General features: G+C 60.6%; 342 protein-coding genes, 7 tRNA genes, 2 pseudogenes and 1 other annotated feature (1 of these 352 running past the window's edge). Of the genes and pseudogenes, 177 read left to right on the plus strand and 174 right to left on the minus strand.

Annotation, left to right across the window (positions count from 1 at the left end):
• On the plus strand, positions 1-464 hold the final stretch of the coding sequence (locus AACQ43_RS11775) for a Gfo/Idh/MocA family protein (RefSeq protein WP_168967392.1). The gene continues 526 nt to the left of window position 1, outside the view; 464 of the gene's 990 nt are visible here — the last part of the coding sequence; the start codon falls outside the window, past its left edge; it ends in the stop codon at positions 462-464.
• A 105-nt stretch (positions 465-569) separates the two neighbouring features.
• Here AACQ43_RS11775 and AACQ43_RS11780 read toward each other — a convergent pair whose 3' ends face one another.
• The gene (locus AACQ43_RS11780) at positions 570-1,478 is read right to left on the minus strand and encodes a LysR substrate-binding domain-containing protein (RefSeq protein ID WP_029300743.1); all 909 of its coding nucleotides are present in this window, start codon (positions 1,476-1,478) and stop codon (positions 570-572) included.
• A gap of 99 nt (positions 1,479-1,577) precedes the next feature.
• On the opposite strand from AACQ43_RS11780, the gene AACQ43_RS11785 reads away from it, so the two are divergent.
• The 4 genes from AACQ43_RS11785 (at position 1,578) to AACQ43_RS11800 (ending at position 5,987) form a co-directional block, all read left to right on the plus strand.
• Positions 1,578-2,561: a TDT family transporter gene (locus AACQ43_RS11785; protein WP_029302921.1), complete on the plus strand. Its 984-nt coding sequence runs from the start codon at positions 1,578-1,580 to the stop codon at positions 2,559-2,561.
• A 267-nt stretch (positions 2,562-2,828) separates the two neighbouring features.
• Positions 2,829-3,818, plus strand: a complete 990-nt coding sequence (gene lpxM, locus AACQ43_RS11790; RefSeq protein ID WP_011705968.1) for a lauroyl-Kdo(2)-lipid IV(A) myristoyltransferase — start codon at positions 2,829-2,831, stop codon at positions 3,816-3,818.
• Between the two features lie 171 nt (positions 3,819-3,989).
• Positions 3,990-4,985, plus strand: coding sequence for an LpxL/LpxP family acyltransferase (locus tag AACQ43_RS11795; protein ID WP_168967394.1), 996 nt, complete (start codon positions 3,990-3,992; stop codon positions 4,983-4,985).
• Between the two features lie 141 nt (positions 4,986-5,126).
• Positions 5,127-5,987 carry a PA4780 family RIO1-like protein kinase gene (locus AACQ43_RS11800; protein WP_168967396.1) on the plus strand — a complete coding sequence of 287 codons (861 nt, stop codon included), beginning with the start codon at positions 5,127-5,129 and terminating at the stop codon, positions 5,985-5,987.
• 52 nt (positions 5,988-6,039) lie between these two features.
• On the opposite strand, the gene AACQ43_RS11805 is transcribed toward AACQ43_RS11800, so the two are convergent.
• The 3 genes from AACQ43_RS11805 to AACQ43_RS11815 all read right to left on the minus strand — a co-directional run bounded on the left by AACQ43_RS11805 (position 6,040) and on the right by AACQ43_RS11815 (position 8,514).
• Positions 6,040-6,573, minus strand: a complete 534-nt coding sequence (locus AACQ43_RS11805; protein ID WP_168967400.1) for a GNAT family N-acetyltransferase — start codon at positions 6,571-6,573, stop codon at positions 6,040-6,042.
• Positions 6,573-7,811: a GGDEF domain-containing protein gene (locus AACQ43_RS11810; RefSeq protein ID WP_168967401.1), complete on the minus strand. Its 1,239-nt coding sequence runs from the start codon at positions 7,809-7,811 to the stop codon at positions 6,573-6,575. Before AACQ43_RS11810 ends, AACQ43_RS11805 begins: the two co-directional genes overlap by 1 nt.
• A gap of 208 nt (positions 7,812-8,019) precedes the next feature.
• Positions 8,020-8,514 (minus strand): prolyl-tRNA synthetase associated domain-containing protein, encoded by a 495-nt coding sequence (locus tag AACQ43_RS11815; protein ID WP_211162537.1) that lies wholly within the window; start codon positions 8,512-8,514, stop codon positions 8,020-8,022.
• Between the two features lie 205 nt (positions 8,515-8,719).
• Here AACQ43_RS11815 and AACQ43_RS11820 point away from each other — a divergent pair, with 205 nt between their 5' ends.
• Positions 8,720-11,149 (plus strand): DNA polymerase II, encoded by a 2,430-nt coding sequence (locus AACQ43_RS11820; protein WP_168967403.1) that lies wholly within the window; start codon positions 8,720-8,722, stop codon positions 11,147-11,149.
• 132 nt (positions 11,150-11,281) lie between these two features.
• Here the strand turns inward: AACQ43_RS11820 and AACQ43_RS11825 are convergent.
• The 7 genes from AACQ43_RS11825 to AACQ43_RS11855 all read right to left on the minus strand — a co-directional run bounded on the left by AACQ43_RS11825 (position 11,282) and on the right by AACQ43_RS11855 (position 13,683).
• Positions 11,282-11,358: transfer RNA gene (locus AACQ43_RS11825), tRNA-Val, on the minus strand.
• A 37-nt stretch (positions 11,359-11,395) separates the two neighbouring features.
• Positions 11,396-11,472 (minus strand) — tRNA-Val (locus tag AACQ43_RS11830).
• A gap of 58 nt (positions 11,473-11,530) precedes the next feature.
• A tRNA-Val gene (locus AACQ43_RS11835) sits at positions 11,531-11,607 on the minus strand.
• Between the two features lie 17 nt (positions 11,608-11,624).
• Positions 11,625-11,701 (minus strand) — tRNA-Val (locus AACQ43_RS11840).
• A 12-nt stretch (positions 11,702-11,713) separates the two neighbouring features.
• A tRNA-Val gene (locus AACQ43_RS11845) sits at positions 11,714-11,790 on the minus strand.
• Between the two features lie 160 nt (positions 11,791-11,950).
• Complete coding sequence (locus tag AACQ43_RS11850) at positions 11,951-13,330, minus strand: MATE family efflux transporter (RefSeq protein WP_049049435.1); 1,380 nt, start codon at positions 13,328-13,330, stop codon at positions 11,951-11,953.
• Positions 13,331-13,476: 146 nt separating this feature from the next.
• Complete coding sequence (locus AACQ43_RS11855; RefSeq protein ID WP_005301307.1) at positions 13,477-13,683, minus strand: YaeP family protein; 207 nt, start codon at positions 13,681-13,683, stop codon at positions 13,477-13,479.
• 130 nt (positions 13,684-13,813) lie between these two features.
• Between AACQ43_RS11855 and AACQ43_RS11860 the strand changes: the two genes are divergently transcribed.
• Positions 13,814-14,431 carry a riboflavin synthase subunit alpha gene (locus AACQ43_RS11860; RefSeq protein ID WP_168967404.1) on the plus strand — a complete coding sequence of 206 codons (618 nt, stop codon included), beginning with the start codon at positions 13,814-13,816 and terminating at the stop codon, positions 14,429-14,431.
• A 94-nt stretch (positions 14,432-14,525) separates the two neighbouring features.
• Here the strand turns inward: AACQ43_RS11860 and AACQ43_RS11865 are convergent, their stop codons facing one another.
• The 4 genes from AACQ43_RS11865 to AACQ43_RS11880 all read right to left on the minus strand — a co-directional run bounded on the left by AACQ43_RS11865 (position 14,526) and on the right by AACQ43_RS11880 (position 17,810).
• Positions 14,526-14,729, minus strand: coding sequence for a CPXCG motif-containing cysteine-rich protein (locus AACQ43_RS11865; protein WP_005301298.1), 204 nt, complete (start codon positions 14,727-14,729; stop codon positions 14,526-14,528).
• A gap of 138 nt (positions 14,730-14,867) precedes the next feature.
• Positions 14,868-15,527, minus strand: coding sequence for a hexitol phosphatase HxpB (gene hxpB / locus AACQ43_RS11870; protein WP_029300762.1), 660 nt, complete (start codon positions 15,525-15,527; stop codon positions 14,868-14,870).
• 128 nt (positions 15,528-15,655) lie between these two features.
• Complete coding sequence (gene purT, locus AACQ43_RS11875; protein ID WP_168967405.1) at positions 15,656-16,834, minus strand: formate-dependent phosphoribosylglycinamide formyltransferase; 1,179 nt, start codon at positions 16,832-16,834, stop codon at positions 15,656-15,658.
• Between the two features lie 85 nt (positions 16,835-16,919).
• Positions 16,920-17,810: a DMT family transporter gene (locus AACQ43_RS11880; RefSeq protein WP_050490255.1), complete on the minus strand. Its 891-nt coding sequence runs from the start codon at positions 17,808-17,810 to the stop codon at positions 16,920-16,922.
• A gap of 225 nt (positions 17,811-18,035) precedes the next feature.
• Between AACQ43_RS11880 and AACQ43_RS11885 the strand changes: the two genes are divergently transcribed.
• Positions 18,036-18,623, plus strand: coding sequence for an FMN-dependent NADH-azoreductase (locus tag AACQ43_RS11885; RefSeq protein WP_029300765.1), 588 nt, complete (start codon positions 18,036-18,038; stop codon positions 18,621-18,623).
• A 98-nt stretch (positions 18,624-18,721) separates the two neighbouring features.
• Here AACQ43_RS11885 and AACQ43_RS11890 read toward each other — a convergent pair whose 3' ends face one another.
• The 4 genes from AACQ43_RS11890 to AACQ43_RS11905 all read right to left on the minus strand — a co-directional run bounded on the left by AACQ43_RS11890 (position 18,722) and on the right by AACQ43_RS11905 (position 21,104).
• Positions 18,722-18,901 carry a hypothetical protein gene (locus tag AACQ43_RS11890; RefSeq protein WP_017408281.1) on the minus strand — a complete coding sequence of 60 codons (180 nt, stop codon included), beginning with the start codon at positions 18,899-18,901 and terminating at the stop codon, positions 18,722-18,724.
• 163 nt (positions 18,902-19,064) lie between these two features.
• Positions 19,065-19,253: a DUF4250 domain-containing protein gene (locus tag AACQ43_RS11895; RefSeq protein WP_029300766.1), complete on the minus strand. Its 189-nt coding sequence runs from the start codon at positions 19,251-19,253 to the stop codon at positions 19,065-19,067.
• Positions 19,250-19,720 carry a MarR family winged helix-turn-helix transcriptional regulator gene (locus tag AACQ43_RS11900; protein WP_016350842.1) on the minus strand — a complete coding sequence of 157 codons (471 nt, stop codon included), beginning with the start codon at positions 19,718-19,720 and terminating at the stop codon, positions 19,250-19,252. The genes AACQ43_RS11895 and AACQ43_RS11900 overlap by 4 nt, the downstream gene beginning before the upstream one ends.
• Before the next feature lie 169 nt (positions 19,721-19,889).
• Positions 19,890-21,104, minus strand: coding sequence for a UPF0149 family protein (locus AACQ43_RS11905; RefSeq protein WP_168967407.1), 1,215 nt, complete (start codon positions 21,102-21,104; stop codon positions 19,890-19,892).
• Between the two features lie 212 nt (positions 21,105-21,316).
• Here AACQ43_RS11905 and AACQ43_RS11910 point away from each other — a divergent pair, with 212 nt between their 5' ends.
• On the plus strand, positions 21,317-22,189 hold the full coding sequence (locus AACQ43_RS11910) for a CvfB family protein (protein WP_039214397.1): 873 nt from the start codon (positions 21,317-21,319) through the stop codon (positions 22,187-22,189).
• On the plus strand, positions 22,190-22,501 hold the full coding sequence (locus AACQ43_RS11915) for a DUF1289 domain-containing protein (RefSeq protein ID WP_016350839.1): 312 nt from the start codon (positions 22,190-22,192) through the stop codon (positions 22,499-22,501).
• A 41-nt stretch (positions 22,502-22,542) separates the two neighbouring features.
• Here AACQ43_RS11915 and AACQ43_RS11920 read toward each other — a convergent pair whose 3' ends face one another.
• Positions 22,543-22,866, minus strand: coding sequence for an HI1450 family dsDNA-mimic protein (locus AACQ43_RS11920; RefSeq protein ID WP_016350838.1), 324 nt, complete (start codon positions 22,864-22,866; stop codon positions 22,543-22,545).
• A gap of 145 nt (positions 22,867-23,011) precedes the next feature.
• Between AACQ43_RS11920 and AACQ43_RS11925 the strand changes: the two genes are divergently transcribed.
• Positions 23,012-23,146: a hypothetical protein gene (locus tag AACQ43_RS11925; protein ID WP_256681954.1), complete on the plus strand. Its 135-nt coding sequence runs from the start codon at positions 23,012-23,014 to the stop codon at positions 23,144-23,146.
• Positions 23,147-23,164: 18 nt separating this feature from the next.
• Here the strand turns inward: AACQ43_RS11925 and mtgA are convergent, their stop codons facing one another.
• The 5 genes from mtgA to minC all read right to left on the minus strand — a co-directional run bounded on the left by mtgA (position 23,165) and on the right by minC (position 26,269).
• Positions 23,165-23,872 (minus strand): monofunctional biosynthetic peptidoglycan transglycosylase, encoded by a 708-nt coding sequence (gene mtgA, locus AACQ43_RS11930; RefSeq protein WP_011705989.1) that lies wholly within the window; start codon positions 23,870-23,872, stop codon positions 23,165-23,167.
• A 65-nt stretch (positions 23,873-23,937) separates the two neighbouring features.
• Positions 23,938-24,264: an HI1450 family dsDNA-mimic protein gene (locus AACQ43_RS11935; protein WP_016350836.1), complete on the minus strand. Its 327-nt coding sequence runs from the start codon at positions 24,262-24,264 to the stop codon at positions 23,938-23,940.
• 188 nt (positions 24,265-24,452) lie between these two features.
• A complete protein-coding gene (minE, locus tag AACQ43_RS11940; protein WP_011705991.1) occupies positions 24,453-24,719 on the minus strand; it encodes a cell division topological specificity factor MinE in 267 nt (88 codons plus the stop codon).
• A gap of 2 nt (positions 24,720-24,721) precedes the next feature.
• Positions 24,722-25,534, minus strand: coding sequence for a septum site-determining protein MinD (gene minD, locus AACQ43_RS11945; protein ID WP_011705992.1), 813 nt, complete (start codon positions 25,532-25,534; stop codon positions 24,722-24,724).
• Positions 25,535-25,552: 18 nt separating this feature from the next.
• Positions 25,553-26,269 carry a septum site-determining protein MinC gene (gene minC, locus AACQ43_RS11950; protein ID WP_049049454.1) on the minus strand — a complete coding sequence of 239 codons (717 nt, stop codon included), beginning with the start codon at positions 26,267-26,269 and terminating at the stop codon, positions 25,553-25,555.
• A 107-nt stretch (positions 26,270-26,376) separates the two neighbouring features.
• Here minC and AACQ43_RS11955 point away from each other — a divergent pair, with 107 nt between their 5' ends.
• Complete coding sequence (locus AACQ43_RS11955; protein WP_168967408.1) at positions 26,377-26,658, plus strand: YcgL domain-containing protein; 282 nt, start codon at positions 26,377-26,379, stop codon at positions 26,656-26,658.
• Positions 26,655-27,614 carry a lytic murein transglycosylase gene (locus AACQ43_RS11960; protein WP_168967409.1) on the plus strand — a complete coding sequence of 320 codons (960 nt, stop codon included), beginning with the start codon at positions 26,655-26,657 and terminating at the stop codon, positions 27,612-27,614. Before AACQ43_RS11955 ends, AACQ43_RS11960 begins: the two co-directional genes overlap by 4 nt.
• Before the next feature lie 161 nt (positions 27,615-27,775).
• Here AACQ43_RS11960 and AACQ43_RS11965 read toward each other — a convergent pair whose 3' ends face one another.
• The 3 genes from AACQ43_RS11965 to ppnP form a co-directional block, all read right to left on the minus strand.
• Positions 27,776-29,146: an L-serine ammonia-lyase gene (locus AACQ43_RS11965; protein WP_011705996.1), complete on the minus strand. Its 1,371-nt coding sequence runs from the start codon at positions 29,144-29,146 to the stop codon at positions 27,776-27,778.
• 277 nt (positions 29,147-29,423) lie between these two features.
• A complete protein-coding gene (locus tag AACQ43_RS11970; protein WP_076360684.1) occupies positions 29,424-30,806 on the minus strand; it encodes an L-serine ammonia-lyase in 1,383 nt (460 codons plus the stop codon).
• Positions 30,807-31,010: 204 nt separating this feature from the next.
• A complete protein-coding gene (gene ppnP / locus AACQ43_RS11975; RefSeq protein ID WP_026080125.1) occupies positions 31,011-31,295 on the minus strand; it encodes a pyrimidine/purine nucleoside phosphorylase in 285 nt (94 codons plus the stop codon).
• Between the two features lie 269 nt (positions 31,296-31,564).
• Between ppnP and AACQ43_RS11980 the strand changes: the two genes are divergently transcribed.
• A complete protein-coding gene (locus AACQ43_RS11980) occupies positions 31,565-32,803 on the plus strand; it encodes a cation:dicarboxylate symporter family transporter (protein WP_168967410.1) in 1,239 nt (412 codons plus the stop codon).
• Positions 32,804-32,863: 60 nt separating this feature from the next.
• On the opposite strand, the gene AACQ43_RS11985 is transcribed toward AACQ43_RS11980, so the two are convergent.
• Entirely contained in the window at positions 32,864-33,259 is a 396-nt protein-coding gene (locus AACQ43_RS11985; RefSeq protein WP_016350830.1) for a MerR family transcriptional regulator, read from the minus strand.
• Positions 33,260-33,380: 121 nt separating this feature from the next.
• Here AACQ43_RS11985 and AACQ43_RS11990 point away from each other — a divergent pair, with 121 nt between their 5' ends.
• Positions 33,381-34,544, plus strand: a complete 1,164-nt coding sequence (locus tag AACQ43_RS11990; RefSeq protein ID WP_168967411.1) for a thiolase family protein — start codon at positions 33,381-33,383, stop codon at positions 34,542-34,544.
• Here AACQ43_RS11990 and AACQ43_RS11995 read toward each other — a convergent pair.
• From AACQ43_RS11995 to AACQ43_RS12045, 11 genes are all read right to left on the minus strand, one after another.
• Positions 34,541-35,764 (minus strand): EAL and HDOD domain-containing protein, encoded by a 1,224-nt coding sequence (locus AACQ43_RS11995; protein WP_168967412.1) that lies wholly within the window; start codon positions 35,762-35,764, stop codon positions 34,541-34,543. The genes AACQ43_RS11990 and AACQ43_RS11995 overlap by 4 nt on opposite strands.
• Before the next feature lie 128 nt (positions 35,765-35,892).
• Positions 35,893-37,149, minus strand: a complete 1,257-nt coding sequence (locus AACQ43_RS12000; RefSeq protein ID WP_045789690.1) for an OmpP1/FadL family transporter — start codon at positions 37,147-37,149, stop codon at positions 35,893-35,895.
• A 252-nt stretch (positions 37,150-37,401) separates the two neighbouring features.
• Positions 37,402-38,700 (minus strand): outer membrane protein transport protein, encoded by a 1,299-nt coding sequence (locus AACQ43_RS12005; RefSeq protein ID WP_076360689.1) that lies wholly within the window; start codon positions 38,698-38,700, stop codon positions 37,402-37,404.
• A gap of 410 nt (positions 38,701-39,110) precedes the next feature.
• Positions 39,111-39,854: a DUF3379 domain-containing protein gene (locus AACQ43_RS12010; RefSeq protein WP_011706005.1), complete on the minus strand. Its 744-nt coding sequence runs from the start codon at positions 39,852-39,854 to the stop codon at positions 39,111-39,113.
• Positions 39,847-40,437, minus strand: a complete 591-nt coding sequence (locus AACQ43_RS12015) for a sigma-70 family RNA polymerase sigma factor (protein ID WP_017408325.1) — start codon at positions 40,435-40,437, stop codon at positions 39,847-39,849. The genes AACQ43_RS12010 and AACQ43_RS12015 overlap by 8 nt, the downstream gene beginning before the upstream one ends.
• Positions 40,438-40,470: 33 nt before the next feature.
• Entirely contained in the window at positions 40,471-41,991 is a 1,521-nt protein-coding gene (locus AACQ43_RS12020; protein ID WP_168967413.1) for a BatD family protein, read from the minus strand.
• Positions 41,988-43,487: a tetratricopeptide repeat protein gene (locus tag AACQ43_RS12025; RefSeq protein ID WP_168967611.1), complete on the minus strand. Its 1,500-nt coding sequence runs from the start codon at positions 43,485-43,487 to the stop codon at positions 41,988-41,990. The genes AACQ43_RS12020 and AACQ43_RS12025 overlap by 4 nt, the downstream gene beginning before the upstream one ends.
• Positions 43,487-44,500: a VWA domain-containing protein gene (locus AACQ43_RS12030; RefSeq protein WP_168967414.1), complete on the minus strand. Its 1,014-nt coding sequence runs from the start codon at positions 44,498-44,500 to the stop codon at positions 43,487-43,489. Before AACQ43_RS12030 ends, AACQ43_RS12025 begins: the two co-directional genes overlap by 1 nt.
• Entirely contained in the window at positions 44,497-45,078 is a 582-nt protein-coding gene (locus AACQ43_RS12035; RefSeq protein WP_168967415.1) for a DUF4381 domain-containing protein, read from the minus strand. The genes AACQ43_RS12030 and AACQ43_RS12035 overlap by 4 nt, the downstream gene beginning before the upstream one ends.
• Positions 45,063-45,953 carry a DUF58 domain-containing protein gene (locus AACQ43_RS12040; RefSeq protein ID WP_168967416.1) on the minus strand — a complete coding sequence of 297 codons (891 nt, stop codon included), beginning with the start codon at positions 45,951-45,953 and terminating at the stop codon, positions 45,063-45,065. The genes AACQ43_RS12035 and AACQ43_RS12040 overlap by 16 nt, the downstream gene beginning before the upstream one ends.
• 34 nt (positions 45,954-45,987) lie before the next feature.
• Entirely contained in the window at positions 45,988-46,938 is a 951-nt protein-coding gene (locus tag AACQ43_RS12045; RefSeq protein ID WP_168967417.1) for an AAA family ATPase, read from the minus strand.
• A gap of 193 nt (positions 46,939-47,131) precedes the next feature.
• On the opposite strand from AACQ43_RS12045, the gene fadI reads away from it, so the two are divergent.
• From fadI to AACQ43_RS22215, 6 genes are all read left to right on the plus strand, one after another.
• Positions 47,132-48,442 carry an acetyl-CoA C-acyltransferase FadI gene (gene fadI / locus AACQ43_RS12050; RefSeq protein WP_168967418.1) on the plus strand — a complete coding sequence of 437 codons (1,311 nt, stop codon included), beginning with the start codon at positions 47,132-47,134 and terminating at the stop codon, positions 48,440-48,442.
• Positions 48,442-50,589: a fatty acid oxidation complex subunit alpha FadJ gene (gene fadJ / locus AACQ43_RS12055; RefSeq protein WP_168967419.1), complete on the plus strand. Its 2,148-nt coding sequence runs from the start codon at positions 48,442-48,444 to the stop codon at positions 50,587-50,589. The genes fadI and fadJ overlap by 1 nt, the downstream gene beginning before the upstream one ends.
• A 294-nt stretch (positions 50,590-50,883) precedes the next feature.
• Positions 50,884-51,024: a TIGR02808 family protein gene (locus AACQ43_RS12060; protein WP_005301193.1), complete on the plus strand. Its 141-nt coding sequence runs from the start codon at positions 50,884-50,886 to the stop codon at positions 51,022-51,024.
• 192 nt (positions 51,025-51,216) lie between these two features.
• Positions 51,217-51,774 (plus strand): YaeQ family protein, encoded by a 558-nt coding sequence (locus tag AACQ43_RS12065; protein WP_016350817.1) that lies wholly within the window; start codon positions 51,217-51,219, stop codon positions 51,772-51,774.
• An 11-nt stretch (positions 51,775-51,785) separates the two neighbouring features.
• On the plus strand, positions 51,786-52,670 hold the full coding sequence (locus tag AACQ43_RS12070; protein ID WP_168967420.1) for an AEC family transporter: 885 nt from the start codon (positions 51,786-51,788) through the stop codon (positions 52,668-52,670).
• A gap of 137 nt (positions 52,671-52,807) precedes the next feature.
• The gene (locus AACQ43_RS22215; protein ID WP_227656873.1) at positions 52,808-52,975 is read left to right on the plus strand and encodes a phage protein GemA/Gp16 family protein; all 168 of its coding nucleotides are present in this window, start codon (positions 52,808-52,810) and stop codon (positions 52,973-52,975) included.
• 51 nt (positions 52,976-53,026) lie between these two features.
• On the opposite strand, the gene AACQ43_RS12080 is transcribed toward AACQ43_RS22215, so the two are convergent.
• Positions 53,027-54,391 carry a hypothetical protein gene (locus AACQ43_RS12080; protein ID WP_168967421.1) on the minus strand — a complete coding sequence of 455 codons (1,365 nt, stop codon included), beginning with the start codon at positions 54,389-54,391 and terminating at the stop codon, positions 53,027-53,029.
• Positions 54,391-54,924: a hypothetical protein gene (locus AACQ43_RS12085; RefSeq protein ID WP_102988687.1), complete on the minus strand. Its 534-nt coding sequence runs from the start codon at positions 54,922-54,924 to the stop codon at positions 54,391-54,393. The genes AACQ43_RS12080 and AACQ43_RS12085 overlap by 1 nt, the downstream gene beginning before the upstream one ends.
• A gap of 533 nt (positions 54,925-55,457) precedes the next feature.
• Between AACQ43_RS12085 and AACQ43_RS12090 the strand changes: the two genes are divergently transcribed.
• From AACQ43_RS12090 to AACQ43_RS12120, 7 genes are all read left to right on the plus strand, one after another.
• A complete protein-coding gene (locus tag AACQ43_RS12090) occupies positions 55,458-57,392 on the plus strand; it encodes a sigma 54-interacting transcriptional regulator (protein WP_168967422.1) in 1,935 nt (644 codons plus the stop codon).
• A gap of 428 nt (positions 57,393-57,820) precedes the next feature.
• Positions 57,821-59,008, plus strand: coding sequence for a knotted carbamoyltransferase YgeW (gene ygeW / locus AACQ43_RS12095; protein WP_033113254.1), 1,188 nt, complete (start codon positions 57,821-57,823; stop codon positions 59,006-59,008).
• A gap of 156 nt (positions 59,009-59,164) precedes the next feature.
• The gene (dpaL, locus tag AACQ43_RS12100; RefSeq protein WP_043850868.1) at positions 59,165-60,364 is read left to right on the plus strand and encodes a diaminopropionate ammonia-lyase; all 1,200 of its coding nucleotides are present in this window, start codon (positions 59,165-59,167) and stop codon (positions 60,362-60,364) included.
• Between the two features lie 139 nt (positions 60,365-60,503).
• The gene (locus AACQ43_RS12105) at positions 60,504-61,721 is read left to right on the plus strand and encodes a YgeY family selenium metabolism-linked hydrolase (protein ID WP_040070003.1); all 1,218 of its coding nucleotides are present in this window, start codon (positions 60,504-60,506) and stop codon (positions 61,719-61,721) included.
• Positions 61,722-61,826: 105 nt separating this feature from the next.
• A complete protein-coding gene (gene hydA, locus AACQ43_RS12110; protein ID WP_168967423.1) occupies positions 61,827-63,251 on the plus strand; it encodes a dihydropyrimidinase in 1,425 nt (474 codons plus the stop codon).
• Positions 63,252-63,346: 95 nt separating this feature from the next.
• A complete protein-coding gene (arcC, locus tag AACQ43_RS12115) occupies positions 63,347-64,279 on the plus strand; it encodes a carbamate kinase (RefSeq protein WP_168967424.1) in 933 nt (310 codons plus the stop codon).
• Between the two features lie 182 nt (positions 64,280-64,461).
• Positions 64,462-65,385 carry a DMT family transporter gene (locus AACQ43_RS12120; RefSeq protein WP_168967425.1) on the plus strand — a complete coding sequence of 308 codons (924 nt, stop codon included), beginning with the start codon at positions 64,462-64,464 and terminating at the stop codon, positions 65,383-65,385.
• Positions 65,386-65,531: 146 nt separating this feature from the next.
• Here AACQ43_RS12120 and yqeB read toward each other — a convergent pair whose 3' ends face one another.
• Together yqeB and yqeC are read right to left on the minus strand one after the other, a co-directional pair.
• Positions 65,532-67,124: a selenium-dependent molybdenum cofactor biosynthesis protein YqeB gene (yqeB, locus tag AACQ43_RS12125; protein WP_168967426.1), complete on the minus strand. Its 1,593-nt coding sequence runs from the start codon at positions 67,122-67,124 to the stop codon at positions 65,532-65,534.
• A gap of 19 nt (positions 67,125-67,143) precedes the next feature.
• A complete protein-coding gene (yqeC, locus tag AACQ43_RS12130; protein WP_168967427.1) occupies positions 67,144-67,992 on the minus strand; it encodes a selenium cofactor biosynthesis protein YqeC in 849 nt (282 codons plus the stop codon).
• Between yqeC and mocA the strand changes: the two genes are divergently transcribed.
• From mocA to AACQ43_RS12190, 12 genes are all read left to right on the plus strand, one after another.
• Positions 67,991-68,626 (plus strand): molybdenum cofactor cytidylyltransferase, encoded by a 636-nt coding sequence (gene mocA, locus AACQ43_RS12135; protein WP_282434310.1) that lies wholly within the window; start codon positions 67,991-67,993, stop codon positions 68,624-68,626. The genes yqeC and mocA overlap by 2 nt on opposite strands.
• Positions 68,627-69,046: 420 nt before the next feature.
• Positions 69,047-72,157, plus strand: a complete 3,111-nt coding sequence (ygfK, locus tag AACQ43_RS12140; RefSeq protein ID WP_168967429.1) for a putative selenate reductase subunit YgfK — start codon at positions 69,047-69,049, stop codon at positions 72,155-72,157.
• A gap of 30 nt (positions 72,158-72,187) precedes the next feature.
• Complete coding sequence (ssnA, locus tag AACQ43_RS12145; RefSeq protein ID WP_168967430.1) at positions 72,188-73,516, plus strand: putative aminohydrolase SsnA; 1,329 nt, start codon at positions 72,188-72,190, stop codon at positions 73,514-73,516.
• Between the two features lie 80 nt (positions 73,517-73,596).
• Entirely contained in the window at positions 73,597-74,373 is a 777-nt protein-coding gene (gene ygfM / locus AACQ43_RS12150; RefSeq protein ID WP_168967431.1) for a molybdopterin-dependent oxidoreductase FAD-binding subunit, read from the plus strand.
• The gene (locus tag AACQ43_RS12155) at positions 74,370-77,267 is read left to right on the plus strand and encodes a molybdopterin-dependent oxidoreductase Mo/Fe-S-binding subunit (RefSeq protein WP_211162538.1); all 2,898 of its coding nucleotides are present in this window, start codon (positions 74,370-74,372) and stop codon (positions 77,265-77,267) included. The genes ygfM and AACQ43_RS12155 overlap by 4 nt, the downstream gene beginning before the upstream one ends.
• Positions 77,268-77,362: 95 nt before the next feature.
• Positions 77,363-78,880: a nucleobase:cation symporter-2 family protein gene (locus AACQ43_RS12160; RefSeq protein WP_168967432.1), complete on the plus strand. Its 1,518-nt coding sequence runs from the start codon at positions 77,363-77,365 to the stop codon at positions 78,878-78,880.
• Between the two features lie 24 nt (positions 78,881-78,904).
• The gene (gene guaD, locus AACQ43_RS12165; protein WP_010633916.1) at positions 78,905-80,221 is read left to right on the plus strand and encodes a guanine deaminase; all 1,317 of its coding nucleotides are present in this window, start codon (positions 78,905-78,907) and stop codon (positions 80,219-80,221) included.
• A gap of 285 nt (positions 80,222-80,506) precedes the next feature.
• Positions 80,507-81,880, plus strand: a complete 1,374-nt coding sequence (locus AACQ43_RS12170) for an NCS2 family permease (protein ID WP_168967613.1) — start codon at positions 80,507-80,509, stop codon at positions 81,878-81,880.
• A gap of 330 nt (positions 81,881-82,210) precedes the next feature.
• Positions 82,211-84,529 (plus strand): xanthine dehydrogenase molybdenum-binding subunit XdhA, encoded by a 2,319-nt coding sequence (gene xdhA / locus AACQ43_RS12175; RefSeq protein WP_168967433.1) that lies wholly within the window; start codon positions 82,211-82,213, stop codon positions 84,527-84,529.
• Positions 84,522-85,400 carry a xanthine dehydrogenase FAD-binding subunit XdhB gene (gene xdhB, locus AACQ43_RS12180; protein ID WP_168967434.1) on the plus strand — a complete coding sequence of 293 codons (879 nt, stop codon included), beginning with the start codon at positions 84,522-84,524 and terminating at the stop codon, positions 85,398-85,400. The genes xdhA and xdhB overlap by 8 nt, the downstream gene beginning before the upstream one ends.
• Entirely contained in the window at positions 85,397-85,882 is a 486-nt protein-coding gene (gene xdhC, locus AACQ43_RS12185; protein ID WP_168967435.1) for a xanthine dehydrogenase iron sulfur-binding subunit XdhC, read from the plus strand. The genes xdhB and xdhC overlap by 4 nt, the downstream gene beginning before the upstream one ends.
• A gap of 527 nt (positions 85,883-86,409) precedes the next feature.
• Positions 86,410-89,628 carry an ExeM/NucH family extracellular endonuclease gene (locus tag AACQ43_RS12190; RefSeq protein ID WP_168967436.1) on the plus strand — a complete coding sequence of 1,073 codons (3,219 nt, stop codon included), beginning with the start codon at positions 86,410-86,412 and terminating at the stop codon, positions 89,626-89,628.
• A gap of 127 nt (positions 89,629-89,755) precedes the next feature.
• Here AACQ43_RS12190 and AACQ43_RS12195 read toward each other — a convergent pair whose 3' ends face one another.
• A complete protein-coding gene (locus AACQ43_RS12195; protein WP_041218099.1) occupies positions 89,756-90,301 on the minus strand; it encodes a glycine zipper 2TM domain-containing protein in 546 nt (181 codons plus the stop codon).
• 504 nt (positions 90,302-90,805) lie between these two features.
• Between AACQ43_RS12195 and AACQ43_RS12200 the strand changes: the two genes are divergently transcribed.
• Positions 90,806-90,994 carry a hypothetical protein gene (locus AACQ43_RS12200; protein WP_017764436.1) on the plus strand — a complete coding sequence of 63 codons (189 nt, stop codon included), beginning with the start codon at positions 90,806-90,808 and terminating at the stop codon, positions 90,992-90,994.
• Between the two features lie 60 nt (positions 90,995-91,054).
• Here the strand turns inward: AACQ43_RS12200 and AACQ43_RS12205 are convergent, their stop codons facing one another.
• Positions 91,055-92,581, minus strand: a complete 1,527-nt coding sequence (locus tag AACQ43_RS12205) for a YfcC family protein (RefSeq protein WP_168967437.1) — start codon at positions 92,579-92,581, stop codon at positions 91,055-91,057.
• 634 nt (positions 92,582-93,215) lie between these two features.
• Here AACQ43_RS12205 and AACQ43_RS12210 point away from each other — a divergent pair.
• Both AACQ43_RS12210 and AACQ43_RS12215 read left to right on the plus strand, forming a co-directional pair.
• Complete coding sequence (locus AACQ43_RS12210) at positions 93,216-94,838, plus strand: acyl-CoA synthetase (RefSeq protein ID WP_168967438.1); 1,623 nt, start codon at positions 93,216-93,218, stop codon at positions 94,836-94,838.
• A 139-nt stretch (positions 94,839-94,977) separates the two neighbouring features.
• Positions 94,978-96,444: a KAP family P-loop NTPase fold protein gene (locus tag AACQ43_RS12215; RefSeq protein WP_168967439.1), complete on the plus strand. Its 1,467-nt coding sequence runs from the start codon at positions 94,978-94,980 to the stop codon at positions 96,442-96,444.
• A 33-nt stretch (positions 96,445-96,477) separates the two neighbouring features.
• Here AACQ43_RS12215 and hisIE read toward each other — a convergent pair whose 3' ends face one another.
• From hisIE to hisG, 11 genes are all read right to left on the minus strand, one after another.
• The gene (gene hisIE / locus AACQ43_RS12220) at positions 96,478-97,113 is read right to left on the minus strand and encodes a bifunctional phosphoribosyl-AMP cyclohydrolase/phosphoribosyl-ATP diphosphatase HisIE (RefSeq protein WP_168967440.1); all 636 of its coding nucleotides are present in this window, start codon (positions 97,111-97,113) and stop codon (positions 96,478-96,480) included.
• Complete coding sequence (gene hisF / locus AACQ43_RS12225; RefSeq protein WP_076360719.1) at positions 97,106-97,879, minus strand: imidazole glycerol phosphate synthase subunit HisF; 774 nt, start codon at positions 97,877-97,879, stop codon at positions 97,106-97,108. The genes hisIE and hisF overlap by 8 nt, the downstream gene beginning before the upstream one ends.
• A gap of 180 nt (positions 97,880-98,059) precedes the next feature.
• Positions 98,060-102,031: a PAS domain S-box protein gene (locus tag AACQ43_RS12230; protein ID WP_168967441.1), complete on the minus strand. Its 3,972-nt coding sequence runs from the start codon at positions 102,029-102,031 to the stop codon at positions 98,060-98,062.
• Complete coding sequence (locus tag AACQ43_RS12235) at positions 102,028-104,181, minus strand: PAS domain-containing protein (RefSeq protein WP_168967442.1); 2,154 nt, start codon at positions 104,179-104,181, stop codon at positions 102,028-102,030. Before AACQ43_RS12235 ends, AACQ43_RS12230 begins: the two co-directional genes overlap by 4 nt.
• A complete protein-coding gene (locus AACQ43_RS12240; protein WP_168967443.1) occupies positions 104,174-105,283 on the minus strand; it encodes a response regulator in 1,110 nt (369 codons plus the stop codon). The genes AACQ43_RS12235 and AACQ43_RS12240 overlap by 8 nt, the downstream gene beginning before the upstream one ends.
• Before the next feature lie 165 nt (positions 105,284-105,448).
• On the minus strand, positions 105,449-106,192 hold the full coding sequence (hisA, locus tag AACQ43_RS12245; RefSeq protein ID WP_011706048.1) for a 1-(5-phosphoribosyl)-5-[(5-phosphoribosylamino)methylideneamino]imidazole-4-carboxamide isomerase: 744 nt from the start codon (positions 106,190-106,192) through the stop codon (positions 105,449-105,451).
• 5 nt (positions 106,193-106,197) lie between these two features.
• Entirely contained in the window at positions 106,198-106,833 is a 636-nt protein-coding gene (gene hisH, locus AACQ43_RS12250) for an imidazole glycerol phosphate synthase subunit HisH (RefSeq protein WP_146062538.1), read from the minus strand.
• A gap of 82 nt (positions 106,834-106,915) precedes the next feature.
• Positions 106,916-108,067, minus strand: coding sequence for a bifunctional histidinol-phosphatase/imidazoleglycerol-phosphate dehydratase HisB (hisB, locus tag AACQ43_RS12255; RefSeq protein WP_168967444.1), 1,152 nt, complete (start codon positions 108,065-108,067; stop codon positions 106,916-106,918).
• 15 nt (positions 108,068-108,082) lie between these two features.
• Entirely contained in the window at positions 108,083-109,153 is a 1,071-nt protein-coding gene (gene hisC, locus AACQ43_RS12260; RefSeq protein WP_168967445.1) for a histidinol-phosphate transaminase, read from the minus strand.
• Entirely contained in the window at positions 109,150-110,475 is a 1,326-nt protein-coding gene (gene hisD, locus AACQ43_RS12265) for a histidinol dehydrogenase (RefSeq protein WP_168967446.1), read from the minus strand. The genes hisC and hisD overlap by 4 nt, the downstream gene beginning before the upstream one ends.
• A gap of 12 nt (positions 110,476-110,487) precedes the next feature.
• Positions 110,488-111,384 (minus strand): ATP phosphoribosyltransferase, encoded by an 897-nt coding sequence (gene hisG / locus AACQ43_RS12270; protein ID WP_168967447.1) that lies wholly within the window; start codon positions 111,382-111,384, stop codon positions 110,488-110,490.
• Positions 111,385-111,408: 24 nt separating this feature from the next.
• Positions 111,409-111,537 (minus strand) — a sequence feature (His leader region).
• A 186-nt stretch (positions 111,538-111,723) separates the two neighbouring features.
• Between hisG and AACQ43_RS12275 the strand changes: the two genes are divergently transcribed.
• The 7 genes from AACQ43_RS12275 (at position 111,724) to rnd (ending at position 119,335) form a co-directional block, all read left to right on the plus strand.
• Positions 111,724-111,966, plus strand: coding sequence for a hypothetical protein (locus AACQ43_RS12275; protein ID WP_011706055.1), 243 nt, complete (start codon positions 111,724-111,726; stop codon positions 111,964-111,966).
• Between the two features lie 67 nt (positions 111,967-112,033).
• Complete coding sequence (locus AACQ43_RS12280; protein ID WP_024945368.1) at positions 112,034-113,956, plus strand: ATP-dependent DNA helicase; 1,923 nt, start codon at positions 112,034-112,036, stop codon at positions 113,954-113,956.
• Positions 113,957-114,064: 108 nt separating this feature from the next.
• Positions 114,065-114,766, plus strand: a complete 702-nt coding sequence (gene tsaB / locus AACQ43_RS12285; protein ID WP_168967448.1) for a tRNA (adenosine(37)-N6)-threonylcarbamoyltransferase complex dimerization subunit type 1 TsaB — start codon at positions 114,065-114,067, stop codon at positions 114,764-114,766.
• Positions 114,767-114,860: 94 nt separating this feature from the next.
• The gene (locus tag AACQ43_RS12290; protein WP_168967449.1) at positions 114,861-115,376 is read left to right on the plus strand and encodes a Slp family lipoprotein; all 516 of its coding nucleotides are present in this window, start codon (positions 114,861-114,863) and stop codon (positions 115,374-115,376) included.
• A gap of 8 nt (positions 115,377-115,384) precedes the next feature.
• Positions 115,385-116,251 carry an alpha/beta fold hydrolase gene (locus AACQ43_RS12295; RefSeq protein WP_168967450.1) on the plus strand — a complete coding sequence of 289 codons (867 nt, stop codon included), beginning with the start codon at positions 115,385-115,387 and terminating at the stop codon, positions 116,249-116,251.
• Positions 116,252-116,449: 198 nt separating this feature from the next.
• Positions 116,450-118,126 carry a long-chain-fatty-acid--CoA ligase FadD gene (gene fadD, locus AACQ43_RS12300; RefSeq protein ID WP_168967614.1) on the plus strand — a complete coding sequence of 559 codons (1,677 nt, stop codon included), beginning with the start codon at positions 116,450-116,452 and terminating at the stop codon, positions 118,124-118,126.
• Between the two features lie 96 nt (positions 118,127-118,222).
• A complete protein-coding gene (gene rnd / locus AACQ43_RS12305; protein WP_211162540.1) occupies positions 118,223-119,335 on the plus strand; it encodes a ribonuclease D in 1,113 nt (370 codons plus the stop codon).
• A 45-nt stretch (positions 119,336-119,380) separates the two neighbouring features.
• On the opposite strand, the gene AACQ43_RS12310 is transcribed toward rnd, so the two are convergent.
• The 3 genes from AACQ43_RS12310 to dusC all read right to left on the minus strand — a co-directional run bounded on the left by AACQ43_RS12310 (position 119,381) and on the right by dusC (position 121,644).
• A complete protein-coding gene (locus AACQ43_RS12310) occupies positions 119,381-120,139 on the minus strand; it encodes a transporter substrate-binding domain-containing protein (protein ID WP_168967452.1) in 759 nt (252 codons plus the stop codon).
• A 94-nt stretch (positions 120,140-120,233) separates the two neighbouring features.
• Positions 120,234-120,602: a TraR/DksA family transcriptional regulator gene (locus tag AACQ43_RS12315; protein ID WP_168967453.1), complete on the minus strand. Its 369-nt coding sequence runs from the start codon at positions 120,600-120,602 to the stop codon at positions 120,234-120,236.
• 97 nt (positions 120,603-120,699) lie between these two features.
• A complete protein-coding gene (dusC, locus tag AACQ43_RS12320; protein ID WP_168967454.1) occupies positions 120,700-121,644 on the minus strand; it encodes a tRNA dihydrouridine(16) synthase DusC in 945 nt (314 codons plus the stop codon).
• A gap of 219 nt (positions 121,645-121,863) precedes the next feature.
• Here dusC and AACQ43_RS12325 point away from each other — a divergent pair, with 219 nt between their 5' ends.
• The 4 genes from AACQ43_RS12325 (at position 121,864) to AACQ43_RS12340 (ending at position 126,092) form a co-directional block, all read left to right on the plus strand.
• Entirely contained in the window at positions 121,864-122,241 is a 378-nt protein-coding gene (locus AACQ43_RS12325; protein ID WP_011706066.1) for a YbaN family protein, read from the plus strand.
• Between the two features lie 131 nt (positions 122,242-122,372).
• Positions 122,373-122,918, plus strand: coding sequence for an adenine phosphoribosyltransferase (gene apt / locus AACQ43_RS12330; RefSeq protein WP_168967455.1), 546 nt, complete (start codon positions 122,373-122,375; stop codon positions 122,916-122,918).
• 182 nt (positions 122,919-123,100) lie between these two features.
• Positions 123,101-125,647, plus strand: a complete 2,547-nt coding sequence (gene dnaX, locus AACQ43_RS12335) for a DNA polymerase III subunit gamma/tau (protein ID WP_168967456.1) — start codon at positions 123,101-123,103, stop codon at positions 125,645-125,647.
• 115 nt (positions 125,648-125,762) lie between these two features.
• The gene (locus AACQ43_RS12340; protein ID WP_011706069.1) at positions 125,763-126,092 is read left to right on the plus strand and encodes a YbaB/EbfC family nucleoid-associated protein; all 330 of its coding nucleotides are present in this window, start codon (positions 125,763-125,765) and stop codon (positions 126,090-126,092) included.
• Positions 126,093-126,277: 185 nt separating this feature from the next.
• Here the strand turns inward: AACQ43_RS12340 and AACQ43_RS12345 are convergent, their stop codons facing one another.
• Positions 126,278-127,966: a phospholipid carrier-dependent glycosyltransferase gene (locus tag AACQ43_RS12345; protein ID WP_168967457.1), complete on the minus strand. Its 1,689-nt coding sequence runs from the start codon at positions 127,964-127,966 to the stop codon at positions 126,278-126,280.
• A gap of 1,041 nt (positions 127,967-129,007) precedes the next feature.
• Between AACQ43_RS12345 and AACQ43_RS12350 the strand changes: the two genes are divergently transcribed.
• The 7 genes from AACQ43_RS12350 (at position 129,008) to AACQ43_RS12380 (ending at position 140,426) form a co-directional block, all read left to right on the plus strand.
• The gene (locus tag AACQ43_RS12350; RefSeq protein ID WP_017408386.1) at positions 129,008-130,078 is read left to right on the plus strand and encodes a helix-turn-helix transcriptional regulator; all 1,071 of its coding nucleotides are present in this window, start codon (positions 129,008-129,010) and stop codon (positions 130,076-130,078) included.
• A gap of 84 nt (positions 130,079-130,162) precedes the next feature.
• On the plus strand, positions 130,163-130,585 hold the full coding sequence (locus AACQ43_RS12355) for a CBS domain-containing protein (RefSeq protein WP_168967458.1): 423 nt from the start codon (positions 130,163-130,165) through the stop codon (positions 130,583-130,585).
• A 226-nt stretch (positions 130,586-130,811) separates the two neighbouring features.
• Complete coding sequence (hrpA, locus tag AACQ43_RS12360; RefSeq protein WP_168967459.1) at positions 130,812-134,726, plus strand: ATP-dependent RNA helicase HrpA; 3,915 nt, start codon at positions 130,812-130,814, stop codon at positions 134,724-134,726.
• Positions 134,727-134,792: 66 nt separating this feature from the next.
• Positions 134,793-135,659 carry a hypothetical protein gene (locus tag AACQ43_RS12365; RefSeq protein WP_168967460.1) on the plus strand — a complete coding sequence of 289 codons (867 nt, stop codon included), beginning with the start codon at positions 134,793-134,795 and terminating at the stop codon, positions 135,657-135,659.
• Positions 135,660-135,765: 106 nt separating this feature from the next.
• The gene (gene rplY, locus AACQ43_RS12370) at positions 135,766-136,053 is read left to right on the plus strand and encodes a 50S ribosomal protein L25 (protein ID WP_024945378.1); all 288 of its coding nucleotides are present in this window, start codon (positions 135,766-135,768) and stop codon (positions 136,051-136,053) included.
• A gap of 204 nt (positions 136,054-136,257) precedes the next feature.
• Entirely contained in the window at positions 136,258-139,428 is a 3,171-nt protein-coding gene (locus tag AACQ43_RS12375; protein ID WP_168967461.1) for a hybrid sensor histidine kinase/response regulator, read from the plus strand.
• On the plus strand, positions 139,425-140,426 hold the full coding sequence (locus AACQ43_RS12380; protein ID WP_011706078.1) for a response regulator: 1,002 nt from the start codon (positions 139,425-139,427) through the stop codon (positions 140,424-140,426). The genes AACQ43_RS12375 and AACQ43_RS12380 overlap by 4 nt, the downstream gene beginning before the upstream one ends.
• On the opposite strand, the gene AACQ43_RS12385 is transcribed toward AACQ43_RS12380, so the two are convergent.
• The 4 genes from AACQ43_RS12385 to AACQ43_RS12400 form a co-directional block, all read right to left on the minus strand.
• Complete coding sequence (locus AACQ43_RS12385) at positions 140,416-141,060, minus strand: MBL fold metallo-hydrolase (RefSeq protein ID WP_168967462.1); 645 nt, start codon at positions 141,058-141,060, stop codon at positions 140,416-140,418. The two genes, AACQ43_RS12380 and AACQ43_RS12385, sit on opposite strands and share 11 nt — an antisense overlap.
• A gap of 27 nt (positions 141,061-141,087) precedes the next feature.
• Entirely contained in the window at positions 141,088-142,188 is a 1,101-nt protein-coding gene (mnmH, locus tag AACQ43_RS12390) for a tRNA 2-selenouridine(34) synthase MnmH (protein ID WP_168967463.1), read from the minus strand.
• Positions 142,185-143,222, minus strand: coding sequence for a selenide, water dikinase SelD (selD, locus tag AACQ43_RS12395; RefSeq protein WP_168967464.1), 1,038 nt, complete (start codon positions 143,220-143,222; stop codon positions 142,185-142,187). The genes mnmH and selD overlap by 4 nt, the downstream gene beginning before the upstream one ends.
• A 382-nt stretch (positions 143,223-143,604) precedes the next feature.
• Positions 143,605-144,789: an acyltransferase family protein gene (locus AACQ43_RS12400; protein WP_168967465.1), complete on the minus strand. Its 1,185-nt coding sequence runs from the start codon at positions 144,787-144,789 to the stop codon at positions 143,605-143,607.
• A gap of 260 nt (positions 144,790-145,049) precedes the next feature.
• Here AACQ43_RS12400 and AACQ43_RS12405 point away from each other — a divergent pair, with 260 nt between their 5' ends.
• Entirely contained in the window at positions 145,050-145,694 is a 645-nt protein-coding gene (locus AACQ43_RS12405; RefSeq protein WP_168967466.1) for a glutathione S-transferase family protein, read from the plus strand.
• A gap of 484 nt (positions 145,695-146,178) precedes the next feature.
• On the opposite strand, the gene AACQ43_RS12410 is transcribed toward AACQ43_RS12405, so the two are convergent.
• Both AACQ43_RS12410 and AACQ43_RS12415 read right to left on the minus strand, forming a co-directional pair.
• Positions 146,179-147,372: a class I SAM-dependent methyltransferase gene (locus AACQ43_RS12410; RefSeq protein WP_168967467.1), complete on the minus strand. Its 1,194-nt coding sequence runs from the start codon at positions 147,370-147,372 to the stop codon at positions 146,179-146,181.
• Between the two features lie 105 nt (positions 147,373-147,477).
• Entirely contained in the window at positions 147,478-148,908 is a 1,431-nt protein-coding gene (locus AACQ43_RS12415; protein WP_168967468.1) for a methyl-accepting chemotaxis protein, read from the minus strand.
• Between the two features lie 85 nt (positions 148,909-148,993).
• Here AACQ43_RS12415 and AACQ43_RS12420 point away from each other — a divergent pair, with 85 nt between their 5' ends.
• Positions 148,994-149,266 (plus strand): acylphosphatase, encoded by a 273-nt coding sequence (locus AACQ43_RS12420; RefSeq protein WP_168967469.1) that lies wholly within the window; start codon positions 148,994-148,996, stop codon positions 149,264-149,266.
• Positions 149,267-149,349: 83 nt separating this feature from the next.
• Here the strand turns inward: AACQ43_RS12420 and AACQ43_RS12425 are convergent, their stop codons facing one another.
• Positions 149,350-149,985, minus strand: coding sequence for a glutathione S-transferase family protein (locus AACQ43_RS12425; protein WP_029303002.1), 636 nt, complete (start codon positions 149,983-149,985; stop codon positions 149,350-149,352).
• A 185-nt stretch (positions 149,986-150,170) separates the two neighbouring features.
• Positions 150,171-152,204: a methionine--tRNA ligase gene (gene metG / locus AACQ43_RS12430; RefSeq protein ID WP_168967470.1), complete on the minus strand. Its 2,034-nt coding sequence runs from the start codon at positions 152,202-152,204 to the stop codon at positions 150,171-150,173.
• A gap of 186 nt (positions 152,205-152,390) precedes the next feature.
• Between metG and apbC the strand changes: the two genes are divergently transcribed.
• The 4 genes from apbC (at position 152,391) to AACQ43_RS12450 (ending at position 156,750) form a co-directional block, all read left to right on the plus strand.
• The gene (gene apbC / locus AACQ43_RS12435; protein ID WP_168967471.1) at positions 152,391-153,473 is read left to right on the plus strand and encodes an iron-sulfur cluster carrier protein ApbC; all 1,083 of its coding nucleotides are present in this window, start codon (positions 152,391-152,393) and stop codon (positions 153,471-153,473) included.
• Positions 153,474-153,582: 109 nt separating this feature from the next.
• The gene (gene udk, locus AACQ43_RS12440; RefSeq protein WP_011706091.1) at positions 153,583-154,227 is read left to right on the plus strand and encodes a uridine kinase; all 645 of its coding nucleotides are present in this window, start codon (positions 153,583-153,585) and stop codon (positions 154,225-154,227) included.
• A gap of 63 nt (positions 154,228-154,290) precedes the next feature.
• Positions 154,291-154,872: a dCTP deaminase gene (dcd, locus tag AACQ43_RS12445; protein WP_011706092.1), complete on the plus strand. Its 582-nt coding sequence runs from the start codon at positions 154,291-154,293 to the stop codon at positions 154,870-154,872.
• A 408-nt stretch (positions 154,873-155,280) separates the two neighbouring features.
• Positions 155,281-156,750, plus strand: a complete 1,470-nt coding sequence (locus AACQ43_RS12450; protein ID WP_168967472.1) for an inorganic phosphate transporter — start codon at positions 155,281-155,283, stop codon at positions 156,748-156,750.
• Positions 156,751-157,551: 801 nt separating this feature from the next.
• Here AACQ43_RS12450 and rne read toward each other — a convergent pair.
• The gene (gene rne, locus AACQ43_RS12455) at positions 157,552-160,689 is read right to left on the minus strand and encodes a ribonuclease E (protein WP_168967473.1); all 3,138 of its coding nucleotides are present in this window, start codon (positions 160,687-160,689) and stop codon (positions 157,552-157,554) included.
• A gap of 411 nt (positions 160,690-161,100) precedes the next feature.
• On the opposite strand from rne, the gene rluC reads away from it, so the two are divergent.
• Positions 161,101-162,045: a 23S rRNA pseudouridine(955/2504/2580) synthase RluC gene (rluC, locus tag AACQ43_RS12460; protein ID WP_201356046.1), complete on the plus strand. Its 945-nt coding sequence runs from the start codon at positions 161,101-161,103 to the stop codon at positions 162,043-162,045.
• Positions 162,045-162,692, plus strand: coding sequence for an HAD family hydrolase (locus AACQ43_RS12465; protein WP_168967474.1), 648 nt, complete (start codon positions 162,045-162,047; stop codon positions 162,690-162,692). The genes rluC and AACQ43_RS12465 overlap by 1 nt, the downstream gene beginning before the upstream one ends.
• 77 nt (positions 162,693-162,769) lie before the next feature.
• Here the strand turns inward: AACQ43_RS12465 and AACQ43_RS12470 are convergent, their stop codons facing one another.
• Positions 162,770-163,351, minus strand: coding sequence for a Maf family protein (locus AACQ43_RS12470; RefSeq protein WP_168967475.1), 582 nt, complete (start codon positions 163,349-163,351; stop codon positions 162,770-162,772).
• Between the two features lie 186 nt (positions 163,352-163,537).
• On the opposite strand from AACQ43_RS12470, the gene AACQ43_RS12475 reads away from it, so the two are divergent.
• The 18 genes from AACQ43_RS12475 (at position 163,538) to AACQ43_RS12560 (ending at position 178,886) form a co-directional block, all read left to right on the plus strand.
• Positions 163,538-164,731, plus strand: coding sequence for an MdtL family multidrug efflux MFS transporter (locus tag AACQ43_RS12475; RefSeq protein WP_168967476.1), 1,194 nt, complete (start codon positions 163,538-163,540; stop codon positions 164,729-164,731).
• Positions 164,732-164,733: 2 nt separating this feature from the next.
• Positions 164,734-165,708 (plus strand): HTH-type transcriptional regulator YidZ, encoded by a 975-nt coding sequence (gene yidZ, locus AACQ43_RS12480; protein ID WP_168967477.1) that lies wholly within the window; start codon positions 164,734-164,736, stop codon positions 165,706-165,708.
• A gap of 70 nt (positions 165,709-165,778) precedes the next feature.
• Positions 165,779-166,444: an START domain-containing protein gene (locus AACQ43_RS12485; protein WP_168967478.1), complete on the plus strand. Its 666-nt coding sequence runs from the start codon at positions 165,779-165,781 to the stop codon at positions 166,442-166,444.
• 248 nt (positions 166,445-166,692) lie between these two features.
• On the plus strand, positions 166,693-167,214 hold the full coding sequence (gene yceD, locus AACQ43_RS12490; protein ID WP_011706102.1) for a 23S rRNA accumulation protein YceD: 522 nt from the start codon (positions 166,693-166,695) through the stop codon (positions 167,212-167,214).
• Positions 167,215-167,233: 19 nt separating this feature from the next.
• Complete coding sequence (gene rpmF, locus AACQ43_RS12495; protein WP_005300935.1) at positions 167,234-167,401, plus strand: 50S ribosomal protein L32; 168 nt, start codon at positions 167,234-167,236, stop codon at positions 167,399-167,401.
• Positions 167,402-167,410: 9 nt separating this feature from the next.
• On the plus strand, positions 167,411-168,430 hold the full coding sequence (gene plsX, locus AACQ43_RS12500; protein WP_029303012.1) for a phosphate acyltransferase PlsX: 1,020 nt from the start codon (positions 167,411-167,413) through the stop codon (positions 168,428-168,430).
• 7 nt (positions 168,431-168,437) lie between these two features.
• On the plus strand, positions 168,438-169,397 hold the full coding sequence (locus tag AACQ43_RS12505) for a beta-ketoacyl-ACP synthase III (RefSeq protein ID WP_168967479.1): 960 nt from the start codon (positions 168,438-168,440) through the stop codon (positions 169,395-169,397).
• Positions 169,398-169,466: 69 nt separating this feature from the next.
• Positions 169,467-170,402, plus strand: a complete 936-nt coding sequence (gene fabD / locus AACQ43_RS12510; protein ID WP_168967480.1) for an ACP S-malonyltransferase — start codon at positions 169,467-169,469, stop codon at positions 170,400-170,402.
• Between the two features lie 13 nt (positions 170,403-170,415).
• Complete coding sequence (gene fabG / locus AACQ43_RS12515) at positions 170,416-171,150, plus strand: 3-oxoacyl-ACP reductase FabG (RefSeq protein WP_168967481.1); 735 nt, start codon at positions 170,416-170,418, stop codon at positions 171,148-171,150.
• Between the two features lie 157 nt (positions 171,151-171,307).
• Entirely contained in the window at positions 171,308-171,544 is a 237-nt protein-coding gene (gene acpP / locus AACQ43_RS12520; RefSeq protein ID WP_005300909.1) for an acyl carrier protein, read from the plus strand.
• Between the two features lie 82 nt (positions 171,545-171,626).
• Positions 171,627-172,868, plus strand: coding sequence for a beta-ketoacyl-ACP synthase II (fabF, locus tag AACQ43_RS12525; protein WP_011706107.1), 1,242 nt, complete (start codon positions 171,627-171,629; stop codon positions 172,866-172,868).
• Positions 172,869-172,887: 19 nt separating this feature from the next.
• Positions 172,888-173,742, plus strand: coding sequence for an aminodeoxychorismate lyase (pabC, locus tag AACQ43_RS12530; RefSeq protein WP_168967482.1), 855 nt, complete (start codon positions 172,888-172,890; stop codon positions 173,740-173,742).
• Positions 173,732-174,733: an endolytic transglycosylase MltG gene (gene mltG / locus AACQ43_RS12535; RefSeq protein WP_168967483.1), complete on the plus strand. Its 1,002-nt coding sequence runs from the start codon at positions 173,732-173,734 to the stop codon at positions 174,731-174,733. Before pabC ends, mltG begins: the two co-directional genes overlap by 11 nt.
• Entirely contained in the window at positions 174,733-175,374 is a 642-nt protein-coding gene (gene tmk / locus AACQ43_RS12540; RefSeq protein ID WP_168967484.1) for a dTMP kinase, read from the plus strand. Before mltG ends, tmk begins: the two co-directional genes overlap by 1 nt.
• A complete protein-coding gene (holB, locus tag AACQ43_RS12545; RefSeq protein WP_168967485.1) occupies positions 175,359-176,306 on the plus strand; it encodes a DNA polymerase III subunit delta' in 948 nt (315 codons plus the stop codon). The genes tmk and holB overlap by 16 nt, the downstream gene beginning before the upstream one ends.
• Before the next feature lie 21 nt (positions 176,307-176,327).
• The gene (locus tag AACQ43_RS12550; RefSeq protein WP_168967486.1) at positions 176,328-177,107 is read left to right on the plus strand and encodes a TatD family hydrolase; all 780 of its coding nucleotides are present in this window, start codon (positions 176,328-176,330) and stop codon (positions 177,105-177,107) included.
• Positions 177,108-177,495: 388 nt separating this feature from the next.
• Positions 177,496-178,437, plus strand: coding sequence for a site-specific integrase (locus AACQ43_RS12555; RefSeq protein WP_248280998.1), 942 nt, complete (start codon positions 177,496-177,498; stop codon positions 178,435-178,437).
• Between the two features lie 179 nt (positions 178,438-178,616).
• Positions 178,617-178,886 (plus strand): RepB family protein, encoded by a 270-nt coding sequence (locus AACQ43_RS12560; protein ID WP_168967487.1) that lies wholly within the window; start codon positions 178,617-178,619, stop codon positions 178,884-178,886.
• Between the two features lie 220 nt (positions 178,887-179,106).
• Here AACQ43_RS12560 and rsmF read toward each other — a convergent pair whose 3' ends face one another.
• From rsmF to AACQ43_RS12580, 4 genes are all read right to left on the minus strand, one after another.
• Positions 179,107-180,534: a 16S rRNA (cytosine(1407)-C(5))-methyltransferase RsmF gene (rsmF, locus tag AACQ43_RS12565; protein WP_168967488.1), complete on the minus strand. Its 1,428-nt coding sequence runs from the start codon at positions 180,532-180,534 to the stop codon at positions 179,107-179,109.
• A 130-nt stretch (positions 180,535-180,664) separates the two neighbouring features.
• Positions 180,665-183,217: an MlaD family protein gene (locus AACQ43_RS12570; RefSeq protein WP_168967489.1), complete on the minus strand. Its 2,553-nt coding sequence runs from the start codon at positions 183,215-183,217 to the stop codon at positions 180,665-180,667.
• A 60-nt stretch (positions 183,218-183,277) separates the two neighbouring features.
• Positions 183,278-183,886: a paraquat-inducible protein A gene (locus AACQ43_RS12575; RefSeq protein ID WP_168967490.1), complete on the minus strand. Its 609-nt coding sequence runs from the start codon at positions 183,884-183,886 to the stop codon at positions 183,278-183,280.
• Positions 183,864-184,496: a paraquat-inducible protein A gene (locus tag AACQ43_RS12580; protein WP_168967491.1), complete on the minus strand. Its 633-nt coding sequence runs from the start codon at positions 184,494-184,496 to the stop codon at positions 183,864-183,866. Before AACQ43_RS12580 ends, AACQ43_RS12575 begins: the two co-directional genes overlap by 23 nt.
• A 148-nt stretch (positions 184,497-184,644) precedes the next feature.
• Here AACQ43_RS12580 and prpB point away from each other — a divergent pair, with 148 nt between their 5' ends.
• From prpB to AACQ43_RS12595, 3 genes are all read left to right on the plus strand, one after another.
• Positions 184,645-185,532 (plus strand): methylisocitrate lyase, encoded by an 888-nt coding sequence (prpB, locus tag AACQ43_RS12585; RefSeq protein ID WP_168967492.1) that lies wholly within the window; start codon positions 184,645-184,647, stop codon positions 185,530-185,532.
• 11 nt (positions 185,533-185,543) lie between these two features.
• On the plus strand, positions 185,544-186,671 hold the full coding sequence (prpC, locus tag AACQ43_RS12590; RefSeq protein ID WP_168967493.1) for a bifunctional 2-methylcitrate synthase/citrate synthase: 1,128 nt from the start codon (positions 185,544-185,546) through the stop codon (positions 186,669-186,671).
• A 129-nt stretch (positions 186,672-186,800) separates the two neighbouring features.
• Positions 186,801-188,246: a bifunctional 2-methylcitrate dehydratase/aconitate hydratase gene (locus AACQ43_RS12595; protein ID WP_168967494.1), complete on the plus strand. Its 1,446-nt coding sequence runs from the start codon at positions 186,801-186,803 to the stop codon at positions 188,244-188,246.
• Between the two features lie 84 nt (positions 188,247-188,330).
• On the opposite strand, the gene AACQ43_RS12600 is transcribed toward AACQ43_RS12595, so the two are convergent.
• The gene (locus AACQ43_RS12600; RefSeq protein ID WP_168967495.1) at positions 188,331-189,074 is read right to left on the minus strand and encodes an FFLEELY motif protein; all 744 of its coding nucleotides are present in this window, start codon (positions 189,072-189,074) and stop codon (positions 188,331-188,333) included.
• 199 nt (positions 189,075-189,273) lie between these two features.
• Here AACQ43_RS12600 and AACQ43_RS12605 point away from each other — a divergent pair, with 199 nt between their 5' ends.
• Positions 189,274-189,651, plus strand: a complete 378-nt coding sequence (locus AACQ43_RS12605) for a polyhydroxyalkanoic acid system family protein (RefSeq protein WP_011706122.1) — start codon at positions 189,274-189,276, stop codon at positions 189,649-189,651.
• Between the two features lie 280 nt (positions 189,652-189,931).
• Positions 189,932-191,356, plus strand: a complete 1,425-nt coding sequence (locus tag AACQ43_RS12610) for a wax ester/triacylglycerol synthase family O-acyltransferase (protein WP_168967496.1) — start codon at positions 189,932-189,934, stop codon at positions 191,354-191,356.
• A 115-nt stretch (positions 191,357-191,471) separates the two neighbouring features.
• Here AACQ43_RS12610 and AACQ43_RS12615 read toward each other — a convergent pair whose 3' ends face one another.
• From AACQ43_RS12615 to AACQ43_RS12630, 4 genes are all read right to left on the minus strand, one after another.
• A complete protein-coding gene (locus tag AACQ43_RS12615; protein WP_168967497.1) occupies positions 191,472-192,272 on the minus strand; it encodes a hypothetical protein in 801 nt (266 codons plus the stop codon).
• A 42-nt stretch (positions 192,273-192,314) separates the two neighbouring features.
• Positions 192,315-192,965: a TetR/AcrR family transcriptional regulator gene (locus AACQ43_RS12620; protein ID WP_011706125.1), complete on the minus strand. Its 651-nt coding sequence runs from the start codon at positions 192,963-192,965 to the stop codon at positions 192,315-192,317.
• A 1-nt stretch (position 192,966) separates the two neighbouring features.
• Positions 192,967-194,151, minus strand: a complete 1,185-nt coding sequence (locus AACQ43_RS12625; RefSeq protein WP_168967498.1) for a patatin-like phospholipase family protein — start codon at positions 194,149-194,151, stop codon at positions 192,967-192,969.
• An 88-nt stretch (positions 194,152-194,239) separates the two neighbouring features.
• Positions 194,240-194,821: a phasin family protein gene (locus tag AACQ43_RS12630; protein ID WP_168967499.1), complete on the minus strand. Its 582-nt coding sequence runs from the start codon at positions 194,819-194,821 to the stop codon at positions 194,240-194,242.
• A gap of 248 nt (positions 194,822-195,069) precedes the next feature.
• On the opposite strand from AACQ43_RS12630, the gene AACQ43_RS12635 reads away from it, so the two are divergent.
• Positions 195,070-197,040, plus strand: coding sequence for an SDR family oxidoreductase (locus tag AACQ43_RS12635; RefSeq protein WP_029300896.1), 1,971 nt, complete (start codon positions 195,070-195,072; stop codon positions 197,038-197,040).
• Positions 197,041-197,089: 49 nt separating this feature from the next.
• Here AACQ43_RS12635 and AACQ43_RS12640 read toward each other — a convergent pair whose 3' ends face one another.
• Entirely contained in the window at positions 197,090-197,986 is an 897-nt protein-coding gene (locus tag AACQ43_RS12640) for an esterase/lipase family protein (protein WP_168967500.1), read from the minus strand.
• A 173-nt stretch (positions 197,987-198,159) separates the two neighbouring features.
• Between AACQ43_RS12640 and AACQ43_RS12645 the strand changes: the two genes are divergently transcribed.
• The 3 genes from AACQ43_RS12645 (at position 198,160) to AACQ43_RS12655 (ending at position 200,577) form a co-directional block, all read left to right on the plus strand.
• On the plus strand, positions 198,160-198,474 hold the full coding sequence (locus AACQ43_RS12645) for a YebG family protein (protein ID WP_168967501.1): 315 nt from the start codon (positions 198,160-198,162) through the stop codon (positions 198,472-198,474).
• Between the two features lie 277 nt (positions 198,475-198,751).
• Positions 198,752-200,050 carry a tyrosine-type recombinase/integrase gene (locus AACQ43_RS12650; RefSeq protein WP_168967502.1) on the plus strand — a complete coding sequence of 433 codons (1,299 nt, stop codon included), beginning with the start codon at positions 198,752-198,754 and terminating at the stop codon, positions 200,048-200,050.
• A 176-nt stretch (positions 200,051-200,226) separates the two neighbouring features.
• The gene (locus AACQ43_RS12655) at positions 200,227-200,577 is read left to right on the plus strand and encodes a DUF3653 domain-containing protein (protein ID WP_168967503.1); all 351 of its coding nucleotides are present in this window, start codon (positions 200,227-200,229) and stop codon (positions 200,575-200,577) included.
• 30 nt (positions 200,578-200,607) lie between these two features.
• On the opposite strand, the gene AACQ43_RS12660 is transcribed toward AACQ43_RS12655, so the two are convergent.
• Positions 200,608-200,919, minus strand: a complete 312-nt coding sequence (locus tag AACQ43_RS12660) for a hypothetical protein (protein ID WP_168967504.1) — start codon at positions 200,917-200,919, stop codon at positions 200,608-200,610.
• A gap of 601 nt (positions 200,920-201,520) precedes the next feature.
• On the opposite strand from AACQ43_RS12660, the gene AACQ43_RS12665 reads away from it, so the two are divergent.
• The gene (locus tag AACQ43_RS12665) at positions 201,521-202,528 is read left to right on the plus strand and encodes a DUF2971 domain-containing protein (RefSeq protein ID WP_168967505.1); all 1,008 of its coding nucleotides are present in this window, start codon (positions 201,521-201,523) and stop codon (positions 202,526-202,528) included.
• Between the two features lie 162 nt (positions 202,529-202,690).
• Here the strand turns inward: AACQ43_RS12665 and AACQ43_RS12670 are convergent, their stop codons facing one another.
• The 8 genes from AACQ43_RS12670 to AACQ43_RS12705 form a co-directional block, all read right to left on the minus strand.
• Positions 202,691-203,893, minus strand: a complete 1,203-nt coding sequence (locus tag AACQ43_RS12670) for a zonular occludens toxin family protein (RefSeq protein WP_168967506.1) — start codon at positions 203,891-203,893, stop codon at positions 202,691-202,693.
• Between the two features lie 3 nt (positions 203,894-203,896).
• Complete coding sequence (locus tag AACQ43_RS12675; RefSeq protein WP_017408439.1) at positions 203,897-204,211, minus strand: DUF2523 family protein; 315 nt, start codon at positions 204,209-204,211, stop codon at positions 203,897-203,899.
• Positions 204,212-204,214: 3 nt separating this feature from the next.
• Positions 204,215-205,534: a hypothetical protein gene (locus AACQ43_RS12680; protein ID WP_339354059.1), complete on the minus strand. Its 1,320-nt coding sequence runs from the start codon at positions 205,532-205,534 to the stop codon at positions 204,215-204,217.
• A gap of 114 nt (positions 205,535-205,648) precedes the next feature.
• Positions 205,649-205,864: a hypothetical protein gene (locus AACQ43_RS12685; protein WP_017408442.1), complete on the minus strand. Its 216-nt coding sequence runs from the start codon at positions 205,862-205,864 to the stop codon at positions 205,649-205,651.
• 300 nt (positions 205,865-206,164) lie between these two features.
• On the minus strand, positions 206,165-206,488 hold the full coding sequence (locus AACQ43_RS12690) for a hypothetical protein (RefSeq protein ID WP_017408443.1): 324 nt from the start codon (positions 206,486-206,488) through the stop codon (positions 206,165-206,167).
• A gap of 26 nt (positions 206,489-206,514) precedes the next feature.
• Complete coding sequence (locus AACQ43_RS12695; RefSeq protein ID WP_168967507.1) at positions 206,515-208,014, minus strand: replication initiation factor domain-containing protein; 1,500 nt, start codon at positions 208,012-208,014, stop codon at positions 206,515-206,517.
• Positions 208,011-208,172 carry a hypothetical protein gene (locus AACQ43_RS12700; RefSeq protein ID WP_158513277.1) on the minus strand — a complete coding sequence of 54 codons (162 nt, stop codon included), beginning with the start codon at positions 208,170-208,172 and terminating at the stop codon, positions 208,011-208,013. Before AACQ43_RS12700 ends, AACQ43_RS12695 begins: the two co-directional genes overlap by 4 nt.
• Positions 208,159-208,410, minus strand: coding sequence for a hypothetical protein (locus tag AACQ43_RS12705; RefSeq protein ID WP_017408446.1), 252 nt, complete (start codon positions 208,408-208,410; stop codon positions 208,159-208,161). Before AACQ43_RS12705 ends, AACQ43_RS12700 begins: the two co-directional genes overlap by 14 nt.
• A 124-nt stretch (positions 208,411-208,534) precedes the next feature.
• Between AACQ43_RS12705 and AACQ43_RS12710 the strand changes: the two genes are divergently transcribed.
• The 3 genes from AACQ43_RS12710 to fabA all read left to right on the plus strand — a co-directional run bounded on the left by AACQ43_RS12710 (position 208,535) and on the right by fabA (position 211,598).
• Complete coding sequence (locus tag AACQ43_RS12710) at positions 208,535-208,927, plus strand: helix-turn-helix domain-containing protein (RefSeq protein ID WP_168967508.1); 393 nt, start codon at positions 208,535-208,537, stop codon at positions 208,925-208,927.
• A 49-nt stretch (positions 208,928-208,976) separates the two neighbouring features.
• Positions 208,977-210,956, plus strand: a complete 1,980-nt coding sequence (locus tag AACQ43_RS12715; RefSeq protein WP_168967509.1) for a Lon protease family protein — start codon at positions 208,977-208,979, stop codon at positions 210,954-210,956.
• An 81-nt stretch (positions 210,957-211,037) separates the two neighbouring features.
• Entirely contained in the window at positions 211,038-211,598 is a 561-nt protein-coding gene (gene fabA / locus AACQ43_RS12720; RefSeq protein WP_016350690.1) for a 3-hydroxyacyl-[acyl-carrier-protein] dehydratase FabA, read from the plus strand.
• An 82-nt stretch (positions 211,599-211,680) separates the two neighbouring features.
• Here fabA and rmf read toward each other — a convergent pair whose 3' ends face one another.
• From rmf to AACQ43_RS12795, 15 genes are all read right to left on the minus strand, one after another.
• Entirely contained in the window at positions 211,681-211,860 is a 180-nt protein-coding gene (gene rmf, locus AACQ43_RS12725; protein WP_005315693.1) for a ribosome modulation factor, read from the minus strand.
• Between the two features lie 160 nt (positions 211,861-212,020).
• Positions 212,021-213,658, minus strand: a complete 1,638-nt coding sequence (locus AACQ43_RS12730; RefSeq protein WP_168967510.1) for a DUF3466 family protein — start codon at positions 213,656-213,658, stop codon at positions 212,021-212,023.
• An 8-nt stretch (positions 213,659-213,666) separates the two neighbouring features.
• The gene (gene uup, locus AACQ43_RS12735) at positions 213,667-215,589 is read right to left on the minus strand and encodes an ATP-binding cassette ATPase Uup (RefSeq protein ID WP_045526530.1); all 1,923 of its coding nucleotides are present in this window, start codon (positions 215,587-215,589) and stop codon (positions 213,667-213,669) included.
• A 74-nt stretch (positions 215,590-215,663) separates the two neighbouring features.
• Positions 215,664-215,894 carry a glutaredoxin family protein gene (locus AACQ43_RS12740; RefSeq protein WP_168967511.1) on the minus strand — a complete coding sequence of 77 codons (231 nt, stop codon included), beginning with the start codon at positions 215,892-215,894 and terminating at the stop codon, positions 215,664-215,666.
• Positions 215,894-218,065, minus strand: a complete 2,172-nt coding sequence (gene rlmKL, locus AACQ43_RS12745; protein ID WP_168967512.1) for a bifunctional 23S rRNA (guanine(2069)-N(7))-methyltransferase RlmK/23S rRNA (guanine(2445)-N(2))-methyltransferase RlmL — start codon at positions 218,063-218,065, stop codon at positions 215,894-215,896. The genes AACQ43_RS12740 and rlmKL overlap by 1 nt, the downstream gene beginning before the upstream one ends.
• 692 nt (positions 218,066-218,757) lie before the next feature.
• On the minus strand, positions 218,758-219,261 hold the full coding sequence (locus AACQ43_RS12750) for a hypothetical protein (RefSeq protein ID WP_168967513.1): 504 nt from the start codon (positions 219,259-219,261) through the stop codon (positions 218,758-218,760).
• A 268-nt stretch (positions 219,262-219,529) separates the two neighbouring features.
• Positions 219,530-220,066 (minus strand): cell division protein ZapC, encoded by a 537-nt coding sequence (locus AACQ43_RS12755; protein WP_076360778.1) that lies wholly within the window; start codon positions 220,064-220,066, stop codon positions 219,530-219,532.
• 87 nt (positions 220,067-220,153) lie between these two features.
• The gene (gene pyrD, locus AACQ43_RS12760) at positions 220,154-221,164 is read right to left on the minus strand and encodes a quinone-dependent dihydroorotate dehydrogenase (RefSeq protein ID WP_017410052.1); all 1,011 of its coding nucleotides are present in this window, start codon (positions 221,162-221,164) and stop codon (positions 220,154-220,156) included.
• Positions 221,165-221,240: 76 nt separating this feature from the next.
• Positions 221,241-226,100, minus strand: a complete 4,860-nt coding sequence (locus AACQ43_RS12765; protein ID WP_168967514.1) for an NAD-glutamate dehydrogenase — start codon at positions 226,098-226,100, stop codon at positions 221,241-221,243.
• Between the two features lie 278 nt (positions 226,101-226,378).
• The gene (locus AACQ43_RS12770; RefSeq protein WP_005300804.1) at positions 226,379-226,600 is read right to left on the minus strand and encodes a DUF2835 domain-containing protein; all 222 of its coding nucleotides are present in this window, start codon (positions 226,598-226,600) and stop codon (positions 226,379-226,381) included.
• Between the two features lie 72 nt (positions 226,601-226,672).
• Positions 226,673-229,297, minus strand: coding sequence for an aminopeptidase N (gene pepN / locus AACQ43_RS12775; protein WP_168967515.1), 2,625 nt, complete (start codon positions 229,295-229,297; stop codon positions 226,673-226,675).
• A gap of 134 nt (positions 229,298-229,431) precedes the next feature.
• A complete protein-coding gene (gene prc, locus AACQ43_RS12780; protein ID WP_168967516.1) occupies positions 229,432-231,447 on the minus strand; it encodes a carboxy terminal-processing peptidase in 2,016 nt (671 codons plus the stop codon).
• An 8-nt stretch (positions 231,448-231,455) separates the two neighbouring features.
• Complete coding sequence (proQ, locus tag AACQ43_RS12785; protein ID WP_011706143.1) at positions 231,456-232,094, minus strand: RNA chaperone ProQ; 639 nt, start codon at positions 232,092-232,094, stop codon at positions 231,456-231,458.
• 101 nt (positions 232,095-232,195) lie between these two features.
• Positions 232,196-232,654 carry a GAF domain-containing protein gene (locus AACQ43_RS12790; protein ID WP_011706144.1) on the minus strand — a complete coding sequence of 153 codons (459 nt, stop codon included), beginning with the start codon at positions 232,652-232,654 and terminating at the stop codon, positions 232,196-232,198.
• 110 nt (positions 232,655-232,764) lie between these two features.
• Complete coding sequence (locus AACQ43_RS12795) at positions 232,765-233,223, minus strand: hypothetical protein (RefSeq protein WP_168967517.1); 459 nt, start codon at positions 233,221-233,223, stop codon at positions 232,765-232,767.
• A 283-nt stretch (positions 233,224-233,506) separates the two neighbouring features.
• On the opposite strand from AACQ43_RS12795, the gene ccoN reads away from it, so the two are divergent.
• From ccoN to ttcA, 11 genes are all read left to right on the plus strand, one after another.
• On the plus strand, positions 233,507-234,931 hold the full coding sequence (gene ccoN, locus AACQ43_RS12800; protein ID WP_016350679.1) for a cytochrome-c oxidase, cbb3-type subunit I: 1,425 nt from the start codon (positions 233,507-233,509) through the stop codon (positions 234,929-234,931).
• A 16-nt stretch (positions 234,932-234,947) separates the two neighbouring features.
• Positions 234,948-235,562: a cytochrome-c oxidase, cbb3-type subunit II gene (ccoO, locus tag AACQ43_RS12805; RefSeq protein WP_005300783.1), complete on the plus strand. Its 615-nt coding sequence runs from the start codon at positions 234,948-234,950 to the stop codon at positions 235,560-235,562.
• A 12-nt stretch (positions 235,563-235,574) separates the two neighbouring features.
• Positions 235,575-235,754 (plus strand): CcoQ/FixQ family Cbb3-type cytochrome c oxidase assembly chaperone, encoded by a 180-nt coding sequence (locus tag AACQ43_RS12810; protein ID WP_005300779.1) that lies wholly within the window; start codon positions 235,575-235,577, stop codon positions 235,752-235,754.
• Positions 235,754-236,743 (plus strand): cytochrome-c oxidase, cbb3-type subunit III, encoded by a 990-nt coding sequence (gene ccoP, locus AACQ43_RS12815; RefSeq protein ID WP_024945236.1) that lies wholly within the window; start codon positions 235,754-235,756, stop codon positions 236,741-236,743. The genes AACQ43_RS12810 and ccoP overlap by 1 nt, the downstream gene beginning before the upstream one ends.
• 118 nt (positions 236,744-236,861) lie before the next feature.
• Positions 236,862-237,350 (plus strand): FixH family protein, encoded by a 489-nt coding sequence (locus tag AACQ43_RS12820; RefSeq protein ID WP_076360786.1) that lies wholly within the window; start codon positions 236,862-236,864, stop codon positions 237,348-237,350.
• Positions 237,351-237,442: 92 nt separating this feature from the next.
• Positions 237,443-239,869, plus strand: coding sequence for a heavy metal translocating P-type ATPase (locus AACQ43_RS12825; protein ID WP_168967518.1), 2,427 nt, complete (start codon positions 237,443-237,445; stop codon positions 239,867-239,869).
• A 99-nt stretch (positions 239,870-239,968) separates the two neighbouring features.
• The gene (ccoS, locus tag AACQ43_RS12830) at positions 239,969-240,160 is read left to right on the plus strand and encodes a cbb3-type cytochrome oxidase assembly protein CcoS (protein ID WP_168967519.1); all 192 of its coding nucleotides are present in this window, start codon (positions 239,969-239,971) and stop codon (positions 240,158-240,160) included.
• Complete coding sequence (locus tag AACQ43_RS12835) at positions 240,144-240,830, plus strand: sulfite exporter TauE/SafE family protein (RefSeq protein ID WP_024945239.1); 687 nt, start codon at positions 240,144-240,146, stop codon at positions 240,828-240,830. Before ccoS ends, AACQ43_RS12835 begins: the two co-directional genes overlap by 17 nt.
• A 68-nt stretch (positions 240,831-240,898) precedes the next feature.
• The gene (locus tag AACQ43_RS12840; protein ID WP_005300768.1) at positions 240,899-241,654 is read left to right on the plus strand and encodes an FNR family transcription factor; all 756 of its coding nucleotides are present in this window, start codon (positions 240,899-240,901) and stop codon (positions 241,652-241,654) included.
• Positions 241,655-241,788: 134 nt separating this feature from the next.
• Complete coding sequence (uspE, locus tag AACQ43_RS12845) at positions 241,789-242,733, plus strand: universal stress protein UspE (protein WP_005300766.1); 945 nt, start codon at positions 241,789-241,791, stop codon at positions 242,731-242,733.
• Positions 242,734-242,800: 67 nt separating this feature from the next.
• Positions 242,801-243,709 (plus strand): tRNA 2-thiocytidine(32) synthetase TtcA, encoded by a 909-nt coding sequence (gene ttcA / locus AACQ43_RS12850; RefSeq protein WP_005300763.1) that lies wholly within the window; start codon positions 242,801-242,803, stop codon positions 243,707-243,709.
• Between the two features lie 84 nt (positions 243,710-243,793).
• On the opposite strand, the gene AACQ43_RS12855 is transcribed toward ttcA, so the two are convergent.
• Together AACQ43_RS12855 and AACQ43_RS12860 are read right to left on the minus strand one after the other, a co-directional pair.
• Positions 243,794-244,471 carry a DUF2987 domain-containing protein gene (locus AACQ43_RS12855; RefSeq protein ID WP_168967520.1) on the minus strand — a complete coding sequence of 226 codons (678 nt, stop codon included), beginning with the start codon at positions 244,469-244,471 and terminating at the stop codon, positions 243,794-243,796.
• Positions 244,472-244,541: 70 nt separating this feature from the next.
• Positions 244,542-245,279, minus strand: coding sequence for a hypothetical protein (locus AACQ43_RS12860; RefSeq protein ID WP_029303065.1), 738 nt, complete (start codon positions 245,277-245,279; stop codon positions 244,542-244,544).
• Between the two features lie 269 nt (positions 245,280-245,548).
• Between AACQ43_RS12860 and AACQ43_RS12865 the strand changes: the two genes are divergently transcribed.
• The 7 genes from AACQ43_RS12865 to AACQ43_RS12895 all read left to right on the plus strand — a co-directional run bounded on the left by AACQ43_RS12865 (position 245,549) and on the right by AACQ43_RS12895 (position 252,245).
• Positions 245,549-246,166 carry a glutathione S-transferase family protein gene (locus AACQ43_RS12865; RefSeq protein WP_168967521.1) on the plus strand — a complete coding sequence of 206 codons (618 nt, stop codon included), beginning with the start codon at positions 245,549-245,551 and terminating at the stop codon, positions 246,164-246,166.
• A 205-nt stretch (positions 246,167-246,371) separates the two neighbouring features.
• Positions 246,372-246,791 carry a D-ribose pyranase gene (rbsD, locus tag AACQ43_RS12870; protein ID WP_168967522.1) on the plus strand — a complete coding sequence of 140 codons (420 nt, stop codon included), beginning with the start codon at positions 246,372-246,374 and terminating at the stop codon, positions 246,789-246,791.
• An 18-nt stretch (positions 246,792-246,809) separates the two neighbouring features.
• Positions 246,810-248,342, plus strand: coding sequence for a ribose ABC transporter ATP-binding protein RbsA (gene rbsA, locus AACQ43_RS12875; RefSeq protein WP_168967523.1), 1,533 nt, complete (start codon positions 246,810-246,812; stop codon positions 248,340-248,342).
• Complete coding sequence (gene rbsC, locus AACQ43_RS12880) at positions 248,339-249,304, plus strand: ribose ABC transporter permease (protein WP_168967524.1); 966 nt, start codon at positions 248,339-248,341, stop codon at positions 249,302-249,304. Before rbsA ends, rbsC begins: the two co-directional genes overlap by 4 nt.
• A gap of 21 nt (positions 249,305-249,325) precedes the next feature.
• On the plus strand, positions 249,326-250,201 hold the full coding sequence (rbsB, locus tag AACQ43_RS12885; RefSeq protein WP_010634030.1) for a ribose ABC transporter substrate-binding protein RbsB: 876 nt from the start codon (positions 249,326-249,328) through the stop codon (positions 250,199-250,201).
• A gap of 107 nt (positions 250,202-250,308) precedes the next feature.
• A complete protein-coding gene (rbsK, locus tag AACQ43_RS12890; protein WP_168967525.1) occupies positions 250,309-251,241 on the plus strand; it encodes a ribokinase in 933 nt (310 codons plus the stop codon).
• Positions 251,241-252,245, plus strand: a complete 1,005-nt coding sequence (locus tag AACQ43_RS12895; RefSeq protein ID WP_168967526.1) for a substrate-binding domain-containing protein — start codon at positions 251,241-251,243, stop codon at positions 252,243-252,245. The genes rbsK and AACQ43_RS12895 overlap by 1 nt, the downstream gene beginning before the upstream one ends.
• An 87-nt stretch (positions 252,246-252,332) precedes the next feature.
• Here AACQ43_RS12895 and AACQ43_RS12900 read toward each other — a convergent pair whose 3' ends face one another.
• From AACQ43_RS12900 to AACQ43_RS12955, 12 genes and pseudogenes are all read right to left on the minus strand, one after another.
• Entirely contained in the window at positions 252,333-253,982 is a 1,650-nt protein-coding gene (locus AACQ43_RS12900; protein WP_168967527.1) for a GGDEF domain-containing protein, read from the minus strand.
• Positions 253,982-254,458: a hypothetical protein gene (locus tag AACQ43_RS12905; protein WP_168967528.1), complete on the minus strand. Its 477-nt coding sequence runs from the start codon at positions 254,456-254,458 to the stop codon at positions 253,982-253,984. Before AACQ43_RS12905 ends, AACQ43_RS12900 begins: the two co-directional genes overlap by 1 nt.
• A gap of 89 nt (positions 254,459-254,547) precedes the next feature.
• Positions 254,548-255,333 (minus strand): annotated as a pseudogene (gene cobB, locus AACQ43_RS12910) (Sir2 family NAD+-dependent deacetylase); the annotation flags it as partial.
• 72 nt (positions 255,334-255,405) lie between these two features.
• A complete protein-coding gene (locus AACQ43_RS12915) occupies positions 255,406-256,005 on the minus strand; it encodes a GNAT family N-acetyltransferase (RefSeq protein WP_168967530.1) in 600 nt (199 codons plus the stop codon).
• 3 nt (positions 256,006-256,008) lie between these two features.
• Positions 256,009-257,256, minus strand: a complete 1,248-nt coding sequence (locus AACQ43_RS12920; RefSeq protein ID WP_168967531.1) for a response regulator — start codon at positions 257,254-257,256, stop codon at positions 256,009-256,011.
• Between the two features lies 1 nt (position 257,257).
• A complete protein-coding gene (locus tag AACQ43_RS12925) occupies positions 257,258-261,217 on the minus strand; it encodes an ATP-binding protein (RefSeq protein ID WP_168967616.1) in 3,960 nt (1,319 codons plus the stop codon).
• Between the two features lie 54 nt (positions 261,218-261,271).
• The gene (ihfA, locus tag AACQ43_RS12930; RefSeq protein WP_005300715.1) at positions 261,272-261,568 is read right to left on the minus strand and encodes an integration host factor subunit alpha; all 297 of its coding nucleotides are present in this window, start codon (positions 261,566-261,568) and stop codon (positions 261,272-261,274) included.
• 3 nt (positions 261,569-261,571) lie between these two features.
• Entirely contained in the window at positions 261,572-263,959 is a 2,388-nt protein-coding gene (gene pheT / locus AACQ43_RS12935) for a phenylalanine--tRNA ligase subunit beta (protein ID WP_168967532.1), read from the minus strand.
• 12 nt (positions 263,960-263,971) lie between these two features.
• Positions 263,972-264,955 (minus strand): phenylalanine--tRNA ligase subunit alpha, encoded by a 984-nt coding sequence (pheS, locus tag AACQ43_RS12940; protein WP_102988815.1) that lies wholly within the window; start codon positions 264,953-264,955, stop codon positions 263,972-263,974.
• Positions 264,956-265,361: 406 nt separating this feature from the next.
• On the minus strand, positions 265,362-266,348 hold the full coding sequence (locus AACQ43_RS12945) for a phage integrase (protein ID WP_168967533.1): 987 nt from the start codon (positions 266,346-266,348) through the stop codon (positions 265,362-265,364).
• Positions 266,349-266,491: 143 nt separating this feature from the next.
• On the minus strand, positions 266,492-268,459 hold the full coding sequence (locus tag AACQ43_RS12950) for an ATP-dependent nuclease (protein WP_168967534.1): 1,968 nt from the start codon (positions 268,457-268,459) through the stop codon (positions 266,492-266,494).
• A 54-nt stretch (positions 268,460-268,513) separates the two neighbouring features.
• Positions 268,514-269,197: a LexA family protein gene (locus AACQ43_RS12955; RefSeq protein ID WP_168967535.1), complete on the minus strand. Its 684-nt coding sequence runs from the start codon at positions 269,195-269,197 to the stop codon at positions 268,514-268,516.
• Between the two features lie 122 nt (positions 269,198-269,319).
• Here AACQ43_RS12955 and AACQ43_RS12960 point away from each other — a divergent pair, with 122 nt between their 5' ends.
• The 11 genes from AACQ43_RS12960 to AACQ43_RS13010 all read left to right on the plus strand — a co-directional run bounded on the left by AACQ43_RS12960 (position 269,320) and on the right by AACQ43_RS13010 (position 275,463).
• Positions 269,320-269,517, plus strand: coding sequence for a Cro/CI family transcriptional regulator (locus tag AACQ43_RS12960; RefSeq protein WP_168967536.1), 198 nt, complete (start codon positions 269,320-269,322; stop codon positions 269,515-269,517).
• 20 nt (positions 269,518-269,537) lie between these two features.
• Positions 269,538-269,807 carry a DNA-binding protein gene (locus AACQ43_RS12965; RefSeq protein WP_103260159.1) on the plus strand — a complete coding sequence of 90 codons (270 nt, stop codon included), beginning with the start codon at positions 269,538-269,540 and terminating at the stop codon, positions 269,805-269,807.
• Between the two features lie 37 nt (positions 269,808-269,844).
• On the plus strand, positions 269,845-270,354 hold the full coding sequence (locus AACQ43_RS12970) for a phage regulatory CII family protein (protein ID WP_168967537.1): 510 nt from the start codon (positions 269,845-269,847) through the stop codon (positions 270,352-270,354).
• Between the two features lie 11 nt (positions 270,355-270,365).
• On the plus strand, positions 270,366-270,824 hold the full coding sequence (locus AACQ43_RS12975; RefSeq protein ID WP_065402397.1) for a hypothetical protein: 459 nt from the start codon (positions 270,366-270,368) through the stop codon (positions 270,822-270,824).
• Positions 270,825-270,890: 66 nt separating this feature from the next.
• Positions 270,891-271,079 (plus strand): hypothetical protein, encoded by a 189-nt coding sequence (locus tag AACQ43_RS12980; protein ID WP_168967538.1) that lies wholly within the window; start codon positions 270,891-270,893, stop codon positions 271,077-271,079.
• 2 nt (positions 271,080-271,081) lie between these two features.
• Positions 271,082-271,342 (plus strand): helix-turn-helix domain-containing protein, encoded by a 261-nt coding sequence (locus tag AACQ43_RS12985; RefSeq protein WP_168967539.1) that lies wholly within the window; start codon positions 271,082-271,084, stop codon positions 271,340-271,342.
• A gap of 184 nt (positions 271,343-271,526) precedes the next feature.
• Complete coding sequence (locus tag AACQ43_RS22220) at positions 271,527-271,982, plus strand: hypothetical protein (RefSeq protein ID WP_445206790.1); 456 nt, start codon at positions 271,527-271,529, stop codon at positions 271,980-271,982.
• On the plus strand, positions 271,979-272,236 hold the full coding sequence (locus tag AACQ43_RS12995) for a hypothetical protein (protein WP_168967540.1): 258 nt from the start codon (positions 271,979-271,981) through the stop codon (positions 272,234-272,236). The genes AACQ43_RS22220 and AACQ43_RS12995 overlap by 4 nt, the downstream gene beginning before the upstream one ends.
• The gene (locus AACQ43_RS13000; RefSeq protein ID WP_168967541.1) at positions 272,233-274,569 is read left to right on the plus strand and encodes a replication endonuclease; all 2,337 of its coding nucleotides are present in this window, start codon (positions 272,233-272,235) and stop codon (positions 274,567-274,569) included. The genes AACQ43_RS12995 and AACQ43_RS13000 overlap by 4 nt, the downstream gene beginning before the upstream one ends.
• Positions 274,570-274,864: 295 nt before the next feature.
• Complete coding sequence (locus AACQ43_RS13005; RefSeq protein WP_339354060.1) at positions 274,865-275,065, plus strand: hypothetical protein; 201 nt, start codon at positions 274,865-274,867, stop codon at positions 275,063-275,065.
• A 62-nt stretch (positions 275,066-275,127) separates the two neighbouring features.
• Positions 275,128-275,463, plus strand: a complete 336-nt coding sequence (locus AACQ43_RS13010) for a hypothetical protein (protein ID WP_168967542.1) — start codon at positions 275,128-275,130, stop codon at positions 275,461-275,463.
• 15 nt (positions 275,464-275,478) lie between these two features.
• Here the strand turns inward: AACQ43_RS13010 and umuC are convergent, their stop codons facing one another.
• Positions 275,479-276,756, minus strand: coding sequence for a translesion error-prone DNA polymerase V subunit UmuC (umuC, locus tag AACQ43_RS13015; protein WP_168967543.1), 1,278 nt, complete (start codon positions 276,754-276,756; stop codon positions 275,479-275,481).
• On the minus strand, positions 276,753-277,175 hold the full coding sequence (umuD, locus tag AACQ43_RS13020; RefSeq protein WP_168967544.1) for a translesion error-prone DNA polymerase V autoproteolytic subunit: 423 nt from the start codon (positions 277,173-277,175) through the stop codon (positions 276,753-276,755). Before umuD ends, umuC begins: the two co-directional genes overlap by 4 nt.
• A gap of 290 nt (positions 277,176-277,465) precedes the next feature.
• On the opposite strand from umuD, the gene AACQ43_RS13025 reads away from it, so the two are divergent.
• Positions 277,466-278,671: a hypothetical protein gene (locus AACQ43_RS13025; RefSeq protein WP_168967545.1), complete on the plus strand. Its 1,206-nt coding sequence runs from the start codon at positions 277,466-277,468 to the stop codon at positions 278,669-278,671.
• Positions 278,672-278,828: 157 nt separating this feature from the next.
• Here AACQ43_RS13025 and AACQ43_RS13030 read toward each other — a convergent pair whose 3' ends face one another.
• From AACQ43_RS13030 to AACQ43_RS13040, 3 genes are read right to left on the minus strand one after another with little or no spacing between them, the layout of a single operon-like run.
• Complete coding sequence (locus AACQ43_RS13030; protein ID WP_124240849.1) at positions 278,829-279,080, minus strand: ogr/Delta-like zinc finger family protein; 252 nt, start codon at positions 279,078-279,080, stop codon at positions 278,829-278,831.
• Positions 279,081-279,138: 58 nt separating this feature from the next.
• Entirely contained in the window at positions 279,139-280,155 is a 1,017-nt protein-coding gene (locus AACQ43_RS13035; RefSeq protein ID WP_168967546.1) for a phage portal protein, read from the minus strand.
• Positions 280,152-281,966: a terminase large subunit domain-containing protein gene (locus AACQ43_RS13040; RefSeq protein WP_168967547.1), complete on the minus strand. Its 1,815-nt coding sequence runs from the start codon at positions 281,964-281,966 to the stop codon at positions 280,152-280,154. The genes AACQ43_RS13035 and AACQ43_RS13040 overlap by 4 nt, the downstream gene beginning before the upstream one ends.
• 175 nt (positions 281,967-282,141) lie before the next feature.
• On the opposite strand from AACQ43_RS13040, the gene AACQ43_RS13045 reads away from it, so the two are divergent.
• The 24 genes from AACQ43_RS13045 to AACQ43_RS13160 all read left to right on the plus strand — a co-directional run bounded on the left by AACQ43_RS13045 (position 282,142) and on the right by AACQ43_RS13160 (position 299,786).
• Entirely contained in the window at positions 282,142-283,014 is an 873-nt protein-coding gene (locus AACQ43_RS13045) for a GPO family capsid scaffolding protein (RefSeq protein WP_168967548.1), read from the plus strand.
• A 9-nt stretch (positions 283,015-283,023) separates the two neighbouring features.
• Positions 283,024-284,073 carry a phage major capsid protein, P2 family gene (locus tag AACQ43_RS13050; protein WP_168967549.1) on the plus strand — a complete coding sequence of 350 codons (1,050 nt, stop codon included), beginning with the start codon at positions 283,024-283,026 and terminating at the stop codon, positions 284,071-284,073.
• Between the two features lie 3 nt (positions 284,074-284,076).
• Positions 284,077-284,802 carry a phage terminase small subunit gene (locus tag AACQ43_RS13055; RefSeq protein WP_168967550.1) on the plus strand — a complete coding sequence of 242 codons (726 nt, stop codon included), beginning with the start codon at positions 284,077-284,079 and terminating at the stop codon, positions 284,800-284,802.
• A gap of 116 nt (positions 284,803-284,918) precedes the next feature.
• The gene (locus AACQ43_RS13060) at positions 284,919-285,380 is read left to right on the plus strand and encodes a head completion/stabilization protein (RefSeq protein ID WP_168967551.1); all 462 of its coding nucleotides are present in this window, start codon (positions 284,919-284,921) and stop codon (positions 285,378-285,380) included.
• Positions 285,377-285,901: a phage tail protein gene (locus AACQ43_RS13065; RefSeq protein ID WP_211162543.1), complete on the plus strand. Its 525-nt coding sequence runs from the start codon at positions 285,377-285,379 to the stop codon at positions 285,899-285,901. The genes AACQ43_RS13060 and AACQ43_RS13065 overlap by 4 nt, the downstream gene beginning before the upstream one ends.
• Positions 285,898-286,584, plus strand: coding sequence for a phage virion morphogenesis protein (locus AACQ43_RS13070; RefSeq protein WP_085736118.1), 687 nt, complete (start codon positions 285,898-285,900; stop codon positions 286,582-286,584). Before AACQ43_RS13065 ends, AACQ43_RS13070 begins: the two co-directional genes overlap by 4 nt.
• A gap of 3 nt (positions 286,585-286,587) precedes the next feature.
• Positions 286,588-287,700, plus strand: coding sequence for a DUF2586 domain-containing protein (locus tag AACQ43_RS13075; RefSeq protein WP_168967552.1), 1,113 nt, complete (start codon positions 286,588-286,590; stop codon positions 287,698-287,700).
• A gap of 3 nt (positions 287,701-287,703) precedes the next feature.
• On the plus strand, positions 287,704-288,159 hold the full coding sequence (locus tag AACQ43_RS13080) for a phage protein (RefSeq protein ID WP_168967553.1): 456 nt from the start codon (positions 287,704-287,706) through the stop codon (positions 288,157-288,159).
• Positions 288,160-288,168: 9 nt separating this feature from the next.
• Entirely contained in the window at positions 288,169-288,378 is a 210-nt protein-coding gene (locus AACQ43_RS13085) for a TraR/DksA C4-type zinc finger protein (protein ID WP_168967554.1), read from the plus strand.
• 23 nt (positions 288,379-288,401) lie between these two features.
• Positions 288,402-288,728 (plus strand): phage holin, lambda family, encoded by a 327-nt coding sequence (locus AACQ43_RS13090; RefSeq protein ID WP_168967555.1) that lies wholly within the window; start codon positions 288,402-288,404, stop codon positions 288,726-288,728.
• Positions 288,715-289,176 (plus strand): glycoside hydrolase family 24 protein, encoded by a 462-nt coding sequence (locus AACQ43_RS13095; protein WP_168967556.1) that lies wholly within the window; start codon positions 288,715-288,717, stop codon positions 289,174-289,176. The genes AACQ43_RS13090 and AACQ43_RS13095 overlap by 14 nt, the downstream gene beginning before the upstream one ends.
• On the plus strand, positions 289,173-289,607 hold the full coding sequence (locus AACQ43_RS13100) for a hypothetical protein (protein ID WP_168967557.1): 435 nt from the start codon (positions 289,173-289,175) through the stop codon (positions 289,605-289,607). The genes AACQ43_RS13095 and AACQ43_RS13100 overlap by 4 nt, the downstream gene beginning before the upstream one ends.
• Positions 289,543-289,734, plus strand: coding sequence for an Rz1-like lysis system protein LysC (gene lysC, locus AACQ43_RS13105; protein WP_339354061.1), 192 nt, complete (start codon positions 289,543-289,545; stop codon positions 289,732-289,734). The genes AACQ43_RS13100 and lysC overlap by 65 nt, the downstream gene beginning before the upstream one ends.
• Entirely contained in the window at positions 289,731-289,994 is a 264-nt protein-coding gene (locus AACQ43_RS13110) for a putative phage tail assembly chaperone (protein ID WP_168967558.1), read from the plus strand. Before lysC ends, AACQ43_RS13110 begins: the two co-directional genes overlap by 4 nt.
• A gap of 41 nt (positions 289,995-290,035) precedes the next feature.
• Positions 290,036-290,179 (plus strand): DUF6890 family protein, encoded by a 144-nt coding sequence (locus tag AACQ43_RS13115; RefSeq protein ID WP_168967559.1) that lies wholly within the window; start codon positions 290,036-290,038, stop codon positions 290,177-290,179.
• Between the two features lie 9 nt (positions 290,180-290,188).
• Positions 290,189-292,108: a phage tail tape measure protein gene (locus AACQ43_RS13120; protein ID WP_168967560.1), complete on the plus strand. Its 1,920-nt coding sequence runs from the start codon at positions 290,189-290,191 to the stop codon at positions 292,106-292,108.
• A complete protein-coding gene (locus AACQ43_RS13125) occupies positions 292,108-292,446 on the plus strand; it encodes a DUF2590 family protein (protein WP_168967561.1) in 339 nt (112 codons plus the stop codon). Before AACQ43_RS13120 ends, AACQ43_RS13125 begins: the two co-directional genes overlap by 1 nt.
• On the plus strand, positions 292,443-293,630 hold the full coding sequence (locus AACQ43_RS13130; RefSeq protein ID WP_168967562.1) for a baseplate J/gp47 family protein: 1,188 nt from the start codon (positions 292,443-292,445) through the stop codon (positions 293,628-293,630). Before AACQ43_RS13125 ends, AACQ43_RS13130 begins: the two co-directional genes overlap by 4 nt.
• Positions 293,623-294,225: a phage tail protein gene (locus AACQ43_RS13135; protein WP_168967563.1), complete on the plus strand. Its 603-nt coding sequence runs from the start codon at positions 293,623-293,625 to the stop codon at positions 294,223-294,225. The genes AACQ43_RS13130 and AACQ43_RS13135 overlap by 8 nt, the downstream gene beginning before the upstream one ends.
• A complete protein-coding gene (locus AACQ43_RS13140; protein ID WP_168967564.1) occupies positions 294,222-296,312 on the plus strand; it encodes a phage tail-collar fiber domain-containing protein in 2,091 nt (696 codons plus the stop codon). Before AACQ43_RS13135 ends, AACQ43_RS13140 begins: the two co-directional genes overlap by 4 nt.
• Before the next feature lie 15 nt (positions 296,313-296,327).
• The gene (locus AACQ43_RS13145) at positions 296,328-296,753 is read left to right on the plus strand and encodes a tail fiber assembly protein (RefSeq protein WP_168967565.1); all 426 of its coding nucleotides are present in this window, start codon (positions 296,328-296,330) and stop codon (positions 296,751-296,753) included.
• Positions 296,750-297,631: a hypothetical protein gene (locus AACQ43_RS13150; RefSeq protein ID WP_168967566.1), complete on the plus strand. Its 882-nt coding sequence runs from the start codon at positions 296,750-296,752 to the stop codon at positions 297,629-297,631. The genes AACQ43_RS13145 and AACQ43_RS13150 overlap by 4 nt, the downstream gene beginning before the upstream one ends.
• Complete coding sequence (locus AACQ43_RS13155; protein WP_168967567.1) at positions 297,628-298,176, plus strand: baseplate complex protein; 549 nt, start codon at positions 297,628-297,630, stop codon at positions 298,174-298,176. The genes AACQ43_RS13150 and AACQ43_RS13155 overlap by 4 nt, the downstream gene beginning before the upstream one ends.
• On the plus strand, positions 298,173-299,786 hold the full coding sequence (locus AACQ43_RS13160; RefSeq protein ID WP_168967568.1) for a hypothetical protein: 1,614 nt from the start codon (positions 298,173-298,175) through the stop codon (positions 299,784-299,786). Before AACQ43_RS13155 ends, AACQ43_RS13160 begins: the two co-directional genes overlap by 4 nt.
• 738 nt (positions 299,787-300,524) lie before the next feature.
• Here the strand turns inward: AACQ43_RS13160 and rplT are convergent.
• The 5 genes from rplT to AACQ43_RS13185 form a co-directional block, all read right to left on the minus strand.
• Complete coding sequence (gene rplT / locus AACQ43_RS13165; RefSeq protein ID WP_005300683.1) at positions 300,525-300,881, minus strand: 50S ribosomal protein L20; 357 nt, start codon at positions 300,879-300,881, stop codon at positions 300,525-300,527.
• 15 nt (positions 300,882-300,896) lie between these two features.
• Positions 300,897-301,094: a 50S ribosomal protein L35 gene (rpmI, locus tag AACQ43_RS13170; RefSeq protein ID WP_005300673.1), complete on the minus strand. Its 198-nt coding sequence runs from the start codon at positions 301,092-301,094 to the stop codon at positions 300,897-300,899.
• A gap of 86 nt (positions 301,095-301,180) precedes the next feature.
• Positions 301,181-301,729 (minus strand): translation initiation factor IF-3, encoded by a 549-nt coding sequence (gene infC, locus AACQ43_RS13175; RefSeq protein ID WP_026080374.1) that lies wholly within the window; start codon positions 301,727-301,729, stop codon positions 301,181-301,183.
• A 3-nt stretch (positions 301,730-301,732) separates the two neighbouring features.
• The gene (gene thrS, locus AACQ43_RS13180) at positions 301,733-303,661 is read right to left on the minus strand and encodes a threonine--tRNA ligase (protein WP_168967569.1); all 1,929 of its coding nucleotides are present in this window, start codon (positions 303,659-303,661) and stop codon (positions 301,733-301,735) included.
• Positions 303,662-303,897: 236 nt separating this feature from the next.
• A complete protein-coding gene (locus AACQ43_RS13185; protein ID WP_016350660.1) occupies positions 303,898-304,485 on the minus strand; it encodes a tetratricopeptide repeat protein in 588 nt (195 codons plus the stop codon).
• Positions 304,486-304,659: 174 nt separating this feature from the next.
• Here AACQ43_RS13185 and AACQ43_RS13190 point away from each other — a divergent pair, with 174 nt between their 5' ends.
• Positions 304,660-305,715 carry a PA0069 family radical SAM protein gene (locus tag AACQ43_RS13190; RefSeq protein WP_168967570.1) on the plus strand — a complete coding sequence of 352 codons (1,056 nt, stop codon included), beginning with the start codon at positions 304,660-304,662 and terminating at the stop codon, positions 305,713-305,715.
• A gap of 30 nt (positions 305,716-305,745) precedes the next feature.
• On the opposite strand, the gene AACQ43_RS13195 is transcribed toward AACQ43_RS13190, so the two are convergent.
• Positions 305,746-305,916, minus strand: coding sequence for a hypothetical protein (locus tag AACQ43_RS13195; RefSeq protein ID WP_168967571.1), 171 nt, complete (start codon positions 305,914-305,916; stop codon positions 305,746-305,748).
• Between the two features lie 292 nt (positions 305,917-306,208).
• Positions 306,209-308,956 (minus strand): DNA topoisomerase (ATP-hydrolyzing) subunit A, encoded by a 2,748-nt coding sequence (gene gyrA / locus AACQ43_RS13200; RefSeq protein ID WP_168967572.1) that lies wholly within the window; start codon positions 308,954-308,956, stop codon positions 306,209-306,211.
• 201 nt (positions 308,957-309,157) lie between these two features.
• Here gyrA and ubiG point away from each other — a divergent pair, with 201 nt between their 5' ends.
• From ubiG to yfaE, 5 genes are all read left to right on the plus strand, one after another.
• Complete coding sequence (gene ubiG / locus AACQ43_RS13205) at positions 309,158-309,874, plus strand: bifunctional 2-polyprenyl-6-hydroxyphenol methylase/3-demethylubiquinol 3-O-methyltransferase UbiG (protein ID WP_168967573.1); 717 nt, start codon at positions 309,158-309,160, stop codon at positions 309,872-309,874.
• Positions 309,874-310,560, plus strand: coding sequence for an HAD family hydrolase (locus tag AACQ43_RS13210; protein ID WP_017410131.1), 687 nt, complete (start codon positions 309,874-309,876; stop codon positions 310,558-310,560). The genes ubiG and AACQ43_RS13210 overlap by 1 nt, the downstream gene beginning before the upstream one ends.
• Positions 310,561-311,138: 578 nt before the next feature.
• Positions 311,139-313,406 (plus strand): class 1a ribonucleoside-diphosphate reductase subunit alpha, encoded by a 2,268-nt coding sequence (gene nrdA, locus AACQ43_RS13215; protein WP_016350655.1) that lies wholly within the window; start codon positions 311,139-311,141, stop codon positions 313,404-313,406.
• Positions 313,407-313,471: 65 nt separating this feature from the next.
• Positions 313,472-314,605 (plus strand): class Ia ribonucleoside-diphosphate reductase subunit beta, encoded by a 1,134-nt coding sequence (nrdB, locus tag AACQ43_RS13220; protein WP_044799954.1) that lies wholly within the window; start codon positions 313,472-313,474, stop codon positions 314,603-314,605.
• Positions 314,602-314,922, plus strand: coding sequence for a class I ribonucleotide reductase maintenance protein YfaE (yfaE, locus tag AACQ43_RS13225; RefSeq protein WP_168967574.1), 321 nt, complete (start codon positions 314,602-314,604; stop codon positions 314,920-314,922). The genes nrdB and yfaE overlap by 4 nt, the downstream gene beginning before the upstream one ends.
• A gap of 119 nt (positions 314,923-315,041) precedes the next feature.
• Here yfaE and mltA read toward each other — a convergent pair whose 3' ends face one another.
• Positions 315,042-316,193 carry a murein transglycosylase A gene (gene mltA / locus AACQ43_RS13230; RefSeq protein WP_044799952.1) on the minus strand — a complete coding sequence of 384 codons (1,152 nt, stop codon included), beginning with the start codon at positions 316,191-316,193 and terminating at the stop codon, positions 315,042-315,044.
• Between the two features lie 150 nt (positions 316,194-316,343).
• Between mltA and AACQ43_RS13235 the strand changes: the two genes are divergently transcribed.
• The gene (locus AACQ43_RS13235; protein WP_077096264.1) at positions 316,344-316,595 is read left to right on the plus strand and encodes a DUF1289 domain-containing protein; all 252 of its coding nucleotides are present in this window, start codon (positions 316,344-316,346) and stop codon (positions 316,593-316,595) included.
• Between the two features lie 24 nt (positions 316,596-316,619).
• Here the strand turns inward: AACQ43_RS13235 and AACQ43_RS13240 are convergent, their stop codons facing one another.
• Genes AACQ43_RS13240 through AACQ43_RS13265 form a run of 6 tightly spaced genes read right to left on the minus strand, consistent with a single transcriptional unit; the run spans position 316,620 to position 322,224 of the window.
• Positions 316,620-317,777, minus strand: coding sequence for an AGE family epimerase/isomerase (locus AACQ43_RS13240; protein WP_168967575.1), 1,158 nt, complete (start codon positions 317,775-317,777; stop codon positions 316,620-316,622).
• 24 nt (positions 317,778-317,801) lie between these two features.
• A complete protein-coding gene (locus AACQ43_RS13245) occupies positions 317,802-318,701 on the minus strand; it encodes a PTS system mannose/fructose/sorbose family transporter subunit IID (RefSeq protein ID WP_248280995.1) in 900 nt (299 codons plus the stop codon).
• The gene (locus AACQ43_RS13250; RefSeq protein WP_039213311.1) at positions 318,701-319,504 is read right to left on the minus strand and encodes a PTS mannose/fructose/sorbose/N-acetylgalactosamine transporter subunit IIC; all 804 of its coding nucleotides are present in this window, start codon (positions 319,502-319,504) and stop codon (positions 318,701-318,703) included. Before AACQ43_RS13250 ends, AACQ43_RS13245 begins: the two co-directional genes overlap by 1 nt.
• 12 nt (positions 319,505-319,516) lie before the next feature.
• On the minus strand, positions 319,517-320,011 hold the full coding sequence (locus AACQ43_RS13255; protein WP_016350649.1) for a PTS system mannose/fructose/N-acetylgalactosamine-transporter subunit IIB: 495 nt from the start codon (positions 320,009-320,011) through the stop codon (positions 319,517-319,519).
• Between the two features lie 9 nt (positions 320,012-320,020).
• Complete coding sequence (locus tag AACQ43_RS13260; protein ID WP_168967576.1) at positions 320,021-320,452, minus strand: PTS sugar transporter subunit IIA; 432 nt, start codon at positions 320,450-320,452, stop codon at positions 320,021-320,023.
• 5 nt (positions 320,453-320,457) lie between these two features.
• The gene (locus tag AACQ43_RS13265; protein ID WP_168967577.1) at positions 320,458-322,224 is read right to left on the minus strand and encodes a class I mannose-6-phosphate isomerase; all 1,767 of its coding nucleotides are present in this window, start codon (positions 322,222-322,224) and stop codon (positions 320,458-320,460) included.
• 212 nt (positions 322,225-322,436) lie between these two features.
• On the opposite strand from AACQ43_RS13265, the gene AACQ43_RS13270 reads away from it, so the two are divergent.
• Positions 322,437-323,444, plus strand: coding sequence for a LacI family DNA-binding transcriptional regulator (locus AACQ43_RS13270; RefSeq protein WP_168967578.1), 1,008 nt, complete (start codon positions 322,437-322,439; stop codon positions 323,442-323,444).
• Between the two features lie 21 nt (positions 323,445-323,465).
• Here AACQ43_RS13270 and AACQ43_RS13275 read toward each other — a convergent pair whose 3' ends face one another.
• From AACQ43_RS13275 to fruB, 4 genes are all read right to left on the minus strand, one after another.
• Complete coding sequence (locus AACQ43_RS13275; RefSeq protein WP_168967579.1) at positions 323,466-324,035, minus strand: glucose-6-phosphate isomerase family protein; 570 nt, start codon at positions 324,033-324,035, stop codon at positions 323,466-323,468.
• A 188-nt stretch (positions 324,036-324,223) separates the two neighbouring features.
• Positions 324,224-325,948: a PTS fructose transporter subunit IIBC gene (gene fruA, locus AACQ43_RS13280; protein ID WP_168967580.1), complete on the minus strand. Its 1,725-nt coding sequence runs from the start codon at positions 325,946-325,948 to the stop codon at positions 324,224-324,226.
• Positions 325,945-326,934 carry a 1-phosphofructokinase gene (pfkB, locus tag AACQ43_RS13285; protein ID WP_168967581.1) on the minus strand — a complete coding sequence of 330 codons (990 nt, stop codon included), beginning with the start codon at positions 326,932-326,934 and terminating at the stop codon, positions 325,945-325,947. The genes fruA and pfkB overlap by 4 nt, the downstream gene beginning before the upstream one ends.
• Positions 326,934-328,049, minus strand: a complete 1,116-nt coding sequence (gene fruB / locus AACQ43_RS13290; protein ID WP_168967582.1) for a fused PTS fructose transporter subunit IIA/HPr protein — start codon at positions 328,047-328,049, stop codon at positions 326,934-326,936. The genes pfkB and fruB overlap by 1 nt, the downstream gene beginning before the upstream one ends.
• A gap of 305 nt (positions 328,050-328,354) precedes the next feature.
• On the opposite strand from fruB, the gene cra reads away from it, so the two are divergent.
• The 4 genes from cra (at position 328,355) to AACQ43_RS13310 (ending at position 332,184) form a co-directional block, all read left to right on the plus strand.
• Positions 328,355-329,341 carry a catabolite repressor/activator gene (cra, locus tag AACQ43_RS13295; RefSeq protein ID WP_044799940.1) on the plus strand — a complete coding sequence of 329 codons (987 nt, stop codon included), beginning with the start codon at positions 328,355-328,357 and terminating at the stop codon, positions 329,339-329,341.
• Positions 329,342-329,647: 306 nt separating this feature from the next.
• Positions 329,648-330,841, plus strand: a complete 1,194-nt coding sequence (locus tag AACQ43_RS13300; protein WP_168967583.1) for an aromatic amino acid transport family protein — start codon at positions 329,648-329,650, stop codon at positions 330,839-330,841.
• A gap of 249 nt (positions 330,842-331,090) precedes the next feature.
• On the plus strand, positions 331,091-331,495 hold the full coding sequence (locus AACQ43_RS13305; RefSeq protein ID WP_016350639.1) for an MbcA/ParS/Xre antitoxin family protein: 405 nt from the start codon (positions 331,091-331,093) through the stop codon (positions 331,493-331,495).
• On the plus strand, positions 331,495-332,184 hold the full coding sequence (locus tag AACQ43_RS13310; RefSeq protein WP_168967584.1) for an RES family NAD+ phosphorylase: 690 nt from the start codon (positions 331,495-331,497) through the stop codon (positions 332,182-332,184). Before AACQ43_RS13305 ends, AACQ43_RS13310 begins: the two co-directional genes overlap by 1 nt.
• A 105-nt stretch (positions 332,185-332,289) precedes the next feature.
• Here AACQ43_RS13310 and AACQ43_RS13315 read toward each other — a convergent pair whose 3' ends face one another.
• Positions 332,290-333,690 carry a DEAD/DEAH box helicase gene (locus tag AACQ43_RS13315; RefSeq protein ID WP_011706195.1) on the minus strand — a complete coding sequence of 467 codons (1,401 nt, stop codon included), beginning with the start codon at positions 333,688-333,690 and terminating at the stop codon, positions 332,290-332,292.
• 323 nt (positions 333,691-334,013) lie between these two features.
• On the opposite strand from AACQ43_RS13315, the gene AACQ43_RS13320 reads away from it, so the two are divergent.
• Entirely contained in the window at positions 334,014-334,829 is an 816-nt protein-coding gene (locus tag AACQ43_RS13320; RefSeq protein ID WP_146062648.1) for a substrate-binding periplasmic protein, read from the plus strand.
• Positions 334,830-334,929: 100 nt separating this feature from the next.
• Here the strand turns inward: AACQ43_RS13320 and aroC are convergent, their stop codons facing one another.
• A complete protein-coding gene (gene aroC / locus AACQ43_RS13325; protein WP_016350634.1) occupies positions 334,930-336,018 on the minus strand; it encodes a chorismate synthase in 1,089 nt (362 codons plus the stop codon).
• A gap of 12 nt (positions 336,019-336,030) precedes the next feature.
• The gene (gene prmB, locus AACQ43_RS13330) at positions 336,031-336,966 is read right to left on the minus strand and encodes a 50S ribosomal protein L3 N(5)-glutamine methyltransferase (RefSeq protein WP_168967585.1); all 936 of its coding nucleotides are present in this window, start codon (positions 336,964-336,966) and stop codon (positions 336,031-336,033) included.
• Positions 336,967-337,031: 65 nt separating this feature from the next.
• Here prmB and smrB point away from each other — a divergent pair, with 65 nt between their 5' ends.
• Positions 337,032-337,556 (plus strand): endonuclease SmrB, encoded by a 525-nt coding sequence (gene smrB / locus AACQ43_RS13335; RefSeq protein ID WP_011706199.1) that lies wholly within the window; start codon positions 337,032-337,034, stop codon positions 337,554-337,556.
• A 98-nt stretch (positions 337,557-337,654) separates the two neighbouring features.
• On the opposite strand, the gene AACQ43_RS13340 is transcribed toward smrB, so the two are convergent.
• On the minus strand, positions 337,655-338,059 hold the full coding sequence (locus AACQ43_RS13340; protein WP_168967619.1) for an SRPBCC domain-containing protein: 405 nt from the start codon (positions 338,057-338,059) through the stop codon (positions 337,655-337,657).
• 228 nt (positions 338,060-338,287) lie between these two features.
• Here AACQ43_RS13340 and AACQ43_RS13345 point away from each other — a divergent pair, with 228 nt between their 5' ends.
• Positions 338,288-339,583 (plus strand): sensor domain-containing diguanylate cyclase, encoded by a 1,296-nt coding sequence (locus AACQ43_RS13345; RefSeq protein ID WP_168967586.1) that lies wholly within the window; start codon positions 338,288-338,290, stop codon positions 339,581-339,583.
• A 54-nt stretch (positions 339,584-339,637) separates the two neighbouring features.
• Here the strand turns inward: AACQ43_RS13345 and AACQ43_RS13350 are convergent, their stop codons facing one another.
• From AACQ43_RS13350 to AACQ43_RS13370, 5 genes and pseudogenes are all read right to left on the minus strand, one after another.
• Positions 339,638-340,267, minus strand: coding sequence for a histidine phosphatase family protein (locus AACQ43_RS13350; RefSeq protein ID WP_168967587.1), 630 nt, complete (start codon positions 340,265-340,267; stop codon positions 339,638-339,640).
• A gap of 49 nt (positions 340,268-340,316) precedes the next feature.
• Positions 340,317-340,715, minus strand: a complete 399-nt coding sequence (locus AACQ43_RS13355; RefSeq protein WP_168967588.1) for a GFA family protein — start codon at positions 340,713-340,715, stop codon at positions 340,317-340,319.
• A 136-nt stretch (positions 340,716-340,851) separates the two neighbouring features.
• Positions 340,852-341,232 (minus strand): VOC family protein, encoded by a 381-nt coding sequence (locus AACQ43_RS13360; RefSeq protein WP_168967589.1) that lies wholly within the window; start codon positions 341,230-341,232, stop codon positions 340,852-340,854.
• A 443-nt stretch (positions 341,233-341,675) separates the two neighbouring features.
• On the minus strand, positions 341,676-343,124 hold the full coding sequence (locus tag AACQ43_RS13365; RefSeq protein ID WP_146062653.1) for a chitinase: 1,449 nt from the start codon (positions 343,122-343,124) through the stop codon (positions 341,676-341,678).
• Positions 343,125-343,410: 286 nt separating this feature from the next.
• Positions 343,411-343,886 (minus strand): annotated as a pseudogene (locus tag AACQ43_RS13370) (transposase); the annotation flags it as partial.
• A gap of 496 nt (positions 343,887-344,382) precedes the next feature.
• Here AACQ43_RS13370 and AACQ43_RS13375 point away from each other — a divergent pair.
• Positions 344,383-345,009: an ATP-dependent Clp protease proteolytic subunit gene (locus AACQ43_RS13375; RefSeq protein ID WP_211162544.1), complete on the plus strand. Its 627-nt coding sequence runs from the start codon at positions 344,383-344,385 to the stop codon at positions 345,007-345,009.
• Positions 345,010-345,211: 202 nt separating this feature from the next.
• On the opposite strand, the gene AACQ43_RS13380 is transcribed toward AACQ43_RS13375, so the two are convergent.
• Positions 345,212-346,432, minus strand: a complete 1,221-nt coding sequence (locus AACQ43_RS13380) for a methyltransferase (RefSeq protein WP_168967590.1) — start codon at positions 346,430-346,432, stop codon at positions 345,212-345,214.
• Positions 346,433-346,657: 225 nt separating this feature from the next.
• Between AACQ43_RS13380 and AACQ43_RS13385 the strand changes: the two genes are divergently transcribed.
• Both AACQ43_RS13385 and AACQ43_RS13390 read left to right on the plus strand, forming a co-directional pair.
• On the plus strand, positions 346,658-347,236 hold the full coding sequence (locus tag AACQ43_RS13385) for a PhnA domain-containing protein (RefSeq protein ID WP_016350625.1): 579 nt from the start codon (positions 346,658-346,660) through the stop codon (positions 347,234-347,236).
• Between the two features lie 676 nt (positions 347,237-347,912).
• Complete coding sequence (locus AACQ43_RS13390) at positions 347,913-349,190, plus strand: lipase family alpha/beta hydrolase (RefSeq protein WP_168967591.1); 1,278 nt, start codon at positions 347,913-347,915, stop codon at positions 349,188-349,190.
• 77 nt (positions 349,191-349,267) lie between these two features.
• Here the strand turns inward: AACQ43_RS13390 and AACQ43_RS13395 are convergent, their stop codons facing one another.
• Positions 349,268-350,155 carry a PhzF family phenazine biosynthesis protein gene (locus AACQ43_RS13395; protein ID WP_168967592.1) on the minus strand — a complete coding sequence of 296 codons (888 nt, stop codon included), beginning with the start codon at positions 350,153-350,155 and terminating at the stop codon, positions 349,268-349,270.
• 186 nt (positions 350,156-350,341) lie between these two features.
• Here AACQ43_RS13395 and AACQ43_RS13400 point away from each other — a divergent pair, with 186 nt between their 5' ends.
• A complete protein-coding gene (locus AACQ43_RS13400; protein WP_024946319.1) occupies positions 350,342-350,545 on the plus strand; it encodes a hypothetical protein in 204 nt (67 codons plus the stop codon).
• Between the two features lie 91 nt (positions 350,546-350,636).
• Here AACQ43_RS13400 and AACQ43_RS13405 read toward each other — a convergent pair whose 3' ends face one another.
• From AACQ43_RS13405 to cmoM, 17 genes are all read right to left on the minus strand, one after another.
• Positions 350,637-351,467 carry a hypothetical protein gene (locus tag AACQ43_RS13405; RefSeq protein ID WP_168967593.1) on the minus strand — a complete coding sequence of 277 codons (831 nt, stop codon included), beginning with the start codon at positions 351,465-351,467 and terminating at the stop codon, positions 350,637-350,639.
• Positions 351,464-351,973: a GNAT family N-acetyltransferase gene (locus AACQ43_RS13410; RefSeq protein WP_168967594.1), complete on the minus strand. Its 510-nt coding sequence runs from the start codon at positions 351,971-351,973 to the stop codon at positions 351,464-351,466. Before AACQ43_RS13410 ends, AACQ43_RS13405 begins: the two co-directional genes overlap by 4 nt.
• 52 nt (positions 351,974-352,025) lie before the next feature.
• Positions 352,026-352,511, minus strand: coding sequence for a GNAT family N-acetyltransferase (locus tag AACQ43_RS13415; RefSeq protein ID WP_168967595.1), 486 nt, complete (start codon positions 352,509-352,511; stop codon positions 352,026-352,028).
• 66 nt (positions 352,512-352,577) lie between these two features.
• Entirely contained in the window at positions 352,578-353,189 is a 612-nt protein-coding gene (locus AACQ43_RS13420; protein ID WP_168967596.1) for a DJ-1/PfpI family protein, read from the minus strand.
• A 64-nt stretch (positions 353,190-353,253) separates the two neighbouring features.
• Complete coding sequence (gene def, locus AACQ43_RS13425) at positions 353,254-353,754, minus strand: peptide deformylase (protein ID WP_010634075.1); 501 nt, start codon at positions 353,752-353,754, stop codon at positions 353,254-353,256.
• A 19-nt stretch (positions 353,755-353,773) separates the two neighbouring features.
• Positions 353,774-354,226: a GNAT family N-acetyltransferase gene (locus AACQ43_RS13430; RefSeq protein ID WP_168967597.1), complete on the minus strand. Its 453-nt coding sequence runs from the start codon at positions 354,224-354,226 to the stop codon at positions 353,774-353,776.
• A gap of 302 nt (positions 354,227-354,528) precedes the next feature.
• A complete protein-coding gene (locus tag AACQ43_RS13435) occupies positions 354,529-354,840 on the minus strand; it encodes a putative quinol monooxygenase (RefSeq protein ID WP_168967598.1) in 312 nt (103 codons plus the stop codon).
• Between the two features lie 253 nt (positions 354,841-355,093).
• Positions 355,094-355,579 carry a GNAT family N-acetyltransferase gene (locus AACQ43_RS13440; RefSeq protein WP_042889034.1) on the minus strand — a complete coding sequence of 162 codons (486 nt, stop codon included), beginning with the start codon at positions 355,577-355,579 and terminating at the stop codon, positions 355,094-355,096.
• Positions 355,580-355,596: 17 nt separating this feature from the next.
• Positions 355,597-356,070, minus strand: coding sequence for a cupin domain-containing protein (locus AACQ43_RS13445; RefSeq protein ID WP_017787997.1), 474 nt, complete (start codon positions 356,068-356,070; stop codon positions 355,597-355,599).
• 295 nt (positions 356,071-356,365) lie between these two features.
• Entirely contained in the window at positions 356,366-357,172 is an 807-nt protein-coding gene (locus AACQ43_RS13450) for a PhzF family phenazine biosynthesis protein (RefSeq protein WP_168967599.1), read from the minus strand.
• Entirely contained in the window at positions 357,162-357,815 is a 654-nt protein-coding gene (locus tag AACQ43_RS13455) for a helix-turn-helix transcriptional regulator (protein ID WP_168967600.1), read from the minus strand. The genes AACQ43_RS13450 and AACQ43_RS13455 overlap by 11 nt, the downstream gene beginning before the upstream one ends.
• A 13-nt stretch (positions 357,816-357,828) precedes the next feature.
• On the minus strand, positions 357,829-358,194 hold the full coding sequence (locus tag AACQ43_RS13460; RefSeq protein WP_168967601.1) for a RidA family protein: 366 nt from the start codon (positions 358,192-358,194) through the stop codon (positions 357,829-357,831).
• 382 nt (positions 358,195-358,576) lie between these two features.
• Positions 358,577-358,978 carry a septal ring lytic transglycosylase RlpA family protein gene (locus tag AACQ43_RS13465; RefSeq protein ID WP_168967602.1) on the minus strand — a complete coding sequence of 134 codons (402 nt, stop codon included), beginning with the start codon at positions 358,976-358,978 and terminating at the stop codon, positions 358,577-358,579.
• Positions 358,979-359,149: 171 nt separating this feature from the next.
• Positions 359,150-363,577 (minus strand): chromosome partition protein MukB, encoded by a 4,428-nt coding sequence (gene mukB / locus AACQ43_RS13470; protein WP_168967603.1) that lies wholly within the window; start codon positions 363,575-363,577, stop codon positions 359,150-359,152.
• A 27-nt stretch (positions 363,578-363,604) separates the two neighbouring features.
• The gene (gene mukE / locus AACQ43_RS13475; protein WP_011706220.1) at positions 363,605-364,342 is read right to left on the minus strand and encodes a chromosome partition protein MukE; all 738 of its coding nucleotides are present in this window, start codon (positions 364,340-364,342) and stop codon (positions 363,605-363,607) included.
• Entirely contained in the window at positions 364,323-365,642 is a 1,320-nt protein-coding gene (gene mukF / locus AACQ43_RS13480; protein ID WP_017410171.1) for a chromosome partition protein MukF, read from the minus strand. The genes mukE and mukF overlap by 20 nt, the downstream gene beginning before the upstream one ends.
• A 77-nt stretch (positions 365,643-365,719) precedes the next feature.
• Positions 365,720-366,496 carry a tRNA uridine 5-oxyacetic acid(34) methyltransferase CmoM gene (gene cmoM, locus AACQ43_RS13485; RefSeq protein ID WP_168967604.1) on the minus strand — a complete coding sequence of 259 codons (777 nt, stop codon included), beginning with the start codon at positions 366,494-366,496 and terminating at the stop codon, positions 365,720-365,722.
• 299 nt (positions 366,497-366,795) lie between these two features.
• On the opposite strand from cmoM, the gene elyC reads away from it, so the two are divergent.
• From elyC to AACQ43_RS13505, 4 genes are all read left to right on the plus strand, one after another.
• Complete coding sequence (gene elyC, locus AACQ43_RS13490; protein WP_049047497.1) at positions 366,796-367,566, plus strand: envelope biogenesis factor ElyC; 771 nt, start codon at positions 366,796-366,798, stop codon at positions 367,564-367,566.
• 135 nt (positions 367,567-367,701) lie between these two features.
• Entirely contained in the window at positions 367,702-368,457 is a 756-nt protein-coding gene (gene tpiA / locus AACQ43_RS13495) for a triose-phosphate isomerase (RefSeq protein WP_011706224.1), read from the plus strand.
• 147 nt (positions 368,458-368,604) lie between these two features.
• The gene (gene pfkA, locus AACQ43_RS13500; RefSeq protein ID WP_011706225.1) at positions 368,605-369,576 is read left to right on the plus strand and encodes a 6-phosphofructokinase; all 972 of its coding nucleotides are present in this window, start codon (positions 368,605-368,607) and stop codon (positions 369,574-369,576) included.
• 1,200 nt (positions 369,577-370,776) lie between these two features.
• Positions 370,777-372,033 (plus strand): M20 family metallo-hydrolase, encoded by a 1,257-nt coding sequence (locus AACQ43_RS13505; protein WP_146062662.1) that lies wholly within the window; start codon positions 370,777-370,779, stop codon positions 372,031-372,033.
• Positions 372,034-372,117: 84 nt separating this feature from the next.
• Here AACQ43_RS13505 and yjjG read toward each other — a convergent pair whose 3' ends face one another.
• The 4 genes from yjjG to AACQ43_RS13525 all read right to left on the minus strand — a co-directional run bounded on the left by yjjG (position 372,118) and on the right by AACQ43_RS13525 (position 374,727).
• Positions 372,118-372,798, minus strand: coding sequence for a pyrimidine 5'-nucleotidase (gene yjjG, locus AACQ43_RS13510; protein ID WP_146062663.1), 681 nt, complete (start codon positions 372,796-372,798; stop codon positions 372,118-372,120).
• 8 nt (positions 372,799-372,806) lie between these two features.
• Positions 372,807-374,303 (minus strand): M17 family metallopeptidase, encoded by a 1,497-nt coding sequence (locus tag AACQ43_RS13515; RefSeq protein ID WP_168967605.1) that lies wholly within the window; start codon positions 374,301-374,303, stop codon positions 372,807-372,809.
• Between the two features lie 174 nt (positions 374,304-374,477).
• Positions 374,478-374,554, minus strand: a tRNA-Met gene (locus AACQ43_RS13520).
• 96 nt (positions 374,555-374,650) lie between these two features.
• Positions 374,651-374,727, minus strand: a tRNA-Met gene (locus AACQ43_RS13525).
• Positions 374,728-374,746 lie beyond the last annotated feature (19 nt).

A 374,746-nucleotide genomic window follows, 5' to 3' on the forward strand; every position in this document is an offset into this window, starting at 1 on the left:
GCGCCGCCTGGGATGTGGGGGTCTACCCGCTCTGGCTCTATGCCGCCCTTTGTCACCAGCTCGGGCTGACGGCGGGTGAGCCGGAGGTCACGCTGTCTCGCCAGGAGGGCGAGGTGGATGAAGCTGCCCGCTTTGATTTTGCCGGCCCGCTCAAGGCCGAACTGGCCGCCTCCATCGTCGCGGATCTCGACAAGTCGGCCTGGCTGTCCGGGCCCGGCTGGGCGCTGGAGCTGGTGGGCAAGTGGTGGAATCCCCAGCAGATAGTGTGGCGTGGTGGCGACCCCCTGCCAGCCTGGCCGCACGATATCGCGCTGCCAGTCGGGGGAGGCGGCATGCAGCACGAGGCGGATCACTTTGCCGCCTGCGTCAGACAAGGATTGAGCGACTCGCCCTGGGTGCCGCAGGCGCTGAGCAGACAAGTGCTGGGCTGGGTCGAGCGGGGATTGCAGCCCGCGAAACGCTGAGTCACAAGGCCGAATGACAAAGAGGGAGAGCCTGGGCTCTCCCTCTTCTATTGCAGCCGATACCCCGGTGGCAAGGGCAATATGTTGCCCGATCATCTCATTGGCTCAGGTGTTGCTGATCTGGCTGGAGAGCCCATCCTCTTGGGCACGGCAAAATTGCAGAAAGCGGCGCAGGGTGGCGGAGTGATACTTCTGCCGGTGCCAGATGAGGGAGAGCTGACGGGGGAAGCGACGGGTCAGGGGCAGGGCCACCAGACGGCCGGCTTGCAACCGATCCGACACCGCCAGGTGGGATATGAAGGAGATGCCAAGCCCCTTCTCGACCGCCAGCATCACCGCCTCCAGGGTGTTGAGTTCGAGCCCCGCTTGCCAGCGCGGCAGTTCAGGCTGGATCTGTTGCTCGAACTGTTCGCGGCTGCCGGACTGGGGCTCTCGCAGTACCCAGGTCTCATCGCTCAGCTGGGCGAGGGAGAGACGGCTGCGGCCGGCGAGGGGGTGAGCGGGCTGGGCCACGATCAGCATCTCGTCGTGGAGCCAGGGCTCGCTGACCAGGTCCGGGTGGTGGTTCTCCCCCTCGATCAGCGCCAGATCCAGCTCGAAGTTGGCCAGCAGGTGGCAGAGCTGGTGGGTATTGGTGATGGTGACGCGGGGCGGCTGCCCCAGCTCCTGCTTGCTGGTGGCGAGCAGGGTCGGCAACAGGTAGTTGCCGATGGTCTGACTGGCGCCCAGACGCAGCTGACCGCTCGGCTCGGCATCCGGGCTGAACAGGGTCTCGATGTCCTGCATCCGGGTCAGCAGCTCTTCGGCCGCCGGTTGCAGCAGGCGCCCCTCGTTGTTGAGCTGCAATCTGGGGTGAATGCGATCGAACAGCGGGGTGGCGAGCTGGCGCTCCAGCTCCTGCAATGACTGGGAGACGGCACCCTTGCTCAGGCACAGTTCATTGGCGGCCAGCCCCAGATTGCCGTAACGAGCGATGGTGGCAAAGACCTTGAGTTGTTGCAGGGTCAGCTTCATGTTTGGAAATCCTGAACGATTGATTTAATTCATTTAGATATCGTAAACGATGGCCACTCATTATCCTATGCCCATCGTCTCTCACATGAGGTTTCAGACATGATCGCAAGAACCCGTCAATCCCTAGCCGCTGCTCCGACCCCCATGGCAGGACTGGCGCTCGGGATCGCCAGTCTCGGTTGGTGCTGGGAAAATGCCGGTCACTTCGATGGCCGCCTGCAGTTGCTGGGCGCCGCCATTGCCGCCGTGCTGCTGGTGATCCTGACCTTCAAGTTTCTGCTGCACCCGCGCCTGCTGTGGCAAGATCTGGCCCACCCCGTGGTCGGCAGCGTGGTGCCCACCTATGCCATGGGCACCATGGTGGTCTCCAAGGCAGTCGGCATGCTCGACGCCGGTCTGGGGGAGGGGCTCTGGCTGTTTGCCGTGCTGCTGCACCTGGCGTTCCTGGCCACCTTCGTCTGGCATCGGGCCAAACAGTTTGAAATCCACCACATGGTACCGAGCTGGTTCGTGCCGCCGGTGGGGATCATCGTCGCGGACGTCGCCTTCCCGGGCGGTCAGTTTGCGGCGCTGGCCAACGGCCTGCTCTGGTTCGGCATGCTCTGCTACGGCCTGATGCTGCCGCTGATGCTCTATCGCCTCATCTTCAGCCATGAAGTGCCGGATGCCGCCAAGCCGACCATCGCCATCCTGGCGGCTCCCGCCAGCCTGTCACTGGCCGGTTACCTGACCGTGAGCGAGGAACCCTCCCTGCTGCTGGTGGCCGTACTGCTGGGGATTGCGGTGCTGATGACCGGCATCATCTATCTGGCCTTCATCAAGCTGCTGCGTCTGCCGTTCTCACCGGGCTACGCCGCCTTCACCTTCCCGCTGGTGATCGGCGCTACCGCCCTGTTCAAGGTGAGTCACCTGGTCGAGCAGTGGCCCCAGGCGGCCGAGTATGTCGAGCAGATCCGGCTGCTGGCTCACTTCGAGCTGGGCGCCGCCACCCTGATCGTCGGCTATGTTGCTCTGCGCTACCTGATGTTCTTCCTGCCGCTCGGCAGCAGCGACGAGGTGACGCACGGCATGGTTAGCCGCTAAACAGAAGACGGCGAGAGCCGGGATACGGGGCGTTGATGAGCAACCTTGCCGCAGACAGGGGCCATCAACCGGATAATGACCAAGCGCTTCACCCTCGGGTGAAGCGCTTTTTGTACCGGTTCTGGCAGCGAAAGGTGCCATTCATGCCCGTTGGCGCCCCATTTTTTGCGCCAGCGCCCAGCCTGGGGGGACAATGATGAATTTCACTGGTATTACCTGTCAGGACGAATACAATGCAGCTCCATTTTCTTTGCTTGATCCCCATCCATGTCTTCCCATGATCCCGTGTTTGACACCCGCTTCGAGGCCAGATTCCTGCATCCCCGCTATTGGCTCAGCTGGCTGGCACTTGGCGTACTGATGCTGCTGGCCTTCGTGCCGGTCCGTCTGCGCGACCGTCTCGCCGCCGCCCTGGCACCGCTGGTGTTCCGTATCTCGAAAAAGCAGATCTATATTGCCAGAACCAACCTGGCACTCTGTTTTCCGCAAAAGAGCGAGGCCGAACGCGACGCCATCCTGATGACATCGATCCGGGTCGGTCTCAAGAGTCTGCTCGGCTTTGGCGAGTTCTCCGTGCGCAGCCCCGCCTATCTGATGAGCAGGATGCAGGTCAGCGGCTGGGAGCATATCGAGGCGGAGCAGGCCGCCGGCCGACCGGTGATCCTGGTGGTGCCCCACAGCTGGCCGGTGGATGCGGCCGGTTACTACTTCACCCGGCGCGGGGTGCCCATGTGCACCATGATGAAGCGGGCGCGCAACCCGGTCTTTGACTGGCACCTCAATCGGGCCCGTGCTCGCAACGGTTGCCGAGTCTATGAGCGCAGTGCCGGCATCAAGGCGGTGATCCGTACCATCAAGGGCGGTCGCAGTTTCTTCTACCTGCCGGATCAGGATCATGGCCGCGAGAAGAGCATCTTTGCCCCCTTCTTCGGGCACCCCAAGGCGACGCTGCCGGCGTTGCCACGACTGGTGCAGGTGAGCGGCGCCAAGGCGGTGCCCTTGCTGGCCTGCTATGACGAGGCCAAGCACTGCTACCGGCTGGAGATCGACGCGCCGTTTGACAACTATCCCACCGAGGACGTGATGGCCGACACCTGCCGGATGAACGACATGGTGCAGCAGCAGCTCTGCCGCGACCCCGGTCAGTACATGTGGTTCCTCAAGATCTTCGATACCCGCGAGGATCAGGTTGGCCTGGATGGCCGCTACGAGGCGGGGATCCAGCGCATCCGCAGTGGCTTGCAGCCGCTGCCCTGAGGCGACACGCCTTTATGTCATATGGCCCTGCGGGGCCATTTTTGTTGGCGATGGTGACCCGTCATGGGAGGAGGGCTTCCTTGCCTGCCAGCCCGGTGGCCGGGGGCGTGGCCGCCAAAGTGGAAAAATTTGTCAGGATAATTAAAATAACCGTTTATTTTCTATGACTTGATGGCGGCCATGTCCTCACACGATCCGGTTTTTGACACCTCATTTCATCCCAGTCTGCTGCATCCGCGCTGGTGGGGCAGCTGGCTGGCGCTCGGTCTGCTCTGTCTGCTGGCGCTGGTGCCCCATGGCCTGCGCGACCGACTCGCCAACCGTCTGGCGCCCACCCTGCTGCGGATGTCAAAGAAGCAGGCCTACATTGCCGAGACCAACCTCAAGATCTGTTTTCCCGAGCTGGACGAGGCTGGCCGTCAGGCCCTGCTGCTCAAATCGATCCGGGTCGGTCTCAAGACCTTCATGGGCTTTGCCGAGTTGACCCTGCGCAGCGCCACTCATCTGGCCAGCCGCGTCAAGGTGCGTGGCTGGGAGCATATCGAGGCAGAGCGGGCTGCCGGCCGGCCGGTGATCCTGGTGGTGCCCCACACCTGGGCGGTGGACATGATCGGCCGCTACTTCGCCATTCGGGGGCTGACCATGTGCACCATGATGAAGAGCCCGAAGGATCAGGTGTTTGACTGGTACATCAACCGTGAGCGGGCCAAGGGCGGCAAGGTATATGAGCGCAGCGTCGGCATCAAGCCGGCCATCAAGGCGATCCGCAGCGGCGCCAGCTTCTTCTACCTGCCGGATCAGGATCACGGCCGCGAGGCCAGCATCTTCGTGCCTTTCTTCGGCCATCCCAAGGCGACCCTGCCGGCCCTGCCCAAACTGGTGAAACTGACCGGCGCCAGGGCGGTGCCCATTCTCGCCTGTTATGACGAGGAGGAGGGCTGCTACCGGCTGGAGATCGAGCCGCCTTTCGACCCCTATCCCGGTGCGGATCTGGTGGCCGATGTCTGTGCCATGAACGGCATGGTGGAGCAGCAGCTGCGCCAGCATCCCGAGCAGTACATGTGGTTTCTCAAGATCTTCGAGACCATGGAGCACCAGCAAGGATCGGATGGGTTCTACGAAGAGGGCATTAAGCGGATCCGTGGCGATCTCCCTCCTGGGGAGTGAGGCCGGCCTACCCGGCGGCGCAGGTTATCGCACCGGGATCATCGCGGTTGCCGGCACGCCGGGCGCCGTCAGGAAACAGGGATAGGCAAGTGGCCCGGGAGGGGCTATCTTCTGATGCGCAAATAGGGTAAAAGGGCGGCCATGAAAATTCCAAATCGAATCCAACCTCTGGTTGATGACGGCCTGGTCGATGACGTCATCAGCCGGCTGATGAGCGGCAAAGAGGCCGACGTCTATGTGGTGCGCTGCGGCAACGAGATCCGCTGCGCCAAAGTCTATAAAGAGGCGTCCAAGCGCAGCTTCAAGCAGGCCGTGGTCTATCAGGAAGGGCGCAAGGTGCGCGGCAGTCGCGATGCCCGCGCCATGGAGAAAGGCTCCAAATACGGTCGCAAGCAGCACGAAGAGGTGTGGCAGAACACCGAAGTCGATGCCCTGTTCAAGCTGGCGGCGGCCGGAGTGCGGGTGCCCAGGCCCTATGTCTGCCTCGATGGCGTGCTGCTGATGGAGCTCATCACCGACGAAGAGGGCAATGTCGCCCCCCGTCTCAACGACGTGGCGCTCTCTGCCGAACAGGCGGTCATCGACCATGCCAAGGTGATCCGTTACGTGGTGCGCATGCTCTGTGCCGGCCTCATCCATGGCGATCTCTCCGAGTTCAACGTGCTGGTGGATGAACAGGGCCCGGTCATCATCGACCTGCCCCAGGTGGTGGATGCCGCCGCCAACAACCAGGCCAAGGCCATGCTGGAGCGCGACGTCAACAACATGCGCAACTACTACGGCATGTATGCCCCCGAGCTGCTCAAGACCCGCTACGCCCGGGAGATGTGGGCCCTGTATGAAGATGGCAAACTGACCCCCGACAGCGAGCTGACTGGCTTGTTCGAGGAGAGCCGCGAGCAGGTGGATCTCGATTCTGTATTGCACGAGATCGAGAGCGCCCAGGAGGAGGCGTTGGCCCGTCAGGCCAGGATGAAGGCCGAAGAGGAAGACAGCTACTGATCTTGCTGGTGGCCTTGGTCAGTGAAAAAAAGAGCGCCTATGGCGCTCTTTTTTATTGTCTGCCACTCAGCTCTGGCCCCTTGGCCGGGACCAGTCGGTAAAACCGGATCCAGCAGCGATCGCCAGCATGGTAGCGGCGATCCAGCCATTGCCCGCCGGCGGCGGCAATGACCTTGAGCGAGGCGGGATTTGCCTCGTCACAGCTGATGAGCACGGGCTCGCTCAGCACATGGCGCTGCAGCCAGCCGAGCAGGGTGCGGGCGACGCCTTCACCCCGGCGGGTGGGGCGAGTCTCATAACCGATATGGCCGAGCCACTGGTGGGTAGCAGGGTTGTCGCCGTGGCGCAGGCGCAAGGTGGCGAGGATCTCTTCCCCTTCGAGGGCAAAATAGGTGGTGGTGGGTGGGTAGCCCGGCGGCAGATGCAGCCCATCGGCATGGGCGAGCAGGTACTGCAGCCACTGATCCGGGTCGAATTGCGCCACCTGATAGAGCGACAACCCGGCTGCGCCACACTCGGCCACATAGCGGCGGTAGGCGGGGGCATCGGTCAGCCGAGCGGCCCGGCATTCGATGAGGGGTCGCATCAGGTCTGGGTGGCCAGGGGCCACAGCAGCCTGGGCTCGCTGTGGTGCGGCTCCTGGATGCAGGCGCGCTGGCGACCGGCCTGTTTGGCGGCATAGAGTGCCCGATCCGCGCGCAGATAGGCCTGCTCGAAGCGCTCGCCCTGCTGCAGCGAGGTCAGCCCGATGCTGAGGCTGATGGGGCCGCCGGCCAGCGGCCGGGTGGCGTCTGCGACTCGCTGCTGCAGGGTCTGGCAGCAGGCCGGCAGGGTCTGCGATGTCTCCATCACCAGCAGTGCCAGCTCGTCGCCGCCAAGGCGGCCGGCCAGCCCCGCCGGCGGCAGGCTCTCCCGGATCACCCGGCCCACCGCCCGCAACATGGCATCGCCGGCGGGGTGACCGTGGCGGTCGTTGATCTGTTTGAAGTTGTCCAGGTCGATGAGCAGCAGTTGCCAGGGGCGGGCACTGCGACAGGTGCGCGCTGCCAGCTGCTGCTCGAAATGGTGGCGGCTGTCCAGTCCGGTCAGGGCATCCAGGTTGGCGCGCCGCTCCAGTTCGCGCTGGGTGGCGAGCAGTGCCTGCTGCTGGCGGGTGTGCACCAGGCTCAGCAAAATGAAGCTGCGGGCGATGGTAAAGAGCAGGCTGAGCAGGATCACCGGGCCGAGCAGGGGATCGGTCAGGCTGGAGGCGGCCGACTCCGGCCACCACTGATGCTTGGCCATCCTGATAAGCTGCAAAGCCAGTTGCAGCGCGAGCAGCAAGATGGCAAAGCGCAACACCCGGTAGGCGGGCACCAGCCGCTGATAGCGCCAGAGCTGCCACAGCAGCAGGCACATTTGCAGCGAGATGGCCCCGGAAAGCACCACGATCCGGCTGTGTATGTCATCCTGCGGCAGCTGTGTGGCGGTGACTGCAAAGAGCAGGAAGCCGGCGAGGGCAAGAAGCGGGCAGAGCCAGCCGAAACGGTCGGCCTCGCGCCGAAAGAAATGGCGCAGCCCCCGTTCATAAAGTAGCGGGGTGGTGATGATCAGCAGGTTGGTAAGCAGGATATTGGCAAGAGAGCTATCCCCCGTGAGGGTTCGCAGCAGCAGGCAGCCAAAGGCGGCGGCGATGGCCAGTTCGCTGGCCGACCAGTAGAGCAGGGAGCGCAGCGGTCGCTGGGTATGCCACAGGTAGGCGAAGATGGCCGCAACCCCGATGTGCGACAGGCTGACGAACAACACCAGACTCAGCAACTGGGCCGAGGAAAACAGACTCTGCATCAAGGGTGTGGGCTCTTCCTGCCGGGAACGGCGCAGCGACCTCAGGGCCGGGTAATTGGGCCGGATCACAGCATGAATTGCGCAGCTGAGCAATGGTTTAAGTGATCCGGGCACGATCGCGGCAACAACCGCTACAAGAGGGCTGCTGACTCGATTAATCAGGGAAGGGGCATGATGCCCGGGTGTCTATGCTTCCCTCATTTCTAGGTCAGTCGCTCACGACCGGCAGCCGCATGACGGTGGTCTCCCGGCCGAGGTGGGCCAGCAGGCGGCGCACGTCGTCGAGGCGGATAAGCAGGGTGGCGGTATTGACCAGCGGGTGGCACTGCACCCGCTCGGCCTGCCAGATCGTTTCATCCACCACCAGTTCCACCGCTTTTTCCCTGTCGCGCACCATGGCGAGCAGGGTGACCGAGCCCGGGGTGAGGCCAAGCACGGATTCCAGCCGCTCTGGCGAGCCAAAGCTCAGCCGCTTGACCCCAAGGGCGGCAGCCAGACCTTTGAGATCGACCCGGCTCTCTTCCGGCGTCACCACCAGAAACAGCCGCTCGCTTTTCGGGTCGCGCAAAAAGAGGTTCTTGGTCTTGGCGGCGGGCAGGTCGGGCAGCAGCCGGCTGGCTTCCTCGCAGGTGAAGACGGGGGCGTGATCGATGCGCTGATAGGGAATGGCCAGCTGATCCAGCAGAGAGTAGAGCGCCACCATGACCTCCTGATGTCGGGTAAAGAGTGGGTGATAAAAGCGTGGCGAATAAAGCCACCACCGGCAGTCGCCGCCAGTCTGCCCGAGCTTACCAGTTTGCGGTGTGACTCGCAGCCTGCGTGGCCATGGCGGCTGGGCGTGCTGATTGCAGCAAAGCACTGTATGAACGTACAATGGTTCCATCCCAGCGTTGACCCCAGTAGCCTGCATGACCGAGATCCAGCCTGTTCCCCCCGTTACTCTGCCACTCGATGGCTTTATCCTGACCCGTCACGGGCGGGATGTGCGTGGTCGCAACGGACATGGCGAACACACCGAGATCGTGATGTGGCTCTGGAGTGCACAGGGGCCGGTGCGGGTGGTAGTGCCGGGGCAGGAGCCGGTCTTCTTCCTGCCACAAAGCCATATGGAGGAAGCCGCCGAGCTGTTCAAGGGGGCGGGGGTGAGCGGGCGGTTTCGCCGTCTGCCGATGCACACCTTCGACGGCCGCGCCGTTGTGGGCTGCTACTTTGCCACCTTGAGCGCCTTTCACCGCGCCATCGAGCTGCTGCTCATCCGCGGGTTGGAGCACTTCGAGGCGGATATCCGGCTGCCGGAGCGCTATCTGATGGAGCGTTTCATCACCGCCGGCGTGCGCTTCGAGGGGCGCACCCTCAAGAAAGGGGGCAAGCACGGCTACTGGGAGGTGAACGAGGCGCGCTGCGCACCGCAGGCGGTGACGCCGACCCTCTCCTGGGTGTCGCTGGACGTGGAGTGTGCCATGGACGGGGCACTCTTCTCGGTGGGGCTCTATAGCGAAGAGGATGCGCGAGTCATCATGATCGGTACGCCGGAGGCGGATGCCGACAGCTGGGGGACCCAGGTCGAATGGGTGGCGGACGAGAGCGCCCTGCTGAGTGCGCTGGAGCGCTGGTTTGTGCGGCACGACCCGGATCTGGTCATCGGCTGGAACGTGGTCAACTTCGATTTTCGCCTGCTGCTGCGCCGCGCCGAGCTCAACAAGCGGCGGCTGCGGCTTGGGCGCGGCCACGAGCTCTGCTTCTGGCGATCATCGCGCAATGACCCCCAGAGCGGCAGCGTCATCATTCCCGGGCGCATGGTGCTGGATGGCATCGACACCCTCAAAAGCGCCACCTGGCAGTTCCCGAGCTACAGCCTGGATGCGGTGGCAAGCGAATTGCTCGGCCGCGGCAAGGATATCGAGGATGTGGCCAACCGGGGGGAGAAGATCACCGAGCTGTTCCACTCCGACAAGGAGGCGCTGGCTCGCTACAACCTGGAGGATTGCCGGTTGGTGTGGGAGATCTTCGATTTCTGCCACCTCATCCCCTTTGCCATCGAGCGTGCCTCCCTCACCGGCCTTGAGCTGGACCGGGTAGGGGGCTCGGTGGCGGCGTTTACCAATCTCTACCTGCCGCGGCTGCATCGCGGCGGCTACGTGGCGCCCAATCTACCGGCCGACGGCGGGCTGGCAAGCCCTGGCGGCTATGTGATGGACTCCAAACCCGGCCTCTATCGCCACGTGCTGGTGCTCGATTTCAAGAGCCTCTATCCCAGCATCATCCGCACCTTCTGCATCGATCCCATGGGGCTCATCGAGGGGCTGCAGCATCCCGACCACGCCATTCCAGGCTTTCGCGGCGCCATGTTCTCCCGCGAGCGCCACTTCCTGCCGGATCTCATCGCCACTCTGTGGGCGGCGCGGGATCGGGCCAAAGCCGCCAGCAACAAGGCGCTCTCCCAGGCCATCAAGATCATCATGAACTCCTTCTACGGGGTATTGGGCTCAGGGGGCTGCCGCTTCTACGACCCAAGGCTTGCCTCCTCCATCACCTTGCGTGGTCACGGCATCATGCAGCAGACCCGGGAGTGGATCGAAGGGGAGGGTTTCGAGGTGATCTATGGTGACACCGACTCCACCTTCGTGCACCTGGGGCGGGATGCCAGCCCCGAGCAGGCGGACGAAATCGGCCGGCGGCTGGCGAAGATGATCAACGACAACTGGGCTGCGCTGATCAAGCGCGAGTTCAACCTGCCGAGCTATCTGGAGATCCAGTACGAGACCCACTATCGTCGCTTCTTGATGCCCACCATTCGCGGGCTGGAGAAGGGGAGCAAGAAGCGCTATGCAGGGTTGGTAGCAAGCCATCAGGCAGGTGAAGAGGAGCAGCTGGTGTTCAAGGGGCTCGAATCGGTGCGCACCGACTGGACGCCCCTTGCCAAGGCGTTTCAGACCCGCCTCTATGAAATGGTGTTTCACGACCAGGATCCCAGCGGTTATGTTCGCACCATGGTGGACGAGACCCGGGCCGGCCAGCACGACGAGCTCTTGGTCTATCGCAAGCGGCTGCGCCAAAAACTCGAGGAGTACCAGAAGAACGTGCCACCCCATGTGCGGGCGGCGCGTCTGGCGGACGAGGAGAACTTGCGCCGCGGCCTGCCCCAGCGCTACCAGCACAGGGGCTCCATCGCCTACCTGATGACTCTCAATGGCCCCGAGCCGCTGGAGTACCGGCGCAGTGCCATCGACTACGAGCACTACATCGACAAGCAGCTCAAACCCATTGCCGATGCGATCCTCCCCTTTATCGGCGAGTCGTTCGAGCGGATCTGCGGCCAGCAGCTCGATCTCTTCTGAGCGGCGTGGAGAGGGGAGCGGTTGACCTGCCGGACACGGTTGAGCGTATGGCGGGTTCGGCCGTGAGGATGCCGCGAGAAGCAGGAAAAGGGAAATGCAAAAAGCCCGCTCGAGGAGCGGGCTTTTCTAATCTGGTGCGTCCTAGTGGATTCGAACCACCGACCCCCACCATGTCAAGGTGATGCTCTAACCAGCTGAGCTAAGGACGCAGGGTGCGCAAGGCGACATTATCTGATTGCAGGGGAGTGGTGGGTTTAATTGGATTCGAACCAACGACCCCTACCATGTCAAGGTAGTGCTCTAACCAACTGAGCTATAAACCCACATCTGTGCTTGAGCCATCAGCTCACACTCAATTCCTGCAACTTATTCAAACTGTTATGGTGCGTCCTAGTGGATTCGAACCACCGACCCCCACCATGTCAAGGTGATGCTCTAACCAGCTGAGCTAAGGACGCATAACAGGTTTCCATGATGGTGCGTCCTAGTGGATTCGAACCACCGACCCCCACCATGTCAAGGTGGTGCTCTAACCAGCTGAGCTAAGGACGCATCACGGAAAAGTGGTGGGTTTAATTGGATTCGAACCAACGACCCCTACCATGTCAAGGTAGTGCTCTAACCAACTGAGCTATAAACCCACTTTGCAAACCGGGTCAGAAACCCGTTTCACCACACCAGCACTGCTGGCGTGGTCGGCATACTACCCATGCCCCCCAAGGCTGTCAACAGGCCGCACGCACAAAGCAGACTGTTTGCCCAGTTCTTGCGCAGCCTGTTGATTTTGCAGGCGAGTTTGCCCTATTGAGCCTTGGAGAGGGCGCTGCAGGCCTCCGGGCTGGCAAAGCGGCCATAGATGTAGCGCAGCCGGGCTCCCAGCATCAGGGCGGCGCCGGTCAGACCGACGATGAAACCGATCCAGAAGCCCTGCGGCCCCATGCGTGGCACCACCCAGTCGGTCAGGCCCAGGATCATGCCGGTGGGTAGTCCGAGGCCCCAGTAGGCGACGATGGTGACGTAGAAGATCGCCTTGGTATCCTTGTAACCGCGCAGAGCGGCTGCGGCCACTACCTGCACCGAGTCGGAGATCTGATAGATGGCGGCGAAGAACAGCAGTATGGCCGCGAGGGTGATCACCTGCAGGTCGTCGGTGTAGATACTGGCGATATGTTCGCGCAGCAGCACGGTGAGGGCGGCGGTACCGGCAGCCACCGCCATGCCCAGCATCAGGCCGGTGCGGGCGGCGACACGGGCGTGCGCGGGCTGACCCTCGCCGATGCTGTGGCCGACCCGGATGGTGACACCCACCCCAATCGACAAGGGCAGCATAAACACCAGGCTGGAGAAGTTGAGGGCTATCTGGTGGCTCGCCACCGTCTCTGCACCGAAGGGGGCCAGCATCAGGGCCACCACGGTGAACAGGGTCACCTCGCAGAAGATGGCCATGGCGATGGGAAAGCCCAACCGGAACAGGCGCCAGATCCGGCTGCCGTTGGGGCGCGCGAGCCGGGAGAACAGGTTGATCTCCTTGAAGTGGGAGGAGAGCTTCACATAGACGATCATCGCCAGCAGCATGGCCCACAGCACGATGGCGGTAGCCACGCCGCAACCGACCCCGCCCAGTTTCGGCATGCCGAGGTGGCCGTGGATGAAGATGTAGTTGGCGGGAATATTGACCGCCAGCCCCACGAAGCCGATCACCATGGTTGGCATGGTGTGGGAGAGCCCTTCGCTGAAGTTGCGCAGCACCTGGAACATCACGAAAGCGGGCAGGCCCCACATGATGGCGTGCAAAAAGCCGGTGGTCTTGGCGGCCATCACCGGATCCACGTCCATGAGCTGCAGCGCCAACGGGCTGAAATAGAGCGCCAGCATGGCGATCGGGATCACCATCAGCGCCAGCCAGAAGCCCTGATGCACGGCGGGACGTACCTCGTCCCGCTTGCGGGCCCCGTTGAGCTGGGAAACGATGGGGGTGAGGGCCATGATGATGCCCTGGGTCAGCAAGATGATCGGCAGCCAGAAACTGGAGGCCACCGACACCGCCGCGAGATCCACGGCGCTGACCTGGCCCGCCATCACGGTATCGACGAAGCTCATGGCGACCTGGGCCACCTGGGCCACCAGAATGGGACTGGCTAGACGAACGAGTTGCCTCGCCTCGGACCAATAACGTTGCACTGACACCTCCGAGTGGATCAGATAAAGCGTAAAAAGAGCGGGTAGCGGGAAGGGCCTTTGCACTCCCGAAACGGGAATGCAAAGTGCGGGGGGGTCATTCTAGCCTGAAATTCATCCGGGACGAAACGTTTGGCGCAAGGGCCGGATCAGGCGTCCTCATGATCGCTGATCAGCAGGTTGGCGGCGGCGTAGGCGGCCTGTTCGCGCAGATCTGCCGGCACCCGCTCGTCCGATGCCACGGCGTTGAGCGCCCTGATGGTGGCGGCAATGGCTTGCGGCACATAGCCCTGCTCCCCGGAGCCAATCTGGTTGTAGGCGATGCGAATGGCCTCACAGCATTGATATACCTGCATTTTTATTTCCTTGTCAGCGCTGGTTTGAATGCCGTCACTATAGCGATCGGCCGCCTGCTTGTCAGCGGTTGCGCTTGTCTGGGTCGTGTTGCGAGGTTACCCTGCCTTTTTTCGTAGCAGGAGACGAGACATGTTCACCGGCATAGTACAGGGGACCGCCGAACTGGTGGCCATCGACGAGCTGCCCAACTTTCGTACCCACGTGATCCGCATGCCGAGCCCGGCCTGGGGCGAGGGGCTGGCGCTGGGCGCCTCCGTGGCCCACAACGGCTGCTGCCTGACCGTCACCCGGGTCGAGGGGGAGCTGGTCAGCTTCGATCTGATGCAGGAGACCCTGCGCCTCACCAACCTCGGCCAGCTGCAGCCGGGGGACAAGGTCAACGTGGAGCGGGCCGCCCGCTTTGGCGACGAGATTGGCGGCCACGCCATGTCCGGCCACATCATGGGCATCGCGCAGGTCGTCTCGGTCATCGACACCCCCAACAACCGGCAGGTGTGGTATCGCCTCGTCCCAACGCTTATGAAATACGTGCTGACCAAGGGTTACATCGGTATCGATGGTATCAGCCTGACTGTGGGTGAGGTGCGCGGCAACGAGTTCTGCGTCAATCTCATTCCTGAGACGCTGGCCCGCACCAACCTGGGTTGGGTCAAAGCCGGCTGGCACACCAACATCGAGATTGATCCTCAGACTCAGGCCATCGTCGACACGGTGGAGCGGGTATTGGCAGCCCGTCAGCCGGGATAAGTTGACCAACCAATGTGCCCCCGGCCATTTGCCATAGAATAAGGGCCTGCGTCATGCAGACCCTTGGCGATCTTGTGGGTGGGTTCACTCGCAGTCAGAACATCTGTTCATCGTCTGCGTCCACAAACAGTTGCAGGCAGTCGCGCGCCTCATCCCGGTGCAGTCGCAGGTGGATGGGGTTGCAGCAGGCCATGCAATCCTCGTAGAACTCCTGATCCCCCTGGCTGGCATCCAGCTCGACCCGGGTATGATGGCCACAGTGGGGGCAGACGATGCGCTTGCTGGTGTACTCGATCATGATGACCTCCTCGGGCCCGTGGGCCGCCTCTCTCCCCTGATTCTAGTTGGTTCGCACTGTCCTGACCGCGAGCAAGCGCACGTTTATGACCGGGGTCAAGGGAGGCAGGAGGTCACTCCGGCAGCACCTGCGTGCTGTTTACTTGACCCAGTTGGCCAGCATCTCGGCATCCAGCTCGCTCAGGGAGAAGAGCTGGTGATCGGCAATGGCCAGGCGGGGATCGCCCACCAGCGCGGGGTCAGGTACGATCAGCGCCTTCATGGAGGCCGCCTTGGCCGCCAGCAGGCCGGTGAAGCTGTCTTCGATGGCCAGGCAATGCACCGGCTCCACTCCCAGCTTCTCGGCGGCGTGGATATAGACATCCGGGTGCGGCTTGCCGAAGCGCTCCACCTCGGCGGAGTGAACCGCCAAGAAGCGATCGCGAATACCGAGCTTGCCGAGCACCGCTTCCACCATGGCGAAGGGGGAGGAGGTGGCCAGACCGATTTTAAGGCCTTGCGCCTCGATGAGATCGAGCGCTTCCAGCACGCCGGCCTTGGCCTGACCTTCGGAGAGGATCAGCGCATTGACCCGATCCAGGATGCGCTGTACCACCTCTTCCTGGCTGGGGCCGCTCCAAGGGCGCAGTCGATACCAGTGGGCGACCAGCTGATCGATGCGCACGCCGATGGTCGATTCGCAATCTTCCACCGTGTGGGGGTGACCCAGCTCGGAGAACACGGCCATCTGGGCCCGTTGCCAAAAGGGTTCCGAGTCGATCAGAACACCATCCATATCGAAGATCACGGCAGTTAACATCTTGTACTCCTGACATAGGTGAAGGGGGGATTATAAGCGAGGCGCCTCAATGCAAAAGGGGCATTGCCATGCCCCTTGCGCCGGATCACGCAGGCAAACGTTTGTTTGTGCGAGACAAAAAACAGTGGTCAGAAGAGCACGTCCACCCTGGCGGCCACGGCTTTGGCCTGCTCGACGGCGGTGAGGCAATCTTCAGCCCGGGCCAGCGCCACGCCGAGCCGGCGGCGACCGGCGATCTCCGGCTTGCCAAACAGACGCAGCTGGGCACCCGGTACCAGGGCCAATGCTTCGCCAATCCCCTGATAGCGGATGTCCTGGCTGTGACCTTCGCGCAGCACCACGGCGGAGGCGCTCGGTCCGTACTGGGTGATGGTGCCGATGGGCAGCCCCAGAATGGCGCGCACGTGCAGGGCGAACTCGGAGAGATCCTGAGAGATCAGGGTCACCATGCCGGTGTCGTGGGGGCGCGGCGAGACTTCGCTGAACCACACCTCGTCACCCCTGATGAAGAGCTCGACCCCGAACAGGCCGTAGCCGCCCAGCGCCTCAACCACCTTGGCTGCTACCTCTTTGGAGCGGGCCAGCGCCAGTTCGCTCATGGCTTGCGGCTGCCAGGATTCGCGGTAGTCGCCATCCTCCTGCCGATGGCCGATGGGCTGACAGAAGTGGATGCCGTCGACGGCACGTACCGTGAGCAGGGTGATCTCGTACTCGAAGGGGACAAAACCCTCGACGATCACCTTGCCGCGACCGGCGCGACCGCCCTCCTGGGCATAGGTCCAGCTCTCGTCGAGCTTGGCGAGGTCACGCAGCACGCTCTGGCCCTTGCCGGACGAGCTCATCACCGGCTTCACCACGCAGGGCAGGCCGATGGTGTCAACGGCGGCGACGAACTCCTCCTTGCTCTGGGCAAAGTGGTAGGGGGAGGTGGGCAGGCCCAGCGTCTCGGCGGCGAGTCGGCGGATCCCCTCCCGGTTCATGGTGAGCTGGGTGGCGCGGGCGTTTGGCACCACCTTGACCCCCTCCTGCTCCAGGGCGGCCAAGGTATTGGTGGCGATGGCTTCAAGCTCGGGAATGATCAGATCCGGTTTGACCTCGTTGACCAGGGCGCGCAGGGCGGCGCCGTCCAGCATGTCCAGCACATGGGCGCTGTGCGCCACCTGCATGGCGGGGGCATCGGCATAGCGGTCGGCGGCGATCACCTCGATACCGAAGCGTTGCAGCTCGATGGCGACCTCCTTGCCAAGTTCGCCGGAGCCGAGCAGCAGGGCGCGGGTGGCGCCGGGGCGGGTAGCGGTTCCAAACATGTGATCTCTCCTGATGTCGTGAGTGATGGTTGATGGCCGCTATTGCGCGAATAGCGGGCAAAAAAAGAGGCACGCATGGCGTACCTCAGGAAACGGATTTGTGGGCGCGCTGCTCCAGATGGGTGAGCAGGGTGATGGCGCCGATGATGATGGCGGCCCCGAGCCACAATCGGCCGGGCGGCGCCCAGCCAAACACCAGCCAGCCGGCCAGCACGTTCATCGGCAGCTTGGCAAAATCAAAGGGTTGCACGAACGAGGCCTCGGCCACGCTGTAGGCGCGGGCGATGGACATCTGGGCCAGTGCCGAGAGTACGCCGGAGGCAGCTACCAGCAGCCACTGGATTTCGCTCGGCCACTGCCACTCCGGCAGGGCCAGCATGGCGTTGAACGGGGTGCTGAAGATGAGCAGGTAGACGACGATGGTGTGGGACGACTCGCTCGCCGCCTGATAGCGCACCAGCAAGGAGTAGCCGGCCCAGAACAGGGCGGCCGCCACCGGCAGCAGGGAGGCCCAGCTGAAATCGTCGGTCCAGGGGGCCAGGATCAGCATGGCGCCGACAAAACCGGCCAGGGTTGCCAGAATGCGGGCCCGGCTCACCTGCTCTTTGAGAAAGAGCGCCGACCCCAGGGTGGCGAACAGCGGCGAGGTCATCAGCAGTGCGATGCCCTGCCAGATGGGAACGGGCACCGCCAGCGCCCACAGCCAGAACTGGATGCCGACCACCGCGAGAGCGACCCGCAGCAGGTGCAGCCGCAGCTGGTTGGTCATCAGCGACTGGCGCAGACCGTGACGAATGAGCCAGGGCAGCAGGCAGACCAGGGCAATCAGATATTGATGGAAGGCGACCTGGGTCGAAGGAAGGCCGAGCTTGAAGCTGACATACTGGCTCAGGCTGTTGACGGCGGCGAAGCAGAGGCCCGCTACCATCATCCAGACTGCACCGGCAAAGGGAGAGTGCCTGCGCGAGGGTGTCATGGGATCCGGAACGCTGAAAAAAGTGCGGCGGATCATAACGGCAATCGTTTGTTCTGCCAAGCCTTGGCGGGGTGGGGGAGCGGTGGCTGGCGAGAGAGTGAGCTAACATCAAATATTTTGAATAAGTTGAGCATCTATTTTCGCTATCTGTATAGAAGCCCAATGTTTAGAGTGACCTCCATCAACAGCACCGCTGTTCAACCGACAACCAAATGGAGTTTCACCATGGCCAATATCCTCGTACTCAAGTCCAGCATCCTGGGCCAATATTCCCAATCCAACGCCCTGATCGACGGCTTTCTGGCCGACCATCCGTCCGACACCGTCACCGTGCGTGATCTGGCGGCCCTGAACCTGCCGGTGCTGGATGGCGAGCTGGCTTCTGGCCTGCGCGGTGGTGAGAGCCTCAATGAGCGTCAGCTGGCCGTGCTGGCACAGTCTGACGAGCTGATCGCCGAATTGAAGGCGAGCGATCTGGTGGTGATTGCGGCCCCCATGTACAACTTCAACATCCCGACCCAGCTGAAAAACTGGATCGATCTGGTGGCCCGCGCCGGCGTCACCTTCCGTTACACTGAAACCGGTCCGGTCGGCCTGGTGGAAAACACCCGCGCCCTGGTGATCAGCCCCCGCGGCGGCATGCACGTCGGCAGCGCCACCGATCTGGTGACCCCCTACATGCGTACCGTGCTGGGCTTCATCGGCATCAAGGACGTGGACTTCATCTACGCCGAAGGCATGGGTATGGGCCCGGATGCCCAGGCCAAGGGCATCGAGCAGGCCAAAGGTCAGCTGGAGACCCTGGCACTCTGATCAAGATGGCAATGTGCCAGGCGTCAGAAAGCGACAACGCAGCCCTCGGGCTGCGTTGTCTATTTTGGGGCCTTGCATGGCCACTGGGGCCGGACAGGTCAATCCCGCAGAAAGCGGCGACAGCCGCTGCCGACCATCAGGCAGACCGCCACCAGAGAGCCCAGCAGCAGGGTGGTGAGCCACTGCTCGGCGCTGTCGGGCAGGCGCGGTGAGAAGAGGCTGATCATCAGCAGGGCACAGAGGGTGATCAGGCTGGTTGGGCGGGTCAGGAACATCATGGGTCATCCTTGGCTGCGGCTGGTGAGTAGAAGGCTAACCGCGGTCTGTGACAGCAAGATGTATCCATACCTCTTGCCGCAGGTCAGTTGACCGGGGTAGCCATCACCATAGCAGCTTTTGCCGCCGGAGCCAGCGGCATGGGCCGGGTTGTGATCCGGATCCCTATCTGAACTGCTTCTGATCTTCCTGATAGTGGAAATCGCCGCTGGCCAGTCTGGCGACCAGCGCTTCCTTGTCTAGATCCTGCGACTTGCAGAGATCATCGAGATCATCGAAGCGATCACGCAGCTGCATGTTGACCAGGCTCAGCAGCATGTTGACGTCCATGGTGGCAAAGTTGTTCAGGTTCATGAGGGTCGCTCGCTATCCAGCAGGTGAAGTTGTTCGATGGCGTCGCTGACGCTTTGCAGGTGCAGACGAATGGATTGACGCGCCTCGGCCGGCAGGTAGTCGGTGAGGGTGTGCTGCCAGCTGCCCGCTTCGGTCTTGAGCTGCTGGAACAGGGTGAGCCCCGCCTGGGTGAAGGAGACCAGACTGACCCGCTTGTCGTGTTCGCTGCTCTCGGTGAACAGGATCCCTTTTTCCACCAGCCGGTGAATTTCGCGGGAGATCCGCACCTTGTCCATCCCGCTCGCCTCGACCAGCTCTTTCTGGCTGATGGGGTAGTTGGGGCCGAGCACCATCATCAGGCGCCATTGGGGCACCGTCAGCTGATAGCGCTGCTGGTAAAACTGCTCAAAGGTGTCGCGCACCATCTCGGCGGCGTGAACCAGCTGATAGGGGGGATAGTGGGCAAGCAGCTCTATGATCTTTGACATATGACATCCTGCTGTGACGGCTGCATCGGGTGCAGTTTCTCTTGATACTTTGGCCTTGATGATACGTAACACAAGGCCGTTTGTCTGAACATGCACCAGAGAAATGTGCGGTTGCGCACGTCCTCCGCCGCAACCGGGTCTGTTCGAGGCTGGTTTTGTGGCTGCGGGCTCAGCCTTTGCGCAGCCAGATCAAGGCGTTGTGCTTGAGCCAGGCCTCGCGGCTTTGCAGGGTGTAGAGCGCCGCTTCGTCGCGACTGCCCGCCTGCCAGCTCTGGGGCTCCTGTTTGGGCAGCTTGCGCTGGCCCAGCAGACAGGCCGGCACATGTGCGTTGGCCTTGATGGCGGCGCTCAGCAGCGGCTGCGCAGCCTCGGCCCCCGCGCAGACGAACGTCATCAGCGCCTTGTTGTAGAGCAGCCAGCTGGAGGCTTCATCAAAGCGCACCAGCAATGCCTGCAGCGCCTGCCAGTCCCCTTGCAGGGCATAGAGGGTGGAGAGGGGATAGCGGCAACCCAGCTCGTCGGCCACGCACAGCTCGAGCAGCGCCAGATATTCGCTGCGCGCCTGTTCCAGCTGGCCGAGACGCAGCAGGCAGTCGGCCCGCCCGGCCCGGGCGGCCAGCAGCGGGCGCGCCTCGTGGGCACTCCAGCCATGGCCGGCAATCTGCTGCCAGAAGGCGGCGTCGAACAGCGGCTCGGCGTCGGCGATCACCTTGTCGAACCAGCCGAGGCGGCTGTGCGGATCGCGACTGGCGTCGGCCAGTTCGAACCACTGCTGCCACTGCTCGGCCTGCTGGCTGTCCAGCGCCTGCTCCGTGCTCGGCACGGCCTGATACTCGTCCAGTTGCAGCAGCTGGTTGAGGGCGGTTTTCATGTTCTGGCGCTGGCGCTTGCAGAACTCCATGAAGGGGAGGTCGCTGCCGGCGGCCGAGTGCAGCATCTGGGCCATGGGTTTGTCGCGAAACAGGCTCAGCTCGGCGGCCAGGCTGAAGCGGTACTGGGTGGTCGGGTCGTTCAGATCCTTGGGCTTGGGCCAGGTGGCAAAGCCCTGGCTGAAGCCGTAGCACCACTGACCGAGCGGGTGAGTCTGCTCGAAGACCTGCTCCGGACTTTCGGTGGAGAGGCGGCACTGGCTCGGCAGGGCGAGCTGGGCCTCATCGGCCTGGGTTTCCAGCTCGGCGATCAGATGGTGCAGCGCGTCGCGGCTCTTCTCATCCAGCTCGGCGTCATGGGGCAACAGACCGGCCAGCGGGGCCTGCCAGTCAGGGGCATCCGGCCCTACCAGGCGAGCGCACAAAAAGCCGTGCAGCGCCGGGTAGGTCATGTCCTGCCCACTGTGGGTCTGGATCCATTGATTGAGATGACGGGTACGAGTGGATGGATTCATCGACAGTTCCTCTGGATTTTGACAGCGGCGAAGTCTACCCAAAAGTGGGGTTATTTGCAGCTAAAGGGCGGCTGACTGGCGATTATATCGCCGTGACGCTGCCAAAAGGCCCTGAAAATCACCCGCGAAGAGGGCAAGGGACTAGGCCCTGTTACCGCTCTTGGGGTAACATGCGCGCCCATACGGACAATGAAAGATTGGCCATCCGGACAATGAAAGAAGAGAACACCATGCTACAGATTGGCAAGATGAACACCCTTACCGTAGTCGAGCTCGAAGAGCGCGGCGCCTGGCTTGCGGCCGACGAATATGGCGAGCTGCTGCTGCCCAAACGCCAACTGCCGGAAGGGGTGGCCGAGGGCAGTGAGGTCAAGGTCTTCCTCTATCTGGATGCCGACTGCGAGCCGGTGATCACTACCGACAAGCCGTTTGCCATGGTGGACGACATCGTCGGCCTCAAGGTGGTCAATGCCAACAAGATTGGCGCCTTCCTCGACTGGGGCATGAAGAAGGATCTGTTCGTGCCGACCCGTGAGCAGAACAAACCGATGCAGGTAGGCCACGTCTATCTGGTGCGGCTGATGCTCGATCACGAGGGCCGCATGGTGGGCACCAGCCGCCTCGAGCGCTTCCTGCGCACCGACAAGCCCCCCTTCAAGGCGGGTGACGAAGTGACTGCCCTGCCCGGCGAGCGCACGCCGCTCGGCATCAAGGCGATCGTCAACGGCGAATACGCCGGCATGCTGTTCAAGAACGAGGTGTTCGGCCGGGTCACCACGGGCCGGCCGCTGACCGCCTGGGTCAAGCAGGTGCGTGACGACGGCAAGCTGGACCTGACCCTGCAAAAGCCGGGCATGGCGCGGATGGACGATGCCGGCGAGCTGATCCTGGCCCGCCTCAAGAAGCAGGGCGGCAGCCTGGCGGTGGGTGACAAGAGCGAACCCGAGCTCATCTACAAGCTGCTCGGCATGAGCAAGGGCACCTTCAAGAAGGCCATCGGCGGCCTCTACAAGCAGGGCAAGATTGTGCTTGAGGACAACTGCATCACGCTCGTGGCTGCCGATAACGCGCCGGATGGCGAATAAGTGCCGAGCCCCTGCATTGGCCATTGCCAGGCAAAGGATGGCCTCTGCCTTGGCTGCGGCCGTACCCTGACCGAGATAGGTCGCTGGTCCGCCATGGACAGTGACGCCCAGCTGGCTGTGATGGCGCAGCTGGACGGCTCAACCAGCACCCACCGCTGCCCCGGCTGCGGTGAACCGGCCTTTTGCGCCGTGTCAGCCGGCGCCACCATTGCCGAGTGCTGGTGCAGCCAGTTGCCGGCCCTGCCCATGGGGGAGGCCAGCGCCTGCTGGTGCCGCCGCTGTCTGGTCAAGGCCATTGCGGCCCGCCCCTGAGGGGCTCTGCAGAAAAGAGAAAGGCGCCGAGGGCGCCTTTTTCATGCCTGTTGCTGGCGGTGCCAGCGCACATGGACATCGTGCTCATTGAGATGGCGGGGCAGCAGGAAGGTGGCAAAAATCACCTCAAACTCCTCCTGATGATCCAGCAAGCCGACCCACACCTCGACCCAGCGCTCCATGTCGACCGGCACACCGAGTTCGGCTGACCAGTCGGCGTTGGGCAGGGTCGCCTCGACGGCGCCACGCTGTTCGAACTCCAGGGTGATGTCGACGATTTGTTCGGGGGCCAGCATGTCTGCGGCCTGCTCAAGAAACTGATCATAGGCCCATTCGACCAGTTGATCCGGGGTACGCTGTTCCATGAAATCACTCCAGATACATCGAGGTTCGCTACTGTAGCAATTATTGGCGGTGGCGGCCAGACCAGTGGCCATGGTGCGCCGGGTCTGGGCAAGGGCGCAGGCAAAGGGGTATGGTTGAAGGGGGCGAGGGCAAGGGAGAGGTGCCATGAAACGACGGACAAGACGACAGCAGATCAAACGGCGGCGAGAGGCCTGGTGGTGGCACTATCTGCCGCTGCATCGGGGCACCATCGGCGGCCATCTGGGCCCGCCGGCAGACGATCCGGCCGCCGGCAGTTGAGCCTTGGCGGCCAGCTCGTCAATCGGCCTGATGCACCTTGTTGAGGGTGATCTGACCCAGCTGGCCCATCTGACGGCGGATCCAGGCCGAGCGCTGCTGGACGTAGGGTGAAGGAGGCTTGACCCGGTAGCGCCAGGGATTGGGCAGGGCGGCGGCCAGCAGGGAGGCTTCGTAGCGGGTCAGGCGGGCGGCCGGTTTGCCGAAGTAGTGCCTGGCAGCCGCCTCGGCGCCGTAGATGCCGGGCCCGAACTCCACGATATTCAGGTACATCTCGAGAATGCGGGACTTGTCCCAGCCCAGCTCCATCAGCAGGGTGAACCAGGCCTCGATCCCCTTGCGCAGGAAGCTGCGATCGCTCCACATGAAGAGATTCTTGGCGGTCTGCTGGCTGAGGGTACTGGCGCCGCGCACCCGCTCGCTGTGCTGATTGTGCTTGAGCGCCGAGCTGATGGCATCCATGTCGAAGCCGTTGTGCTCGGCAAAGCGTTGATCCTCGGCGGCGATCACCGCCAGTTGCAGCTCGCGGGAGATCTGCTCGAGCGGCACCCAGTCGTGCTTCACCTCGGCTACCTTGGCCGGTGGAAACAGCGCCCGCTCGAGGCGCCAGGTCCACATGGGCGGATCGATGAAACGCAGCAATGCCACCGAGACGATGGTGCTGAGCAGCGCCGCCAGCAGCAGTTTGCCGAGCCCGCTCAGCAGGCGTCTGGCGAGGGCGGGACGCACGGGGTCGGGCTCCGGTTCTGGCTCTGGCTCCCAGACGTAGTGGCTGGGATCATCGGGATCCGGAATTATTGGGGCAGCCATTCGATGTGGCAGAACTTCTCGTCAACACGGCGGGAGAGCAGCATGCGGGCGAACAGGTGCTCGTACTCTTCCTGTTCGTTGCCAAGCCCGATCCAGACTTCGGCATAGTCGGCGTCGCTGACTTCGAATCCCACGTCCGCTTCCCAGTCATCGGCCGGATCGGTTTCCGCCAGCAGGCCGCGATCGTTGAACTCCTGATTGAAGCGGGCAATCTCCTGCTCCGGCAGGTTGTCGGAGGCCAGCTCCATGAAGAGTTCCAGAGCGGTGTCGAGCAGTTCCTCGACGCTGTGCATTTCGTCGTTCAAAGACATAAGCGGTCTGTTCCAGCTGAAAATAAAAGAAAAACCCCGTCGGCAAGGCCGGGCGGTGGCGCGCGGTATTCTAGCTGGCCCCTGCTTGCTTGGCGAGTACGGCTGGCGGCGCCGTGGCAATAAAAAACCGGATCCTGGCACAGGATCCGGTCTTCATTGGGGGAAGGGGTCACGCATAGGGCGTCAGCTCATCCCTTCTTGTCATCGGCGAAGGTGATGTTGAGCTCCAACACGGACAACTCATCACTCTTCTTGTCCAGCTGGACCGTGATCTTGTCAGGGTCGATCTGCACATATTTGCGGATCACATCGAGGATATCCTGCTTGAGCTGGGGCAGGTAATCCGGCCCCCCTCTGGATGAACGCTCGTGAGCCACGATGATCTGCAACCGCTCCTTGGCCAGTTGTGCGGTGCTCTGTTTCTTGTTGGAACGAAAATAATCCAATAATGACATGCTTAACTCCCGAACAGTCGGCTAAAGAAGCCCTTCTTTTCTTCTTCCAGAAAACGAAAATCCTTGGTGTCGCCCAGCAGACGGGCAACGGCATCCTCATAGGCCTGACCAGCATCGGACTCCTTGTCCAGGATGACGGGTTCCCCCGAGTTGGAGGCACGCAGCACCGCCTGGGACTCCGGGATCACCCCGAGCAGTTTGATGGCCAGGATCTCCTGCACGTCCTGCACGCTCAGCATGTCGCCACGGTTGACGCGAGTCGGGCAGTAGCGGGTGAGCAGCAAGTGTTCCTTGATCGGGTCTTCGCCACGCTCGGCGCGGCGGGACTTGGAGGCCAGGATGCCGAGGATACGGTCCGAGTCGCGCACCGACGAGACTTCCGGGTTGGTGGTGACGATGGCCTCGTCGGCGAAGTAGAGCGCCATCAGGGCACCCGCTTCGATCCCAGCCGGAGAGTCGCAGACGATGTAGTCGAACTTCATCTCGGTCAGCTGATCCAGGATCTTCTCGACCCCTTCACGGGTGAGGGCGTCCTTGTCCCGGGTCTGGGAGGCGGGCAGGATGAACAGGTTTTCGCAGCGCTTGTCCTTGATGAGGGCCTGGTTGAGGTTGGCCTCGCCATTGATGACGTTGACGAAGTCATACACCACGCGCCGTTCGCAGCCCATGATGAGATCCAGATTTCTCAGACCAATGTCAAAATCGATGACCACGGTCTTGTGGCCACGCTGGGCTAAACCGGTACTCAGGGCCGCGCTGGTTGTGGTCTTGCCAACGCCACCTTTACCCGATGTAACGACTATGATTCGCGCCATTCTCGCTTCCTTGTAACTCTATTTGATACGGTCTATACGGAGTTGTTCGTTATCCAGCCGGACATGAACCGGCTGCTGGATGAGGCCGGCAGGCAATGCATCGCTCAGCTGAAATGTGCCTGCGATGGAGAGCAGCTCGGCCTGCAATTGCTGGCAATAGATCCGTGCCTGGGGGTTACCCTTGGCACCGGCAATGGCCCTGCCGCGCAGAGTGCCATAAATATGAATACTGTCATCGGCGATCACTTCGGCGCCCGGACTGACCGATCCCAGCACCACCAGCGAAGTGCCGGCGGCATAGAGCTGCTGGCCGGATCGCACCGGGCCCACATGTACCTTGCTCGCTACCAGCGGAGCCGGCACGGCTTTTACCTCGACGATGGGGGCCGGGGCTGGCTCTGGCTGGGGTTGCGGCTCGGCCTTGCGGCTCTTGCCGGAGGCCATCACCGCCAGTCCGGCCGCCTTGGCCGCCGTCTTCATCGCCTCGCTCTGAGCCCCCGTGATCCCGACCAGCACGAAGTCTTCCGATTCCACCAGCTCCTTGAGCTGTTCGAAGTCAGGGATATCGGTGAGCCGTTCCACATTGATGACGAGGGGGGCACAATTAAAAAACTGGGGCGCCTGAGCCACTTTGGCCGCCAGCAACTGGCGGATCCGCTCAGGTTTGCCATCGCTGATATGCAACACAGAAATAGTGAAGGTGGTCCCTTTCAATTCGTTATCGCGCTCAACCATGAATCTTCCCCGAGACAGAGACGGTAATCCGTTATTGTTATTCAATTCCCGATGTTATAGTTTGCCATCCTCAGAGGCAATAAACCGGTTGGATTATATCAATTTCCATGTTGTGTGCAGTCTATAAAAGTCGCAAAAAAGCCGAGACCTATCTTTTTGTTGAAAGAAGAGAGGATTTTTCCCGCGTACCCGAGGTGCTGATGAGTGCATTCGGCCGTCCCGAACTGGTATTGATGACCAAACTGGACCCAGCCAAGCCCTTGGGGATCGCCTCCGCCAGCCGGGTGATGGAGGCGCTGCAGAGCCAGGGCTTCTATCTGCAGGTGCCACCGCTACCGGAAAACCTGCTGGAACAACACAAGGCCCAATTAAAGGCCGAACGGGAATGAAGGGTCGGCTGGCTCTGTTATTGATAAGCGGGATCGTCAGTTACCCGCTGCAGGCCAGCCCCGATTTTGAACATTATGTGACGGGTCTCAAACAAGAGGCCCTGGCCGCCGGGATCTCGCCGGGTACGGTCACCACCGCCTTCGCCGATATTCACCTGATCGAGGTCGCCATTCGGCACGATAAAAATCAGCCGGAATTTAAACAGACCCTCGCCACTTATATTCCTCGCGCCGTGCCGCAATGGAAAGTCAATCAAGCCAAACGGCTATATCGTCAGTATTTGCCGCTGCTCACAAAAATAGGGGCGGAATATGATGTGCAACCGCGTTTTATTGTCGCGCTGTGGGGCATTGAAACCAATTTCGGAAAATTGACCGGCAAATATCCGCTGGTGTCGTCGTTGGCGACCCTGGCCTGGGAGGGGCGCCGTGAAGCCTTCTTCAAGGGGCAGTTGTTCGACGCCCTGCGCATTCTGGAACAGCAGAAGATGGCGCCAGCCGATCTCAAGGGATCCTGGGCCGGCGCCATGGGGCAGGTGCAGTTCATGCCCTCGTCCTATCTCAAATATGCGGTCGATCAGGACGGAGACGGCAAGCAGGATCTGTGGGGGAATCTGGCGGATGTGTTTGGTTCGGCAGCCAATTATCTGCATCAGAACGGCTGGCACGGGGATGAAACTTGGGGTCGTCGGGTGAGGGTGCCGGCAGGGCTGGGTCCTGCGCTGGTCGGGCTGGAGGAGACTCGGGCGCTGTCGGCATGGCAGGCCCTCGGAGTACGCAAAGCGGATGGGGCAGACTTGCCGCGGGCATCGCTGCAAGCCTCGCTGGTGCAGCCCGATGGGGAGGGTGGGGCTGCCTATCTCACCTATCCCAATTATCGGGTGCTGCGCGACTGGAATCGCTCCCACTATTTCGTGGTGGCGGTGGGCACCCTGGCCGATCGTATCGTGGAATAATCGATCTCTGTAGCGCCAGATTTGCCGCGGTGGGCAAGCCATCAGCGTGGGAATAACGATAGGAGGCGGTGGACTCGCCGGGCGAGACGGGGCGGAATATCCAAACGACAGGCAATAAAAACGGCGGGAATTCCCGCCGTTTTTATGGTTGCCACGCCGACTTATTCGCAGGCGACTTGCATCACCTTGATGGCCAGGCCACCGCGGGAAGTTTCACGGTACTTGGAGTCCATGTCCTTGCCGGTGATGTACATGGTCTCGATCACCTTGTCCAGCGAGACGCGAGGCTTGGAGGTGCGACGCAGCGCCATGCGGGAGGCGTTGACCGCCTTCATGGCAGCGATGGCGTTGCGCTCGATGCAGGGCACCTGCACCTGACCGGCGACCGGGTCACAGGTCAGACCCAGGTTGTGTTCCATGCCGATCTCGGCGGCTTCACAGACGTGCTCCGGGCTGCCGCCCATCAACTCGGTCAGGCCGGCGGCGGCCATGGAGCAGGAGACGCCCACTTCACCCTGACAGCCCACTTCGGCGCCGGAGATGGAGGCGTTCATCTTGTAGAGCATGCCGACGGCAGCCGCAGCCAGATAGAAGCGGGTGTAGTCGTCGCGGCCAACCGGCTGGATAAATTTGTCGTAGTAGGCCAGCACGGCCGGGATGATGCCGGCGGCACCGTTGGTCGGCGCGGTCACCACACGGCCACCGGCCGCGTTCTCTTCACTCACCGCCAGGGCGAACATGTTGACCCAGTCCACGATGTTCATCGGATCGTTGGAGAGGTTCTCGTTGGTGGTCAGCTGACGATAGAGCGGCGCGGCGCGGCGCGGTACGCGCAGCGGGCCGGCCAGGACGCCTTCGGTGCGGCAGCCGCGCTCGATCCCTTCACGCATGGTGGTCCAGATCTTGCCAAGTTTCTTGTAGATCTCTTCCGGGGTATTGAAGCACTTCTCGTTCTCCATCATCAGGGCGGAGATGGAGAGGCCGGTCTGGCTGCAGTGGGCGATAAGCTCGGCCGCGCTCTTGAACGGGTAGCTGACGGACATGTCGCCGCTGTCAGCCTTGCCGAAGTTCTCTTCGTCAACGATGAAACCACCGCCGATGGAGTAGTAGGTCTTGCTGTAGACGGCTGCGTCTTCGATGAAGGCGGTCAGCTTCATGCCGTTTTCATGCAGCGGCAGGGCTTCGTCATGGAATACCATGGCGTCGCGCGGGAAGCTGACGGTATGGCAGTGCAGGCCGATGGGCAGACGACCGGTCTGCTCGACGCGGGAGATGAACTCGGGGATGCCGTCGATGTCGACATTTTCCGGCAGGTTGCCCGCCAGGCCCATGATGATAGCGGTATCGGTGTGGTGACCTTTGCCGGTCCAGGAGAGTGAGCCGTAGACATCGACCTGGATCCGGGTGATGTCACGGATCTTGCCGCCTGCACGCAGTTCATCCACGAACTGTTTGGCTGCTTTCATCGGGCCGACAGTGTGGGAAGAGGAGGGGCCAACACCGATTTTGAAGATATCAAAAACGCTGATCATGTAACAATTACCTCAGGATAGAAGGGGGCGCCATGCCCACTCGCAGAAACGGGGTGATCCATGGGACGAGGGCGTCGTCGCCGAGGTCAATGAACCAGATAACCACAGTGTAACGGCTCAAAGCCCAAAAAAAGTTGAAATAGATCTATTTTTGTTGAATCAGAGCGGGCGAGTATAAAATTTATTTTGATGCTTATCCATTTTGTTAAGCGTTTGCCCATAAAAATACCCGACAATGCCGGGTATTTAGGAACCAAATGAGGCAATTTACCGATTTTTAACACTCTGTGATGTTAACCGCCAGGCCACCGCGGGCGGTTTCCTTGTATTTGGTCTTCATGTCGTTGCCGGTTTCCCACATGGTCTTGATCACCTTGTCCAGCGACACCTTGTGCTCGCCGGTACCGCGCAGGGCCAGGCGCGCGGCGTTGATCGCCTTGACCGCGCCCATGGCGTTGCGCTCGATACAGGGCACCTGCACCTGGCCACCCACCGGATCGCAGGTGAGCCCCAGGTTGTGTTCCATGCCTATTTCGGCGGCGTTTTCGACAATCGCCGGGCTGCCACCCAGGATCTCGGTCAGCGCCCCCGCCGCCATGGAGCAGGCGACGCCCACCTCGCCCTGGCAGCCCACCTCGGCGCCGGAGAGCGATGCGTTCTTCTTGTAGAGGATGCCGATGGCGGCGGCGGCGAGGAAGTAGCTCAGCAGCAGCTCGTCATCCACCTTGCGCACGAAGCGATCGTAGTAGTGCAGCACGGCGGGAATGATGCCGGAGGCGCCGTTGGTGGGGGCGGTCACCACCCGGCCGCCGGCGGCGTTCTCCTCGTTGACTGCCAGCGCGAACAGATCCACCCACTCCATCACCATCAGCGGATCCTTGTTGAAATTGGTCTCGCAGCTGAGCTGACGATAGAGCGCCGGGGCTCGCCGTTTCACCTTGAGGCCGCCGGGCAGCACCCCTTCGCTGCGACAGCCACGCTCGACACAGCCCTGCATGGCCTGCCAGATCTTGCGCAGGCCCGCCTTGATCTCGGCTTCGGTGCGAAACACCTTCTCGTTGGCCAGCATCACGCCGGAGATGGAGAGTCCGCTCTCCTGGCAGTGGGCCAGCAACTGGGCGCCGCTCTCGAACGGATAGGGAATGGGGTGGGCGGCATCGAAGCGGGCAGCCTCCTCCTTGGCGTTGGCGAAGTGGCTCTCCTCGATGATGAAACCACCGCCGATGGAGTAGTAGGTCTGGCTAAACAGCAGTTGTTCGCCGGCAAAGGCGCGCAGAGTCATGCCGTTGGAGTGGGCGGGCAGTGTCTTGCGCCGGTTGAAGATGATGGCGCCGCTGCGGGCAAACTGGCTCGGTTGTTCACCCGCCAGCAGCAGCGACTGGCTGCGCTCCACCTCGGTCAAAAAGGCGGGGATGGCTTCGATGTCCACCGACTCGGGTTCGAAACCGGCCAGTCCCAGGATGATGGCCTTGCCGGTGCCATGGCCCTTGCCGGTCTGGCCGAGCGAGCCGTAGCACTCCACTTCTACCCGTTCGGTGCTGGATAGCACTCCCTGCTGCTTGAGCGCGTTGACAAAGGCGTAGGAGGCGCGCATCGGCCCCACGGTATGAGAAGAAGAGGGACCGATCCCGATGGAAAACAGGTCGAAGACACTGATCATGACACCACTCCGATTATGGGTTTCGTCTAAATATTGTAAATTTTTTGTAGTCGATGGAAAGCGGGAAAACCGAGGGGTGTGATGGCGGCACGCAAATGAAAGCAAGGATGGATGGCAAAGAGGAGGGCAGTTTGCGCGAAAAAAGAAGGAGCTGCCCGGGGGCTGCTCCTTTTAGCGTGTTCTTAGGCAAGGGTTGCCGGCGGTTTAATCGAGAAACTCGCACAGATAAGCGGTGGGGGTTTTCACTTCCAGCTTGAAGGAGGAGTGGCCGGCCACGTCGAAGGATTGACCCTGCTCATAGGTGTGCCATTCGTCTTCGTCGGCCAGCTGGATGGTGAGCGCACCCTTGACCACCGTCATCCGCTCGGGGGCGGCAGTATTGAACTGGTAGTCACCGGCTTCCATCACACCCACGGTGGCTTTGTCGCCTTTTTGCTCGAAACCGATGGATTTTACATTTCCATCAAAATACTCGTTAACTTTCAGCATGTTTTCATCCCTGTATGCACGTTTGCTCAGCCAAAGTAGCACAATCTTTTGCCAGTTGTCATGAATAAAGCGTGAAAAATCGCCGTGAGCCTTTTGAATCTTTACTTTGTTGCAAACTCATCAATAACTCCCGTTAACGATTTGACGATTTAAAACAGCGCATAAATATGAGATAAAGCGCGCGCTCAGGGGAATGGACAGCGGTTCATCCCCTGTTTGGTTGATTGCACTGGGAAAGTGCGAATATTTGCTACTTAAAGGAACATTCTGTGTTAACAAAAGGACTCATTAAGAACGTTGGCTTCCAGGTCGTGGTCGCCATGGTGCTGGGGGCACTGGTGGGGGCGTTCATGGGTGAACAAGCCACCGTGTTTGCACCGCTCGGCACTCTCTTCATCCAGCTGATCAAGATGCTGGTGATTCCGTTGGTGGCGGTCGCCATTCTGTCGGGGGCGGCCAACCTCGGCGCCAGCCCGGCTGCTGGCAAGATTGGCGTCACCACGCTGGCATTCTTCCTCGGTACCTCGGCGCTGGCGGTACTGCTGGCCCTGGTGATGGGGCAGATCTTCAAGCCCGGTGTCGGGGTCGAGTTCGGCTCCATGGCCTCCATGTTCTCCGGTGACTATGCCGACAAGGGGGCGCTGCCCGATGCGGTCGCCACCCTGCTCGGGATGATCCCGACCAACGTCTTCCAGTCGCTCAACGAAGCCAACATCCTGCAGATCCTGGTGTTCTGCATGTTCCTCGGCATCGCCCTGGCCAAGCAACCCCGCGAGCGGGCCAAGCCTCTGGTGGACGGCCTCAACACCCTGGTGGATGCCTTCGTCTGGATGATCAACAAGGTGATGCTGATCGCGCCGCTCGGCGTGTTTGGCCTGATGGCCGATGCCATCGGTACCTACGGTTTCGACGTGCTGACCCAGGTGCTCAAGCTGTTCGTGGTCTATCTGGCCGCCATCCTGATCTTCGGCTTCGTGGTCTATCCGCTGCTGATCGTGCTGTTCTCCAACACGCCGGTACGCAAGTATCTGTCTGCCATGAAGAAACCGCAGATTGTCGCTTTCTCCACCGCCTCTTCCATGGCGACCCTGCCGGTCAACATGGAGACCTGCGAGGAGGAGCTGAAGGTGACCAATGCCACGGCTTCCTTCGTGCTGCCGCTGGGCGCCACCATCAACATGAGCGGCAACGCCATCTATTACGGTCTGGTCGCCATCTTCTTCGCCCAGGTCTATCAGATCGATCTCTCCATGGGGGCCTGGGCCGCCATCATAGTGACCGCCACCCTGGGGGCCATCGGCCAGGCCGGCGTGCCGGGCCCGAGCTTCCTGGTGGTCGCCGTGCTGCTGGCAGCCGGGATCCCCATCGAAGGGCTGCCGCTGTTGTTTGCGCTGGATCGTTTGTTCGACATGATCCGTACCGCCCTCAACATCACCGGTGATGCGGCCTGCGCCGTCATCGTCGACCGCTACAGCCCGGATTACGATCCGGACCGCTGGAACAAATAATCCAGCTGCAATGAACAAGGGGCCCGCGGGCCCCTTTCTTTATGCTTGTTGCTGTGAGCGTCAGCCGAGCTGAGCGAGTGCCTGCTGGCAGCGCTGCTCGGCGGCGTCCAGCTCCAGCAGCACCATCTTGATGTCTTCGAGCTGCTGCTGCAGGGTCTCCCGTTTGTCGGCCACCAGCCCCAGCATGGTCTGCAGCTGGGTACGGCTGCTCTTGTCCGCATCGTAGAGATCGAACAGATCGCGGATATCCGCCAGGCTGAAGCCCAGTCGCTTGCCGCGCAGGGTCAGCTTGAGCCGCACTCTGTCCTGCCGACTGTAGATCCGGGTCTGTCCCTGCCGGGCAGGATTCAAAAGTCCCTGATCTTCATAAAAACGAATACTTCGGGTCGTAACATCAAATTCACGGGCCAGTTCGCTGATGCTGTAGGTCCGCGTGTCATCCTTGGTTCGGTTCATGGCGCTATCTTGGCTGTCAATCCTGGCTGGCACCTTACCCAAACGTCAACTGCCCCGCAAGTCTTGTTCCCTCAGCGGTGGCAGCATATGTTATTCCAATGTAACAAGGAGAGTGCAATTGATGGATATCGTGATTGTTGCGGCCAAACGTACCCCCATGGGGGCCTTCCAGGGGGCCCTGGCCAACCTGACGGCTCCCGAGCTTGGCGCCTGTGCCATTACCGCGGCCATGGCAGAAGCTGGGCTCAAGGGGGAGCAGATCGATGAAGCCTATCTGGGCAACGTGCTGAGCGCCGGGGTTGGCCAAGCACCCGCCCGCCAGGCGGTACTGAAGGCAGGCTTGCCGGACAGTATCCCCTGCACCACGGTCAACAAGGTGTGCGGTTCCGGCATGAAGGCGGTGATGCTGGCGGCCGATGGGTTGCGGCTCGGCGATACGAACGTGGTGATCGCCGGTGGGATGGAGAGCATGAGCCGCGCCCCCTATCTGCTCGACAAGGCGCGCAGCGGTTTTCGGATGGGGCACCAGAGCGTGCTCGATCACATGTTCCTCGACGGACTGCAGGATGCCTACGAAGGTCAGCTGATGGGGCATTATGCCCAGCTGAGCGCCGATCGCGCCGGGTTGACCCGTGCCGATATGGATGCCTTTGCCATCGCATCGCTGGAGCGGGCGCTGGCAGCCCAGCGCAGCGGGGCCTTTGCGGCGGAGCTGGCGCCGGTGAGGGCCGGAGATACCCTGCTGCTGGCCGAGGATGAGCAGCCTGCCAAGGCCAAGCCCGAAAAGATCCCCCAGCTCAAGCCGGCCTTCAGCAAGACGGGCACCATCACGGCAGCCAATGCCAGCTCCATTTCGGATGGGGCGGCGGCGCTGATCCTGATGCGTTCCGACACTGCCGCGCAGCTGGGGCTGCCGGTGCTGGCGCGACTGGTGGGTTATCAGAGCCACGCGGCCCTGCCCGCCGAGTTTACCAGCGCGCCGATCGGGGCCATCAAGGACCTGCTGGCCAAGGTGGGTTGGCGGGTGGAGGAAGTGGATCTGTTCGAGGTCAACGAGGCGTTTGCCATGGTCAGCCTGCTGGCGATGGCCGGTTGCCAGCTGCCCCATGACAAGGTCAATGTGAACGGTGGCGCCTGCGCGCTCGGTCATCCGCTGGGGGCGAGCGGTGCCAGGATCCTGGTGACCCTGATCCATGCCCTGCGCGAGCGTGGCCTCAAACGCGGGGTGGCCAGTCTGTGCATCGGAGGCGGGGAGGCGACGGCGGTCGCCATCGAGCTGGATTAATCTGTCTCCGCCATCGCCTGGAGTTGCTGGTTGACCCAGGAGGTGGCGGTCAGATAGAGCTGGCTGACCTTCTCTTCATTGAGCCCGAGCCGGGCCGTTCTGGCAGTGATCCGCTGCCAGTTCGCATTCTCGTAATCTTCGCAAAACGACAGATAGAACCCCAGGTTGCCTTTGCGTTCCAGCAGGGCGACCCGGATCTCCTCGATCAATGGAATGGTGCCGAGCAGCTTGTCCATCGGCTGTTCCATCAACACATCAAGCAGGGAGAAGAGGCCGGTGATGAAGGCTTGCTGGGCTTCCTGAGTTGGTGCATGAGTGTGGGCCAGCAGCTCGCAGAAACGGGCCCGGATCATCGACATCTGATAGAGCTCGGCACTCTTGCCGTGGCCGGCGCTGGTGGCTGCCACCAGGGTCACGAAGCGTTTGAGCTGGGTGTGGCCGAGATAGACGGCGGCTTGGCGAAAGGAGGAGATGGGGTTGGCGTGGCTCTTGAGGTGGTTGACGTAACGCAGCAGCTTTAGGGACAGGGAGATGTCCTGACTCAGTAGCTGTTCGATGCGGTTGAGGTCGGGTTCGGGCTGGTTGACCACGTTGAGCAGCTGCATCACCACCACCTGGGCCGGCTCCATGGTCGCCTGCTTGACCATCTCGGGCCGGCTGAAGAAGAAGCCCTGGAACAGGTCGATGCCAAGGCGCTTGACCCGTTCAAACTCCGCCTTGTCTTCCACCTTCTCCGCCAGATAGGTGAGCTTGAGCTGCTGATGCTGCTGGATGAACACCTTGATCTGCAGCAGCGACGTGGCGCGCAGATCGAACTTGATGATGTGGATGTAGGGGAGGAAGCGCTCCCAGTCCGGCGACATGGTGAAGTCATCGAGAGCGAGCTGATAGCCCAGCCCGTGCAACTGCTTCACCTTGGCCAGCAGCGCATCGTCGGGATCGGCATCTTCCAGGATCTCGATCACCACTTTCTCCGGCGGCAGGCACTCGGCCAGCCCTTCCAGCAGCAGGGAGTGAGGGAAGTTGATGAAGCAGGGGCGACCGCCGAGCAGTTGATCGATGTTCTGTTGCAGGAACTGTTCGACCACCAGTCTGGCGGTGGCTTGCTGGGAGGAGATGGGAGGAAACACGTTATCCAGACTGTCGCGAAACAGCAGCTCATAGGCGTGGGTCTTCAATTCCCGATCCAGGATGGGCTGCCTTGCTACGTATGAATACATGCATCTCTCCAGCGTGTGTACTGGATTGATTTTATTGTGAAGCCGCCCACTATGCCAGCGCTTGGAGGCCAGAAACGGTCAATAACTGGCATAGTGCTTGAATGGGCGGGCAAGGGTGCCCGCCCGCGTCAGAACAGGTAATTGAGCTGCAGACCGGCCAGCCAGGCGTCCCCTTCCGAAGTGCCCTGGAAGGTGGAGGTGGTTTGCGGTATGCCGGGTTTGAGCTGCATAGTCTCGCTCACGTCCACCTTCTTGCCGTCGATCAGCGTCACCCCCAGATCCAGCGAAAGGTTGCGATCGATCTGATAACCCACCCCGGCGCTGTACCAGACCCGATCCGAGTCGGGGATGGAGATGGTGCGGCGATCCGCCGGGACCGGGCTGCGGTCATAGGCAAGGCCGGAGCGCAGCTGCCATTGCGGCGCCAGCTGGTAGGTCAGGCCCAGCGCGTAGCGCCAGCTGTCTTCCCAGTGCTCGTCCTTGATGTGCATGACTCCGTGGTGATCGAGCTCGGATTCCAGCTGCACGAACTTGCTCCAGTTGGTCCAGTTGATGCTCGAATGCAGCGCCAGCGCCGGCGTCAGCTGATGGAACAGGGCCAGCTCGGCGGTGGCGGGCAGCGGCAGATCCAGGCTGCCGGTATCGGTGAAGGGCTGCCCGTTCTGATCGATGCCGATGGCGTCGCCGGAGAGCTTCAGGGTGACGTCGTGGCGGTAGGAGAGGCCGATGCGGGTTGCCTCCGACAGCTCCAGCAGGGTGCCCAGGTTCCAGCCCATGGCCCAGCCATCCCCTTTCAGGTGCTTGGCGATCTGGTTGTTGGACGGGAAGGTGCCACCTACTTCCCCTTCGCCCTGAATGGCGGAGAGGCCGGCGCCGACGGACCAGACGCGGTTGATGCGGTAGGCCAGTGACGCCCCCAGATCCACGGTCTTGATGTCGGAGACATTGCCGAAGTGACCGGCATTGTAGTTGTCCGGCATCTTGACGCCGAGCCCGTAATAGGAGGTGGCAGCCAGCCCCAGGCGCCACTGGTCGTTGAGCGGCACTATGAGGTAGGCGTTGGGCACCCAGGCATCATCGGCGATGTCGTGGGCCGCCGCATCCAGACTGACCGGCCCCTTGGGGGTCGGCACCCGGGTGGTGCCCTCGATGTTGACGTCGGGGTGCACATAGATGAAGCCACCGGAGAAGGCCATGGTATCGAAACGGGTCATGGCGGCGGCGTTGCGGGAGAGCACGCTGGCATTGTCGGCGATGGCGGCTTCGCCAGCGAAGGCGCGGCCCATGCCGGTGGCGGATTGCTCGGCCAGCTGAAAACCTGCCGCCTGGGCCTGGCTCGACAGCACCAGCAGGGCGATGAGAGACGGCTTCATGATGGAGTGCATTGCATTATCCTTGAAAATGAACCTGGAGTTCGAACGTTCTTATGGTTGGAGGCAGGATTTTATATGGTATGACCAGTAAGGCAACGGGCGCGGGGGCGAGCGGATGAAAACGGGATTAAATGCTGGGGGATGTGCTGCTAATAGCTTGATAAAAAAAGAAAAGCGTACAGTTGTTTACTACAGATGTACGCTGAAACAGGAATTCGGAATAAAAAAGAGCGCCCGCAGGCGCTCTGGTCAATTTGCTGATTATCAGAATTTCATGTTGAACTGAGCGGAAGCGAGGAAGGCGTTGCCGTGGGAGGTGCCTTTCCAGCGCAGGGCTTCGTTGCTTTCGACCAGCTTCTCGTTGACGTCCACTTTCTTGCCATCCAGATAGGCCATGCCGAAGTCGACGCTCATGTCCTTGTCGATGTGGTAGGTGGCGCCAGCGCTATACCATACGCGGTCGGAATCCGGGATGCTCAGGCTGCGGTATTCCGGCTCGATCGGGGTGTTGTCGTAGGCAAAGCCGATACGGGCTTCCCAGGACGGGTTGACATACCAGGTGCCGCCCAGAGAGTAACGGGTAGAGTCCTTGAACTTCTCCGGCTTGTAGAGGCAGACGCCGGCACCGTCGGTGCTGTTGCACTGACCGCTGGTGGCCCTGAGCTCCTGGAAGGCGCTCCAGTCGGTCCAGTTGACGGAGTAGTGCACGGCAAACTGCTGGTTCAGACGGTGGTAACCGGCGAACTCGGCCTGGGCCGGCAGATCCAGCGGCAGTTCGCCACTGACAGTCTTGAAGCCGGAAGAGGTGCCCTGGTAGTCACCCTTGAACTTCAGGTCTACCTGGGAGCGATAGGTCAGCGCGAAGCGGTTGTTCTCGTTCACTTCATACATGGTGCCCACGTTCCAGCCGTAACCCCAGTCGTCACCTTTCAGGTGGCTGACGATGGTGTCCTTGCCGATACCCGGTACGCTGCTCAGCGGCGGCACGGCGGCCAGCACGCCGGCGCGGCGGTTCAGTTCAGCCTTGGCATAGACCAGGTTCAGACCGGCGCCGAAGCTGAAGTGCTGGTTGACGCGGTAGGCGATGTTCGGGTTGATGTTGAAGGTGAGCAGTTCGGTGTTGCCGGCAATGGAGCCACCGTTGAAGTTCTCGGTGTACTCGGTCGACAGACCGTAGTTGGAGAACAGGCCGATACCCCAGGCCCACTGGTCGTTCAGCGGCTGGATGAAGTAGGTGGCGGGCACGAAAGCGCTCGGCGCGATGCCGCTTTCGCTGGCACCGGCCATCTTGGCAGGGCCTGCATAGATGTCACCATTTACATCCACGTCCGGCTTGATATAGGTACCGGAGACAGAGAACGCCATCTTGTCAAACTGGGTCATGGCTGCCGGGTTGCGGGACAACACGGAGGCGTTGTCCGCCACGGCGGCTTCCCCTGCATACGCACGACCCAGGCCGGAGGCTGAGTGTTCGTTCAATTGGAACGCGGCGGCGAAGGTTTGGGTACTGGCCAGGGTGACGGCGGCAGCGATCAGGCTCTTTTTGAAAAAGGCAGTTGTCATAGTGTTCTCTCTTGTAGGCAGATTTTCCGTCGGCATCAGGGCTATTTTGCCTCTGTATGTGACAAGATCTGTTGTTATTTCAGCTTCTTCCCATTCAATTCTGGCGTGATTCTATGGATCTGGTAGGAGGTAAGAAATCAGACCAGTGACAGCAGAATACATAAAAGTTTCCGGAGTGTTAATCATTTGTTTTAATTCGCCGCTTAAATAGTCTCTTTTACCATTTATTGGACAAAAAACACTCACGTGCGGCGATCTGCATCACAAAAATATTTTTGGGTATTTGCGGGGAATGAGCGGCGAATAGGGGAGAATCGTGATGGGAAAGGGGATAAACGGGCAGCCAACCTGATTGGTCTGCCCGTTGGCTTGACCCGCTACTAGGCGAGTCAAGATTGGGTTAATGCCTGTTAAATCGACCAGTGCAGCCGGGATTCCAGCTGCTCTGCCACCGGCGCCAGCGGCTCCTCCATCTCACCGATCAGCACCATGTTGGCCCCCTTGAGTTGCAGGATCTCGCCCTTGAGCTGGCCATCTTCAAAGGTGGGCTGCAGGGTGAGTGGCACGTGCTTGGGTACCAGGAACAGAGTGACCGGGCCCATCTTGCCCTGCAATACCATGTGCAGCGCCGGCCCCTGATAGAAGGAGCAGTGGTTGACATAGGTGATCTTCAGCCCCTGCATGCCCATCAAGGTCGCGCCATATTTCTCCATCTTGGCGTTGATGGTGCGCAGGCTCACCTGCTCGTCCACATCCTTGATGAAGGGCTCCTCGCCATAGACGTGGGCCATGGCGACCTGGGCCAGCGAGAGCTCGTCGGGAGCGGCCAGCGGCCAGCTCAGCCAGCGAGTGCTCATGCCGAGCAGGAAGGCGACCGAGGCAGCCATCGCCAGCGCACGCCAGTTGCTGCGCGGGCGCACCGGCAGGGGAACCACCTGCGGCTGATCGGCTTCCAGCGCCTGTCTGAGCAGGATGCGCTCGGCCAGCCCGGCCGGCACCTCGACCTCCATGGCTCGCTGCAGGCTGCGATCGAGCTGCTTCATCTCGTCTAGATGCTTGCGATTGGCGGGGGAGCGCTGGGCCTGCTCGAGAAACGCGGGATCCTGCTCATGTGGATGGGCTATGGCCCGACGGCGAAATTCCAGCTCATCCATTGGTGTGTCCTCTCTGTTGGGTCGTTGACTCCATGGCCTCTTTTATCTGGTTGCGGGCCCGAAACAGGCGAGTCATGACGGTGTTCTTGTTGAGCCCCAGCTGCGCTGCTATCTCGTCGCCGCTAAAGCCCCCCAGCACCTGCAGCAGCAGGGGTTCCTGATATTCGGCCGGCAGGCGGGCGATGTGGCGTCTGAGCCACTCGTTCTCCATCTCCTGCTCGCTGTGCAGTGCCTCCTGATCGCTCTGGGGATGCTCGTCGAGATCGACGAGGTCAAACTGCTTGCGCTCGAACCGGCGTGCATTTTCCCGCCGCAGTATGGTGATGAGCCAGGCCTTGGCGGCCTTGTCGTCGAGCAGGGAGTCTATGCTCTTCCAGGCGCGCAGAAAGGTCTCCTGCACCAGATCTTCCGCCACTTGCGGATCCCGGCACAGCCAGTAGGCGTAGCGGTAGATGTCCCCGTGCAGGGCATGTACCAAGGCTTCGTATTTGGTTTGTTTGTCTGCCATGCCTCCATAGACCGGGGAGGTCGTGGGATCCTTTCCGACCGTGGCACCTTTTTTTCTGAAAAAACCTAAAGCCATCGCTGGGCTTCCTTATTTGAATGAAGGCCGGGATCAACCGATCCTGGCCAGTTGCCTGAGGCCATAGGCTATCGCAAAAGTTTCGTGGCCGCATAGGGCGCTGGCAAAGTCCGCCCAGGTTTGCGGGTGGCTCCCAGCAGGGGATACGGTAGCGAAGCAGGCGCGCTCCAGGGCGGCAAAGTGAGGCTCAAGGGCGGGATCGCGACGACAGGGCAGGATATCGAGGCGGGGATGGGGCAGTGGCCAGCGCAGGCGGGCCCATGCCAGCAAGCGGGCCCGGATCTGCTCGGCATCGGCCCGACACAGCGCCTGTTGCAGGCGATAAAAGGCGTGCCAGCGCGGTCCGTGGCGCCAGCAGGCCCGCAGCAGCAGGGCCCAGATGACCCATAGCAGGCTCTCGTCGTTCGGCCCATCCTGTGCCGGCTGCGACTGCGTACTTGCGGCGATGTGCAGGGGCGTGGCGGGCAGCCGAGCATATTCAATGCGCCCGCGCTGGGTGTTGAACCAGGCCAGCTCGATGGCGGGCAGCAGGTAGTCGCCGGGTTCGTCAACGGTCAAGGCCTGGCGCCACTCGCGCTCGAAGCGCAACGTCCCCTTGGCGAGATAGCGCTCCTGCTGCTGCTCCCCATCCGGCCTGGCTCTGATGCCGGCGGGCAGGCCGGATGAGCCGAGCAGGCGTGCCAGATTGAGGCGGCTGCCATCGCCCCCCTCCAGCGTGAGAGTCAGGGTGCGGATCACCGGCTCACCCGCTCTGGCCGCCATGGGCGGATCCAGACGCTGGCTCAGGGTGAGCTGGCTTGCCACCGGTTGCAGCGGAGGCTCGTCGATCTGCACGAACAGGGTGGCCGCCCGGGCCGAGAGCGGATCACTGCCACCGTCATCTTGCGGCAGGCGCCCCTGAAAGCGGGGGGATTCCAGCGGATGGCGCCCCGCTTCTTTGGCCTGCAGCAGCCAGCTGCGGGTCAGGCGGCCGGGCAGGCCGGGGCTTGCCGGTGGCTGCCACTGATCGTTCCCGAGGCGGCGAATGGTAAAGGCATCGCTGGCCGGCTCGGTGAGGTTGGGGGCCTCCATGTTGGCCGGCAGCCAGAGGCTGAGCTGATAGACAAAGGGCTGGCCGGGGTAGAGTGGCCCCTGTTGCAGCACCCGGGCCTGCAGCTCGATGGGGGAGATGGCAGGCGCTGGCGCGAGATTGCCGGCTTCACTGCGCGGCGGAAAGGGGATGGAGGGAGTCTGCTGCGCCCCCAGTGGCAGGGCCGGCACCTGCTGCGGGCTGGTATCCAGCAGGTGCAGGGGGATCTGCCAGCGGGTCAGACTCTGCTGCGGGGCGCTGACCCGGCTCATGGTCACCTTGCCCACCGCAAACTGACGCAATAGGGGGGTGATGGCAAGCTCACTGCTCTGGCGCGCTCCGTCCGCTTCGATGATCAGCAACCAGTCGCGGCGATCGGCCCCCGGCAGCAGCTCGGCCCGGGGCGGGGCGGCAAAAACCTGCGCCGTCATCAGCCAGAGCAGCAACAGGCACAGGGCACGGCAAGGGGCGAAGAGGCGGCTCACCAGGGATCCTCTCCTTTCAGGTTGCCGGGGGCGAGGCCGCGATCGCTCTCCTGCTGGCGCATGCGTTGATCTTCCTTGCGCAGCCGCTGCTCCAGCAGCAGGACGGGAGGTGACGGAGGCAAGGGCGCATCCGGGGTAGCGGCCTGCTCGGGAGCATCGATGGGCTTGGGATCCTGCGCCTGTGGGGTTGCCTCGGGCGGCTGGGCGCGCAGCAAGGTCAGGTTGTAGCGCGCATCCTGATGGCTGGGTTCCAGCGCCAGCGCCGCCAGGTAGGCCTGCTCGGCGGCCGCCAGCTGACCGAGCTGCACCAGGGCATTGCCCCGGTTGTAGTGGGCAGTGGCCGTGTTGGCTCGGCCATAGGCGGCGACCGCCTTGGCGTAGTCGCCAGCCCGATACCAGGCATTGCCCTGCCAGACGGGATCCGCAAAGGCGCGGGCGGCCTCCTTATAGTGCTTTTGCAAGAAGGCCTGCCAGGCCTGATTGTCATGGGTAGCAGGCGGCAGGGCCGTTGATGCCTGGCTGGCCTGCAGGGAGGGAGGGGTCAGCAAGAGCGTCCCCACCAGCACCAGCCAGAGGGTGCCGATACGGGCCAGCAGCGCCAGTGGCAGCAGGGGCAGCAGCAGCCAGGGGCCGAGATCGATGGCCTGGTGTGCGCCTGTGGTCTGGCTCATGGGCAGGGGGGCAAAGCGTGGCGCCCCCTGTTGCAGCCACTGCAGTTGACCGCCGAGATCGCCGGCCAGCTGTTGCAGGGTGGCCACGTCGGGGGCCGGCAGGGTGCGGCCGAAGCCACCGCCCATGGTGGCGGGCAGGCGACTAGCCTGGCCGCTGTTGACCAGCAAAATGTCGAGACGTGCTTGTATCTGGGCGTGGCAAAAGAGGCTGCCCTGGCAGGGCCACACCGCCTTGATCCGCTCGGCCTGACGGGCGGTCAAGTCATCGGTGATCAGCAGCAGGCGGGCCTGCTGGCTGGCGGGGATCTGCTTGAGTGCCAGCGCCACCGCGCGCTCGGGCGCGCTGCCTTGCCTTGGCATGATGGCCGGACGCAGGTCGGGCAGCAGCAGGGCGATGGCCTGGTGATCCCGGGTCGGCGGCATGGCGAGGTAAGCATCCCCGGCAAACAGGATGAGGGCGATGGGATGGGCCGCTTCCTGCTGCGCTCGGTCAGCCAGCAGATCCTGCAGCAACACCCGCACCCGGGTGGCCCGGTCCGGCAGCAGATCGGTGGCCAGCATGGAGCGGGAGAGATCCAGCAGCCAGATGTCGAGGGCCGGGCTCGGAACGCTCTGGCTCTGCTGGCGCAGGGCCGGGCCGCTCAACGCTAGGATCAGCGGCAGGCAGGCCAGCCAGAGCCAGGGAAAGTGGCGCCGCTGCCTCGGCAGCAGATAAGCCTGCATGGCGGGGGCCAGCAGCGGGGCCTGGCGACGACGGCGCCATCCCTGCCACAGCCACGGCAGCAGGGCCAGCAACCAGAGCGGGCGCAGCAGAGTGAGCTCCATCATGGGGCGCCTCGGGACGGGCTGTCAGGCACAGTGGCTTTGCGGCTCAGCCGCCGTGGCCAGCGTAATCGGGCGGGCCAGCTTAGCAGCAGCCAGGCCAGCGCCAGTGGCCAGGGGTAGAGCTCCTGGTTGGGGCGATAGTGGGTCTGCGCGGTGGCGACGGGCTCCAGAGTATCCAGCGCCTGATTGATGGCCTCGAGATCCCCTTGGGTGCGCGCCCGGAAGTAACGGCCATGGCCCACCTCTGCCAGCTGCTGCAAGAGGGCCTCGTCCAGCTCGGCGCTGGGGTCGCTCTGGGCCGGGGCCTGCGCGGGGGTCATCGCCTCGGCAAAGGTATCCGGATCGGCGCCCACCCCCAGGGTATAGAGGCGAATGCCTGCGGCGGCGGCCTGCTTGGCCTCGCGCAGGGGGTCAGCGCTGCCGGCGGTGTTGCGTCCGTCGGTGACCAGCAACAGGGCGGTGGAGCGATCGGGGGCCTTGTGCTGGCGCGCAAGCAGGATGGCCTCGCCGAGCGCGGTGGTGCGTCCCACCAGCTCGAAATCGAGCTCGCGGGTGAGACCGAGCAGGGCATTGGTCTCCTGGGTCAGGGGGGAGAGCAGGTAGGCGTGATCGGCGAACACGATGAGGGCGATACGATCGCCGGGGCGGGCGGCAATGAGCCTGTCTATCTGCTGGCGCACCGCGCTGAGCCGGTCTTTTTGCTCCCCTTCATCCAGCATGTCCTGGGTGCGCATGCTGTCGGAAAGATCCACCGCCAGGATGAGATCCCGGCTGCTCTGATAGCTCACCTGAGGCGGCTCCTGCCACTGGGGACGGCAGAGTGCCAGCACCAGGGCGCACCAGCACAGCGCCATCCGCCACAGGGGCTGGCCGGCATGGGGGCGCAGCAGAGGAAATCCGGCATGGTTTAGTACGCCGGGGTCGTTTGCGCCGCTGGCGTGGGGCGGCAGACCGAAGCGCACCAGCAGCGGCAGCACCAGTGCCAGGGCAAACCAGGGCCAGGTGAGGATCATGGCTCTCTCCCGGCGTGCGCATCGCTGGTGCGGGTTCGCCCCCGCCGCCAGCGAGTGCGCAGGTCCAGCAACCAGGCTGGTGGGCAGATGCAGCAGCGTCCCCAGGCGAGGTAGGCTCGGCGCAGCGCTAGGCGCTGCTGCGCATCCGGGCTTTGACCGCCGTAGAGCCAGGCAGACCAGTGCGGGGCCAGTTCGCGAAAGCGGCTGTTCCCCAGAGCATCGAGCCCCAGAGAATCAAGAAAGACGAGCCAAGGTTCTCCTTGCAGTACGGCCGCCTCGGGCCAGCGGGGCAGCACGGCCTCGCGCAACACATCTTGCAGCTGGGGCACCAGATCGGGGGCCTGCCAGTCGAGTTGCCGCCGCCAGCGGTGATAACGCAGCAGACTCTGCACGCCGAGGATGATCATGGCGCCGACCAGCAGCGCGATCAGCAGCCACCACCAGCCCAGCAGGCGGGGATCAGAGGCCAGCTGCAGTGGCGGGCCGGGGTGAATGTCGCGCAGCTGGGCCGCCAGCGGCGAGGTGGGGACGCTGCTGCCCGGCACGGCGCTGGCGAGCCAGCTCAGAATTGGCGACATGCCCCCTCCTGCCACTGGCGTTGCAGCGGCTGGCCGTTGTCGAGCCGGTAGAGACGCTGCACCAGCGGCAGCAGTTGCTGGTGGCTCTGGCGGGCCAGCTGTTCGGCAGCTGTTTGATAGCGCCAGGCAAACCCGGGTTCGCCGGCCTCGAGCCAGCCGCTCTGCTGGCCGGCGCGCACCGCCAGGCGGCCCTGGGCGGGCAGGGCTGCCTCCAGCGGATCCCGAATTTGCCAGCAATGCAGGTCGTGGCGCCGGCCGAGCAGCTGCAACTGGCGGCAGAGCGCCTCGTCGAGAGGGCTGTGATCGGTGATGAGGGTCAGTCTGGCACCGTGGGGCAGAGTGAGCCGGGCCAGGGTATGGGCCAGGGCGTGGGGGGGGGGCGTGCGCGCCAGCCCCAGCCGGTAGTGGTAGCAGAGGGCCTCCAGCAAGGGCACCAGAGGGCCGCGCTGGTGTTGCAGATGCGGCTCCACACCGTGGCAGATCAGGGTGTTGGCCTGCTTTTCCCCTTGCCAGAGCAGGGCGGCGGCCAGCTCGCAGCCCAGGCGCGCCTTGAGCTGGTGGCAAGAGCCGAAGTACATGGCCGGAGAGAGATCGAGCAGCAGCCAGTGGGCTTGATCCTGTTCTTCGCTGTAGAGCCGGGTATAGGGGCGACCAAGGCGGGCGGTCACCCGCCAGTCGATGTGGCGCACCTCGTCGCCAGCCTGATAGGCGCGCAGCTCGCGAAAGGTGAGTCCCGGCGTACGGCCAAGCCGGCCCTGCGCCACCGGTTGAATGCGCGAACGCGGCCCCTGCCGGGCCCACAGCCTGATCGCCAGCAGTCTGGCAAGCGGCAGGGCGATATCGGGATGGGCGAGGGGATCGGCGGCGTGCGTCATGGCAACAGGGCCCGCGCAGAGGAAACGAGCGGGCTCAGGGGCATGGGATCGCGTCCAGTAGCAGGGTGATGAGCGCCTCGTTGTCGAGGTTGTCCGCCAGCGCCTGATAACTGGGAATGAGGCGATGGCGCAGCACGGCCGGCGCCAGCTGCTGAATGTCTTCGGGCAGCACGAAATCCCGTCCGGCCAGCCAGGCTCTGGCGCGAGCCGCTCTGGCCAGACCTATGCTGGCCCTGGGGCTGGCGCCCACCGCGACCAGGGGTTCGAGTTCCGGACACAGGCCGCTGCCCGGCCGGGTGGCGCAGACCAGCTGCACCAGATAGTGCTCGAGGCGCCCCTGCATCTGCACCGCCTGCACCGCGCTGCGGGCCGCCAGCAGATCGGCCTGGCTCAGAGTGATCGGCGGCGTCGGCAGGGTGTCGCCGCGGGCGTTGAGCTGGAGGATGGCCAGCTCCATGGCGGGGCTTGGGTAGTCCACCAGCAGCTTGAGCAAGAAGCGATCGAGCTGGGCCTCCGGCAGGGGATAGGTCCCCTCCTGTTCTATCGGGTTTTGCGTGGCGGCCACCATAAAGAGGGGCGGCAGGCGCCAGCTCTTCTTGCCCACGGTGATCTGATGCTCGGCCATCGCCTCCAAGAGGGCGGATTGCACCTTGGCCGGCGCCCGGTTGATCTCGTCCGCCAGCACCAGGTGGTTGAAGAGGGGACCGGGCTGAAACACGAAGCTGGCATCCTGGGGATGAAACACCTCGCTGCCGGTGAGATCGGCAGGCAGCAGGTCGGGGGTGAACTGGATGCGGGCGAAGCGCCCCTCCACCGCGCCGGCCAGCGCCTTGACGGCCCGGGTCTTGGCAAGACCGGGGGCCCCCTCGATCAACACATGTCCTTCACATAACAGGGCGATCAGCAGCCCCTCGATGAGGGGGCCCTGTCCCAGAATTTGACTACCCAGATAGTCCCCAAGCTGTCTGAACTCGGCCGCTGCCATGCAATAAACCCGTTGTTTTCATAGAAGTTGATCTTTTTATACTCCAGTTGGCGCACAAGGGCGAGGGAGGGGGCCAAGATGGCGGCAATTTAGTTTCAATCAGCCGTATGAAATTTGTGAGTGGATTGTTAAGATGTGGCCCAATGAGGTCAGACCTCTCCCTTTAGTCTTCTCGTTTAACCAAGGAGCCAGGATGAAAGAGCCATTGAAACTGACGACTCGCCAGGGCGAACGGATTGCCGTCGTGGCGGGTTTGCGCACTCCCTTTGCCAAGCAGGCCACCGCCTTTCACGGCGTGCCTGCGGTGGATCTGGGCAAGCTGGTGGTGAGCGAGATGCTCGCTCGCACCGATCTCGATCCCAAGCTCATCGACCAACTGGTGTTCGGCCAGGTGGTACAGATGCCGGAAGCCCCCAACATTGCCCGCGAGATCGTGCTCGGCACCGGCATGAGTGTCAGCACCGATGCCTATAGTGTGTCGCGCGCCTGCGCCACCAGTTTCCAGGCCGTCGCCAACGTCACCGAATCCATCATGGCCGGCACGGTGGATATCGCCATCGCCGGCGGCGCCGACTCCTCCTCCGTGCTGCCCATCGGGGTGAGCAAGAAGCTGGCCCGCGCCCTGGTGGATCTCAACAAGGCGCGCAATCTGCAGCAGCGCTTCAATATCCTGCGTGCATTGAGGGTCAAGGATCTGCTGCCGGTGCCGCCCGCCGTGGCCGAGTACTCCACCGGCCTCTCCATGGGGCAGACCGCCGAGCAGATGGCCAAGAGCCACCAGATCAGCCGCGAGGCGCAAGATGCGCTGGCGCACCGCTCCCATACCCTGGCTGCGCAGGCCTGGGCCGATGGCAAGTTGAGTGGCGAGGTGTTTACCGCCCACGTGCCTCCCTACAAGGTGCCGCTGGAGCGAGACAACAACATCCGCGAAAGCTCTGATCTGGCGAGCTATGCCAAGCTCAAACCGGTGTTTGACCGGGTGCACGGCTCCGTTACTGCCGCCAACGCCACTCCGCTCACCGACGGCGCTGCCGCCGTGCTGCTGATGCGCGAAGGGCGGGCCAAAGAGCTTGGCCTCGAGCCGCTCGGTTATATCCGCAGTTTCGCATTTTCTGCCATCGACGTGTGGCAGGACATGCTGATGGGCCCCTCCTACGCCACCCCACTGGCGCTGGACCGTGCCGGCATCACGCTGGCCGATCTGACTCTGATCGACATGCACGAGGCCTTTGCCGCCCAGACCCTGGCCAACCTCAAGATGTTTGCCAGCAAAGAGTTTGCCCAGAGCAAGCTGGGTCGCGATCAGGCCATCGGCGAGGTGGACATGGACAAATTCAACGTCCTCGGTGGCTCGCTGGCCTTTGGTCACCCCTTTGCCGCGACCGGTGCGCGCATGATCACCCAGACCTTGCACGAGCTGCGGCGCCGGGGTGGGGGATTGGGGCTTAACACCGCCTGTGCGGCGGGTGGTCTCGGCGTGGCCATGGTGTTGGAGGTAGAGTGATGAGCGAGAAGACTTTTTCCCTGGCAGTGCGCCAGGATGGCATCGGCATTCTCACCATGGATGTGCCGGGCGAGAGCATGAATACCCTCAAGGCCGCCTTCGTGGAGGAGATCCGCGCGGTGCTGGCCGAGGTGAAAGCCAATAAAGAGCTGATCGGCCTGGTGGTGGTCTCTGGCAAGAAGGACTCCTTCATCGCCGGCGCCGACATCAGCATGCTGGCGGCCTGTACCAGCGCCAAGGATGCCGAGACGCTGTCGCGGGAAGGGCAGGTGATCTTCGCCGAGATCGAGTCACTGCCCATTCCGGTGATCGCCGCCATTCACGGCCCCTGCCTCGGCGGTGGGCTGGAGCTGGCACTGGCCTGCCATGGCCGGGTGGTCACCGATCACGGCAAGACGGTGCTCGGCCTGCCCGAGGTGCAACTGGGCTTGCTGCCGGGCTCCGGCGGGACCCAGCGTCTGCCGCGCCTCATCGGGGTGGCCAAGGCGCTCGACCTGATGCTGACCGGCAAGCAGGTACGGGCCAAGCAGGCCAAGAAACTGGGGCTGGTGGACGACGTGGTGCCGCCCTCCATCCTGCTGGACGCTGCCATCAAGTTGGCCAAGAAGGGCAAGCCCCGTCACGAGCTAAAGCGGGATCTGCAGGGCAAGCTGCTGGAGACCAACAAGCTTGGCCGCAAGGTGCTGTTCGATCAGGCCCGCAAAGGGGTGAAGGCTAAGACCCGCGGCAACTACCCGGCCCCGGATCTGATCCTGGAAGTGGTGCGCATCGGGGTGGAAGAGGGGATGCAGGCAGGCCTTGCTGCCGAATCCCGTCACTTTGGCGAGCTGGTGATGACCAGCGAATCCGCTGCCCTGCGCTCCATCTTCTTTGCCACCACCGAGATGAAGAAGGAGGTCACCTATCAGGGGGCCGAACCGCGCAAGGTGGGTCATGCCGCCGTGCTGGGCGGCGGTCTGATGGGGGGCGGTATCGCCTTCGTCACCGCCACCAAGGCAGGTGTACCGGTGCGGATCAAGGACGTGGCCAGCAACGGCATCGGCAATGCCATGCGCTACAGCTACGACATCCTGGCCAAGAAGCTCAAGCGCCGCCAACTGCTGCGCAGCGAGCTTGAGAAGCAGATGAGCCTGCTGACCGGCACCCTCGACTACTCCGGTTTCCACCGGGTCGACATGGTGGTGGAAGCAGTGTTCGAAGATCTTTCCCTCAAGCACCAGATGGTGAAGGACGTGGAGCGCGAGTGCGGCGAGCACACCGTGTTTGCCTCCAACACCTCCTCTCTGCCGATCCATCAGATCGCCTCGGCGGCGGCCCACCCGGAACGGGTGGTGGGGCTGCACTACTTCAGCCCGGTGGACAAGATGCCGCTGGCGGAGATCATCCCCCACGCCGGCACCAGTGCCGAGACGGTCGCCACCACCCTGGCCTTTGCCCGCGCTCAGGGCAAGACCCCCATCGTGGTCAAGGACGAGGCGGGCTTCTACGTCAACCGCATCCTGGCCCCCTACATGAACGAGGCGGCACGCCTGGTGCTGGAAGGGGAACCGGTGGAGGTGCTGGACGGCGCCCTGCTCGATTTTGGCTTCCCGGTGGGCCCCATCACCTTGCTGGACGAGGTGGGCATCGACGTGGGTGCCAAGATCTCCCCGATCCTCGAAAAAGAGCTGGGGGGGGAGCAGTTCCAGGCCCCGGCGGCCTTTGACAAGCTGCTGCAAAACGATCGCAAGGGGCGCAAGAACGGCAAGGGCTTCTACTTCTACGGCAAGGCTGCCCCGCGCAGCAAGCTCACCGGCAAAGAGGGCAAGAAGACGGTGGACGAGAGCGTCTACGGCGTGCTCGGCATCTCGCCCCAGGCCAAGCTGGCCAAGGCGGAGCTGGCCGAGCGCTGCGTGCTGATGATGCTCAACGAAGCGGCTATGGCGCTGGACAGCGGCGTGGTGGCCTCGGCTCGCGACGGCGACATCGGCGCTATCTTTGGCATCGGTTTCCCGCCGTTCCTGGGTGGCCCGTTCCGCTACATGGACAGCCTCGGCATCGAGCACCTGGTGGGGCGCCTTGAGCACTACCAGAAGCGCTACGGCGACCGGTTCGCCCCCTGCGATCGCCTCAAGGCGATGGCGGCGGAGCAGCAGCGCTTCTACTGAGCGTGCGCCGCTCGCGGCAACAGGCCAACTGACAAGGAGGCGACCCCGGGGTCGCCTCCTTCTTTTTGGCGCCTGGATGGAAATGCGGGGGCAGCAGGCTGACAACTGGTTGAATCCCGTCCATATTTTTCCTCGGCAAGGGATAAATTGTTGATCCAACTCAAACTAGCCCCCTATTTATTACTTTGGTGGCATAGGACTCAGGCGCTGGTTGGGGTCAAATAGCATCATCAGGAACGGGGGGATAACCCCGTCACGAAAGGGACACCCATTTCACTGGATGAAGGACACATAATGAGTCTGCTTGAACAAACCATCTGGACTGTATTGGGATACGGGGCCATGCCCTTTATCTTCCTGAGCGGGTTTGTGGCGGTGGCAGTGACCTGCTGCCTGCTGCTCAATGCCTTCGGGGTCAAGTCCGCCGAGAAGTGATCCGCTTCTTTCGTTCATACCGCCAAATGCCAGTCTTCGGACTGGCATTTGTTTTTTGAGCTTTGGCAGGCAGTTATCTGCGCTCCAGGGGCCAAATGTGTGCTGCTTGAGGTCGAACCGGCCGCCGATTTTGATTACACTGGCGCGCAGTTTTTCGTTTCGGCCCGCTTCCCAAGGTATTCAAGGTTTTCTATGGCTCTCAAGGCAACCGTATTCAAGGCTCAGCTCAGCCTGTCCGACATGGATCGCAATCTGTATCAGGACTTCTCTCTCACCCTGGCCCGTCATCCCTCCGAGACCGACGAGCGGATGATGATCCGGCTGGCGGCCTTCGCCTGGCACGCTGCCGAGCGGCTGGAGTTCACCAAGGGCCTCTCTGCCGATGACGAGCCGGAACTCTGGCGCAAGAACTATTCCGACGAGATTGAACTCTGGATAGAGCTCGGCCAGCCCGACGAGCGCCGCCTCAAGAAGGCGTGCAACCGCTCCCGCCATGTGGTGCTCTACCTCTACGGCGGCCGTGGTACCAGCGTCTGGTGGAAGCAGAACCAGGGCAAACTCGGCCTGCACGACAACCTCACCGTGATTGAGCTCTCCGACAGCCAGACCCTGCCGCTGACCGAAATGGTGGAGCGCACCATGCAGCTCACCTGCACCATCTCCGACGGCCAGCTCTGGGTGAGCAACGGCCGCCAGGAAGTGACCCTGGATCCCGTGCTGCTGATGGGAACTCCCGCCCGCGAACTGTAAAGGACTCGCCCATGTTCAGCGCGCTGCTCAATATCGTCATTCCGGTGTTTGCGGTGGTGGGGCTTGGCGCCCTCTACGGCAGGTTGCGTCCGGGCGGCGCGCTGGGTTACGTCAACCGGGCCAATATCGAGCTGTTCACCCCGGCGCTGGTGTTCTCGGCGCTGGTCAAATACCCGCTGGATCTGATGGCCCACCTCTCGCTCATCGCGGCGGGGGGCCTGGTGATCCTGCTGCCGGGTCTGCTGCTCTCCCTGCTCAGGCTTAGCAGCATCAGCCGACCGGCCCTGATCCTGCCCGCCATGTTTCGCAACACCGGCAACCTCGGCATTCCGCTGATGGTGCTGGCCTTCGGCGAGCAGCAGCTGGGTGCCATCATCATCCTCTTCGTGCTCTCCAACCTGCTCCACTTCTCGGTGGGCATGTTCATCCTCTCGGCCAACACCTCCCGCTGGCTCTGGCTGAAAAGCCCTGTGCTGTGGGCCGCCCTCGCCGGCCTGCTGGTGGCCAATCTGCACATCCCGCTGCCCGAATACCTGGTGACCAGCGCCTCTTTGCTCGGCCAGATCTCGGTGCCGCTGATGCTGTTTGCCCTCGGCATCCGGCTGATGGAAGGGGAGCTGGATCACCTGGGGCTCGCCCTCAAGTGCAACCTGCTCTATCTGCTGGCCGGTGGCATTTCCCTGGGGCTGGCGGTCTGGCTGCTGCCGCTGCAACCGGCCTGGATCCCGCTCCTGATGCTGTCGGTGGCGCTGCCGCCTGCGGTGCTCAACTACATGCTGTGCGAGCAGTACCAGTGCCAGCCCGAGAAGGTGGCCAGTATCGTGCTCGGCGGCAATGCGCTCTCGGTCCTGGTGATCCCGCTGGCAGTCTGGCTGGCCCTGTATCTGGGCAGTTGATCCTGTTCAGCAATAAAAAGGATGCCTGAGGGCATCCTTTTTATTGCTGCCACGAAAGTCCGATTACGCTTCGCTAATCGAAGCTATAGCCCTTCTGTTGTTAAATCAGAGTCAGTAACTTCGAGCAAATCAAGGTTATCCAGCTTTGGAGTCGAAGGATTAGATCTAAGAATGCATTAAACCACTGGGTACAACGGATGACCGCCCGTTTAAACGGCGGGGTAGGGGTGGCCGAGGTGGGCTGGCTGGATGCGCCTCTGGCCGTCAAAGTGCTGGCGGCGCTGAAAAAATGGTCTGCAAGATAATATATTTACCTTAAAGAAAGCCCCGCGATGCGGGGCTGCATTTTACCAAGCCTATATCACGATGTGAGGGAGCATCTTAAGTTGTGTATCCAGCTCCTGATGAATGGCTCTGTAGTCAGCCATTATCTCGGTCTCAACCAGCTTTGTTCTCTCTTTTTCTTGGCCATAAATCAAATACATCATTTCTGGCATACCATAGCGCAGCAGCGTTAAAACGAGTGGCCAGCTAATAGATAAGGGGTTGCTGGTCACTGTCACTTTGCCTGCATTGATCACACCTGCCACACCATGTGCAATCAGCAGCTGGCGACGAAGTTGCGGATGCGCTGCATTGGGAAATGCCTCGACCAGTGTTGCTCCCGAATTGAGCTTTCTCACCATAAAGCCAAGCCGAACAATCAATTCACTGATCGCCAATGGCACTGATGCCGCAATGAAATGACGCAGGTCATATCCACTGCGATACATCTGTCTTGCAACTTCTGCGATGGTGTAACCTTGCTTTCCTATCGTTCCGAATTGAAAGAAAGAAAGAAGGGGCATCAGGGGGGCGGGCAGGCCTGCTGGTGTTGCTACATCTGATGCCAGATGACCGCCAACTTTTCTGATGGCCTCCAGGAGCCTTATAATAAAATGCTCACCCTCCAGTAATGGCGCAGCAGTTTGTTGGACAATCACGTTGCCAAACTTATCAATGGCAGTAAATTCACCGCACAACACATCTTTGACCCCAAAAATGAAACCTAGAATGGGGTCATGTCCCAATGATTGGTAACGATGAGTGCGGGGGCCCAATCCAGCAACAGTTTCTTTCAGGTCACTATTAGTCGGGGGATCGAAAGAGACTTTGTACAACCCTTCTAGCTCTTTGACCTTTTCTGGTGGCAGAACTTCGCCAAAAAGCTCCTTGACCTTGTTGGATAACCATCCCCCTTCCGAAGCAGGACTACCCAATAATCCCGGATGTGCGGGCACCTGGACAAGAAAGATATCGATAAGCCCGGAGAGGATGCCCGCAGAAACAGCCAGTGCAACATCGTATCGATCAAGGCTGCCGAGCCAACCCAGATGTTCACCGAGTTCCTGATGTTTTGCCAATACAGTATCAATTTCCGCTGGCGTCAGTACATCATTAAAATCGACCTCACCAGGTATTGCTTGTTTAGCCTCTGCAAGGATTTCTTCCCATGATTTTGTCCTGACAGGGGTAATTACGTGCAAAGAGGTTGACGTGCCGGAGTCCTTTACCGGTAATGCCTTACCCAAGCGTCGGAGCAAGGCTTCACTGGAGTTGATCGCAGCATCGAGGCTATGACGCTGCTGATCATGCTCGGAGCCCAACTGATCAAGCATTTGCTTGTGATGAACAGCAACCCTCAATCCATCTGCGAGATAATCACCCTTGTCATTGCTCATCAGGCAGCCACCTTCAAGTCACCCTCAAGGTCAATGATGATTGATTGCAGGAGTGTGTTGAGTTTGGTCAGATAGTCTGCCCTTGCTTTGTTGTCGTCTGAGGATTTACGCAGTTCTGAAATGATGGCGTTCTGCTTTTTCATCGCTTCTTGCAGCAACATCTCTTTCTTTTCTTTCAACTTGCGTTTGTTACGTTGTGATACGAAAGCGTAAGCGCCAACACCCAGCAGCACTGCAGGTGCCGCCAGAACAGCTACGCCTGCCGCCATACCGCCACCCACGAGGCCGCCAGCTGCAGCCAGACCAGAGGTAATGCCAGCAGCAGAGAGACCAGTCATGCCGCCGAAATAAAGACCTGCAAACCCAATACCCGCACCAGCACCGACACCGCCAGCGGCAGCCAGCACTTCCTTGATATCATCACTATCAGAATCAATTCGTTCCTTATCGTTTAAGGCTTTGTCCACTTCCCCGAGTACCTTTACGACCGGTGCCAAAGATTCCAGATTTTTATAGATAGCTTCCTTACTCATCACATATCTCCATATGGCTACAAAAAACACGCAGAGAGGTAATGTATACCCAATTCATGCCTGTTCAATAGCAAATTGATGACATTGTTAATTCGGTCACGATAAGGGACTCACACATGGCAGTTGGATCTAGGGGGGCGGCATTGGTACAACTTAATGTGTGAATAAAATGGCCACTGCTCTAATCGGCGTTCCCTTTTTCTGTTTCGCTGGGAAAGTCATGGAATACAGTCAGGCCCTCTTTGCTGATAATCGTATCTCGTTAGGGCCTCAGGTCGATCGCTTCGACCAACTCTTCATACATAAAAACTGGTGTAAAAATAGCCCATCGCTTTGAATGCTAAATAAAAATATTATCCTACAAATAGAAAATGAAGGATTCCCATTGAGATGCTGCGCCAGCTCTCATACCTGGGAGTGGTGTAGGTGCAAGTTCCCTTTTCGTGATCCTCGGCGAAGTCGTTGCCATCGAATTGGCATAGTATCTGGCCAGCATGAATCCCACCCGGGGTGGGAGCCAGGGGATTTACAACATGATGTCCGTCAGTAACCAATGTTTGTTGATGCAGATCCAGCCCACCATTTTGCGCTTTGCCAAGATGCTGGCCAGTGTGCTGCAACTGGAAGTGGAAATCGTGGACGCCAACATGGTGCGGGTGGCGGGAACCGGCCCTTACGGCAAGTTCTTCGGTCGCCAGCTGGAGGGGGACTCCCGCCTGTTGCGCTACGTCATCGAGCATCAGCGCGAGAAGATCGTCACCCACACCAGCGAAGATCCGGTCTGCGAGGGGTGCAGCTGCAAGGAGAGCTGCCGGGAGCGGGCCTTTCTCGGGGTGCCCATCATGGTGGAGGAGAACTGCATCGGGGTGATCAGCCTGGTGGCCTTCAACCCGGAGCAGCAGGCCCGCCTCAACAACAACCTGCAGGAGGTGTGCGACTATGTGCAGCACATCTCCAGCATCTTCGTGGCGAAGCTGCTCGACTCGCGCGGGCTGTCGGATGGGGTCAACAAGGTCTTTCTGAGCCTGATGAACCACATGGATCAGGGCTGCCTGCTGCTCGACGAGAAGAGCCAGGTGCTCTACGCCAACGAGGTCGCGCTCAAGCAGCTCAACTGCCAGCAGGAGGCGCTGCTGGGCTGCGAGATAGGGCTGCGACCGCTCACCTTTGCCCAGCAGGGGTTGACCGGCCACCTGCAACACATCGTCACCCTGGGGGATCGTCAGGAGCTGATCATCGGCCAGCTGCACCACGTACAGGGCCAGCAGCTGTTTCTGATGGCGTTTCACCAGTCCCACGGCACGCCGAACCCTCCGCTGGAGCCCGACGAGGGAGTCAGCATGCTGATCGGGGAGAGCAAGCCGATGCGGGCCCTGAAAAAGCTGCTCCATCGCATCGCCCTGAGCCCCTCCAGCGTGCTGGTATGCGGCGAGAGCGGCACCGGCAAGGAGGTGGTGGCCCGCGCCATCCACCGACTCAGCCCGCGCCGCGACAAGCCCTTCATCGCCATCAACTGCGCCGCCATCCCCGAGCAGCTGCTCGAGAGCGAGCTGTTCGGCTACGTGAAGGGGGCCTTCACCGGGGCCTCCAGCACCGGCAAGCAGGGGCTGATCCAGGCCGCCCAGCAGGGCACCCTGTTTCTCGACGAGATAGGGGATATGCCGCTCACCATGCAGGCCAAGCTGCTGCGGGTGCTGGAGCTGCGGGAGGTGACCCCCATCGGCGCCAGCCGGCCGGTGCCGGTGGACATTCGCATCATAGCCGCGACCCATCAGCATCTGGAGCAGTACATCGCCGAGGGCAAGTTTCGCGAGGATCTCTTCTATCGCCTCAACGTCATTCCCATCCACCTGCCGCCCCTGCGCGAGCGGGAGGGGGACGTGGCGCTGCTGACCCACTACTTCCTCAACCTGCACACCAGCCGCATCGGCCTGCTGTATCCGGGGCTGAGCCCGGAGGTGATGGCACTGCTGGAGGGATACCGCTGGCCCGGCAACGTGCGCGAGCTCAGCAACCTCATCGAGTACCTGGTGAACGTGGTGCAGGCGGGGGAGGTGATCGAGGGCATCCTGCTGCCCCCTAATATTCTGCGCAACCAGCGCAGTGGGGCGGACGAGCCGTCACGCAGCACGGCGCAAATTGCGCGCATGCCGCTCTCGCCCGACCCTTATCCCCATGGCGTGCTGGCCGACCCTGCGCTCAGTTCTGCCGCTGGCAACTCGGCACCGGCTGCGGGAGCTCCCTGGTCATCGCCAGAGGCAAGCCTGCCAGAGCCGGCTGCCGGCCAGGTCGAGCGCGGGTTGGCGCTGCCACTTGGCGAAAACGGGCTGGAGAACATGGAAAAGCAGATGATAGAGGAGACCCTGCTGCGCCTTGGCAACAAGAAGCTGGCCGCCCAGGCACTCGGGATCGGCATCGCCACCCTCTATCGCAAGATAAAGAAGTACGAGATAGCCGTGCAGGCCTGATCCCGCAGCGGGTCGCCTGGCGGCCCCGCCTCACCGCGCCGCGACCGACAATCGCGGCGTTATCATTATGAGAATGTGGCCCCGCTTTCTATCAATTGGCAGGCTCTGGTGATAGCCGGACTGATAATTATCAGGGCCGGCTTGGCCTCATCTCACCCTATTCTCGCGCTATTTCAGTAGCGCTCAGCCATCAGCTGGAAAATAAGCCGACTTAACAGCCTTGGCGGGGTGCCATATAGCTTCAGGCTGTGCGCCGGCTCACATTCAAGACGCCTTTTCTGGTTATTTCCCGCTTATTTATGCGTTGGCACGCTTATTGATTGCCCTTATTTGACGCTGACCGATGAACTCACCCAATGGCCCTTGTTTCGGTGACCTGTGAGTGGAAGGGGAGCAATGCATTTCTCATCAACAGATTGGGGCTAACGATGAAAGCAGTGAACGAGTTAATCAAAGAGATCAAAGCACTCAAATCCAACCTGCATGAAAAAGATTTTCTGCTGACCTGGGAGCAAACACCTCAGGAGCTTGAACTGGTATTGAAACTGGCCGAATCCCTCAAGACACTGCGTGCCGAAAATATTGCTACCAAACTGTTTAACAGCGGGCTCGGTATCTCGGTTTTCCGCGATAACTCCACCCGAACCCGCTTCTCTTATGCCTCTGCGCTGAACCTGCTCGGTCTGGCCCAGCAGGATCTGGATGAGGGCAAATCCCAGATTGCCCACGGTGAAACCGTCCGTGAAACCGCCAACATGATCTCCTTCTGCGCCGATGCCATCGGTATCCGCGATGACATGTATCTGGGTGCTGGTAACGCCTATATGCGTGAAGTGGGCGCCGCACTGGATGAAGGGTTCGAGAAGGGGGTGCTGCCCCAGCGTCCGGCGCTGGTCAACCTGCAGTGCGACATTGATCACCCGACTCAGTCCATGGCTGATCTGGCCTGGTTGCAGGAGCACTTCGGCAGCCTGGAAAACCTCAAGGGCAAGAAGATTGCGATGACCTGGGCTTACTCCCCGAGCTACGGCAAGCCGCTCTCCGTGCCGCAGGGCATCATAGGCCTGATGACCCGCTTTGGTATGGATGTAACCCTGGCCCACCCAGAGGGGTATGACCTGATCCCGGACGTGATCGAAGTGGCCAAGGAGAATGCCAAGGCATCCGGTGGCAGCTTCCGTCAGGTCACCTCCATGGAAGAGGCGTTCAAGGATGCCGATATCGTCTATCCCAAGTCCTGGGCTCCCTACAAGGTGATGGAGCAGCGTACCGAACTGCTGCGTGCCAATGACCACGCCGGCCTCAAAGAGCTGGAGAAACACTGCCTTGAGCAGAACGCCAAGCACAAGGATTGGCACTGCACCGAAGAGATGATGAAGCTCACCAAGGGTGGTGAAGCGCTCTATATGCACTGCCTGCCGGCCGATATTTCCGGTGTCTCCTGCAAGGAAGGGGAAGTAACCGAAGGGGTATTCGAGAAATATCGTATCGCCACTTATAAAGAGGCGAGCTGGAAGCCCTATATTATCGCCGCCATGATCATGGCTCGTAAATTCTCCGCCCCGGGAGAGACCCTCGAAACGCTGCTGAAAGAGGCCCAGAAGCGGGTTAAATAAATAGCGTTGGCTGAAATAAATAAAAGAAATGGCAGGGGTAATCATTCCCCTGCCTGCTACAACAGCGGAATTGTCGTGAGTTTTCTCCCCGTGGTATCTGAATATCGGATTTCCCGGTGAGATGGCTCCCGACCCCATAATCTGGATGAGGTACGCATGTCCCAATTTTCTCTGAAGATGGATATTGCCGATAACCGTTTTTTTACCGGTGAACCATCTCCCCTGTTTTCTCGCGCCGAAGCACAAAAGGCCCGTGCATTTCATAAAAAACTGGCCGGTTATGAACCGACACCCCTGTGCGACCTGAAAGATCTGGCCGCCTATATCGGGGTAAAAAATATTCTGGTCAAGGATGAGTCAAAACGCTTTGGCCTTAATGCCTTCAAGATGCTCGGTGGCGTTTACGCCATTGCCAACCTGCTCTGTGAAAAATACGGGGTGGCCGTCGAAGATTTCTCCTTCGATCTCATCAAACGCACCATCAAGGAGCCGATGACCTTCGCCACCACCACAGATGGCAACCACGGTCGCGGCGTTGCCTGGGCCGCCAAGCAGGTAGGCCAGCATGCGGTGGTCTACATGCCCAAGGGCTCTGCCCAGGAGCGGGTTGACCACATTCTCAATCTCGGTGCCGAGTGCATTGTCACCGATATGAACTATGACGACACCGTGCGCCTGACCATGAAGATGGCCGAAGAGCGCGGTTGGCACATAGTGCAGGACACTGCCTGGGAGGGTTACACCAAGATCCCGACCTGGATCATGCAGGGTTACTCCACTCTGGCCGACGAAGCGGTCGAGCAGATGCAGGATATGGGCATCAAGCAGCCGACCCACGTGCTGCTGCAGGCCGGGGTAGGGGCGCTGGCGGGCGGCGTACTCGGCTATCTGGTGGACTGCTTCGGGGCGAAAAACCTGCACAGTATCGTGGTCGAGCCGGATCAGGCCGACTGCATCTACCGCTCCGGCGTGGCGGGGGAGATGGTCAATGTGGGGGGCGACATGCGCACCATCATGGCCGGTCTCGCCTGCGGTGAACCCAACCCGCTTGGCTGGCCGCTGCTCAGGGGCTGCACCACCCAGTTCATCTCCTGCCACGACAAGGTGTCGGCACTGGGCATGAGAGTGCTCGGCAACCCTCTTGGCAATGACCCCCGCATCATCTCCGGTGAGTCCGGCTCGGTCGGTACCGGCGTGCTGGCGGCGGTGCGTCACCACCCGGATCGCGCGGCGCTGATGGAACGTCTGGGGCTGGATAGCAACTCGGTCGTGCTCATCATCAACACCGAAGGTGACACCGATGTTAAGCACTACCGGGAAGTGGTGTGGGAAGGCAAACATCCTGCCTGCGATTAACCCCGGCTGTGAGTAATCCCTGCGAGAGCAGAGAGACGAATTGAAGAACTGATCGCGCCTCGCCAACGGGGCGCGGTAACGGGCACAGGGCGCTGCCGACGAACAGGCTGCGCACTCTCAGTTGTTATGGAGAATCACAATGAGCAAGCAAATTCCGTTTGAAATGGTGTTGGAGAAGGCCTACCAGTACAAGGCCGAGATGAGTCAGTTCCTGCGCGACATGATCGCCATCCCGAGCGAGAGCTGCGATGAAGAGCGCGTCGTGCTGCGCATCAAGCAGGAGATGGAGAAGGTTGGCTTTGACAAGGTCGAGATCGACCCCATGGGCAACGTGCTGGGCTATATCGGCCACGGCCCGCACCTGATCGCCATGGATGCCCACATCGATACCGTGGGCGTCGGCAACATGGCCAACTGGAAGTTCGACCCCTATGAGGGGATGGAAGATCACGAGATCATCGGTGGCCGCGGCGCATCTGACCAAGAAGGCGGCATGGCCTCCATGGTCTATGCGGGCAAGATCATCAAGGATTTGGGGTTGGAAGATCAGTACACCCTGCTGGTGACCGGTACCGTACAGGAGGAGGATTGCGATGGCCTCTGCTGGCAGTACATCATCGAGCAGAGCAAGATCCGCCCCGAGTTTGTGGTCAGTACCGAACCCACCGACTGCCAGATCTACCGTGGCCAGCGTGGCCGCATGGAGATCCGCATCGATGTGCAGGGGGTCAGCTGCCACGGCTCCGCACCGGAGCGCGGTGACAACGCCATCTTCAAGATGGGCCCCATCCTTGGCGAGCTGCAGGAGCTGAGCCACAACCTCGGCAATGACGACTTCCTCGGCAAGGGCACCCTGACCGTCTCCGAGATCTTCTTCACCTCCCCAAGCCGCTGCGCCGTGGCGGACAGCTGCGCCGTCTCCATCGACCGCCGCCTCACCTGGGGCGAAACCTGGCAAGGGGCGCTCGACGAGATCCGCGCCCTGCCTGCGGTGCAAGCCGCCGGTGCCGAGGTCTCCATGTACCAGTACGACCGTCCAGCCTACACCGGTCTGGTCTACCCGACCGAGTGCTACTTCCCGACCTGGAAGGTGGAAGAGGATCACATCACCGTCAAAACCCTCTCCAAGGCTTATCGCGAGCTGTTCAACAAGGAGCCGGTGGTGGACAAGTGGACCTTCTCGACCAACGGGGTCTCCATCATGGGTCGCCACGGTATTCCGGTCATCGGTTTTGGCCCGGGTAAAGAGCCGGAGGCCCATGCCCCGAACGAGAAGACCTGGAAAGAGCATCTGGTCAAGTGCGCCGCCATGTACGCCGTGATCCCCATGCTCTATCTGGCCGAGCTGGACAAGTAAGGGGGCCGCCGGGCGGTGACTCTCATCACCGCCCGTCTGTTGCAAGTGCCCCGTCTCCATTGAGGCGGGGCTTTGCTGTTTGAAGTGATGTTCGAGGTGGTGGGGATGAAACGGCTGATCAAAAACGGTGTGCTGGTCGATGCACAGGGGGAATATCGTCAGGATCTGCTGATCGAGAACGGGGTGATCCGCGCGCGAGCCGCCGCTATCCAGCCCGATGGCGAGACCGACGTGATCGATGCCAGCGGCTGCTATGTGATGCCGGGCGGCATCGACGTCCATACCCACTTCAACATCGATGTCGGCATTGCCCGCAGTTGCGATGACTTTTTCAGCGGTACCCGTGCTGCCGCCTGTGGTGGCACCACCACCATCGTCGATCACATGGGATTTGGCCCGGCGGGGTGCAATCTGCATCACCAGCTGGCCCGCTATCACGACTATGCCGCCGATCAGGCGGTGGTCGATTACAGCTTTCACGGCGTTGTCCAGCATGTGGATGACGCTATCCTCCACGAAATGGCCGCCATGGTGCAGGAGGAGGGGATCAGCAGCTTCAAGCTCTATCTCACCTACCAGTACAAGTTGGGGGATCACGACGTGCTGCGCGCCCTGGCCCGCCTCAAGGAGGTGGGGGCGCTTGCCACCGTCCATCCCGAGAACGATGCCGCCATCGCGGCGCGCCGTGCGGCCCTATTGGCCGCCGGTCACCATGAACCCTGGCATCACCCGCAAAGCCGCCCGCTGGAGTGCGAGGCGGAGGCGATCGCCCGGATGATCAATCTGGCGGGGCTCGCTGGCAATGCGCCGCTCTATATCGTCCACCTATCCAATGGCTTGGGGTTGGAGTATCTGAAACTGGCGCGTCGGCAGGGACAGCCGGTCTGGGTGGAGACCTGCCCGCAATATCTGCTGCTCGATGAGCAGTGTTATTACAAGGATAACGGGGTCGACTATCTGTTGAGCCCGCCGCTGCGCTCGCGTCGCGAGCAGGACAAGCTGTGGGTCGGTATCGCTGCTGGCGACATCGATACGGTGGCGACCGATCACTGCAACTTCTCCCACGCCCTGCGCATGACCCTCTCGGGGGGCGATTTCAGCCGCTGCCCCAACGGCTTGCCCGGGGTCGAAAACCGGATGCTGCTGCTCTTTGCCCACGGGGTATTGGGCGGGCGCATCTCGCCGTCCCGCTTCGTGGCCCTCACCAGCGCCAACCCGGCGCGCCTGTTTGGCCTCTGGCCGCGCAAGGGCAACCTGCAACCGGGGTCTGACGCCGATCTGGTGATCATGGATCCCCGTGGCGAGACCCTGATCCGTCACGCCGCCCTGCACGACAACGGCGACTACAGCCCCTACGAGGGGATGCGCTGCCCGGGCCAGATCAGACTGACCCTGAGTCGCGGCGAGATGGTCGCCCGCGATGGCGAGTTTCTGGGGCGGCGTGGTCACGGCCGCTTTTTGGCCAGAGCGCCCTTTGATCCGGCGTTGGCGCCGGAGCTGCACTCGCCTTGCCCCACAGTGGCAGGCTGACAATTCGTTCGAAATACGCAAATCAGCAAGCTTATGTGAACAACGAAAGGTGGGCCGGTATTGCGCCGGCTTGTCCCATCACTGGAGATAACAAGATGAAACAGAGAATCGTACTGGCCCTTGGTGGCAATGCGCTGGGCAACAACCTGCCCGAGCAGATGAAGGCGGTGCAGAGCACGGCAGGCACCATTGCCGACCTGATCGCTCAGGGGCATGAAGTGGTGGTGACCCACGGCAACGGCCCGCAGGTAGGGATGATCCAGCAGGCGTTCGAGGTGGCGGCCCGCCACGATCCCAAGGCGCCCCATCTGCCCATGTCGGTCTGCGTGGCCCTGAGTCAGGGTTATATCGGTTATGACCTGCAAAACGCTCTGCGCGAGGCCTTGCTGGCGCGTGGTATTCACAAGCCGGTCGCTACTCTGGTGACCCAGGTGGAGGTGGATAAAAACGATCCCGCCTTCCTCGACCCGAGCAAACCCATCGGCGGCTTCTTCAGCAAGGAGGAGGCCGAAGCATTGATGGCCAAGGGGGAGCGGCTCAAAGAGGATGCCGGTCGCGGCTATCGCCGGGTGGTCGCATCTCCCAAACCCGTCGACATCATCGAGAAGGAGACCGTCTCCGCCATGCTGGCCGCCGGTCAGGTGGTGATCACCGTCGGTGGCGGCGGCATTCCGGTGCTGCGCGAGGGCAATCACCTGCGCGGTGCCAGCGCGGTGATCGACAAGGATTGGGCCAGTGCCAGGCTGGCGGAGCTCATCGATGCCGACATGCTGATCATCCTCACTGCGGTAGAGCAGGTCGCCATCAACTTCGGCAAGCCCGAGGTGCAGTGGCTGGATCAGTTGAGCGTGGGGGATGCTCAGCGCTTTATCGAGCAGGGGCAGTTTGCCAAGGGCTCCATGCTGCCCAAGGTGGAGGCGGCGCTCTCGTTCGCCACCTCCATGGCGGGGCGCAAATCCCTGATCACCCTGCTGGAGAAGGCGGCTGACGGCATTGCCGGCAAGACCGGCACCCTGATAAGCCAGTAGGGTCGAGCAAGGTTGTAACCTGGGGGCCGTCGGCCCCTTTTCTGTTGGCTGGTGCCAGGGATTGGCAGAGGGAGCGCATGGGCCGGCCAGCTCTTATCCACGGTGGGCAGGGGGACGGCAGAGGAGTAAGATGGCGCCCCGAATGGCGGACGCACCGGCCGCCGCAGCAACAAGGCAGCACAATGAATAGCAAGTTGAACATGGCGGCGCTGGGGGGATTGGTCCTGCTCACTGCCATCTGGAGTTACAGCTGGATCGTGATGAAGCAGGTGATGCTCTACGCGGGGGCGTTCGAGTTCACCGCCCTGCGCTGCCTGTGCGGATCCCTGGTGTTGCTGCTGGTGCAGTGCCTGCGTGGCCGCCGTTATCTCAAACCTACCCCGTTTCGCTATACCCTCGCCATCGCCCTGTTCCAGACCTGCGGCATGGTGGGGTTGGCTCAGTGGGCGCTCATCAGCGGCGGGGCGGGCAAGGTGGCCATTCTGAGCTACACCATGCCGTTCTGGGTGGTGATCTTCGCGGCGCTCTTTCTCGGCGAGCGGATGCGCAAGCTGCACTATCTGGCGGTCGGGGTGGCCGCCTGCGGCCTGCTGCTGGTGATCGAGCCCTGGCAGCTGCATCTGGATTCCATGAAAAGTGCGCTGCTGGGGATTGCTTCCGGCATCTGCTGGGGGATCAGCGCCATCATCGCCAAGCGGATGTATGCCCGCCACCCTGCGGTAGATCTGATGTCCCTCACCACTTGGCAGATGATCTACGCCACCATTGTGATGGCCGTGGTGGCGGCGCTGGTGCCGGAGCGACCCATCGACTGGCAGCCCTATGTGTTTGGTGCGCTCGCCTACAGCGCCATCTTTGCCACGGCGCTGGCCTGGAGCCTCTGGTTGTTCGTACTGAAAAAGCTGCCGGCGGGGATCGCCGGGCTCAGCACCCTGGCGGTGCCGGTGAGCGGCGTGCTGCTCTCCTGGTGGCTGCTTGGTGAAAATCCGGGGCCGGTGGAGGGGAGCGGTATCGCCCTTATCGTGCTGGCGCTTCTCGTTATCAGCCGCAAGGGCAAGCGCTCCGTGGTGTCGGTGGCGGGGGAGACCCGGGCCAGGCAGGGCTAAGCCGATTGCCGGCAAAGTGACAAAAAGGGCCCGCCATCATGGCGGGCCCTTTTTGTTGGCGTGCTGGCTTATCTGCGTTGGGCCAGATGCATCATGGTCTCCAACACGGCGCCGCCCGTTGATGACGCGGGCCTTGCCGTTCGAGCTTATCTGCGCTGGGCCAGATGCATCATGGCTTCCAGCACGGCGCCGCCGATGGCGCGGGCCTTGTCCGATACCGTAGTGGCATCGGCTCGCTCGCCTCTGGGGTCGATGTCACCGATCTTGAAGCCGACGGTCACCTCGATGCCATCGCTCAGCAGACCTCGCACCATGCCGGAGAGCGGCGCGATAATGGGAGTGTCTCCCACATGGGCGATCACATCCCCCTCCTGCACCAGATCACCGAGCTTGATCAGGCTCTTCATCACCCCGGCGACAGGGGCGCGCACCACCCGGCGGGCGGAGTGCCCCTCGATCACCCCGGGAATGCCGGTATTGGGTTGGGCGGGGCCCTGATAGATGACCCGGCCCAGATGATGGCCGCGGTTGGTCTCGATGACCGCATCGCAGTCGCGCCCCGCCTCAAACCCCGGGCCAAGGGCCACCGTAATGGGGGCCATCTCTCTGTGAGTGCCGAGATTTTGCTTGGCGAGGATGGCATCCACCAGATAGCGGGGCTTGAGCTCGGCGAGGGTGGCACAGTCGGGGTCAACCAGCAGCGGAATGACACCCAGATCCAGCTGCTCGAACGCCTGCTCGACGCTCTCGACCCGCTTGGCTCGCACTCCTTCGACGCGGGTCTCGTCGTCGAACATCCCCTGGGCGAAGGCGACGGTGCGGCGGATCACCGTGGGTTTGTCGAGATCCAGCATTACCACCTTGAAACCGGCATTGTGCAGGCGCAGTGCCACCCCGGTGGCGATGTCGCCGGAGCCACGCATCACCACCAGCTGATCCCGCTTGAGGCGCACATCATCCTGCATCAGCCCACCCGATTTACCGTTTTTCACCTGCAGCAGCTCGGCGAGGATGCTGATGGCGATCTCCTCGGGGGTTTCAGCTCCGATGTTGTAACCGATGGGGGCGTGCAGCCGCTGCAGTTGCTCCTGGCTCACCCCTTGCTGGCGCAGCGCCTGGGTGAAGGTCTGCACCTTGCGCTTGCTGGCGAGCAGCCCCAGATAGGCGAGGGGACGGCTGATAAGCCGATCCAGCGCCTCCTTGTCCTGATGGTTGGTGGCGATGATGACGAAGTTGGCGGGCTCGATGGCCAGTTTCTCGATCATCGCGCTGATGGTATCGGCCTGCACCAGATGGGTACCGGCCGGGAAGAGGTCAGGGTTGAGGCTCCCTTCGAAGCAATCCCCTACATGGACATCAAAGCCGAGCGGCGCCGCGGCATGGGCCAGTGCCCGGTTGACGTGGCCGGCGCCGATCAATACCAGGCGGGGGCGCAGGCCGTAGACGTCGATGTAGACCGACATGGCGCCGCCGCAATCCGAGCCCACCGCATGTTCACCGTTGCGGGCCATCCGGCCGTGGAAGATGCGCGGCTTGCGCTCGGCAATGGCGGCCATCGCTTCCTCGATCACCAGCCGCTCGATCATGCCGCCGCCGATGGTACCGAGGATCCGGCCATCGGCCATCACCAGCATCTGGGCCTGATGGCGCGGGGTGGAGCCCCGGCTCTCGATGATCTGGGCCATGGCAAAGGGGGTGTTCTCCTGCTCCAGTCGGGCAGCGTGTGCAAACAGATTCATAAGGTACCTCGTATCATCCTTAACGGGTCAGCGACTGCGCGGCTCCGGGGGCAGGCCGACAGCAAACATGGTGAATGGTGCCGGGTTCACGCACTGCCCCCTGCCAGATGGCGTGGAGCTCGGGGTGGCGTTGCAGCAGGTTTATCAGGGCGGGCAGCCACTGCTGCTCATTTTGATAATCGCCATTGATAAACCAGACTCGGCGCGCCCCGGGCGGGGTGCCCTTGAACGCCCCCTCGGGGTGGGCGATGAGCCGGTCAAACAGGGCCCAGTCGAGCCGTTCACCGGCCGCAATCCCGCACAGGGCCTGGAACTCGGCCCAGCGGTGGATCTGCGCCGGGTCGGCGCTGGCGCCCACCATGGCGCCGCCCATCAGGGCGATCACCCAATCACTGTGCTGAGGAATGCGAGGTTCGTGCAAAGCGGGCGCTTTCAATAACTTGTGATGGGCGCCGTCCGCCTCCACCAGGATGATGTCGAAGCGTTGCTGCCCCTTGAGCAGATCGATCTGCTGAGGGCTCGGCCCCACCGCCTTGCCGCTGGCCCGATCGAGGTGGCTGAACAGCACCAGCTGCATCGGCTCATCGGGCAGGGCCTGGCAGCGGGTCAGCTGACGGATGGGGTCGGCCTCGATCAGCAGGGTGCGCCGAGAGGAGGGGGCGGGCAGAAACATCCGAGTGCTGGTGGTGAGCAGCACCTTCTTGCCCTGTTGATGGAAATAATCGGCCAGCCAGAAGAGGGTGCTGGTTTTCCCCCCGGCGCCGCAAAGACTAATTAAAGTGGTACGCCCATCAATATTTTCGGTGAGCGGGTTTAATACACTCTCGATATTTGGCGAGGTGAGCAAGATGGGTGATGAAATAGCCATGGCGACGACCGATGAAAATAGAGGCGCGGTCAGTGAGAAGCACTGGCATTCGCGCGAGCGGTGCGACTGCCTAATTACGGCGGCCGGCCTCTCATCACGAATGGGCGCGTGGAAATTGATGCTACCGTATCGCCAGAGCACGATTCTTGATGAGAGTCTCAAAAATGCCCTGGTGCTGTGTGACCGGGTCATTCTGGTGGTGGGGCATCGCGCCGATGAGCTGATCAGTCGCTACGCCAATCACCCCCGTATCCGGCTGGTACACAATCATGATTATGCACAGGGGCTTGGCAGCTCCATCCGCGCGGGGCTCGCCGCCTGTAGCAGCGAACACCTCTTCATAAGCCACGGCGATCTGCCCTGCATCCCCCCCGAGGTGTACCGCACGCTCTGGCAGGCGCGGGGGGACGAGACCCTCTTTACCTCCTATCAGGGGGAGGCTGGCCACCCCGTGCTGTTGCCCAGACCCCTTGCCATGGCGCTGGCGACGGCGCCGGCACAGGGTTCGGTGCGCCGCTGGCTGCTGGCGCACCCCCACCGTTTCATCGAAGTGCAGAGCGCCGCCATCCTGCAGGATGTGGACACCCCGGAGCGTTATCAGGCGCTGCTGGCAACCGAAGCATTCGAGCGCTGAGCTGGTCGTCTGGCAGGGGCTTGCCCGGCCTTGCTTTGCATATTTATCCCCTTGTCTAACCCGTTATCAGGGACCGACAGCGGCCGTTATCATCCTGGCCGGCCTGATAATGGCGCTGGCCTCGCCCTTTATCAAACTGATAGCGCGCCGCGCCAAAGTGAGATCATTGTTAGCCGTGAGAGCTGCGTTTCCATTATTTAAATTCGGTGTTGATAGCCACTCTCATTGTCGAAACTGGTATCATTTTTCGATGTTTTATTAATTGGAGGTGCCTCACGTTTTTATGGCTGAAAAATAAAAAGATCCGGCGCTGGCCTGATTGTTGCTCTTGTCAGTTTCAAGGGGCTTTTTATGCGTGGTTATGGATGGGCCCCATTTATTCACCCTGTCAATGAGCAGTGCCGCTGCAAGGAGATCAACATGGGCGATATTATGCGACCCGTTCCCTTCAAGAACCTTCTGGTCCGTATCTTCTCGGAATATAAAGCGAGTCAATCCATCTTCGGCATTCCCGCCGCGCAATTCTATCGCAAGCAGGACGATCGCAAGATCAAGGTGTTCGGTGAAACCTGCGAAACCCCCATCGGCCCGGCAGCCGGCCCCCATACCCAGCTGGCCCAGAACATCGTCACCTCCTGGCTGACCGGCGGGCGCTTTATCGAGCTCAAGACGGTGCAGATCCTGGACCGTCTCGAACTGGAAAAGCCCTGCATCGATGCCGAGGATGAGTGCTTCAATACCGAGTGGTCCACCGAGTTCACCCTGCCCAAGGCGTTTGACGAGTACCTGAAGGCCTGGTTTGCCCTCTATCTGCTGGAGGAGGTGTTTGACCCACGCCTCGACGGAGAGGCCAAGTCCTTCATCTTCAACATGAGCGTGGGTTACAACCTCGATGGCATCAAACAGCCGCCGATGCAGCAGTTCATCCACAGCCTGAGGGATGCAAGCCAAAGTCCGAAATTTGCCGAGTACCAGCAGGTGGTACGTGACCTCGTGGCCGACGAGCAGTTTATCGCCGAGCTGGGACTGGGGGCGCGCCGCGATCGCCTGCAAAAGCTGGTGGATCGTATCCCGGCCAATCTGGTGCACGGCGTTACCCTCTCTACCATGCACGGCTGCCCGCCGAACGAGATTGAGGCCATCTGCCGCTACATGCTGGAAGAGAAGGGGCTTAACACCTTCGTCAAACTGAACCCGACCCTGCTGGGCTACCCGCGGGTGCGCGAGATCCTCGATACCTGCGGCTTTGATTACATTGGTCTGAGCGAAGCGTCGTTCGATCACGACCTCAAGCTGGATCAGGCCAAGGCGATGCTGACCCGTCTGATGGCGCTGGGGGCCGAGAAGGGGCTCACCTTCGGGGTGAAACTCACCAATACCCTTGGCACCATCAACCGCAAGGGGGCGCTGCCGGGGGATGAGATGTATATGTCCGGCCGGGCGCTGTTCCCGCTCTCCATCAACGTGGCGGCCGTGCTGTCCCGCGCCTTCGATGGCAAGCTGCCCATCTCCTACTCGGGCGGTGCCAGCAAATTCAACATCGCGGAGATCTTCGAGACCGGCATTCGTCCCATCACCATGGCCACCGACCTGCTGAAACCGGGTGGCTACCTGCGCCAGATCGAGTGCCTCAACGAGATCGACGCTTCCGATAGCTGGGCCATGACCCAGGTGGATGTCGAGAAGCTGGAAGCCCTGGCCGCCAAGGCGCTCACCATGGATTACACCCAGAAGGAGTGGAAGTCCGACGATCGCATCGAAGTGGGGGGCGGCCTGCCGATGACCGACTGCTACGTGGCGCCCTGCGTCACCGCCTGCGCCGTGCATCAGGATATTCCCGAGTACATTCGCCTGATGGGCGAGGGGGAGTATGTGGCTGCCCTTGAGCTGATTTATCAGCGCAACGCCTTGCCCGCCATCACCGGCCACATCTGCGATCACCAGTGCCAGTACAACTGCACCCGTCTCGATTACGACAGCCCGCTCAATATCCGTGAGCTCAAGAAGGTCGCGCTGGAGCGCGGCTGGGAAGGGTACAAGGCCCGCTGGCACAAACCGGCAGGCAGTGGTGACAAACATCCGGTTGCGGTCATTGGCGCCGGTCCTGCAGGTCTCTCCGCCGGTTACTTCCTGGCCCGTGCCGGTCACCCGGTCACCGTGTTCGAGCGCGAAGCGGATGCCGGTGGCGTGGTCAAGCACATCATCCCCGAGTTCCGCATTCCGGCAGAGCTCATCCAGCACGATATCGACTTTGTCGCCGCCCACGGGGTCAAGTTCGAGTTTGGTTGCGATCCGGCGCTCACCGTCGACAAGCTGCACGCCCGGGGCTTTAGCTATGTCTTCGTCGGCATCGGCGCTGACAAGAATGGCGGCATGCGTCTCGAAGGGGGTCATGATCGGGTCTACAAGTCCTTCAACTTCCTGCGCAGCTTCAATCAGGGCAAACCGCTACCGCTGGGCCGCCATGTGGCTGTGGTTGGTGCCGGCAACACCGCCATGGACTGTGCCCGCGCCGCCCTCAAGGTGCCGGGTGTCAGCGATGTGACCGTTATCTACCGCCGCAGCGAAAAAGAGATGCCCGCCTATCGCGAGGAGTATCTGGAAGCGGTGGAGGATGGGGTGCGTTTCTGCTTCCTCACCAATCCGGAGCGCTTTGAGAAAGATGGCAAGCTTGTCGTGCGGATGATGGCGCTGGGGGAACCTGACGAGCAGGGCCGCCGCCGTCCGGTGCCCACCGAGCAGACCGAAGTGATGCAGATGGATGCCCTGATCACCGCCATCGGCGAGCAGCCTGATTGCGAGGTGCTCAAAGCGATGGGCATTCCCCTTGGCAGCGATGGCTGGCCCGAGGTGGATGGCCAGACTGGCGAAACCAGCCGTCGCAACGTCTTCCTCATCGGTGACGTGCAGAGCGGACCATCCTCCATCGTCGGTGCCATCGGTGGTGCCCGCCGCGCCGCGGATCTGGTGCTCTCTCGCGAGCATATCGCCAGCCAGCAGAGCGAAGTGACCATCCAGCCGTCGGGCAAGGATGAGATCTACCGCCGCAAGGGGAGCATCGCCGTCACCATGGTTGACAAGAGCGAGCGTGATGCCTTCGTGGCGCAAGAGGCGCACCGTTGCCTCGAGTGCAACTACCTCTGCAGCAAGTGCGTGGATGTCTGCCCCAACCGGGCCAACGTCGCCATTGCGGTGCCGGGCTTCAAAGACCAGTTCCAGACCCTGCACCTGGATGCCTACTGCAACGAATGTGGCAACTGCGCCCAGTTCTGCCCGTGGCAGGGCAAGCCCTATCAGGACAAGGTCACCATCTTCAGCCTGCCCGAGGATTTCGACAACAGCCGCAACCCCGGGTTCTATCTGGCGGATGGTGGCGAACTGCGGGTGCGTCAGGATGGCGAGACCTATCGCCTGACCATAGATGCCCAGAGCCGGATCAAGGACGCGCCAGCAGCCCTTGGCGACATGTGCCGGATCATCAGCCATGTCCATGCCCATCACCACTACCTGCTGGGGGCCGTCGAGGCCTGAGCGAACCACGAATAAGCGAAGGAGCAAACCATGTTTATTCTGAAGAACGTCACCGCTGTCCAGCTGGAGCCGACCCTGGTGCTGGAAGGGGTGGATATCGCCATCGAAGGATCGCTTATCAAAGCGGTGGGGCCCAATCTGCGGGCCCTCTACCCGGAGGCCAACTATCGGGAGATGGGGGGCAAGCTAGTGATGCCGGGCATCGTCTGTGCCCACAACCACTTCTACTCCGGCCTGTCGCGGGGGATCATGGCCAATATCGCCCCCTGCCCGGATTTTATCTCCACCCTGAAAAACCTCTGGTGGCGGCTCGATCGGGCGCTTGATGAAGAGTCCCTCTACTACAGCGGCCTCATCTGCTCGCTGGAAGCGATCAAGAGCGGCTGCAGCGCGGTGATCGACCACCACGCCTCGCCCAACTTCATCAAGGGCTCCCTGAATGTGCTGCGCAAAGGGTTTATGGAGGCGGGTCTGCGCGGCATGACCTGCTTCGAAACCACGGATCGTAATGGCGGCCTTGCCGAGCTGCAGGCCGGGGTGGAGGAGAACATCCTGTTCGCCCAACAGATCGATGCGGCCAAGGCCAAGGGGAGCGAACCCTATCTGGTGGAGGCTCATATCGGCGCCCACGCCCCCTTTACGGTACCGGACGAGGGGCTGGCCATGTTGCGCGAAGCGGTGCAGGTCACCGGTCGCGGGCTGCATATTCATGTGGCGGAAGACCGCTACGACATGGCTCACGGTCACCACCACTATGGCAAGGAGCCCATCGCCCGGCTGGACGAGTTTGGCCTTGTCGACAGCAAAACCCTGATCGCCCACGGCATCTACTTAAGCCCGGCTGACATCGAGCTGCTCAACAGCCGCGATGCCTTCCTGGTGCATAACGCCCGCTCCAACATGAACAACCATGTGGGCTACAACATGCACCTGCCGGAGTATCGCAATCTGGCACTTGGCACCGATGGTATCGGCTCCGACATGCTCGAAGAGCTCAAGTTTGCCTACTTCAAGCACAAGGATGCCGGCGGAGCCCTGTGGCCAGACAGCTTTGCCCGCTTCCTCTGGAACGGCAACACCCTGCTGGAGCGCAACTTCGGCGCCAAATTTGGCCGCCTGGAGCCGGGTTACAAGGCTGACCTCACCATCTGCGACTACGCAGCACCGACCCCGCTGGCGCCGCGCAACCTCGGCGGCCATCTCGCCTTTGGTATGGGATCGAACAGCGTCAACAGCGTGATGGTGGAGGGGCGCATGGTCTATCAGGATCGCGAGTTCCCGTTCGATGTCGCGCCCCTTTATGAGCAGGCCAGCAAGGTGGCGAGCCGCCTGTGGCAACGGATGGATCAGCTGGCCTGAGGCCACCCTCCGCACGTTTGGACTGGATTGCCCGCCCTGTGGATTTTCCCGGCGGCGGGCAGCAAGAGTAAGGACGACACATGATTGAGCAATTCTTCCGACCCGAGCAACTGGGTCAGGCTTTGGAACTCAAGGCCCGCTTTGGCAACGACGCCGTCTATATGGGGGGCGGCAGCAAGCTCAACGCAGCCCCGACCCGCACCGACAAGAAGGTCGCCATCTCGCTGGACAAGCTCGGACTTGGCCAGATTGAGCAGCAGCACGGTCAACTCCACATCGGCGCCACCGTCACCCTGCAAGCCCTCAAAGACGACCCCCGTACCCCGGCCGCCCTGTGCGAGGCGCTGGGGTTTGTCTACTCCCGCCATCTGCGCAATCAGGCCACCCTCGGCGGCGAGATTGCCTGCCAACAGCAGGACTCCCCGCTGCTGCCGGTACTGCTGGTACTCGAAGCCGTGGTGGTGCTGGAGAACAACCAGCTGCAACCCATAGATGCCTATCTGGCGGGCCAGCGCAAGGAGCTGGTGCTGGGGGTGGTGCTGCCGGAGCCCGCGCTGCGCTGCGCCACTCGCCGCATCAGCCGCAACGCCGACGGTCTGGCGGTGATGACTGCCGCGGTGGCCCTTGATGCCCTTGGCGAGATGCGGGTCGCCGTTGCTGGCGTTACGCCGCAGCCGATGCGCCTGCGGGACGTGGAGCGTCATGAGCTGCACGATGCCGCGCTGGAGGCGGCCGTGAGCGAGCTGGTTGCGCCGCGCGCGGATCTCGGCGGCAGCGTGGCCTACAAGCGCTATATCAGCGGGGTAGTGGTGGCGGATCTGCTGGTCGAGTGCCAGCAGCAGGAGGTACAGGCATGATGGAACTCAACTTTACCCTGAACGGTGCCCTGCGTACCGTCATCGCCCCGGCGGGCGAGAATGCCCAGCGGGTGCTGTTCAACCAGTGCCGGATGCACTCGGTGCGCAACAGCGACGACGGCTTCGGCTTTGCCGGCTCCGACGCCATCCTGTTCAACGGCAAGGTGATCAACGCCTCCCTGCTGATCGCCGCCCAGCTGGATGGGGCGAAGGTGCGCACCGCTGAGTCGCTGGGCAGCTGGAACCAGCTCAGCCTGGTGCAGCAGGCCATGGTCGACGTGGGCGTGGTGCAGTCCGGCTACAACGATCCGGCTGCGGCGCTCATCGTCACCGACCTGCTTGATCGCCACCCCAGCCCCAGCCGTGATCAAATCGACGACGCCCTCTCGGGCCTGTTTCACCGCGATGGCGGCTACCAGCAGTTCTATCAGGCCATCGAGCTTGCCAGCTCGCGCCTCAAGGATCCCGATTACCTGTGCCAGATTGCCCCCGAGTTTCGTGACGATCTGCGCCATATCGGCAAGAGCTGCCCGAAAGTGGACGCCGCCAAGATGGTTCAGGCCAAACCCTGCTACGTGGAGGACAGGGTTACCGAGGATGCGCTGGTCATCAAGATGCTGCGAAGCCCCCATCCCCATGCGGTGATCACCAAACTCGACGTGAGCCGCGCCGAAGCCATGCCGGGGGTGGTGCACGTCATCACCCACCTCAACTGCCCGGATATTTACTACACCCCGGGTGGCCAGAGCGCGCCCGAGCCGTCACCGCTCGATCGCCGCATGTTTGGCCGCAAGCTGCGTCACGTCGGTGATCGGGTGGCCGCCGTGGTGGCCGAGAGTGAAGCCATCGCCTTGGCGGCGCTCAAGCTCATCGAGGTCGAGTATCAGGTGCTGCCGGCGGTCATGAGCATTGACGAGGCGATGGCCCCCAATGCACCGCTGGTCCACGACGAGCCCATCGTCTACATGGCTGGAGCACCGGCGGATCTCGAGCAGCAGAACGCCTGCTCGGTGCACCGCGGCGACGAGCACATGATCATCAACTTTCCCATCGGTTCCCGCCCGCACGAGAACCTGGCCGCCAGCGTCCATGGCCAGATTGGCGATGTGGCCAAGGGCTTTGCCGAGGCGGACGAGATTGTCGAGCGCACCTACGAGTCGACCCAGGCCCAGCAGTGCCCGACCGAGCCACACATCTGCTTTACCTACATGGATGGGGATCGTCTGGTGATCCACGCCTCCACCCAGGTGCCTTGGCACGTGCGCCGTCAGGTGGCGCGCATCGTCGGCATGAAGCAGCATCAGGTGCACGTGATCAAGGAGCGGGTAGGGGGCGGCTTTGGCTCCAAGCAGGACATCCTGCTGGAAGAGGTGTGCGCTTGGGCGACCAAGGTCACCGGCCGTCCCGCCACCTTCCGCTACACCCGTGAAGAGGAGTTCATCAGCAACACCTCCCGCCATGTGGCCAAGGTGAAGGTGAAAGTGGGGGCCAAGAATGATGGCACCATCACCGCCATCGAGATGGATTTTCGAGCCAACACCGGCCCTTACGGCAACCACTCATTGACGGTGCCGAGCAACGGCCCGGCGCTCTCTTTGCCGCTCTATCCGTGCGAGAACGTGCGCTTTACCGTCAACACCTATTACAGCAACATCTGCCCGACCGGCGCCTATCAGGGTTATGGTGCGCCCAAGGGCAACTTCGCGCTGACCATGGCCATTGCGGAACTTGCCGAGAAACTGGGTATCGATCAGCTCGACATGGTGGAGCACAACCGGGTGCATGAAGGGGACATCCTCAAGGTGCTGGGTGCCATCGGCGAGGGCAAGATGCCTACCTCGGTGCCCCACGCGGCCAGCTGCGCCCTCGAACCCATCCTCAAACAGGGTCGCGAACTTATCGAGTGGGATAGCCCCAAACCCGCCGACGGGAATTGGCGGATCGGCCGTGGTGTCGCCATCATCATGCAGAAATCGGGGATCCCGGATATCGATCAGGCCAACTGCATGGTCAAGCTGGAATCGGACGGCACCTTTATCGTCCACTCCGGTGGCGCCGATATCGGCACCGGCCTCGATACCGTGGTGGCCAAGCTGACTGCCGAAGTGCTCGGTTGCCCGCTCAGCGATGTGCACGTCATCTCCGGCGACACTGACCACGCCCTGTTCGACAAGGGGGCCTACGCCTCGTCAGGCACCTGCTTCTCCGGCAACGCGGCCAAGAAGGCGGCCGAGAATCTCAAGGAGAAGATCCTGTTCCACGGTGCCGCCATGCTGGGCGAGCCGGTAGCCGATGTTGAGCTGGCGTTCCCGGGCCTGGTGCGCGGCAAGCTGGGGGAGGTGAGCCTCGCCAAGCTGGCCCACAAGGCCGAGACCGGTACCGGCTTCGGTATCCTGGTGGGCACCGCCAGCTACATCACCTCTGAGCTTGCCTTCCCGTATGGCGCCAACTTCGCCGAGGTGGCGGTCAACGTCAGAACCGGCGAGATCCGGCTCGACAAGTTCTACGCCCTGCTCGACTGCGGCACCCCCATCAACCCGGAGCTGGCGCTCGGCCAGATCTACGGGGCGACCATGCGGGCTATCGGCCACTCCCTGACCGAGGAGATCTGCTACGACGGCAAGGGCATCCCGCTCACCCGGGATCTGAAGAGCTATGGCGCGCCCAAGATCGGCGATATTCCGCGCGATTTTAGGGCCTTCCTGGTACCGAGTGACGACAAGGTCGGCCCTTACGGCGCCAAGTCCATCTCGGAGATCGGGGTCAACGGCGCGGCGCCTGCCATCGCCACCGCCATCCACGACGCCTGTGGTGTCTGGTTGCGCAAGTGGCACTTCACGCCGGAGCAGATCCTGCGCGAACTGGGCAAGCTGGAGCAACAAGTGTCGGCATAACAAAAGAAAAGGTGAGGGGCGGGCGCAGGCTCGCCCCCAGCACCTGACAGCGGAATGAGTACTCCGCCCATATTCTGTGTGATGGGACAATCAAGATGTCTAAAACAACACGCAAGCACTCGGACCTGATTTACGCGCTCGAAGACAAACCTCCCTTTTACCAAACCCTGATGGGGGCCGTGACCCACCTGCTGGCCATCTTCGTGCCCATGGTGACGCCGGCCCTGATCGTGGGCGGGGCCCTTGGCCTCTCCACCGAGACCACCGCCTATCTGGTCTCCATGGCGATGATCGCCTCCGGCATCGGCACCTGGCTGCAGGTGAACCGCTACGGCCCCATCGGCTCGGGGCTGCTCTCCATCCAGTCGGTCAACTTCTCCTTCGTCACCGTGATGATCGCGCTTGGCAGCGCCATGAAAAAAGATGGCCTGCACGAGGAGCTGATCGTCTCGACCCTGCTCGGGGTCTCCTTCGTCGGGGCCTTCCTGGTAATGGGCTCCTCCTTTGTGCTGCCCTATCTCAAGCGGGTGATCACCCCCACCGTGAGCGGGGTAGTGGTGCTGATGATTGGCCTGAGCCTCATCAAGGTGGGGATCATCGACTTTGGCGGCGGCTTCTCCGCCATGAGCAGCGGCACCTTCGGCAAATACGAGAACATCGGCCTGGGGCTGCTGGTGCTCTGCGTCATCGTCGCCTTCAACTGCAGCAGGAGCCCCTTGCTGCGCATGAGCGGCATCGCCATCGGCCTGCTGGTGGGCTATGCGGTGGCCCTGATGCTCGGCATGGTGGACTTCTCCGCCCTTGAGAACCTGCCGCTCATCACAGTACCCATCCCGTTCAAATACGGTTTTTCTTTCGATCTGCACGCCTTCGTGCTGGCCGGCACCATCTATCTGTTGAGTGTGCTGGAGGCGGTGGGGGACATCACCGCCACCGCCATGGTCTCCCACCGGGATATTCAGGGCCCTGAATTTCAAAAACGGCTCTCCGGCGGCGTGCTGGCGGACGGCCTGGTATCGGTGATCGCCTCGGCCCTCGGTTCCCTGCCGCTCACCACCTTCGCCCAGAACAACGGCGTCATCCAGATGACCGGGGTGGCCTCGCGCCACGTGGGCAAGTTCATCGCCGTCATCCTGGTGCTGCTCGGCCTCTTCCCGGTGGTAGGGCGCTTCTTCACCACCATACCGTCACCGGTGATGGGGGGGGCCATGGTCATCATGTTCTCCATGATCGCCATCGCCGGCGGGCGCATCATCATCAGTCACGGTTTCGATCGGCGCGAGACCCTGATCGTCGCCACCTCGCTCGGGCTGGGGCTCGGGGTCTCCTACGACCCGAACGTCTTCAAGGTGCTGCCAGCGGGCATCTACATGCTGGTGGAGAACCCCATCTGCGCCGGCGGCATCACCGCCATCATCATGAACCTGGTGCTGCCCCAGAGCCGCAGACGCCAAGCGGCCGCCAATGCCGCCGAGGCGGTGGAGCTGATCCAGCTGAGCGACAAACCCGACACCCGTTTTGCCACCCGGCCCGCCCCGTCGGCCACCGCCCGCCAACAGGGGCTGGCGACGGACGAGGCACAGGTGCGCGCCCCGCAAGTGGATCGCGGCTAACGAACAACAAGAGGGAATTGAGAGATGAAAAACGACAACTCCGTCAAGGCGGTGCGCGGCAGCTTCTTTGACATCACCCGGGTGGTGAGCCAGCCCGAGGAGATAGAGCCCAATGCCCGCCTCATCGAAGACGGCCTGCTGATCATCCGTAACGGCTGCATCGACTGGTTCGGCCAGTGGGAGGAGGGCCGTGATCGCATTCCGGCCCAGGTACGGGTGCGGGATTATCGCGGCAAGATGATAGTGCCGGGCTTTGTCGACACCCACATCCACTACCCGCAAAGCGAGATGGTGGGGGCCTATGGCGAGCAGCTGCTGGAGTGGCTCAACCGCCATACCTTCCCGGCCGAGCGGCGCTACAACGATCTCGAGTACGCCCGCGAGATGTCCACCTTCTTCATCAAGCAGCTGCTGCGAAACGGCACCACCACGGCGCTGGTGTTTGGCACCGTCCACCCCGAATCGGTGGATGCCCTGTTCGAGGCGGCCAGCCGCATCAACATGCGGATGATCGCGGGCAAGGTGATGATGGATCGCAACGCGCCCGATTATTTGCTGGATACCGCCGAGAGCAGTTATGAACAGAGCAAGGCGCTCATCGAGCGCTGGCACGGCAACGGCCGCTTGCTTTACGCCATCACGCCGCGCTTTGCCCCCACCTCGACCCCGGCGCAGCTGGCGATGGCGAGGCGGCTGCGTGAAGAGTACCCGACCACCTATCTGCACACCCACTTGTGCGAGAACAAGGACGAGATAGCCTGGGTGAAATCCCTTTTCCCGGCGCATCAGGGCTATCTCGATGTCTATCACCAGCACGGGCTGACCGGCCACAACTGCGTGTTTGCCCACTGCGTCCATCTGGAAGAGCAGGAGTGGGATTGCCTGAAGGAGACCGGCTCCACCATCGCGTTTTGTCCCACCTCCAATCTGTATCTGGGCAGTGGGCTGTTCAAGCTGCACAAGGCGTGGCACAAGCAGGTGAAGGTGGGGATGGGCACCGACATCGGCGCCGGCACCACCTTCAACATGCTGCAGACCCTCAACGAGGCCTACAAGGTGATGCAGTTGCAGGGCGAGCGCCTCTCGGCCTATCAGGCCTTCTATCTGGCGACCCTGGGCGGTGCCCATGCGCTGGGACTGGACGAGCAGATCGGCAGCTTCGCGGTGGGCAAGGAGGCGGACTTCGTGGTGCTCGACCCGGTCGCCACCCCGCTGCAGCAGCTGCGTTATGACAACTCCACCACCCTGCGCGACAAGCTGTTCGTGCTGCTGACCCTGGGGGATGACAGATCCATCTACCGCACCTACGTGGATGGCCAGCTGGTGCATGAGCGGGGTTGATCCGCTTTTCAAAGCAGAGGGGCGGGCATGCTCGCCCCGGGAACACGGCAGCAGGGGCCAGCGTGGTGCCTGCGCCGCACGACAGGCGGGGCGCTTGCCCCGCCACTGCAGGTGAAATGGCCCGGTTTTTTTAGATGGCAAGTCAAACGTTTGCCTTGCCTGCCAACCCCAAGATGCCGGCGACCGTGGCAGCAGAGACCCACGGCACCGACCGCCATTTCGTCACGACACATTCAGGGATGCAGGAAGGAGTCGGCCATGAGCCAGACAAACAGGATAAACGAGATGGACGGGGCAGTTGCGGACAAGGGGGCGGCGGCGGGACAGCCCGCCGGCGGCGCGCTCGATCGCTACTTCATGATCAGCGAGCGGGGCAGCAACGTGCGCCAGGAGGTGCTGGCGGGGCTCACCACCTTCCTCGCCATGGTCTATTCGGTGATCGTGGTGCCCAGCATGCTCGGCAAGGCGGGCTTTCCCCCCGGCACCGTGTTCGTGGCCACCTGTCTGGTGGCGGGCTTTGGTTCGCTGCTGATGGGGCTCTGGGCCAAGCTGCCGATGGCCATCGGCTGCGCCATCTCGCTCACCGCCTTTACCGCCTTCAGCCTGGTGCTGGGGCAGCAGATCTCCATCCCGGTGGCGCTCGGTGCCGTCTTTCTGATGGGGGTGCTGTTTACCGCCATCTCGGTGACCGGAGTGCGCAGCTGGATCCTCGACAACCTGCCGATGGGGATCGCCCACGGCACCGGCATCGGCATCGGGCTCTTCCTGCTGCTCATCGCCGCCAACGGGGTGGGGCTGGTGATCAAAAACCCGCTGGAGGGGCTGCCGGTGGCGCTGGGGGCCTTTACCTCCATGCCGGTCATCATGTCCCTCATCGGGCTGGCGGTCATCGTCGGGCTGGAGAAACTTAAGGTGCCGGGCGGGATCCTGCTGGTGATCATCGCCATCTCCATTTTCGGTCTCATCTTCGATCCGGCGGTCAAGTACCAGGGGCTGTTCGCCATGCCGAGCCTCGCCGACGAGCAGGGCAAGTCCCTCATCTTCAACCTGGACATCATGGGGGCGCTCTCGCCGCTGGTGCTGCCAAGCGTGCTGGCGCTGGTGATGACGGCGGTGTTTGATGCCACCGGCACCATTCGCGCCGTGGCGGGGCAGGCCAATCTGCTGGACAAGGATGGCCACATCATCAACAGCGGCAAGGCGCTGAGCGCCGACTCCATCAGCAGCATCTTCTCCGGTCTGGTGGGGGCTGCGCCGGCCGCCGTCTACATCGAATCGGCGGCGGGCACGGCGGCAGGCGGCAAGACCGGCCTTACAGCCACCGTGGTAGGGGTCTTGTTCCTGTTGATGTTGTTCCTCTCGCCGCTCTCCTATCTGGTGCCGGCCTATGCCACCGCACCGGCGCTGATGTACGTGGGACTGCTAATGTTGAGCAACGTTGCCCGGCTCGACTTCGATGATTTCGTCGGCGCCATGTCCGGCCTGCTGTGCGCCGTCTTCATCGTGCTCACCTGCAACATCGTCACTGGTATCATGCTGGGCTTCAGCGCCCTGGTGATCGGCCGCATCTGCTCGAAGGAGTGGCGCAAGCTCAACGTCGGCACCGTCATCATCGCCCTGGCGCTGGTGCTCTTCTACGCTGGCGGCTGGGCCATCTAGTCCGCATCGCGTTCTTCTCTATCGCGGGGCCTGCCTCTCTTGGCAGGTCCCGCCCTTCAAACCGAACTCATACCATTTTGATAACGGGGCTTACCAGATTGATAACGCCGCCCGGCACTGGCGCCGCCGAGTCCTCCATGGGTTGCGGCTGCGGGGCTGGCCACGGCCATGACGGAGAGCCTGATGGGCGCTGGATGGGATCTTCTTCACACTTCTTCCTTTTGCTCGCCGCCTTTGCCCCCCGGTTGGCCCGACGTGCCGGAAACGGGCGCATATCTTGCTGTTTTTTATACCGGTTCTGATTTTTTCTGCCTGACAAAGGACTTGCATATGTCCATAGGATTACCGCTCAAGCGGGTGGATGCCGAGGCCAAGGTGACCGGCAGCGCCCGCTACACCGACGACAACATCATGCTCGGCATGCGCCACGCCAAGTACGTGCGAAGCCATATCGCCCACGGCAAGGTGCTCACCATCGACGCCAGCGAGGCGCTGGCCCTGCACGGGGTCGAAGCCGTGTTCACCCACGAGGATGTGCCCACCACCTGTTTTCGCACCGCCGGTCACGCCTGGTCCCTCGATGAGACCAAGCGGGATGTGAAAGACCGCCGCCTGCTCACCGACCATGTGCGTCACTTCGGCGATGGCGTCGCCATCGTGGTGGCCCGCGATCCGCTGGTGGCCGAGAAGGCCGCTGCCCTAGTCAAGGTGACCTACGAGCCGCTGCCGGTGATGACGGATGCGGCCAGCGCCCTGGCCGAGGGGGCCTGTCCCATCCACCCGAGCGGCAACCTGCTGCGCCAGAGTCAGATCCGGGCGGGAGAGCCGGAGCAGGCCATCGCCGCCGCCGACTTGCAGTTCAAGGGGCACTACCAGACGCCGGTGGTGCAGCACTGTCATCTTGAGACGGTCACCTGCTACGCCTACATGGATCAGCCGGACCACATCATCGTCGTCACCAGCACCCAGATCCCCCAGATTGTGCGCAGCCGGGTGGCTAAATCCCTCGGCCTGCCCTGGTCGAGCGTGCGGGTGATCAAGCCCTACATGGGTGGCGGTTTTGGCAACAAGCAGGATGTGCTGGAAGAGCCGATGGCGGCGTTTCTGAGTTACCAGCTCGGTGGCGTGCCGGTCAAGGTGACGCTGAGCCGGGAGGAGTGCTTCTTTGCCTCCCGCACCCGCCATGGCTTTGCCATCGACGGCACCCTCGGTATCAACCGGGATGGCACCCTCAAGGGGTATCAGCTCGACGTGCTCTCCAACACCGGCGGCTATGCCTCTCACGGCCACTCCATCGCCAGCGCCGGCGCCAACAAGATCAGCTACCTCTATCCGCGCAGTGCCTTTGGCTACGACGCCAAAACCTTCTACAGCAACCTGCCCACCGCCGGTGCCATGCGCGGTTACGGCGCGCCCCAGGTGGTGTTTGCCCTCGAATGCATGCTGGATGATGCCTGCGCCGAGCTGGGTCTGGATCCGCTTGCGGTGCGCATCGCCAACGTGGCCCGCGAGGGGGATGTCAATCAGGTCAACCAGAAGACCATCTACAGTGCAGGGCTCCCTGAGTGCCTGCGCCGGGGCGGCGAGCAGTTCGAGTGGGAGCGGCTCAAGGCCGAGTGTCTGGCGCAGGATCCGGCGAGTCGGGTGCGCCGTGGCATCGGGGTGGCGTGCTTTAGCTACGGCTCCAACACCTACCCGGTGGGGGTCGAAATTGCCGGCGCCCGCATGCTGCTCAATCAGGATGGCACCGTCAATCTGCAGATCGGTGCCACCGAGATAGGTCAGGGGTCGGACACCGTCTTTGCCCAGATGGCGGCCCAGACGTTGGGCATTCCGTTTGAGCAGATCCGGGTCATCTCGACCCAGGATACCGACATCACCGCCTATGATCCTGGCTCGTTCGCCTCGCGCCAGAGCTATGTGGCAGCCCCTGCCATTCATCAGGCGGCGCTGCAACTGCGGGCCCGCATCCTCTCGCTGTCGGCCCAGCTCTGCCATCAGGATGTGGGATCGCTCACTCTGATCGACGGTTACGTGGTGCTTGCCGGTGCGCCGGACAAGGTGCTCATCAGCGTCGCCGAGGTGTCGGTCAACGCCTACTACCACCTCACCATCGGCGGCCAGATCACCTCCGAGGTCTCCCACAAGACCACCACCAACCCGCCGAGCTTTGGCTGCACCTTCGTCGATCTCAGTGTCGACATCGATCTCTGCAAGGTGACCATCAACCGCATCCTCAACCTGCACGATGCGGGCAAGATCCTCAACCCGCAGCTGGCGGAGGGGCAGGTGCACGGCGGCATGGGGATGGGGATCGGCTGGTCCCTGTTCGAGGAGATGATCATCGACGCCAAGACCGGCGTGGTGCGCAACCCCAACCTGCTCGACTACAAGTTCCCCACCATGCTGGATCTGCCCGAGCTTGAATGCGACTTCGTGCAGACCTACGAGCCCCAGTCGGTCTATGGCCACAAATCTCTGGGAGAACCGCCCATCATCTCGCCGGGCCCGGCGATCCGTAACGCCATTCGCATGGCGACCGGGGTCGCCATCAACGAGCTGCCCATCACCCCCAAGACCCTGTTCCGGGAGTTTGTCGCGGCGGGTCTGATTGGCGAGGGAGCAGGGGAGGAGCAACGCCATGTTTGATATTGCCCGTTACTACAAGGCCCACAGCGTGGCCGAGGCGGTCGCCCTGCGCCAGGCCGACCCCGAGGCGCGCCTGCTGGCCGGTGGCACCGATGTGATGATCCAGCTCCATCACCTCAACGCCGCCTATCGCCATATCGTCGATATTCACGACTTGCCCGAACTCAAGGGGGTGAGCGAGCTGGCTGACGGCGCTATTCGCATCGGCTCTGGCACCACCTTTACCGAGCTCATCGAAAACGAGCTGGTGCAGCGCCGCCTGCCGATGCTGGCCGAAGCCGCCGCCACCATCGCCGGCCCACAGATCCGCAACGTCGCCACCTATGGCGGCAACATCTGCAACGGCGCCACCAGTGCCGACTCGGCGGCGCCGACTGTCGCGCTGGAAGCGGAGCTGGAAATTGCCGGCCCCGATGGCACGCGCCGCATCCCCATCGCCGGTTTTCACACCGGCCCCGGCAAGGTGGCGCTGCAACCGGCGGAGATCCTGGTGGCGTTTCACTTTGCCCCGGACGCGCACCCCCAGGTGGGCTCCCACTACTTCAAGTACGCCATGCGGGGCGCCATGGACATTGCCACCATCGGCTGCGCCGCCTACTGCCAGATTGAGGATGGTCACTTCAAGCGCCTGCGGCTCGCTTATGGCGTGGCGGCCCCGACGCCGGTGCGCACCCCGCACGCCGAAGCGGCGGCCGAGGGGCAACCGCTGACCCGGGCGACGCTTGCGGCGATTGCCGAGGCGGTGGTGGCTGATGTGGCGCCGCGCTCCTCCTGGCGGGCAGAAAAGGAATTTCGCCTGCACCTTATCAAAACCCTGGCGCAGCGGGTGGTCGCCTGCGCAGTCGAACGTGCCGGAGGGAAGATCTTATGATGCAACCACAAAGCTGTCCCGCTGTGGAGATCCAGTGCGAGATCAACGGCAAACCATACTCCTATGCCGTGTCGCCCACCATGTCGCTGCTCCACTTCCTGCGCGGGCAGGGGCTCATCAGCGTGAAAGAGGGGTGCAGTGTCGGTGAGTGCGGCGCCTGTACCGTGCGGGTGGATGGCACGGCTATCGACAGCTGCCTCTATCTGGCGGTCTGGGCCGATGGCAAATCCATTCGCACCGTGGAGGGGGAGCGGCAGGGCAATGAGCTCTCCGACGTGCAGCAGGCCTTTATCGACGAGGGGGCGGTGCAGTGCGGTTTTTGCACCCCGGGCCTCGTGATGGCGAGCGCCGCCCTTCTCGACAAGGCCGAGCGCCGCCCATTGACCGAGGCGGAGATCCGCCGCGGCCTGTCGGGGAATCTGTGCCGCTGCACCGGTTATCAGAACGTGGTGCGGGCAGTGAAGAAGTGCTGCAAGGGGTGATGGGTTAGCCCCTCGATTAGCCTCGCAAACCGTCGTTCAGCACTGACATGACGGCGCCTGAAATAGCCGCGAGGTTATTTTCACCCCTCTGCTCAAGCACGCATCCCGTTATTTCGGGCGGGCAATGGGGGGCACCCATCCGGTGTCGCTTACCAGATCGCCTAAATAATAAACAATCGGCTGCGCGCGGCAGCCGGTGGGGTGGCAAGCGACTGTTTTTACGCGATATGTCAGCTTGTGTCGCCATCTTGTGCGCCGCCTTTGACTATTGGCGACAGCAAATACCGGCGGGCGGGAAATAACGGAAAATAACGGCAAGGGGGCTGAAAAAAGCCCCTTTTTCGTCACGTGACCGCAACATTTTTCTGTAATTGTTAGCCAGCTCGCGGCGGTCCTGCGCCGAAACGGGCAGAGTAGGCGCCATGGTCGGTCGAGGCCGCCATGATGCGCAATCAGGGTTGTAATCAGGTGCTGCGGCCCGCCTGGCGGGGCGCAAAACATAACGTCAAAAAGAAAAGGAAACTGGCATGTCAGGAAGACACTCTCTGGTAGCGCTGGCCGTCGGGCTGGCGCTGGCGGGACAGGCACAGGCACAGCTGCTCATCAGCGAATACCTGGAAGGCTCGGGCAACAACAAGGCGGTGGAGCTGAGCAACCTCGGCAGCGACCTCGTCGATCTCTCCCAATACCGGCTGGCGCTCTACGCCAACGGCAAACCTCTCAGCGAATCCCCCACCAACAGCCTGGCGCTGCAAGGCACCCTGGCCCCTGGCGCCACCCTGGTGCTGGCCAACCCCTCCGCCAGCAGCGAGATCCTGGCCAAGGCCAACCGCACCAGCGGCAACCTGGTGTTCAACGGTGACGACGCCCTGGTGCTCTATCGCGGCAGCGAGATAGTGGACAGCTTCGGCCAGGTGGGGGTGGATCCGGGCACGGCCTGGGTGTCGGGCAACGTCTCGACCCTGGACATGACCCTGCGCCGCAAGGCCACCGTCACCATCGGCCGAACTGATGCAACCGCCCCCTTCGATCCGGCGCAGGAATATGTGGCAGCCCCGAAAGATGACACCAGTGGCCTGGGCTGCAGTGGCGATGGTCCCTGCGATGGCACCCAGCCGCCCGCCTTCGTCTGCCCGGTGGACAGCCTGGTGCCGGTGCCCGCCATTCAGGGCCCCGGCAGCAGCAGTCCGCTGGTGCCGGCCGGCAAGCTTGAATCGGAACAGGCCTATGCCACCCGCGGCGTGGTGACCCAGGTGGTGAGCGGCCTCTACAAGGGCTTCTTCATTCAAGATGAGCTAGGGGATGGCGATCCGGCCACCTCCGACGGCCTCTTCGTCTACAGCACCAAGGCCAACGCTGCCATCGTGCCGGGGGCCGAGGTGTGCGTCTCGGGCAAGGTGAAGGAGTATTTCAACCAGACCCAGCTCAACGCCGACGAGCTGGTGGTGACCCGGCCGCAGGGGGCCATCCCGGCCGCGGTGGATCTGCTGCCGGTGGCGGGCGAGAGCCTGAGCCAGCTGCTGGAGCGTCACGAGGGGATGCAGGTACGGCTGGTGCCGGGTTCCAGCCTGGTGGTGACCCGCAACTTCAGCTTCGATTACGACGGCAAGCGCAACAACCTGGTGCTGGCCTATGGCGCGCCGCTTATCAAGTCGACCCAGAAATTTGCCGCCATGAGCCAGGAGGCGAGCAACTGGGCCCTGCGCAACCAGCAGAACCAGCTGGTGGTGGAGACCGACGCCAAGGCGCCGGACGGCGTGCTGCCCTGGTTCCCCGGCTTCAACGCCGAGGACGGTTACCTGCGCATCGGCGACAAGCTCAACGGGCTGGAGGGGGCGCTTGGCTACTCCTACAACCTGTTCCGACTGGTGGCCAGCAACCGCATTGACGCTAGCCAGATAGATCACAGCGGCTGGGATCGGGTGGAAACCCCCGAGCTCGCCGAGGCGGGGGATCTGCGGGTCGCGAGCTTCAACGTGCTCAACTTCTTCACCACGGTCGTGGGGGGCGATGCCAACCCCACCGGCAGCAACCGGGGCGCCTTGACGGTAGCGGAGTTCGAGCTGCAGCGCACCAAGATAGTCAGCGCCATCACCCGCCTCAATGCCGACGTGGTGGGGCTGATGGAGATCGAGAACAACGGCTACGGCGACAACTCCGCCATCGCCAACCTGGTGGCGGCCCTGAACGCCGCCCTGCCGGATGAGGCGGATCACTACCGCTGGATTGCCTCGCCGGATGGCAAGCCGATTGGTACCGACGCCATCACGGTGGGGCTCATCTACCGACCCGCCAAGGTGACCCCGGAGGGGGCTGCCAGCCTTATCGCGCTGCCGGTGCAGCAGGCCGAGGCGGTGGACGCCAGCGGCAAGCCGGTGACCATCAATCAGGGGATGCGCGAGTCGCTGGTGCAGCGCTTCAGCTCGCCCAAGGGGGATGCGCCGCTGACCCTGGTAGTCAACCACCTCAAGTCCAAGGGCTCCGCCTGCTTTGAGGATTACCCCGATTTCGCCACCGCCGATCCGCTGGATGGCCAGGGCCACTGCAATGCGCTGCGGGTCTCCGCCGCCAAGGTGCTGGGAGAACACCTCAAGGATTTGGCCGGGGATCTGCTGCTCATCGGCGACATGAACGCCTACGGCATGGAGGATCCCATTCGGGTGCTGACCGACTATGATCCGGCCGCCCAGTCGCGCCAGATCATGAGCGCCTCCTTTACCACCCTGGCGGGCCAGCCCTTCGAGGAGAGCGGCAGTGCCCTGGGCAAGGGGTATGGCCTTATCAACCTCAACACCCGCTTCCACGGCACCGACACCTACTCCTACAGCTATGAAGGGGAGCTCGGCAACCTGGATCACGCCCTGGCAAACCCGAGCCTCGCGGCCAAGGTGATCGGCATCGAGGATTGGCACATCAACTCCGCCGAGAGCAACTTCTTCGAGTACGGCAGCAAGTACAGCGGCCAGCTGGCGAAATCCGAGGGGCCCTTCAGCGCCTCGGATCATGATCCGGTGCTGGTAGCCATCCAGTATCCGCTGCCGCCCGCCGGGGTATTGAGCCTCGAGAGCGCCGCTGCGAACGTGGAGGAGGGCAACACCCTGGCCTTGAGCGTGGCGCGCCGCGACGGCACCTATGGTGAGGCCAGCGTCAGCTACCGCATTGCCTACGGCAGCGCCGATGCCAACGACGTGGCGCCACTCACCGGCACCCTGCACTGGGCCGCCGGACAGAGCGACAGCCAGACCATCAGCATCCCGGTGAAGAGCGACACCCTGCGCGAAGGAGACGAGACCTTTACCTTGGAGCTGTTTGACCCGAGTGGCGCGACCCTGGGCGAGCAGCACCAGACCCTGGTGACCATCAAGGACAAGCTGGCACCGTCCACCATCTCGCTGGCGCGCGCCAGTCTGACGGTGAACGAGGGGCAGTGGTTTGCCGAGATCCCGCTGGTGCGCAGCGGCGATCTGAGCAAGCCGGCCCGGGCCCGGGTGGCCCTTGACGGGGTCACGGCGCGCTGGGGGCTGGATTTCCTGCCCTGGTTCGGTCAATCGGTGAGCTGGGCCGCGGGCGAGGGGGGCAGCAAGTCGGTCAAGGTGCTGATCATCGATGACTGGTTTGTCGAGCCGACCGAGCAGTTCAAGGTGAGCCTGGCGGCATTGCAAGGTGGCCAGCCGGGCAACCTGCAGGAGACCCGGGTCGACATTCTGGACAACGACAAGTCCTGGTGGCCCTTCGGTCGCCACTGAGGATGATTGAGCAATAAGAAAAGGGGCCTGCGGGCCCCTTTCTGTTGTTTCTGTTGTCGGCCAAGAGCGCCAAAAACAGCGAGGCCCATCACCAGGATGGGCCTCTGAGCTGGATAAGCTGAAGGGATCAGCTGCCGCTCTGGGGGCCGTCGATCACCAGCTTGCCATCCTTGACCGGGATGGTGGCGCCGGGGGCCTTGTTCATGCGGATCACCCCTTCCTGACCGGCGAGGCGGTAGGTGACGTCATAACCCAGGGTGCGGGTGCTGCTCTCCTGTACCGTCTTGCAGCGCTGCTCGGTGGTGGTGTAGGTATCACCGGCCTGCATGTTGCCCTGCACCTGGTTGCCGGCATAGCCACCCGCCACGGCACCTGCGGCGGTTGCCACCTTCTTGCCGTTGCCGCCACCAAACTGGTTGCCAAGCACCCCGCCCAGCGCCGCGCCGACCACGGTACCCAGGATCTTGTGCTCGTCCTGCACCGGTTTGCGGTGGGTCACGCTGACGTTGCGACACTCCTGACGGGGGGTCTTGATGGTCTCGGTCACCGCTTTGCTGGCCAGCACTTCGGCGAACTGAGGCTGTGATGAAAACAGGGATCCGCTGGCGGCGGCTGACAAGGCCAGCGCAGAGGCCACACCGATCCCGACTCCTGCCAACATGGATTTGTTCATTTTCTCTTCTCCTCAAATGCATCACGGGATGCGTCTCTTGCTTGCGGTCATCTTGGCACAAGGGCAAGGAGGCACAAGGCAAGGCCGGTGCGGGCACGACAGCCCCTGACTGCACCAGAAAATGCCTCGTCAAAAAGGTGTCGGGCTTTGGCGACAAAGGCGGGGGGAAGGCAGCAAAAGCGATCTGCGAGTGGCATTTTGCGATTCAGCTGGGCCTGTTTTCCCATTTTGCGCCAAGCTTCTGCCGCCGCCGGCTGGCGCAGTGGCAAACAAGGGGGGCCTAGTCGTCAACAAGGGCCAGTCAGGGCGCGCCAACCGCTTGATAAATCACTGTTGCCAGGATGGCTGGCGGCCGATAACAGATCACGGCAAGCATTATGCTTGCTCTGTTGGCAGAAAGGATCAATCGCGCGTCTCTGGCGGCCCGCAGCAATGTGAGCCGGCAGGCGCCACCCGCAGTCAGGCCAGTTCGGCTGCGGTCATCCGGTCAGCAAGGGGGTTCATATGTCGATGCTGCCAAGATGGATACAACCGGCCGTGCAGGCCGGCATCATCACCCGGGAACAAGCCCAGCGGCTGCTGGACTCCCTCTATCAACCCCTCTGTGAGACGGCGCAGGAGCTGCCCGCCGACCTTGCCGACATCAGCCTCAAGCTCTTCTGTTTTCGCCAGCAGCACAGGGTGCGCCACTAGACTCTCCAGATCTGCACCCTGGATAAGGCATGACCCCCGCCGGGGCGGGGGCCATGTGCCCTAGATCAGCATCACCTGCGCCACCAGCATCAGGGCACCAAAGCCCAGCACGAAGCCCACCATGGGCAGCACGAACCTGACCCACTGGTTGAACTGGATGCCAAGCATCTGCAGGGTGACCAGCACCAGCCCGGTGGGGGCCAGGAACAGCATGGCGTATTGCCCCCAGTTGTAGGCCGACACCACGATATAGCGCGGGATCATCACGGTATCCGCCAGCGGCGCCATGATGGGCATGGAGAGCACCGCCAGCCCCGAGGAGGAGGGCACCACCAGCCCCAGCAGGGTGAACACCAGCATCTGGGCCACCGCAAACACGGCGCCGTGCATGCCGGCCACCAGACTGGAGGCATAGGCCAGGATGGTGTCCGAGATCATCCCCTGATCCAGCACCAGGTTGACCCCCCGCGCCAGCCCGATGATGAGCGAGACGGCCACCAGCTCGGACGCCCCCTGGGTGAAGGCCTCGACCGCCTCCTTTTCCTTCAGCCCTGAGATGAAGATGATGACGATGGCGACGGCAAGGAAGGAGGCCGCCATCTGTGGGAACCACCAGCCAGCCATGGAGACGCCCCACACCATCAGGGGGAAGGCGAGGATGAACAGGGTCAGGATGATCTTGCGGCGCAGGGTGAAGGGGACCCCTTCATCGAGGGAGCCCTCTTTCAGGAAGCGGGCCCGAAAGCTCTCTCTGTCCTCATAGGTGTAGGAGAAAGCGGGGTTGGCCTTGATCTTCTTGCAGTACCAGTAGAGATAACCGATCACCACCAGGGTGCCCACCAGACAGCCGACGGCGCGAACGCTCAGCCCCTCGGTAAAGGGGATGCCGGCGGCGTTGGAGGCGATCACTACCGAGAAGGGGTTGATGGTGGAGAAGGTGGTGCCCATGGAGGCGGCAAGGAAGATGGTCCCCACGCAGACGATGGCGTCATAGCCGAGCGCCAGAAAGATGGGCACCAGGATGGGATAGAAGGCGACCGCCTCCTCCTCCAGCCCGCAGGTGGTGCCCCCCAGCGCCATCACAAAGCAGACCAGCGCCACAAACAGGAACTCGTTGCCGCGGGTCTTGCGCGACAGTGCCACCAGCCCGGCACTGAAGGCACCGGTCTTGTTGATGACGCCGATCAATCCCCCCAATACCAGGATGAAGACGATGATGTCGGCCCCCTCTATGGTGCCCTTGACCATGCTCACCGCCACGTCGGAGAGTCCCTTGGGCGCCTGGGCCAGCCGCTCATAGGTACCGGGGATGGCGATGGGCTTGCGGATGGTGCCGTTGACGAACTGCTCCACCCCGATATTGATGTCGAGTCTGGTCAGTTCATCCTGAGTGGCGGGCACTCGCCGGGTTTCCCCTTGCGGCGTGTTGATGGTCAGCATATGGCTGGCGGCATTATAAGAGAGCTTGGCATAGGCGCCCGCCGGAATTATCCAAGTGAGGGCGATGGCCAACAACATGATCAAAAACAAAATGGTAAACGCGGTGGGAAATTGTCTGCGGGTCTGGGTATTCGGCTCGGCACACATAAAATGCTCCTCGATAAAGCAGGTTCGGGCTCGGCGGAATATCGGGTCGATAGGGTTCCTTCGTCATGCAGCAGGAGTGCGCAAACTCACTGGTTGTGGCGCATCGTATGGCGAGAAATCTGGCCTGATATTGAACATTCGGTAGATTGTTTCACAAATAAACCATAACCCGCCGAGGGGAAGCATGAACAGCACTGCGGGCCTGCTTTATGGAAGCCGTCACAAAATATATCTAATGAGGGACTTGTCATTAATTTATTGGCAATAAACCGATACGCTTGCTTATGCCATAAATATCCATCTGGCGATGTTTCGAAATATATCGATATCGACAAGCCTGCAACCTGATATGGCCAGCTTGCATGCCAACATCAGCATATTCATTATTTGCCGGGTTTTATGCCGAGGATATTGGTCGTCGAGATTTGTCGCTGAAAAAACAGCCACCAGAATGCAGCTTGGTCAGATTAGCGGCGCCAGCACGGTGCCTCTAAGACGTTTTGCTAATACCTGTGGCCATCACCTCGCGCTAGTCTGTGATCCCCGATACGAGCCCCCTCTGGCAGGACGCCAGAGGATGGTTGCCGGCGCCCCGGGAGCGCACCGTTTTTGCTACCTGCGAGGAAGGAACCCGATGACAGAGCAGAACATCTATCAGCGCGATCTGGAAAAAAATCCCGCCAATTATGAGGCGCTGACTCCCATCAGCTTTCTGGGACGGGCCGCCCGGGTCTACCCCGACTATCCGGCGCTGATCCACGGCCCCCTGCGCCAGAGCTGGGCCCAGACCGAGCGGCGTTGCCGCCAGCTGGCCTCGGCCCTTCGCCGCCGTGGCATCGGCGAGGGGGATACCGTCTCCATCGTCGCGCCCAATACCCCGGCCATGTTCGAGGCCCACTTTGGGGTGCCCATGAGCGGCGCCGTGCTCAACACCATCAACACCCGGCTCGATGCCGAGTCGATGGCCTTTATCTTCCAGCATGCCCAGAGCAAGGTGGTGCTGGTAGACCGGGAGTTCGGCGCCGTGGTGCGCAAGGCGCTGGCATTGATTGAACTCGCGCCGCTCCTCATCGCCATCGACGATCCCCTCAACCGTGAAGGGGAGCTGGTCAGCGACCTCGACTATGAGGGGTTTCTTGCCGAGGGGAGTGGGGATGAGCCCGGCTGGCTGCCGCAAGATGAGTGGCAGGCCATCTCCCTCAACTATACCTCCGGCACCACAGGCAACCCCAAGGGGGTGGTCTATCACCATCGCGGCGCCCACCTCAATGCCATCAACAACGTGCTCTCCTGGGAGCTGCCCAAGCACAGCGTCTATCTCTGGACCCTGCCGATGTTTCACTGCAACGGCTGGTGTTTCCCCTGGACCCTGGCGGCCACGGCCGGGGTGAGCGTCTGCCTGCGCCATGTGCAGGCGGCGGCCATCTATGAGGCGTTGCACGAGCACAAGGTGACCCATTTTTGCGCCGCCCCTATCGTACTCAACATGCTCAACAACGCCGATCCAGCCCTCAAACGCGGGCTAGACCACCCCATCAAGGCGATGACGGCAGGGGCGGCGCCCCCCGCCACCGTGATCGCCGGCATGGAGGCGATGGGGATTGCCGTGACCCACGTCTACGGCCTCACCGAAACCTATGGCCCCTGCGTGCTGTGCGAACCGCAAAGAAGTTGGCAAGGGCAGGATGCCACCACGCTGTCACGTCTCAAGGCGCGCCAGGGGGTGGCCTCACCCCTGCAGGGGGAGATGCGGGTCATCAATCCGGTCAGCGGCGAGTCGGTCCCTCAGGATGGCAAGACCATGGGCGAAATCGTGCTGCGCGGCAATGTGGTGATGAAGGGCTATCTCAAGAATCCGGTCGCCAGTGCCGAGGCGATGGCGGAGGGGTGGTTTCGCAGCGGCGATCTGGCGGTATGGCACCCGGACGGTTACGTGGAGATCAAGGACAGATCCAAGGACATCATCATCTCGGGCGGGGAGAACATCTCCAGTCTGGAGGTGGAGGACGTGCTCTATCGCCATCCCGATGTGGACGAGGTGGCGGTGATCGCCATGCCGGACGAGAAGTGGGGGGAGGTGCCCTGCGCCTTCGTCAAGCTCAAGGAGGGTTGCGAACTCAGCCAGGCCGAGCTGATTGCGTTTTGCCGCGAGCAGATGGCCCACTTCAAGGCTCCCAAGCGGATCATCTTTACCCCGCTGCCGAAAACCTCCACCGGCAAGGTGCAGAAATTTATGCTGCGCCAGCAGCTGGGGTAGGAGCTAGCCACTCTTATCCAACGTTTTGAGTTGGTGCCATTTTGCCTGGAGCAATATGGCGCCAAACTTCTATCTTCATCAAATTATTTCGGGGCTTACTCTGGTAATATCCTGCTCAATATCGAGGCAGGGAAATATTATGACGCGTGCAGAATTTGATTGGGAAAATTCCATTGCATGGAGTGGTCCGGGAACCATTGAAGGAGTGCAGGATACTCTCGCAGGTGATCGGCTAGACCGCGCTCGCTATGCCGAGTTTCTGACCAATTATCTGGCGGCAGAGGGCAAACAGCGCAACTATGTGCTGAACCTCAATGCCGAATGGGGCGCAGGCAAAACCTGGTTTATCAAGCGCTGGTATATGGAGCTGAAACAGCACTATCCCACCGTCTATATCGATGCCTGGCAGCAGGACTTTTCTGATGATCCCTTGTTGACGGTGATCTCGTCGATTATTGACCAGCTAAAGCATATTGCAGGTAAAGAGAACCCTATTCCCGATGGCATGCGCCAGCGTTTGTTAGGATTATTCAAGGTTGGTGGCAAGCTTGCGTTGAAAGCGGCCATCAAGAGAGCTGGACTGGAAGAGGACGATTTTTCTCTGGAAGAGGAGGATGCCAATCAGTTGGTTGATGCCCTCTGCAGCAACCAAAAAGAGCGTTATGAATCTATTCAGTATCTTAAAAAGGAGATACGGCAATGGGTCGAGGGGGCTGTTGGTTTAAGTGATGGAAAACTGGATTACCCAGCTTTTATCTTGATCGATGAGCTGGATCGCTGTCGTCCCTCCTATGCGGTAGAAATGCTGGAAACCATCAAGCATATATTCGATATCCCCGGTGTGGTCTTTGTCTTGGCAACGGATACCGAGCAGTTGCAACACGCTATCAAGGTTATCTATGGGGAGGGATTTCATGCATCTGCCTATCTCAGACGCTTTTTTAAGCGACAATTTTCATTAAAGGAAATATCAAAATCATCATTTATTGAAAGTTATATGGTTTTTGATGATGCATCGTGTGGTCACCTTTTTCCAAGATTTAAAACAGTAAGCGAATTTTCATTGTTGTTATCCGTAATCGCAGATGCTTTTAATCTTAAACTTAGAGATATTGAGCAGTACATAGACAAGGTAATGGCTGCAATATCGAACGTTAGTGATGACTTCGATCTGGTGGTTTTTTCCATACTTCTTTTATCCAAAGAGTATGAACCTGACTTGTATAGGCAGATAATTAATTTAGAACTATCACTTCGAAATGATCATAAAAAGCCAACATCTAATGTTGGGTTCTATGAACGATTTAAAGTGAATAGTATGTTGTGTTTTAACTTGCCTTCAGAAACTAATGGCACTGAGCTTTTAAAGGTCGATATAAGTATATCTAAATATATAGATTGTTTCTTTTACTCCATAAAAAACAAAGCTAAATTAGTTGCAGAAAAAAACTCTGTTGCGACAGGTGGGGTATTGGGTCAACATCATATAAATTCATTCATAATTGGTAGCAAAGAAGAGACACTATTGGCATATCATTTGGCAAATCAGAGTGTCAATATTAATGAGTACCAAGATCTTGTTGAGCTGGCATGCAATTTAAAATAGAAATGGGCATACGCCCATTTCTACACAGAAATATTATTTCTGATGGCGCTCATAAAGCCGCTGTACCACATCCTTCAACGCCAGCCCTTCGTTTTGCAGCAGCACGGTGAGGTGGTAGAGCAGGTCGGCGGATTCGTTGATAAGCTCCTCCCGATCCTTGGCCATGGCGGCCAGCGCCACTTCGACACCCTCTTCACCTACCTTCTGGGCGATGCGCTTGGTGCCCTTGGCATAGAGGCTGGCGGTGTAGCTGGTGGCCGGATCCGCGCCTTTGCGTGCTGCCAGGATCTGCTCGAGCTCGGCCAGGAAGCCAAGGGGCGGCACGGGGTGGCCGTCGAAGCAGGAGGGGTTGCCCAGATGGCAGGTGGGGCCGACGGGGTTGGCGGCGATCAGCAGGGAGTCCTGATCGCAGTCGGTGGTGATGGCGACCAGCTGGAGCACATGGCCCGAGCTCTCGCCCTTGGTCCAGAGGCGCTGCTTGCTGCGGCTGAAGAAGGTGACCTGGCCGGTCGCCAGGGTTTTATCCAGGGCTTCCCGGGTCATGAAACCCTGCATCAGGACTTCGCCGCTGGCGGCATGCTGGACGATGGCGGGGATCATGCCGTCACATTTTGCCCAGTCCAGGCGCTCGGCGAGCGACTGCTCGTTGTTTACTGCTTGATTATTCACGGATGGCGACTCCTTCGTTTTTCAGCCAGCGTTTCAGTTCGGGAATGGGGATAAGGCCTTTGTGGAACACGGAGGCGGCCAGCGCCCCGTCCACGTCGGCGAGGGTGAAGGCATCGCGAAAGTGCTCCATGGCACCGGCGCCGCCGGAGGCGATGAGCGGCACCTTGCAGACGGCCCGCACCAGCTTGAGCTGCTCGAGATCATAGCCCTGGCGCATGCCATCCTGGTTCATCACGTTCAGCACGATTTCACCGGCGCCACGCTTTTGCGCCTCCTCGACCCAGTCGAGGGTATGCCATGCGGTGGTGCGGGTGCGGCTCTCGTCACCGGTAAACTGTTTGACCTGATAGTGACCACTCTGCGCATCAAAATAGGAGTCGATGCCCACCACCACGCACTGCACGCCGAAGCGCTCGGCCAGTCGGGTGATGAGGGTGGGATCGGCCAGCGCCGGCGAGTTGATGGAGACCTTGTCGGCCCCGAACTCCAGGATCTGGCGGGCATCCTCCACGCTCTTGATGCCGCCGGCGACGCAGAAGGGGATGTCGATGACCTCGGCCACCCGGCTTACCCAGCTCTTGTCCACCACCCGCTCATCGCTCGAGGCGGTGATGTCGTAGAACACCAGCTCGTCGGCCCCTTCGCTGGCGTAGCGACGGGCCAGCTCGACGATGCCGCCCATCACCTCGTGATTACGAAACTGCACTCCCTTGACCACCACGCCATCTTTGACGTCGAGGCAGGGGATAATACGCTTTGACAACATGCTCGTTGCTCCATGTAAAGCACTGTTAAAACTAACGTTGTTGCCAACGGGCCCGAGAGCCCGGCGGCGAGTGAAAAAGGTGGCTTGCATGCTTTAACAGCGGGTTCCTGAGCGGGAAAAAGAGACCCGAAACGGACGGCGTCTTCACTCGGGGGAGTACCACTATATGCACGACTTTATTCAGTGATTCAACCCTTTATCCAGCTTGCTCGCACCCTGATGGCGGCTGGTGCCAGCAGGCATCTGGCCGCTCAAGCCTGGCTGAGAGCCATCTGCTGCCAGCAGCTCACGAAGGGTGAGCAGGGCACCGTCAAAATCAAAAACTTTCAGCTGGCGAGCCAGGATCTCGCCCTGCGTCCCCAAGGCGAGCTGCAGGGGGGCCGCGTACTGCTCAAACAGCGGGATCACGGCGGTGTCGCTCTGCACCAGCAACTCCTCAATCTGGCGCAAAAGCTGTTGTTGCCCATGGTCGCCAAGCGGCTCAGCATCTGCGGCTGGGTGGGGTTCTTCCTCCCCCAGCAGACCTGGCAGTTCGCTGAGGAGGCGGGCAATGGGTGCCATCCGCTCGGCTAGTGTCTGACTGTTGTTGGCCAGCTCCTGCTCCAGTTGTTGGCTCTGGGTGGCCAGTTCCACCAGCCCAAGGGTGCTGGCCACCCCGCGCAGGGTGTGGAGCAGCCGGCTGGCAGCGAGCCTGTCGCCAGCGTGCAGATGACTCTCCAGCAGTTGCATGTCCTGACTGTGCTCACTGGCGAAGTGGCGCAGCAGGGCGACGTATTTGCTCTGGTTGCCCTGCAGCGCCGCCAGCCCCTGTTGCAGATCCAGCCCGGGCTGGTTTTGCAGGCGGGTGAGGGGACCAGTTAGCAGGTCGGTTGTCCGCCGCTGGTATTTGGGGGTGGCGGCCGTGCTGTTGGGCAGCCACTGTTGCAGCGCCTCGAACAGCTTGGCTGGGGTCACCGGTTTGGCGATGAAGTCGTTCATGCCGGCGGATTCGCAAGCCTTTCTGTCCTCTTCAAAGGCACTGGCGGTCAGTGCCAGAATGGGGACCTGCTCCCAGCCGGGCAGGGCGCGGATGGCCCGGGTCGCGCTGTAGCCATCCATCAGCGGCATCTGTATGTCCATCAGGATGAGATCGAACGGGTGCTGACTGACGCGCTCCAGCGCCTCTTGGCCATTGACCGCCGTCTCGATGACCAGACCGCTGTTGTTGAGCAGCTCCAGCACCACTTCGCGGTTGATGGCGTTGTCCTCCACCAGCAGTACCCTGGCATGGTTGGCAAAGAACAGGGCCTGCTGCACCGTCTGTTCGAGTGGCGCCGGTTGCTGCGGGTCGCCCTGGCCCACCGCGAGACGGGCGGTAAACCAGAAACAGCTGCCCTTGCCAAGGGTGCTGGTGACCCCGACTTCCCCGCCCATCAGGGTGGCAAGCCGGCTGGTAATGGCCAGCCCAAGGCCGGTACCGCCATATTTGCGGGTGGTGGAGACATCCGCCTGCTCGAAAGCCTGGAACAGCTTCTCGCTCTGCTCCGGGCTGATGCCGATGCCGGTATCCTCCACCTCGAAGCGCAGTAGATAGCCGCCGGCAAGCGGGTTATCCACCCGGACCCGCAGGGTGACCGAGCCCTGCTCGGTGAATTTGATGGCATTGGCCGCATAGTTGAGCAGCGCCTGACGCAGGCGGGTGATGTCGCCGTGCACCCAGGCCGGGGTATCGCCGATGTCGACTATGATGGTGAGCCCTTTGGCGCGCGCCTGCTCGCTCATCAGGGCGCTGACGTTGTCCAGCATGGCGGTAAGGGAGAAGTCGCTCTGCTCCAGCGCCATCTTGCCTGCGTCGATCTTGGAGAGATCCAGGATGTCATTGATGATGGTGAGCAGGTGCTGGGCGGCGTTGTCGATCTTCTCCAGTCGATCCTGCTGGGTGTGATCCGGCGTGTCGCGCTTGAGCAGATAGGTGAGCCCCAAAATGGCGTTCATCGGGGTGCGGATCTCGTGGCTCATGTTGGCCAGGAAGGCACTCTTGGCGCGGTTGGCGCTCTCTGCCCGTTGATGGGCCTGAGCCAGCTGCAGGGTGCGCTCGTTGACCATCTCCTCCAGGTGGTAGCGGTACTGATCCAGCTCCTCCCCGAGCTGTTTCTTCTCGGTGATGTCGGCCTGCACCGTCACGTAGTGAGTGACGGCCCCGTTCTCCTGGCGAATGGGAGAGACGGTGGCGAGCACCTGATAGTGGGAGCCGTCCTTGCGCTGGTTGATGAATTCGCCGTGCCAGCGCTGGCCGCGTTTGATCGCATCCCACAGGGCGATGTAGGTAGCCTTGGGGGTGAGGCCGGAGCGCAGCAGAGAAGGGGTCTGCCCTATCACCTCGCTTTGCTGGTAGCCGCTGGCGGCCAGGAAGGCGACGTTGACATATTCGATGCGGGCCTGGGTATCGGTGATGAAGACGCCATCCGGGCTCTGCTCCAGCGCGAGCGAAAGCTGGCGCAACTGCTGCTCGGCCTGCTTGCGCTCGGTGATGTCCAGGTGAATGCCGAGCAGGCGCAGCGGGCGCTGCTGGGCATCCCGGTAGATGCTGCCCTTGCTGCTGAGCCAGCGTACATCGCCATTTGGCAAGAGGATGCGAAATTCGATCTCGATGGGTTTGCCGCTTGCCGGCAGCTCCGCCAGCAACTTGTCGAGGCGGGGTTTGTCGTCCGGGTGCAGGCAGCTGTGCCACTGCTTGAACTCGCTGAGCTGTTCGGCGCTGCGACCATAGAGGCGGGCACATTCAGGGGAGAAGAAGAGCCGGCCGCCCTGCATGTTCCACTCCCAGATACCGACGTGGGCGCCTTCCTGGGCCATCAGCAGCCGCTGCTCACTCTCGCGCAGGGCACTGCTGGTGGTTTCGGCGCGGATGCGGGCGCTGATGGCATCGTCCATCAGGTTGAGCGCCGCCAGCCTGGCGCGGCGCTGGGTATCGAGCGCCACCTGCTGGTTGTGCAACAGTTGTTGCTCGGCCTGTTTGCGTTCGGTGATGTCCTGCACGGTGCCATACAGCTCGACGATGGTGCCGTCGTTGGCGCGCAGGGCAGCGCCGCGGGCGATGATCCAGACTGGTTCGCCCTGCTCGTGGATCACCTCTGCATCGCACTCGTAGGGCAGGCCGTCTTGCAGACAGCGTTCGACTGACTGGGCGATGGTACGCCAGCCATCCTGGGTGAAGTACTTTCTCACCTCGGGGTAGATGGCCGGGGGCAGGGAGGGATCGCGGCCATAGATGCGGTAGATCTCCGGCGACCAGAAGTGGCTGTCATCGGCGATGTTCCAGCGCCAGTTGCCAATCTTGGCCAGGTGCTGGGATTCGCGCAGGATCCCCTCGTTGCGGCGCAGCGCCTCTTCGGTCTCCTTGCGTTGCTGGTGATCCTCGATGACCGAGATGAAGTAATCCGGTTTTCCCTTGAGGTCCTTGACCAGCGCCACCGTCAGGGTGATCCAGAGGACCTCGCCGCTCTTGCGCAGATAACGCTTTTCCAGGGTGTAGTGCTGACGCTCACCCGCCAGCATCTGGGTCACATAGGTCTGGTCGATGAAGAGGTCATCCGGGTGGGTGAGCTGCTGGAAGGTCATATTCATCAGCTCGTCGGCCTGGTAGCCCAGCATGTCGCACAACCGCCGGTTGACCCGCAGCCACTTGCCCTCTGGGGAGACCAGGGCGATACCAACTGCGGCCTGCTCGAAGGTGGCCTGGAAGCGGGTTTCGCTTTGTTGCAGGCGGGACTGGATGCTGCTGAGCTCCTGCCAGCGTTGGGTTTCCCGGGCGCGGGAGCGGTGTATGGCTGCACTGAGCAGGCTGATAAGGATGCCGTTGGCGATAAGAATGCCCCACTGCACCAGATCCTGCCCGGATCCAATGCGCAGTTCGTGAAGCGGGGCGAGCAGGAAGTAGGTGGTGAGCAGACTGCTCACCAGGGTACAGAGCAGGCCTGGCAGCAGGCCGCCGAGCAGGGCGCAGACGGTGATGGGCAGCATGAACAGCACCAGCAGCGGCCGCTCGCCAAAGGCGATGGGCAGCTGGACCCGGATCTGCAGCATCAGCACGGGCAGCAGCACCGCCAGCAGGCAGACCCCCCAGCGCTGTCTGGGGGGGCGAGGGAGCCACAGTGAAGACCAGCGCGTCATAGGGACTCCTCCGGCGGGGTGGGGGCCTGCGGATAGGGAGGCTGTTGTCCGAGCTGAAGAGACAGCTCATTGATCTTGTGCTTGAGAGCCAGCATGGCCAGCTCCCGGTCCACCATCACCTTGTTGAACCGCTCCAGCTCATTGTTTTGCTGACGGAGCTCGCTCGCCTGACGGGTCAGGGCCTGCTCTACCTGTTCCCGCTCGGTGACATCCAGCAGCAGGCCAAGCACGGCCGGCTGGCCGCGATAGTCGACACGGCGCCCATAGAGCTCCATCTCGATGTTCTGGTGGTCGTGATGCAGGGCGGTGAAGCGGGTGTGGATCTCGCTGTCTTCCTGTTCGCAGCGCTGCAGCTGCTCAGCCACCCTGGCGCTGTCTTTCGGGCTGGCGAGGGCGTGCAGGGTGCCGATTTTGAGCAGAGCTGTAGTCGAGGCATAGCCGAACAGGCGGGCAAAGCCTGGATTGATGTAACAGAGTTGACCCTGCTGGATGATGTAGATGCCGGCCAGTGACTGTTCTACCAGGGCGCGAAACAGTCCTTCCCGCTCACGCAGGCCCGCTTCGGCTCGCTTGAAATCCGTGATGTCGCGAGAGATGCCGAAGATGCCTATCACCTGACCATCGCTGTCTTGCAGCGGTCCCTTGGTGGCGAGAAACACCCGCTCGCCGCCTGGCAGGGTCAGGTACTCCTCCTGGGTCTGAACCCGGTTGTTGGCGATCACCTGTTCACCCAGCGCCATCAGCATGCGGGCCTGATCGGGGGGGAAGATGGCCATGTCGTCCTGACCCAGCATCTCGCTGGCTGATATGCCGACGAACTGGCTGGCGGCGCGGTTGAACAGGATGTATTTGCCCTCTCTGTCCTTGGCGAAGATGGCATCTTCCGAGCTGTCGGCGATGGCGGAGAGCAGTTGCAGCGCCTGCAGCCGGCCGGCCTGGGACTGACGAACCTGCTCGGCCATCTGCAGTTGGGTGTGCTGGCGCAGCAGCACGATGCCGGTGTTGGCGATAAGCAGCACCAGCAGGCCGATCAGCCCGATCCAGATGCTCTCTTTTATCTCAGCCTCGTTGAGTTCGGCCTTGTCTATCTTGGCCAGCAGATACCAGTCGGTGTCCATGACCGGCCGTACGGTGCCAAATACCGGCGTGTTGCGGTAATCCTTGCCAAAGAAGAGCGCCTTGCCCTCTTCATTGCGATTCTGTTGCAGGAACTGGGCTGCCAGCAACTCCTTGCTGCTGACAGGCAAATGCAGAGTGAGTGCCGAGCCGGGGCGATAGCGCACATCGTTGAGAAACTGGACTTGATCGCCGCTGCGGCGAAACAACAGGGCTTCCCCGCTGCTGTCCGGCACCGGCCAGGATTTGAGAATGTTGTTCAGCCAGTCGCTGCGGCTTATCTGCAGCACGATGAAAGGCGACTTGTCACCCGCCATGGGGAGCGGGGCGATAAAGTCGAGGCGGGCTTGACCCTGCTCATCCATATAAGGGCCGACCCGGGTGATGCTGCCGCTTTTTGCGTCCTTCAACGCCGCGCGCAACTGGGCGCTCAGGCCGCTGGCATCCGGTGTGTGCCACAGCTGGTTGCCCTCTGGCGAGAGCACGCTGGCGGCACTGAAGCGGCGAATGGAGATAAACTCGTCCAATTTGGCCATCAGGTTGGCGTGATCGACCCGGGTGGCCTGGGCTTCGCGATAGAGCGCGGCATAGAGTGGGTTTTCAAACAGAATGTGGGCGTCAAATTCCCGGGCGCTGAGCCATTCGGTGATGCGTTTGCTCTTGAGATCGGCAATGGTCTCGAGCCGGGCGGCCTCCTTTTCCTGGGTCAGGTTGATGTTCTGGGCGATGGCCATGGCGGTCAGGGCCAGGATCAAGCCGTTGAGCAGCACGAACGGCAGCAGCTGGCGCCGGGAAGGGGTGGACGTCACCGTCGGCTGGTCGATGCGCCGGCGCAACATGGTATAGAGCATGGTGGCGGTGATGAGGATGAACAGCCACCCCTTGATGGTGCTGGCCAGCGCGAACTGGGCCGGGGTGCTGAACAGCCACTCCACAGCCTTGTCGGAGAGCAGGATCCACAGGCTCGCCACCGCGGCATAGGTGAGCACGACGTTGAGCACATGGGCCCGGGTCAACGAAGGCTGCTCAGCCATGTCTGGCCTCATTGTCATCCTGGTAGCGCTCGGCGATGGCGACGAACTGCTCGAAATGGTTGTCAAATGCCGTCACCACATCCGGGTCGAAATGCTGGCCGCTGCCGGAGAGGATCAGGGCGCGCGCCTCCTCATAGGGCATGGCCGCCTTGTAGACTCGCACATTGATCAGCGCGTCGAACACGTCCGCCAGTGCCATCAGGCGGGCCGAGAGCGGGATGGCGTCCCCTTGCAGGCCGTCGGGATAGCCGCTGCCATCCCACTTTTCGTGATGCCAGTGGGCTATCTCCTTGGCCAGGGTGAGAAACGCCAGCGGCTGATCGATGTCCCGTTCTGCCTCCTCGATGGCGTCGCTGCCGAGCTTGGCGTGGGTGCGCATGATCTGCCACTCCGCCGGGGTCAGCTTGTCCGGCTTGAGCAGGATCTGATCCGGAATGCCCACCTTGCCGATGTCGTGCAGCGGCGCCGAGCGGCTCAGCAGATCGATGTAGCGGGGGGTCAGGGTGTTGGTAAAACGGGGATGACTGGCCAGCGCACAGGCCAGTTGCCTGACATAGCCCTGGGTGCGCAAGATGTGATTGCCGGTCTCGGGGTCGCGGATCTCCGCCAGATGGGCGAGTGCCCGGATGGAGACTTGCTGGATGAGGTCGTTCTCGGTCATCCGGCGCGCCACCTCGGCCTCCAGCGCTGTGTTCTGATGCTGCAGGCCGTCGCGGGCCTGTTTGGCCTCCAGCTGGGTACGCACCCGCGCCTGGACGATGGCCGGTTTGATGGGCTTGGTAATGTAGTCGGCGGCCCCCAGCGACAGGCCATACTCCTCGCTCTGGGGGTCGGCGAGGGCAGTGAGCAGCACCACCGGAATACGACTGGTTGCAGGGGTAATACGCAGCTGTTTGAGCACCTCATAGCCATCCATGCCAGGCATCATCACATCCAGCAGGATGAGATCCGGGATTGTCTTGCCAGTGGCGATCCGCAGACATTTCTCCCCGCTTTGGGCGGCGAGCACCCGATAGGTGGGAGAGAGCAGGTCGGTCAGTACCATCAGATTTTCGGGTGAGTCATCGACAATCAGGATGGTGGCGGAGTGAGATGTAAACATAGGTCCTCCGTGACGTTGTCTCAGTGAATTCGAGTATAGAGTCAATTGTTACCAAGTAATAAGGACTTACCTCGATTTACCCCTTGATGAAGAGGCTTCCGGCCGGACGGCCCGGCAGGGAGCCTCTCTCTCAATCGACGTCCTGATGGCGACGCTGCGGCTTGCTTACAGGCTGCCATTTCCCCAGCAGGCGATGGCATCCCCTACCGAGAACTTGCCCTCCAGCAGGGCGCGGCCGAGGATGATCCCTTTGACCCCTGAACCCTTGAGCGCCTCGATGTCTTCGATGCCGCCAATGCCGCCGGAGGCCTGAAAGCCGACGCTCGGATAGCGGGCGCAGAGATCCCGGTAGAGCTCGACGTTGGTGCCTGAGAGGGTGCCGTCACGGCTGATGTCGGTGCAGAGCACGTGCTTGAGCCCGGCGGGCAGAAAGCGCTCGATCAGCGCCTCGATGGTCACCCCGCTGTTCTCCTGCCAGCCAGCTACCGCGATGTGGCGATTGCCCTGGGCGTCGATATTGACGTCCAGCGCCAGCACGATGCGCTCGGGGCCGTATTTCTCCATCCAGCTGGCCACCAGATCCGGCGATTTGACGGCGGTGGAGCCGATCACCACCCGGCTGGCGCCAGCGGCCAAGAGGTCTGCCACATCCTGCTCGCTGCGCACGCCGCCCCCCACCTGCACCGGTGCTTCGGTGGCCGACAGCAGCTGAGCGATGAGGGGGAGCTGGCGCGCCTTGGCATCTTTGGCACCATCAAGGTCCACCAGATGCAGTTGCACCGCCCCTTGGGAAACATATTCGTCGAAGCGGGCCTGCGGGCTGTCGCTGTAGGCGGTCTTCTGGCCGTAGTCGCCCTGATAGAGCCTCACGACTTGGCCGTTAATCAGATCAATGGCTGGGATAATCATCCTTGTTACAGCTCCAAAAAGTTTTGCAGTAGGCGGGCACCGGCCGCGCCGGAGCGCTCCGGGTGGAATTGGGCGCCAAAGAAATTGCTGTGCTCTGCAACCCCGCCCACGATGGCGGTGAAAGGCTTGCCGTAGTCACAGGTCGCCAGCGTTGCTTCTGTCACCTCCAGCGCATAGGAGTGCACGAAGTAGAAGTAGCTGCCGCTCGGGATCCCCTTGAGCAGAGGATGGGTCTCGTCGTGCTCAATCTGGTTCCAGCCCATGTGGGGCAAACGCAGGTTGCCCACCTCCATCAGCTTGATCCTGCCCGGTACTATGCCAAGACAATCGATCAAGGCATGGGCCTTGCCATCGGTAGCCATGCTCTCTTCGGACGCTTCCGCCAGCATCTGCATGCCGAGGCAAAAACCCAGCAGCGGCTGCTTGGCGGCGCGAATGAGCGGCACCAGCCCCCGTTCGTTGAGATTCTTCATGGCGGCCACTGCGGTGCCGACGCCAGGCAGGATTAGCTTGTCCGCCTGCTCGATGTCGGCTGCCTCGCGGGAGACCCGCGGCTGCACGCCGAGGCGCTCGAATGCCATGCGCACCGAGGCGAGGTTCGCGCAGCCGGTGTCTATAATGACCAGTTTTTGATTGTTCATCGTGCCTTACCCATGTCGATTGGCGAGATCCGCACCATCAATGCGGTGTCGATGATGGTCGGTGTCTGCTTGCTCACATCCATCACAGCACTCCCTTGCTGGAGGGAAGCTCGCTCCCTTCCACTCGAATGGCCTGGCGCAGGGCGCGGCCAAAGCCCTTGAACAGTGCCTCCACCTGATGGTGGGTGTTGCCGCTGCCCACCTTCATCTGCAAGGTGATGGCCATGGCGTCCGAGAGGGAGCGGAAGAAGTGGGGCACCATCTCGGTGGCCATCTCGCCCACGCTGTCGCGGCCAAAACCGCTCGGGCAGTCGAACACGAAGTAGGGGCGGCCGCTCAAGTCGAGCGCGGTGGCCACGTCCAGCTCGGTCAGCGAGGGGGCCTGGGTGCTGTCGTCGGCGCCGTCAACCAGGCGGGGGCGACCGTCGATCACCGCCTGCACTTCGTCCATCGCCAGCACGAAGCCGAAGCGGCCGATGCCGCGCTTGTTGCCGAGGGCCTGGCGCAGCGCCTGACCCAGCGCCAGCCCGACATCTTCCACCGTGTGGTGATCGTCGATATGCAGATCGCCGCTCACTTTGAGCTTGAGCCGAAAACCTGCGTGGGTCGCTATCTGATCCAGCATGTGATCAAAGAAGCCGATGCCGGTGGCGATCTGGTTGCCGCCGCTCTTGTCGAGATCCAGCGCCACCTGAATGCGGGTCTCCTTGGTGTAACGCTCTACTTCGGCCACGCGTCCCTTGGATAGCAGCTGATCACGGATGGCGAGCCAGTCGTGATCCTGCGGGTGGTAGCGGATCCCGCCAATGCCCATATTCTCGGCCAGTTGCAAATCGGTCTGGCGATCGCCGATCACGAAGGAGTTGGCAAAGTCGATGCGACCGGAGGCGAGATACTCCTTCACCAGGCCAAGGTGGGGCTTGCGGCAGCTGCAACCGTCGGTGGGGAAGTGGGGGCAGATCAGCACCTTTTCCCAGCTCACTCCTTGCGATTCAAACAGGTGCATCATCAGGTCGTGGGGCGGCTGGAAGTTCTCCAGCGGCAGGCTGGCAGTGCCCAGCCCATCCTGGTTGGTCACCATCACCAGCACGTAACCGGCGGCCTGCAGCTCGCGCAGCACCGGGATCACCATGGGCTCGAAGCGCAGCTTGGCGAGGCTATCCACCTGCTTGTCGGTCACCGGCTCTTCAATCAGGGTGCCGTCGCGGTCGATAAACAAAAACGGGGTCTTCATCGCTACATCCTTGTTTTAAAGAGAGGGAGAGGGTAGATCACGCAATACCGCCAGCACGGCATCCATCTCGCCCTGATAGCCGATGGTGACGCGAATGCTGTTGTCCAGACCCGGCTTGCTGGAGAAATCCCGCAGTATGATGCCGGCGGCCTTCATGGCGGCAAAGACGGCGGCGCCATCCACAAAGCGCACCAGCACGAAGTTGCCCTTGTCTTCGAATACCTCTTTTACGCAGAAAAGTTCGCCGAGCGTGGCCTTGAAGGCGGCTTTTTGCTTGTTGAGCTCTACCACTCGCTCGCGCATCAGCTCCAGCCCCATGGGGGAGAGGGCCTGCGCCGCGATCTGGGCGATGGGCTCGGGGATGGGATAGGGGGCGATCACCTTGGCCAGCATGGCGATCACCTCGGGGCTTGCCAGCGTAAAGCCGCAGCGGATCCCCGCCAGGGCAAAAGCCTTGGAGAGGGTGCGGGTCACCACCAGATTGGGGAAGCGGGCCAGCAGGTCCACTACGGACGCCTCGGGGCAGAACTCGATATAGGCCTCGTCCACCACCACGATGACGCGATCCCTGGCTTTCTCCAGCAAAGCGATAAGACCGTCGCGACCCACCAGATCCCCGGTGGGGTTGTTGGGGGAGCAGAGAAACACCAGCTTCACATCGCTGAGGCGATCGGCGATGGCGGGCCAGTCAGGTTGGCGGCTGGCAGTGAGCGGCTGCTCGACGATGCCGACGCCGCAGGTCTCGGCGCTGATGGCGTACATGCCGTAGGTGGGCGGGCAGATCAGGATCTGATCTTCACCCGCTTCGCAGAAGGTGCGGATCAAGAGCTCGATGGCCTCGTCGGCGCCACGGCTCACCAGCACCTGATCGGAGTTGACCCCGGCGTAGGCGGCATAGCCGTTCACCACCTCGGCCGGCTGGCACTCGGGGTAGCGGTTGAGACGGCTGCCCTCGATGGTGAAGGGATAGGCCAGTGGCGCCTCGTTGGCGTTGAGCCAGACGTGGCCCTTGCCGCCGATGCGGCGAGCGGATTGATAGGGGGTGAGGGCCCGCACCACGCGGCGCGCCAGGTTGGCAATGCTCATGACAAATCCTTCTGCTGTGCTGTTTGTTGGGACGTGGCGGCCAGGGCGTTCAACCTGAGGGTGACGGCATTCTTGTGGCCATCGAGCCCCTCGGCCTCTGCGATGCGCTCGACGATGGGACCAAGGCCGCGAATACCTTCGGCGCTCAGCTCCTGCACCGTGTAGCGGCGCTGATAATCGGCGAGGCCCAGGCTTGAGCAGGTGCGGGCATAACCGTAGGTGGGCAGGGTGTGGTTGGTGCCGCTGGCGTAATCACCAACCGATTCCGGTGTCCATGCCCCGAGGAAGATGGAGCCGGCATTTTCAAGCAGGTCCAGCAGATCACGGGGAGCGCGGGTCTGCACGATCAGGTGCTCCGGCGCGTAGGCGTTGGAGATGGTGCAGGCTTCTGCCAGATCGTCGCAAAGGATCACCAGACTGCTGCCGAGCGCCTGCGCGGCGATATCCCGGCGGCTCAACTTGGCCAGCTGGCGCTTGATCTCCCCTGCGATGGCATCGGCCAGCAGCGGCGAGGTGGTCACCAGCACCACCTGACTGTCGGGGCCATGCTCGGCCTGGGAGAGCAGATCCGCCGCCACGAAGGCGGGGTTGGCGCTCTCGTCGGCAATCACCAGCACCTCGGAGGGGCCGGCTGGCATGTCGATGGCGGCGCCGCGCCAGTCGCGAGATACCTGCCCCTTTGCTTCGGTCACATAGGCGTTGCCCGGGCCGAAGATCTTGTCCACCTTGGGAATGCTTTCGGTGCCGTAAGCCATGGCGGCGATGGCCTGGGCGCCGCCAATGGCGAACACCTTCTCGACCCCGCAGGCGCGGGCGGCAAACAGGATCTCGTCGCTGGCCGGGGACGGGGTGCAGAGCACCACTTCACGGCAACCGGCGATGGCGGCCGGAATGGCCAGCATCATCACGGTGGAGGGGAGCGGTGCGCTGCCCCCCGGTACATAGAGACCGACCCGGCTGATGGGCTGGGTGCGCAGCTCGCACACCACCCCGGGCTGGGTCTCCACTCGCACTACCGGTTGCACCTGGGCGGCGTGAAAGGTGCGAATATTGGCAATGGCCGCTTCGATGGCGTTTTTGATGTTGTCATCCAGTCGTGCGCAGGCAGCTTCAATTTCGGCCTCGCTGACGCGCAACTGTTCACGGGGGGCGCGCTCGAAGCGCAGGCTCAGCTCGCGCAGAGCCTCGTCGCCCCGGCTGCGCACCGCCACGATGATCTCCCGTACCACGGCGCCGATGTCGGCCTCGTCACTCAGGGCCGGCCGGGTCAGCACGTCGGCCTGCTGGGCGGGGGAGAGGGTCTTCCAGATCAGGGTCTGCATGATGTCCCTTCCTTATTCCATCATTTTTTCGATGGGCAGTACCAGAATGGAGCTGGCGCCGAGGGCCTTGAGCTGTTCCATGGTCTCCCAGAACAGGGTCTCGCTGGAGACGACGTGCAGCGCCACCTGGTTGGTCTCGCCCGCCAGCTGCATGATGGTGGGACGTTCGGCGCCCGGCAGCAGATCGGTGATGGCATCGAGTTTGTCCTTGGGCGCGTGCAGCATGATGTACTTGCTTTCGCGCGCCTGCTGCATCCCCTGAATGCGGGGCAGCAGGGTGTCGATGATCTTCTGCTTGGCATCGGACAAGGGGTTGGGCGCCTGCACCAGTACGGCCTTGGAGCTGTAGATCACCTCTACTTCTTTCAGGCCGTTAGCCTCCAGTGTCGCGCCGGTGGAAACCAGATCGCAGATGGCATCGGCCAGGCCCGCGCGCGGCGCCACTTCCACCGATCCGCCCAGCATCACGCTCTTGAAGCCGAGCCCCTTTTCGTCAAAGAAGCGCTTGAGCAGCCCGGGGTAGGAGGTGGCGATGCGCTTGCCGGCAAGGCTCTGTGGCCCCGTGTAGGTCACATCTTCCGGCACCGCCAGCGAGAGGCGGCAGCCACCGAAGTCGAGCTGTTTGAGGGTTTTGACCGCAAAGGGCTGACCCTGGGAGGCGCGGATGAGCTGCACCTCTTCCAGCACGTTCTCGCCGATGATACCAAGGTCGACCACCCCTTCCATCACCAGCCCCGGGATGTCGTCATCGCGTACCCGCAGGATGTCGATGGGCATGTTCTCGACATGGGCGATGAGGCGCTGTTCGCGCAGGTTGATCTTGAGGCCGCAGCTCTTGAACAGGGCCTGGGAGTCCTGGCTCAGGCGACCGGATTTTTGCATGGCGATGCGCAGACGTTGTGTTTCCATTGCTCGATTTCCTTCTAGTCAAAAACGAAAAAGCCCTCGGAAGTCAGTGCTTCCGAGGGCTTATGAATCTTGCGGTCCTTTTGGAAGTCACCAGTTAAGTGTCTTCCAGCAGTCAACCTCCTGAAAGACTATTCGGGATGATGGTGGTGGTGATGAGTCTTCAGGCTGGTGAACTGCATGTAATCAATCCTTTACAAATAAGATGTCGTAGTTGACGCCCGATTTAAACTACCTGCCTTGACGGAAAAAGCAACCGGAAAATGTGATTTGGTCGATTAAAGTTGAGAAAACGGTTTTCTGGTCGATAACTAGACAAGGTGAGCCAGAGGAGGCGACATCATGCCCAGTCAGGACCTGTTATTCCCCATTCTGCCCCGGGCACCGGCCGCCCCGAGCAGTGACGACATCAAGCGGGAAGTGACCCAGATCAGCCAGAAGCATCAGCTGCGCAAGACCAGCACCGACAACGGTGACTCCCAGCAGCGCCAGCAGCCTTATCCATCGGCCAAGCGTGATCAGCCAGCACCTGAAGAGGACGATCACAAGCCGGACCCCGATCACCAGATCGATCTCTTCGTCTAGGCGCATAATCAGTCCCGCTTTTGCCACACTTTTGGCATAATGCCCCCTTTTGCTGCGGGACGCCCTTTTGACCATCCAGACCCTGTTCAAGCCAGACGGCCCTCTGGCCAGCCATATCGACGGCTTTAAAGCCCGTGCCCCGCAACTGGAGATGGCCGAGGCGGTGGCGCGTGCCATCAAGGAGCATGGTCGCTTGCTGGTGGAGGCGGGCACCGGTACCGGCAAGACCTACGCCTACCTGGTGCCGGCGCTGGAATCCGGCAAACGGGTGGTGATCAGCACCGGCTCAAAGAACCTGCAGGAGCAGCTTTTCTACCGGGATCTCCCCACCATCACGGGGGCGCTCTCCTATACCCCGCCGGTGGCCCTGCTCAAGGGGCGCAGCAACTATCTGTGCATCGAGCGGATGAACCGGCTGCTCAGCGAATCCCACCTGCAAAAGCCGGAAGTGCTCAATGATCTGGTCAAGGTGAAGTCCTGGTCCACCGCCACCGACAACGGCGACGTGGGGGATATTCCGGGGCTGCAGGAGAACGCCGAGATCCTCGCGCACGTCACCAGCACCAATGAAAATTGCCTCGGTCGCGACTGCCCCTATTACGACGACTGCCATCTGGTGGTGGCTCGCCGCCGGGCCATGGATGCCCAGGTGGTGGTGATCAACCACCACCTCTTCTTCGCCGACATGGCGGTCAAAGACACCGGATTTGGCGAGCTGGTGCCCGAAGCGCAGGTCTACGTGTTTGACGAAGCGCACCAGCTGCCCGAGATCGCCACCAACTACTTCGGCAAATCGGTGGGCAGCCGCACTATTCTGGATCTGGCACAAGATATCCAGCTCGCCTATCGGGCCGAAGCCCATGACATGGCCCAGCTCGGCAAGGCGGCCGACCGGCTCGCCATCGCCAGTCAGGATCTGCGGCTCGCCTTCGGGGTGGACGGTGGGCGCGGCAATACCCGTGACATGCTGCGCCAGCCACTCTGGGGCCAGGCGCTGGCCCGCCTCAACGATGCCCTCGGACTCTGTTATGAAGTGCTGAAACTGGCGCTGGGGCGCGGCGAGCAGCTTGACCACTGTTTCGAGCGGATCAGCGAGCTGCGCACCCGCTTGGGGGAGGTATTGGCCATCAACCAGACCGGCTTCTCCTACTGGTATGACTGCTCGCGGCTGCACTTTACCCTCAACCTGACCCCGCTGTCGGTGGCCGAGCGCTTTGGCGCCGAGGTGCTGCGCCCCGAAGTGGCGTGGGTGTTTACCTCGGCCACCCTGACGGTGGACATGCGCTTTGATCACTTCAAAGCCGAGCTGGGGCTGGCCGGTAGCGCCGAGCTTATTCTCGACAGCCCGTTCGACTACGGCGAGCAGGCGCGGCTCTGCGTGCCACGCTTTCTGCCTGAGCCCAATGCCTTTGGCCGCGGCGAGCAGCTGGCCAATCTGATGATCCCGCTCATCAACAAGACGCCGGGGGGCTGTTTCTTTCTCTGTACCAGCCATCAGGTGATGCGCCAGGTGGCCGAGGTGCTGCGCCGGGAGATCGGCCGTACCGTCCTGCTGCAGGGAGAGGACAACAAGCAGCGATTGCTCAAGGAGTTCGTCGAGAATGGCCGCGCCGTGCTGGTGGCGACCAGCAGCTTCTGGGAGGGGATCGACGTGCGAGGGGCGGCGCTCTCCTGTGTTATCATCGACAAGCTGCCGTTCGCCAGTCCCGATGATCCGCAGCTTAAAGCGCGAGTGGATGACTGCAAGCTCAGGGGCGGCGATCCCTTTGCCGATATCCAGCTGCCCAAGGCGGTGATCGCCTTGAAACAGGGGGTAGGGCGGCTCATCCGTGATCGCGGTGATCACGGAGTACTGGTCATCTGTGATCCCCGCATGGTCAACAAGCCCTATGGCGCTACCTTCATCAAGAGTCTGCCTGCGATTCCACGAACCCGGGAGCTGGCGATGCTGGGGAATTTCTTCGAGCAGCAGGCGCTCGCCGGGCGGTGATCGCGTTTGCGCTGGCGCGGCCGCCAAGCCTTGCGACATTTTGAAAAACTGCTGGCACTGTCTGCTTGCAGATTATGTAATTGACTGATTTTATAGAGATTGGAAAGCATGAACGAGTTGAAGATCCTGGCCGTTGATACCTCCACCGAAGCCTGCTCCGCCGCCTTGCTGGTGGGGGAGCAGGTGTTCTCCCGCTGGGAGGAGGCGCCGCGGGATCACACCCGCAAGATCCTGCCCATGGTTCAGGCTGTGTTGGACGAAGCCGGGATAACCTTGGATGAGCTCGATGCCATCGCCTTTGGCCGTGGTCCCGGCTCCTTTACCGGGGTGCGCATCGGCATCGGTGTGGCGCAGGGCCTGGCATTTGGGGCCGGCGTGCCGCTGATCGGCATCTCCACCCTGGCCGCCATGGCGCAAGGTGCCCATCGTCTGGATGGCGCCGAACAGGTGCTGACCGCCATCGATGCGCGGATGAACGAGGTCTATTTCGGCCGCTATGAGCTGATCGATGGCCGCATGCAGCTGGTGGGCGACGAGGTGGTGAGCGATCCCGCGGCACTGGTTGACGCCCGTGGCAAACTAGCGGGTCGGGTGACCTGCGTCGGTACCGGTTTTGAAACCTATGGCGAAATTTTGAGTGGCCTTGCCGATGAGCTGGCGATGAGTCAGGTGCGTTTCCCGGCGGCGCTGGACATGCTGCCGCTGGCGCACAGCGCCTGGCTGGCGGGCGAGGCGGTGGCGGTGGAGCAGGCGACCCCGGTCTATTTGCGTGACAAGGTGACCTGGAAGAAGCTGCCGGGTCGCGAATAAGGGCGAGAGTGGCAGCCATGTCGCTCACGCCGCTGGGAACATACCCCATTGCGGGTGGTTGACAGGCCGGTTCATCCGGCCAGAGGAGCGTGACATGTTGAAGCGTGCAATGATGATGGGGGCTGCAGGCCTCTTGCTCGGTGCCTGCAGCTCGGTTCCGAAAGAGCTGGCCTATGAGCCTGCCAACCAGCTGGTGGCCTACCAGCCGGCCCTTGCGGGCCAGGAGGGCAAACCGGCTCGCTGGAGCGGGGTCATCTCGGCGGTACACAACAAGGCGGATCAGAGCGTCATCGAGGTGGTCTATTTGCCGCTCAAGTCCAACGGGGTGCCGGAGCAGACCGAACAGAGCCCGGGCCGTTTTTTGGCCATCATGCAGGGCTTTGTCGACCCGACCCTCTATGCCAAGGGGCGCAGCCTGACGGTGCTGGGCACCATCGACAAGCCGCTCGACAGCCAGATAGGCGAGCATAAATACCGCTTCTCGGTACTCAAGGTGACGGGCAGCAAGTTGTGGCCGCCGGTCAAGGAGGTGGAGGTGCGCTATGTGGATCCCTACTTCTACGACCCCTTCTATGATCCCTACTGGCCGAGACGGCCGCTGCGCCGCTAGGACCGGGAGTGAAGACCGTGCTGCAGGAGCGCTTCCTGACCTTGGCGGATGGCCGCAGGGTGGCCTTGCTTGAGAGTCAGCCAGTGCCGGGTGAACAGGCCAGTAAACCCTTGCTGGTTGCGCTGCATGGCTGGCTCGACAACAGTGCGAGCTTTGTGCCCCTAGCCCCTTATCTGACCCACTTTAAGCTGGTCTGCATCGATCTGCCGGGGCACGGTCACTCGGATCACAAGGGCACGCCCTATGTCTTCGTCGACTGGCTGGACGATCTCTACCAGATCGCCCAAGCGGCGGGCTGGACGGCATTCACGCTGCTTGGCCACTCTCTCGGTGCCTTGATCGCTTCCGCCTATGCCGGGGTCTTCCCCGAGCAGGTGGAGCGACTCATCCTGCTGGAGGGGCTCGGTCCTCTCAGCCAACCCGACGAGGCAGTGCCGGAGCAGCTGCGCCGCGCCATCCTGAATCGCAGTCGCACCCGTGAGCGAGCCTCCCAGGGCTTTGCATCCATCGAGGAAGCGGTGACGGCGCGCTGCAAGGTGGCCGATATTGGCCCGAGTTCGGCACGTCTCATCTGCGAGCGGCAGCTGGAAGCGCGTGAAGGGCGCTGGCATTGGCGCAGCGATCCTCGTCTTAGAGATCTCTCCCCCATGCGCATGAGCGAAGGGCAGGCCCAGGCGCTGATCCGGGCCATCCGTTGCCCGGTGCTATTTATCGCCGGCGCAGAGGGTTTTGCCAGCCTGCAGGCACAGTGGCAACAGCGTCATGCCGCGTTTGCCCAGATAGAGCGGGTCATTTTGGCGGGAAACCACCATTTTCATATGGAAAATTCGGTAGAGACCGCGGTTTGTATCGAAAAATTTTGTCAAATTCGGTAGAATCGACGGCTTTCAATAATTCCAGGTTTGTCTTCTCCCTCACATTTTTCCGTTGTTAATTTGCTGTTAATTGATGTTGCCCTATGTAAATATGGGCGGCATTAGAGTATGAGCTTAAAACAACTGCTTGAAATGGATGTGAACAGGGACGGAGGCAACACAGTGAGCGCACAGGTGCTAGTTATGCAGGAGAAGTTCGTGGAAAAAGTCTGGCTGAAGCGTTATCCAGAAGGGGTGCCCGCCGAGATCAATCCAGACCAATACAGCTCCCTGGTCGAGATGTTTGAAGAGTCGGTGACTGAATTTGCCGACCAGCCTGCCTTCGTCAACATGGGGCAGACCATTACCTACCGTCGCCTTGAAGAGCAGTCCCGCGCCTTTGCCGCCTACCTGCAAAACGAGCTCAAGCTCAGTCAGGGTGACAGGGTCGCCGTGATGATGCCCAACCTGCTGCAGTACCCCATCGCGGTGTTCGGCATCCTGCGTGCTGGCATGATAGTGGTCAACGTCAACCCGCTCTACACCCCGCGCGAGCTGGAACATCAGCTCAAGGACTCCGGTGCCAAGGCCATCGTCATCGTCTCCAACTTTGCCCATACCCTGGAAAAAGTGGTCTACGACACCCCGGTCAAGCACGTGATCCTGACCCGCATGGGCGACAACCTGGGCCTGGCCAAGGGCACCGTGGTCAACTTCGTGGTGAAATACGTCAAGAAGCTGGTACCCAAATACAATCTGCCCCACGCCAGCACCATGCGCCAGGCGCTGGCCAAAGGCCGCTATCTGCAGTACATCAAGCCCGAGATCAACAACGACGATCTGGCTTTCCTGCAGTACACCGGCGGTACCACCGGCCTCTCCAAGGGGGCCATGTTGACCCACCGCAACATGATTGCCAACGTGGAGCAGTGCCTCGGCGTCTATGGCCCCATGCTGGAACGGGGCAAGGAGTTCGTGGTCACCGCACTGCCGCTCTACCACGTCTTCGCGCTGACCGTGAACTGCCTGCTGTTCATGCGCCTGGGTGGCTACAACCTGCTGATCAGCAACCCGCGCGACATCCCGGGCTTTGTCAAAGAGATCAGAAAGTACCCCTTTACCTGCATCACCGGGGTCAACACCCTGTTCAATGCGCTGGTCAACAACGGCGAGTTCCAGTCGATGGACTTCTCCCGTCTGAAGCTGACCATTGGTGGCGGCATGGCGGTGCAGCGGGCGGTGGCAGAACAGTGGAAAGGGCTGACCGATACGCCGCTGCTGGAAGGCTACGGCCTGACCGAGTGTTCGCCGCTGGTGAGTGTCTGCCCCTATGATCTGACTGATTACAACGGCTCCATCGGCCTGCCGGTCTGCTCTACCGACATTCGTCTGGTGGATGATGCAGGCCAGGTGATCCACGAGCTTGGCAAACCCGGCGAGATGCAGGTGCGCGGCCCGCAGGTGATGAGCGGCTACTGGCAGCGGCCGGAAGCCACCGCCGAGGTGATGCAGGATGGCTGGCTCTGTACCGGTGACATCGCGGTGTGCGATGAGCAGGGCTTCTTCAAGATCGTCGATCGCAAGAAGGACATGATCCTGGTCTCCGGCTTCAACGTTTATCCGAACGAAATTGAAGACGTGGTGGCGCTGCACCCGAAAGTGCTGGAAGTGGCCGCCGTCGGCGTGCCGCACAAGGTCTCCGGCGAGCTGGTGAAGATCTTCGTGGTCAAGAAAGATGCAAAGCTGCAGGAAGACGAGATTATTGCTCACTGCCGCAAACATCTGACTGCCTATAAGGTACCGAAACTGGTAGAATTTCGTGACGAACTTCCCAAGACCAATGTGGGCAAGATCCTGCGCCGCGTGCTGCGCGACGAGGAGATTGCCAAGCAGTAACCGGCGTGGCGCTGCCAAGCAGCATGCCGTCGTTATGCAAAACCGTGGGTCAGCCCACGGTTTTTTCTTTTGGCCCTGATCAACACGCAGGCACAGATGCACTATCAACTCATTTCACAGCAAGCCGAACTGGATCAGTATCTCGCCTCCCTGGCCGACGTTCCCCTGGCCATCGATACTGAATTCGTTCGCACCCGCACCTATTATCCCCAGCTGGGCCTGTTCCAGATCTATGACGGTGAGCATCTGGCACTGCTGGATCCGCTGACGCTGGATCTCTCCTCCCTCTGGCAACGACTCGGCCGGGCAGGGCAGATCGCCATCTTGCACGCCTCCGGTGAAGATCTGGAGCTTATCCAGCATCAGGCGGGCCATCTGCCCAACCAGATGCACGACACCCAGCTGGCCGCCGCCTTTCTGGGTTACGGGGTATCGGTCGGTTTTGGCGCCCTGGTCAACGAGTTTCTCGCGGTGGAGCTGGAGAAGGATCAGGCCCGTACCGACTGGCTGGCGCGCCCGCTGACTCCCCGTCAGCTCGAGTACGCGGCAGCCGACGTGTTTTATCTGCTGCCGCTCTACGAGAGAGTGATGGCCAAGTTGCATGAGAGCGGCAAGTTCGCCTGGTTCGAGCAGGAGTGCCAGAACCACTCCGCCCGCAAGACCCAGACCAGCGATCCCCGCCAGGCCTATCTCGACATCGTCAATGCCTGGCAACTGGGACGCCGCGAGCTGGCCATTCTGCGTGAGCTCGCCGCCTGGCGTCAGCAAGAGGCGGTGCGCCGGGATCTTGCCCTCAACTTCGTGGTCAAAGAGCTGCACCTGTTCAAGGTCGCGGAGCGCAGACCCACTTCGCTGCGCGATTTGAACGAGCTGGGGCTGGCCCCCATCGAGATCAAGATCCACGGCAAACGGATGCTGGATATCGTGGCCGCAGCCCAGCAGAGCGATCCCGACAGCTGGCCCGAGCCCATTCGCCGGCTGGTGGACTACCCCCAGTACAAGGCCGAGCTCAAGCGCATCAAGGGGATGGTGGAAGAGAAGGCCAAGGCCAGCAACATTCCGCCCGAGCTGGTGGCCAGCAAGAAGATCATTCACCAGTATTTCACCTGGAGCTGGCGCATGAGTGACGAAGAGCGCGCCCGTGCCGACAAGCCGATGCTGCTGCAAGGCTGGCGCCATGAACTGGTTGGCCACTTGCTGGCGCAGTGATCACAAGATAAAAAAGGGGCCCTCTGGGCCCCTTTTTTATCTGCGTTACTGCAGTGGATAGCGGTAGCGAGCCAGGATCTGCCCGTACTCCGGGCTCTGCAGCAGGGCCCGGATCGCCTCATCAAGCCGTTGCAGTTGTTGTGGCGTGGTGGTGCGACGACTCAACATCAGGTGAACCGGGGTCTGCTGGATGTCGAGCAGGGTGGTCAGTTGATCGAGGGGGATACCGGCCAGATTGAGCTGCTGCAATCCCATGGGGTCCATGACAACCCCCTGGATCCGGCCGGCCAGCAGCAGCTTGATCAGCGGTTCCATTTTCAGCCTTACTAGCAGTCGCTGCTGCATCTGGGATGACTGCATGAAGGTGCGAAAATCGGTGCCGTAATCAAAATCACGCAGCATGCCGATGGTGAAGTCCGGCCGGGAGAGCAAGTCGGAGAGCTGGGTTATCTCCTGCCAGCGCCCCTTGTCCTGACGGCGGATAAGCAGCACGGTCTCTTCATTGCGATAGGGCAGGGTAAAGCGGGCATACAGGTTGCGCTCGGCAGTCTGGTTGGCGGACATGGTCAGTTGAATGGTGCCGAACTCCAGCTCGCGCAGCACGCGGGCCCAGGGCATCTCGCTGTAGTTGGCGTGAAACCCAGCCCGGTTGAAGATGGCTTCCAGCAGGTCGATATCCAGCCCCTGCAGTTGCTGCTGTTCGTCGCGAAAGCTGAACGGGTGCCAGCTTGACCAGCCTACCAGCAGCGACTCTTGCGCCCAGGCGGAGCAGCACAAACACCATAACAACAAGACTCTGTACACGGAGATGTCCCTGTTCAGCGTGGTTGTTGTTGATTATTGAATAGAAATGTCGGGCTGACCAGCCCGCAGAAGAGGATGCACGGACGTGCATCCCTCAGAGTTCGTGGGCGTGGAATCCCTTGCGATAGCGGGCTTCGCAGCGCGGGCAGCGTTGCAGGGTCGGGTCCTGTTCCAGCTGTTCGATGGCCAGCGGCTCCTCGCAGTCGGAACAGAGGCCATAGAGGCCCAGATCCATCTGACAGAGGGCGGCATCGATACGCTTGAGGCGAGCCACGCGCTGCTCTACCTTGGGCAAATCGAGGCGGCTGGTCAGATCAACCAGTTGATCCCGCTCGCAGTGATCCACCTTCTCTGCCCACTCGTCACGCCGACAGGCTTTGAGCTGACCAATCAGCTCTTCTCTTACTTGCGCCCAGTCAGTCAGCAGGCGATCACGCCACACGGCCAACTGAGCTTGCGTCATTTCACACACACTAGCCCCCAACAGACGAATTACGAATCTGGGGCAGTATAGGGAAGCGACAGGATTATCAAGATGATATGCGTCAAGTAAAGGACGGTTAGATCACAGTTTTCGACGCCTGCAGCAAGGCATCCCGGATGGGATTGGTCTCCTTGAGTACCCGGATTTCCCCAAACAGCCGATCCGCCTCGGGATACTCCCGCTTGAGATAGCTGAACCACTGCTTGATCCGGCTCGGGTAGTAGTCTGCCTTCTCGCTCGCCAAGTCCTGCTCGGTGTAGCTCACCATCAGCTGCAGCACCTCGGCCCAGCTCATGTGGGCACAGCCGGTCTTCATGACGTTGGCCAGATTGGGCAGAGAGATGGCGCCGCGACCCACCATCAGGGTGTCGCAGCCGGAGACTTGGGCGCAGGCGAGGGCATCCGCATGATCCCAGATCTCGCCGTTGGCGGTGACGGGGATGGGCAGAGCACGGCGAATGGCGTCCACATACTCCCAGTGGGCCGGCGCCTTGTAGCCTTCGCGCTTGGTGCGGGCGTGCACGGCCAGCTCGTTGGCGCCGCCTTGATGAACGGCCTGAGCGTTCTCCAGATAGAGATCCTTGTCATCGTAGCCGAGGCGGATCTTGGCACTCACCGGCAGATGGGCAGGCACCGCCTCGCGCACCGCCTTGACGATGCGATAGATGGTCTCGGGCTCTTTGAGCAGCACGGCGCCCCCCTTGCTCTTGTTGACCGTGGGGGCAGGGCAGCCGAAGTTGAGATCGACGCCAGGGGAGCCGAGCTCGATGGCCCGCAGCGCGTTTTCGGCCAGCCATTCTGGGTGCTGGCCCAGCAGTTGTACCCGCACCGGGGTGCCGGCTCGGGTCTTGCCGTCCTGTTTGAGTTCGGGACAGAGGCGATGAAACACCTTGGCCGGCAGCAGCTGATCGACCACCCGGATGAATTCGCTGACGCAGAGGTCGTAATTGTTGACGGAGGTGAGCACCTCCCGCATCAAGTGATCCAGCACCCCCTGCATGGGGGCCAAAATTACGCGCATAACCGGTTCCGAAGGGCAAACAGAGAAAAAAGAGCGCAGATTGTAGTGGTAACGGGGCAGGTTGTCAGCCGTCACGCCATAGGAGTGGGCAGGTTAAGGCCATGATTGGTGCGCAAGCCCCGTGATCCGGGGTATCAGTTGTCATGATAATGGGAATCGTTGTCAACATGGGGGCGGATCCTGTTAGGATGACGCAAGGGCATGGTAAGAGGGGCTGCGATGAAACGTTGGTGTTTGATGGGGTTGGGCTGGCTGGCATTCGTGACCGGCATCATCGGCATAGTGCTGCCCCTGCTGCCGACCACGCCCTTCATGCTGCTGGCGGCGGCCCTGTTTGCCCGCTCGTCCCCTCGTTTTCACCGCTGGTTGCTGGCCCATCCCTGGTTCGGACCGCCCATTGCCGACTGGCAGCAGTATCGCGGCATTCGCCGCCATGCGCGGCGGCGTGCCATCCTCTTCATTCTGCTCTCCTTCTCGGTGTCGCTGGCGGTGGTTCCCCTGCTGTGGGTCAGGCTGCTGCTCATTGCCATAATGGTGATCCTGCTCACCTGGTTAATGCGTCTGCCGGTGCTGGAGCCAGTTGCAATGGAGAAGTGAAGTCCCTAAGCTATTGCGGCAATAATGCTATGGAGTCGGCCTGTCATTTTTGCGTGACGGGCCTTTTTATTTCCCGCTGGCGGGAAGCTGAGAGAAACGACCATCTGCGTCGAAAAACAAACGGTCAAACCATGAATCCGGAAACCCTGAAATTTATCGAAGCGAGCATCAAGACCATTCCCGACTATCCGAAGCCGGGCATCCTGTTTCGCGACATCACCAGCCTGATCGAGAATGCCGACGCCTTCAAGGCCACCATCGATCTGCTGGCCAATCACTATCGTGATCAAGGGATCACCAAGATTGTCGGTACCGAAGCGCGTGGCTTCATCTTCGGCGCGCCGGTTGCCTACGCCATGGGTCTGGGCTTCGTGCCGGTTCGCAAGCCGGGCAAACTGCCCCGCGCCGTCATCGAAGAGTCCTATGCCCTCGAATACGGCACCGACACCCTGCAACTGCACACCGACGCCATCTTGCCCGGTGACAAGGTGCTGGTCGTGGACGATCTGCTGGCCACCGGCGGCACCGTCGATGCGACCGTCAAACTCATTCGCCGCGCTGGCGGTGAAGTGGTTGATGCCGCGTTCATCATCTCCCTGCCGTCCCTCGGTGGTGATGCCCGCCTGACCGCCGCCGGCGTCAAGGTGGTTTCTCTGGTCGAACTGCCGGGCGAATAAGCCCTCAGTCTGACCAAGCTGGCAGGTCTCGTCAGCCTTGCCTGCGTCCAGACCGGTGCCCGTACGGGCATCGGTTTGAAATTCAAGCGATCCCTCCCGCCCTGGCCGATAGCCGATACAGCCCGCCCCGCATTTGTGTTAGCATCCAGCCTCAATGCCTTGTCATCCCTGCATCGAGATCTATGAGCTATCAGGTTCTGGCGCGTAAATGGCGCCCCCATACGTTTGAACAAGTGGTAGGCCAGCACCATGTGCTGACCGCCTTGACCAACGCCCTGGATCAGGGACGGCTGCATCACGCCTATCTGCTGAGCGGCACCCGCGGGGTCGGCAAGACCACCATCGCCCGCATCCTGGCCAAGAGCCTCAACTGCGAGCAGGGGATCAGCAGCCACCCGTGCGGGGTGTGCGACACCTGCCGCGAGATCGACCAGGGCAACTTCGTCGATCTGCTGGAGATCGATGCGGCGTCGCGCACCAAGGTGGAAGATACCCGTGAGCTGCTCGACAACGTGCAGTACCGGCCGGCCCGTGGCCGCTTCAAGGTCTACCTCATCGATGAAGTGCACATGTTGTCGCGCCACAGCTTCAACGCGCTGCTGAAAACCCTGGAAGAGCCGCCCCCCTATGTGAAGTTCCTGCTGGCTACCACGGATCCGCAGAAGCTGCCGATCACCATCCTCTCGCGCTGCCTGCAGTTTCATCTGAAGAGTCTGGATCAGACCCAGATCGCCAAGCAGCTCGAATGGGTGCTGGATCAGGAGGGGCAACCCTTTGAACCGCGCGCCCTGTTGGCGCTGGCCAAGGCGGCTGACGGCAGCATGCGCGACGCCTTGAGCCTGACCGATCAGGCGCTGGCCCACGGCAATGGCAGTGTGCGCCTAGACAGCGTGCTGGCCATGCTGGGCACGCTCGATCATCGCCATCTGCACCAGCTGCTGGAGGCGGTGCTGCGCCAGGATGCGCCGGCCACCATGGCCAAGATCACCGAAATCGCCACCCTGGGTCCCGATTTTGATCAGCTCCACGCCGAACTGGAAGGGTTACTCCATCGCATTGCCATGGCGCAGCTATTGCCCGCCACCGTTCAGGAGCAGGGGGCGGACGCCGATGCTCTGCTGCAGCTGGCCCAGGCCATGAGCCCGGAAGAGGTGCAGCTCTGCTACCAGATTGTGCTGGGTGGCCGTAAAGACTTGCCCTGGGCGCCCGATGGCCGCACCGCGCTGGAGATGACCTGCCTGCGGATGCTGGCCTTCTCGCCCCGGCGTGAAGTTCTGCACCCCGCCAGCCTGACGGCGCTGCCCCCCGCCATGGGAGGGTTGGCGACAGAGGCGAGAAGTGGCGCAGCGGCGCCGGGAAAGCCCCAGGGGGCTGAGCCGGCCCCGGCTGCCAGCGCAGCGCCACTGGCTCCGTCAGCGGTTGCCGCCGCCGCGCCTGCCGCGACCATGGCCCCTGTGGTGATGGCCGAGCAAGCAGCTGTCGAGCCAGCTTTGGAGAGACAGGATAACGGGGCCGAGCTGGATCCGCTGTTTGCCGAGCAGGATGAGTTGCTGCGCGAGGCCGAGCAGATGGGTTACGAGGCGGTGACGTTGCCGGCCGCGTCCGGCAACCTGCCGGCAGAGCCGTCTGTGGCTCCCCCTTCAGTGCCTGTCATGGCCGAGCCCGAGCCAATTGCGCAGGCCGAGGTTGTGGCAGACACAGATACCGTCCCCTCGACGGTCTCCAGCATGCAAAGCCTGCTTGGCAAGCGCAATCTGCTGCGCAGTCGCCTGCGCAGCGAACCATCGACGGCGACCAGCGCTGCGCGCACAGCGCCCGCCAAACCGGTGGCTGCCGCCAGACCGGCAACGGTGATGCAACCAGCCGCCGCCATGCCATCCCCGGCTTTCGAGCCGCAACCGGTGCGGGTTGATGGGCAAGGGCAGGCGTCTGCCCGGCCAGCCCCGCAGACGGGGTATGACGACTTGCCGCCGCTCGATGCCTATGAAGAGAGCGGGAGCGACTACGAAGAGTATTTGAGCCAAGGTTTCAGCGATGCGTTTGCCAGTGCCCCTCTGCCGGAGCGGGCTGCCCAGGCGACATCGCCGGCGTCTATCCCCGCGGCCGTGACACGTCCTCAGTCAGACGATCTGCCGCCCTGGGATCTGGACGGCAGTGCACCTCGGCAGGCTAGCGCTGCGCCTGTTGCTGCCCCCGTGACGGCCTCTCGCGAGGTCGTTGTCAGCGAGCCGGTGCCTGCCGTCTCGGTGATGGAAACCATCGACTGGGACGAGCTGGAGGGTGACAGCCAGCCGCAAGCGGGAGAAGTGGCGGCCAGATTGATCCCGTCCTCCCTGCTGAACAGCTGCGGCGATCCCTGGGCCGAGCTGATTGCTCGCACCGGTGTCGGTGGTCGGCTGCGTCAGCTGGCCATCAACTCGGTCATGAGCCAGCAGGGGGATAAGGTACTGTTGACCCTCAAACCGGAGCAGCGCCATCTGATCAGCGACAGGGCGCGGGCCGATCTGGCCGAGATCATCGGCCCCGAGCTGGGGCAACCGGTGCAGGTGGAGGTCACGCTGGGCAGTGTGCCCGAGCAGGAGACGCCGCTGGAGATAGAACATCGCCTCTATCTCGGGGTGCGTGAGCAGGTCACCCGGGATCTGGAGCAGGATCCCAACGTGCAATTTTTGCAGCAGCGATTCGGCGCCGTGCTTCACCACGACAGCATAGAGCCGCTGAGTCGCTGACAAACATCATGCCGGGCCTGGTGCCCGGTTGATAAATGGTTTGGCTGTCCCCACTTAGGATGGGTAAACCCACGGCCCGGCGCTGGATGCCGGATTTCAAGACGAGAGACGACATATGTTTGGTAAAGGTGGAATGGGGAACCTGATGAAACAGGCCCAACAGATGCAAGAGCGTATGCAGAAGATGCAAGAGCAGCTTGCCCAGATGGAAGTGGTCGGTGAAGCCGGCGCTGGCATGGTCAAGGTCACCATGGCCGGCAGCCACAGTGTACGCCGCATCGAGATCGACCCGAGCCTGATGGAAGATGACAAAGAGATGCTGGAAGATCTGGTGGCCGCTGCCGTCAACGATGCCGTGCGTCGCGTGGAAGAGCAGAACAAGAGCAAGATGGGCGAACTGACCGGCGGCATGCAACTGCCCCCCGGCTTCAAGATGCCGTTCTAAGCTCGGCCTGGCAGGGCGCGCCGTACCGCGTTTCTTGCGTACGATAGTGTGACCAGACGACACGGCGGATACATCTCTGTATCCGCCGTGTTTTTTTATCCGGTTTGCAAGGCGACAGCCACTCGTGTTTGGCTGTCTGCTGGCTCACAACTGCGAAGTGCTACCCAAGTCATGCTGGGGGGCCATCAAGAAAGGCAGCGTCCCTTCACCCAATAGATGGCTCTGGCATCCTTGTCCACCCTGGGGTGGCCTGTCGCCAGAAGTCGGTAAGGTAGCCCTGCCAGCAACTCGGCCAGCTGAAACTGCGGATCATCCTGGTTGATGAGCAGGCTGGTATAGAGGGGGTCCTGGCAGGTCAAAATAGCATTGAGTCGGGTCTTGTCGACATTGGTTATTTGCCAGTTGCCATATACCGAGAATAATCCGCGTTCGGTTTCACCAAATTGCCAGCCGGCAATATTGGCGCGTTGTGCTATCGGTATTTTAAACAAGAAGTGTTGGGTGTCATCTTTCATATTTTTGGCGGCATCAATGGCGGGGTAGGCCAGAATAAATGTCAGCATGAACATAATACCGGCAGCGCTGGCCAGCAAGGTCGCGCCATGTATTTCACGCCAGCGCCACAACTGTTCTACTGCGAATATAAGCAATATGGCCGCAAATACATGCCGCCAACCCAGCGTACTGATGACCTTGAGCACCTTGTCGGGTATTTCCAGCGGCAACAGCGGCAGATAAAAAGGGGCCATCAGCAGCGCCAGTGCAAACAGGAACATGAACAAGGTCCAGCCACGGCCATAACCATTGAGCCAGCGAGGCCAGCAGACGCTCAGTTGCCCGATCATCAGGGCAAAGACCGGCATCAGTGGAAAGAGGTAAAGAGTCCGCTTGGTGGAGGCGATGCTGAGCAGCAGCAGGGTGCCCAGCGCCCAGCTCAGCAGAAACAGGCGGGAGGCGCTCCACTGCTTTTGCCTCAGGGTCTGCCAGCACCAGAGCAGCACCAGGGGCAGCCAGGGCAGGGTGTATTCGGCCAGCCCGCCAAGGTAAAAGAGGTATTCACCGGGCTTGATGTGACCGAGTTCGGTCGAGCTGCCCGTCAACCTGCCCACCTGATTTTGCCAGAACCACTGCTGCCAGAGCGACTCCCCCTCAGGATGCTGCCACAGGGCCAGCAGCCAGCCGGCGATAGGGGTGATAAACAGAAGGGTCATGCCGAGGTGCTGTATCACGAAGCGGCCTCCCTCCTGGCGTGCAAGATGGCGTTTGAGTGCCGGCAGAAACAGCGCCAGCCAGCCGAAGAAGAGGGTGATGGGGCCGATGGGGCCCTTGACCAGAAAGCAGAGGGAGAGCCCAAGCCCTGCACACCAGAGCATGTGCTGGCGATCCGCCAGATACCATTCGGCAAATGCCCACATGGTGAAGGCGACGAAAAAGGCGAGGCTGGTATCGACCCGGATCCAGTGGCTGTTCATGATGAAGCCTTCCATGGTGCCCAGAGCGATCACCGACCAGAGTGCGGCAGTGCTGGAGCCCAGTACCCGTCTGGCCAACAGGCCGGTGAACAGCAGGGTTGCCATGGCCCACAGCGCCCCCACCAGACGCAGCGCCACCGTGACGCCGAGGTTGTCGTGCAGCAGGGCAAGAAAGGGAATGGTGAGGATGTAATAAAGGGGCGGTTTTTCGATGAAGCTGCTGCCGCCCAGCGTCGGGATGGCCAGTTCACGGCTGGTGAACATCTCCCAGGCAATGGCCGCCTCGCGAGGCTCGTCGGGGGTCCACAACTGGTGCCCAAACTGGCCCATCAGGGTGATGGCCAGCACCATCAGCAATAATCCGTATAGATGCGTATTCGGGGTTGTGCTAGTGGGCTGCATGAGGTCCTCTCGGCAGGCAAGGCTGCGTTTTGACAACGAACGGTCTGACCCCCGTGGTTTGAGAATGGGTCATGGTAATATCCATATTGATAAAGGCTCACCACACTAAAATGTCGATGTTCAATCTAGTATCACATATTCTTATGGATGCTAATGAACAAGTTGTTACCAAATATTACTTAAGACGTTTACCTTTATTGTGGTGAGACATTGTGTCTTGCTCTGCCATTTGTCAAATAAATGCCGTTGTGGGCTTATTTACACTTTTGGCTTGGTCTTAGCTGAGATGCTTGGCGAGCCATGGATGAACATACCGGCCATATATTGATAGTGCTGACTGCTTCTATATTTTTATTTTTCATACCAGATTTTCTGGAGCTTAATATGCGGGGATCCTGATGGAAGATGAACCAGGTATCGAAGTCATCGCGAAGGTTAGGTAGAGCAGATGGCATTGTGTTGGGATTTTCGTCTTGATCAGAGAATCATCAACATGAGGGGCGATAGCCCCCTTTGGGGGTACTCATTTTGCAGTCAGATCACCACCCACTGATCCACGTTGACCAAGACGATGGGGAGGATGCTGGGGCGAAGGTCAAGATAACGCGCTTCGAGTTGCCGAGAGAACCTTGCTGGTTGCCCGCAGCTATCCGTATAGGTTGCAGCCAATGCATTCGAATGGCGGAGTGCGTCGTGCCGGCGGCAGGCCCAGAATAACTAAGCCTGCGACCCGGCTGGCGGGATGATTTTGTTGCGGCAGTGCAACTTGTCGCAGCAAATGGCGCGAGATGAATGCTTTTACGCGCAATCGGCCGTCAGGTGGGCCTGTTACCTGGCTGCAGGCAAACCGAACATCAGCGACAAAAATCATATAAAACATTAACTTGGATTTAAGATTTTCGCTTTCGAAGACGCTTATGTCGTTTCATCATTACTATTTATGGATCAGTTATAAAACCTTTGTTCATTTGACTACTTTTCGCGTTTCTCATTGCAGAGTAAGATGCCACTTCAATAAAAATAAGAATTAGGAGTTCGGGTGTGAAGGCATTAGTAAAAGAAAGGGTATCGCCCTATATAAGCCAGTTATATGAGTGCGGTATTAATGATTCTGACATTAAGTTGGTAGTGGATCAGTTCCGCTCCGACGTGTCGGGCAGTTCGTCGCTGTTCCTGTTGCGCGATGATGACAAGAGTGACGGCATCAAGCTCTTCGCGAGCGGGTTGACCGAGGCCCAGCAGCAGTTCTACGTCCAGCACCATCGCCAGGATGTGTGGTTCAATCACTATCTGGACAAGGGCTGCCAGGGGATCGTCAGCGCCAACACTCTGTCCAACTCGGCGGGTCTGCTGGCCAGCTTCGGTGCCCAGTTCGCGGCCGGTGGTGTCTGCCGGGTGAAGGGGCGGGGACTGAGCAGCCTGTGTACCTATCGGGCGGCCACCCAGGATGATTTCAGTGCCCAGGAAATTTCTTCCCTTGGCGAAGTTTATTCTGGCCTCGCGGCCTGGAGCCACCATTATTGGAACCTGCTGGCCCTAGAAACCCAGAATTATCAGCTGCAACAGCTGGTGAAAAACCACAATAAGCCCAGCGCCATCGTGGATGACAAAGGGCATATTCATTATTCCAATGTGGCCTTCAATCGTATTGCCGACGAGAACGTGGAGTTGCGGGCAGGCAATGGTATTTTCTCGCTGCAAAATAAGGAGCAGCAACGCCAGTTCAAAGAGATATTGAATGGTTTTGCCTATCTGCTGCCCGGTGCCAGCGCTTATATGTCCATTCCCCGTCAGCCTAATCTGCGGCCGTTGCTGATCCAGTGCACTTTGATGAGCGGTCTCAACCGCTTCGAACGGTATGTGGAAGTGGTGTTGCGAGATCCAGAGCACTCCTTCAACCCCGACATCGAAGCGCTGGCGAGTCTCTATCCGCTCACCATCGGCGAGAAAGAGTTGCTGGTGCTGATGAGTAAGGGCTACAGCAGCAACGACATTGCCGAGCTGCGCGGCGTCAAGGTGGAAACCGTGCGCTCGACCCTGAAGGGGGTCTTCAAGAAGACCGACTGCCACAGCCAGAACGAGCTCTTGCTGTTGCTGCAATCCATCTCCTGATCCATGCAAGCTATGCTTGGAGTGAGCCGGACATAGTGCCCGGCTCGCGCCTCCCGCCCGGGAGGCAGGTTGGGGGAATGCACGATGGAATCACTCAAGGCAAAGGATTACATGCAGACTCGCCCCATCACCTTCAGCGCGGAGATGATGGTGCAGGCGGCGGTGGAAAAATTTCTCAACAGTCGCCAGCTTGGCGGCCCCGTAGTTGATGAGCGGGGTCACTTGGTTGGCTGGGTCTCCGAGCAGGACTGCATTGCCGTCATGTTGAAAGAGGCCTATCACTGTGAACAGGTGGCCCAGGTACGGGATGTGATGCGCAAGGAGGTGCTGGCCATCGGCCCCGATACCAGCATTCTTGAGCTGGCGGAGATGATGATGGGGCAAAAACCCAAGATCTACCCGGTGGTGGAGGAGGGGCATCTGCTCGGAGTCATCAGCCGCCACGACGTGATGCAGGCCATCCACGCCCAGCTGGGAACCTGCTTCGTCCACAAGGCGCGCGCCTGAGCCCGGTTGATGGACGTACTGATGTCATCCCAAGAGCAGGCATCTGGCCTGCTCTTTCTTATTGTGATGGTGAATGCCGACATAAAGAGCTTGCTGCCCGGATAACGTCTCTTTCATCCTCCTCACGGCCGCTTTAAGGCTTGCACCCTCCGGCCTCGCTCTTTAGGATCGCTCGAAGCTATCGATATGGCCCTATTGCCGGGCACTCTTTTAAGGAATTAGTACCTTGTCTCTCTCTATCGAGGCGCTGCGCCGCCGTCTCCCTGCCTGCATGAATCTCGACGCCCGCCGTCTCTCCAGCCGTCTGCACGGGGTTAAAAAGTTGCCTGAAGGCAAACAGGCTGCCGTGCTCGAGACCATCGCCGCCGATCTGGATGCGGCACAGGCACGTTACCAGTCCCGTCTGGCCGGAGTGCCCAAAGTCACCTATCCGGACAATCTGCCAGTCAGCCAGAAGCAGGCGGAGATCGCCAAAGCCATTGAAGAGCATCAAGTGGTGATCATCGCTGGGGAAACCGGTTCGGGCAAAACCACCCAGATCCCCAAGATTTGTCTGGCGCTCGGGCGTGGGGTGAAGGGCTTTATCGGCCACACCCAGCCACGCCGTCTGGCGGCCCGTACCGTGGCGGCCCGTATTGCCGAGGAGATGGAGTCCGAACTCGGTCACTATGTGGGCTACAAGGTGCGCTTTACCGATCAGGTGAGCGAGCAGACCCACATCAAGCTGATGACCGACGGTATCCTGCTGGCCGAGATCCAGAACGACCGGATGCTCACCCAGTACGACACCATCATCATCGATGAGGCCCACGAGCGCAGCCTCAACATCGACTTCATTCTGGGCTATCTCAAACAGCTGCTACCAAAACGCCCGGATCTCAAGGTGATCATCACCTCGGCCACCATAGACCCGCAGCGCTTCTCCCGCCATTTCAACAAGGCGCCGGTGATCGAGGTCTCTGGCCGCACCTATCCGGTAGAGGTGCGCTACCGCCCACTATTTGTTGATAAAAAAAGCAGTGACAAGAGCGAAGGGTTGGAGGAGCGAGACGAGCTGCAGGGGATCTTCGATGCAGTGGAGGAGCTGGCTCGCGAGGGGCTCGGGGACATCCTCATCTTCATGAACGGCGAGCGGGAGATCCGCGATACCGCCGATGCCCTGCGCAAGCTCAACCTGCGCGATACCGAGGTGCTGCCGCTCTACGCCCGTCTCTCCAACGCCGAGCAGAACAAGGTGTTTCAGCAACATGCCGGGCGGCGCATCGTGCTCGCCACCAACGTGGCGGAGACCTCCCTCACCGTGCCAGGCATCCGCTACGTCATAGATCCGGGCACTGCCCGTATCAGTCGCTACTCCTGGCGCACCAAGGTGCAGCGCCTGCCTATCGAGCCGGTCTCCCAGGCCAGTGCCAACCAGCGTAAAGGGCGCTGCGGTCGGGTGGCGGATGGTATCTGTATCCGCCTCTACTCCGAGGAGGATTTCAACGGCCGCCCTGCCTTCACCGACCCCGAGATCTTGCGCACCAACCTGGCATCGGTCATTCTGCAGATGCTGGCGCTCGGCCTTGGCAACATGGAGGCGTTTCCCTTCGTCGAGCCACCAGAGTCGCGCCATATCAAGGATGGTCTGACTCTCTTGAAAGAGCTGGAGGCGGTGAGGGAATTGCCCGCCACCGGCGATCGCGAAGCCAAACTGCAGCTGACCGAGACTGGTCGCCAGCTCTCGCGTATCCCCCTTGATCCTCGTTTGGCGAAGATGGTGATCAGCGCGGCGCAGACCGGCTGTCTGAGCGAGGTGATGGTGATCACTGCCGCCCTCAGTATTCAGGATCCCCGCGAGCGGCCCATGGAGAAGAAGCAGGCCGCCGATGAGCAACACAGGCGCTTTGAGGACAAGGATTCCGACTTCCTTGCCTTCGTTAACCTCTGGAATTACCTGAAAGAGCAGCAGGATGCCCTTGGTAGCAACCCGTTCCGCCGCATGTGCCAGAAGGAGTTTCTCTCCTACCTGCGGGTGCGCGAGTGGCAGGACATCCATTTCCAGCTGCGTCAGACGGTCAAGGAGCTTGGTTTTAAAGCCAACCATGAACCGGCGGATTTCAAGACGGTGCACTGCGCGCTGCTGACCGGCCTCTTGAGCCATATCGGCAACAAGGATTTGGAAAAGCCCGAGTTCCTTGGCGCCCGCAACGGCCGTTTCCACCTGTTCCCGGCCTCGGGCCTGTTCAAGAAGCCGCCCAAGTGGGTGATGGCTGCCGAGCTGGTGGAGACCTCGCGCCTCTATGCCCGCATCAACGCCAAGATTGAACCCGAGTGGGTGGAGCCACTGGCAGGCCACCTCATCAAGCTGCACCACAGCGACCCCCACTGGTCGAAGAAAAACGGCGCCGTGATGGCCAAGGAGAAGGTGACCCTCTATGGCTTGACTCTGGTCAACGAGCGCACCATCAACTTCAGCCGTATCGATCCGGCGCTGTGCCGCGAGCTGTTTATACGCCGCGCGTTGGTGGAGGGGGATTTCGAGACCCGTCACCGCTTCTTCAGCGACAATCGCAAGCTCCTGGCCGAGGTGGAGGCGCTGGAGCACAAATCCCGTCGGCGCGACATTCTGGTGGATGACGAGGATCTGTTCCGCTTCTACGATGCCCGCTTGCCAGAGGAAGTGATCTCCGCTCGCCATTTCGACAAGTGGTGGAAAGAGGCGCAAAAGCAGGACGCCGAGCTGCTCAACTTCGAGAAAGAGATGTTGATGAAGGGGGATGCGGCCCACATCAGCGATCTCGACTACCCCAACTTCTGGCAGCAGGGGCGCCTCAAGCTCAAGCTGACCTATCAGTTCGAGCCGGGGGAGGCCGCCGATGGCGTGACCCTGCATATTCCGCTGCCGCTCTTGAATCAGGTGGAGGTGAAGGGGTTCGAGTGGCTGATCCCGGGGCTGCGTCACGAGCTGTTGGTGGCCCTCATCAAGTCGATGCCAAAGCCGATGCGCAAGAACTTCGTGCCAGCGCCGAACTATGCCGATGCGCTGCTCGCCAGTATCAACCCCGAGCAGGGGCCGCTCTTGGACGAGATGGAGCGTCAGCTGCGCCGGATGACCGGCGTGACCGTGCCCCGCGAATCTTGGGACTGGTCTGCGGTGCCCGATCACCTGAAACTCACCTTCCGGGTGGTGGACGACAAACACAAGAAGGTGGCGGAAGGTAAAGATCTGGAGGCCTTGAAAGAGTCCCTGCGCGGCAAGGTGCAGGAGACCCTGTCACAAGTGGCGGACGATGATATCGAGCAGTCCGGTCTCACCCTGTGGAGCTTTGGTGAGCTGCCGCAAGAGTACAGCCAGAAGCGGGGCGGTTTTGAGGTGAAGGCCTATCCGGCCTTGGTGGATCAGAAGGATTCGGTCGCCATCCAGCTGGTGGAGAGCCCGGTGGTGCAGCAGCAGCTGATGTGGGCCGGTCAGCGTCGGCTGGTACTGCTCAACGTACCATCTCCCATCAAGTATCTGCAGGAGAAGCTGCCCAACAAGGCCAAGCTGGGGCTCTATTTCAACCCGTTTGGCAAGGTGGCCGAGCTTATTGACGACTGCATTGCCTGCGGCTGCGACAAGCTGATTGAGCAGCACGGCGGCATGGCCTGGGACGAGGCCGGTTTCGAGGCGCTCAAGGAGTATGTCCGCGCTGAGCTCAACGATGCGGTGGTGGAGGTGGCCAAGCAGGTGGAAGCCGTGCTGACGCTATCCCACGAGATCAAGAAGCGGCTCAAGGGCAAGATGCAGCTCGACACCGCCTTTGCCATGTCCGACATCCAGCAGCAGCTCGGCAACCTCATCCACAAGGGCTTTGTCACCGAGACCGGCTGGCAGCGGCTGCCTGACTTGCTGCGCTACCTGCGGGCCATCGAGCGTCGTCTCGAGAAGCTCGCCATCGATCCTAACCGGGATCGGGTCTACATGCTCAAGGTGCACAGCGTGGAGTCGGAGTACAAGGCGCTGCTGGCCAAGATCCCCAAATCCCAGCTTATTCCCACCGAGGTGGCCAATATTCGCTGGATGATCGAGGAGCTGCGGGTATCGTTTTTTGCCCAGAATCTGGGAACCCCCTATCCGGTCTCCGATAAACGGGTGCTGAACGCTATCGCTCAGTGCTAATCTGCTGTAAAGGAGAGGGGCCGGTGCCGTGTTGCCGGCCGGTTGGACGCTGACGGAGGAGCAAGGATGCTTGGAATCTGGTTAGGGATGGCGATGGTCAACATCAGTGGCTATCAACCCATTGCCGAGCAAACCTGGGTGCAACTGAACCCGGAATACTACCCGCTGCAACGCACCCCGCCCGCCATGTTCGTGGCCTGGCGGGGCAATCAATTTCCCACTCTGGAACTCAAGAAGAAGAAGGGGCGCTGGCAGGTGCTGTTTCCGGCCAGGCTGGTGCCCCCATTCGATCTGTTCGAAGGAGAGGCCGAGCTCTCCAAGGCCTATCTGGCCAGGTTAAGGCGCATTGACGAGGCGGCCTACGGGCTGGCCCCTGTTGCTACTCCCACATACCAGCACCATGTACAGCAAGAGGTGGCCACCCTCGGCGTGCCCTTCATGGCCGAGTTTGCCGCGCCGCAGCAACCAGGTCAGCCCCGTAGCAATAGTACAGAGGATGTCGAGCCCCTGCTGGCCGTTCTGAATCTGCGAGCAGCGGACTGGCAAGCGCCTGCGACGCTGCTTGCTCAAGCAGGTGAGGTGCAGGATACCGCGCTGGTTTCACTGGCGAGCGAGCCGACCGGCAGTACCCTCACGCTGGCGGCACCAGCGGCGGGCGGCAAACGGGTATGTCATCAGGTTGCGGCGGGGGAGACGCTCTGGCGCATCGCCGCCATGCTGGCCCAGAGCGGAACCGTGACGGGGGCGGCGGGAGATACCTACAGCTATCTGCTGGCCATCGTCGATGACAATCGCGCACTGATGGGCAACGGCATTCGGGTCAAGGCCGGAGACACCCTGTATTGTCCGGCGCCGCAGACCCTGGCCCGCTTCGATGCCCTGAGCCCGGCCCAGCGGCAGCAGCGCTTTGCCCGGTTGGAGCAGGGGCGTTAAGGTCTCTTGTCACTGTTCGGGGCCCGTGATAGTATGCGCCCTCGTTTTGCGAGGTGCTGACCGGTCGCAGTCAACACCATACATTCATCTATATGAGATAAACATTATGTCTTTCGTATTCCAAGCTGAAGTCCGTTCTGACCTGGGGAAAGGTGCGAGCCGCCGCCTGCGTCATGCTGACCAAGTTCCTGCCATCGTTTACGGTGCAGGCAAAGAAGCCCAGTCCATCACTGTTGACCACAAGAAATTCATCCTGGCCCAAGAAAAGCCGGAATTCTACGAGTCTGTACTGACTCTGGTTATCAACGGCGAAGAAGTTAACGTGAAAGTGAAGGCTATCCAGCGTCACCCGGTACGTTACAAGCTGGTTCACCTGGATTTCGTTCGCGTCTAATCGACAACGAACGTTCCAGTAAAGAGGCCACCCAAACGGGTGGCCTCTTTGTTTTTACCGCATTTTTCCCGATAAAAATAAAATACTCAAATAGTACTGTTAGTCTTTACTTGTGGGCATGATTGACAGCAGTACATCAACTGTGATGCTCTGGCATCTATAACGTATTCGAACAAGTCCAAATACGGGGTAATGTTGACCGTGATGAAGGGAATCATACGGGGATATTTCCTGCTGTTCACACCCATTCTGGTACTGGTTTTGGTGGGTGGGTATCTGCTAGGTGACGCACTGATCGAGCGCGAGCTCTACCGTGTACGCAGCGATGAGAGCACCTTCCTGTCGCTCGCCAGCGGTCGTCTCGATGACGAGTTGGCGGTCCCGCTGCGCCATGTGCGTAGCATGTCTGAAGAGCCCATCCTGCTCGAGGCGGCTGGTCGCAACGAGCGTGACAACATTGCCGCCCAGTTTACCGTGCTGATGAACCGCAATCCTGACTATGCCCAGGTGCGTTGGTTGGCGCCGGATGGCATGGAGTTGGTGCGCTTCAATCGTCAGGGCCAGCATCTGCAGCGTGTGCCTGATGACCAGTTGCAAAACAAAAAGGATCGTTACTATTTCCGCGATGCCATGGCGCTGCCCTGGGAGCGGATCTACGTCTCGCCGCTCGATCTCAACGTCGAGCAGGGGGTGATCGATCGCCCCTTCAATCCCATGATCCGTATTGCCAAGCGCCTGCGCCTGGGAGATCGCGATCTGGGATTGCTGCTTATCAACGTGCATGCCGGCCGTATGCTCAAGGTCTTCGCCAACAGCAGTGGCAGAGCCGCCGATCACACCATGCTGCTCAATCAGGATGGTTATTGGCTGCGCAGCCCGGATCCGGCACAAGAGTGGGGCTTCATGCTCGAGCGTCCGGATCTCACCCTGAAGCAGTTTTCTCCCCATGCCTGGCAGGCATTCTTGGGGGCTTCGAGCGGCCAGGTTGAGCTCGCCGACGGTCTGTGGAGCTGGACCACGCTGTACCCGGCACTGAATCACGATCAGCTGGCCTGGAAGGCTGCCTCCATGGTGCCACGCAGCGAGCTGCTGGCCATTCGCACTCACATCTGGGGGATCATCTCGGCCACTTGCGCCATCTTGCTGTTGCTGTTCGGCGCCGCAGTGGCCTCGTTGGTGCTCAGTCGGCATCGGGAGCAGCTGGCGCAGCAGGAGGCAGCCAGACTGGCGCGGGTCAAAGGGGATTTCATCGCCAACATGAGCCACGAGATCCGCACCCCCATGAACGCCATCATGGGGCTGGCCTACCTGCTCGAGCAGGGGGGGCTCGACGATGGCCAGCGCGCCCTGGTGCGCAAGATCCATCAGGCTGGGCAGGCTCTGCTCGGGATCATCAACGACATCCTCGATTTCTCCAAGATTGAATCGGGCCGGCTCGAGCTCGAGCAGGTGCCATTCAGCCTGGAAGAGGTGCTCGATCATGTGGCGGCCATCATGTCCACCTGCGTTGGCAACAAGCATCTCGAGCTGGTGGTGAGCAGCGCCCCCGAACAGGCTGCCCACCTGGTTGGGGATGCCCTGCGCCTCGAGCAGATATTGCTCAACTTGACCGGCAACGCCATCAAGTTCACCGAGCGCGGGGAGGTGGAGGTCAAGGTCGAGCTGGAAGCCGAGCAAGACGGCATGGTCACCTTGCTGTTTCGGGTGCGCGATACCGGGATCGGCATTCCGCCCGAGCAGCAGGCCAACATCTTCAATGCCTTCTCCCAGGCCGACTCCTCTACCAGTCGCCGTTTTGGGGGAACCGGGCTCGGCCTGACCATCAGTCGCCGTCTGGTAAACCTGATGGGGGGCGACATAGGCGTCACCAGCGAACTGGGCAAGGGGAGCGAGTTCTGGTTCCGTGTCCGGCTGGAGCAGGTAGAGCGGCCCGAGGCTTTCCACGAGCGGCTGCAACACGTCTCGCTGCTTATCGCCGATGACAATCAGGTGACCCGCGACACCCTGTCGATGACGGTGGGCTCCCTCGGCTGGCAGTCACGGGTGGTGGAGTCGGGCGAGCAGGCCTTGCACCATCTGCTGCGGCAGGGGGAGCGTTTCGACGTGATCCTGCTCGACTGGATCATGCCGGGCATGGACGGTCTCGAGACCTGCGTGGCCATTCGCCAAGCCTTCGAGCAGCAGGATCGCTCGCCCATCATCATCATGGCAACGGCTTATTCCCAGGAAGAGTTGATGCGCCGCCCCGGCTCGGAGCAGGTGGATCTGGTGCTGCACAAGCCGGTCACCGGCTCCAGCCTCTACAACGCGGTGGCACGCCTCATCCATGAGAAGCGCGAGCATGTGGATCTGCTGGAGAGTGGCCAGCGCCGTCTGCGCCTGCCTGGTGTTCACATACTGCTGGTCGATGACAGCGACATCAACCTGGAAGTGGCAACCCGCTTGCTGCAGCGGGAGGGGGCCGAGGTGATCACCGCCATCGACGGGGAGCGGGCCCTGGCCTGCCTTGCCGACTTGGCGCAGCGTATCGATCTGGTGCTCATGGACGTGCAGATGCCGGTGATGGATGGCTACGAGGCGACCCGTCGCCTGCGCCAGCTGCCGGGACACAAGGAGACGCCCGTGCTGGCACTCACCGCCGGGGTGTTCAAGGATCAACGCGAAGCGGCGCTGGCCTGCGGCATGAACGATTTCATCGCCAAGCCGCTCGACGTGGAGCAGCTCATCGCGACCCTGCTGCGTTACCTGCCCGACAGCGTGGTGCCGCTCACGATCAACGACGCGCCACCTGCCGTGGAGCCGGTGGCCGGCATTGATATCGATACCGGGCTTCGCAACTGGGGCGAGGCCTCCGTCTATCTCAAATACCTGCGGCGATTTCGCGATGACTACATGACGGTCGGTACCGTGCTGCCGGACTACATCGCCCAGCACGAGACTGATGCGGCCGCGAGCCTGACACACAAGCTCAAGGGGGTGGCGGGCAGCCTGTCGCTCACCGATGTGGCGCGCATCAGTGCAGAACTCAATGAGGCCATCGAACAGGGTGGGGACACCAGTCAGCTGATGGCTCCCTTCCTTGAGGCGCTGGAGCGGGCGCAGCAGGCCATCGACCTCTATGCCGGACGCGAGCCGGGGGCCGTCAGCTCCCCGCTGGCGCAGGGTGAGGCGCAGGAGGTGTGCCTGCACGCCCTGCGTGAGGCCCTGATGAGCGAGGATCTGGAACTGATTGAACCGGCGCTGGGCCAGGCCAAGAGTTACTTGCCTGCTGAGCTGGTGAGCGAGATCGGTGCGGCCCTGGAGCTGTTCGACATCCAGCTCGCGACCTGCAAGCTGGAGGGGTATCTGGACAATCGGGAGGCACCTGGATCATGAATCGACCGCGCGTGTTGATCATCGACGACGAGCCGAGCAACCTCGGGCTGTTGCGGCAAATCCTCAAGGAGGAGTACAGCCTCTTTTTCGCCAAAGGCGGCGAGGAGGGGCTGGCCGCCGTGGCGCGCCACGAACCGGCCCTGATCCTGCTTGACGTGCGCATGCCTGACATGGACGGCTACGAGGTGTGCCGCCGGCTCAAGGCCGATCCGGCCCACGCCGGGATCCCGGTACTGTTCATCACGGCGAGCGACAACCCGGACAGCGAGAGTCAGGGGTTCGAAGCGGGCGGGGTGGATTACATTTACAAGCCGGTCTGCCCAAGCACGGTGCGCGCCCGGGTGCGCACTCACCTCTCGCTGGTGCGCCTCGATCAGCTCGAGCGCAGCTACCGCACCGCCATCGTGATGCTTAGCGAGGCGGGTCATTACAACGACACCGACACCGGGGTACATATCTGGCGGATGGCCGCCTATGCCCGAGCCTTGGCCGACGCGGCAGGCTGGAGTGCGGATCAGTCCGAGTTGCTGGAGCTGGCGGCCCCCATGCACGACATGGGCAAGATTGGGATCCCCGATCATATCCTCAAGAAGCCTGGCCCCCTTACCGAAGAGGAGTGGGCCATCATGCGCACCCACCCGCGCATCGGTTACGAAATCTTGAAGCGCTCAGACGGGCTCATCTTCCGCATGGCGGCGGAGATTGCCCTGCATCACCACGAGAAGTGGGACGGCTCGGGTTACCCTGCAGGAGAAACCGGCGAAGGGATCCCCGAAGCGTCGCGGATCGTGGCCATCGCCGATGTGTTTGACGCCCTGAGCGTGCGTCGTCCTTACAAGGAGCCCTGGCCGTTGGAGCAGGTGCTGGCGACGATGCGTGACGGTGCCGGCCAGCACTTTGATCCCCGGCTGCTCGCCTGTTTTCTCGAGATCATGCCGGAGATCTTGCGCCTCAAGGCCCAGTGGGACACCCGCGAGGAGCGGGGGATCACCAGATAGGTTGTGTCAGGTAGGGATTGCTTGCCTGCTCGCGGCCGAACGTCGAGCTGGGACCGTGGCCGGGGATGAAGACGATGTCATCGCCAAGGGGCAGCAGGGTCTCGGTGATCGACGTGATGAGCGTCCCGTGATCGCCACGGGGAAAGTCGGTCCGACCTATGCTGCCGGCAAACAGCACGTCACCCACCCAGGCAAGCCGCTCGGTTTGAGAGAGCAGCACCACATGGCCCGGGGTGTGGCCTGGACAGAAGTACACCTCCAGCTCGCATTGACCCACCTTTACCTTGTCACCTTGCTCAAGCCAGTGATCCGGCGTGAATGCGGGGGTATGGGCGAAGCCGAACATCTGGCTTTGCTGGGGCAGCATGTCGAGCCAGAACCCATCCTCTTTGTGGGGGCCGGTGATGGCCACCCCGGTTTTCTCCCGCAACTCGGCAGCGGCACCCACGTGATCCAGATGACCGTGAGTCAGCAGGATATGGGTCAGGGTCAGCCCGCGTTTGGCGATGGCGGCCAGCAGCTTGTCCGCTTCGCCGCCCGGATCGATGAGGGCGGCCTGATGGGTCTCGTCACACCAGATAAGGGAGCAGTTCTGGGCAAACTGGGTGACCGGGATCACCTCGAATTTCAACATATGGGGTCCTCTTGATGGGCCGCTGATTCAGGCGCGCTGCTTGGCAAAGAAGTCGAGACAAGCCTGCTTGTCACCCTGGAAGATGATGCGGTCGCGCTTGTTGCCAAGCTGGTAAAGATACATGGGATCGTAATAGCGGGTCAGCAACAGGGTGATCCAGGCCAGGTGCTGCGAGGTATCACCGCTGCTGGCTTGCTTGGCGAGCGCACTCTGCATCAGGGCGTCCAGCTCGCGATGGGCTTGATCGCCGAGCCGGCGCTTGAGTCTGACCAGTGCATCGGTCAGGTAGGCGGCAAACAGTGGCCAGCCCTCTTCGGCGCCAAACATCGCCTGATAGCGCAGCCAGAGATCGTGCACATAGTCCTGGCGGATCTGTTCGGCGCGCTCTTCTTGCGGCACCTCGACCACCACCAGCGGCGCCTGGCTCATGGCATCGAACAGTGGATTGGGGAGGCAGCAGCGGCCGATGAGGCGGCTCTCGTCTTCCACCACGAATGTCTGCTCGCCCTGATGGCGGCGCTTGAGCAGCTCGATGGCCAGGTTGTTTTCAAAGTTGATGTTGCTGGGCTGGCCGCCGGGCAGCTGGCCAAACGACGACCCCCTGTGATGGGCATGGCCTTCCAGATCCAGCGCCTGGGCCACCTCGGCCAGCATGTGGGTCTTGCCGGAGCCGGTCATGCCGGTCAGCACGGTCCACTGGCACTCTGCCGCCGCGCCATCGAGCGTGTCGATGAGGAAGCGGCGCAGATCCTTGTAGCCGCCAGCTATCCGCGGGCGGGTGACCCCCGCCTCATGCAGCCACTGCTGCACCGTTTGCGAGCGCAGGCCGCCGCGAAAGCAGTAGAGCACGGCATCCGGCTGCTGGCGCAGCTGGGCCAGCCAGCCCTCGAGGCGTTCGGCCCGCACGGCGCCACCGACCAGTTGATGGCCCAGTGCGATGGCGGCCGCTTGCCCCTGCTGCTTGAAGCAGGTACCGACCTGGGCCCGCTCATCATCCGTCATCAATGGCAGATTGGTCGAGCGGGGGAAGGCCCCCTCCTTGAACTCGATGGGGGCGCGCAGGTCGATGAGCGGAACGTCATCGAGAAAAATCCGGGCGTAATCCGTGGCCAGTGGCAGTGCACTCATTGGACAACCTCGATGAACTGGTTGCCGGTGCGGGCCTGCAGCTGGCCGATGGAGGAGAGGGTCAGCCCTGCCTGTGCGGCAATGGCGAGGAGCTCGACTTCACTTTCTTTACCGACGGCTACCAGCAGGCCGCCGCTGGTCTGCGGGTCGCACAGGATGTTGCGGGTGCGATCATCCATGGCGTCCAGCTTGTCGCCATAGGAGTCGAAGTTGCGCAGGGTACCGCCCGGTACACAGCCCTCACTCAGGTAGTAATCCACCTCGTCCAGCAGCGGCAGCGCCTTGAAGTCCAGGCGGGCACTGACGCCGGACCCTTCGCACATCTCCAGCAGATGGCCGGCCAGACCAAAGCCGGTCACGTCGGTCATGGCATGCACACCGGGCAGCTCGGCAAAGCGCTGGCCAATCTTGTTGAGGGTGCACATGGCGTTGGGTGCCAGTTGCTCGTGCTCGGGTTTGAGCTTGCCCTTCTTCTGGGCGGTAGTGAGGATACCGATGCCAAGCGGCTTGGTCAGATAGAGGGTGTCACCCACCTTGGCGGTGTCGTTCTGCTTGATGGCATTGAGCGGCACGATACCGGTCACCGCGAGGCCGAAGATGGGCTCGGGGGCATCGATGCTGTGTCCGCCGGCCAGAGAAATACCCGCTTCGTGGCACACCTGACGGCCGCCGTCGATCACCTGCTGGGCTACTTCCGGCGCCAGGGTATTGATGGGCCAGCCGAGGATGGCGATGGCGACGATGGGTTTGCCGCCCATGGCGTAGATGTCGCTGATGGCGTTGGTGGCGGCGATGCGACCGAAGGTGAAGGGATCATCGACGATGGGCATGAAGAAGTCGGTGGTGGAGACGATACCCTGACCGTTGCCGATATCGACCACGGCTGCGTCATCCTTGCTGCTGTTGCCGACCACCAGCGCCGGGTCGTCAAAGCCCGGGATCTGGCTCTTGAGAATGGTGTCGAGCACCTTGGGAGAGATTTTGCAGCCGCAGCCAGCGCCGTGGCTGTATTGGGTCAGACGAATGGAAGACATACTTTCCCCTTGTGTGTGCAAACTTGCGTGTACAAATAAGTGCAGCGGCTCTGTGGAGCCGTCAAATGTGCGCGTATGCGCGCGAAATTCGGGTGGCCTTGGCTGGCGTTGAGCGCAGCGATGTCAGGCAGCCGTGCAAGGCAGTCTGGCAGGACGGGGGAGGAGAGGCGACAGATGCGCCGGCGCAGCCCCGCCAAGGGCCACAGGACGGGCCATTATGCCACAAATGGCCGCTCTGGTTCGAACTGGAATTCACACAAAGCGCAGGGAATTGGCGGGTTTAGAGAAAGGGGCCGACCTCGCCATCACGCAGGCAAGGCTCTCCCCAAGGTAGCCCCGAAGGCGAGCCATGCTGCCATCGGGGCCATCTTTGGTGGGGAGCTTAGCCGGCTTGCTCCATCACCGGCTGGCGAGTCTTGCCGAGCCGGCGCAGGCGCCGTTGCAGCGGCCGCTCCAGCAGGGTGTAGCTCAGCGCCGAGAGCCCGATCAGCACCGCCAGCATCAACAACGTGGCCAATACACCTAGCAAGGGGTTGGTCTGGGCATACCACCACTCGGTGAGCCTTGGCGCCAGATAGTGGATGAGCTCGCAGCCGGTGAGCAGCACCAGCGCGTGCAGCAGGTAGATGGAGTAGGAGAGATCCCCCAGCCAGTTGGTGAAGCGGTTATCCAGGAGGCGCAGCAGCGGGCTCTGGCGATCGCCTTGGCAGGCGGCAATCCAGATCAGCAACACGTAGGCGCTGATCAGCAGCAGGGTCAGCTGCGGCGTCATGGTGAACTGCATCAGCGCGAAGGGGAGCAAAAAGGCGAGCAGCAGCGGCAGATCTTGCTGCATCATGGGCCACTGGCGGGCAGCCTTCACCTTCGGCAGCAGCCAGAGGCCGAGCACGAATTCACTCACCCCGCGCCCGATGGCCAGCGCCCCGCTGGTGACATCCAGGGTGCCCCGGCTGTGCACGATATAGGCCAGCACCGTCAGGGCCAGCAAGGGGGCAAGGTTGCTCCAGCGGCTGCGGGTGACGGCGAGGGGAATGAGCAGCGGAAACAGCAGATAGCTGATCCACTCAACGCTGAGCGACCAGGCGGCGAAGTTCCAGGTCAATCCGTGATCGGTCACCACCTGCAGCAGCAACAGGCTGCTTGGCAGCGCCTCGGCCGGGGTAAAGGGTGAGCCGAAAGGAGGCATTCCTTCCCACTCCCACATCTTGAACAGGGGACCGGCGTAGAAGCCAATCCCGTGGTGGGCCTTGTAGAGCTCCCAGCCCACCAGCAGCAGCAGGGTCACCAGATAGAGGGGATAAACCCGGGTCAGCCGCAGCCAGAGGAAGCGGCCATAACCAATGGTGCGGGGCGTGCGGGCGAAGGCCTCCCCGTAGACGTGGGCCAGCACCAGCCCGCTCAAAATAAAGAAGAGATCGACCCAGAGGTAGCCGTTCTCGATGAGTTGGGTGTGGCCGGCGATCGACTCCATCCACTGGGGAAAGAGCAGCAAGCGGGCGTGAAACAGCACCACCATCAGGGCAGCGATGCCCCGCAGCGGCGTCAACAGCGGCAATGATTGATTCATGACGGGATCCTTGATGATGTTCAGCTTGGCCTGACATCGATTTTTGTTGTGGTGCCGCTCATCAACCCTGATGAGTCGGCTGCCCTAGCTTGGCGGCCACAGGCGGGAACACCCTACCTAAAAGAGAGCCATACGGGTGTGATTTTCGTCATGAATGCGCATTTATCATCCAAAAACCAGCAAGGAATCAGCGCTGCAGCGAAGGTGAAGAGGGGATCTAGACTAGGGAAGTCATCCATCAGCGTGCAAGGCGCGTCCCGATGAAACTCTCTGCCCATCCTTTCTCATCCTACAGCCAGAAGGTACTGATCGCCCTTTACGAGAATGCCACCCCGTTCGAGTGCCTGAATCTCGAAGAGCCGACGGCCAACGCCGAGCTTGCCGCCCTCTGGCCGCTCAAGCGCTTCCCGGTGCTGCTTGATGATGGTCGCTGCATCCTCGAGAGCAGCACCATAGTGGCCCATCTGCAGGCGTACCAGCCGGGCCCCGTCAACCTGATCCCGCCTGGCGATGCGGGTCTGGAGGTGCATATGCTGGATCGCGTCTTCGACAACTATGTGATGACGCCGATGCAAAAAGTGGTGCTGGATGCGCTGCGCCCGGTCGCGGATCGCGACAACTATGGCGTAGTGGAGGCCCGCGAGCTGTTCGATCAGATCTACCCCTGGCTCGATCAACGGCTCGAAGGGCGACACTGGATTGCCGGTGCAGACTTCACGCTGGCCGATTGCGCCGCAGCCCCCTCGCTCTTCTACGCCGACTGGGCCCACGAGATCCCCGCTGGCTATGGCCGCCTGCGTGCTTATCGCGCCCAGCTGCTTAGCCATCCCTCCATCATGCGGGTGGTGGTGGAGGCCAGGCCATTTCGACACTATTTCCCGCTGGGCGCGCCGGCGCGTGACTGAGCGGGATGGTTTGTGGTGGGCGGGGCATTGCCGCCCCGGGCAATGTGCGAGGCGAACAGGGACATGGCGGGATCAACTGCAGGGGAAAAACAGCATTATTCATTTAGGTGAGTGAGTATGCGTTTATGGCCGATATTTCCCCGAGGGATTTTTAATGTTGATGCATAACAGCTCATGTTTTTGCATAAGAAAAATGCCTGGAATGTCTCTGCTGGCGGGTTGTGTATGCCATGCCTGGGGTGAAAGAGACATGATAATCGGGCTAACGATGCGGCAATTCAAGATTGAGGATGGCAGTCGTCAGTTGAAGGGGAGAGACAGGAGCACCCATCGCTGCTGGTGGCAAAGTTGGAGGTGAGGTTATCTCTGTGGCGGCCGCATAAAAAAAGCCCGCTTTGATCGCGGGCTTTTTGATGGCTTGCCGGACCCAGCCCTGGCCCGGATCTGGAACCTAGGACAGGGGGGCTGTTCTGGTCTGCTCGGCTTAGCGGGCGCGCACCACCAGCCCCTTGAGGTAGAAGCCTTCCGGATAGGCGGTGCCGATGGGGTGATCGGATGCCTGGGACAGGAGCTCCAGGATCTGGGCGTCGCGGCCGGCATCGAGCGCTGCATCGGCGACGATCTTCTGGAACAGGCTCTGCTCCATCAGACCGGAGCAGGAGTAGGTCAAGAGCACGCCACCCGGCGCCAGCAGCTGGAACGCCAGCATGTTGATGTCCTTGTAGCCGCGGCAGGCACCCAACAGCTGCGCCTTGCTCTCGGCGAACTTGGGCGGATCCAGCACGATGACATCGAACTTCTCGCCCTTCTCGCGATATTCACGCAGCAGCTTGAACACGTCATGACGGACAAACTGGGTGTTGCTGGTATCCAGCCCGTTCAGCTCGGCATTCTGGCGGGCGATATCCAGCGCATTCTGAGAGAGATCGACGTTGACCACCTCTTTGGCGCCGCCCTTGAGGGCGTAGACACCAAAACCGCCGGTGTAGCAGAAGCAGTTGAGCACCCGCTTGCCTTCGGTGTACTTGGCGGCAGCCTGACGGTTATCCCGCTGATCCAGATAGAAGCCGGTCTTGTGGCCGTTACGAATATCCACCAGGATCTTGACGCCGCCATTCTCCTCGATGACCACCGGCTCGTTCGGGGTCTCACCATAGATGACGCCGGTGCGCTCTTTCAGCCCTTCCTTCTTGCGCACTGCCACGTCTGAGCGCTCATAGATGCTGCATTCTGGGTAGAGGGTACGCAGTGCTTGCGTGATCAGCTCACGCTGGAACTCGGCACCGGCTGAGAGGATCTGGCACACCAGAAAATCGGCATAGCGGTCGATGGTCAGACCCGGCAGGCCATCGGATTCGGCAGCGCAGAGGCGGTAGCCGGTGAGCCCCTGACGTTTGATGAGCCCGTCGCGGGACTCCTGGGCGTATTTGAGGCGACGGATGAAGAAGTCGAGATCGACGGTTTCATCTTTGTCGAAGGTCCAGACCCGGGCGCGGATCTGGGAGCTGCCGGACCAGGCACCGCGGGCGAGCCACTTGCCATCCTGGGTGTAGATCTCGACGGTATCGCCATCAATGGGGTTGCCCTGTACCCGCTCGATCCCCTTGGAGAAGATCCAGGGGTGGCGACGCAGCAGGGATTTTTCGCGGCCTTTGACGAGATAGATGGAAGCGCTCATGGGGGTTGCCAGATGGTCAAAAGAAAAGGGGCCACATTCTATGTGGCCCGCTGGCAAAACTCAAACAACCTTGGCAGATAGCGTCAGGCTCTGGAAGCTTGCTAATCAGATTTCTAGCCCCTTCAGTGCCTGCGCAAGCTCGGTGGCGGTGGCCTTGAGGCCGGCGGTGCCGGCCACCGAGGCGCTGGCTGACTCTTCCACCTGGCCCGCTTCGTGGCGCACCTGATCCAGATTGCGGGTGATCTCCTCGGCCACCGAGCTCTGCTGCTCGCTGGAGGTGGCGATCTGGGTGCTCATCTCCAGCACCGCATCGCTGTGGTTGCTGAGCTTGTCGATGTCGAGCCCCACTTCGCTGATCAAGGCTTGGCTGCTGGCGGCGCGACCTACGGTTTTCTCCATGATGTCGTTCAGCGCGCCGGTGCCGGCCTGCAGCTCTTCGATCATCTGCTGGATCTCCACCGTGGCCTGTTGGGTGCGGCTGGCGAGGGTGCGTACCTCGTCGGCCACCACCGCGAAGCCGCGGCCCTGCTCGCCGGCGCGAGCGGCCTCGATGGCGGCATTGAGGGCCAGCAGGTTGGTCTGCTGGGAGATGGCATTGATGACGTTGACCACTTCGTTGATGCGATTGGCGTTGTGGGTCAGCCGTTCCACCGCGCCGGAGGCGTTGCCGATCTCGTCGGCTAGGGTGCGGATGGCGGCGATGGTGCGAGATACCCGGGCGGCGCCGTTGGCTGCCTCTTCGCTCGACTGGCGGGTCTGCTGCAGAGTGTCGTTGGCGTTGCGGGCCACTTCGCGGATGGCGGCGGACATCTGCTCCATGGCGGCTGCCAGGGAATCCATGTGCTGGCGCTGGGAGCGGGCCATGGTTTCACCCTCGCTGGCATGATCGCGAAACTCGTCGGCGGCCAGGGTGAGCGCCTCGGCGGACTCTTCCACCAGTTGCACTATCTTGTGCTGGCGGTCGGTAAACCTGTCGATGCTGCCCGCCAGAATGGAGAACTCGTCGCGCACCGGGAAGAAGTTGAGGCGGAAGGTGAGATCGCCATCCGCCACGGTCTGCAGCGCCTTGTTGGTGGAGAAGAGCGCACCGGAGACAAAGGTCATCAGGTAGTGGGTGACCAGGGCCAGCAGGGCAGCCAGCACGGCTATGATGGTGAGCGTGGTGCCCTGACCATCCCACATGGAGTAGCGGGAGGCATCCAGGGTGCCGGTGACGACCCCGGCCTGACCGGCGCTGACGCTGTATCGATAGATGTCGCCCTGCCGGGTTAACCCTGTGCTGCCGGTCGGGCTCAGCGTGAGCTCGGCTGGCAGGGTGAGACCGGCGTGCTGGCTCGATAGCTGGGCGCTCAGTTCGACCCGCTGCTTGAGCTGATCCAGGCGCAGCTGCATCTGTTGCTGGTGGCCGTCGGCCAGCAGATACCAGCTGAGAAAGGCGATGAACAGCAGCGGGCACCAGAAGGTGATGAGAAATTTTTCGCTGATCGTGAGGTGAATGAGATAACGGTCAACCCACCGAAACTTTACTTCTTTCATAATGGTATTGCGTCCTGCAAGGGGATGAGAGTGTCGCGCTCATTATCGCCTTGGGGGGAAATTTCTTAAGGGGAAGGTGTGAGAAATGGGAGAGCAATCGTTTGTCGTGCGAGTGTGGGGCCTGGTTCAGGGGGTGGGGTTTCGTTACTTCACCCGGGAGCGGGCGCTGCAACTGGGGCTGCGGGGCCACGCCTACAACCTGGAAGATGGCTCGGTGGAGATCCTCATCTGCGGGCCGGAGCAGAGCGTGCAAATGATGCTGGGCTGGCTGGAGCGCGGGCCGCGTACCGCCGAGGTGACCCGGATGGAGTATGAATCGGCGCCACCACCCAAGGGAAGCGGCTTTCATACCAATTGAGTGCTTGCCACACCAATGACGCCGAACAGCCATGAAAAACGGGAACCACACAGGCTCCCGTTTGCATCGATGGCACTCTTGAGTCAGCCGGCCTGGGCGGCATCGGCGATGGCCTGGGTCTTGGCCAGCACCGCCTGCAGGGCGGGGCGTTTGGCCAGACGATCCCGATAGGCCGCCAGCTTGGGGGGAATGGTCTGCTCGAAGCGGGTGGCCCACATCAGGGTATGGGCCAGCAGCAGATCGGCGATGGTGATCTGTTCACCCAGCAGGTAACCCTGCTCGGGCACCCAGGATTCGGCGATGGCCGCCGCCTTGTCGAACTCCCACTTGGCGGTGGGGAAGATGGCCGGTAGACGCTGGGCCTCTGGCAGGGCGAAGCGGTGCTTGCCGATGGTCCACAGCGGCTGCTCCAGCTCGCAGGTGATGAAACTGACCCACTGGGCGTGCAGCGCCGAGGCCTGGGTTCCTCTGGCTGGCAGCCAGTTCGGGCCATACACCTCGGCCAGGTACTGCATGATGGCGGCAGATTCGGTCAGCACGAATTCCCCGTCCTTGAGCACCGGCATTTTGCCGCTCGGGTTGAGGGTCAAAAACCAGTCGCTGCGGTTCTCGCCCTTGGCGAAGTCGAGAAACTGGAACTGCCACGCCACGTCCAGCTCTTCCAGTAACCAGGATACGCGCAGGGCCCGGCTGACGGGGGTGCCATATAAGGTGATCATGCTTGCTCCTTGCCTGATGAAGGGGGCCATGGGCCCGAAGTGAATCGCCAGTCTAGACAAATTACCCGGGTGCAACAAGCACCGAAGGGGTGAAGCGCGCAACACCCAGGGCGTTCAGTGGGGAGAAGAGGACAAATAAAAGGGAGGCCGCAGGCCTCCCTCGTTGCTTGATGACCGGGCTGCGCTTACTTGACGCGCATGCCGGGCTGGGCGCCTTCCTGCGGCTCCAGGATCCAGAGATCCTTGCCGCCCGGACCTGCCGCCAGCACCATGCCTTCGGACATGCCGAAGCGCATCTTGCGCGGGGCCAGGTTGGCCACCATCACGGTCAGTTTGCCTTCCAGATCCTCCGGGTTGTAGGCGGACTTGATGCCGGCAAACACCTGACGGGTCTCGCCGCCGATATCCAGTTGCAGCTTGAGCAGCTTCTCGGCTTCCGGTACCGCTTCGGCCTTCTTGATCAGCGCCACCCGCAGGTCAATCTTGGCGAAGTCGTCATAGGTGATGGTTTCGCTGATGGGGTCATCAGCCAGCGGGCCGCTCACTTTCGGTGCCTGCTCCTTGGCCAAGTCTTCCTTGGATGCCTCGATCATGGCTTCAATCTTCGCCGGCTCGATGCGCGAGAAGAGGGCTTTGAACGGTGCCACGGTGTGATCGACCAGCGGCATCTCGATGCCATCCCAGCTGAGGGTTTCGGCCAGGAAGGCTTCGGCACGCTCGGCCAAGAGCGGCATGACGGGCTTCAAGTAGGCCATCAGCACGCGGAACAGGTTGATACCGACGGAGCAAACAGCTTGCAGCTCGGCGTCAGCCCCTTCCTGCTTGGCGATGACCCAGGGAGCCTTGTCATCCACATAGCGGTTGGCCTTGTCAGCCAGCGCCATGATTTCGCGGATGGCGCGGCTGAACTCACGGCTCTCATAAGCCTCGGCGATGGCGGTACGGGCATTGGCGAATTCGGCGTAGAGTTCGGGCTCGGCGCAGGTTGCCGCCAGCTTGCCGCCAAAACGCTTGGCAATAAAGCCGGCGTTGCGGGAGGCGAGGTTGACCAGCTTGTTGACCACGTCAGCGTTGACGCGCTGCACGAAATCTTCGAGGTTCAAGTCCAGATCGTCGATGCGGCTGTTGAGCTTGGCGGCGTAGTAGTAACGCAGGCACTCAGGATCCAGGTGGTTGAGATAGGTGGAAGCCTTGATAAAGGTGCCTTTGGACTTGGACATCTTGGCACCGTTGACGGTCACGTAGCCGTGCACGTTGACCTTGGTCGGCTTGCGGAAACCGGCGCCTTCCAGCATGGACGGCCAGAACAGGCAGTGGAAGTAGGCGATATCCTTGCCGATGAAGTGATAGAGCTCGGCCTCGGAGTCCGCCTTCCAGTAGCTGTCGAAATCGATGTCGCCGCGCTTGTTGCACAGGTTCTTGAACGACGCCATGTAACCGATGGGCGCATCCAGCCAGACGTAGAAGTACTTGCCCGGTGCGCCGGGAATTTCGAACCCGAAGTAGGGGGCGTCACGGGTGATGTCCCACTGCTGCAGGCCGCTTTCGAACCACTCCTGCATCTTGTTGGCCATCTCTTCCTGGATGGCGCCGGAGCCGCGCACCCACTCTGCCAGCCATTTTTCAAATTGCGGCAGATCGAAGAAGAAGTGCTCGGAGTCCTTCATCACCGGGGTGGCACCGGAGACGGCGGATTTCGGATCGATCAGCTCGGTCGGGCTGTAGGTCGCGCCACAGCTGTCACAGTTGTCGCCATACTGTTCCGGGGACTTGCACTTGGGGCAAGTGCCCTTGACGAAACGATCCGGCAGGAACATGGACTTTTCCGGATCGAACAACTGGGAGATGGTGCGGCTCTTGATCTTGCCGCCGGCCTGCAGACGACCGTAGATAAGCTCCGCCAGCTCGCGGTTCTCGTCGCTGTGGGTGGAGTGATAGTTGTCAAAACTGATGTTGAACCCGGCGAAGTCGGCCTGGTGCTCCTTGGAGACGGCCGCGATCATCTCTTCCGGGGTGATCCCCAGCTGCTGGGCCTTGAGCATGATCGGGGTGCCGTGGGCATCGTCGGCACAGACAAAGTGCACCTGGTGACCGCGCATTCGCTGATAACGAACCCAGATATCGGCCTGGATGTGTTCCAGCATGTGGCCAAGATGGATGGAGCCATTGGCATAGGGAAGGGCGCAGGTTACCAGCATTGTACGAGGATCAGTTGCCATATAGTCGTTCTTGATGTGCTTGTTGGGATGATAGAGTGCCGTGCATGTTACCCGAATTGGGGGTAGCCTGCCTAGGGTTGTGGCTCGTCCGCCCTGCCGGCGCACGCTGGTCGACCAGCAGGCAAGCCACTGATTTGTGTGCGGTAACCGTTCACCTCAAGATAAAGACAAGATAATGAGGAGTTAATGGTGATTGATTCAGTAAAACAGATCCTCGCCGAATTTAAGCCAACTGGCTGGGGCAAGGATCTGGTGGCTGCCGGCTTCGTGCGCAGCATCGACAAACAGGGCTCGACGCTGACCATCAAGCTGGTGCTGCCCTTTGCAGGCCACTCCCTGTTTGAGCAGATCAAGCAGGAGTTCGATGCCCGCCTGCGCAGCGCCACCGGTGCCACCCGTATCGACTGGGTGGGCGAAATCGAGGTCGCCAGCCTGCCGCGAGCGCAAGGACTGGCGGCGGTACAGGGCATTCGCAACATCATCGTGGTCGCCTCTGGCAAGGGCGGGGTAGGCAAATCCACCACAGCGGTCAATCTGGCGCTGGCGCTGCAAAAAGAGGGGGCGCGGGTCGCTATTCTGGATGCGGACATCTATGGCCCTTCCATTCCGACCATGACCGGAACCTTGAAGGAGCGTCCCGTCAGCCATGATGGCAAGCTGATGGAGCCGGTGATGGCTTGCGGCCTCAAGAGCAACAGCATCGGCTATCTGGTGGCCGAGCAGGATGCCACCATCTGGCGTGGACCCATGGCGAGCAAGGCGCTGGCCCAGATCCTCCACGAGACCCGCTGGGGTGAAGTGGACTATCTGGTGGTGGACATGCCGCCGGGTACCGGCGACATCCAGCTGACCCTGGCCCAGCAGGTGCCGACCACGGCGGCGGTGATCGTCACCACGCCGCAGGACGTGGCGCTGGCGGATGCCCGCAAGGGACTGGCCATGTTCAACAAGGTCAGCGTGCCGGTGCTCGGCATCATCGAAAACATGAGTTACCACGTCTGCAGCTCCTGTGGTCATCATGAGCCGCTGTTCGGTACCGGCGGTGGCCAGAAGATGGCGGAACAGTACCAGGTGGCACTGCTTGGCCAGCTGCCGCTGCACATCGACATCCGCCAACACATGGACGATGGCTGCCCGACCGTGTTCGGCGCCCCGACCGGGGAGCTGGCAGAGGCCTATCTGAAACTGGCTCGTCGGGTGGGAGCTGAGCTCTATTTCAGCGGTAAACCGATTGCGACCCCCCTCTATGCCATGGCGCTGGATGAATAATCGGCGGTCGACCGCCTGGGGTGGATTTGAGGGTGGGCATGGCTCGCCCTTTTTTATATAATGGATCGGTTTAAACCATCCCCACTGCTCTTCTCTTTAGGTATTTTCAATGTCTGATACTCAACATTCGTGTGTGATCATCGGTATTGCTGGTGCATCCGCTTCCGGCAAGAGTCTTATAGCCCAAACCATCTATGAAGAGCTGGTGGCCGAGCTGGGAGCCGGTCAGATTGGTGTGATCACCGAAGATTGCTACTACCGCGATCAGACCCACCTGACCATGGAAGAGCGGGTCAAAACCAACTATGACCACCCCAACGCGCTCGATCACGATCTGCTGGTCCAGCATCTGAGCCAGCTGGTGCAAGGTGATGCGGTCAATATTCCTCAATACTCCTATACCGAACATACCCGCATGAGCGAAGTGACCCCGTTCGCACCGCGCCGGGTGATCATTCTGGAAGGGATCCTGCTGCTGACCGACAGCCGCTTGCGGGATCTGATGGATGCCTCCATCTTCATGGACACGCCGCTCGACATCTGCCTGCTGCGCCGTCTGGTGCGTGATGTGCAGGAGCGTGGCCGGACCATGGACTCGGTGCTCAAGCAGTACCAAAAGACGGTACGCCCCATGTTCCTGCAGTTTATCGAGCCTTCCAAGCAGTACGCGGACGTGATCGTCCCCCGTGGCGGCAAGAACCGCATCGCCATCGACATGCTCAAGGCGCGTATTCGCCACATGTTGATTGGTTGAGAGATATCAAGCCGGGTGATGCCCGGCTTTTTTAAATGAACAATTTGTCAGGAGAGTCGCCCAATGCGTCTTTGTGATACCGATATCGAACGTCATCTGGATGAAGGCAAGATCGTCATTGAGCCCAGACCCGGTATTGAACGGATCAGCGGCGTCAGCGTCGACGTGCTGCTGGGCAACGAGTTTCGGGTGTTTCGCGATCATACAGCCCCCTATATCGATCTGAGCGGCCCCAGCAGCGAAATGGCCGACGCCATCGATCGGGTGATGAGCGATGAAATTCATGTGCCGGATGGCGAAGCCTTCTATCTGCACCCGGGTCAGCTGGCCCTGGCGGTCACCTATGAATCGGTCACCCTGCCTGCCGACATCGTGGGCTGGCTGGATGGCCGCTCTTCCCTGGCACGTCTCGGTCTGATGGTGCACGTGACCGCGCACCGTATCGATCCGGGCTGGTCCGGCCGTATCGTGCTGGAGTTCTACAATGGCGGCAAGCTGCCGCTGGCGCTGCGCCCCAAGATGAAGATCGGTGCGCTGAACTTCGAGATGCTCTCCGGTGTGGCGGCACGTCCCTACAACAAACGGGAAAACGCCAAGTACAAGAGCCAGCAGGGTGCGGTTGCCAGCCGCATCAATCAGGACTGAGAGCGGGTCGACAGTCGAGCCGTTGGCAATGTGTTAAAAGAGGGCGCTGATGGCGCCCTTCTCCTATTCGCTTCGGCAGGTGTATGTGGCGAAGAGGGCAGGGCGAGGGAGTGTTCTTGCCTGCCATTTGTACAAGTACGGCGATACGGTCGGTCGAAAATTGACGGAGCCGAGGTCGGTGAGAGTGGCTTTTGCGGCATGTTGATGATGAATTGTCCCCATTTGGGAACTGTTTTTGTCAGGCAAGGTCTGTTTAATTAATCAAGGACAAGCCGCATGGTGACTGGCTTTAAGCTATTTGTAGGCGGAATGCTCTTTTTTTTTCTTACTGAAATATTTCAACAACGGGTATGGCGTTACCAGCCTTCTGGCATAATCCGCCGCAACTCATAAACAGGTTCGTTTTTTATGTTTGAAATGTTTAGTGGTTTGGGTTTGTGGTGGTCAATCGGTTTGGTATTGGCCGTTTTTTTTGTGTTGGCCTATGAATTCATCAACGGCTTTCACGATACCGCTAACGCGGTAGCAACGGTTATCTATACCAAGGCGATGCCGGCACACATGGCGGTAGTGGCCTCCGGTCTGTTCAACTTTGCCGGGGTCATGATGGGTGGTCTAGGGGTGGCTTATGCCATTGTCCACCTGCTGCCCATCGATCTGCTGCTGGGGATGGACTCCACTCAGGGTCTGATCATGGTGTTCTCCCTGCTGTTTTCCGCCATCGTGTGGAATCTGGGTACCTGGTTCTTCGGGATCCCTGCATCCAGCTCACACACGCTGATCGGCTCCATTCTGGGGGTAGGCGGCGCCTATGCCTGGATCAGCCATCAACCGCTGCAGGAAGGTATCAACGTCGCTAAAGCCATCGACATCATGCTTTCCCTCATCATCTCTCCTACCGTCGGTTTCATCATCGCCGCGCTGCTGTTGTTCGCCATGAAACGCGTCTGGCAGGGCAGCAAGATCCACAAGACCCCGGAAGAGCGTCTTCTGGTGGATGGCAAGAAGCATCCGCCGTTCTGGGCGCGTCTCACTCTGGTGGCGTCTGCCATGGGCGTGAGCTTTGTGCACGGTTCCAACGATGGCCAGAAGGGCATTGGTCTGGTGATGCTGGTGCTGATTTGCATGGCTCCTGCCTATTTCGCACTGGACATGAACAGCCGCTCTTATGACCTGGATCGCACCCAGGATGCCAATCAGCGCATCATGGAGATCTATCAGCGCAACCATGAGCAGGTTTCCAAAGTCGTGAACTTCAGTGTGCCTGCCCAGGCCCAGGAAGAGTTGATGACTCACTGTTCTGCCGATGGTGCCCTGCAGGCTATGGCCACGCTGGACAATCGTCTTGCCCAGGTGCGGACCTATGAAGAGATGGACCTGACCGACCGCCGTGAAGTGCGTCGTCTGCTGCTGTGCATCGATGATACCGCTCGCAAGGTATCCAAGCTGCCGCTGCCGGCCAAAGAGCTGACTGACCTTGCCAAATGGCGCAAGGATCTGACGGCCACTGCCGAATATGCACCGACCTGGGTCATTGTCTCCATCGCGCTGGCGCTGGGCTGTGGCACCATGGTTGGCTGGCGTCGTATCGTCTACACCGTCGGTGAGAAGATTGGTTCCTCCGGCATGACCTACAGCCAGGGGATCGCCGCCCAGATCACCGCTGCCGCCTCCATCGGCGTGGCCAGTTTGACCGGGATGCCGGTATCGACCACGCATATCCTCTCCTCTGCGGTAGCGGGGACCATGGTGGCCAACAAGTCAGGCCTGCAGAGCCAGACCATCAAGACCATCCTGATGGCCTGGGTGCTGACCCTGCCACTGACCATGCTGCTCTCTGGTGGCCTGTTCCTGATCAGCCATCATCTGTTCAGCTGATAGCAGATACCAAAAGCGTGTTGAGAAAGGGCCCTTGCGGCCCTTTTTTCATGACCTCAAAAACACATGTGTGATGCCAGGCTCCTGCCAGCCGGGTTTCCAATTTGACTATCCTTGATATGCCATCAAACTAATTTTTTCATCCAATCAATTACTTCTCTCACCCACTAAGCTCATCCCCACCCATCAACAGGCATTCAAGATAGGAGGGTTGGCAGAGTGGGCGTCTTTTGCGGCTTTGCCCCTACTAGGGGTGCAGCAAGAGCCGAGTTGCTCGGCTAAGGTCGATGTCTGTTCATCCCATGGCACATGACTGCCTAAATTAGCAGGTGGGATTACTTGTGTTGGCGGTTGTGGAAGAGGGGTCTTTGCCTGCATTGGTTGGCTGCACGTCTGGATTGCCGAGAGGATGGAAGGTCGAATGGACAACCGATTCTGATTGATAGAGGCATACACACTTCAAATCGACTTCGAGATGGGTGGCAGGCTTGGTCATGCAGTTCATGCGCACCGGTGTTGTGAAAGATGTCTACACAGCGCGATATTTGTATCTAGTGTCGGCTCTTATCCAGTCTGCCTAAACCAGGACCCATACAGTCGCAGTAGCAGGAATATGGATTGAGCCGCACTTCGCCAATGGCTGTGGTTATTCAATATGATGGGAGAGACTTGTTCTAAGTGCTAGTAGGTGGGTCGTGGCGCAGTAAAGGGACGGGTAATCGAGACGAGCTGACGGTGCCATGCCGCATCTAAAAAAAGAGCCACACAATGTGTGGCTCTTTTTGTCAGACTAGCGAGTCATCAAGGACGACCGGCCGGGCTGCTTGCAACGTTGACGGCAGCGGTACTGCCGCCATGGCGACCTGAGCTTGCCACTTCACTGCGCACCAGCGGCGCATGATCAACCGGCTCGCGTACCGGCAGGGCAGGGGCCGCAGCCGGTGTTGCCATCGGCGCAGAGGCCTTGCGGGCACCGGCCAGCAGGCCACCACCACGTTGGACTTGCTTGGCCACAGGGGCTGCTACGGCAGCGGCTACCGGAGCCTCGTCAGCAATGACAGGTTCAGCTTCAGCGACCGGAGCTGGCTGTTCAACCACCAGAGGGGCAACCTCGGCTACAACCACTGCCGGAGCCGCTTCTTCAACTGCTGGGGCAGCAGCTGCAGCTTCAACCACGGCAGTCTCGACGGCCGGTGCCTCAACAGCAACGACTTCCGCTGCGACCGGGGCCGCAACTTCTGCAACCACTGGCTCGTTGACAACCGCTACCTGGGCTTCTTCAGCAGCTACCGCTTCGGTTACCACTGGCTCTGCAGCCACGACCTCAGCCTGCTCGTGAGCTTCGGCCACAACGGCTTCTGGCACGACATGCTCGGTCAGCGCAGCAGAGGCCTGCAGGGCGGCGGCAACAGCTTCAGCACTGGGAATGGTGATGACAGGGACTGCCGGTTCTTCCACTTTCACCTGGGCGGCATCTGCCTGGGCAGCTGCTGTCAGGGTAGGGGCAGCGCCTTCGGCAGACTGCTCTTCATCTTCACGCTGGCTGCGGGCATCTTCATTGATGCGCTTGCGACGTTGGCCTTCGATACGCTGATTGCGCGGCGTACGACGGGAACGACGCTGGCCTTCGGCCTGCTCATCGTGCTGCTCTACTGCGTCGGAGGCCTCTTCGGCAACAACCGGAGCATCGGCGGGCAGGGCGGCAACGTCGCTGGCCTGGGCATCGACCCGGATCTGCTTGCGCAGTTGGCGGCGTTCGCGGCGCTCAGCCACTTTCTGCTCTTTTTCCAGACGCGGCTCGTCGTTGACCATGGTGGTATCGACGGTTTCTACCGCGTCAACGACCACTTCGGCGCGAGGTTCACGCGGAGCACGGGGTTCACGAGCCGGACGCGGGGCGCGGGGTTCACGTTCCTGACGCGGCTCACGAGCCTCGCGAGGTTCACGTTCCATGCGCTGTTCACGCACTTCGCCACGGGCTTCACGCTCCTGGCGCGGCTCACGCTCTTTGCGGGGACGACGGTTGCGGCTTTCGCCGCCTTCACGATTGGCACCCGCTTCCCGCTTCTCTGCGGCATCGGCAGGGCTGCGGTTACCACGGTTGTCATCACGACGACCACGCTGACCACGGCTGCGGGTTTCATCGCGTTGATGACGATGACCCTCATCTTTGCGTGCTTCGCGCTGGGCTGCCGGTTTGTCGGCAGGAGCCTTCACGTCGGCAGGGGCGGTGTCGGCACCGAACAAGCCGGAGATGGCCTTGAACAGTTTGCCAAACAGACCGGCTTCGGGCGCGGCCGGTGCAGCGGGAGCCACGACCGGGGCTGGCGCGGCGGGGGCCGGCTGGGGCGCCTGGACAAAACCTTGCAGCAGCGGTTGTTCGCGCTCGATCACCTGAGCCTGCTTCGGCTGGTAGACCGGCTTGGCAATCTCGGTTTTCAGCTCGTAGCTGGCCGCTTCAGGGATCTCGTTTTGACGGATGCGGGTTACTTCGTAGTGCGGGGTTTCCAGATGCTGGTTCGGAATGATGTAGACACGTACATCATTACGCTGTTCCAGGCTGGCGATGGAGGCACGCTTCTCGTTGAGCAGATAGGCGGCAACATCCACCGGCACTTGGCCGTGAACCTGCTCGGTGTTGTCCTTCATGGCCTCTTCTTCGATGAGACGCAGGATAGACAGAGCGAGGGATTCGTTGTCACGGATCACGCCTTGACCCTGGCAACGGGGGCAGATATGGCTGCTGGACTCGTTGAGGGAGGGACGCAGACGCTGGCGAGACATCTCCAGCAGACCGAAACGGGAGATCCGGCCCAGCTGGATGCGGGCACGGTCCTGATGCACCGCTTCACGCAGACGGTTTTCCACTTCGCGCTGATGACGAACCGGAGTCATGTCGATAAAGTCGATGACGATCAGGCCACCCAGGTCGCGCAGACGCAATTGACGGGCAATTTCGTCGGCCGCTTCCAGGTTGGTTTGCAGCGCAGTCTCTTCGATATCGCCGCCCTTGGTGGCGCGGGAGGAGTTGATATCGATGGAGGTCAGCGCTTCGGTCGGATCGATGACGATGCTGCCGCCAGAGGGCAGACGCACTTCACGCTGGAAGGCCGACTCGATCTGGCTCTCGATCTGGAAGTGGTTGAACAGGGCAACTTCACCCTTGTACAGCTTCACGCGATTGAGGAAATCGGGACGAACCAGCTCGATATGCGCCTTGGCACGCTCGAAGATGACCGGGTTGTCGATCAGGATCTCGCCGACATCGCGACGCAGATAGTCACGGATGGCACGCACGATGACGTTGCTTTCCTGATGGATAAGCACCGGCGCGGAGCGGCTCTGTGACGCCTTGTGGATGGAATCCCAGTGGTTGAGCAGAACGTTCAGATCCCATTCCAGCTCTTCCGGGGATTTGCCCACACCGGCGGTACGCACGATGAGGCCCATGCCGTCCGGCACGGTCAGGCCGCTCAGGGCTTCTTTCAGTTCAGTCCGTTCATCACCTTCGATACGGCGGGAGATACCACCGGCGCGAGGATTGTTCGGCATCAGTACCAGGTAGCTGCCGGCCAGACTGATAAAGGTGGTGAGGGCTGCACCCTTGGTGCCACGCTCTTCCTTGTCGATCTGGACGATCACTTCCTGGCCTTCGCGGACCACTTCTTTGATGTTGGGACGACCCTGATAGGAGTAACCGGAGGGGAAGTAATTGCGGGCGATTTCCTTTAACGGCAGGAAACCGTGGCGCTCGGCGCCATAGTCGACAAAAGCAGCTTCGAGACTGGGTTCTACGCGGGTGATTTTGCCCTTGTAAATGTTCGCTTTTTTCTGCTCGTGTCCCGGACTTTCAATATCCAGATCGTAGAGCTGTTGTCCGTCAACCAGCGCTACGCGCAACTCTTCTTCCTGAGTCGCGTTGATTAGCATTCTTTTCATTGAGTTCTCGTTATTTTGTCATTTTGATTTCCTCCACAGGATCCTGCCGGCGCCGGCCTCGGGTCTTCAGCATACTGGGGCAACCTCCCGGTTGGGGTATGCATGAGGCGCAAACTAAGGGCACTCTGGTCCAGCCTTCTCGAGAAGGCATGAAAAGGATACCGGTGTGGAGACAAATTAGCGGTTCTGTTTGCGTTCTCCATGCGCTGTACCTCGCACCCGGGAACCGTCATGTTCTTGTATACACGGTGTTTCGGGATTGGGTGGCATAAATTTTGGCCACTTAGTACAAGGCTTGAACACAATGACAAAACCTTGTTTATTATCCCATTTAAACCACTTTTATAGCAAGGCGCCATTTTTCAACAAAGCATGCAGCCAAGGGCCGCCGGCAGTGTTAAAATCCGCGCCATGACACAGATACATCAACAAGTGCAGCTGCTCACCATCGAAGCTGAGCATGAAGGGCAGCGCATCGACAATTTTCTCAAGACTCAGCTAAAGGGCGTCCCCAAGAGCCTGATCTATCGTATCCTTCGCAAAGGGGAAGTGCGCGTCAACAAAAAGCGCATCAAACCGGAATACAAACTCTGCACTGGCGACGAGGTACGGGTCCCCCCCGTGCGGGTTGCCGAAAAGAACGAACTGCCCTCGGCCAATCTTGGCAGCATCCAGCGTCTGGAGAGCCAGATCCTGTTTGAAGATGACGCCATGATCGTGCTGAACAAGCCGTCCGGCATGGCGGTACACGGCGGCAGCGGCTTGAGCTTTGGCGTGATTGAAGGGCTGCGGGCCCTGCGCCCGGAAGCCCGTTTCCTCGAACTGGTGCATCGGCTCGATCGCGACACCTCCGGCGTACTGCTGGTTGCCAAGAAGCGCAGCGCCCTGCGCAGCCTGCATGAGCAACTGCGGGTCAAGACCATGCGCAAGCAGTACCTGGCGCTGGTGCGTGGCCAGTGGCAGCCTCACGTCAAGGTGGTCAATGCACCGCTGCGCAAAAATGATCTGCAATCCGGCGAGCGGGTCGTGCGGGTCAGCAGCGATGGCAAGCCCTCCGAGACGCGTTTCCGGATTGCCCGTCAGTTTGCCGAGGCCACCCTGGTGGAGTGCAGCCCGATCACCGGTCGTACCCACCAGATCCGGGTGCATACCCAGCATGCGGGTCACCCCATCGCCTGTGATGACAAGTATGGAGAAGCCGCATTTGACGATAAAATGCGCAGTCAGGGGCTGAAACGACTGTTTTTGCATGCCTGGAAGCTGAGCTTCATCCATCCGGCCGATGGTCGCGAGATGCAGGTGGAAGCACCGCTGGCCCCCGAACTCGACGACTTCCTGAACAAGTTGGCACGCTGATGCAGACCATCCGGCTCGCCATCTTCGACTGGGACGGTACCCTGATGGACTCGGTGGGCCGGATTGTTGCCTGTGTGGCGCACGCGGCTGGCGACTGTGGTGAACCCGTGCCCACCGCCGTCGAGACGCACCAGATCATCGGTCTCAGTCTGGAGGTCGGTATCCCCCGGCTGTTTTCTCTGGAGCAGGGGAGTGAACGAGCCAACGCCCTGATCGCCCGCTATCGCCACCATTACGTCCATGACAGCACACCCAGCCCGTTGTTTGCCGGGGCGAGGGAACTGTTGCAGCATTGGCATGAACAAGGGGTGGCCTTGGCGGTCGCCACCGGCAAGTCACGGCGTGGATTGGACAGGGTACTGGATGACACCGGGTTGCGGCCGCTCTTTGCCGCCACGCGCGGGGCGGACGAGGCCAACTCCAAGCCCGATCCCCTGATGCTGACGCAAATTCTGGATGAGCTGGGCATTGCCCCGCACCAGGCGGTGATGATCGGCGATTCCATCCACGACATGGCGATGGCCGAGGCGCTGGCCATGCCGCGGATCGGGGTGAGCTGGGGTGTGCACGACCGTACCCGCTTGCTGGCCCACCACCCGTTAGCGGTGGTCGATACCATGGCGCAGCTCCAGCGGTTGCTGAGTTAGCCTTGTGATATGCCTGATGAGTAAATGAAAAACGGGAGCCTTGGCTCCCGTTTTTCATGGCTGGCATACCGCTCCCATCAGGGCAGGGCGATATCGTGGCGGGCCAGCAGCTCGATCAGGCCGATCAACGGCAGGCCGATCAGCGCATTGGGATCGCGCCCTTCCAGGGCCTTGAACAGCACGATCCCCATGCCTTCACACTTGAAGCTGCCGGCACAGTCGAGGGGCTGTTCAGCCGCTACATAGCGGCGGATGGCCGCCTCATCCAGCTGGCGAAAGTGAACGGTGAAGGGTTCTATCAGCTGTTCGGCGCGGCCAGACGCGGCGTCCAGCACGCACAAGCCGGTATAAAAGGTGACACTGCGCCCCCGGGCCGCCATCAGCTGGGCCACCGCTTGCTCGACCGTTCCCGGCTTGCCCAGGATCCGGCCATCACAGACGCACACCTGATCCGAGCCGATGATCAGCCCCTGATCATGCCGGTCGGCGATGGCACGGGCCTTGGCATGGGCAAGGCGAGCCACCAGCGTTTGCGCATCCTCACCAGGCTGCACAGATTCATCAACATTCGGCGCGGCGCACTCAAAGGGGAGGCCCAGCTTTTCCAGCAGGGCTTTGCGGTAACGGGAGGTGGAGGCGAGGATCAGGGGACGCGACATGGCAATCAGGTATCCAGGTTCAGAAACGGGCAGGCGTGGATGGTATCGCCACCGTGCGGCGAGGGCAAATATCGCCGCCATTCTCTTTTCCAGCATGTCGAGATTGGAAAACACCGCTATCGGCTTATTCATCCGGCCTGACGTTATAGTGCCCCGTCGATGCTACCCATTCGCTGAGGAGTCACCATGGGCCGTTACATGCTCTGCTGTTTTTTGATGATCACGCTCTACCCGGTAGGGATCGATCTCTATCTTGTGGCGTTGCCCAACATCGGCGCCAGCCTTCAGGCCAGCGAGGCTCAGCTGCACACCGCGTTTTCCCTCTATCTGCTCGGCATGGCCGCGACCGTCCCGCTGGCTGGCCTGCTGGCAGATCGTCACGGCCGCAAGCCGGTGATCCTGAGTGGGGCCGGCTTGTTTATGCTGGCGTCGCTACTGGCCGGCAGCGCCAACGACACTGCGCAGTTTCTGCTGGCGCGGGTGGGTCAGGGGGCAGGGGCCGGCGCGCTCTACATCATGACCTTCACCGTGCTGCGAGACGTGTTGCCACCGGTTCGGCTGGCGGCCGTGCTGTCGGCCATCAATGGGGTCATCTGCGTGATCCCCGTGCTGGCGCCGCTGCTCGGTTATTTCATCCTGACCGGCTTCCCATGGCCTGCCATCTTTCAGGCCATGGCGCTGCTCGGCGGCGTGGTGCTGCTGATCAACCTGCTGGGGCTGAAAGAGAGCCTGCCGCTGCCCCCTGAGCCATTCTCGCGTGCGTCAGCATCCCGCTTTGCCTTCTTGCAAGTGCCGCAGTTCCTCTGGATGTGTGGGTTGAGCAGTGCCGGCATGACCTGCATTCTGACCTACGTCAGCACTTCGCCGATGATCCTGATGACCCAGAGGGGGCTGGCAACCGCAGAGTATGCTCGCATCATGATGATCATGGCGATGATCAGCATGATCACCTCCTTCTTCGCCCCCTTGTTGCTGCGTCGACTGCACAAGCACAGCCAGCTCGCACTGGCCCACGGTGGGTTGGGGTTGGCGCTGCTGCTGATCCTGGCCTCTCGTTTTGATGGCTTCTGGAGCCTTTGGCTGCTGCTGGCGGGCTTTGCCTTCACCTGCATCGGTTTTTCCGCGAGCTTCGGCATCGCCATGGGCGAGGCGCTGGCCAGTTGCCGTCACCAGATAGCGCTAGCCAGCGCCACCCTCTGTCTTGCCCAGATAACCGTGAGCGCCGGCTATATCTGGCTGATGGGGTGGCTTGGCTTTGCACCCAGCACGCTGCTTGCCTGTGCCCTGCTCGGTGCCGTGTTACTCTATCTGCTCTTTCGCGCCCTGGGGCCGGTCTTCGACAGCGCCGCCCACGGTGCCCCGGTCATGGAGAATCCCTGAGCATGCGTCCCTTGATCGACCTCGATCTCAATTTGTTGGTGGTATTTCGGCTGTTGCTGCAAGAGCGCAGTGTCACCAAGGCTGCCAAGAAACTCAATGTCACGGCGCCTACCGTCAGCAAGGCGCTGGCGCGGCTGCGCGACTGGTTCGACGACCCGCTGTTCCTTCGCACTCAGCGGGGGTTGGAACCCACCAATCTGTCGCTCACCCTAGAGGAAGAGCTCAAGGAGTGGTTCCAGCTATCGGGCAACATCGCCTCTCTCTGCGGCAGTGCCATTCCGGCGGGGGCCGCCTTCAGGCTGGTGCTGGAGTCGCCCTTTTACATCAGCTTTCTCAATGATCTACCCATGGTGATTTATGAAACCTATCGTAAATCGACCATCCGGATCATGAACTGGGACCATCACTCCCTCAATGACATCATCAATGGCGATGCCGATCTCGGCTTCTGTGCGAGGGAAACCCACCCCAGCTCGCTGGCCAGGGTCAATCGGCTGCCCTATTACATCGATCACGAGGTGTTGTTCGAAGACAGGCCCATGGTGTTTTTGCGCAAGGATCACCCGCTACTGGCCCGCACCTGGAACCTCGACAACTTCCTCGCCTACCCCCATGTCAGCGTGGTGTGGGAGGCGAGCGATGCCTGGGCGCTCGACAGCCTGCTGGACGATGAGGGGCTCAGCCGGCAGGTGCCGATCCGGGTCTCCAGCTTCGAGCAGGCGCTGCATATCGCAGCCCAGTCTGCCCACGAACTGATCGCGGTGGTGCCCTCCTATTGCGCCAGTTATGCCCGCCAGCACCACGACAATCTGATCTCCTTGCCGCTGCCGCTGGATGAAGCCCTCTACCGGCAACTCGACATCGCTTTCATCCTGCTCTGGCACAAGCGCAACAACCACAACACCAAGGTGCTGTGGCTGCGCGACGAGATCAAACGGCTCTACCACCAGCATATCGGGGCCGCTGGCGCGGGTTAACCCTGACCTCTACCTTCGCAGGGCCAGAAAAACGGCTATAAGCATAGGAATGGGCAAGGCGGGGTCATGGATGATGAGAGTCGGGATATGGCTGTTATGGTTGCTCTGCGTGCCGGCCTGGGCACAGGGCTGGCACCTGCAGGCGGGGGAGGCGGGCATACTGCTGTGGAGCCGGGCTCATCCCCCTGGCGCATTTCAGGCTTTGCGCCTGGAGATGAAGGTGGCCGCTCCGCCGTCGGCGCTGCTGGCCGTGCTGCGTGATACCGCCCGCCATCAGGAGTGGCTGCCCCAGAGCCTGGAGGTAAGGGTGCTGGCCAAGCCGGCACCCGATGAAGATCTGGTCTATACCCGGCTCTCTGCGCCCTGGCCGGTGCAGGAGCGGGAGCTTATCACCCACTCCCGCCTGCAACGTCAACCCAATTGCGGCCTGGTGCTGACGGTATGGGCCGCCCCTGATGCTCTGCCGCCTTATCCCGGTCGGGTGCGGATCCGCACCAGTGAAGGACGCTGGGAGGCGGTGCCGCAACTCAACGGCACCACCCTGATACGCCTCGAAACTTATACCAACCCGGGTGACAACCTGCCTGGCTGGCTTATCAACCCCATCGCCGCTCAGGCCGCGCTGGACAGTTTTCGAGCCATCCGTCGCCTGATGGAGGCCATCCCGCCCGAATCTTGCCCTTGCGCCCATATGCGGCAGGGACGCCAGGTCGGGCCGTGCGACAGCCATCCATGAACCCCGTTGGGGCAGGGGAGTGGTTGATTCACCTGCGCTGTGAAATTCTGCTGTCAAGGAGTGAGCCGGATCCCTACCGTTAGCGCAAATGCGGCCAGGATCCGGTGTCGGATCCGTTGGTTTATGGCATAATCAGCCACCGGTGAGCGCAAGTTCCGCCATGTGCGGGGGTTGTGAGGTTAAAATCATCGGCGGTAAGGACTTTTTCCTTTGACTATCAGTTGTTGGACCTATAATATTCGCGCCCTATGCAAAAGGTGAAGTTGCCCGTAAAGGTTGATCCAGTCCGTAGTGCCTCGAAGCTGCTCGATTATGTCGGGATAGTGGAAAAGTCGCAGATGCCCAGGCTGGAGGAATCAACCGCAGGCTTGCAGAGTGATATCGATGTATCGCTGCACTTTGGCAAAGATGTCCAGAAGTTGACCGTTATGAAAGGCACTGCCCATGCCAAGGTTGACCTGGTTTGCCAGCGTTGTGGAGAAACATTCGAGCATCTCTGTGAAGCTGAATTTATCTACACTCCGCTGTTCGAGAGAACAAACGAGGAAGAACTGCCGGAAGCTTATGAGCCCATTGAGTTGGACGAAAACGGCGAGATGGATCTTCATCAAATCCTGGAGGATGAACTCATCCTCTCGTTGCCGCAGGTGGCCATGCATCCCATGGATGCTTGCCCGCGCGGTAACATGGAGATGACCTGGGGTGAAATCGAACCTGCTGATGAGCGGCCGAATCCCTTTGCAGTTCTTGAAGAGCTTAAACGTAAGTGAATTTAGGAGTTAGCCTACAATGGCCGTACAACAGAACCGTAAAACCCGTGCCAAGCGTGGCATGCGTCGTTCCCACGATGCGCTGACCACCGCTGCCCTGACTGTTGATCAGACCAGTGGCGAAATCCATCGTCGTCACCACGTGACTGCCGATGGTTTCTACCGCGGTAAAAAGGTAATCGCTTAAGGATTGCCTTTGTCTACGCAAACTGTCGCGCTAGACATCATGGGGGGAGATATTGGCCCCTCGGAAACAGTGCCTGCCGCCGTGCAGGCACTGTCTCTTTTACCCCAGTTAAAACTGATCCTGGTTGGTGACCAACACCAGACCACCCCTCTTTTGCAGCAACATGGCTTGCTGAATCATCCCCGCGTTCGTTTCGTACATGCATCCCAGGTGGTTGGCATGGGCGACAAACCGATCGTGGCGCTGCGCACCCTGAAAGACTCCTCCATGCGGGTCGTCCTCAATCTGGTGAAGGCCGGTGAGGCCGATGCCTGCGTCAGCGCCGGCAATACCGGTGCGCTGATGGCCATGGCCAAGTGCGTGCTCAAATCCCTGCCCGGGGTCGACCGACCCGCTCTCATCAAAGCGTTGCCCACCCTTTCCGGCAAACGGACCGTGATGCTGGATCTTGGCGCCAACGTCAGTTGTGATGCCGACACCCTGCTGCAATTTGCGGTGATGGGCGCTGTGGTGGCTGAAAAAGTTGAGGGCATTGCCACTCCCAGGGTGGCCCTGCTCAACGTGGGGGAGGAGGAGATCAAGGGCAACGATCTGGTGCGCCACAGTGCCGAGTTGCTGCGCCAGTGCCAGGCGCTCAACTTCGTCGGTTTTGTCGAAGGGGACCGGATCTTCAGCGGCGAGTGCGACGTGATCGTCTGCGACGGTTTTGTCGGCAACGTGGCCCTCAAGACGGCGGAAGGGGTCGTGCGGATGATGGCCCAACTGGCCGGATATCCCCGCAAAAAACGCAGTTTTCTTGGCCGTATCGCCGGATTTATGTTCAAACGGCGTTTTTCTTACCTGAACCCCGACCAGTATAACGGTGCAAGTCTGTTAGGATTGCGCGGCATTGTGGTAAAAAGCCACGGGCGGGCCGAACGGCGTGCCCTGTGTAACGCGATCCTGCTGGCCGCGCAAGAGGCCAAGCATCAACTTCCATTGCAAATAGCAGATCGCCTTGAATCTGTCTTTTCCGACAGGGATCTATAAGAACTCTATGCATAGCAAAATTTTGGGTACTGGCAGTTATCTGCCGAACTCGGTACGTACCAATGCCGATCTCGAACAGATGGTGGAAACCAGCGACGAGTGGATTGTGGAGCGTACCGGGATCCGTGAACGTCGCATTGCCGGTGCCGATGAAACCGTCGCCACCCTGTCTCACCAGGCCGCTCTGCGCGCCCTGGACGCAGCGGGCCTGACCGCAGCCGATCTCGATATGATAGTGCTGGCCACCACCAGTGCCGAGAACGCCTTCCCGGCCGCCGCCTGTGAATTGCAGGGCCTGCTCGGGGTGCAAGGGATCCCGGCCTTTGACGTGGCCGCCGCCTGCGCTGGCTTTACCTACGCGCTCTCCATCGCCGATCAGTTCGTCAAATCCGGTGCCGCCCGTCACGTACTGGTGGTCGGGGCCGATGTGCTGTCGCGCATGTGCGATCCACAAGATCGCAGCACCATCATCATTTTTGGTGACGGGGCAGGGGCCGTGGTGATCGGTGCCAGCGAAACACCAGGTATTCTCTCCACCCATCTGCATGCGGATGGCCGTTACGGCGATCTGCTCAAGCTGCCGCAGCCGCGCCGCGGCATGCCAGGGGCCGAGCTTGAAGCCTACATGTACATGAAGGGCAACGATGTGTTCAAGGTAGCGGTCACCCGTTTGAGCGAGGTCGTCACCGAGACCCTGGCCGCCGCCGGCATCGCGCCGAGCGAGCTGGACTGGCTGGTGCCTCATCAGGCCAACTTCCGCATCATCAGCGCCACCGCCAAGAAGCTTGGCATGGGGCTGGACAAGGTAGTGCTGACCCTCGACAAGCACGGCAACACCTCTGCCGCCTCCGTGCCCATCGCCTTCGATGAAGGGGTGCGTGACGGCCGGATCAAACCGGGCCAGCTGGTATTGCTGGAAGCCTTCGGCGGTGGTTTTGCCTGGGGCTCGGCGCTGGTTCGCCTCTGATCGTGGTCGGGATGAGCAATCTGGCTCATCCTGCCGCTCTCATTTTTGTCTTATCTAAAGGAATCAATGATGACCCAATTTGCCATTGCCTTCCCGGGACAGGGCTCCCAAACCGTCGGCATGCTGGCCGAGCTGGCCGAACAACATGCCGTGATCAAGGAGACCTTCGCCGAGGCGAGCCAGGTGCTGGGTTATGACCTGTTTGCCCTGGTGATGGATGGCCCGGCCGACGATCTGAACAAGACCTGGCGCACCCAGCCCGCCTTGCTGACAGCCTCTGTCGCGCTGTGGCGCCTGTGGCAACAGCAGGGTGGGGCAACCCCCGCCGTGATGGCTGGCCACAGCCTGGGTGAGTACTCCGCCCTGGTGTGCAGCGGTGCACTGGCCTTTGCCGATGCGGTCAAACTGGTCGAGCTGCGTGGTCTGGCCATGCAGGAAGCCGTGCCGGAAGGCACTGGTGCCATGGCCGCCATCATCGGGCTGGACAATGAGGCCATCGCCGCCAACTGCGAAAAAGCCGCACAAGGACAAGTGGTCTCCCCGGTCAACTTCAACTCTCCGGGCCAGGTGGTCATCGCCGGCCACAAAGAGGCCGTCGAGCGTGCCAACGTGCTGATGAAAGAGTCCGGCGCCAAGCGTGCGCTGCCGTTGCCGGTCTCCGTGCCTTCTCACTGCGCTCTGATGAAACCTGCCGCAGAAAAATTGGCAGCTGCGCTGGACGGGATCGAGATCAAGGTTCCTGCCATCGCTGTCATCAATAATGTCGACGTATCCTGTGAACAGGATCCGGCCGCCATCAAACAGGCTCTGGTGCGTCAGCTGTTCAGCCCGGTTCGTTGGACCGAGACTGTCGAGCGGATGGCCAATGAGGGGGTTACCCTCGAGATCGAGATGGGACCGGGCAAGGTATTGACCGGGCTCGCCAAGCGCATCGACAAGCGCGTGGAAGGTATTCATGCCAACGACGCCGCCTCTTTCGAGCAGGCGCTGGCCCAGATCAAGTAAACAGGAGCAAGTAATGAGCTTTACCGATAAGGTTGTGTTGGTGACCGGTGCCAGTCGTGGCATCGGCCGTGCAATTGCCGAAACTTTTGCGGCCCGTGGCGCCAAAGTAGTCGGCACGGCGACCAGCGAGAGCGGCGCCGAGGCGATCAGCGCCTATCTGGGTGAACAGGGTTGCGGCATGGCACTGAACGTGACCAGCCAGGAATCCATCGAAGCCGTCTTCGCCGCCATCAAGGCGCGTTTTGGCGACATCGACATCCTGATCAACAACGCCGGCATCACCCGTGACAACCTGCTGATGCGGATGAAGGATGATGAGTGGAACGAGATCATCGACACCAACCTCACCTCCCTGTATCGACTGAGCAAACCGGTGCTGCGCGCCATGATGAAGAAGCGTAATGGGCGCATCATCAGCATCGGCTCCGTGGTGGGAATCATGGGCAACGCCGGTCAGGTCAACTATGCTGCCGCCAAGGCGGGCTTGGTTGGTTTCACCAAGTCGCTGGCTCGTGAAGTGGCCTCCCGCGGCATTACCGTGAACGCGGTTGCCCCCGGTTTCATCGAGACCGATATGACCAAGGCGCTCAATGAAGAGCAGCGTGCCGGCATCATGAGCCAGGTGCCTGCCGCTCGTCTGGGCGACCCGAAAGAAATTGCCGCTGCTGTGGTATTCTTGGCATCGGATGATGCCGCCTACATCACTGGCGAAACCCTGCATGTTAATGGCGGGATGTACATGGTGTAATCAATTTGTCGTGAGATCTGTTCAAATTTGCGATAGTACGCCGAAGTTTGGCGAATTTCGTGGTTTGACCAGCGGCAAGCCACTTGCAAACTCACGTCAATTGAATAAACTACCCCAACCAGACGCAATAGCGTATTTTTAAAGGAAAATTCAGGTCATGAGCAACATCGAAGAACGCGTAAAGAAAATCATCATCGAACAACTGGGTGTTAAAGAAGAAGACGTTAAGAACGCTGCCTCCTTCGTCGACGACCTGGGCGCTGACTCTTTGGATACCGTTGAACTGGTAATGGCGCTGGAAGAAGAATTCGATACCGAAATTCCTGATGAAGAAGCCGAGAAGATCACCACTGTTCAAGCGGCTATCGACTACATCACCGCTAATCAGGAATAAGTTCCTGTTCTGAAAGAAGCGGCCCAAGGGCCGCTTCTTTTATGTTTACCCCTTTTCAAAACACCTCTCGGAGACTACCTCAGTGTCAAAACGCAGAGTCGTGGTGACCGGCTTGGGGATGCTTTCCCCGGTAGGCAACACTGCCGAATCCAGCTGGCAAGCCCTGCTCAACGGGCAGAGCGGCATTTCTCCCATCGAACACTTTGATGCCAGCGAGTTTGCGACCCGTTTCGCAGGCCAGGTCAAGGATTTCGATCCCGAGCAGTACGGTATCAACCGCAAAGAAGCTCGCAAGATGGATCTCTTCATTCAGTACGGTATCGCCGCAGGCATACAGGCGCTGGATGATGCCGGTCTCGTCATCAACGAGGCAAATGCCGAGCGTGTCGGTGTGGCGATCGGTTCCGGTATCGGCGGTCTGGGCCTGATTGAACAGAACCACAGCAGCCTGGTCAATGGCGGCCCCCGCAAGCTGAGCCCCTTCTTCGTACCGTCCACCATCATCAATATGGTGTCCGGTCATCTCTCCATCATGAAGGGTCTGCAAGGGCCGAACATCGCCGTGACCACCGCCTGCACCACAGGTACCCATGCCATCGGCATGGCCGGCCGGATGATCGCCTACGGCGATGCGGACGTGATGGTGGCCGGCGGCGCCGAGAAAGCCTCCACCCCGATGGGGATGGGCGGTTTTGCGGCGGCCAAGGCGCTCTCCAACCGCAACGACGAGCCCACCAAGGCCAGCCGTCCGTGGGATAAAGATCGCGACGGTTTCGTGCTGGGTGATGGCGCCGGGGTGCTGGTGCTGGAAGAGTACGAACACGCCAAGGCCCGCGGCGCCAAGATCTACGCCGAGCTGGTCGGTTTTGGCATGAGTGGCGATGCCTACCACATGACGGCGCCTCCCGCTGATGGCAACGGTGGCGCTCGCGCCATGCAAAATGCCATCAAGGATGCCGGCATCGCCCCCGAGCAGGTGGGTTATATCAACGCCCACGGCACTTCCACCCCCCTGGGTGACGTGGCCGAACTGCGCGGCATGAAAGCGGTGTTTGGCGAGCATGCCAAATCCCTGATGATCAGCTCCACCAAGTCAATGACCGGTCACCTGCTGGGTGCCGCCGGCGCCATCGAGGCGATCATCACGGTACTGGCGCTGCGCGATCAGATGGCGCCGCCCACCATCAACCTGGACAACCCGGATGATGAGTGCGATCTGGACCTGGTGCCTCATGTTGCCAAGGCTGGCGACTTCGAATATGCCCTCTCCAATTCCTTCGGTTTTGGTGGCACCAATGGCTCACTGATCTTCAAACGCGTATAATTCGCCCTGGGCGGATAGTATGGGCCCGATACGACAGTATCGGGCCTTTTTTATCGGAGGGATCCTTTTGCTGATCAATGGAATACCGACAGACAGCGTTTCCGCCATGGATCGTGGCCTGGCTTATGGCGATGGCCATTTCACCACCTTGCTGGTCAAGGATGGTCGACCCGTCTGGTGGCCGGCTCACCTGGCACGGCTGCAGCAAGCGAGCGCCAGACTCGGCCTTGCCGAGCTGGACTGGCAACGCCTTGGTGATGAGGTCGCCGGGATGGCTCGCGACCAGACGCTGGCGGTGATCAAGGTGATGCTGACCCGAGGCTGTGGTGGCCGGGGGTATGATGGCACTGCCTGCCATGCGCCGACCCGGATCCTGTCGCTGGCCGCTTACCCGGCTCACTACCCGGAGTGGCAGCAGACCGGCATTCCCCTGCTGGTATGCCAGCAACGATTGGGCGATGCCCCCATGTTGGCGGGCCTCAAGACCCTCAACCGGCTGGAGCAGGTGCTGCTGAAAAGCGAACTTGCGGCGCGTTCGGGAGTCGAAGGTATAGTCTTGAACAGCCGGGGATTTCTGGTAGAAGGGGTCAGTGCCAATCTGTTTTGGCGCCGTGGCAGAACGGTATTCACGCCGGATCTTACCCACTGCGGCATAGACGGCATCATGCGGCGCCATGTGATGGCGATGCTAAAACAGATGAGCATTGAACTGCGTGTCGTGGAGGCTCCGCTGGAGTCACTGTGGCAGGCCGAAGAGGTATGGCTGACCAATACCCTGATGGGCATAGTGCCGGTGACCGGCATCGGGGAGACCCAATATGCCAGTCCGGTATTGATCCGCCGCTTACAGGAGCGTTTGGTCATTGAAGTTTAATCGGCTTTACACCCTGCTCGCGGGCGCGGCGCTGACAGTTGCCGTGGCCGGGGGCTATGTACATTACAAATGGCAGCAGGTGGAGACGCTCACCAACAAGGGGCCGACCCGCCTCTTTACCGTCGAGAAGGGGGCCCATGCGGCGCGCCTGATTGCCGAGCTGGGGGAGGGGGAAACCAGCCCCTGGGCGGTGCGGCTCTGGCTGCGCGGTCACCCCGAGCTGGTTGCCATCAAATCCGGCACCTATGAGATCAAGGAAGGGGCTCCCCTCAAGGAGACCCTCTCCCTGTTTGCCTCTGGAAAGGAGTTTCACTTCAGCCTTACCTTCGTCGAAGGATCCCGATTCGAGGATTGGTTGAAGCAACTGGCCAGCGCCCCTTATCTGGAGCGGTTGACGGTGGAGCAGAGCGAAGCGGATCTGGCCCAGGAGCTTGGCATCGACAACGGCAAGCTGGAGGGATGGTTCCTGCCGGAAACCTACGCCTATACCACTCATGCCAGCGATATTTCCATCCTGCGTCGCGCCTATCAGGACATGCGAGCCTTCCTGCAGCAGAGTTGGGACAAGCGCCAGGCCAATCTGCCTTACAAGACCCCTTACGAGGCGCTGATCATGGCCTCTATCATCGAAAAAGAGACGGGGATGCCGGAAGAGCGCGCTCAGATTGCCTCGGTATTCGTCAATCGCCTGCGCCTTGGCATGAAGCTGCAGACCGATCCCACCGTCATCTACGGGGTGAAGGACAGGTATGATGGCAACATCCGCCGCAGCGACCTGACCGACGTGAACCCCTACAACACCTATGTGATCGACGGCTTGCCGCCTACGCCCATCGCCATGCCGGGCAAGGCTTCCATCGAGGCGGCGCTCAACCCCAAATCGACCGACTACCTCTATTTTGTCGCCAAAGGGGGCGGTGCCCACTACTTCTCCAAGACCCTCGATGAGCACAATCGGGCGGTCCGCGAATACATATTGAAGAAACCCTAATGTCTAAATTTATCGTGATTGAAGGACTGGAAGGAGCAGGGAAGAGCTCCGCGGTGCGTTATGTGACCGACTATCTGCATGGCCACGGCGTGGCTCGGCTCGAGTGTACCCGTGAGCCGGGCGGTACCCCGCTGGCCGAGCGGATGCGGGCCATCGTCAAGGAGGTGCACGACGAGCGCCTCACCATCGAAGCCGAACTGCTGCTGATGTACGCCTCCCGGGTCCAGCTGGTCGAGACCCGTATCAAGCCGGCCCTGGCTGACGGCATCTGGGTGGTAGGCGATCGCCACGATCTCTCGTCCCAGGCCTATCAGGGCGGTGGCCGCGGCATCGATGCCAACCTTATCGGTGCCATTAAACGGGCCGTGCTCGGCGACTTCAAACCGGATCTGACGCTCTATCTCGACATCGATCCCGCCATCGGCCTGCAACGGGCTCGCCACCGCGGTGAGCTGGACCGGATCGAGCTCGAGCAACTCAGCTTCTTCGAGCGTACCCGCCAGCGCTATCTGGAATTGGCTGCCGCCGATGAGTCAATCAAGGTGATCGATGCCGGCCAAGCGCCGGAGCAGGTCAAGGCGGCCATCGAGGCAGCACTGGCCCACTACCTGAAAGATGAGCCCTCATGTATCCCTGGTTGATCCCGGACTGGCATGCCTTGAGCCAGACCGCCGCGGCCGGTCGACTCGGTCACGCTTGGTTGCTGCTCGGCGATCCCGGTCTTGGCAAGGAGCTGCTTGCGGAACAATTGGCGCGCTTGCACCTCTGCCATCGGCCCGGCCGGGGTGAGCCCTGCGGTCAATGTCACTCCTGCCAGCTGTTTGAGAAGGGCCATCATCCGGATCTGGGCACCCTGATGACGGAGAGCAAGACCATCGGGGTCGAGGCCATTCGCGAGATCTGTTCACGCCTGCAGAATTCGGCCCAGCTTGGCCGCGGCAAGGTGGTGATCATCCCGGATGCGGAACGCATGACGGAGTCGGCCGCCAACGCCCTGCTCAAAACACTGGAAGAGCCCGCCGGCGACAGCTTGCTGCTGCTGATCGCCTCTCAGGTTTCCCGTCTGCTGCCGACCATTCTCAGTCGCTGCCACAAACATGTCTGCCAGTTGCCCGCCGAAGGTGAGACGGTACGCTGGCTGGCCGAGCAGGGTCATCAGGCCACGCTGGCCCAGGTACGGATCTGCCAGGGAGCGCCGCTGCGGGTACTGCGCTATATCGAAGAGCAGCAAGACAGTGCCCGCCGGGATCTGCTGGAGAGTTTTCTCGCGCTGGCACAGACGCCAACCCGAGCCAATCACGTGTGCGGTCTGCTGGCGACCGATACCCAGGTCAGGCTGCACTGGTTGCAGCTGTTCTTGTGCGATGCTCTCAAGACGCAGGCCGGTTGTGGTCATCATCAGCTGGCGATGCCGGATCTGACGGCGCTCAGCCAGCAACTTGCCGAGCTTCATTCCAGCGAGAAGCTGCTGGAGGCAGAGCAACAGCTGGTGGAACTGAAGATGGCCTGCCAGCCGGGACAGCTCTCCAATCCCACCATCCATCTGATGAACTGGCTGACTCGCTGGTTATAAATCTCGCTACAAAGGTTTTATATGTTACTCGTTGATTCCCATTGTCATCTCGATCGCCTGAGTTATGGCAGCAAGCAGACCAATATGGCCGATGTGCTGGCCAAGGCCGCCGAACAGGATGTGGGATATTTTCTGTGCGTGAGCGTCACCCAGGCACAGTTCCCGACCATGCTGGAAGCGATCGCCCCTTATCCTCAGGTGTTTGCCTCCTGTGGCGTGCACCCTCTCAACCAGGAACCTGGCGTCGATGCCGCCTTGTTACTGACTCAGGCGGCAGATGAACGGGTGGTGGCCATCGGTGAGACCGGGCTCGACTACTTCTATTCGCCGGAGAACAAGGAAGTACAGCAGGCTTCTTTCCGCGAGCATATCCGGGTGGCCCGCGCCCTGAACAAGCCCCTCATCATTCACACTCGTGATGCCCAGCAGGATACCCTGCAAATCATGCGCGAAGAGGGGGCCGAGCAGGTCGGCGGGGTGTTGCACTGCTTCACCGAGTCGCTCGAGATGGCGGAGGCGGCCATGGCGATGGGTTTTTATATCTCCATCTCCGGCATTGCCACTTTCAAGAATGCGGCTGCTCTTCAGACGGTGGTCAAGGCGCTGCCACTGGAGCGACTGCTGGTTGAAACCGACTCACCTTATCTGGCACCGGTTCCGCACCGGGGCAGGGAGAACGAGCCGGCCTTTGTGCGCGACGTGGCCCAGTTCATCGCGGATCTGCGGCAAATACCGCTGGCCGAATTGGCGCAAGCGACCAGTCACAACTTCTTCGAGTTGTTCAAGTTGGCAAAGCGATAAAACAAACAACGCCCCGCATAGCGGGGCGTTTTACTATGACAATCGACACTATCATGACCCACCCAAAAGCGATCACGGCAGGTCGTTATCTCTCACTTGGTGTGGTGGATGCTGATGAGATCAAATCACCAACCTCTGATAAACGAAGCTGGGTTCAGAGGGTATTTGAGGAATAAATGAGGGGGCTGAAATGGGTAAAAAGGACTCTTCATAAGTATCGATAATATTCATTATCGATACTTGATAGATCTTCAAGATCCTGTAAGATGCAACGAAACTCCGTATTAAATCATAGAGTTAAGTGAACTACCCAGATATCCAGGCTCAAACTCAACAGGCTTTGCAGAGTGTCTTCGATCCTCAACTGAACAGCCGGGCCAGACGCTTCTTGCGCAGCGCCAAAGCCGATTCCACCCTCAATGCCTATCAGGCCGATACCCGCATCTTCGTGTTCTGGTGTCAGCTGCATGGGCTCGATCCGTTGCAGACCACCCATCATCACATCATGAACTTCCTGGCAGATCAGGCTGACGGCATCCTGGCGGACTGGATCTGGCTGGACAAAGAAGAGGGGAAGGGGGAACTGCGCAACGGCGAACCCCGCAAACCGGCCACCCTGGTAAGACGGCTCGCCGGCATTCGTTATGCCTTCAAGCAGAAGGGGATCCACCCCATGCCGACCGAGCACGCAGAGATAAAGGAGATGATGCGGGGCATAGTGCGGCTCGGTGACAACCGCAAACGCAAAACGGGAGCGCTGACCCTGAAACCACTGGCCTGTGTGCTCGATGAGATCGACACCGGCAATCTGGCGGGGCTGCGGGATTACACCCTGTTGTTACTGATGTTCAGCGGCGCCTTGCGACGCTCGGAAGCCGCAAGAATTGAGGTGGATGACCTCGACTTTGTGGGGCAGGGGATCCGCCTTCGGCTCAAGCCAAGCAAGCATCAGCTACATGAAACGGAGATCGCCTTGGTGCCCGGCAAACAATATTGTCCGGTGTCGGCACTGGCGCGTTGGCTCAAACAGAGCAGGATCAGCGAGGGAGCCCTGTTTCGCCGGATGAATCGCTGGGGTCAGCTCATGCAGGAGCCGCTAGGTCCGCAGGGTATCAATCTGATGATCAAGCGGCGCACCGGTCAGGCCATTGACGATCTCCAGGTCAGCGGCCACAGTCTGCGCCGCGGCTTCATCACCTCGGCAGTCACTGCCGGTAAACCGATGAACAAGATCATTGAGGTCACCCGTCACAAGGACATCCGCACCTTGCAAGAGTATTTCGACGATGCCCACAAGTTCTCGGATCACGCCCTGGATGGTTTGCTGTAATATAACCGCGTCACTCATATTTTTATGTTAAATGATATCTTGTTGATCCAATGATATATTTGCAACGCACTGAACTAACCCCATCAAGAGGGGGAGAGTCAGGCTCCTCACGTTGGCCAGCGAATGGTGAAGAATTGGTGAGAGATAACAGGTGATAAGAATCAAAATTGCAAGGTGATATGAGCCAGGAAATGAAAGTGAGCAGTGCGCAAGACAACGCCGAGCGCCAGCGCCAGCACGTGAAACGCAAACAGGAAACTCACAGCCGATTGCAATGCTGGATCAGCAATCGCCACGCCGAACGGTTGGCCATGCTGGGATTGCAGCTCGAAGACAGCCAGGCCTCTCTCATCGAGCAGGCCATCGATCTGTTCTATCAACATGAGCTTGAACAGAAACAAGCTGCGCCGCATGTCGAAGTACCAGAGCCGGCAGAGGAGCTCGAGTAAACGTACCGGCGGCATGATGTTTCATTGCTACATGCGAACGGCGAACATAAAAAAAGCCAGGTACGAATTCCTTGTACCTGGCATAGGGGAATTGGCTCCTTGCAGAGCCGTGCGCTAACTGGTGTTCGGATAGCCTTAAGCTTAGACAAAGCTCAAGGCTTTTCAAGATCCACGCAAAAGTTCAACCGGAGTGTGGGTTTTCCAGCTCCAACAACACTCGTTACACAAACAGGTTGTTGTCGCGCACCAACTCGCGGGGCAGGGCATTCTTGACCCGGCTGCCCACCCATTTCCCCATGCCCAGGGTATGACCCTGATAGCGGACGATTACCTCGCCAGTGCCAGCCACTTGCTCCGGCCACACATCCCGCCCCATCATGAACTCCCGCGCATCAGCAATGCCGAGCTCGACGAATCCCTTGCTCGCACCGTCGCCATAGGCCAGTGCCCACTCATGGGTCAGTCGATAACCCTTCTTGAAGGTCTCCGCCAGTTTCAGCCCGATGCGATCGAAACGCAGTTTGCCCTGTACCTGTTCGAACCGCTGGGGGAAGAGCCAGATCTCCTCGCTGCGGCCAAACAGATTTCCCTGCGGCACGACCCCGAAAGTGGCTTCTATCTCGCGCAGCATGGGCTCCGACTCTTTGGCCGGCAGCGGCGAGAAGGGAAATTTGCCGAGCTTGCCCGGTTTGAACATGGTGTTGGGCACGGAGTGATGCTTGCGCAATCTGGCAACGAAAAAGCCTTCACTGTCGAAGATTTGGGGCCAAACGTGCAGGTATCCTTCCGGCGTGCAGGCCTGCTCTGCAGCGGGGAAGAGATCGGCCAGCGAGTCAAAGCTGAACGCATCGCCGAACTTCTCCAGCAGTGACTGACAGACTGCCTGGTTCTCCTGCAGGCTCAAGGTGCAGGTGGAGTAGACCAGCACGCCGCCCGGTTTGAGGGCATGAAAGGCACTCTCCAGCAACCCCTGCTGCACCGCTGCGATCTCGTCGATGCTCTCGATGCTCCAGTTGCGCAAGGCATCTTCATCCTTGCGCACCGTGCCCTCGCCGGAGCAGGGGGCGTCGAGCAGGATGGCATCGAAGGTTTCTGGCAACCACTGGCCGAAGACCTTGGCATCAAAATGGGTCATGCCTACGTTGGTCACGCCGCAGCGCTGCAGATTGGCGCTGAGCACCTTGAGCCGGCTGCTGGAGTACTCGTTGGCAACCAGCATGCCCTGGTTGTTCATCAAGGCCGCGATCTGGGTGGTCTTGGAGCCGGGGGCCGCCGCCGCGTCCAGCAGCATGCCATCGCGCCGGGTCTGCTCGCAGGCAAACAGGGCGGTGACCGGCAGCATGGAGCTCGCCTCCTGAATGTAGAAGAGCCCGCTCAAATGCTCGGCAGTGTTGCCAAGAGGCACGCTCTCGTCTTCACGGCTCAGCCAGAAGCCGGTGTCGCACCAGGGCACGGGATCGAGCTGCCAACCGAGCGGCTGCATCCGCGCTACAAACGCCGCCACCGATATCTTCAGGGTGTTGACCCGGATGCTGCGCCGCAGCGGTCGTCGACAACTGGCCACGAACTCATCCATGGAGAGGTGCGCCGGCATGATGGCCGCGATATGGCGCAAGAAGTGATCGGGAAGATAGGTGTTGTCGTGCACGGTGCAGTCTCGTTGACCGAAAAAGAGGGGCGACATCTTATCACAAGGGTAGGAATATTCTGAAAGCGTGGCGAGTAAAAACAAGCCCGGCACAGTGCCGGGCTTAAGTGAGCTTGGGTGAGGGGAGAGATCAGGGCTGGATGCGGGGGCTCCACTCCTGCCACTCTTTCTCAGCTTTGGCATACAGCGGGTAGCTATGACCGGCCTTGACGGTCGGCCCCATCTCTTTCTCCGGAGTGTTGAAGGCGATGCCGCCCGCCAGCAGGCTCTGCACCGTCTCCACCTCGATGGTGCCGCCGGTCAGGCCGATATCTGCCTTGACCCCGGATACGTTCCAGAAGCGGGAGTTGGCCCGCACCAGATGGGCGTACTCCTGCTCCACGTTGACGTCGATCAGCACCTCGCTGCCATCGCGGGCCAGCGCCACCTTGGTCACGCTGCCCACCACCATCTTGCGAAACAGTAATGGGCTGCCGACGCTCAAACCGTTGACCGACGCGCTCTTGAGGGTGAGCGCCAGGCCTGCCGGGCTGCTTTGGCTGAGGGGGAAGCGCTCCTTGCCTGCACCCTGACCGGGCTGCGCCTCCACAAAGGCACCCTTGATCAGGGTATCTAGGTGGGCCACGCCGCCCAGCCCCAGCTTGGCCTGCACCAGGGTAAAGCGGGCACCAGACTGCAGAAAGCGCGCGGCATACTGGCCATCCAGCTCGGCCTTGAAGATCACCTGGCCCAGGGTCGGCTCCAGCTCAATCTGTTCAATCTTGCCGATGTCGACCCCGCGGTAGCGGATCGGGCTGCCGACCCCGAGTCCCGGGTTGCTGTCGGCCACCAGGGAGAGGGTCCGTACCTTGGCCTTGGCCTGCTCCTTGCTGTCAAACAGCTGGTGACTGCTGCGGCCCGTGCCGAGCCGATCGAATTCGATGGCACCGCGCAGCAGGGTGGCGAGATTCCCCACCTTGACCTGCACGCCATCCACCCGCACCCGGGTATCCAGCGCCGGCTTTTTCCAGAATTGCGGCTGCTGCTCCAGCAGGGGGGCATAGACACCGGCGATCTCGAGTTCGATCTCCACCCCCTCCTTGGCGGCGCGCAACGCGTTGACCTTGCCGGCCTCGAGCCCCAAATAGAGCACGGGGGAGCCGATGCCGATACCGTCAGCCTGCTCCGCCTTCAACACCCAGCGCCGGGGCTTGGCATCCCGGGTGCCGAGCAGGGCCAGCTCCTGGCTGGGATAGAGCCGGTTGACCCGCTCGCCGGCGGGGGCCTGCACCAGCTTGATACCGCCGCCAATCCAGGCGCTGGCCGGGCTGGTTTCCACCTTGATGCCGCTCAAGTCGGCATCGATCTGCAGCGGCGCCGCCCGATAGAAACGGGCCCGGTTCAGCAGATGCTGATACTGGCTTTGCACGACCAGGGCCACGCTGGCATTGCCGCCGCCATCCAGTGTGAGCTGGCTGATCTGACCCACCTGCAAGCCCTTGTACCAAAGCGGCGCCCCCTCGTTGAGGCCCGCCAGATCGTCGGCCTGCAGCACCAGCTTGATGCCACCCGGTTCCTCTTTGCTGCTCAGGGTCATGGCCTTCACCCGCTCGCCCGCCACATAGTCGAGGCGAATGGCCGGGCCCGCCAGCAGGCGATCCGCATGCTTGATGCCACCGGCGCCGAGGGAGACGCTCTCCCACACCAGGCGGCTGTTGCCGGTGATCCGAAACGCCTGCTCCGGGTTGATCAGCGCGGTCACCACCCGGCCCTTGTCGGTGAGGCGAATGGGGTCGATGCGGCCAATCTCGATACCTTCGAACAGGATCGGCATCCCCTCCTTGATGGGCAGATCCCCCGCAAAAATGTCGATCCGCTCGCCGCGGGCCGCCTCGGCCAAGCCTTTGTAGAGGGTAAAGACCTGGCCTTTTTCCGGCTCTGGGGAATCCTTGGGAGAGTCGAAGGCGATGCCGCCGCTCAGGATGGAGGTGAGGCTGCCGGCCTCCACATTGACCCCGGCCAGGCTGAAGGAGCCCTTGATGCCGCTGATGTTCCAGAAGCGGGTGTCGGCCTTGATGAGGTGCTCAAAACGCGGCTCGATCACCAGATCCAGGATCACGTTCTGGTTCTCTTCGCCAAGGCGGGTATTGATGACGCTGCCCACCTCGATGCCGCGAAAATAGAGTTTGGCGCCGATGCCGACCGAGCCGAGCGAATCGGCAGTCAGGTGCAGCATTCGTCCCTGGGCCTGATAACCGGGGGGAGGGCCGTCCAGCGCGTCGAACTCCTCCTGCAGCGGGTTGTTGTCTCGCCCGGGCTGCAGGTTGATGTAGTTGCCGGAGACCAGGGTATCGAGGCCGGAGATCTCGGTGAGCGACGCCTTGGGGCTCACCAGCCAGAAGTCCGAGCCTTTGCGGATGAGCGGGCGAGCCCGGCTGTCAATCTTGGCCAGCACGGCTATCTTGCGGCCATCCTCGGCCAGCTCCAGCTCCTGCACCACCCCGATGGCGACCCCCTGATAGCGCACCTGGGTCTTGCCCGGCAGGATACCGTTGCCCTGGGCGAAGTTGATGCGGATCAGCTGGCCACTGCTGGCAAACTGCTGGTAGATGAAGCCTCCCGCCAGCAACAGGGCGATAAAGGGCAGCAACCAGACGGGTGACAACCAGCGACGCTTCTCAATGACGGGTTCAGCCCCGATCATACCGACTCCTTAATTGGCTCAGATAAAGACAAACAGTTTCAGGCATATGTGATGGCAGACCTAGCGGGCCGCCTTGTCCCACAGCAGGCGCGTATCCAGCATGCGGGCCGACATCATGGTCAGCACCACCACGCCGGCAAAGGCGGTGGCGCCGGGGCCGGCCCGCACGTTGAGCAGCACCCCGCGATCAACCAGGGCCACCATCAGCGAGATGACGAACAAGTCCAGCATGGACCAGCGACCGATGAAATCGATGATGCGATACATGATGAGCTGGCGTTTGCGCCGCACCGGCTTTGTTCGTTGCAACTGCCAGCAGATCCAGCCCAGCCCAAGGATCTTGCCCACCGGTACTATGATGCTGGCGGTGAGGACGATGGTGGCGATGCCCGACATCTTGCTGCGATAGAGCATCATGATACCGCTGAAGATGGTATCGGACTGCAACAATCCCTTGTTGTAGAAATGGGTGATGGGCAGCAGGTTGGCGGGCAGCAACATGAAGCTGGCCAGCGCCAGCAGCCCCCAGGACCAGGCCAGGGAGTGGGGAATGCGCACCTGCAGCCGGCTGTGGCAGCGGGGGCAGACGCTGCCCGCCTGATAGCGCACCAGCAGGCCGCAGGTGTGGCAGCGGCAGAGCCCCTGTTCACGGGCGCTGGTCTGGGACATGGTCCGGCTCCTCCAGCGGTACTCGCTCCCAGTAGGGGGCCGGGTCAAACAGGATCAGCAGGGTCAGGTTGAGCAACATCAGGATCCCCAGGCTCAACAGACCGCCGCCGAGGCGTACATCGGCGATGTCGATCAGCTTGAACAGGGCGACCAGCAGGCTGACGATATAAACCTCCAGCATGGCCCAGTGACGAAACACCTCCACCGCCTTCAGGGTCGGCGCCAGTATGTGCCAGCGTTTGGCGAGGCCCGAGGCCAGCGCAAAGATCCCGACCAGCAAGCCCACTGGCGCCAGCACGGCGCACCAGAACACCAGTCCCGCCACCCAGATCTCGTGTTCGAGCAGCAGCACCATGATGCCCTTGAGCAAGTTGGCGTCCGAGTTGACGCCGGCCAGGCGCAGGTAGATCAGCGGTTCGAAGAAGGCGGACGGGAGCAACAGGAAGCCGGTGATGGTCAGCGCCATCAATTGGGAGGGACGAAATGCATAGCGCCCGTACAGATGCTGGTGACAGCGGGGGCAGTGGGCGTGGCGCCTCAGCGGCAATAACTTGCGTTCGATCAGCAAGTCGCAAGCCGGGCAGACGATCACGGGATTGAGATCCGACATTACGATTCAACCTGTTGAAGGAATTGGTGAAATTTACCCTAAAACCCGCGTCCTGTCTTGCCTGGCGGGGGTATGCCACGAAAGTATGATTGACGTTAACGTAAACGTGATATTAGATAGTCTCACCAGACAAGTGAAAGGAGTCATGATGTCCAGCCTTACCCCCTCGGCAGGCCTGCGTTTTCGCACCGCCCTCGCCAACGAACGCCCCCTGCAGATCGTCGGCACCATCAATGCCTACATGGCACTGATGGCAGAGCGCAGCGGCTTTCAGGCCATTTATTTGTCAGGCGCCGGCGTTGCCAACGCCTCCTATGGCCTGCCGGATCTCGGCATGACCTCCCTCAATGACGTGCTGATCGATGCAGAGCGGATCACGGCGGCGACCCGAGTACCGTTGCTGGTCGACATCGACACCGGCTGGGGCGGGGCATTCAACATCGCCCGCACCGTGCGCGTCTTCGAGCGGGCCGGGGTGGCCGCCGTGCACATGGAAGATCAGGTGGCCCAGAAGCGCTGTGGCCACCGGCCCAACAAGGCGGTGGTCTCCCAGGAGGAGATGTGCGATCGCATCAAGGCGGCGGTGGATGCCCGCGAGAATGGCGAGTTCGTCATCATGGCCCGCACTGACGCGCTGGCGGTGGAGGGGATTGGCCCGGCGCTGGAGCGCGCCGCCGCCTACGTGGCCGCCGGGGCCGACATGATCTTCGCCGAGGCGGTGACCGAGCTCGGTCAGTATGACCTGTTCAAGCAAGCGGCTGGGGTCCCCATTCTCGCCAACATGACCGAATTCGGCAAAACCGAGCTGTTCGACAAGGAGACGCTCGCCGCCCACGGCGTCGACATGGTGCTCTATCCCTTGAGTGCCAGCCGGGCGGCTAATCAGGCGGCCCTCAACGTCTATCAGCACCTTCGCCAGGATGGCCATCAGCGGGCCGTCGTCGACACCATGCAGACCCGGGAGTCGCTCTACGACTTCCTCGGTTATCACCACTACGAGCAGACGCTGGACCGTCTGTTTACATCCAGGGACTAGGAGGAAAGGCAATGGGACAGCAAAAACCGTTGGGTGGCGCCGGCCTGCGTGGCCAGAGCGCAGGGGAGACCAGCATCTGCACCGTGGGCAAGAGCGGCACCGGGCTCACCTATCGCGGCTATGACATTCAGGAGCTGGCCGATGGCGCCCAGTTCGAAGAGGTCGCCTACCTGCTGCTCAAGGGCGAGCTGCCGGACGAGCAGCAGCTCGAGGATTACAAGCGGACGCTGCGCAGCCTGCGCACCCTGCCTGCCGCCCTGCTGGAGGTGCTCGAGCGCATTCCCGCCGACGCCCACCCCATGGATGTGCTGCGCACCGGCTGCTCCATGCTCGGCGATCTGGAGCCGGAAGATGGCTTCGAGCACGAGCATGAAGTGGCGGATCGGCTGCTGGCCGCCTTCCCGGGCATTCTCCTCTACTGGTACAAATTCAGCCACGACGGAGTACGCATCCCCCTCGACACCGACGAAGAGTGCATCGGCGGCCACTTCCTGGCGCTGCTGCACCAGAAGGCGCCGAGCGAGCTGGAGCGCCGGGTGATGCACGTTTCCCTCATTCTCTACGCAGAGCATGAGTTCAACGCCTCCACCTTCGCGGCGCGGGTCTGCGCCTCGACGCTCTCTGACATGTTCTCCTGTGTTACCGCGGCCATCGGCACCCTGCGCGGCCCGCTGCACGGCGGCGCCAACGAGGCCGCCATGGCGATGATCGAACCCTGGCAGGATGAGGCCCAGGCTCGGCGCGAGCTGCTGGCCAAGCTGGCGGTCAAGGAGAAGATCATGGGCTTTGGCCACGCCGTCTATCGCACCTCGGATCCTCGCAACGTCATCATCAAAAATTGGTCGGCCAAGCTGGCCGAGGCAGTGGGCGATGATCGCCTCTATCGCGTCTCCTGCGAAGCGGAGAAGGTGATGTGGGAAGAAAAAGAGCTCTTCCCCAACGCCGACTTCTTCCACGCCAGCGCCTATCACTACATGGGGATCCCGACCAAGCTGTTCACCCCCATTTTCGTCTGCTCCCGGGTCACCGGCTGGTGCGCCCACGTGATGGAGCAGCGCGAACACAACCGGATCATCCGCCCGAGCGCCGATTACGTCGGCCCGGCGCCCCGGCATTTCGTCTCGCTGCAGCAGCGATAAACATGGGCAGCCCTGTCACTCCCTTGCCTCACCCGACCCCGGCAACACCGGGGTCGATGCGTGCAGACGAGCGGGCAGGGCGCCGTTTCATGACCCTGTTTCATTCACAACAACGATAAGGAAGTCACGATGTCCGCCAACGTCGACGTCAACCACAGACCAGACCCCGATCAGGTGCTGGTCGATATTGCCGATTACGTCTGCAATCACCCCATCACCAGCCAGGCCGCCCTCGATACCGCCCGTTACTGCCTGATGGATACCCTGGGCTGCGGCCTCCTGGCCCTGCGTTTTCCCGAGTGCACCAAGCACCTTGGTCCCATCGTGCCGGGCACCGTCGTACCCTTCGGCGCCCGGGTACCCGGTACCCAGCTCTGCCTCGACCCGGTCAAGGCGGCCTGGGATATCGGCGCCATCATCCGCTGGCTCGATTACAACGACACCTGGCTGGCCGCCGAGTGGGGTCACCCCTCCGACAACCTGGGTGGCATCCTCGCCACCGCCGACTGGCTCTCCCGTACCCGGGTGGCCGAAGGCAAGGCGCCGCTCACCATGAGCGATGTGCTGACGGCCATGGTGAAGGCCCACGAGATTCAGGGGGTGCTGGCGCTCGAGAACTCCTTCAACCGAGTCGGTCTCGATCACGTGGTGCTGGTGAAGGTTGCCAGTACCGCCGTGGTGACCCACATGCTGGGCGGCAGCCGCGCTCAGGTGATCGATGCGGTCTCCCAGGCCTGGGTCGATGGCCAGAGCCTGCGCACCTACCGTCATGCACCCAATGCGGGGTCTCGCAAGAGCTGGGCGGCGGGGGATGCTACCTCCCGGGCGGTGCGCCTCGCCCTTATTACCATGAGCGGCGAGATGGGCTATCCCGGCGCACTGACTGCCCCCAAGTGGGGCTTCTACGACGTGCTGTTCAAGGGCAACCAATTCGTCCTGCATCAGGGGTACGGCAGCTATGTGATGGAGAACGTGCTGTTCAAGATCTCCTATCCCGCCGAGTTCCACGCCCAGACGGCGGTGGAGAGCGCCATGAAGCTGCATGAGCAGGTGAAGGGACGCCTCGACGAGATCGACCGTATCGAGCTCACCACCCATGAGTCGGCCATTCGCATCATCAGCAAGGTCGGCGCCCTCAACAACCCGGCCGACCGGGATCACTGCCTGCAGTACATGGTGGCGGTGCCGCTCATCTTCGGTCGCCTCATCGCCGAGGATTACGAGGACGCCGTGGCTGCCGATCCCCGCATCGATGGTCTGCGCGCCAAGATGGTAGTGCAGGAGGACAAGCGCTACAGCCGCGAGTATCTGGAGGCGGACAAGCGATCCATTGCCAACGCCATCCAGGTCTTCTTCAAGGACGGCACCCACACCGCCAAGGTGGAGGTGGAGTACCCGGTCGGTCATCGTCGCCGCCGCGAAGAGGGTATCCCACTGCTGGTAGAGAAGTTCCGCCACAACCTGGCCACCCGCTTCCCGGCCAAACGGGCCGAGGCGCTCCTGGCCCTCTGCCAGGATGGCAAGCAACTGGCCGTCACCCCGGTGCACGCCTTCATGGACCTGCTGGTGATCTGACCGCTCGCCTATCGGCGCACAGTCATAAACGAAAAGCGGGCCACTCGGCCCGCTTTGTCATGTCTGCCCGCATGGCTCCCAGGATCAATCCAGCACTGTGTCGTCGCCCGCCAGCAGCGCCTGCATGATCGCCGTCTCGCGGCTGGCGATGGTCTCGAGAAACTCGTTGGCCCGCCCCATGTGGTGACACACCCGGTAACCCCGTTCGACAAAGGTAAACAGCTCGCCTAGCCCCGCCAGATGGGCCGGCCCCGAAATCAGCTTCAAGGTCGCCCCAAGCAGCGGCTTTCTCGCCAGCCGGTCCAGGGTCATCCCCAGTTCGTTGACCAGTTGCAACTGATGACGGCGACGCGCCTCTTCCCCCACCTCCTGATAGGCGAGGGCATAGGCCTTGGCGTTCAGTCGCGCCATGCTGCCGCTGCGACGCAACGCCACCACCATCAGGTAGTCGAGCTCCTCGGAGAGGGCATCGAGTTCAATGGCCTGCGCCAGCACCTTGAGACCGGATTCCGGCAACAGTCGCTCGGCCGTCGGCATCACCCGCATCACGTCCGCATCCCGGCGGGCACAGTCCCCCGGCCCGTAGAGGTCAGTCAGGAAGAACTGCGCGGCCGGCCCGTAGCGCTTGCTCTCCAAGAGGTCACGATGGGTGCGCCCCAGCCGATCGGCCTGCCATTGGCGCAACGCGTCCCTGTCTTGCTGATCCTGCGGATGGGTTCGCATCTGCTCGCGCAGCGCGGCCACCCGATTGAGCTGGCGATAGAGTTGCGCCAGGGTACTCTCTTCATCCGGTTGCTGGTCATCGAATGGTTGTTGCTGTTGGGTCATCTGCGGCTCTCTTGACCTGTTTCCAATGGCCTGTCACGGATAGACATGACGACAGGCGGCACCTTGCCGAGGCTCGTCACGTGTTGCCGGCCCAGTGTAACGCGGCGGCAGCCCAGGCGGAATCGATGGAGCTTTTACTCAACAGGCTTTGTTAAGTGAGTCCCAAAAATGTTGCAAATGGCTTTCACTTGTTTGATTCATGTGTTTAATATCAATAAATGTTGTCATCGCTCAGAGAGTTAGCATGTTTCTATACGATCCCCTTGCCGGCAGCAGCCTGTCGACCATCCAGGTCAGCCGCCAACACCCGCTGGGCCTCGCCGGTGCCAGACTGGCCGCCGAAGCCATCGCCCAGGACATGAGCGAGGAGTACGAACTCGACTGCGAGTGGGAAGACGAGGAGGAGACTCGCTTGCTGTTTCGTGGCGCCGGGGTCAACGGCTCTTTGTTCCTCACCGACGAAACCCTGTCGCTGGAGGTACGCCTCGGTCTGATGCTGTTGCCGGTGCGCAGCGTACTGGAGCAGGAGATCCTCGAATACGTCGATCAGCGCCTGCCTTGCCCAACCCGGCGCTGATGGGGCCAATAAATACTGATCCAGCGCAATAAATAATCATGAAATAACCGATTCCACTATCGTTACCCGGCCAGATATTTATTATTAAAAGGGCCAAACACCCTTTTTTGTTTTATTTTGAGAGGCATAAAATCGCCTCCATTTTTGTCATGAAACATCATCTTGAATTAATCGCCGTGCAGTTTCACCAACATATAAGTGCTATTTGTTCATTCACTCCTGCTCAAGCCAATTCATGAGACGGCAGGAGACAAATAACGCGAAACGATAGGGATAATACATGTCTGTGTGTGAACTCATCTCCTGTGTCGATACCGCCTGGCTGCGGATGGACCGGCCCAACAACTTGATGCAGATCGTCGGCGTGCTGATGTTCGACGGTCAGCTGGATGAAGCCATCTTGCGGGAGAGCCTGCTGCACACAGTTCGGGTACAGCCGCGCTTCGGGCAGAAGGCCTGCCTGGAAGGGGGCGAATACTACTGGCGCACCGATCCCGACTTCGACCTCGATCTGCACCTCAAGCGGGTGATCCTGCCAGGCAAGGCCGGCAAGGCGGAGTTGGAGCGGCTGGTGGCCGATTTTGCCTCCACCCCGCTCAACCACCAGCGCCCGCTGTGGGAGATGCACCTGGTGGATACCTCTCTGGGCGGCCAGGCGCTGGTGGTGCGTTTTCACCACGCCATGGGGGACGGCTTCTCCCTGGTGCGGGCCATGCTGACCATGATGGACGAGAGCCCGGTGGCGCCCCCCAGGCCACAACCCGAGCCGGTGGCCAATGACGACGGCGACGAGGAGCACGATCAGCAGGGCAGTCGCCTGTTGCGGGCCGGCCTCAAGCTGACCGGCGCCCTCTGGTCCAAGTACGTCGAGGTACTGACCCATCCCACCAAGGCGATGGACTACCTCAAGACCAGTCGGGACGTGACCGCCGAGCTTTACACCATCGCCACCCTCTCCGACGACGCCAATACCCGGCTCAAAGGGGAGACCGGCAGCACCAAGCGGGTAGCCTGGTCAGAACAGATCCCGTTGCCGGACGTGAAGGCGGTGGGGCGAGTGCTCGGCTGCTCGGTCAACGATCTGCTGATCGCTGCCACTGCCGGCGCCTTTCGCCACTACCTGCTGGAGCAGGGCGACCAGACCGACATCGACATCCGGGCGCTGGTACCGGTCAACATGCGCGCCCCGGACGACAAGGGTGCACTGGGCAATCGCTTCGGGCTGGTGGCGCTGGATCTGCCCCTCAACATCGAGCACCCGCTACAACGGCTCTATGCGGTGCGGGATCGGATGCAGGCGCTCAAATCCTCCCTGCAGCCGGCGGTGGTGCTCAACTTGCTGGAAGTGATGGGCATGGCCCCCAAGGCGGTACAGCAGCAGGCCATCGACATCCTCTCGGCCAAGGCCAGCGCGGTCATTACCAACGTGCCGGGCCCGCAGCAGACCCTCTATCTGGCAGGCGCCCGCCTGCGTCAGCCGCTGTTCTGGGTGCCCCAGGCCGGCGACATCGCGGTCGGCGTCTCCATTCTCTCCTATGACAACAAGGTGCAGCTCGGCCTCATCACCGATAAGAAGCGGGTGCCGGACCCGGCTCTCATCGTCGAGCGCTTCGCCGTGGAGTTTGAGCAGTTGCTGCTGCTGGTATTGATGGAGCCGGACCTGCTCTACGATCCCGACATGCTGGATCAACTGCTGCGCGGCTGACCGCGCCACTCCTGCAAGACGAGGAGCCGGCAAGAAAGGAAGCCTGCAAGAAAAAAAGTGAAAAAGAAAAGAGGCCAACCCGGAGGTTGGCCTCTTTCATTGCGGCAGTGGCACCTTACTCGTCCGCCAGCTCCTCGCGGGCGGCTTCCACGTCGAGCCGCTCCATGGCATCCAGCGGCTCGCACGCGGCGGCCTCACCGTAGAGCGCCTCGGCGGCCGCCATCTTGCTCTTGCCGTGCATCATCACCATGGCGTTGGCGTACTCCATGCGGGCAATGGCGGAGTGGGGGATAATGGCCAGCGCCGCCTTGAAGTGACGCTCGGACTCATCCTTCTTGGCGCCATAGGTGATGCCACCGATCATGGCGCCCAGCTTGTCGATGATCTCCGCATGCCAGGCACCGAAGGCGATATGGGCTTCCGCGTGGTCAGGCTCAAGGGTCAGCGCCTGCTCCAGGCTGCTCTTGATCTTGTCACCGATGCCTATGGAGAGCGCCTTGGAGACCGAGATCACCTGGCTGTAGCGACCCAGCGCCAGGGCGTGGAAGTACCAGGCGTTGACGTTGTCTGGCTGGCGTTTTTGCAGCTTCTCGGCGTTGCTGGCGGCGAGCTCGAACGCTTCGCGCTTGGCATACTTGTCGTCCAGCAGGTAGCTGGCGTGGATCACCAGCGCCTTGTTCGCCACGTTGAGGCCATCCTCGCCGGCGCCCAGCCCCAGGCTGACGGCGCGAGCAAAATCACCGGCGTGATAGGCACGCCAGGCTTCCTGTACTTGCTCATCTTCGGGCCAGGGCTCGGCATCCCCCTGGTGCAGCCGCTCCCAGTGCTGCTCAAGGCGCTCCCCGGCATAGTCATAGGCCGCGTCCGGCCAGGGGAAGGGGGTAAAATCGGACAATTTGGGCTGTGAAGTGGTCATATGATTCTCCCTGTTAAAAACACAATCAAATACACGATGCTGTCAGCTCGCCGTGGCGGCGGGCTGATAATGGGTGGCAATGGCATCCAGATCGGCACGGGCATCGGCGCGCAGCCGGGGGGCCACCAGCTGCATCACCTGAAACACCCCGAGCGCGATGTCGGCATCGGCCCGCGGATGCAGCGCCCGCTGGTAGGAGATCCAGAAGGTCCCGACCAGCGCAATGTTGGCGGCCAGCGCCGTCACCTGCATCTCATCGCCTTGCAGCAGGCCGCTGCGCCAGAGGCTGTGACAGATGGCGGCGGCGGTCTGCTCCTTGCGACGCAGCAGGGCCGAGAAGCGCAGCTCCACCTTGTGGTTGCCGCTCATCAAGGTGCTGATGTCGTAGTAGAAAAAACGGTACTTCCAGATGAGTTCGAACATCAGGTGCAAGAAGAACCAGATGTCCTCCGCCTCGTTCAACGGCGGGGTAATGGTATCGAGCAGATGGGCCATCTCCTGTTCGAACTCGCCGAACAGGGCGTTGACGATCTCCTCCTTGTTGTGAAAGTGGTAATAGAGGTTGCCCTGACTCATCTCCAGCTCGGCCGCGATGGCAGAGGTGGTGACGGTCGGCTCGCCCAGCAGGTTGAACTGGGCGAGGGCGGTGGCCAGGATGCGATCCCGCGTACGCCGCTTGGGTTTGCAGTCCATGCTACTCCTTCGATTGCCGGCGACCCTTGCCGCCATAACGGCGGGTCAGCCAGTGCTGCAGCTGGGTCAAAGAGGCATCCAGCGCCGCCACCGAGCCGGTGCCCGGGGTCAGCAGGGAACGCTGTTCATCGGTCAGCGCGCTCAGATCCAGCGCCAGCCCATGTCTGGCGAGAATGGGGCCAAGCTCGTCCCGTCGCTGCCACAGATCCTGGCGGGTATGCTGGAAGGCGTGCTCGCACAGATGGCGCCGATCCCGGTAACTGAACACATTGGTAAAGAACATCTCGCCGTCGGCCGACGAGGGTTCGAACAACAAGGCATCCGCGTCGGGATACTGGTGTTTGTAGCGATCCATCCCCACGTGCATGCGCGAATGAATGATGGCGCGAAACGTCTGGGCCAGCACCACCGGCAGGCCGCGGTCCACCAGCTTGGCGGGGTGTTCGCTGGCCAGTCCCGCATCAAAGGGCACCAGCGGGTTAATGCAAAACACCAGATCGGCCCCCTCCTGCAGCGCCACCGAGGCGTGCAGCGTCTTGATCAACGCCCCGTCCACGTAGTAGCGGCCATCGATGAGCGAGGGCGGGAACAAGCCGGGCAGGGCGGCCGAGGCCTGTACTGCTGCGGAGATGGGCACCTGGTCCAGCCCCGGGCTGCCGAAAGCCACTGCACGGCCGGTATCGAGTTCGGTGGCGATGACGAACAGCCGGCTGGCAAGCTCACGAAAATCGTTGCTGCGACCGGGGCGGGAGAAAAACTGGGTGAGGATCCGATCCACCCCGCGGCTGTCGAACATGCCGGTCGGGATCGCTCGGGACAACCCCTGCAACGAGCCGAGCAGGCTCTTGTTCCAGGGCGAGGAGAGATAGTCGGCCAGACACGTCAGCACCAGCGGTGGCAACGAGGTAAGGCGGTCAAAATACTCCCCGAAGGCGGGACGCAGCAGGGTGGAGGGGTCGAAGAACTCGCCGGTGTCATCGCTTAACAGGATCCGCACCAGCTTGTCCGGCGAGATGCCGTTGGCCAGCGCCGAGGCGATCACCGCTCCCGAGCTCACCCCCACATAGATATCGGCCTGCTCGAAACGCAGCCCCTTGATACTGTCGGCCAGGGCGGCGCAGGCTCCGATCTCGTAGATCCCCCCCAGAGGTCCCCCGCCGGCGAGGGCAACCGCAATCGTGCTCATGATTTGCCTCCCTTCTCATGCAAAACCGGCCCAGCAGAGGGCATGGGCCGGTGGATCATTACGCAATCAGAACAAGCCGGTCAGCGGATCAGAAGAGCGTGGTTTCACTCTTCTCCTTGACCTCTTTGGCCACGTTCTCGACTTCCGTTGCCAGTGCTTTCACCTCTTCCTTCACCTTGGCGATGGGGGCGGTGGCTTTCTTGACCGGCGGCTTTTTGGCTGCAACCGGCTTCTTGGCAGCGGCGGCGGCAGGCTTGGCCTCGTCAGCCGGAGCAACGTCATCCAGGTCCTGGGCATCGATCAGCTGTTGTACCACCTCGGTCAGCTCGGCCATGCGCTTGGAGAGCTTGTCGATGTCCTTGCGGGTCGGAATGCCGAGGCTGGCGACGGCGCGGGCCACGCGATCCTCGAACACCTGCTCCAGACGTCCCCAGGTACCGGCAGTCTTGTCGGTCATGGCAGCGATCTTCTCGTCTGCGCTCTGGCGGGTACGGGTTTGCAGGGCTTCCCCTTCCTGCACCAGGGCTTCGAAGATTTTACCGCCTTCTTCCTGGGCTTTGGCATAGGCACCCAGACCCGCCAACCAGATCTGCTGGGTTGACTCCTTGATGGTGGAGGTGAGTTGGTTGTCGGTCACCGAACTTGCCAGTGCTTTCAATTTTTTGGCCATGACAATCTCCTTGCTCGTGATATAGATGATGGTAATGACAACAACCTTGATATATTCGTTGTGGCATTACTTGGCTTTCATCCTCAGTCTATGGAGAAAAAATAGAGGGTTCTACCTAATAACGGAACAAGCAACCCTGGTAATTTTGGTCTGGGTCACGAAGAATGATATTCGAATGAATATTTTGCGTTAAAGCGTGATATATCTAACAGCAACTAACAGCCCAATCAGTAAGGGATATAAATACCATGGACTATTTCATCACGGGGGGCAGCGGCTTTATCGGTCGCCGGCTGATTAAAAAAGTGCTGCAGCGCCCGAATAGCCGGGTGCATTTCTTGATGCGTGCCGCCCATCTTGATCGGGTACCCGATCTGCTGGCCTACTGGGGGGTTGAGGCGGATCGCGCCATCCCCGTGGTCGGCGACATGACCCACCCGCTGCTCGGCGTGGGCAGTGCCGAGTTGGAGCCCCTCATCGGCAAGGTCGATCACTTCCTGCATCTCGCCGCCATCTACGATCTCAACGCCAAGGCGGGCATTCAGCAGCAGGTCAATGCCGAAGGCACCCGTCAGGCCCTGCAACTGGCCGAGCGGCTCCAGGCCCGCTGCTTCCATCACTGCAGCTCCATCGCGGTGGCCGGTCTGTTCGACGGACTGTTTCGGGAAGACATGTTCGATGAGGCCGAACACCTCGACATGCCCTATTTCCAGACCAAGCACGAGGCCGAAGGAATCGTGCGCAAGGAGAGCACGCTGCCTTGGCGCATCTATCGACCCGGTATCGTGGTCGGTGATGCCAACACCGGTGAGATGGACAAGGTGGACGGTCCCTATTACTTCTTCAAAACCATCCAGAAGCTGCGCCGCATGCTGCCGCCCTGGATGCCCGCCATCGGGGTCGAAGGGGGACGCATCAACCTGGTGCCGGTCAACTTCGTGGTGGATGCCATCGATCACATCGCCCACCTGGAAGGGGAGGACAACAAGGCGTTCCACTTGACCGATTCCCATCCCATGCGGGTCGGCGACATGCTGAGTACCTTCTCCCGCGCAGCCCATGCCCCTGAGCCCGCCATTCGTATCAACGCGGCCCTGTTCAGCTTCATTCCCCGCCATCTGATGACCATGCTGATGGCACTGACGCCGGTGCGGCGCATTCGCGATGCCGCCATTGCCGATCTGGGGCTGCCCAAGGACATCTTCCGGCTCATCAACTATCCCACCCGCTTCGACAACCGGGAAACCCAGCGGGTACTGAAGGGGACCGGCATCGAAGTGCCGCCGCTGCACAGCTATGCCTGGCGGCTGTGGGACTATTGGGAGCGTCACCTCGACCCCGAGCTGTTCATCGATCGTACCCTGCGCGGTCGGGTCGAGGGCAAGGTGGTGTTGATCACCGGCGCCACCTCCGGCATCGGCAAGGCCACGGCAAGAAAGCTGGCCGAGGCGGGGGCCAAGGTACTGACCATCGCCCGGGACGAGCACAAGATTGCCGAGACCCAGGCCGAGTTTGCCGAGCTGGGATTGACCCTGCAGGTCTATCAGGGGGATCTGGCCGATCTCGCCCAAGGGGAGGCGATCACCCGGCAGATCGTGGCCGAGCATGGCGGGGTGGACATTCTCATCAACAATGCCGGTCGCTCCATCCGCCGCGCCATCGAGGACTCCTTCGATCGCTTCCACGATCTGGAGCGCACCATGCAGCTCAACTACTTCGGCACTCTCAAGGTGATCATGGGGTTGCTGCCCACCATGATCGAGAAGAAGAAGGGCCACATCATCAACATCTCCTCCATCGGGGTGCTGACCAATGCGCCGCGCTTCTCCGCCTACGTCGCCTCGAAATCGGCGCTCGATGCCTGGGTGCGCACCGCCGCCTCCGAGTTTGCCGACAAGGGGGTCAACTTCTCCATCATCAACATGCCGCTGGTGAAAACCCCCATGGTGGCGCCCACCAAGGTGTATGAGCAGGTGCCCATGATGACGCCGGAAGAGGCCGCCGATCTGGTGTGCGACACCATCATCAACAAGCACGTGCGACTGGCCACCCGGCTCGGGGTGTTCGGCCAGGTGATCCATGCCCTGGCGCCGCGAGTGGCCCAGGTGATCATGAACACCAGCTTCCGCACCTTCTCCGACCCCAAGGAGGGCAACGAGTCCAAAGCGTCGGCAGATCAGATGGCGGTATCCACCCTGATCAAGGGGATCCACTTCTAGGGGGAGCGACAACGAACTGAGGTAGCAAAAACGGAAAGGGCCTGAGCAATCAGGCCCTTTTCATTTCCGGCTGCGGGCGGGAGAGCAGGGTCAACAACAAGGCCGTGGTACGGCGGGAGTAGAGCAGGGAGAGGTGGCCGAGGGCGGCGAGCTCCACGTCCTCCATGCCATCCAGTCGTTGGCGGGACTGGGGCAGTACGAAGTTGTCGTGGCTGGTGCGCACCGAGACCCCGGGCACGCAGAGCGGCATGGCGGCGAAGCGCTGCAGCCAGCCGGAGCCGGGCTCCATCTCGCGGGCATTGTCGCCCAGTCCCAGGGTCGCCAGCTGGCTGCCCTGATGGGGGGTGGCCAGGGTGATGAGCTGGGCCACCTTGTCACCGCCAGCCACCGCCAGATAGTCGCGGCACACCAGGCCGCCCATGCTGTGACCGATCAGCACCAGCTGCGACGCACCGGTGGCGGCCAACACCTCATCGATGCGCTTGGCCAAGAGCGGCACCATGTCGTCGAGATGGCCGAAGGGAGGGATCAGAGTAACGGTCGCCACCGTGTGGCCGGCAGCTTCCAGCCTGGCCCGTTGCACCCGCCAGATGCCGCGACTACAGCCATAACCGTGGATCAGCAGCAGGGGCAGAGGGGAGGGTGTCAGCCTGTCGGGCGCCATCAGCCAACGCTCGAACGGCAGCAACCAGGTGAAGGTCAGCAGGTAGGCGGCTATCTCTCGCCCCACCATGGGCAACCATTCTCGCCAGCCGATGGCAGGCACCGGGTAGAAGCGGGAAAAGCCCCAGGTCAGCAGCACCACCAGGGTGCGCAGCCCCAGCAGGGCCACCACCACGAACAGAATGGAGAGCGGCGGCGAGAGGCCAATGACCAGATGGGCGATACCCCCAAGGAGCGTCACCTCAACCAGCAGCAGGATCAGTAGTTGCTTTGTGATCGTCATGACTCAATCATCCGACCAGTTTGGCATGGAAGTCAAATGACCCTTTCACCAATGTGATGGCAGACGTGCAATCACCCGACGGCGCGCCAATAAAACACTTCAGCATGAGGTTATTTGCAATACTGTATATCCATACATATACTTGTGATCACTATCAGAAGGAGGACGCCGCTATGGCCGTTGAGATCAAATATGTTGTGGTACGTGGGGGAGTGGAGAAGATGACCTTTGCCAGCAAGAAAGAGGCCGATGCCTATGACAAGCTGCTGGACACTGCCGATGAGCTGATGCATTTGCTGGCGGGCGCGCCCGTTCGCCTTGAACCTGAGCAGCAAGAGAGTCTGGCCTTCTACTTGGCCGAGCAGCGCGAACTGCTGCAAAACGTGCTGCGCGGCGCCAAGGGGCAGGGGAGCGGCAAGTCAGAGCCGCAGGAAGAGCAGAGTGACGCAGGCAAGCCAAAAGACAAATCCCTCAAGCGTGTAGCGTGAGGACGATATGGGGGAGGCTGCCCATCACTGGATGAAACAACCTCAATTTATGCATTGATGAGAATTTTAAAGCATTTATATGGATATTTACCCCGAGAATTTTCCAACCAAGATGCATATCTATTGAATAAATACACTATGCAGCATCAGCTGTTGATAGCGATGCTGTTCGCTGCACAGCATCGACGCTCCATTCCCACGTGATGCCGATAACCCCATTTATCGGCATCACCATCACGCAGGCCCCGAGCCGAGTCTCTCATCCACAAGCATCATCATGACCACTATGTTACTTCCACCCGCCATGCCGCTGTTCGATGGTCTGGCCTACCTGGAGGCGGGCAACCCCCAGGTCAACCAATATCTTGCCAACCTCAGCCTCAACGATGTGCCCGATGCCGGGCTGGTCTACGAACTCGCCGTCGACTGGCTGCTGGAGCAGCGCAACAGCGAGAACAACTACAAAACCTATCGCAGTGAGCTGACCACGTTTTTGCACTGGTGCTTCGGCGAAATGCGCATCAGCCCCAAGGATCTGACCAGGCGCATCATGATGCGCTATCTCGATTACTGTCAGGCGCCGCCGGCGGCCCTGATTGCCTATCGCAACGTAGCCCAGTTCGTGCTCGACAAGGAGTGGGGAGAACGACTGCCCAACCCTCAATGGCGACCCTTCCTTGGCAAGCGTGAGCTGGGCCGCGAGCTGCCATACCGCCTTAGCGAACAGGCCATGAAGACCAAGCTCGCCATTCTATCTGCCTTCTTCCAGTTCTTGATCCAGGAAGAGTACATGGACCGCAACCCGGCTCTGTTACTGCAACGAGTGAAGCGCTCAATTCAGCAGGAGCCGGACGACCATGGCCAGGCCTTCAGCGAGTTGCAGTGGTCCTATGTGATGCAGGCTGCCGACCTGCTGGCTGCCGAATCACCCGAGCAGCACGAGCGCAGCCGCTTCCTGATAAGCCTGATGTACGCCTGTTACCTGCGGATCTCGGAAGTGGCGGCAAGGCCAGGGTTTACCCCCGTCATGGGTCAGTTTCGCCGCGATGGTAAAACCGGCGTCTGGGGCTATTTCATTCCCCGCAGCAAGGGTGGCAAGCGCCGCACCGTGGCGGTGTCCCATGCCTTGCTCGAGGCCCTCAAACGCTATCGGACGTTTCTCGGTCTCTCACCATTGCCGACGCCCGATGAGCAGACTCCGCTGTTTGTACGCCACAAGGCTGCAGCACATGGTCGGGAACAAGGTGAGCTCAACGCCAACCTCGGGATCCGCCAGCTGCGTGACCTGATGATGAGCGTCATCCAGACCGCCGCCGAGCTGGCAGAAAAAGATGGATTTGTACAGGACGGCGCCGAGATGCGCAACCTGACACCACACTCCATTCGTCATACCGGCATCACCCACGACATCAATCTCAACGGGCGGCCGTTATCACATGTGCAAGCCGATGCCGGTCACGACAGCATCGACACCACCTCCAAGTACCTGCACACCGGCAACATCGAGCGCCATGAAAGTGCCAATCACAAACCGCTGGATCGGTTGCATGACCAGGCCTTTAAAGATGAGAGATAACGAAGTAATAAGTTCAGGAGCATGGCTGTGATGACTCGTGTTTTTTAACCGACCTCATTCCGGATTCTTCCACAACCCAACACCGCGCATAATGCCGTGTTTAGTTAAATGCCCATCTGAAACCTGCCGATAAGCCAGCCCACGCAATTTTGCTGGTTTATCAGGTAATTACTTGGATGGAACGAGAGTTGACCAAAAACTTCATTTTTCGTTGGTTTGAGTGCGGTTTATCGAAAGAGGAGACGGCAAATCTTTGTTTTGTTTCTGTGAGACAGGTCACGTATTGGGATAAGGGGACAGAGATCCCACCTGTCTATAAACGGCTTATGCGGATGGCATCCGGGCGGGAGTTGCCCACAATTTTCAAAGCCTGGGAAGGTTGGAGAATGGCGAACGATTGCCTGATCTCACCGACCGGCGTGAGGTTTGATAGACGAAGGATTGAAGCCCTGGCCATCATCCATACGGAACGCTCAGAGAGGCAAAAAGAGACGTTTTACTGGCGGAAAAAACTGGGGATTGGATAAGACTAGGGGGGCATAAGCCCCCCATTTTATTCACTCTTTCATGACCACTACCAGTGCCGCCTCCAGTCTATCCTTGTAGGTAGGTTCAGCTAGGCTGCCCGCAAGTGCTTCCCCAATTGCATCGGCATAAGACGACAGATGGTCCATATGATAGCCTAGGTGGGTATACGCTGAATTTGCGACCTGGGTCTTTATAAGCTCAAGAGCACATGCAACAGCGATCAAACGCTTACGATCTGCCGGTGCATTGTCATAGTCAAGTTTGAAAAGACCATGATAAAGGCCGAAATACGAGGCAAAAGACGGTCCATTGTCCTGCACTACATCCACTGTATCAGCCATTTTAATCACCACTTCAAGTTATTGAGCGTTTGCCCATTGCTTAATATTGGGGCGGCCGAGGCCTTAAACAACCCAAGGCGATCACTTTTTCACCATTCCGCTTGGTTGTTATCTAGAACGTGACTGTTCTGACACCGGCGTGGTGATGGCGGATGGGGGATGACTGTCTAATTTCTACCAACGGCTTGAGGTACGATAGACGAAGGATTGAAGCCCTGGCCATCATCCAGGCGGAGCTTTGGGAGAAGCAGAAAGAGACGTTCTACTCTAGGTATCAACTTAGCAGGAGAGGGGGGGGCAAAAGCCCCCTTTCATCGACTATGACTGCGCTTCTCTTGGCTCAAGGACCAGAGAATCCAAGGCAATAAAGAGTTTACGTGGTGGTAGAAAAGGTTCAACGACATGACAACAGGCCACCGTTTCCACAATGTGCTCAACCTCCATCAGGAGATCATCCGATTTACGCCGAACTAGGTCCCCGGGCTTTAAGTCATCCATAGCGCACCTCTACACGTTTTTGTAAAGGGTAGCAGAAGGGTAGCCATTGGAGGCTAGCATTTGGAATTCCCCCCGTATTACTATACGGGGGGAGGAGAACCATATGGCCACATACTATAAGTACTATGAAAACTTTACTAAAGAACTGCTATTGGAACCCACAATAAAATTATCATCACCACTTAAACTGAATGATCCATTCGAGAAAACGATATCCACACAAATTATTAACCAATTTAAAAAGCAGACAAATGGAGCGAAGGGAATTACTGAGCTACAAAAAGAATGTGAAAGCTATCTAAAAGCCTGCGGCATAGTGTCCTTAACAGAAACGCACAGAAATTTATTAATGTGGGCCCATTATGGAAATGACCACAAAGGTGTTTGCATTGGTTATGATGATGATTTTCTTTCATCATTGAACAATAGAAAAATCCCAAATTCCAGGCCATTTAAATACAAGCCGGTCAAAGTAAATTATGATCGAGTTAGATTCGATGAAAATACAGATCAATTCAACTCTGAGGATCAGAACACTCTATTAAATGAGATCCTAGTAAAGACTTTAACGACTAAAAGTGACGACTGGATATATGAGAAAGAGCATAGGTGTATTGTTCCAATGGAATGGTGTGACAAACTCCTAATTAAGACGCCTAACAACAATTCAGAAAGTGAAGACTATTGGGTTATAAAGCAAGCACTTCAACGAGGAATAATAGAAAAAGGTGAAGATAATAGTAAATATTATTGTTTCAAGTCATCAGCAGATAAATTGGCGCATTTCCTAAGCAGCATTGATGAAGTAACCGTATTAAAAGATATATGTCCATCTAGTATTACATCAATTTTTATAGGATGTGAAGCTAGCCAAAGAACCAAAACTGAAGTCATACGAACCATCAGAGCTAATCCAGATAAGCTTGGCCATATAACAGTTTATCAATATGCGAAAGATAGTAGCAGATTCGAATTAAACCCTAAAAAAAGGGACCCATTCAGAGTAGGGGGAGGAGGAGGAATAAAAATAAAGGTAGACTTACAGAAAGAAATATTTGGCACAGCTTCGTTTGGCCCTGCCAATGCCGGGGAGCCTCAAAAACCGGTTTAGCAGGAAAGGGGAGTCTCTGCCTCACAGAAACACTCCAAACAAGTTTCGGCGAACCCACCACCTTCCCGACAATCGGCCTCAGTGTGTCGCCTTATAGGGGCTGACGCCCCTGGGGTTCAGTGGCCGACCTGGAGAAAGGCGGCCACCGGCAGGAGAAGGGAGTTATGACCGGTCATCAGAAGGAACTTGCTTGTTGTTGCCGCCTGCAAAGAGGGTGGCATTGTATTTCCGGCGCAGGGCGTCCCCCTCGGGGTCACAGTACACGTCCACAGGTTGCCCCTGGTACTTGACCACCGCATGGCACGCACTCATGGGATCCACCCTGGCGAGTTCATCCGGCCAATCGTCCCTGTCGAGCGGCTGCACGTCGTCGCCCTTGCGCAGGGAGAAGCAATACTCAACCCGATATTCTCCCTGGTGATCCTTTATCAGGACGTGACAGCTGATAATGAGCTGATGGCCGGCAAACGGCCCTATAGCAAGGACGCCAGCAGCAGACGCAGCAGGAGCGCCACCAGGACGTACATTAGCAGCGGGCGAAGCACCCACCGCCCCATCAGCCGGAACAGCGGCAGAAGTGGTTTCAACGGCCTTAGCAGGAGCATCAATATATTCAGGCTTGATGAAGCCAAAGAATACGCAGAGTCCCCAAATCGCCAGAATAAACAGAATTTTAGGGTCTCGAAATATCGAGCTGCCCGCGATTGTATCCGAGACCTTACCGGTTGTAGTCGAGTCATAAAGCTTGAAAACATACTTGGGCACCTTATTAAATGGCTTGGCTTGCAGTACGTCATTCATGGACGTACCGGAGTTATCAGAGAGGTGAAGCACCGTCTTATATCGACCACCAATCCCTAATATCGCCATATTGGTATGACGAATGGCCGTTTCGGCAGCAGCCCGAATTACTTGGTGCACCTTTTTGATGTTCGGGGTTGTAAATACAAAATCCCAGTTATGATGACGGTGCATATCAAAGGCCACGTCAATCGTCTCTGGCCGGCCATCGGCTTTGGCCACATCCGGCCCGCCAGGATAATCGAGCTTTTCCAAATCACTCTGCCGCCAAGAAGGCGGAAATATCCGCTGTACCTCATCGACCAGGAAGAAAACCCCTTTAGGCGCCCAGTGATAAAAGCGGGCGAGGTGATCGCGTCCTTCCTGGGATTCCGTCTCGATATAGGTTACCTGGAACTCGTCAGGCACTTCCTTGCCCAATACCTCTTTGCACCGTTCCGCGGTAAAGCCGCGCACGTTGGTGACGATATGACGGCCCGCCTTGATGGCCGGTATCACATCGGTATGAATAGCCCCTGACGACTTATAGGAACCAGGGGCGCCGTGATGGATCTTGATTGACATGGTTTACCACCCCAGCATATTCAGTAAAAAGCGAGTCACAAAGGCTTGTGTCAATATCGACAGCCCTTTATCAACGTGCAAATAGAGCAAGATCCCCCTCATTTGAGAGGGCAGGTTATTGAAGGATGCGGAGATCAGGTCGCTAAATTGCAGGTTAATCAGAATCTGCTTGGCAACGTCCCAGGAAAAAGTGAGCAGAAATATCTTGAACTCGACCCACTGAATCGCCAATTTAACCGCTATCCAGGCTGCAAACTGCACCGCCAGTTGATATATATCGTTGAAAAATCCATTAAAGAAATCACTCATCCATTCCATATATCACCTCTTAGCCACAATCATCAGCGCCAGAAAATAGAAGATGAACATCATGATGGCCGCTATCATTTCCCAATATCCCTCGACCTCAGGGCAGACGGAATAAGAGCGGCCAAACATCGAGAACATATCAAAACACTTGGGCACCGCCGCCGACCCACTCAGGCTATATTGGAACATATCAACCATGTCGTCCTTAATACCGGTGTGGGTGTTTTTCAGTTGTTCCTTGCGTTCCTGGAACTGCTTATTAATGGTTTCCAGGTCAAAGAAACAGTGCGCTCCATCTTTACAGAGCTGGGATGTATATTCAGACCCTGCTACATGCAATGGGTTCTGCGCAGAGCCTGGCATTTGGGTGTAATCAATCCCAGGGCCTTCATTGCCATTTCCGGTGCCGCCCGTACCATCACCGCCACCCGTACCACCATTATTAAGAGCATCGGCAATCGCTTTTATATTGCGGTTCATTTCAAAGCTGTTATTGCGCATATCCTGCATGGTGTAAGAGTACAGGTTATGAATATCACTTGCAGCAGTGTGCACACGGTCTTTCGTGGAAATAACCTCATATTCCAGCCCCCTAACAAGGCTATATAAGTTTCCGCCTATATTGTTCTGGGCGAAGTCAGGGCCGAAGAAGTAATCTTGTAATTCTTTCAACGCTCGATATTCGCCTGTGCTTTGTCCAGGCCCATCCTGTGGATTTACGATGGCGTTTTTAAGCCCAAGAAATTCATCGTAAAACTTATGTTCTAACGCCGTCTGCTCCCGAATACTGTTCTCCATGCCGACCTGACCATTATTGTTGGCCTTCATATAACGGAGAACGTCATCCATTTTGACATTAATATTTAGTGCATTCCGATTAGCACCCGCAGCACTATACATCAGGCTGGTAAAGCCACCTATCAGCGTCTCATTAACATGGCGCAAGGCATCGGTGGTCATTTCCTGCTTGTCACCACCTACCCGAATACCGTTAGGCAAATTAGGAACCACATCACCATTATTGCCGTTATTGCCATTACTACCATTGTCGCCACCTCCATTAGGATCGCCATCAGAGCCACCATCCCCATCAGAACCACCGCCCATAGAACACTCCTGGCCGGTACTCTCAATCGGCCCCATGGTGCCGGCAGAAGGGGATTGAATACAGATACCAGGACACGCGACAAAGCAGCCGCCCAAAGAGGACGTTTCCCATTTCACGCAATACGGCAGCACAGTAGAGATCGGCAGGTTGGACAGGCGGATCCCGACAGGACAGCTCGCCGACACCCCCAACGGAAACAACAATAAAAGCCAAGCGATGCGCACAGTACCCCCAATAAAAAAGGCGACCGGAGCCGCCTTTGTGTCATATCGAAAACGATGATCTGTAGCCTTCCACAAAGAACAGGAACCACAGCGTTCCGATGAGCAAAGACATGCTTAGGCTTTGCGCATCAGGCTGATCAGGATGCCCACGCCCACACAGGTGGCCACGACCAGCATCACCTTGGGAGAGGTTGCGGTCACGTCCGACTGGGTGGCGTCCAGGGCCTTGGCAGCGGCATCAGCAGCGGCTGTACCACCTTCGGCGAAGGCCGCACCGGTAGACAGGGAGCACACAGCAGCGATACAACCATTACGGAAATAGTTTTTCATACTCGTTTATCCTCTTTTTGCACTTACGATGACACGGGCAATTGCGCCCAGTTTGAGGCCAGTGACCCAGATTAATAATCCAAAGCCAAAGGCCATCGACACAGTGGATACATCCAATTCAAACCAGCTCGATATATCCGTTAATTTGGCGTGTTCCTGGACAGTCAGGAGCACGTAATTACAAGAATCCCCCTCAGCTAAGCGGGCATATCCTTCAGAGGTAATATCTAGACAAAGCATTATCGCGCCCTCGTCGTCGCTCGCTGCGCGCTCTCGCTCCTCCTCCTCGCGGCGCGGTGGTTATACCGGTTGCTTTTTGGTGGGCTGGAAGCCGACAACGACGTTGCGGGTCGGATTCTGGGGATCCGCTTCCAGGACAAGATCCACTGCCACCAATTTCGGGCAGTCGGCCAGCTCTTTAATAGTGGCCGCATCGTTACGCAGGGCTAATTGGCGCACTTCATAGCCCCAGGAGGTGATATTGCATTCCGGCTTGTTCACGTTATTAGCCGGTGCCAGGTATTCTACCTGGGCAAAGTCATAAGGAACTGGCGAGCCAGATTTACGGGACACACCATAGCCATGAGTTACGCGGGTAACCAAAATACCAGTCAGCAGAGACATATTATTTATCCTTTGAAGAACCATTGTTAGGTCGAAAATAATGGCAGCTCGTCCAGGTCAGGAGGAACTGGCATTCTTAACCGCGCTGGAATATCGGTTTCTTCCAGGTGCGCTGTTAATTGGTTAACAATCTTCTCAGGGGATAGCCCCTCGATGTTTGCTAACCAATTGACAAGGCGACCGGCCATTCTGGACATATTGAATACGGCGTTGTCCCTGGACGTTTTGAATTTATTCTTAAAGGTGGTCACACGCACCGGTGTTATTTCTTCCTGGCAAACCGCATCCAGCCATTTGGCAAATTGCGGATACATCCCTGCGAAATAAGGGTCAGGGTTTACCAGGACATCCAGCGGAATGACTCTGTCTTTATTGTGTAATTCGCCTTCGGCGCGTACCCAGTTTGGGAACTCGGCCGATTGCATCTGTTTGCCTTTCTCATATATCCGCGCGCACTTGCCATTAATACGGCTGCCCACGTAGAAGGAGCAACCCTTGCTCGGCACCATGCCAAAACGCTTGGCGATGCCCTTGGCCACCTCGGTGATCACGAACTCGCCCGATTCAATCTTCATCCAGGAAGGCGCACGGCCACGCTGCGGGTGAAACTCGCCGGCTTCGGCGCCGGCAATCGCGCTCTGGTAAGTGATGTGTTTGCCGCTGTAGTCATCCAGGGCGAGATCCACCCGCGTGATGCGCAGACCTGGCACGTGAGAGATAACAGAGTGCAAAGCCTGGAAATCGAGGGCCGCACAACCCACGCCGGAAAAACTCACCATGCAGCCATGGTTAGCCGCACCCCAACCAATCAGCCCGCAGGGCATCCCGTCACACAGCAGGTCAGCCGAGTTCGCGTAACCGTGCAGACCTGAGCGGCGAGGGCGCATGGTGAAACGCGGCTCAGGGATAGGGACACCGATGCGGGTATTGAGTTCTTCCAGCCACAGCTCGATCTCGTTGCAGCAGAGGGCATCTAGGAACTGGACGCCGTAGCTGTCGATAAGGTCGTTATAGGCTTCCCAATACTTGGCACCCTCGACCACCTCGAACTGGGAGAACTTGAGCAGGTCAGCGCAGACGGCTTTGAGCTCCTGGCGCATGTCGGCGCGAGACCGGTACCCAGAGTGCAGGGCACGTTCCATCATGTCGGTCATGGAAGGCGTCAGCACCGGGGCAGGGGACTTGGGCAGCCCCTTGAGGCTCAACCGCTCAGTGGCCTTGTCAAACGTCCGAGCAGGGGCAGGGGACGCGGCGGCCTGCTGTAGGCGCTCGGCCTTGTCATAGAGGCGCTCAGTCACCTTGTCAAAGCGGGTGAGGGGAGCGAACCCGACAGGGCGCTTCCACAGGTAACGCAAGCCCTCGACCGGCTGGGCGGCAAAGGCGGCTTGAATCGCCTTGTTCTGGGTCTCGAAGCGGGGGATAGCCTTCAAGAGGGCACCTTGCTTGGCGAGCTCAGTCATCTGGCGCAGCTCGGTCGGGGCCCAGGTAAAAGAAAGATAGTCGATCAGGGTCTTATGACTGGTCATATCTGCTTTTCCCACAAGGCAACCAACAAGCCATACAACGTGACCAGCAGGCAGAAAACCAGGAGCAGACCAAACCCGACAACCAGCGGCTGAACACTCACATCCAGGTTGTCGCCGATAACGCTATTTATCGGCATCACGGAGCTATGACCAGTCATCGAAAAACACTCCCTGGTCATAGAAGCCTTGCCATGTGTCCTCGGTCACCTCGACCAGCTCAAAGGCGGTGTCGGGGTACGTCATGGACAGGTAGATCCGCATCTCATGCAGGTCGCGGAACATCTCAACCTGACCGGCCACACAGGCGGAAACATCGCCGGTGGGCTCTGCCTGCCAGTAGACCTTGCGCTCGTTGAGCGCCGGCAGATCCTGGTTTTGTGGGCTACAGTAGGTCATGGCTCATGCAATCAAATGGTTGGTTGATTGCATTCAACCATGTGATCAGTTGAATTGAAACAAGCTGCTTTTCGCCAAAATCGGTATGATGGTTCCATTGTCGAACTACTCAGGAGACAGAAACATGGACTCGAAAACGCTCATTCAGGCCTACATGAGGGCCAAAAAGTACAGCCAGTTTCAGGAAGTAGCCGCAGACCTGGGATTTACAACGTCCTACATTTCAGCCGTGAACAAAGGCAAGTCGCAACTCACTGACGCGACTGCAAAAAAGCTGGCTGAGGAAATTGGCCTGGATGCCAAAGAAGTGCTGTTAAGTCTGGCAGCCGCCAGAGAGACAGATCCCGAGTTGAAACGAGCTTGGTACGACATCCTGGCGAAGTACACCAAAGGAGCAGGCACGGCTGTAGCCCTTGCGGCAGCGGTGTTTCTGGCCCCTGGCCACGGGCATGACCTAACCGCGCATAATGTATATTATGTTAAATCAACTATCTTGTTTCCTGTCACCAACTATTGAACTGTGTATAATGGCAACAATTGATCCTATCTCCGACCGGATGTCTTAAGTGGCTGAATTAACATCAGAACAATTAAAACCTGTTTTTTCGATTGAACAGTTTCCTGCCCTCAGCGAACTCGAACCCATTCCTTTTGCCGCCTTGCAACCCAGAGCCATTTCCGGCATCAAGCGTCTCGCCAGTTTTGATGGCGACTGCCCGGTCATGCTGCTCAACGGTTTTCCCGGGGTGGATTATGAAGGCGTTTGCCAAACGCTGATCGCCGCCTCCAACGGCAAGGATGGCGACCTGTTCGATCTCTGCTACACCGAGAATCTGAACAACCCGTTCAAGCCCATCTGGCTGCGCCTGCAACCCGGTACCGGCTTCGAGTTCTGTGAAATGGTCGGCGAATTGCTCAAGCTGATGAGCCATCATCTGGATGCCGAGCGCCTGGTCACCCGCATCATGCGCAAGCAGAACAATGATCCCAAGATCGATGACTTCCTCTCCGATCTGGCGGCGCATGTGGCTCAAGGGCTCGAATTCCAGCATCCGGTGCTCATCAACCTGCTGATCCACCATGAAGAGCAGGAGGCGCCGGTCATCTATGGGCGGGATTTGAACTGGGATACCCTGTTTGGCTCCATCAACTATCAGACCGAGCAAGGTTCGGTCTATGCCAACCAGCACCTGCTGGAACCAGGTCTGCTGCGTCAGGCCAACGGTGGCTATCTGATTTTACAGCTGGATGAGCTGCTGGATCAGCCCCATCTCTGGTTCAAGCTCAAGAACGCGATGCAAAAAGGTGAGCTGGACTGGAACGCCTATCAGGAAGGCAAGACCCTGACCCCCTTCTTCACCCCGGAAGCCACCCCCATCAAGCTCAAGCTGATCCTGGTCGGCGATCGGCTCGATGTGGCCGAGTTCCAGATGCTGGACCGTGACATGTCCGAGCGCATCTTCCTGCGCGCAGACCTGGTCTCCGAGGTGAACATCGAAGAGGATCTGCCTGATTATCTTCAATATCTGGCTTGGCTGCGCGAGCGCTGGGAGCTGCTGGACTTCACCCCGGCCGCCCTCGCCTCCCTTTGCCGCCACGCCAGCCGGCTGTGCGACCACCAGGAATGGCTCTCGCTCTCCGAAGTGCAACTCTCAGCCATCATGCGGATGGCCGACAGCCTGGCACGCGAGCTGGAAGCGGATGTCGTCACCGACGAGCACATTCGCGGTGCGCTGGAAGAGCAGGATTACCGCCTCAACTATCTGGTCGAGCAGTCCGACCAGGGCGTCATCGACGGCCAGATCCTGCTGCAGACCGACGGTGAGGAAGTGGGCCAGATCAACGGCCTCTCCGTCATTCAGGTCTCAGGGCATCCCTATGATTTTGGCGAGCCGGTGCGTCTCACCGCCACCGTGCATCTGGGTGATGGTGATGTGGCGGATATCGAGCGCAAAGCGGAGCTGGCCGGCCATATCCATGCCAAGGCGATGATGATCATCCACGGCTATCTCTCCAACAAGTTCGGTGCCGAGAACCCTTCCCCGCTGTCGGCCAACCTAGTGTTCGAACAGTCCTATCACGAAATCGATGGTGACAGCGCCTCGTTGACCGGTCTGTGTGCCCTGCTCTCTGCCCTCGCCCGTCAGCCCATCTACCAGCACTTTGCGGTGACCGGTGCGGTCGATCAGTTCGGCAATGTGCAGGCCGTCGGCGGCGTCAACGAGAAGATCGAAGGCTTCTTCCGGGTATGCAAGATCCACGGTCTCACCGGCAAACAAGGGATCCTGCTGCCCGGCACCAATGCCCAGCAGCTCAACCTGTCCGATGAGGTGATTGCAGCTGTCGAAGCCGGCCAGTTTCATATCCATCCGGTGGATCATGTGGAAGAGGCCATCGAGCTGCTGACCGGGTGTGTTGCCGGTGAGCCGGATATGCCGGATACCCTGTTCGGCCGGATCCAGCAGCGGCTGGATGAGCTCAACGGCACCGACGTCATCAAGGGTGGTGTGCTGCGCCGCCTGCTTGGTCGAGTGTTCGGACGGTGAGAAAAGAAGTGATCGGAGTTGTTTAGCGAACAACTGTACGCTAAATTGGCCCGGCTTTGACCCATTTGAAGGATAAACAGCGTGACCGTAGACAATACCACCATTGATGCCCGCCTTTCCCTGTGTGAACAAGGCAAAGACTCGTTTACCCGTGAAGAGCTGCTCGCCTGCAGCCGTGGCGAACTGTTTGGTGAGGGTAACAGTCAGCTGCCCGCCCCCAACATGTTGATGATGGATCGCATCGTCAAGATCAATGACAACGGTGGTGAGCATGGCAAGGGCGAAATCTTGGCAGAGCTCGATATCACGCCGGATCTCTGGTTCTTCGATTGCCACTTCCCGGGTGATCCGGTCATGCCTGGCTGTCTCGGTCTGGATGCCATGTGGCAGCTGGTTGGTTTCTTCCTGGGCTGGAAAGGCGGCCCCGGCAAGGGTCGTGCACTGGGGGTTGGCGAGGTGAAATTCACCGGCCAGATCCTGCCTACCGCCAAGAAAGTGACCTACAAGATCACCTTCAAGCGCGTCATCAACCGCAAGCTGGTGATGGGGATCGCCGATGGCGTGGTGGAAGTGGATGGTCGCCCGATCTACAGCGCAACCGATCTGAAAGTGGGTCTGTTCAAGGACACCACCGCATTCTAAGTGCTGACCTTCAGGTCAAACTGAACAACGTAAAGGGGCCATCATGGCCCCTTTCCTTTTGCAATGAGTGATGAAGTACCGGCTACTTCATGAAGAGGCCTGAGCCCCGCCCTTCCATGGCATCACGCCAACCACCAAGCCAATGCCCACGGGCATCCAGGCATTGATACGGACACGCTTCTTTCTGTTTGCCGACCACGCCAGCCTGATAACCACGAGCACGAGCTCTTTCCAGACGGTCCCGTTTTTGTCTCTTCATCATCTACGACCCTCTTCCGTGGAACAAAAAAAGCGACCAATTTTTCATCGGTCGCTTTCATCTTTACCCCAGGGGGTCGGCAGGGTCAAACAAAAAATTTCATGCTATCTGGTCATTGTGACACAAGACACTGAACCGCATTAATTTTTAGTGACACAACTTTTTAGCGCTGGAAACGGCGCAGCCAGGCGAATGGCAGGGCCAGCAGAGTCAACCAGAACAGGCTGCCACCACCGCTGCCGCCATCCTGACCGGTCTGGTTGTTGACCGGTGCGTTGGCGACCACATAACCGGCCGGATCGTTGTTCTTGTAGTCGGGCACGACCGGCGCCAACTTGACGCTGACCACGGTAGCATTGGTGCGGTTGTTCAGATCGCTCTCGCTGTTGTAGCGATAAGCCGTGGCCGCGACGGTACCGTTGCTGCTGATGCCGCTGGCATAAGCGATGTGGTAGTAGTAACCGTTCTGGGCACACTGCTTGGCACCCGCATCATCCAGACCGCAGATGAGATCGTTCAGATACCAGTTATTGCCGGTCGCCGCGTTGAGCAGGAAGCCTTCCTGCATGCGGTTGGTGCCGTTGACCACGGGCTGGGTCTGATGACGGGAGTCACGCCAGCCAACCACCATGTTGTGGTTGTTGATGGCGGCCGCTTCCGAGCCGGAGCCGCTGAGCGGCTTGTCCTGCAAGGAGACCACGGCGTTGGTGGTCGGCGTGTTCAGGTTGAACACGAACATCTCGACCGGGCGGTTCTGGCCCTTGTTGATGCGATAGAGCTGGTTGCCGATCACGTAACCGTTGTCGTTGACCCCCACGGCCCAGCTGTGTTGCAGCTTGGCGTCATCCTTGCCGGGCTCGCCTTCGGCCAGCGGGATGATCTGGGTAGTGCCTACCTTGCTGCCATCCAGATCCAGCGTCCAGTAAGCGGCCAGGTTGCGACCATCCAGGTAGTTGGTGCCGATCTCACCGGTGGAGGAGTACCCTACCCCGTACAGATTGCCGTTGAATTTACCCACCCCAAGCGCGGAGGCGGTCTGCACCACTTCGTTGCGGGCGCGGGCATACTCGTTGGCCTGCAGCAGCTTGTTGAAGGTGCCGGTACTGTTGACCAGCCAGAAGCTGGCCTGGGTGTTGAGGCCCGGGCAGTAGCGGTAGTCGCCGTACTGACCGTCGTTGCCGGCAAAGCACCAGTTGTAGGTTTCGGAGTTGACGGCAATGTTCTTGCCGGTGGCGGCGGTACCGGTCACCAGATACTGGCCGTTGTCCAGTTTCTTGATGCTGGTCGGCACGCTCAGGCTGTGAGTGCCGGCGCCGTCTTTCAGCTCGACAGGGTTGCCCTCCTCGACCACGGCGAAGGCAGTGCGCAGCTTGCCACTCATCTTGTAGCCCGCCCGGGTACCGGGTACGTCGCCCAGCGCGGTCACCAGACCGTCGGTCTCGCCCAGCTGCACGTAACCTACGTTGTTGCGCTGGTCGACCCCGTCGAGGAAGTCACGACGCCACTGATAGGCGAAGTTGCTGTTGTCGTTCCAGAAGGAGTTACAGACCGAGTTGGAGAGCATGCAGCCCTGCTCGAAACGGAAACGATCGACCAGGAAGTCGGCAAAACGCACGGTCGAGAAGTGCTCGGCCATGTTGTTCTTGGTATTGATCCCGATGAGCCCGTTGCCGTCGCCGCTGATCCCGCTGGCGTAACCCTTGTCGGACGCATCGACAATGGTGAAAAAGGGACTTTGTGCCGCCTGGGCATGCAGGCTGGCGCTGACCAGAATGGCCAGCATGGATAATTGCTTTTTCATCTACTTCCTTAGTCCTGATGTTTCAACGCTTCCAACTCCTCCCAACGGGAGAAGGCTTGTTCCAATGCAGCCTCTGCTGCATTCAGGGCATCCAGTTTGGCTTGAGTCTGGTCGCTCGGCAGGGAGAAGAAACCGGGGTGGTTGATCTCGGTCTGCAGGGCATCCAGCTCTGCCTCCAGCTGTTCCAGTCGAGCCGGTAGATTATCCAGCTCCAGCTGCAACTTGTAAGAGAGCTTTTTGGCTTTTGTGGCAGCAGGCGCCGGCGCCACGACAGGCTCTGGCGTTTTGCTCTGCGCCTGTTTGGCAACTTGCTGCGCAGACTGCTGTGCCTGTTGTTGAGCGCGGGTGGCCATCATGTCGGCGTAACCGCCCACATAATCGCTTATCTGCCCGTCCCCTTCAAACAACCAGCAACCGGTCACGGTATTGTCGATGAAACGACGATCGTGACTCACCAGCAACAGGGTGCCGGGGTAGTCCGCCAGCAGCTCTTCCAGCAATTCCAGCGTTTCGACATCCAGGTCGTTGGTTGGTTCATCGAGGATCAGTAAATTACTGGGCTTCAAGAACAATTTGGCCAACAGTAAACGGTTTTTTTCGCCCCCTGACAAGGCTTTCACCGGGGTGCGTGCCCGTTTCGGTTCAAACAGGAAGTCCTGCAGGTAACCGAGAATGTGGCGGGAGCGGCCGCGCACCATCACTTCCTGCTTGCCCTCCCCGACGTTGTCCACCACCGTCTTCTCGGGGTCGAGCTGCTCGCGGTACTGATCGAAGTAGGCCACTTCCAGATTGGTGCCCCCCTTGACCGTGCCACGACTTGGGCTCAACTGGCCGAGAAGCAGCTTGATCAGAGTCGACTTGCCGCAACCGTTGGGGCCGACCAGCGCAATCTTGTCGCCGCGCAGCACCTGCAGATCCAGCCCCTGGAACAGGGTGCGATCACCAAAGTCCAGCCCCAGGCCTTCACTTTCAAATACCAGCTTGCCAGAGCGGCTTGCCTCATCCAGCTGCAGCTTGGCCTTGCCCTGCAGTTCACGGCGCTGGGTCCGCTCCATCCGCATCGCCTTGAGGGCGCGCACTCGTCCCTCATTGCGGGTGCGACGGGCCTTGATGCCCTGGCGTACCCACACCTCTTCCTGGGCAAGCTTGCGATCGAATTCGGCGTTCTTGAGCTCCTCGACTCGCAACCACTCCTCTTTCCCCTGCAGGTACTCGTCGTAGTTGCCGGGCCAGGAGGTGATCACGCCGCGGTCCAGATCGATGATCCGGGTCGCCAGCTTGTGGATGAACTCCCGGTCGTGGGAGATGAAGACGATGGCGCCGCGAAAATCCTTGAGGAACTCTTCCAGCCAGTTGATGGCATCGATGTCCAGGTGGTTGGTCGGCTCGTCCAGCAGCAACAGATCCGGATCGCAGGCCAGCGCGCGGGCCAGTGCCACCTTGCGCAGCCAGCCACCGGAGAGGCTGTCGAGGGTCACGTCGGGATCCAGACCGAGCAGAGTCAGCACCTGATTGATGCGAGTCTCGAACTGCCAGCCATTCTGGTAGTCGAGCTGCTCCTGCAGCTGGCTCATCTTGCGGATGTTGGCATCGGAGGCATCGTGTGCCAGCTCCATGGAGATATGGTGATACTGCTTGAGCAGCTCCCCTACCCCGGCCAGCCCTTCGGCGGCGTAGTCAAACACGGTGAGTTCGCTCGACGCGGGGGGATCCTGCTCGAGACGGGTCACTTTCAAATCTTGTTGCAGCACCAGACGGCCGTCATCGAGCGGCAGTTCGCCAGCGATGACCTTCATCAGGGTGGACTTGCCCGCCCCGTTGCGCCCAACCAGGCAGAGGCGCTCGCCCCGCTCGATGGTGAGCTCGGCCTGATCGAGCAGCGGAAAATCACTGAACGACAACGACGCGCCGTGCAATGTCAAAAGAGCCATTCTTGTTCCTTATTGCTAATGAAAAAACGGGTGGCAGACTGGAGCTCCCCCCGTTTCATCGTCAAATCGCCCGCTCACCCCTGCCTGGCAAGCCACGCTTGCAGCTCAGCCAGGGTGAAGGGCCAACCCAGTTCACGCCCCGCCTCATCGCGCAATACCGGAATGCGCACCCGATAGGCGGCAAGCCACTGCGCATCATCCATGATGTCGCACTGGCGAGTATCGGCCGCAAGACCGGCCTGCTCCACCAGCGCCCACGCCTGTTCGCACAGGTGGCAGCCGTCGGTGTGAAACAGGGTCAGCATCAGGCCTGGGCCTCCGCATGGGTGATGATCCAGCAGTTGTGGATGTGCTGGTTGCGCTCGAAATCCTTGGGCCGGGTCTTGCTAGTAATGTTCTGTGCCTTGAGACCGATGGCCTCGAGACCGGCCAGATCCATCTTGAAGTGGCGCTTGTTGTTGGAGAACACCAGGGTGCCCCCCGCAGCCAGCAGCCGCTTCAGGTGCTGCATCAGCAGCAGGTGATCACGCTGCACGTCGAAGCTCTCGTCCATCCGCTTGGAGTTGGAGAAGGTGGGCGGATCGATGAAGATGAGATCGTACTGCTCGTCCGCTTCAGACAGCCACTTCAGGCAGTCGGCCTGCACGAACTTGTGCTCTCGGCCCACCAGCGAGTTGAGGCGCATGTTGTCCTGTGCCCAGTTGAGGTAGGTGCGCGACATATCCACCGTGGTGGTTTCGCTGGCGCCGCCGAGCCCAGCGTGCACGGTGGCACTGCCGGTGTAGGCAAAGAGGTTCAGGAAGCGCTTGCCCTTGGCCATCTGACCCAGCATGCGGCGGGTCTGACGGTGGTCGAGGAACAGGCCGGTATCCAGATAGTCGTAGAGGTTGACCCACAGACGGGCACCGTACTCCTGCACTTCCATCCGGTGCTGCTCTTCGGAGAGTTTCTGGTACTGCTGTTTGCCTTCCTGACGCTCGCGCACTTTCAGGATCACCTTCTCACCGTCCATGCCGGTCACCTTGATGGCGGCCTGCACCATGTCGAGCAGACGCTGACGAGTCTTCTGGGCGGGGATGTCCTTGGGCGCCGCGTACTCCTGCACCACCAGATAGTCCTGATAACGGTCGATGGCGGCGTTGTATTCCGGCAGATCGGCATCGTAGAGGCGATAGCAGTCGAGGTTCTCTTTCTGTGCCCACTTCTCCAGGGTCTTCAGATTCTTGCGCAGACGGTTGGCAAAGTCCTGCGCCACCTCTTTCTGGGAAGCGACGGAGTCCTGTGCAATCTGGTAGTTGCGCAGCTGACACTCGAGGGCGCCGTTGAACAGGCGGTATTGTTTGTCGGCGCGCAGACGCAGGCAGCTCAAGAGTTCGGGGGATGCGGAAAGAATGGAGACTTTCCAGCCCTGGAAGCTGCGACGCAGGGCATCACCGAGGGCCTGATGCACTTCCAGCAGTGCCGGGAACTCGCCAAGACGCTCGCCATAGGGCGGGTTGGAGATCAGCATGCCGACCTGACGAGCCTCCCCTTCCACTGCCAGCATCGGCAGCGGGTTTTCCAGCGCAGTGACATCGGCCTGTTTGAAGGTGATGAGATGGGCCACGCCGGCGGCTTTGGCGTTGTCGCGGGCTTTGAGCAGTACACGGCTGTCGGCATCGCAACCAAACAGCTTCACTTCACAGCGCTGCATGCCGCGCTTGGCCCGTACCTGAGCCTCCATCAGCAGGCTCTGCCACAGCTCGCTATCGTGCTGCAGCCAGCGATCAAATCCGAAGCGCTCGCGGCGCAGGGCCGGTGCCATGTCGGCGGCGATAAAGGCGGCTTCCACCAGCAGCGTACCGGAGCCACACATGGGGTCCATCATGGGCTCGCCGGCCCAGCCGCTACGGGCAATCATGGCGGCGGCCAGGTTCTCTTTGAGCGGCGCCTCGCCGGTGCCCTGACGGTAGAAACGCTGGTGCAGCGCCGGGCCTGACAAGTCCAGCGTGATATTGGCCTTGCCCTTGCCCAGGTGCGCCATGATGCGAATATCCGGCGACTTCTTGTCCACGTCAGGGCGCACGTGACCACGCTTGGTGAAGCGATCGACGATGGCATCCTTGATCTTCAGGGCACCGTACTGGGTATTGCGAATGGCCGGATTGGTACCGGTAAAGTCGACGGCAATGGTGGAGGTACCGGAGAAGTGTTCTTCCCAGGGAATGGTGTGAGCACCCAGATAGAGATCCAGGTCGTCATTCATCTGGAATTCGGACAACACCAGTACGATGCGGGAGGCGAAACGGCTCCACAGACAGGCCTTGTAGCCAATGGCCAGTTCGCCTTTGAAATGCACGCCAGCCACGGTCTCACGGACCTGCTCTGCGCCCAGGTTGGTCAGCTCGACGGCCAACAGGTTTTCCAGCCCTTTTGGGCAGGTTGCAAAAAATTCTTTCATCACGCTCACGGGGAACCCATAAAAATAGTGCCGCATTATACCTTAAGCCGCGATCCGGAGCAGCAAAAGCTTGCCAGTGACGACATAAACCGAAGGTATCTGACATGCGCCGCCTCCGACCTTTTGGCCGTTCTGGCGAGGCATGCACGCAGGAAGGATCAGACGAAAAAAACGTACGGGCGGCTCAGCGCAGTTCAAACAATAACCTGATTTGCTCGGGCATCTCTTATTGGCACGGCATTACCTCGCTGAGGCTGCAACCATATATGACATGGCCATGGTCAAGAATAGGTGAGTTGTCCCGCTGCCATATCTGACAGGCGTCAAACAAGACTCAACTCGTTATTATTTCCCACGACAGAGCAAGTCCTTTCTGTAAACCCCGTGTTTGGCCCTCCCGTTATCGTCCGTAAACGGGAGGGCTATTTTTTGCCTCGCCTCCCTGTTCATATCGCTATTGTCCGACTGTCACATCTATCAGGTTTCAAGAGAAACTACAGGATTTAGAATAACCCCGTGTTGTTGATACAACCGCTTATTCCTCCTGTAGTGTGTGTTTGCCGCCCTCTTATCAAATTGATCGGAGGGCATTTTTATCTAATGCCTATGAAACGCCCAAAAGCTGCGTTATACCTTCTTCTATGATCATCCATTAACAGTGGTTCAATGTGGCGCTTGTCCAATGTAAAAGACCCGCTTGATGCGGGTCTTCAATTAGCATGGCAACATTAAATTGCCCAGCGCAAACCAAATGATGTCACAGCCACATGTTTGCGACCAGGAACATTGTTCATCTTGGGTGCATACCCAATTTCCAAGGCTACATTTTTATAGCCCAGACTGACAATGGGCAGCATGGCGAAGCCATTGACCCCTGAGCCATCGAGATAGCCAGCCTGCAACCCCAAGCCAGCAAAAACGCTCTCGGTAAGATACCACTCCTTGCGATACATAAAGCCGGCATAGGCGGCAAATTTCTCATAGGAGTCTTCATAACCAGCGCCACGCAGTGAAAGTTTGCCGGTCTCCTGATTCCCCCAAAATGCCCAGTCTACCCCCAGCCCCGGATTGATATTGTTAAAATCACAGGTCTTGCCATGTGGGCCTTTGGCCTTTTCACATCCACTGTGTATGGATGCTCCGTAGACGAGAACCGATATATCCTCTGTTGCTGATGTGGTCAGAGGTAGAAGAAACAGACTACTGGTCAGTAGATACTTGTTTATTTTCATGAGTCATTTCCTTGATCATGCTACTTACACGTATCAACCAGATACACGCACATTATTACACTCGCATTTTGAGATTACGGAGTTTACAGGAAAGCCTCAAGTGGCACAGTTCACGTTTTCAAGGATAGCGTCCGGTAGCAATGAAAAATAATCGCCCACCGTGAGGAGGAAATTCAGATTGGATTCAGAATAGCATGTTAAAAGGTGACGTCTGGCTAATTTTAGCCCAGTTGTCATGTGGTCATAGAACTGTCACAGTTGAAAAAGATCAACTCACCTGGCGATATTGCGCCTGTGCCACCGGCCTTGGACTCATGCGATTGTTCATCACCTTGATGACGCCAAAACGGGGTAGTGTCTTGCTGGTGGTCAATATGAGATCGTCAGTCAGGTTCAAACAGACGCTGGCCTGTTCCCCGGCTTCGATCACCAGAAACTCCCCTTTGCCATGCGGAGTGCCCATGCACACCAGCGCACCGGTTTCGGGAATAATGGCGGGGTGGGTTTCCCCAAAGAACCAGCTTTGTGGCATCAGGGGTTTGTAAAAGCGGCTGACAGCGATGGCATTGAGTACCAGCTGAACCTGATGCGGTACACTCCACTCCAGTTCGGCAACCCTGTCCATCAACTGATAATAAAGCGCTGCGTCATCCACGCAAAAAGGCTGGGTGGTGAAGGAACAGGGGACAAGCTGCCGCCCTTTATATTCGGTGGCGAAGATCATGCTATCGGATAAATCCAGCATCAGACGATCATCATGAGCATCATAATGCCACTGCCAATTGTCATTGGGTTGGATACACATGCAGGTGCCCTTACTGAAAGTCGTTACTCGACTTTATTCCATGTCGAGAATTTCAGCAACTTTAAATAAAGGGCACCGATTTATTTCTTATATATGGGTCACAATCTCTTTGACCAGATCCGGGCCCTTATAAATAAAGCCGCTGTAAATCTGGACCAGACTGGCACCCGCTGCCAGCTTCTCGCGGGCCGCCATGGCACTGTCGATGCCACCTACGCCAATAATGGGCAGCGCACCATCCAGTGCCTTGGCCAGCTGGCGGATCACTTCGGTGCTCTTGTGCTGCAGCGGACGACCGCTGAGCCCACCCGCTTCAGCGGCATGGGGCATGTCATAAATCATGTCGCGCTCAAGGGTGGTATTGGTGGCAATCACCCCATCAATGCCATTTTTTATCAAGGATGCGGCCACCTGATTAATTTCATCCAGAGTCAAATCCGGCGCAATTTTAACGGCCAGTGGCACGTACTTCTTATATTGCGCGGCCAGCTCTTGCTGACGGACCTTGAGGGCAGCCAACAGTTCATCCAGCGCATCGCCATATTGCAGTGAACGCAACCCCGGCGTATTGGGGGAAGAGATATTGACGGCAATATAACCGGCATGGTCATACACCTTGTCCATGCAGATCAGGTAATCATCCTTGCCCTGCTCGATGGGGGTGTCCTTGTTCTTGCCGATATTGATGCCGATCACCCCCTGATATTTGGCCTTCTTGACCTGGGCAACCAGATGGTCGACCCCTTTGTTGTTGAAGCCCATCCGGTTGATGATCCCCTCTGCCGGAATCACCCGGAACAGACGCGGCTTGTCATTGCCGCTCTGGGGTCTGGGGGTGACGGTACCGACCTCGATAAAGCCGAATCCCATGGCCCCGAAGGCATCGATACACTCGCCATCCTTGTCCAGACCGGCCGCCAGACCCACCGGATTGGCAAAAGAAAGCCCCATGACAGTGACGGGGCGTTTGGGCAAGGAGTGGCGGAAGAAACAATCAAGCGGCGTACCGAGAAGGCGGGGCAGATATTTGATGGAGAGATCGTGCGCCTGTTCCGGGTTGAGCTTGAACAGGAAATGCCTGGCGAGAGGGTACAGCATGTTTGCTCCTTAAAAAAAGCCCCGGCAACTGGCCGGGGCTTTGGGTGTGATACCGCTGTTATGCCTTAACTGGCAATTACAGTGCTCGGCAATTCAACTGGAGCAGGTTCAACTCCCGCAAGGCCACCGAGAACTTGGCGAACTCGTGGGTACTGGTGGTCTTGAAGTCGGCCAACATGTGGGTCCAACGGGACAAGAGTTGCTCATGCTCCGAAATCCAGTCGGCCAGTATGGTAGCGCATTCTCCCTGATCTTTGCACCCTTCCAGCACCACGGAAGTGAGGCTGCGCTGCTGCCAGTCCAGATCTTCGCGGAAGGAGGCCCGCGCCATCGCCTGCCAGTGGTTGCCCACCGGTTGATGGTTGATCTGGTCGAGGAACCAGTGCAGATCCAGCTTGGCGCCGAGACGGTAGTAGACGTTGGCGGCACGCAGGATGTCGGTCTTGTGCTCCGCGGCGATCTGCGCCAGATCCAGGCTGGAGAAGAGGCTGCTCATGTGGGCTACCTGACGGGCGATGGCTTGTGGCACTTGCTTGGCCACCAACGCCGCGACCGCTTGCTGGTGCTCGGCCACTTCGCTCTCGTCCATCACCTCGTAGAGGTGCTGACCCAGCGTCTCGAAGGCCGGGCGGAAGAAGGCGATGTTCTCGCTGATGCTCCAGCTGCGATTGCGGGCGCGCAGGAACCAGCGGGTGGCGCGGCGCACGATGCGGCGGCTGTAGAACATCAGTTCGAGCTGGGTCTCTGCCCCTACCAGGTTGTCGCACCCTTCGATGTCGCGCCACAGCTGGTTGAGGCCAAATACCTCGCGGGCCATGGCGAAGCAGCAGGCAACTTCCGCCACCGAGGCACCGGTCTCGTCCTTCATCCGGCTGGCGAAGTTGAGCCCCATGTCATTGACCAGCATGTTGGCCACCCGGGTCGCGATGATTTCGCCGCGCAGCGGATGCTGGGCCAGTGCCGCCCCGAACTGCTGCTGCAGCTTGGCCGGGAAGCTGGTCACCAGCATGTTGGCGAGGAAGGGCTCGTCGGTCACTTCCGGGCAGTTGAGCTGCTCTTTCAGTACCATCTTGCCGTAGGCCACCAGCACCGCCAGTTCGGGTCGGGTCAGCCCCTGCCCTGCCGCCATCCGCTCGGAGAGCTCCTCGTCGGAGGGCAGGAACTCCAGGGCGCGGTCCAGCTTGCCTTCCCGCTCCAGCCCCTGGATGAAACGCTGCTGCTCCTTGAGCTGCTCGGCACCGCGGAAACTGGTCACCGAGATGGACTGGGACTGACGGTAGGCGTTGGTGATGACAATCTGCGCCACGTCGTCAGTCATCTCATAGAGCATCTGGTTGCGCTGCTTGAGGGTCAGGTCACCGGCTGCCACCAAGTGGTTGAGCAGGATCTTGATGTTCACCTCGTTGTCAGAGCAATCCACCCCGCCCACGTTGTCGGTGAAGTCGGTGTTGATGCGTCCACCCTGGCTGGCGTACTCCACCCGGCCCAGCTGGGTAAAGCCGAGGTTGCCGCCCTCACCCACGATGCGGGCCCGCAGATCGCGGCCATTGACCCGCAGCACGTCGTTGCTGCGATCGCCCACTTCAGCGTCGCTCTCGCGGGAACTCTTCACATAGGTGCCGATGCCGCCGTTCCACAGCAGATCAACGTTCAGGCAGAGCAGCGCCTTGATCAGCTCGTTCGGCGCCATGCTGGCCTTGTCGGTACCGAGCAGGGTCTGGATCTCGAGGCTCAGCTTGATGGACTTGGCCGAGCGCAGGAAGATGCCGCCCCCTTGTGATATCAGCTCACGGTTGTAGTCATCCCAGCTGGAGCCGGGCAGCTCGAACAGGCGCTTGCGCTCGACGAAGCTCTTGGCCGCATTGGGGGTCGGGTCGATGAAGATGTGCATGTGGTTGAAGGCGCCCACCAGCTGGGTGTGCTCGGAGAGCAGCATGCCGTTGCCGAACACGTCCCCCGCCATGTCGCCGATGCCGACGCAGGTGAAGTCGGTGGTCTGGCAGTTTACGCCGATCTCGCGAAAATGCCGCTTGACCGATTCCCAGGCGCCACGGGCGGTGATGCCCATCTTCTTGTGGTCATAGCCGACCGAGCCGCCGGAGGCGAACGCATCGCCCAGCCAGTGGCCGTATTCCAGGCTTATCTCGTTGGCGATGTCGGAGAAGGTCGCGGTGCCCTTGTCGGCAGCCACTACCAGGTAGTAATCATCCTCGTCGTGACGCACCACGGATTTCGGCGGGATCACCTCGCCGCCGATGATGTTGTCGGTCACATCGAGCAGGCCGCGGATAAACAGGCGATAGCAGGCCTTGCCCTCTTCCTGGATCACGGCACGGGGGGCCCCCGCCGGCATCTGTTTGCAGTAGAAGCCGCCCTTGGCACCGACCGGCACGATGACGGTGTTCTTCACCTGTTGAGCCTTTACCAGACCCAGCACTTCGGTACGGAAGTCCTCCTTGCGATCGGACCAGCGCAGACCGCCACGGGCCACCTTGCCCCAGCGCAGGTGCACCCCTTCCACCCGCGGCGAGTAGACGAAGATCTCGAACTTGGGCAGCGGCAGCGGCATGTCGGTAATGCTGGAGGGGGCCAGCTTGAAGGAGATGTAGGGCTTGATGTTGCCCGCCTTGTCCAGCTGGTAGTAGTTGGTACGCAGGGTGGCGTCGATCATCTCCACATAGCGGCGGATGATACGATCGTCATCCAGGTTGGCTACCTGATCCAGCTTGGCGGCGAGCTGCTCGTGCAGCTTGGCGGATGCCTTGGCATCTTGCGATGGTACCTTGGCGTCCTGCTTGCCGGCCGGATCCAGGCGCTGTTCGAACAGGGTGAACAACAGTTGGGCGATATCCGGGTAGCGGGTCAGGGTCTCTTCGATATAGGACTGGCTGAAGGAGACGCCGGTCTGACGCATGTATTTGGCATAGGCGCGCAGCACGGATACCTGACGACCGGTGAGGCCGGCCCCCAGCACCAGGCGGTTGAAGCCGTCATCTTCCAGCTGCTTGTTCCAGATGGCCGCGAAGGCCTGCTGGAAGCGCTGCTGGCTCTGCTCCAGATCGAACGGCTGCTCGCCATGCAGCAGCATGGAGAAGTCGAGGATCCAGAAGATGTCACCCGCCGGGGTGCGCACCTGATACGGGGTTTCGCCGATGACGCGCAGCCCCATGTTTTCCAGCATGGGCAGCACATCGGAGAGGTGGATGGGTTCGGTGCGGTGGAACAGTTTGAGGCGAACCCGGCGATCGTTCTCTTCCTCTTGGGCACGGTAGAACAGCATGCCGAGCGGATTGGCCTCGCTCAGGTTGTCCAGCTCCATGATGTCGGCCACGGCGGAACCCGGCAGCACATCTTCCTTGTAGGCACGGGGGAAGGCGGTGCTGAAACGGCGGCGCAGTTCGTTGCCGCGGGCTTCACCGTAGTGAGAGAGCAGCACGGAATCCAGGCGATCATCCCAGCTGCGGGCCGCTTCAATCAGGTTGTTCTGTACTTCGTTCACATCCACATCCACGTTGTTGTTGTTGACCCGCACTATGTAGTGGGTCCGTGCCAGCACGCCCTCGGTGAAGTAGACGTTGAACTCCACTTCTTCGCTGCTGCCAAAATACTTCTGCAGGATCTGTTGGGTCTTGACCCGCAGCGCCGTGTTGTAGCGCTCCTTGGTGACATAGACCATGCAGGAGAAGAAACGGCCGTACACGTCGCGGCGCACGAACAGGCGCAGCATGTCGCGCTCCTGCATCTCCAGTACGCCAAGACCGGTGGCCAGCAGCTCCTCTTCACGGGCCTGGATCAGCTCGTCGCGCGGGTAGGTTTCCAGTACGTTCAGCAGCGCCTTGTAAGCGTGGGAGCCCTTCTCGTGACCGGAGGCGGCCATGATGTGCTCGAGACGGTGACTGATGAGCGGGATCTGGGTTGCGCTGGTGTTGTAGATGGAGGAGGCATACAGGCCGATGAAGCGATCCTCTCCTACCACCTTGCCGTGCTCGTCGAAGCGCTTGATGCCGATGTAATCCACATACGCCGGGCGATGCACCCGCGACTTGCTGTTGGACTTGGTGAGGATCAGCAGGTCAGAACTCAGCGCCGCGTGACGGGCACTGGCCGGCATGTTGCCAAGGCGCTGCCCCACTTCCTTGATGGAGTTCTTCATCAAACCCAGGCTGGAGTCGGCCTGGGGCAGGATCTCGTGATCCCCCTCCACCGCCTTGACGTCATAGCGGCGATAGCCCATCAGGGTGAAATTATGGGCAGCCACCCACTTGAGGAAGGCAACGCAGGAGTCCACTTCGGCCTGACTGACCGGGTTCTTGCGCTTGGGCAGCTCGTCGATGATCTCGTTCAGACGCGCCAGCATCGGCTGCCAGTCACCGACCGCCAGCGCCACTTCACCGGCCACCGAGTTGAGCTCAGCGGTCAGCCCTTCCATCTGCTCCTCGCTGGTGAGGTGATCGATTTCGATGAGGAAGGCGGTCTCGACCGAGGTCTGTTCGGCACTGTTGTCGAGATCCAGAATGGCGCTGATCTTGCCCTCATTGCCGCGAATGAGGTGCAGCGGCTGGTGCAGCATCATGTGCGCCGTGATGCCCCGGCGCTTGAGCGCCATGCGGATGGAGTCCACCAGGAAGGGGGAGTCCTGCAAGATGATCTCGACGATGGTATGGGGAGACTGCCAGCCATGGCGGGTCAGCTCGGGATTGTAGACCCGGATATAGGGGGTGGTCGAGGTGCGCTGATTGAGCGCATTCCACAGGCTGAGCGCGGCGCCATAGAGATCGCTGTCATTGCGATCGTGCAGATCGGTGCTCGCCATGTTGCCGTAGAACTTGGCGACGAAGCACTCGACCAGGGAGGCACTCTTCTTGGGCAACTTCTGATGGATCAGGCTGAGAACGTTTTCGAGCAGAACTGAGGTAGGGGCGTCTTTCAATGCCATTTCTATATTCCTTATCGGACGACATTAACCACCGACACAGAGACATCCACCCTGGATGCCAACCGGTACAGAGTTGCTGCGAAGTGTAATGTCTTGGATCAAGGAAGGCGAGCAAAGGTGATAATGAGTTGTTAAAAACAAGGGTCAGATCACGCCTTAAGCTGTGAAATATTTTGCCGTTCAGGCAAAAAACAGAAAATCCCACTGGATGGTTACGGATTTACCGGATAGATAGTGACAGAAAGCAGTGAATTACGCGGAAATATGTTCAAGTTTTGTTAATTTATGCGTTCAAGGCTGATAAAGCGATAATCATCCTGGGTTTTGAGGCGAAAATAGCCATGTACCCCGCTGATGGCGACGAAAGGCCGGATTTTCTCAATACCCAGCTCCAGGGTCAGCCCCTGCTCGCTGCGTACCACCAGCCGTTTGGCATGGCCCTGATACATCAGCATAACCTCGTCGTGGCTCAGGGACAGGCGAAAGGTAAACTGCTTCACGATGACTCCTCTGATCTGATAAACGGCCCGAGTGTTGAAAGGGTGGGAGATGGCTCCCCCACCCCGTCGGGTTTACTGCTGCAGTGCCTTGCTCACCTTCTCGAACAGATCCCGTGCCAGCCCCTCGAGGTTGGCCAGACGGGTCAGCTCGGTGCGGATCAGCGCCTTGCGCCCCTCATCGAGCCGCTTGAACTGGATGAGCGGGGTGATGAGGCGGGAGGCCACCTGCGGATTGACCTCGTTGAGCTCGATCAAGAGATCGGTCAGGAAGCGGTAGCCGCGACCATCGCGCGCATGGAACTGCACCTGGTTGTTCATGGCAAAACTGGCCACCAGCGCCCGCAGCCGGTTCGGGTTGCGGATGCTGAAGGTGGGATGCGCCATCGCCTGCTTCACCTCCTCCAACACGTCTTCCGCCGGCTTGGAGCCCACCAGTCGCAACCAGTTGTCCAGCACCAGTCCGTCCTTGGCCCACTTGCCTTCGAAATCGGCCAGCAGCTCGGAGCGGCACGACAGCAGATGGCTGTTGGCCACCTGCAGCGCCGCCAGGGTGTCGGTCATGTTGTCGGCGGTGGCATATTGCTGGCGTACCAGCAGATCGGCACTGCCGGCGTCGAGCGCCGCCAGATAACCCAGCACGACCCCCTTGAGCGCCCGCTTTGCCATGTCGGCGTGCACCACCTGATACGCCGGCAGGCGCAGCGCTTCGTAGCTGCTCGTCAGACGAGCACCGAAAGCGTGGGCCAGCGAGGTGTGGATCTCGTTGCGAACCTGATGGATGGCATCGATGTCGGCCACCTCGAACAGCTCGGCCAGGGTCGCTTCACCCGGCAGCGCCAGGATCTCCGCCTTGAGGGCCGGATCCAGTTCGCCGTCGTCCAGAATGGCGACAAAGGCCGCCAGCAAGGTCTGGGAGAGTTCTACCCCCTGCCCGTGCTGCACTCGGGCCACGCTCTCGATGACCGCCTTGTTGATCAGCATCTGCGCCGCATCCCAGCGAGCAAACTCGTTGCGGGCATGGCGCATCAGGAAGGCCAGCGCCTCGTCGCTGTAGTCAAAATGCAGCTTGACCGGTGCCGAGAAGTCACGCAGCAGGGAGGGCACCGGCTTGACCGCCACCCGATCGAACACGAAGGTCTGCTGTGCTTCCAGCACGTCGAGTACGTTGCCGATGGCCTTGCCCTGATACTGCAGCGGGATGACGCCCCCTTGCTCATCATAGAGTTCGATGTCGAGCGGAATGTGCAGCGGCAGTTTTTGCGGCTGATCCTGGGTCGGCGGGGTGTGCTGGCTCACGTGCAGGCGATAGACGCCGCTTGCGGCATCGTACTCGTCGGTCACGGTGAGCTCGGGAGTCCCGGACTGGCTGTACCAGCGGCGGAAGCGGCCGAGATCCACCCCGGAAGCATCTTCCATCGCCTGCACGAAGTCATCACAGGTGACCGCCTGGCCGTCAAAGCGCTCGAAATAGAGGCGCATGCCCGCCTGGAAGGCGGCCTCACCCAGCAGGGTGTGCAGCATGCGGATCACTTCCGAGCCCTTCTCGTAGACGGTCAGGGTGTAGAAGTTGTTCATCTCGATCACCACATCCGGGCGGATGGGGTGTGCCATGGGGCCGGCATCTTCAGCAAACTGCGGGCCCCGTACGGTGCGCACGTTATTGATGCGATTGACCCCGCGCGAGCCCAGATCGGAGGAGAACTCCTGATCCCGGAACACGGTCAGCCCCTCTTTCAAGCTGAGCTGGAACCAGTCGCGGCAGGTGACGCGGTTGCCGGTCCAGTTGTGGAAGTATTCGTGGCCGATCACCCGCTCGATACCGTGGTAGTCGCTGTCGGTGGCGGTAGCCGGGTTGGCCAGCACGAACTTGGAGTTGAAGATGTTGAGCCCCTTGTTCTCCATGGCGCCCATGTTGAAGAAGTCCACCGCCACGATCATATAGATGTCGAGGTCATACTCGAGGCCGAAGCGCTGCTCGTCCCAGCGCATGGAGTTGATGAGGCTCTCCATGGCGAAACCGGCGCGGTCCAGGTTGCCCTTGTCGACGAAGATCTCGAGGGCCACCTTGCGGCCGCTCTTGGTGACGTAATGGCTGCGTTCCACATCGAAGTCCCCGGCCACCAGGGCAAACAGGTAACTCGGTTTGGGGAAGGGATCCTGCCACTGCACGAAGTGACGGCCGTCACCCAGATCGCCACTGTCGACCTTGTTGCCGTTGGAGAGCAGGAAAGGGAACTGGGATTTGTCGGCGGTGATGCGGGTGCTGTAACGGGCCAGAATGTCGGGCCGGTCCAGGTAATAGGTGATGCGGCGAAAGCCCTCCGCCTCGCACTGGGTGCAGTAGGCGTCGCCGGACTTGTAGAGTCCTTCCAGCGCGGTGTTGGCGGCCGGATCCAGCAGGGTCACGATGGTCAGCACGCACTCGGCGGGCAGGTTGAACAGGGTCAGGCTGCTCTCGCCCTGCTCGTACTGGGTGAAGGGCACTCCGTCCACGCTGACGCTGTGCAGGGAGAGACCCTCCCCATCCAGCACCAACGGTTCATTGTGCTCGCCGTTGCGCCGCAGACGGGAGATGGCGGTCACCTGGGTCAGCGGCTCCTGCAGTTGAAAGTCGAGATCGATGCTGTCGATCCAGTAGAGCGGAGCCCGGTAATCCTGGCGATATTTGGCCGTCATGGCCTGGGAGTGATCGGTCATTATTGTTTGCTTCCACGCTTGTAATTGACGTGTCAGAGGCTGTCACAACCGGTTGGCAGGGTCAAATAGTTTGCATTCAGGCAAAAGAAAGGGCGACCTCAGTCGCCCTTGTTGATTAATTGACTCGCCAATAATCAGCTGCGTTTGCTGAGCTTGGCCAGGTCCGCCGTGATGTTGGCAGCCTCGACCAGATACTCGTCAGGGGCCTCGAAATCGGCAGGCAGTTCATCCAGACTCTTCACCGCCGGCTTGCCGAGACGGGCAAGACGCTCGTTGGTGCGTTTGAGAGCCTTCTCGTCCTGCTTGGCCTGATCCGCCAGACGCTCCGCCTCGTTGAGGGAGACCGACTTCTTGTCTTTCTCCTCCTTGTAGTCGGCAATGTCCTGCATCACGTAGGCAAACTCCGGATCCTTGCTGATCCGCGCCTCGTGGGCAGACTGCAGCTTGGGCAGCAGGCTGGCGAAGTTGCCGAGCTTGTCATACTTGGCCGATGCAATCTTGTCCCACGGCAAGGCATTGAACTCGCGGCTCTCGCCCGTCTCTTCCGGTGCAACCGCAGTCGGGAAGCTGATATCCGGGGCGACACCCTTGTTCTGGGTGCTGCCACCGTTGATCCGGTAGAACTTGGCGATGGTGTACTGCACGTGACCGAGCGGCTGCTCGTAGAAGTCGTACACCTTGGCGAGGCTGCGATGCTGCTGCACCGTGCCCTTGCCGAACGAGTTCTCGCCGAGGATCAGGGCGCGGCCGTAATCCTGCATGGCGGCGGCAAAGATCTCGGAGGCCGAGGCGCTGTATCGGTCGATCATCACCGACATGGGGCCGCCGTAGTAGACGTTGCCATCATCATCACCGTTGACGGTGATGCGGCCCATGTGATCCCGGATCTGCACCACGGGACCGCTGGCGAAGAACAGGCCGCTCAGGGCAGAGGCTTCGGTCAGCGCACCGCCGCCGTTGCCACGCAGATCGACGATGAGGCCATCGATCTTCTGCTTGTTGAGGCTGGAGAGCTCCTTGATCACATCATCGTGCAGGTTGACGTAGAAACTCGGGATCTCGAGCACCCCGATCTTCTTGCCTTCGGCGGTGATCACCTTGGACTTGGCGGCTCGGTCTTCCAGACGCACCTTGTCGCGCACCAGCTCGATCTGCTCGGTCTTGGCGGCGGCGCCCTTGCCACGCTGGATCTCCAGCTTCACCTTGCTGCCTTTTGGTCCCTTGATGAGTTCGACCACGTCATCGAGACGCCAGCCGATCACATCGACAATCTTGCCGTCGTCCTGCCCTACCCCGACGATCTTGTCATCAGGCTTGAGGTGGTTGGACTTGGCAGCCGGGCCACCGGGCACCAGGGAGCGAATAACGGTGAAGTCATCCTCGGCCTGCAGCACGGCACCAATCCCTTCCAGCGAGAGGTTCATCTCGGTGTTGAAACGATCGGCGCTGCGCGGAGACAGATAGCTGGTGTGTGGTTCGATGGCGCGAGCGAAAGAGTTCATGAAGAGCTGGAACACGTCCTCGCTCTCGGTCTGGGACATCCGCTTGATGGCGTTGTTGTAACGCTTGCCAAGCAGTTCCTTGATCTCGGGCCACTCCTTGCCGCTGAGCTTGAGGCTCAAAGCATCGAACTTGACCCGCTGGCGCCACAACTCATTGAGTTCGGCTTCGTCTTTCGGCCAGGACGCCCCTTCCCGATCAAAGATGTAGTTGTCGGGCTGGGTAAAATCGAAAGGAGTATCGAGCAGTTTGAGGGCGTATTCGAACCGCTCATAACGCCGCTGCTGACTCAGATTGAACATCTCGTAAGCCGGTGCCAGCCGCCCTCTCTCGAGGTCGGTGTCAAAACCGGTACGGTACTTTTCAAAGCGGCTGATATCAGAGGCCAGAAACAGGTTGCGGCTGTAGTCCAGATTCTCCAGATACTTGTCAAAGATCACGGAGGAAAAGGCATCGTCCAGCTTGAACTGCTTGTAATGCGAGCGGGTAAACAGATTGGCAATTCGCTTGCTAGCCGTAGCATGTTGGCTCTCCTGAGCCAACACAGGCAAATCACTTTCCTTGAGCACCGGCTCGATGGCCTGTGCAAGCCCGGCAAGCGCCAGGCTACAGGCAACGAGGGAAAAACGAATTACGCCATGCTTCAACATTTGTCTCCTTAGAGAACCAGGTGCTCGAATTTGACCCGCAGCATCATGCCGGTCTGCAATTGAACCTGAACGTCATCCTTGGTCACTTCCTTGATGGTGGCCGGCACCGGAGACTTGCCCAGCACAACCCGGACGCCCTGATCCACTTTCAGGGTAGCGGCATCCACTTTGACCAGCGGTGCTTCGACAGCGACGGGAGCAGCCTTGGGAGCGGCTTTCGGCTTGTCGGATTTGGCGGCAGCATCGGCCTTGCGCGGGGCAGGACGACGTGGCTGCTTGGCCTTCTCTTCCTTGGTGTTGGTACGACGGCTGGCAAAGACGCGCTCTTTGCTCTCTTTGAGGGCTTGCTTGGCGTGCTCGATGTGCTCTTCGGTGAGCAGCTCGCCCGGATTGCCGTCCAGATCGACACGGGCCTGGCCGGCCTTGAGGCCATGCAGGTAACGCCAGCTGGAGGTGTATTGACGCAGAGCAGAACGCAGCATGGTCTTGGAGACTCTGGCGTCGTCAGCAAGACGCTCGGCCAAATCCTGGAAGATGCCAATCTTGAGCGGCTTGGCCTCTCCTTCAGCAATGAAGCAGGCCGGGAATTTCTCGACCAGGTAGGCAACGATCTCTTTACTGTTCTTCAGCTTCTCAGTGTTTTCCATGTATAACCTTGGCTTTCATATAAACGCGCGGGCACACCCGAGCACAACAAAGGCCCCATTATAGAGAGCTTGGGGCCTTTTGCGAACCATCAAGCAATGACTTAGAGCATGCTTTCCAAAATTTGCACCGTTTCTTCCAGTCCAATCCGGTCTTGCGCATCAAAGCGGTTAAAGATTGGACTATCGATATCCAGTACGCCAATGATCTCGCCACCACGTCGCAACGGGATCACGATTTCAGCATTGCTGGCACCGTCGCAGGCGATGTGACCTTCAAACTGGTGCACGTCGTCGATGAGCTGGGTCTTGCCCTCGGCCACCGCCGTACCACACACTCCGCGCCCGACCGGAATGCGCACGCAGGCCGGCTTGCCCTGGAACGGGCCGAGCACCAGGGTCTCCCCCTGCAACAGGTAAAAGCCGACCCAGTTGATGTCGGCCAGCTCCTGGTTGAGCAGTGCAGACAGGTTGGCCAGGTTGGCGATGAGATCAGGCTCCCCTTCCAGCAATGCCTGGGCCTGCTGGTTGAGGGTGCGATAAAATGCTTGTTTTTCAATCATGATTAAATGAACTTCACTCCCTGACAATCAGTGCAAGGTAACGCCCTGCCTGAAAAATTCAAATCAATTTTCACCTCACCCCCCATCCTTTCTTCAATCAGGCGAGGTATTTAGCGGGCGACGGAGAGCGCCAGTTGCTGGCGCTGGCCATTGCTCCACTCGATATTGAGCAGCCAGACCATCAGCGGCGAGGTGCAGGATCCCACCAGGGTAGTCCCCTGCCAGCCCTGCTCGGTGGCCTCAAAGTTGACCGGAATGGTCCCCATGAACATGTCCCGCCCCTCCAGCCACGCTTTTACCGGCGTCACGGCCGGATCGCCGCCCTGAAGCTGTATCACAAAGTCACGTTCGGCCTGCACCGGCAGCGATGCGATGCGGGCGGTCAGCGGCTTATTCCCCGCTTGCAGGGGGCATGAGCTGTGGGACAGATCACAAATCTGATCTTTTTCTGATCCCGCCACCGCCATCTGTACGTTGCCGAACCAGGTTCGATAGGCAACCAATCCGATCAAAATGGCCAATACGATCGCCAAATGGACAATTTTGCGTGAAGTGAGTCTCTCTTTCATGAAAAAACAGCCTTGTAAGATGCCTGAAAAATGACATTTTCGTGATCTCGCGCAAGGTAAATAATTGAACAGGCGAGACCCAACGGAGCCAAATATATCACTGTTTATACTGTTATTTTACCTGTCAGTTCAGTATCATTCCCATTGAATTTTCATTTAGCTACTTTTTGCTTTTCCTTTTATTAACAGTTGTTAACAAGAGAAAAAGCAGTAGCCAATGAAGTCGGTCCACGTCACTGGACACAAAATCAAACAACAGCAGCATCGGAAGCGGAATACAACGATGAGCCATACAACTAACCATCCTGAGTACAACTACACCGTTGTTCGCCAGTTCACCATCATGACGATTGTCTGGGGAATTGTCGGCATGTCGGTTGGCGTACTGATCGCAGCCCAGTTGATCTGGCCTGCCCTCAACTTTGATACTCCCTGGCTGACTTACAGTCGCCTTCGCCCTCTGCACACCAACGCGGTGATCTTCGCGTTTGGCTGTAGCGCCCTGATGGCGACCTCCTTCTATGTGGTGCAACGCACCTGTCAAACCCGACTGTTCGGCGGCAAGCTTGCCTCCTTCGTGTTCTGGGGCTGGCAGGCGATCATCCTCTCGGCCGCCATTTCGCTGCCGCTGGGATACACCACCTCCAAGGAGTACGCAGAGCTGGAATGGCCGATTGATATCGCCATCACCATCGTCTGGGTCGCCTATGCCGTGGTCTTCTTCGGCACCCTGGTCAAGCGCACCACCTCCCACATATATGTGGCGAACTGGTTCTTCGGTGCCTTCATCATCACGGTGGCCGTGCTGCACATCGTCAACAACATGGAAGTGCCGCTCTCCGGCATGAAGTCCTACTCCATGTACTCCGGCGCCATGGATGCCATGGTACAGTGGTGGTATGGCCACAACGCGGTAGGTTTCCTGCTGACCGCCGGCTTCCTCGGCATGATGTACTACTTCGTACCGAAACAGGCGGGTCGTCCGGTCTACTCCTACCGTCTCTCCATCGTGCACTTCTGGGCGCTGATCTCCCTCTACATCTGGGCCGGTCCGCACCACCTGCACTATACCGCGCTGCCTGACTGGGCCCAGTCGCTGGGCATGGTGATGTCCCTGATCCTGTTCGTGCCCTCCTGGGGCGGCATGATCAACGGCATCATGACCCTCTCCGGTGCCTGGCACAAACTGCGTTATGACCCCATCCTGCGCTTCCTGATCGTGTCCCTGTCGTTCTACGGCATGTCCACCTTCGAAGGCCCGATGATGGCGATCAAGACCGTCAACGCCCTCTCCCACTACACCGACTGGACCATCGGTCACGTCCACTCCGGCGCACTGGGCTGGGTTGCCATGGTCTCCATCGGAGCCGTTTACCACCTGATCCCGAACCTGTTCGGCCAGGGCCGCATGTACAGCATCAAGCTCATCAACGTCCACTTCTGGCTGGCTACCGTGGGCACCGTGCTCTACATCGTCGCCATGTGGATTTCCGGGGTGATGCAGGGTCTGATGTGGCGTGCGGTCAACGACGACGGCACCCTGACCTACAGCTTCGTAGAAGCGCTGCAGGCCTCTTATCCCTTCTACTTCGTGCGCTTCCTGGGTGGCTGCTTCTTTGTCACCGGCATGTTGCTGATGGCCTACAACGCCTATCGCACCATCACTGCGCCCAAAGGTTCCTTGGAACCTGTCGCACAGCCAGCATGATTGAAGAGGTCAAAGCATGAGCAACAATAACCGTCACGAGATCTTTGAAAAGAGCGTTCCCATGCTGGTGGTCGGCATCATATTTGCCATCAGCCTGGGGGGCCTGGTCGAAATCACCCCGCTGTTCTTCCAGAAGCAGACCACTGAACCGGTCGAGGGCCTCAAGCCCTATACCGCTCTGCAGATGGAAGGGCGCGACATCTTCATCCGCGAAGGCTGCACCGTCTGCCACAGCCAGATGATCCGTCCGTTCCGCGCCGAAACCGAGCGTTACGGCCACTACTCGGTCGCCGGTGAGAGCGTGTGGGAGCACCCCTTCCTGTGGGGCTCCAAACGTACCGGTCCGGATCTGGCCCGGGTTGGCGGTCGTTATTCCGACGACTGGCACCGTGCTCACCTGATCAACCCGCGCGACGTGGTACCCGAGTCCAACATGCCCGCCTTCCCCTGGCTCGACACCAACGTGCTGACCGGTGAACTGACTGGCAAGAAGCTGGCCCTGTTCCGCGATCACTTCGGCGTACCCTACACGGATGCCGACATTCAGGGTGCCGGCGAGGCCGTGAAGGGCAAGACCGAGCTGGATGCGCTGGTAGCCTATCTGCAATCACTGGGTCATGCCCTGAAATAAAGGAGTCAGGATATGGATTACGGCACATTTCGCGGCCTGTATACCCTGCTGTTGATGGCCATCATGATCGGCATCATCGTCTGGGCCTACAGCAAGCGCCGCAAGACCTCCTTCGACGAGGCTGCCAATCTGGTTTTTGCCGACGACGAGCAACCCAGTGCTGATAACAAGAACGCAGGAGCGAAACAATAATGAGCACTTTGTTTAGCATTTTTGTCACCGTCATCAGTCTGGGGACCATCCTCGGCTGCTTCTTGCTGCTGGTCTGGTGCCTGCGCGACAAGATGGGGGTGGAAGAGGGCAAGTCCATGGGACACGCCTTCGACGGCATCGAAGAGATCAACAACCCGCTGCCGAAGTGGTGGACCTACATGTTCCTCTTCTTCATCGTCACCGGTCTGGTCTATCTGGTCGCCTTCCCGGGCCTTGGCAACTTCAAGGGCGTACTGGGCTGGCAGAGCTCCAACCAGGACGTACGCTCGCTGGCCGAGTCCAAGGCTGCGGCGGCCTCCGCCAAGGCCGAAGGGCGCGCGGTGGAGTACGATCGCGAGCTTATCAAGGCCGACGAGATCTACGGCGCCAAGTTCCGCGAGCTGGCCTATCAGGCCGATGGCAAGACCTATCGCGCCATCGAAGAGATCGCTGCCGATCCGGAAGCCCGCAAGGTGGGTCAGCGTCTGTTCCTGCAGAACTGCTCCCAGTGCCACGGCTCCGACGCCCGCGGTGGTCGCGGTTTCCCGAACCTGACCGACAGCGAATGGCAATGGGGCGGCGCGCCCGACCAGATCAAGACCACCATCATGGGCGGTCGTCAGGGCGTGATGGCTGCCTGGGGCGAGATCCTCGGCAAGGACGGGGTGAAGGAAGTGGCCTCCTACGTGCTGAGCCTCTCCGGTCGCAAGGTGGACATGGTGGAAGCCAAGAAGGGTGAAGCACGCTTCACCATCTGCGCCGCCTGTCACGGTCCGGACGCCAAGGGCGGCATCGCCTTCGGGGCACCTGATCTCACCAACAACACCTGGCTCTACGGCGGTTCCCGTCAGGTGGTCGAGCAGACCATCACCCACGGTCGTCACGGTGTGATGCCGGCCTGGAAGGATATTCTGGGTGAAGACAAGGTGCACCTGCTCGCCTCCTACGTTTACAGCTTGTCCCACAACGACCAGCAAAATAAGCAGTAACATGTGATAAACACGTGATTACTCAGCAAAAAGCCTCGACTCTTCGAGGCTTTTTGTTATCTTGTGTTGACTGAAATTCCTCTGTTTCGTTAATCACTGGTTTCACGGTAGTAGCACTATGTCCCAACCCTGGTATCGCCAATTCTGGCCCTGGTTCATCATCGCCCTCCCGACCGCAGCCGTGATCGGCAGCATCAGCACGGCGATCATCGCCAGCAAGGATGGCGTCAACCTGGTAGCCGAAGACTATTACAAGCAAGGCAAAGAGATTAATCAGGATCTCAGCAAGTTTGATCGCTCCGAAGCCCTCAACATCCACATCGCGCTGGAGGTCAACGGCAACGAGCTGACCCTCAAGCCGCTGTCGGGCGATATCCCGGCCGGCCAGGCACTCTACCTCTCCCTGTTTCACCCCACCCTCGCCGGCATGGACAGCGAGCACATGGTGACCGCCGACGGCAATGGCATCTATCGCCTGCTGCTCGACAAGCCGCTCACCGGCAAGTGGCACGTGCGGGTGGATGCCTTCAACCACGAATGGCGGCTGCAAGAGACTGTCCAGCTCCCCACCAAGGCCCCCGTCGAACTCGATCCCAAAGGACGCTGAGTCATGAGCCGTCCTGTTCACCATGACACGCCGGCAGCAACCGGCGCTTCCCTGTTTTTGTCGACAGGCCGGGCGGCCTGCGGCCAGCTGTCATGAGCGGCTGCTTTCACTGTGGTGAGCCGGTGCCCGCCGGCAGCCGCTATGCCCTCGAGATAAAAGGCATAGTCCAGCCCATGTGCTGCCCCGGTTGTCAGGCGGTGGCGGAAACCATACTGGAGTGCGGCCTGGCCAGCTATTACGAGCACCGCACCGCACCCGGCACCAAGGGCGAGCTGGTACCCGAAGAGCTCGCTGCCCTCACCCACTACGATCTGGCCGAAGTGCAGCAGGATTTTGTCACCGACAGCGCCACCGGCAGCCACAAGGTGCGCGAGATCCAGCTGACGGTGGAAGGCCTGACCTGCGCCGCCTGTGCCTGGCTCATCGAGCGTCATCTGGGCAACCTGGCCGGGCTGCACTACATCAACGTCAACACCACCACCCACCGGGCCCGCATCAAGTGGGATCCGGACCGGCTCTCTTTGAGCGACATCCTCAAGGGTTTTGCCAAGATTGGCTATCGCGCCTACCCCTTCCAGACTCACCAGCAGGAAGCGCTCTACGCCAAAGAGGTGCGCAGCTACATGTTCCGGCTGGCACTGGCGGGGCTCGGTTCCATGCAGGTGATGATGTGCGCGGTGGCGCTCTACATGGACCTCTTCATCAGTGTCGAAGAGGAGTTCATGGTCTACTTCAAGTGGATAAGTCTGCTGCTCTCCACCCCCATCATGATCTACTCGGCCCAGCCCTTCTACGTGGGCGCCTGGCGCAGCCTCAGGCAGGGACACCTCTCCATGGACGTGTCGGTGTCGCTGGCACTGATCGGTGCCTTCGTCGCCTCCATGTGGGCCACCGTGTTCAACACCGGCGAGGTCTATTACGACTCCATCACCATGTTCGTCTTCTTCCTGCTGCTGGGGCGCTTCCTCGAGCTGCGGGCCAGACGCAAGGCCTCCGAGTCGAGCTCCAACCTGGCGCGACTGGTGCCCATCATGGCCACCCGGCTCGATGAGGAGGGTGAACACGAGGTGGCCGCCAAGACGCTGCAGGTGGGCGATCGGGTGCGAGTGCTGGCGGGGGCTACCCTGCCGGCGGATGGCATCATCCTGCTTGGGCAGGCCAGCCTCAACGAATCCATGCTGACCGGCGAGCAGCTGCCACTGCTCAAACGGACGGGGGATGCCGTCTACGCCGGCACCATCAATACCGACGCCCCCCTCGAGATCCGGGTCAGCCATCGCATCGAAGAGTCGCGCCTGGCCCAGATCATGCGGCTGCAGGATCACGCGCTGGACGACAAACCGGCCATTGCCCAGATGGCGGACGTACTCTCTCGCCACTTCATTCTGGTGCTGCTGTTCATCGCCGCCGGCGTCTGGACCTTCTGGCACTTCCATCAGCCGGAGCAGGCCTTCTGGGTCACCCTGGCGGTGCTGGTGGCGACCTGCCCCTGCGCCCTGTCGCTGGCCACCCCCACCGCGCTCACCTCAGCCACCGCCCGCCTGACCCGCGCCGGCATTCTGCTGCGCCGCGGCCACGTGCTGGACGTGCTGACCCGAGCCAACCGCATTGTGATGGACAAGACCGGCACCCTGACCACGGGCAATATAAGCCTCACCAGCACGGAGGCCCTTGGTAACCTCGACGCGGCGCGCTGCCTTGCCATCGCCCGCGCCCTGGAGGCCTATTCCGAACACCCCATCGCCCGCGCCTTTCGCAGCAACGCCGCAGAGGACGCCGTACTGCTGGCGGCCAGCAAGGTGACCCCCGTCATTGGACACGGTATCGAGGGGGTGATCGACGGTCGCCACTATCGCCTCGGCAGTGCCCGCTGGCTCGGCATCAGCGATGCCCACGAAACGCAAGCGGACGGGCTGGTCATCTATCTGGCCGACGAGGATCGGGCGCTCGCCCGTTTCCTGCTGACCGACACCCTGCGCCCCGATGCGAAGGTGCTGATCCAGGCCTTCAAGGCGGCCGGCCTCAAGACCACCATCCTCACCGGCGACAGCTCGGCCCAGGCCGACGAGGTGGCCCGCGAGCTGGGGGTCGACGAACTGGTCAAGGGCGTCACACCGGATGGCAAGCTGGCCTACCTCAAGGAGCACGAGGCCCACGGCGATATCAGCATCATGGTGGGAGATGGCATCAACGACGCCCCGGTGCTGGCCGGTGCTCACGCCTCCTTCGCCATGGCCGGCGGCACCGATCTGGCCAAGAACAGCGCCGACGCCATTTTGCTGGCCGACGATCTCTCCCGCCTGCTGGATGCCCGCGCCCTGGCGCTGCGCACCCGCAAGATCATCAAGGAGAACTTCGCCTGGTCCATCGGTTACAACCTGCTGGTGCTGCCGCTGGCGGCGAGCGGCTGGCTGCCCCCCTACGTGGCGGCGGCGGGCATGTCATTGAGCTCCCTCATCGTGGTCACCAACTCCATGCGGCTCACCGCTGAGCCGTGGCCACAGGGACAGACAGGGTGAAGGGAGCGGGCTCCGGTCAGGCTCCCTTCACCATCGAATCGACGGGCCTACGGCCACCAACGGGTGTACCATGACCCTTTTCATTGCAAGGCTTGCTGCATGAACATCATCTTCGTCCTCATCCCCATCGCCATCCTCTTCGTCATCATCGCCGGCGCCGTCTTCTTCTGGGCCATTCGCTCCGAGCAGTTTGAAGATCTCGACCGCCAGGGTTCCAATATCCTGTTCGACGAAGAGCACCCCGCCCCCAAACATGCCGAACACGAGCACAAAGATGACGGCCACCCTTGATCTGCTGGGCGCCCTGCTGGTGGGACTGGCTGGCGCCGGCCACTGCATCGGCATGTGCGGCGGTGTCTCCGCCGCCCTCTCCATGGCCATTCCTGCCGAGAAGCAGCACTTCTGGGGCCGGCTCGGTTATCTGCTCAACTACAACCTCGGCCGGATCCTCAGCTATGTGATTGCCGGTGCCTTGGTCGGGGGACTGCTGGCCACTACCAGTGAACTCGGCGCGGGCAAGCACGCCATCGCCGGCTTGCGGCTGGTGGCGGCCTTCCTGATGATTGCCCTCGGGCTCTATCTCGCCGGCTGGTGGCAGGGGGTGTTGCTGCTCGAGCGCATTGGCGCTAGGTTGTGGCCCCGCCTCAAGCCGCTGGCGGGCAAGTTTATCCCCTTCACCTCGGCCTGGCAGGCACTGCCGTTTGGCATGGTCTGGGGCTGGCTCCCTTGCGGGCTGGTCTACTCCATGTTGACCTGGAGCGCAGCAGCGGGATCGGCTGGCGGCGGAGCACTGATCATGCTCTTTTTCGGCCTCGGCACCCTGCCGACCCTGTTTGCGCTGGGGGGGCTGGCAGATCGGCTGCGCTACTGGCTGACCCTGCGCAGTTTGCGCCTTGGAGGGGCCCTGCTGCTCATCGCATACGGGCTGCATACCCTCTGGATCGGGATTGCGTCCTTTTGAAACCCTATCCAAAACGGATGAGTTGATGGTAAACTTGTTTGATATAAATCAATTATTCGTATGAGCCTATGATCCCGGAAAAGAAACCTGGCAGACGTATTCAGAGCGGTGGCTGTGCAATTCATTGCCAGGATTGCAGCATCAGCCAGCTCTGCATTCCCTTCACTCTGAACGACAACGAGCTCGATCAGCTGGACAGCATCATCGAGCGCAAGAAGCCGATCCAGAAGGGTGAAGAGTTGTTCAAGGCCGGCGATGAGCTTAAATCGCTCTACGCCATCCGTTCCGGGACCATCAAGTCATACACCATCACCGAGCAGGGTGACGAGCAGATTACTGCCTTCCACCTGGCTGGCGATCTGGTCGGCTTTGACGCCATCCACAAGCAGGCGCACCCCTCCTTCGCCCAGGCGCTGGAAACCGCCATGGTGTGCGAGATCCCGTTCGACGTGCTCGACGATCTCTCCGGCAAGATGCCGAAGCTGCGCCAGCAGATCATGCGGCTGATGAGCAACGAGATCATGGGCGACCAGGAAATGATCCTGCTGCTCTCCAAGAAGAATGCCGAAGAGCGCCTCGCCGCCTTCCTGCACAACCTGTCGGTGCGCTTCTCCGAGCGTGGTTTCTCCGCCAAGGAGTTCCGCCTCTCCATGACCCGCGGTGACATCGGCAACTACCTCGGCCTCACCGTCGAGACCATCAGCCGTCTGCTGGGCCGCTTCCAGAAGTCCGGTCTCATCAGCGTCAAGGGCAAATATATTACCGTACTGGATCACGTCGCCCTCGGCGTCATGGCCGGTGCAACCCGCCCCCCCTGCGGTTAAGCTTCCTCTCTCTGGTGCCGGATCGGTTTACCCCGAAATTTGATCCGGCACACGTCCCCCCTTCTCCTCCTGAGCTAAGCTGTAATGGCTAAAGGTCTGCCATCATTGGTATTTTTGCCAAGGAGGAGGAGAACATGGTCAAGTACCGAAAAATTCTGGTGGTCATCAACCCGGAAGAAGAGCGGCAAATCGCCCTCGAACGTGCGGTCAAGGTAGCCGAGCTGGATGAAGGCGCCCAACTGACCCTGTTGCTCACCATTTACGACTTTTCGTATGAAATGACCGCCATGCTGTCGGTGGATGAGCGGGAAGAGATGCGCCACGGAGTGATTGCCCAGCGCCGCGAATGGCTCGACGACATTCTCAAACCCTACCGTGCCCGTGGACTGGATTGCGAGATCAAGGTGGTCTGGCACAACCGTCCCTTCGAATGCATCATTCAGGAAGTGCTGGAGCAGCGCCACGATCTGGTGGTCAAGGCCACTCACCACCACTCCTTCCTGCAAACCTTCATCTTCACCCCCACCGACTGGCATCTGCTGCGCAAGTGCCCCTGCCCCGTGCTACTGGTGAAAGAGGGTCATTGGCAGCGGGGCGGCAACATCATCGCCGCCATCAATTGCTCCAGCGACGATCAGGATCAGAAACTGCTCAACGAGCGGATCACCGAAGAGGGGATCGCCATCGCCGAGCTGCTCGGCTCCAACCTCTATCTGGTCAACACCTATCCGGGCACCCCGGTCAACGTGGCCATCGAGCTGCCGGAGTTTGACCCCAACGCCTACAACGACGCCATTCGCAAACACCATGAGAGCCTGCTGCTGAGCCACGCCGACAAATACGGCATCGGTCATCTCTGGACCCGGGTGGCGGAAGGCCTGCCCGAAGAGGTGCTGCCCGATCTCGCCGGCGAGCTGCAGGCCACCCTGATGATCATGGGGTGCGTCGGTCGCACCGGGCTCTCCGCCGCCCTGCTCGGCAACACCGCCGAACACGTGGTGGATCGTCTCGCCTGCGACATGCTGATCCTCAAGCCCGCCGATTACAGCTGCCCGGTCGATAGCCGCCGTCCAGCATAAGCCTTTCTTGCCCTCCCCCGGGACATGGCTATAATAAGCCGCTTATTTTTGTCCCGGGTTTCAGGTCATGCTAGAAGAGCTTAACGCCAAAGAAAAATACAGTTTCAACAAACTGCAGAAGCGCCTGCGGCGCAACGTAGGTCAGGCCATCGCCGACTTCAACATGATTGAAGAGGGGGACAAGGTCATGGTGTGCCTGTCCGGCGGCAAGGACAGCTTCGCCATGCTCGACATTCTGATGAGCCTGAAGGCCAGCGCCCCCATCCACTTCGATCTGGTAGCGGTCAACCTGGATCAGAAGCAGCCCGGCTTCCCCGAGCACGTGCTGCCCGAATATCTGAGCACCCTCGGCATCGATTTCAAGATCGTCGAAGAGGATACCTACGCCATCGTCAAGGAGAAGGTGCCGGAGGGCAAGACCACCTGCGCACTCTGCTCCCGCCTGCGCCGCGGCATTCTCTACCGCACCGCCCAGGAGCTGGGTTGTACCAAGATTGCCCTTGGCCACCACCGCGATGACATCCTCGAGACCCTGTTCCTCAACATGTTCTACGGCGGCAAGCTCAAGTCCATGCCGCCCAAGCTGGTGAGCGACGACGGCAAGAACGTGGTGATCCGTCCGCTCGCCTACTGCAAGGAGAAGGACCTGGTGCGCTACGCCGAGGTCAAGGCCTTCCCCATCATCCCGTGCAACCTGTGTGGCTCTCAGGAGAACCTTCAGCGCCAGGCCATCAAGCAGATGATGCAGGAGTGGGATCGCCGCTTCCCGGGTCGTCTCGAGACCATGTTCACCGCCATTCAGGACGTGATCCCGAGCCACTTGCTCGATCACAAGCTGTTTGACTTCAAGAGCATCAACCGCGACTCCGGCATCATCGACGGCGGCGACAAGGCGTTTGATCCGCCCGAACTGCCCAAGGCACCGCTGCTGGACATCGACGAGATGGACATGCTGGACGTCATTGAGGTGCGCTAAGCCCACCTCAGCCACAAAAAAGGAGCGCCAGGCGCTCCTTTTTCATTTTTATGCCGGCCACCCTCAGTGGCAGCTCAAGATGGGCTAGCCCTTGTGCAGCCAGGGCGTCAGCCGCAGGATCTCTCCCTGCAGCTGCAGCTTGCCCTCGCCAAAATCCGCCAGCTGGGCGTTGCTCAGCAACAGTTGCCCCTCTTGCCAGGGCAGCGGCAGCTGGCGAGCACCGTCGATGAGGTAGGCGGTGCCGCTTGGCTGCACCAGGCTGACCCTCACCCCCGTCATCTCGGGCAGGAAATATTTGCCGACCATGCCGGCCAGCTTCTCCAGCAGGCTCTGCATGTCGTGCTGGCGCCCCGTCAGCTCGCTCACCTTGAGCTCCCACCGACTGTCTGCCGGCGGCGGCACGTCCGCCATCACCTGTACCGACAGATCGCAGGCCTCATGGGGCTCGGTGAGCCCCACCACCACGGTCGCCTTGTCGAGATTCAGATCGTCGTCATAGGGCAGCCGCAATTCGCTGTCGATGGTCACCTCGGCCGCCACGTCCCGATCCAGGGTCGAGACCCGTGCCGAGGTGAGCAGGCAGCGCCGGCCATTTTGCTGATCGGTCAGATAAAAACCCAGCCTGGCGTGGCCAAACTCCCCTTTGGCGAAGGTCTTCATCTGGCTGTAGAAGGTGCCGTACTGCAGCTCAAGGGAGGGCTGCGCCACTGCCAGCATGGGCGCCATCAGCAGCGCGGCCGCCATCCCGTATCGATTGTTCATATGCCATCCTTTTGCATCACGCATCTGTACGCGCCGCTATCTGTTGCTGTTGTCTGAGCCCTGCATGCCGTCAGGCATTGAAATGATCGGGGCCCTGGCTCACCTCGGTCACTTCGACCGCCACCCCGCACAGATCCCGGTAGAGGATCCCCTTGCAGTTGAAATAGAGCGGTGCCACCCAGATAAGTCCCAGCCCCATGGGGATCAGCGCCAGGAAGAACAGCGCCATCATGACCCCGTGCAGCAGCACTATGCTGGGCCAGCCACGGGCAAACAGGCGCAGAGAGACCAGGATGGCCTGCACCGGTGACAGGCCGCGCTCCAGCACCAGCGGTACGGTAAACACCAGTCCCATGCCGATCAGGGCCGACGGAATGAAGGCCAGCATTACCGGCAGACCCAGCAGTTCGAACAGCGGGCCGAACAGGCTGGTGATGAGGCTGCCGAGCAGGCTCAGGCTGCCAAGACGCAGGAAGTGGCGAAAGAAGTCGAATACCTGGCTCGGGCGGGCACGCACCCCCACCGACTGCTGCAAGCCCAGCATGTCGAGGGAGGAGGTCATCGGCGACATGATGATGGTGATGAGCAGGCTCAGCACCAGGGCCACGTCCATCCCCCCTTCCTGATTGACGTAGGGGGCGAGCAGGGTGTTGCTCAACAGCATCCAGATGGCTGTCACCCCGACAATGGCCAGCAGCAGGCCGAATCCGGTGCGCCGCGTCTGTTGCCAGCTCTCCTGCAATACCCCCTTGAGGTCGAGACGATATCCCTGGCTCAGGGACTGTTCGAGGGAACCACCTATCCGCATTTTGTTACTCAATTGACTATCCAACATCCGAAAAACTGCTATTCAGGGAGCACATTATAGCGATTTGACCCGGCATGCGTAGCCGTTTTTCCCGCACGGCTGCGCTCAAAAAGCCTTTGATTTCATCACCCCCCATAATCCAGGCCAGGATCCCCTCCTTGGCCGACGGCCACCAGGGGCGTAGGATGCCAGGCGACAGTGCGGTTTTTTTTTGCGCGCCCCGCCCTACCCGGGAATACAGGGGGCACGCGCTTTACAAGGAGATGTTCATGTCTGATTTGACCCTCTATCTTGCGCCCGGTACCTGCGCCATGGCCGTGCGTATCGCCCTCACCGAAGCCGGTGCCCCTCACCGGATCAAGCAGCTGGATCTGGCGGCAGGCGAGCAGTGCTCCCCTGCCTATCTCGCCATCAACCCCAAAGGCCGAGTGCCGGCGCTGGTGACCGAGCGCGGCGTACTCACCGAGACGCCGGCCTTGCTGCTCTATGTGGCGCAGCGTTTTCCCGATGCCGGGCTGGCACCGCTGGACGACCCCTTTTTGCTGGGCAGGATGCAGGAGGTGCACGGCTTTCTCGCTGCCACCGTGCACGTCGCCCATGCCCATGGCCGGCGCGGCAGCCGTTGGGCCGATGACCCGCAGGCCATCGCCGCCATGCAGGCCAAGGTGCCACACAACATGCGCGAGGGCTTTGCCGAGATTGAACGCCATTATCTGGCCGGCCCCTGGGTGCTGGGGGAGCGGTTCAGCCTGGCCGACATCTACCTGTTCGTGGTGGCGAGCTGGCTCGAGGGCGACGGGGTGGCCATCAGCGAATTTCCCAAGGTAGCGGACCACTATCGGCGCATGCTGGCACGTCCCGGCGTGCAGCAAGGGCTCGCCCTCTAGTCCGTTCATTGCGGGTGCCAGTGCTCTTCTGGCACCTGTTTTTCCCCACTTCCCCCTCGCCATTGAGATCGTTTTCACATTTCTGCCATCTCTTGGTGGATCAAAACCGCCTGAGCGCCTATCTTCCACCCCATGACGCAACCGGTTGCGTAACCGGTTGCCTAGCTAACATCAGATACGCGGGCATAGCCTGCCGAGGTGCTGTATGAAACGAGGCGTACTGCTCAATGCTCCCCTGAGTGCCCTGGTGGCACGGATGGGTCACACCGACGAGATCACCGTCTGCGATGCGGGCCTGCCCATTCCGGCCGGCCCGGAGCGCATCGATCTGGCGCTGATGGCGGGGACGCCGAGCCTTGAAACCGTGCTGACCGCCCTGCTCACCGACCTGGTGGTGGAGAAGGTGATCATGGCGAGCGAGATCAAGCAGATCAGCCCCGCCGCCCATCAGGCGCTGGTGGATCAGCTGGAGGCGCACGCCGCCGCCCAGGGCAAGCCCATCATCATCGAGTACTGCCTGCACGAAGCATTCAAGGCTCGCTCCCACCAGAGCAAGGCCATCGTGCGCAGCGGCGAGGTGACCCCCTACGCCAATCTCATTCTCTGCGCCGGCGTGGCGTTTTAAATTCCCAAGGAAGCAGCTATGAGCAACGCCAATATGCCCCCCTCGCCCATTCTGGCGCTTTCCGGGATCGTCAAGACCTTCCCCGGGGTGCGCGCCCTCGATGAGGCGGGCCTCAAGGTCTATCCGGGCCAGGTGATGGCCCTGCTCGGCGAAAACGGCGCCGGCAAGTCCACTCTGATGAAGGTACTGACCGGCATCTATCAAGCTGATGCGGGCAGCGTCAGCTACCGCGGGCAACCGGTCCATTTCAAGGGCCCCCGCGACTCCCAGGATCAGGGGATCAGCATCATCCACCAGGAGCTGAACCTGCTGCCGGAATTGTCGATTGCCGCCAACATCTTCCTCGGTCGCGAACCCCGTACCCGCTTTGGCAACATCGACCACAAGCAGTTGCGTGAGCGTGCCAGCACCCTGCTGGCACGGCTTGGCGTCAAACACGGCCCGGATACCCGGCTCGGGGATCTCTCCATCGGTGAACAGCAGATGGTGGAGATCGCCAAGGCGCTGTCGTTCGATGCCAGCGTCATCATCATGGACGAGCCCACCGATGCCCTCACCGACACCGAGACCGAGCAGCTGTTCGTGGTGATCCGCGAGCTGCGTGAGCAGGGCTGCGGCATCGTCTACATCTCCCATCGCTTGAAGGAGATCTTCGAAATCTGTGATCGGGTCACCGTGCTGCGCGATGGCAAGTGGATAGGCGAGCAGGCGGTGAGCGAGCTCGATGAAGACAGGATCATCGAGATGATGGTGGGTCGCCGGCTGGAAGAGCAGTATCCGCGCCTTGAGCGCGAGCTCGGCCCGGTCAGCCTGCAGGTCAAGGATCTGGCCGGTCCCGGCGTGCGCGGGGTGAGTTTCTCCCTGCGTCAGGGGGAAATTCTGGGCTTCAGCGGCCTGATGGGGTCCGGGCGTACCGAGCTGATGAAGCTCATCTACGGTGCCAGCCCCATCAGCGCCGGTGAAGTGGCAGTGGACGGTCATGCTCTAGTGCCCAAAAGCCCGGCCGATGGTCTGGCCGCGGGCATCGCCTACATCTCCGAGGATCGCAAGGGCGATGGCCTGGTGCTGGAGCTGTCGGTGCGCGAAAACATGAGCCTGTGCGCCCTTGGCGAGTTCATCAGCCACGGCAAGATTGACGGCCAGGCCGAGCGCCAAGCGGTGGGCGACTATGTGCGTCTGTTCAACATCAAGACTCCGAGTCAAGAACAGCTGATAAAACTGCTCTCCGGCGGCAACCAGCAGAAGGTGGCCATTGCCAAGGGGCTGCTGACCCGGCCCAAGGTACTGATCCTGGACGAGCCGACCCGCGGCGTCGATGTCGGCGCCAAGAAGGAGATCTATCAGCTCATCAACCAGTTCAAGAAGGAGGGGATGAGCATCATCCTGGTCTCCTCCGAAATGCCTGAAGTACTCGGCATGAGTGATCGCATCATGGTGATGCACGAAGGGCGCATCAGCGCAGAATTCAACACCCGCGATGCCAATCAGGAGAAGCTGATGGCAGCGGCAGTCGGTAAACAGTGGCAAGCAGAGCAAGAGGCAGCACAATGACAACCCAAACCCTTTCCCGCCGCGGCGTCATGAGCAAGGCCTGGTGGATCGAGAACAAATCCCTGGTGGCGCTGCTGGTGCTGATCGGCGTGGTCTCCTTCCTGAGCCCCAACTTCTTCACCGCCGACAACCTGCTCAACATCCTGCGCCAGACCTCGGTCAACGCCATCATGGCGGTCGGCATGACGCTGGTCATCCTCACCGCCGGCATCGATCTGTCGGTCGGCTCGGTGCTGGCCCTGTGCGGCGCCCTGGCCGCCACCATGGTCGCCCTGGAGCTGCCCATCGCCCTGGTGATCCCCCTCACCCTGGGGGCCGGCGCCCTGCTTGGCGGCATCAGCGGCCTCATCATTGCCAAGGGCAAGGTACAGGCCTTCATCGCTACCCTGGTCACCATGACCGCCCTGCGCGGCGTCACCATGGTCTATACCGAGGGGCGCCCCATCTCCACCGGTTTCAGTGACGGCGCCGATCACTTCGCCTGGCTGGGTACCGGTTACCTGTTCGGTCTGCCGGTGCCCATCTGGCTGATGGCCATCGTCTTCCTGCTGGCCTGGTTCATGCTCAACCACACTCGCCTGGGCCGCTACATCTATGCCCTCGGCGGCAACGAATCGGCCACCCGCCTCTCCGGCATCAATGTGGACCGGGTGAAGCTCGCGGTGTATGGTCTGTGCGGCATGCTGTCGGCACTGGCCGGGCTCATCGTCACTTCCCGCCTCTCCTCCGCCCAGCCGACCGCCGGCATGGGTTACGAGCTGGATGCCATCGCCGCCGTGGTGCTGGGTGGCACCAGCCTGATGGGGGGCAAGGGCCGCATCATGGGTACCCTGATCGGGGCGCTCATCATCGGCTTCCTCAACAATGCCCTCAACCTGCTCGATGTATCGTCCTATTACCAGATGATTGCCAAGGCCAGCGTGATTTTGCTCGCCGTGATGATCGATAACAAAAGCAAGTAAGCACACACAAGGAATGAAATGATGAAAAAGCTCAATACCCTGCTCGCTGCCGCCATCATGTCCGTGCTGGGCACCGCCCAGGCCGCCGATCACACCCTGGCCATGGTGGTCTCCACCCTCAACAACCCCTTCTTCGTCACCATGAAGGAAGGGGCCGAAGCCAAGGCCAAGGAGCTTGGCTACGAGCTGGTGGTGCTGGACTCCCAGAATGACCCGGCCAAGGAGCTCTCCAACATGGAAGATCTCACCGTGCGCAAGGTCAACGCCATCCTGATCAACCCGACCGATTCCGAAGCGGTGGGCAACGCCATCCGCTTGGCCAACAAGGCCAACATCCCGGTGCTGACCCTGGACCGCGGCGCAGCGCAGGGTGACGTCAAGGCCCACATCGCCTCCGACAACGTGGCGGGCGGCAAACTGGCCGGCGATTTCATCACCCAGAAGCTGGGTGCCGGTGCCAAGGTGATCCAGCTGGAAGGGATCGCCGGTACCTCCGCCGCCCGTGACCGCGGCGAAGGCTTTGCCCTGGCCGTGGCCGCCAACAAGCTGGAAGTGCTGGCCTCCCAGCCCGCCGACTTTGACCGCACCAAGGGTCTGAACGTCATGGAGAACCTGCTGGCCGCTCACCCGAGCGTGCAGGCGGTGTTCGCCCAGAATGACGAGATGGCGCTGGGTGCCATCCGCGCCGTGCAGGCCGCCGGCAAAGAGGTGATGATCGTCGGCTTCGACGGCACCGACGATGGCAAAGCCGCCGTGGCCAAGGGTAAACTGGCCGCCACCGTGGCCCAGCAGCCCGCACTGATCGGCGCCATCGGCGTGGAAACCGCCGACAAGGTGCTCAAGGGCCAGCCGGTGGAAAAATCCATCCCGGTTCCGCTGCAAGTGGTCAGCAAGTAAGTTGACGGGGGGAGGTTCGCCTCCCCCTTTTCATTCAAGGTTTACGGTGCCTCCCGGCCTGGATCCGGCTTTCGTGTCCATGCCAAGATGCATCAGGAGTACTCAACATGAATCGTCTCGTCGTTCTGGGCAGTGTCAATGCAGACCACGTGCTGCGCGTTCCTCACTTTCCTCGCCCGGGTGAAACCCTGACCGGCCACAGCTATCAAGTGGTGCCCGGTGGCAAGGGCGCCAACCAGGCGGTGGCCGCCGCCCGGTTAGGTGCAGAAGTCTCCTTTATCGCCCGCATCGGTGATGACGCCATCGGCCACCAGATGAAAACCGGGTTTGCCAACGACGGCATCGATGTCAGCGCCGTCGAGCTCGACCCCAAGCTCCCGACCGGGATCGCCATCATTTATGTGAGCGATGAGGGGGAGAACAGCATCGGCATCTCCGCCGAAGCCAACCGCGCCCTCACCCCGGCCGTGGTGAAAAGCCATGAAGCGATGATCGCCGCCGCCCACACTCTGCTGCTGCAGCTGGAAGTGCCGCTGGAGAGCGTGCTGGAAGCCGCCCGGCTGGCCCGCGCCCACGGCACCCGGGTAGTGCTCAACCCCGCCCCCGCTCGCCCGCTCTCAAACGAACTGCTGGCACTGGTCGACCTCATCACTCCCAACCAGACCGAGGCCGAGCTGCTGACCGGCGTCAAGGTCACCGACGAGGCGAGCGCGGCTCAGGCGGCTGCCCGCTTCCACCAGATGGGCATCGGTGAGGTGATGATCACCCTGGGGTCCCAAGGGGTCTATTGCAGCAAGGGGCAGCAACAGGCGCTCATGCCGGGTTTTCGGGTCAAGGCGGTGGATACCACGGCGGCCGGGGATACCTTCAACGGCGCCTTCCTGGCGGCCGAGCTCGCCGGCGCCGACTTTGACGCTGCCGTACGCTTTGCCCACGGGGCGGCGGCACTCTCCGTCACCCGGTTTGGTGCCCAGAGCTCCATCCCGAGCAAGCAGGAGGTCGATGCCTTCCTCCTTGAACAGACTGCACAGGGGCACTGATGGCCAATATCAAGGAGGTGGCCGCGCTGGCGGGGGTGTCGACCACCACTGTCTCCCACGTCATCAACGAGACCCGCTTCGTCGCCGAAGAGACCCGCGAGCGGGTCTTTAGCGCCATGCACGAACTCAACTATGCCCCGAGCCTGGTGGCCCGCAGCCTCAAGGTAAAGGAGACCAACAGCATCGGCATGCTGGTCACCACCTCCAGCAACCCCTTCTTCGCCGAGGTGGTACGCGGGGTGGAGCGCTACTGCTTCGAGCAGGGTTACAACCTGATGCTGGGCAACACCGAAGGACAGGCCGAGACGGCGCTCTCCTACCTCAAGATGATGCTCAGGAAACGGGTCGACGGCCTGCTCATCATGTGCAGTGAAGGGCAGCAGGAGGTGTTCAACCAGCTCGACTGGCTCAAGAGCCTGCCGGTGGTGGTGATGGACTGGGGGATGGAGAGTGCCGACGTGGATCTCATCGCCGACAACTCCCATCGCGGCGGCTACCTGGCGACCCGTCACCTGCTGGAGCTGGGTCACTCCGCCATCGGCTGCATCACCGGCCCCCACAGCCGCGCCCCGGCCAACCAGCGCCAGGCGGGTTTCGAGCAGGCCATGCAGGAGGCCGGGCTCACCGTCAATCCGGGCTGGATCCAGGAGGGAGACTTTGACTGCGCCAGCGGTGCCGCCGCCATGACCCGCCTGCTGGCACTGCCAGAGCGTCCCACCGCGCTGTTTGTCTGCAACGACATGATGGCCATGGGGGTCATCAGTGCCGCCCATCAGGCGGGGCTGGTGATCCCCCGCGATCTCTCAATCGTCGGCTATGACAATGTGGCGCTGGCCCAGTTCATGTCCCCCCCGCTCACCACGGTCAATCAACCGAAAGAGGAGCTGGGCCGCCTCGCCGTCACCCGGCTGCTGGCGCGCATCAACGGCGAGGCGGTGGCGGATCATTTGATCACCGTCGACCCTGACCTGGTGATCAGGGATTCTTGCGCTCCCCGTTCCTGAGATTCACCTGCAATATAAAACGCAAGGCGACCCTGGGGTCGCCTTGCTGCGTTTTGTCTCAGGCCGGTTCAATACCGCCATTTGTGCTCAGGCCAGCTGCCTTGCCTCACCGCCCGCCAGCACCTGCAGTTGCACCAGCCCCAGTCGCCGGGCCAGCGGCTGCAACAGCTCGCTGTGCTCCGCGTCATCTGGCAACCAATAGCGGACAGGCCAGCCGGCCGCCAGCTGGGCCGGGGTAGCGCTGCCAATGTCTCTGAGCGCCAGGGTGCAACCCTGCTGCCGCAATCCCGCCAGCAAGGCAGCATCCGGCAGCAGCGTCGGCACCAGCAGCACTAGCGGCGTGCAGGAGGTGTCCGGTAGATAGGCTACGACATGGGCCAGCTGGGCCTGGTTGTCGAGCGGGAGCAACAAGGCCCGACCATCGGCATGCTGCGCCTCGTGCGCTTGCAGCAACCGGGCCAGCACGGGCCCCAGCACGCCGCACTCCTGCAGCCAGCGCATGGGACAGAGCCCCCCCTGCTCACGCCAGTAGAGCGTCATTTGCCACAGGTCGTTGCCCTGCCCATCCGTCAGCCCCTGCAACGCCACTCGCAGTGGCGCAGGCTCGCGCCCGGCCAGCCAGTCGCGCAGCTGATGAAGCTGCTGCTGACTCAACTGCAACTGCTGCAGCATGGCAGGCGCAAACCAGCAGATGTCCCCGTCCTGGCTGCGCTTGGCCTGATTGAGGGCCAGGATGGCCTGATCCAGCAGCCGGCCGGCATCCTGTTGCTGCGCCTTGGCCACCCCGAGCCGACAGGCAAGATCGAAGCTGCACTCCCGGGTCACGAACTCGAAATGGAGCAGGCTCACCAGCTCATGGATGCGGGGTTCCAGCGCGCCATCCGCTCGGGTCAACATCACCGCGAACTCGTCGCCACCGAGCCGGTAGGCGTGGCCACTATGGGCCTGCTGCAGCTTGTCGGCCACCGTCTGCAACAGCCGATCACCGACCTGATAACCCAGCAGATCATTGACCTGCTTGAAGCGCTTGAGATCGAGCACCACCAAGGCGCTCGCCTCACCGGCATGCAGGGCGCGGGAGAGCTGCTCCTGCAGGGCACGGCGGTTGCCAAGCCGGGTCAGGGGATCGAGCAGGGCGAGCCGGCGATTCGCCAGATTGGCGCGAATGAGGGCAGCCACCAGGGCGCCGCCAGTCAGCAACAGGATAAGTTGCCAGATCTGCAACCAGAACAGGCTGCTGCGGATCTGGCTGACCGAACGCTCCCGCTCCTGGCCGGAGAGGATCTGATCCCCTATCTGCTCGATGAGGCGGGTCTGGCTGGCGATCGCCTCCTGCAGGCGAGCAAGCTCAGCTCCCTCTTGCAGCGCGCCGGCCTCCATCTGGGACTCAAGCTGCTTGATCTGCTCGAACAGTCCGGCCAGTGCCTTGCCAAGCCCGTGCCGCTGGCGCGCCTCGGCGGTTTCGCTGCTGATGAGGAAGATGTCGAGCCGGTTCCACAGCAGATCGTAATCCAGGCTCAGGGTCTCCATTCCCAACCTGCCGGCCCGGTAGAGCTGCAGATCGTAGAGGAAACGCTGGGATTCCAGCATCACCTGGCTGATGTTCCAGTGGATATTGCGGTAGAAGGTATCGACCAGCTGCTCCTGGCGATGCTGCAGATAGAGGCTGCTGCCCGAGGAGAGCAGAAACAGCAGCGACACCGCAACCAACAGCAGTTTGTGGCGGGATAGCCCCATCAATCGACGATCTCGATGCGGGTCACCTGCCACACCATGCAATTGTGGATGGCGGGCACGTCCAGCTTGGGATAGGTAGTGAACGGAATGAGCAACCAGAGCGGCCCCTTGTTGCGCCGGGTCAGCGGCTTGCCGTCCTCTTGGCGCACCAGGGTCAGCGGCACGCCGTCGAACAGGGCCAGATCCACCACCTGCTGATAGCCGTTGAGGGCCGAGACGGCGATCTTGCGGGCATCCAGGATCCCTTGCGCCGCCAGCACGGCTGCCAGGGTCGGCCCACGATAGTGGTGGGAGCCCTGGGTCCAGGGGGTGGTAGTGGTGAATTCGGTCTGCGGCAGGGCGGACAGGGCCGCCTCATCGAGGGTCACTTGCTGGCCACTTGGCAGCACCAGGGTCATCAGGGGGATCGAGGCCGATGCGCCGGCACTGGCCAGCATCAGGAGGAAAAAAGCGATCCATTGCTTTACTGCGGTCATGGTAATTTGCGCCAACTGCGTCCCATTTTTTGTGGCTGCCAGTGTGGCGATTTCACCGGTTCATTGCAACTGTCCAGTCGCACAATAGCTCAGGGACCGCGCATCTCCATCCAGTTGTGGCCCTCGATCTGCGCCGGCTGGTGGACGCCGCAACTTTGCAGCAGCTCATCCACATAGGCCGGCACCAGCAACGAGGCTGGGCCGTAGCGCTTCTCGTCAAACTGGCCGCCCACTTCGCTCGGTTCGAGGTTGAGCTCGATGGTGTGGGCACCGTTCAATCCCGCCTCGTGCACGAAACCGGCCGCCGGATAGACGGCGCCCGAGGTGCCGATGGAGATGAACAGATCGCACTGGGCCAGCGCGCTGTAGATGCGATCCAGCCCGAGCGGCATCTCGCCGAACCAGACCACGTGCGGGCGCAGCGGCTGGGGAAACTGGCAGCAGGTGCACAGCTCCTCCTGCTGCAGATCGCCGCGCCATTCGATCACCTGGCCCGAGCCCGGGCAACGCGCCTTGAGCAGCTCCCCGTGCATGTGAATGAGGTTCTTGCTGCCGGCGCTCTCGTGCAGGTTGTCGATGTTCTGGGTCACCAGGGTGACGCAGCCCGGCAGCAGGCGCTCGAGCCGGGCCAGCGCATAGTGGGCCGGATTGGGGTGGATGTGGGGTTGCTGCAGCTGGTGGCGGCGGGAGTTGTAAAAACCCTGCACCAGGGCAGGATCCCGTGCGTAGCCCTCCGGCGTCGCCACGTCTTCGACCCTGTGCTCTTCCCACAGACCGTCACAGGCGCGAAAGGTCTTGATGCCCGACTCTGCCGAGATCCCGGCACCGGTAAGAATGACGATGTGTTTCGCTGACTGCACCATGACTGACTCCCTCTGACAACCTCTCTGGCTGACCTTAGCACAGGGTGAAAAACCGGCCTATTCGCCCTTGGTCTTATGACGCGGTTACAGGGTGTCGAGCACGCTCAGATCGAGTCGCACGAACACCAGCTCCCGCCCCGTCACCAGGGTGAGCGGCAAGCCCAGCCCGCGCAGCAGCGCCAGCATGGGGCGATTCTGGGGCAGCACCTCAGCCGTCCACTCGCGAATGCCTTCAGCGCGCGCCAGCAAGGCCAGCGCCAGCAGGATGCGTCGCCCTGCGCCCCGCTGCTGGAAGTGATCGGCGACGATGCAGGAGAACTCGGCCCGATCCGGGTGCAGCCGCCGCCGGATGGACTGGGCCTGGGCCAGCGGTCGCCCCTGACCATCGGTCAGCAGCAGCCCGATCTGCTGCTCCTTGGGGTAATCGAGGAAGAAGGCGAGCTGCTCGTCACTCGGGATCTGCTTGGCGCGCATGAAACGCAGATAGACACTCTGTTCGCTGAGCTCGCCATAGGCGGCCCTGATCCGCTCGGGATCGGCTCCCGCCAGCTCCTGCAAGCGGCAGGGAATGCCCCCCACCTCCATCATCAGCGGCAGGGCTGCCCGCGAATGAGGATGCAGCCAGCCGGCCAGGGCGCGTCGCAGCCGGGCCTCGTCCGGTGGCCAGCAGAGGTAGCGGGCCACCGTCTACCAGCGCCCCGCCACGCCCTGATCGCGCCACAGATTGCTGTCCAGCAGGTTGAAGGGATCGTCCAGATAGAGGGCGATCCCGAGCTCCCTGGCCCGGTTGATGAAGCGCCCCAGCAGGGAGTCCGGGGTCATGGCTTCCAGCTCGGGCAGCAGACTCTGTCCCAGCAGCAGGTGTTGCAGCGGCATCCGCTCCAGCAAGTCGAACGGGATGTGTTGATCGTTGTCCAGCAGCAGTGCCAGCTTGGCCCCCGCCAAACTGGCCTGCAGCACCAGGGCAAAACGCTCCGCCTGGCTCAGCAGGTGGTCACGCCGGTGGATGAGCAGGGTGAGCTCGCCGGGCTCCCTGCCCTGCTGGACCAGCCATTCGCGCACCCGCTCCCAGCGTGGCGGCAAGCCGGTCACTGCCAGCCAGATGGGCAAAGGCGACGGAGGATCGGACAAGAGCCCGAGCAGCCCTTTCTCTTCCCCCTGCCAGGTGCGGATGGTGCGGCGCAGGCCACTCAACCGGCGTTGGCGCTGCGGCCCCAGATAGAGCGTCTTGAGCAGCCGCAGCAGATCGTCGGCCTGCAGCGGCTTGGCCAGGGCGGCCAGCACGTTGAAACCGGCGTCGTGCAGCAGGCGGCGGGCTCCGTCGATCAGAGTCTGATCGTGGGCGGAGAGCAGCACGATGGGCAAGCCACTGTGCTGGTATTGGGGCTGGCTCATCAGCAGGCTGATGGCATCCTGCTCCACCAGACTGAGATCGCTCACCAGCAGCTTGACCTCGTCGCCGGCCAGCGCCTTGATGCAGGCGTTGCCATCCTGCACCCACTGGCAAGGCACTCCCAGCCCCTTGATCTCCTGCTGGATGTGGGCCCCCTGAAACGGGTGATCCTCCAGCAGCAGCACCTGGGTCTGGGCCAGCCACTCCTGCCACGCCAGGTAGCGGCCATTGACTCCCGCCAGCCAGTCGTCGGTGAGGCGATAGACACCCTCGGCCTGCGCCGTCAGCTGTGGCAGATAGTCAGCTCCCACATGGGAGTCGGGATCGAACAGGGCGATGGCGCCGGCGGCAAACAGCCCTTCCCACTGCCAGCAGGCATCGGGGCGGGTGCGGCGCAAGGTGGCGAACTCGGGCAGCGTGACGTCCTTTGCCGTCCGATAGGCGACCCCATCTAGGGCATAGATGGTCACGGGGTGGAACAGGCGCTCGTCCGTCTCTTCCGAGTTCAGCAACGCCAGTAACTCTTCATCTGTGATGATCATGTCAGAGCCTCTCACGTAGTCGCCGGCACACCTCATCCAGAGCTTGCCGCAGCGGGGGTAGCAGGGGTTGCCGTGGATCCTGTTTCCACTGCTCGATCACCTGAACAAGCGGGGTGGCCCCCACCATTTTGGCGGCCCCCTTCATCTTGTGTAAAGCGGCTTCAAGCGCCATCTCGTCCCCTTGTGTGACGCAGCGCTCAATGTCTGCCAGATCCTGCCCGGTCGCGTCCAGATAGAGCGGGATAAGCTCCGGCGCCAGCAGCGACACCTCCCGCGCTGCCCAGACCTCCCCTTCGGCCGGCAGATCGCTTTGAGCCGGTGGCTCAGGTGCGGGTGCCTGGTCGGGCTCGCCCAGGCTGCGCAGCAGATTGGCCAAATCTTTGAGCAGCAGCGGCTTGTCCAGATGACCGCGACAACCACAGCTGGCCAGCTGCGCCGCCGCCTGCTCGCTGAGATCGGCGGTGATGACGTAGGTGGGCAGATGCTGCCAGCGCGGCGAGTCACGCAGCTGACGGCAAAGCTCGGCCCCGTCCATCACCGGCATCTGCAGGTCGGTCAACACCAGATCGACCGTCTCATGCTGCAGGATATCGAGCGCCAGCTGGCCGTTGGCGGCGCTGATCACACGGGCCCCCAGCTGGGTCAGCTGCATGCTGATCAACACCCGGTTCACCTCGTGATCTTCGACCAGCAGCACCCGCATCCCCTGCCCCGGCAGCGTGATCATGCCCTGGCTAGAGGGCACCAGCCTTGGCTGCATCAGACTCACCACCGAGCCAGGCACCCAGGGTTCCCCCTGCCAGTCCCAGTAGCGCAGCCCCTGCTCATCCAGCCGGACACTCAATACCGGGCCGGCCGGATCGTTCTGCAAATCCAGCTCACCCAGCCAAGGCAGCAGATAGTCCCGCTCCGCCTCGCTGAGTTGCACATGCACGCTGGCCACCCTTGGCCGCCAGCGCGGCATCTCCTGCAGCAACACCAGTGGCAGCGCACAGAGGAAGCGGCTGCCGCCGGTCGGCCGCGGTTCGACCCGGATCTCGCCCCCCATCTGCTCCATCAGCTGGCGACAGATGGCAAGTCCGAGCCCGGTGCCCTGGGCCCGCGGCTGACCCGCCTCCCCGCCCTGCTCAAAGGGCAGGAACAGACGCGGCAGCAGCTCGGCACTGATACCGGGCCCCTCATCATCCACTCCGCACAACAACTGGGAGCCAGCGCGGCGGGCCCACAGCACCACCTCGCCACGGGAGCTGAACTTGATGGCATTAGCCAGCAAGTTGTGCAGCACCTGCTGCACCCGGTGGGGATCCAGCTCCACCTGGGCGGGCAGTCGATGATCGAGATCCAGCCGCAGTTGCAGGCGCTTGGAGCGGGCCTTGGACCAGTGCACGGCCGCCACGTGCTCGCACAAATCCACCAGGTCGGTGGGCTGGGGCGAGAGCGCCAGCTGCCGGTTCTCATTGCGACTGAAATCGAGCACGTCGTTGAGCAGCCCCAGCAGTTCGTCCCCCGCCTGGCGGACATGGGCCAGTGCCGAGCGCTGCTCGGCATTGAGGGAGGTGTGGCTGAGCCACTCCAGCAGCCCCAGAATGGCGTTCATGGGGGTACGAATTTCGTGGCTCACCGCCGCGAGGAAACGCCCCTTGGCCAGCACCGCCTGCTCGGCCCGCTCATGGGAGGCCTGCAGCGCCTGCTCCTGCTCGACCCGGGTTGTGACATCCTGCACCACCCCGTACACCCGCCACCCTAACTCGGACTGGCTGCGCCCCCGGCCATAGAACTGCAGCCAGCGGGTGCCCTTGCCCGGGTGTTCATAGCGCAGCGCATAGGAAAAAGGCTGACCGGCCTGCAGCATCTCCAGCATGGGGATCTGCATCTTGCGCCTGTCATGTTGATCCAGCCGGCCCAGCGCCTGACCGGGATTGCGACGGATCTGCTGGCTGGCCAGCCCCAGCAGCTCGTAGCTGCCACGACTGATGAACTCTACCTGGGCGATGCCTTCTCGCTGCAGCAGGAACTGGATCACCACCCCGGGCACCGTATTGGTCAATGCCCGCAGGCGGCGCTCGGCCTGGCGCAACAAGCGGGTGCGCTCACGCAGGGCGCTGATGTTGGAGAGCGCGATGAGATCCCCCGCCGGCGACTGCTTGCCAAGCTGAAGCGGGATCTGGGCATAGGAGTAGACCTGATCGCCCAGGGCCATCTCCCCCTCGCCCCCCTGCAACTGGGCCTCTGGCAGGTGCAGCTCGGCCAGATAGCGAGCCTCAAGTCGTTTGGCCTGCTTGTTGCGCTTGATGATCTCGCCCTGGTTGTCCCGCAGAAACACCGGCACCGGCAGCGCCTGGAACAGGGACTCCCTGAACTGGCTCTCCAGCGCCAGGGTCTGCTCCATCTCCTGACGCTGGCTCACCTCTCTGGCCAGCTGCTGGCGGGAGCGCCAGATCAGCCAGATAACGCCAGCACTGATCAACAGCGCCAGCGACACCGACCCCAGCCAGATCCCGTAGCTGACCCCGGCTTGCTGGGTCAGCACCAGCCGGCGCCAACGCTGATTGAGATCGTCATTCTGCCTGCTGGTGAAGGCCATCAGGCTCTGCTCCATCACCCCGCTGAGTCGCGGGCTGTGATGGCTGATGGCAAACCCCAGCCCGAAGCGTTGAGGTAGCTCCCTGATATCCAGTCCATCCAGCTGGTTGTTGCGAAGCGGGTATTGCAGCTGGTAGAGCTCGGCCAGCATGGCGTCAGCCTCGCCGCTTTGCACCGCCGCAAGCCCCTGCGCCAGGGTGTCACTTTTGCGCCAATGATGTTCGCCATCCAGCCGGGCCAACATCCCTTCGTCATAGAGGGTGGCGGGCACCACTATGTCTCCCTTCACCGCCGCCAGCGTGTCGAACAACTTCGCCTTGCGACTGACCAGGGCATAGCGATTGAGCGCCATGATGCGGGTGAAGTCGAAGGCATCAGTCAGCGCCGGCGTTTCCAGCAGACCGGCCATCATGTCTGCCTCACCGCTGCGCAGCTTCGCCAGCGCCTCTTCCTTGCTGGCGGTTGGGATCACGTGGAAGTTGAGGCCGGTCTGCTGGCTCACCTGCCGCAGTACGTCGGCGCTCCACCCCTTGAGCTCCCCCTGCTCGTCGAGACCGCTGTAGGGCATGAAATCCGGGTTGACGACCAGCTTGATGGCACGGGAGGTGCCAACCAGCCAGGCTTGCTCCTTGTCGGTGAAGTGAAGCGGGTTGATGTCCTGCTCCCCTTGCGCCAGATAGCGATCCAGGTCCTTGTAAAGGGCGCCGGGCGGCAGATAACGGATGGCGGTATCGATGAGCTCGCGCAGTTCCGGCTGGTCACGCATCATCAGCCGGTAGCTCACCACCAGTTCATCGCTGCGCAGCCGACGCAGCCGCAGACCCTGATCCGGGTATTCGCGCATCAGGTAGCGCAGTTGCAGGTAGTCACCGAGATAGGCGGTCCCCTTGCCCGCCGCCAGCGCCGCGTACCAGTTGTCCGCCTCGGTCAGGGGCTGCTGGGTTGAATGGGGATAGAGGGCATGCAGTACCTCGTTTGCCTGCCAGATGGGAGACACCAGGAAGGTCGCCCGCTCCAGATCACCGCGATAGAGGATGGCGGATTCGGCCTCCAGCATGGCGCGGCTCAGTGCCATGCCCGGCAGGGCCTGCAACGAAGGGCCGACATTGGGAATGAGATCGCAGCGCCCCTCCTGCAAACCACGCTGCACCGCTGACCAGTTGGGCAGCTTCTCGTGCAGGAGCGGAAAAGGAAGCTGCTCTGCCAACCTCTCCATCTGATCAATCAGTAAGCCTCCCGATTCCTCGAGATAAGGCGGCCGGATCAGCGCCGGATAGCAGATGGTCAGCGACTTGATGGCATCGGCATACGCCTTGGCCGCCGTGGAGAGGGGGAGATCCATCGCCTGCAGTGGCGCGGCCAGCAGCAGACCTAGCAATAGGCTGGTTTTTCTCATGAAAAAATAAAAGCCAGGCGGCTGCCTGGCTTTTTGTCACTCGTTGGGCTCAACATTTTCGACCCTGGCCTTGAGCTTCTGACCAGGGCGGAAGGTGACCACCCGCCGGGCGCTGATAGGAATATCTTCGCCGGTTTTCGGGTTACGTCCAGGACGCTGGTTCTTCTCACGAAGATCAAAGTTACCGAAGCCTGAAATCTTGACTTGTTCACCACGCTCAAGCGCTTGTCTGATCTCTTCAAAGAAGGCTTCCACCATATCTTTGGCTTCACGCTTGCTCATCCCGAGCTGGGTGAACAGGTGCTCTGCAATGTCGGCTTTGGTAAGCGCCATAGATCAATCCCTCAAGGATGCATTCAACTCTTCACCAAGGGCCCGCACGACATTGTCTACGGTCTCGGCAATCTCTTTCTCCTCCAGGGTGCGCTGGGTGTCTTGCAGAACAAGACTGATGGCCAGGCTCTTCTTGTCCTCTGCCATGCCAGCACCCTGGTATACGTCAAACAAGTTTATTCCAACTACCTGATTTCCGCCAACTTTTTTAATTACTGCGAGGACATCACCGGCCAGGACTTGACGATCAACCACCACGGCGATGTCACGACGGTTGGCAGGGAACTTGGAAACCTCGGCAGCAACCGGCACCTTGGCCGGGGTCAGCTTGTCCAGCTCCAGTTCGAACATGACGGCGCGGCTCTTCAGACCCAGCTTCTTCTCGAGGCTCGGATGGATCACGCCGATGTGGCCGATGACCACGCCATTGCGCAGGATGGCCGCGCTCTGGCCCGGATGCAGGGCGCTGTGCTCGGCACGCTCGAAGGTGAAGGTAGCCCCTTCGGCGGTCAGATCCAGCACCGCTTCCAGATCCCCTTTCAAATCAAAGAAGTCGGCAGCGCGGCTCTTGATGTCCCAGTGCTCGTCGCTCTGGTTGCCGGTGATGATGCCGGCCAGCATGGGCTCCTGACGAATGCCGTTCTCGGCATTTTCATCCTTGATGAAGCGCAGGCCCTGCTCGAACAGGCGCACCCGCGGCTGCTGACGGTTCTGGTTGTAGACCACCGCCTGCACCAGACCCGGGAACAGAGAGACGCGCATGGCGGACATCTCGACCGAGATCGGGTTCGGCAGCACGATGGCATCGCTCTGCGGGAACAGAGTCTGCTGAGCCTTGGGATCGACGAAGCTGTAGGTGATCGCTTCCTGGAAGCCGCGATCAACCAGCAGGTCGCGCACGCGTTTCAAGGTCACCTGCCCTTCTGCCTGCTCCACCATCGCCAGAGAGGCGGCGGGTTTGAGGTTCGGGATGTTGTTGTAGCCGTAGATGCGGGCCACTTCTTCGATGAGGTCTTCCTCGATGGCGATGTCGAAACGCCAGGAGGGTGCCAGCGCGGTCCAGCCGTCAGTATCCACGGTTACCTGCATGCCAAGGCGAGTCAGGATCTCGACCACCTGAGCATCGGCCACGCTGATGCCGATCACCTTGTCGAGCTTGGTGCGACGCAGCTTGATGGGGGCAGCCTTGGGCAGATGGGCATCGGATTTGACCTCGATAACCGGGCCCGCTTCACCGCCGCAGATGTCCAGCAGCAGACGGGTGGCACGATCCATCACCTTGGCCTGCAGCTGCGGATCCACCCCGCGCTCGAAGCGGTGGGAGGAGTCGGTGTGCAGACCGTAGGCACGGGCACGGCCGGTGATGGAGAGCGGCGCGAAGAAGGCGCACTCCAGCAGGATGTCGGTGGTGGTCTCGGAGACACCGGTGCGATCACCGCCGAAGATGCCGGCCATGCAGGCAGGGCCTTTGGCATCGGCAATCACGAGCGTGGTCTCTTTGAGCTTCACCTCGTTGCCGTCAAGCAGGGTCATGGGCTCGTCGGCCTTGGCGCGACGCACTACCAGTTCCCCTTCAAGCGTCGCCAGATCGAAGGCGTGCATCGGCTGACCGTATTCCAGCAGCAGGTAGTTGGTGATGTCGACGATGGCGTCGATGGAACGAATGCCGCCACGGCGCAGCTTCTCCTGCATCCAGAGCGGGCTCTGGGCGTGCAGGTTCAGCCCCTTGATGACACGGCCCAGATAACGGGGGCAATCTGCCGGCGCTTCAACCCGGATCGGGAAGGTAGCGTCGATGGTGGCAACAGCTGGCGCCCAGGTCGGCTCGACCACGTCCACGCTGTTGAGCACGCCGATTTCACGGGCCAGACCCGCGATGCCGAGGCAGTCGGCACGGTTCGGGGTCAGATCCACGTCGATGCTGACGTCGTTGAGCGCGAGGTATTCACGGATATCGGTCCCGATGGGGGCATCCAGCGGCAGCTCGATGATGCCATCGGCTTCGACGTCGATGCCCAGCTCGCTGAAGGAGCAGAGCATGCCGTGGGACGGCTGGCCGCGCAGCTTGGCCTTCTTGATGGTGAAATCACCCGGCAGGGTCGCCCCGACCTTGGCCACGCACACTTTGAGGCCCTGACGGCAGTTCGGCGCACCGCAGACGATGTCCAGCAGCTCGGCCTCGCCCACGTTGACCTTGGTCACCCGCAGCTTGTCGGCGTCCGGGTGCTGGGCGCACTCGACCACTTCACCCACCACCACATTGTTGAACTGGCCGGCCACCGCTTCCACGGCGTCCACTTCCAGACCGGCCATGGTGATCTGCTCGGCCAGTGCATTGTCACTCAACTCGGTGCGGACCCACTCCATCACCCAGGATTTACTGAATTTCATGTTCTCTCGCCCTTACTTGAACTGCTTGAGGAAGCGCAGGTCGTTTTCGAAGAAGGCACGCAGGTCGTTGACCCCGTAACGCAGCATGGTCAGGCGCTCAACGCCCATGCCGAAGGCAAAGCCGGAGTATTTTTCCGGATCGATGCCGACCGAACGCAGCACGTTCGGGTGCACCATGCCGCAGCCCAGCACTTCCAGCCACTTGCCGTTCTTGCCCATCACGTCCACTTCGGCGCTGGGCTCGGTGAACGGGAAGTAGGAAGGACGGAAGCGAATGGTCAGATCTTCCTCGAAGTAGTTGCGCAGGAAATCGTGCAGGATCCCTTTCAGCTCGGTGAAGCTGGCATGCTCGTCGACCAGCAGGCCTTCGACCTGGTGGAACATCGGGGTGTGGGTCATGTCGTAGTCGTTACGATAGACGCGGCCCGGCGCGATGATGCGGATCGGCGGCTGCTGGTGTTCCATGGTGCGGATCTGCACACCGGAGGTGTGGGTACGCAGCATCAAATCAGGATTGAAGTAGAAGGTATCATGATCGGTACGCGCCGGGTGGTGAGCCGGGATGTTCAGCGCATCGAAGTTGTGGAAGCCATCTTCAATCTCGGGGCCACGGGCAACCTTGAAGCCCATCTCGCCAAACAGGCGCTCGATGCGCTCGATGGTGCGGGTCACCGGGTGCAGACCGCCATTCTCGATGCGGCGGCCCGGCAGGCTGACGTCGATGGTCTCGGCGGCCAGCTTCTGGTTGAGCACGGCGACTTCGAGGGCTTCACGACGCGCGTTCAGGGCATCCTGAACCTGCTGTTTGGCCTGGTTGATCACGGCGCCCGCGGCGGGACGCTCTTCAGCGGACAGGGCGCCCAGGCCCTTCATCTGCTCGGTAAAAAAGCCCTTTTTACCCAGATATTTGACCCGGATTTCGTCAAGGGCGGCGATGTCGCTTACGCCCTCAATTTCGGCCCTGGCTTGGCCGACTACTTCTTCAAGCTGTTGCATGTCTTCCTCGTCACCACTCCCGGTACAGGAGCCTTTAGGCTAAATAAGGTCAAGAGGGGAATAATACAAAAAAAGCCCCTTCACTGACCATAGTTAAGGTGCCCTTTTCTCCCTAGAAATCATTTTGTTATCAAGTAGGGCTTAGAGCCGGGCCGGCTTCTTCTTCGTGATTGGCTACACAATTTGTGTTTGATGGCATATGGAGCCATATGTATGGCAATCATGATGGTCGAGTCATCACCGTCTGCAGACGGTAAATGACAGACAACAAAAAAGGAGGCCTGAGCCCCCTTTTGATGTCTAATAAAAACAACAACATAGATAAATATCAATGAGTTGCGAGTGACTAGAGGATACATCAAAAGCCCAGTGACGACCCTGTTTGGGGCAATTCGTGGACACTTGGTCATCCGGCAGGTAGCTGATTTTCCAGCGGGTTGAAGCGAACAGCATCGCTCAGGTAGTCCGGTGCGAAGTGGGCATAGGTCATCGTCTGCTGAATGTTGTGATGGCCTAAAATTTTTTGCAGCGCGAGGATGTTACCCCCGGACATCATGAAATGTGATGCAAAAGTGTGCCGAAACACATGTACCGCCTGTCCTGCTGGCAGATCCGGCGCCACTGACTTGATCACATCACGCACCAACATATAGTCAAGGTCACGGAACAGCGGGCCACGGTTCACCCCATTCGTTATCTCTTGACACAGTTCAGCCGAGATCGGCACGGTGCGGTTCTTGCCATTCTTGGTGTTGATGTAGGTCACCCGGCTGGCCAGCACCTCCTCGCGGCGCAGATTGGCCGCTTCACTCCAACGCGCTCCCGTGGCCAGGCAGAGTTTGACCACCTTCAGGTTGTCCCCCGATAGCCCGGCCAGCACGTCGCCGATCTCGTCTTGGGTCAGGTAGCCCATCGACCGCTCGACCAGCTTGACCTTCTTCATCTCTTTGAGCGGATGCTCATGATGGTAGTGGCCAAGATCAATGAGCACCGAGAACACTCCGCCCAGCATCTCCTGCTCGCGGTTCACCGTCTTGGGTTGGCGGCCAGCCTGCAATCGCTGCGCCCGATACTCGGAGAACAGCGCACGGGTCACCTGTCTCGCCAATGGGTGGCGCAACGCAGCATCGATATTGTTGAGTTTCTTGCGTACCGCCTCCCCGGCTTTCAGGGTCTGGCCATGGTAGCGCCACCAGAGCTCGATAAGCTCGGAGAGCGGCCGGTTGTCTGCCGGGCGGTCCACCCACTCTTTGTTATGCTCGGTGGCGATCACCCAACGCTCAAATTGCTGGGCCTCGGACTTGGTCTTGAAGCGCTTGCGGATCCGCTTGCCTTCCCTCCCCTGTGGGCGGATATCGACCAAGTATCCCTCGGGCGTGGACTTGATGCTCATCGTCCTCTCCAAAAAACACGAACCCGTGCAGACACTTACCCAACAGTTACCAAGGTAGTTATCTTAACCGATAAGCTCTCGTATCAATAAGCCATCTCCTGTCGAGAAATCTGGAGCATAGCCACAAGAGCAACAACTACTCTCTAGTCATTAAAAAACCTCACTATTGAATTTGTCCATTCCAAGTTTCCAAATTTCGGGTCACCTACAATCATCTTATTGAGTGATGATACATATTCAGTAGCGAGAAGGTGCTTATATTTTTCATCGTATAATATTGAGGCTAAGCGCTCCTTCATCTCATAATCTCTCGGTTTTTTTGTCTTTAAAGATATCAAACCACCAGTAAGAGCTACATAATCACACTTCAAACTCAATTCAAACAAATTTTTAAACTCATGAAGTTCATGGCATTCTGGCTTAGTAAAAAGCTTATTCAACGCGACCAAAAAAACCTCTGAATTTAAAACATCCTCAATTACTGTGTTGTGTACAGGTCCTTTACCGACAGGCAGTAACTTAACCTCATATTTATTAAGTTTTTGATTCTTCCAGAGGCTCAACCTTTTAATATCAAGCTTCCCACTGGTCATTTTTGTGCTAAATGACAAGTCAGGCATTGGTTGTGCGGCATCAGTATCCACAAGAAACATAACACGCCCTTTGATGAGCTCATTGTCCGTGTCATCTTCAAAGGGAACTCTTAGATACTTAAACAACTTGATGGCATTTCCACAACCATTAATTGGAAGAACATATAAATTTGACACTTTATTTTTTAAGTAAGCCTCAAGGTATTTAGCATCCTCACTCCCTTCACACAATAACCAATTTTGGTTTGTGTGCATTAGGATTGAGCACATTGAAGAAACTAAGTCTGTGAAACTTCTCATTTCAATAGACTCGGGAAATGCTCGTCTAGATTCATGCAGGTTCTTTAGATTGAAAGCCTTGATATCTGGTGAACCATCCTTACCATCCATTTGTTTGTTGACATAATGCAAGACCCCATTCACAGGTGTAAGTAGAAGCCCATACCAATGAGTTGTAATAAACACTTGCCGTCCAAACTCAGTAGTCAACTGAAAGAGCCTTTTAAATTGAGAAAAACAAACTCCTGGATGAAGTGAATTTTCGGGCTCATCAATTGCAAGTATTACTTCTTTGTCTTTTTGCTTATGAGTCTGCAGAAGTGATGCAATCACATCCATTAACGCTAGTCGTTGTTCACCAGAACTTAACTCTTTAACTTGCTTCCCATCTTTTATTAAAGGCCTAATATTAAAATATTCTTCGAGAATCGTATCGACTACATCCCTAGCTTTTATTGTTTTTTTTCTAGCTCCTTTTACGGAGAATGAATACCCTGCACTAACTCGTTTATTTATGTCTTCAATATATGCATCAAGGCGTTTATTTATTATCGTGATTATACTAACGGACTTGCCATCATCACTTTGAATGTTTTTCTCATCAAGTTGTGATATTATTTCATCTATAACATTTTTATCTATAAGAGCTTGAAACTCTCGAGTTTCAACACTTAAAACCTCTGATAGGTTTGCCTCAGAAGGAATATATATATACGAATATCGAGAGTATATTTTATTTTTTACGGCAATCAAGTCTTCACGTGAGACCTTCTTGTTTTTTATTGTGTTGAACATTTTCCCATGGAATGTCGATGTATATAGAACATCCCTTTTATAATTAATGCCAACAGCAATAAGATAGTAGTCCTCGACTTTGACTTTGTTTTTTAAATCATCTCTAAAGCTTTGGAATTTTCTTGTCGTTTCAGATTGTGAAAAAGCGTTAAAATCTGTATCCCAAAAGAAATTAGATATCAAATCGAAGCCATTTATCTTTTCGACCGAATCCTTGGGTATTAAAAAAACGGGACAGATATTTGCTTCTTGCTTCTTTTGACCAACAGTGACATTCCATTCTCGAAAGTTAAATGCACAATCGAGAGCTTCAAGTATAGAAGACTTACCCGCACCGTTTGGTCCGATAAAAATGTTAAGATTATACGGCCCATCTTTAACAAAACTAATAAAGTTTAAGTTGTCATATATTTTATAATGTCGAACAAATAAACCTACAATCATTTATCAATCCCGAGTTTATCTCTTTAGTGATGTTGAAATAACCGACGTTTATATTTATCGTTTTCTATACGACCTGTGCTCTACCATAACTCCGATGATCTGGATGTGCTGCCGGTCGGAGTGCATGGTGGGGAAATCGTCATTGAGGGGGACCAGCTCAAACACTTCCTGTCCGCTCTCGTCGATGCCGCGAGGCCGGTACTTCTTGAAGGTGGCCTCTTCGCTCCCGTTCTTGGCCACGACGAAATCCCCTGGTTGGGGCGCTTCGTCAGGGTCAACGATGATGAGGTCGCCTTCCTTGAAGAAGGGTTCCATCGACTTGCCACGCAACCAGAGGCCGAAACCACAAGGGCCAACTTCCACCCCCGCCGTCACATACTCAACGTTGCCATCGAAGGCTGTGGCCTGTTCACACATCTCGTGCCAGTGGCCGGCCTGAACATAGCTCAGCACAGGCACGCGCGTACCTTGTGGGATCACGGCCGGTTCGACGTTGTTATATCCGGCGACTTGCTGCTCTCCTGATGACGCAGCAGCATCCCCCTCCCCCGTCAAGAGCCAGTCAACAGTGACCCCCAACGCAGCCGCTAACTCATTGAGATAGCGACCATTAGGCGTGTTCTCTCCCCGTTCCCATTGGCTGATGGAAACGCGTGATACACCAACTCGTGAGCCGAGAATTTCTTGGCTATATCCGAGTCTCTTCCGTGTCTGTTTGATGCGTTCATTTATTTTCATGTAAGCAATCTTACAAGTTGCTTTCGTAGGATTTCTTGTCTTTTTTGTAAGTTTTTCCTTGCAATCATGATTCACCTAGCTTTACATTTGCTTTCGAAAGTAAACCTTACAAGGTGATGGAAATGAAGAAACAAGATGCAATTGACCACTTTGGTGGGGCTGCAAAATTGGCCCAAGCGCTGGGCTGTAAGCCACAAGCCATTTCTCAATGGCGTGACCATGTTCCCCAAGGCCGTGCCTACCAGATCGAGGTGCTGACCGGCGGCAAATTGAAAGCAGGCGCTCGCAGCGCCCTGCAAGAACCAACCCCCTGTGTTTGAACCCCTGAGAAGGATTCACCATGGTTACTCGAATCAAACCCATCCGTATCCCTAGCGATGTGAGCCAGTTGCCGCTTGATTACCCCTTTGGCAATCGCGTCAGCGAAAGCCTGGAGGAGTACGCCAAACGCCAGGGCTTGACGATTGGGGCCGTTAAAAAGCGCGCCGATCGCGGCCAGTTGCCCATCTTGCAAGACGGCCCGGGCGCTCCTCGCGAGGTCAACCTCTACGCCCTGTTCCTGCAGGCCCGTTATCAGGCCGAGCGCTACGTCACTATGACGCTCGCGTGAACCTGCAAACACCATAACGGGTCAAGGAGACGCTCGCATGTTTACCGAATACGCCAGCAAACATCCGCACTGGATCAGTGCCTGCCAACGCTTTGCGGCCAGTCACAACATGGCCGAGATCGCCCAGCGGGCTGGCATGAACCCGCAGCTCCTGCGCAACAAGTTAAACCCCGATCAGCCCCACGAGCTAACGGTGGCCGAGCTGATTGCCATCACCCAGGCGAGTGAGGGCGATGAAACCCTATTCGATGGCGCCTTGTTTGGCTGTGGCTTGACGGCCGTTGCCATCCCCCAGGCAGAACGGGCCCCTTCCCTGCCTCATCAGGCCATCGACCTGAACGCCAAGATCGCCAGCATTGGCCAGCGAGCCCTGGAGCTGACCGACCGCGGCCGGATCACCCGTTCGGAGCGCAACACCCTGGTGAGCGTGGCCACCTCGGCCATGGGGTCACTCGCCATCTTGATCCACGACATCGAGGCACGCTTTCAGGCGGTGCCCGCCCTGGCCTGTGCGTCAGACATCCTGATGCAAACCATGACCATGTAAGGGGGGAACCCATGCAAACCCAACGCATTGACCATCAACAACGCAATTTGGCTGGCCTGACGCCAGAAGAACAGGTGGCCATGAACACCGCCGGCTGCATGTTGCTGCGTGAGATGTTCGGCAAGAAGCGCTCTAGCCTCGACACCGACTGGCTGGCACTGGGCCAGGCCAAGAAAGCGGCCATCTGTGCCATCGCTCGCCAGCCTCGGGGCGAACTGATGAGCGCCACGCTGTCGGCATTGCCGCATGCGCAGCGTGAAGCGATCCGCCTTGCCGTGATTGCACTGGAGTACCAAAGCGAATTTCGCGGCGGCTGTGACACCAAGGTATGGCACCCGGCACCGGTCACCAGATCTATCAGGGATATCGAGAGGGAGAAGAAAGAGAGAGCAGCAAAGCTGCGCATGAAACGCGCGGTGCTGGCAGCAAGCCAGATGACCGGGCAGGGCCCACGACCAATTGGGCAATAAAAAAGCCCGCATTACGGAGCTGCAACTCCAAGCGGGCCTCTATCAACAACGTATGAGGAAGTCGACATGGCAACTTTAGCGATCCCCTGCGCACTGCGCAACCTTCGCATCCAACAACGCAAGCTGACGGGCCGCTATGGCGCCCGTCTTAGTCAACACCCTGACGGGATTGCGCTTATGGAACGCACCACCGCACTGGCTTGGGCTTCTCTGTTCAGCCGCATCAACCCCTGCACCACTCAACAAGGAGCCTGACCATGAATGCACAACCGACCCAAATCAACCTGCTCAATCACCATGCCGCCAAGCGCCTGCGCCAGTTGCGGGAACAATTGAAGCTGAGCCGCCCCAAGTTTGCCGATCAGCTCGGCATTCCAGCTACCACGCTCAAGAACTACGAGCTGGGATACCGCGAGATCGGCGGCGGCCTGTTCCTGCTGATCGCCAATCACCCGGACCTGAAATACCACTGCGACTGGCTGCTGACTGGCATCGCCACGCCGGAGGTGCAGTCATGAACCGGATCTTTCATCCCATATCGGAACAGGAGGCACTGGCCCGGGCGGCAGAGCTGCCCCTTAACCTAGCCAGATTAACCCGTGTGCGTTTGCGCGGACCGGAAGGGCGCAACCTGCGTGCCCAGGGCAAAACCAGCCAGGGCTGGCACCAGCTCTTTGTAACCTTGAACCGGAGGACCTGCCCATGAGCGACGCAATCAAGATTGCTCGTCAGGCCCCCAAGCTCGTCGAGGGGCTGCTGGCCGACATGTTCGCAGCCAACGCCGAAGATAACCGCATCGCCCTGGGCGGGATTTATTCCGGCCAGCAATACATCCAGCTCCAACTGGTCGCCACCTGCAATCCGGCCGCCCTTCTGGATGACGATAGCAGTGAGGACAATGACGAAGAGGGGCCAGCCATGGTCCCAACTCATGGCCCGCTGGTCACTCACTGGCTGGCAGCCCGCGCCGAGTTTATCGCCGCCGGTGGTGAAGCCCGGGGGGATAGAGACATCGCCCGGGAGCTGCTGGCACTCGGGGCCGTGCGATCCGTCTATTGGCTGGCACTGGGTCAGGGTGAAACCGCCCTGGCCCGGGAGATTGGCGAGTGGTGGCGCGAGTGCGCCCCGCTGCACGGACAAGGTGAGGTGATCCAGTGACCCATCATCTGCAGCAGGAACTGGCCAACCTGATGCACCGCTGGCAAGAGACCTATCGGGAAGACGCAGCGAGGCTGCGTCTTTATCAACGTGAACTGGCCAATGCGCGCCGGCTACCTGCCCGCCCCCGAGCCAGTATCACGCTGCTGCTGCGCCAGTGTGCGGCCGCTCGCCGCATGAAAGCCCATGCGCAGCAGCGCATCCAGGGCTGCCAATCACGCATCACCTTGTTATCTGGTATCGCCATCCAATGAGTCGAACAACCACCCGGCTGCCGCTGTCGAAAAGGACACTGCGGCAGCGTATCGATACCCTTTCAAATGCTCTGCCCGGCGTCAATCTTGACGCCGCTTTCGTTGGCGTACCCGGTCAATCTGATCTGGCGTGGGCCGTGCAAGTTCTCGATGGCCTCTCCCCCCAGCTCAGCCAGACCCTGTTCAAGCAATACGTGCGGCGCCGCAAAGATGGCAGCACCCGCCATGCCCGTAATGGCAACATCTGGCTTCGTGAGCGGACCAAGCTGGTGCGCGGCCTTATCCAGGCCCTGCCAGTGGACCCGCAGGCCCTGCGCGATGAAGAGAGCCGCAAGCGGGTGGCACATCAGTTTGCCAACCAGACTGCCGCTATCTGGCACAACATCGAGCAGGGTATTAAGGCTGGCGATGAACCGGATCTGCTGCTGACATGGGAATCCATCCGCCAGCCTGCTGACCAGTGGGGCTTTATTGGGGAATTGCCCGAATTCAAAACCGAGGAGGTGCGTGATAACTGGATCCTGAGCGTGATGGTGCGCCTGCTCTCTGCCAAGTGGTGGGAAAAGCGCATCAACCGCACCTGGGATCGCCTGCAGGAGCACATCAACATTGTGCTCGGCAAGGTGCGCAAAGGGGTGTCGGCGTATGTGTCGAACGCCACCATGAAGGTGGTGCGCGAGCGCAAGCGGGCCATGATGCGCTGGCTGGCCGAGTCGGAGGTGATGAACGAACAGCATGACCTGGTGATCTCGATGAAGGATTGCTGGGAGGCCAGCAACGCCAACCCGGTCAACCGCCGCAACGAGATGATGGTGCGGATGCGCGGCTTTGAGGATTACGCCGAAGAACAAGGGCATGTGGGGGTCTTCTTCACCTGGACGGCCCCTTCCCGCTTTCATGCCTGGACACAAAAACACGGCGGCAAGACCGTAGAGAACAAACGCTATGAAGGGGCAACGCCGCGGGAAACCTGCGCATATCTGGCCAAGCTATGGAGCCTGACTAGGGCCGCTCTCAAGCGGGCAGATACCCCCGTCTACGGCTTTCGGGTATGCGAACCACATCACGACGGTACCCCGCACTGGCACATGCTGCTGTTTATGCGCCCTGCCAACAAATGGCGGGTGATCAGCACCCTGCAACGCTATGCCCTCACCGATGATCATCAGGAGCTGGTGCGCGAGATCCAGGGGCTCCCGCCCTTCACCGACATCACTCCCCGCTTTGACTGGAAAGAGATAGACCCGGCCAAAGGCGATGCCACCGGCTACATCGCCGCCTATATCGCCAAGAACATCGACGGTGAGCATGTAGATGGTGATCAGGAGTCTGACACCCCGGCTGATCAAGGGGCCCAGCATGCATGCGCCTGGGCCAGTTGGTGGGGGATCCGCACCTTTCAGCAGATCGGCGGCGCCCCTGTCGGGGTCTGGCGCGAACTGCGCCGCATCAGCAACGCTAAGAAGCACGGCGATCTGATGGGCCCACCTAAACCTGTGTTGCAAGACCCACGCTTTGAGGCCGCCCGCTTTGCCGCGGATAACGGCATCTTCCGCTGCTATCTGCAGGCTATGGGCGGCGCCCTGGCAACCCGGGCAGAACATCCCATCAAGTTGGCCCACCTCATTGAGGAGCAGGCCAACGCTTACGGCGAAGACATTAAGCGCCTGATGGGCCTGCACACAGCCCGCCTGGGTGTACGCACCCGTTTGACCGGGTGGGAAGTAGTTCCTGCCGGTACCTTCGAGGCCACGAAGGCCGCCGAGGGTTCGGCTTGGGGGGTTGGGGTTAAGTCGGGCGACAGCCCGGCTCCTTGGAGCTCTGACAATAACTGTACGCGGCCCGAACCTGATGCCTTCGCAGACCAGATCATGAGGGAGCAATGGGGGTTATCGCCCTTCTCCATCGACCGCTTGCGGGCTGGTGCCAGTGTCACAGCGGACGGTTTCACCCTCTGGCTTGAGAACAAGCAGTTGCAGAGCCACCGAACGATACCGAGTGAACCGGATTGGTTGCTGGCAGCAGAATCGGATCCGCAGGCAGAACCAGATACCATCGATCCAGATGATGAACGTTGGCCAGCACTGGTGATGGATTGTTACGAGCTGTTCAACGCCTGCGGATTCGCGGCATGCCAGCAGTGGATCGAAGCGCAGCCCAATCCATATCGGTGTGAACTCTGGCGCGTGCTGGATAAAATAGACCGTGCCGATCGGCTCGAAGTAGAAGGCCATCTTTTTGACGAACTGATGAACGAGGTAGAGTGTGACTGGCCTATTTGCCAAGCTGGCTGCCCTGCAAGGCGAGCTGCCCACGACATCCCATACATATAAACCGTTGAGCGCAGCACAATACGAAGAGCTGGAGTGCCAAATCTACCGGATGGGACCGCAGATTGACGGCACCCCGGCTTGGGAACCTGAATTGATGCTTGAGTGGCTGCTGCAACAAACGCCGCAGAACAGAGGCATAGCTATCACCATAATGCGTCGGGCCTACAAGCCGCAGCGGGTGGGGCTACCTCCCTTGCCCCACCCTATTGCAGGCCGGAGAACGGCTATCAAGCAGAAAGCAAAACCCACTACCTCCCCGCCAATGACACCGCTGCTCTCTGAAGATGGACGCACGGTGGGTAAGCGCAACCTTGTGGACAACCTGACCCCCGTGGCCATCGACCAGAGCGGCACCATCCGCTGCGCCAACACTGGCCGCACCCTCTGGATAGCACCGGGTAGCCCGACCGATCGCGCCAACCCTGGCGCCGCCGAACAGCTCAACCCAACATATCGGCCGGCACTGCACCAGGTGGTGGTGGATCATCGCAGCTAAATGCCAATGGCGGGTAAAACAGATATAGTGCTCCGAATAAATCCCATTGTTAGACAGTCTACATGGAGCGTCTGAAAGATATTCTGGCTTCACTCATCATGGAGCCTGGGGTGTTGAAGTGCTTGGGGGGCCTGCTGATACTGTCCTCTTTGGGGGCACTGATGCTGGGTGTCAGAACTCTCATGTTTGAACGCCGACTCGAGCGGGCTTTTTCCAGACTCCTGACCATCACGGATGGCAAAGCGACACTCCCCACTCCGCCAGGGCTTTTTGACCAGTGGCCCATCATCCAGGCCATGATCCCGGAGACCTTCATCGGGTTTCTCACTTGGGCCAGCATTTTTGCCGCCGGATGGATGATGGTGAGCTTTGGCAAGCAGATCGAACGGATGTACTGACTGCCGTCGCCGTCATCACTTCACCACCGGCAGCTCGCCGAGTGCGGTGGTATAGCGGGGGCTTAACTGCTCACGCTTCATCATCCACTCCCGGGTGTCGCGGCCGCGGGCCGCAAAGTAGACCTTCCCCAGCCGCCCCTGGTTGATCTTGTCGATGACCTGCATCAGCGCCTCGCTGCGCGGGGATTGCTGCTGTGCGGCGAACAGGTCGCCCTGCTGCATGTTGGCGGGGGTGAAGTCGGCCAGCATGACGCCCCCTTTCTGGTATCGCTGCTCGTCGCGCCAGATGCGGGGGAGCAGTTCCGGGATCAGAGCCAGCAGCGCCCGGGTGTCATGGGTGGGCATGGCCAGCTTGGTGCTCACTTGGTTGCCGTAATAGGGCTCCCGGTCGCTGAATGGGCTGGTGCGAATAAACAGGGTCACATGCCGGCAGCACATCCCCTCCCCCCGCAGCTTCTCGGCAGCCCGCTCCATGTAGCCGGCCAGCGCCTGGTGCATGTGGCCGATCTGGGTGATGCGCTCGCCGAAAGAGCGCGAGCAGATGATCTGCTGCTTGGCCTGGACCTCTTGTTCCAGATCGGCACAGGGGATCCCCCGCAGCTCCTGCACCGTGCGCTCGACCACCACGCCATAGCGGCGCCGCAGCGCCTTGGGATCAACTGTGACTAGGTCGGCTACGGTCTTGATGCCCTGGGCTTCCAGCTTAGCCGACAGCCGTCGGCCAATGCCCCATATCTCGTCCACCGGGGTGATCGCCATGAGCCGGGCGCGCCGCACTTCATCCCGAAGATCGACCACACCGCCGGTGGCCGGCCATTTCTTGGCGGCGTAGTTGGCGAGCTTGGCGAGGGTCTTAGTGGGGCCGATGCCGACCCCCACGGTCAGCCCCGTCCACTGCTGCACCCGCTCGCGAATCTGGCGGCCATAGGCCACCAAGTCGCCCGCCCATGACTCGCTCAGCTCAATAAAAGCCTCGTCGATGCTGTAGACCTCCACCGCCGGGGCCAACCCCTCCAGAATGGTCATCACCCGGTTCGACATATCGCCATAGAGGGCGTAGTTGCTGGAAAACCATACCCCGCCCATGGCCTCGAAGAATTGACGGATCTGGAAATAGGGAATCCCCATCTTGATGCCGAGCGCCTTGGCCTCTGCCGAGCGGGCCACCACACAGCCATCGTTGTTGGAGAGCACCACGATAGGCCGTCCCTTCAAGTCGGGGCGAAACAGCCGCTCGCAACTGGCGTAGAAGTTGTTCACGTCGACCAGGGCGACAGCGCAACGCTTGCTCATGGGTTGTCCACCTGGTGCACGACAAAGGCCACTACCCCGAAGATTTCCAGCTCCTGCCCATCGTTGAAATGGATGGGGCGATAGGCCCGGTTGCCAGGGAGCAAGGCGACGGTGGGCTCAAGCTGCAGTTTCTTCACCGTGAACTCGCCATCCACCGCGGCGACCACCACGCTACCGTGACGCGCCTTGCGACTACGGTCGACGACCAGCAGGTCGCCATCGCGTATCCCGTGGTCGACCATGCTGTCACCGGCCGCCCGCACAAAGTAGGTGGCCGCCGGGTGGGCAACGCACAACTGATTGAGGTCGATGGTCTGCTCGGTGTAGTCCTGCGCCGGCGACGGAAAGCCGCAGGCCACCGGGGAGAGGAACAGAGGCAGCTCCAACAAAGGAGCATCAGGGGCGGGTTGAGCAAACATGTGGGCCATCTCGAATTACTGTATAAATACACAGTATAGCAACCAACCCTGAGAGGATCACTGTTCGGCGTTTGGCTCCACACTTCCAACAAGGCAATAGCGCATCGGCATAAAGTTGGTAATGTGACTGGTCACGCATTGCTGATGATGACCGGAAACACTCGAACGAGTACTATGTTCACACGACTTAGCTAACCGTCTGATAAATTCAACCAGCACTTCCTTCAGACGAGATAATTAAAATGAAGGTAATGTTGGTTTTAATGATAACTAGGAATTAGGAGCAATAATTGACTGTATCGCTGAATAGTACGCATCCCATCGTACACCAAATTTCAAGAATAATTGAACTACAAAAAGAACCTGCTTTTTCTGATCCTGACCTTGTTAGCTCTGAACTTTTTGAAACATCAAAAAACAAATTATTTGCGGTTATCCACACAATTCACATATTACTTAGAAACACTCCAGATGAACTGACTAGCACTTTTGCCTTAAATCAGATTAGTGCTAATTTGAACTCAGTGATTAACGAATTAACAGCATTCGTTTCAAATAAAAATGCTGCACATTTAGGAAACGTAATTACAACCATTGAGCAAAGTGTAATCCCATATTTAAGTGGTTTCATACCGCAATTTCAACAAGCACCCCATGAGTATTTGTCAGAGATACTTTCTGCACAATCTGTATCAGCGAAAGAATCAATTAAGCAATTACAAAAGCAACGTGACGACCTCGCCGTAACAATTGAATCACTTACAGATAAAATTGCAGAGCAAGATGCGCGGTTAGAAACAATTGTTGAAGGCTCTGTTCGAGAGCGCAGTGAGTCACTATCAGCACTCTCTAGACTAGAGCAACAATTTACCATCAAGGAGAATGAACGTTCAAATATATTCACTGAGTCAATCCGAGAGTGGCATGCAGAATTCGAGAAATTTGAGGGGGTGATGAAAAATAGAGCTAATGAAATAATTACGGAGTTGAATACCCATGAAAGCAATGCAAGAAAAATTGTACAAGTAGTGGGTAACATTGGTGTCACAGGCAATTACAAACAAATAGCTAATACGGAATCAAAAGCTGCTGATTTTTGGCGCTGGGCTACTCTTGCTATATTTTTATTGGGGATTTCAATAGCAATTGCAACATTCATAGAGTATTGGGGGCAACCAATCAATGCAAATACAACGTTGTCGATTGTAGTTCGTCTTCTGTATGCAATCGCGATTACAACACCAGCTTGGTATACAGCTAGAGAATCAGCTCGCCACAGGACTAACTCAGACAAAGCACGTCAGACAGAGTTAGAATTGGCATCTCTTGGTCCATTTATTGAATTAATGCCACCAGAGATAAAAATCAAGATCAGGGAACAGTTAACCCCGCTCTATTTCGGTAAGTCCGTAGAGGGTCATACTATAAATAACCCACTTGATATAGGAGCGCTCAAAGACATGCTCGTGGAGATCACAAAGATGGGCAAAAGTTAAGCAGGTCATGTGATCAAACTATGAGTAGGAGACTGTGATAGCTCTGGTGAATGGATCTACCAGAAAGTGAAGGATCGCAAAAGGAGCTAGCGCTGATGCGGGAGCCGTTCACCTGCATGGTTGTCAACATATAAAGCGGGCAGGCGAGGTGGGGGGGCTATTGCGCCCCCAGTTCTTTCAGTACCAGCTGCCGCCCCTCTGGCGTTAGTGACCCCATTAAGCTCAGCACCAGCTGGTTGGTGGTCTTGGCCGAGGGGCTTAGGGTATGGGCGAACGACAAGGTGGCTACCCAGCTGTGGCCACACTCTGCATCGGTACACTGGCAGTAGAGATCCGAGACATCATCGCTCAGTCGGTTGGTCTTGGTAATGCGGCCCCGCTGGCCACACACTTTGCAATAAACCCGCATTACGCCCCCTTTTCTATCCAAATCAACAGCCTATCTTGCCATAGCGAATGCTGTTTGTTTATACAGTGGAGCCTACATTCTCCCGAAAATCGACCCATAGGGAGCGAGGGAGTCCCGCGCTGTTGATGGCATCCTGGATAAGCTCGCAGAGTGGCAGCACTTCGTTCCTGGCATAGGTGGCATCGTACTTCTCGGGATCCCCGAGCCCTCCCCCGCCATTGGTCGGGATAATTCCGGCCAGCGCCGCCGGAAAGCGATGGGATGTCAGCACATCCTGGGCGGTGATCCCCTTGATGGCTGCGAACTCGTCCTTGGTGGCGATGTCCCCCACCGGGATCAGCTTGATGCCATCGGGCTTGCCGTCAGGTATGTTCACGAACATCGAGCGGAAATTCCCCACCCCCTTGCTGCTCGCGATCATCTCCTTCATCTCTTCCTCGGTGTCGTCGTCCATGTTCGGATCGGTGGCGTAGAAGATGAATCCCATGTGGGCACCGTTGAGGAAGTATTTACGCCGAAACAGGGTGGCGTCCTGGTTGAGCAGGGCCGACTGCAGGCCGCCCAGGTAATCGGGCATGCCATAGACCTGCTGCTCGGGATCGTACTGGGCCAGCCAGATCACCTCCTCCGGCCGGTAAATCAGGTTCGGCTTGCCCTGCTGCAGATAGACAAAACAGCCATCCTCGCGCCGGCGCAAGTAGACGCTGGAGAGAGGGTGCAGCCCCACCACCTGGCCAAAGCCGTTGTGAATTTTAAGCAGTCCCGCATCCCCGAACTGCAGGTAGTTGTGCACGAACGCTGTGATGGTGGCGCGCTGGTTGGTGAAGCGCCCCGCCACCATATTCCGCCTCGCCATCAGAATGGCCCCGTGGTGAGCGTTGGCCCTGGCCACCTTGGCCAGCCCCTTGCGCTCGATGGGGGGCTGGTAATACTCGCCGTAGGGGTTGTAGAACACCCCTGTGTAATCAGTCATCCAGGCCGTGGGGTCGATGGCCTCTGGCATGCTGAAAGCCACAGTGCCGCGGTTGGGTGAGGCGACCGCCTGGGCCGGTTGGGATTTGTGTCGCTTGGTCATGCTGCCTGTCTCTCCTGGCTGGTTGCCCAGGTGGATTTGCGTTTGCGGTGGGTATCAAGGGGCTCGTTGGCCACGGCGTGGGCGATGGCAAAGAACACGTCGGCGTGTCCGGTCACATTGTCCCGGGCGGCGCGGAACGTCATCTGACCGCCGCCGGTGGTGCTGCGCTTGATGGCGAGGAAGGCGAGCGGGATGTCCCTGTCCGAGCTGTCCCACTCGATGCGGTTCGCCTCCACCACGTCGATCATCTTGAGCACCAGCCGCGATTTGCTCTCGATGCTGTAGTTGATGGGGTGGCACACCCCTTTGAAGACCGGCTTCAAGAGGTCAAACACCCCGGCGCCGATGCCGGAGACGTCAACACCGAGGTAGGTGACACGGAACTTCTTGGCGATACGGGTGATCTCCTGCGCCTGGAACTGGAAGTTGAGCCCGCGCCAGTAGTGCTTTTCCAGCACCCGGAAACGCTCGCCGGCGACGGTGGGCGGGGCGACCACCACCAGGGTGGCATTGTCGCGGGTGCGGCTCGGGTCATAACCCAACCACACCTCGCGCCGGCCAAACGGGTCGGGGCGCCCGGGCTTGTAGTCCTCCCACCGGGTCGGATCCACCCCGGCCCGCTCCATGTCCTGGAACTTGAACACCGACAGGGCATCGTCGATAAAGCGGCACATGTAGAGCCTGTCGAACACCTCCTCCGGGTACTCGTCTTTGAGCTCCTCGATGTCGATGAGGTGGCAACCGAGGCGAATGGCATCTTCGATAGTGATGACATAGCGCCACTGCCTGTCAGGACAGACGCGGCCGCCGTCGCGTAGGTCATCTTCGCCCGGGAAGTCGATGGCCACCCGGCTCGGGCGCTGCCCCTTCCAGCGATCCCCGGTCCAGAAGCGATACGCCTCGTGTACCTTGCTCGACGGTGTGGAGAAGTAGGTCTTGCGCCAGTGGCTCTGGGTCGCCATGGCACTGGCCACGTCCGAGAGCTTCTCGAAGTTGGGGATCCAGAAGTATTCGTCGATGTAGACGTTACCGGAGCGGGATTGGGCGCTGTTGGAGTTGGTGGAGCAAAAATGGAGCTCGGCCCCGTTCGACAGCACGATGGGGTTGCCGGTCAAGGTGACGCCCAGGAAGGTCTGGGCAATCTTGCAGATGTAGGAACGGAACACCTCCGCCTGGGCCCGGGTGGCGGACAGGAAGATCTGGTTGCCGCCGGTCAATACCGCATCTTCCAGCGCCTCACCGGCGAAGTAGTAGGTCATGCCGATCTGGCGGGACTTCAAGATGTTGCGGGTACGCGGCAGCGCCGGGTCGTTCTTGGCCTCCCGCACCCGCAACTGATAGCCGAACAGGGTGCCCAGCCACTCGGCAAAGTCATCGGCCGTCAAGTGGCCGATCTCGTTCTTGGCCTTCTTGCCGCCCTTGCGACTGCCGCCCGCCTGACGGCTTTGCTCACGCTTGCCACGGCTGGGCCCGGGTTCACTCCCCTCCGCCCGCTGGGCCTTGAGGGCCTGCTCGCGCTCTGCCCACTTGAGCGCCTTCTCTTTGAGGCTGACATGGTGGCCGATGAGCCGGTCCAGCTCCTCCTGCTCGCCCGGGGTTTTCTTCTCACGATGCAGCAACACCTGCACCCGGCGATTGATGGCATCCTCGACCGCTTCCTCGGTCAGCAGGTCGCGCCAGCCGAGCTTTTCGGCCCAGTAGTAGATGATGCGACAGGAGTTGAGCCCCAGTTCGACCTTGATCTCCTGGGGTGTCCATCGTTTAAGGTAGAGTCCCTTCGCCGCATTGCGGATCTCTTCGGGGTACGCCACGGCGCCTCCATCCGGTGAATGATGGCGCCATCATAGCCAGCCCCCTCCCCCCACTTATCCCACTGATGTTCTGAGCAATTCGGATTTCCTGCTGGATCCGAATCCAGCAGAACGCCATAGCGTGAAACCCCCTTGCCGACCCGATAGCCTGAGCCCGCATCACTTGGGAGCAGGCATGAACGAATCAACCTTGAGAACTGGCTGGGTCTGTATCGCCACCGAAGGCAAAGCGGTGGACGGGCGGGACATTACCCGCGACTGGCTCACCGACATGGCCGAGACCTACGACCCGACTTATTACACCGCCGTCATCTGGCCCGATCACGATCGCTGGTCCAGCTACGGCACCGTGCAGGCGCTCAAGACCGAAGAGGTGGATGGTAAGCTCAAGCTGTTCGCCATCCTCTGCCCTAATCGGGATCTCATCTACTACAACCAGAGCGGCCAGTATCAGTTCTGCTCCATCGAGCCCTTCGAGAACTTCGCCGATCTGGGCCGCACCTACCTGCTGGGCCTCGGCGTCACCGACGAACCGGCCAGCATCGGGACCACCCATCTCAAATTCAGCAACAGCAACAAGGGGCAGGCCGTTGGTACCAGCGAGCCGCTGGACCTCTCCACGTTCAAGCTGCCCAAGCACGAAAAGGCCGATGGCCTGATCGCCAAGTTTTTCAGCTTCCTGGCCAGTCATGGCGAGCAAGCGCCCACGACTCCCCCCAGCCAACCCGAGGATGAGGAAATGACCAAAGAACAGTTCGACCTGCTGCTGGGGGCCGTCAATGGCCTTGGCACCAAGATCGAAGGCTTCAGCACCAAGCTGGAGACCAAACCCACTACCGAACAGCCTACTGCACCGGCTGCTGAGCCCGCCAAGGTGGACGCGCAGCCCGGCATCAGCGCCGAGCAGTTCAGCAAGCTGGAAGAGACCCTGAACGGTCTGGCCAGCACCGTCGGCGAGCTGAAAGGCCAGATCGACCAGTTCTCTGTCGAGAAGCCGGGCCAGCGCCCGAGCGCCCTCGGCGGTGACGATACCCCTGCAGTCTATTAAGGAGCGACCGTGAGCCAGACTCTTACCGTTCAGGCCATGCAGCGCCTGGAGCAATACAGCAATGCCCTGGCCAAGGCCTACGGCATCCCCGTCAACGCCCTGGCCAAGCAGTTCAGCGTCACCGGCCCGGTGGAAACAGGCCTGCGCGCCGCCCTACTCGCCTCCGTCGAGTTCCTCGGCCTGATCACCTGTCTGGATGTGGACCAGATCAAAGGTCAGGTGGTGCAGGTTGGCATCGGCAAGCTGTTCACCGGCCGCAAGAAGAACGGCCGCTTCAACGGCAAGATCGGCGTCGATGGCAACACCTACGAGCTGACCGAGACCGATTCCTGCGCATCGCTGGACTGGGCGACCCTGTGCGTCTGGGCCAACGCCGGCAGCGATGGCGAGTTCCTGCGCCTGGTGGGCGATTTCATCAACAAGGCGTTTGCCCTGGACATGCTGCGGGTCGGCTGGAACGGCGTGGAAGCGGCCGCCGATACCGATCCCGCCGAACACCCGCTGGGTGAAGACGTCAACAAGGGCTGGCACCAGATCGCCCGCGAGTGGAACGACGGCAGCCAGATCATCAAGGCCGAGGCTGGCAAGAAGATCTACTTCGACCCGGACGGCAAGGGGGATTACAAGACCCTGGACGAAATGGCCTCGGACCTCATCAACACCACCATCGATCCGCTGTTCCGCCAGGACCCGCGTCTGGTGGTGCTGGTCGGTACCGACCTCATCGCCGCCGCCCAGGCCAAGCTCTACAGCGAGGCCACCAAGCCGAGCGAGCAGATCGCTGCCCAGAAGCTGGCCGAGTCCATCGCCGGGCGCCGCGCCTACATCCCGCCCTTCTTCCCGGGCAAGCGGATGGTGGTCACCACCCTGGACAACCTGCACATCTACACCCAGCGCGGCACCCGCAAGCGCAAGGCGGACGATAACCAGGACAAGAAGTGCTTCGATAACCAGTACTGGCGCATGGAAGGCTATGCCCTCGGCGAGCACCTGGCCTATGGCGGCTTTGAAGAGGCCGACATCGAGATCGGCGCCGCACCGGCGGCTCCCGAGGCCTAAGCCATGAGCTCACCCGGTCAACGTCACAAGCAGCGCGTGCACGCCGTGCAGGGGGCCCAGCAGGCCGCCAGCTCCGGCGTGGCCACCGGCGCAGTGGCCGACAGCCTGCACCTGCAGCTGATTGCCCTGGAGCAGGACATGGTCCGGCTGCGCAAGCTGGCCCGCATCGGGGATCGGGTGAACATGAAACGCGATGAGCTGATGCCCAAGTACCGCCCCTATGTGGAACGCTATCTGGCTGCCGTCGCTGAGTCCGGCCAGCCCTATCAGAACGAGCTGTTCCAGCGCCTCATCATCTGGGCTTTCGATGTCGGGGATTTCGACGCCGGCATCGCCTGGGCGGATCTCGCCATCGCCCAGGGCCAACGCACCCCGACCAACATCAAGCGCGACTGGGCCCACTTCGTGGCCGACACCGTGCTGGAGTGGGCCGAGAAACAGGCGGCCGAGGGGCATGCCGTCGAGCCCTGGTTCTCCCGGGTGTTCGACAAGGTGCGCAATGACTGGCGCCTCAACGAGCGGCTGACGGCCAAGTGGTTCAAGGCCGCGGGTTGCCTGCTGCTACGCGGCCACGATGGCCAGCCCCGCCCGAGCGCCGTGGGGGACAGCGCCACCCTGGAGCAGGCCGACCACTGGCTGGCCCTGGCCGACCAACTACACGGCAAGGTGGGCGTCGGCACCTTGCGCCAGAAGATTGCCATGCGCCTGCGGGCGCTCAATCCCGAATAACGAACCGACTCTCCGCGCCGTCGCACCCCGGCGCGAATGCCATGAGCAGCCTCTGGCTAACTCAGCGGCAATTGCGTGGCTTCAGGGGTGCACCCATTCAACCAGCGAGGCAAGCCATGTTTGCAGGCAAGGACATCGACTACAGCACCACCACTATCCGCAATGACGGGTTCTGGCCGGATGTGGCCGTCGCCGACTTCGAGCGCCGCCGTGCCCTGCCTGCCGATCTGGACCAGCAGACCACAGGCGCCGCCTTGTTGGCCGCCGTCTCTGAAATCAACCTGCAGCTCGCCAGCCACCAGGTCGCGCTGCTGGCCAAGGGCTACGCCAGTGCCGCTGCCGTACCGGGTCCGAGCCTGGAAGGCGGCACCAATGCGCTGACCGAGCAGTACCTGGCCGCCGTGTTTGCCCGTGCCAAGGCGGCCATCTTGCCGGAGTTCGCCAGCGTCACGGAGCGGCCAGCAGCCAACAACCAGGTGGAACGGGCGCCAGAGCAGCGCGCCCAACTGCTGGCCGAAAGTCAGCAGCTGGTGCGCAGCATCAAGGGCAAACATCGGGCGGGAGTGTCACTGATATGAGCGAAGCCATGAACGAGCAGCAAGCCCAGGGCTATTTCCTGCACGCGCTCCACGCCGAGATCCAGCGGGTACTGCCGGCCAAGTGCCACAAGTCGCTCGATAGTTGGATGGAAAACGGCGCCATCCGGCTGGAATCCAAGAACATGGGACCCACCGGGGTGGATGTGGCCTGGCTCACCTATCAGGCGGTGTTCACCATCGAGCAACTGCCCTTTCGCGAACGGGATCCGGCCATCGTGCTGGCCACGGTCGCCGCCTGGGTGCAGGAAAATGATCCGTTTCGCGGGCAGTTCGGTCTGGACGACCCAGAATACGCCGTCACCCCGAACGATGAGCGGACCGCCGATCTCGAGATCCAGCTCACCTTCGCCGAGCCGCTGCGCCTCATCGAGCACCCGAGCGGCCCCATCCACTGGAGCGGCAAACGCTGGAACGTGGCCCCCTATGACATCTGGGTGGCAGAGCACATCGAGATGAACGTCGGTGACACCGGCCATCACCAGGTAGGTGGACAGTCATGATCACCATCACCCTGGACACCCGTCGCAGCAAGGACCAGCTCAACCTGCTGGCCCTGCCAGCCAAGAAGCGCAAGCGCCTAGTGTGGCGGGCAGCCAACGAGATGAAAAAGCTGGCGGCCCGCAATGTGCGCCAGCAGCAAGACCCGAACGGCCAGCCCTGGGCCCCGCGCAAGCGTGGCAAACGCAAGATGCTGCGCGGCCTGCCCAAGTTGCTGCAGATCCGCGAGCCCCGCCAGGACGTGGCCGAGCTCGGGTTCACCAAGGGCACAATGAGTGCCCACGCAGGGGTGATCGCCAACACCCACCAAAAGGGGCACACCTACAAGATGACGGCCGCCAGCCGGCGCCGCATCGCCCCCAGTGAAGGCGGCAAGCAGAAACAAGCCTCTAAGGCCCAGGCGCGCAAGCTGCGCGAACTCGGGTTCAAGCGCCCGGGCCAGCGCAAGCGTTCATACCGGTCGGCCTCGCTCGGCTGGATCACCAGCAACCTCAACTACGCCCAGGCGGGCCTGCTCATCAAGAAGCTCAAGGATGAGCCGGTGAAAGAGAGCTGGGAAATAGAGCTGCCTGCTCGCCCCTTTCTGGGGGCCAATGCCAAGCAACGGGAGCAGGCCTTTGCCCGCGCCCTGCAGAGCATCGACTACGGCTGGGACGTCAACAAGCAAGACCTCAAGAGGAAATAAGCCATGTGGCCTTATGTACAGATCAACAACTTGAACCAGATGCAGGGGCCGGTGACCGAGGTCGAACGCCACCTGCTGTTCGTCGGCAGCGCCGCCAGCAACACCGGCAAGCTGCTCTCACTCAATACCCAATCCGACTTTGACCAGCTGCTAGGCGCCGCTGACAGCGAGCTGAAAGCCAACCTGCAGGCCGCCATGGCCAACGCCGGCCAGAACTGGACGGCGGCCGCCTTCGTGCTGCCCACCGACATGGACTGGAAAGAGGCAGTGCGCGATGCCCAGAAAACCCAGTCATTCGAGGGGGTCGTGGTGCTGGGGCAGGAGTGGGACCAGGCCAGCATCAATGCCGCCCACGCCCTCAACCAGGAACTGATCGCCAAGTGGGGGCGCTGGCAGTTCATGCTGCTGGCGGTACCGGGCATTGCGAAGGAACAAGACTGGTCCACCTATGAGACCGAGCTGGCCACCCTGCAGGAGGGCATCAAGGCGGAATCCGTCTCGCTGATCCCGCAGCTGTTTACAAACCTCGTCGGCGCCTACGCCGGCCGCCTGTGCAACCGCTCGGTCAGTGTGGCCGACAGCCCCTGCCGGGTGAAAACCGGCGCCGTGGTGGGTCTTGGCAACAAGCCGAAGGACAAGGACGGGGTCGAGCTGCCGCTGGCCACCCTGCAGACCCTGGAGCAGAACCGTTACTCGGTGCCGATGTGGTACCCGGACTATGACGGTACCTACTGGGCCGACGGCCGCACCCTGGACGCCGAGGGCGGCGACTACCAGGTGATCGAAAACCTGCGGGTCGCCTACAAGGTAGCGCGCCGGATGCGGGTACGTGCCATCGCCCGTATCGGCGATCGCTCGTTCAACTCCACCCCGGGCAGCACGGCCGCCGCCATTCTCTACTTTGGCAAAGACCTGCGCGAGATGGCCAAGACCACCACCATCAACGGCCAGCCGTTCCCGGGCGACATCACCTCCCCCAAGGATGGCGACATCGGCATCCAGTGGACCGACAAGAACCACGTCTCCATCTACGTGGTGATCCGCACCGTGGACTGCCCCAAGGGGATTACCGTCAACATCATGCTCGACTTGAGCCTCAACAACGGGGAGGGCTAATCCATGACCCGCCGTATTTCCGGCCAGAACTTTGACATCGAACTGATGAACACCATGGTGCATGTCGAGAAGGCCAGCCTGACCATCACCGACAACAGCGCGGTGGCGCAAACCCGGGGTATCCCTGACGGCTATGTGGATGGGGACGTCTCGGCCGAGTGCGAGTTCGAGCTAGATGCCAAGAACTTCAAGCTGCTCAGCAACGCGGCCAAGCGGGCCGGAAGCTGGCGCGGGATGAAGCCGGAGGATGTGCTGTTCTATGCCGACAATGGCGACGAGACCATGAAGGTGGAGGCCTTCGGCGTGAAGCTGCAGATCTCCGACCTGCTGGATCTCGACCCCAAGGGCGGCAGCAAGACGTCGCACAAGATCAAGGGCGCCGTCACCTCCCCCGACTTCATTCGCATTGATGGCGTGCCGTACCTCTCGGAAGACGACACCCGCCACCTGAAAGGGTAAGGGGGACCAGTGGACGACATCGACCGCGCCAACCACCACGCCGCCCGCATGCTGGCGGTCCAGTTGGCCAACCAGGTGGGCAAAGGCCACTACCAGGGAGAGAGCCTGCACCAGTGCGAAGAGTGCGACGACCCCATCCCAGAGGGACGCCGCCGCCACATACCCGGGGTGCGCCTGTGCGTCCCCTGCAAGACCCGCCTTGAGCGGCTGGGTCGCTAACCAGAGCAACGGACATGAACCCTATGCCAAACAAAGACCCCACCCTCTGGGCCGCCCTGCTGGCCTGGTTGATGGACAACTGGCCCGCCGTCTATGGGGCACTGCTGGCGCTGGCCATCGCCTTCCTGCGCATCACCTATGCCGGTGGGCGGGGTCGCCGCCGCCTGATCGAATCCCTGCTATGCGGCCTCATCACCTTAGCGGCCGCCACTGGCACCCAGTTGCTCGGGATCCCCCAGGAGGCCACCCCGTTGTTGGGTGGCATGGTGGGACTGCTTGGGATCGACATCATCCGCGACCGGGCCGCACTGATGTTTCGCAAGAAGGAGGACAACAATGCCGCGCAGTAACTGCCACCCACAGGTGGCCGCCTTTCTCGACCTGCTCGCCTATGCCGAAGGCACCAAGGGCCGGGGCGATGACGGTTACAACAAGCTGGTCAATCCGGCGGGGTTCTTTGAAAGCTACGCCACCCACCCGAACGTGCTGGTGCAGGTCAATCCAACCCTGAAAAGCACCGCAGCCGGCCGCTATCAGTTCCTGTCAAAGCACTGGGCCCACTACCGTGACCAACTCGGCCTGCCGGACTTTGGCCCCGCATCGCAAGACACCTGGGCTATCCAGCTTATTCGCGAGCGCAAGGCGCTGGACGATGTACTCAAGGGGCGCATCAGCCAGGCGATCGGCAAGTGCGCCAACATCTGGGCCAGCCTGCCGGGCGCCGGTTACGGCCAGCGCGAGCACAAGCTGGCTGACCTGCTGGCCAAGTTCTCCGAGCTCGGCGGGGTGCTGGCATGAACATGCTCATCCGGTTCCTGCCGACCATCATCGGCTTTGTGCTTGGCACCCTGTTGTTTACCCAAGGCGAACGGCTCACGCAGCGCACTAAGGAGCTGGCCCGCGCCAACGACACCGTCAACATCCTGCAGGCTGCCAACAACCAGCAAGCGGTCGCCTTCCAGGAACTGCTGATGCAGGCAAAGGGCTTGCGACTGCTGCTGAGCGACCAGAACGCGGCCTTGGCCGAGCTCGACAACCAGAACAGGAAAACCGCCGATGAACTGCAACAAGCGTTGGCCACGCCGCCGGCGGGCCGCCCGGACTGTGCTCGCGAGCCTCTGCCTAGCGGTGCTTTGCGCCTGCTCCAGCCAGCCCACCACAGTGGTGCAAACCAAGGTAGTCAAGCGGCTGCCGCCGCCGGGGCTGGTGCCCCACTGCCCGGAGCCTGACTTTACGGGGAACACCTACGGCGAGGCCGTGCGGTTTATCCCCACCATGCAGACGGCGCTGCGCCGCTGCCAAACCCAGATCAACACCCTGAACCATTGGATTGAACAAGAGGAAACCACCCCATGAGCACACCCATCATCACCCTGGACGTCGCCGGCAAAGAGCTGAAATTCGCCCCCACCATGGTGGCCTACAACAGTTTCATCAACGACATGATGCCCAACGACAAGGTGGCACCGGCTCACAACTACCTGAAAAAGATCGTCTGCGCCGAGAGCAAAGAGGCGCTCGATGACCTGCTCAAACGCCCCAGCGCCGCCCTGCAGCTGGCGGGGGCCATCAACAAGGAGTTCGCGCCCGAGCTGGAGATCACCGTAAAAAACTGACGGCGCGCGCCGAGGCCATCGAGCGCAACCAACTGGAGCAGGTGCTGGCGCTGCGGCGCTACTACCTGCCCCATGAGGATGACGACCTCGACAACCTGGCTCGCGCCATCTGGCTAGACAGAAACGCAAGAGAGTCCAACGCCACCGCCGTGGCAGAGGGCATTGCCAAAGCACTGAACGGATAAGAGACCCCTATGGCTTGGATGGAAAAATTGATGATGCAGGTGGCATTGGTTGATCAGGTCACCAAGCCCCTTGCCGGCATCAATGCCCAGATGGACAAGGTCACCAAGTCAGGCCGCCAGGGCTGGAGCAACATGGCCATGGGGGCCACCACCGTGGCCGGCGGCGTCATGGCGATCCAGGGTGCCCTGGGGCCGGCCATCGAAATGGACCGGGCCTTGGCCGAGGTGGCATCGCTGGATGTGCAAAAGGAGGTGCTCGGCGCGCTCGGTCGTGAGGCCCTGAAACTCTCCATCCAGTATGGTGAGTCAGCCACCGAGATCGTGCGCTCCTCCTACGATATCCAATCCGCGATCGCAGGGCTGGAAGGCAACGAACTGCCCGCCTTCACCCGCGCATCCACCACCCTGGCAAAAGCCACCAAGGCCGACACCGCCACCATCACCAACTACATGGGCACCATGTACGGCATTTTCGAGCAGCAGGCCAAGCAGATGGGCAAGGCCAACTGGGTCGAGGATGTGGCCGGCAAGACGGCGCTGGCGGTACAGCTGTTCAAGACTACCGGTCAGGGCATGGCTGATGCCTTTGGGGCGATCGGCGCCAACGCCACCGCCGCCGGGATCTCGATGGATGAGCAGTTCGCTGTGCTCGGCCAGCTGCAGGCCACCATGAGCGGCGGCGAGGCGGGGACCAAGTTCAAGGCCTTCCTGGCCGGGGTCGGGGGTGCCCAGAAGGCGCTCGGCCTCAAGTTCACCGACGCCGCGGGCAACATGCTGCCGGTGCTCACCATCATGGACAAGCTCAAGGCCAAGTATGGCGAGACCATGAGCGTGGCCGAGGGGGACGAGCTCAAGAAGGCTTTCGGCTCGGACGAGGCAGTGGCCATGATCAAACTGCTGATGACCAACACCAAGGGGCTGGCCACCAATATCAACGCCTTGGCCAACACCCACGGCATGGGCAAGGCCGAGCAGATGGCCGCCGCCATGACAGACCAGTGGGAACGGGTGACGCAAGCCTGGTTTGCCATCCGGGCCGCCGCCTTCGGGGTAGTGCTGCCGGCCATCAACGCCGTGGTGGGCGTCTTTGCCGATGGCGCCACCACCGTGCTGCGCTGGACGCACCTGTTTCCGAACCTCACCAAGGTGGTGAGCTATGCCCTGCTCGCCATCGTTGGCCTCAGCATGGTGACCGGTACCTGGATGCTGGTTGCCGGCGTGGCCAAGCTGGCCACCCTGGGGCTCGGCATCGCCTGGAGCGTCATCATGGCGCCGCTCAACCTGCTCAAGGCGGGGCTGGTTGCCTTTCGCGCCATCATGCTGGCCGTCAACATCATGATGGCCGCGAACCCGGCCGTGCTGCTGGCCTATGTGGTCGGCGGCTTGCTCGTCGGTGCTATTGGGCTGGCGATCTACTACTGGGATGACCTCAAAAAGACCCTGGCGGATTGGGGTGTGTTCGACAAAATCCAGGCGATGATCGACGGGGCCGCCGCCGGCTGGGCCAGCTTCATGCAACTGCTCGCCGATCTCAGCCCGTTCCAGTTGCTTGGCAAAGCCGTGGACTGGTTGATCGACAAGCTCAACATGATCCCGGGCGTCAACATCGAGTTCGGCAGCATGCCAGATCTCACCATGCCGACCCTGGCGCCGCTGACCATGCCGGTCATGCCCGGTGTGATGAACATACCTACCCAGGAACAGCAGCGGGAAACGGTCAACGCCCCCCTCGCCCGCTATCGCCAGCAGGACCAGAGCAAGGTGCCATCCGGTGGCCTTGGCCAGCAGCTGATCCAGGCCAACGCGGCGGCGACCACGGCCAACCAGAAGCCCGCCAAGTCCCTGCACATCGGCGAGGTACATATCACCAACCAGAACCCGATGAGCCCGGAGCAGTTGGCCGAGAATGCCTGGCTGGAGACCCCGTAATGAGCGAACCCATTACCCATGAACCCAAGTACATCGATCTCCTGGTGGTGAACGGCGCCTGGCAACTCGATGCCGGCGGCCAGCCGCGCTACACCCAGGACCGCCACAGCATCGGTCAGGACATCAAGCACCGCATCATGGAGTCGGGGCTGGCCCGCAAGCTCATCGGCGAGCGCAGCCCTACCCTGCGCGCCGATGTAATGACCGAGATTGAACTGCTGGTAGAAGACGACGAGCGGCTGGTGCCCGGCACCATCGTGATCCGTGAAGAGGCCCCCGATCGGGTGCTGGTCACCGCTCGCACCTATGAATTCGGCGATTTGGAGGTAACCCTGTGAACCTGCGCCCGAACGTGGACTTTATGGCCCTGCTGGCCGAGGCCGGTGTGCCGACCACCGAGCAGGCCATGGAGGCCGAGCTCAAAAAGGAGGTGGTCGCCGCCGGCTCCCTCATCACCAACGACAGCGATGTGAGCCCCTTCTGGCGGCTGGTGCGCGGGGTGGTCATTACCCCGGCGCTCTGGCTTATCCGCACCCTGCTGGCGGGCCATGTGCTGCCCAACACCTTTGCGGCCACCGCCACCGACGCCTATCTCGATCTCAAAGCCTGGGATGTAGACCTGACCCGCAAGGCCGCCCAGAAGACCCGGGGAGTGATCCACTTCGTCAAGGTGAGCCCTGGCGAGGCGGTCACCATTCCGGCCGATATCTGGGTCACCACCGAGCGCATCAACGGCACCATCTACCGGGTGAAGCCCTTGCAGGCGGTGGTCAGCCCCGCCGGCGAGGCGGTGGCCAAGGTGGTCTGCGAGGCCGAGTTTGCCGGCAGCGCCTGGAATCTGGCCCCGGGTTATTACAACCTGCTGAGCGAACCGGTGACCGGCATCCTCTCGGCCCGCAACGATGACAAGGAGTGGATCACCACCCAGGGCGCCGATGCCGAGGGCAACGACGCGCTCGGCCTGCGCATCCAGAACCAGTTTTCGGCGGTGGGGCGCTACCACATCGACGCGATTTACCGCTCCATGCTGGCGAGCGTGGCGGGGATCCGGGCCGATCACATCTTCTTTGAGCATGAGGGGCCACGCGGCCCGGGGACCGCCAACGCTTACATCCTGCTGGAAGTGGGCGCTACCCCGGCCAGCCTCATCAACCAGCTCAACGACTGCGTGGGCCGCCAGGGCAACCATGGCCACGGCGATGATCTGTTCGTGATGAGCATCCCCGAGACCCAGCACAGCCTCACCCTTGAGTTATGGCCACAAGCCAACCTCACCGACGAGCAGAAAGCTGCGCTCAAGACGGGCGCCGAAAGCCTGGTCAAGGCGGCGTTTCGCCAGTCGGCGGACTTTCCGAGCGTTACCCGCACCTGGCCGCGCTCGCGCTTCTCGCTCTCCCAGCTGGCCCGCGAGCTGCACAGTCAGTTCCCGCAGCTGCAGAGCCTCAAGTTTGCGCAAGATGACATCGTGTCGGGGCTGGCCATCCCGCGCCTGAGCACGCTGGAGGTGACCCTGCATGAGTAACTCGACCCCGCTTGCACACGACCTGCAGGCGCCGGTGCTGCCCGATGCCAGCGCCCCCTGGTGGGAGGACGGCTACACCATCAGCCCGGCCCACGCCGAGCCCGGGTTTCTGGCCAAGGGGATCAACGCCTTCTGGCAACGGGTCAAAGGCTGGCTGTTGCTGCCGCTGGCCCAGCAAGACCCGCTGACCTGCTCGGAGTCCTTGCTGGCGCTACTCGCCTGGGAGCGGGACATCAGCCGTTTCAACGGCGAGCCGCTCGAGCTTTTCCGCAAGCGGGTCAAGTTCGCCTTTGTGAACGCCCGGGACGCCGGCGAGGTGGCCGGCTTTAAGCGCATCTTCGAGCGCCTGGGCATCGGCTGGTGTGACATCCATGAACGCCAGGCCGGCGCCCCCTGGGACGTCATCACCATCGAGGTGACCGACGGCGCCATCGCGGCCAACCAGAAACTGATGGAAACCTTGATTCAACACTATGGCCGCACCTGCCGCCGCTATCGCTTTCAGGTGGTTTACCCGGTCACCGGCACCTTGCGGTTCGGCCGCATCGACATGAGCCAGCAGGTGTTTGGCGCATCACTTAAGAGGAACGCATGAGCCAGATCATTACCAACGCTTTCTCCCGCTACTGGCAGGAGTGCCTGACCAACCAGACGCCGGTGGTGCTCGATGAGTTCGTGCTGGCCAAGGTGCCGGGGCTCGATCCCGATGCGGCCATCAACCCGGACAGCGGCCTGCCGCCAGTGGGCCAGATTGTGCACCGCCACGCGGTGGACCAACGCGGGCGCATCAACAACGATGCGGTGGCTTACACCATTGTGATGGACACCACGGTCGGCGATTTCAGCTTCAACGCCATGTACCTCATCAACAAGGCCACCGGCGTGGTGGGGATGATTGTGCACAAGGGGCTGGAAACCAAACTCAAGACCAATGAGGCCACCGGCCAGACCGGTAACAGCCTGGTGAAATCCATGCTGATGGAGTACGACCGGGCGGCAGAGTCCACTGCCACCCACGTGGACGCCAGCACCTGGCAGATTGACTATGCCGCCCGCCTGCGCGGGATGGACGACGACCTGCGCCTGCAGGCGCTGCAGTTCTTCGGGCCGGCCACCTTCTACGGTGACGGCTTCAAGCTGGTCAACGAGTCCGGGGTTTACAAGGTGCAGCCCGGGGTGGCCTACGTGGGCGGCCTGCGGGCGGAACTGAACGGGGTCAAGAAGGTGACCCCGGGCGCCAAGCCGGTGGGGCTCTGGCTCGACATCTACCGGGCGGGCTCCCTGCTTGATGCCTGGGTGAATCACTTCACCCTGACCTTAAGCGTGCCGGAGCTCACCGACTACCTGGACAGCAACGGCCATCAGCACCATGTGGCCAAGGTGGCCATCGTCAATGCGGACGGTAGCGTCACCGACGTGCGCCGCAAGCGCACCATCGAGCTGACCGGCGATGTCACCGGCAAGGGCATTCTGGAAGACGCCCAGGGTGTCACCATCGCAGTGGAGATCAAAGACGGCAGCCACCGCCACCAATGGAACGAGATAGACCAGGTACCGGCTACCGCCAGCCGCTGGCCCAGCTATGCCGAGGTGACCAACAAACCGGATCTGGCCGCCGCCAACCACACTCACCCGGGCACGCTGACCAACCCGATCCCGCTGGCCAAAGAGGACCTGAACACCCTGATCACCCCCAGCGTGTTTCGCCAGGACTCCGATGCCAATGCCGCGGCCTCGCTCAATTACCCCGAGCCCAAAGCGGGCTCCCTGACCGTGACCACCGGCGCCGGGGTGCAGCAGCGTTACCACGTCTACAACACCAGCCGGATTTACACCCGCGCCCAGTACAACACCGGGGCCTTTACTCCCTGGGCCCGGGACTACAACACCCAGAACAAGCCGACCGCCGATGACGTAGGCTTGGGCAAGCTCTCCAACATAGCCCCCAGTTACGACCCCTCGGCCAACACCTACGCTTTGCGCGACGGGTCAGGCGACCTGCTAGTCCGCACCCTGCGCAGCAACCTGGTCGATGAACAGCGCATGGTCGGCGCCGTGGCCTTTCGGGTCGATTACGGCAACGACAGCTATCTGCGCTACTGCGCCAGCCAAACAGCGTTTCGTCAGTGGCTCAACCAGGCAGCCACTGGCTGGGAAGTGGGATACCGCCTTGCCATCACCGATCCCAACAACCCGATGACGGAATACCACATTCCAGGAAAAACGGCGGTGATGTCTTACCTGGCCGCTGACGCGGTTTACCGCATCGCAAGCTCCAACGGCTCAGGCGGCGCCGTGTTTGCCCGAATGACGCTTGATTCGTACGGCAACGTCTCATTTCCTGGCACGGTTAGCGATGGTTCTGGCCGCTGCTACAGCCCGGGCAACCAACCCCACTACACCCATAACCACACCGCTGCCCAAGGCAACCAGGACATCGTCGCCAGTGGCTGGGGACAGGTCGGCACCTACATGATGGCCGCCGTGATCCCGGGCCACTCTGGCGCCATGAACCCCACCGCCACCATCGCCGGTTCATCCCTGCGCCCCGCCAACTGCTCGGAGTGGGGCCAGAACCGCGACTGGGCACTGCCGGGGACTTGGAAATGCCTGGGATTCGTCACGGATAACAGCGATGACCGTTGGGACGACCGCACCACCTTGTGGATCCGCATCGCATAAGCACAGGAGAACCGGATGGAACGAATTGAAGTACTCAGCGCGGCTCACCCGCGCCATTACACGGGCGACCCAGATAGCATCACCCTGGATGTGCGCTTTGCCCACCTGCCCGACCCCGTGCAGTTTGCGGCCCGCAAAGATGACCTGGAAGCACACGGCCGCGAGCTCTACAGCCGGGCGGTGTTCGGCGAGTTTGGCGATATCGAGGTGATCCCGGTGCCACCGCCGACCGAGGCCGAGCAGCAGGCCCGCCTCGATGCGCTGCTCAAGCAGGCCGCCAATGCCATGGCCCCGCTGCTTGACGCCGAGGCGCTGGGCATCATCAGCGAGGCCGAGCGCGAACAGCTCACCGCCTGGCAGCGCTACCGGGTCGCCCTCTACCGCCTGCCGCAAGGCGATGGCTGGCCGACCGAGGTCAGCTGGCCGGAGGCACCGCGATGAGCTGGACACAAGGGCCGCTGCGCTGGCCCGCCAGTGCCGGCAGCCTACACAACCGCGCCCAGGGCGTGCTGGGTCAGCTCCCGGCCACCCAGGACAGCGCCATGGCGCGCCTGCAGGGGCTTGCTGGGCGGGCTCAGTACCGGCCCCACACGCTCAGCGAGGCCGCCGCCGCGCTGGCAGGGCTGCGCAACGAGCTTGACCGCCTGCTGGTCACCGGCCGCGGCCTGACGGTCACCCCCTACCAGCACGGGGTCGGCCAACAGCAGGGTCAGCAGTTCAGCCTGGCCGCCCCCAATGCGGTGGCCACCCTGGCCGCCAAGCTGCAAGACGGGGCCGATCCCCTGCTGCCCAGCGGGCAACTGCATGCCATCGCCTGGCTGGTCACCGGCAACAGCGCCGACGCGCTGGCCCGCCAGTTGGCCATCCTCTGCGCCCTGCTACCGTTGCCGGAGTGGTGCGCCACCCTGCGCCGGCTCACCGCCAACAACGACGCCATGAGCCAGCCCACTGCGGCCAAGGTGCCGCGCTGGCGCGCCGATGAGCCGCTGAGCTGGGCACCGCTGCGCCCGGCCCGCCTGGCGCTGGGGGCAGAGCTGGCCCAGCTGGAGAGCCTGGCCCGGGATAGCCAGACCCCGATCGCCAAACTGCAGGAGCTGGCGACACGCCGTGCCGGCCGCCTGGTACAACTCGCCGAGGCCTTGGCCGAGCTGGGTCCCCTCTCCGGCACCCTCTGGCACTGGCAAGGCCAGGGGGATGCCGCCAGCCTCGCCACCCAGCTCGGGCAGAGCGCGCCACCGGACCACAGCCAGAGCATGACGGTCGGCGCCCTGCTGCTCTCCCCGTCCCCGCTCACCTTCTGGCAGGAGTTAACCCCATGAGCCAAGCCATGCTGACCCTCGATGGCGAGCCCATCATCATGAAGTCGATGCGGGTATCCGCATCGATGCAGTTTCAGGACAAGGACCAGAGCGGCCAGACCAGCTCGACCAGCAGCGCCGAACAGGGCGCCAAGGCCAAGGAGCTCGACGTCTCCGGCCTCATCCCATTCAAGGATGAGCAGATGCTGAGTCGGCTGTTTGAGCTGGCCGATGCCAAGGGCAACGGCGGCAAGCGCCACGTCTACCGGGTCGGGTCGCTGCTCGCTAAGTCGGTGAAGGTGCGCCAGGCCAAGTTTGCCGGCCGCATCACCGCCAGCGAACAGGAGGGGCTGCTGGCCTGGCAGGTGCAGTTCACCTTGAAGGAGTTCAACTCGGTACCGGAGAAGCGCGAACAACGCCTGCCAAAGAACGCCCCCACCGTGGGGCAGAGTACCGCCAACACCAGCGCCGCCAAGCCAGGCGACAAGGGGAGCGGTGACGAAGAACAAGACCTGAGCAGCTTCGAGCGTTACGTGCTCAAACCGATGGATGACATGCTGGCATGAAACTCTCCACCTCACTGACCATCGCCGGCCAGCCGGTGCACCTCATCGACCACGATCTGGTGCTGGATCTCAATGCTGGCGGGCGCGCCGCGCTCACCATCGAGGGCAGCGCCAACAAGGGGCAGACCTTTACCCTGGACACTGGCTATAGCGGCGATCTGCGCCGCTGGTTCACCGGCTACGTGTACGACGTACAGCCCGCCGCCAATGGCGCCAGTAAGCTGTTGTGCCGGGAATTGGCAGGCGCCTTGGGCACTCGCCTGCCGGTCAGCCAACAGCATGCCACCCTGCGCAACCTGCTGGCCTGGCTGACAGACCAGACCGGGCTGACCTTTCTGCTACCCAAGGGGGCAGACTATACCGACCGGCCGATCCCCAACTTCACCAGCGCCGGTACCGGGTACCAGTTGCTCGATAGCGCCGGCCGTGCCTTTCAGGTGCCCGACTTTGTCTGGTACCAGCAACCCAATGGCGCCATCTTCGTGGGCAGCCATGCCGACAGCCGCTGGCATGACAAGGAGGTGACACTTGATCCCGCCTGGTCTGGTCGCCAGGCAGGCGACACCCTGACCCTGTCGCCGGTGCCGTCCATCCGGCCCGGCGCCATCATCAACGGTAAGCGGGTGATGCGGGTCCGCCTCAAGGGGGACGAGATGACCCTGACCACGGCCACCCCGGGCAAGGTCACCAAGTCGCCAGAACGGCGCAAGATAGAGGGGGAGTTCCCGGAGCTCGCCGACAACATGCACCTGCCCAAGTTAGGACGGGTCGAGGCCATCAGCGATCAGGCCAGCACTGGCCAGCTCAATGATCCCTTTCGCCCTCGCTATGCGGTGGACGTACAACTGCTGGGCGAGGATGGCCAACCGGACAAGGCCGCCCCGCTGTATCGGGCCGTGCCGCTGCCGGTACAGTTCGGTGGGCAGGAACAGGGCCTGCTGCAGTTCCCCATCGAGGGGACGCTGGTTGAACTGGGGTTCGCCTTCGGGCGGGCCGACCGGCCCTTTATCCGCACCGTGCTCGGTAGTGGCTGGCCTCTGCCGGACATCGCCCCGGGCGAGCAGCTACAGCAGCAACGGGGCGAGGTGGCCAGCCGCACCGACACCGTGGGCAATCTCTCCCGCCACACCGACCGGCGCCTGCATGACAGCGCCCTGCAGATGCACCACCAAAGTGACGACTACCTGGGGGAACATGGCCAGCATCGGCTGCAGGTGGCCCAGCACAGCATCGAGGAGGTGGGAGGGCTCAAGTTCATAGAGGCGCTGGGAGCTGTCGAGCTGCTGGCCGGGGATGATCTCACCCTGGGAAGTCTGGGCAACATGAGCCAGACCACTGCGGGGGATCTGGTTGAGGTGGTGGGACAACTGCGCCGGGCAGTTGCCGGCGAGCTGCAACACCTGGAGGCGCCCCGTTCGTGGATGGGGAGTGAGGGCGTGAACATCTTCCAACTACTGCTACAGCTGATGAACGTGGTGGAGCAGCTGGCCGCAGCCACTGCCAGCCACACTCACGGCAGTGGGCCAGCCCCCGGTAACAGCGGGGCCATGGCCGAACATGGCCAACAGGCCAAGCAGTTGGCCGGCCAGCTATCCCCCATCATCGAGTAAACCATCAAGCGAAGAAGGCCCCACAATGTGGGGCCTTCTTCTATCTGCCTGACAGCGCCTGAGCATGGCCAGGGAATGGCGCCGCATGAAGAGGCAGCCATCGGGCAGAGCTGCATCATACGTGAAGCCTGAGCACGCTCACAGCCTCCCAGCGCATGGCGGCGACGCCCACCGCCGCGTCTGCGTCACGGAATCCGCGCTCATCCGCTCCCGCCTGCGGGGTTCACCGGTAAAAATTTTTGCAAAAGTGGATTACCGCAAAACCATAGGCCCAGGCTGTGCCAGATAAAGGATCTGCGGCCCATTGAGGATCTGAAAGGATCGAAAGAAATTGCAGGGTTTTACAGTTCGGCGGGGCTCTGGATAACGAAGGTGAAAGCGTAATTCGTTGAATGTATTGGGGTGGTCGTACTTTCCGTGAGGATTTGAATGATCGGGGTGGATCTGCGAGGTTGCTTGGAGCTGGCTGGAAGGCGTTTAGTTTCAGCTGGTTAGGTGTGATAAGGGCTGATCTGAGAACTGAAATTTTGAAAGGGCGCTGTAGTCTTCTACGCTGGTTGGCCTTACTCACGGAAAACGGGAACAGGTGAGATGTGTCCGGCCGTATTGATGTGGCCACATTGTCAGAGCTGTGGACATATGGTGGACACGTAAACCATAAAATCCTTTTAAATCATGAACTTAAATATACAAAAAAGGAGGCCTGAGCCTCCTTTTAGCATTTATAACAGAACCGGATTAGACCAGAGCTGCTTTGGCCTTTTCAACCAGGGCGGTGAAAGCCAGCTTGTCGTGAACGGCGATATCGGACAGGATCTTGCGATCGATCTCGATGGAAGCCTTCTTCAGACCGTTGATCAGACGGCTGTAGGACAGACCGTTCTGACGGGCTGCTGCGTTGATACGAGCAATCCACAGTTGACGGAACTGACGCTTTTTCTGGCGACGGTCACGGTAGGCATACTGACCAGCTTTGGTTACCGCTTGTACCGCTACGCGGTAGACACGGGAACGGGCGCCGTAGTAACCCTTGGCGGCTTTCATTACTTTCTTGTGACGAGCGCGAGCGGTCACACCACGTTTAACTCTTGGCATTTTTCACATCCCCCCTTATGCGTACGGCAGACAAGCGACAACACGTTTGTGGTCGGCAGCGGAAACAAAGAACTTCGGTCCCAGCTGACGCTTACGCTTACTGCTCTTCTTGGTCAGGATGTGACGCAGGTGGTTGTGCTTGCACTTGAAGCGACCTGAGCCAGTCTTCTTGAAGCGCTTTGCGGCGCCCCGGTTGGTTTTCATCTTCGGCATTTCATACTCCGCATTGTGAGTGACAACAAAATCGCAAGGCGAACCGACTCATGGGGCTGGCCCCATGAGTCAATTTCTTGTGGGCCTTAAGATTTCTTCTTAGGTGCGAGGACCATCACAGCTTGACGGCCTTCGACTTTCGGGAACGATTCGACTACGGCCAGCTCTTCCAGATCGTTCTTGACGCGTTCCAGAACCTTGATACCAAGTTCCTGGTGGGCCATTTCACGACCACGGAAGCGCAGGGTGACCTTTGCCTTGTCCCCGTCTTCCAGAAAGCGAACCAGGTTGCGTAGTTTTACCTGATAGTCGCCTTCGTCGGTGCCAGGACGGAATTTGATTTCCTTGACCTGGACGACTTTCTGCTTTTTCTTCTGTTCTTTGGTGGTCTTGCTCTTTTCGTAGAGGAATTTGCCGTAATCCATGATCCGGCAAACGGGCGGCTCAGCGTTCGGACTGATCTCGACCAGATCCACTCCGGCCTCAAGGGCCAAGTTCAGGGCATCCTGGATGGAGGTGATGCCAATGGCTTCACCATCCAGACCAGTCAGACGAACTTCTTTCAGACGGATCTCTTCGTTGATCCGGTGAGCGCGGGCTTGCGGTTGCTTGCCCAGTTTTTTTCCGCCTTTTATAGCTTATTCCTCCACTTTCTTTTGTCCGCGGGTCTGAACTTCCTGGGTCAACAGAGCAATCAGCTCTTCAACAGAATAAGTGCCCAGGTCAGCCCCTTTACGAGTACGCACTGCAATCTTGCCGGCTTCTACTTCTTTATCGCCGCAGACCAGCATGAAGGGTACTCGCTTCAAAGTATGCTCGCGGATTTTAAAGCCAATCTTCTCATTTCTCAAGTCCGCTTTTGCGCGAAGGCCCGCATCATTCAATGCTTTGGCTACTTTCACTGCATAATCGGCCTGATTGTCGGTGATATTCATGACCACGGCTTGGGTCGGTGCCAGCCAGGTCGGGAACAGTCCGGCGTACTCTTCGGTCAGGATCCCGATGAAACGCTCCAGCGAACCCAGAATGGCGCGGTGGATCATCACGGGAACATGACGTTCGTTGTCTTCACCCACGTAGGTGGCGCCCAGACGGCCCGGCAGGGCAAAATCGAGCTGCACGGTACCACATTGCCACGCACGATCAAGGCAATCGTGCAGGGTAAATTCGATCTTGGGACCGTAGAAGGCCCCCTCACCCGGCTGCAGATCGTACTTCAGGCCGTTCAGTACCAGGGCTTCGGCCAGCGCGGCCTCGGCGCGATCCCAAGCTTCATCGGAGCCGATACGCTGTTCCGGACGAGTGGAGAGCTTGACCACGATGTTCTCGAAGCCGAAGGTGCCATAGACGTCGTAGACCATGCGGATACAGGCCGACACCTCTTCCATGATCTGCTCTTCGGTACAGAAGATGTGCGCGTCATCCTGGGTGAAACCACGTACCCGCATCAGGCCGTGCAGGGAGCCTGACGGCTCGTTGCGGTGGCAGGAGCCGAACTCGGCCATGCGCAGCGGCAGATCGCGGTAGGATTTCAGACCCTGGTTGAAGATCTGCACGTGACCCGGGCAGTTCATCGGCTTGATGGCGTACTCGCGGTTCTCGGACTGGGTGGTGAACATGGCCTGGGCGTATTTCTCCCAGTGACCCGAACGCTCCCACAGCACGCGATCCATCATGAAGGGGCCTTTCACCTCCTGATAGTCGTACTCTTTGAGCTTGCCGCGGATGAAGGTCTCCAGCTCACGGAAGATGGTCCAGCCATCGTTGTGCCAGAACACCATGCCGGGAGCTTCTTCCTGCATGTGATACAGGTCGAGCTGCTTGCCGATCTTGCGGTGGTCGCGCTTGGCGGCCTCTTCCAGGCGCTGCAGGTAAGACTTGAGCTGCTTCTTGTCGGCCCAGGCGGTGCCGTAGATGCGCTGCAGCATCTTGTTGTTGGAGTCGCCGCGCCAGTAGGCGCCGGACATCTTCTGCAACTTGAAGTGATGGCAGTGACGCATGTTGGGCACGTGCGGGCCGCGACACATGTCGATGTACTCTTCGTGATGGTACAGACCGGGCTGGTCATCACGGGCAATGTTCTGATCCAGGATCTCGACCTTGTAGGTCTCGCCACGGGCTTCAAACACGTCGCGTGCTTCCTGCCAGGAGACCTTTTTCTTGATGACGTCGTAATCCTTGGCGGCCAGCGCCAGCATGCGCTCTTCCAGCGCAGCCAGATCTTCGTCGGTCAGGGTGCGGTCGAGATCGATGTCGTAGTAGAAACCGTTGTCGATGACGGGACCGATGGCCATCTTGGTCTGAGGCCAGAGTTGCTTGATGGCATGACCCAACAGGTGCGCACAGGAGTGGCGCAGGATGTCCAGACCTTCTTCGTCTTTGGCGGTGATGATGGCCAGGGAGGAATCGGCTGCGATCAGCTCGCAGGCATCCACCAGTTCACCGTTTACCCGACCGGCAATGCACGCCTTGGCGAGACCGGGACCGATGTCCGCGGCCACATCCATGACGGAAACGGCGTGGGCAAATTGACGTTGGCTGCCATCAGGCAGAGTAATGATTGGCATTGTGTGTTTCCTTATACAGTGGTGCCCCCTACCAAAGGGCACATGCGGGATGGAAAGATTCATTCAAAAATGGGTGATGTTCTGGCTCTCCACAGCACTTTGCGAAGGCGCCCTACGACGCAAACAACCCGTTCAACGTTGCAAGACAAACCAAAAACCGGACCATGCTACCAGAAGTAGGCGGGGCTGTATCGGATTTGCTGAGATTTTCTACAGTCAGATGAAGTGCTTGGCAGCTATTCCCCCAGCAGAGACTGCCAGTTGAAGTCGAACGTGGAGCTCCCCTCCTGCGCCAGTTCCAGCTCCTGCAGCACCTTAAGCGCCAGCTGATTGCCCTGCTTGGCGGCCTGATAGAGCCACTCCTTGGCACGGGGCAGATCGACCCGCCCGCTGACCCCCATCAGATGCAGCACGCCCACCTTCAACATGGCGGGCACATCGCCGTTCTTGGCCGCCAGCTCCATCCAGTGAAACGCCTCGCGCAGATCCCGCTTCACCCCGGCCCCCCGCAGGTAGACCTCCCCCAGCCGGTATTGGCCGAAGGCATCCCCCGCCTGCGCCGCCTGACGATAGAGCGTGATGGCCCGGCTGATATCCTGCTCGCTCCCCTGCCCCACTTCATGGCTCCAGCCCATCAGTGCCTGGGCCCGTGGCTGGCCCTGCTCGGCCAGCGGCGACCAGATCCGGGTCGCCTCATCGAAGTGACCGGTACGCCAGGCGCGATTGGCCGAGGCCAGCTCCTGCTCGGTGGAGAGCGGGATCAGACGCCAGATAACCAGCGCAATGACAGCGATGAAGAGCCAGCGAGAGGTGATGGGTGCCATAATGATTTCCGTGATCCAGTTCGCATTTCGTCTATGTAAACGAAATGTAGCGCCGCGATCAAGCAAGAGATCCCTTTGACATGCTTTTTATGGCCGGCTGGGTAGGCAGAACTTGCATTCGGTAATGAGGGTCAGCATGATGGCTGTATATATAAACAGTATTGGTAGTGTGCGATGGCAGGTCGAGGCAGTTCCCACAATGTTGATCACCGTTTCAGCGGCCAGCGGGTCGATGCGGTCGATGACGGCTGGTCCCAACCCGAGTGGGAAGCGGCATTTGCCGCCAGCGATCCCCGCACCGAGGTGACGGAGATCAGCGCCCGCAGCATCATCAGTTACAACAGCTCCCCCGACGTCCCTTTCAGCCGCTCCATCAATCCCTATCAGGGCTGTGAGCACGGCTGCATCTATTGCTACGCCAGACCGAGCCACGCCTATCTCGAGCTCTCCCCCGGCCTCGACTTCGAGACCCGCTTGTTCGCCAAGCTCAATGCCGCCGAGCTGCTGCGCCGGGAGTTTGCCAGACCCGCCTATCAGCCGCAGACCATAGTGCTGGGAGCCAATACCGACCCCTATCAGCCCATCGAGCATCACTATCGCCTCACCCGCCAGCTGCTCGAGGTGATGCTGGCCCACCGCCATCCGGTCGGGATCATCACCAAGAGCGCCATGATATTGCGCGACCTCGACCTGCTGACGGAGCTGGCCCGGGAGGGGCTCTGCCAGGTGATGGTGTCGGTCACCACCTTGAATGAGACATTGCGGCGACAGCTGGAGCCAAGAGCCAGCACCGGGGCCGGCCGGCTCAAGGTGGTGGAGAAACTGGCCCGCGCCGGTGTGCCGGTCGGCGTGCTGGCGGCCCCCATGATCCCGCGCCTCAACGAGCCCGAGCTCGAGCAGATCATCAAAGGCGCTGCCGAGGCCGGTGCCCACTGCGCCGACTATATCCTGCTGCGACTGCCCCACGAGCTGGCACCGCTGTTCAGTGACTGGCTGGATGAGCACTATCCCGGTCAGAAGGAGGCGATCCTCAACCAGCTACGGGCCAGCCGGGACGGCGCCCTCAACAGTCCCGCCTTCGGCAGCCGGATGCGGGGAGAAGGCCAGTTTGCCGATCTGCTGGCCCAACGCTTTCGGTTGATCGCCAAGCGGCTCGGGCTCGGCAAGCGCCATTTTCAACTGCGCCAGGATGCCTTCATCCGCCCTGGCGAGCAGTTGCGGCTGTTCTAGGCGCCCGTCAAGCCCGCCACGGGCAAAGCCTCAACCCCTTGGTCGCGACGCACTGGCCTTGCTGCGGTGGGCAATCAACTCGGCGGGCAAACGGGCTGGCTCGTGTGCCACCTCAGGTTCATGTTCGCCTGCGCGCGCATCCATCTCTGCCTCGCCCCATACCCGGCTCCACCAGATCTCCCACATTACCCAGCTGGTCATGACATGCTCCTGGCAGGCGTTACCTGCGTCTATGGTGGTTTCTCTCCAACGGGAGCAGCATGGCTGGCCGCCATGACAGAGCGATGACATTCAAATGAAGGAGCCGTGTCGAGACCATGCTCCCATCAGGGCAGCCTTGGCAAGCAGTGCCCGTTCTTCCTGCCATGACAGGCAAGACTGGACAGGGGAAAAAGGAAGAAGAAAGGAGGATAACGGGGGACGCCAGCAACAAGTGAGCCAATGAAAAGAGCGGCCATGAGGCCGCTCTTTGGTATCGGGTAAAGGAGAGCGATTATTCGTCGCCCGCTTCACCTGCATCGACAGCACCGGTGTCCGCTGCGGTATCGGTGTCTTCAGACACCTCCCCTTCAACGGCCAGCACTTCGTTTTCGTCTTCGTCGCTCTCGGCAACCCGCTGCAGACCGACTACGGTCTCGTCTTCACCGGTACGGATCAGACGCACACCGCCGGTGTTGCGGCCAATGACGCTCACCTCGGACACCCGGGTACGTACCAGAGTACCGCCGTTGGTGATCAGCATGATCTGGTCGGTATCTTCGACCTGGATCGCATCGATCACCTTGCCGTTGCGCTCATCCACCTTGATGGAGATGACGCCCTGGGTACCACGGCTCTTGGTCGGGTACTCGTCCAGCGCGGTACGCTTGCCGTAACCGTTCTCGGTGGCGGTGAGGATGGCCCCGTCGCCACGCGGCACGATGAGGGACACCACCTTGTCACCGGCGCCCAGCTTGATGCCGCGCACACCTGCAGCGGTACGACCCATGGGACGTACGCCCTTGAAGGTACCCTTGCTTTCGGTGCCTTCGCCGTTGTCGCTGCCATCATCGTCGTTGCCGGCGTCGTCGTCGGTGTCGACTTCGTCAGTGGCATCGGCATCAGCGCGACCACTGCCTTCCGCGAAGCGAACCACCTTGCCCGCATCGGAGAACAGCATGATCTCGTTGCTGCCATCGGTGATATCCACCCCGATCAGCTCATCACCCTCTTTGAGGTTGATGGCGCGGATGCCGGAGGAGAGCGGACGGCTGAAGTCGGACAGGCTGGTCTTCTTCACGGTACCGTTGGCGGTGGCGAAGAACACATACTTCTCGGCGTCATATTCCTTCACCGGCAGAATGGCGGTGATACGCTCACCCTCTTCCAGCGGCAGCAGGTTGATGATCGGACGACCGCGGGCGCCACGGGACGCCTCCGGCAGCTGGTAAACCTTGAGCCAGTAGACCTTGCCACGGGTGGAGAAGCACAGAATGGTGTCGTGGGTGTTGGCCACCAGCAGACGCTCCACAAAATCCTCTTCCTTGATCCGGGTGGCCGACTTGCCACGACCACCGCGGCGCTGGGCCTCGTAGTCGGAGAGCGGCTGATACTTCACGTAACCCTGGTGAGACAAGGTCACGACCACGTCTTCCGGGGTGATCAGATCTTCGATGTTGATCTCGGCACTGGACATGCTGATCTCGGTACGACGCTCGTCGCCGTACTGCTCGCGCACGGCCAGCAGTTCGTCACGGATCACTTCCATCAACCGCACCGGGCTCGCTAGGATGAACAGCAGCTCGGCGATGAGATCCAGCAGAGATTGGTACTCTTCCAGGATCTTCTCGTGCTCGAGGCCGGTCAGCTTGTGCAGACGCAGGTCAAGGATGGCCTGGGCCTGCTGCTCGGTCAGGTAGTAGTGACCTTCGCGGATGCCGAACTCGGGTTCCAGCCACTCGGGGCGGGCTGCGTCGTCACCGGCTTTCTCTAGCATGGAGGCCACGTTGCCGAGCTCCCAGCCACGGGCAACCAGGCCCGCTTTCGCGTCGGCCGGGGTCGCGCTGTGGCGAATGAGCTCGATGACCGGGTCGATGTTGGCCAGCGCCACCGCCAGACCTTCCAGGATGTGAGCCCGATCCCGCGCCTTGCGCAGTTCGAACACGGTCCGGCGGGTCACCACTTCGCGGCGGTGCAGCAGGAACGCATCCAGGATCTCTTTGAGGTTCATCACCTTGGGCTGGTTGTTATCGAGCGCCACCATGTTGATGCCGAACGTGGTCTGCATCTGGGTATGCTTGTAGAGATTGTTCAGCACAATCTCGCCGGACTCGCCGCGCTTGATCTCGATAACGATGCGCATGCCGTCCTTGTCGGACTCATCGCGCAGGGCACTGATACCCTCGATCTTCTTCTCTTTGACCAGCTCGGCGATTTTCTCGATGAGCCGCGCCTTGTTCACCTGATAGGGGATCTCGTGAACGATGATGGTCTCGCGACTGGTCTTCTCGTCCACCTCCACTTCAGCCTTGGCACGCACATAGACGGAGCCACGACCGGTACGGTACGCCTGCACGATGCCGGAACGACCGTTGATGATGCCACCAGTGGGGAAATCCGGGCCGGTGATGTAGGTCATCAGCTCGTCGATGGTGAGGTCGCCGTTCTCGATCAACGCCAGACAGCCGTTGACTATCTCGGTGAGGTTGTGAGGCGGAATGTTGGTCGCCATGCCCACCGCAATACCGGAGGAGCCGTTGACCAGCAGGTTGGGAACCTTGGTGGGCATGACAGCCGGGATCATCTCGGTGCCGTCATAGTTCGGCACCCAGTCCACGGTCTCTTTGTCCAGATCGGCCAGCAGCTCGTGGGAGATGCGTGCCATCCGCACTTCGGTGTAACGCATGGCGGCGGCGCTGTCGCCGTCGACCGAACCGAAGTTGCCCTGACCATCGACCAGCATGTAACGCATGGAGAAATCCTGCGCCATGCGAACGATGGTGTCATACACGGCACTGTCGCCGTGCGGGTGATATTTACCGATTACGTCACCGACCACACGGGCCGATTTTTTATAGGGCTTGTTCCAGTCGTTCCCCAGCTCGTTCATTGCATACAGAACGCGGCGGTGAACCGGTTTCAAGCCATCACGCACATCCGGCAGAGCTCGTCCTACGATCACGCTCATGGCGTAATCAAGATAGGAACTCTTGAGCTCTTCTTCGATGTTGACCGGCGTGATCTCTCTGGCCAGATCGCTCATAGAAAGCCTTAATCCCTAATTAGTTGTTCTTTGGCTTAAACAGCGCGACATGGTAACACACTGAGCCAAATACCTTAAGCCACAAATCCGGTATCAAGTCGGGCTGGTGTGACAAAGTCCGTCCGTTATAATGCCCGCCAGGACAACAGATTGCGCGCGCCCCACCCAGCCTGCGCGCCCTTGCCACAGGATCATCAAAAAATGCACAGTGATGCCAATGTCGATCTGACAGAAATTGCCAAATTCGAAGCCATCGCCTCCCGCTGGTGGGATATGGAGGGAGAGTTCAAGCCGCTGCACCAGATAAACCCGGTGCGCCTTGACTGGATCACCGACAAGAGCGGCGGCCTGTTTGGCAAGCGCATCCTCGACATCGGCTGCGGCGGCGGCATTCTCGCCGAGAGCATGGCCCGCCGGGGTGCCAAGGTCACCGGCATCGACATGGGCAAGGAGCCCCTCGGGGTCGCCCGCCTCCATGCCCTCGAGGCGGGCGTGGAGCTCGAGTATCGCCAGATCACCGCCGAAGCCCACGCCGATGAGGCCCCCGGCCAGTATGACGTGGTCACCTGCATGGAGATGCTGGAGCACGTGCCGGATCCCGCCTCCGTACTGCGCGCCATCGCTACCCTAGTGCGCCCGGGCGGCAAGGTGTTCGTCTCCACCATCAACCGCAACCCGAAAGCCTATCTGATGATGATCCTCGGCGCCGAGTACCTGATGAAGATGATGCCCAAGGGTACCCACGACCACAAGAAGTTCATCACCCCCGCCGAACTGTGTCGCATGGGTGAGGCAGCGGGCCTGCTGGTACGGGACATGAGCGGGGTACACTACGCGCCGCTCTCCAACAGCTTCAAGCTCGGTCGCAACGTCGACGTCAACTACATGGTGGCGTTCGAGCGCCCGGAGCAAGGCTGATGACGACTCACTCTGCTGCGCCCCTTGGCTGCGTGCTGTTCGATCTGGACGGCACCCTGCTCGACACAGCCCCCGATCTGGGGGCCGCCGTCAACCACGTGCTGATAAGCGAGGGCTTCGCGCCGCTTTCTGACGACATCATCCGTCAGACCACCTCCCACGGGGCGCTCGGGCTGCTCAGGGCCGGTCTTGGCGACGAGCTGCTCGAAGAGCTGGGCGCCACCCGCCTTCGCACCGCCCTGCTCGATTACTACGCCGCCAACCTCTGCGTCGGCACCCGCCCCTATGAAGGGATGGTGGATCTCATCGAGTGGCTCGACGAGAAGCAGCTGCCCTGGGGCATCGTCACCAACAAGCCGGGCTTTCTCACCGAACCGCTGCTGGCGGCCCTGCCCGAGCTCGCCAGTTGCGGCGTGACCGTCAGCGCCGACACCCTGCCGGTGCGCAAGCCCGACCCCGCCCCCATGTACTTTGCCTGCGACCAGCTTGGCGTCGAGGCGAGCCACTGCCTTTATGTGGGGGATCACGTGCGCGATATCGAGGCTGGCCGCAACGCCGGCATGCGCACTGCCGTTGCCGGCTGGGGTTATCTCAATGACGATGAGGATCCGGCCCAGTGGGGCGCCGATCTGCACTTTGACACCGTGCAAGCCCTGCACCACTGGCTGCGCTACGAGCTGGGCTGAGATTGCCAACCCGTGCCGGGCAACCCTGGTACAGGAGGCAGGCAGCAGAGATGGATAACAAAGGCAGCTTTACCGCCAAAGGGTGGCCAGATGAGCACTGTTGACTGATCGCGGCAGTGCCTCGGTAGTCACTACGGGGGATCGCTGGCGATCCCCCGTTTTGGCGGTTTGACAAGCAGGGAAGCGGCGAGATCGGACACCTTTTGACCCTTGCTGCACAAGGGATAATCAGGCTGAATTTGCTAGTAAAAACACCCCCTTTTCGCAAGCAAAAAAAGTTATTTAAATTTTCCATGTTCGATCATCAGACTTGCATTTACTGGATCGGACGGATGAAAACCCACTCGCTGTGAGCGTCCACTAACACAGAGCGGAACACCCACAATTTATCCACAGCTAATCCCTTATCCACAGATTGCAAAGCCGAGCCGACCTCACTATCTTGTAGCTCGAAATCAAAATAACACTATATCTTGTGATTCATCGCACAATAGGTCCCCACCTCCCACGCCTCTCAAAGGCTTGGAGGCAAGCGCCGTGCGATGGTTTTTCGGGAATCAACTAAAGGTCATCAGCCAATGAACTTGTTTGTGACGAAGCGTAACGGCCACAAAGAACCCATCGATCTGGATAAAATTCACCGCGTGCTCGACTGGGCTGCCGAGGGTCTCGACAACGTGTCGGTCTCCCAGGTGGAACTCAAGTCCCACATCCAGTTCTATGACGGCATCCGTACCGCCGATATCCACGAAACCGTCATCAAGGCCGCTGCTGACCTGATCTCCGAGCAAAGCCCGGACTACCAGTACATGGCCGCCCGCCTGGCCATTTTCCACCTGCGCAAGAAGGCGTATGGCCAGTTCGAGCCGCCCCACCTCTATCAGCACGTTGCCAAACTGGTGGACATGGGCAAGTACGACAAACACCTGCTGGAAGACTACAGCCAGGCCGAATTCGAGGAGCTGAACCAGCACCTGGATCACTGGCGTGACATGGACTTCTCCTACGCAGCGGTCAAGCAGCTGGAAGGCAAGTACCTGGTCCAGAACCGTGTCACCGGCGAAATTTACGAGAGCCCGCAGTTCCTCTACATCCTGGTAGCGGCCTGCCTCTTCTCCAAGTATCCGAAAGATACCCGTCTGGACTACATCAAGCGCTTCTATGATGCGGTCTCGACCTTCAAGATCTCGCTGCCGACCCCGATCATGAGCGGCGTGCGCACCCCGACTCGTCAGTTCAGCTCCTGCGTGCTGATCGAGTGCGATGACAGCCTGGATTCCATCAATGCCACCGCCAGCGCCATCGTGCGCTACGTGTCCCAGCGCGCCGGCATCGGCATCAACGCCGGCCGCATCCGTGGTCTGGGCAGCCCGATCCGTGGCGGCGAAGCGTTCCACACCGGTTGCATCCCCTTCTACAAGTACTTCCAGACTGCCGTGAAGTGCTGCTCCCAGGGCGGCGTGCGCGGCGGTGCAGCCACCCTGTTCTACCCGCTGTGGCACACCGAAGTGGAAAGCCTGCTGGTACTGAAGAACAACCGCGGCGTGGAGGAGAACCGGGTCCGTCACATGGACTACGGCGTGCAGATCAACAAGCTGATGTACCAGCGCCTCATCAAGGGCGGCGACATCACCCTGTTCTCCCCGTCCGATGCACCGGGCTTGTACGATGCCTTCTTCGCGGATCAGGACAAGTTCGAAGCGCTCTACGTCAAGTACGAGCAGGACCCGAGCATTCGCAAGAAGACCCTCAAGGCAGTGGATCTCTTCTCCCTGATGATGCAGGAGCGCGCCGGTACCGGTCGCATCTACATCCAGAACGTAGACCACTGCAACACCCACAGCCCGTTCGATCCGAGCGTGGCGCCGGTGCGCCAGTCCAACCTCTGCCTCGAGATTGCACTGCCCACCAAGCCGCTCAACAACGTGGATGACGAAGAGGGCGAGATCGCGCTCTGCACCCTGTCCGCCTTCAACCTGGGTGCCATCGAGAAGCTGGAAGATCTGGAAGAGATGGCGGATCTCGCCGTGCGCGCTCTGGATGCCCTGCTCGACTATCAGGACTACCCGCTCAAGGCCGCGATGAAGGGCAGCATGAACCGCCGTACCCTGGGGATCGGCGTCATCAACTACGCCTACTACCTGGCGAAGAACGGTGCCCGCTACTCCGACGGTTCCGGTCTGGCGCTGACCCACCGCACCTTCGAGGCGATCCAGTACTACCTGTTGAAAGCTTCCGTGCAGCTGGCCCGCGAGTTCGGCCCCTGCCCGGCCTTCAACGAGACCACCTATGCCCAGGGTATCCTGCCCATCGATACCTATAAAAAGGATCTGGACAACCTGTGCAACGAACCGCTGCACCTGGACTGGGAAGCGCTGCGCGAGGAGATCCGCACCGTGGGTCTGCGCAACTCCACCCTGACCGCCCTGATGCCGAGCGAGACCTCCAGCCAGATCTCCAACGCCACCAACGGCATCGAGCCGCCGCGCGGCCTGGTCTCTGTCAAGGCCTCCAAGGACGGCATCCTCAAGCAGGTGGTGCCCGAGTATGACCGCCTGAAGGATCAATACGAACTGCTCTGGAAGCAACCGAGCGTCGATGGTTACCTGCAGCTGGTCGGTATCATGCAGAAGTTCGTGGATCAGGCGATCTCCGCCAACACCAACTATGATCCCGCCCGTTTCGAAGGCAACAAGGTACCGATGAAGCAGCTGCTGAAGGACTTGCTGACCGCCTACAAATACGGCCTCAAGACCCTGTACTATCACAACACCCGTGATGGTGCGGACGATGCCCAGACCGATCTGCAAGATGACGGTTGTGCCGGCGGCGCCTGCAAGATCTGATGAACCGGGCGGGAGCGACAAGCTCCCGCCCTCCTGTTTCCCCTACTTCGCGATATTCGACAACCATGGCCTATTCAACTTTCTGCCAGACCCAAAACGACCAGCTCAAGGAGCCGATGTTTTTCGGCCAATCGGTCAACGTGGCCCGTTATGACCAGCAAAAACACGAAGTGTTCGAACGGCTGATCGAAAAGCAGCTCTCCTTCTTCTGGCGCCCGGAAGAGGTGGACGTCTCCCACGACCGCATCGACTTCCAGGCCCTGCCGCCCCACGAGCAGCACATTTTCATCTCCAACCTGAAGTACCAGACCCTGCTGGACTCCATCCAGGGTCGCAGCCCCAACGTGGCACTGCTGCCGCTGGTCTCCATTCCGGAGCTGGAAACCTGGATCGAGACCTGGGCCTTCTCGGAGACCATCCACTCTCGCTCCTACACCCATATCATCCGCAACATCGTCAACACCCCCGCCCAGGTGTTCGACGACATCGTCACCAACGAGCAGATCTTGAAGCGCGCCGGCTCCATCAGCCACTTCTACGACGACCTGATCGAAGCGACCGCGCTCTACCACCTGCACGGTGAAGGTACCCACCGGGTGGCCGGTCGTGACGTGACTATCACCTTGCGCGAGCTGAAAAAGAAACTCTATCTGTGCCTGATGAGCGTCAACGCACTGGAAGCGATCCGCTTCTACGTCAGCTTCGCCTGCTCCTTCGCCTTCGCCGAGCGTGAGCTGATGGAGGGCAACGCCAAGATCATCAAGATGATCGCCCGCGACGAAGCGCTGCACCTGACCGGGACCCAGCACATGCTGAACCTGATGCGCAGCGGCCAGGACGACCCCGAGATGGCCGAGATTGCCGCCGAGTGCGAACAGGCCTGCTTCGAGCTGTTCAAGGAAGCCGCCATTCAGGAGAAGGAGTGGGCCGAGTACCTGTTCCAGGACGGCTCCATGATCGGTCTGAACAAGGACATCCTCTGCCAGTACGTGGAGTACATCACCAACCTGCGCATGAATGCGGTGGGTCTGCAGCCAGCCTTTGCCGGGGCCAAGCAGAACCCGATCCCTTGGATCAACACCTGGCTGTCGTCCGACAACGTGCAGGTCGCCCCGCAGGAAGTGGAAGTGAGCTCCTATCTGGTGGGTCAGATCGACAGCGAAGTGAATGCCGAAGACCTGGGTGATTTCGAACTGTGAGTGACGCCAGCAGCACGCTGACCCCTGCCCCGCACGCGGCCCCCGCTCCAAGCGACGCAGGCTCGCCACGGGTGCATACCCAGGATGGCGTGCTGCACGCCCATCCCGGCGAGAGCGTGCTGGAAACCCTGGAGCGCCACGGTCATCACGTGGAGTTCCAGTGCCGCAGCGGCTATTGCGGCGCCTGCCGCACCCCGCTGCTGGCAGGCAAGGTGCACTATGCCGCCGTGCCGCTCGCCTTTGTCTCCCACGGAGAGTGCCTGCCCTGCTGCTGCAAACCGGTGGGCGCCATCCGGCTGGACATCAAGAAGCGCTGAGACCCCCTCAGGTTCGCGTCAGCAAACAAAAAGCCGCCGGATTGCTCCGGCGGCTTTTTTACATCCATCTCTATGCCTCGTGGGCGGGCGGCTGATACACCAACCGCCCCCACAGCGCCTTACAGCCAGGGCGCGGCGGTCGGCCCATGGTGCAGACCCAGCTTCCAGACCCGGCCGAAGTGCTTGTAGTGACCGGCCGCGACACCGGCCTTCTCGCCCATGCCGTGGTAGAGATCAAGGTGGCCCTTCTTCACCGCCCCGCCTACATCCAGCGCAATCAACAGCCGCAGCTGGTGCTTGCCGGTCCAGTTGCCCTCTTTGTCCAGCAGCGGCACTTCCGCTAGGATCGGCGTGCCCATCGGCAGCAGGGTCTTGTCGGCGGCCACCGCCGCCATCGGCAACAGCGGAATGCCGGCAGCCCCGATCACGTCGTTGGTGGGGCGACGCTCGAAGAAGACATAGGAGGGGTTCTGCTCCACCAGCTCCTTGACGCTCTCCTCCGGCTGACGGTTGGCCCAATCCTTGATGGCCTTCATGGACATCTGCTCCTTGGGCACTTCGCCTCGGTCGATCAGCACCCGGCCGATGCTGACGTAACCGTGACCGTTCTTGCCGCTGTAACCCAGATATTGCAGCCGATCATCATCGCCATAGTGGACGAAGCCCGAGCCCTGCACGTCCATCAGGAAATTGTCGATGAGGGATTTGCTGTAACCCAGCTCCAGCCCGCGGTTGGCCAGGGCCCCTTGATGGATCTGGGCACGGGTCGGACAGCGGCCACCACATTTGGGCATGGCATAGATGGGGTACTTGTACTTGGCATCCGGGCGGTGACGCACCTCCAGCACCGGCGAGTAGTAACCGGTGAACAGCACGTTACCCATCCGATCCGAGCCGCCCAGCTGGGCGAGGCTGATGCCGTAACGGGTAATCTGAGCGGGATCGCCGCCATTGGCCACCCAGCGGGAGAGTTGATGGTAAAGCTCGCCATAGCGGCGCGTCATCTTGCCGGAGCGCTCCAGCACCAGCCGGCTCTGGGGGCCGAATTTGCTGTAGTCGGCGCGCTGTCGGCTGTTGACCCGCTCCACTCGCACCAGATCATCAGGCAGGGGACCGTCCAGATACTGCTTGCCCAGATTTTCCGGCACCTCGCAGTTGAGAAAACATCTGGCATCGGGTTTGTTTTTGGGCACCTGGGCTTGCTCAGAGTTGCCCGCACAACCGGCCAACCCCAGCACTGCGGCGGTCAGCCAGTAAGCGTGTTTATTCATATGTCCTCATATAACACCAAGGGTTATGTTCGGCGGGGAAGATGCCAAATTTGTAGGGGGAAAGCAAACGCCTTCAGGCCTGGGACAGCGGATTTCTCCAAAGGGGATCTTCTGGGTTATAACAAGGTAACAGGGTGTGAGAGGCCATGGATGGAACAGCTCGAAATTTTCCCGCTGCAGAGCCCCTGCATCGGGGTCTGCGAAGTGAACAACAAGGGCTACTGCAAGGGGTGCCTGCGCAGCCGCGAGGAGCGTTTCAACTGGCTCACCATGAGCCATGCCCAGCAACAAGAGGTGATGCGCCTGTGCCGTGGTCGCAAGGCGCGGGTGGAAGCCGCTCGCCGCAAGGCGCAGGAGGGGGCCCAACCCGAGTCGCCAGAGCAACCTGGCTGGGATTTTTAAACCCTGCCCCTTTCATATCTCTCTTTATCCCTCCCTTTGCGCCACCCGCAGCAGCTCGCTGAACGCCACGAACAGGTGATAGAAGGTGCTGGCCGGTGCATGGTCGGCCAACGGCGCCCCCGTCACATCCACCTGATCTAGCCACTGACCCGGCAGGGCCGGCATCAGGTAATAGTCAAAGATCCGCCCCACCACCTCGCCAATCCGGCGGGCTGTCTCAGCCTCCCCTCGCCGCTCGTAGGCTGCCAGCAGCGCCTTGAGCTGCTCGGTCTGACACCAGAGCCGGCTGGTCGCCCGATGGGGCAGCCCGTCATCGGTGAGTTCATCCAGCACCAGCCCGGTCGGCCCGTGGCCGTGAGCGGCGGCAAAGCGGGTCAGGATGGCGATCCCCTCGCCTATCTCGCCCTCACTCGGCCCACATTCCCACTCTTGTGCCAATGCCCGGTAACGGGCCAGCAGCCAGCACCACTCGTAGTGATGGCCCGGGTCGATCAGGTGCGAATCGGGATGGGTCGGGAGAAGCCGTTCATCGAAGAACTCCCGCAGCAAGACGGGCTCCAGAAAGCGCTGGCGAAACAGCTGATAGAGCCGATGGGTGCGCCCCTGCCAGCGCGGCTCATCAAAGCACTCCGCCGCCACCAGCAGCGCTTCGAACAGATGCATATGGGGATTTTGACTGCGCAGCACGCTTGGCGGAAAGCAGGAGTGAAACCCGCCATACACAGGATCGGCAAAGAGCAGTTCGATGGCCTGATAGCGCGACTCGGCCTGCAGCTGCCAGCGCGGCTCGCCGCTCAAACGGTAGAGCCAGCACTCGGCCAGCAGGGCAAAGGCGTATTCGTAGCAACACACCGAACCGTCGGCGGGCGAGCCATCTGAATTGAGGGAAAACAGCTGGTTGCCGGCACCATCATCAAAGTGCCTCATGCCGAACCTGGCGCAGCGATCTGCCAGCTCGCCCCCCTCATACCAGCCGAGCAGGGCTGCGTGGCTGAACACATAGATCTGGCGGCTCTGCACCCGAAAGCGAATGGGCTGCCAGAGCGGCGCGCCTGCGCCATCCAGCCCTTCGGCAAACAGCCCCCGCTCCCAATCAAAGCCGTTCGCCCCCCAGTGAGGCAGCGCCTCCTCCACCAGCCAGCGTCGGCAGCGCTGCGCGGCCTCTCTTATCCCGTCATGCATCTCATCACCTCTCCAGCCAACCCATCATCCAGCCCATGAAAAGGGAGAGCCCTGCTCTCCCCTGTCTGTGCTCACTCTCAACCGGCCTAGAAGAGCCCGACGGCGACCCCGACAAAGGCCAGCACCAGCAGCCTTGACCGGCGAGACGTTGCGTCTGGCCATCAGATACCAGGTGCCAAGCACCACCAGCAGTGGCATCAGTTTGGGAAAGATGCCGTCCAGCATGGCCTGCAGCTGGATGTTGACCCCGTCGGAGGTGACGAAATCGAGCCCGGTGGAGAGATTGACGTAACTGGCCGCCACCCCGCCCATCACGAAGACCCCGAGCAGGGAGAGCGCCTCGCGCAGCTTGACCGACTCCGAGCTCACCAGCGCCTCCACCGAGCCGGTCCCCATCCGGTAGCCCTTCATGAACAGCATGTAGGAGCCGGTGATGACGATGGCGTTGAAGCTGATGATGTAAAAGAGCGGCCCCAGCACGCTGCCGCCGGCGGCCAGCGCCATGCCGATGCTGAGCAGAATGGGCACCAGCATGCCCGGGATCATGGAATCCCCGATCCCGGCGATGGGCCCCATCAACCCCACTTTCAGGGTGTTGATGGTCTCGCCATCGATCCGCTCGCCGTTGGCCCGCTTCTCCTCCAGCCCTACCGCCAACCCGTTGATGATGGCGCCAAGCTGAGGCTCGGTGTTGTAGAAGGAGGCGTGACGCTTCATCGCCTCCGTCCGCTCCGCCTTGCCGGGATAGAGCTTCTTGAGCGCCGGCATCATGCCAAGGCAGAAGCCGAAGGATTCGAGCCGCTCGAAGCTCATGGAGGAGAGGTTGTACATCATCCAGGCGCGCCAGCAGGCACGCAGATCCTTGAGAGTGAGGGCCACCGGAGCCTTGCTCACCGGCTGGCCCGCTTGCAGCTGTGCGTCCATCAGAATTCATCCTCATCGTCGGTTTGGGTGGCAGCGCGGGCAGCCGACGCAGGGCGCGGCTCCGGCTTGTAGTTGTAGTGGATGAGCGCGAGCAGGGCGCCGATCATCACCAGCCCCACCATGTTGAGCTTGAGAAAGACGATGCCGACAAAGCCCACCAGAAAATAGATCAGCATGCTGCTCTGCTTGATGATCTGCTTGAGCAGGATGGCGATGCCGACCGCCGGCAGAATGCCGCCCACCACCGTCATGGTGCGGATCACCAGCTCCGGCAGGCTGTTCATGAAGCCTTCGATGTACTGGTTGCCAAAATAGACGGCGATGAAGGTGGGCACGAAGCGCAGCACGAAGTTGCTGACCTGCGGGAAGATGGCGCTGTTGAGGTAGACCCCCTGCTCGTCCCCCTGCTCCAGTGCCACGTCGGCCCTGTGGTTCCAGTAGGAGTTGAGCACCATCATGAAGTTGAAGAGGATGGTGCCGGCGATACCGATGGTGGCGGCAATGGCCACCGCCACCGACGGCTCCTTGCCCGACAGGATGCCCAGCGCAATGGCCGGAAAGGCGACGAAGTTGAGATCTGCCGGCATGGAACCGCCCGGCGTCACCATGGCGATATAGACCGCCTGCACCGCCACCCCGATGAGGATCCCGGTCTGGATATCACCTAGGATGGCCCCCACCAGCATGCCCGAGACCAGCGGACGGGTGATGGTGTACCAGCCCCCGGTCAATCCCAGCAGCCAGGGGCTGCTGAGAGCACCGAGATAACAGAGTATCCCGATAAGTGTTGCTTCCAGAAACATGATGTTTGCTCCCTATTTCAGCTTTTTCTGGGCATCCGCCCAGCTGTAGTGGCTGGCATCCGGCACCAGCCGAAAGTCAATGTCGTGGCCAAGACCGGCCAGGTAGTCAAAGGCGGCGATCTCTTGCGCCGTCACCGACTGGTTGGGGCCTATGGTGGTGGTCTGCTCGCGGGCACTCATGGGCCCGACGTTGATCTTGCCGTTGTGGTTCTCAAGGGAGATGCCGGCGGCGCAGAGCCGCTGCAGGGTGACCGGCGACTTGCCGATCACGAAGTAGCGCTTGTCGCTGGCGATCACCTTGGGCAGCTTGGCAATCGCCGTCGCCACGTCGAACAGCCATACCCGGGTGTCAGGCACGGCACCGATCATCACCTGGGAGAGCAGCGGATCGGCCGCCACCTCGTCATCGATCGCGACGATGCCGTCGCAAGGCAGCTCCCTGGCCCAGCGCGTCACCAGCTGACCATGGATCACCCGATCGTCAATGCGTACAAATGAAATGGCCATCTCGCTCTCCTAGAAGTTGTCGTCTTGCTGGTGCGCAACCGCCGGGGCCGCGATCACCATGGATTCCAGCGCCTGGACCAGCAACTGGCGGGCCGCCTCGTGCACATCCACGGCATCCAGCAGCTCGGCGCTCATCAGCAGCATGGGGAAGTTGACCCCGGTCACCACCGCCAGCGGCTGCCGCCATTCGGGGTCAAACGCGAAGCGGCACGCCACGTTGTAGGGGGTGCCGCACTCCATGTCGCACAGCACCAGCACCCCGTCAGCCCCCGCGCCATGGTGGCGCAGGGTCTGTTCAAACTCGGTGCGAAACGCCGCTATTCCCCCCTCTTCGGTGAGGGAGACGGTCGCCACAGCGGGCAGTTCGCCGTAAACCATGCTGGCGCTGGCCAGCAGGGCCGGCGCCAGTGAACCATGGGTTGCGATAAGGATCCTCAGCATCTTGGTTACCCCCTCACATAGGCCTTGATGGTGGCGATGGTCGCCCCTTCACTCTCACCGCTAGGGCGGATGCAATAACGCCCCACCGAGGCCGGGACGATGAAGGTCTCGGCGTAGTGCACCACAAACGGCGCGAACGCATGGTCGGGACTTTCCACCGTCGCCTCTCGCCCCTCGATCAGATTGAGTACCTGTACGGTGCCGCCGGTGTCGTGTTCCACCGGCACACTGAACCAGTGGCGACGGGTCTCGATGAATTCCCGCTCGTGCAACCCGGTGCGCTCCTCGCGCCAGCCTGGCCCCTCGGCAATGAGCTCGATGCGATTGACCAGGTGTTCGCGGGTCCAGTCGGTGTCGCGCTCCCACTGGATCACCTTGCTGCCATGCTCCAGATGGATGGGGCGCGGGATGCCGTCGAGCCCGACCCTACCCCAGTCCCACAGCTTGAAGGTGAAGATGTAGGGGGTGGCACTGATCTCGAGCACCATGGCCCCCTCTCCCGAGCAGTGAACGGTCCCGGCCGGGATCAGGAAGTGATCGTGTTTACGGGCCGGAAAGCGGTTGATGAAGCGCTCGTCATCGAAAGGCTTCTCGCCACGCTGGGCGGCGGCCAGATCCGCCAACATCGCCTGCGGGTCGATACCGGTGCGGGTGCCGAGGTAGACGCAAGAGCCCGGTTTGGCATCGAGCAGGTAGTAGCTCTCGTCCTGGGTGTAGTGCATGCCGAACTCCTGCTGGATGTATTCGGTCAGCGGATGCACCTGCAGGCTGAGCGGCTGCCCCCCCACCGTATCGAGAAAATCGAACCGGATCGGGAACTCGGCGCCAAAGCGGGCGTGTACCCGTTCCCCGAGCAGGGCGCTGGGCTCGCACAGCACCAGGTTTTGCGACGGGATCTCCACCCGTACCTCGCCAATGCGCAGGTAGAGGCTGTTCTCTTCCGGTACGCAATCAAAGCACCAGGCATAGTTGGGTTGAGCCGGGTCCAGATCGCACACCTGCTTCATCCACTGCCCACCCCAGACCCCGGGGTCGAAGAAGGGCACCACCCGAAAAGGCTGGCGCGCTGCCTGATGCAACCCCGTCAGCAGCGCCTGCCCCGTCACCAGGGTCGGCTTGCCTCGGGTGTTGGTATCGAGCAGGAAATCGATGGTGGGCAGCTGGGCCAGTTTATGGCGGTCAAACACCCGCCACTCGATGAAGAAGGCGCGCTTGTAGCGGCGCAGAATGTCCTCCTCCTCGTTGCCGGCCCCCCAGTTGCCCAGCTCCTTGCGCCGCAGTCGCTGCTGGATCTCCCAGCGGGCGAGATCGGCATAGACCCGCACATCTCCTCTTGCCACCAGCGAGGCGCCACTGCCCATCACCACCACCAGGCCACCGGTTATCTCTGCGACCTGCTGCTGCAGGCGCGCCAGCGCGGCCGGGTCAAAAAACTCCACCGTCTTGTGGGGGGCCAACACACCAAACACCCGGTCCTCTGTGATGAAGCGCTCCAGCATCGCCAGCACTTTTGATTCGGGCAGACGGGCCTGCTCCACATCTATAAGCGTGTAGGGCCCAAGCCTCGCCAGCAGCTGGCTACGCAGCTCGTCCTGATCCACGCCGTGATAGCAGTCGATCACCAGCACCACCCTTGCCCCACCTTGCCCGTCTGCCGCAGCCTGCAGTCGCCGGGCTATCTCATGCCAGCCGGCGCAGGCGGCGCCCTCATGGCCGGCGACCACCACTTCCGGGAATTTGTCGTAGTTGGAGACGTAACTCGAATGAATCATTGGCTTGCTCTCTCGTTGACACCTGGGAGAGAGATAAATCGATTAACCTGTTAACCACAACCTGATAAACAAGATTAACCTCATAAAATGGTGTATTTGATCGCCAACATGGGTGAAATATGTGATCATGACAGCAATTTCATCATGGTACGTTAACAACGAAAGGTTAATCGATATACCTTTGAGGCCTACTCCCTGACAGGATCCATCCCATGAGCAATGTGACCGTTGCCGACATCGCCCGCCATCTGGGGGTGTCGACTGCCACCGTCTCCATGACCCTGCGCAACAAGGGGCGCATCTCCGAGCACACCCGCCAGCGGGTACTCAGGGCCATCGACGAGCTCGGCTATGTCTACAACCAGACCGCCGCCAACCTGCGCAACAAGAGCAGCAACCAGGTCGGTCTGTTGCTGCACGACATCACCAACCCCTTCTATGCGGAGATGACGGCGGGCCTGAGCCGGGAGATGGAGCATCACGATCTGATGCTGTTTCTGGCCAACAGCGAGGAGTCGGCCACCCGGCAGCAGCAGTTCACCGACTCGCTGCAGCGCAACAACGCCGCCGGCATGGTGATCTGCGCCACCCAGACCACTCCCCGCAGCTTCTTCGAGAGCCTGCAGCGCCGCCGCATGCCCACCATTCTGATCGTGCGGCCGGTGCCGGACGTGGCGATCGACTTCGTCGGCACCGACAACTTCCTGGGCTGCCAGCTGGCGACCGAACACCTGCTGAAGCTGGGCCACCGCCATATTGCCTTTGTCGGGGGCAACTCCGCCTCCATCAGTCGCTCCCAGCGCCTCGGCGGCTACATGAGCAAGTTGCTCGAACACGGCATCTCCCCAAGACCGGAGTGGATCATCGGCTGCGGCGCCAGCCGGGTGGAAGGCACCCGCGCCATCACGGCGCTGCTGGAACAGCATCCCGAGGTGACGGCGGCGGTCTGCTATCAGGACGTGGTGGCGCTCGGCGCCATTCTGGGGCTGCGCAAGCTGGGGCGAGTCATCGGTCAGGACTTTGCACTGGTGGGCTTTGACGATCTGCCGGAGACGGCGCTGGTGGATCCGCCCCTCACCACCGTCTCGGTGGCGTCGCGGGAGATCGGCCGAAAAGCCGGCGAGCTGCTGCTCGAGCGGATGGCCGGCAACGACGAACCGGCCAAGAGCATCATTCTGCCCCCCACCCTGGTGGTGCGCCAATCCTGCGGCAGCCCCTAGCGGGCCGCCGCAAGCGCGGTTTCAAGTTGCTTGCCCAGCAGAAGTGACAATCCGGGGCGTGCCATCCTCCCCGGCCAACACCCGCAGGCCAAAGCCGCGCGCTCCCAGCGCTTCGTAATCGTGACCGGCGACGGCGGGCCACACCGCCAGCGCCGAGAGCTGCGTCGCGCCGGTGTTGATGAGTCGATGGGCCACATGGCCTGGGATATGGTGAACGCTGCCGGCAAAGACCTGCTCCAGCCGGCAGACACCGGCCATATCCTGCAACAGCAATAGCCCCTTTCCGCACAACCCGAAGTAGTATTCGGCCTGCTCGGCGCGAGCATGGAGATGACCGCGGGTCATGAAGAACTCCTGGCCAACCCGGCCCGCCGCCAGATAGGTGACCCCCATGTTGAGATCCCCCTCGCCGCCATGACCGGGCAGCATGGCGACCCGATAGAGCCGGGTATCAGGCGAAAGCGCAGCTTCGGCGTGCGGGTCGGCAAAAAGCCCCTGCAGGTCAGCCAGGGTGGTGCTCTTTTCCACCAGCTCGGCGCCGCCGAGTTTGCCGGTCGCAAAATCGAGAATGGGGGGGATCATGGGGGTCATCATCAGCTCCTGGGGATCGGGTTATCGGCAGGCGCAGCGGCGCCCTTCGGGGTTCCACGCTAGAGGGTTAATCCATTAACCACAAGCCAGGTTGCCCTACCCTCGTCACTTTTTTGGACAATAAATTGGGGCAATAAAAAAGCGGCCCAAAGGCCGCTCTCTTGTATGGCGTGTTGCTGACTAGCGGATTATGCCGTGGCCAGCTTGGCCTGCTCTTCACCGCGCTTGAGCATGGCGTAGGAGACACCGGTCAGCAGCGAGCCTGCCGCAATCGCCACGATATACATCATGACGTTGCTGATGGCGTGCGGGATGAACAGCACAAACAGACCGCCGTGGGGCGCCATCAGCTCGCAACCAAACAGCATGGAGAGCGCACCGGTCAGGGCGCCACCCACCATGCAGGCCGGGATGACCCGCATCGGATCCTTGGCGGCAAACGGAATGGCCCCCTCGGAGATGAAGCACAGACCCAGCACGAAGGAGGCTTTACCCGCTTCCTGCTCCGCCTTGATGAACTTGGTGCGGGCCAGGAAGGTGGCGATCCCCATCCCCAGTGCCGGCACCATACCAGCGGCCATCACGGCAGCCATCGGGGCGTAAGTTTTGGAGGCCAGCAGGCCGACCCCGAAGGCGTAAGCCGCCTTGTTGACCGGGCCACCCATGTCGAAGCACATCATGGCGCCGATGATGACACCCAGCAGCACGGCGTTGGCGGATCCCATGTTGTTGAGGAAGGTGGTCATGGCATTCATGATGCCGGCCACCGGACCACCCACCACGTAGATCATCACCAGGCCGGTAAACAGGCTGGCAAAGAGCGGAATGATCAGGATCGGCTTGAGCGCTTCCAGGGTCACCGGCAGGCGCACCTTGTCGCTCAGGTACTTGGCGCTGTAACCGGCCAGGAAACCGGCCACGATGCCGCCAAGGAAACCGGCGCCCAAGGAGCTTGCCAGCATGCCGCCGATCATGCCGGGAGCGAGACCCGGACGGTCAGCGATGGAGTAGGCAATGTAACCGGCCAGCACCGGGATCATCAGGGCAAAGGCAGAGCCGCCACCGATCTTCATCAGAGCCGCGGCCAGAGTGCCTTCCACCTTGAATGCCTCAATCCCGAATACGAACGAGAGCGCGATGATAAGGCCGCCCGCCACCACCATGGGCAGCATGAAGGAGACACCGGTCAACAGGTGCTTGTAGGGGCCAGCTTTTTCCTCTTTCTTGGGTTGGCTGGCGCCGCTGTGGCGATAGATTTTCGCCTCACTCCAAGCCTTGTCCAGCTCGGCACGGGTTTTCTTGAGCGCCACTCCCGTGCTGGTGCGATAGACCGGCTTGCCGTCGAAACGGGCCATGTCCACCTCGATATCGGTGGCGAGGAACACCAGATCGGCGGATGCAATCTCCTCGGCTGTCAGGGCGTTCTGGGCACCGACAGAGCCTTGAGTTTCGACGCGGATCTGGTAACCCAATTGCTTGGCCATGGTCTCCAGCGCTTCTGCCGACATAAAGGTGTGGGCCACCCCGGTCGGGCAGGCAGTCACCGCCACAATGCGCTTGCCAGCAGCGGCCGGTTTGGCGGCAGCGGAGGCGGCTTGATGACGATAGAGGCTGGCGCCACTGGTGGCTGCTTCCAGCAAGGCGGCCGGATCCTGCAGGGCGAGATCCATGCTGCCCTGATAGACCCGCTTGCCGTCATAGGCGGCGAGATCCACCGGGGCACTGGCGACAACCAGCACCAGGTCGGCGGCGGCAATCTGCTCTTTTGAGGGGATCTGGCGCGGTTGCACACTGGAGCCGACGTCGAGGGTGAGCTCCCAGCCAGCCAGTTTGGCCTGCTGTTCTATCCGTTTTGCAGCGAGAAAGCTGGTGGCAATGCCCGCCGGGCAAGCCGTAACCAAGATTGCTTTCATTGGGCATCTCCTGAGTTTTCCATTGAGGGGGTATGGCATTGAACCGGTGCCAGCGCATCCAGACGCTGTACGCGCACCTGTTCAAGCAAGGGGTTGAGCACACTGATATCGCTAAAGCCGACCGCCACCTGGCTGACCGCCAGCGCTGAGACGGCGGTGGCCAGCCGCAGGGTCTGCTCCGGCGTCCAGCCAAGGCTGAGGCCATGGGCGAGACCGGCCACCAGGGAATCGCCGGCACCGACAGTGCTGACCACCTGCATCCGCGGTGGAATTGCCTGCCAGACGGCATCCGGGGCAAACCAGATGAGGCCATCGGCACCGTTGGAGATCACCACGTTGGGGATCCCGCTGGCCTGCAGCGCGCGAGCACATTCGGCCTGCTCGCTCAAAGTCTTGATGGGGCGGCCCGCCCACTGGCTCAGCTCTTCCAGATTGGGTTTGACCAAAGTCGGCGCCGCCTTGATCCCTTCGCTTAACGCCGCGCCGCTGCAATCGAAGATCACCTGCTTGCCTTTGGCCTTGAGCAGGCGGATCAGATGGGCGCAGTAATCGGGGGCCACCCCTTTGGGCAGGCTGCCCGCCAGCACGAACCAGTCGGCGTGCGCTGCCAGTTCGTCGATGGCCTGCTCCAGCGCACTCACTTCCCCTTGCTGGATGGTGAGCCCCGGCAGGTTGAGATCGGTGACCCGGCCGGATTGCTCGGAGATCTTGACGTTGATACGGGTGCTGCCCGCCACTCGCACGAAGTGCTCGGCCAGGGCACGCTCGGTAAACAGGGAGACGAAGCTCTGCTGGTTATCGGCGCCAAGCCAGCCGGTGACGCCCACCTCGCGGCCCAAGTCCTTGAGCACCATGGCGACGTTGATCCCCTTGCCCGCCGCACGCAGGTTGGCCTCGCTCACCAGGTTCACCTCGCCCAGGCTCATCGCCTCGAGACGGGTAGTGAGATCGAGCGCAGGGTTGAGGGTGATGGTCACTATGTCCATCAGTGCGCCCCCTCGCCCAGCCCGGCCGCAATGGCGGCGCCTATGCCCTTGAGCGCCGCTTCGGCATCCGGGCCTTCGACGCGAAACGCCAGACGGTGCCCGCACTTGACGCCCAGACCGATGACCTTCATCAGGCTCTTGGCGGAGACCGCCTCGCCGCTGCCATCCAGATTCGCTACCCGGATGTCGGATTCATACTCTTTGGCCACCTTGACCAGCATGGCGCCGGGGCGGGCATGCAGGCCGTGGGGGTTGATGATGGTGAAGGTGTCGGAAAGACCGCTGGCCGGCCCCGCTTGCAGCATGGCCAGCCCCTCGCCGCCCGCCAGCATGGCAAGTTGACCGGCAGCCGCCAGTTTGGCCAGGTTGTCGAGCTGCGCCAGATGGCCGCTATCTGCGGCGCACAGCAGCAGCAGGGCGTTGACCGGCAGCTCCCCTGCGCGAAGTTCGCTGCTCGGGGTGGCCAGCACCCAGCCGGTCTGAGCCGATGCTGTTTGCTGAACATTGGCCCGCGCTAGCCAGATACCCTCGCCCAGATAGGCAGGTTCACTTGCCAGCAGGGCGCTCACCATAGCGGCATCCCCCCAGCCGGCGGATTTGGCGCGGGCGGCGGCGCCCAGCAGCAGCTGATCGCGATCGTCCGCCGGGAAGTCGGCCAGGGCCAGGAACTGCACCTCTTTGGGCGCAGTCGCACCGGTCAGGATATTGATGATGGTGTCGGCATCGGTGGCCTCTTTCAATTGTGCCGCCGCCTGCTCATCACCCAGCACGTGGGTGAGCTGACGCAAAATGCCCAGATGCTCGTCGGACTTGGCGGCGATGCCGATGGCGACATAGGCGATCTGCCCCTCGTCCCACTCGATCCCCTGCGGGAACTGGGCCACCATGACGCCGGTGTTCTTCACCAGATGCCGGGTGTCGGTGGTGCCGTGGGGAATGGCGATGCCGCTGCCAAGATAGGTGGCGTGCTGAGCTTCACGCGCCAGCATGCCATCTACATATCCCGCTTCCACCAGACCGGCTTCGGTCAGTTTGCCTGCCAACAGGGCAATGGCTTCGGCCTTGGTCGCCACCGACTGCCCCAGCAAGATCTGCTGTCGCGCCAACTTCAACATAGAGATTCTCCATCAGGTGCCGGGCGGCCTGACCGTACCGGCTCATCAAACATAACCATTCGTACCACTCGCCTGCTGACAATAGACCGGATTGCATCCCTTCGCGGGTCATACCAGGTTTTCATGCCCGGCCATCGATTGTCTGCTGACAAGCTGAATCGTTTCACTTACACTCAGACTGAATCGTTTCAGCGAATTGATCAAGTACCCACAAAGAGTGCTTTTCAATGATATGATCCCGCGCACACTTTTCGGTGCCCTCACCAGGCAGTGCCCGTGGGCCTTGCAACTCAAACAGAGCCAACATGATGAAACTGGATGAAATCGCCGCCCTCGCCGGTGTCTCGCGCACCACGGCCAGCTATGTGATCAATGGCAAGGCCGACCAATACCGCATCAGCCAGGCCACCCGCGACAAGGTGATGGCGGTGGTCACCGCCCACAACTACCAGCCGGACAGCCGCGCCGCCTCCCTGCGCGGTGGCCAGACCAAGACCCTGGGCTTCATCCTGCCCGACCTGGAGAACGCCAGTTACGCCAAGCTCGCCAAACGGCTGGAACAAGGGGCGCGGGTACAGGGCTATCAGCTGCTGATCGTCTGCTCGGAAGATGACCCCGCCACCGAGAAAGAGCTGGCCGAGATGCTGGCCAGTCGCCACGTGGATGCGCTGCTGGTGGCCAGTTGCCTGCCACCCGAAGATCCCTTCTACCTCGGCCTGCAGACGCGCGGCATCCAAGTGCTCGCCATCGACCGGGCCATGGCGGCCGACAAGTTCGTCACCGTGGCCAGCGAAAACCAGAAGGCGAGCTTTGATCTCACCGCCTCCCTGCTCTCGCCGGCAATCAAGCACATCGCCCTGATCACCGCGCTACCGGCACTCACGATCAGCCGTGAACGCAAAGCGGGCTTCGAGCAGGCCGTCGCCAGCCACAGCACGGCTTGCCATCTGTGTGAAGGAGCCCACTTCTCCCGCGCCGAGGGCTACCGCCTGATCAAGACGCTGCATCAGCAGCTCGGCCAGCTGCCCCAGGCACTGGTAGCCACCTCCTACATCCTGATGGAGGGGGTACTCGACTATCTGCTGGAACAGGAGACCGACATGAGCCGGCTGGCCATGGCCACCTTCGGCGACGATCGCCTGCTCGATTTTCTCCCCTTCGGCATCAACTCCCTGCCCCAGCAACACGATGCCCTCGCCAGCCAGGCGCTGGAGCTGGCCCTCAAGGCGATTGGCGGTGAATATCAGTGCGGGCTGCACTATGTGAGCCGTACCCTCAAGCGCCGCCGCTAACCCTCTCTGCATCGCGCGCCGCTGCGACCCGGTTCGCAGCGGCGCGTTTTTTCACCAGCCGAAGTGCACTACTGTCATTTTTTATTTCCACTTATTCTACCCACCCAGTACAAAATCCGCTTTTACACGCTTGTATCCAACATTTTAATTCGCTAAGTTGGCAACCATCTTTTACAACCAGCGGATTTTTCGTAACGATGGGTTCACTCCGATATTGCTAGCCTCCGGTCTCGACCCCGGAGGCGCCTTGCCAACACCTCATATGCCTGCTGCTCACCGCGCAGTTTCTCGATTCGGATGGACACCATGAATACCAAAACCCTGGGATGTACCCTGTTGATTGCCGGCACCACCATAGGCGCTGGCATGCTGGCCCTGCCGCTGGCCTCCTCCTCCCTTGGCGGACCCGCCACCCTGCTGCTGATGATCGGTCTCTGGGGCCTGATGGCCTTTACCGCCATGCTGCAGGTGGAAGCGAGCCTCAACACCGGCAAGTGGTACCTGCACCAACTGGCGGATCACCTGCTCGGTCCCTGGGGCAAACGCATTGCCTCCTTCTGCATCCTGATGCTGTTCTACTCGCTGGCCTCCGCCTACATCAGCGGCGGCAGCAGCCTGCTGGCCCAGGCGCTGGCCGATGCCGGCCTGCCCCTCAGCCAGGAGCAGGCGGCCTGGGCCTTTACCCTGCTGTTTGGCGGCATGGTCTGCGTCGGCACCAAACAGGTGGATTACCTCAACCGACTGATGTTCACCGTCAAGCTGGTGATCATGTTGGCAGTGCTGGCGCTGCTGCTGCCGCGCGCCGAGGGACAGCACCTGCTCTCCATGCCGCTCGGTCAGGGCTTGTTGCTGGCAGGCCTGCCGGTCATCTTCACCTCGTTCGGTTTTCACGGCTCCATCCCGAGCGTGATGCTCTACCTGGGGGACTGTCCCAAGCAGCTGCGCCGGGTCTTCGTGTGGGGCTCCGCCCTGCCACTCATCCTGTATGTACTGTGGCAAGTGGCCATCCTGGGGCTGCTCGGTCAACAATCCCTGATCCAGACCGGCGGGGCGCTGGACAGTCTGCTGGCCAACGTCGGCAATCTGGTGAGCTGGCCCGCCTTCAATCAAGCGATGCACCTCTTCGCCGATCTGGCGCTGGCCACCTCCTTCCTCGGAGTGACGCTGGGACTGTTCGACTTCATGGCCAAGGTGACCCGCCGCAAGGACAACTGGCAGGGCCGCACCCAGACCGGCTTCATCACCTTTGTGCCACCCCTGCTGTTTGCTCTCTACTTCCCGCAGGGCTTCATCATGGCGCTCGGCTACGCCGCCATCGCGCTGGCGGTGCTGGCGGTGCTGCTGCCGGTGGCCCTGGTGTGGCAGAGCCGCAAGCAGGCCGAGGCGCACCACTACCGCGCCCCGGGCGGCGTGCTGGCCCTGGGCCTTGCCGGTGCCATGGGGGTGCTGATCGTCGGGGTGCAGATAAGCGTCAGCATGGGATTGCTGCCCGCGCTCTAAGCCAGAGTCGGTGCATGCCCCAAAGCAAAAGCCCCGCCAACCCAGTTGGCGGGGCTTTTTCCATACCATCGGTATATGCCATCGATATAAAGGGGTCCGCCTGCGCGGTGATCATCTCCCTGATACATCAAACGTTCATATATGCACCATGTATCGACATCCTGTATATGTGTGAACAATTCTTGTACACTGATAGCAGATCGCCTTTTTGGCAACAGAACACACGCTCAATCCAGCAAGGAGCCTGACATGGTCGCAACCGCACACGTTCAACGGCAAGATGGCGCCGTTGATCCCAGCAAGGCGCTGCCAGTGGTGTTTCGCATCCTGGACAAATGGCAGTGCAACACAGATGAACAATTGCGACTGCTCGGCATCTCTTCGCGTTCAACTTTGAACAAGTACAAGGAGTCCCACGGCGGGATCAGACTGAGTGCGGATCTGCAGGAGCGAATGAGCTACCTGCTCAACATTCACAAGAGCCTGCGGGTACTGTTCAGCGCGGACGAGAGCATCTATGGCTGGGTACGCAAGTCCAACAGCCACCCCTTCTTCGCCGGCCGCAGCGCCATGGAGGTGATGCAGGGTGGCAGGGTGGCCGATCTGTATGAGGTCGCTACCCGCCTACACGCCTGGCGCGGAGGCATGGCCTGATGCAGACGCCTCCGCAGCGCGCATTCAAGGACGAGTCCGCCTACCGGATCATCCCGAGCCGCTACCCCACCATCTGCCTCTATGAGGATGTGGCCAACGCCGACGAACTGGAGGCGGTCTGGGCCATCGAGGCGCTGACCAACGACAGGCTGAGGGAAGAGGCCGGCGAGCTGACGCGGGTGCCGAAAGCGGACTGGCTGGTGGGCTTGGCTGGCGGCAGCCATGTGATGGCCGCCTTCACCCACCTCAATCCGGAGGGGGCCCGCTTCACTACCGGCGATTTCGGCGGTTATTACTGCGCCCCCAGCCTCGACACCGCCATCAAGGAGACGGTCTACCACCAGGAGCGCGTCTTCGGCTACACCCGTGAACCCGCCCAGAAGGTGCAGATGCGGGTGATCCATGCCGAGTTCAGCGCCAGCCTGGTCGACATTACCGGCGAGGCCTTTCTCGCCACACCGCTCTACCATGCTACCGACTACGGATATTCCCAGGCCTTCGCCCGCGAGCAGAAAGCCCTAGATGTGGACGGCATCTGTTACCGCTCGGTGCGCCACAGCGGCCACGACTGCTACCTGCTCTATCGCCCGCGCCTGGTCAATCGCGTCCATCAGCCCCGCCATCTGGAGTACCACTGGAACGGCAGCGCCATCGCCAACGTGCTGCAAATCACCCTCTATGGCGAGTGACGGGCACTGCCCGCCTCACACGGCCGACTTCCGGATATAGAAAAGCCCCGCCAGAGTGGCGGGGCTTGTTACATCAACCGAGCGGGGAGCAGGCTCCTAGGCCGCTTACTGGTTGTGGGTAGCGCGACGGGGACGACGAGCCTGAGCCGGTTTGCCGGCGCCGCCTTCCGGACGCTGGCCACCCTGGGGCTTGGGCTTGCCGCCGTTGCCGGAGCGGTTACCGCCGCCATTGCCACCGTTGGCAGAACGACCGGCGCCCTGACGCTGGCCTTGACCTTGCGGGCGCGGCGCACGGCGCTGCTCGCTCGGATCGCGCGGCTCTTTGCGAAGCGGCGCGCCGATGCCACGGGCGATGTTGTCGAGGGTCTCGCGGGAGGCTTCAAAACCGGCCACCTGCTCGCAGGGAATGTTCTGCTTGGTCAGCCGCTCGATGGCCTTGATGAGCTTGCCTTCATCGGCCGCGACCAGGGAGATGGCGTGACCGGCGGCGCCGGCACGGCCGGTACGGCCGATGCGGTGCACGTAATCTTCCGCCACGTTCGGCAGCTCGAAGTTGACCACTTGCGGCAGTTTGTCGATGTCCAGGCCACGGGCGGCGATGTCGGTCGCTACCAGCACCTTGACGCTGCCATCCTTGAAACCGGCCAGGGCGCGGGTACGGGCACCCTGGCTCTTGTTGCCGTGGATGGCGGCAGCGCTGACGCCGTTCTTGTCGAGGGTCTCGGCAACGCGGTTGGCCATGTGCTTGGTACGGGTGAACACCAGCACCTGCTGCCAGTTGTTGCTGGTGACCAGGTGGCTCAGCAGGGCAATTTTGTTGGCCTTGTCACAGGGGTGTACCAGCTGCTCGATACGCTCGGCGGTGCTGTTGCGCGGGGCGACTTCGATCACCGCCGGGTTGTCCAGCAGGCCGGTGGCCAGCTCACGGATCTCGTCGGCGAAGGTAGCGGAGAACAGCAGGTTCTGGCGCTTCTTCGGCAGCAGGGCCAGGATGCGGCGGATGTCGCGGATAAAGCCCATGTCGAGCATGCGATCCGCTTCGTCCAGCACCAGGATTTCCACTTCGTCGAACTTGACGGCGTTCTGGTTGTAGAGATCCATCAGGCGGCCCGGGCAGGCCACCAGCACGTCCAGACCACGGCGGGTGGCCATCATCTGCGGGTTGATACTCACGCCGCCAAATACCACGTGGCTGCGGATCGGCAGGTGTTTGCCGTAGTTGCGCACGCTCTCGCCCACCTGGGCGGCCAGCTCGCGGGTCGGGGTCAGCACCAGGGCACGGATGCGATTCGGGGAAACCTTGCGCTTGCTTTCAGTCAGACGCTGCAGCATCGGCAGGGTAAAACCTGCGGTCTTGCCGGTCCCGGTCTGGGCGGCGGCCATCAGATCACGGCCAGCCAGTACCGCCGGGATCGCTTGTTGCTGAATGGGAGACGGGGTGTCGTAGCCTTGCTCGGCAACGGCACGCAACAAGGGTTCGGCCAGACCGAGGGAAGTAAAACTCATAATTACCTGCTAGGGATAGGGGCGCCGACAATCCGGGATGGGGCTCCTCTGCTGAGCCGATGCCATCTCGCCAGACTCGGGCCTGTTGAGAACACAACGATTTCCCCGGGGAGCAGAGCAAAGGGGAAAGAATAGGGGCGCAGTCTAACGGAGTTATTGAGGAGAAACGAGAAAAATGTGACGTTCCTCCCAGCATGTTTGCCAAAAGCAGGTCAGCGTCCCGCCCGGAAAAGCCGCTCAAGAACTCATTCGAATCAGACTATGCTTGATGCCAGATAACGGCGATACCGCCGCATCAGTCCTGTACAAGGAGGTTCAGGTTCATGCGTGTTCATCTTCTGTCGGCCGCCCCTGGCTGGCTCTTGCTCTCCCTGCTGGCAGTTGGACTCTCTCTGCCGCTGCAGGCCAAGCCCGGGCTGTCGGTGGCCTGGAGCCACTGGCCTCCGTTCAGTTACATCAATCCCCAGGGGACGCTGGATGGGCTGGACGTCACCCTGACCCGCCAGATCCTGAGCAAGGCAGGGCTGGAGCCCCACTTTCGCAACCTGCCCTGGGCCAGGGCCATCCATCTGCTCGAGCTGCAACAGCTGGACGTGGCCATGGGGGCGCTCGATACGCCGGAACGGCGTGCCTTTGCCCGCTTCTCGGTGCCCTATCGGCGCAGTACCTTTGTGCTGCTGAGCAACAACCCCATCCCGGGCCAGCGAGATCCCTGGCTGGCGGTGTCAGACCTGCCACAGCTTTGCCAGCAAAGCCAGCTGCGCCTTGGCAAGCTGCGCGGCACCCGCCCCATCCAGCTGATGGAAGCGTGTCCCGCCCTCAAGAACGCGAGCGAATACAACGCGGATGACCGACTGGTCGATCTGCTGCTGGCCCGTCGGCTGGACGGCGTCATCATGGAGTGGCAATACGCCCGCTACCGGCTGCATCAGCTGGGGGCTGATGGCTTTATCCGCTGCCAGTTGCTGCTCCATCACCAACCGGTCAGCCTGATGTTTGCCAACTCGGCCGTCACCGATGCGCAGCTCACCCGGGTCAATGAGGTAATTGCCGGCCTGCCCTCACCCGGCCGTGACGTGGCGCCGCCTCCCTGCCGGCTCGACAACCCGGCGGCTGAGCAGGTGACACCCAACCAATAACCCAGCGCGATGAACACCCATGAAAAAGGCGACCCTGAGGTCGCCTTTTGACTGTGACTGCGTCTGCACCACGCGATCAGCCGAGCGGTAGGCAAGACGATCAGCGCAGTTGCGGGGTATGGGTCAACACGCCCTGGTTCTGGGCACGGTGGCGCAGCAGGTGATCCATCAGCACCAGTGCCAGCATCGCCTCGGCGATGGGCACGGCACGGATGCCGACGCAAGGATCATGTCGACCCTTGGTGATCATCTCGGTGGCCTCACCCTCGGTGGTAATGGTCTTGCCCGGTACCGTGATGCTGGAGGTGGGCTTTAAGCCTAAGCTCACCACGATATCCTGACCCGACGAGATGCCGCCCAGAATGCCGCCCGCATGGTTGCTGGCAAAGCCGGCCGGGGTCATTTCGTCGCGGTGCTCGGAGCCTTTTTGCTCCACCACCGCGAACCCGTCGCCGATCTCCACCCCTTTCACCGCATTGATGCCCATCATGGCGTGGGCAATGTCGGCATCGAGGCGATCGAACACCGGCTCACCCAACCCCACCGGCACATTGCTGGCAATGACCTGCACCTTGGCCCCAATACTGTTGCCCTCTTTCTTCAGGTCGCGCATGTATTGATCGAGCGCTTCCAGCTTGCCCGCATCGGGGAAGAAGAAGGGATTCTGCTCGATCTGGGCCGCGTCGAAGGCTTCTGCCTTGATGGGGCCGAGCTGGGAGAGAAAACCGGTGATCTCGATGCCGTGCACCTGTTTCAGGTACTTCTTGGCAATGGCACCCGCCGCCACCCGCATCGCGGTTTCACGGGCGGAGGAGCGACCGCCGCCGCGATAGTCGCGCTGGCCGTACTTCTGGTGATAGGTGTAATCGGCGTGGCCCGGGCGGAACAAGTCCTTGATGTCGGAGTAGTCCTTGGAGCGCTGATCGGTGTTCTCGATCAAGAGCCCGATGGAAGTGCCGGTGGTCTTGCCCTCGAACACTCCGGAGAGGATCTTCACCTCGTCCGGCTCGCGGCGCGGCGTGGTGTAGCGGGAGGTGCCGGGCTTGCGCCGGTCCAGATCCCCCTGCAGATCCGCTTCGCTGATCTCCAGTCCCGGCGGGCAGCCGTCGACCACGGCGCCCAGCGCCAGGCCGTGGCTCTCGCCGAAGGTCGTCACACGAAAGAGTTGGCCGAAACTGTTCCCTGCCATGAGTGCTCCTGCTTAGCTCTTGTAAATCGCGAAATAGTCCTGGTATTGCACCAGGTCGGCACGGCTCATCACGAACACGCCGTGACCGCCGTTCTCGAATTCGACCCAGGTAAAGGGCACGTCCGGGAACTGGGCTTCCAGATGGATCATGCTGTTGCCCACCTCGACCACCAGCACGCCATCCTCTTTGAGGAAGTCTGCGGCATTGGCCAGCAGGCGCTTGGTAAGCTTGAGGCCGTCGGAGCCGGAGGCCAGCGCCAGCTCGGGTTCGTGACGAAACTCGTCCGGCAGATCCGACATGTCTTCGGAATCCACGTAGGGCGGATTGGAAACGATGAGATCGTACTTGTCGCCGACCGGCAGATCGCGGAACAGATCGGAGCGGATCGGAATGACCTGCTGCTCCAGCCCGTGATCGTTGATGTTGCGCTCGGCCACGGTGAGGGCATCGACGCTGATGTCGATGGCATCCACTTCGGCTTCCGGGAACTCGTGGGCCATGATGATGGCGATGCAGCCAGAGCCGGTGCACAAGTCCATGATCCGGGTCGGCTCATGCTTGAGGAAGGGGGCGAAGCGGTTGGCCACCATCTCGGCGATGGGAGAACGGGGAATCAGCACCCGCTCGTCCACGTAGAACTCCCAACCAGCATACCAGGCCTTGTTGGTCAGGTAAGCGGCCGGTACCCGCTCCTGCACGCGGCGGATGATGAGCTCGGCGATGCGGTGCCGTTCGCTGGTGGTCAGACGGGAGTGGCGCATGCCCGGATCCACGTCCGGCGGTAGATGTAGCGCGGGCAGTACCAGCTGCACGGCTTCATCCCAGGCGTTGTCGGTACCATGTCCGTAGAAGATCCCGGCGTCGTTGAAACGACTCATGGCCCAGCGCAACATGTCCTGGATGGTGTGCATCTCGGCAACCACCTCATCGATAAATATCTTGTCCAAATCCACCTCCAAGTCGAGTAATATCCGGCCCGAGAATTCTATACAGCGAGCAAGACGAGTACCTGATGAAAAAAACGCCCTCACCGACAGACGAGGAAACCCAGCTGTTCCGCGATGCGATAAAAGGTACCCGGAAAATCAAGCAAGATACCATAAGGGCCGACCTGCGCCCGGTCAAGCAGAAACGCGAACTGCGTGAGAGCCGCGAAAAGCTTGGGGTTGACCACTATTTCAGCGATGAGTACCAGCCCCATCTCGAGGCCGATGGACCGACCCGTTACGTGCGCGAAGATGTGTCAAAATTCGAGCTGAAAAAGCTCAAGCGCGGCAGCTATCCGCCGGAGATCTACCTGGACCTGCACGGCATGAATCAGCAGCAGGCCAAACAGGAGCTGGCGGCCCTGCTGACCCTCTGCCAAAAAGAGAACATCCACGTCGCCTCGGTGATGCACGGCATCGGCAAACATATCCTCAAGCAGCGCATTCCGAGCTGGCTGGCCCAGCACCCGAATGTGCAGGCGTTCCATCAGGCCCCCCGCGAGTGGGGCGGTGACAGCGCCATCCTGGTGCTGCTGGATATCGAGGAGTAACGCTCCCGCCTTCTGGCATGCTCTGACGCACGTCCAGAGCAGCATAAAAAAACCACCGCGACCTGGCGGTGGTTTTTTTATGGGCGCAGACGCCTCCCCTAACCTGCCGCTTCCACATAACGCTTGAAGTTGTCGAGGATCCCCTGCCAGCCCGCCTGCTGCTGGGCCGGGGTGTGGCTCGTCTCGGCATCGAAGGTTTCCTGCACCCAGGTGCCGCCCGGTTCGCTCGCAAACTGCACATCCACCTCGCGCCCGTCATCCATCACGAACGAGAGACGGGTCGGTGCTTCCACCCGGGTAAAGGTGCCGGTGAAATCAAAACCGGCGCTACCATCCTTGGCCGCCATGTGATGGCAAAAACGCCCGCCCACCACCAAGTCGACCCGGCTGCTGGTGGTGTGCCAGTCGCTGGAGGCTGCATTCCATCTGGCGATGCAGTCCGGATCGTTCCAGGCCCACCAGACGGCCTCTATCTCCTGCTCGATATGTGCCTCAATGCTGATTCTTCATGAAGCGCTCCGTGCTAGTTTGCTGTGGGATGACTGGCCATGCCGGCCAGCTCGCTTGCGGATGCCAGCAAGTAAAGCCCAGCGGATGGCGTCGAGCTAGTCCATCTGGCAGGACTGACCATCGCCAATCCAGTGGCAAGGCGTTCCTTCTGTCTACGGGACAAGGATCAAAAACGGCCGCACTATACTGAATATCAATACGTTATTCGCCATGGAGGTTGCATGTTCACACAGGGTTCCCATGCCGACATCAAGTCGTCTCTCGATGCCATCGGTGCCGCCGTTGCGGTGTTTTCCCTTGATGACGACGATCGCTTTACCCTGGTCTCCGCCAACGACACCTTTGCCCAGGCCTTCGAGCTGGACGTGCTGGGCAGCATCGGCAAGCGCCTGAACGAAATGTTTCCCCGCTACATCACCGGCAGCATCGAGCAGCCGATGCATGAGTGCGTGAGCCAGCAGACGGGGCTCGAGAGCGAACTGCCCATCGACACCCTGTCGCGCACCAGCTGGTGGCGTTTTGTCATCTCCCCCATCATTCCCGAGCAGTCACGCATCACCCGCATAATAGTCACCGCCATCGACATCACTGCCAAAAAGCAGCTGGAGGAGGCGCTCAAGATGAGCCGCAAGCGCTTCGAGGCGGTGGTCAACTCCGCCTACGACGGCATCATCAGCGTCAGCAGCGAGTCGCGTATCGAACTTATCAACACCGCCGCCTGCGAGATGTTCGGGGTGGACGAGAGCTACCTCGGCAAACGGCTGGAGACCCTGCTGCCTCAGCGCTTTCGGGCCAACCACGACGGCTACTTCAAGGCCTTCAGCAACTCCCCCATCAACTCGCGCCCCATGCATGCCCGCGCCTCCGTAATGGGGCTGCGCCGCGACGGCAGCGAGTTTCCGCTGGAGGTGACCATCGCCAAGATCAACCTGGGTCAGACCACCGAGATGACCGCCATCCTGCGGGATATCTCGGAGCGGGCCCGGCTGGTGGAGGAACTCAAGGTGGCGGCGACCACGGATCCCCTCACCGGGATCGCCAACCGGCGCCGCTTCGACGAGTTGGTCAAGCTGGAGATGCAGCGCTGTCAGCGCTTCGGCCACACCATGAGCCTGCTGCTGATCGACATCGATCATTTCAAGCAGATCAACGACACCTATGGCCATCAGCAAGGGGATCAGGCCATTCTCAGCCTGGTAAGACGGGTCGCCAAACAACTGCGGGAAGTGGACATGCTGGGCCGCTGGGGCGGCGAGGAGTTCATCGTGCTGCTGCCGGAAACCTCGCTGGAGCTGGCCTGGGCCAGTGCGGAGCGGATCCGCCTCGCCGTCGAGTCGCAGCTACATCAGCTCGGCGCAGGCACCGAGGTATCGCTCACCATCAGCGTCGGCATCAGTGCCAGCCTGGGCCCGCAGGATACGGTGGAGCGCATGGTACGCCGGGCCGATACCGCGCTCTATCTGGCCAAGAAACAAGGGCGCAACTGCTCAAGGAAGGCACTGCCAGATTCCCCCTGACAGACAATACACGCCAGGCCTGAGAAATCACTCAGCAGGCCTGGCGCTTCCGGCTCAATTCAAGGCCGCGGCGCCATGTTTGCTGCCTGGCCGGGCAAAGAAACCCAGCGGCCCGCCAGCGTCGCCACATGCAAGCGACACCTCCAGCACGGCCCCGTTGGCCAGCTGCCACTCGAAGAAGTCGTCAAATCCCGCCACGGTCAGCGCCCGGATCACCTTGGCCACCACGCCGTGCGCCACCAGCAGGACCCTTTCTTGACGGCAGCTCTGCGCCAGTTCCGCCAACCCCTGCCCGACCCGGGCAATGACTTCGTCCAACGATTCGCCGCCAGGCGGCGCCTCGGCCCAGCGGCGGGTGATGTTGCGTGCCCACAGCGCAGGGTAACGCTCCCTCGCCTCTTGCTGGGTCAGCCCCTCGAACACCCCGACATGGCGCTCGCGAAAAGCGGGGGCGAGCGTCACCGGCAGCACCAGCTCGTCCGCCACCAGGGCCGCGCTTTGCCGTGCCCGCAGCAAGGGGGAGCTCAGCAGCCGCTGAAACGGGACCTGCGCCAAGGCCAGCGCCCTTGCCTGCACCCTGATCTGGGCCACCCCAGTGTCGCTCAGACCGATATCCAGCGCCCCCTGATAGCGCCCCTCGGCATTGGCCGGAGTTTGCCCGTGGCGCATCACCACCAGTTGCATTGTCTGTTCCTTTGATTGCGACCGATGCTCGCGCTGCCTCGCCCCGTTCTCACGGCTTGGGGGCAAACTGCTCGAACACCTGCTGACCGGTCAGGGTCGGTGTCTCGTTTTTCAGCTCGTAGAAATCGGGCTTTTCATCGATAAATATCTGACTCGCCAGTTGGAAGGGTTCGCTCTGAAACAGGCCGGCCGGCACTATGTACTCATCCGTCGGCAACAGGTGATAGAAAAGGTGGGTACCGCAGGTGGGGCAAAAACCCCGCTCCGCCCACTCCGAGGAGCGATAGGCCACCGGGGTCAGCCCGCGAAAGCGCACCTCCTTGCCGCAGTGCACCGCAAACAGGGGGCCGCCGGACCAGCGTCGACAGGTGCTGCAGTGACACAACCCCACCTCCTGGTGATCGCTGGCCGAGACCTCAATCCCGCCGCACAGACAATGTCCCTTCATCACTCCTCCTTGTGTCTTGTTGTCGCTTGCCGTTGCTGACGTGACCGCGCCATTGCAGCCACTGCCGGATCAGATGAGTACCATGTTGCGCCCTCGTCGGCCACCGCCCCCATCACAAAACCGGCTGCGGGATGACTCACGAGGCCGGCGGCCAGCGCTCCTGCAATGCAATCCGGTTGCCTTCCAGGTCCTGAAACTCGGCCACCTTGATGCCCTCCCCGACCTTTGTCACCGGGTAGAGCAGTCTGGCCCCGGCCGCCTGGGCCGTCACCATCACCCGCTCAATCTCGCTGACCGCGAGATAGATCCGCGTGCCGTCGATACTGGGCACATAGCTCTCCCCTTTGGCTAAGGCGCCGGAGCACCCCTCCACCCCTTCTGTCAGCGGGAACAGCGCCATCTCGTTGCCATCAATCTGGATCAACTCAAACTCGATGCCAAACACACGGCGGTAAAACGCCGTGGCACGCGCCATATCCGTCACCGGGATTTCAAAATGCATGGCAATATTGAACATGAAGTCTCCTCTGATTTGCACTCATCGGCATAGTGATACCCCATTGCAGGGTAATGACCAATGTTTTCCAACCATTGAGCATGCCTGCTTTGATAAAAATGAATATTCTGGCGATGGATGCCTGGCGAAAGAAGGCGGTAACGTAATAACGGTTCGCTGTCACCAACACCGGCCACAAGAAATATTATTCAACGGCACACGCCCCAAATTAACAAAAGGATCATAGCGATATTTCGACTGACTATACCCCCTCACCCATTGTTATCGGATATTTTTATCACCGAGCACGCTTATACGCTGATAAACATCCAGCACCGCACCTACCCAATTAAACACTGGCTTTATTTTTACAGGCCGGATATCGAAAAGGGGGACAATATGTCCCCCGACTTGGCAAGAGAGATGTGATCCATTGCCGAGTTTATTGATTAAGCCGCTTTACGCTATTTTGCCGGCACCAGCACCCAGGGATCACCCTTGCCCGGTTCATTACCCTGGGTCCACCACTTGGCCTGATAGATGGCGCCCTTGTAGCTCACCTTGTTGCCCGCCGTGTAGACCTTGCTGGCGCTCCAGGCGGCCACATCCCCCACAGGGGGATCGGTCGGATCAACCGGCGCAGGATCCAGCTTGGCCACTACACGCACCTTGGGCCAGTTGGCGTGGGAGCCGTAGAAGTTGGTCACGCACTTCTCGTAATCCCCCGGCACCAGTGCCGAGTAGGCTGTCTGGAACCCCACCAGCTCACATTCGAACGAGTAGCCGCCGGGCCGATCCGGATAGTATTTCCAGTTGCCGTCCCAGTTGGTGTAGAGCACGTCGGTGGCGCCGTTAAGGTTGAGGCTGCCATAAGGAGTCTGCTGCCAGCAGGTGTTCTTCTCGTCGGCCTTGACGGGGATCTGATAGTGCTCGGCCAGCCCTTCCCAGTAGCGGATGCGGTTGACCGGCTGGCCCTTGTTCTTGTTCTGCTCGCCGCACTCGATGCCGCCATTGATGACGTTGATGGTGGTACCGAAGCCGTAGCCGATGCCGGCGGCGATCTCGCGCTGGGAGGGCACCCAGGTGCGATCAATCACGTGCAGCATGGCTGGTTTGGGTGCCTGCGGGGTCAGGAAGAACCAGATGGCGGAGGCGAGGTTGAGCCAGGAGTCCGCCACCAACCCGGGGTTGTTCAGCAGCACGGACGCATCACCGTCAAACATCGCCTCGGAGAAGGCACCGTAGTTGAAGTGATAGGAGAGCTGCTTGGCGCCGCGGCCGAAATAACCCTGGCCTGTGCTGCAGGGCCACTTCTTGTTCTGCCAGTCGTTCTGGCCGCAACCGGTGGTGTAGCCGGTCTGCCCCTCCGACCAGCCCATCTCGCGCACGTGCACCAGCGCCTGCTGCCACTCCTCCAGCGCCAGCGGATTGTCGGAGATATTCTCCTTGGCAATGTGGCCGCCGGTCTCCTGGGCGAAATGGGCAAAGGCGGTGATGATGGATTTTTTGCAGATGGCATCGGCATCGCGGCCATCGGTATATTCGCCGCAAAAAGCCGGGAATTTCCCGACCGCCCGCAAGAAGCGCTCATAGGTATATTCCGGCGCCGCCATCTGGGTTAAATAATCCCAATCCGATTCGGTGAATACCCGCTCGACCCGTTTGACGTTATCCGGATTGCTGGCTGCCCTTGGTTTGATGGCATCGACAATGGTATTGGGCCGTGTCGCCAACGCCTTTGCCCAAATCCCGTACATGGGATTGGCCGTCTTGGTTTTTTCAACCGCAGCTAGATCCGGGGCGGAAATTATATATCCGCCGGCATTTTGCGGGTCGGGTTGAATATTCATGGCATAACTTGGCAATGCGCAGGCAGCCGCAACCAGCCAGGCACAATGTGTAGGCTTGAACATAACAGACAGTCCTTGTGTCAGAATAACGTCGGGATAAGAGTCGTTTCGAGAATAATCCTACAGGTCACTAAATTCACGATGAAAATTAAGAATATTATCGGAACTGTGAGCCAATTCACTTTGTGATGTCCAGCTCAGCTTAAACAAAGAAAAAGAATCCAAACGAAAACATTAAATGTGATCTATCGCCCATTCTTGGAACAGCTGAGACGGCTAGGTAGTCTGCCATCAGCTCATTATTCGAGATGAAAAAATGACTGCCATGATCAGCTTGTCAACCACCATCAATATCGTGAGTCACCGGGTCCACAACCAGATCCAACTTGCGCCAGATTCGCCGCTTTACAACGCCATGTTTTCTGACTTTCCACTCGCCTTCAACAAACACTTTCAGGCCGATCAAGTCGATAACCAGGTCGGTGATGTGTTCCTTTCAGGGCTGCCGGTATGCCACTGTCATAGTACGGGGCCGCTTGCTAACACAACGGTAATCAGAGGCACAAAGCGGTACGTTCATCAGCTCGAACAAAAAGTCGAGCCGCTCTTGAGTTGCCAGCAAAGTGAGACTGAACATTCCCTTGAGCATCAAGGTAGAAATGGTCTGGTCAGTGTAAAGCTGACTGCGGCTCCGCCGTCCGTGATAGTTATGGTGGAACCAGCTGTTCATGACTTCGGCATCAATCCGGAAGGTGAGTAAGCCATTGTTAACAAAGACTTGTTGTATTTAGGCCAATTAGTGATGGGAGGAAGCGACATGCCTATGATGCGAACTAGAAGCGGGCAGGTGGTGATCAGGTTACCCCTCCCTAGTGAGTTCCATCCAAGCTGTATCGATTTGGGCAACAACGCCATGGTCATGACTACAGGGACGAAGGTTACTCCTCATGCAAGGAAAGATGGCATCAGCAACAGTATGTCTATAGTCGGGTGGATAAAACGAGCAAAGTCATCAACAGCAGAATATCTCGAAAATTGTTTGAGTTTGCTTAGCTCGATGTAGAAAAGTTGCTTCATCAGGGCAGGTGGCTCAATTTTAAAGGGAACTTACGTAGGTATTCCCGACAAGAAATGACGCTCACAATATGACGTAACTGAAAACACCAACCCAATCAGGCCTTATGGTTATAAAGTTGCTTACATCTCCCAAGTCAATGAGATAAGTGTTTTATTTTTGAGTGTCGTGGTAGTATCATACTTCTAATAAAATATTAGATGAGTGAGCTGTCAATATTCTACCTACAGCAGAGGAATTGGTTATATGATGAATAAGTTTTCACTGCCAATTGTATCAATGTTCGCGTCTTGCGTCATCGCAGCACCAGCTCCAGGTCAGACTGCGAAAATATTCTATAGTGCAGACATGGAAGTACCTACCGTCTCAACGCTAATCAATGCCATTGACGATATAAACAATAATGAAGATATAACCAAAATCTACTTATATATTAATAGCTACGGTGGTGATATGGACTCTGGGTTGATGGCCGCGGCCGCGATCAGAAGCTCCAAGAAACCAGTGACCACCATAGCTATGTCAACGATTGGTTCTTCTGCCACGCTCATGCTCTGTGCAGCTAAAGACCGTCGAGCCTTGCCTGAAGGCAGCATTTATCTTCATCCTTCTTACACTCATTATGAAGGGGATGTACGCCCCAACAATATTAAAGAGCTGGGTCAGGAAGTGACCCGGTTCAATGACATGTTTAGGAAAGCATATCAACGCTGTACACACCTAAGCCATGAAAGGATTGAAAACATTCTATATAGTGAATCCAATAGAGTCACCTTTACTCCTGATGAAGCAATAGATATAGGGTTAATATCAAAAATCGACCAAACTATTATTGACACCCCCCACTCCTTCTATATCACGGCATCGCATTAATACCATTGCGATGACCGAAGTGCTGGGTTGTTCTAGATATAAATACCAATAAAAATTAGTTTACGTTTGTGCCGTATTGCTGACTAACTCTATCGATAAAAGTCTAGTTATTACTAGATTTAGATATAAAAAATGACTGACATGGAGATCTTGTCAGTCATTTAAAACTTTGGTAACAAGAGGGTAGTTTATCGATTCAGGGTTATGCTTTCACCGCACGGATCAGGATATTGCGGGGGGTCATGGGCTTGTCGCAAAACTCTCCCACCTCCACCCGGTACCCCTGCTCTTGCAGGAAGATGGCACGATCCAGCACCAGCCAGAGTTCCAGCGGGCGACGAAACAGGTGACGCACCAGCTCCATGCGGGCGACATTGCCATAGCGCGCCTCCCCCTTTGCTAAAAACCCGGCGTAGTCGAGGCCGGCCGGCAACACCAGCCCCTTTCGCTCGGCGGCCCAGCCACAGAAATCCTCAAAAGTGCCGGTCAACAGGCTCTTTTGCATGTTGGGCACCGGCAGATACTCATCCACCCCGCGCACCTGGCGCTGCAGGCAGTCAAAGGCTAGCCGCCAGGCCACCTCCTGCTCGCGCAGGCGGGCGATGCGGGCGCCACCGGTGACCGTCTCCTGCAGCGGCAACTTCAGATCGCTCTTGGCAAGCTGCAGCACACTGGCCTTGGCCGGGCCGGAGAGTGGGCGGTAGTGGCTGGTGCGGATCAGGTGATAACAGCAGGGGGAGAGGGTCACCCCCTCAGCACCGCGCGCCGCCACCTGTTCAATCAGATGGGTGTGCAGCTCGCCACAGGCGTGCAGCGCCATGGCGTGATGGGCCGGGGCGATCAGCTGGGCGGTCTCATCGGCGAAGGCGTCGGCACAGACAAATGCCATCCGGGCGCCGTCGCGAGCAGCCAGCTGGCGTCCCTCTTCGCACAATGGTGCCTGCAGCTCCAGGCTCAGCACCTTGGCTTGACGGTGCAGGGAGACCAGCCGCCCCAGGTGACCCTTGCCCGCACACCACTCCAGATAGGGGCCGCGGTGCACGGGCAGGCAGGCAGTGAAGGCTTCAATCTGGGCCTGCTTGCGCCCCGGCATGTACATCGCCATGGTCCGCTCGCACGGGATGGGCTCGGCCGTCAGGGTCGGCAACGCGCTCAGGGCATGCAGCGCTGACCCCTGCGGGATCCAGGGGGCCAGCAGCTCGCACAAGGCAGGCATGTCGCTATCAAGCCGCTCAATCTCAGCTAGCGACAGGGCATTGAGCAGCTCAGCCAGCGCTGGCGCCGCCTTGGCAAAGGCAAGGTCCAGGTGATGATAGGGTTGGTATTGCCACCAGTGCCGGGCTTCGCTCAGCAGTCGATCCAGTTGTTGAAAACGTTGAGCCAGCACGCGCGCCCCTGTTCTGCCGTCAAAATGGAGGCTCATTCTAGCGATCCCGCGTCAAAAAGCACTCTCATGTATGCTGCGTCGTCCTGACGGCGTCGCCATCCCTTTGCGCCAGCAAGTTCCTTTGATGCCCCTGACGGCCGGCAGCGGGCCGACGACCGGGCTTAGCCTGACAAAGAGCGGGGTTTTGTGGTATATTCCGCCCCTTCATTATCTTGGCCTGCCCATCGCGGGCCATTTTACCAACGTGAATGGAACCAAAACATGACCATCAATGCCATCCTGCAAGCGCGCGCGGGCGCCAAGTGTGAACTGTGCGGTGCCGAACAGGCGCTGACTGCCTTCGCGGTCCCCCACTCTCCGGCCAGCGATGATGATCACAGCGTTGCCCTGTGCGACACCTGCCGTGGCCAGCTGGAGCAGCCAGCGACCACAGTGGTCAACCACTGGCGTTGCCTGGGCGACAGCATGTGGAGCCAGGTGCCTGCGGTACAGGTCATGGCGTGGCGCCAGTTGAAGAACCTCTCCGCGCAAGGCGAGGTCTGGGCCCAGGACATGCTGGACATGATGTACATGGAGGAAGAGACCAAGGCCTGGGCCGAAGCAGGCATGGCCAGCGATGATGACGACAGCGTGCCCACCGTTGACTCCAACGGCGCCGTATTGGTCGAAGGTGACTCGGTTACCCTGATCAAGGATCTGGACGTCAAGGGCGCAGGCTTCACCGCCAAGCGCGGCACCCTGGTGAAGGGCATCCGCCTCACCAACAACCCGCTGCACATCGAAGGCAAGGTCAACGGCGTGCAGATCGTGCTGGTCGCCGCCTACCTGAAAAAGGCCTGATCGACCTCAGCCCTGCTAGCAAGAGCGCCCCACGGGGCGCTTTTTTTGTGCCTGCCGATAACACTCCCCCCCTGTTCTCGCTTAGGACCATCGCGACACAAGGCTCTACGCCGGCATGCTGCCTGCCGTTATTTTGAGCGAAAGGTTGGTGTCATCAGCAACCCTGTGGCACTCTGGCGTTTCATGGACTGACCTACCCCCGACACCGTGAGTGTCATCACTGCAAAAGGAGCACGCCAGATGGCCAAAGTCAGCAAGAAAGCGATCAAGCAGAAGATTGCCGCCCGCCTTGAGAAAATTGCCAAGCACGAGAGCAAGATCAAGAAGCTGAAGAAAGCCCTGAAATAAGGACCGGCAGAACAAAAAGACCGCCTGATGGCGGTTTTTTTGTGGCGATATCAGTCGCAAGTCACGTTCAATGGCCATGCTTGCCATCCCCAGGCCACAGTACCAATACTTCCTGCTCCAGCCACCGACCCTGCCTGATCAGATGCATAAGCGCCTCTGCCAGCGGATTGCCCTGCCCGCCTGTCACCGAGGCTACCCACTAGCCTTCTCGCCAAGAACCGCCGGCGCGTTACTGGCAAACTCAGGGTAAACGGCGCAAGCTGGTTGTCATGCATGCCGTCCCGCTGCCGGGTGGGAGCAGGCCGGCGATACCTTCACAGGGGCTTTCATGACGCAACCAACAGCACCGCAACCCGCCTCCTCCTGGCATCTTGCGGACATTCGCGAGCTGACCCGACTGTTCATTCAGGCCCTGCCTGCGACGATACAGCTCACCGAGGCCGTCCATCAGGCGGTATTGAGCGGCATGGGCTTCAAAGGGCGGGAGGAAGGAAAGACGGCGGGGATCACCGGGCTGGTCTACAAGGGAGTACATGGCGCGGCCAGCGCGCTGGGCAGCGGTATCCATGCCCTGCTTGTCCGTCTGCCGCCAGCCCCGTCTTTGCAGCAAATTCCCGACACGCCCAGCCGCGCCGCCCTGCTCGCCACCCTCAATGGCGTGATGGGGGACAAGCTGGTCGAGAGTCACAATGCCCTGGCCACCCCCATGACCCTGCGTTATCTCGGCAGGCCCCTGAGCTGGCAGCCCCTGCCGGCGCAACTGCCCCCTCGCGGGCGAGTGCTGCTGATGGTGCACGGGCTGTGCATGAACGATCTGCAGTGGCAGACCCGGCATCAGGATGCGCCGGTCAATCACGGGGAGATGCTGGCCAAGGAGCTAGGTTACCTGCCCATCTATGTGCGCTACAACTCGGGCCTCTCCATCGTGCAGAACGGTCAAGCACTGGCCCGTCAGCTGGAACAACTGGCGACCCACTGGCCCGGCGGCCTTGGCGAGATCAGCGTGCTGGCCTACAGCATGGGCGGGCTGGTGATCCGCAGCGCCTGTTATCAGGCCAGCCAGAGTGAGATGGGCTGGTCCAGCGCCCTGAAAAACATAGTATTTCTTGGCACGCCCCATCACGGCGCACCGCTCGAATCCGCCGGCCACTGGCTGGAACAACTGCTGCCGGCGACGGCCTACAGCGAGTCATTCGTCAGGCTGGCACAGCTGCGCAGCGTCGGCATCAAGGATCTGCGCCACGGCAAGGTGATGGACTCATCCCCTGCCCGGAATTCCCCTTCCTCCCCCTTCGCCGATCCTCGCCCCCCCTTGCCCCTGCCCGGCGGAGTCCGCTGTTTTGCCATTGCAGCCACCACGGCGGCCAAACGCAGCGTTCTGGCAGATCGGTTGATTGGCGATGGTCTGGTGCCCCTGCGCAGTGCCCTTGGCCTGCATGACGAGGCACGCCACCAGCTCGCCTTTCTCCCCGCCCATACCATGATTGCCTATCGCACCAGCCACATGGCGCTGCTCGGCAGCCCGCAGGTGGCTAATCAGCTGCTGCAGTGGCTAAAGAGCGATCATCAAGAGCAGAGCCCGGCTGGGGAACATGACTCGCAATAGGCCGAAACGACCATTCAGGTTATCTTCGACATAAGGTAAAAAACCGCCAGCTGGCGGTTTTTTTCATTGCCTGACGGTCACATCAGGCGGGCGCGGCCAAATACCCGGATTGAGCTGCCGGGCTCGGGGGGAATTTCGGCATGCAGATGCGACGCCATCCCCATATCCTCCCCTTGAAAGAGATCGATGATGCCGCCGTGAGGCCAGTGCAGATCCCGCAGGTAACCGGCAAAGGCCGCGGTGGCGGCGCCGGTGGCGGGATCCTCATACACGCCACCATAGGCGAAGGGGTTGCGGGTATGAAACAGCTGCTCGCGGGCGGCATACGCCAGCAAGATGGTGACCAGCCCCTCTTGCTGCATCAGGGTCCGTCCCTCGGCCAATTGGTAGTGCATGGCCGCCAGGGCGGCGCGACTGTTGAGCGCCAGCACCAGATGATCGGCGCCGCCATGAATGAGGGCCGGTGGAATGCGGGGATCCAGATCTGCCTGGGTATAACCAAACAGCGCCAGCGCGGCACTCACCAGTTCGGCAGGGGCTGGTGAGCTGCGGGTGGGGGGCGATTGCAGCGCCGCCTGCCACTCCCCTTCCCCATCCAGCCAGCTCGAGACCGAGATGGTGGCCTGATTGAGTTGCAGTTGATACTCGCCGGCACCAACCCGGCGGGCCAGCGCCACCCCGAGGGCAATGGTGGCGTGCCCACAAAACGGCACCTCGGCGGCGGGAGAGAAATAGCGAACCCGCCACTGCCGCGGGCCGGCCTGCTCATCCACCGGCGTTGCGGGCGTGGGCAAGGGCGCGGCGAACGCTGTCTCCGAAAAGCCCACTTCGGCGGCGATGCGCTGCATCTCTTCGACACCGGGCAGCTGCGGCCCCAGCCAGACCCCGGCCGGATTGCCCCCCCTGGCACCGGTGGAGAAGGCGGCAATGCGCACCAACTCGGGTTTCCATTCACGCTCTGTCATCGCTCGCTCCTGACTGTCGCCGACATAATTGGCCTGCGCTTGCCGCGGGCCGCTTTCCATAAGATAGCGAGCCCGCTGCGGCCGGTAAATTAAATGGTGCGCGGGTGCCGCTTGGGCGCCGCAGATCCGGGCGACAGCAGCTACGTTTGATGCGTGTCTGTATAAGGTCCTGTTGTGGAGCACCCTATGTATTCTTACACCCTCACCTTCAAGGAGGAGGTCGACAAGCTGACCGCCCCCGAACATGAAATCAGCCTGCACACTCCCGCCCAGGCCGGTGATTTCATCATCCTCTCCGATGGCAGCCGTCATCAGGTGATGTTTGTCACCCACCGTGCCCACTACAGCAGCCTCTACCTCGACAAGGGGGTTCGAGTGCCGCAGGGCTAGCGAAGCCGTCAGCCGTTGCAGATAATCGTTGCAGACAACAAAAGCGCGGCTCTTGGCCGCGCGTTGAACGTTCCGGGCAGATCAAGGGATATCAGAGCACCTTGATCACCGGCTGGTGCATGATGGCAACCTCGTTCTGATAGACCACCAGCTCGCCCGGCGGCATGCCCCGTTCACCCAACACGGTCACGACGCACTCGTAGCGGTAAGGGCCGCTGGTGAATAGATAGGTGTGGTTGCCTCCCGTCCCCTCCACCCTGACGGCGCCATTTTTCAGCACCAGATCCGGCTTGTCAGCGAGCGTCTTGCCCTTGGCCCAGGAGGCATAGCGATAACGGCCGTCACCCAGCTCGTCGATGCGAATGGTAAATTTCGCGGTCTGCCACATCAGCGCGGGGCTTTTGTACTCCCGCACACTGGGATGCAGCTCGCTCTTCTGCCTGGCGATAAGCTCGGCTTTCAATTTGGCGGCCTGCGCCGTCTGATGATTGATACCGATCACCTTGCCATCAAAATCCAGCCACACCTTGCCACTGCCCAGCATGATGCCGCGCCAGCCCATGGCCTGCCAATCCTGCCCGACCCGGGAGCTGGCAATGCTGTTTAAAATGGCGTCATCAAACACCTCGTCGAAGCGGGCCACCATCTCGGACGGGCTCTTGATGACCGGGATGGGATACTCCTGCTTGAAGGGATACTTGATCTGACGGGCAAGGACCTGTGGATCCCGCCCCTTGGCGGCATCGATCACCTTCTGTACCCGAGGACGATACTCGGCGCCGAGCTGCGGCTCCTCGGCATCAACTGGCGCCATGGCCAGCAGCCAGCCCAGCAGCGACACCAGCACAAGCGACACCCAACTGCGCGCACGCCTTGACGACCGAGCGACGTTCAAGGAAACCAGCCACTGCATCTTGCTCATGCCACCTCCTCAATCAGCTTGGCCATCATATATTCATCGACATATGCACCATCGACCCTCATCGTATTGCGTTTGACCCCTTCCACCTCGAATCCGCAGGCGCGGTATAGCGCACAAGCCCGGGCATTGTGACACATGACGCTCAACTCCATACGGGTAAAGCCATGCGCCCTGGCCCACGCCTCCAGCGCAGACATCATTTTTTTGCCAAAGCCCTGTCCAGTTGCTGAGAGTTGAATGCCGATAACGCAATACAGTACATGTTTGTTGCGATTTGCCGGTTGACCGATGCCCACAATAAAACCAGCAATCTCGTCATGCTCCGACAGTACCAGCATGACTTTGTTGTCTGCATTGACAAACGAGGCCAATATTTGAGCTTGCTCGATCTCAGTCGTGGTGCGCTCACCCGGCTCATAGAGCATAAAAGTTGTTTCATTGTCGAGTCTGTTCATCAGGGCCAGTATGCTATCTGCATCCGATACCTGGACTTGTCTTACTTCCATCTATTTTCCCCTCCATGGGACTTTGTTTTTCCCGCTCAAATACGGCTACTGATCACGCCGGATCCGGCAACCGATATTCATAGAAATCTGTCTCGGCATGCTTGGGGTTTGGCCCCCGATATTGCCACCCGCAGCGCCGATAGCAACACAGTGCCCGCGGGTTGAGACGGCTGACCGACAGCACCCCTCGCCGGCAGCCAGCCTGCCACAAGGTGCGACCGATATATTGCAGCAGCATATCGGCCATGCCTTGACCACGAGCCTGGGGCGTCAAATAGATCAGGTATATGTAGCCGGTTTCCGGTTCGGCTGAGACAGTGCAAAACTCCAGCTGCCCCACTATCTCGCCACCCCGCCAGACATGCAGATAATGCCACTCCTGGCTGGTCAGCCTCGCCGCCATCCGCTCCCGATAGCCCGTCAGAAACTCATCAAATCCCTCGTCGCGATGGAAGCTGCAAACATGGGCGTCCCGGCGGGCTGCCACACAAAACTCATAGTCACGCGCCAGGTTTATTTTTTTGAACTCGAGATTCATCGCCATCCTGTTTCATTGGGCAGACCGGCTATGGCTCCAGACAGATATAAACAGTGAGCAATGACATCAGTCGAATGACTCTTCAGCCTCTCTGATAGTGGAGGAGATCAGCTGTTCGAAGATTTCCATTTGTCCGGCAGGAATAAGCTGAGATTGCATCAATCTACGTTTTTCCGGACCAAAACACCGTTCGGCCACCCAACCAATCAAATAAACCAGTGAGAGGCAGCCGCCTGCCGTTGCAATATTTCCTTGCACGACCAAAGGAAAGTCCTGAACATCTCCCCCCATCTCCAGCAACTGGGCTTTGGCTGCAGGGTTGGTTGTTAATTTTTTCCCCTTCAGCAAGCCCAGTTCATGCAATATGAATGAACCAGCACAGATTGAGCCAATCAGCTGCTGCTGTGGGTCCAGCCGCAACGCGGACATGAACTCGCGGTCTTGCAGCGCAGCAGGGATACCACGCTGCCCGCTGGTGATCAGCACCACATCCTGATCACATGCTTCCGCCACATTTCCATCCGTCTTTACGTTGATACCAAGTGCAGAGCCATGCTCAGGCTTGGTTCCCAGTATTTTCACCGACCAGCTCTCTTTGTTTCTCCCAAGCAGGTCATACATCAAGAAAAAATCCACATCGGTGAAATCATCAAATAAAACAATACCAACCTTGTACATGGCTACCCCGCCCTCCCGTGCAGATAATCAGATGGATATGTAACGCGCCGCATGAAATATCACGTCATGTCGCCTTGAGATACTTTTTTACCTTCTTCAACGCCATATTGCGCTTTAGTGGTGAGAGATAATCGATAAACACCTTGCCCTGCAGGTGATCGATCTCATGCTGCATCACGATGGCCAGGAAATCGCAGCTCTTTACCGTGATAGGCACGCCATGGCGATCCAGTGCCGACACCACCACCGAGCCGTAACGCTCAACATCGGCATAATAATCCGGTACGGACAGACACCCTTCTTGGCCAAGCGCCGGTTCGGTGCCGCTTGTCACTTGCGGATTGATCAACACCAGCGGCTGATCCCGTTTTTCTGACAGGTCGATGATGACGATGGCTTCCTTGCGCCCCACTTGCGTGGCCGCCAGACCAATACCATTGTCGGTGGCATAGAGGGTTTCCAGCATGTCATCGATCAGGCCTTGCACGGTCGCGATATCTTCAACCTGCTCGGCCTTGATACCCAATCGCGGGTCGGGAACCGTTAAAATCTCTAGCATTGCCATGAGGGCTCTCCGTCAACCATTAGTACCTACGTATCACCGGCCGGGACAAGGAGACGAACGCCGGCTCTTCCGCCACCACCTGATAACCGAGGCGCCGATAAAATCCGATTGCCCTCTGATTGGCGCTAAAGCTCGACAGGGTCACCCGGAGTCTCCCCTCAGATGCCGCTTCGCGATGCAGCCGTGCCATGACGGCCGAGCCAAGCTGCCGGCCCTGATGAGGGGGGAAGATAATCAACAGATGAATGTGCAGCGCATCCTCGTATGGCTTGCAGCAGAGCAGACCGACTCGCTCGCCCCCCAGCAGGATCCACGAAAACCAGTGCGGCTCATATTCGTTGGTCAACCGCTCACGCTGAACGTCGTCATCCCAGCCAAAGACCGCCTCGACATAGGGAAAAATCCCCTGTTTGACGGCCGCAAAGCACTGTTCAAACTCACTTGACGCTATCCCCACCCGTTCGATCTCCATCCCCTCTCCTCGGCTCAACCATCTTGGCGGCCTGATGACCACCTCTCGTCAGACCGCCCACCCGCCATGGCATTCATGTCGTTTGGCCCCAATACTGATTTTCATTTGGGTATCTTACCGAACAATCTGGAGATGAAAAGACGGCAGGCATAAACAGGCGGGATAAGAGCAATAAGCCCCCGTTCAACCTCTCGGTAGAGGATACAGAGACGCAGACCAGGGGGGCGATGACGGGGTGGGACCGCGTCTAGGGCAGTACCTGAACATGAATGGAAATCGGGCCAACCTTGGGCCCGATAAGTTTAAGTGGGGCTCACCTCCTCCATAAAAATCAGCCGCAGCGGCTCTGCCAGCAGCGCCTCAGCCTCTGCGGCAAAGGCCTGGAAATAGTCAGTCTGGCAGTGACTGTCCAGCGCGGCCTGATTGATGAACGCCTCGCGCATGTAGAAGGTGCCCGGCTCGTCCTGCAATTCAAACAGCACGTAATCCAGGTTGCCAGGCTCACGCCGCGTCGGCGCAATGAGCTTGAGCAGCTCGCGGCGCAGCGGCTCTCTCATGCCGGCGCGGGCTTTCAGCACGGCGATGGATACCAGTTTGTCTGTCTCATTTTTCATCCAGTTTTCTCCGTTGTACATCGTCATCACGCCAGAGAGTGCAATCTGGACAGCTATTTATACTGCCGGATGCTCCCCCATCAGACGTTGCCCAGTGTAGGCAGGACGGTGGGGGGCATATAGGGGGGCAGAATGAACACAGTGTTCACCACGCCGTGCACAGAGGAACAAACGAGCGGGAGGGGTCATTACGCAAAGGGTGGCAACGTGACCCGCCAGGAGGCGGCACGGCTTGCTACCCCCTTGCTAAGGGCTAAGGGTCTGCAGACCAGGATTCAACATCAAGGCAATAGGTGGTGAAAGGGTGTTCGCCCAGGCGTGTTTTCCTCACCCAGATGGCCCGTCTGGCGAGGGAGCGGTAAGGTGGGCGGGTATCCAGCAGGTGAAAGAGGATCGTCCGATGGCCAAGCGCCCTCGCCCACCCCATCATCTCGTTGAAAATTGCCACGCCGCTTCCCCAGCCAACCCTGGTGAGCACGATGGCAAGCTCCACCCCCTCGTCATCGGGCTGGATACCGCACCACCCCACCAGGGTGCCGTCGAGAAAGATGGCGCGCACGCGGCAACCTGGCCGGGCGTCGACTCCCAGCTTGTACGCCATCCAGTCGCGCACCCCGGCCACATCGAAAAGCGGGTGAGGGATCAGGTGCTTTCGCAGCGTCTCATCGTTGAGCAGCGGCAGAAAATCCTCTGCCCTGACAGCAGAAAAGGGGCTGAACACCATGGAGGTCTCTCTCATTGCGCGAAGAGGCGCCCCTAGTAGGGGCTGCCATCCTTGTGTCTGGCTGACCAGGCGCCATCGGCACCCTGTACCAGGGCCAGATCGTCATCGGGATAGTCGACGGTGTCCCCTGGCAGCCTGTCCCCCACCTCGAGATAGACGGCGTCCACTTCACCGTGGTTGAGCAACTGGTGGGCCAGGCCGCTGCCACCCTTGAAGCCGATGCACTCCCCTGGCGACATCCGGTACTCCTCCTCCCCGTGGCGCAGGGTGGGATTGCCCGAGAGCACATAGACGAACTCGTCCTGCAGGCCGTGATGGTGTTTGAGCGCCGAGATGGCCCCCGGTGCCAGGGTCGTCAAATTGACCCCGAAATTGGTGAGGCCGAAATGATCCCCCAGCCTGCGCCGGGTGCGGTGCTTGACCAAGGAGGCAAAGGGCTCCGGATAAAGGGACTTTGCCTTGTGCTCGGGGATGGCCGCTGCCTGAATGGCGCGCTTGTCAGTCATGTTCTGATCCTCCCTGTGAATGACGTCTCTCTTTATAGCCTGCTTCTTAGCGGCAAAACATCAGCAGGGAGTTGAAGGAGTGTCTCGCACACCATGCCAAGAGAGAAGTCGGCGATGTCGGGGCCCGGAGAAAGAGCTCCACCAGGGCAAAGGGGGAATCTTGCCGGGAACGCAGAGCGTGATGCCCCTCTATCATCTGGCCTATCTCGTCGACCCACTCCCTCTTGCACCGCGCCAGCAGATAGCGCTCGGCATCCGCCTCCGATAGGGCAAGGTAATAAGGCGTTTGGAACCACTACAGCAGGAAGAAGCCTTCGATCGTCATGCGAGCCTCACCATACAACTCCACGCGACCGTCATCCCGTACCAGACAACGCAATGTGCCCTTACGCGCCCCCCCTTGCTGGACAATTAGCTCTTTCTTTCCTGTTCGTGCTGCCCAGAACGGCGCCAAGAAGGTATGCGCAGAGCCGGTCACCGGATCTTCGTTGACGCCAACCTGAGGGCCAAACCAGCGAGAGACAAAATCGAAGCGTTCATCGGCCGCCGTCACAATGACACCGCGGGTATCAAACTGCACCAGCGTATTGAAATCCGGGGCCAGTCTGTCGATGATCTGCCTGTCATCCACCAGCACGATCAGATCATCAGATTGCCATACCCCAACGATCCCTTCTTCTATACCGAGTGAAGCCAACAATCCCGATGGAGGCGTTATCTGAGTCACCGCCTTGGCAGGAAAGTCCATGCAGTATTCATGGCCTGAGCGGGTCACGGTAAGAAGTCCGCTGCGGGTGTGAAAATGAATGCGCTCACCAGCATGGTCCAGCTTGTTAAAAAGCACCCAGGCCGCGGCCAGAGTCGCATGCCCACACAAATCGACTTCGACCCCCGGTGTAAACCATCGCAAGTGATAACCATCCTCTGCCGGGATAAAGAAAGCCGTCTCGGACAAATTGTTTTCAATGGCGATTGCCTGGAGCACTTCATCATCCAGCCACGTCTCAAGAGGACATACCCCGGCCGGATTACCGCCAAAAGGCTGAGAGGTAAACGCATCCACTTGATAGAAGGGGATCTTTATCGAGCTACTACTCTTCATCGCATTTCTCCAGATAGTTGTAAATCGTGTATCGCGTCACCCCCAACATTCTGGCGACATGGTTGACACTACCTTTTATCTTGAAAAACCCCATGCCATGAATGTCTGATACGACGCGCCTTCTGAAGTCAATCTTGTTCTCTGAGCCTGTCTGCCGATATCTCTGCAATACATCATCCAACGTCTGGATGGATATATTGCTCGTCCTGCCACCCAGCCCTTCTTCCATGCCAGCTGGCAGGAAAAGATAATCCAGATCGCGCTTCAATTGATTGACAGTTTCCATATCGACATTGATGCAAAATGCCACCAATGGAGTGCCACCCTCGCCGTAATAGATTGTCGATGCGCTATTCAAGCGCTTCCCGGAAGCCGTCTTGGAAACATAACCGCTGAATGTGCGGTGCCTGATATCGGATGAGGCCTCGAGCAGCCCCAAAAAGCCCATGTCATCATCCGGTCCGGATAACAGCGCATCCCCTTTCTTGCGGCCACTTACATGCCCATTGACGATGGCGATGACGGACGCCTCGGGTCTGGTCAGATCATGTAATACCGCTTCGGTATTGGCGGGAATAGTGGTTCTAAGGGTGTCAAGGGATGCCGTCAAGGCAGTGATCAGACTGCCATGTTTCATGTCCATGTGAATTCTCTCTCTATGAAGCTGTCGCCTGGACTTCAACTTCCACATCCAGCCCAAATGCCAACGCGCTGCTAGTCACCGAGCGAGCCGGGAAGCCATTTGAAAACCAAGTGCGATACTCAGCGTTGAATTCGGCAAAGTGTTTCATGTCACTCAGCCACACTTGCACCCTGACGACCTGATCTAGGCTCACGCCCGCCCGTGTCAGCGTCCCGTCTATCGACTGCATAATCCGCCGGGTTTGCTCCACAACCGAACCATACAGCGGCTCACCACTGGCAGTCATCGAAACCTGGCCAGAGAGGAAGACAAAACCGTTCGCCTTCACTGCATCGGCAAAGGGAAAAGGCTTGTCGGTGGCATATCGTTCAATGGTCATGACGCTCGCACTCCCTCATAAATGTTACTGCGCCTAAGATAGCATCAGGCCTCCCTTTTTTAAACTTTTTTTGGAAATTCAACACAAAACAACAAAATACATTAAGTATCAAACTATTGAGATTGCACTCATCGTTTATCGGAACAATATGCGAGGCAGGGTTAGGGTGAGACAGTCTTGAGATAAGGAGAAATGAATGTAAAGGGACAGGGGATATGGCTGAAGCATTACGAGAGTGAGCTGGGCTGGCGGGCTGTAGAACCTCCCGTCACAGTGATGGGGGCAGATTAGGCCAGCCATCTGGCGGGCTTAATCAAACCCGTCCCTGATGGAACAGTCAGTACCATATGGATTTATGGCACTCCCCTTTTCAGATCGCTGGCTAATTCACTACCTCGACCCTGACCTTGATAAGCCCGGCGCGAGGATTGCCGATGGCGCTGAAGGCCGCTTTGGAGAGGTCGATGATGCGCCCGCGCGGGAAATTACCCCTGTCGTTGACCCTGACCACCACGCTCTTGCCGTTGGCGAGGTTGGTGACCCGCACCATGGCGCCGAAGGGCAACTCCATGTGAGCGGCGGTGTTGGCGTGGCGCTGATAAGGCTCACCGCTGGCGGTGCGCTTGTTGTGGTAGCGATCGGCGTAGTAGGAGGCGAGCCCCGTCTCGCTATAGCCGCGCCAGCTGCCGCCGTGGCTCTCGTCATAGCGGCTGCTGCAGGCGGCCAGCAGCACGGTGAGCGACAGCAGCAGCCCCTTTCGCAAAAATTGCCCCTTTTCAACCATGTGCCTTGTCCTTGCTCCCCTGCTGGGTTGTCGATGCCAATAAAACGGTAGCGGGCATGAGCGAACCGGCGTGGTGCCGGCCTGCCAGGGCCGCGCCGCTACTTTGCCACAGTTTCCAAACAAAACGGGAGGCCAAGCCTCCCGTTTTCATACCTTATCCGTCAGCCTCTGTCAGGCGATGAGTTTGTCATCGGCGAAGCCAAAGCCGCGCAGCCCCACCACATGCACGTGCTCGTGCTTGCCCTGCACCTTGCGGATGAGCTTGTAGGTGGTGCCCTTCTCGGGGCTGATGTTTTCGGGCGCGGCGATAAGCAGCTGCATATCCTGCCGCTCGCACAGCTCGAACAGGGTGGCGATGGATTTGCCATCCAGACGGGCCGCTTCGTCGAGGAACAACAGGCGGCAGGGAGCGATGTCCTTGCCGCGCAGACGGCGGGACTCCTCCTCCCAGCTGATCAGCACCATCAAGAGGATGGCCTGACCGGTACCGATCGCCTCGCCGGTGGAGAGCGCACCGCTCTCGGCCCGCAGCCAACCATCAGCACCGCGCTGCACCTCGATCTCCAGCTCCAGGTAGTTGCGATAGTCGAGCAGCACGTCGCCCATCACCTGATAGCTGCGATCCCCCTGCTCCACTTGCGGGTTGAGGCGCTGGAACAGCTTGGCCATCGCCTCGGAGAAGCTGAGCTCCTTGTCGGCGAACAGATCGTTGTGCATGGCGGTCTGGTCAGCCAGCGCCGTCAGCAGACGGGTGTGGGCCTCGCGGATATTGACGTTGAGGCGTACCCCGCGCACCAGACCGAAGGCGATGTTCTGCAAGCCCTGGTTGAGCACCCGGATGCGGTTTTGCTCGCGGCGGATGATGTTGGTGATCTTGGCCGCCACTTCGTGAGAGGAGAGCGACAGATGGGTTTCCCGCTGCTTGAGCTCGTCAGCCAGACGGGCCAGCTCGATCTCCATCTCCTCGATCGCCTCCACCGGATCATCGGAGCGGATGATGTCGTTGCGGATGCGATCCTTGAGGTAACGGTAGACCTGCACGTAGAAGGCGACCTTCTGCTCGGTGCTGCGATTGCCCTCGGAGAGACGCAACGCATCGCGCAGGGCCTCGTCGTGGGCCACCGCCACCCGCAGGGCGCCGAGCGCCTTGTCCGACATGGAGCGCAGCTCGTCGCTGTCAAGGTAGGCCAGCTCGCGCTTATTTAAACGCTTCTCGACGTCGGTCTCCCGCGCCAGTCGCACCACCCGCGACCAGCTCGCCTTGTGACCCACCAGGGATTTACGGGCGCCGTAGTAATCCTTCCCTTCCAGCTTGAGACGGCCGCCAAGGGATTCGATCTCGCGCTTGGTTACCTGCAACTGGGCCTCGGCGCTGGTGCGACGGGAACGGGTGCGGATCAGCAGCTCTTCAATCTCTTTCTTGTGGGCGCGCGCCTTCTCTTCCATATCGTCAGAGAGGGTCAGCCCCATAGCCGCCAGCTCCTGCTCGAACTCGGTCAGGGTCTGGCGCTTGGCCTCGACGCTGGAGTTGAGGGCTGTACGCAGTTGCAACGCCTCGGTGTGGCGCTGGGCAATCTGCTTGTGCTGCTCGCCGGCGGTGCGGGCCGCAAGCTCAGCCGCTTTCAGCTTCTCTTTGAGTCGCTCACTCATCTCGGAGGCCTTGCCCAGCAGGTCTTGTGCATCCTGATAGGCAAAGTGCGGCAGACGGGCCACCAGCTGATCGAGGGCATAGCAACGGCGCTTCTGCTCGGCCAGCAGATCGCTCACCTCATCATAGGCAGCCTGCAGCGCGGCCAGATCCTGCGGATCCTGACGCAGCACCTGCACCATGGTTTCCAGTTTTTCCAGCGACTTGCCGTGCTTGGCGATTAAGGCTTCGGCCTGTTTCAGGGCTTCCACATCGGCGTGGGCCGCCTCGAGGCGGACTGCCAAGTCTGTCTCGGCAAACAGGTGGGCAAAGGGCAGCATCCCCTGCACCAGCTGGATATGACGGGTCAGCTGGGCGGCGGCTGCTTTGGCATCACTCAGCTGCTTGTTGCATTCACCGATGGCACCTTGCAGCGCGCGCAGTTCGGCCTGCTTGGCCTGCACTTCCGCTTCCGGGTCGGGGCGGAAGGCGATATCCAGATGCTGGCCGATAAAATCGCGGAAGTGACCGTAGAGACGGTGGTACTTCTGCTGCTCGAAAGCGGCCTTGGCGTAACCCTCGATGAGCCCTTCGCGCTCAAGGTCCAACTGCTCGATGCGTTTTTCCCGGGCGGCGCGGCCAAACAGCGGCAACTCGGGGTAGCGGGAGAATCGCACCTGACGCTTGCTGGTGCGCACCAGCACGGCATCGCCCAGCTCGTCCGCTTCCACCAGATCCTCGTCAAAGGAGTCGGGGTTGCCCTGAATGAGGTAGATATCTTCCGGGCAATCTTCGAGCTTTTTCAGCCGCTCGATGGCACCCTCAAGGTCGAGCACCACCAGAGCGCTGCGAGCCGGGCCATAGAGCGCCGAGTAGTAAGGGGCATCGTCGATGGAGATGTCGTCGTAGACATCGGAGAGCAGTACGCCCCCCACCTGCTCGGCAATGCGGGCCAGGCGCGGATCCGCCTCGCCGGCCCCCAACTGCAGGTTGCGAATTTGCAGCTCCAGCGCCTGTTTCTGCGCCGCGATGCGGTTGCTCTCCTGCTCGAACTCGCGCTCCTTGTCGAGCACGGTCTGCATGCCGGCCGAAAGCTCTTCGGCGGTGGCGAGCGGCAGGCCGCTCTGCTCGCGCAGCTGCTCGAGCTTCTCGAACGATTTCAACCAGCGCGGCGCCAGCTTGGTGAGATCGCTGATATCGCGACCCAGCTGGGTGCCCTGATGCTCAAGGCTGGCGCGGCGCTGGTTCACCTCCGCCTGTTGCTCGGAGAGCTCCTCCTGACGGGTACGCTGGGCTTCGAGGAAGATCTCCAGCTCATCGCTGCTGGCGATAAGCTGGCCAGAGGCCTGCTGCAGCTCGTCACGCAACTTGAAGAGACTCTTCTGGCTTTCGCTCTCTTTCTCGAGGCGAGCCAGCGCAGCGCGCAGCCCCTGCCCTTGGGCAATGCGGGCCTTGTCTTCGATGTGACGCTTGAGCAGCGCCTGAGCGGTGGGCCAGGCGGCCTCGCGCACTGTTTCCGGGGCGATGCTGAGCAGCAGCGCCAGCGCCGCTTCGTGCTCGGCCACCGCCGCCTTGGCCAGCGCCAATTGCTGTTCGGCCCCCAGCACCCGGCTGGTGAGGCTCTGCTCGGCGGCGCGGAACTGGTGCAGGGTGTCGCTCGCCTGTTCGGCGGTCAGCCCCGGCAGCTCGCACTGCTCGCAGGCAGCATCGAGGGCCTGCACCGCCTGACGGTACTGGATGGCGCGGGTCTGCTGGATATCGAGCGCCTGTTGATAGTCGGCCAGCTGGGTCTTGAGGCTGTCGACTTCTGCCTGTGCCAGCTCCTTGCGCTCTTCCACTTCCAGCAGCTGGCCGTGGATCTCTTCCACCACCGCCTGCTGCTGCTCGAGTTTGTCAGAGAGATCCGCCAGATCGGCGCGGTACATCTCGATCTTCTTCTGCAAGCTGACAGCCGCCATCACCTTGGCCAGGTGCTCGGCGGCAGACTCCAGCTCGTCGGTCAGCAGCTTCTCGCGATTGGTGAGCTGCTCCACCTCGTCCGCCAGATAGATTGCACGCTGCTTCTCCTCGGCCAGCAGGCGACGCTTGCCTGCCAGCTCCTGGCGGGCCTTGAGGGCCAGCTCGGAGAGACGGTTCTTCTCGGCGGCGTTGCGCACATAGTCCGCCGCCACATAGTGGGTGGTCTCGGTAATGAGGTTCTTGAACAGATCACGCTGCCCTTGCGTCTCCTTGATCGCCTCCAGCGTGCGGCGGTTCTCGTAGATGGCCGCCTCCATGTCCTGGAACGCCTTGCGCACCCCGGAGTTCTCCGGCAGCAAGTATTCACGCAAGGAGCGGCTGATGGACGAGGAGATACCACCGTAGAGGGAGGCTTCGATCAGGCGATAGAACTTGCCGCGATCCTTTTGATCACGCAGCTTCTTCGGGGTGATGCCGAACTCGAACATGAAGTTGTGATAGTCGGTCACCGTATTGAACTTGGCGACCTTGAGCGCCCCCAGCTCGGCGGCGGCTCCTTTCAGATCGGCGAAGGCACGTACCCGCCCCTTGCCATCATCGAGCTTCTCCAGCAGCAGATCGGTGGGTTGCAACTGCTCCGGCACATCCACCAGCGCGAACGGGGTGATGTTGACCTTGTTGTCGCGGTTGGCCACTTGCTCCAGGTGAACGCCGACCCAGATCCGCTGCTCGCGGCTGTTCATCACTTCCAGAAGTGAATAGCAGTGGCCGCGCTGCAGCTTGCCGTAGAGCCCCTTGTCGCGGGACGCACTGCTCGATCCCGCTTCCGTAGTATTGCGGAAGTGAAGCAGTGACTGGTCGGGAATGAGCGCCGCGATAAAGGCCGCCATGGTGGTGGACTTGCCCGCGCCGTTGCCGCCAGACAGGGTAGTGACCAGCTGGTCGAGATCGAAGGTGCGGGCGAAGAAGCCGTTCCAGTTGACCATGGTCAGGGATTTGAATTTGCCTCTCACGACTTTGCCTCCATCTGGGCCTTGGATTTAACGCTGCAGGTCATCTTCCACCTCCAGTTCAAGCTGCTCTTCATCGAGATCCGCCTCGATATCCTCAAACAGCGAATCGCTGCTCGGCATCTCGTCGTCGTGGAAGATGGCTTCCCCTTCCTGGATCATCCGCAGCTGAACGGCGCGCGGATCTTCGTCAGAACGCACGTCGGCGGCAAAGCGGAACACCGACTCGTTGACCCGGAATTTGTCGCTGTTGCCAAGGGCGGTGATCATGCCAAGGCGGCGCAGGCGGCGCATGGAGGTACGGATCTTCTCCAAGAGCTTTTTCTTGTCCAGATCGGTGCCGCCGGAGCGGCTGTTGACCATCCGCAGCAGCTGCTTTTCATCGGCCAGGCTCAGCACCTCTTCCTGCAGTTCGCCCATGGCGAACACCCCTTCCGAGGCGAGCCTGTCCGGACTCAGGTAGAGGTAACAGAGTACCTTGCCCACCAGCATGTCGAGCTCGGAGAGGACGGTGGTGCCAATGTCTGCGCTCGGGCGCGGGCGCAGATAGAAGAAACCTTCCGGCGCCTTGATCAGTTCAACCTGATAGCGGCCGTAGAAGATCTCCAGCTCCTGGTGGTACTCCACCAGCGCCGAGTGCTGTTCGAACTCGTCGGCACTGATGTGGCGACCGGAGCGCAAGGCGGTGTCAATGCGCGGAAACAAGGGGTTGGCAATCGCCTCTGCGAGCCGCAACGGCAAGGGAAACTCAGTATTGATCAATGACATAGGCCTGAACCTTGGATCCAGCTTGGTTAATGGGTTTCCATGCGGGCTGACGATGCAGCTGGTGCTCGCCGCTGGCATGGCCCAGGCGCACGGCCTGGTCGATCAGAAGACGCGCCACGTCGAAGTGGGCATGGGCCGGGTAGTCCAGCAGGTACTCGCGCAGCACATCGGCGAGATCCAGTTGCTGGCCCTGCTCGGGGTAGCGGGCCAGGTAGCGCTCGATGCGCTCGGCCAGCTCCTGGTTGATGTCCACCATCTCCATGTACTCCATCTCGAGGGGCACCTCGCCGGTCACCTCCTCGTCGTGGATGGCGATGGTTTCGTCGCGCAGCTCCAGCAGGCGCGGCTCTTCGGCCACCCGCAGCAACCAGTTGTGCTGCTCGAAATTGCGGATGGAGTCGCGCAGCCGCTGGCTGAAGGCGCGGTTCTTGTCCATGTCGATGGCGTTGCGGATGAACTTGTGGACGTGCCTGTCATAGCGGGCCCACAGCTCGATGCATTGCTGGCCCCAGCTGGTGATGACATCCAGCCGCCCCTGCAGGGCGTGAGTCAGCTCCTCGACGTGGAACAGATCCTCGCGCCCCTGCGCCGCTTCCTGGATGTTCAGCAGGCCCGCCTGCAGGCGGTGGCCGGCGGCGTCCAGGGTATCTTGCAGCTCGCGCAGGGTCTGGCCGGTCTCGTGCAGCAGTTTTTCGCAGCTGTGGATGGCATCGACCCAGTTCTGGGTCAGCAGGGCTGCAATCTCGTTTTTGACCTGATTCTGCTGCTCGTCCATGGCGCGCTGGGTGAGATCGATCCGCCCCAGCGTCTCTTCCAGCGAGAAGGTGAGCCGTGGCAGCACCTCGGCATCCCACTGCTCGCGGGTATTGGTCTCGAGCGCCGCCTTGCGGGCGGTGTCGAGCTCGGCCGCCAGGTGTTCGAGCAGGATGGAGAGCTTGATGGAGTCAACCTGGCGCTGATCCATGAAGAAATCGACGATGCTCATGCCAAGGCGCGACAGGCGATAGAGGCTCTCCCCCGCCACCATGTCGGTGTTGAAGCGCGACAGCAGCTGCTGGCGAATGAGATCGTTGATGGCGTTGTTGGCGCGACCGGTGAGGGTCTCGTCCATCTGGCCGAAGGCGTTGCTGACGTAGCCAAAAGCATCGTGCAGCGCCGCTTCCGACAGATCCGATTCATCTTCGGACAGCGTCTTGATTGCAATCAGAAAGGCCAGCCGATCGGTGGGCAGGTTCAACGCCAACCCCTCCTGCCTGACCCATCCCACCATTTCGGGCAGGGTACGGGATGTACTCATCATGATGTTGTCATCTCGTTGTTGTATTGGGCGCAAAGCCTTGCGCGCGGCTACATCCGGTAGCATCAAAAAAGGGGGCCTCAGCCGGTGGGTTTTTGCGCCATCACGTGGATATAGCGCCCCAGGGAGATAAACGGCTCTTGCCGGCTATATTGCAGCTCCATGGCCAGCAGATCATCGAACTTTTCCCGCTGATCCTGCTTGTGGCGCATGTAGTCGTGGATCACCCGCACCCCGGTCTTGCCTATAATCTTGAGCCCGCCCCGGCCAATCCAGTCGTAGACCTGCTCCGGCAGTTGGGGATTGGTGGGGGTCAGCGCAGTCTGGCGCTTCTTGTTGAGCCCCTGGCGCACGTAGTCAAAATTGCCCACCACCAGGCTCTGGAACAGCAGACCGTGACGATTGTAAAAAAGCAGCGACAGTATGCCCCCGGCATTGACGAAAGGGAACAGACCGAGCAAGGTCTGGCGCGGCTCGGCGAGCCACTCCAGCACCGCGTGACAGAGCACCAGATCGAAGGTGCCGGTCACGTGTGCTTTAAGATCCTGAATGGGGCAATGGATGAGACGAATTCTGTCTTCCAGCCCCTTCTCGGCGATCTGGCTGCGCGCCAGCGCCAGCATTTCAGCCGACAGATCGCACAGCTCCACCTGATGGCCCATGGCCGCCAGCTTCTGGGCGAAATAGCCAAAGCCGCCCCCCGCATCCAGTATGCGCAGCGGCCGGTTGCCAAGGCGGGCCAGGCAGGCTTCGATGTCGCTCCACACCACTGTGGTGCGGATGCGCCCCTTGGTGGAGTCATAAATGTTGCGGGCGAACTTGTCGGCGCGCCCGTCAAAACTCTGATCTTGCTTCAAGACGAACTCAACTCTGTGGCCACGGGAAACGGGCCTGACGAAAAAGAGGGTATTCTGTCACATCCCGAATTTGCTGAAAACTCAAGGCGCAGCTCCCTCCCCCAGGTGATGGAAAAAACATCGTTTGGCGCCCACTTTGCCCCCGTTTCGCGCTTTTCGAGGTTGTGCGGGCAGGTACTGCACAACCTGTGTGCCTGGATGGCGCCATGCAGCCTTGGGAAGAGGCGCCTATACAAGGGAGCCAAAATCCTTAATAATTTTTTAATGCATTGTTATATAAGGAATAACAAGTGAACGCCCTGTTTGACCTCAAAAAGTGGCTGGGCCAGCTGCTGATGCCGCTCCCCTTTTCCCTCAGCCTGCTGCTGCTGGCGCTTTTGCTGCTCTGGTTCACCCGTTTCCAAAAGACCGGCAAGCTGCTGGCGACCCTCTCGCTGCTGCTGGTCACTCTGATGGGGATGCGCCCGGTGAGCTACGAGCTGGCCCGCGGCCTGGAGCAGACCTTCCCGCCCTTCGAAGTGAGCCAACATCCGGACATCGAGGCCATCGTGGTGCTCGGCAACGGCCATGTCAGCGACCCGGCGGTGCCCGAGCGGTCCTGGCAGAACAATATTGCGCTGGCCCGCACCCTGGAGGGGGTACGGCTGGCCCAGGCTTATCCGCAGGCGGAGCTGATTTTTTCAGGCTATGTATCGGGAGATCCCCTGTCGAACGCCGAGGTCAACGCCCGCATGGCGGTGAGCCTCGGCATTCCCCGCTCGCGAATGACGTTGTTTGAAAACAACAAAGACACCCACGACGAGGCAGTCAGCATCAGCCGTCATCTCAAGGGCAAGCAGGTGGCGCTGGTGAGCTCGGCAACCCATTTGCCACGGGCCATGGCGCTCTATCAGGGTCAGGGACTGAACGCCGTGCCCGCCCCCACCGACTACACCGCCAAGCAGAGTCAGGTGGCCCAGCCCCTCTACAGCTACCTGCCAAAAGGGCGCTATCTGATGTATTCCGAGGCTGCCATTCACGAATGGATTGGGGTATGGTGGGCCCGTTTGCGGGGGCAGGTTAACGATTGAGCAATCGAGCCTTTCATTCCTGATTTGGATCAGGAAAGCGAAAAAAAATTACGTCATTTGCCGCCGGGTCAGCTATCTTGGGCTCGGTTCAATTCATATAATGTCGCGCAATCAAATGCCTAGGAGATATACAAGATGAGACAGCACCTGGTAATGGGTAACTGGAAACTGAACGGCACCAAAGCTTCCGTCGAAGCTCTGATCAAAGGACTGACCCCGGCTGCTGCCGCTCATCCTTCTGTGCAAGTCGCCGTCTGCCCGCCGGTTATCTTTTTGGGTCTGGTTGAGCAACTGACCGCCGGCAGCAAGATTGCCTACGGTGCCCAGAACGCCGACGTTCACGAGTCCGGCGCCTTCACCGGCGAAAACGCTCCGTCCATGCTCAAAGCCTTCGGTTGCACCTACTCTCTGGTCGGCCACAGCGAGCGTCGTACCCTGCACGCAGAGACCGACGACGTGGTTGCTGCCAAGTACGAAGCCATCCAGAAAGGCGGTCTGATCCCCGTGCTGTGCATCGGTGAGACTCTGGCTCAGTTCGAAGCCGGCACCACCAACTCCGTGGTCGAAACCCAGCTCAAAGCCGTGATCGACCGTTGCGGTATCGCCTCCTTCGAGAACGCCGTCGTGGCTTACGAGCCGGTATGGGCCATCGGTACCGGCAAGACTGCCACCCCGGAAATCGCTCAGGCCGTTCACGCTCACATCCGTCAGTACCTGGCCGGCTTCGACGCCGCCGTGGCTGCCAAGGTACAGATCCTGTACGGTGGTTCCGTCACCGGTGCCACCGCTGCCGACCTGTTCGGTCAGCCGGACATCGACGGCGGCCTGGTGGGTGGTGCGTCCCTGAAAGTGGACGACTTCTCCCAGATCATCGCTGGCGCGGCCAAGTAATCGGCTGCCATGGAGGGGGCGCTTGCCCCCTCCTGCATATCGCTTTTCCTATGGCAGCCGCCGCATCCCATAGGAAAGCCGATATAGTAAAAGTGGCTTGTCTCATTCAACCATTTCGTATTCGACAACTCAGATCCAGAGGCACTCATGACCAAACAAATCAAACGTATTGGTGTTTTGACCAGTGGTGGTGACGCACCGGGTATGAACGCAGCCATCCGCGCCGTGGTGCGCGCCGGTCTGCATCATGGCCTGGAAGTCTACGGCATCTATGATGGCTACCTCGGTCTGCACCAGGACCGTATCGTCAAGCTGGAGCGTCACAGCGTCTCCGACGTGGTCAACCGTGGTGGTACCTTCCTCGGCTCCGCCCGTTTCCCCGCCTTCAAAGATCCGAAAGTGCGCGCCGAAGCGATCGAAAATCTGAAAAAGCACGGCATCGACGCCCTGGTGGTGATCGGTGGTGACGGCTCCTACATGGGTGCCAAGAAGCTGACCGAAGAGGGTTTCCCCTGCATCGGCCTGCCGGGCACCATCGACAACGACATCGCCGGTACCGACTTCACCATCGGCTTTGATACCGCACTGAACGTGGTGGTAGACGCCATCGACCGTCTGCGCGATACCTGCAGCTCCCACCATCGCATCTCCGTGGTCGAGATCATGGGCCGTCACTGCGGTGATCTGGCCATGTCCGCCGCCGTTGCCGGCGGTGCCGAGTACGTGATCGTGCCGGAAGTGGCGTTCGACAAGGACAAGCTGCTGCAACAGATCAAGGAAGGCGAAGCCAAGGGCAAGAAGCACGCCATCATCACCATCTGTGAGCACGTCACCGACGTGAACGCCCTGGCGAAAGACATCGAAGCCCTGACCGGCCGCGAAACCCGTGCCACCATCCTGGGCCACATCCAGCGTGGCGGTACCCCCACCGCACGTGACCGCATCATGTCCAGCCGCATGGGCGCCTACGCCGTCGAGCAGCTGCTGGCCGGTCACGGTGGCCGCTGCGTCGGCATCCAGCGCAACGAGATGGTGCATCACGACATCATCGACTGCATCGAGAACCTCAAGCGCCCGTTCGATCAGGAGCTCTACGATCTCTCCACCACCCTGTTCTAAGCACCGCTTTCAGGTTGCTGTGACAAAAGCCCTCCACTGGAGGGCTTTTTCATTGGGCCCTGCTCGCCACGCCCGGGCCATGATGCCACCTCGTTGCAACCATCCTTGCTCTCCTCGCAGCACTTCCTCTGTTTATCGCCTGCCCACCATCCCCCTTCTTCGGGGCTCCTTGACCCGTTAACCGATTCAAGTGGCATTGCGTCAGTTCAGGGCTGAAACAACGCGGTACACGGCCCTCTGCAGTCCGGCTTCTGCCAAGAACAGCACCACCTCTCTGCATACTCTTCTTCTCCTGCACCTTGGCGTTGCCGACAGCAGGTGTTCCATCGGACCGCCAACATGCCTGGAAAAGATCCGAACAGAGACGAAAAGTGGGCCGACAGAGCACCATCAGCAGAGGGGATTTTGCAAAAAGATGGGAAGAGATATGTCAGAAGGTGGCGTCACGACAGGGAAAAACCGTTCGACTACGATAAAAACATGTTGGAGACGGAAAATGACGCTGACAGCAGCCCAAACCATGGCAGGGTCATCACTCTCCTCTAAAAACCATCATTTTTTGCCGACATAATTTTAAAAAAACAAAAAAAGCCTCATATAAAACCCATTGTCTGCATCGTAATGAAATTAACTAATACATTGTTTTAATTGAGATAACTTAATATTCAACTTCTCTCCATCAAACAGAATGACCATCGAGATGATAAAGTGAGCTTAAAATTGCAAAAATGAAGCTTTCGATGACCACAAGCCACATCTCAACCAATAAATGCAGTTTACTATTGTTTTACCGCACAATTGTGGTATCTTGGTTCCATCAACAGTCAGCCAAGGGAGACAAAAATATGAAAGAGTTTGTGGTTACTGCAGTTTTTACTGTGTTTTTCACTCTGGTTGCCGTCTCTCTGCCGTCACTGTCACAGCTTTGAGGCGGTTAGTTGCCCACTCAATGACCCTGATGGGCAACGACAGGCATCGCCACGCTGGTTAATTCACCGCTTAATGTCATTTTTTTGTAGTTCATCGAAAACAACGACAATTACGGCCATTAGTACGACCAAGCGAACATAATTGCAGCTGCCTGCCAGAGGTAGCCCGTAAACAGGGGGAGCCAGTGGCTCCCCCTGTTGCGTCTGTGGGATTTACTCTTGCCCCCCTGCCCGTCACAATGTCCGCTGGATTCGCCATGCAGGAATTACCATGACACAAGATGCGCTAAGCCATTGGCGTCGTGATCTTCATCGTCTGCCCGAAGCGGCCTGGTGTGAATTTCGTACCAGCTCCCTCATCGCCCACCACCTCAGTGAACTCGGTTTCTCCATCATGCTGGGCGACAAGCTGCTGGCCAGCAACCTCATCATGGGACGCAACATCGACGTGCAGGCCCAGAAGGAGCGAGCCCTGCGCCAGGGTGCCCATCCGGACTGGCTGGGCAGGATCGAAGAGATAACGGGCGTAATGGGACTGTGGGACAGCGGCCGTCCGGGCCCGACCCTGGCCTTTCGCTTCGACATCGATGCAGTGGAGGTCGAAGAGAGCCAGGATGAGCTGCATCCTCCCAGCCAGGAGGGGTGGCATTCGCGCAACACCGGCTGGATGCACGCCTGCGCCCATGACGGCCATACCGCCATCGGGCTGGTACTGGCCGAGCGGATCGCCGCCCTCGCCGATCGGTTGAACGGCCGCATCAAGCTGTTCTTCCAGCCCGCTGAAGAGGGATGTCGCGGCGGCAAGGCACTGGCCGCCGGCGGTCAGCTCGACGACGTGGATGCCCTGCTGGCGCTGCACATTGGCATTCATGCCAACAGCGGCGAGCTGGTGGTCAATCCCACCGAGTTTCTCTGCTCCACCAAGTTCGATGTGGAATTCATGGGGCGTGCCGCTCACGCGGGGCTTGAGCCCAACGCCGGCAGCAATGCGCTGGCGGCGGCCTGCATGGCCACCACTGCCATGCTCGGCATCGCCCGCCACCGCGATGGCATGACCCGTATCAACGTGGGCCAGCTCCATGGCGGCAGCGGCCGCAACGTGATACCGGGTCACGCCCTGTTGCAGGGGGAGACCCGGGGCGCCACGCCGGCCCTCAACGACTACATGTTCAGCCAGGTGCAGCAGATGGTGGAAGGGGCTGCGATGATGCAGGGCGCCACCTACCTCATTCGCAAGCAGGGTGAAGCCATCGGCATCGACAACAGTCCGGCCCTGCTCGAAGAGATCATTCCGCTCGCCCAGGCGCTCAAGCTGGAAACCATCCATACCCGCCGTTTCGGCGCCAGCGAGGATGCGGGCTTTCTCATCGAGCGGGTGCAGCGAAGCGGTGGCGAGGCGGCCTACCTGATCCTGGGGGCCAATCTGGCGGCACCCCATCATCACCCGGAGTTCGACTTCGACGAGGCCGTGCTGGCCCCTGGCGTAGCACTGCTGGAGTCCTGGTTGCTGGCCCGCCTCGGCCGCTAGCAAACAGCCGGAAACAAACAAGGCAGCCCGCGGGCTGCCTTGTTTGTTTCACCCCTTCTTGTCTGGCAAGGGGGTCTGTTGCACCTACTGTCCCAGCACGATGGCCGAGAGGTGGGCGAAGTGGTGGATCTCGTGGGTCGCCTCGCACGGACCATCCTGGCGAGCCGGGTTGTACCAGCAAGTTGCCAGCCCCTGCGCCGCAGCGCCGGCGATATCGGTCTTGGGGTTGTCTCCCACCATCAGCACCCGCGCCGGATCCGGGCGCTGCATCAGCTCGAGGGCATGCTGGAAAATGGCCGCCGCCGGCTTGGTCACCTGTACCTCGTCCGAGATCACCAACGGCTCGAACCACTCGTTCCAGCCCAGCTTGTCGAGGCGGCCGCGCTGCGGAAGGCTGAAACCGTTGGTGATGATCCCCATCTTCACCTTGCTCTTCAACGCCTGCAGCGTCTCTACCACCCCCTCCAGCGGCATGCTCAGGGCAATGATCTGCTGCAGGAAGGTGTCATTCATCGCCATCGGCGCCACGTCCACCTGTTCGGCAAACAGGGAGAAACGGGTCTGCTGCAGGTGGGCGGCATCGATCTCGCCGGAGTTGTACTGCTGCCAGAGCCGGTGGTTGAGGGCGTGGTACTCCGCCATCTTGGGCGGGGTCGGCGTCACGCCGTAAATGTGCAGCGTCTGTTCCAGCGCCTTGGCGACCGGGAAATCGAGCAGTGTTTCGTCCAGATCGAACAACACCCAGTCATAACTTGGTACTTTCACGGGATCCCTTACTGTTCTGGTTGATCAAATTCATTGCGCCGCCCCAGCGGGCCGGCCAGCAGATCCAGTGTCAATCTGACCCCGAATCCGGTCACCTCGCTGCTGACCACGCCATTGCCGCCCTTGTTGCGAAAACCGCTCAAGTCGAGGTGCAGCCAGGGGGTCTGGGCGGGTACGAAGCGGCTGAGGAAGCGGGCCGCATCGATGTGATCCGGCGACGAGCCCGGCGCACACTGTAACAGATCGGCCCACTCGCTATCGAGGTTGTCGTCGTAGTCCTCATCCAGCGGGAATGGCCAGATCCGCTCGCCGCTGCGCTGGCCCAGATTGATAAGCTCCCCCAGCCACTGGGGGCGGTTGGTGAAGGCGCCGCTGTAGCGACTGCCGAGCGCCCGCTTGCAGGCCCCGGTCAGGGTGGCGTAGTCGATCAGCAGATCCGGATTGTCCTGCACCGCCATGCAGAGGGTATCCGCCAGCACCATGCGCCCCTCGGCATCGGTATCCACCACCTCGATGGTGGTGCCGTTGAGGGCAGTCACCACCTCCCCCGGCCGGTAGGCGAGCGGGCCTATGTGGTTCTCGGCGATGGCGAGCCAGCAGTGCACCTCATAGGGCAACCTGGCGCGACTGATGGCGTGGAGCGCCCCCAATGCCACCGCGCTGCCCCCCATGTCCAGGTGCATGCCATACATGCTGCCGGAGATCTTGAGGTTGTAGCCGCCCGAATCATGGCAGATCCCCTTGCCCACCAGCGCCAGCCGCCGCACCGCATTGGGCGGGCAGTAGCTCAGCTTGACCATGGCGGCCTGGTTGTCTTCCGAGCCGCGCGCCACCGCGATGAAGGCGCCAGCCCCCCGCTCGGCGAGCTGGGCCTGATCGTACTCATGCCACTGCCACCCCTCGCGCTGGGCGAGCTGGCGTACCCACTCCCGGTAGCTGCGGGCGGTCAGATCGGAGGCCGGCGACACCGCCAGATGGCGCGCCAGACCGTTGCCCTCCACCTCGGCATAGATCCGCGCCAGATCCAGCACGCAATTGGGGGACACCGAAATCTGCTGGTAGCGCCAGGGATCTTCGCTGCGATGCTTGTGACTGGGCAGCGGCACGTTGGCGGCCAGCAAGGTGGCCAGCACCAATTCGGCCAACAGCGTGGTATCGGCCTCGTCAAAGCCTTCCAGGTGCAGCCCCAACCGCTCGATCTTGAGCCCGGCCAGCGGCGCAACCCAGCTGCGCACCTGCTTGTAGAGGGCATGATCGCGCGCCGGGTGTGCCGGCAGGAAGATCAGCAGTTGCAGGGTATTGTGCAGCACCAGGCTGTAGGGCGCTTTCTGCCCCAGCGCGATCTGGGCGCCGACGGCGGCAAATTCGGGCAGGGCCAGCAGGCTTTCGCGCCGATCTTCGGCGCAGATCAGCAAGTTGGCGGCAAGGCCGTTGGTGAGGACGGCAGCGAGGCCGGCGTCGTGAATGTCGATCTGCGGCGGCAGATAGGTAAATGGTTGCATCATTGGGCAAGGCCCTCATCCATGAAGAGATACCAGTGATGATACCCAACAAAGCGGGGTCACAGCCAGATTTGCACTTGAAAATCAATATCAAGCGTGAGGGCGACACAAAGCAAAAAAACCGCGAAGGCGGCTGGATGAAAAACTGGAGAATTAGCGTAATAGAGTAAAGGAAGTTGGTTGCGGGGGCCGGATTTGAACCGACGACCTTCGGGTTATGAGCCCGACGAGCTACCGAGCTGCTCCACCCCGCGTCCGAATTGTACTGCCACCACAAGAGACAGAGCAGTTGCCTCTTGCTGTCTTCGTCTCCACCACAGCGCGATGCGCTTGCCATGGACACAAATAGTTGGTTGCGGGGGCCGGATTTGAACCGACGACCTTCGGGTTATGAGCCCGACGAGCTACCGAGCTGCTCCACCCCGCGTCCGAATTGTACTGCCACC

This window comes from Aeromonas sp. DNRA1, assembly GCF_963888745.1.
Taxonomy (GTDB): Bacteria; Pseudomonadota; Gammaproteobacteria; order Enterobacterales; family Aeromonadaceae; genus Aeromonas; species Aeromonas hydrophila.

Excerpts from the sequence above, each read along its gene's own strand:
- AACQ43_RS11780 (WP_029300743.1), bottom strand. The coding sequence starts at position 1,478 with ATGAAGCTGACCCTGCAACAACTCAAGGTCTTTGCCACCATCGCTCGT.
- AACQ43_RS11785 (WP_029302921.1), top strand. The coding sequence starts at position 1,578 with ATGATCGCAAGAACCCGTCAATCCCTAGCCGCTGCTCCGACCCCCATG.
- lpxM (WP_011705968.1), top strand. The coding sequence starts at position 2,829 with ATGTCTTCCCATGATCCCGTGTTTGACACCCGCTTCGAGGCCAGATTC.
- AACQ43_RS11795 (WP_168967394.1), top strand. The coding sequence starts at position 3,990 with ATGGCGGCCATGTCCTCACACGATCCGGTTTTTGACACCTCATTTCAT.
- AACQ43_RS11800 (WP_168967396.1), top strand. The coding sequence starts at position 5,127 with ATGAAAATTCCAAATCGAATCCAACCTCTGGTTGATGACGGCCTGGTC.
- AACQ43_RS11805 (WP_168967400.1), bottom strand. The coding sequence starts at position 6,573 with ATGCGACCCCTCATCGAATGCCGGGCCGCTCGGCTGACCGATGCCCCC.
- AACQ43_RS11810 (WP_168967401.1), bottom strand. The coding sequence starts at position 7,811 with ATGCAGAGTCTGTTTTCCTCGGCCCAGTTGCTGAGTCTGGTGTTGTTC.
- AACQ43_RS11815 (WP_211162537.1), bottom strand. The coding sequence starts at position 8,514 with ATGGTGGCGCTCTACTCTCTGCTGGATCAGCTGGCCATTCCCTATCAG.
- AACQ43_RS11820 (WP_168967403.1), top strand. The coding sequence starts at position 8,720 with ATGACCGAGATCCAGCCTGTTCCCCCCGTTACTCTGCCACTCGATGGC.
- AACQ43_RS11855 (WP_005301307.1), bottom strand. The coding sequence starts at position 13,683 with ATGCAGGTATATCAATGCTGTGAGGCCATTCGCATCGCCTACAACCAG.
- AACQ43_RS11860 (WP_168967404.1), top strand. The coding sequence starts at position 13,814 with ATGTTCACCGGCATAGTACAGGGGACCGCCGAACTGGTGGCCATCGAC.
- AACQ43_RS11865 (WP_005301298.1), bottom strand. The coding sequence starts at position 14,729 with ATGATCGAGTACACCAGCAAGCGCATCGTCTGCCCCCACTGTGGCCAT.
- hxpB (WP_029300762.1), bottom strand. The coding sequence starts at position 15,527 with ATGTTAACTGCCGTGATCTTCGATATGGATGGTGTTCTGATCGACTCG.
- purT (WP_168967405.1), bottom strand. The coding sequence starts at position 16,834 with ATGTTTGGAACCGCTACCCGCCCCGGCGCCACCCGCGCCCTGCTGCTC.
- AACQ43_RS11880 (WP_050490255.1), bottom strand. The coding sequence starts at position 17,810 with ATGACACCCTCGCGCAGGCACTCTCCCTTTGCCGGTGCAGTCTGGATG.
- AACQ43_RS11885 (WP_029300765.1), top strand. The coding sequence starts at position 18,036 with ATGGCCAATATCCTCGTACTCAAGTCCAGCATCCTGGGCCAATATTCC.
- AACQ43_RS11890 (WP_017408281.1), bottom strand. The coding sequence starts at position 18,901 with ATGATGTTCCTGACCCGCCCAACCAGCCTGATCACCCTCTGTGCCCTG.
- AACQ43_RS11895 (WP_029300766.1), bottom strand. The coding sequence starts at position 19,253 with ATGAACCTGAACAACTTTGCCACCATGGACGTCAACATGCTGCTGAGC.
- AACQ43_RS11900 (WP_016350842.1), bottom strand. The coding sequence starts at position 19,720 with ATGTCAAAGATCATAGAGCTGCTTGCCCACTATCCCCCCTATCAGCTG.
- AACQ43_RS11905 (WP_168967407.1), bottom strand. The coding sequence starts at position 21,104 with ATGAATCCATCCACTCGTACCCGTCATCTCAATCAATGGATCCAGACC.
- AACQ43_RS11910 (WP_039214397.1), top strand. The coding sequence starts at position 21,317 with ATGAAAGAAGAGAACACCATGCTACAGATTGGCAAGATGAACACCCTT.
- AACQ43_RS11920 (WP_016350838.1), bottom strand. The coding sequence starts at position 22,866 with ATGGAACAGCGTACCCCGGATCAACTGGTCGAATGGGCCTATGATCAG.
- AACQ43_RS11925 (WP_256681954.1), top strand. The coding sequence starts at position 23,012 with ATGAAACGACGGACAAGACGACAGCAGATCAAACGGCGGCGAGAGGCC.
- AACQ43_RS11935 (WP_016350836.1), bottom strand. The coding sequence starts at position 24,264 with ATGTCTTTGAACGACGAAATGCACAGCGTCGAGGAACTGCTCGACACC.
- minE (WP_011705991.1), bottom strand. The coding sequence starts at position 24,719 with ATGTCATTATTGGATTATTTTCGTTCCAACAAGAAACAGAGCACCGCA.
- minD (WP_011705992.1), bottom strand. The coding sequence starts at position 25,534 with ATGGCGCGAATCATAGTCGTTACATCGGGTAAAGGTGGCGTTGGCAAG.
- minC (WP_049049454.1), bottom strand. The coding sequence starts at position 26,269 with ATGGTTGAGCGCGATAACGAATTGAAAGGGACCACCTTCACTATTTCT.
- AACQ43_RS11955 (WP_168967408.1), top strand. The coding sequence starts at position 26,377 with ATGTTGTGTGCAGTCTATAAAAGTCGCAAAAAAGCCGAGACCTATCTT.
- AACQ43_RS11960 (WP_168967409.1), top strand. The coding sequence starts at position 26,655 with ATGAAGGGTCGGCTGGCTCTGTTATTGATAAGCGGGATCGTCAGTTAC.
- AACQ43_RS11965 (WP_011705996.1), bottom strand. The coding sequence starts at position 29,146 with ATGATCAGCGTTTTTGATATCTTCAAAATCGGTGTTGGCCCCTCCTCT.
- AACQ43_RS11970 (WP_076360684.1), bottom strand. The coding sequence starts at position 30,806 with ATGATCAGTGTCTTCGACCTGTTTTCCATCGGGATCGGTCCCTCTTCT.
- ppnP (WP_026080125.1), bottom strand. The coding sequence starts at position 31,295 with ATGCTGAAAGTTAACGAGTATTTTGATGGAAATGTAAAATCCATCGGT.
- AACQ43_RS11985 (WP_016350830.1), bottom strand. The coding sequence starts at position 33,259 with ATGAACCGAACCAAGGATGACACGCGGACCTACAGCATCAGCGAACTG.
- AACQ43_RS11990 (WP_168967411.1), top strand. The coding sequence starts at position 33,381 with ATGGATATCGTGATTGTTGCGGCCAAACGTACCCCCATGGGGGCCTTC.
- AACQ43_RS11995 (WP_168967412.1), bottom strand. The coding sequence starts at position 35,764 with ATGTATTCATACGTAGCAAGGCAGCCCATCCTGGATCGGGAATTGAAG.
- AACQ43_RS12000 (WP_045789690.1), bottom strand. The coding sequence starts at position 37,149 with ATGCACTCCATCATGAAGCCGTCTCTCATCGCCCTGCTGGTGCTGTCG.
- AACQ43_RS12005 (WP_076360689.1), bottom strand. The coding sequence starts at position 38,700 with ATGACAACTGCCTTTTTCAAAAAGAGCCTGATCGCTGCCGCCGTCACC.
- AACQ43_RS12010 (WP_011706005.1), bottom strand. The coding sequence starts at position 39,854 with ATGGATGAGCTGGAATTTCGCCGTCGGGCCATAGCCCATCCACATGAG.
- AACQ43_RS12015 (WP_017408325.1), bottom strand. The coding sequence starts at position 40,437 with ATGGCTTTAGGTTTTTTCAGAAAAAAAGGTGCCACGGTCGGAAAGGAT.
- AACQ43_RS12025 (WP_168967611.1), bottom strand. The coding sequence starts at position 43,487 with ATGGAGCTCACTCTGCTGCGCCCGCTCTGGTTGCTGGCCCTGCTGCCG.
- AACQ43_RS12030 (WP_168967414.1), bottom strand. The coding sequence starts at position 44,500 with ATGATCCTCACCTGGCCCTGGTTTGCCCTGGCACTGGTGCTGCCGCTG.
- AACQ43_RS12035 (WP_168967415.1), bottom strand. The coding sequence starts at position 45,078 with ATGTCGCCAATTCTGAGCTGGCTCGCCAGCGCCGTGCCGGGCAGCAGC.
- AACQ43_RS12040 (WP_168967416.1), bottom strand. The coding sequence starts at position 45,953 with ATGACGCACGCCGCCGATCCCCTCGCCCATCCCGATATCGCCCTGCCG.
- AACQ43_RS12045 (WP_168967417.1), bottom strand. The coding sequence starts at position 46,938 with ATGGCAGCGGCCGAGTTCAGACAGCTTGGGGACTATCTGGGTAGTCAA.
- fadI (WP_168967418.1), top strand. The coding sequence starts at position 47,132 with ATGAAAGAGCCATTGAAACTGACGACTCGCCAGGGCGAACGGATTGCC.
- fadJ (WP_168967419.1), top strand. The coding sequence starts at position 48,442 with ATGAGCGAGAAGACTTTTTCCCTGGCAGTGCGCCAGGATGGCATCGGC.
- AACQ43_RS12060 (WP_005301193.1), top strand. The coding sequence starts at position 50,884 with ATGAGTCTGCTTGAACAAACCATCTGGACTGTATTGGGATACGGGGCC.
- AACQ43_RS12065 (WP_016350817.1), top strand. The coding sequence starts at position 51,217 with ATGGCTCTCAAGGCAACCGTATTCAAGGCTCAGCTCAGCCTGTCCGAC.
- AACQ43_RS12070 (WP_168967420.1), top strand. The coding sequence starts at position 51,786 with ATGTTCAGCGCGCTGCTCAATATCGTCATTCCGGTGTTTGCGGTGGTG.
- AACQ43_RS12080 (WP_168967421.1), bottom strand. The coding sequence starts at position 54,391 with ATGAGCAATGACAAGGGTGATTATCTCGCAGATGGATTGAGGGTTGCT.
- AACQ43_RS12085 (WP_102988687.1), bottom strand. The coding sequence starts at position 54,924 with ATGAGTAAGGAAGCTATCTATAAAAATCTGGAATCTTTGGCACCGGTC.
- AACQ43_RS12090 (WP_168967422.1), top strand. The coding sequence starts at position 55,458 with ATGATGTCCGTCAGTAACCAATGTTTGTTGATGCAGATCCAGCCCACC.
- ygeW (WP_033113254.1), top strand. The coding sequence starts at position 57,821 with ATGAAAGCAGTGAACGAGTTAATCAAAGAGATCAAAGCACTCAAATCC.
- dpaL (WP_043850868.1), top strand. The coding sequence starts at position 59,165 with ATGTCCCAATTTTCTCTGAAGATGGATATTGCCGATAACCGTTTTTTT.
- AACQ43_RS12105 (WP_040070003.1), top strand. The coding sequence starts at position 60,504 with ATGAGCAAGCAAATTCCGTTTGAAATGGTGTTGGAGAAGGCCTACCAG.
- hydA (WP_168967423.1), top strand. The coding sequence starts at position 61,827 with ATGAAACGGCTGATCAAAAACGGTGTGCTGGTCGATGCACAGGGGGAA.
- arcC (WP_168967424.1), top strand. The coding sequence starts at position 63,347 with ATGAAACAGAGAATCGTACTGGCCCTTGGTGGCAATGCGCTGGGCAAC.
- AACQ43_RS12120 (WP_168967425.1), top strand. The coding sequence starts at position 64,462 with ATGAATAGCAAGTTGAACATGGCGGCGCTGGGGGGATTGGTCCTGCTC.
- yqeB (WP_168967426.1), bottom strand. The coding sequence starts at position 67,124 with ATGAATCTGTTTGCACACGCTGCCCGACTGGAGCAGGAGAACACCCCC.
- mocA (WP_282434310.1), top strand. The coding sequence starts at position 67,991 with ATGGCGACGACCGATGAAAATAGAGGCGCGGTCAGTGAGAAGCACTGG.
- yqeC (WP_168967427.1), bottom strand. The coding sequence starts at position 67,992 with ATGGCTATTTCATCACCCATCTTGCTCACCTCGCCAAATATCGAGAGT.
- ygfK (WP_168967429.1), top strand. The coding sequence starts at position 69,047 with ATGGGCGATATTATGCGACCCGTTCCCTTCAAGAACCTTCTGGTCCGT.
- ssnA (WP_168967430.1), top strand. The coding sequence starts at position 72,188 with ATGTTTATTCTGAAGAACGTCACCGCTGTCCAGCTGGAGCCGACCCTG.
- ygfM (WP_168967431.1), top strand. The coding sequence starts at position 73,597 with ATGATTGAGCAATTCTTCCGACCCGAGCAACTGGGTCAGGCTTTGGAA.
- AACQ43_RS12155 (WP_211162538.1), top strand. The coding sequence starts at position 74,370 with ATGATGGAACTCAACTTTACCCTGAACGGTGCCCTGCGTACCGTCATC.
- AACQ43_RS12160 (WP_168967432.1), top strand. The coding sequence starts at position 77,363 with ATGTCTAAAACAACACGCAAGCACTCGGACCTGATTTACGCGCTCGAA.
- guaD (WP_010633916.1), top strand. The coding sequence starts at position 78,905 with ATGAAAAACGACAACTCCGTCAAGGCGGTGCGCGGCAGCTTCTTTGAC.
- AACQ43_RS12170 (WP_168967613.1), top strand. The coding sequence starts at position 80,507 with ATGGACGGGGCAGTTGCGGACAAGGGGGCGGCGGCGGGACAGCCCGCC.
- xdhA (WP_168967433.1), top strand. The coding sequence starts at position 82,211 with ATGTCCATAGGATTACCGCTCAAGCGGGTGGATGCCGAGGCCAAGGTG.
- xdhB (WP_168967434.1), top strand. The coding sequence starts at position 84,522 with ATGTTTGATATTGCCCGTTACTACAAGGCCCACAGCGTGGCCGAGGCG.
- xdhC (WP_168967435.1), top strand. The coding sequence starts at position 85,397 with ATGATGCAACCACAAAGCTGTCCCGCTGTGGAGATCCAGTGCGAGATC.
- AACQ43_RS12190 (WP_168967436.1), top strand. The coding sequence starts at position 86,410 with ATGTCAGGAAGACACTCTCTGGTAGCGCTGGCCGTCGGGCTGGCGCTG.
- AACQ43_RS12195 (WP_041218099.1), bottom strand. The coding sequence starts at position 90,301 with ATGAACAAATCCATGTTGGCAGGAGTCGGGATCGGTGTGGCCTCTGCG.
- AACQ43_RS12200 (WP_017764436.1), top strand. The coding sequence starts at position 90,806 with ATGTCGATGCTGCCAAGATGGATACAACCGGCCGTGCAGGCCGGCATC.
- AACQ43_RS12205 (WP_168967437.1), bottom strand. The coding sequence starts at position 92,581 with ATGTGTGCCGAGCCGAATACCCAGACCCGCAGACAATTTCCCACCGCG.
- AACQ43_RS12210 (WP_168967438.1), top strand. The coding sequence starts at position 93,216 with ATGACAGAGCAGAACATCTATCAGCGCGATCTGGAAAAAAATCCCGCC.
- AACQ43_RS12215 (WP_168967439.1), top strand. The coding sequence starts at position 94,978 with ATGACGCGTGCAGAATTTGATTGGGAAAATTCCATTGCATGGAGTGGT.
- hisF (WP_076360719.1), bottom strand. The coding sequence starts at position 97,879 with ATGTTGTCAAAGCGTATTATCCCCTGCCTCGACGTCAAAGATGGCGTG.
- AACQ43_RS12230 (WP_168967441.1), bottom strand. The coding sequence starts at position 102,031 with ATGACGCGCTGGTCTTCACTGTGGCTCCCTCGCCCCCCCAGACAGCGC.
- AACQ43_RS12235 (WP_168967442.1), bottom strand. The coding sequence starts at position 104,181 with ATGGCTGAGCAGCCTTCGTTGACCCGGGCCCATGTGCTCAACGTCGTG.
- AACQ43_RS12240 (WP_168967443.1), bottom strand. The coding sequence starts at position 105,283 with ATGTTTACATCTCACTCCGCCACCATCCTGATTGTCGATGACTCACCC.
- hisA (WP_011706048.1), bottom strand. The coding sequence starts at position 106,192 with ATGATTATCCCAGCCATTGATCTGATTAACGGCCAAGTCGTGAGGCTC.
- hisH (WP_146062538.1), bottom strand. The coding sequence starts at position 106,833 with ATGAACAATCAAAAACTGGTCATTATAGACACCGGCTGCGCGAACCTC.
- hisB (WP_168967444.1), bottom strand. The coding sequence starts at position 108,067 with ATGAAGACCCCGTTTTTGTTTATCGACCGCGACGGCACCCTGATTGAA.
- hisC (WP_168967445.1), bottom strand. The coding sequence starts at position 109,153 with ATGAGCATTGCCAACCTGGCGCGCCGCGTGGTGCGGGCCCTCACCCCC.
- hisD (WP_168967446.1), bottom strand. The coding sequence starts at position 110,475 with ATGCAGACCCTGATCTGGAAGACCCTCTCCCCCGCCCAGCAGGCCGAC.
- hisG (WP_168967447.1), bottom strand. The coding sequence starts at position 111,384 with ATGGAAACACAACGTCTGCGCATCGCCATGCAAAAATCCGGTCGCCTG.
- AACQ43_RS12275 (WP_011706055.1), top strand. The coding sequence starts at position 111,724 with ATGCCCAGTCAGGACCTGTTATTCCCCATTCTGCCCCGGGCACCGGCC.
- tsaB (WP_168967448.1), top strand. The coding sequence starts at position 114,065 with ATGAACGAGTTGAAGATCCTGGCCGTTGATACCTCCACCGAAGCCTGC.
- AACQ43_RS12290 (WP_168967449.1), top strand. The coding sequence starts at position 114,861 with ATGTTGAAGCGTGCAATGATGATGGGGGCTGCAGGCCTCTTGCTCGGT.
- rnd (WP_211162540.1), top strand. The coding sequence starts at position 118,223 with ATGCACTATCAACTCATTTCACAGCAAGCCGAACTGGATCAGTATCTC.
- AACQ43_RS12315 (WP_168967453.1), bottom strand. The coding sequence starts at position 120,602 with ATGACGCAAGCTCAGTTGGCCGTGTGGCGTGATCGCCTGCTGACTGAC.
- dusC (WP_168967454.1), bottom strand. The coding sequence starts at position 121,644 with ATGCGCGTAATTTTGGCCCCCATGCAGGGGGTGCTGGATCACTTGATG.
- AACQ43_RS12325 (WP_011706066.1), top strand. The coding sequence starts at position 121,864 with ATGAAACGTTGGTGTTTGATGGGGTTGGGCTGGCTGGCATTCGTGACC.
- apt (WP_168967455.1), top strand. The coding sequence starts at position 122,373 with ATGAATCCGGAAACCCTGAAATTTATCGAAGCGAGCATCAAGACCATT.
- dnaX (WP_168967456.1), top strand. The coding sequence starts at position 123,101 with ATGAGCTATCAGGTTCTGGCGCGTAAATGGCGCCCCCATACGTTTGAA.
- AACQ43_RS12340 (WP_011706069.1), top strand. The coding sequence starts at position 125,763 with ATGTTTGGTAAAGGTGGAATGGGGAACCTGATGAAACAGGCCCAACAG.
- AACQ43_RS12345 (WP_168967457.1), bottom strand. The coding sequence starts at position 127,966 with ATGCAGCCCACTAGCACAACCCCGAATACGCATCTATACGGATTATTG.
- AACQ43_RS12355 (WP_168967458.1), top strand. The coding sequence starts at position 130,163 with ATGGAATCACTCAAGGCAAAGGATTACATGCAGACTCGCCCCATCACC.
- AACQ43_RS12365 (WP_168967460.1), top strand. The coding sequence starts at position 134,793 with ATGCTTGGAATCTGGTTAGGGATGGCGATGGTCAACATCAGTGGCTAT.
- rplY (WP_024945378.1), top strand. The coding sequence starts at position 135,766 with ATGTCTTTCGTATTCCAAGCTGAAGTCCGTTCTGACCTGGGGAAAGGT.
- AACQ43_RS12375 (WP_168967461.1), top strand. The coding sequence starts at position 136,258 with ATGAAGGGAATCATACGGGGATATTTCCTGCTGTTCACACCCATTCTG.
- AACQ43_RS12380 (WP_011706078.1), top strand. The coding sequence starts at position 139,425 with ATGAATCGACCGCGCGTGTTGATCATCGACGACGAGCCGAGCAACCTC.
- AACQ43_RS12385 (WP_168967462.1), bottom strand. The coding sequence starts at position 141,060 with ATGTTGAAATTCGAGGTGATCCCGGTCACCCAGTTTGCCCAGAACTGC.
- mnmH (WP_168967463.1), bottom strand. The coding sequence starts at position 142,188 with ATGAGTGCACTGCCACTGGCCACGGATTACGCCCGGATTTTTCTCGAT.
- selD (WP_168967464.1), bottom strand. The coding sequence starts at position 143,222 with ATGTCTTCCATTCGTCTGACCCAATACAGCCACGGCGCTGGCTGCGGC.
- AACQ43_RS12400 (WP_168967465.1), bottom strand. The coding sequence starts at position 144,789 with ATGAATCAATCATTGCCGCTGTTGACGCCGCTGCGGGGCATCGCTGCC.
- AACQ43_RS12405 (WP_168967466.1), top strand. The coding sequence starts at position 145,050 with ATGAAACTCTCTGCCCATCCTTTCTCATCCTACAGCCAGAAGGTACTG.
- AACQ43_RS12410 (WP_168967467.1), bottom strand. The coding sequence starts at position 147,372 with ATGAGCGCTTCCATCTATCTCGTCAAAGGCCGCGAAAAATCCCTGCTG.
- AACQ43_RS12415 (WP_168967468.1), bottom strand. The coding sequence starts at position 148,908 with ATGAAAGAAGTAAAGTTTCGGTGGGTTGACCGTTATCTCATTCACCTC.
- AACQ43_RS12420 (WP_168967469.1), top strand. The coding sequence starts at position 148,994 with ATGGGAGAGCAATCGTTTGTCGTGCGAGTGTGGGGCCTGGTTCAGGGG.
- AACQ43_RS12425 (WP_029303002.1), bottom strand. The coding sequence starts at position 149,985 with ATGATCACCTTATATGGCACCCCCGTCAGCCGGGCCCTGCGCGTATCC.
- metG (WP_168967470.1), bottom strand. The coding sequence starts at position 152,204 with ATGGCAACTGATCCTCGTACAATGCTGGTAACCTGCGCCCTTCCCTAT.
- apbC (WP_168967471.1), top strand. The coding sequence starts at position 152,391 with ATGGTGATTGATTCAGTAAAACAGATCCTCGCCGAATTTAAGCCAACT.
- udk (WP_011706091.1), top strand. The coding sequence starts at position 153,583 with ATGTCTGATACTCAACATTCGTGTGTGATCATCGGTATTGCTGGTGCA.
- dcd (WP_011706092.1), top strand. The coding sequence starts at position 154,291 with ATGCGTCTTTGTGATACCGATATCGAACGTCATCTGGATGAAGGCAAG.
- AACQ43_RS12450 (WP_168967472.1), top strand. The coding sequence starts at position 155,281 with ATGTTTGAAATGTTTAGTGGTTTGGGTTTGTGGTGGTCAATCGGTTTG.
- rne (WP_168967473.1), bottom strand. The coding sequence starts at position 160,689 with ATGAAAAGAATGCTAATCAACGCGACTCAGGAAGAAGAGTTGCGCGTA.
- rluC (WP_201356046.1), top strand. The coding sequence starts at position 161,101 with ATGACACAGATACATCAACAAGTGCAGCTGCTCACCATCGAAGCTGAG.
- AACQ43_RS12465 (WP_168967474.1), top strand. The coding sequence starts at position 162,045 with ATGCAGACCATCCGGCTCGCCATCTTCGACTGGGACGGTACCCTGATG.
- AACQ43_RS12470 (WP_168967475.1), bottom strand. The coding sequence starts at position 163,351 with ATGTCGCGTCCCCTGATCCTCGCCTCCACCTCCCGTTACCGCAAAGCC.
- AACQ43_RS12475 (WP_168967476.1), top strand. The coding sequence starts at position 163,538 with ATGGGCCGTTACATGCTCTGCTGTTTTTTGATGATCACGCTCTACCCG.
- yidZ (WP_168967477.1), top strand. The coding sequence starts at position 164,734 with ATGCGTCCCTTGATCGACCTCGATCTCAATTTGTTGGTGGTATTTCGG.
- AACQ43_RS12485 (WP_168967478.1), top strand. The coding sequence starts at position 165,779 with ATGATGAGAGTCGGGATATGGCTGTTATGGTTGCTCTGCGTGCCGGCC.
- yceD (WP_011706102.1), top strand. The coding sequence starts at position 166,693 with ATGCAAAAGGTGAAGTTGCCCGTAAAGGTTGATCCAGTCCGTAGTGCC.
- rpmF (WP_005300935.1), top strand. The coding sequence starts at position 167,234 with ATGGCCGTACAACAGAACCGTAAAACCCGTGCCAAGCGTGGCATGCGT.
- AACQ43_RS12505 (WP_168967479.1), top strand. The coding sequence starts at position 168,438 with ATGCATAGCAAAATTTTGGGTACTGGCAGTTATCTGCCGAACTCGGTA.
- fabD (WP_168967480.1), top strand. The coding sequence starts at position 169,467 with ATGACCCAATTTGCCATTGCCTTCCCGGGACAGGGCTCCCAAACCGTC.
- fabG (WP_168967481.1), top strand. The coding sequence starts at position 170,416 with ATGAGCTTTACCGATAAGGTTGTGTTGGTGACCGGTGCCAGTCGTGGC.
- acpP (WP_005300909.1), top strand. The coding sequence starts at position 171,308 with ATGAGCAACATCGAAGAACGCGTAAAGAAAATCATCATCGAACAACTG.
- pabC (WP_168967482.1), top strand. The coding sequence starts at position 172,888 with ATGGGCCCGATACGACAGTATCGGGCCTTTTTTATCGGAGGGATCCTT.
- tmk (WP_168967484.1), top strand. The coding sequence starts at position 174,733 with ATGTCTAAATTTATCGTGATTGAAGGACTGGAAGGAGCAGGGAAGAGC.
- holB (WP_168967485.1), top strand. The coding sequence starts at position 175,359 with ATGTATCCCTGGTTGATCCCGGACTGGCATGCCTTGAGCCAGACCGCC.
- AACQ43_RS12550 (WP_168967486.1), top strand. The coding sequence starts at position 176,328 with ATGTTACTCGTTGATTCCCATTGTCATCTCGATCGCCTGAGTTATGGC.
- AACQ43_RS12560 (WP_168967487.1), top strand. The coding sequence starts at position 178,617 with ATGAGCCAGGAAATGAAAGTGAGCAGTGCGCAAGACAACGCCGAGCGC.
- AACQ43_RS12570 (WP_168967489.1), bottom strand. The coding sequence starts at position 183,217 with ATGATCGGGGCTGAACCCGTCATTGAGAAGCGTCGCTGGTTGTCACCC.
- AACQ43_RS12575 (WP_168967490.1), bottom strand. The coding sequence starts at position 183,886 with ATGTCCCAGACCAGCGCCCGTGAACAGGGGCTCTGCCGCTGCCACACC.
- AACQ43_RS12580 (WP_168967491.1), bottom strand. The coding sequence starts at position 184,496 with ATGTCGGATCTCAATCCCGTGATCGTCTGCCCGGCTTGCGACTTGCTG.
- prpB (WP_168967492.1), top strand. The coding sequence starts at position 184,645 with ATGTCCAGCCTTACCCCCTCGGCAGGCCTGCGTTTTCGCACCGCCCTC.
- prpC (WP_168967493.1), top strand. The coding sequence starts at position 185,544 with ATGGGACAGCAAAAACCGTTGGGTGGCGCCGGCCTGCGTGGCCAGAGC.
- AACQ43_RS12595 (WP_168967494.1), top strand. The coding sequence starts at position 186,801 with ATGTCCGCCAACGTCGACGTCAACCACAGACCAGACCCCGATCAGGTG.
- AACQ43_RS12600 (WP_168967495.1), bottom strand. The coding sequence starts at position 189,074 with ATGACCCAACAGCAACAACCATTCGATGACCAGCAACCGGATGAAGAG.
- AACQ43_RS12605 (WP_011706122.1), top strand. The coding sequence starts at position 189,274 with ATGTGTTTAATATCAATAAATGTTGTCATCGCTCAGAGAGTTAGCATG.
- AACQ43_RS12610 (WP_168967496.1), top strand. The coding sequence starts at position 189,932 with ATGTCTGTGTGTGAACTCATCTCCTGTGTCGATACCGCCTGGCTGCGG.
- AACQ43_RS12615 (WP_168967497.1), bottom strand. The coding sequence starts at position 192,272 with ATGACCACTTCACAGCCCAAATTGTCCGATTTTACCCCCTTCCCCTGG.
- AACQ43_RS12620 (WP_011706125.1), bottom strand. The coding sequence starts at position 192,965 with ATGGACTGCAAACCCAAGCGGCGTACGCGGGATCGCATCCTGGCCACC.
- AACQ43_RS12625 (WP_168967498.1), bottom strand. The coding sequence starts at position 194,151 with ATGAGCACGATTGCGGTTGCCCTCGCCGGCGGGGGACCTCTGGGGGGG.
- AACQ43_RS12630 (WP_168967499.1), bottom strand. The coding sequence starts at position 194,821 with ATGGCCAAAAAATTGAAAGCACTGGCAAGTTCGGTGACCGACAACCAA.
- AACQ43_RS12635 (WP_029300896.1), top strand. The coding sequence starts at position 195,070 with ATGGACTATTTCATCACGGGGGGCAGCGGCTTTATCGGTCGCCGGCTG.
- AACQ43_RS12640 (WP_168967500.1), bottom strand. The coding sequence starts at position 197,986 with ATGACGATCACAAAGCAACTACTGATCCTGCTGCTGGTTGAGGTGACG.
- AACQ43_RS12645 (WP_168967501.1), top strand. The coding sequence starts at position 198,160 with ATGGCCGTTGAGATCAAATATGTTGTGGTACGTGGGGGAGTGGAGAAG.
- AACQ43_RS12650 (WP_168967502.1), top strand. The coding sequence starts at position 198,752 with ATGACCACTATGTTACTTCCACCCGCCATGCCGCTGTTCGATGGTCTG.
- AACQ43_RS12655 (WP_168967503.1), top strand. The coding sequence starts at position 200,227 with ATGGAACGAGAGTTGACCAAAAACTTCATTTTTCGTTGGTTTGAGTGC.
- AACQ43_RS12660 (WP_168967504.1), bottom strand. The coding sequence starts at position 200,919 with ATGGCTGATACAGTGGATGTAGTGCAGGACAATGGACCGTCTTTTGCC.
- AACQ43_RS12665 (WP_168967505.1), top strand. The coding sequence starts at position 201,521 with ATGGCCACATACTATAAGTACTATGAAAACTTTACTAAAGAACTGCTA.
- AACQ43_RS12670 (WP_168967506.1), bottom strand. The coding sequence starts at position 203,893 with ATGTCAATCAAGATCCATCACGGCGCCCCTGGTTCCTATAAGTCGTCA.
- AACQ43_RS12675 (WP_017408439.1), bottom strand. The coding sequence starts at position 204,211 with ATGGAATGGATGAGTGATTTCTTTAATGGATTTTTCAACGATATATAT.
- AACQ43_RS12685 (WP_017408442.1), bottom strand. The coding sequence starts at position 205,864 with ATGAAAAACTATTTCCGTAATGGTTGTATCGCTGCTGTGTGCTCCCTG.
- AACQ43_RS12690 (WP_017408443.1), bottom strand. The coding sequence starts at position 206,488 with ATGTCTCTGCTGACTGGTATTTTGGTTACCCGCGTAACTCATGGCTAT.
- AACQ43_RS12695 (WP_168967507.1), bottom strand. The coding sequence starts at position 208,014 with ATGACCAGTCATAAGACCCTGATCGACTATCTTTCTTTTACCTGGGCC.
- AACQ43_RS12700 (WP_158513277.1), bottom strand. The coding sequence starts at position 208,172 with ATGACTGGTCATAGCTCCGTGATGCCGATAAATAGCGTTATCGGCGAC.
- AACQ43_RS12705 (WP_017408446.1), bottom strand. The coding sequence starts at position 208,410 with ATGACCTACTGTAGCCCACAAAACCAGGATCTGCCGGCGCTCAACGAG.
- AACQ43_RS12710 (WP_168967508.1), top strand. The coding sequence starts at position 208,535 with ATGGACTCGAAAACGCTCATTCAGGCCTACATGAGGGCCAAAAAGTAC.
- rmf (WP_005315693.1), bottom strand. The coding sequence starts at position 211,860 with ATGATGAAGAGACAAAAACGGGACCGTCTGGAAAGAGCTCGTGCTCGT.
- AACQ43_RS12730 (WP_168967510.1), bottom strand. The coding sequence starts at position 213,658 with ATGAAAAAGCAATTATCCATGCTGGCCATTCTGGTCAGCGCCAGCCTG.
- uup (WP_045526530.1), bottom strand. The coding sequence starts at position 215,589 with ATGGCTCTTTTGACATTGCACGGCGCGTCGTTGTCGTTCAGTGATTTT.
- AACQ43_RS12740 (WP_168967511.1), bottom strand. The coding sequence starts at position 215,894 with ATGCTGACCCTGTTTCACACCGACGGCTGCCACCTGTGCGAACAGGCG.
- rlmKL (WP_168967512.1), bottom strand. The coding sequence starts at position 218,065 with ATGCGGCACTATTTTTATGGGTTCCCCGTGAGCGTGATGAAAGAATTT.
- AACQ43_RS12750 (WP_168967513.1), bottom strand. The coding sequence starts at position 219,261 with ATGAAAATAAACAAGTATCTACTGACCAGTAGTCTGTTTCTTCTACCT.
- AACQ43_RS12755 (WP_076360778.1), bottom strand. The coding sequence starts at position 220,066 with ATGTGTATCCAACCCAATGACAATTGGCAGTGGCATTATGATGCTCAT.
- pyrD (WP_017410052.1), bottom strand. The coding sequence starts at position 221,164 with ATGCTGTACCCTCTCGCCAGGCATTTCCTGTTCAAGCTCAACCCGGAA.
- AACQ43_RS12765 (WP_168967514.1), bottom strand. The coding sequence starts at position 226,100 with ATGGCATTGAAAGACGCCCCTACCTCAGTTCTGCTCGAAAACGTTCTC.
- pepN (WP_168967515.1), bottom strand. The coding sequence starts at position 229,297 with ATGACCGATCACTCCCAGGCCATGACGGCCAAATATCGCCAGGATTAC.
- prc (WP_168967516.1), bottom strand. The coding sequence starts at position 231,447 with ATGTTGAAGCATGGCGTAATTCGTTTTTCCCTCGTTGCCTGTAGCCTG.
- proQ (WP_011706143.1), bottom strand. The coding sequence starts at position 232,094 with ATGGAAAACACTGAGAAGCTGAAGAACAGTAAAGAGATCGTTGCCTAC.
- AACQ43_RS12790 (WP_011706144.1), bottom strand. The coding sequence starts at position 232,654 with ATGATTGAAAAACAAGCATTTTATCGCACCCTCAACCAGCAGGCCCAG.
- AACQ43_RS12795 (WP_168967517.1), bottom strand. The coding sequence starts at position 233,223 with ATGAAAGAGAGACTCACTTCACGCAAAATTGTCCATTTGGCGATCGTA.
- ccoN (WP_016350679.1), top strand. The coding sequence starts at position 233,507 with ATGAGCCATACAACTAACCATCCTGAGTACAACTACACCGTTGTTCGC.
- ccoO (WP_005300783.1), top strand. The coding sequence starts at position 234,948 with ATGAGCAACAATAACCGTCACGAGATCTTTGAAAAGAGCGTTCCCATG.
- AACQ43_RS12810 (WP_005300779.1), top strand. The coding sequence starts at position 235,575 with ATGGATTACGGCACATTTCGCGGCCTGTATACCCTGCTGTTGATGGCC.
- ccoP (WP_024945236.1), top strand. The coding sequence starts at position 235,754 with ATGAGCACTTTGTTTAGCATTTTTGTCACCGTCATCAGTCTGGGGACC.
- AACQ43_RS12820 (WP_076360786.1), top strand. The coding sequence starts at position 236,862 with ATGTCCCAACCCTGGTATCGCCAATTCTGGCCCTGGTTCATCATCGCC.
- AACQ43_RS12825 (WP_168967518.1), top strand. The coding sequence starts at position 237,443 with ATGAGCGGCTGCTTTCACTGTGGTGAGCCGGTGCCCGCCGGCAGCCGC.
- ccoS (WP_168967519.1), top strand. The coding sequence starts at position 239,969 with ATGAACATCATCTTCGTCCTCATCCCCATCGCCATCCTCTTCGTCATC.
- AACQ43_RS12835 (WP_024945239.1), top strand. The coding sequence starts at position 240,144 with ATGACGGCCACCCTTGATCTGCTGGGCGCCCTGCTGGTGGGACTGGCT.
- AACQ43_RS12840 (WP_005300768.1), top strand. The coding sequence starts at position 240,899 with ATGATCCCGGAAAAGAAACCTGGCAGACGTATTCAGAGCGGTGGCTGT.
- uspE (WP_005300766.1), top strand. The coding sequence starts at position 241,789 with ATGGTCAAGTACCGAAAAATTCTGGTGGTCATCAACCCGGAAGAAGAG.
- ttcA (WP_005300763.1), top strand. The coding sequence starts at position 242,801 with ATGCTAGAAGAGCTTAACGCCAAAGAAAAATACAGTTTCAACAAACTG.
- AACQ43_RS12855 (WP_168967520.1), bottom strand. The coding sequence starts at position 244,471 with ATGAACAATCGATACGGGATGGCGGCCGCGCTGCTGATGGCGCCCATG.
- AACQ43_RS12860 (WP_029303065.1), bottom strand. The coding sequence starts at position 245,279 with ATGCGGATAGGTGGTTCCCTCGAACAGTCCCTGAGCCAGGGATATCGT.
- AACQ43_RS12865 (WP_168967521.1), top strand. The coding sequence starts at position 245,549 with ATGTCTGATTTGACCCTCTATCTTGCGCCCGGTACCTGCGCCATGGCC.
- rbsD (WP_168967522.1), top strand. The coding sequence starts at position 246,372 with ATGAAACGAGGCGTACTGCTCAATGCTCCCCTGAGTGCCCTGGTGGCA.
- rbsA (WP_168967523.1), top strand. The coding sequence starts at position 246,810 with ATGAGCAACGCCAATATGCCCCCCTCGCCCATTCTGGCGCTTTCCGGG.
- rbsC (WP_168967524.1), top strand. The coding sequence starts at position 248,339 with ATGACAACCCAAACCCTTTCCCGCCGCGGCGTCATGAGCAAGGCCTGG.
- rbsB (WP_010634030.1), top strand. The coding sequence starts at position 249,326 with ATGAAAAAGCTCAATACCCTGCTCGCTGCCGCCATCATGTCCGTGCTG.
- rbsK (WP_168967525.1), top strand. The coding sequence starts at position 250,309 with ATGAATCGTCTCGTCGTTCTGGGCAGTGTCAATGCAGACCACGTGCTG.
- AACQ43_RS12895 (WP_168967526.1), top strand. The coding sequence starts at position 251,241 with ATGGCCAATATCAAGGAGGTGGCCGCGCTGGCGGGGGTGTCGACCACC.
- AACQ43_RS12900 (WP_168967527.1), bottom strand. The coding sequence starts at position 253,982 with ATGGGGCTATCCCGCCACAAACTGCTGTTGGTTGCGGTGTCGCTGCTG.
- AACQ43_RS12905 (WP_168967528.1), bottom strand. The coding sequence starts at position 254,458 with ATGACCGCAGTAAAGCAATGGATCGCTTTTTTCCTCCTGATGCTGGCC.
- AACQ43_RS12920 (WP_168967531.1), bottom strand. The coding sequence starts at position 257,256 with ATGATCATCACAGATGAAGAGTTACTGGCGTTGCTGAACTCGGAAGAG.
- ihfA (WP_005300715.1), bottom strand. The coding sequence starts at position 261,568 with ATGGCGCTTACCAAAGCCGACATTGCAGAGCACCTGTTCACCCAGCTC.
- pheT (WP_168967532.1), bottom strand. The coding sequence starts at position 263,959 with ATGAAATTCAGTAAATCCTGGGTGATGGAGTGGGTCCGCACCGAGTTG.
- pheS (WP_102988815.1), bottom strand. The coding sequence starts at position 264,955 with ATGCAACAGCTTGAAGAAGTAGTCGGCCAAGCCAGGGCCGAAATTGAG.
- AACQ43_RS12945 (WP_168967533.1), bottom strand. The coding sequence starts at position 266,348 with ATGAGCATCAAGTCCACGCCCGAGGGATACTTGGTCGATATCCGCCCA.
- AACQ43_RS12950 (WP_168967534.1), bottom strand. The coding sequence starts at position 268,459 with ATGATTGTAGGTTTATTTGTTCGACATTATAAAATATATGACAACTTA.
- AACQ43_RS12955 (WP_168967535.1), bottom strand. The coding sequence starts at position 269,197 with ATGAAAATAAATGAACGCATCAAACAGACACGGAAGAGACTCGGATAT.
- AACQ43_RS12960 (WP_168967536.1), top strand. The coding sequence starts at position 269,320 with ATGAAGAAACAAGATGCAATTGACCACTTTGGTGGGGCTGCAAAATTG.
- AACQ43_RS12965 (WP_103260159.1), top strand. The coding sequence starts at position 269,538 with ATGGTTACTCGAATCAAACCCATCCGTATCCCTAGCGATGTGAGCCAG.
- AACQ43_RS12970 (WP_168967537.1), top strand. The coding sequence starts at position 269,845 with ATGTTTACCGAATACGCCAGCAAACATCCGCACTGGATCAGTGCCTGC.
- AACQ43_RS12975 (WP_065402397.1), top strand. The coding sequence starts at position 270,366 with ATGCAAACCCAACGCATTGACCATCAACAACGCAATTTGGCTGGCCTG.
- AACQ43_RS12980 (WP_168967538.1), top strand. The coding sequence starts at position 270,891 with ATGGCAACTTTAGCGATCCCCTGCGCACTGCGCAACCTTCGCATCCAA.
- AACQ43_RS12985 (WP_168967539.1), top strand. The coding sequence starts at position 271,082 with ATGAATGCACAACCGACCCAAATCAACCTGCTCAATCACCATGCCGCC.
- AACQ43_RS22220 (WP_445206790.1), top strand. The coding sequence starts at position 271,527 with ATGAGCGACGCAATCAAGATTGCTCGTCAGGCCCCCAAGCTCGTCGAG.
- AACQ43_RS13000 (WP_168967541.1), top strand. The coding sequence starts at position 272,233 with ATGAGTCGAACAACCACCCGGCTGCCGCTGTCGAAAAGGACACTGCGG.
- AACQ43_RS13010 (WP_168967542.1), top strand. The coding sequence starts at position 275,128 with ATGGAGCGTCTGAAAGATATTCTGGCTTCACTCATCATGGAGCCTGGG.
- umuC (WP_168967543.1), bottom strand. The coding sequence starts at position 276,756 with ATGAGCAAGCGTTGCGCTGTCGCCCTGGTCGACGTGAACAACTTCTAC.
- umuD (WP_168967544.1), bottom strand. The coding sequence starts at position 277,175 with ATGTTTGCTCAACCCGCCCCTGATGCTCCTTTGTTGGAGCTGCCTCTG.
- AACQ43_RS13030 (WP_124240849.1), bottom strand. The coding sequence starts at position 279,080 with ATGCGGGTTTATTGCAAAGTGTGTGGCCAGCGGGGCCGCATTACCAAG.
- AACQ43_RS13035 (WP_168967546.1), bottom strand. The coding sequence starts at position 280,155 with ATGACCAAGCGACACAAATCCCAACCGGCCCAGGCGGTCGCCTCACCC.
- AACQ43_RS13045 (WP_168967548.1), top strand. The coding sequence starts at position 282,142 with ATGAACGAATCAACCTTGAGAACTGGCTGGGTCTGTATCGCCACCGAA.
- AACQ43_RS13055 (WP_168967550.1), top strand. The coding sequence starts at position 284,077 with ATGAGCTCACCCGGTCAACGTCACAAGCAGCGCGTGCACGCCGTGCAG.
- AACQ43_RS13060 (WP_168967551.1), top strand. The coding sequence starts at position 284,919 with ATGTTTGCAGGCAAGGACATCGACTACAGCACCACCACTATCCGCAAT.
- AACQ43_RS13065 (WP_211162543.1), top strand. The coding sequence starts at position 285,377 with ATGAGCGAAGCCATGAACGAGCAGCAAGCCCAGGGCTATTTCCTGCAC.
- AACQ43_RS13070 (WP_085736118.1), top strand. The coding sequence starts at position 285,898 with ATGATCACCATCACCCTGGACACCCGTCGCAGCAAGGACCAGCTCAAC.
- AACQ43_RS13075 (WP_168967552.1), top strand. The coding sequence starts at position 286,588 with ATGTGGCCTTATGTACAGATCAACAACTTGAACCAGATGCAGGGGCCG.
- AACQ43_RS13080 (WP_168967553.1), top strand. The coding sequence starts at position 287,704 with ATGACCCGCCGTATTTCCGGCCAGAACTTTGACATCGAACTGATGAAC.
- AACQ43_RS13090 (WP_168967555.1), top strand. The coding sequence starts at position 288,402 with ATGCCAAACAAAGACCCCACCCTCTGGGCCGCCCTGCTGGCCTGGTTG.
- AACQ43_RS13095 (WP_168967556.1), top strand. The coding sequence starts at position 288,715 with ATGCCGCGCAGTAACTGCCACCCACAGGTGGCCGCCTTTCTCGACCTG.
- AACQ43_RS13100 (WP_168967557.1), top strand. The coding sequence starts at position 289,173 with ATGAACATGCTCATCCGGTTCCTGCCGACCATCATCGGCTTTGTGCTT.
- AACQ43_RS13110 (WP_168967558.1), top strand. The coding sequence starts at position 289,731 with ATGAGCACACCCATCATCACCCTGGACGTCGCCGGCAAAGAGCTGAAA.
- AACQ43_RS13120 (WP_168967560.1), top strand. The coding sequence starts at position 290,189 with ATGGCTTGGATGGAAAAATTGATGATGCAGGTGGCATTGGTTGATCAG.
- AACQ43_RS13125 (WP_168967561.1), top strand. The coding sequence starts at position 292,108 with ATGAGCGAACCCATTACCCATGAACCCAAGTACATCGATCTCCTGGTG.
- AACQ43_RS13135 (WP_168967563.1), top strand. The coding sequence starts at position 293,623 with ATGAGTAACTCGACCCCGCTTGCACACGACCTGCAGGCGCCGGTGCTG.
- AACQ43_RS13140 (WP_168967564.1), top strand. The coding sequence starts at position 294,222 with ATGAGCCAGATCATTACCAACGCTTTCTCCCGCTACTGGCAGGAGTGC.
- AACQ43_RS13145 (WP_168967565.1), top strand. The coding sequence starts at position 296,328 with ATGGAACGAATTGAAGTACTCAGCGCGGCTCACCCGCGCCATTACACG.
- AACQ43_RS13150 (WP_168967566.1), top strand. The coding sequence starts at position 296,750 with ATGAGCTGGACACAAGGGCCGCTGCGCTGGCCCGCCAGTGCCGGCAGC.
- AACQ43_RS13155 (WP_168967567.1), top strand. The coding sequence starts at position 297,628 with ATGAGCCAAGCCATGCTGACCCTCGATGGCGAGCCCATCATCATGAAG.
- AACQ43_RS13160 (WP_168967568.1), top strand. The coding sequence starts at position 298,173 with ATGAAACTCTCCACCTCACTGACCATCGCCGGCCAGCCGGTGCACCTC.
- rplT (WP_005300683.1), bottom strand. The coding sequence starts at position 300,881 with ATGCCAAGAGTTAAACGTGGTGTGACCGCTCGCGCTCGTCACAAGAAA.
- rpmI (WP_005300673.1), bottom strand. The coding sequence starts at position 301,094 with ATGCCGAAGATGAAAACCAACCGGGGCGCCGCAAAGCGCTTCAAGAAG.
- thrS (WP_168967569.1), bottom strand. The coding sequence starts at position 303,661 with ATGCCAATCATTACTCTGCCTGATGGCAGCCAACGTCAATTTGCCCAC.
- AACQ43_RS13185 (WP_016350660.1), bottom strand. The coding sequence starts at position 304,485 with ATGGCACCCATCACCTCTCGCTGGCTCTTCATCGCTGTCATTGCGCTG.
- AACQ43_RS13190 (WP_168967570.1), top strand. The coding sequence starts at position 304,660 with ATGGCAGGTCGAGGCAGTTCCCACAATGTTGATCACCGTTTCAGCGGC.
- AACQ43_RS13195 (WP_168967571.1), bottom strand. The coding sequence starts at position 305,916 with ATGACCAGCTGGGTAATGTGGGAGATCTGGTGGAGCCGGGTATGGGGC.
- gyrA (WP_168967572.1), bottom strand. The coding sequence starts at position 308,956 with ATGAGCGATCTGGCCAGAGAGATCACGCCGGTCAACATCGAAGAAGAG.
- ubiG (WP_168967573.1), top strand. The coding sequence starts at position 309,158 with ATGCACAGTGATGCCAATGTCGATCTGACAGAAATTGCCAAATTCGAA.
- AACQ43_RS13210 (WP_017410131.1), top strand. The coding sequence starts at position 309,874 with ATGACGACTCACTCTGCTGCGCCCCTTGGCTGCGTGCTGTTCGATCTG.
- nrdA (WP_016350655.1), top strand. The coding sequence starts at position 311,139 with ATGAACTTGTTTGTGACGAAGCGTAACGGCCACAAAGAACCCATCGAT.
- nrdB (WP_044799954.1), top strand. The coding sequence starts at position 313,472 with ATGGCCTATTCAACTTTCTGCCAGACCCAAAACGACCAGCTCAAGGAG.
- mltA (WP_044799952.1), bottom strand. The coding sequence starts at position 316,193 with ATGAATAAACACGCTTACTGGCTGACCGCCGCAGTGCTGGGGTTGGCC.
- AACQ43_RS13235 (WP_077096264.1), top strand. The coding sequence starts at position 316,344 with ATGGAACAGCTCGAAATTTTCCCGCTGCAGAGCCCCTGCATCGGGGTC.
- AACQ43_RS13240 (WP_168967575.1), bottom strand. The coding sequence starts at position 317,777 with ATGCATGACGGGATAAGAGAGGCCGCGCAGCGCTGCCGACGCTGGCTG.
- AACQ43_RS13245 (WP_248280995.1), bottom strand. The coding sequence starts at position 318,701 with ATGGACGCACAGCTGCAAGCGGGCCAGCCGGTGAGCAAGGCTCCGGTG.
- AACQ43_RS13250 (WP_039213311.1), bottom strand. The coding sequence starts at position 319,504 with ATGTTTCTGGAAGCAACACTTATCGGGATACTCTGTTATCTCGGTGCT.
- AACQ43_RS13255 (WP_016350649.1), bottom strand. The coding sequence starts at position 320,011 with ATGGCCATTTCATTTGTACGCATTGACGATCGGGTGATCCATGGTCAG.
- AACQ43_RS13260 (WP_168967576.1), bottom strand. The coding sequence starts at position 320,452 with ATGCTGAGGATCCTTATCGCAACCCATGGTTCACTGGCGCCGGCCCTG.
- AACQ43_RS13265 (WP_168967577.1), bottom strand. The coding sequence starts at position 322,224 with ATGATTCATTCGAGTTACGTCTCCAACTACGACAAATTCCCGGAAGTG.
- AACQ43_RS13270 (WP_168967578.1), top strand. The coding sequence starts at position 322,437 with ATGAGCAATGTGACCGTTGCCGACATCGCCCGCCATCTGGGGGTGTCG.
- AACQ43_RS13275 (WP_168967579.1), bottom strand. The coding sequence starts at position 324,035 with ATGACCCCCATGATCCCCCCCATTCTCGATTTTGCGACCGGCAAACTC.
- fruA (WP_168967580.1), bottom strand. The coding sequence starts at position 325,948 with ATGAAAGCAATCTTGGTTACGGCTTGCCCGGCGGGCATTGCCACCAGC.
- pfkB (WP_168967581.1), bottom strand. The coding sequence starts at position 326,934 with ATGGACATAGTGACCATCACCCTCAACCCTGCGCTCGATCTCACTACC.
- fruB (WP_168967582.1), bottom strand. The coding sequence starts at position 328,049 with ATGTTGAAGTTGGCGCGACAGCAGATCTTGCTGGGGCAGTCGGTGGCG.
- cra (WP_044799940.1), top strand. The coding sequence starts at position 328,355 with ATGATGAAACTGGATGAAATCGCCGCCCTCGCCGGTGTCTCGCGCACC.
- AACQ43_RS13300 (WP_168967583.1), top strand. The coding sequence starts at position 329,648 with ATGAATACCAAAACCCTGGGATGTACCCTGTTGATTGCCGGCACCACC.
- AACQ43_RS13305 (WP_016350639.1), top strand. The coding sequence starts at position 331,091 with ATGGTCGCAACCGCACACGTTCAACGGCAAGATGGCGCCGTTGATCCC.
- AACQ43_RS13310 (WP_168967584.1), top strand. The coding sequence starts at position 331,495 with ATGCAGACGCCTCCGCAGCGCGCATTCAAGGACGAGTCCGCCTACCGG.
- AACQ43_RS13315 (WP_011706195.1), bottom strand. The coding sequence starts at position 333,690 with ATGAGTTTTACTTCCCTCGGTCTGGCCGAACCCTTGTTGCGTGCCGTT.
- AACQ43_RS13320 (WP_146062648.1), top strand. The coding sequence starts at position 334,014 with ATGCGTGTTCATCTTCTGTCGGCCGCCCCTGGCTGGCTCTTGCTCTCC.
- aroC (WP_016350634.1), bottom strand. The coding sequence starts at position 336,018 with ATGGCAGGGAACAGTTTCGGCCAACTCTTTCGTGTGACGACCTTCGGC.
- smrB (WP_011706199.1), top strand. The coding sequence starts at position 337,032 with ATGAAAAAAACGCCCTCACCGACAGACGAGGAAACCCAGCTGTTCCGC.
- AACQ43_RS13345 (WP_168967586.1), top strand. The coding sequence starts at position 338,288 with ATGTTCACACAGGGTTCCCATGCCGACATCAAGTCGTCTCTCGATGCC.
- AACQ43_RS13350 (WP_168967587.1), bottom strand. The coding sequence starts at position 340,267 with ATGCAACTGGTGGTGATGCGCCACGGGCAAACTCCGGCCAATGCCGAG.
- AACQ43_RS13355 (WP_168967588.1), bottom strand. The coding sequence starts at position 340,715 with ATGAAGGGACATTGTCTGTGCGGCGGGATTGAGGTCTCGGCCAGCGAT.
- AACQ43_RS13360 (WP_168967589.1), bottom strand. The coding sequence starts at position 341,232 with ATGTTCAATATTGCCATGCATTTTGAAATCCCGGTGACGGATATGGCG.
- AACQ43_RS13365 (WP_146062653.1), bottom strand. The coding sequence starts at position 343,124 with ATGTTCAAGCCTACACATTGTGCCTGGCTGGTTGCGGCTGCCTGCGCA.
- AACQ43_RS13375 (WP_211162544.1), top strand. The coding sequence starts at position 344,383 with ATGATGAATAAGTTTTCACTGCCAATTGTATCAATGTTCGCGTCTTGC.
- AACQ43_RS13380 (WP_168967590.1), bottom strand. The coding sequence starts at position 346,432 with ATGAGCCTCCATTTTGACGGCAGAACAGGGGCGCGCGTGCTGGCTCAA.
- AACQ43_RS13385 (WP_016350625.1), top strand. The coding sequence starts at position 346,658 with ATGACCATCAATGCCATCCTGCAAGCGCGCGCGGGCGCCAAGTGTGAA.
- AACQ43_RS13390 (WP_168967591.1), top strand. The coding sequence starts at position 347,913 with ATGACGCAACCAACAGCACCGCAACCCGCCTCCTCCTGGCATCTTGCG.
- AACQ43_RS13395 (WP_168967592.1), bottom strand. The coding sequence starts at position 350,155 with ATGACAGAGCGTGAATGGAAACCCGAGTTGGTGCGCATTGCCGCCTTC.
- AACQ43_RS13400 (WP_024946319.1), top strand. The coding sequence starts at position 350,342 with ATGTATTCTTACACCCTCACCTTCAAGGAGGAGGTCGACAAGCTGACC.
- AACQ43_RS13405 (WP_168967593.1), bottom strand. The coding sequence starts at position 351,467 with ATGAGCAAGATGCAGTGGCTGGTTTCCTTGAACGTCGCTCGGTCGTCA.
- AACQ43_RS13410 (WP_168967594.1), bottom strand. The coding sequence starts at position 351,973 with ATGGAAGTAAGACAAGTCCAGGTATCGGATGCAGATAGCATACTGGCC.
- AACQ43_RS13415 (WP_168967595.1), bottom strand. The coding sequence starts at position 352,511 with ATGAATCTCGAGTTCAAAAAAATAAACCTGGCGCGTGACTATGAGTTT.
- AACQ43_RS13420 (WP_168967596.1), bottom strand. The coding sequence starts at position 353,189 with ATGTACAAGGTTGGTATTGTTTTATTTGATGATTTCACCGATGTGGAT.
- def (WP_010634075.1), bottom strand. The coding sequence starts at position 353,754 with ATGGCAATGCTAGAGATTTTAACGGTTCCCGACCCGCGATTGGGTATC.
- AACQ43_RS13430 (WP_168967597.1), bottom strand. The coding sequence starts at position 354,226 with ATGGAGATCGAACGGGTGGGGATAGCGTCAAGTGAGTTTGAACAGTGC.
- AACQ43_RS13435 (WP_168967598.1), bottom strand. The coding sequence starts at position 354,840 with ATGAAAAATGAGACAGACAAACTGGTATCCATCGCCGTGCTGAAAGCC.
- AACQ43_RS13440 (WP_042889034.1), bottom strand. The coding sequence starts at position 355,579 with ATGAGAGAGACCTCCATGGTGTTCAGCCCCTTTTCTGCTGTCAGGGCA.
- AACQ43_RS13445 (WP_017787997.1), bottom strand. The coding sequence starts at position 356,070 with ATGACTGACAAGCGCGCCATTCAGGCAGCGGCCATCCCCGAGCACAAG.
- AACQ43_RS13450 (WP_168967599.1), bottom strand. The coding sequence starts at position 357,172 with ATGAAGAGTAGTAGCTCGATAAAGATCCCCTTCTATCAAGTGGATGCG.
- AACQ43_RS13455 (WP_168967600.1), bottom strand. The coding sequence starts at position 357,815 with ATGGACATGAAACATGGCAGTCTGATCACTGCCTTGACGGCATCCCTT.
- AACQ43_RS13460 (WP_168967601.1), bottom strand. The coding sequence starts at position 358,194 with ATGACCATTGAACGATATGCCACCGACAAGCCTTTTCCCTTTGCCGAT.
- AACQ43_RS13465 (WP_168967602.1), bottom strand. The coding sequence starts at position 358,978 with ATGGTTGAAAAGGGGCAATTTTTGCGAAAGGGGCTGCTGCTGTCGCTC.
- mukE (WP_011706220.1), bottom strand. The coding sequence starts at position 364,342 with ATGTCATTGATCAATACTGAGTTTCCCTTGCCGTTGCGGCTCGCAGAG.
- mukF (WP_017410171.1), bottom strand. The coding sequence starts at position 365,642 with ATGATGAGTACATCCCGTACCCTGCCCGAAATGGTGGGATGGGTCAGG.
- tpiA (WP_011706224.1), top strand. The coding sequence starts at position 367,702 with ATGAGACAGCACCTGGTAATGGGTAACTGGAAACTGAACGGCACCAAA.
- pfkA (WP_011706225.1), top strand. The coding sequence starts at position 368,605 with ATGACCAAACAAATCAAACGTATTGGTGTTTTGACCAGTGGTGGTGAC.
- AACQ43_RS13505 (WP_146062662.1), top strand. The coding sequence starts at position 370,777 with ATGACACAAGATGCGCTAAGCCATTGGCGTCGTGATCTTCATCGTCTG.
- AACQ43_RS13515 (WP_168967605.1), bottom strand. The coding sequence starts at position 374,303 with ATGATGCAACCATTTACCTATCTGCCGCCGCAGATCGACATTCACGAC.